At 60.6% G+C, this 456,992-nt stretch carries 434 protein-coding genes, 2 tRNA genes and 3 pseudogenes (2 of these 439 cut by a window edge); 200 read left to right on the top strand and 239 right to left on the bottom strand.

The window, feature by feature from the left end; genetic code table 11:
• The 15 genes from ACP7EW_RS13265 to mtnA all read right to left on the bottom strand — a co-directional run.
• Positions 1-327, bottom strand: partial view of a DegT/DnrJ/EryC1/StrS family aminotransferase gene (locus ACP7EW_RS13265; RefSeq protein WP_426217502.1) — the 5' end (the start) only. Its footprint begins 852 nt before the window's first position; only the first 327 of its 1,179 coding nucleotides appear in the window; it begins with the start codon at positions 325-327; the stop codon falls past the left edge of the window.
• 55 nt (positions 328-382) lie between these two features.
• Positions 383-1,000 (bottom strand): acetyltransferase, encoded by a 618-nt coding sequence (locus ACP7EW_RS13260; RefSeq protein WP_426217500.1) that lies wholly within the window; start codon positions 998-1,000, stop codon positions 383-385.
• 161 nt (positions 1,001-1,161) lie between these two features.
• Positions 1,162-3,045, bottom strand: a complete 1,884-nt coding sequence (locus ACP7EW_RS13255) for an acyltransferase family protein (protein ID WP_426217498.1) — start codon at positions 3,043-3,045, stop codon at positions 1,162-1,164.
• A gap of 67 nt (positions 3,046-3,112) precedes the next feature.
• Positions 3,113-4,063 carry a Gfo/Idh/MocA family protein gene (locus ACP7EW_RS13250; RefSeq protein ID WP_426217496.1) on the bottom strand — a complete coding sequence of 317 codons (951 nt, stop codon included), beginning with the start codon at positions 4,061-4,063 and terminating at the stop codon, positions 3,113-3,115.
• An 81-nt stretch (positions 4,064-4,144) separates the two neighbouring features.
• Positions 4,145-5,458 (bottom strand): UDP-N-acetyl-D-glucosamine 6-dehydrogenase, encoded by a 1,314-nt coding sequence (wbpA, locus tag ACP7EW_RS13245; protein ID WP_426217494.1) that lies wholly within the window; start codon positions 5,456-5,458, stop codon positions 4,145-4,147.
• Positions 5,459-6,727: 1,269 nt separating this feature from the next.
• Entirely contained in the window at positions 6,728-7,024 is a 297-nt protein-coding gene (ihfB, locus tag ACP7EW_RS13240; protein WP_003218804.1) for an integration host factor subunit beta, read from the bottom strand.
• Between the two features lie 132 nt (positions 7,025-7,156).
• The gene (locus ACP7EW_RS13235) at positions 7,157-7,441 is read right to left on the bottom strand and encodes a hypothetical protein (RefSeq protein WP_426217492.1); all 285 of its coding nucleotides are present in this window, start codon (positions 7,439-7,441) and stop codon (positions 7,157-7,159) included.
• 162 nt (positions 7,442-7,603) lie between these two features.
• Positions 7,604-9,295 carry a 30S ribosomal protein S1 gene (gene rpsA / locus ACP7EW_RS13230; RefSeq protein ID WP_012722933.1) on the bottom strand — a complete coding sequence of 564 codons (1,692 nt, stop codon included), beginning with the start codon at positions 9,293-9,295 and terminating at the stop codon, positions 7,604-7,606.
• 120 nt (positions 9,296-9,415) lie between these two features.
• Positions 9,416-10,105: a (d)CMP kinase gene (gene cmk, locus ACP7EW_RS13225; RefSeq protein WP_003172653.1), complete on the bottom strand. Its 690-nt coding sequence runs from the start codon at positions 10,103-10,105 to the stop codon at positions 9,416-9,418.
• Positions 10,102-12,312, bottom strand: a complete 2,211-nt coding sequence (locus ACP7EW_RS13220) for a bifunctional prephenate dehydrogenase/3-phosphoshikimate 1-carboxyvinyltransferase (protein WP_426218061.1) — start codon at positions 12,310-12,312, stop codon at positions 10,102-10,104. The genes cmk and ACP7EW_RS13220 overlap by 4 nt, the downstream gene beginning before the upstream one ends.
• A 28-nt stretch (positions 12,313-12,340) precedes the next feature.
• On the bottom strand, positions 12,341-13,453 hold the full coding sequence (gene hisC / locus ACP7EW_RS13215; protein ID WP_061435764.1) for a histidinol-phosphate transaminase: 1,113 nt from the start codon (positions 13,451-13,453) through the stop codon (positions 12,341-12,343).
• A 9-nt stretch (positions 13,454-13,462) separates the two neighbouring features.
• Positions 13,463-14,557 (bottom strand): prephenate dehydratase, encoded by a 1,095-nt coding sequence (gene pheA, locus ACP7EW_RS13210; RefSeq protein WP_003172650.1) that lies wholly within the window; start codon positions 14,555-14,557, stop codon positions 13,463-13,465.
• Positions 14,557-15,642 (bottom strand): 3-phosphoserine/phosphohydroxythreonine transaminase, encoded by a 1,086-nt coding sequence (gene serC, locus ACP7EW_RS13205; protein ID WP_028619470.1) that lies wholly within the window; start codon positions 15,640-15,642, stop codon positions 14,557-14,559. The genes pheA and serC overlap by 1 nt, the downstream gene beginning before the upstream one ends.
• A 111-nt stretch (positions 15,643-15,753) precedes the next feature.
• Positions 15,754-18,408 (bottom strand): DNA gyrase subunit A, encoded by a 2,655-nt coding sequence (gene gyrA / locus ACP7EW_RS13200; RefSeq protein ID WP_005786294.1) that lies wholly within the window; start codon positions 18,406-18,408, stop codon positions 15,754-15,756.
• Between the two features lie 303 nt (positions 18,409-18,711).
• The gene (gene mtnA, locus ACP7EW_RS13195; protein ID WP_426217490.1) at positions 18,712-19,788 is read right to left on the bottom strand and encodes an S-methyl-5-thioribose-1-phosphate isomerase; all 1,077 of its coding nucleotides are present in this window, start codon (positions 19,786-19,788) and stop codon (positions 18,712-18,714) included.
• A gap of 108 nt (positions 19,789-19,896) precedes the next feature.
• Between mtnA and ACP7EW_RS13190 the strand changes: the two genes are divergently transcribed.
• From ACP7EW_RS13190 to ACP7EW_RS13175, 4 genes are all read left to right on the top strand, one after another.
• On the top strand, positions 19,897-21,228 hold the full coding sequence (locus ACP7EW_RS13190) for a TRZ/ATZ family hydrolase (protein WP_426217488.1): 1,332 nt from the start codon (positions 19,897-19,899) through the stop codon (positions 21,226-21,228).
• 64 nt (positions 21,229-21,292) lie between these two features.
• Entirely contained in the window at positions 21,293-21,991 is a 699-nt protein-coding gene (ubiG, locus tag ACP7EW_RS13185) for a bifunctional 2-polyprenyl-6-hydroxyphenol methylase/3-demethylubiquinol 3-O-methyltransferase UbiG (protein ID WP_003189760.1), read from the top strand.
• A 4-nt stretch (positions 21,992-21,995) separates the two neighbouring features.
• Positions 21,996-22,667 carry an N-acetylmuramic acid 6-phosphate phosphatase MupP gene (gene mupP, locus ACP7EW_RS13180; RefSeq protein ID WP_033902529.1) on the top strand — a complete coding sequence of 224 codons (672 nt, stop codon included), beginning with the start codon at positions 21,996-21,998 and terminating at the stop codon, positions 22,665-22,667.
• A gap of 41 nt (positions 22,668-22,708) precedes the next feature.
• Complete coding sequence (locus ACP7EW_RS13175) at positions 22,709-23,449, top strand: YciK family oxidoreductase (protein WP_016975315.1); 741 nt, start codon at positions 22,709-22,711, stop codon at positions 23,447-23,449.
• Positions 23,450-23,582: 133 nt separating this feature from the next.
• Here the strand turns inward: ACP7EW_RS13175 and ACP7EW_RS13170 are convergent, their stop codons facing one another.
• Genes ACP7EW_RS13170 through ACP7EW_RS13145 form a run of 6 tightly spaced genes read right to left on the bottom strand, consistent with a single transcriptional unit; the run spans position 23,583 to position 29,743 of the window.
• A complete protein-coding gene (locus ACP7EW_RS13170) occupies positions 23,583-25,097 on the bottom strand; it encodes an ABC transporter substrate-binding protein (protein ID WP_426217486.1) in 1,515 nt (504 codons plus the stop codon).
• Positions 25,098-25,129: 32 nt separating this feature from the next.
• On the bottom strand, positions 25,130-26,101 hold the full coding sequence (locus tag ACP7EW_RS13165; RefSeq protein WP_426217484.1) for an ABC transporter ATP-binding protein: 972 nt from the start codon (positions 26,099-26,101) through the stop codon (positions 25,130-25,132).
• Entirely contained in the window at positions 26,098-27,054 is a 957-nt protein-coding gene (locus tag ACP7EW_RS13160; RefSeq protein ID WP_426217482.1) for an ABC transporter ATP-binding protein, read from the bottom strand. The genes ACP7EW_RS13165 and ACP7EW_RS13160 overlap by 4 nt, the downstream gene beginning before the upstream one ends.
• Positions 27,051-27,908, bottom strand: a complete 858-nt coding sequence (locus ACP7EW_RS13155; protein WP_426217480.1) for an ABC transporter permease — start codon at positions 27,906-27,908, stop codon at positions 27,051-27,053. The genes ACP7EW_RS13160 and ACP7EW_RS13155 overlap by 4 nt, the downstream gene beginning before the upstream one ends.
• Positions 27,905-28,852, bottom strand: a complete 948-nt coding sequence (locus ACP7EW_RS13150; protein WP_426217478.1) for an ABC transporter permease — start codon at positions 28,850-28,852, stop codon at positions 27,905-27,907. The genes ACP7EW_RS13155 and ACP7EW_RS13150 overlap by 4 nt, the downstream gene beginning before the upstream one ends.
• A gap of 3 nt (positions 28,853-28,855) precedes the next feature.
• A complete protein-coding gene (locus ACP7EW_RS13145) occupies positions 28,856-29,743 on the bottom strand; it encodes a proline iminopeptidase-family hydrolase (protein WP_426217476.1) in 888 nt (295 codons plus the stop codon).
• A gap of 183 nt (positions 29,744-29,926) precedes the next feature.
• Here ACP7EW_RS13145 and ACP7EW_RS13140 point away from each other — a divergent pair, with 183 nt between their 5' ends.
• Positions 29,927-30,691 (top strand): LuxR family transcriptional regulator, encoded by a 765-nt coding sequence (locus ACP7EW_RS13140; RefSeq protein ID WP_038850381.1) that lies wholly within the window; start codon positions 29,927-29,929, stop codon positions 30,689-30,691.
• A 92-nt stretch (positions 30,692-30,783) separates the two neighbouring features.
• Positions 30,784-31,716 carry a proline iminopeptidase-family hydrolase gene (locus ACP7EW_RS13135; protein WP_426217474.1) on the top strand — a complete coding sequence of 311 codons (933 nt, stop codon included), beginning with the start codon at positions 30,784-30,786 and terminating at the stop codon, positions 31,714-31,716.
• Between the two features lie 41 nt (positions 31,717-31,757).
• Here the strand turns inward: ACP7EW_RS13135 and ACP7EW_RS13130 are convergent, their stop codons facing one another.
• On the bottom strand, positions 31,758-33,260 hold the full coding sequence (locus ACP7EW_RS13130; RefSeq protein ID WP_426217472.1) for a nucleobase:cation symporter-2 family protein: 1,503 nt from the start codon (positions 33,258-33,260) through the stop codon (positions 31,758-31,760).
• Positions 33,261-33,418: 158 nt separating this feature from the next.
• On the opposite strand from ACP7EW_RS13130, the gene ACP7EW_RS13125 reads away from it, so the two are divergent.
• Positions 33,419-34,252 carry a nucleoside-binding protein gene (locus ACP7EW_RS13125; RefSeq protein WP_426217470.1) on the top strand — a complete coding sequence of 278 codons (834 nt, stop codon included), beginning with the start codon at positions 33,419-33,421 and terminating at the stop codon, positions 34,250-34,252.
• Here the strand turns inward: ACP7EW_RS13125 and punC are convergent.
• The gene (punC, locus tag ACP7EW_RS13120; protein ID WP_426217468.1) at positions 34,249-35,433 is read right to left on the bottom strand and encodes a purine nucleoside transporter PunC; all 1,185 of its coding nucleotides are present in this window, start codon (positions 35,431-35,433) and stop codon (positions 34,249-34,251) included. The two genes, ACP7EW_RS13125 and punC, sit on opposite strands and share 4 nt — an antisense overlap.
• A 122-nt stretch (positions 35,434-35,555) precedes the next feature.
• Here punC and punR point away from each other — a divergent pair, with 122 nt between their 5' ends.
• Positions 35,556-36,479, top strand: a complete 924-nt coding sequence (punR, locus tag ACP7EW_RS13115) for a DNA-binding transcriptional activator PunR (RefSeq protein ID WP_426217466.1) — start codon at positions 35,556-35,558, stop codon at positions 36,477-36,479.
• Here punR and ACP7EW_RS13110 read toward each other — a convergent pair.
• Positions 36,460-37,629, bottom strand: coding sequence for an aspartate aminotransferase family protein (locus ACP7EW_RS13110; protein WP_426217464.1), 1,170 nt, complete (start codon positions 37,627-37,629; stop codon positions 36,460-36,462). The genes punR and ACP7EW_RS13110 overlap by 20 nt on opposite strands.
• Before the next feature lie 102 nt (positions 37,630-37,731).
• Between ACP7EW_RS13110 and ACP7EW_RS13105 the strand changes: the two genes are divergently transcribed.
• The gene (locus tag ACP7EW_RS13105) at positions 37,732-38,637 is read left to right on the top strand and encodes a LysR family transcriptional regulator (RefSeq protein WP_038850375.1); all 906 of its coding nucleotides are present in this window, start codon (positions 37,732-37,734) and stop codon (positions 38,635-38,637) included.
• On the opposite strand, the gene ACP7EW_RS13100 is transcribed toward ACP7EW_RS13105, so the two are convergent.
• A complete protein-coding gene (locus ACP7EW_RS13100; protein ID WP_426217461.1) occupies positions 38,634-39,257 on the bottom strand; it encodes an HAD family hydrolase in 624 nt (207 codons plus the stop codon). The two genes, ACP7EW_RS13105 and ACP7EW_RS13100, sit on opposite strands and share 4 nt — an antisense overlap.
• 294 nt (positions 39,258-39,551) lie before the next feature.
• On the opposite strand from ACP7EW_RS13100, the gene ACP7EW_RS13095 reads away from it, so the two are divergent.
• Positions 39,552-40,775 carry an anthrax toxin-like adenylyl cyclase domain-containing protein gene (locus ACP7EW_RS13095; protein ID WP_426217459.1) on the top strand — a complete coding sequence of 408 codons (1,224 nt, stop codon included), beginning with the start codon at positions 39,552-39,554 and terminating at the stop codon, positions 40,773-40,775.
• Positions 40,776-40,837: 62 nt separating this feature from the next.
• On the opposite strand, the gene fabV is transcribed toward ACP7EW_RS13095, so the two are convergent.
• On the bottom strand, positions 40,838-42,031 hold the full coding sequence (gene fabV, locus ACP7EW_RS13090; RefSeq protein WP_033902545.1) for an enoyl-ACP reductase FabV: 1,194 nt from the start codon (positions 42,029-42,031) through the stop codon (positions 40,838-40,840).
• A gap of 310 nt (positions 42,032-42,341) precedes the next feature.
• Between fabV and ACP7EW_RS13085 the strand changes: the two genes are divergently transcribed.
• Both ACP7EW_RS13085 and ppnN read left to right on the top strand, forming a co-directional pair.
• Positions 42,342-43,166, top strand: a complete 825-nt coding sequence (locus tag ACP7EW_RS13085) for an aspartyl/asparaginyl beta-hydroxylase domain-containing protein (protein ID WP_426217456.1) — start codon at positions 42,342-42,344, stop codon at positions 43,164-43,166.
• Between the two features lie 150 nt (positions 43,167-43,316).
• The gene (ppnN, locus tag ACP7EW_RS13080) at positions 43,317-44,690 is read left to right on the top strand and encodes a nucleotide 5'-monophosphate nucleosidase PpnN (protein WP_025856956.1); all 1,374 of its coding nucleotides are present in this window, start codon (positions 43,317-43,319) and stop codon (positions 44,688-44,690) included.
• Between the two features lies 1 nt (position 44,691).
• On the opposite strand, the gene ACP7EW_RS13075 is transcribed toward ppnN, so the two are convergent.
• A complete protein-coding gene (locus tag ACP7EW_RS13075; RefSeq protein ID WP_038850371.1) occupies positions 44,692-45,084 on the bottom strand; it encodes a RidA family protein in 393 nt (130 codons plus the stop codon).
• Positions 45,085-45,239: 155 nt separating this feature from the next.
• Between ACP7EW_RS13075 and ACP7EW_RS13070 the strand changes: the two genes are divergently transcribed.
• From ACP7EW_RS13070 to ACP7EW_RS13060, 3 genes are all read left to right on the top strand, one after another.
• The gene (locus ACP7EW_RS13070) at positions 45,240-45,497 is read left to right on the top strand and encodes an AbrB/MazE/SpoVT family DNA-binding domain-containing protein (protein ID WP_426217454.1); all 258 of its coding nucleotides are present in this window, start codon (positions 45,240-45,242) and stop codon (positions 45,495-45,497) included.
• The gene (locus tag ACP7EW_RS13065; protein ID WP_426217452.1) at positions 45,494-45,889 is read left to right on the top strand and encodes a PIN domain-containing protein; all 396 of its coding nucleotides are present in this window, start codon (positions 45,494-45,496) and stop codon (positions 45,887-45,889) included. The genes ACP7EW_RS13070 and ACP7EW_RS13065 overlap by 4 nt, the downstream gene beginning before the upstream one ends.
• 102 nt (positions 45,890-45,991) lie before the next feature.
• Positions 45,992-46,336, top strand: a complete 345-nt coding sequence (locus ACP7EW_RS13060; protein WP_426218059.1) for a hypothetical protein — start codon at positions 45,992-45,994, stop codon at positions 46,334-46,336.
• A 7-nt stretch (positions 46,337-46,343) separates the two neighbouring features.
• Here ACP7EW_RS13060 and ACP7EW_RS13055 read toward each other — a convergent pair whose 3' ends face one another.
• A complete protein-coding gene (locus ACP7EW_RS13055; RefSeq protein WP_033902551.1) occupies positions 46,344-46,673 on the bottom strand; it encodes a YXWGXW repeat-containing protein in 330 nt (109 codons plus the stop codon).
• A gap of 129 nt (positions 46,674-46,802) precedes the next feature.
• Positions 46,803-47,702 carry a DMT family transporter gene (locus ACP7EW_RS13050; RefSeq protein WP_426217450.1) on the bottom strand — a complete coding sequence of 300 codons (900 nt, stop codon included), beginning with the start codon at positions 47,700-47,702 and terminating at the stop codon, positions 46,803-46,805.
• Positions 47,703-47,800: 98 nt separating this feature from the next.
• On the opposite strand from ACP7EW_RS13050, the gene ACP7EW_RS13045 reads away from it, so the two are divergent.
• Positions 47,801-48,637, top strand: a complete 837-nt coding sequence (locus ACP7EW_RS13045) for a LysR family transcriptional regulator (RefSeq protein ID WP_426217448.1) — start codon at positions 47,801-47,803, stop codon at positions 48,635-48,637.
• Positions 48,638-48,708: 71 nt separating this feature from the next.
• Here the strand turns inward: ACP7EW_RS13045 and mqo are convergent, their stop codons facing one another.
• Positions 48,709-50,355 carry a malate dehydrogenase (quinone) gene (mqo, locus tag ACP7EW_RS13040; protein ID WP_033902554.1) on the bottom strand — a complete coding sequence of 549 codons (1,647 nt, stop codon included), beginning with the start codon at positions 50,353-50,355 and terminating at the stop codon, positions 48,709-48,711.
• A 483-nt stretch (positions 50,356-50,838) separates the two neighbouring features.
• On the opposite strand from mqo, the gene ACP7EW_RS13035 reads away from it, so the two are divergent.
• From ACP7EW_RS13035 to ACP7EW_RS13020, 4 genes are all read left to right on the top strand, one after another.
• Positions 50,839-52,026, top strand: coding sequence for an MFS transporter (locus ACP7EW_RS13035; RefSeq protein ID WP_269133214.1), 1,188 nt, complete (start codon positions 50,839-50,841; stop codon positions 52,024-52,026).
• Positions 52,027-52,195: 169 nt separating this feature from the next.
• Positions 52,196-52,858, top strand: a complete 663-nt coding sequence (locus tag ACP7EW_RS13030; RefSeq protein ID WP_426217444.1) for a Wzz/FepE/Etk N-terminal domain-containing protein — start codon at positions 52,196-52,198, stop codon at positions 52,856-52,858.
• Between the two features lie 34 nt (positions 52,859-52,892).
• On the top strand, positions 52,893-53,162 hold the full coding sequence (locus ACP7EW_RS13025; protein WP_426217442.1) for a hypothetical protein: 270 nt from the start codon (positions 52,893-52,895) through the stop codon (positions 53,160-53,162).
• Positions 53,163-53,196: 34 nt separating this feature from the next.
• Positions 53,197-54,036: a lipopolysaccharide kinase InaA family protein gene (locus ACP7EW_RS13020; RefSeq protein WP_426217440.1), complete on the top strand. Its 840-nt coding sequence runs from the start codon at positions 53,197-53,199 to the stop codon at positions 54,034-54,036.
• A gap of 33 nt (positions 54,037-54,069) precedes the next feature.
• On the opposite strand, the gene ACP7EW_RS13015 is transcribed toward ACP7EW_RS13020, so the two are convergent.
• Positions 54,070-54,291 carry a hypothetical protein gene (locus tag ACP7EW_RS13015; RefSeq protein ID WP_426217438.1) on the bottom strand — a complete coding sequence of 74 codons (222 nt, stop codon included), beginning with the start codon at positions 54,289-54,291 and terminating at the stop codon, positions 54,070-54,072.
• 183 nt (positions 54,292-54,474) lie between these two features.
• On the opposite strand from ACP7EW_RS13015, the gene dusA reads away from it, so the two are divergent.
• Both dusA and tal read left to right on the top strand, forming a co-directional pair.
• Positions 54,475-55,470 (top strand): tRNA dihydrouridine(20/20a) synthase DusA, encoded by a 996-nt coding sequence (gene dusA / locus ACP7EW_RS13010; protein WP_426217436.1) that lies wholly within the window; start codon positions 54,475-54,477, stop codon positions 55,468-55,470.
• A 168-nt stretch (positions 55,471-55,638) separates the two neighbouring features.
• Positions 55,639-56,565: a transaldolase gene (tal, locus tag ACP7EW_RS13005; protein WP_426217434.1), complete on the top strand. Its 927-nt coding sequence runs from the start codon at positions 55,639-55,641 to the stop codon at positions 56,563-56,565.
• A gap of 71 nt (positions 56,566-56,636) precedes the next feature.
• Here the strand turns inward: tal and rssC are convergent, their stop codons facing one another.
• Together rssC and rssB are read right to left on the bottom strand one after the other, a co-directional pair.
• Positions 56,637-57,119, bottom strand: a complete 483-nt coding sequence (gene rssC / locus ACP7EW_RS13000) for an anti-sigma factor antagonist RssC (RefSeq protein ID WP_003172602.1) — start codon at positions 57,117-57,119, stop codon at positions 56,637-56,639.
• Positions 57,119-58,300, bottom strand: a complete 1,182-nt coding sequence (gene rssB, locus ACP7EW_RS12995) for a two-component system response regulator RssB (protein ID WP_016975286.1) — start codon at positions 58,298-58,300, stop codon at positions 57,119-57,121. Before rssB ends, rssC begins: the two co-directional genes overlap by 1 nt.
• Before the next feature lie 276 nt (positions 58,301-58,576).
• Between rssB and ACP7EW_RS12990 the strand changes: the two genes are divergently transcribed.
• Positions 58,577-58,873 carry a PilZ domain-containing protein gene (locus ACP7EW_RS12990; protein WP_314533047.1) on the top strand — a complete coding sequence of 99 codons (297 nt, stop codon included), beginning with the start codon at positions 58,577-58,579 and terminating at the stop codon, positions 58,871-58,873.
• Between the two features lie 60 nt (positions 58,874-58,933).
• On the opposite strand, the gene ACP7EW_RS12985 is transcribed toward ACP7EW_RS12990, so the two are convergent.
• Positions 58,934-59,623, bottom strand: a complete 690-nt coding sequence (locus tag ACP7EW_RS12985; RefSeq protein ID WP_010212030.1) for an MlaA family lipoprotein — start codon at positions 59,621-59,623, stop codon at positions 58,934-58,936.
• A gap of 195 nt (positions 59,624-59,818) precedes the next feature.
• Here ACP7EW_RS12985 and ACP7EW_RS12980 point away from each other — a divergent pair, with 195 nt between their 5' ends.
• Together ACP7EW_RS12980 and ACP7EW_RS12975 are read left to right on the top strand one after the other, a co-directional pair.
• The gene (locus ACP7EW_RS12980) at positions 59,819-60,427 is read left to right on the top strand and encodes a hypothetical protein (protein ID WP_061435738.1); all 609 of its coding nucleotides are present in this window, start codon (positions 59,819-59,821) and stop codon (positions 60,425-60,427) included.
• A 110-nt stretch (positions 60,428-60,537) separates the two neighbouring features.
• Entirely contained in the window at positions 60,538-60,804 is a 267-nt protein-coding gene (locus ACP7EW_RS12975) for a DUF4404 family protein (RefSeq protein ID WP_005786202.1), read from the top strand.
• 36 nt (positions 60,805-60,840) lie between these two features.
• Here the strand turns inward: ACP7EW_RS12975 and queF are convergent, their stop codons facing one another.
• Both queF and ACP7EW_RS12965 read right to left on the bottom strand, forming a co-directional pair.
• The gene (gene queF, locus ACP7EW_RS12970) at positions 60,841-61,671 is read right to left on the bottom strand and encodes an NADPH-dependent 7-cyano-7-deazaguanine reductase QueF (RefSeq protein ID WP_426217431.1); all 831 of its coding nucleotides are present in this window, start codon (positions 61,669-61,671) and stop codon (positions 60,841-60,843) included.
• Between the two features lie 69 nt (positions 61,672-61,740).
• Positions 61,741-62,253 (bottom strand): cupredoxin domain-containing protein, encoded by a 513-nt coding sequence (locus ACP7EW_RS12965; RefSeq protein WP_426217429.1) that lies wholly within the window; start codon positions 62,251-62,253, stop codon positions 61,741-61,743.
• Between the two features lie 155 nt (positions 62,254-62,408).
• Between ACP7EW_RS12965 and ACP7EW_RS12960 the strand changes: the two genes are divergently transcribed.
• Together ACP7EW_RS12960 and ACP7EW_RS12955 are read left to right on the top strand one after the other, a co-directional pair.
• Positions 62,409-63,089, top strand: coding sequence for a heavy metal response regulator transcription factor (locus ACP7EW_RS12960; RefSeq protein WP_038850357.1), 681 nt, complete (start codon positions 62,409-62,411; stop codon positions 63,087-63,089).
• Positions 63,086-64,432: a heavy metal sensor histidine kinase gene (locus ACP7EW_RS12955; protein ID WP_426217426.1), complete on the top strand. Its 1,347-nt coding sequence runs from the start codon at positions 63,086-63,088 to the stop codon at positions 64,430-64,432. The genes ACP7EW_RS12960 and ACP7EW_RS12955 overlap by 4 nt, the downstream gene beginning before the upstream one ends.
• A gap of 105 nt (positions 64,433-64,537) precedes the next feature.
• Here ACP7EW_RS12955 and ACP7EW_RS12950 read toward each other — a convergent pair whose 3' ends face one another.
• The 3 genes from ACP7EW_RS12950 to ACP7EW_RS12940 all read right to left on the bottom strand — a co-directional run bounded on the left by ACP7EW_RS12950 (position 64,538) and on the right by ACP7EW_RS12940 (position 67,786).
• Positions 64,538-65,782, bottom strand: coding sequence for a lipoprotein-releasing ABC transporter permease subunit (locus tag ACP7EW_RS12950; RefSeq protein ID WP_426217424.1), 1,245 nt, complete (start codon positions 65,780-65,782; stop codon positions 64,538-64,540).
• Positions 65,783-65,844: 62 nt separating this feature from the next.
• The gene (gene lolD, locus ACP7EW_RS12945) at positions 65,845-66,528 is read right to left on the bottom strand and encodes a lipoprotein-releasing ABC transporter ATP-binding protein LolD (protein WP_167351254.1); all 684 of its coding nucleotides are present in this window, start codon (positions 66,526-66,528) and stop codon (positions 65,845-65,847) included.
• Between the two features lie 7 nt (positions 66,529-66,535).
• Complete coding sequence (locus tag ACP7EW_RS12940) at positions 66,536-67,786, bottom strand: lipoprotein-releasing ABC transporter permease subunit (protein ID WP_038850355.1); 1,251 nt, start codon at positions 67,784-67,786, stop codon at positions 66,536-66,538.
• A gap of 94 nt (positions 67,787-67,880) precedes the next feature.
• Here ACP7EW_RS12940 and ACP7EW_RS12935 point away from each other — a divergent pair, with 94 nt between their 5' ends.
• Positions 67,881-68,465 (top strand): PilZ domain-containing protein, encoded by a 585-nt coding sequence (locus ACP7EW_RS12935; RefSeq protein ID WP_033902569.1) that lies wholly within the window; start codon positions 67,881-67,883, stop codon positions 68,463-68,465.
• A 46-nt stretch (positions 68,466-68,511) separates the two neighbouring features.
• A complete protein-coding gene (locus ACP7EW_RS12930) occupies positions 68,512-69,234 on the top strand; it encodes a glycerophosphodiester phosphodiesterase (RefSeq protein ID WP_016975274.1) in 723 nt (240 codons plus the stop codon).
• A gap of 42 nt (positions 69,235-69,276) precedes the next feature.
• Here the strand turns inward: ACP7EW_RS12930 and sthA are convergent, their stop codons facing one another.
• Positions 69,277-70,671, bottom strand: a complete 1,395-nt coding sequence (gene sthA / locus ACP7EW_RS12925; protein ID WP_016975273.1) for a Si-specific NAD(P)(+) transhydrogenase — start codon at positions 70,669-70,671, stop codon at positions 69,277-69,279.
• A gap of 234 nt (positions 70,672-70,905) precedes the next feature.
• On the opposite strand from sthA, the gene ACP7EW_RS12920 reads away from it, so the two are divergent.
• Positions 70,906-71,439 carry a chalcone isomerase family protein gene (locus tag ACP7EW_RS12920; protein WP_426217421.1) on the top strand — a complete coding sequence of 178 codons (534 nt, stop codon included), beginning with the start codon at positions 70,906-70,908 and terminating at the stop codon, positions 71,437-71,439.
• A gap of 73 nt (positions 71,440-71,512) precedes the next feature.
• On the opposite strand, the gene ACP7EW_RS12915 is transcribed toward ACP7EW_RS12920, so the two are convergent.
• Complete coding sequence (locus tag ACP7EW_RS12915) at positions 71,513-72,976, bottom strand: glyceraldehyde-3-phosphate dehydrogenase (RefSeq protein WP_033902571.1); 1,464 nt, start codon at positions 72,974-72,976, stop codon at positions 71,513-71,515.
• 340 nt (positions 72,977-73,316) lie between these two features.
• Here ACP7EW_RS12915 and mfd point away from each other — a divergent pair, with 340 nt between their 5' ends.
• From mfd to ACP7EW_RS12900, 3 genes are read left to right on the top strand one after another with little or no spacing between them, the layout of a single operon-like run.
• Positions 73,317-76,766, top strand: coding sequence for a transcription-repair coupling factor (gene mfd / locus ACP7EW_RS12910; protein WP_426217419.1), 3,450 nt, complete (start codon positions 73,317-73,319; stop codon positions 76,764-76,766).
• 11 nt (positions 76,767-76,777) lie between these two features.
• Entirely contained in the window at positions 76,778-77,344 is a 567-nt protein-coding gene (locus ACP7EW_RS12905) for a CsiV family protein (RefSeq protein WP_033902573.1), read from the top strand.
• 9 nt (positions 77,345-77,353) lie between these two features.
• Positions 77,354-80,044 carry an SNF2-related protein gene (locus ACP7EW_RS12900; protein ID WP_426217416.1) on the top strand — a complete coding sequence of 897 codons (2,691 nt, stop codon included), beginning with the start codon at positions 77,354-77,356 and terminating at the stop codon, positions 80,042-80,044.
• Here ACP7EW_RS12900 and nagZ read toward each other — a convergent pair.
• Together nagZ and ACP7EW_RS12890 are read right to left on the bottom strand one after the other, a co-directional pair.
• Positions 80,041-81,048, bottom strand: coding sequence for a beta-N-acetylhexosaminidase (gene nagZ / locus ACP7EW_RS12895; RefSeq protein WP_426217414.1), 1,008 nt, complete (start codon positions 81,046-81,048; stop codon positions 80,041-80,043). The two genes, ACP7EW_RS12900 and nagZ, sit on opposite strands and share 4 nt — an antisense overlap.
• A 136-nt stretch (positions 81,049-81,184) precedes the next feature.
• Positions 81,185-81,892 carry a TetR/AcrR family transcriptional regulator gene (locus ACP7EW_RS12890; RefSeq protein WP_033902576.1) on the bottom strand — a complete coding sequence of 236 codons (708 nt, stop codon included), beginning with the start codon at positions 81,890-81,892 and terminating at the stop codon, positions 81,185-81,187.
• Between the two features lie 263 nt (positions 81,893-82,155).
• Between ACP7EW_RS12890 and lexA the strand changes: the two genes are divergently transcribed.
• Both lexA and sulA read left to right on the top strand, forming a co-directional pair.
• Complete coding sequence (lexA, locus tag ACP7EW_RS12885; RefSeq protein ID WP_003172575.1) at positions 82,156-82,764, top strand: transcriptional repressor LexA; 609 nt, start codon at positions 82,156-82,158, stop codon at positions 82,762-82,764.
• Between the two features lie 10 nt (positions 82,765-82,774).
• Positions 82,775-83,248 (top strand): SOS-induced cell division inhibitor SulA, encoded by a 474-nt coding sequence (gene sulA, locus ACP7EW_RS12880; RefSeq protein WP_426217412.1) that lies wholly within the window; start codon positions 82,775-82,777, stop codon positions 83,246-83,248.
• A gap of 206 nt (positions 83,249-83,454) precedes the next feature.
• Here the strand turns inward: sulA and ACP7EW_RS12875 are convergent, their stop codons facing one another.
• The 7 genes from ACP7EW_RS12875 to ACP7EW_RS12845 all read right to left on the bottom strand — a co-directional run bounded on the left by ACP7EW_RS12875 (position 83,455) and on the right by ACP7EW_RS12845 (position 91,790).
• Positions 83,455-83,688, bottom strand: coding sequence for a hypothetical protein (locus ACP7EW_RS12875; RefSeq protein ID WP_016975264.1), 234 nt, complete (start codon positions 83,686-83,688; stop codon positions 83,455-83,457).
• Between the two features lie 110 nt (positions 83,689-83,798).
• Positions 83,799-84,320 carry a DUF6586 family protein gene (locus ACP7EW_RS12870; protein ID WP_033902578.1) on the bottom strand — a complete coding sequence of 174 codons (522 nt, stop codon included), beginning with the start codon at positions 84,318-84,320 and terminating at the stop codon, positions 83,799-83,801.
• A 126-nt stretch (positions 84,321-84,446) separates the two neighbouring features.
• Positions 84,447-87,068 (bottom strand): type I DNA topoisomerase, encoded by a 2,622-nt coding sequence (topA, locus tag ACP7EW_RS12865; RefSeq protein ID WP_269133196.1) that lies wholly within the window; start codon positions 87,066-87,068, stop codon positions 84,447-84,449.
• Positions 87,069-87,182: 114 nt separating this feature from the next.
• Entirely contained in the window at positions 87,183-87,419 is a 237-nt protein-coding gene (locus ACP7EW_RS12860; protein WP_426217409.1) for a DUF1653 domain-containing protein, read from the bottom strand.
• Between the two features lie 97 nt (positions 87,420-87,516).
• Positions 87,517-88,692, bottom strand: a complete 1,176-nt coding sequence (fadA, locus tag ACP7EW_RS12855; RefSeq protein WP_016975260.1) for an acetyl-CoA C-acyltransferase FadA — start codon at positions 88,690-88,692, stop codon at positions 87,517-87,519.
• A 29-nt stretch (positions 88,693-88,721) separates the two neighbouring features.
• The gene (gene fadB / locus ACP7EW_RS12850; protein ID WP_095015132.1) at positions 88,722-90,869 is read right to left on the bottom strand and encodes a fatty acid oxidation complex subunit alpha FadB; all 2,148 of its coding nucleotides are present in this window, start codon (positions 90,867-90,869) and stop codon (positions 88,722-88,724) included.
• A 483-nt stretch (positions 90,870-91,352) separates the two neighbouring features.
• A complete protein-coding gene (locus tag ACP7EW_RS12845; RefSeq protein WP_033902581.1) occupies positions 91,353-91,790 on the bottom strand; it encodes a hypothetical protein in 438 nt (145 codons plus the stop codon).
• A gap of 105 nt (positions 91,791-91,895) precedes the next feature.
• Between ACP7EW_RS12845 and ACP7EW_RS12840 the strand changes: the two genes are divergently transcribed.
• A complete protein-coding gene (locus tag ACP7EW_RS12840) occupies positions 91,896-92,339 on the top strand; it encodes a universal stress protein (RefSeq protein ID WP_033902582.1) in 444 nt (147 codons plus the stop codon).
• A 64-nt stretch (positions 92,340-92,403) separates the two neighbouring features.
• Here ACP7EW_RS12840 and ACP7EW_RS12835 read toward each other — a convergent pair whose 3' ends face one another.
• Positions 92,404-94,323, bottom strand: a complete 1,920-nt coding sequence (locus tag ACP7EW_RS12835; RefSeq protein ID WP_426217406.1) for an ATP-binding cassette domain-containing protein — start codon at positions 94,321-94,323, stop codon at positions 92,404-92,406.
• Between the two features lie 213 nt (positions 94,324-94,536).
• Here ACP7EW_RS12835 and ACP7EW_RS12830 point away from each other — a divergent pair, with 213 nt between their 5' ends.
• Positions 94,537-96,465 carry a transglycosylase SLT domain-containing protein gene (locus ACP7EW_RS12830; protein ID WP_426217404.1) on the top strand — a complete coding sequence of 643 codons (1,929 nt, stop codon included), beginning with the start codon at positions 94,537-94,539 and terminating at the stop codon, positions 96,463-96,465.
• 84 nt (positions 96,466-96,549) lie between these two features.
• Here the strand turns inward: ACP7EW_RS12830 and ACP7EW_RS12825 are convergent, their stop codons facing one another.
• A complete protein-coding gene (locus ACP7EW_RS12825; protein ID WP_426217402.1) occupies positions 96,550-98,334 on the bottom strand; it encodes an ABC transporter transmembrane domain-containing protein in 1,785 nt (594 codons plus the stop codon).
• Between the two features lie 247 nt (positions 98,335-98,581).
• Here ACP7EW_RS12825 and ACP7EW_RS12820 point away from each other — a divergent pair, with 247 nt between their 5' ends.
• On the top strand, positions 98,582-98,755 hold the full coding sequence (locus ACP7EW_RS12820) for a PA1571 family protein (RefSeq protein ID WP_033902586.1): 174 nt from the start codon (positions 98,582-98,584) through the stop codon (positions 98,753-98,755).
• 53 nt (positions 98,756-98,808) lie between these two features.
• Here ACP7EW_RS12820 and pdxB read toward each other — a convergent pair whose 3' ends face one another.
• On the bottom strand, positions 98,809-99,951 hold the full coding sequence (gene pdxB, locus ACP7EW_RS12815; protein ID WP_426217400.1) for a 4-phosphoerythronate dehydrogenase PdxB: 1,143 nt from the start codon (positions 99,949-99,951) through the stop codon (positions 98,809-98,811).
• Positions 99,952-100,091: 140 nt separating this feature from the next.
• On the opposite strand from pdxB, the gene ACP7EW_RS12810 reads away from it, so the two are divergent.
• Positions 100,092-101,486 carry an MATE family efflux transporter gene (locus ACP7EW_RS12810; RefSeq protein WP_426217398.1) on the top strand — a complete coding sequence of 465 codons (1,395 nt, stop codon included), beginning with the start codon at positions 100,092-100,094 and terminating at the stop codon, positions 101,484-101,486.
• On the opposite strand, the gene tusA is transcribed toward ACP7EW_RS12810, so the two are convergent.
• Both tusA and rlmM read right to left on the bottom strand, forming a co-directional pair.
• Positions 101,483-101,734, bottom strand: coding sequence for a sulfurtransferase TusA (tusA, locus tag ACP7EW_RS12805; RefSeq protein WP_033902589.1), 252 nt, complete (start codon positions 101,732-101,734; stop codon positions 101,483-101,485). The two genes, ACP7EW_RS12810 and tusA, sit on opposite strands and share 4 nt — an antisense overlap.
• Before the next feature lie 27 nt (positions 101,735-101,761).
• Positions 101,762-102,838 carry a 23S rRNA (cytidine(2498)-2'-O)-methyltransferase RlmM gene (gene rlmM, locus ACP7EW_RS12800; protein WP_426217396.1) on the bottom strand — a complete coding sequence of 359 codons (1,077 nt, stop codon included), beginning with the start codon at positions 102,836-102,838 and terminating at the stop codon, positions 101,762-101,764.
• Positions 102,839-103,034: 196 nt separating this feature from the next.
• Between rlmM and acnA the strand changes: the two genes are divergently transcribed.
• On the top strand, positions 103,035-105,776 hold the full coding sequence (gene acnA / locus ACP7EW_RS12795; protein WP_426217394.1) for an aconitate hydratase AcnA: 2,742 nt from the start codon (positions 103,035-103,037) through the stop codon (positions 105,774-105,776).
• A gap of 125 nt (positions 105,777-105,901) precedes the next feature.
• Here the strand turns inward: acnA and ACP7EW_RS12790 are convergent, their stop codons facing one another.
• The gene (locus ACP7EW_RS12790) at positions 105,902-106,837 is read right to left on the bottom strand and encodes an aspartyl/asparaginyl beta-hydroxylase domain-containing protein (RefSeq protein WP_426217391.1); all 936 of its coding nucleotides are present in this window, start codon (positions 106,835-106,837) and stop codon (positions 105,902-105,904) included.
• 85 nt (positions 106,838-106,922) lie between these two features.
• Positions 106,923-107,897, bottom strand: a complete 975-nt coding sequence (gene cysK, locus ACP7EW_RS12785) for a cysteine synthase A (protein ID WP_177076537.1) — start codon at positions 107,895-107,897, stop codon at positions 106,923-106,925.
• 126 nt (positions 107,898-108,023) lie between these two features.
• Here cysK and ACP7EW_RS12780 point away from each other — a divergent pair, with 126 nt between their 5' ends.
• The 3 genes from ACP7EW_RS12780 (at position 108,024) to ACP7EW_RS12770 (ending at position 111,223) form a co-directional block, all read left to right on the top strand.
• Positions 108,024-109,100 (top strand): DUF748 domain-containing protein, encoded by a 1,077-nt coding sequence (locus ACP7EW_RS12780; RefSeq protein WP_426217388.1) that lies wholly within the window; start codon positions 108,024-108,026, stop codon positions 109,098-109,100.
• 99 nt (positions 109,101-109,199) lie between these two features.
• Positions 109,200-110,045: an AAA family ATPase gene (locus ACP7EW_RS12775; protein ID WP_003210690.1), complete on the top strand. Its 846-nt coding sequence runs from the start codon at positions 109,200-109,202 to the stop codon at positions 110,043-110,045.
• Positions 110,045-111,223 (top strand): vWA domain-containing protein, encoded by a 1,179-nt coding sequence (locus ACP7EW_RS12770; RefSeq protein WP_038846526.1) that lies wholly within the window; start codon positions 110,045-110,047, stop codon positions 111,221-111,223. The genes ACP7EW_RS12775 and ACP7EW_RS12770 overlap by 1 nt, the downstream gene beginning before the upstream one ends.
• Before the next feature lie 118 nt (positions 111,224-111,341).
• Here ACP7EW_RS12770 and ACP7EW_RS12765 read toward each other — a convergent pair whose 3' ends face one another.
• From ACP7EW_RS12765 to ACP7EW_RS12755, 3 genes are read right to left on the bottom strand one after another with little or no spacing between them, the layout of a single operon-like run.
• The gene (locus ACP7EW_RS12765; RefSeq protein ID WP_426217385.1) at positions 111,342-112,247 is read right to left on the bottom strand and encodes a biotin-dependent carboxyltransferase family protein; all 906 of its coding nucleotides are present in this window, start codon (positions 112,245-112,247) and stop codon (positions 111,342-111,344) included.
• Positions 112,244-112,948 carry a 5-oxoprolinase subunit B family protein gene (locus ACP7EW_RS12760; RefSeq protein ID WP_426217383.1) on the bottom strand — a complete coding sequence of 235 codons (705 nt, stop codon included), beginning with the start codon at positions 112,946-112,948 and terminating at the stop codon, positions 112,244-112,246. Before ACP7EW_RS12760 ends, ACP7EW_RS12765 begins: the two co-directional genes overlap by 4 nt.
• Positions 112,945-113,685, bottom strand: a complete 741-nt coding sequence (locus tag ACP7EW_RS12755; RefSeq protein ID WP_033902596.1) for a 5-oxoprolinase subunit PxpA — start codon at positions 113,683-113,685, stop codon at positions 112,945-112,947. Before ACP7EW_RS12755 ends, ACP7EW_RS12760 begins: the two co-directional genes overlap by 4 nt.
• Before the next feature lie 175 nt (positions 113,686-113,860).
• On the opposite strand from ACP7EW_RS12755, the gene ACP7EW_RS12750 reads away from it, so the two are divergent.
• Complete coding sequence (locus ACP7EW_RS12750; protein ID WP_038846225.1) at positions 113,861-114,778, top strand: LysR family transcriptional regulator; 918 nt, start codon at positions 113,861-113,863, stop codon at positions 114,776-114,778.
• A 3-nt stretch (positions 114,779-114,781) separates the two neighbouring features.
• Here the strand turns inward: ACP7EW_RS12750 and ACP7EW_RS12745 are convergent, their stop codons facing one another.
• The 3 genes from ACP7EW_RS12745 to ACP7EW_RS12735 are packed head-to-tail and all read right to left on the bottom strand — an operon-like array spanning position 114,782 to position 116,679.
• Positions 114,782-115,324 (bottom strand): DUF2937 family protein, encoded by a 543-nt coding sequence (locus ACP7EW_RS12745; protein ID WP_426217381.1) that lies wholly within the window; start codon positions 115,322-115,324, stop codon positions 114,782-114,784.
• Between the two features lie 11 nt (positions 115,325-115,335).
• Positions 115,336-116,112: a class II glutamine amidotransferase gene (locus tag ACP7EW_RS12740; RefSeq protein WP_016975237.1), complete on the bottom strand. Its 777-nt coding sequence runs from the start codon at positions 116,110-116,112 to the stop codon at positions 115,336-115,338.
• Positions 116,113-116,142: 30 nt separating this feature from the next.
• On the bottom strand, positions 116,143-116,679 hold the full coding sequence (locus ACP7EW_RS12735; protein ID WP_033902598.1) for a hypothetical protein: 537 nt from the start codon (positions 116,677-116,679) through the stop codon (positions 116,143-116,145).
• A 25-nt stretch (positions 116,680-116,704) separates the two neighbouring features.
• Here ACP7EW_RS12735 and ACP7EW_RS12730 point away from each other — a divergent pair, with 25 nt between their 5' ends.
• On the top strand, positions 116,705-118,747 hold the full coding sequence (locus tag ACP7EW_RS12730; protein ID WP_426217379.1) for a S9 family peptidase: 2,043 nt from the start codon (positions 116,705-116,707) through the stop codon (positions 118,745-118,747).
• A gap of 68 nt (positions 118,748-118,815) precedes the next feature.
• Complete coding sequence (locus ACP7EW_RS12725) at positions 118,816-119,289, top strand: cyclic nucleotide-binding domain-containing protein (RefSeq protein ID WP_426217377.1); 474 nt, start codon at positions 118,816-118,818, stop codon at positions 119,287-119,289.
• Here the strand turns inward: ACP7EW_RS12725 and ACP7EW_RS12720 are convergent.
• Entirely contained in the window at positions 119,286-119,564 is a 279-nt protein-coding gene (locus ACP7EW_RS12720) for a hypothetical protein (RefSeq protein WP_025999649.1), read from the bottom strand. The two genes, ACP7EW_RS12725 and ACP7EW_RS12720, sit on opposite strands and share 4 nt — an antisense overlap.
• A 78-nt stretch (positions 119,565-119,642) precedes the next feature.
• Here ACP7EW_RS12720 and ACP7EW_RS12715 point away from each other — a divergent pair, with 78 nt between their 5' ends.
• Positions 119,643-120,323, top strand: a complete 681-nt coding sequence (locus tag ACP7EW_RS12715) for a spermidine synthase (RefSeq protein ID WP_038846233.1) — start codon at positions 119,643-119,645, stop codon at positions 120,321-120,323.
• A 4-nt stretch (positions 120,324-120,327) separates the two neighbouring features.
• On the opposite strand, the gene ACP7EW_RS12710 is transcribed toward ACP7EW_RS12715, so the two are convergent.
• Entirely contained in the window at positions 120,328-121,248 is a 921-nt protein-coding gene (locus ACP7EW_RS12710) for a ParB/Srx family N-terminal domain-containing protein (protein WP_426217374.1), read from the bottom strand.
• Positions 121,249-121,345: 97 nt separating this feature from the next.
• Here ACP7EW_RS12710 and ACP7EW_RS12705 point away from each other — a divergent pair, with 97 nt between their 5' ends.
• From ACP7EW_RS12705 to ACP7EW_RS12695, 3 genes are all read left to right on the top strand, one after another.
• The gene (locus tag ACP7EW_RS12705) at positions 121,346-121,720 is read left to right on the top strand and encodes a YajD family HNH nuclease (protein ID WP_003210675.1); all 375 of its coding nucleotides are present in this window, start codon (positions 121,346-121,348) and stop codon (positions 121,718-121,720) included.
• Positions 121,721-121,984: 264 nt separating this feature from the next.
• Positions 121,985-122,452 carry an RNA methyltransferase gene (locus tag ACP7EW_RS12700; RefSeq protein WP_003189607.1) on the top strand — a complete coding sequence of 156 codons (468 nt, stop codon included), beginning with the start codon at positions 121,985-121,987 and terminating at the stop codon, positions 122,450-122,452.
• Between the two features lie 68 nt (positions 122,453-122,520).
• Positions 122,521-122,871: a YgaP family membrane protein gene (locus ACP7EW_RS12695; RefSeq protein ID WP_033902602.1), complete on the top strand. Its 351-nt coding sequence runs from the start codon at positions 122,521-122,523 to the stop codon at positions 122,869-122,871.
• On the opposite strand, the gene ACP7EW_RS12690 is transcribed toward ACP7EW_RS12695, so the two are convergent.
• Together ACP7EW_RS12690 and ACP7EW_RS12685 are read right to left on the bottom strand one after the other, a co-directional pair.
• Positions 122,868-124,088, bottom strand: coding sequence for a hypothetical protein (locus tag ACP7EW_RS12690; protein ID WP_426217372.1), 1,221 nt, complete (start codon positions 124,086-124,088; stop codon positions 122,868-122,870). The genes ACP7EW_RS12695 and ACP7EW_RS12690 overlap by 4 nt on opposite strands.
• Before the next feature lie 12 nt (positions 124,089-124,100).
• Positions 124,101-124,550, bottom strand: coding sequence for a YcgN family cysteine cluster protein (locus ACP7EW_RS12685; protein ID WP_003172524.1), 450 nt, complete (start codon positions 124,548-124,550; stop codon positions 124,101-124,103).
• A 154-nt stretch (positions 124,551-124,704) separates the two neighbouring features.
• Between ACP7EW_RS12685 and ACP7EW_RS12680 the strand changes: the two genes are divergently transcribed.
• Positions 124,705-125,289, top strand: coding sequence for a nitroreductase family protein (locus ACP7EW_RS12680; RefSeq protein ID WP_426217370.1), 585 nt, complete (start codon positions 124,705-124,707; stop codon positions 125,287-125,289).
• A 48-nt stretch (positions 125,290-125,337) separates the two neighbouring features.
• Here ACP7EW_RS12680 and ACP7EW_RS12675 read toward each other — a convergent pair whose 3' ends face one another.
• The 7 genes from ACP7EW_RS12675 to ACP7EW_RS12645 all read right to left on the bottom strand — a co-directional run bounded on the left by ACP7EW_RS12675 (position 125,338) and on the right by ACP7EW_RS12645 (position 138,127).
• Positions 125,338-129,777, bottom strand: coding sequence for an SET domain-containing protein-lysine N-methyltransferase (locus ACP7EW_RS12675; protein WP_426217367.1), 4,440 nt, complete (start codon positions 129,775-129,777; stop codon positions 125,338-125,340).
• Between the two features lie 46 nt (positions 129,778-129,823).
• Complete coding sequence (locus ACP7EW_RS12670; RefSeq protein ID WP_426217365.1) at positions 129,824-133,333, bottom strand: hypothetical protein; 3,510 nt, start codon at positions 133,331-133,333, stop codon at positions 129,824-129,826.
• A gap of 138 nt (positions 133,334-133,471) precedes the next feature.
• Complete coding sequence (locus ACP7EW_RS12665) at positions 133,472-134,404, bottom strand: D-2-hydroxyacid dehydrogenase (RefSeq protein WP_426217363.1); 933 nt, start codon at positions 134,402-134,404, stop codon at positions 133,472-133,474.
• A gap of 106 nt (positions 134,405-134,510) precedes the next feature.
• Entirely contained in the window at positions 134,511-134,804 is a 294-nt protein-coding gene (locus ACP7EW_RS12660) for a YcgL domain-containing protein (RefSeq protein WP_033902606.1), read from the bottom strand.
• Entirely contained in the window at positions 134,801-135,934 is a 1,134-nt protein-coding gene (rnd, locus tag ACP7EW_RS12655; RefSeq protein WP_033902607.1) for a ribonuclease D, read from the bottom strand. Before rnd ends, ACP7EW_RS12660 begins: the two co-directional genes overlap by 4 nt.
• 122 nt (positions 135,935-136,056) lie before the next feature.
• On the bottom strand, positions 136,057-136,656 hold the full coding sequence (locus ACP7EW_RS12650) for a class I SAM-dependent methyltransferase (RefSeq protein WP_426217360.1): 600 nt from the start codon (positions 136,654-136,656) through the stop codon (positions 136,057-136,059).
• A 100-nt stretch (positions 136,657-136,756) separates the two neighbouring features.
• On the bottom strand, positions 136,757-138,127 hold the full coding sequence (locus ACP7EW_RS12645) for a glutamine synthetase family protein (RefSeq protein WP_033902609.1): 1,371 nt from the start codon (positions 138,125-138,127) through the stop codon (positions 136,757-136,759).
• A gap of 344 nt (positions 138,128-138,471) precedes the next feature.
• Between ACP7EW_RS12645 and ACP7EW_RS12640 the strand changes: the two genes are divergently transcribed.
• Positions 138,472-139,245 (top strand): transporter substrate-binding domain-containing protein, encoded by a 774-nt coding sequence (locus tag ACP7EW_RS12640; RefSeq protein WP_426217357.1) that lies wholly within the window; start codon positions 138,472-138,474, stop codon positions 139,243-139,245.
• Here ACP7EW_RS12640 and cynR read toward each other — a convergent pair.
• Entirely contained in the window at positions 139,220-140,086 is an 867-nt protein-coding gene (cynR, locus tag ACP7EW_RS12635; RefSeq protein ID WP_426217355.1) for a transcriptional regulator CynR, read from the bottom strand. The two genes, ACP7EW_RS12640 and cynR, sit on opposite strands and share 26 nt — an antisense overlap.
• A 111-nt stretch (positions 140,087-140,197) precedes the next feature.
• Between cynR and ACP7EW_RS12630 the strand changes: the two genes are divergently transcribed.
• From ACP7EW_RS12630 to ACP7EW_RS12620, 3 genes are read left to right on the top strand one after another with little or no spacing between them, the layout of a single operon-like run.
• Positions 140,198-140,827, top strand: coding sequence for a carbonic anhydrase (locus ACP7EW_RS12630; protein WP_426217353.1), 630 nt, complete (start codon positions 140,198-140,200; stop codon positions 140,825-140,827).
• 27 nt (positions 140,828-140,854) lie between these two features.
• A complete protein-coding gene (gene cynS, locus ACP7EW_RS12625) occupies positions 140,855-141,325 on the top strand; it encodes a cyanase (protein WP_178955162.1) in 471 nt (156 codons plus the stop codon).
• Between the two features lie 54 nt (positions 141,326-141,379).
• Positions 141,380-142,219 carry a cache domain-containing protein gene (locus tag ACP7EW_RS12620; protein ID WP_426217350.1) on the top strand — a complete coding sequence of 280 codons (840 nt, stop codon included), beginning with the start codon at positions 141,380-141,382 and terminating at the stop codon, positions 142,217-142,219.
• Positions 142,220-142,221: 2 nt separating this feature from the next.
• Here ACP7EW_RS12620 and ACP7EW_RS12615 read toward each other — a convergent pair whose 3' ends face one another.
• Together ACP7EW_RS12615 and pobA are read right to left on the bottom strand one after the other, a co-directional pair.
• The gene (locus tag ACP7EW_RS12615) at positions 142,222-143,739 is read right to left on the bottom strand and encodes an MDR family MFS transporter (protein WP_426218057.1); all 1,518 of its coding nucleotides are present in this window, start codon (positions 143,737-143,739) and stop codon (positions 142,222-142,224) included.
• Positions 143,740-143,805: 66 nt separating this feature from the next.
• On the bottom strand, positions 143,806-144,990 hold the full coding sequence (gene pobA, locus ACP7EW_RS12610) for a 4-hydroxybenzoate 3-monooxygenase (RefSeq protein ID WP_426218055.1): 1,185 nt from the start codon (positions 144,988-144,990) through the stop codon (positions 143,806-143,808).
• A gap of 189 nt (positions 144,991-145,179) precedes the next feature.
• Here pobA and ACP7EW_RS12605 point away from each other — a divergent pair, with 189 nt between their 5' ends.
• Positions 145,180-146,058: a helix-turn-helix domain-containing protein gene (locus ACP7EW_RS12605; RefSeq protein ID WP_177076577.1), complete on the top strand. Its 879-nt coding sequence runs from the start codon at positions 145,180-145,182 to the stop codon at positions 146,056-146,058.
• Here the strand turns inward: ACP7EW_RS12605 and ACP7EW_RS12600 are convergent.
• Together ACP7EW_RS12600 and ACP7EW_RS12595 are read right to left on the bottom strand one after the other, a co-directional pair.
• Positions 146,051-146,227, bottom strand: coding sequence for a hypothetical protein (locus ACP7EW_RS12600; protein ID WP_016975214.1), 177 nt, complete (start codon positions 146,225-146,227; stop codon positions 146,051-146,053). The two genes, ACP7EW_RS12605 and ACP7EW_RS12600, sit on opposite strands and share 8 nt — an antisense overlap.
• A gap of 98 nt (positions 146,228-146,325) precedes the next feature.
• Positions 146,326-147,231 carry a LysR family transcriptional regulator gene (locus tag ACP7EW_RS12595; RefSeq protein WP_426217348.1) on the bottom strand — a complete coding sequence of 302 codons (906 nt, stop codon included), beginning with the start codon at positions 147,229-147,231 and terminating at the stop codon, positions 146,326-146,328.
• Positions 147,232-147,335: 104 nt separating this feature from the next.
• Between ACP7EW_RS12595 and ACP7EW_RS12590 the strand changes: the two genes are divergently transcribed.
• A complete protein-coding gene (locus tag ACP7EW_RS12590) occupies positions 147,336-148,202 on the top strand; it encodes an MBL fold metallo-hydrolase (RefSeq protein WP_426217346.1) in 867 nt (288 codons plus the stop codon).
• A 33-nt stretch (positions 148,203-148,235) separates the two neighbouring features.
• Entirely contained in the window at positions 148,236-148,850 is a 615-nt protein-coding gene (locus ACP7EW_RS12585) for an NAD(P)-dependent oxidoreductase (RefSeq protein WP_426217344.1), read from the top strand.
• On the opposite strand, the gene ACP7EW_RS12580 is transcribed toward ACP7EW_RS12585, so the two are convergent.
• Positions 148,844-149,764 (bottom strand): LysR substrate-binding domain-containing protein, encoded by a 921-nt coding sequence (locus ACP7EW_RS12580; RefSeq protein ID WP_426217342.1) that lies wholly within the window; start codon positions 149,762-149,764, stop codon positions 148,844-148,846. The two genes, ACP7EW_RS12585 and ACP7EW_RS12580, sit on opposite strands and share 7 nt — an antisense overlap.
• A 111-nt stretch (positions 149,765-149,875) precedes the next feature.
• On the opposite strand from ACP7EW_RS12580, the gene ACP7EW_RS12575 reads away from it, so the two are divergent.
• The 4 genes from ACP7EW_RS12575 to ACP7EW_RS12560 all read left to right on the top strand — a co-directional run bounded on the left by ACP7EW_RS12575 (position 149,876) and on the right by ACP7EW_RS12560 (position 155,344).
• Positions 149,876-151,501 (top strand): 5-guanidino-2-oxopentanoate decarboxylase, encoded by a 1,626-nt coding sequence (locus ACP7EW_RS12575; protein ID WP_426217340.1) that lies wholly within the window; start codon positions 149,876-149,878, stop codon positions 151,499-151,501.
• Positions 151,498-152,940 (top strand): aldehyde dehydrogenase family protein, encoded by a 1,443-nt coding sequence (locus tag ACP7EW_RS12570; protein WP_426217338.1) that lies wholly within the window; start codon positions 151,498-151,500, stop codon positions 152,938-152,940. Before ACP7EW_RS12575 ends, ACP7EW_RS12570 begins: the two co-directional genes overlap by 4 nt.
• 143 nt (positions 152,941-153,083) lie before the next feature.
• Positions 153,084-154,271 (top strand): cyanate transporter, encoded by a 1,188-nt coding sequence (locus tag ACP7EW_RS12565; protein WP_426217336.1) that lies wholly within the window; start codon positions 153,084-153,086, stop codon positions 154,269-154,271.
• 137 nt (positions 154,272-154,408) lie between these two features.
• Positions 154,409-155,344: a LysR family transcriptional regulator gene (locus ACP7EW_RS12560; protein WP_426217333.1), complete on the top strand. Its 936-nt coding sequence runs from the start codon at positions 154,409-154,411 to the stop codon at positions 155,342-155,344.
• 3 nt (positions 155,345-155,347) lie between these two features.
• Here ACP7EW_RS12560 and ACP7EW_RS12555 read toward each other — a convergent pair whose 3' ends face one another.
• The 9 genes from ACP7EW_RS12555 to ACP7EW_RS12515 form a co-directional block, all read right to left on the bottom strand.
• Positions 155,348-155,710, bottom strand: coding sequence for a 5-carboxymethyl-2-hydroxymuconate Delta-isomerase (locus ACP7EW_RS12555; protein WP_426217331.1), 363 nt, complete (start codon positions 155,708-155,710; stop codon positions 155,348-155,350).
• Between the two features lie 48 nt (positions 155,711-155,758).
• Positions 155,759-156,682: a LysR substrate-binding domain-containing protein gene (locus ACP7EW_RS12550; RefSeq protein ID WP_426217329.1), complete on the bottom strand. Its 924-nt coding sequence runs from the start codon at positions 156,680-156,682 to the stop codon at positions 155,759-155,761.
• Positions 156,683-156,740: 58 nt separating this feature from the next.
• Complete coding sequence (locus ACP7EW_RS12545; protein WP_025999646.1) at positions 156,741-158,057, bottom strand: MFS transporter; 1,317 nt, start codon at positions 158,055-158,057, stop codon at positions 156,741-156,743.
• A 55-nt stretch (positions 158,058-158,112) separates the two neighbouring features.
• A complete protein-coding gene (locus tag ACP7EW_RS12540; RefSeq protein ID WP_426217327.1) occupies positions 158,113-159,435 on the bottom strand; it encodes an MFS transporter in 1,323 nt (440 codons plus the stop codon).
• A 73-nt stretch (positions 159,436-159,508) separates the two neighbouring features.
• On the bottom strand, positions 159,509-160,387 hold the full coding sequence (locus tag ACP7EW_RS12535) for an SMP-30/gluconolactonase/LRE family protein (RefSeq protein WP_426217325.1): 879 nt from the start codon (positions 160,385-160,387) through the stop codon (positions 159,509-159,511).
• Between the two features lie 63 nt (positions 160,388-160,450).
• Entirely contained in the window at positions 160,451-161,383 is a 933-nt protein-coding gene (locus ACP7EW_RS12530) for a 3-keto-5-aminohexanoate cleavage protein (protein WP_071488953.1), read from the bottom strand.
• Between the two features lie 67 nt (positions 161,384-161,450).
• On the bottom strand, positions 161,451-162,239 hold the full coding sequence (locus tag ACP7EW_RS12525) for an SDR family oxidoreductase (protein WP_177110860.1): 789 nt from the start codon (positions 162,237-162,239) through the stop codon (positions 161,451-161,453).
• Positions 162,236-162,958: a GntR family transcriptional regulator gene (locus tag ACP7EW_RS12520; protein WP_016975198.1), complete on the bottom strand. Its 723-nt coding sequence runs from the start codon at positions 162,956-162,958 to the stop codon at positions 162,236-162,238. Before ACP7EW_RS12520 ends, ACP7EW_RS12525 begins: the two co-directional genes overlap by 4 nt.
• A 208-nt stretch (positions 162,959-163,166) precedes the next feature.
• A complete protein-coding gene (locus ACP7EW_RS12515; protein WP_426218086.1) occupies positions 163,167-163,367 on the bottom strand; it encodes a hypothetical protein in 201 nt (66 codons plus the stop codon).
• A 140-nt stretch (positions 163,368-163,507) separates the two neighbouring features.
• On the opposite strand from ACP7EW_RS12515, the gene ACP7EW_RS12510 reads away from it, so the two are divergent.
• A complete protein-coding gene (locus tag ACP7EW_RS12510) occupies positions 163,508-164,812 on the top strand; it encodes an MFS transporter (protein ID WP_016975196.1) in 1,305 nt (434 codons plus the stop codon).
• Complete coding sequence (locus tag ACP7EW_RS12505) at positions 164,812-165,570, top strand: substrate-binding domain-containing protein (RefSeq protein WP_426217322.1); 759 nt, start codon at positions 164,812-164,814, stop codon at positions 165,568-165,570. The genes ACP7EW_RS12510 and ACP7EW_RS12505 overlap by 1 nt, the downstream gene beginning before the upstream one ends.
• Here ACP7EW_RS12505 and ACP7EW_RS12500 read toward each other — a convergent pair.
• A complete protein-coding gene (locus tag ACP7EW_RS12500; RefSeq protein WP_095017547.1) occupies positions 165,562-166,464 on the bottom strand; it encodes a LysR family transcriptional regulator in 903 nt (300 codons plus the stop codon). The two genes, ACP7EW_RS12505 and ACP7EW_RS12500, sit on opposite strands and share 9 nt — an antisense overlap.
• 207 nt (positions 166,465-166,671) lie before the next feature.
• Here ACP7EW_RS12500 and ACP7EW_RS12495 point away from each other — a divergent pair, with 207 nt between their 5' ends.
• From ACP7EW_RS12495 to ACP7EW_RS12455, 9 genes are all read left to right on the top strand, one after another.
• Positions 166,672-167,076, top strand: a complete 405-nt coding sequence (locus ACP7EW_RS12495) for a ribbon-helix-helix domain-containing protein (protein ID WP_426217320.1) — start codon at positions 166,672-166,674, stop codon at positions 167,074-167,076.
• Positions 167,073-167,390, top strand: a complete 318-nt coding sequence (locus tag ACP7EW_RS12490) for a type II toxin-antitoxin system RelE/ParE family toxin (RefSeq protein ID WP_426217318.1) — start codon at positions 167,073-167,075, stop codon at positions 167,388-167,390. Before ACP7EW_RS12495 ends, ACP7EW_RS12490 begins: the two co-directional genes overlap by 4 nt.
• Positions 167,391-167,525: 135 nt before the next feature.
• Positions 167,526-168,377: an STAS domain-containing protein gene (locus tag ACP7EW_RS12485; RefSeq protein ID WP_426217316.1), complete on the top strand. Its 852-nt coding sequence runs from the start codon at positions 167,526-167,528 to the stop codon at positions 168,375-168,377.
• Positions 168,378-168,379: 2 nt separating this feature from the next.
• On the top strand, positions 168,380-168,742 hold the full coding sequence (locus ACP7EW_RS12480; RefSeq protein ID WP_033902634.1) for an STAS domain-containing protein: 363 nt from the start codon (positions 168,380-168,382) through the stop codon (positions 168,740-168,742).
• Positions 168,739-169,143 (top strand): ATP-binding protein, encoded by a 405-nt coding sequence (locus ACP7EW_RS12475; RefSeq protein ID WP_033902635.1) that lies wholly within the window; start codon positions 168,739-168,741, stop codon positions 169,141-169,143. Before ACP7EW_RS12480 ends, ACP7EW_RS12475 begins: the two co-directional genes overlap by 4 nt.
• On the top strand, positions 169,134-170,141 hold the full coding sequence (locus ACP7EW_RS12470; RefSeq protein ID WP_426217313.1) for an ATP-binding protein: 1,008 nt from the start codon (positions 169,134-169,136) through the stop codon (positions 170,139-170,141). The genes ACP7EW_RS12475 and ACP7EW_RS12470 overlap by 10 nt, the downstream gene beginning before the upstream one ends.
• Entirely contained in the window at positions 170,134-170,997 is an 864-nt protein-coding gene (locus ACP7EW_RS12465; RefSeq protein ID WP_426217311.1) for a sensor histidine kinase, read from the top strand. Before ACP7EW_RS12470 ends, ACP7EW_RS12465 begins: the two co-directional genes overlap by 8 nt.
• A complete protein-coding gene (locus tag ACP7EW_RS12460) occupies positions 170,987-172,912 on the top strand; it encodes a response regulator (protein ID WP_426217309.1) in 1,926 nt (641 codons plus the stop codon). The genes ACP7EW_RS12465 and ACP7EW_RS12460 overlap by 11 nt, the downstream gene beginning before the upstream one ends.
• 105 nt (positions 172,913-173,017) lie before the next feature.
• Positions 173,018-173,905 carry a hypothetical protein gene (locus ACP7EW_RS12455; RefSeq protein WP_426217307.1) on the top strand — a complete coding sequence of 296 codons (888 nt, stop codon included), beginning with the start codon at positions 173,018-173,020 and terminating at the stop codon, positions 173,903-173,905.
• Here ACP7EW_RS12455 and ACP7EW_RS12450 read toward each other — a convergent pair.
• Genes ACP7EW_RS12450 through ACP7EW_RS12440 form a run of 3 tightly spaced genes read right to left on the bottom strand, consistent with a single transcriptional unit; the run spans position 173,880 to position 177,477 of the window.
• Entirely contained in the window at positions 173,880-174,902 is a 1,023-nt protein-coding gene (locus ACP7EW_RS12450) for a histone deacetylase family protein (protein ID WP_426217305.1), read from the bottom strand. The two genes, ACP7EW_RS12455 and ACP7EW_RS12450, sit on opposite strands and share 26 nt — an antisense overlap.
• Positions 174,903-174,914: 12 nt before the next feature.
• A complete protein-coding gene (locus ACP7EW_RS12445) occupies positions 174,915-176,144 on the bottom strand; it encodes a Zn-dependent hydrolase (protein ID WP_426217303.1) in 1,230 nt (409 codons plus the stop codon).
• Positions 176,145-176,157: 13 nt separating this feature from the next.
• The gene (locus ACP7EW_RS12440) at positions 176,158-177,477 is read right to left on the bottom strand and encodes an MFS transporter (RefSeq protein WP_426217302.1); all 1,320 of its coding nucleotides are present in this window, start codon (positions 177,475-177,477) and stop codon (positions 176,158-176,160) included.
• Between the two features lie 158 nt (positions 177,478-177,635).
• Between ACP7EW_RS12440 and ACP7EW_RS12435 the strand changes: the two genes are divergently transcribed.
• Positions 177,636-178,574 (top strand): LysR family transcriptional regulator, encoded by a 939-nt coding sequence (locus ACP7EW_RS12435; RefSeq protein WP_033902641.1) that lies wholly within the window; start codon positions 177,636-177,638, stop codon positions 178,572-178,574.
• Between the two features lie 67 nt (positions 178,575-178,641).
• On the opposite strand, the gene ACP7EW_RS12430 is transcribed toward ACP7EW_RS12435, so the two are convergent.
• On the bottom strand, positions 178,642-178,890 hold the full coding sequence (locus tag ACP7EW_RS12430; RefSeq protein WP_426217299.1) for a hypothetical protein: 249 nt from the start codon (positions 178,888-178,890) through the stop codon (positions 178,642-178,644).
• 282 nt (positions 178,891-179,172) lie between these two features.
• On the opposite strand from ACP7EW_RS12430, the gene ACP7EW_RS12425 reads away from it, so the two are divergent.
• Positions 179,173-180,399, top strand: a complete 1,227-nt coding sequence (locus tag ACP7EW_RS12425; protein ID WP_426217297.1) for an MFS transporter — start codon at positions 179,173-179,175, stop codon at positions 180,397-180,399.
• 57 nt (positions 180,400-180,456) lie between these two features.
• Here ACP7EW_RS12425 and hepT read toward each other — a convergent pair whose 3' ends face one another.
• The 7 genes from hepT to dapA form a co-directional block, all read right to left on the bottom strand.
• Positions 180,457-180,906: a type VII toxin-antitoxin system HepT family RNase toxin gene (hepT, locus tag ACP7EW_RS12420; protein ID WP_426217295.1), complete on the bottom strand. Its 450-nt coding sequence runs from the start codon at positions 180,904-180,906 to the stop codon at positions 180,457-180,459.
• Positions 180,896-181,291, bottom strand: a complete 396-nt coding sequence (gene mntA, locus ACP7EW_RS12415; RefSeq protein WP_426217293.1) for a type VII toxin-antitoxin system MntA family adenylyltransferase antitoxin — start codon at positions 181,289-181,291, stop codon at positions 180,896-180,898. The genes hepT and mntA overlap by 11 nt, the downstream gene beginning before the upstream one ends.
• A 120-nt stretch (positions 181,292-181,411) precedes the next feature.
• Positions 181,412-181,501: transfer RNA gene (locus ACP7EW_RS12410), tRNA-Ser, on the bottom strand.
• Positions 181,502-181,585: 84 nt separating this feature from the next.
• Entirely contained in the window at positions 181,586-182,299 is a 714-nt protein-coding gene (gene purC, locus ACP7EW_RS12405) for a phosphoribosylaminoimidazolesuccinocarboxamide synthase (protein ID WP_003172493.1), read from the bottom strand.
• 27 nt (positions 182,300-182,326) lie between these two features.
• Entirely contained in the window at positions 182,327-183,085 is a 759-nt protein-coding gene (locus ACP7EW_RS12400; protein ID WP_426217290.1) for an MBL fold metallo-hydrolase, read from the bottom strand.
• Positions 183,086-183,089: 4 nt separating this feature from the next.
• Positions 183,090-184,205: an outer membrane protein assembly factor BamC gene (bamC, locus tag ACP7EW_RS12395; RefSeq protein ID WP_028619346.1), complete on the bottom strand. Its 1,116-nt coding sequence runs from the start codon at positions 184,203-184,205 to the stop codon at positions 183,090-183,092.
• Between the two features lie 17 nt (positions 184,206-184,222).
• Positions 184,223-185,101, bottom strand: a complete 879-nt coding sequence (gene dapA / locus ACP7EW_RS12390) for a 4-hydroxy-tetrahydrodipicolinate synthase (protein WP_033902649.1) — start codon at positions 185,099-185,101, stop codon at positions 184,223-184,225.
• Positions 185,102-185,374: 273 nt separating this feature from the next.
• Here dapA and ACP7EW_RS12385 point away from each other — a divergent pair, with 273 nt between their 5' ends.
• Entirely contained in the window at positions 185,375-185,935 is a 561-nt protein-coding gene (locus tag ACP7EW_RS12385; RefSeq protein ID WP_003172487.1) for a glycine cleavage system protein R, read from the top strand.
• Positions 185,936-185,945: 10 nt separating this feature from the next.
• Positions 185,946-186,419 carry a peroxiredoxin gene (locus ACP7EW_RS12380; protein WP_016975173.1) on the top strand — a complete coding sequence of 158 codons (474 nt, stop codon included), beginning with the start codon at positions 185,946-185,948 and terminating at the stop codon, positions 186,417-186,419.
• Between the two features lie 52 nt (positions 186,420-186,471).
• Here the strand turns inward: ACP7EW_RS12380 and ACP7EW_RS12375 are convergent, their stop codons facing one another.
• A complete protein-coding gene (locus ACP7EW_RS12375; protein ID WP_033902651.1) occupies positions 186,472-187,542 on the bottom strand; it encodes an AI-2E family transporter in 1,071 nt (356 codons plus the stop codon).
• Positions 187,543-187,573: 31 nt separating this feature from the next.
• On the bottom strand, positions 187,574-187,813 hold the full coding sequence (locus ACP7EW_RS12370) for a sulfurtransferase TusA family protein (protein WP_010212198.1): 240 nt from the start codon (positions 187,811-187,813) through the stop codon (positions 187,574-187,576).
• Positions 187,814-187,907: 94 nt separating this feature from the next.
• On the opposite strand from ACP7EW_RS12370, the gene ACP7EW_RS12365 reads away from it, so the two are divergent.
• Entirely contained in the window at positions 187,908-189,341 is a 1,434-nt protein-coding gene (locus ACP7EW_RS12365; RefSeq protein ID WP_016975171.1) for a M48 family metalloprotease, read from the top strand.
• Positions 189,342-189,406: 65 nt separating this feature from the next.
• Here ACP7EW_RS12365 and ACP7EW_RS12360 read toward each other — a convergent pair whose 3' ends face one another.
• From ACP7EW_RS12360 to rpoE, 4 genes are all read right to left on the bottom strand, one after another.
• Positions 189,407-190,846, bottom strand: coding sequence for a DegQ family serine endoprotease (locus ACP7EW_RS12360; protein ID WP_016975170.1), 1,440 nt, complete (start codon positions 190,844-190,846; stop codon positions 189,407-189,409).
• Between the two features lie 234 nt (positions 190,847-191,080).
• On the bottom strand, positions 191,081-192,043 hold the full coding sequence (locus ACP7EW_RS12355) for a MucB/RseB C-terminal domain-containing protein (protein ID WP_426217286.1): 963 nt from the start codon (positions 192,041-192,043) through the stop codon (positions 191,081-191,083).
• Positions 192,044-192,058: 15 nt separating this feature from the next.
• Positions 192,059-192,646, bottom strand: coding sequence for a sigma-E factor negative regulatory protein (locus tag ACP7EW_RS12350; RefSeq protein ID WP_078741280.1), 588 nt, complete (start codon positions 192,644-192,646; stop codon positions 192,059-192,061).
• A 32-nt stretch (positions 192,647-192,678) separates the two neighbouring features.
• The gene (gene rpoE / locus ACP7EW_RS12345; protein WP_003172477.1) at positions 192,679-193,260 is read right to left on the bottom strand and encodes an RNA polymerase sigma factor RpoE; all 582 of its coding nucleotides are present in this window, start codon (positions 193,258-193,260) and stop codon (positions 192,679-192,681) included.
• A gap of 463 nt (positions 193,261-193,723) precedes the next feature.
• Between rpoE and nadB the strand changes: the two genes are divergently transcribed.
• Positions 193,724-195,340 carry an L-aspartate oxidase gene (gene nadB / locus ACP7EW_RS12340; protein ID WP_033902656.1) on the top strand — a complete coding sequence of 539 codons (1,617 nt, stop codon included), beginning with the start codon at positions 193,724-193,726 and terminating at the stop codon, positions 195,338-195,340.
• On the opposite strand, the gene ACP7EW_RS12335 is transcribed toward nadB, so the two are convergent.
• Positions 195,309-195,755 carry a protein YgfX gene (locus tag ACP7EW_RS12335; protein WP_061435671.1) on the bottom strand — a complete coding sequence of 149 codons (447 nt, stop codon included), beginning with the start codon at positions 195,753-195,755 and terminating at the stop codon, positions 195,309-195,311. The two genes, nadB and ACP7EW_RS12335, sit on opposite strands and share 32 nt — an antisense overlap.
• Positions 195,739-195,993: a succinate dehydrogenase assembly factor 2 gene (locus ACP7EW_RS12330; RefSeq protein ID WP_014717362.1), complete on the bottom strand. Its 255-nt coding sequence runs from the start codon at positions 195,991-195,993 to the stop codon at positions 195,739-195,741. The genes ACP7EW_RS12335 and ACP7EW_RS12330 overlap by 17 nt, the downstream gene beginning before the upstream one ends.
• A 140-nt stretch (positions 195,994-196,133) precedes the next feature.
• On the opposite strand from ACP7EW_RS12330, the gene ACP7EW_RS12325 reads away from it, so the two are divergent.
• Complete coding sequence (locus ACP7EW_RS12325) at positions 196,134-197,075, top strand: YgfZ/GcvT domain-containing protein (protein ID WP_426217283.1); 942 nt, start codon at positions 196,134-196,136, stop codon at positions 197,073-197,075.
• Positions 197,076-197,111: 36 nt separating this feature from the next.
• The gene (locus tag ACP7EW_RS12320) at positions 197,112-197,933 is read left to right on the top strand and encodes an HDOD domain-containing protein (RefSeq protein WP_426217281.1); all 822 of its coding nucleotides are present in this window, start codon (positions 197,112-197,114) and stop codon (positions 197,931-197,933) included.
• Here ACP7EW_RS12320 and ACP7EW_RS12315 read toward each other — a convergent pair whose 3' ends face one another.
• Positions 197,934-199,319: a sensor histidine kinase gene (locus tag ACP7EW_RS12315; RefSeq protein ID WP_177078156.1), complete on the bottom strand. Its 1,386-nt coding sequence runs from the start codon at positions 199,317-199,319 to the stop codon at positions 197,934-197,936.
• Positions 199,312-199,983: a response regulator gene (locus ACP7EW_RS12310; RefSeq protein ID WP_010212220.1), complete on the bottom strand. Its 672-nt coding sequence runs from the start codon at positions 199,981-199,983 to the stop codon at positions 199,312-199,314. The genes ACP7EW_RS12315 and ACP7EW_RS12310 overlap by 8 nt, the downstream gene beginning before the upstream one ends.
• Positions 199,984-200,217: 234 nt before the next feature.
• Between ACP7EW_RS12310 and ACP7EW_RS12305 the strand changes: the two genes are divergently transcribed.
• From ACP7EW_RS12305 to ACP7EW_RS12280, 6 genes are all read left to right on the top strand, one after another.
• Complete coding sequence (locus tag ACP7EW_RS12305) at positions 200,218-201,510, top strand: OprD family porin (protein WP_426217278.1); 1,293 nt, start codon at positions 200,218-200,220, stop codon at positions 201,508-201,510.
• Between the two features lie 33 nt (positions 201,511-201,543).
• Entirely contained in the window at positions 201,544-202,527 is a 984-nt protein-coding gene (locus tag ACP7EW_RS12300; protein WP_065899411.1) for a Bug family tripartite tricarboxylate transporter substrate binding protein, read from the top strand.
• Positions 202,528-202,588: 61 nt separating this feature from the next.
• Positions 202,589-203,047 carry a tripartite tricarboxylate transporter TctB family protein gene (locus tag ACP7EW_RS12295; protein WP_338571672.1) on the top strand — a complete coding sequence of 153 codons (459 nt, stop codon included), beginning with the start codon at positions 202,589-202,591 and terminating at the stop codon, positions 203,045-203,047.
• 1 nt (position 203,048) lies between these two features.
• Complete coding sequence (locus tag ACP7EW_RS12290) at positions 203,049-204,563, top strand: tripartite tricarboxylate transporter permease (RefSeq protein WP_012722750.1); 1,515 nt, start codon at positions 203,049-203,051, stop codon at positions 204,561-204,563.
• A complete protein-coding gene (locus ACP7EW_RS12285; RefSeq protein ID WP_033902664.1) occupies positions 204,556-205,584 on the top strand; it encodes an AbrB family transcriptional regulator in 1,029 nt (342 codons plus the stop codon). The genes ACP7EW_RS12290 and ACP7EW_RS12285 overlap by 8 nt, the downstream gene beginning before the upstream one ends.
• 157 nt (positions 205,585-205,741) lie before the next feature.
• On the top strand, positions 205,742-206,680 hold the full coding sequence (locus tag ACP7EW_RS12280; protein WP_426217275.1) for a YncE family protein: 939 nt from the start codon (positions 205,742-205,744) through the stop codon (positions 206,678-206,680).
• Positions 206,681-206,691: 11 nt separating this feature from the next.
• Here ACP7EW_RS12280 and ung read toward each other — a convergent pair whose 3' ends face one another.
• A complete protein-coding gene (gene ung / locus ACP7EW_RS12275) occupies positions 206,692-207,384 on the bottom strand; it encodes a uracil-DNA glycosylase (RefSeq protein WP_426217273.1) in 693 nt (230 codons plus the stop codon).
• 136 nt (positions 207,385-207,520) lie between these two features.
• On the opposite strand from ung, the gene ACP7EW_RS12270 reads away from it, so the two are divergent.
• Complete coding sequence (locus ACP7EW_RS12270; protein WP_269133148.1) at positions 207,521-208,633, top strand: enoyl-CoA hydratase/isomerase family protein; 1,113 nt, start codon at positions 207,521-207,523, stop codon at positions 208,631-208,633.
• A gap of 48 nt (positions 208,634-208,681) precedes the next feature.
• Here ACP7EW_RS12270 and ACP7EW_RS12265 read toward each other — a convergent pair whose 3' ends face one another.
• A complete protein-coding gene (locus tag ACP7EW_RS12265) occupies positions 208,682-209,044 on the bottom strand; it encodes a hypothetical protein (RefSeq protein ID WP_028619330.1) in 363 nt (120 codons plus the stop codon).
• A gap of 262 nt (positions 209,045-209,306) precedes the next feature.
• Between ACP7EW_RS12265 and ACP7EW_RS12260 the strand changes: the two genes are divergently transcribed.
• The 7 genes from ACP7EW_RS12260 (at position 209,307) to ACP7EW_RS12230 (ending at position 214,315) form a co-directional block, all read left to right on the top strand.
• On the top strand, positions 209,307-210,929 hold the full coding sequence (locus ACP7EW_RS12260; protein ID WP_426217271.1) for a methyl-accepting chemotaxis protein: 1,623 nt from the start codon (positions 209,307-209,309) through the stop codon (positions 210,927-210,929).
• A gap of 68 nt (positions 210,930-210,997) precedes the next feature.
• On the top strand, positions 210,998-211,210 hold the full coding sequence (locus ACP7EW_RS12255) for a cysteine-rich CWC family protein (RefSeq protein ID WP_426217269.1): 213 nt from the start codon (positions 210,998-211,000) through the stop codon (positions 211,208-211,210).
• On the top strand, positions 211,210-211,902 hold the full coding sequence (locus ACP7EW_RS12250) for a 16S rRNA pseudouridine(516) synthase (protein WP_426217267.1): 693 nt from the start codon (positions 211,210-211,212) through the stop codon (positions 211,900-211,902). The genes ACP7EW_RS12255 and ACP7EW_RS12250 overlap by 1 nt, the downstream gene beginning before the upstream one ends.
• A gap of 305 nt (positions 211,903-212,207) precedes the next feature.
• Positions 212,208-213,092, top strand: a complete 885-nt coding sequence (locus ACP7EW_RS12245) for an alpha/beta fold hydrolase (RefSeq protein WP_426129640.1) — start codon at positions 212,208-212,210, stop codon at positions 213,090-213,092.
• A gap of 110 nt (positions 213,093-213,202) precedes the next feature.
• Positions 213,203-213,276: transfer RNA gene (locus ACP7EW_RS12240), tRNA-Gly, on the top strand.
• A gap of 185 nt (positions 213,277-213,461) precedes the next feature.
• Complete coding sequence (locus ACP7EW_RS12235) at positions 213,462-213,986, top strand: DUF3833 domain-containing protein (RefSeq protein WP_426217265.1); 525 nt, start codon at positions 213,462-213,464, stop codon at positions 213,984-213,986.
• Between the two features lie 23 nt (positions 213,987-214,009).
• A complete protein-coding gene (locus tag ACP7EW_RS12230) occupies positions 214,010-214,315 on the top strand; it encodes a DUF6482 family protein (protein ID WP_426217263.1) in 306 nt (101 codons plus the stop codon).
• A 78-nt stretch (positions 214,316-214,393) separates the two neighbouring features.
• On the opposite strand, the gene ACP7EW_RS12225 is transcribed toward ACP7EW_RS12230, so the two are convergent.
• From ACP7EW_RS12225 to ACP7EW_RS12215, 3 genes are all read right to left on the bottom strand, one after another.
• A complete protein-coding gene (locus ACP7EW_RS12225; RefSeq protein ID WP_426129646.1) occupies positions 214,394-214,633 on the bottom strand; it encodes a DUF6124 family protein in 240 nt (79 codons plus the stop codon).
• A 325-nt stretch (positions 214,634-214,958) separates the two neighbouring features.
• Complete coding sequence (locus tag ACP7EW_RS12220) at positions 214,959-216,125, bottom strand: MFS transporter (RefSeq protein ID WP_426217261.1); 1,167 nt, start codon at positions 216,123-216,125, stop codon at positions 214,959-214,961.
• Positions 216,122-217,285, bottom strand: coding sequence for an MFS transporter (locus tag ACP7EW_RS12215; protein WP_426217259.1), 1,164 nt, complete (start codon positions 217,283-217,285; stop codon positions 216,122-216,124). The genes ACP7EW_RS12220 and ACP7EW_RS12215 overlap by 4 nt, the downstream gene beginning before the upstream one ends.
• Before the next feature lie 95 nt (positions 217,286-217,380).
• Here ACP7EW_RS12215 and ACP7EW_RS12210 point away from each other — a divergent pair, with 95 nt between their 5' ends.
• The 5 genes from ACP7EW_RS12210 to ACP7EW_RS12190 all read left to right on the top strand — a co-directional run bounded on the left by ACP7EW_RS12210 (position 217,381) and on the right by ACP7EW_RS12190 (position 220,222).
• Positions 217,381-218,265: a LysR family transcriptional regulator gene (locus ACP7EW_RS12210; RefSeq protein ID WP_426217257.1), complete on the top strand. Its 885-nt coding sequence runs from the start codon at positions 217,381-217,383 to the stop codon at positions 218,263-218,265.
• A 136-nt stretch (positions 218,266-218,401) separates the two neighbouring features.
• A complete protein-coding gene (locus ACP7EW_RS12205) occupies positions 218,402-218,812 on the top strand; it encodes a type II toxin-antitoxin system HicB family antitoxin (protein WP_426218053.1) in 411 nt (136 codons plus the stop codon).
• A 2-nt stretch (positions 218,813-218,814) separates the two neighbouring features.
• Complete coding sequence (locus ACP7EW_RS12200) at positions 218,815-219,135, top strand: hypothetical protein (RefSeq protein WP_426217255.1); 321 nt, start codon at positions 218,815-218,817, stop codon at positions 219,133-219,135.
• A 79-nt stretch (positions 219,136-219,214) separates the two neighbouring features.
• Positions 219,215-219,715, top strand: coding sequence for a methylated-DNA--[protein]-cysteine S-methyltransferase (locus ACP7EW_RS12195; RefSeq protein ID WP_426217254.1), 501 nt, complete (start codon positions 219,215-219,217; stop codon positions 219,713-219,715).
• A gap of 81 nt (positions 219,716-219,796) precedes the next feature.
• On the top strand, positions 219,797-220,222 hold the full coding sequence (locus ACP7EW_RS12190) for a low affinity iron permease family protein (protein WP_028619315.1): 426 nt from the start codon (positions 219,797-219,799) through the stop codon (positions 220,220-220,222).
• 54 nt (positions 220,223-220,276) lie between these two features.
• Here the strand turns inward: ACP7EW_RS12190 and ACP7EW_RS12185 are convergent, their stop codons facing one another.
• From ACP7EW_RS12185 to fos, 3 genes are all read right to left on the bottom strand, one after another.
• Complete coding sequence (locus ACP7EW_RS12185) at positions 220,277-220,804, bottom strand: DUF4142 domain-containing protein (RefSeq protein WP_016975135.1); 528 nt, start codon at positions 220,802-220,804, stop codon at positions 220,277-220,279.
• Positions 220,805-220,923: 119 nt separating this feature from the next.
• Entirely contained in the window at positions 220,924-221,565 is a 642-nt protein-coding gene (locus ACP7EW_RS12180; protein ID WP_033902680.1) for a LysE family translocator, read from the bottom strand.
• Between the two features lie 54 nt (positions 221,566-221,619).
• Positions 221,620-222,030 (bottom strand): fosfomycin resistance glutathione transferase, encoded by a 411-nt coding sequence (gene fos, locus ACP7EW_RS12175; RefSeq protein WP_426217251.1) that lies wholly within the window; start codon positions 222,028-222,030, stop codon positions 221,620-221,622.
• 104 nt (positions 222,031-222,134) lie between these two features.
• Between fos and ACP7EW_RS12170 the strand changes: the two genes are divergently transcribed.
• Complete coding sequence (locus tag ACP7EW_RS12170) at positions 222,135-222,374, top strand: CopG family ribbon-helix-helix protein (protein ID WP_177114963.1); 240 nt, start codon at positions 222,135-222,137, stop codon at positions 222,372-222,374.
• Entirely contained in the window at positions 222,364-222,648 is a 285-nt protein-coding gene (locus ACP7EW_RS12165; protein ID WP_033902682.1) for a type II toxin-antitoxin system RelE/ParE family toxin, read from the top strand. Before ACP7EW_RS12170 ends, ACP7EW_RS12165 begins: the two co-directional genes overlap by 11 nt.
• A 7-nt stretch (positions 222,649-222,655) precedes the next feature.
• Here the strand turns inward: ACP7EW_RS12165 and ACP7EW_RS12160 are convergent, their stop codons facing one another.
• On the bottom strand, positions 222,656-223,564 hold the full coding sequence (locus ACP7EW_RS12160; RefSeq protein WP_426217248.1) for a LysR family transcriptional regulator: 909 nt from the start codon (positions 223,562-223,564) through the stop codon (positions 222,656-222,658).
• 77 nt (positions 223,565-223,641) lie between these two features.
• Here ACP7EW_RS12160 and ACP7EW_RS12155 point away from each other — a divergent pair, with 77 nt between their 5' ends.
• On the top strand, positions 223,642-224,130 hold the full coding sequence (locus ACP7EW_RS12155) for a DMT family transporter (protein WP_426217246.1): 489 nt from the start codon (positions 223,642-223,644) through the stop codon (positions 224,128-224,130).
• Here the strand turns inward: ACP7EW_RS12155 and ACP7EW_RS12150 are convergent, their stop codons facing one another.
• From ACP7EW_RS12150 to ACP7EW_RS12130, 5 genes are all read right to left on the bottom strand, one after another.
• Positions 224,131-225,462 carry an MFS transporter gene (locus ACP7EW_RS12150; protein WP_016975128.1) on the bottom strand — a complete coding sequence of 444 codons (1,332 nt, stop codon included), beginning with the start codon at positions 225,460-225,462 and terminating at the stop codon, positions 224,131-224,133. It abuts the gene before it with no gap.
• Positions 225,463-225,521: 59 nt separating this feature from the next.
• The gene (locus tag ACP7EW_RS12145; protein ID WP_426217244.1) at positions 225,522-226,463 is read right to left on the bottom strand and encodes a hydroxymethylglutaryl-CoA lyase; all 942 of its coding nucleotides are present in this window, start codon (positions 226,461-226,463) and stop codon (positions 225,522-225,524) included.
• Positions 226,460-227,653: a CaiB/BaiF CoA transferase family protein gene (locus tag ACP7EW_RS12140; protein ID WP_426217241.1), complete on the bottom strand. Its 1,194-nt coding sequence runs from the start codon at positions 227,651-227,653 to the stop codon at positions 226,460-226,462. The genes ACP7EW_RS12145 and ACP7EW_RS12140 overlap by 4 nt, the downstream gene beginning before the upstream one ends.
• An 89-nt stretch (positions 227,654-227,742) precedes the next feature.
• Positions 227,743-228,651, bottom strand: a complete 909-nt coding sequence (locus tag ACP7EW_RS12135) for a LysR family transcriptional regulator (RefSeq protein WP_033902688.1) — start codon at positions 228,649-228,651, stop codon at positions 227,743-227,745.
• Positions 228,651-229,325 carry an NAD(P)H-binding protein gene (locus ACP7EW_RS12130; protein WP_426217239.1) on the bottom strand — a complete coding sequence of 225 codons (675 nt, stop codon included), beginning with the start codon at positions 229,323-229,325 and terminating at the stop codon, positions 228,651-228,653. The genes ACP7EW_RS12135 and ACP7EW_RS12130 overlap by 1 nt, the downstream gene beginning before the upstream one ends.
• Before the next feature lie 94 nt (positions 229,326-229,419).
• Here ACP7EW_RS12130 and ACP7EW_RS12125 point away from each other — a divergent pair, with 94 nt between their 5' ends.
• Complete coding sequence (locus ACP7EW_RS12125) at positions 229,420-230,607, top strand: MFS transporter (RefSeq protein ID WP_426217237.1); 1,188 nt, start codon at positions 229,420-229,422, stop codon at positions 230,605-230,607.
• Here ACP7EW_RS12125 and yiaY read toward each other — a convergent pair.
• The gene (gene yiaY, locus ACP7EW_RS12120) at positions 230,574-231,722 is read right to left on the bottom strand and encodes an L-threonine dehydrogenase (protein ID WP_314525745.1); all 1,149 of its coding nucleotides are present in this window, start codon (positions 231,720-231,722) and stop codon (positions 230,574-230,576) included. The genes ACP7EW_RS12125 and yiaY overlap by 34 nt on opposite strands.
• A gap of 123 nt (positions 231,723-231,845) precedes the next feature.
• On the opposite strand from yiaY, the gene ACP7EW_RS12115 reads away from it, so the two are divergent.
• Positions 231,846-232,862, top strand: a complete 1,017-nt coding sequence (locus ACP7EW_RS12115) for a DUF4917 family protein (protein WP_426217235.1) — start codon at positions 231,846-231,848, stop codon at positions 232,860-232,862.
• Here ACP7EW_RS12115 and ACP7EW_RS12110 read toward each other — a convergent pair whose 3' ends face one another.
• Positions 232,863-233,390 carry a helix-turn-helix domain-containing protein gene (locus ACP7EW_RS12110; RefSeq protein WP_426217233.1) on the bottom strand — a complete coding sequence of 176 codons (528 nt, stop codon included), beginning with the start codon at positions 233,388-233,390 and terminating at the stop codon, positions 232,863-232,865.
• Positions 233,391-233,495: 105 nt separating this feature from the next.
• Between ACP7EW_RS12110 and ACP7EW_RS12105 the strand changes: the two genes are divergently transcribed.
• The 6 genes from ACP7EW_RS12105 (at position 233,496) to ACP7EW_RS12080 (ending at position 240,510) form a co-directional block, all read left to right on the top strand.
• Positions 233,496-234,278, top strand: a complete 783-nt coding sequence (locus ACP7EW_RS12105) for an aldolase (RefSeq protein WP_033902694.1) — start codon at positions 233,496-233,498, stop codon at positions 234,276-234,278.
• Between the two features lie 28 nt (positions 234,279-234,306).
• Complete coding sequence (locus ACP7EW_RS12100; RefSeq protein ID WP_426217231.1) at positions 234,307-235,185, top strand: dihydrodipicolinate synthase family protein; 879 nt, start codon at positions 234,307-234,309, stop codon at positions 235,183-235,185.
• 115 nt (positions 235,186-235,300) lie between these two features.
• Entirely contained in the window at positions 235,301-235,840 is a 540-nt protein-coding gene (locus ACP7EW_RS12095) for an RNA polymerase sigma factor (protein WP_016975119.1), read from the top strand.
• Positions 235,837-236,805 (top strand): FecR family protein, encoded by a 969-nt coding sequence (locus ACP7EW_RS12090; RefSeq protein ID WP_426217229.1) that lies wholly within the window; start codon positions 235,837-235,839, stop codon positions 236,803-236,805. Before ACP7EW_RS12095 ends, ACP7EW_RS12090 begins: the two co-directional genes overlap by 4 nt.
• Positions 236,806-236,933: 128 nt before the next feature.
• Entirely contained in the window at positions 236,934-239,504 is a 2,571-nt protein-coding gene (locus ACP7EW_RS12085) for a TonB-dependent hemoglobin/transferrin/lactoferrin family receptor (protein ID WP_426217227.1), read from the top strand.
• A gap of 103 nt (positions 239,505-239,607) precedes the next feature.
• Entirely contained in the window at positions 239,608-240,510 is a 903-nt protein-coding gene (locus tag ACP7EW_RS12080; protein ID WP_033902699.1) for a DMT family transporter, read from the top strand.
• On the opposite strand, the gene ACP7EW_RS12075 is transcribed toward ACP7EW_RS12080, so the two are convergent.
• From ACP7EW_RS12075 to ACP7EW_RS12060, 4 genes are all read right to left on the bottom strand, one after another.
• Positions 240,498-241,715: a class I SAM-dependent methyltransferase gene (locus tag ACP7EW_RS12075; RefSeq protein ID WP_426217225.1), complete on the bottom strand. Its 1,218-nt coding sequence runs from the start codon at positions 241,713-241,715 to the stop codon at positions 240,498-240,500. The genes ACP7EW_RS12080 and ACP7EW_RS12075 overlap by 13 nt on opposite strands.
• Positions 241,716-241,802: 87 nt before the next feature.
• Positions 241,803-242,420 carry a TPM domain-containing protein gene (locus ACP7EW_RS12070; protein WP_033902701.1) on the bottom strand — a complete coding sequence of 206 codons (618 nt, stop codon included), beginning with the start codon at positions 242,418-242,420 and terminating at the stop codon, positions 241,803-241,805.
• A 28-nt stretch (positions 242,421-242,448) separates the two neighbouring features.
• Positions 242,449-243,174 carry a TPM domain-containing protein gene (locus ACP7EW_RS12065; RefSeq protein ID WP_426217223.1) on the bottom strand — a complete coding sequence of 242 codons (726 nt, stop codon included), beginning with the start codon at positions 243,172-243,174 and terminating at the stop codon, positions 242,449-242,451.
• A gap of 18 nt (positions 243,175-243,192) precedes the next feature.
• Entirely contained in the window at positions 243,193-243,804 is a 612-nt protein-coding gene (locus tag ACP7EW_RS12060) for a LemA family protein (RefSeq protein ID WP_028619295.1), read from the bottom strand.
• Positions 243,805-244,029: 225 nt separating this feature from the next.
• Between ACP7EW_RS12060 and bglX the strand changes: the two genes are divergently transcribed.
• Positions 244,030-246,321, top strand: coding sequence for a beta-glucosidase BglX (gene bglX, locus ACP7EW_RS12055; RefSeq protein WP_426217221.1), 2,292 nt, complete (start codon positions 244,030-244,032; stop codon positions 246,319-246,321).
• A gap of 31 nt (positions 246,322-246,352) precedes the next feature.
• Here bglX and ACP7EW_RS12050 read toward each other — a convergent pair whose 3' ends face one another.
• The 8 genes and pseudogenes from ACP7EW_RS12050 to ACP7EW_RS12015 all read right to left on the bottom strand — a co-directional run bounded on the left by ACP7EW_RS12050 (position 246,353) and on the right by ACP7EW_RS12015 (position 254,454).
• Positions 246,353-247,510 carry a phospholipase D-like domain-containing protein gene (locus ACP7EW_RS12050; RefSeq protein ID WP_426217219.1) on the bottom strand — a complete coding sequence of 386 codons (1,158 nt, stop codon included), beginning with the start codon at positions 247,508-247,510 and terminating at the stop codon, positions 246,353-246,355.
• 1 nt (position 247,511) lies between these two features.
• Entirely contained in the window at positions 247,512-248,102 is a 591-nt protein-coding gene (locus ACP7EW_RS12045; RefSeq protein ID WP_133074362.1) for a YceI family protein, read from the bottom strand.
• A gap of 52 nt (positions 248,103-248,154) precedes the next feature.
• Entirely contained in the window at positions 248,155-248,913 is a 759-nt protein-coding gene (locus ACP7EW_RS12040) for an IclR family transcriptional regulator (protein ID WP_071496842.1), read from the bottom strand.
• 64 nt (positions 248,914-248,977) lie between these two features.
• Entirely contained in the window at positions 248,978-250,420 is a 1,443-nt protein-coding gene (locus ACP7EW_RS12035) for an amidase (RefSeq protein WP_426217217.1), read from the bottom strand.
• Positions 250,417-251,726 (bottom strand): annotated as a pseudogene (locus ACP7EW_RS12030) (citrate-proton symporter). Before ACP7EW_RS12030 ends, ACP7EW_RS12035 begins: the two are co-directional and overlap by 4 nt.
• A 59-nt stretch (positions 251,727-251,785) precedes the next feature.
• Positions 251,786-252,961 carry a M20 aminoacylase family protein gene (locus tag ACP7EW_RS12025; protein WP_426217215.1) on the bottom strand — a complete coding sequence of 392 codons (1,176 nt, stop codon included), beginning with the start codon at positions 252,959-252,961 and terminating at the stop codon, positions 251,786-251,788.
• A 108-nt stretch (positions 252,962-253,069) separates the two neighbouring features.
• Entirely contained in the window at positions 253,070-253,384 is a 315-nt protein-coding gene (locus tag ACP7EW_RS12020; RefSeq protein ID WP_426217213.1) for an amidase, read from the bottom strand.
• Positions 253,381-254,454, bottom strand: a complete 1,074-nt coding sequence (locus ACP7EW_RS12015; RefSeq protein ID WP_426217211.1) for a serine hydrolase domain-containing protein — start codon at positions 254,452-254,454, stop codon at positions 253,381-253,383. Before ACP7EW_RS12015 ends, ACP7EW_RS12020 begins: the two co-directional genes overlap by 4 nt.
• Positions 254,455-254,640: 186 nt before the next feature.
• On the opposite strand from ACP7EW_RS12015, the gene olsB reads away from it, so the two are divergent.
• Positions 254,641-255,396: an L-ornithine N(alpha)-acyltransferase gene (gene olsB, locus ACP7EW_RS12010; protein ID WP_003172415.1), complete on the top strand. Its 756-nt coding sequence runs from the start codon at positions 254,641-254,643 to the stop codon at positions 255,394-255,396.
• Entirely contained in the window at positions 255,396-256,190 is a 795-nt protein-coding gene (locus tag ACP7EW_RS12005) for a lysophospholipid acyltransferase family protein (RefSeq protein WP_061435612.1), read from the top strand. Before olsB ends, ACP7EW_RS12005 begins: the two co-directional genes overlap by 1 nt.
• Here ACP7EW_RS12005 and ACP7EW_RS12000 read toward each other — a convergent pair.
• Positions 256,187-256,759, bottom strand: a complete 573-nt coding sequence (locus tag ACP7EW_RS12000; protein ID WP_133074372.1) for an ACP phosphodiesterase — start codon at positions 256,757-256,759, stop codon at positions 256,187-256,189. The genes ACP7EW_RS12005 and ACP7EW_RS12000 overlap by 4 nt on opposite strands.
• A gap of 154 nt (positions 256,760-256,913) precedes the next feature.
• Between ACP7EW_RS12000 and ACP7EW_RS11995 the strand changes: the two genes are divergently transcribed.
• From ACP7EW_RS11995 to ACP7EW_RS11985, 3 genes are read left to right on the top strand one after another with little or no spacing between them, the layout of a single operon-like run.
• Entirely contained in the window at positions 256,914-257,240 is a 327-nt protein-coding gene (locus tag ACP7EW_RS11995) for an ArsR/SmtB family transcription factor (protein WP_016975101.1), read from the top strand.
• A 13-nt stretch (positions 257,241-257,253) separates the two neighbouring features.
• Positions 257,254-258,420 carry an MFS transporter gene (locus tag ACP7EW_RS11990; protein WP_038849807.1) on the top strand — a complete coding sequence of 389 codons (1,167 nt, stop codon included), beginning with the start codon at positions 257,254-257,256 and terminating at the stop codon, positions 258,418-258,420.
• A gap of 29 nt (positions 258,421-258,449) precedes the next feature.
• Entirely contained in the window at positions 258,450-259,505 is a 1,056-nt protein-coding gene (locus tag ACP7EW_RS11985; protein WP_426217208.1) for an alkene reductase, read from the top strand.
• A 234-nt stretch (positions 259,506-259,739) separates the two neighbouring features.
• On the opposite strand, the gene ACP7EW_RS11980 is transcribed toward ACP7EW_RS11985, so the two are convergent.
• Complete coding sequence (locus ACP7EW_RS11980) at positions 259,740-260,372, bottom strand: TetR family transcriptional regulator (RefSeq protein WP_033902716.1); 633 nt, start codon at positions 260,370-260,372, stop codon at positions 259,740-259,742.
• Between the two features lie 286 nt (positions 260,373-260,658).
• On the opposite strand from ACP7EW_RS11980, the gene ACP7EW_RS11975 reads away from it, so the two are divergent.
• From ACP7EW_RS11975 to adeC, 3 genes are read left to right on the top strand one after another with little or no spacing between them, the layout of a single operon-like run.
• The gene (locus tag ACP7EW_RS11975) at positions 260,659-261,807 is read left to right on the top strand and encodes an efflux RND transporter periplasmic adaptor subunit (RefSeq protein ID WP_426217206.1); all 1,149 of its coding nucleotides are present in this window, start codon (positions 260,659-260,661) and stop codon (positions 261,805-261,807) included.
• Between the two features lie 3 nt (positions 261,808-261,810).
• Complete coding sequence (locus ACP7EW_RS11970) at positions 261,811-264,972, top strand: efflux RND transporter permease subunit (protein ID WP_177077172.1); 3,162 nt, start codon at positions 261,811-261,813, stop codon at positions 264,970-264,972.
• On the top strand, positions 264,969-266,426 hold the full coding sequence (gene adeC / locus ACP7EW_RS11965) for an AdeC/AdeK/OprM family multidrug efflux complex outer membrane factor (RefSeq protein ID WP_426217204.1): 1,458 nt from the start codon (positions 264,969-264,971) through the stop codon (positions 266,424-266,426). The genes ACP7EW_RS11970 and adeC overlap by 4 nt, the downstream gene beginning before the upstream one ends.
• Positions 266,427-266,473: 47 nt before the next feature.
• On the opposite strand, the gene ACP7EW_RS11960 is transcribed toward adeC, so the two are convergent.
• Positions 266,474-266,602: a hypothetical protein gene (locus ACP7EW_RS11960; RefSeq protein ID WP_016975094.1), complete on the bottom strand. Its 129-nt coding sequence runs from the start codon at positions 266,600-266,602 to the stop codon at positions 266,474-266,476.
• Between ACP7EW_RS11960 and ACP7EW_RS11955 the strand changes: the two are divergent.
• The 3 genes and pseudogenes from ACP7EW_RS11955 to ACP7EW_RS11945 all read left to right on the top strand — a co-directional run bounded on the left by ACP7EW_RS11955 (position 266,601) and on the right by ACP7EW_RS11945 (position 270,461).
• Positions 266,601-267,850 (top strand): annotated as a pseudogene (locus tag ACP7EW_RS11955) (OprD family porin). The gene ACP7EW_RS11960 and the pseudogene ACP7EW_RS11955 sit on opposite strands and share 2 nt — an antisense overlap.
• Positions 267,851-267,941: 91 nt before the next feature.
• Complete coding sequence (locus tag ACP7EW_RS11950) at positions 267,942-269,444, top strand: M91 family zinc metallopeptidase (RefSeq protein ID WP_426217201.1); 1,503 nt, start codon at positions 267,942-267,944, stop codon at positions 269,442-269,444.
• A 117-nt stretch (positions 269,445-269,561) separates the two neighbouring features.
• Positions 269,562-270,461, top strand: a complete 900-nt coding sequence (locus ACP7EW_RS11945; protein ID WP_269133115.1) for a polysaccharide deacetylase family protein — start codon at positions 269,562-269,564, stop codon at positions 270,459-270,461.
• A 3-nt stretch (positions 270,462-270,464) separates the two neighbouring features.
• Here the strand turns inward: ACP7EW_RS11945 and pcaC are convergent, their stop codons facing one another.
• The 11 genes from pcaC to pcaR all read right to left on the bottom strand — a co-directional run bounded on the left by pcaC (position 270,465) and on the right by pcaR (position 281,130).
• Complete coding sequence (gene pcaC / locus ACP7EW_RS11940; RefSeq protein ID WP_133074378.1) at positions 270,465-270,857, bottom strand: 4-carboxymuconolactone decarboxylase; 393 nt, start codon at positions 270,855-270,857, stop codon at positions 270,465-270,467.
• A 10-nt stretch (positions 270,858-270,867) separates the two neighbouring features.
• The gene (pcaD, locus tag ACP7EW_RS11935; protein ID WP_426217199.1) at positions 270,868-271,659 is read right to left on the bottom strand and encodes a 3-oxoadipate enol-lactonase; all 792 of its coding nucleotides are present in this window, start codon (positions 271,657-271,659) and stop codon (positions 270,868-270,870) included.
• Positions 271,660-271,669: 10 nt separating this feature from the next.
• On the bottom strand, positions 271,670-273,025 hold the full coding sequence (locus ACP7EW_RS11930) for a 3-carboxy-cis,cis-muconate cycloisomerase (protein WP_426217197.1): 1,356 nt from the start codon (positions 273,023-273,025) through the stop codon (positions 271,670-271,672).
• Positions 273,026-273,035: 10 nt separating this feature from the next.
• Positions 273,036-274,331, bottom strand: coding sequence for an MFS family transporter (locus ACP7EW_RS11925; RefSeq protein WP_016975088.1), 1,296 nt, complete (start codon positions 274,329-274,331; stop codon positions 273,036-273,038).
• A gap of 196 nt (positions 274,332-274,527) precedes the next feature.
• A complete protein-coding gene (gene pcaG, locus ACP7EW_RS11920; protein ID WP_426217195.1) occupies positions 274,528-275,094 on the bottom strand; it encodes a protocatechuate 3,4-dioxygenase subunit alpha in 567 nt (188 codons plus the stop codon).
• 1 nt (position 275,095) lies between these two features.
• A complete protein-coding gene (gene pcaH, locus ACP7EW_RS11915) occupies positions 275,096-275,800 on the bottom strand; it encodes a protocatechuate 3,4-dioxygenase subunit beta (RefSeq protein ID WP_019817832.1) in 705 nt (234 codons plus the stop codon).
• A 17-nt stretch (positions 275,801-275,817) separates the two neighbouring features.
• Complete coding sequence (gene pcaF, locus ACP7EW_RS11910) at positions 275,818-277,020, bottom strand: 3-oxoadipyl-CoA thiolase (RefSeq protein ID WP_426218051.1); 1,203 nt, start codon at positions 277,018-277,020, stop codon at positions 275,818-275,820.
• On the bottom strand, positions 277,017-277,796 hold the full coding sequence (locus tag ACP7EW_RS11905; protein ID WP_028619270.1) for a CoA-transferase subunit beta: 780 nt from the start codon (positions 277,794-277,796) through the stop codon (positions 277,017-277,019). Before ACP7EW_RS11905 ends, pcaF begins: the two co-directional genes overlap by 4 nt.
• Positions 277,796-278,653 (bottom strand): CoA transferase subunit A, encoded by an 858-nt coding sequence (locus ACP7EW_RS11900; protein WP_010212331.1) that lies wholly within the window; start codon positions 278,651-278,653, stop codon positions 277,796-277,798. The genes ACP7EW_RS11905 and ACP7EW_RS11900 overlap by 1 nt, the downstream gene beginning before the upstream one ends.
• Before the next feature lie 148 nt (positions 278,654-278,801).
• Positions 278,802-280,142 carry an MFS transporter gene (locus ACP7EW_RS11895; RefSeq protein ID WP_426217192.1) on the bottom strand — a complete coding sequence of 447 codons (1,341 nt, stop codon included), beginning with the start codon at positions 280,140-280,142 and terminating at the stop codon, positions 278,802-278,804.
• 145 nt (positions 280,143-280,287) lie between these two features.
• Complete coding sequence (gene pcaR / locus ACP7EW_RS11890; protein WP_025855315.1) at positions 280,288-281,130, bottom strand: pca regulon transcriptional regulator PcaR; 843 nt, start codon at positions 281,128-281,130, stop codon at positions 280,288-280,290.
• 556 nt (positions 281,131-281,686) lie between these two features.
• Here pcaR and ACP7EW_RS11885 point away from each other — a divergent pair.
• Both ACP7EW_RS11885 and ACP7EW_RS11880 read left to right on the top strand, forming a co-directional pair.
• Entirely contained in the window at positions 281,687-281,887 is a 201-nt protein-coding gene (locus ACP7EW_RS11885) for a hypothetical protein (protein WP_003189295.1), read from the top strand.
• A 314-nt stretch (positions 281,888-282,201) separates the two neighbouring features.
• Positions 282,202-283,677, top strand: coding sequence for an inorganic phosphate transporter (locus ACP7EW_RS11880; RefSeq protein WP_028619266.1), 1,476 nt, complete (start codon positions 282,202-282,204; stop codon positions 283,675-283,677).
• A gap of 151 nt (positions 283,678-283,828) precedes the next feature.
• Here ACP7EW_RS11880 and ccoM read toward each other — a convergent pair whose 3' ends face one another.
• Positions 283,829-283,945, bottom strand: a complete 117-nt coding sequence (gene ccoM, locus ACP7EW_RS11875; RefSeq protein ID WP_003172387.1) for a cytochrome c oxidase subunit CcoM — start codon at positions 283,943-283,945, stop codon at positions 283,829-283,831.
• A 143-nt stretch (positions 283,946-284,088) separates the two neighbouring features.
• The gene (locus ACP7EW_RS11870; RefSeq protein ID WP_017137225.1) at positions 284,089-284,250 is read right to left on the bottom strand and encodes a hypothetical protein; all 162 of its coding nucleotides are present in this window, start codon (positions 284,248-284,250) and stop codon (positions 284,089-284,091) included.
• Between the two features lie 131 nt (positions 284,251-284,381).
• On the opposite strand from ACP7EW_RS11870, the gene ACP7EW_RS11865 reads away from it, so the two are divergent.
• The 3 genes from ACP7EW_RS11865 (at position 284,382) to ACP7EW_RS11855 (ending at position 286,987) form a co-directional block, all read left to right on the top strand.
• Positions 284,382-285,248: a LysR substrate-binding domain-containing protein gene (locus tag ACP7EW_RS11865; protein WP_426217189.1), complete on the top strand. Its 867-nt coding sequence runs from the start codon at positions 284,382-284,384 to the stop codon at positions 285,246-285,248.
• Between the two features lie 90 nt (positions 285,249-285,338).
• Entirely contained in the window at positions 285,339-285,809 is a 471-nt protein-coding gene (locus ACP7EW_RS11860; RefSeq protein WP_426217187.1) for a RidA family protein, read from the top strand.
• A complete protein-coding gene (locus ACP7EW_RS11855; RefSeq protein WP_426217185.1) occupies positions 285,806-286,987 on the top strand; it encodes an aminotransferase class V-fold PLP-dependent enzyme in 1,182 nt (393 codons plus the stop codon). The genes ACP7EW_RS11860 and ACP7EW_RS11855 overlap by 4 nt, the downstream gene beginning before the upstream one ends.
• On the opposite strand, the gene ACP7EW_RS11850 is transcribed toward ACP7EW_RS11855, so the two are convergent.
• Complete coding sequence (locus ACP7EW_RS11850; RefSeq protein WP_033902733.1) at positions 286,984-287,325, bottom strand: hypothetical protein; 342 nt, start codon at positions 287,323-287,325, stop codon at positions 286,984-286,986. The genes ACP7EW_RS11855 and ACP7EW_RS11850 overlap by 4 nt on opposite strands.
• A gap of 219 nt (positions 287,326-287,544) precedes the next feature.
• Between ACP7EW_RS11850 and rapA the strand changes: the two genes are divergently transcribed.
• Complete coding sequence (gene rapA, locus ACP7EW_RS11845; RefSeq protein WP_426217183.1) at positions 287,545-290,391, top strand: RNA polymerase-associated protein RapA; 2,847 nt, start codon at positions 287,545-287,547, stop codon at positions 290,389-290,391.
• A gap of 171 nt (positions 290,392-290,562) precedes the next feature.
• Here rapA and ACP7EW_RS11840 read toward each other — a convergent pair whose 3' ends face one another.
• Positions 290,563-291,909, bottom strand: coding sequence for a spinster family MFS transporter (locus ACP7EW_RS11840; protein ID WP_426217181.1), 1,347 nt, complete (start codon positions 291,907-291,909; stop codon positions 290,563-290,565).
• A gap of 251 nt (positions 291,910-292,160) precedes the next feature.
• Here ACP7EW_RS11840 and ACP7EW_RS11835 point away from each other — a divergent pair, with 251 nt between their 5' ends.
• The 3 genes from ACP7EW_RS11835 to ACP7EW_RS11825 all read left to right on the top strand — a co-directional run bounded on the left by ACP7EW_RS11835 (position 292,161) and on the right by ACP7EW_RS11825 (position 297,310).
• The gene (locus tag ACP7EW_RS11835; RefSeq protein WP_061435592.1) at positions 292,161-292,526 is read left to right on the top strand and encodes a YkgJ family cysteine cluster protein; all 366 of its coding nucleotides are present in this window, start codon (positions 292,161-292,163) and stop codon (positions 292,524-292,526) included.
• Positions 292,527-292,665: 139 nt separating this feature from the next.
• Positions 292,666-294,930, top strand: a complete 2,265-nt coding sequence (locus ACP7EW_RS11830; protein WP_426217178.1) for a putative bifunctional diguanylate cyclase/phosphodiesterase — start codon at positions 292,666-292,668, stop codon at positions 294,928-294,930.
• Between the two features lie 202 nt (positions 294,931-295,132).
• Entirely contained in the window at positions 295,133-297,310 is a 2,178-nt protein-coding gene (locus tag ACP7EW_RS11825; RefSeq protein WP_426217176.1) for a hypothetical protein, read from the top strand.
• Between the two features lie 44 nt (positions 297,311-297,354).
• On the opposite strand, the gene ACP7EW_RS11820 is transcribed toward ACP7EW_RS11825, so the two are convergent.
• Together ACP7EW_RS11820 and ACP7EW_RS11815 are read right to left on the bottom strand one after the other, a co-directional pair.
• Positions 297,355-298,443 carry a hypothetical protein gene (locus tag ACP7EW_RS11820; protein WP_426217174.1) on the bottom strand — a complete coding sequence of 363 codons (1,089 nt, stop codon included), beginning with the start codon at positions 298,441-298,443 and terminating at the stop codon, positions 297,355-297,357.
• A 252-nt stretch (positions 298,444-298,695) separates the two neighbouring features.
• Positions 298,696-299,007, bottom strand: a complete 312-nt coding sequence (locus tag ACP7EW_RS11815) for a DUF2288 domain-containing protein (RefSeq protein WP_177050889.1) — start codon at positions 299,005-299,007, stop codon at positions 298,696-298,698.
• Between the two features lie 340 nt (positions 299,008-299,347).
• Between ACP7EW_RS11815 and ACP7EW_RS11810 the strand changes: the two genes are divergently transcribed.
• The 9 genes from ACP7EW_RS11810 (at position 299,348) to ACP7EW_RS11770 (ending at position 306,958) form a co-directional block, all read left to right on the top strand.
• Positions 299,348-300,475 (top strand): branched-chain amino acid ABC transporter substrate-binding protein, encoded by a 1,128-nt coding sequence (locus tag ACP7EW_RS11810; RefSeq protein ID WP_016975069.1) that lies wholly within the window; start codon positions 299,348-299,350, stop codon positions 300,473-300,475.
• Positions 300,476-300,701: 226 nt separating this feature from the next.
• Positions 300,702-301,625 carry a high-affinity branched-chain amino acid ABC transporter permease LivH gene (gene livH / locus ACP7EW_RS11805; RefSeq protein WP_028619257.1) on the top strand — a complete coding sequence of 308 codons (924 nt, stop codon included), beginning with the start codon at positions 300,702-300,704 and terminating at the stop codon, positions 301,623-301,625.
• Positions 301,622-302,875, top strand: coding sequence for a high-affinity branched-chain amino acid ABC transporter permease LivM (locus ACP7EW_RS11800; protein ID WP_016975068.1), 1,254 nt, complete (start codon positions 301,622-301,624; stop codon positions 302,873-302,875). Before livH ends, ACP7EW_RS11800 begins: the two co-directional genes overlap by 4 nt.
• A complete protein-coding gene (gene livG, locus ACP7EW_RS11795) occupies positions 302,872-303,639 on the top strand; it encodes a high-affinity branched-chain amino acid ABC transporter ATP-binding protein LivG (protein WP_010212365.1) in 768 nt (255 codons plus the stop codon). The genes ACP7EW_RS11800 and livG overlap by 4 nt, the downstream gene beginning before the upstream one ends.
• A gap of 1 nt (position 303,640) precedes the next feature.
• Entirely contained in the window at positions 303,641-304,342 is a 702-nt protein-coding gene (locus tag ACP7EW_RS11790) for an ABC transporter ATP-binding protein (protein WP_010212366.1), read from the top strand.
• A gap of 162 nt (positions 304,343-304,504) precedes the next feature.
• Positions 304,505-304,801, top strand: a complete 297-nt coding sequence (locus ACP7EW_RS11785) for a DUF2282 domain-containing protein (RefSeq protein WP_426217171.1) — start codon at positions 304,505-304,507, stop codon at positions 304,799-304,801.
• 23 nt (positions 304,802-304,824) lie between these two features.
• The gene (locus ACP7EW_RS11780; protein ID WP_426217169.1) at positions 304,825-305,703 is read left to right on the top strand and encodes a DUF692 domain-containing protein; all 879 of its coding nucleotides are present in this window, start codon (positions 304,825-304,827) and stop codon (positions 305,701-305,703) included.
• Complete coding sequence (locus ACP7EW_RS11775) at positions 305,700-306,476, top strand: putative DNA-binding domain-containing protein (protein ID WP_426217167.1); 777 nt, start codon at positions 305,700-305,702, stop codon at positions 306,474-306,476. The genes ACP7EW_RS11780 and ACP7EW_RS11775 overlap by 4 nt, the downstream gene beginning before the upstream one ends.
• Positions 306,473-306,958: a DoxX family protein gene (locus tag ACP7EW_RS11770; RefSeq protein ID WP_033902743.1), complete on the top strand. Its 486-nt coding sequence runs from the start codon at positions 306,473-306,475 to the stop codon at positions 306,956-306,958. Before ACP7EW_RS11775 ends, ACP7EW_RS11770 begins: the two co-directional genes overlap by 4 nt.
• Here ACP7EW_RS11770 and ACP7EW_RS11765 read toward each other — a convergent pair.
• Positions 306,955-307,862, bottom strand: a pseudogene (locus ACP7EW_RS11765) (LysR family transcriptional regulator). The gene ACP7EW_RS11770 and the pseudogene ACP7EW_RS11765 sit on opposite strands and share 4 nt — an antisense overlap.
• 104 nt (positions 307,863-307,966) lie before the next feature.
• On the opposite strand from ACP7EW_RS11765, the gene ACP7EW_RS11760 reads away from it, so the two are divergent.
• Positions 307,967-308,566 carry a short chain dehydrogenase gene (locus ACP7EW_RS11760; protein WP_038849739.1) on the top strand — a complete coding sequence of 200 codons (600 nt, stop codon included), beginning with the start codon at positions 307,967-307,969 and terminating at the stop codon, positions 308,564-308,566.
• Here ACP7EW_RS11760 and ACP7EW_RS11755 read toward each other — a convergent pair.
• A complete protein-coding gene (locus ACP7EW_RS11755) occupies positions 308,551-308,931 on the bottom strand; it encodes a hypothetical protein (protein ID WP_426217164.1) in 381 nt (126 codons plus the stop codon). The two genes, ACP7EW_RS11760 and ACP7EW_RS11755, sit on opposite strands and share 16 nt — an antisense overlap.
• Positions 308,932-309,113: 182 nt before the next feature.
• On the opposite strand from ACP7EW_RS11755, the gene ACP7EW_RS11750 reads away from it, so the two are divergent.
• Complete coding sequence (locus ACP7EW_RS11750; protein ID WP_033902841.1) at positions 309,114-309,785, top strand: COG3650 family protein; 672 nt, start codon at positions 309,114-309,116, stop codon at positions 309,783-309,785.
• A gap of 106 nt (positions 309,786-309,891) precedes the next feature.
• A complete protein-coding gene (locus tag ACP7EW_RS11745; RefSeq protein ID WP_133074398.1) occupies positions 309,892-311,505 on the top strand; it encodes an NAD(P)/FAD-dependent oxidoreductase in 1,614 nt (537 codons plus the stop codon).
• Between the two features lie 43 nt (positions 311,506-311,548).
• On the opposite strand, the gene ACP7EW_RS11740 is transcribed toward ACP7EW_RS11745, so the two are convergent.
• Entirely contained in the window at positions 311,549-312,643 is a 1,095-nt protein-coding gene (locus ACP7EW_RS11740; protein ID WP_426217162.1) for a PLP-dependent cysteine synthase family protein, read from the bottom strand.
• A gap of 216 nt (positions 312,644-312,859) precedes the next feature.
• Between ACP7EW_RS11740 and nhaA the strand changes: the two genes are divergently transcribed.
• Positions 312,860-314,047, top strand: coding sequence for a Na+/H+ antiporter NhaA (gene nhaA, locus ACP7EW_RS11735; RefSeq protein WP_038849732.1), 1,188 nt, complete (start codon positions 312,860-312,862; stop codon positions 314,045-314,047).
• 701 nt (positions 314,048-314,748) lie between these two features.
• Here nhaA and ACP7EW_RS11730 read toward each other — a convergent pair.
• The 6 genes from ACP7EW_RS11730 to dinG form a co-directional block, all read right to left on the bottom strand.
• Complete coding sequence (locus tag ACP7EW_RS11730; RefSeq protein ID WP_003189251.1) at positions 314,749-315,213, bottom strand: glycine zipper 2TM domain-containing protein; 465 nt, start codon at positions 315,211-315,213, stop codon at positions 314,749-314,751.
• A 269-nt stretch (positions 315,214-315,482) separates the two neighbouring features.
• Positions 315,483-316,130 carry a pyridoxamine 5'-phosphate oxidase gene (pdxH, locus tag ACP7EW_RS11725; RefSeq protein ID WP_061435584.1) on the bottom strand — a complete coding sequence of 216 codons (648 nt, stop codon included), beginning with the start codon at positions 316,128-316,130 and terminating at the stop codon, positions 315,483-315,485.
• A gap of 27 nt (positions 316,131-316,157) precedes the next feature.
• Positions 316,158-317,315: an OmpA family protein gene (locus ACP7EW_RS11720; protein WP_426217159.1), complete on the bottom strand. Its 1,158-nt coding sequence runs from the start codon at positions 317,313-317,315 to the stop codon at positions 316,158-316,160.
• A gap of 143 nt (positions 317,316-317,458) precedes the next feature.
• Positions 317,459-318,604, bottom strand: coding sequence for a serine hydrolase domain-containing protein (locus tag ACP7EW_RS11715; protein ID WP_426217157.1), 1,146 nt, complete (start codon positions 318,602-318,604; stop codon positions 317,459-317,461).
• An 82-nt stretch (positions 318,605-318,686) separates the two neighbouring features.
• Positions 318,687-320,984, bottom strand: a complete 2,298-nt coding sequence (locus ACP7EW_RS11710) for a beta-galactosidase (protein ID WP_426217155.1) — start codon at positions 320,982-320,984, stop codon at positions 318,687-318,689.
• Between the two features lie 89 nt (positions 320,985-321,073).
• A complete protein-coding gene (gene dinG / locus ACP7EW_RS11705) occupies positions 321,074-323,218 on the bottom strand; it encodes an ATP-dependent DNA helicase DinG (RefSeq protein ID WP_033902752.1) in 2,145 nt (714 codons plus the stop codon).
• Between the two features lie 99 nt (positions 323,219-323,317).
• Here dinG and ACP7EW_RS11700 point away from each other — a divergent pair, with 99 nt between their 5' ends.
• Complete coding sequence (locus tag ACP7EW_RS11700) at positions 323,318-323,782, top strand: CopD family protein (RefSeq protein ID WP_426217153.1); 465 nt, start codon at positions 323,318-323,320, stop codon at positions 323,780-323,782.
• A gap of 65 nt (positions 323,783-323,847) precedes the next feature.
• Here the strand turns inward: ACP7EW_RS11700 and ACP7EW_RS11695 are convergent, their stop codons facing one another.
• Positions 323,848-324,606: a collagen-like protein gene (locus tag ACP7EW_RS11695; RefSeq protein WP_426217151.1), complete on the bottom strand. Its 759-nt coding sequence runs from the start codon at positions 324,604-324,606 to the stop codon at positions 323,848-323,850.
• 160 nt (positions 324,607-324,766) lie between these two features.
• On the bottom strand, positions 324,767-325,462 hold the full coding sequence (locus ACP7EW_RS11690; protein ID WP_038849718.1) for an OmpA family protein: 696 nt from the start codon (positions 325,460-325,462) through the stop codon (positions 324,767-324,769).
• Positions 325,463-325,652: 190 nt separating this feature from the next.
• On the opposite strand from ACP7EW_RS11690, the gene ACP7EW_RS11685 reads away from it, so the two are divergent.
• The 4 genes from ACP7EW_RS11685 to ACP7EW_RS11670 are packed head-to-tail and all read left to right on the top strand — an operon-like array spanning position 325,653 to position 327,325.
• A complete protein-coding gene (locus tag ACP7EW_RS11685) occupies positions 325,653-326,150 on the top strand; it encodes a DUF6231 family protein (RefSeq protein ID WP_426217149.1) in 498 nt (165 codons plus the stop codon).
• Positions 326,151-326,154: 4 nt separating this feature from the next.
• On the top strand, positions 326,155-326,625 hold the full coding sequence (locus tag ACP7EW_RS11680) for a YchJ family protein (protein ID WP_033902756.1): 471 nt from the start codon (positions 326,155-326,157) through the stop codon (positions 326,623-326,625).
• A gap of 20 nt (positions 326,626-326,645) precedes the next feature.
• Positions 326,646-327,128, top strand: coding sequence for an LEA type 2 family protein (locus ACP7EW_RS11675; RefSeq protein ID WP_016975046.1), 483 nt, complete (start codon positions 326,646-326,648; stop codon positions 327,126-327,128).
• On the top strand, positions 327,125-327,325 hold the full coding sequence (locus tag ACP7EW_RS11670; protein ID WP_003189235.1) for an SEC-C metal-binding domain-containing protein: 201 nt from the start codon (positions 327,125-327,127) through the stop codon (positions 327,323-327,325). Before ACP7EW_RS11675 ends, ACP7EW_RS11670 begins: the two co-directional genes overlap by 4 nt.
• A gap of 24 nt (positions 327,326-327,349) precedes the next feature.
• Here ACP7EW_RS11670 and ACP7EW_RS11665 read toward each other — a convergent pair whose 3' ends face one another.
• Positions 327,350-328,744: an ATP-binding protein gene (locus tag ACP7EW_RS11665; RefSeq protein ID WP_426217146.1), complete on the bottom strand. Its 1,395-nt coding sequence runs from the start codon at positions 328,742-328,744 to the stop codon at positions 327,350-327,352.
• Positions 328,741-329,451 (bottom strand): response regulator, encoded by a 711-nt coding sequence (locus ACP7EW_RS11660; RefSeq protein WP_133074408.1) that lies wholly within the window; start codon positions 329,449-329,451, stop codon positions 328,741-328,743. The genes ACP7EW_RS11665 and ACP7EW_RS11660 overlap by 4 nt, the downstream gene beginning before the upstream one ends.
• A gap of 198 nt (positions 329,452-329,649) precedes the next feature.
• Here ACP7EW_RS11660 and ACP7EW_RS11655 point away from each other — a divergent pair, with 198 nt between their 5' ends.
• From ACP7EW_RS11655 to ACP7EW_RS11590, 14 genes are all read left to right on the top strand, one after another.
• Positions 329,650-332,031, top strand: a complete 2,382-nt coding sequence (locus ACP7EW_RS11655; protein WP_426217143.1) for a TonB-dependent receptor — start codon at positions 329,650-329,652, stop codon at positions 332,029-332,031.
• Positions 332,032-332,034: 3 nt separating this feature from the next.
• On the top strand, positions 332,035-332,715 hold the full coding sequence (locus ACP7EW_RS11650) for a Fe2+-dependent dioxygenase (RefSeq protein WP_426217141.1): 681 nt from the start codon (positions 332,035-332,037) through the stop codon (positions 332,713-332,715).
• Positions 332,716-332,743: 28 nt separating this feature from the next.
• Positions 332,744-333,856 carry an ABC transporter substrate-binding protein gene (locus ACP7EW_RS11645; protein ID WP_426217139.1) on the top strand — a complete coding sequence of 371 codons (1,113 nt, stop codon included), beginning with the start codon at positions 332,744-332,746 and terminating at the stop codon, positions 333,854-333,856.
• Positions 333,853-334,911, top strand: a complete 1,059-nt coding sequence (locus ACP7EW_RS11640) for an iron ABC transporter permease (protein WP_314525551.1) — start codon at positions 333,853-333,855, stop codon at positions 334,909-334,911. Before ACP7EW_RS11645 ends, ACP7EW_RS11640 begins: the two co-directional genes overlap by 4 nt.
• On the top strand, positions 334,908-335,693 hold the full coding sequence (locus tag ACP7EW_RS11635) for an ABC transporter ATP-binding protein (RefSeq protein ID WP_426217137.1): 786 nt from the start codon (positions 334,908-334,910) through the stop codon (positions 335,691-335,693). The genes ACP7EW_RS11640 and ACP7EW_RS11635 overlap by 4 nt, the downstream gene beginning before the upstream one ends.
• Before the next feature lie 105 nt (positions 335,694-335,798).
• Positions 335,799-336,443 (top strand): glutathione S-transferase N-terminal domain-containing protein, encoded by a 645-nt coding sequence (locus tag ACP7EW_RS11630; RefSeq protein ID WP_426217135.1) that lies wholly within the window; start codon positions 335,799-335,801, stop codon positions 336,441-336,443.
• A gap of 102 nt (positions 336,444-336,545) precedes the next feature.
• Positions 336,546-338,987 (top strand): penicillin acylase family protein, encoded by a 2,442-nt coding sequence (locus ACP7EW_RS11625; RefSeq protein ID WP_426217133.1) that lies wholly within the window; start codon positions 336,546-336,548, stop codon positions 338,985-338,987.
• 247 nt (positions 338,988-339,234) lie between these two features.
• A complete protein-coding gene (locus tag ACP7EW_RS11620; RefSeq protein WP_426217131.1) occupies positions 339,235-340,239 on the top strand; it encodes a ligase-associated DNA damage response exonuclease in 1,005 nt (334 codons plus the stop codon).
• Complete coding sequence (locus ACP7EW_RS11615) at positions 340,236-341,870, top strand: ATP-dependent DNA ligase (protein ID WP_426217129.1); 1,635 nt, start codon at positions 340,236-340,238, stop codon at positions 341,868-341,870. Before ACP7EW_RS11620 ends, ACP7EW_RS11615 begins: the two co-directional genes overlap by 4 nt.
• A 188-nt stretch (positions 341,871-342,058) precedes the next feature.
• Complete coding sequence (locus tag ACP7EW_RS11610; RefSeq protein WP_014717255.1) at positions 342,059-342,838, top strand: transporter substrate-binding domain-containing protein; 780 nt, start codon at positions 342,059-342,061, stop codon at positions 342,836-342,838.
• Between the two features lie 56 nt (positions 342,839-342,894).
• Positions 342,895-343,623: an ABC transporter permease gene (locus ACP7EW_RS11605; RefSeq protein ID WP_010212412.1), complete on the top strand. Its 729-nt coding sequence runs from the start codon at positions 342,895-342,897 to the stop codon at positions 343,621-343,623.
• Positions 343,620-344,330 carry an ABC transporter permease gene (locus ACP7EW_RS11600; protein ID WP_028619222.1) on the top strand — a complete coding sequence of 237 codons (711 nt, stop codon included), beginning with the start codon at positions 343,620-343,622 and terminating at the stop codon, positions 344,328-344,330. The genes ACP7EW_RS11605 and ACP7EW_RS11600 overlap by 4 nt, the downstream gene beginning before the upstream one ends.
• Before the next feature lie 9 nt (positions 344,331-344,339).
• On the top strand, positions 344,340-345,458 hold the full coding sequence (locus ACP7EW_RS11595; RefSeq protein WP_426217126.1) for a succinylglutamate desuccinylase/aspartoacylase family protein: 1,119 nt from the start codon (positions 344,340-344,342) through the stop codon (positions 345,456-345,458).
• Between the two features lie 13 nt (positions 345,459-345,471).
• Positions 345,472-346,236, top strand: coding sequence for an ABC transporter ATP-binding protein (locus tag ACP7EW_RS11590; RefSeq protein ID WP_061435558.1), 765 nt, complete (start codon positions 345,472-345,474; stop codon positions 346,234-346,236).
• Here ACP7EW_RS11590 and ACP7EW_RS11585 read toward each other — a convergent pair.
• Positions 346,229-347,431: a hypothetical protein gene (locus ACP7EW_RS11585; RefSeq protein ID WP_426217123.1), complete on the bottom strand. Its 1,203-nt coding sequence runs from the start codon at positions 347,429-347,431 to the stop codon at positions 346,229-346,231. The two genes, ACP7EW_RS11590 and ACP7EW_RS11585, sit on opposite strands and share 8 nt — an antisense overlap.
• Positions 347,415-348,092, bottom strand: a complete 678-nt coding sequence (locus ACP7EW_RS11580) for a response regulator transcription factor (RefSeq protein WP_426217121.1) — start codon at positions 348,090-348,092, stop codon at positions 347,415-347,417. Before ACP7EW_RS11580 ends, ACP7EW_RS11585 begins: the two co-directional genes overlap by 17 nt.
• A gap of 143 nt (positions 348,093-348,235) precedes the next feature.
• On the opposite strand from ACP7EW_RS11580, the gene ACP7EW_RS11575 reads away from it, so the two are divergent.
• The 5 genes from ACP7EW_RS11575 (at position 348,236) to pdeM (ending at position 354,125) form a co-directional block, all read left to right on the top strand.
• Entirely contained in the window at positions 348,236-348,604 is a 369-nt protein-coding gene (locus tag ACP7EW_RS11575; protein ID WP_426217119.1) for a GtrA family protein, read from the top strand.
• The gene (locus tag ACP7EW_RS11570) at positions 348,576-349,511 is read left to right on the top strand and encodes a glycosyltransferase family 2 protein (RefSeq protein ID WP_426217116.1); all 936 of its coding nucleotides are present in this window, start codon (positions 348,576-348,578) and stop codon (positions 349,509-349,511) included. The genes ACP7EW_RS11575 and ACP7EW_RS11570 overlap by 29 nt, the downstream gene beginning before the upstream one ends.
• 23 nt (positions 349,512-349,534) lie before the next feature.
• A complete protein-coding gene (locus ACP7EW_RS11565) occupies positions 349,535-350,929 on the top strand; it encodes an ArnT family glycosyltransferase (RefSeq protein WP_426217113.1) in 1,395 nt (464 codons plus the stop codon).
• 65 nt (positions 350,930-350,994) lie between these two features.
• The gene (locus tag ACP7EW_RS11560) at positions 350,995-353,475 is read left to right on the top strand and encodes a ligase-associated DNA damage response DEXH box helicase (protein ID WP_426217111.1); all 2,481 of its coding nucleotides are present in this window, start codon (positions 350,995-350,997) and stop codon (positions 353,473-353,475) included.
• Positions 353,475-354,125 carry a ligase-associated DNA damage response endonuclease PdeM gene (gene pdeM, locus ACP7EW_RS11555; RefSeq protein WP_426217109.1) on the top strand — a complete coding sequence of 217 codons (651 nt, stop codon included), beginning with the start codon at positions 353,475-353,477 and terminating at the stop codon, positions 354,123-354,125. The genes ACP7EW_RS11560 and pdeM overlap by 1 nt, the downstream gene beginning before the upstream one ends.
• A 3-nt stretch (positions 354,126-354,128) precedes the next feature.
• Here pdeM and ACP7EW_RS11550 read toward each other — a convergent pair whose 3' ends face one another.
• Both ACP7EW_RS11550 and dcd read right to left on the bottom strand, forming a co-directional pair.
• Positions 354,129-354,326 carry a hypothetical protein gene (locus tag ACP7EW_RS11550; protein ID WP_016976883.1) on the bottom strand — a complete coding sequence of 66 codons (198 nt, stop codon included), beginning with the start codon at positions 354,324-354,326 and terminating at the stop codon, positions 354,129-354,131.
• Positions 354,327-354,434: 108 nt separating this feature from the next.
• On the bottom strand, positions 354,435-355,001 hold the full coding sequence (gene dcd, locus ACP7EW_RS11545) for a dCTP deaminase (RefSeq protein ID WP_010212421.1): 567 nt from the start codon (positions 354,999-355,001) through the stop codon (positions 354,435-354,437).
• A 389-nt stretch (positions 355,002-355,390) separates the two neighbouring features.
• Between dcd and ACP7EW_RS11540 the strand changes: the two genes are divergently transcribed.
• The gene (locus ACP7EW_RS11540) at positions 355,391-355,600 is read left to right on the top strand and encodes a cold-shock protein (RefSeq protein WP_002554837.1); all 210 of its coding nucleotides are present in this window, start codon (positions 355,391-355,393) and stop codon (positions 355,598-355,600) included.
• Positions 355,601-355,804: 204 nt separating this feature from the next.
• Here ACP7EW_RS11540 and rpoS read toward each other — a convergent pair whose 3' ends face one another.
• The 8 genes from rpoS to ACP7EW_RS11500 all read right to left on the bottom strand — a co-directional run bounded on the left by rpoS (position 355,805) and on the right by ACP7EW_RS11500 (position 362,925).
• Positions 355,805-356,809, bottom strand: coding sequence for an RNA polymerase sigma factor RpoS (gene rpoS / locus ACP7EW_RS11535; protein ID WP_016976882.1), 1,005 nt, complete (start codon positions 356,807-356,809; stop codon positions 355,805-355,807).
• A 106-nt stretch (positions 356,810-356,915) separates the two neighbouring features.
• On the bottom strand, positions 356,916-357,752 hold the full coding sequence (locus ACP7EW_RS11530) for a peptidoglycan DD-metalloendopeptidase family protein (RefSeq protein ID WP_133074425.1): 837 nt from the start codon (positions 357,750-357,752) through the stop codon (positions 356,916-356,918).
• Between the two features lie 209 nt (positions 357,753-357,961).
• Complete coding sequence (locus tag ACP7EW_RS11525) at positions 357,962-358,597, bottom strand: protein-L-isoaspartate(D-aspartate) O-methyltransferase (protein ID WP_010212427.1); 636 nt, start codon at positions 358,595-358,597, stop codon at positions 357,962-357,964.
• Positions 358,598-358,638: 41 nt separating this feature from the next.
• Entirely contained in the window at positions 358,639-359,388 is a 750-nt protein-coding gene (gene surE, locus ACP7EW_RS11520) for a 5'/3'-nucleotidase SurE (RefSeq protein ID WP_061435552.1), read from the bottom strand.
• Complete coding sequence (truD, locus tag ACP7EW_RS11515) at positions 359,376-360,434, bottom strand: tRNA pseudouridine(13) synthase TruD (protein ID WP_426217106.1); 1,059 nt, start codon at positions 360,432-360,434, stop codon at positions 359,376-359,378. The genes surE and truD overlap by 13 nt, the downstream gene beginning before the upstream one ends.
• Positions 360,431-360,904, bottom strand: coding sequence for a 2-C-methyl-D-erythritol 2,4-cyclodiphosphate synthase (gene ispF, locus ACP7EW_RS11510; protein WP_025855145.1), 474 nt, complete (start codon positions 360,902-360,904; stop codon positions 360,431-360,433). The genes truD and ispF overlap by 4 nt, the downstream gene beginning before the upstream one ends.
• Before the next feature lie 54 nt (positions 360,905-360,958).
• Positions 360,959-361,804, bottom strand: a complete 846-nt coding sequence (fghA, locus tag ACP7EW_RS11505) for an S-formylglutathione hydrolase (protein WP_133074426.1) — start codon at positions 361,802-361,804, stop codon at positions 360,959-360,961.
• Between the two features lie 8 nt (positions 361,805-361,812).
• Positions 361,813-362,925, bottom strand: a complete 1,113-nt coding sequence (locus ACP7EW_RS11500) for an S-(hydroxymethyl)glutathione dehydrogenase/class III alcohol dehydrogenase (protein ID WP_010212435.1) — start codon at positions 362,923-362,925, stop codon at positions 361,813-361,815.
• A gap of 109 nt (positions 362,926-363,034) precedes the next feature.
• Between ACP7EW_RS11500 and ACP7EW_RS11495 the strand changes: the two genes are divergently transcribed.
• Positions 363,035-363,934, top strand: coding sequence for a LysR substrate-binding domain-containing protein (locus tag ACP7EW_RS11495; protein WP_133074427.1), 900 nt, complete (start codon positions 363,035-363,037; stop codon positions 363,932-363,934).
• Here the strand turns inward: ACP7EW_RS11495 and ispD are convergent.
• The 23 genes from ispD to rpsB all read right to left on the bottom strand — a co-directional run bounded on the left by ispD (position 363,931) and on the right by rpsB (position 390,087).
• Positions 363,931-364,638, bottom strand: coding sequence for a 2-C-methyl-D-erythritol 4-phosphate cytidylyltransferase (gene ispD / locus ACP7EW_RS11490; protein WP_426217103.1), 708 nt, complete (start codon positions 364,636-364,638; stop codon positions 363,931-363,933). The genes ACP7EW_RS11495 and ispD overlap by 4 nt on opposite strands.
• On the bottom strand, positions 364,635-364,913 hold the full coding sequence (ftsB, locus tag ACP7EW_RS11485; RefSeq protein WP_003231201.1) for a cell division protein FtsB: 279 nt from the start codon (positions 364,911-364,913) through the stop codon (positions 364,635-364,637). Before ftsB ends, ispD begins: the two co-directional genes overlap by 4 nt.
• Positions 364,914-365,084: 171 nt before the next feature.
• Positions 365,085-366,374: a phosphopyruvate hydratase gene (gene eno, locus ACP7EW_RS11480; RefSeq protein WP_016976873.1), complete on the bottom strand. Its 1,290-nt coding sequence runs from the start codon at positions 366,372-366,374 to the stop codon at positions 365,085-365,087.
• 157 nt (positions 366,375-366,531) lie between these two features.
• Positions 366,532-367,377, bottom strand: a complete 846-nt coding sequence (gene kdsA / locus ACP7EW_RS11475; protein ID WP_010212442.1) for a 3-deoxy-8-phosphooctulonate synthase — start codon at positions 367,375-367,377, stop codon at positions 366,532-366,534.
• 5 nt (positions 367,378-367,382) lie between these two features.
• Positions 367,383-369,014 (bottom strand): CTP synthase, encoded by a 1,632-nt coding sequence (locus tag ACP7EW_RS11470; protein ID WP_010212443.1) that lies wholly within the window; start codon positions 369,012-369,014, stop codon positions 367,383-367,385.
• A gap of 273 nt (positions 369,015-369,287) precedes the next feature.
• Positions 369,288-370,607, bottom strand: coding sequence for a tRNA lysidine(34) synthetase TilS (gene tilS / locus ACP7EW_RS11465; RefSeq protein ID WP_426217101.1), 1,320 nt, complete (start codon positions 370,605-370,607; stop codon positions 369,288-369,290).
• Between the two features lie 159 nt (positions 370,608-370,766).
• The gene (locus tag ACP7EW_RS11460) at positions 370,767-371,714 is read right to left on the bottom strand and encodes an acetyl-CoA carboxylase carboxyltransferase subunit alpha (RefSeq protein ID WP_016976871.1); all 948 of its coding nucleotides are present in this window, start codon (positions 371,712-371,714) and stop codon (positions 370,767-370,769) included.
• A gap of 138 nt (positions 371,715-371,852) precedes the next feature.
• Positions 371,853-375,374: a DNA polymerase III subunit alpha gene (gene dnaE, locus ACP7EW_RS11455; RefSeq protein WP_122724655.1), complete on the bottom strand. Its 3,522-nt coding sequence runs from the start codon at positions 375,372-375,374 to the stop codon at positions 371,853-371,855.
• A gap of 73 nt (positions 375,375-375,447) precedes the next feature.
• Positions 375,448-376,080, bottom strand: coding sequence for a ribonuclease HII (gene rnhB, locus ACP7EW_RS11450; protein WP_133074432.1), 633 nt, complete (start codon positions 376,078-376,080; stop codon positions 375,448-375,450).
• Positions 376,077-377,216, bottom strand: coding sequence for a lipid-A-disaccharide synthase (lpxB, locus tag ACP7EW_RS11445; protein WP_426217098.1), 1,140 nt, complete (start codon positions 377,214-377,216; stop codon positions 376,077-376,079). Before lpxB ends, rnhB begins: the two co-directional genes overlap by 4 nt.
• Before the next feature lie 2 nt (positions 377,217-377,218).
• Positions 377,219-377,995: an acyl-ACP--UDP-N-acetylglucosamine O-acyltransferase gene (gene lpxA / locus ACP7EW_RS11440; protein ID WP_033902786.1), complete on the bottom strand. Its 777-nt coding sequence runs from the start codon at positions 377,993-377,995 to the stop codon at positions 377,219-377,221.
• Entirely contained in the window at positions 377,992-378,432 is a 441-nt protein-coding gene (gene fabZ, locus ACP7EW_RS11435) for a 3-hydroxyacyl-ACP dehydratase FabZ (protein ID WP_016976866.1), read from the bottom strand. Before fabZ ends, lpxA begins: the two co-directional genes overlap by 4 nt.
• Positions 378,433-378,543: 111 nt before the next feature.
• The gene (gene lpxD, locus ACP7EW_RS11430) at positions 378,544-379,599 is read right to left on the bottom strand and encodes a UDP-3-O-(3-hydroxymyristoyl)glucosamine N-acyltransferase (RefSeq protein WP_426217096.1); all 1,056 of its coding nucleotides are present in this window, start codon (positions 379,597-379,599) and stop codon (positions 378,544-378,546) included.
• Between the two features lie 3 nt (positions 379,600-379,602).
• Positions 379,603-380,106 carry an OmpH family outer membrane protein gene (locus ACP7EW_RS11425; protein WP_033902788.1) on the bottom strand — a complete coding sequence of 168 codons (504 nt, stop codon included), beginning with the start codon at positions 380,104-380,106 and terminating at the stop codon, positions 379,603-379,605.
• Between the two features lie 45 nt (positions 380,107-380,151).
• Complete coding sequence (gene bamA, locus ACP7EW_RS11420) at positions 380,152-382,539, bottom strand: outer membrane protein assembly factor BamA (RefSeq protein ID WP_038849191.1); 2,388 nt, start codon at positions 382,537-382,539, stop codon at positions 380,152-380,154.
• A gap of 74 nt (positions 382,540-382,613) precedes the next feature.
• Complete coding sequence (rseP, locus tag ACP7EW_RS11415) at positions 382,614-383,966, bottom strand: sigma E protease regulator RseP (RefSeq protein WP_033902790.1); 1,353 nt, start codon at positions 383,964-383,966, stop codon at positions 382,614-382,616.
• A gap of 53 nt (positions 383,967-384,019) precedes the next feature.
• Positions 384,020-385,210: a 1-deoxy-D-xylulose-5-phosphate reductoisomerase gene (gene ispC / locus ACP7EW_RS11410; RefSeq protein ID WP_426217093.1), complete on the bottom strand. Its 1,191-nt coding sequence runs from the start codon at positions 385,208-385,210 to the stop codon at positions 384,020-384,022.
• Positions 385,207-386,013 (bottom strand): phosphatidate cytidylyltransferase, encoded by an 807-nt coding sequence (locus tag ACP7EW_RS11405; RefSeq protein ID WP_133074436.1) that lies wholly within the window; start codon positions 386,011-386,013, stop codon positions 385,207-385,209. Before ACP7EW_RS11405 ends, ispC begins: the two co-directional genes overlap by 4 nt.
• Positions 386,014-386,769, bottom strand: a complete 756-nt coding sequence (gene uppS / locus ACP7EW_RS11400) for a polyprenyl diphosphate synthase (RefSeq protein ID WP_016974405.1) — start codon at positions 386,767-386,769, stop codon at positions 386,014-386,016.
• A 17-nt stretch (positions 386,770-386,786) separates the two neighbouring features.
• Positions 386,787-387,344, bottom strand: coding sequence for a ribosome recycling factor (gene frr, locus ACP7EW_RS11395; protein WP_012722596.1), 558 nt, complete (start codon positions 387,342-387,344; stop codon positions 386,787-386,789).
• Positions 387,341-388,084: a UMP kinase gene (gene pyrH, locus ACP7EW_RS11390; RefSeq protein ID WP_003189161.1), complete on the bottom strand. Its 744-nt coding sequence runs from the start codon at positions 388,082-388,084 to the stop codon at positions 387,341-387,343. The genes frr and pyrH overlap by 4 nt, the downstream gene beginning before the upstream one ends.
• A 210-nt stretch (positions 388,085-388,294) precedes the next feature.
• On the bottom strand, positions 388,295-389,158 hold the full coding sequence (gene tsf / locus ACP7EW_RS11385; RefSeq protein ID WP_033902793.1) for a translation elongation factor Ts: 864 nt from the start codon (positions 389,156-389,158) through the stop codon (positions 388,295-388,297).
• Between the two features lie 191 nt (positions 389,159-389,349).
• Positions 389,350-390,087 carry a 30S ribosomal protein S2 gene (gene rpsB, locus ACP7EW_RS11380; protein ID WP_003189158.1) on the bottom strand — a complete coding sequence of 246 codons (738 nt, stop codon included), beginning with the start codon at positions 390,085-390,087 and terminating at the stop codon, positions 389,350-389,352.
• 387 nt (positions 390,088-390,474) lie between these two features.
• Between rpsB and map the strand changes: the two genes are divergently transcribed.
• The 4 genes from map to ACP7EW_RS11360 all read left to right on the top strand — a co-directional run bounded on the left by map (position 390,475) and on the right by ACP7EW_RS11360 (position 396,086).
• Entirely contained in the window at positions 390,475-391,257 is a 783-nt protein-coding gene (gene map, locus ACP7EW_RS11375) for a type I methionyl aminopeptidase (RefSeq protein ID WP_016975842.1), read from the top strand.
• A 62-nt stretch (positions 391,258-391,319) separates the two neighbouring features.
• On the top strand, positions 391,320-394,022 hold the full coding sequence (locus ACP7EW_RS11370; RefSeq protein ID WP_426217090.1) for a [protein-PII] uridylyltransferase: 2,703 nt from the start codon (positions 391,320-391,322) through the stop codon (positions 394,020-394,022).
• A 43-nt stretch (positions 394,023-394,065) separates the two neighbouring features.
• Positions 394,066-395,265, top strand: a complete 1,200-nt coding sequence (dapC, locus tag ACP7EW_RS11365; RefSeq protein WP_426217088.1) for a succinyldiaminopimelate transaminase — start codon at positions 394,066-394,068, stop codon at positions 395,263-395,265.
• An 86-nt stretch (positions 395,266-395,351) separates the two neighbouring features.
• The gene (locus ACP7EW_RS11360) at positions 395,352-396,086 is read left to right on the top strand and encodes a M12 family metallopeptidase (RefSeq protein ID WP_426217085.1); all 735 of its coding nucleotides are present in this window, start codon (positions 395,352-395,354) and stop codon (positions 396,084-396,086) included.
• Here the strand turns inward: ACP7EW_RS11360 and ACP7EW_RS11355 are convergent.
• Entirely contained in the window at positions 396,076-397,719 is a 1,644-nt protein-coding gene (locus ACP7EW_RS11355; RefSeq protein ID WP_426217083.1) for a Na+/H+ antiporter, read from the bottom strand. The genes ACP7EW_RS11360 and ACP7EW_RS11355 overlap by 11 nt on opposite strands.
• Positions 397,720-397,974: 255 nt before the next feature.
• On the opposite strand from ACP7EW_RS11355, the gene ACP7EW_RS11350 reads away from it, so the two are divergent.
• The 4 genes from ACP7EW_RS11350 to ACP7EW_RS11335 all read left to right on the top strand — a co-directional run bounded on the left by ACP7EW_RS11350 (position 397,975) and on the right by ACP7EW_RS11335 (position 401,034).
• A complete protein-coding gene (locus ACP7EW_RS11350; protein WP_236318523.1) occupies positions 397,975-398,283 on the top strand; it encodes an arsenate reductase in 309 nt (102 codons plus the stop codon).
• A 33-nt stretch (positions 398,284-398,316) separates the two neighbouring features.
• The gene (gene dapD / locus ACP7EW_RS11345) at positions 398,317-399,351 is read left to right on the top strand and encodes a 2,3,4,5-tetrahydropyridine-2,6-dicarboxylate N-succinyltransferase (protein ID WP_033902798.1); all 1,035 of its coding nucleotides are present in this window, start codon (positions 398,317-398,319) and stop codon (positions 399,349-399,351) included.
• Between the two features lie 64 nt (positions 399,352-399,415).
• Positions 399,416-400,621, top strand: a complete 1,206-nt coding sequence (locus ACP7EW_RS11340) for an aminotransferase class V-fold PLP-dependent enzyme (protein ID WP_426217081.1) — start codon at positions 399,416-399,418, stop codon at positions 400,619-400,621.
• Complete coding sequence (locus tag ACP7EW_RS11335) at positions 400,618-401,034, top strand: SufE family protein (RefSeq protein WP_426217079.1); 417 nt, start codon at positions 400,618-400,620, stop codon at positions 401,032-401,034. Before ACP7EW_RS11340 ends, ACP7EW_RS11335 begins: the two co-directional genes overlap by 4 nt.
• On the opposite strand, the gene tcdA is transcribed toward ACP7EW_RS11335, so the two are convergent.
• Positions 401,021-401,830, bottom strand: coding sequence for a tRNA cyclic N6-threonylcarbamoyladenosine(37) synthase TcdA (tcdA, locus tag ACP7EW_RS11330; protein WP_426217077.1), 810 nt, complete (start codon positions 401,828-401,830; stop codon positions 401,021-401,023). The genes ACP7EW_RS11335 and tcdA overlap by 14 nt on opposite strands.
• A 217-nt stretch (positions 401,831-402,047) precedes the next feature.
• On the opposite strand from tcdA, the gene ACP7EW_RS11325 reads away from it, so the two are divergent.
• The 4 genes from ACP7EW_RS11325 (at position 402,048) to ACP7EW_RS11310 (ending at position 407,142) form a co-directional block, all read left to right on the top strand.
• Complete coding sequence (locus ACP7EW_RS11325; RefSeq protein WP_426217075.1) at positions 402,048-404,639, top strand: glycosyltransferase; 2,592 nt, start codon at positions 402,048-402,050, stop codon at positions 404,637-404,639.
• Between the two features lie 110 nt (positions 404,640-404,749).
• Positions 404,750-405,901 carry a succinyl-diaminopimelate desuccinylase gene (gene dapE / locus ACP7EW_RS11320; protein ID WP_426217073.1) on the top strand — a complete coding sequence of 384 codons (1,152 nt, stop codon included), beginning with the start codon at positions 404,750-404,752 and terminating at the stop codon, positions 405,899-405,901.
• Entirely contained in the window at positions 405,901-406,710 is an 810-nt protein-coding gene (locus tag ACP7EW_RS11315; protein ID WP_038849228.1) for a putative RNA methyltransferase, read from the top strand. Before dapE ends, ACP7EW_RS11315 begins: the two co-directional genes overlap by 1 nt.
• A 54-nt stretch (positions 406,711-406,764) precedes the next feature.
• Positions 406,765-407,142 carry a hypothetical protein gene (locus ACP7EW_RS11310; RefSeq protein WP_038849230.1) on the top strand — a complete coding sequence of 126 codons (378 nt, stop codon included), beginning with the start codon at positions 406,765-406,767 and terminating at the stop codon, positions 407,140-407,142.
• 53 nt (positions 407,143-407,195) lie between these two features.
• Here the strand turns inward: ACP7EW_RS11310 and ACP7EW_RS11305 are convergent, their stop codons facing one another.
• Positions 407,196-407,405 carry a cold-shock protein gene (locus tag ACP7EW_RS11305; RefSeq protein ID WP_032891681.1) on the bottom strand — a complete coding sequence of 70 codons (210 nt, stop codon included), beginning with the start codon at positions 407,403-407,405 and terminating at the stop codon, positions 407,196-407,198.
• A 182-nt stretch (positions 407,406-407,587) separates the two neighbouring features.
• On the opposite strand from ACP7EW_RS11305, the gene plsB reads away from it, so the two are divergent.
• The 3 genes from plsB to ACP7EW_RS11290 are packed head-to-tail and all read left to right on the top strand — an operon-like array spanning position 407,588 to position 411,290.
• Positions 407,588-410,107: a glycerol-3-phosphate 1-O-acyltransferase PlsB gene (gene plsB / locus ACP7EW_RS11300; RefSeq protein WP_426217070.1), complete on the top strand. Its 2,520-nt coding sequence runs from the start codon at positions 407,588-407,590 to the stop codon at positions 410,105-410,107.
• A gap of 51 nt (positions 410,108-410,158) precedes the next feature.
• Positions 410,159-410,560: a YbaY family lipoprotein gene (locus tag ACP7EW_RS11295; protein ID WP_033902807.1), complete on the top strand. Its 402-nt coding sequence runs from the start codon at positions 410,159-410,161 to the stop codon at positions 410,558-410,560.
• A gap of 40 nt (positions 410,561-410,600) precedes the next feature.
• A complete protein-coding gene (locus ACP7EW_RS11290) occupies positions 410,601-411,290 on the top strand; it encodes a DUF4197 domain-containing protein (protein ID WP_426217068.1) in 690 nt (229 codons plus the stop codon).
• A gap of 65 nt (positions 411,291-411,355) precedes the next feature.
• Here ACP7EW_RS11290 and ACP7EW_RS11285 read toward each other — a convergent pair whose 3' ends face one another.
• The 3 genes from ACP7EW_RS11285 to ACP7EW_RS11275 form a co-directional block, all read right to left on the bottom strand.
• Positions 411,356-411,565, bottom strand: coding sequence for a hypothetical protein (locus ACP7EW_RS11285; RefSeq protein WP_133074444.1), 210 nt, complete (start codon positions 411,563-411,565; stop codon positions 411,356-411,358).
• Between the two features lie 155 nt (positions 411,566-411,720).
• Positions 411,721-414,786 carry an efflux RND transporter permease subunit gene (locus ACP7EW_RS11280; protein ID WP_426217065.1) on the bottom strand — a complete coding sequence of 1,022 codons (3,066 nt, stop codon included), beginning with the start codon at positions 414,784-414,786 and terminating at the stop codon, positions 411,721-411,723.
• A 6-nt stretch (positions 414,787-414,792) separates the two neighbouring features.
• Complete coding sequence (locus ACP7EW_RS11275) at positions 414,793-415,893, bottom strand: efflux RND transporter periplasmic adaptor subunit (RefSeq protein WP_426217063.1); 1,101 nt, start codon at positions 415,891-415,893, stop codon at positions 414,793-414,795.
• A gap of 93 nt (positions 415,894-415,986) precedes the next feature.
• Between ACP7EW_RS11275 and ACP7EW_RS11270 the strand changes: the two genes are divergently transcribed.
• Entirely contained in the window at positions 415,987-416,640 is a 654-nt protein-coding gene (locus tag ACP7EW_RS11270) for a TetR/AcrR family transcriptional regulator C-terminal domain-containing protein (protein WP_133074447.1), read from the top strand.
• A gap of 79 nt (positions 416,641-416,719) precedes the next feature.
• Here the strand turns inward: ACP7EW_RS11270 and ACP7EW_RS11265 are convergent, their stop codons facing one another.
• Complete coding sequence (locus tag ACP7EW_RS11265) at positions 416,720-417,502, bottom strand: class I SAM-dependent methyltransferase (protein WP_426217060.1); 783 nt, start codon at positions 417,500-417,502, stop codon at positions 416,720-416,722.
• A gap of 96 nt (positions 417,503-417,598) precedes the next feature.
• On the opposite strand from ACP7EW_RS11265, the gene ACP7EW_RS11260 reads away from it, so the two are divergent.
• A complete protein-coding gene (locus ACP7EW_RS11260) occupies positions 417,599-418,219 on the top strand; it encodes an energy transducer TonB (RefSeq protein WP_177111028.1) in 621 nt (206 codons plus the stop codon).
• 3 nt (positions 418,220-418,222) lie between these two features.
• Here ACP7EW_RS11260 and ACP7EW_RS11255 read toward each other — a convergent pair whose 3' ends face one another.
• The 7 genes from ACP7EW_RS11255 to ppc form a co-directional block, all read right to left on the bottom strand.
• Complete coding sequence (locus ACP7EW_RS11255) at positions 418,223-418,921, bottom strand: extensin family protein (RefSeq protein ID WP_426217058.1); 699 nt, start codon at positions 418,919-418,921, stop codon at positions 418,223-418,225.
• A 3-nt stretch (positions 418,922-418,924) separates the two neighbouring features.
• Positions 418,925-419,752 carry an isocitrate lyase/PEP mutase family protein gene (locus ACP7EW_RS11250; RefSeq protein WP_426217056.1) on the bottom strand — a complete coding sequence of 276 codons (828 nt, stop codon included), beginning with the start codon at positions 419,750-419,752 and terminating at the stop codon, positions 418,925-418,927.
• 27 nt (positions 419,753-419,779) lie between these two features.
• Entirely contained in the window at positions 419,780-420,640 is an 861-nt protein-coding gene (locus ACP7EW_RS11245) for a DUF72 domain-containing protein (protein WP_426217054.1), read from the bottom strand.
• Positions 420,640-420,930 carry a hypothetical protein gene (locus tag ACP7EW_RS11240; RefSeq protein ID WP_016979856.1) on the bottom strand — a complete coding sequence of 97 codons (291 nt, stop codon included), beginning with the start codon at positions 420,928-420,930 and terminating at the stop codon, positions 420,640-420,642. The genes ACP7EW_RS11245 and ACP7EW_RS11240 overlap by 1 nt, the downstream gene beginning before the upstream one ends.
• A gap of 160 nt (positions 420,931-421,090) precedes the next feature.
• The gene (gene tsaB / locus ACP7EW_RS11235) at positions 421,091-421,777 is read right to left on the bottom strand and encodes a tRNA (adenosine(37)-N6)-threonylcarbamoyltransferase complex dimerization subunit type 1 TsaB (RefSeq protein WP_426217052.1); all 687 of its coding nucleotides are present in this window, start codon (positions 421,775-421,777) and stop codon (positions 421,091-421,093) included.
• Positions 421,778-421,867: 90 nt separating this feature from the next.
• Positions 421,868-422,515: an adenylate kinase gene (adk, locus tag ACP7EW_RS11230; protein ID WP_010212617.1), complete on the bottom strand. Its 648-nt coding sequence runs from the start codon at positions 422,513-422,515 to the stop codon at positions 421,868-421,870.
• Positions 422,516-422,794: 279 nt separating this feature from the next.
• Entirely contained in the window at positions 422,795-425,422 is a 2,628-nt protein-coding gene (ppc, locus tag ACP7EW_RS11225) for a phosphoenolpyruvate carboxylase (RefSeq protein WP_016979853.1), read from the bottom strand.
• A 185-nt stretch (positions 425,423-425,607) separates the two neighbouring features.
• On the opposite strand from ppc, the gene ACP7EW_RS11220 reads away from it, so the two are divergent.
• From ACP7EW_RS11220 to ACP7EW_RS11210, 3 genes are all read left to right on the top strand, one after another.
• Entirely contained in the window at positions 425,608-425,952 is a 345-nt protein-coding gene (locus ACP7EW_RS11220; RefSeq protein ID WP_033902821.1) for a hypothetical protein, read from the top strand.
• Between the two features lie 272 nt (positions 425,953-426,224).
• Positions 426,225-426,650 (top strand): DUF4398 domain-containing protein, encoded by a 426-nt coding sequence (locus ACP7EW_RS11215; protein ID WP_033902822.1) that lies wholly within the window; start codon positions 426,225-426,227, stop codon positions 426,648-426,650.
• Between the two features lie 55 nt (positions 426,651-426,705).
• Positions 426,706-427,491: an OmpA family protein gene (locus ACP7EW_RS11210; RefSeq protein WP_033902823.1), complete on the top strand. Its 786-nt coding sequence runs from the start codon at positions 426,706-426,708 to the stop codon at positions 427,489-427,491.
• A 29-nt stretch (positions 427,492-427,520) separates the two neighbouring features.
• Here the strand turns inward: ACP7EW_RS11210 and ACP7EW_RS11205 are convergent, their stop codons facing one another.
• From ACP7EW_RS11205 to ACP7EW_RS11125, 17 genes are all read right to left on the bottom strand, one after another.
• Positions 427,521-427,715, bottom strand: a complete 195-nt coding sequence (locus tag ACP7EW_RS11205) for a hypothetical protein (RefSeq protein ID WP_033902824.1) — start codon at positions 427,713-427,715, stop codon at positions 427,521-427,523.
• Between the two features lie 186 nt (positions 427,716-427,901).
• Entirely contained in the window at positions 427,902-428,243 is a 342-nt protein-coding gene (locus ACP7EW_RS11200) for a hypothetical protein (protein WP_082461958.1), read from the bottom strand.
• 168 nt (positions 428,244-428,411) lie between these two features.
• Positions 428,412-428,738 (bottom strand): hypothetical protein, encoded by a 327-nt coding sequence (locus ACP7EW_RS11195; protein ID WP_017738324.1) that lies wholly within the window; start codon positions 428,736-428,738, stop codon positions 428,412-428,414.
• A complete protein-coding gene (locus ACP7EW_RS11190; protein WP_426217049.1) occupies positions 428,735-429,634 on the bottom strand; it encodes an alpha/beta hydrolase in 900 nt (299 codons plus the stop codon). Before ACP7EW_RS11190 ends, ACP7EW_RS11195 begins: the two co-directional genes overlap by 4 nt.
• Before the next feature lie 27 nt (positions 429,635-429,661).
• Positions 429,662-430,939: a flavohemoglobin expression-modulating QEGLA motif protein gene (locus tag ACP7EW_RS11185; RefSeq protein WP_426217047.1), complete on the bottom strand. Its 1,278-nt coding sequence runs from the start codon at positions 430,937-430,939 to the stop codon at positions 429,662-429,664.
• 21 nt (positions 430,940-430,960) lie between these two features.
• Positions 430,961-431,509: a hypothetical protein gene (locus tag ACP7EW_RS11180; RefSeq protein ID WP_426217044.1), complete on the bottom strand. Its 549-nt coding sequence runs from the start codon at positions 431,507-431,509 to the stop codon at positions 430,961-430,963.
• A 16-nt stretch (positions 431,510-431,525) separates the two neighbouring features.
• Complete coding sequence (locus tag ACP7EW_RS11175; RefSeq protein WP_016979842.1) at positions 431,526-432,242, bottom strand: TetR/AcrR family transcriptional regulator; 717 nt, start codon at positions 432,240-432,242, stop codon at positions 431,526-431,528.
• Positions 432,243-432,348: 106 nt separating this feature from the next.
• Positions 432,349-433,848 carry a lysine--tRNA ligase gene (lysS, locus tag ACP7EW_RS11170; protein ID WP_028619117.1) on the bottom strand — a complete coding sequence of 500 codons (1,500 nt, stop codon included), beginning with the start codon at positions 433,846-433,848 and terminating at the stop codon, positions 432,349-432,351.
• Positions 433,849-433,880: 32 nt separating this feature from the next.
• Positions 433,881-434,976, bottom strand: a protein-coding gene (gene prfB / locus ACP7EW_RS11165) for a peptide chain release factor 2 (protein ID WP_100215725.1) whose coding sequence is annotated in 2 segments (ribosomal slippage) — positions 433,881-434,903 and positions 434,905-434,976 — 1,095 coding nt in all. Because the reading frame shifts where the segments join, the coding sequence is not laid out codon by codon here.
• Between the two features lie 606 nt (positions 434,977-435,582).
• Positions 435,583-436,584, bottom strand: a complete 1,002-nt coding sequence (locus ACP7EW_RS11160) for a diguanylate cyclase domain-containing protein (RefSeq protein ID WP_033899969.1) — start codon at positions 436,582-436,584, stop codon at positions 435,583-435,585.
• 51 nt (positions 436,585-436,635) lie between these two features.
• Positions 436,636-437,646 carry a chemotaxis response regulator protein-glutamate methylesterase gene (locus ACP7EW_RS11155; RefSeq protein ID WP_033899968.1) on the bottom strand — a complete coding sequence of 337 codons (1,011 nt, stop codon included), beginning with the start codon at positions 437,644-437,646 and terminating at the stop codon, positions 436,636-436,638.
• Complete coding sequence (locus tag ACP7EW_RS11150) at positions 437,643-439,913, bottom strand: hybrid sensor histidine kinase/response regulator (protein ID WP_426217041.1); 2,271 nt, start codon at positions 439,911-439,913, stop codon at positions 437,643-437,645. Before ACP7EW_RS11150 ends, ACP7EW_RS11155 begins: the two co-directional genes overlap by 4 nt.
• Positions 439,910-440,611, bottom strand: a complete 702-nt coding sequence (locus tag ACP7EW_RS11145) for a chemotaxis protein CheW (protein ID WP_033899964.1) — start codon at positions 440,609-440,611, stop codon at positions 439,910-439,912. Before ACP7EW_RS11145 ends, ACP7EW_RS11150 begins: the two co-directional genes overlap by 4 nt.
• A complete protein-coding gene (locus tag ACP7EW_RS11140; RefSeq protein WP_426217039.1) occupies positions 440,608-441,867 on the bottom strand; it encodes a CheR family methyltransferase in 1,260 nt (419 codons plus the stop codon). Before ACP7EW_RS11140 ends, ACP7EW_RS11145 begins: the two co-directional genes overlap by 4 nt.
• Positions 441,864-442,376: a chemotaxis protein CheW gene (locus tag ACP7EW_RS11135; protein WP_426217037.1), complete on the bottom strand. Its 513-nt coding sequence runs from the start codon at positions 442,374-442,376 to the stop codon at positions 441,864-441,866. The genes ACP7EW_RS11140 and ACP7EW_RS11135 overlap by 4 nt, the downstream gene beginning before the upstream one ends.
• Positions 442,376-443,998 carry a methyl-accepting chemotaxis protein gene (locus ACP7EW_RS11130; RefSeq protein WP_426217035.1) on the bottom strand — a complete coding sequence of 541 codons (1,623 nt, stop codon included), beginning with the start codon at positions 443,996-443,998 and terminating at the stop codon, positions 442,376-442,378. Before ACP7EW_RS11130 ends, ACP7EW_RS11135 begins: the two co-directional genes overlap by 1 nt.
• A 149-nt stretch (positions 443,999-444,147) precedes the next feature.
• The gene (locus tag ACP7EW_RS11125) at positions 444,148-444,858 is read right to left on the bottom strand and encodes a tellurite resistance TerB family protein (protein WP_426217033.1); all 711 of its coding nucleotides are present in this window, start codon (positions 444,856-444,858) and stop codon (positions 444,148-444,150) included.
• A gap of 168 nt (positions 444,859-445,026) precedes the next feature.
• Between ACP7EW_RS11125 and ACP7EW_RS11120 the strand changes: the two genes are divergently transcribed.
• The 9 genes from ACP7EW_RS11120 to ACP7EW_RS11080 all read left to right on the top strand — a co-directional run bounded on the left by ACP7EW_RS11120 (position 445,027) and on the right by ACP7EW_RS11080 (position 456,913).
• Complete coding sequence (locus ACP7EW_RS11120) at positions 445,027-445,938, top strand: LysR family transcriptional regulator (protein WP_003209548.1); 912 nt, start codon at positions 445,027-445,029, stop codon at positions 445,936-445,938.
• Positions 445,939-446,071: 133 nt separating this feature from the next.
• On the top strand, positions 446,072-447,529 hold the full coding sequence (locus ACP7EW_RS11115; protein WP_426217031.1) for a gamma-aminobutyraldehyde dehydrogenase: 1,458 nt from the start codon (positions 446,072-446,074) through the stop codon (positions 447,527-447,529).
• Between the two features lie 72 nt (positions 447,530-447,601).
• On the top strand, positions 447,602-448,753 hold the full coding sequence (gene ydcS, locus ACP7EW_RS11110; protein ID WP_426217029.1) for a putative ABC transporter substrate-binding protein YdcS: 1,152 nt from the start codon (positions 447,602-447,604) through the stop codon (positions 448,751-448,753).
• Positions 448,754-448,928: 175 nt separating this feature from the next.
• On the top strand, positions 448,929-449,963 hold the full coding sequence (locus ACP7EW_RS11105) for an ABC transporter ATP-binding protein (RefSeq protein ID WP_426217027.1): 1,035 nt from the start codon (positions 448,929-448,931) through the stop codon (positions 449,961-449,963).
• Between the two features lies 1 nt (position 449,964).
• Positions 449,965-450,894 (top strand): ABC transporter permease, encoded by a 930-nt coding sequence (locus tag ACP7EW_RS11100; RefSeq protein ID WP_016977918.1) that lies wholly within the window; start codon positions 449,965-449,967, stop codon positions 450,892-450,894.
• Positions 450,884-451,693: an ABC transporter permease gene (locus tag ACP7EW_RS11095; RefSeq protein ID WP_012722540.1), complete on the top strand. Its 810-nt coding sequence runs from the start codon at positions 450,884-450,886 to the stop codon at positions 451,691-451,693. Before ACP7EW_RS11100 ends, ACP7EW_RS11095 begins: the two co-directional genes overlap by 11 nt.
• A 21-nt stretch (positions 451,694-451,714) precedes the next feature.
• The gene (locus ACP7EW_RS11090) at positions 451,715-453,139 is read left to right on the top strand and encodes a gamma-aminobutyraldehyde dehydrogenase (protein ID WP_038849307.1); all 1,425 of its coding nucleotides are present in this window, start codon (positions 451,715-451,717) and stop codon (positions 453,137-453,139) included.
• A gap of 63 nt (positions 453,140-453,202) precedes the next feature.
• Positions 453,203-455,065, top strand: coding sequence for an NAD(P)-binding protein (locus ACP7EW_RS11085; RefSeq protein ID WP_426217024.1), 1,863 nt, complete (start codon positions 453,203-453,205; stop codon positions 455,063-455,065).
• 222 nt (positions 455,066-455,287) lie between these two features.
• Entirely contained in the window at positions 455,288-456,913 is a 1,626-nt protein-coding gene (locus ACP7EW_RS11080) for a glucan biosynthesis protein D (protein ID WP_033899943.1), read from the top strand.
• A gap of 44 nt (positions 456,914-456,957) precedes the next feature.
• On the opposite strand, the gene ACP7EW_RS11075 is transcribed toward ACP7EW_RS11080, so the two are convergent.
• Positions 456,958-456,992, bottom strand: the 3' portion of a protein-coding gene (locus tag ACP7EW_RS11075) for a hypothetical protein (protein ID WP_133074470.1). The gene runs 151 nt beyond the window's last position; only the last 35 of its 186 coding nucleotides appear in the window; the start codon falls outside the window, past its right edge; it ends in the stop codon at positions 456,958-456,960.

Genomic DNA, 456,992 nt, shown 5'->3' with positions numbered 1-456,992 from the left:
CTGGGAGTCGGGGTCCACATCCGCGAACACGGGGATAGCACCGGCGTTTACGATGCTGGATACCGAAGCCAGGAACGTCCGCGACGTAACAATGACTTCATCCCCCGCAGTAATGCCTAGGGCATGCAGTGCCAAATCCAGCGCTACAGTACCGTTGGCCAGTGCGATTGCGTGCTTGGTGCCGACCCAGGCGGCAAACTCTTTCTCGAATTCCCGGCACTCGGTGCCTGTCCAATAATTGACTTTATTCGAGAGGATCACATTTCGTACGGCGTCAGCCTCCTCGACGGTAAAAGAAGGCCAAGGAGAGAAAGGAGTATTCAGCACAACGCAGTACCTATCGAGTTCCGAAAAAATTAAGACGCTGTACGTGCGCCCCCATCTACAACGCCTTTGCAGGCACCCCGACCACGGTGAGTGAATCGGCGATGTCGCTCACGACTACCGAGCCAGCGCCGACGACAACTTCTTGGCCAATCCGTATTGATTGTTTCACGCTGGCGCCAATACCAACCCAGCTTAGATCACCCACCTGGACGCCTCCGGCCAGTCTGGCGCCGGGACTTATATGAGTAAAGCTCCCTAAATGACAGTCATGATCAACACTGCATCCCGTATTAAGGATAGCCCCTCGGCCAATCCTCGCATCCACGCTTACCACGACCCCGGCGAAAACCACTGACCCTGTACCAATCACTGCGCGCGGACTGATAACTGCTGAAGGATGCACTAACGTAACCAACTGCGCACCCGCCGTCTCCAGTTCTTCGACTTTGCAACGGCGCACACTGTTACTGCCGATCGCAACTATGACCCCGTCAAATTCTCCAACCCGACTTAGCAGCGATGCCGTATTTCCTGAGATGGGCCAGTGACCATTCATCGTGCGTGCCGGCCACTCATCTCCAAAGAACTCTACGCACTGCCAACCACAAGACTCGGCAGTATCGGCCACTACCTTCCCGTGACCACCAGCGCCTAAAATGGCAAGCCGTTTCAAAGCGCTGCTCCTGGGCCATTTAAAGGCGTGACGTCGTCGTCCAATGAGGCACAACTGGCAACGACGGTACGGCTGCAAATAACACCCTTCGCCTTTCTCGGCGCGTATTCCATTAGTGGAAAATCACGATCAGAAAACATAAGCGATACCTGATAGTCCATTCAGAGCGGGGGGGCTAATAATGTCTTAAGAATTGGAGCCGCAAACATACCGTAAGCGCGGGCTCCTATTTCATTCAGATGACTATTATCCATGTAAATCAGTTGGCCTTGAAGAAAAGGAGCGTCTGAAAAAAATTCGCTGCCCGATAAATCTATGAACTCAGCGCCCTTATACTGGCTGACAACAGCTGCGACTTTGGCATTTGCCTGCCGCCAATCCTTGTCTTCACTGACGTTCGAGGGCAAGCCGAGCGTTTCAAAACGTCGTACTCGAAGTAGACTCACATCAAACATCGGCACTTGGGCCAGAACAATGACTCGCACATTGCGTTTGGTTGTCTGCTCTAGAAAATTCGAGAAAGCCGTCATGAATGCCGGGCTTGGGACCTGCCATTGCCACATCGCGGCCACTACGATAACGCGTGCTTGGTCCACATAAGGCGCTAGTGCGGAGATCTGGGATCGACATGCTGCCTCGGCAAACTCGGGCAAACGCTCTACATCAAAACCCGGAATCGGTACGCAACTGCTTCCCGTAATGACTCTCGCAGAAAACTTGTCTTTTTCGACCGCGACATCAAAGAACTCGTTTAATTGTGCCGCGTGACTGTCCCCAAGAACAAGCACGGTCGGCGGCTCGGCAAGATCACCCCGCACACAGGTGCCCACGATCTGCCCGTGACATATTTCGACGTCGGGTGCGTAACGGGTCATCTCTGCAGGCAAGGTTGCTTCCACGGAGGCATTAAGCCGCGGGCTCAAAATGTAAACGAGTGCGGCGACAGTAATGATACCTCCCCCTAAAGCCGGCCCCCACATCCCACGTCCACGCCGCGCAGGCTCCTCCACCCAGCGGTAGGACATCCATGAAAGCGCGTACGTGATCACCAAAAAACTGAGCAGCCAAGTACCCGACAATTCATCATGACCAAGGTAATAACGCATGAACGCCAAGACTGGCCAGTGCCACAGGTAAAGCGAGTAGGAGAGAGTCCCCAGCCACACAAAACCGCGCGAGGAGATAATCTGGCTGACGATGCTGCCTTTGGCCGCAATCAACATGCCCGTTGCCAAGCACGGCAAGAAAGCCGCCAACCCCGGGAAATGTTTTTCGTCCGTGTACATGAAACACAGACCGAGCAAGAACAAACCCGCAACCGAAACCAAAGAGGCCACTCGAGATGACCAACGGTTCCCTATGCCTGCGACCGCGATAAAAACGCCAACCAGGAATTCAGGCACCCTGGCAACGAGCGAGAAATAAACATGCTTTGAATTGTCAGGAAGACTCAGGCGCCACTCGGCGTACATAAAAAAAACAACGCACATCCCACCCACTAATAGACCCAACCACCTGCGTGGAGTCCACAAAATCAGCGCTGGCAAGAAAATATAGAACTGCATTTCAATGGCCAACAACCATGTATGCAGTAGAGGAAGCTCATGTGCACCTGGGGCAAAGTAGCTGCCAAAGTTAGAAAAATATTGATTGCTTACAAAGAAAAATGCCGAAAACAACGATTTTTTAAAGTAGGAAAAATCACTAAGCACAAAAAAAATCGAAGAAACGCAGCTCACAACCGCAAGCATGACAATATAGACTGGAACGATCCGCTTGATGCGATTCCAGTAGAAACCGCTCCAACTGAAATCTTTTTCACGCTCAATAATGATTGAAGAAATCAAAAACCCGGAAATTACAAAAAAAATATCCACGCCAATAAAGCCAGCAGGGAGCCAGCTGCTTTGTGCATGAAAGATCATTACCGCCAAGACTGCAATAGCTCGCAGCCCCTGCACATCACCGCGGAATTTCAGCTTCGCTTCAGAGCGACCCTCTTCAGCAACGAAACCAGCCGCATCTCTTGTTCCAATCAGGCTCACTAAGCTTGCTCAACTTCTCAACAGGAATAGAAGCGGATGACTGCAACAGTCATCCACCTGGTAGATATTATTTTAATAACTCAGACAGTACCGGATGGCCTTCGCCGTCTGCAGGAACTACCACTGTGGAAGCACGAATCGTCTCCACTGTCTGCACGCAATGGCGTGCGTCTTCGATGCCATAGCCACGACCGGCCAATATTTCCTGATAGCTGGTGGTATGAAGATCGGTGAAACCTTCCGAGAACTCCAGCTCTTCACCATCTACCGTGATGGAGCGGTAGGTCGACTTTTTGCCTTTAACGGCGGCCGGCAAATCATTCGCGTCAATCGTCAAGAACCAGCGTACTTTTGCCTTTTCGTATTCCAAGTAGCCCGCTGCTTTGTATTCACTAACAAAGTGCACGACATTTCGTTCAAGTTTTCCAAAAACAAAGTGCAACATGTCAAAAAAGTGAACACCGATGTTGGTCGCCACGCCAAATGACTTGCGCGGATCTCCCTTCCAGCTTTCCATGTACCACTTGCCACGAGACGTCATGTAGGTAAGCTCAACGTCGTACTTACCCGCTTTTTGCTCACGGGCAACTTTCGATTTTAAATCAAGGATCGCCTGATGGTGTCGAAGCTGCAGGATATTAAACACACGCTTACCGGTTTCCACCTCGACGCGTGCGAGTTCATCCAGTATTTCAGTAGTCGGTACAAGCGGCTTTTCGCAAATAACATCACAGCCAAGTCGTAAACCAGCAACAATATGGGCGTGATGTAAATAATTTGGCGAGCAAATAGCTACATAATCAAGCGCTGTACCCGGATCCCGCTTCAATCGAAATGCGTGCTCTTGAAAACGCTCAAACTCGGTAAAGAATTCACTGTTTGGGGACAGGCTGTCGATGATACCGACTGAGTCATTGATGTCATAAGCTGAAACCAGGACATTGCCAGTGTCTTTGATCGCGCGCATGTGGCGCGGCGCGATATACCCGGCAGCACCGATAAGAGCAAAATTTTTCATGGAGTCTTTCCTTAAACATTCGAAGACTCACAGCGCACCCTTGGCGGGGGGCTGGGAGGGCGTATCAATCAGGAGGGCCTATCAAGCCTTCACAATATGCGGCGCCGCTACACGGTACTTACCGCGGCTATCCACGATCAGTTGGGCGGACGCCTTGATGAGCTCGTAGTCGAACTTCTCGTGATCAGTTGCCAACACGACCGCATCGAATGCTGCCAGGCTCTCGGAATTCAGCTCCACGCTCTTGAGATCGAAATGGTGTTCGCGCATCTTGGGGAACACAGGAACATGTGGATCGCTGTAAGCAATTGTGCAGCCTTTAGCCTGGAGCATCTCCATGATTTCTACCGATGGCGACTCACGCATGTCATCGACATTTTTCTTGTAGGCGATACCGAGCACCAGCACTTTGCTGCCCTTGAGCGGCTTGCCACGTTCATTGAGGCCATCCGCAAGCTTACTGACCACGTACTCAGGCATTGCCTGGTTAACCTCACCAGAAAGCTCGATGAAGCGAGTGTGCAACCCATACTCACGGGCCTTCCAGGTCAGATAAAACGGATCGATCGGAATGCAGTGGCCGCCCAGGCCAGGGCCTGGATAATAAGCGGTAAAGCCAAACGGCTTGGTGGCTGCGGCATCCACAACTTCAAAAATGTCGATCCCCATGCGGTCGGCAACGACTTTCATCTCGTTGACCAGACCGATGTTGACGGCGCGATGGATGTTTTCCAGCAGCTTGGTCATTTCTGCTGCTTTGGTGGAGCTGACAGGAACGACCTGATCAATCGCCTGCTCGTAAAGGGCGGTCCCCACCTCCAGGCACGCAGCTGTGTCGCCCCCGATAATTTTCGGGATGGTACGGGTTTCGAAATCAGGATTCCCCGGGTCTTCACGCTCGGGCGAATAAACCAGAAAAATATCCTCGCCCACTACGAGGCCACCTTCCTGGACGCGCGGGAGCAGCTCTTCAACCGTCGTACCTGGATAGGTAGTACTTTCCAGAGATACGATTTGACCAGCACGCAGGTAAGGCTTGATCGCATCAGTGGTGTTGATGACGTAGCTCATGTCAGGTTCGCGATACTTGTTCAACGGCGTGGGTACGCACAAGATCAATGCGTCACACTCAGCAACGCGGGCGAAATCAACTGTTGCTTCAAACCCCGAATTACGGGCGGCAGCGATTTTGGAGGAAGCGATATGTTCGATATAACTCTTGCCGGCGTTAAGGTCGTCGACCTTCTCCACATCGATATCTATGCCGAGCACGCGAAAACCAATCGCATTGTAACGAAGCATTAAAGGCAGACCGACATACCCAAGACCAACAATCCCGATCAACGCTTCCTTATTTTTGAACTTGGTAACACTGGCCAGCTTCTGCAGGTGCATCAGTAACGCTCCAATTAAACTATATAAATTTGAAAGTCAGCTTGTGGCCCTTCAAATGACGACCTCCCTCACTCGGCTTACCGCCTGGCGGCGACCGGATACTCAGCTGTCCCAGTCGCGCATGGACAATCATCGGGCATGAGGCGCCAAGGGTAGCTTTCCGAAAGCAGTCGCTTCGTATCAGACATGGCACGAATTAAATCATAGCTTCGCCCCAAAATCCGCATAAAGATTCCGGCAATAGGGTCGACTACCATGATAGATACCTCGACGACACCACTCGCTGGCGCCCTCCCCCCTGCCATCATGGCAAAGCCTGCCCTAATTCGCTTCGGCGTCTGGCAATGATGTTATCTGGTGGAGAGGCGGATCTTGTATGCAGCATCATACGCGACGGCCCCTCACGCCTCCCTCTGGAAGGCATAGGCGTGAGCCAGCAGCCAGGCCTATCGCAATTTTCGATACTTTCAAAGATTGTCCCCCTCCCGACCAAACGTAAGAACCATACTCATTATGTGTATAGCCGAACACAACCTATAAACTTCGATACAGTTTTATATATGAAATAATTACTTACGACTAAGGAAGTGCGCCACTCTCTTAATGGTACAGAATCACCAAAGATGCATTAGTAACTGCTAAGAAGATCACCCCTCGAGCACATGATGCATATTTCTTTATGGATTTTTATATTTAAAAATAGCAGCTCTCGCTACGCCATGAACATAGCGCATACGAGATAGCCAACAGCGATAATAGGATTACAGCTGCCTTCACTCATCCACGCCGCAAAATTTGAATAGCTGGCGGGTAACGCTTATAGCGCCTACGTGCCTTGCAGAAAGCAAAGCGAAAGTAGGTTTACTTTTTAGATCGCTGGCCATGCTCGCAGAGGGCTTATTCGTCAGCAGCGATTACACCGACCATGCACCCGTTACCAGGCAACTGATTGTGACCGGCAAAGGACGCGACAGACAAGGACCACCTGGCCCCTATCCCAGGTCACTGACTCGTGGACGGGAATGACTTCTTATGCCCTTTTCGGCAAAACAACAGAACCAGTACGGGCCCCACGAGCATACCAACGATCAACGCCAACACTAAAAATACCGAAACCGGCACTTGTGATGTAGACCAACCCAACAATGAAAGCGTAGCCTTCTGCTGGTTTTCAAGTATGAATGCCAACACTATCAAGCCAGTGACCAGCACTGCCAATATCGCAAAAACACGCTTAATCCCGCGCATATCTCCCCCCCTATCAAATGCTCAGACGCCCTCTTCCTCATCCTCATTCACCCGATCCCGCAACTCCTTCCCCGGCTTGAAATGAGGCACAAACTTCCCATCCAGGCTCACCGACTGACCAGTCTTAGGATTCCGCCCTACCCGCGGCGCACGATAGTGCAGCGAAAAACTCCCAAACCCCCGGATCTCAATCCGGTCCCCAGTCGCTAAGCACTGGGACATTTGCTCAAGCATGGTCTTGATAGCCAGCTCGACATCTTTGGATGAGAGCAGCCCTTGATGGGTGACAATTCGTTCGATCAACTCCGACTTCGTCATATTTTTCCCTTCTTTTTCAAGCAGCTAGGAAAAGCGCTTCGAAGGTTTTAGCATGACTTGATGAATTTGAACAGCCCATGCATAAACTTATCTGCTGGTTGAATAAACGCCCGTATCGCACGCGCTATACGCTCAATTGCAGATCACCAGCATCGTCCGCGTTACTGCGCCGGCGGGGTTCCAGCCGAACAGGTAGTCACCCTCCTCATCCTTGGCGTCACTGGACTTGGTGATGACCTTATAGCCTTGCATCTTGCACTCTCGGGCAGCGCGCTTTTCGCACTTCTGCCAGTTGTTGCCCAGCCCTGAGCAATCGATCTCGATGCCGCTCACGCCGCGTTTGGCGTGGGTCTTGGCGCTGGTGGCGGAGCAGCCTGCAAGCACTACCACGGCGAGTATTACGATAAGCCTGTTCATTCAAATCCTTATTGAAGCTACAACACTAGAGCGCTTTTTTCTTAAGACTATAGTCACTTCTGACACTGAGCTGTACGCCTTGGTTCTCGGTTGTTGATTCAACGAATTTCAGGCACAAAAAAGGGCGACCGAAGTCGCCCTTTTTCTATGGTCTGACAGAACTTAGTTCTGTTTTTCCATTTGTGCACGCAACAGGTCACCCAGAGTGGTAGGACCAGCAGCGATGCTATCCGAAGGCTTGTCTTTCAAGCTTTGGATGGCTTCTTTCTCTTCAGCATCGTCTTTCGACTTGATGGAGAGCTGGATTACACGGCTCTTGCGGTCAACGCTGATGATCTTGGCTTCTACTTCCTGGCCTTCTTTCAGAACGTTGCGCGCGTCTTCAACGCGGTCACGGCTGATTTCGGAGGCTTTCAGAGTCGCTTCGATATCGTCGGCCAGAGTGATGATGGCGCCTTTAGCGTCAACTTCTTTCACGATGCCTTTAACGATTGCGCCTTTGTCGTTGTCCTGAACGTATTCAGAGAACGGGTCGCTTTCCAGTTGCTTGATACCCAGGGAGATGCGCTCGCGCTCTGGGTCAACCGACAGGATAACGGTGTCCAGCTCGTCGCCCTTCTTGAAACGACGAACAGCTTCTTCGCCCACTTCGTTCCAGGAGATGTCGGACAGGTGAACCAGGCCGTCGATGCCGCCATCCAGACCAATGAAGATACCGAAATCGGTGATCGACTTGATGGTGCCGGAGATTTTATCGCCCTTGTTGAACTGGCCAGAGAAATCTTCCCATGGGTTAGATTTGCACTGCTTGATGCCCAGGGAGATACGACGACGCTCTTCGTCGATGTCCAGAACCATAACTTCCACTTCGTCGCCGACTTGTACGACTTTCGAAGGGTGGATGTTTTTGTTGGTCCAGTCCATTTCGGAAACGTGTACCAGGCCTTCCACGCCTTCTTCCAGCTCAGCGAAGCAGCCGTAGTCGGTCAGGTTGGTAACACGCGCGGTAACGCGAGTGCTTTCTGGGTAACGGGCTTTGATAGCAACCCATGGATCTTCACCCAGTTGCTTCAGGCCCAGGGAAACACGGTTGCGCTCGCGATCGTATTTCAGAACCTTGACATCGATCTCGTCGCCAACATTGACGATTTCGGAAGGATGCTTGATACGCTTCCAAGCCATGTCGGTAATGTGCAGCAGGCCATCCACGCCACCCAGGTCGACGAATGCGCCGTAGTCGGTGAGGTTTTTGACGATACCTTTGACTTGTTGGCCTTCCTGCAGGGATTCCAGCAGAGCTTCACGCTCGGCGGAGTTCTCTGCTTCCAGGACGCTGCGACGGGAAACGACAACGTTGTTGCGCTTCTGGTCGAGTTTGATGACCTTGAATTCGAGTTCTTTGCCTTCCAGGTGCGTGGTGTCGCGCACAGGACGAACGTCGACCAAAGAACCTGGCAGGAACGCACGGATGCCGTTAACGTCGACAGTGAAGCCGCCTTTAACCTTACCGTTGATAACGCCCTTGACCACTTCTTCAGCTGCGAAGGCTGCTTCGAGAACAATCCAGCATTCAGCGCGCTTGGCTTTTTCACGGGACAGCTTGGTTTCACCGAAACCGTCTTCAACCGAGTCCAGAGCAACGTGAACTTCGTCACCGACATTGATTGTCAGATCACCAGCATCGTTGTAGAACTGTTCCAGCGGGATCAGAGCTTCAGACTTCAGACCAGCGTGAACGGTTACCCAGCGAGCTTGGTAATCGATATCAACGATAACACCGGTGATGATGGAGCCTGCCTGAAGGTTCAGGGTTTTTAGGCTTTCTTCAAAGAGTTCCGCAAAGCTTTCGCTCATTTTAATTCCTGTTGATAAGGGCGAAGAATACGCCCATCTCCACACCCCAGACGGTGTGGGTCAGTTTCAGTTAAAAGAAGCCACCGCAGGACTATGACTGGTCCCCTGCGGCCTTCTTGATCACCCGGCGATATCGCGAATGGCGATTTCACTCAAGATGCGTTCCAGCACCTGCTCGATGGACAACTCCGTGGAATCCAGCTGTATGGCATCAGCCGCCGGCTTGAGCGGGGCTACTGCGCGCTGGGTATCACGCTCATCGCGTGCACGGATCTCATCTAGCAGACTCGACAGACTAACACCATCGACTTTGCCCTTCAACTGCAAGTAGCGGCGACGAGCTCGCTCCTCGGCGCTGGCGGTCAGGAAAATCTTCAGAGGCGCCTCGGGAAACACCACGGTGCCCATATCACGACCATCGGCCACCAGACCCGGCGGCTCCTGAAAAGCCCGCTGGCGCTGCAGCAGCGCATCACGCACGGCCGGCAACGCGGCAACCTGGGAAGCCCAGGAGCCGACCTGTTCGTTGCGCAGGTCATCCGTCACATCGTCCCCTTCGAGGATGATGCGCTGGGGATGACCTTCCGTCGCGCCGACAAACTGCACATCAAGGTGTGCGGCCAGCAGCTTCAGGGATTCTTCGTTGGTCAGGTCGACGCCATGGTTGCGTGCGGCGAATGCCAGCAGACGGTATAGCGCGCCGGAATCCAGCAGGCACCAGCCCAGGCGCTTGGCCAGGATGCCGGCGATCGTGCCTTTGCCCGAGCCGCTTGGCCCGTCGATGGTAATCACCGGTGCTTTGATATTCACAATTGAGCCTCTTGGGCAACACGGATGCCGACGTGGGCACACAGTGTAAGAAAATTCGGAAAAGACGTAGCAACATTGGCGCAGTCACGGATACGAATCGGCGCCGCCGCCCGTAGGGAAGCCACGCTGAACGCCATGGCAATGCGGTGATCGCCATGGGCATGCACCTCACCACCGCCCATCGGGCCACCCTCAATGATAATCCCATCAGGGGTCGGTTCACACTTCACGCCCAACGCCAGCAGACCATCGGCCATGACCTGGATACGGTCGGACTCTTTCACGCGCAGCTCTGAAGCGCCACGCAACACCGTTCGCCCTTCAGCACAGGCCGCCGCGACGAACAACACCGGGAATTCATCGATCGCCAACGGCACCAGTGCTTCGGGAATCTCGATACCCTTCAGCGGTGCCGCGCGTACGCGCAGATCCGCGACAGGCTCACCACCTACCTCACGCTGGTTTTCCAGGGTGATATCCGCCCCCATCAGTCGCAGGATATCGATCACGCCGGTGCGCGTGGGATTAACGCCCACATGCTCAAGCAGCAGCTCAGAACCTTCAGCAATAGAAGCCGCTACCAGGAAAAACGCTGAAGAGGAAATATCCCCCGGCACTTCTATATGGGCAGCCGTCAGCGCATGACCGGACTCCACCGACGCCGTCGCGCCCTCCACCACCACCGGATAACCAAAGCCACGCAACATGCGCTCGGTGTGGTCACGGGTCGGCGCAGGCTCGGTCACCGCGGTTTTACCTTCAGCGTACAACCCAGCCAACAACAGGCAGGACTTGACCTGGGCACTGGCCATCGGCATTGCATAAGCCAGGCCTTTCAACGACTGGCCACCCCGAATGGTCAGCGGCGGACGCCCTTCCGGTCCCGTTTCGATCACCGCGCCCATTTCCCGCAGCGGCTTGGCTACACGACTCATCGGGCGCTTGGACAAGGACGCATCGCCGGTCAGCACACTGTCAAAGCTCTGCGCTGCCAGCAAACCGGACAGCAAACGCATGGAAGTACCGGAGTTACCCAGGTAAATCGGCCCCGGCGCCGGCTTCAGGCCATGCAGCCCCACGCCATGAATGGTCACGCGCCCATGGTGCGGGCCTTCAATCACCACGCCCATGTCGCGAAACGCCTGCAAGGTCGCCAGGGCATCTTCGCCTTCAAGGAAACCTTCGACCTCAGTCACACCCTCAGCCAACGAACCCAGCATGATCGAACGATGGGAGATCGACTTATCGCCCGGCACCCGAATGCTTCCGCTCAAGCGGCCACCCGGTTCGGCGAGGAAGGTCAACTCATCAGCGTTCACAGCGGTTTCCATGTAGGCCCGGCGCGCCAGGATCTTGCTGAAATGCTCACGCGCCACCCGCGCACGGGTGAACACGCCCAATAATTGATGGCCATCTCCAGCATCAACCGCGTCGCGCAAGGCGTCGAGGTCGCTGCGGAAGGTGTCCAGGGTGCGCAACACCGCTTCGCGATTGGCGAGGAAGATGTCGTGCCACATCACCGGGTCGCTGCCGGCAATCCGCGTGAAATCACGGAAGCCACCGGCGGCGTAGCGGAAAATCTCGAGGTTCTCGTTGCGCTTGGCCAGGGAGTCCACCAGGCCAAATGCGAGCAAGTGCGGCAGATGACTGGTCGCGGCCAGCACTTCGTCATGGCGCTCGACCTGCATATGTTCGACATCCGCGCCCAGTTCACGCCACAAACGATCCACCACCGCCAACGCAGCCGGATCGGTTTGCGCAAGCGGCGTCAGGATGACTTTATGGCGACGGAACAGCTGCGCATTGGACGCCTCTACCCCACTCTGCTCGGAGCCAGCAATCGGATGCCCCGGTACGAAGCGCGCCGGCATACCACCAAAGGCCAGTTGCGCCGCGCGCACCACATTGCCTTTGGCACTGCCGACGTCTGTCAGGATCGCCTGGCCCAGGTCCATGCCCGCCAACACGGCGAGCAATTTCTCCATGGCCAGGATCGGGACGGCCAGCTGGATCACGTCAGCGCCCTGGCACGCGAGCGCCAGGTCCGCCTCACAACGATCCACCACCCCCAACTCAACCGCCAGCTTGCGCGATTGCGGGTCCAGGTCCACACCGACCACTTCGCCACACAGCCCGCTTTCACGCAGGCCTTTGGCGAAGGAGCCGCCGATCAACCCCAGACCGACCACCACCAGGCGACCGATCATAGGCACAGCAGGTTGCAATGCAGTGACATCAACCACGGGCCAGAACCTTGGCCAGCGCCTCCAGGAAGCGGGCGTTTTCTGCCGGCAGGCCGATGGTGATGCGCAGGTGGTTCGGCATGCCGTAGTTGGCGGTCGGACGCACGATCACGCCTTCGCGCAACAGGCCCTGGAACACCGGCGCAGCCACCTGGCCGAGGTCGACACAAATGAAGTTGCCCTTGGACGGAATCCAGCCCAGGCCCAGCTCACGGAAGCCTTCCTGCAGTTGCAGCATGCCGCTTTCGTTGATACGACGACCTTCTTCCAGGTACTCGGCATCCTTCACCGCCGCGCAGGCCGCCGCCAGGGCGAGACTGTTGACGTTGAACGGCTGGCGCACACGGTTCAGCACATCGGCCACCACGGCAGTGGACAGGCCATAGCCGACCCGCAGCGACGCCAGGCCATAAGCCTTGGAGAACGTACGTGAAACCAGCAGGTTCGGGTACGCCGCCAGGAAATCCAGGCCGTTCGGCAAATCACTGCCTTCGGCGTATTCGATGTAGGCCTCGTCCAGCACGACCAGCACATGTTCCGGCACGTCTTGCAGGAAGTCGTTCAGCGCTTGCGCGTCGAACCAGGTGCCGGTCGGGTTGTTCGGGTTGGCAATAAACACTACGCGGGTCTGGGCATCGATGGCCGCCAGCATGGCCGGCAAGTCGTGACCCCAATCCTTCGCAGGAACAACGCGCGCATCAGCGCCGACCGCCTGGGTCACGATCGGATAGACCGCAAACGCGTGCTCGCTGAACACCGCATTCAAGCCCGGCGCCAGATACGCACGGCCAACCAGCTCAAGAATGTCGTTGGAACCGTTGCCCAGGGTGACCTGGTTCAGCTCGACCCGGCATTTTTCCGCCAGCAGTGACTTCAGGGCAAAGCCGTTGCCATCGGGGTAGCGGGTCAGCTCAGCCAGTTCTTCACGAATCGCCGCCAACACTTTTGGGCTCGGGCCCAGCGGGTTTTCGTTACTGGCCAGCTTGACGATGTTCGCCGGATCCAGGTTCAACTCACGCGCCAACTCGTCCACAGGTTTGCCCGGAACGTAAGGCGACAGTTGTTGCACGCCCGGCTGCGCCAGGGCGAGGAAGTTGCCACTCATGTTAAAGCCTCACAGAACCGCTTTCGGGTAAGAGCCCAGCACCTTGAGTGCCACGGCTTCCTGACTGATTTTCTCCAGCACACCTTTGACCAGTGGGTCGCGGTGGTGGCCGATGAAGTCGATAAAGAACACGTAAGTCCATTTACCGCTGCGCGAAGGACGAGTCTCGATGCGCGTCAGGTCAATCCCGTTATCGTGGAACGGCACCAGCAGCTCATGCAGCGCGCCGGGCTTGTTGCTCATGGAGACGATGATGGACGTCTTGTCGTCGCCCGTTGGCGGCACTTCCTGGCTGCCGATCATCAGGAAGCGCGTGGAGTTGTCCGGGCGGTCCTCGATTTTCTCGGCCAGACGCGTCAGGCCATACAGGCCCGCTGCCATATCACCGGCGATGGCCGCCGAGTTCCACTCACCCTTGACGCGCTTGGCCGCCTCGGCATTGCTGGAGACCGCCACGCGCTCGACGTTCGGGTAGTGCGCGTCCAGCCACTTGCGGCACTGGGCCAGGGACTGGGCGTGGGAGTAGATACGGCTGATGCTGTCGGTCTTGGTGTTCTCGCCCACCAACAGGTGGTGGTGGATGCGCAACTCGACTTCGCCGCAGATCACCATGTCGTGCTCAAGGAAGCTGTCCAGCGTGTGGTTGACCGCGCCTTCGGTGGAGTTTTCCACCGGCACCACGCCAAAATTCACCGCACCGGCCGCCACTTCGCGGAACACTTCGTCGATCGCCGCCATTGGCTTGCTGATCACCGCGTGGCCGAAGTGCTTCATGGCCGCCGCCTGGGTGAAAGTACCTTCCGGGCCGAGGTAAGCCACTTTCAGCGGCTGTTCCAGGGCCAGGCACGAAGACATGATTTCACGGAACAACCGCGCCATCTCTTCGTTGCCCAGTGGGCCTTTGTTGCGCTCCATCACGCGCTTGAGCACCTGGGCTTCACGCTCGGGCCGGTAGAACACCGGCACTTCGCCTTCGGCCAGGGACGCCATCTTCACCCGTGCCACTTCCTGGGCGCACCGCGCACGCTCACTGATCAGCTCCAGGACTTTCTCGTCCAGGCTGTCAATGCGTACGCGCAGCGCCTTGAGTTCTTGCTCAGACATTAGCCGTGTTCCTTTTCGAACTCTGCCATGTAGGCAACCAACGCGTTGATCGCGTGGATGTCGACGGCGTTGTAGATGGAGGCGCGCATGCCACCCACCGAGCGGTGACCCTTGAGGTTGAGAAGGCCGCGCTCGTCGGCACCGGCCAGGAATGGCTTGTCCAGACGATCGTCAGCCAGGCGGAACGGCACGTTCATCCACGAGCGGTCAGTCAGGTTGATCGGGTTGCTGTACAAGCCGCTGGCGTCGATGAAGTCGTACAGGGTGCGCTTCTTCTCTTCGTTGAGCTTGCCCATGGCGGCCACACCGCCCTGCTCTTTAAGCCATTCGAACACCAGGCCGGAGAGGTACCAGGCAAACGCCGGCGGCGTGTTGTACATCGAGCCGTTATCGGCCGCGACCTTGTAGTTGAGCATGGTCGGGCACAGCGAACGGGCGCGACCGAGCAAGTCTTCGCGGATGATGTTGACCAGAATGCCGCTCGGGCCGATGTTCTTCTGCGCACCGGCGTAGATCATGCCGTACTTGGACACATCGATAGGACGCGAAAGGATGTCCGAGGACATGTCGCACACCAGCGGCACGTCACCGACTTCCGGCACCCAGTCAAACTCCAGGCCGCCGATGGTTTCGTTCGCAACGTAGTGCACGTAGGCAGCGTCCTTCGACAGCTTCCACTCGTTCTGACCGGGAATGGCGAAGTAGTCGTACGGCTTGGCGGTACCCGCGACATTGACGTGACCGTAACGAGAGGCCTCTTCAATGGCCTTCTGGCCCCAGATGCCCGTGTCGATATAGTCAGCCGTGCCGTCTTCCGGCAACAGGTTCAGCGGGATCTGGGCGAACTGCTGGCTGGCGCCGCCCTGCAGGAACAGCACTTTGTAGTTGGATGGAATGTCCAGCAAGTCGCGCAGGTCCTGCTCGGCCTTGGTGGCGATGGACACGAACTCATCGCTGCGATGGCTCATTTCCATCACGGAGAGGCCTTTTCCATGCCAGTCGAGGAGTTCACCCTGCGCACGCTGCAGGACTGCTTCAGGAAGCGCCGCGGGACCGGCACAGAAGTTATAGGCTCTCTTGCTCACATCCAATCTCACTCTGATCTGGTGGGGTGGTGCAATAAACAGGTGTTTCAATACTTTCAGAAGGGACAAACAACAAGGGGGCGAATCTTCATCCGCCCCCTGTGTGTCCGCTTATTCCTGCGGTTCTTCTTCGTCTGCGGCAGCGTCGAGGGTCGGCTCGTCGACGTTGTCATCGCCAGCTGCGATCACCTCGCCGTCAAACTCTTCACCTTCCAGCTCTTCGCCTTCGACTTCCGAAGGCTCCTGGACACGTTCAAGGCCAACCAGTTTTTCGTCCTTGGCCAGCTTGATCAGGGTCACGCCCTGGGTGTTACGACCCAGGCTCGACACTTCAGCCACACGGGTACGTACCAGGGTGCCCTGGTCGGAAATCAGCATGATTTCCTCGCCGTCGAGCACCTGCACCGCGCCGACCAGACGGCCATTGCGGTCGTTGCTGACCATGGCGATCACGCCCTGGCCGCCACGCTTGTACTCCGGGAACTCGCTGATGGCCGTACGCTTGCCATAACCACGCTCGGAAGCGGTGAGGATCTGGCTGCCTTCTTCCGGGATCAGCATCGAAATCAGCTTCTGCCCTTCCGGCAGACGCATGCCACGTACACCTCGGGCGGTACGGCCCATGGCGCGAACGTCGGATTCCTTGAAGCGCGTGACCTTGCCGCCGTCGGAGAACAGCATGACTTCACGCTCGCCATCGGTGATGGCCGCGGAGATCAGTACGTCGCCTTCGTCCAGCTCCAGGGCGATCAGGCCCACGCTGCGCTGACGGCTGAAGGATTCCAGCGGGGTCTTCTTCACGGTGCCTTTGGCGGTGGCCATGAAGATAAAGTGACCTTCGGTGTACTCCTCGACTGGCAGCATGGTGGTGATGTATTCATCACTGTCCAGCGGCAGCAGGTTGACCAGCGGACGACCACGGGCAGCGCGGGAGGCTTCCGGGATTTCGTAGGTTTTCAGCCAGTACACCTTGCCCTTGCTGGAGAACAGCAGCAGCGTGGTGTGGCTGTTGGCGACCAGCAGGTGAGCGATGTAGTCCTCATCCTTCACGCCGGTAGCCGATTTACCTTTACCGCCACGACGCTGGGCCTGGTATGCCGCCAATGGCTGGGTCTTGGCATAGCCACCGTGGGAGATGGTCACCACGCGCTCTTCTTCCGGGATCATGTCACCCAGGGTCAGGTCGAGGCGGGCATCGAGGATCTCGGTACGGCGCACATCGCCGTATTCAGCGCGGATCACTTCCAGTTCTTCGCGGATCACTTCCATCAGGCGCACGGCGCTGCTGAGGATGCGGATCAACTCGCCGATCTGGTTGAGGATCTCCTGGTACTCGGCCAGCAGCTTTTCGTGCTCCAGGCCGGTCAGGCGGTGCAGGCGCAGTTCCAGGATGGCCTGGGCCTGTTCCGGGGACAGGAAGTACTTGCCTTCGCGCAGGCCGTATTGTGGGTCCAGGGTCTCTGGACGGCACGAATCAGCGCCGGCACGCTCAACCATGGCCACCACGGCGCTGGATTCCCAAGGGGTGCTGATCAGCGCTTCCTTGGCTTCCGACGGGGTTGGCGAAGCCTTGATCAGTGCGATCACCGGGTCGATATTCGACAGCGCAACCGCCTGGCCTTCCAGGATGTGGCCGCGTTCGCGGGCCTTGCGCAGTTCGAACACGGTACGGCGGGTCACCACTTCACGACGGTGACGCACGAAGGCTTCCAGCAGATCCTTGAGGTTCAGGATGCGCGGGCGGCCGTCGATCAGTGCAACCACGTTGATACCAAACACGCTTTGCAGCTGGGTCTGGGCGTAGAGGTTATTGAGGATCACCTCCGGCACTTCGCCACGACGCAGCTCGATCACCACGCGCATACCGTCCTTGTCGGACTCGTCGCGCAGCTCGGTAATGCCTTCGAGCTTCTTCTCTTTAACCAGCTCGGCGATCTTCTCGATCAGACGCGCTTTGTTCAGCTGGTACGGGAGTTCAGTGATGACGATTTGCTGGCGGCCACCGACCTTGTCGATGTCTTCGATCATCGAGCGGGCGCGCATGTAAATGCGGCCGCGACCGGTGCGGTAGGCTTCGATGATGCCGGCGCGACCGTTGATAATCGCGGCGGTCGGGAAGTCCGGGCCGGGGATGTATTGCATCAGCTCATCGACGGTCAGCTCAGGGTTGTCGATGAGGGCCAGGCAACCGTCGATGACTTCACCGAGGTTGTGCGGCGGGATGTTGGTTGCCATGCCCACGGCGATACCGCTGGAACCGTTGACCAGCAGGTTGGGGATCTTGGTCGGCATGACCGCCGGGATCATTTCGGTGCCGTCGTAGTTCGGCACCCAGTCCACGGTTTCTTTATGCAGGTCGGCCAGCAGCTCGTGCGCCAGCTTGGTCATGCGCACTTCGGTGTATCGCATGGCCGCAGCGTTGTCGCCGTCGACCGAACCGAAGTTGCCCTGGCCGTCTACCAGCAGGTAGCGCAGGGAAAACGGCTGGGCCATCCGAACGATGGTGTCGTACACCGCAGTGTCGCCGTGGGGGTGATACTTACCGATCACGTCACCGACAACACGGGCAGATTTCTTGTACGGCTTGTTCCAGTCGTTACCCAGCTCGCTCATCGCGAACAGCACACGCCGGTGCACGGGCTTCAAGCCATCGCGCGCATCAGGCAGTGCCCGACCGACAATTACGCTCATCGCGTAGTCGAGGTAGGACTGTTTCAGCTCGTCTTCGATATTGACCGGGAGGATTTCTTTGGCCAGTTCGCCCATGAGAAGCCTGATTCCTTTTTCGGGTGAAACCTCGTCACATCCATATGGGACGAACGAAGCTCGCCGCTGCCGGCAGAGTGCCTGACAACGACTTACGACAAATCAACGAGTTATGACACGGATCTGCACGTTATAGGCCACCCCTCGGGGCAACCCTGGAAACCGCCGGATGTTATCACAATCGCCGCCACGCACCTATCCCCCTGATGCGCATGGAGCATAGTAAGTTGACGGATGACAGGCTTGAGGGCGACGAGAGGGGCTCAGAGCTGGATCCAAGCCCAATTTTGAAGACGAATTGGCTTAATGCAGGCGCTTACGGCACATCAACTTGGCCAGCTTGGCGGTGTCCGGCCGTTCGACCACGCCTTTTTCAGTCACGATCACGTCGATCAGGTCGGCCGGGGTCACGTCGAACACCGGGTTGTAGGCGCTCACATCCGCAGCAAAACGCTGGCCGGCGACTTCCAGCAACTCGCCGGTATCGCGTTCTTCCAGGGCGACGTCATCACCCGTGGCCATCATCAGGTCCAGGGTCGAACTCGGCGCCACCACCATGAAACGCACACCGTGGTGCATCGCACACACCGCCAATTGGTAGGTGCCGATCTTGCTGATCACATCGCCATTGGCGGCAATGCAATCGGCGCCGACGATCACCCAGGTCACGCCTTTGGTCTTGAGGATGTGTGCGCCGGCCGAGTCGGCATTCACCGTCACCGGGATGCCCTCGCCCGCCAACTCCCAGGCGGTTAGCCGCGAACCTTGCAGCCAAGGCCGGGTTTCATTGGCGTAGACCTGCTCGACCATGCCCTCAAGATAGGCCGCTCGAATCACTCCGAGCGCCGTACCCACGCCGCCGGTCGCCAGGGCGCCTGCGTTACCGTGGGTAAGAATGGCCTGGGCATTGCCCTGGTGCTTGCGGATCAGCTCGACGCCCAGTTGGGCCATGGTGAGGTTGGCTTCGCGATCACTTTCATGGATGGCGATGGCTTCTGCCTCCAGCACCGCCAGCGGATCGGCGTGCTTTTTGACGCGGTCCAGGCGGTCGCGCATGCGTTTCAACGCCCAGAACAAATTCGACGCGGTGGGTCGGGTATCGGCCAGCAAAGCGTAGTCTTCTTCCCACGCAGCCTGCCAGTCACCCCCCTCGGCGATGCGCTCACGGGCGGCCAGCACCAGGCCATACGCCGCGCTGATGCCAATCGCTGGCGCACCGCGCACCACCATCGAACGAATGGCGGCCGCCACGTCATCGACCGTAGAGCAGGCCACCCAGCTTTCCCGGGATGGCAAGGCACGCTGATCGAGCAGGTACAGCGCGCCATCATGCCAATCGATGGCCTTCACTTTCTCCGCTGCCAACAGTCGATCGCGCATCCCTTACTCCGCACTCATAAACAAAGCCGCCGATTATAGCGATCCGCCAGCCAGGACGCTCGGGTATACTTCGTCCTTCTTTTATAGCTGCCTGGGAAGAAGCCTGCGATGACCGCCACTGCCGCCCCGCTCGACTTATTGTTGCTGCCAACCTGGCTGGTACCCGTCGAACCCGCTGGCGTGGTGCTCAAGGGACACGGGCTGGGCATCCGCGACGGGCGCATTGCGTTTATCGGCCCACGGGCCGCAGCGTTGAAGCTTTCGGCCAACGAAGTGCGCGAACTGCCCGGCATGCTGCTCAGCCCCGGCCTGATCAACGCCCACGGGCACGCGGCAATGAGCCTGTTTCGCGGCCTGGCCGACGACCTGCCGCTGATGACCTGGCTGGAAAAACATATCTGGCCCGCCGAGGCCAAGTGGGTCGATGAAGCCTTCGTGCGCGACGGCACCGACCTGGCCATCGCCGAACAGCTCAAGGGCGGCATCACCTGCTTCTCCGACATGTACTTCTACCCCAAGGTCGCCAGTGACTGCGTGCACAACAGTGGCATGCGCGCGCAGATTGCGATCCCGATCCTTGACTTCCCGATCCCTGGCGCAAGCACGCCAGATGAGGCGATTCGCCAGGGCGTCGAACTGTTCGGCGACCTCAAGCACCACCCACGCATCAAGATCACCTTCGGCCCGCACGCGCCCTACACCGTGTGCGACGACAACCTGGAGAAAATCCGCGTAATCGCCGAAGAGCTAGACGCCGCCATCCACATGCATGTTCACGAAACCGCCTTTGAAGTGCAGCAAGCCGTCGAGCAGACCGGCGAGCGGCCATTAGCGCGCCTGGGTCGCCTAGGGCTGTTGGGGCCGCGCTTCCAGGCCGTTCATATGACCCAAATCAGCGAGGATGACCTGGCTTTGCTGGTAGAAAGCAACACCAGCATCATTCACTGCCCGGAATCGAACCTGAAACTGGCCAGCGGCTTTTGCCCGGTGGAGCGCTTGTGGCAGGCTGGCGTGAACGTGGCCATCGGCACCGATGGCGCCGCCAGCAACAATGACCTCGACCTGCTGGGTGAAACCCGCACCGCAGCGATGCTCGCCAAGGCTGTCGCCGGTTCGGCCACCGCGCTGGATGCCCATCGCGCCCTACGCATGGCCACCCTCAACGGTGCACGGGCCATGGGCCTGGAAAGCGAGATCGGCTCGCTGGAGGTCGGCAAGGCGGCGGATATCGTCGCCTTCGATCTGTCGGGGCTGGCGCAACAACCGATCTACGATCCGGTCTCGCAGCTTATATATGCCACCGGACGCGATTGTGTGAAACACCTTTGGGTCGCCGGCAAGCAGTTGCTCGACGACCGGCAATTGACCCGCATGGATGAACAACAGTTGACCGCCACGGCCATCGCCTGGGGCCAACGTATCAGCGGGCACAACGAATAACGAAGGTTTTGAACCCCAGGGTTCAGAACTGACCAAACGATTTATCAGGTTTAGAGGATTCACCATGAGCAACGTCGACCACGCCGAAATCGCCAAGTTCGAAGCCCTGGCCCACCGCTGGTGGGATCGCGAAAGCGAGTTCAAGCCACTGCACGACATCAACCCGCTGCGGGTTAACTGGATTGACGAGCGCGTCAACCTGGCCGGCAAAAAGGTGCTGGATGTGGGCTGCGGCGGCGGCATCCTCAGCGAAGCCATGGCCCAGCGCGGCGCGACCGTCATGGGCATCGACATGGGCGAAGCGCCCTTGGCCGTGGCCCAACTGCACCAGCTGGAGTCCGGCGTGAGCGTGGAATACCGCCAGATCACCGCCGAAGCCCTGGCCGAAGAAATGCCCGAGCAGTTCGACGTGGTCACCTGCCTGGAGATGCTCGAACACGTACCGGACCCGTCCTCGGTGATCCGCGCGTGCTTCCGCATGGTCAAGCCCGGCGGCCAGGTGTTCTTCTCCACCATCAACCGCAACCCCAAGGCCTACCTGTTCGCGATCATCGGCGCCGAATACATCATGAAGCTGCTGCCGCGCGGCACCCATGACTTCAAGAAATTCATCCGCCCGTCCGAGCTGGGCGCCTGGAGCCGACAAGCCGGGCTGACCGTCAAGGACATTATCGGCCTGACCTACAACCCGCTGACCAAGCACTACAAGCTGGCCAACGACGTTGACGTCAACTACATGATCCAGACCCTGCGCGAGGAGTGAGCCTGTGAAGTTGCGAGCGGTTCTCTTCGACATGGACGGTACCCTGCTGGATACCGCGCCGGACTTTATCGCCATCTGCCAGGCCATGCGCGCCGACCGCGACCTGGCGCCGATCAACCCACAGCACATCCGCGATGAAATCTCCGGCGGTGCGAAGGCGATGGTGGCCGTGACCTTTTCCATGGACCCGGAATCCCCAGGCTTTGAGGAGCTGCGCCAGGAATTCCTCGAGCGCTACCTCAAAGGCTGCGCGGTCCACAGCAAACTGTTCGACGGCATGGCCGAGCTGCTGGAAGACATCGAGAAGTCCAAGCTGGTCTGGGGCGTGGTCACCAACAAGCCACTGCGCTTTGCCGAGCCGATCATGCAGCAGTTGGGCCTGGCCGAGCGCTCGGCGCTGCTGATTTGCCCGGATCACGTGAAGAACAGCAAGCCGGACCCGGAGCCGATGATCCTGGCGTGCAAGATGCTCGACCTGGACCCGGCCAGCGTACTGTTCGTGGGCGACGACCTGCGCGATATCGAGTCCGGCCGCGACGCCGGCACCCGCACCGCGGCGGTCACCTACGGCTATATCCACCCGGACGACAACCCGCGCCACTGGGGCGCCGATGTGGTGGTGGATCACCCGCTGGAACTGCGCAAGGTGCTGGATAACGCACTGTGCAGTTGCTGATGGTCGAAATGGATTTTCTGTGAATTCTGTCGAGGTTGTTTATGTTTGATTACTCTGCACGCCCAGAACTGCTCAAAGGCCGGGTGATCCTGGTCACCGGCGCCGGTCGCGGGATTGGCGCGGCGGCGGCAAAAACCTACGCCGCCCACGGCGCCACCGTGCTGTTGCTGGGCAAGACCGAAGCCAACCTGGCCCAGGTATATGACGAAATCGAAGCCGCAGGCCAGCCGCAACCGGTGGTGATCCCGTTCAACCTGGAGACCGCCCTGCCCCATCAATACGACGAGCTGGCCGCTATGATCGAAAAGGAATTCGGCCACCTTGACGGCCTGCTGCACAACGCCTCGATCATTGGCCCACGCACGCCGATCGAGCAGTTGTCCGGTGAGAATTTCATGCGGGTGATGCACGTGAACGTCAACGCGATGTTCATGTTGACCAGCACGCTGTTGCCGCTGCTCAAGCTGTCCCAGGATGCGTCGGTGGTGTTCACCTCCAGCAGCGTCGGGCGCAAGGGCCGGGCTTATTGGGGCGCTTATGGCGTGTCGAAGTTTGCAACCGAAGGCTTGATGCAGACCTTGGCCGATGAGCTTGAGGATGTGGCCGCGGTACGCTCCAACAGCATCAACCCAGGTGGCACGCGCACCAGCATGCGCGCCCAGGCGTATCCGGGGGAAAACCCGATGGAGCGGCCTGCTCCTGAAGAGATCATGCCGGTGTACCTGTACCTGATGGGGCCGGACAGTGCCGGCATCAACGGCCAGGCGTTCGACGCGCAATAACAGGTACGCAAGAGAAATAAATGTGGGAGCGGGCTTGCTCGCGAAAGCGGAGTGTCAGTCAAAAATTACTGACTGATGTACCGCTTTCGCGAGCAAGCCCGCTCTCACATTTGTATGCAGTGCTCTCTGGATCTTAGTTCTTCACGACTTCTTCTAGGGTGAAACGGCCCAGTGGGTTTTGCAGGAAGTTGCTCACGTTCTTGCGTGAGATGTTGATGTACGGGCTGTAGTACAAGTCGATCCAGTTCACGTCCTGTTTCGCCAGTTTCTGCAACTCGACATACATCTGCTCGCGCTTGGCCGGGTCCGCCTCGATGCGCGCCTGTGCCACCAGCGCCTTGACCTTGTCGTTCTTGTAGCGGGTCATGTAATTCTGGTTAGTGTCGTGGCCCAGCACGAAGGTGGTCTTCTGATCCGGATCAAGGATGTCGTTGGTCCAGTACATCACCGAAATGTCGTACTCACCGTCCACCAGCATCTGCCAGCTCTGGGTCGGGTCGACCTTTTGCAGGTTGGCCGTCACACCGACCTTGGCCAGTTGGTCCTTGATGATCACCGCAATCTGCTCGTCGGCTTCGTTGCCGGCGTTGACCACGTAGTTGAGCTTCAAGTCCTTGGCACCGGCCTGTTCCAGCAGCTTCTTCGCAGCGGTCGGGTCATACGGGCGTTGCAGGTTGTTGGCGTAGTGGTACAACGAACCCTTTGGAATGTAGGAATAAGCCACGGTGCCTTGACCGTAAGTGGCGGTCTTCACCAGCGATTGTTTGTCGATAGCCATGTCCAGCGCCTGACGCACTTCCGGCTTGGCCAGCAGGCCGTGCTCGTGGTTGATCAGCAGGTGATCTTCACGGGTGGACGGATCGGCGTGAATAACCACGTTCTTGTCTTTCTTCAGCTCTTCGACCCGCGAGAAGGGTACGAAGATCGCCGTGTCCAGCTCGTTGTTCTGCACCATGCGCATGCGCGTGTTGTCGTCGGTCACGGAGACCCACTCCACGCCATCCAGGCTGACGTTCTTGGCCTGCCAGAAGTTCGGGTTTTTCTTGAGTATCACCCGATCACCCTTGCGCCACTCGTCCACGGTAAACGCGCCGGAGGTCACCGGGTTTTCCGAGTAGGCGTCTTCGCCCATCTTGGTCATGGCTTTTTCCGACAGGATCGACACCGTTGGCGACGCCAATTGCGAGAGGAAGGCTACCGCCGGCGTCTTCAGGGTGACCACCAGGGTTTTCGGATCAGCCGCCTTGGCCGTGTTGATCAAGTTGAACGGATCGGCCCACAGCGAGGCCTTGTTGTCGCGGATGCGCAACAGGCTGAACGCGGCGTCCTCAGCGGTGATCGCCGAGCCGTCGGAGAACTTCGCATCACGCAGTTTGAAGGTGTAGGTCAGGCCATCCTTGGAAATGTCCCAGCTTTCGGCCAGGCCCGGTTCCATCTTGGTGCCCAGGTTGTCGACGCGTACCAGGGTGTCGTAAACGTTGGCGAATACCCAAGTGTCGCGGTTTTGCGCGCTTTTGATCGGGTCGAACGTGGTGCTGTCTTCACGGCAGCCGATGGTCAGCACGCCGGCGGCGTGGGCCAGCCCGGCAGTGAGGGACCATGCGGTCAATGTAGCGGCGGCGAGCAACTTCAAGTGGCGCGATTGCATATCACAACTCCTTGTTAATGAATGGCAGGGGGTCAAAGCAAAGGTTCTTCAAGCACGCAACTGTACCGATGCTCGTGCAGGAAATGCGTCGGCGGCAACACCACGGAACACACGGCTCGGGCATGCCGGCAACGCGGGTGGAAGGCGCAGCCTGTAGGCAAATTCAGCGGGCTCGGCGGTTCGCCCGGCAAGGGTTCGGCAGGCAATGGCCGATGGGGATCGATCTCGGGAATCGCCTGGATCAACGCCGCCGTGTACGGGTGACGTGGGGCGGTAAAGACCGCTTCCACTGGGCCCTCCTCGACGATCTTGCCCAGGTACATCACCGCCACGCGATCGCACAAACGGCGGACGATGGCCAGGTCATGGGCGATGAACAGGATCGCCAGGTTCATGCGCTGTTGCAGTTCCAGCAACAGGTTGATGATCTGGCCCTGGATCGACACATCCAGCGCCGCCACACACTCATCAGCGATGATCAGCCGTGGCTCCACCGCCAGTGCCCGGGCAATGCCGACGCGCTGGCATTGCCCGCCGCTGAGGGAGCCGGGTTTGCGGCTGGCCAGTTCGGGGCGCAGGCCGACCAGGTCGAGCAATTCATTCACACGCGCCGGAACCTGCTCCGGCGTGACCTTGCGCTGCACCCGCAACACTTCGGCAATCGTCTCGCCGATGGTGTGGCGCGGATTCAGCGCGGCATACGGGTCCTGGAAGATCATTGCGGTTTCATGGCGCAGACGAGTGATGTCGATGGCACTACCGTGAGCCATGTCGATGCCATCAAACAACACCTGCCCGGCGCTGATCGGATTGAGGTGCAGGATGGCGCGACCCAGGGTGCTTTTGCCGCTGCCGGACTCACCGACCAACCCCAGGGTTTCACCCGCCGCCAGGTTCAGCGATACGCCGTTCACCGCCCTCACCCACTGTTTGTTCAAGCCGAACAAACCGGTGCCGGATGCGGCAAACTTCACCTCAAGGTCCTTGATCTGCAGCAGGCTCATGGGCGCACTCCCAACGGGTAATGACAGGCGACTCGCGCGCCTTCCGGCAGCACCTCGGTGCACAAGGCGCCGACCTGTGGGCAACGCGGGTTGAAGCGGCAGCCGGCGGGCAATGCGTCCAGCAACGGCGGCTGTCCAGCAATTGTGCGCAGCAAGTCGTGGCCACTGCTGTGGGCGGGCTGGCAGTCAATCAAGCCTGCGGTGTAAGGATGCTGCGGATGCGCCAGCAAATCATATTTGCTGCCGTGCTCACACAGGCGCCCGGCGTACATCACGGCGATGGCGTCGCAGGTTTGCGCGACCACGCCCAGATCGTGGGTAATCATGATGATCGACAGACCGCGCTGATCACGCAGTTCCAGCAACAGCCGCAGGATCTGCGCCTGTACCGTCACATCCAGGGCGGTGGTGGGTTCGTCGGCGATCAACACTTTCGGGTTGCAGCCCAGGGCGACCGCGATCATCGCACGCTGGCGCATGCCGCCGGAAAACTCGTGGGGGTAGTTGTCGACCCGCGCCTGGGGATCAGGGATGCCCACTTGGCGCAGCACGTCGATGGCTTGCAGCCGCGCATCTTTTTTCGAGGTGCCTTGGTGCAAGCGAATACCCTCGGCAATCTGCTCACCGATGCGCATCAACGGGTCGAGGTGGCTGCTGGGGTTCTGGAAGATCATGCCCAACTGACCGCCGCGCACGGCACGCATGCCGGCGTCATCCAGTGACAATAGATCCTGGCCGGCCAGCCTTACGGCGCCGCCTTGCACCCGTAGATTGGGGGAAGGCAATAAACGCATCAGGCCGCGACAGGCCATGGTTTTGCCCGAGCCGCTTTCCCCGACCAGGCCGAGGATCTCACCCTCGGCCAGATCGAAGGACACGCGATCAACCAGGGTCACATCCCTCCCGGCGTTATTGGCGATCACACTGAGGTCGCGCACTTGCAACAGGCTCATGAGCGATCCCCCAGCACTTGCGCCACGCCATCAGCGAGCAGGCTGAAGCCCATGGCCAAGGTCACGATGGCCAGCCCCGGAAAGGTGCAGATCCACCAGGCGGTGGTGATGAAGGCCTGCCCTTCGGCCACCATCGTGCCCCATTCGGCGGTCGGCGGTTGCACGCCCAGGCCCAGGTAACTCACGGCGGCGCCATTGAGCAACACCAACACCGCGTCCGACATGGAAAACACGATGGAGCCGAACATCGCATTGGGCAGCAGGTGCCGGAACAGAATCCGCCCATGGCCAAAGCCCAGGCTCTTGGCGGCCAGGGCAAAGTCGCTTTCCTTGAGCACCAGGATCTGTGAGCGGATCAGCCGGGCGTAGGACACCCAGCCCACCAGCGCCATGGCGATATAGAAACTCTTCAAGCCCGGACCGAGGATAGCCATGATCGCCAGCATCAGCACCAGGAACGGGAATGCCAGGATCACATCGATCACACGCATGCAGACACTGTCAAAACGCCCGCCGATGTATCCGGAGACCGCGCCAACGAAGGTGCCGATCATGAACGGGAAAATCACCCCGACGATGGCCAGTTGCAGGTCAATGCGTGCGCCCCAGATCACCCTCGAAAGGATGTCCCGACCATAGTTATCCGTACCGAACGGATGAGCCAGGCTGGGTCCGAGCAAACTGAAATCCGCGTTCTGCGCAATCGGGTCGTAGGGCGCGATCCACGGTGCGAACAGCGCAAGCACCAGCCACACCAGCAGAATCAACAAGCCCCACGCCGCCGTCAGCCGGCCATTGCGAAAGCCAAAGCGCAGGCGCAAGCGCCAAGGAGCAATCAACGGGCGGCTGCTCATTGCATCTTCACCCGTGGGTCAAGGGCCACCGTCGCTACGTCAGCGATGAAGTTGACGATCACCGTCGCGCAGGCCAGCACCATGGCCACGCCCTGCACCACCATGTAATCGCGGGTGAAGATCCCGCGCACCAGCAATTGGCCGATGCCGGGGATGGCGAACAGGCTTTCGATCACCACCGTGCCGCTGATCAGCCAGCCGATGTTCACCGCCAGCAGGTTGACCGCCGGCACCAGGGAGTTGGGCAACACATGGCGACGAAACACTGCGGCTTCCGACAATCCACGTGCCCGGGCGGCGGTCACATGGTCGGCCTGCAATTCCATCAACATGCTCGCCCGCAGGTTGCGCACCAGCACCGCCGACAGCGCCAGGGCAATCGTCAGGCAGGGCAAAACCATGTGGTGCGCCTTGTCCAGCCAAGTACGGCCGTAGCCGGACACCGGGAACAAGCCCCATTGCACACTCAGCAGCAGGATCAGCATCAAGCCCAGCCAGAACGCCGGCATGCCCAAGCCGACGGTGGTAAACACTCGGATCAGATTATCTACCCAGCCGCCCTTGTTGCGCGCGGCCAAGGTCGCCAACGGCACCGCGATCAGCAGCGCCAGCAGCACACTGCCGAGCACCAGCACCAAAGTCGGTTCAATGCGCGTGACGATCAGCTTGAGCGCATCGACCTTGTACAGCAGCGATTGGCCGAGGTCGCCCTTGAGCAGGTTCTTCAGAAAGTAGAAATATTGCAGCCACAACGGCTGGTCGAGGCCGTACTGGGCACGGATTTTCAGCAAGGCATCCGGCGTGCTGCGCGACCCCAGCAGCGCACGCGCGGGGTCGCCGGGAATCGAGCGCACCAACACAAAGGTGATCAGGCTGATGCCAAACAGCACCGGCAGCAATTGCAGCGGCCGGGACAGCACAAAACGGTAGCGCGCCAGGTTCATCCGTCAGCCTCGGTGACGAGCGAGGAAGTCCAGCAGCACCGGGAAGTACGCCTGGGGTTCTTCATAAAACGGCATATGGCTGCTGTTGGGGAAAACGTGCAGTTCGGCGTGCCGGGCTGCCATTTTCATGCGCATGGCGCAGGCCGGGGTGAGTTCGTCATGCTGGCCGGTGGTGATCAGGATCGGCATCTTGAACTCGGCCATCTCGGGGATGCGGTTCCAGTCCTTGAGGTTGCCGATGTAGAGGAATTCGTTGGGACCTTGCATGGTTTCGTAAGGGCCCATGTTCCAGTCGTCGAGTGAGCGTTTGACTGGCGCGGGCCACTCGTCCAGGCGGCACACGTGGCGATAGTTGAGCAAGGTGATCGCCGCCTGGTACTGCGGGTGGTCCAGGGTGCCCATGGCTTCGTGGCGCTGCATCATCGCCACGGTTTCGCTGCCGAGGGCGCCGCGCAGGCGCTCCAGTTCCTGGGACAGGTGCGGAATGTCGCCCACGGTGTTTTCCAGGATCAGGCTTTTCAGCGCGTCGGGGTAGTGGATGGCGTATTCGATACCGAGCCAGCCGCCCCAAGAATGCCCGAGCAGGTGCACACGGCCCAAGCCCAGGGCCTGGCGCACGGTTTCGACTTCTTCGACATAACGGCGGATTTCCCACAGCGAAACGTCGGTGGGTCTGGCTGATGCGCCCGTGCCAAGCTGGTCGAATGCAACCACTCGCAGGTTATGCTCTTTGAGCCAGCCATGGGCGTCGCGCAAGTAGTCACACGGCAGGCCTGGCCCGCCGTTGAGGCACAACAGCACCTCATCGCCTTCGCCAAAGCTGTAGACCACGAGGTTATGGCCGTCGACTTGCACGTTGTACTGCTGGTCGGGGGCAATTTCACGCCACATGCATACATTCCTTGTGTTGTATCGGCCTGGCAGGTAGCGGCCGTTTATCAGGCCAACACTACCGAGGATGCCGTGCGTCCATAACCTAGTATTTCTTATAGGTTTGGCCTGGCAGTCCTTCGCCGGGGCGTGGCATTCTACTTGCCGCAAGTCGAGATTCAAATGAATTCGGGAGCCGAACGGATGCTGGCCAAGCTGACTGCGTTAAATCACCGTCTGATGCCGGGCAGGAGCCTGGACGAGCAGATGGACAATACCTTTATCCTCGCCCAACAACTGGGCTTCGATGCATTGGTGTATGACTACACCCCGGTGCCGATGGACCAGGACGGCGCATTGATCACGCCCTCGGTGCTCGCTCTGCGCAATACCCCGCCTGACTGGCATGCCCTGTGGTGCAGCGAAGGGTTCTACCAGATCGACCCGGTGCAACATCTGGCCCTGAGCACGGTGTCACCGTTCGTGTGGTCCTACGACGTCAAGGCCGATACCCCACTGCAAAAGATCATCGATCCCTGCCATGCGCCGGTTTCGTCCTACTTGCACGATCAGCAGTTGACCTGCGGCGTCAGCGTGCCGATCCACCTGCCCCGTGGCGGCTTCGCCTCGCTGACTGGCCTGCGCACCGGCAACGCCCGCACCGTGTTGAAGGATGCGCAGCAGACCTTGTCGGATTTCAGCCTGATTTCCCATGCCTTGCAGGAAGCGGCCTACCCGCTGTTCAGCAAGGAGCTGCGCACTTATCCGCACATTCACCTGACCAAACGCGAGCGCGAGTGCCTCAAATGGGCCGCCGACGGGCTGACCGCCGCCGAAATTGCCACGCAATTGAGCCGCTCCCTGGCCGTGGTCACCTTGCACCTGGCCTCGGCGATGCACAAGCTGGGGGCCAAGAACCGGGTGCAGGCGGTGGTGCGCGCCACTCATTACCGCCTGCTCGAAGACTGACCGCTCGGCAAAACCTAGCTGTTTTGCTAGTTACTTAAATTTCTGCCACGCATTATCGTGTCCCTGATCCTTTTTTCAGAGCAGGGTACGAAATGGAATTCATCGAAAAAATCCGCGAAGGGTATGCGGCGTTTGGCGCCTACCAAACCTGGTACCGCGTCACCGGTGACTTGTCGAGCGGCCGCACTCCCCTGGTGGTTATCCACGGCGGCCCCGGATGCACCCACGATTATGTCGACGCCTTCAAGGACGTCGCCGCCAGCGGCCATGCCGTGATCCACTACGATCAGCTGGGCAACGGCCGCTCCACTCATCTCCCCGAAAAAGCCCCGTCATTCTGGACCGTGGGCCTGTTCCTCGCAGAACTCGACAACCTGCTGGACCACCTGCAGATCAGCGATAACTACGCGATCCTCGGCCAATCCTGGGGCGGCATGCTCGGCAGTGAACACGCAATCCTGCAGCCCAAGGGCCTGCGCGCCTTTATCCCCGCCAACTCGCCGACGTGCATGCGCACCTGGGTCAGCGAAGCCAACCGACTGCGCAAATTGTTGCCGGAAGGTGTGCATGAAACCCTGCTCAAGCACGAAGCCGCCGGCACTTACCAGGACCCGGAATACCTCGCCGCCTCGCGGGTGTTTTATGACCAGCACGTGTGCCGAGTCATCCCGTGGCCGGAGGAAGTGGCACGCACATTTGCCGCAGTCGATGCAGACCCGACGGTGTACCACGCCATGAGCGGCCCGACCGAATTCCATGTGATCGGCAGCTTGAAAGACTGGAAGTCCACGGGCCGTCTGTCGGCGATCAATGTGCCGACGCTGGTGATCTCCGGCCGACACGACGAGGCCACGCCGCTGGTGGTCAAGCCGTTCCTGGATGAAATCGCCGATGTGCGATGGGCGCTGTTTGAAGACTCCAGCCACATGCCCCATGTGGAAGAACGCCAGGCGTGCATGGGGACTGTGGTGAAGTTTTTGGATGAGGTGTGTTCAGCGAAGTACAACGTACTCAAGGCTGGCTGAATCAGTATGGGGGCTGGCAGGTCAGCCCCCCCTTACTTACTTCAGACCTCGGTAGCCTCAGCTTTGGTTGACCTTTTCGGGGCATCCGGCACCAGCGGAATCTCCCGCCCCTCGGCATCAAACAACTTGCCGCCCTTGAAGTAATCCCCATCGCGCAGTTCCGACACATCACGGAAGCACAGGCTACGCTCGGTCCCCGCCACAAACACCGACTGCTGGTCTGAGTTACCGGCGGTGAAGTGGTTGAATGCCAGGTTCAGCAAAATCGCCATGATCGCCGACGAACTGATCCCTGAGTGGAAGATGGTCGCGAACCAGGTCGGGAAGTGATCATAGAAGCTCGGTGCCGCAATCGGGATCATGCCAAAACCGATGGAAGTGGCCACGATGATCAGGTTCATGTTGTTGCGGTAATCCACCTTCGACAGCGTGCGGATACCACTGGCCGCCACGGTACCGAACAGCACAATCCCGGCCCCGCCCAACACGGAAGTCGGCACCGCCGCGATCACCCTGCCCATAAAGGGCAACAAGCCGAGAATTACCAGGAACAGCCCGCCCGTGGCTACCACAAAGCGGCTCTTCACCCCGGTCACCGCCACCAGGCCGACGTTCTGGGCGAAGGCGCTTTGGGTGAATGAGCCGAAGATCGGCGCAAACATGCTCGACAGCATATCGGCGCGCAGGCCGTTGCCCAGGCGTTTCGAATCGACCTTGGTGTCGATGATCTCGCCTACGGCCAGGATGTCCGCCGAGGTTTCGACCAGGGTCACCATCACCGCGATGCACATGGAAATGATCGCGGCGACATGGAAGGTTGGCATGCCGAAATGGAATGGTGTGGGGAAACCGAACATCGGACCCTGGGTCACGCCGGAGAAGTCGGCCATGCCGAGGAATACCGCAATCACCGTGCCGATGACCATCGCCAGCAAAATCGACAGACGCGAAATAGTCGCGCTGCCGATCTTGCTCAGCAGCAACACCAGCACCAGGGTCAGCGCCGCCAGGCCGATGTTGGACATGCTGCCAAAATCCGCCGCGCGACTGTTGCCGCCCATGGCCCAGCGCGCCGCAACGGGCATCAGGGTCAGGCCGATGGTGGTGATCACGATGCCCGTGACCAACGGCGGGAAGAACTTGGTGATCCGTGAAAACACCGGGGTTATCAATAACCCGATCAACGACGCGGCCATGACGGCCCCGAGAATCGCCGGCACCCCGCCGGCGCCATCACTGCCGACAATCGCCACCATGGTTGCCACACCGGCAAACGACACGCCCTGCACCAGCGGCAACTGACAGCCAAAAAACGGTAGACCCAAGGTCTGCAACAGCGTGGCCAAGCCACCGGCAAACAGCGACGCGGCAATCAGCAGGCCGATATCCGCCGGGGACAACCCGGCCGCCTGGCCGACAATCAGGGGCACCGCAACAATGCCGCCATACATCGTGAGCACATGTTGCAGGCCGTAAGCCATGTTGGCGGCGACGCCGAGATTCTCATCTTCTGGCCGCTGCGGTGACGCCTTCGGGATAGTCATGGTGAGGGGTTCTCTGTTTTTGTTGTGCGGCCACTGTATGCAATGTTTGGACTGGATGTCCATAGAGTTGTATACAATCAATCGAACAAGTTACCCTCCATCGGCGTTACAAAAACAACCCGGCCGTGATGAGCCAGAACGCCAAAGGACCCAAAACAATGAAAAAGGCACTACAGGGCGCAACCGTCGCACTCACCCTGCTCGGCGGCGGGGAGGCCGTCGCAGTGGAATGGATGAACAACAGCGTAGGATTCCGCTACGGCCAGCAGTTCACCAATCCGAATAACCCTGACGAATTCAGCAAGCGCATCTACAGTTTCACCCACGCCAGCGGCTACCAGTACGGCAGCAATTTCCTCAACCTCGATGTGTTCCTGTCCGACAGCCGCGACCCGCGCAAGGGCACCGATCATGGCGGGAGTGAGGTGTACGCGGTGTATCGCCACCAACTGTATGCGTCGCGGGTGTTCGATGTGCCGTTGGGCACCGGCCTGGTCAAGGATTACGCGCTGACCCTGGGTTTTGACGCCAACCGTAACAACAACTTCGCCTCAGCCAAGAAACGCGCACTGGTGATCGGCCCAACGCTGAAGTTCAACACCGTCGGCGTCCTCGACCTGAGCCTGATGTACTACAAGGAAAGGAACCACACCGGCATCCCCGGCGCGAAAGAGTCGAACCACACGTTTGATGACACCTACATGCTCAACCTGACGTGGATGCGCCCCTTCGAAATCGCCAACCATGCGGCGAAATTCCAGGGTTTCATCAATTACGTCGGGGAAAAAGGCAAGGACTACCACGGCCGTGACACCGCGCCCGAGGCCCTGATGCGCACCGCGCTGATGGTGGCGGTGCGACCGGGCAAAAGCGTCAAGCCAAACCTCTACCTTGGGGTGGGTTACGAGTATTGGCATAACAAGTTCGGCGTGGATGGCGGCCGGGGTAGCCGCACATCGACGCCGACGGTGAACCTGGAAGTGACGTTCTAGGCGGTCGCCAGTTCCGAATCACCGGCTTTCGGCCGCGCCAGCCAGTAACCCAACACCGCCAGTGGCGCGGTCGCCAGCATCACGATCACGGTAATCAGCAGCGGTTGCTCGATCATCGACGACACCAGCAGGCTGCTGAGGAAACACAGGCCCAGTTGCAGGGTGTTTTGCAATGCCGCCGCCTTGCCGGAATTTTCCGCAAACGGCATCAGCGCATTCGCCACGACAATGGGGTAACTGGCACCGTTGACCAGCGCCATCAGGCAGAACGGAATCAGCAAGGTGGTGAGGGTCGGCACCGTCAGCGTGGCAACCAGGTACAACGCCAGCATGCTGATGCAATACGCCAGCAGCAACCAGGGCAACAGCGTCTTGCCCTGGAAGTGCTGCAAGGCGCTGCGGCAACTGTAGCCTCCGACCAGGAAGGCCAATGTCGGCAATACGTAGCTCAGGCCAATGTCATTGGGGCTGTAGCCCATGTCGCCCAGGATGAAGGGCGAAGCCGTCAGCCAGGCGAAGAAACTGGCCGAGCAGGCGGCGAAGATCATGACGTTGCCGGTAAACACGCGAGACGTCAGTAACTGCCCATAACCGAGGTGCGAACGCTCACCCGCCTCTGCCGGACGTTTCGCCGTGGTGCGCAGGAACAATGTCGGTAGCAGCAACAGCAATGAAACGCCCAGCAATACGCCGAAGATCGCCTGCCAACCCAAGTGATTCAGCACCATCGCGCCCAGCAACGGCGCCAACGCTGGCGACAACGACATCAGCGGCATGATGCTGGCGAACACACGATGAGCCTTGTCGGCCGGGTAGCGATCGATCACCAGTGCCTGCCAACTGACGGCAGCGGAACACACACCAATCGCCTGGACAAAACGCAGCGCCAGCAACTGCGGGGCGGTCTCGACCCAGAACATCCCCGCGCAGCCCAGTACAAACAGGCTCAAACCGGCGAGCAGGACGGGCTTGCGCCCCAGACGGTCGGACAATGGCCCCCACAACAACTGCCCCACGGCAAAGCCGGCGAGGAAAATACTCAAGCTGGCACCCACCGCGCCTGCGCCAATCTGCAGCTGTTCGCCCATGGCGCCGAATGCCGGCAAGTACATATCCATGGCGAGGTAACCGAGCATGCTCAGCCCCGCCAGATACCAAGTGAAACCAAAAGAATTTTTCATTGAAGCCTTGTTAATCCTGCCATCAAACTATTTGCTGACTGGCGCCCATTATGAAGCTGACAGTTTCTGTGTGAAGCGATAATAATTGGACACTTTTATCAATAAATTTGAAGGCAGCCACCATGTGGTCAGAATATTCCCTGGATGTGGTCGATGCCGTGGCGCGCCATGGCAGTTTCAGCGCCGCCGCTCAGGAACTGCATCGCGTGCCGTCAGCCGTCAGCTATACCGTGCGCCAGTTGGAAGAATGGTTGGCAGTGCCACTGTTTGTGCGGCGCCACCGGGATGTGGAACTGACGCCCGCTGGCCGCCTGTTTATCGACGAAGCCCGTGGCGTGATGAAAAAAATGCTCGGCACCCGACGCCTATGCCAGCAGGTCGCCAACGGCTGGAGCGGCCAGTTGAAGGTGGCCGTGGATTCCATCGTCAAACCTCAGCGCTGTCGGCAGTTGGTGCTGGACTTCTATCGACAATTTCCTGAGGTCGAGCTGTTGCTGGAGTACGAGGTGTACAACGGCGTATGGGATGCCCTGGCCGATGAACGCACCGACATCGTGATCGGCGCGACCAGCGCCGTGCCGGTGGCCAGTCACTTCACTTTCCGCGACATGGGCTTGTTGAACTGGCTGTGCGTGGTCAGCGCGCGACACCCGCTGGCCAGCGTCGAAGGGTTACTGAGTGACGATCAACTACGCCCTTTCGCCTCGCTGTGCATGACCGACACCTCGCGCAACCTGCCCAAGCGCGACACGTGGACATTGGATAACCAGCGACGCCTGGTGGTGCCCAATTGGGCGTCTGCCATCGATTGCCTGCGCGACGGCCTGTGCGTCGGCATGGCGCCAGCGCATCAGGTGTTGCCGTGGATCGAGCGCGATGAGTTGGTGGCACTGCAATTGAGCCGGCCGTTTCCGGCCAGCCCGTCGTGTGTGGCCTGGGCGCAGAACAAGCTGTCCCCGGCCATGGCCTGGCTGTTGGACTACCTGGGCGATACCGAAACCCTGAACCAGGAATGGCTCAACGGCCCTACGCCAGCAACCGAGTAATGGCCCGCACGATCATCTCGACCTCCTTGGTATCCAGGGTCAGCGGCGGCAGCAAGCGAATGATCTTGCCCCGCGTGACGTTGATCAGCAGCCCGTGTTCCTGAGCGGCGCGTTGAGCCAGGTCACGGTAGGGGCTGGCCAGCTCGATGCCGATCATCAGCCCCTGGCCACGAATCGCCAGGACCTGCGGATGTTCACTCAACTCCACGCGCAACCGCGCCAGTAGGCGCTCGCCCTGTTGCGCGGCGTTCTGTAGCAAACCTTGTTCTTCGATGATGTCCAGCACAGTGCACCCCACACGACACGCCAGCGGGTTGCCACCAAAGGTGCTGCCGTGACTGCCCGGCGTGAACAATTGGGCCACGGCGGACCGTGCCAGGCACGCGCCGATCGGCACACCATTGCCCAGGCCTTTGGCCAGGGTCATCACGTCCGGGACGATGCCTTCATGCTGGAAGGCGAACCAGGTGCCAGTGCGGCCGATGCCGGTCTGGATTTCGTCCAGCATCATCAGCCAGCCATGGCCTGTGCAGTGGTCGCGCAGGGCTCGCAGGTAACCCGGTGGTGCAGGCAGTACACCACTTTCCCCCTGGATCGGCTCCAGCAGCACCGCCGCGATACGCGGACCAAACTTCTGGGTGATCACCTCCAGCGCCTCCAGATCACCAAAGCCCACCTTGAGAAAATCCCCCGGCAAACGCTGGAAGCCCAGCCGCACCGAAGGGCCATCGCTCGCGGCCATGGTGCCGAGGGTACGGCCATGAAAGGCGTTCTCCATCACCACCACCAACGGCTCTTCGATGCCCTTTTTCCAGCCATGCAGGCGCGCCAGCTTGAGCGCTGTCTCATTGGCTTCAGCACCGGAATTGTTGAAGAAGGCGCGGTCCAGGCCTGACAACTGAGAGAGGCGCTGGGCCAGCCGTTGTTGCCAGTCGATGCTGTAGAGGTTGGAGGTGTGCAGCAAGAGCCCAGCCTGCTCGCTGATCGCCGTCACCAGCCGGGGGTGCGAATGGCCGACATTGGTCACTGCCACGCCGGCGACCGCGTCCAGGTATTCGCGGCCCTGCTGGTCCCAGAGTCGCGTGCCCAGGCCACGCGTGAAGCTCAGGGCCAAGGGTTGATAAGTGGTCATCAGGCAGGCGGCGGTCATGGTGCGGGCTCCAGTGCATCGTAGTGATGGCTGCAGTATCGTTAGCCACCTGAGCTGGATAAACTGCACATTCCTGCAATGACTTTAAATCAAGGCTTGATAATGGATCTGTTCCAGGCAATGTCGGTGTACGTGAAGGTGGTCGAGACCGGCAGCATGACGGCAGCAGCCCATGCCTGCGGGATGTCCACCACCATGGTCGGCAACCATCTGCGTGCCTTGGAGCAGCGCCTGGGCGTGAGCCTGCTCAAACGCACCACGCGCAAACAAAGCCTCACGGAATTCGGCGGGCAGTATTACCAGCGCTGCCTGGAAGTGCTGGGGTTGGTGGCCGACTCCGAACAACTTGCCGAGCAAGCCCACAGCGATATCCCCAAAGGCAATCTGCGCATCACTGCGCCCCCCGTGTTCGGCACCGAACGCCTGACACCGGCCTTGAGCGAATTTTCCCGGCGCTACCCACTGATCAACCTGTACGTGGTGCTGAGCAATGAGCGGATGGACTTGGTCGACAGCGGCTTCGACGTGGCGATCCGTCTTGGTGAACTGGAAACCTCCAGCCTGATCGCCCGGCCAATGCAGGACTACACCCTCACACTCTGCGCGTCACCTGAATACCTGGCACGACGGGGCACGCCGCAAACGCCCGATGAGCTGCAGCACCACGACTGCCTGGCGTTTGCCTACCCGGCAAGTGACAACTGGCGCGACGCCGACAAACTGTGGCGAATGACCGGCGAGGGCGGCGAGGTGGAGGTCCCGGTGTCCGGCTCATTGACCATCAACAGCTCGCAAGGCTTACGCCAGGCGGCCGTCAACGGCATGGGCATCATCATGCTGGCCGACGCCCTGGTACAACCGGACCTGGAAAGCGGCAAGCTGGTGGCCTTGCTCACTGCCTATCGACTCCCCAGCCGCCCCATGCACCTGCTCTACGGCCAGGACCGTTATCGCCTGCCCAAACTGCGCGCCTTCGTGGATTTCGCCATGGAAAAGTGGGCGCGCTAGAAGCTCACGCCCAACGCTCGCAATTGCGCGGCGGTACCTTCGGCCGACACGTGGTGGATCCCCTGCCAGCCGAGGGCGATGGCCGCCTCGATATTGCCGGCAACATCATCGATAAATACAACTTCAGAGGGCTGGATGTCCGGCAGGTGGCCGCGTACCTGACTGAGACTGGCGTCGTAGATTGCCGCGTCAGGCTTGATCAGTTTCAGCTCGCCAGACACCACGATATCGCGAAAGCACTGCAGGAACGGGTAGTTGGCCCGCGCATAAGGAAAGGTTTCAGCCGACCAGTTGGTGAGCCCGAACAACGGCATATCGGCCTGGTGCAGCGCCTTGAGGATCGCCACGCCTTCCGTCAATGGGCCACGCAGCATTTCGTGCCAACGGTCGTAATAGGCCTGGATCAGTCGTTCATGAGCTGGGTGCTGCTCGATCAGGCTGCGGGTACCTTCGGCCAAGGAGCGACCAGCGTCCTGCTCGGTGTTCCAGGCCTGGGTGCAGATATTCTCGAGAAACCATTGCCGCTCGTGATCATCGGCAATCAGCTTGCGGTACAGGTGCTGCGGGCTCCAGTCGAACAGGACACCGCCGAAGTCAAAAACCACTGCCCGAATTGTCATACGCTCCTCCCATTCAGTTGCACGACAGTTCCCCATGCTGATCGCACCCAGCCGCGAGTCAACACGCGTAGGATCGCTCTGATAATTTCACCGCTCAAACGCAACAAACACCTAGGCCGCATCACGTTTGCGCACCGGAACGACCCGCCTCCCATTACGCTTCATACAAGCCGTCATACTTTTTCCTCCCCGCCGAAGAATGGCTTCTTTAATGTCTCCCGTGCAATCGAAGGAATACTGGGGTCTGGAAGGGATCATCCAACATGCCAATAAAACATGATTTGGAGATGCACCATGATAGGCGTACTGAGTTCAGCCCAGATATCGCGTCAGCTTGGCTTGAATGCTTTGCAAGGCTCTCCACCGCGTCGTTCGACGGCCACTGCACCAGAGGCAAACGACTCGGTAAGGATCGCATTCGAGCGCACCAGGAAACAAACGGGAATAGTCCCAAGCCACCTTGTCCCCTTGCAGGAAATTGCGGCGCAGACCAACTCCATCATCGGCGTGCGTCCAGTCGAAACCGTCGCCACCGGGTTGATAGACGCCGGCCACCCCACCAAGAACTTTCATATCAAGGGAAAAAGTGCCAACTGGGGACCGCAGGCCGGCCTGATCTGCGCGGATCAAGCCTTCGGCAAGCTTGAGAAATTCAAGCACGAAGCCCCCGAGAAACTGAACCGCGCCAATGAGCAAGTCGCGGATTGCATCCGCAAGAACGATGCAGTCGCCATCCCTCTGGAGATCTCACAAAATCGCCTCGGTGAATTGATGAAACTCGGCCACATCGCTGAACTGGCACCCACAGAGAAGGACGGCATACTGCGCTTCAGCGCCCAGGGGCCTAGCCAGCAGGTGTATACATTCGAAGGCAAACGCACTTCACCCTCAGCAGATAACTATCTGATCAGCCATAAGGGCAAGCCTATTGAAGTGCTGGCGGAACGCGCGGGAGGCAAACCGTTGACGGCCGACTATGACCTGCACATGGTGGCGCCCCACCTCAGCAACTACGGCGTTGAGGACCGGCTACCGCTGCCCGATGTCGCGCACAGCGTTTTGACCAAAAGGGTTGATAGCTACAGACAGCATTATTCAGACCCCAAGGCTTTCCAGGTGCCGATGGAATTGTGTGAAGACTATGAAAACCCTCATCTCTTCTATAAGAAGGAAGACCAAGATCTCGGTAACATCTCACCGCGAGTAAAGCAAATGATTGAGCTGATCAATCACCGCCTGGTGGGCAACGAGGAGCCAGTGGTTCACCACAGTACGGACGCAGGGAACCCTATGACGGATGTCGCCGCCAACTACCCGGCAACGTTCTTCCTGCCGACCAAGCTGGGGCGGTTCGATGAAATCTGCATGATCCACGACAGCAAAGAAATGGCGGAATTGGTCAAGACAGCCAAAGACAGCGGCTATCACGTGCCCCTGAATCCGCTATGGGAGAAAGAGGTGGTGAGTATCAAGCGCACTGGTTTTAGCAAGGCCCTTCGACTGTTCAACCAAGGCTGAACGCGCGTTGGGGAAGCACAAAACAGCAGCCTCATAATCGAGACTGCTGTCTATTCCATCACTTAAGCCGAGATGAGACCGTTGATCTTCACGGTCGGATTCACGTCAGCCTCGTAGTCCACACCGTCGATTTCAAAGCCGAACAAACGCAGGAATTCAGCCTTGTAGCCGGCAAAATCGCTGATCTCGTTGACGTTGTCGTCGGTGACCTGATTCCACAGTGCCGCCACGGCGTCCTGGACCTTCGGCTCCAGCTCGGCCAGGTCGGCACGCAAGCGGCCATCGGCGTCGAGTTTTGGCTGGCTGCCGTACAGGCTGTCCTTGAACAGACCGTAGACCTGTTCGATGCAACCTTCGTGAGTGCCCTGCTCTTTCATCACTTTGAACAGCAGCGACAGGTACAGCGGCATGATTGGAATGGCCGAGCTGGCCTGGGTGACCACGGCCTTGAGCACCGACACACGGGCGTCGCCCTTGAGTGCCGCGAGGTTGTCGCGCAGGGTCAGGACTTTCTTGTCCAAGTCTTTCTTGGCTTCGCCGATGGAGCCGTTCCAGTAGATGTCCTGGGTCAGCTTCTCACCAAGGTAGGTGAACGCAGTGGTCTTGGCACCTTCGGCCAGCACGTCGGCGTCACGCAGGGCGTCGATCCACAGCTGCCAGTCTTCGCCGCCCATCACTTTGACGGTGCCGTCGATTTCTTCCTGGGTTGCAGGCTCAAGCGTGGTGTCGACCACAACGCCCTTGTCGGTATTGATACCGCGCAGGGTCACGGCCTTGCCGATCGGCTTGAGGGTGGAGTTGTGCACCACGCCTTGCGGGTCGGTACGGCGCGGCGCGGCCAGGCTGTAGACCACCAGATCGATCTTGCCCAGGTCTTTCTTGATGGTTTCGATGGTCAGGCGCTTGATCTCGTCGGAGAACGCGTCGCCGTTGATGCTCTTGGCGTACAGGCCTTTCTCGACGGCAAACTTCTCGAACGCGGCGCTGTTGTACCAGCCTGCGGAGCTCAGCTTGCCTTCTTCGCCTTCTTTCTCAAAAAACACGCCCAGGGTGTCGGCGCCGCAGCCAAAGGCAGCACTGATGCGCGCGGCCAGGCCGTAGCCGGTGGAAGCGCCGAGGACCAGCACCTTTTTCGGGCCGCCTTCGATGACGCCGTGTTGAGTCACGTAGTCGATCTGCTCTTTGACGTTCGCTTCACAGCCAACAGGGTGAGCGGTCACACAGATGAAGCCACGAACCCGCGGTTTGATGATCATAAAATTTCTGCCTCTTCCAAGGTGCCGAAGGCCAGTGGTGGCCATTCAACTTCAATCGTACCGGTCTATGACGTCCAAAAAACCGAAGCGTCACGATAGTCGCAAATCTTCTGTTTACAAAATCCAATCCACTTAGCGCTGAGACGGTTAAAAACTGTGTTGAGCCTTCACAATTTTGCAATATTTAAAACGCCTCTCCAGCGCCGAACGCCTTATCATGACGCAGTTGTTTCAACATGTTTCAAAACCCTTACCACTCGCAGCCAGGGATCCGGACCTGTCGAATGGCGTCCAGCTGGAGCTGAGTTTCATGAACAAGCCTGCCTTACGCAAAAAAGCCGTGTCGGTCGCCTGGGTACTCGGCGTCCTGTTGATCATTTGCCTGATCCCCCTGACGACTGCGGTGTTTCTCAGCCTGGTCGTGGTCTGCGGGATCTATGATTTCCTGCGCAACGGCCTGTATGACCGTGACACTTTCAAGAAATATTTTATCGGCAGTGGCCGCAACACTTGGCTGCTGGCGCCGTTCAACACCCTGTTCGACCTGTTCAGCTCGCCTAACCACCACGTCTACACGATGGCCGACCTGCCACCGGCCTGGCGTGAAGACCTGCAACAGGTCATCGACGATGCCATGGTGCACAAGGACCAAATCATTGGCTATCTGGACGAACGCATGGCCGAGAAGAAGCGCGGCATGTTGTTTTTCCAATGGTATGGCCAACCCATCGAGACCACCCTCGACATCCCGGAACTGCGCAAAAAACTACCATTCGTGAAGACCATCGGCGTGTCGGTATTCAATGAAAACCGCTCCACCTCCTTCCACTTCGGCCCCCTGCGTATGATGTTCCGCGTGCTCTACAACATGGCGCCGGCGCCCCATCACGTAGGCGTCTACATCCAGGTCGGCAAGCACAAGCATTACTGGCACGACGACCCGCTGTTTATCTTCGATGACACCCTGATGCACGCGTCTTTCAACAAAAATGATGCCAAGCGTTACTGCCTGTTTATCGACATCGTGCGGCCGACACCGGTGCCGATGGTTCTTAACGCTGTGATCGCTGGGTTTGCCGGGATGGCCTTTACCCTGCGTCGGGTTTTCTACAAAAACTGGAAGCTGATTCAGTGAGTTCTGCGGCATGATGGTGCTGGACGGTGTTTGCGCTCGGCCTTGCGCCTGAGGTAAATATCCGTCTCGTGCGACCGAATTCGGCGCCCATCATTCTCAAGCCATTGCGCCCCCTTGCAGGTGCGATGGCTGCGCTTTCAAGGAATCAGAATGCCCCAACGTCAAGTCATCAATGCCTCCGTCAGCCCCAAGGGCAGCCTCGAAACCCTGTCCCAACGTGAAGTCCAGCAACTGAGCGAAGCCGGCACCGGCAGCATCTACACCCTGTTCCGCCAGTGCGCCCTGGCGATCCTCAACACCGGCGCGCACATCGACAACGCCAAGACCATCCTTGACGCCTACAAAGACTTCGAAGTGCGCATCCACCAGCAAGACCGTGGCGTGCGCCTGGAACTGCTGAATGCCCCGGCCGATGCCTTCGTCGACGGTGAAATGATCGCCAGCACCCGTGAAATGCTGTTCAGCGCCCTGCGCGACATCGTCTACACCGAGAACGAGCTGGACAGCCAGCGCATCGACCTGAGCAATTCCCAGGGCATCACCGACTATGTGTTCCACCTGCTGCGCAACGCCCGTACGCTGCGCCCCGGTGTCGAGCCGAAGATCGTGGTGTGCTGGGGTGGGCACTCGATCAACACCGAAGAATACAAATACACTAAGAAAGTCGGCCATGAACTGGGCCTGCGCAGCCTCGACGTGTGCACGGGCTGCGGCCCCGGCGTGATGAAAGGTCCGATGAAAGGCGCGACCATTTCCCACGCCAAGCAACGCATTACCGGAGGCCGCTACCTGGGCCTGACCGAGCCCGGCATCATTGCCGCCGAAGCGCCGAACCCGATCGTCAATGAGCTGGTGATCCTGCCGGACATCGAAAAACGCCTGGAAGCCTTCGTGCGTGTGGGCCACGGCATCATCATCTTCCCAGGCGGCGCCGGCACGGCCGAGGAGTTCCTGTACCTGCTGGGTATCCTGATGCACCCGGACAACCGCGACCTGCCGTTCCCGGTCATCCTCACTGGGCCGAAGCATGCAGCGCCGTACCTGCAACAGTTGCACGCATTTGTCGGTGCCACTCTGGGCGAAGCGGCGCAGGCGCACTATCAGATCATCATCGACGACCCGGCCGAAGTGGCGCGCCAGATGACCGCCGGCCTAAAGGCCGTGAAACAGTTCCGTCGCGAGCGCAACGACGCGTTCCACTTCAACTGGCTGCTGAAGATCGACGAAGGCTTCCAGCGCCCGTTCGATCCGACCCACGAGAACATGGCCAGCCTGCAACTGAGCCACGCGCTGCCGCCCCACGAACTCGCCGCCAACCTGCGCCGTGCGTTCTCGGGGATCGTAGCGGGTAACGTGAAGGACAAGGGCATCCGCCTGATCGAGCAGAACGGCCCCTACGAGATCCACGGTGACCCGGCCATCATGAAACCGCTGGACGAGCTGCTACAGGCGTTTGTCGCCCAGCACCGCATGAAGCTGCCGGGCGGCGCGGCGTATGTGCCGTGCTATCGCGTGGTTCAGTAAGCTAGCGCTGCACTGCCACGCATTTGATTTCCACCAGCAGGCCGGGGTGTGCCAGTTCGGACACTCCGATGGTGGTCCAGGCGCAATGCCCGCGCGGGAACAGGCGGTTTTTCACGTCACGGAAAACCGCCATGTGCTCGCTCATGTTGACGTGGTAGGTGGTCATGTCCACCACGTCCTCGAACGTACAGCCACCCTCCTCCAGCACCTGCCTCAGGTTCTCCCAGGCGGCGATGAATTGCGCCTCTGGATCGTCAATCACCGCCAATGCCGCCGTGCGTCCGACCTGCCCCGCGCAGTACAACGTCTTGCCGATCTTGACGGCGGGCACGTAGCCGGCGCGTTCGACAATGGGCTGCATGGCAATAGGTATGATGAGCTGGCGATCGGTCATATGTTGTATCTCTTTGCGGGTGTTTTCGGACGTGCCCGAGGCATAACTCGGGCTATCTTTTTACCTGTTCCGATCAACTCACACCAGAAGAGCAACCTATGGACCAACGGATCTTGTCCTCCATAATTCCTTACCCTAAGGTAAGGAGCATCACGATGGAGATCTTCACTATGGCCACCGCCACGCTTACTTCAAAAGGGCAAATCACCATTCCCGTTCAGGTCAGAACTGCCCTGGGCCTGGAGACAGGCGATCGCGTTGAATTTGTCGAAATGGAAGACGGCAAATTTTCCATGATTGCCGCCAGCAAAACCGTACAGGACCTCAAAGGCCTGATCCAAAAGCCCGCCAAGGCCGTCTCGCTGGATGAAATGAACCGTGCCATCGCGGCACAAGGGGCGAAAGCGAGATGATCGGGCTGGATACCAATGTGTTGGTGCGCTATGTCACCCAGGACGATCCCGTCCAATCGGCCAAGGCATCTGAATTGATTGAGTCGCTCACCGCCTTTGCACCGGGCTTTGTCAGCCTGGTGTCCGTGGTGGAATTGGTATGGGTCCTGCAAAGTTGTTATCAGTCTGCCAAGGGTGATGTGGTGACCGTGCTCGAAACGCTGCTACGCACCCGAGAACTGACCATCGAACACGCCGAGATCATCTGGCAGGCACTGCGACGATTCACCGCCAGCAAAGCCGATTTCGCGGACTGCCTGATAGAACGCTGTGCTCATGCTGCAGGCTGCGAATATACCGCCACCTTTGATTTGAACGCTGCGAAGGCCGCGGGGATGAAACGACTGATCTGAGCCTTTGCCGTTGCGACGCCCACCAGGCTTTGGTAAAAATCGCGTTCAACCCCCATCGAGAGAAAGACCTACGTGCGCACGCTTCTTCTCGCTACCTTGGCGATGGCGTCCAGTACGGTGATCGCCGAATCGATCACCTGGCCCGACCTGCCAAAGACCTGCTTCGTCAGTGGTCGCTCCGCCACCAGCCTGGACGTCGACGCGGGCTGTGCAGCCTTCCTGATCAACGTGAAAGGCCAGGCCGCAGGCACGCCGATCAAGCTGGATATTCCGCAGTACGCCCTGCACGTCGACGAAGCCACCGGCAAGGAAACCCCGGTGATCCTCATCCAGGCAGAAGAGAACGGCGAAATCAAAGCCGTCGGCTACAAGGAACTGGGCACCGATCAACTCGGCGCCGCGCTATTGCGTGAAGTTCGGCTTCTGGGCACGACGAAGCCGATCTGACCAAGGCTCAACGAACCCAGCCACCGCCTTGCCAATGGTAGCCGTCGTTGCGCTGGACCCAATGTGGATGCACGTAGCGATAACCTTCGCGCACCGGCTCCCAGTGGCCGTGTACTGCGACATAGCGCCCGCCTTCCCAACGCCAATAGCCGCGTGACCAAATGTAGCCATAGCGCACCGGCGGCTCGACCTCGATCACCTGAACCGGAGGCGGTTGTGGCGCGATGACTTCTACATACTCGCGTTGTACCGGCCTGCGCTCATGCACCACGCGCTCTTGCACACATCCGGATGCTGCGACGACCATGGCCGTCAATGCCGCATAACGTAGCCACATACAAAACCCTCGGGCGCTGACGCCCACCACTTGCACCGCTAGAAATCCCCCGTTGTAACAACCGCGCTCCTGCTTGGCTGAAGGTATTTTTAACAGGTGCTGTCTGTCAGCTTGCTGAACCCACAGGCCTCAAGAGGCGCACGCGACAGTCGGTCGCTTTAGGCGCACCAACAACAGCCCGGCGATGACCACGACAATGCCAGCGTAGGTCGAAGCCTGGATTACGTCGCCAAACATCAGCGCCGCCCATACCAGAGTGACCGGTGGTTCCAGATAGACCAACGCCGCCACGCGGGTCGCGGTCATCACGCGCAGCAACATCCACAGGCTCAAATAGGCGACGAAGGTAGAGAACACGGTGAGCCAGACGATAGAAATCAACACGTCAGGGTCATGGGGGATACTGAGCGTGTCGGTGTAGAGCACGCCACCGGCAAAACCGATCAAGGTCAGCAGCGACTGGATGAACAGCGGTAGCACCAAGCCTGCGTCCTGGTTTTGCACAGTGCGGCGCTCATACAGGGTCGCCAGCGTCAGCCCCAGCGCCGCAGCCAAGGGCAGCAGGTAAATGACAAGACCAACGCCTTCCCCGCCACTGCCGTACTGCCCGGCAATCACGATGGAAACGCCGACGAAGCTGATCATCAGGCCAACCCACTGCCAGCCGCCACTGCGCTCGGTTGCGCTGCCGGTCGACAACGCCGCCGTCATCAACGGCTGCAGCGCTGCGATAATCGCAGCAATGCCGGGAGGCAAGCCGTTCTGGATCGCGACGTAAAGGCAACTCAGGTACAGGAACTGCGAGAGAAACCCAATGACGGCGTAATGGCGAACCTGCGCCCAGGAAACCTTCAACAACCTGACGTTCAGGAACAGCCCCAGGCACACCGAGACCAACAGAAATCGCCAGAACAACAGGTTGAACGCCCCGCCGCCCTGCGTGCCCAATTTGGCGCCGATATAGCCAGAGCTCCACGACAGCACAAATGCCGCCTGCAACAGCAGCCGCTTTAAGGTTGATCGCGTCATGAAGCCTCCGGTCAGTGCACGTTGACTGAAAGGCTAAGGGTCACGCATGATTCTGTATATTTGAATAACCTGCACCATCAATCCATAAAAGTGGAATCATGGCTAAACAACTGAATATTGACCTGCTGCGTACCTTTCACGCCGTGGCGCGCTTTGGACGTTTCAACGAAGCGGCCGAGCAGGTTCACCGCAGTGCGTCCACCGTGACCACACAGATACAAAAGCTCGAAGATCAGGTGGGCCAACGCTTGTTCAGCCGCAGCAACCAAGGCGTGGAGTTGACGCTCTACGGTAAGAAACTGCTGGGCGAAACCACCGAATTCCTCAAGAGCCATGATCGCCTGCTGATCTCGCTGATGCCCCAGCGCATGCAGGGCAAGATCCGCCTGGGTATACCGGACACCTATGCACCGGCCTTCATCCGCGAGTTTTTACCCCGGTTGATCGCTGCCAACCCGCTGCTGGAACTGGAAGTTGAAGCCCGCACCAGCGGCGAGTTGCTCAACCTGTTCACGGCCAATCACCTGGACCTGACCATCACCGTCAGCGCACACCCGCTGGCCCAGGGAGAACGCCTGGGCCCGGTACAGCCGCTGTGGGTCGCGGCCGAGCACTTTAGCTGTCCGCCGAATGCACCACTGCCCATCACCCTCCCCATCGCCGGCTGCCCCTATCGCGCCGCCGCCTTGCAGGTACTGAAGGATCATGGGATTTATCACCGGATGCTGCTGGAAAGCCCCAATTCATCCGCCGTCGAGGCCTGTGTGCGCAGTGGCGTGGCGGTAGGCCTGATGGAGGAAAGCCGCATGGGTGAAGGGCTCAGGCAGATGACAGACCTGCCTCCGTTGCCAGCGCAACATCTGTACTTGTTGTGCGATAGCAGCAATGCACTGGCGTTGCATCTGCATGAGCAGCTCAGGCACTTCCAGGTCTGAACGCCAGGGACAAAAAAGCCCGCTGACCGTTACCGGTTCAGCGGGCTTTTTACATCGGCTCGATACTTGGCTTACAGCGCCAGGTCAGAGGCCGGCTTGCTTGGCTCAGCTGCTGGCTTGGCAGCCTCGGTGGCCTTCGGAGCAGCGCCTTGAGGAATCGCAGGTGGCGTCGGCAGTTGCAGGATTTCGGCGGTGTACGCCCATTCCTTGGCAACGGCTTCAGGGCTGTCGTTCAGCTTGGTGCCGTAGCTCGGTACGATCTGGTGCAGCTTGGTCTGCCACTCAGGGGTCGCGACCTTGTCCTTGAAGACTTTCTGCAGCACGGTCAGCATGATCGGAGCCGCGGTGGACGCGCCTGGCGATGCACCCAGCAGGCCTGCGATGGTGTTGTCGGCGGAGCTGACCACTTCGGTACCGAGTTTCAGGACGCCGCCCTGCTCTTCGTCACGCTTGATGATCTGCACGCGCTGACCGGCTTGCCACAGGCGCCAGTCGGATTGCTTGGCGTTCGGGAAGTATTCCTGCAGCGCCTTGAAGCGGTCGTCATCCGACAGCATCAGTTGGCCAGCAAGGTACTCGACCAGTGGGTATTCACGAATACCGACTTTGGTCATTGGCCAGATGTTGTGAGTGGTGGTGCTGGTCAGCAGGTCCAGGTACGAGCCTTCTTTCAGGAACTTGGTCGAGAAGGTCGCGAATGGGCCAAACAGGATCACGCGCTTGCCATCCAGCACGCGGGTGTCCAAGTGCGGAACCGACATCGGCGGTGCGCCCACCGACGCTTTACCGTAGGCCTTGGCCAGGTGCTGCTCGGCCACGGTTGGGTTATCGGTTACCAGGAACGAGCCACCTACCGGGAAGCCTGCGTATTCCTTGGCTTCAGGAATACCGGACTTTTGCAGCAAGTGCAGTGCACCGCCGCCCGCGCCGATGAATACGAACTTGGCGTCGGTTTCGGTCTTGGTGCCGTCTTTCAGGTTTTTGTAGCTCACACGCCACGAACCGTCGGCGTTCTTGGTGATGTCCTGCACTTCGCTCGACAGCTTCAGGTCGAACTTAGGCGTGGTCTGCAAGTGAGCGACGAACTGGCGGGTGATCTCGCCGAAATTCATGTCGGTACCCAGCGGGCTCCAGGTAGCCGCGATTTTCTGGTTCGGGTCACGCCCTTCCATCATCAGCGGAACCCACTTGGCGATCTGCGCCGGGTCTTCGGAGTACTGCATGCCAGCGAACAGCGGGCTCGCTTTCAGGGCTTCGTAGCGTTTTTTCAGGAACTTGATGTTGTCATCGCCCCACACAAAGCTCATGTGCGGTGTGGTGTTGATGAACGAACGCGGGTTCTTCAGTACGCCCTGCTGGACCTGCCAGGCCCAGAACTGACGGGAGATCTGGAACGCTTCGTTGATCTCGACCGCTTTCGGGATCTCAACGTTGCCGTTCTTGTCTTCCGGGGTGTAGTTCAGCTCAGCCAGGGCCGAGTGACCGGTACCGGCGTTGTTCCAGCCGTTGGAGCTTTCTTCGGCCACGCCGTCGAGGCGCTCGACCATTTCCATCGACCAACCCGGCTCCAGCTCATTGAGCCATACGCCCAGGGTTGCACTCATGATGCCGCCGCCAATCAGCAGCACATCGACTTTCTTTGCCTCTTCCGCGTGAGCAGAGCTGATCCCCAGCGACAAAGCCAGCCCCAGCAGGGCAGTGTTTACTTTTTTAAACATCAGTAGCACCTATGATAAAACGCCATCCGCCCTACCGTCCCTGATCGTGGGCAACCCTCAATCACGTTGCGCCAGGCAACGCACCGCGGGGTTTGCACATTCACGAGAGAACCGCAGGGTGGGCACACAAGGCCGACGTATCGACCTCACTGTTTATGTCCCTTCTGCGCTGACTTCTTATCATTATTGGCTTCAGCTACCTGGGCGACAGCCAATCGCTGGGACGTATGCGGATGTACGCACCCAGGAAAGACTAGACCAAGACGGCGCGCAGAATATCACGGCAAACAGCGTTTATGCGCCGTTTGACCAATTGACAGCTCTAAATCGCGGCTTTCAATGCTCCGATGTCAAGCCTGGCAGGCGCGACCTGGGGTCACAGGCGCGGAACTCTGCCGAAAAAGGCTGTTCTAGACACCTTCGGCGCCGTTTGCGTAGCATCGACGGCTCCCCTTCGTGCAATCCATTCCAATAGAGTTACCCATGACTATCCAGCAAACACCCGGGCATGTGCTGCCCGCGCGCAGCGCCGCCAAAATGGAAGCTGCCATGGCCGTGGGCGCCTTCGCGATCGGCACTGGCGAGTTCGCCATCATGGGCCTGATGCCCGACATCGCCCACAACCTCAACTTGAGCGAACCCCAGGTCGGCCACGCGATCAGCGCCTACGCCTTGGGCGTAATGGTCGGCGCGCCGCTGCTGGCGATCCTCGGCGCCAAACTCCTGCGCAAACATATGCTGCTGTTGCTGATGGGGCTGTATGCCCTGGGTAACCTGGCCACGGCCTTCACCCCGACCTTCGGCTCACTGGTGGCGTTTCGATTTATCAGCGGCCTGCCCCACGGTGCCTATTTCGGTATTGCCGCAGTGGTGGCTTCGAGCATGGTGCCGAACGACAAACGCGCCGGCGCTGTAGCGCGGGTGATGATGGGACTCACCCTGGCGATGCTCCTGGGCAACCCGATTGCGACCTTCCTCGGTCAATATCTGGGCTGGCGCTCGGCGTTTGCGCTAGTGAGCGTCATCGCGCTGTGCACGATTGCACTGGTCTGGCAGTTCGTTCCCGACCGACGCGACGAACCCCGTAGCGACCCACGCAAGGAACTGCGCGCCTTCACCAAACCGCAGGTGTGGATGGCCCTGGCCATTGGCGCCATTGGTTTTGCGGGAATGTTCTGCGTGTTCAGTTACCTGGCGCCGACCATGCTCGAAGTCACCAAAGTCTCGCCGCAATGGATCCCCTTCGGCCTCGCGGCATTTGGCGTGGGTGGGATCATCGGCAATATTGCTGGCGGCAAACTGTTCGACCGCCTGCAGTTTCGCGCAGTGGGCTTGATCCTGGTGTGGTCGATGGCGGTGTTGGTGTTCTTCCCGTTTGCCGCAGGCTCGTTGTGGGGCGTGCTGCTGGGGATCGGACTGGTCGGCACCATGGTGTCATTGGCGGCGCCGCTGCAGATCCGCTTGATGGATATCGCCCACGAAGCGCCTAGCCTGGCGGCGGCGTCCAACCATGCCGCATTCAACTTGGCCAACGCGCTGGGGCCGTGGTTTGGCGGGATGGCGATCACAGCTGGACTGGGGTGGACGAGTACCGGGTATATCGGCGCGGTGACGGCGTTGGTAGGGCTGGGCGTTTATCTGGTAGCACGGCGGATGCAGGGCGGCCATTGAGTCCTACCTACCTGAACGAAAATACTAATTAAGTCGGCGCAGCTCTTTAAAGAGTCGCGCCGGACTTAACAAACACGAACTATTCGCATCTGCTGCACCATCACACTAATACGTGGGCGTTTTGTGTTTTTTTCTCTACAATTCCGGAACGCAAATAAAGGAATTTTTCGTGAGCAGTCCAACGAATCTTAAAGCCCAGCCTAACGATGATGAAATTGATTTGATCCCGCTTGTTCAAGCATTGTGGAAAAGCAAGATAACTATTATTGCAACCACCGTAGTGGGTAGCGTGGTGTCTTTGGCACTCGTAGCCACATCACCTGAACAATGGACTGCCAGCACTTACATCACCAAACCGTCACTGTACAGCTTGTATAAAGAGGTCAATGAAAAAGACGCTCCCGTCACTCCCAGCAAGCTGGGTGCGGAAACCAAGCTGTACAGCACCATCCAGAACGATGTGTTCTATTCCGCCATGGGCATCATGGCTGCCAAGTCCGTTAGCCTGAAAGACACTCCACCTAAATCAGGCGGAAGCGAGCCCGTGCTTTATATCGCCTCAACCACTGCCACCAGCGCAGAACTGGCCACTGCCCAGCTGAAATCTGCGATGGCGACCGCCAACACGGAAGCCATAACACTAAACTTACCGACATTGGCTACCCGCACTACATTAAAAGCATTTAACACCCTTGACGATGTAAAAACCTCCACCACTAATAACACTAAGAAATTTATTTTTCTGGGTGCCTTTTTAGGGCTGATTTTAGGAAGTGTCTTTGTAATGGGTCGTTTTCTGATTCGACAATACAAACAGTCGAATGGAGTCTGAGCTGAGCTATAGAAACTCTTCAATCAGGAAGAACGTGGCGCAGACCAGCAGGGAAGCAACAAAAACAATAAACAATTTCGCGGAAAAAGTTGTTTTCATCAAGAGTACTTTAAAAAGTAGAATAATGGCCCTAAGCCATTATTGCACCGTGACTGGTTTTTTTCACCGTAATTTTTGCTGGACGCAACGCGCCCCTGCTGCCGAACCTCTCCCCTTGCGTCAAGAAAAAACCTGCGCCCGTCAGCACGGGTTTAATTTTCGTTCAGCTTCGGTTCAGGTTGGATCCAAAATCGATAGCTTGTAACATATCTGTCATATTTAAATGACAAGGATGTGTTTTGAGCTTTCCAGACAGCAGTGTGCTCCAGAATTTCCCTTCGACACTCAACCACCGCAACGCCACGGTCTTCACCACGCAGAGCACTGATGACAGCGCCCTGCAGGCGATTCAAGACCTGATCGACACCCGCTACCAGTTAAAAGACCGCGTCAGCGCCCCGCTGAAAGGAATGGAAAGCGACCTGTTCGCCAAATCCCAACCGCTCGACAGCCTCAGGCCCAAATTGCGCGTCACATTCGGCCGCTCAAAGCGCGACGGCACATTCGACTGGCCAGTGGAAGAGGTCATCAACACCTTCAGCGCACAGAAACGCGGCGCCCCCGTCGCCGGCCTGTATGGCTTCGGCTACAGAAAATCAGCGCTAGGCCTGATCCAGGAGTTTTTCATCTTCACCGAGATGCTCGACGGCTACCTCAGTGGACTGGCTTGGCTTGAACAAGAGCGCGACATCCACAGCCTGATCACTGCATCGTTCAAATTGCTGCGTACCCTGCACAGCAAAAACGTGGTGCACATGGACTTCTGGGCCGAAAATGTGATGATCAATCTGGAGCATCCCACCCTCGCCAAGGCGATCGACCTGGAAAACTGTTTCCTCACCCCGACAGAACACCTCAGCGAGGTACTCGCATTCCAGTTCGGTTTCTATTATCGGCGGGAGATTTTCCGGTTCGTGATCGAGCAGGATTACGATCGTATGGTCATGGAGGAATTGGGTAAATATGAAGGGATTGATCGCAATCGCTTTGATGAAATGTACGCGTCAAGCAAGCACGAAAACATAAGCCGTCGGGCGCGGCGAGAGATTTTTCATAAAGGCACGCTCACCACCCGCTGACTCCGCTGGGCTGCACAACAGCCCACCACCCCATCAATCGTCGTGCAGCAACCCGGAGCCGTACTCACCATAACTGCTCCCAAGCCCACTGCCTCCAAAACTCATCTTGGCGGCTTTGTTGGGGCTATGGTCACCAAACGCCTGGCATCCCCCTGAAAAGCAAGGGTCGTGGCTCACGCTTGATAAATCGGACGAGCAAGCACCCAGCAGTAAAGTGCTGGTGATCAACACGATTTTGATCAGTTTCGAGGCCATAATCCCGCTCCCATTGGACTGGAGGCGTGGACGGCCTCTGTCAGGACTATCCTAGCCTTCAAAAACGCGGGAAATGATGAAACCTGCTTGTGCTACAGGTTTGGTTCAGAAAACCAGCGCGAATCCTGCACCTTTATTCCTGATAAACTCGCGTCCTTCGCCCTACCCACCTCAGATTGTCCAATGTCCCCGATCAGTGCCGCACCACACTCTTTTTCCCGCCGTTTCTCCGTCGCGCCGATGATGGATTGGACGGACCGCCACTGCCGGTTCTTCCTACGCCTGCTCTCCAAACACGCCCTGCTCTACACCGAGATGGTCACCACCGGCGCCGTCCTCCACGGCGACCACGAACGCTTCCTGCGCCACAACGAAGCTGAACACCCTCTCGCCCTGCAATTGGGCGGCAGCGTTCCCGCCGATCTGGCCGCCTGCGCGCGCATGGCGCAGGCGGCCGGCTACGACGAGGTGAACCTGAATGTTGGCTGCCCCAGCGACCGGGTGCAAAACAACATGATCGGCGCGATCCTGATGGCTCACCCGGCGCTGGTGGCCGATTGTGTGAAGGCAATGCGCGATGCGGTGTCGATCCCGGTGACGGTGAAGCATCGCATCGGGATCAACGGTCGGGACAGTTATGCCGAGTTGTGTGATTTCGTCGGGACGGTGAAGGACGCGGGCTGCACCAGTTTTACGGTGCATGCGCGGATTGCGATTCTGGAGGGGTTATCGCCCAAGGAGAATCGGGACATCCCGCCGCTGCGCTACGACGTTGCGGCCCAGCTGAAGCAGGATTTCCCTGAGCTGGAGATTATTCTCAACGGCGGAATCAAGACGCTGGAGCAGTGTCATGAGCATTTGCAAACGTTTGACGGGGTAATGCTGGGGCGCGAGGCTTATCACAATCCGTATTTGCTGGCGGAGGTGGATCAGCAATTGTTTGGCAGCACGCAGCCGGTGATCAGTCGAGCCGAGGCGTTGGCGCAGTTGCGGCCTTACATTGCCGAACATTTGGCCGGTGGCGGGACGATGCACCACATTACCCGGCATGTGCTGGGGTTGGGCACGGGTTTTCCGGGGGCGAGGAAGTTCAGGCAGTTGCTGTCGGTGGATATTCATAAGGCGAGCGATCCGTTGGCCTTGCTGGATCAGGCGGGCGCGTTATTGGAAGGGCGTTGATCAGGTTGAACCTGCTGGCCGTTTTGTCCTCCTATTTAACAGCCAGACCTGCCATTCAAACGGCTGTTTTCAGGTTGTTGCCCTCGCAAACGATCGAACGCATTTGCGCCCTTGAGCCCCTGCCGGCGCTCGGGTAATGTCATCAGACCCATAGGACAGAGCACGCCCATGACTTCCAAGCTGGAACAACTCAAGCAATTCACCACTGTCGTTGCCGATACTGGCGATTTTTCCACCCTCGCCAAGCTCAAGCCGCAAGACGCCACCACCAACCCGTCGTTGCTGCTCAAGGCTGCGTCGATTCAAGGGTATGCCAAGCTGCTGGACGAAGCAGTGCAAGATTGCAACGGTGATGTGGGTTTGGCCAGCGACCGTTTTGCGGTGGCCGTAGGTCAGGAAATCCTGAAAGTCGTACCGGGGCGTATTTCCACCGAAGTGGATGCCCGCCTGTCGTTTGACGAAGCCGCTATTCTCAAGCGTGCACACCGTCTGATCGACCTGTATGACAAAGCTGGCGTTGGCCGCGACCGCGTGCTGATCAAGATCGCTTCCACCTGGGAAGGCATCCGCGCCGCCGAGCAGCTGGAAAAAGAAGGCATCCAGACCAACCTGACCCTGCTGTTCTCCTTCGCCCAGGCCTTGGCCTGCGCAGAGGCCGGTGTGTTCTTGATCTCGCCGTTCGTGGGCCGCATCTACGACTGGTACAAGAAGGCCAACGGCAACGACTACACCGGTTCGGATGATCCGGGCGTGCAGTCGGTGACGCGCATCTACAACTACTACAAGGCCAATGGCTACAAGACCGTGGTGATGGGCGCGAGCTTCCGCAACCTCAGTCAGATCGAAGAGCTGGCCGGGTGCGATCGCCTGACCATCAGCCCGGACCTGCTGGAGAAGCTGGCGGCTGACGAAGGCACGCTGGAGCGCAAGCTGTCGCCAGGCCATGCCGGTGAAGCTCGTGTTCACCTGACTGAAGCGCAGTTCCGTTGGGAGTCCAACGAGGACGCGATGGCAACAGAGAAGCTGGCCGAGGGCATCCGTCAGTTTGCTCGGGACCAGGAAAAACTCGAAGCGCTGTTGTCCGCCAAGCTGTAAAACAGCCACGGCAAAAAGGGCGGTCACCCTCACGGGAACCGCCCTTTTTTCATGCTTCGAATTCGTCTAGATCAATGCCGCTCCAGCGCATTCACCAGGTCGTGGAACGCTTCGCGATTGGACTCGTTCAACCCCATCAGGATCTTGTGCGCTTCCAACACCTTGACCCGCACCACTTCCTCGGACTGGTCCTGGGACGGAAGGTCGGTCAAGCACTCCGGGCACGGAATCGGGCGATCAACGATGTTGAATACCTGGTCGAAGCCCATGGACTGCAACAGACGGGTGATGTCTTCGTGGGTGGTGACCACAGTCGGCAGCAGGCCGACCTTCTGCCGAGACAGAATGGACAACTTGGCCAACAACCCAAGAGTGGTGCTATCGATGCTGCGGGTTTCGGTCAGATCGATCACGATCGCCGAGAAATTCAACGCTGTGAAGATCCGCTCAATCGTCGCATCCAGCGCCGAACACAAGGTCAGGCGCACTTCACCGACAAACTTCAGGACGAAGGTCCCGTCTTGCTCGGCGAATTGGATTCTTCCGGTACTCATCAAAGATTCCTGCTCAACACCAATAGGGCGATATCATCCGGCATCTCCCCTAGCGTGGCCAATCCAAAAACCTGCCGCAGGCCATCCAGGCTGCCGCCCGCCGACTTGACCTTTTGGGGCAAGGCGGCTTCTTTCTCTTTGAGTGTAGGCTCTGGAAGAAGGTCCAGGATGCCGTCTGACATCAGCGTGAGGCTGAACGTCGGCGGCAGCTCCAGGATGTGGTCTTCGTAGGTGGCTTCATTGAACAAGCCAACCGGCAGACCACGCCCTTCCAGATAACGCACACTGTCTGGAGTGTATAAAACCGGCATCGGCAGGTGACCACCGATGCTGTAGGTCAAAAGACCGGTTTCTTCATCAATCACGCCGCCGACCATCGTCACGTGCTTGCCCAGCTTGCAGCTGATCAGGCCCCGATTGATGTGGCCCAGCACCTCGGAGGGGGTGAACTCCGGCAAAGTGCCATTGCGCTTGGATTCGAACAGCAACCGCGTGGTCATGAATTTCAACAACACGGTGACAAAAGCAGAGGAAGCACCGTGGCCGGAAACGTCGGCCAGGTAGAACGCCACACGTCGCTCATCCACACGGAAGTAATCGACAAAATCACCCGACAGGTACAAAGACGGGATGATCTGGTGGGCAAACTGGAAGTCGTCGATGGTCCAGGGGCTGACGGGCAGCATGTTCATCTGCACCTGGCGACCGGCATTCTGGTCTTCCTGGAGCAGGTTGAGGCTGGCTTCGAGTTCGCGGTTGGCGGTTTCGAGCTTTTCGCGGTAGCGCTGGTTCTCCACCAGCAGGCGTGCACGATCCAGGGCTCGGCGCACCGAGTGCTCCAGTACCGCCAGGTCTTCCAGGGGCTTGATCAGGTAGTCGGCGGCGCCCAGGCGCAAGGCTTCGACAGCATCGTTCATCACCCCGGCACCCGACACCACAATCACCGGCGTCTGCGGGGCGAGCTCAGTCACCTGGCGAATCAGCTCCAGGCCGCCCATCTGGGGCATGCGCAGGTCGCAGATCACAAGGTCGGGCTGGTCGCGCTCGAATACCTGGAGACCCTGTTGGCCATTGCTGGCCTGCAGGACGCTGAAGCCACTGTCTTCCAAATAGGCCGCGAGGCTCGCGCGCACTACTTCGTCGTCATCGATTATCAGCAGCGTGGCACTGGTTTTTTGCATGTGGGCAAACGGCGCCAGAATTAGGTTGGCGTAGGTGGCGCGACAATGGCCGGGCTCACGTACTGGATTCGCTTTCTAGCCTCTCTGTCCTACAAAGCATTGGGATTTTCCCCATGCACAACGGTAAAGCAGAGGTGCCCTTCTAAGGCGCAGACGGTACTCCCATCCGTCAGGGGTTTCAAGCTCATGCCGATGGTCGCCGGGCGTCTTTACACCGCAAATCACCGGGAGTTATAAGAACAGGCACGACCACAACACAAAGTAAGGATGAAGCCCATGAGCGAACACGAGCGCGACTACGCCGAAAAACGCGATTTCATCCGCATGCGTGTGGATGCAGACGTGTCCCTGATCCATGCAGGGCAAGAGATTGCCGGAGTTTGCGTGGACCTTTCCAGTTCCGGCATGCAGGTGCAGGCGCCTCGCCAGTTCAACGTAGGCGACCTGCTGACCGTGCGCATCGATTCAGAGCACGCCGCGCTAAAAGGCCTGGAGGCCGATACTGAGGTGGTATGGGCCAGGGCCACGGGCGAAGACCAGCACCTGGGCCTCAAGATCCTGAAAATGCGCTGAAAACCGCGCACAAAAAAGGCGACCGCTGAGGTCGCCTTTTTCATTTCAAAACGTCACGACTTAAAAGTCGTCGACGACCTTGCCGTCCTTGACCTTGAACTCACGGTTCTGCAGGTAGGCGTTACGGATGAAGGTGTACTTGTCACCGGTGATCAGCTTCTCACTGTCGAGCAGGCTGGCACGGGTGTCGACGATATTCAGGCCGAAAGTACTGTTGCGCCAGCCGATATCGTTCATGTAGCGGTACGGTTGGGTGTAGCTGTCCACGTACTTGGACGGCGCATCACGCAAGGTGCTTGGGCCGAGCAGAGGCAGCATTACGTAAGGACCGCTGCCGACGCCCCAGTAACCGAGGGTCTGGCCGAAATCTTCATCGCTGCGTTGCAGCCCCATTTTGGTGCCGACATCGATAAAGCCCAGTACACCGAAGGTGGTGTTGACCAGCAAACGCGCGGTGTCGACACCGGCATTATGCGGCTTGAGCTGCAGCACGTTGTTGGCCAGGTTGCCTACGTCGCCGATGTTGCGGAAGAAGTTGTGAATGCCATCCTGTACGAACTGCGGCGTCACGAACTGATAGCCCTGGGCCAATGGCTTGAGGGCATAGGTATCTACGGTGTCGTTAAAGGTGAAGATCGGGCGGTTGACGCTTTCCCATGGATCATCTTCCGACGCGGCCTGTGCGGCGAAAGGCGCCAACAAGACAGTGGCACACACCGACAGCTGAGCGAAGTAGTGGCTCCAGCGCATAGCTTTTGCTCCTTGAATGGTCTGTCATGGGCGCTATGCCCTGAATAAGGCCGTCAGTATATGACGGAAGTTGGCAATTAGGCAGTAACTAGGAAATGTCACAACAAAAATGGACAAATTTCCTACAATTCACAATCCTGTCATCGACTTGTCATCCTGGCTCGATAGCGTTGGTGCTATTTCAGGGATGTCGACATGCCTCACGCCGAGATAGCCATCGCCAGCGCACCCACCTTGACTGCCGTCCTGTTTGGTTTAAGTGGCTGCCTGGTGGACTTCGGTTCCCGTGCTCGCACCGACTCGCCCTCCCTTGAGTCCCAGGCTACGCCCGGCGCCCTGAACATCCTGCGCAGTCTCAAGGAACAGGGCATCCCTTGCGCCTGGCTGGATGAACTGCCTCCCGCCGTCACCACCCCGCTGGCCGCCACGCTGCCTGCGTGGGTCAAGGCGACACCACCCTCCTCCATTCGCTGGCCTGCGCCCCACGCCTGCTGGCAAGCCTTGATGCAGCTGAACATCGAACGCCTGGAAGGCTGCGTCTTGGTCAGCGGCGAACCGCGCTTGCTGCAATCCGGGCTCAACGCCGGGTTGTGGACCATCGGCCTGGCCTCCTGCGGCTCGCTGTGCGGCATGGCGCCGGAGCAATGGCAGGCGCTGAGCGAACAGGAACGCGAGCATAAGCGCGGCAAGGCCACCGTCGCCCTGTATGGGTTGGGTGTGCACTCGGTGATCGACCACCTGGGCGAACTCGGCACCTGCCTGGCCGACATCAGCCTGCGCCAGCTCAAAGGCGAGAAGCCCTGACACGGATCATGCACAGTCGACGCCAGTGGATTAATCTACAGGTCAGCCCGTAGACCTTTCTCGGCGTGCCGCGGTCTATGCCAGTGCCTATCGATAAAAGGAAACACGTCATGCCTGATCGCAAAAAACTGGAAGAACAGGTCGAAATCCTGCGCGGGCAGTTGGAACAGGAACCGCCGCTGTCGGAAGAAAAACGTGAAGCGCTGGAAGCCTTGATTGCCAAGTTCGAATTACAACTCGAACTGGAGCCGGCCACTCAAACACCGAGTATTTCCGACGATGTGAATCAAGCGGCCATCGAGTTCGATGCTGAGCACCCGGTTATTTCCGGGACATTGCGCAATATCATGATCACCTTGGGCAATATCGGGATCTGATAGCAAAAAGCCCCGCAATCGCGGGGCTTTTCAATGTTACTGACGAGCCAGGCGCACGTTCTCGAACGCCACGTCTTCCGTACTGCGATATGGGTTGATATCCAACCCACCCCGCCGCACATACCGCGCGTACACCGTCAGCTTTTCTGGCTTCAGCAAGCGCTGCAAATCCAGGAAGATGCGCTCTACGCACTGCTCATGGAAGTCCGAGTGCTGGCGAAAGCTCACGATGTACTCCAGCAGGCTGGCGTGATCCAACGCGTGACCACGGTATTGCACCACCACACTGCCCCAGTCCGGCTGGCTGGTGACCGGGCAATTGGATTTGAGCAGATGGCTGTGCACGCTCTCCTCGACAACACGCGAGTCATCACAACGCAACAATTCCGGGCGCGGATGCTCGTAGTTGCTGACGCTGATATCCAAATCATCGATGCACGCACCTGGCAACGCCATCACGCCTTCGGCCTCGATCTCGGCCAGGCTGCGGATACGCACATTCACAGGCGCACCGGCGGCAGCGCTGAGGTCGGTACGCAAGGTGGTTTCCAGGCTGGCCGTATCGGCAAAGGCAGTCTGGTTCAACGAGTTGAGGTACAGCTTGAACGACTTGGACTCGATGATGTTCGGCGAGTCGGCCGGGATGCTGAATTCGCCGATGGCCACTACAGGCTTGCCCGACGGCAGCAGCCACGACAGTTCGAAGCAGTTCCAGAAGTCCACGCCGTTATAAGGCAGGGTCTCGGCGCTCAGGCCCAACTCGGCCCACTTGGCGGCACGCGGGATCGGGAACAGCAACGAAGGTGTGTAGGTGGAGATGTATTCACTGGACTTGCCCAGCGGCGAATGTTCGGCTGCGGGATGCATGGCGGAAACCTGGCTAAATAAACCGAGCCAGTCTACCAGCCTTTGCCCCCGCGCCTAAGCGCCAGCGGATCAATCGACGTTGAGCTTGCCGACCATGCCCGCCTGGTAATGCCCCGGAAGGTTGCAGGCAAACTCCAGGCCCGTGGCCTTAGTGAACGTCCAGGTCAGCTCGGCGGTTTTGCCCGGCTCGACCAGTACGCTATTGGGATCATCGTGTTTCATCGCACCGTGGCCCATGGCTGCATGATCCATCTTGCCCATGCCCGTTGCCGTCAACATGCCACCGGCCTGCATCTGCAACATTTCCTTCTGGTGTTCGGCATGCATCGCCGCATCGCCCAGGTTGAATTCGTGGAGCAACTGGCCTTTGTTGACCAGTACAAAGCGCACGGTCTCACCGGCTTTCACGTCCAGGGACTTGGGCGAAAAGGAAATGTCCTGCAACGTTACTTCCACGGTACGCGTGGCTTTGCTCGCCGGCGCAGCTTCGCCGAAGGCATAGGTGTGGGCGGCATCAGCCATCGCATCAACACTCAATGCCAACAGGCAACCCGCCAACAACAGGGGTGTACGCAACGCCATCGGTCTTCTCCAAAAATAGATGAACAGCTTGGGCAGCACTCTAAGATTGCGCCGCTGCCAGCCAGCTGACTGCTAGATTACAACTTTGTCAGGTTGCTCCCCCGCCCTGGCACTCAAGGTATAAAGCCGTCGTCCACCGTTGCCAAGAGCTGCCCATGAAACTGCTGATCGTCGAAGACCAACCCAAAACCGGCCACTACCTGCGCCAGGGCCTGGCCGAGGCGGGTTTTACCACCGAACTGGTGGCCGATGGCACCAGCGGCCAGCACCTTGCGCTGACCGGGGACTACGACCTGTTGATCCTCGACGTGATGCTGCCGGGCCGTGATGGCTGGCAGATCCTCCAGGCTGTACGCAGTGCCGGCATGGACATTCCGGTGCTGTTCCTCACCGCCCGCGACGCCGTGGAAGACCGTGTGCATGGCCTGGAGCTGGGCGCCGACGACTACTTGGTCAAGCCTTTCGCTTTCTCCGAACTGCTCGCCCGCGTGCGCAGCCTGTTGCGCCGTGGCAGCAGCACACCGCAGGAAACCGCGCTGCAACTGGCCGACCTGCGCCTGGACCTGATCCGCCGTCGCGTCGAGCGGGACGGCCAGCGCATCGACCTGACCGCCAAGGAATTCTCCCTGCTGGAACTGCTGCTGCGCCGCCAGGGCGAAGTGCTGCCCAAATCGCTGATCGCTTCCCAGGTGTGGGACATGAACTTCGACAGCGACACCAACATCATCGAAGTGGCGATCCGCCGCCTGCGTCTGAAAGTCGACGACAACTTCCCCAATAAGCTGATCCACACAGTACGCGGCATGGGCTATGTGTTGGAGGAGCGGGTCAATTGATCAAGCGCCTGTCCCTGGCCAGCCGCCTGGCGCTCCTGTTTGCCGCCTGTACCGCCGTGGTGTCGCTGATCGCCGGGGTGCTGTTCAATCGCGCCAGCGAGGCGCACTTCATTGAGTTGGACCAGCAGCAACTCGACAGCAAACTGGTGGCGCTGCGCAGTACCTTGCAGGGTGTCGACTCGCCGGAGGCCTTTGCCCGGCGTGAAGCGCAATTGCGCACCGAACTCAGTCGCCAGCCCGACCTGACGCTACGCATCACCGCCGCCGGCCAACGCTGGCTGGACGATGCGCCAAGCGTGACCTTGCCCGAGGCACCCGGCCTGCACAGCCTGCAAAACGCCGACACCGACTACCGGGTCTACAACGCGCCGTTGAGAGCCGGCCAACCCGACTCGCCGCAACTGAGCCTGATGCTCGATATCACTCACCATCAGCACTTCTTGCAGCGCATGCAGCACCTGATCTGGCTCACCGTCGGCCTATCGGCCCTGGCGACCGCCCTGCTCGGCGCCTGGGCTGCGCGCAGCGGGTTGCGGCCACTGCGACGCATGGGCGAAGTGGCCGCCAGTGTGTCGGCCCACTCCTTGACCCAACGTTTGCCTCAACAGGAAATGCCCACGGAACTGGCTGACCTGGCCCAAGCCTTCAACGCCATGCTTGGCCGACTCGACGACGCGTTCCAGCGCCTTTCGGCGTTTTCCGCCGACATCGCCCACGAACTGCGCACGCCGCTGTCGAACCTGCTCACCCAGACCCAGGTCATCCTCACCCAGCCACGGCCGCTGGAGGACTACCGCGAGGCGCTGCACAGCAACCTGGAAGAACTGCAATGGATGGCGCAGTTGGTCAACGACATGCTGTACCTGGCCAAGGCGGATCACGGCTTGTTGATGCCCAAGCGTGAAACCTTGGTGCTGGCGGATGAAGTCGACGCGCTACTGGAGTTTTTTACATTGCTGGCAGAGGACGGGCAGATCAGCCTAATGCGCGAGGGCACGGCCCGTACGACGGGTGATCGTGGGATGTTGCGCCGGGCACTGTCGAATCTGCTGGATAACGCACTACGGTTTACTCCGCCGGGTGGCGAAGTACGTGTGCGAATCGAGGATGGGGTGAGGCTTTCAGTGGAGAACACCGGGGATGGCATTCAAGCGGAGTTGCTGCCGAGGTTGTTTGACCGCTTCTACCGGGCGGACCCGGCACGCCACGAAGGCAGCAGTGAGCATGCGGGGCTGGGGCTGGCGATTACCCAGTCGATTGTGCGGGCGCATGGCGGGAGGATTTATTGTGAATCTGGGGCGGGATGGACAAGGTTTGTGATTGAGTTGCCGACTGAAGTTTGATGCAAGATGGGCCGACCTCTTCGCGAGCAAGCCCGCTCCCACATTTGAATGTATTCACAAATCAAAATGTGGGAGCGGGCTTGCTCGCGAAAGCAGTCTTGAAGTTTACGAATATCTCAGGGCATGCGCCGGCTCAATCTTCGCCGCCCGATACGCCGGATACAGCGTGGCCAGAAAGCTCAACACAAACCCGGCCGTGCAGATCAGCAGCACATCCCCGCCTTGCAGCTCCGAAGGCAGGTTGCTGACAAAGTACACGTCCGAACTGAAGATATGCTGCCCGGTAACCCGCTCGACCCAGCCCACCAGCTCACTCACGTTCAGTGCGGCAATCACGCCCAATACGCCGCCGATCAAAGTACCGACGATACCGATCACCGTGCCCTGCACCATGAAGATCGCCATGATCTGCCGTGGCGTCGCGCCGATGGTGCGCAAAATCGCAATGTCCGCGCCCTTGTCGTTCACTACCATGATCAGCGTGGCGATGATGTTGAACGCGGCCACGGCGACAATCATCAGCAACAGAAGGCCGATCATGGTCTTTTCCATCTTCATCGCGCTGAACAGGCTGCCCTGGGTGTGGGTCCAGTCGTCAGGCTTGTAGGCGGCGCCCAGGCTGGCGGCGATGTCCGATGAGACCTTGGGGGCCGCGTACAGGTCTTTCACCGCCAGGCGCACGCTTTGTACCTGGTTTGGCTGCCAATGCTGGATCTCTGCGGCGTCGGCCATGTGGATCATGGCCATGGAGCCGTCCAGTTCAGCACCGACCTTGAAGATGCCCACCACGTTCAAACGCTGCATGCGCGGGGTGATGCCGCCCGGCGCGGTGCTGATTTCCGGCACGATCAGGGTCACTTTGTCGCCCACATTCAGACGAAAGCGCCGAGCCGTGATTTCGCCGACTACCACGCCAAACTCGCCGGGTTTCAAGTCTTCCAGACTGCCGCGCACGATATGCTGGGCCACGATCGACACCTTGCCTTCCTGCGTCGGGTCGATGCCGCTGATCTCAATCGGCTGCATCGCGCCTTTGTAGGAGAACATGCCGTCCATCTGCGTGAAAGGTACGGCGGCGGTCACCTCCGGATTCTTCATCGCGGCGGCGGCCACCGGCTGCCAATCGTCAATCGGGTTCACGCCGACGATGGTGGCATGGGGCACCATGCCGAGAATGCGCGAGCTCATTTCGCGCTGGAAGCCGTTCATCACCGACAACACCACGATCATCGCCAACACGCCCAGGGCGAGGCCGATCATCGAGGTCATCGAGATAAACGAGACAAAACGGTTGCGGCGCTTGGCGCGGGTATAGCGCGCGCCGATGAAAATCGATAACGGTCTGAACATTCGCTTGCACCGCCTGAAAAAATGAAAAAGCCCGGCGCTTGAAGCGCCGGGCTTGAAACGGGTCAGATGGCGACCAGATGACCTTCCTGCAGGTGCAACACACGGTCCATCTGGCGGGCCATGCTCATGTCATGGGTCACCACCAGGAACGCGGTGCGCATCTGGGTGCTCAGTTCCAGCATCAAGTCCTTGATGCCCTGAGCGGTGTGGGAGTCGAGGTTGCCGGTTGGCTCATCGAGCATCACCAGCCCTGGGTTGTTCACCAAGGCGCGGGCGATGGCCACACGCTGGCGCTCGCCGCCGGACAACTCGGCCGGTTTGTGCTCCAGGCGATGGCCGAGGCCAACGCGCTCCAGCAAGGCCTTGGCGCGCTGACGGGCTTGCGGGATCGCGGTCTTGCCGATCAGCAGCGGCATGCACACGTTTTCCAGGGCGGTGAACTCCGGCAACAGGTGGTGGAACTGATACACAAAGCCCAGCGAACGGTTGCGCAGCTGGCCGCGAGCCTTTTCACCGAGGGCCGACAGTTCTTCACCGGCCAGCCACACGCTGCCCTGGGACGGCGTATCAAGGCCGCCCAACAGGTTCAGCAAGGTACTTTTACCAGAACCGGAACTGCCGACGATCGCCACGCGCTCGCCTGGGTGCAGCTCAAGTTGCAGGTTGGACAGCACCACCACCGACTCCGGGCCTTCCTCGTAGGATTTGCCCAGGTCGCGGCAGCTCAGGATTGCTTTTTCACTCATGCCCGATTCACTCATAACGTAAGGCCTGTGCTGGCTGGGTACGTGCCGCGCGCCAGGCTGGATACAGGGTGGCAAGGAAACTCAGGACCAACGCAGCACCGCCCACCATCAACACGTCCTGGGCCTGAACCTGGGACGGCAAGTAGTCGATGAAGTAGACGTCGGCGTTGAGAAACTTGTGGCCGATCAGGGTTTCGAGGCCCGCGATGGCGGCGCTCACGTTCAGCGCGGCCAAAATGCCGACGGCCGTACCGATCAGGGTACCGACCACGCCGATCACGGTGCCCTGCACCATGAAGATCGCCATGATCTGCCCCGGCGTGGCGCCGAGAGTACGCAGGATGGCGATATCACCCTTCTTGTCGTTCACCACCATCACCAGCGTGGAGATGATGTTGAAGGCCGCCACGGCGACGATCAGCAGCAACAGCAGGCCGATCATGGCTTTTTCCATGCGGATGGCCTGGTACAGGTTGCCGTGGGTACGGGTCCAGTCGCGGGCGTAGTACTGGCTTTCACCCAGATGCTGGGCGATTTCCCAGGCGCCGCGCGGCGCATCGAACAAGTCAGCGAACTTGAGGCGCAAGCCCTGCACCTGGTCCGGCTGCCAGCGATGCAGGCGCGCCAGGTCGGTGAGGTTGGTCAGGCCTAGGTAGCCGTCGATCTCGCCAGCGCCCACGTGGAAAGTACCGACCACGGTAAAGCGCTTCATGCGTGGGAACATGCCCGCCGGGGTCACCGTGACTTCCGGCGCGACGAAGGTCAGCTTGTCGCCGAGGCCCACGCCGAGCTTGGCCGCCGCCTTGTCGCCGATGACAATGCCGAAGCTGCCGGGCGCCAGGTCGTCGAGTTTGCCCTGCAGCATGAACTTGTCGATGATCGAGACGTTGCGTTCCTGGACCGGGTCGATGGCATTGAGCAGGATCTTCTGCACCTTGCCGTCATGGGTCAGCAACCCCTGCATCTGGGTGAATGGCGCGACGGCCAGCACCTTGGGGTTCTGCTTGACCTTGTCGGCCAGGCTTTGCCAATCACTGATGGGCGCATCGCCCTCGATGGTCGCGTGGGGCACCATGCCCAGCACGCGGGTGCGCATCTCATGATCAAAGCCATTCATCACCGACAGCACCACGATCATCACGACAACGCCCAAGGCGAGCCCGATCATCGAGGTCAGGGAAATGAACGACACAAAATGATTGCGACGCTTTGCACGGGTATAACGCGTGCCGATAAATACGAAGAGAGGTCTGAACATGTCGGGGCTTGTTCGGAGGAAAAGAAGACGTCCCGGTGGCGGGGTCTGGTAAGCAGCTTTACACTCTGACCATTACCGCTAGCTGGGGTTCGCCATGTCGACATTAGATGAAGAAGAACGCCGCGAATACTACCGTATCGACGACATGATCGCACTTCAAATCAAAAGCCTGTCTGCCCCCGAGGCGGCGAGCAAGGAAGTGTTGCTGGATGATTCTCCGCTGTTCAATTTACTCAGTGAATTGCACCTGAGTGAATTCGAAGCGCAGCACCTGCTGCGCCAGCTCAGCGAGAAGGATCGCACCCTCGCCGCCTTCCTTCGTGTGCAGAACAAACGCCTGGACCTGCTCAGCCAGATCATGGCGCGCGGGCTGCTAGATGAGGTCGGCGCACCGCAGCCGGTGATCATTTCCGAAGGCGGCATCGACTTCCAACACCCCACGCCCCTGCCGGCCGGCGCGCACCTGGCGGTCAAGCTGGTGCTGATGCCCCAGGCGCTCGGCCTGCTGCTGCGTGCGCGGGTCACCCATTGCGACCCCAAAGGCGCAGGCTTTGATGTCGGCACGGAATTCGAAGCCATGACCGACGCCCAACGCCAACTGCTCGCGCGCTACATCCTGCAGAAACAGGCCCAGGAACGCCGCCTGGCGCGGGAACAGAGCGACGCCCAAGACACTTGAACTCTCGAATTCACCCCGCCAGACGACCTGGCGTAAAGGAGCAACTGTGACCCTGATCTACGGCCACCGCGGTGCCAAAGGCGAAGCACCGGAAAATACCCTGACCAGCTTCCAGGAGTGCCTCAAGCACGGTGTACGCCGTTGCGAACTGGATTTGCACCTGTCCATGGACGGCGAGCTGATGGTCATCCACGACCCAACCCTCAAGCGCACCGCCGACCGGCGCGGCAAAGTCGTCGAATACTCGGCAGCCGACCTGGTGAAGATGGATGCGCGCAAAGGCGGCCCAGGCTGGGTCAAGCCGTGCCCGATTCCGCGCTTGGAAGAACTGTTCGAAAAGTGTGACTTCGATCACTGGCAACTGGAAGTCAAAAGCGCCTCGCGCACCCGCGCCGCCACCACCGTGTTGGCGATCCGCGAGATGGCCGTGCGCTTTGGCCTGATGGACAAAGTCACCGTCACCTCAAGTTCGCGAGAAGTGTTGAAGGCGGCCGTTGAACTCACCCCCGACCTGTCACGCGGCCTGGTCGCCGAATACGCCTGGCTCGACCCGCTGAAGGTCGCGCAGAATTACGGCTGTGAGATCTTGGCGTTGAACTGGACGTTGTGCACCCCTGAGCGACTGGAAAAAGCCCAGCGCCAGGGTTTGCACGTGTCCGTGTGGACCGTCAACGAACCTGCGCTGATGCGCAGGCTCGCCGACTTCGGCGTAGATAGCCTGATTACAGACTTTCCCGGTTTGGCCACTGCCACTCTCGGGAATTACTGAAATCGGTCTCCCCGGCCGGCTCAGGCCACCGGCCGGAGCCGCTCAAAAAAGCCGGTTGAGGCCGTCGTAGGCCGCTACCCGATAAGCTTCCGCCATGGTCGGGTAGTTGAACGTGGTGTTGACGAAATACTTCAGGGTATTGAGTTCACCCGGCTGGTTCATGATCGCCTGGCCGATGTGCACGATCTCCGAAGCCTGGTAGCCGAAGCAATGCACGCCGAGGACTTCCAGGGTTTCACGGTGGAACAGGATCTTCAGCATGCCTTGCGGCTCACCGGCGATCTGCGCACGCGCCATGCTCTTGAAGAACGCCTTGCCGACTTCGTAAGGCACCTTGGCCTTGGTCAGTTCGTGTTCGTTCTTGCCGATCGAGCTGATCTCGGGAATCGTGTAGATCCCGGTCGGCACGTCGTTCACGTAGCGCCAGCTGCCATTGTCGACGATGCTGCCAGCGGCCGAGCGGCCCTGGTCATGCGCCGCACTGGCCAGGCTCGGCCAGCCGATCACATCACCGGCGCCGTAGATGTTCGCCACGCAGGTGCGATAGTTCTCGTCCACTTCGATCTGGCCACGGCTGTTGACCTTGACCCCGATGTTTTCCATACCCAGCTTGTCTGTGTTGCCGGTACGGCCGTTGCACCACAGCAAGGCGTCGGCCTTGATCTTCTTGCCGGACTTGAGGTGCAGGATCACACCGTTGTCCAGGCCTTCGACGCGCTCGTACTCTTCGTTATGACGCACGGTGATGTTGTTGTTGCTGAAGTGGTAGCTCAACGCCTGGGAAATTTCCGAGTCGAGGAAGCTCAGCAACTGGTCGCGGTTGTCCACCAGTTCCACCAGCACGCCCAGGCCGCTGAAGATCGAGGCGTATTCACAGCCGATCACACCGGCGCCGTAGATGATCAGTTTGCGCGGGGTGTGGCCCAGGCTCAGGATGGTGTCGCTATCGTAGATACGCGGGTGGTGGAAATCGATGTCCGCCGGGCGGTACGGGCGCGAACCGGTGGCGATGATGATGTGCTTGGCCACCAGCTTCTCGACCACGCCATTGGGGCAGACCACTTCGATGGTTTGCTCGTCGGCGAAGCTGCCGGTGCCGAAGAACAGGTCGACGCGGTTACGGGCGTAGTAGCCGGTACGCGAGGCGACTTGCTTGGAGATGACTTTCTCGGCGCTCTTGAGCACGTCCGGGAACGAGAACCAGCGCGGCTCACCAATGGCCCGGAACATCGGGTTGGTGTTGAACTGCATGATCTGGCGCACCGAGTGACGCAAGGCCTTGGACGGGATGGTGCCCAGGTGGGTGCAGTTACCGCCGACCTGACGACGGCTATCGACCATCGCCACCTTGCGCCCTGCTTTCGCGGCGTTCATCGCCGCACCTTCTCCAGCAGGGCCGGAACCCAGTACCACCACGTCGTAGTTGTAGACAGCCATGCGTACTCCTCAGAACAGGCCAGGCGTACGGTTGGACGCCGGGCTAAATCATGCCGCGGCCAGCGGTCATGAAGGACAATTCGGCTCAAGTGTGTGAACCGGGGCACAGTCTATATAAGGCTCAACGCCGCGAACATTAACCCTTGGTCGCGTCGTAGGCCAGTCTTGCCTTTACTACACCATCAGGAAATTGCAATTACACTGCCAGCAAGCCCCTTTGCAGGACTGGCCATTATGCGACATGTCGCTTTCTGTTTATTACTGATGCTGTCGATCACGGTGCAGGCCAATGAGGCGGATCGGCTAAAGCAAGCCGACTTTCCCGCACAGTCCCAGCAATTGACCTTGAAAAACCAGGCGGTGCTCACCTATCTCTGGGCGGATGTTTACGCGGCTGCGCTGTATACCCCGTCCGACGTGAGCGCCAAGCAGGCCTGGGCGCAACAAAAAGCGCTGCGCCTGACGCTTTATTACTTTCGCGACATCGACCGCAATGATGTGATCAAAGCCGCCACTGCCACGCTGGAGCGCCAGCAGACCAACGCCCGCCTCCAACCCGAAATAGACAAACTGCACGCCAGCTTTCGCGATATCCGCAGCGGTGATCGGTATGCCCTGGACTTTCGTCCGGGCCGTGGTTTGAACCTGGAGATCAATGGTCAGGTGGTGTTCAGCAGTGCCGATGAGGAGCTGGCGAAGACTTACTTGGGGGTCTGGCTGGCGCCCAAAGGGCTTTCCGACAGCCTGCGCAGCAAGCTATTGGAATGATGGAGACACCAAAGATCTCTCAGCCACAAAAAAGCCCCAAACCAGTCGGGGCTTTTTCATCTAAAGCTGATGCTTAGCGCGGAAACGCAGGCGGGTTGACCCCAGCCATGTCTTCCATCACGCGAACCACCTGGCAGCTGTAGCCGAACTCGTTGTCGTACCACACGTACAGGACAACGCGGTTGTCCTGGGTAATGGTCGCTTCCGCGTCCACCACACCGGCGTGGCGCGAGCCCACGAAGTCGGTGGAGACCACTTCCTGTGAGTTGACGAAGTCGATTTGCTTATGCAGATCGGAGTGCAGCGCCATGTAGCGCAGGTACTCGTTCATCTCTTCACGGGTGGCGGCTTTCTCAAGGTTCAGGTTGAGAATGGCCATCGACACGTTTGGCGTCGGCACGCGGATCGCGTTACCGGTCAGCTTGCCGGCCAGCTCAGGCAGGGCCTTGGCAGCAGCGGTGGCAGCACCGGTCTCGGTGATCACCATGTTCAACGCGGCGCTACGGCCACGGCGATCGCCCTTGTGGAAGTTGTCGATCAGGTTCTGGTCGTTGGTGTACGAGTGAACGGTCTCGACGTGGCCGTTGACGATGCCGAACTTGTCATTCACCGCCTTCAGCACCGGCACGATGGCGTTAGTGGTGCAGGAAGCGGCGGACACGATCTTGTCGTCAGCGGTGATTTCGCTGTGGTTGATGCCGTGAACGATGTTCTTCAGCTTGCCTTTGCCAGGCGCGGTCAGGACGACGCGATCCACACCCGGGCAGGCCAGGTGCTGGCCCAGGCCTTCGGCGTCACGCCATACGCCGGTGTTGTCCACCAGCAGAGCGTCCTTGATGCCGTACTGGGTGTAATCCACCTCGGACGGGTTCTTCGCGTAGATCACCTGGATCAGGTTACCGTTGGCGGTGATGGTGTTGTTTTCTTCGTCGATGACGATGGTGCCGTTGAACGGACCGTGTACCGAATCGCGGCGCAGCAGGCTGGCGCGTTTGGTCAGGTCGTTCTCGGCGCCTTTGCGCACGACGATGGCACGCAAGCGCAGGCCGTCGCCGCCACCGGTTTTTTCGATCAGGATGCGTGCCAGCAGGCGGCCGATACGACCGAAGCCGTACAGCACCACGTCGGTACCTTTGCGGGCAGCGGCATTTTGCTGGCCAACCACATCGGCCATTTCTTCACGCACGAACTGCTCGGCGCTGCGGCCGGCGCCTTCCTTGCGGAATTTGTAGGCCAGCTTGCCCAGGTCTACCGAAGCCGCGCCGAGCTTGAGCTCGCTCATGGCTTTAAGCAGTGGGAATGTTTCGTGGACGGAGAGTTCGCTGTCGTCGGCGGAACGGTGACGCGCAAAGCGGTGGGCTTTGAGAATCGCGATGACGGACTGGTTGATCAGGCTGCGGCCATAGATCGAGCTCACCACATTGTTATTGCGGTACAGCTGACCGATAAGCGGGATCATCGCTTCTGCGAGTGCTTCACGGTCGATCCATTCACCAAGACACTGGTCGGGCTTCTGAGTCACGGGAACCTTCCACATGTAGGGGCTGAAAAAAGGGGCTACATTATGCCGCCCGACCGCCCCCGGAGCAATGCGCGTCCGGCAACAAAAAGTCCTTGCGAAAAATTGACACCCCGCTACAGCCCAGTAAATACGCGGGTTCCAGAAGGCCACTAATGACAGGCGCGGAACAACTTGTCCGTAACCCTCCGAAAAACGCGTACATTTTGGCACTACATATTGAGTCAAAACCCGCCATTGTTTGTCTTAGCCACTACATTTCCTACAAACCGTAATAGGCTCAGTCAGCAACTGACAGACGGCGCCCCGCACCGTTACAATTACCGACTTTGTCGCAACGCTTGGAGCTCAACCTTCCGTGCCCGTCCTGCGTCTACCGCTACTCCCTGCTGCGGCAGGCAAACAGCACTGGGGCAACCTGCCCGGTGCCGCCCTGAGCCTGGCCATCGCCGAGGCTGCCAGCGCAGCCAAGCGCTTTACCCTGCTGCTCACCGCCGACAGCCAAAGCGCCGAACGGCTGGAGCAGGAGCTGAGCTTCTTCGCCCCCGATTTGCCGGTGCTGCATTTCCCCGACTGGGAAACCCTGCCCTACGACCTGTTCTCGCCGCACCAGGACATCATCTCCCAGCGCATCGCCAGCCTGTACCGCTTGCCGGAACTGGCCCACGGCGTGCTGGTAGTGCCGATCACCACGGCCTTGCATCGCCTGGCGCCGACCAAGTTCCTGCTGGGCAGCAGCCTGGTGCTGGATATCGGCCAGAAGCTGGACGTCGAACAAATGCGCACGCGCCTGGAAGCCAGTGGCTACCGCTGCGTCGACACGGTGTACGAGCACGGTGAGTTCGCGGTGCGTGGCGCGCTGATCGACCTGTTCCCGATGGGCAGCAAACTGCCCTATCGCATCGACCTGTTCGACGACGAAATCGAGACCCTGCGCACCTTCGATCCGGAAAACCAACGCTCCATCGACAAAGTCGACTCGGTCAAGCTGCTGCCTGCGCGGGAATTCCCGCTGCAGAAAGACGCGGTCACGCGCTTCAAGGCGCGCTTCCGTGAACGCTTCGACGTGGACTTCCGCCGCTGCCCGATCTTCCAGGACCTGAGCAGCGGGATTACCCCGGCCGGTATCGAGTACTACCTGCCGTTGTTTTTCGACGAGACCTCCACCCTCTTCGATTACCTGCCCCAGGACACCCAGGTGTTCTCGCTGCCAGGCATCGAACAGGCGGCGGAAAATTTCTGGAACGACGTGCGCAACCGCTATGAAGAGCGCCGCGTCGATCCGTCCCGTCCTTTATTGCCGCCCGCCGAACTGTTCCTGCCGGTGGAAGACTGCTTCGCGCGCCTGAAAAGCTGGCCGCGCGTGGTCGCCAGCCAGCAGGATGTGGAAACCGGCGTTGGCCGCGAACGCTTCCCGGCGGGCACACTGCCGGATCTGTCGATCCAGGCAAAAGCCACGCAACCGCTGGAAGCGCTGTCCAATTTCCTCGGCGACTTCCCCGGCCGCGTGCTGTTTACCGCTGAATCCGCTGGCCGTCGCGAAGTGCTGCTGGAACTGCTGGAACGCTTGAAGCTGCGACCAAAAACCGTCGACAGCTGGCCGGATTTTGTCAAAAGCAAAGAGCGCCTGGCGATCACCATCGCCCCGCTCGACGAAGGCCTGTTGCTGGACGACCCGGCCCTGGCGCTGATCGCCGAAAGCCCGCTGTTCGGTCAGCGCGTGATGCAGCGCCGCCGTCGTGAAAAACGCGCCGACGCCAACAACGACGCGGTGATCAAGAACCTCACCGAACTGCGCGAAGGCGCGCCAGTGGTGCACATCGATCACGGCGTCGGCCGCTACCTGGGGCTGCAGACCCTGGAGATCGACAACCAGGCCGCCGAATTCCTCACCATGGAATACGCCGAGGGCGCCAAGCTCTATGTGCCAGTGGCCAGCCTGCATTTGATCGCGCGCTACACCGGCAGCGATGACGCCCTGGCGCCGTTGCATCGTCTGGGCTCCGAGACCTGGCAGAAAGCCAAGCGCAAGGCCGCCGAGCAGGTGCGCGACGTCGCCGCCGAATTGCTCGACATCTATGCCCGCCGCGCCGCCCGCGAAGGTTACGCGTTTGCCGACCCGAAAGCCGACTACGCCACCTTCAGCGCCGGCTTCGCCTTCGAAGAAACCCCGGACCAGCAAACCACCATCGAAGCGGTACGCGCCGACATGCTCGCGCCCAAGCCCATGGATCGCCTGGTCTGCGGCGACGTGGGCTTCGGCAAGACCGAAGTGGCCATGCGCGCCGCCTTTATTGCCGTGCACGGCGGTCGCCAGGTGGCAATCCTGGTGCCCACCACTCTGCTCGCCCAGCAGCACTACAACAGCTTCCGCGACCGCTTTGCCGATTGGCCGGTGACCGTGGAAGTGATGAGCCGCTTCAAGTCGGCCAAGGAAGTGAATGCCGCCGTCGCCGACCTGGCTGAAGGCAAGATCGACATCGTGATCGGCACCCACAAGCTGCTGTCGGACGACGTGAAGATCAAGAACCTGGGCCTGGTGATCATCGACGAAGAACACCGCTTTGGTGTGCGTCAGAAAGAACAGCTCAAGGCCCTGCGCAGTGAAGTCGATATCCTCACCCTTACCGCCACGCCAATTCCGCGTACGCTGAACATGGCGGTGTCGGGCATGCGCGACCTGTCGATCATCGCCACGCCGCCGGCGCGCCGCTTGTCGGTGCGCACCTTCGTGATGGAGCAGAACAAAAGCACGGTCAAGGAAGCACTGCTGCGTGAACTGCTGCGCGGCGGGCAGGTGTATTACCTGCACAACGACGTGAAGACCATCGAGAAATGCGCCGCCGACCTCGCCGAGCTGGTGCCGGAGGCGCGTATTGCCATCGGCCACGGGCAGATGCGCGAGCGCGAACTCGAACAGGTGATGAGCGACTTCTACCACAAGCGCTTCAACGTGCTGATCGCCTCGACCATCATCGAGACCGGCATCGACGTGCCGAGCGCCAACACCATCATCATCGAGCGCGCCGACAAGTTCGGCCTGGCGCAATTGCACCAGCTGCGTGGCAGGGTCGGGCGTAGTCACCACCAGGCGTACGCCTATTTGCTCACGCCGCCGCGCCAACAGATCACTTCCGACGCAGAGAAGCGCCTGGAAGCCATCGCCAACACTCAGGACCTGGGCGCCGGTTTCGTGCTGGCCACCAACGACCTGGAAATCCGTGGCGCCGGCGAACTGCTGGGCGACGGCCAGAGCGGGCAGATCCAGGCAGTGGGCTTCACCCTCTATATGGAGATGCTCGAACGCGCCGTAAAAGCGATCCGCAAGGGCGAACAGCCGAACCTCGATCAACCGCTGGGCGGCGGGCCGGAAATCAATCTGCGCTTGCCCGCGTTGATTCCCGAGGATTACCTGCCGGACGTGCATGCGCGACTGATCCTGTACAAACGCATCGCCTCGGCCACCGATGAAGAAGGCCTTAAAGACCTGCAGGTGGAGATGATCGACCGCTTCGGCCTGTTGCCGGAACCGACCAAGAACCTGGTACGCCTGACCTTGCTCAAGTTGCAGGCCGAACAGTTGGGCATCAAGAAGGTCGACGCCGGGCCGCAGGGTGGACGCATCGAATTCGAAGCGCAGACGCCGGTAGACCCCCTGGTGCTGATCAAACTGATCCAGGGCCAGCCCAACCGCTACAAGTTCGAAGGGGCTACGCTGTTCAAGTTCATGGTGCCGATGGAACGTGCCGAAGAACGCTTTAATACCTTGGAGGCGTTGTTCGAGCGCCTCATCCCGAAATCTGCTTGAAGGACGCCCCAATGCGCCTGATCCGCATGTTGAGCCTGTTGTTGGTGGTCGTGGCCCCTGCGGCGTTCGCCGATAGCCCGTACCAGGTGGAAATGATCCTGGTGCGCCAGAACGCCGAGCCGGTGATCAACAGCCGCGCCGCCCCGGAAAACTGGGATGCCGGAGCGGCGCGCCTGGGCGATAGACTGAGCCCGCCGCGCCTGTCCAACATTGTCGACAAGCTGCGTGCCGACTCTACCTACACGGTGCTGCTGCATAAGGCGTGGGAACAGAACCTGGGCGAGCAGCCGGTCAAGGTCGCGATCACCGACGGTTCGGAGCAATTCGGCCAGTTTCCGATCGAGGGCGTGTTGAGCCTGCAACTGGGGCGTTTTACCGATATCGATGCGAACTTCTGGATCAACCAATTCGACGCCAACGGCAGCGTGATCGCCAGCGAGCACCTGAGCCAGACCGACGTGCGTACCAAGAACAACCAACTGAACTACCTGGACGGCGGCCACCTGGCGCTGCTGATCAAGATCACCTCGCTGACCGCCAAGCCCCCCAGCGCGCCACCGCCCGACATCCAGGACTGATCCAGCACCATGTCCCTCACGTCGTCGCTGACCAAACCCCTGGCCCCTTCGTGGGCCAATCGCTTTAAAGAGCAGAGCCTTGAGCGCGGGCGACGTTATGCCCTGGAAAACCGGGTGCGCATCGTCGAGTGCGGCGACAGCACCATCGTCGCCAGTTGCGAAGGCTCCGGCAGCAACGTGTATCGCCAGACCATCTCGCTGCGTGAATCGGCCAAGGGCACCTTGATCCTGGTGGACAGCCGCTGTACCTGCCCGGTGCACACCAACTGCAAACACATCGCCGCGGTATTGCTCAAGGTCCAGGAAACCCTGGCCTACCCCGCCGCCGCACAGGATGCAGAGCTGCTGGAAAAACTCCAGGCCGTGCTGGAAAACCGTGCAGTGCTGCCGCAAGTGGTGATGGAAGACGTGGTGCCGGTACCGCGCCTGTGGATGGCCAGTGTCGAATTCAGCGCCTTCGAACCGCGCAACGGCAAGATGCAGCGCTATATCCAGCACCGCGCGGCGCTGTCGTTCAACTACCTGGGTAACTACGTCAGCGGGCAAAAAAACGCTGACATCATCGTGCGCCAGGACACCCAGAGCCTGCGGATCAAGCGGCATCCGGAGCTTGAGCAACCGTATCGTGAACAACTGCGCCTGCTGGGCTTCAAGATCGCCACGCGCCAGAGCAAGGCCCTGCCGGAAAGCGCCGGCGAGCTGTTCGAGATGGTCAATGACAGTGCCTGGCTCACCTTCACCCTCAATGCCACGCCGACACTTCGCGCCGAGGGTTGGGAGCTGCTGATCGATGACGATTTCGGCTTCGACCTCAGCGCCGTCGATGACTGGTATGCCACCGTTGATGAAGGTCCGGAGCGTGATTGGTTCGATCTGGAGCTGGGGATCATCGTCAACGGCGAACGGCTGAGCCTGTTGCCGATCCTGCTGAACCTGATGCGCTCCCACACCGAGATTCTCAACCCGGAGAAGCTGGCGCGGCGCCGCGATGATGAGCTGATCCTGGTGAATATCCCAGGCCTGCCCAATGGCCATGGCCCGATACAAGTGGCGCTGCCCTACGGTCGACTGAAGCCCGTACTGGCGACCCTCGGTGAGTTTTACCTACAGGAAGCCGGCACCACCACGCTGCGCATGGCCAAGGCCGATGCGATCCGGCTTAACCCACTGGAAGACTTGCCGCTGCAATGGGAGGGTGGCGAGAAGATCCGCAACTTCGCCCAGCGCCTGCGGGATATCAAGGACTTTACCTGCGTAGCGCCTGAAGGGCTGAACGCGACCTTGCGCCCCTACCAACTGGAAGGCTTGAGCTGGATGCAGTCGCTGCGTCAGCTGGATGTTGGCGGCATACTTGCGGATGACATGGGCCTGGGCAAAACCCTACAGACCCTGGCGCATATTCTCAGCGAGAAGGCCGCGGGTCGCCTGGATCGGCCGTGCATGGTGGTGATGCCCACCAGCCTGATTCCCAACTGGCTGGACGAGGCGGCGCACTTCACACCGCAACTCAAGGTGTTGGCGCTGTATGGCGCGGGGCGTAAGAAACATTTCGCCAACCTGCAGGACTATGACCTGCTGCTGACCACCTATGCACTGCTGCCCAAGGACATCGAACAACTCGCCGCCCTGCCCTTGCATGTACTGATCCTCGATGAAGCCCAGTACATCAAGAACCCGTCCAGTAAGGCGGCCCAGGCGGCGCGCGAGCTGAACGCACGCCAGCGCCTGTGCCTGAGTGGTACGCCGCTGGAAAACCACTTGGGCGAGCTGTGGTCGTTGTTTCACTTCCTGCTGCCGGGCTGGCTCGGTGACGTGAAAAGCTTCAACCGCGATTACCGCGTGCCCATCGAAAAGCGCGCCAGCGATGTACGATTGCAGCACCTCAACGGTCGGATCAAACCTTTCCTGCTGCGCCGCACCAAGGAACAGGTGGCGACAGAATTGCCCCCCAAGACCGAGATCATCCACTGGGTCGACCTCAATGAAGCCCAGCGCGACGTGTACGAAACCATGCGCCTGGCGATGGATAAGAAAGTCCGCGACGAGATCACCCGCAAAGGCGTGGCGCGCAGCCAGATCATCATTCTTGAGGCGCTGCTGAAGTTGCGCCAAGTGTGTTGCGACTTGCGGCTGGTCAACGACGCGACCCTGCCCGCCCGTGGCGGCAGCTCCGGCAAGCTGGATAGCTTGATGGAGATGCTTGAGGAACTGTTTGAGGAAGGTCGGAGGATCCTGCTGTTTTCCCAGTTCACCTCAATGCTGAGCCTGATCGAAGTCGAGCTGAAAAAACGTGGCGTGGCCTACGCACTGCTCACCGGCCAGACCCGGGATCGGCGCACACCGGTGAAGGACTTCCAGAGCGGCAAGCTGCAGATTTTTCTGATCAGCTTGAAGGCCGGCGGTGTTGGCCTGAACCTGACCGAGGCCGATACGGTGATCCATTACGATCCTTGGTGGAACCCGGCCACGGAAAACCAGGCCACCGACCGTGCCTATCGCATCGGTCAGGAGAAGCCGGTGTTCGTCTACAAGATGATTGCCCGGGGCACGGTGGAGGAGAAAATCCAGCACCTGCAGAAGGAAAAATCCGATCTGGCAGCGGGCGTGCTGGATGGGCGTACTACTGGGGATTGGCAGTTGGGCAACGAGGATATCGAAGCGCTGTTTGCGCCGTTGCCCAACAAACAGGAAAAGCGCTAGATCAACTGCGCATCGCGCAAGGCAGTGAGGGCTTTCAGCCAACGCGGATCCTGCTTGTAGTCCGTCGACGCAATCGCCTGGCCGCGCATCCGTGCGATTCGGGCCGATGGCTTGACCTTCATGCGCTGGGCGGCGTTCAACGCCAGTTCTGCAGCCGCGCGATCGTTGCATACCAACCCCATGTCACAACCCGCCGTCAGCGCCGCTTCGATACGGCTGGCGGCGTCGCCCACCACATGGGCGCCAGCCATCGACAGGTCATCGCTGAAAATCACCCCATCGAACTGCAACTCACCACGCAGGATGTCCTGCAACCAGCGGCGCGAGAACCCGGCTGGCTGGGCGTCGACCTGCGGGTAGATCACGTGCGCGGGCATCACGGCCGCAAGTTGCTTGCTCAGGCGTGCGAAAGGCACCAGGTCATTGGCGCGAATCTGTTCCAGGCTGCGTTCATCATTGGGAATGGCGACGTGGGAATCGGCCTCAGCCCAACCGTGGCCGGGAAAATGCTTGCCGGTGGCGGCCATGCCGGCGCAGTTCATGCCGCGAATGAAGGCACCGGCCAGCACGGCGGCGCGCTCCGGGTCGCCTTCGAAGGAACGGGTGCCGACCACGGCGCTGCGCTGGTAGTCCAGGTCCAGCACCGGGGCGAAACTCAGGTCCAGGCCAACGGCCAGCACTTCAGTCGCCATGATCCAGCCACACTGCTCGGCCAGGTATTCGGCGTTGGGGTTGTCGGCCAACGCACGCATGGCCGGCAGGCGCACAAAGCCCTGGCGCAGGCGCTGTACGCGGCCGCCTTCCTGGTCGACAGCCAGCAACAGGTCCGGGCGCACGGCGCGAATCGCGGCGCTCAATTCCCGCACTTGGCGCGGATGCTCGATATTGCGCGCGAAAATGATCAGGCCGCCCACTTCAGGCTGGCGCAGCAGGTGGCGGTCCTCGGCCGTCAGCCAGGTGCCGGCCACGTCGACCATCAAAGAACCTTGCAGGGCAGCAGTCATAAACCTTCCTTAAATAACGCACACAACCCGTTGCCCTCACCAGGCACAGTGAGCACAACGAGTTATGAGTAAATAGCTGAATTCGGCATGGGCCGCTACTTTAGCGGATGCAAGCGGCCGCGCCCACCCGGCGCGGTCAAACCTTGGCGGGGGCTGGCGCGGACTTGCTGCGTGGGCGCAATTGGGCAGCGGCCATGGCCGCGTCGGTCACACCGGTCTCGGCGCGCATGCCGGCGGCCAGGAACGGCACCATCAGGCGCATGACCTGCTCAATGGAGGTGTTGACGCCGAAATCAGTCTCGGCAATGGCCCGCAACGCTTTGATCCCAGACATGCTAAACGCAGCGGCACCGAGCATGAAGTGCACACGCCAGAACAGCTCGATCGGCGGAATACGCGGAGCGGCCTCGTTAACCAGCAACATATAGCGACGAAATACCTTGCCGTACATGTCTTCGAGGTAACGGCGCAGGTGACCCTGGCTCTGGCTGAACGCCAAGCCCAACAAGCGCATGAAAATCGACAAATCGTTGCCGCTGCGAGGCTGAACCACCAGAGCTTGCTCAACGAGGATTTCCAGCAGCTCTTCCAGGGTCGGCTTATGGTCAGCCTTGGCCTGGCGACGTTCCAGCTCACGGTCGAGGCTCGCGCAGAACGGCCCCAGGAAGCGCGAGAACACCGCCTGGATCAGGGCCTTTTTCGAGCCGAAATGGTAGTTCACTGCAGCGAGGTTGACGCCAGCCTTGCTGGTGATCAGCCGCAATGAAGTTTCAGCAAATCCTTTTTCCGCGAACAATTGCTCGGCAGCATCGAGAATGCGTTCAACGGTTTCCGACTGGGCCATGGCTACTCCGCCTGACAAACACTTGTTTGAAACATACGTTTCAGGGTGTGTCTTGTCAAGCCTGAGGGTTCGCTTTCCGGCCGAGCAGTCATACATTTCATCGCTATTTAATCACATCCATACCGGTCTGTAGGCAGCGCTATCCCTGGCTTGTGGGAAGCATGCCCGATGACCGTCCAGCGGAGTGGCGCAAAAGGATGATTGCCAAGCGCAGTTCACTGTATATAATCCCAGTCACTGTATAAAAAGACAGAGCGATCAACATGCTAAAACTGACGCCACGCCAAGCTGAGATTCTGGCTTTTATCAAGCGCTGCCTCGATGACAACGGCTACCCGCCGACACGAGCGGAAATTGCGCTGGAACTGGGGTTCAAGTCCCCCAACGCCGCGGAAGAACACCTCAAGGCCCTCGCTCGCAAAGGCGCGATCGAGATGACCCCCGGTGCCTCGCGCGGTATTCGAATCCCTGGCTTCGAAGCCAAGGCCGACGAATCGACCCTGCCGATCATCGGCCGTGTCGCCGCCGGTGCGCCGATCCTGGCGCAGCAGCACGTCGAGGAATCCTGCAACATCAACCCGACCTTCTTCCATCCTCGCGCCGACTACCTGTTGCGGGTCCACGGCATGAGCATGAAGGACGTGGGCATCTTCGATGGCGACCTGCTGGCCGTCCACACCACCCGCGAAGCCCGTAATGGCCAGATCGTCGTCGCCCGCATCGGCGATGAAGTCACCGTCAAACGCTTCAAGCGCGAAGGCAGCAAGGTCTGGCTCCTGGCCGAGAACCCTGAGTTCGCCCCGATTGAAGTGAACCTGAAAGACCAGGACCTGGTGATCGAAGGCTTGAGCGTCGGCGTCATTCGCCGCTAGAGGAGGCATCATGCAACTCGTCCACACCCCACAACACACACAACTGTCGCTGTTCGAGGCCTTCATGGCCCAACCCCTTGCGCCTATCCTCAAGGAAACGGTCGAAGCGCCCTGGGGCGCCGAACCTGAGGCGTTCAGTGAATTGTCGTTGCGCGGTGCAGCGGGGAGTTGCCTGAGCCTGCTGGCGCCGATCCTGCGTGAACTGAGCGAAGAGCAGGACGCCCGCTGGCTGACGCTGATCGCCCCGCCCGCCAGCCTGACCCAGGCCTGGCTGCGGGATGCCGGTCTCAACCGCGAGCGCATCCTGTTGCTGCAACCGCGTGGCGCACAAAGTGCCCAGCAGTTGACCTGTGAAGCATTGCGTCTGGGCCGCAGCCATACGGTGGTGAGCTGGTTGAATCCACTGAGTGTCAGCGCCAAGCAACAGTTGATCAGTGCCGCACGCACGGGGGATGCGCAGAGCTTGAACATTCGATTGGGATAAAACCAGAAGCAGGCTTGTTGTGGAGAGCGGGCTCATTGTGGCGAGCGGGCTTGCCCCGCGTTGGGCTGCGAAGCAGCCCCAAAACCAAGCACTGTGGAATAGCTGATACACCGCATTGGATCTATTTAGGTCTGCTTCGCAGCCCAACGCGGGGCAAGCCCGCTCGCCACAGAAGTCGCTTTAACCACATCGGCCCTCTTCAGAACTCAGTGAAGAACCCGCGGCCCTTCGTCTTTCTCTGGCTCGCCTTCTGCCAGGCGACCGGCCATCTGCACACCCACGCTCAACATGGCTTTAGCCACTTCCACGTGCTGGCCTTGCAGGAACTGTTTGGCATCCTCGGAAAAATCCAAGATAACCAGAGAACCCTCGTCCTCAGCCCGGCGCAGCTCGATTCGGCCGTCAGGCAACTCAACAATTTCCAGAAAGGACGTTGGCATAAAAGTCTGTTCTCCACGAAAGGCCGGGATTATATCAGTCATCCACCCAGCCCCGCAGAGGGGCTGAACAGGTTTCTTGACAGCTTGATGAATGGTCGCCTACAGGATGTTCAACACTCGTTGAGACCTTCACGAAAACGCAGCGCCATCTTTTTCAGCTCCTGGCGCCAGCCTTCCAGCTCTTCCCGGCTTAACGGCTTGGGTTCTTCCTCTTCCAGCGCGACCGCCACGATCAGCGGCTGGGTCACATCCCCCTTGGGGACATGCGGAATACGCGGTGGCTGGAACATATCCGCATGCGCCTTGAGCAAACGCGCCACCCAACTGTCCGGGCTTTGAGCCATTTCCACCAGTTCGGCCAGCTCAGGAATGGCCATCGAGTCCAGCACTTCGCGATTCATGATCATTTCTGCACGGGGCGAGCCGGCCTGAGGCAGGCGGTAAAACCCGGCGATTTCATGGCACAGGCCCAGCAAGGCGCCATACAGGTGAAACAACGCCGCTTCACGCCCCGCCTGGACCAGCGCGATGGCATTCATCTCTTTCCCTTCCTCGGCGCGGCCAAGGGCTTCCAGGGATAAACCCGCGAAGTAAATTTTCTGATTGGTACGGGTATAGAGTTCGTTGGCCATGACGGCAATCTCCACAACGAATAAGCGTGATGCTGGCTGAACAGTGTCACGGATCTGCCGAGCGCACTGCAAGGGCAAAAAAAGGCCGCCTGTGCAGGCGGCCTTTGTCATTGGCAGATTAGCCGATCAAGCGCCCTGGCGCTTATCCTCGACCTTCCACTTGCCGCCGTCGTAGAACGCTTTCCAGCCGGTAGGCTTACCGTCCACTTCGGTCTGCACGTACTGCTCCTTGGTCTTGCGGCTGTAGCGGATCACGGCTGGACGACCATCCGGGTCCTTCTTCGGCGCTTCACACAGGAAGTGGTACTTCGGATCAATCTCATCCTTGTGCGGCACGATCTCCAGCACCAGCGGCGCGCGGGTCTCGCGATTTTTCGGGAACTGGCTGGCCGCCAGGAACAACCCCGAAGCGCCGTCACGCAGGATGTAGGTGTCGTTGACCTTCTCGCACTTGAGTTCCGGCATCTTCACCGGGTCCATCTTCGGCGGCGCCGCGTCACCACTTTTCAGCAGTTTGCGGGTGTTCTTGCAGGTCGGGTTGGTGCAACCGAAGAACTTGCCGAAACGGCCGGTCTTGAGCTGCATCTCGCTGCCGCACTTGTCGCATTCCAGGCTCGGACCTTCGTAGCCCTTGATGCGATAGGTGCCCTCTTCAATCTCGTAGCCGTTGCAATCCGGGTTGTTACCGCAGATGTGCAGCTTGTGCTTCTCGTCCAGCAAGTAGGCGTCCATCGCCGTGCTGCAGATCGGGCAACGGTGCTTGCCACGCAGGACCAGCGACTCGGATTCACCCTCGTCATCGGCGGCGATTTCATCACCCGGCACCAGGTTGACGGTGGCCTTGCAGCGCTCTTTCGGCGGCAGGCTGTAACCCGAGCAACCGAGGAACACGCCAGTGGACGCCGTACGAATCTGCATCGGCCGACCGCAGGTCTGGCACGGGATGTCGGTCATCACCGGCTGGTTGGCGCGCATGCCGTTTTCAGGGCTTTCGGCTACTTCGAGTTTCTTCTTGAAGTCGCCGTAGAACTCGTCCAGCACGTTTTTCCAGTCGCGTTCGCCCTGGGCCACGTCATCGAGGTTCTCTTCCATACCGGCGGTAAAGCCGTAGTCCATCAGGTTGGAGAAGCTCTCGGACAGGCGCTCGGTCACGATGTCGCCCATCTTTTCCGAGTAGAAACGACGGTTGTGCAGCGCAACGTAGCCACGGTCCTGAATGGTCGAGATGATCGCCGCGTAGGTCGAAGGACGACCGATGCCGCGTTTTTCCATCTCTTTTACCAGGCTGGCTTCCGAATAACGCGCCGGCGGCTTGGTGAAGTGCTGCGACGGGTCGAGCTTGATCAGCTTCAACGTGTCGCCCTGGGCCATGTCCGGCAGCACGTCGTCATCGCCAGGCTTGGCGATTTGCGGCATCACACGGGTATAGCCGTCGAACTTGAGGATACGGCCCTTGGCACGCAGCTCGAAGTCGGAAGCCGCCACCGTCACGGTGGTGGACAGGTATTGCGCCGGCAGCATCTGGCAGGCCAGGAACTGGCGCCAGATCAGCTCGTAGAGGCGCTCAGCGTCGCGCTCCATGCCGCTCAGCTTGGCAGGCGTGGTGTTGGCGTCGGAAGGACGGATCGCTTCGTGAGCCTCTTGTGCGCCTTCCTTGCTGCTGTAGACGTTCGGCTTCTCCGGCAGGTACTTCTTGCCGAACTCTTCTTCAATGTAAGTACGCGCCATCGCCACCGCATCTTGCGACAGGTTGGTGGAGTCGGTACGCATATACGTGATGTAGCCGGCTTCGTACAAGCGCTGGGCCATCATCATGGTTTTCTTCACACCAAAGCCCAGGCGGTTACTCGCGGCCTGTTGCAGGGTGGACGTGATGAACGGTGCCGACGGCTTGCTGCTGGTCGGTTTGTCTTCACGCTTGACGATGCTGTAGCTGGAAGACTTGAGCTTCTCCAGCGCGGCCATCGCCTGGGCTTCGTTCAGCGGCTTGAACGCCTCGCCTTTCTCGCGGGCCACTTCAAAACGTACGTTGGCACCCTTGGCGGTGCCCAAGTCGGCGTGGACTTCCCAGTATTCTTCGGGGATGAACGCACGGATCTCGCGCTCACGCTCCACCACCAGCTTTACCGCAACCGATTGCACACGGCCGGCCGACAGGCCACGGGCGATCTTGGCCCACAGCAGTGGCGAGACCATGTAGCCCACGACGCGGTCGAGGAAACGACGGGCCTGCTGGGCGTTGACACGATCGATATCCAGTTCGCCCGGCTTGGAGAAGGCTTCCTGGATGGCTTTCTTGGTGATTTCGTTGAACACCACGCGCTTGTAGCGGCTGTCATCACCGCCGATGGCTTCCCGCAGGTGCCAGGCAATGGCTTCCCCTTCGCGGTCCAAGTCCGTCGCGAGATAGATGGTGTCAGCATCCTTGGCGAGCCGGCGCAGCTCTTCGATGACCTTTTCCTTGCCTGGAAGGATTTCGTACTTGGCCTTCCAGCCATGATCCGGGTCCACACCCATGCGTGAGACCAGCTGCTTGCGCGCTTTCTCTTTAGGGGTGAGCACCGGACCTTCGCCCGCAGCCGCCTTGCCGCGCTTGGCGGCTGGCTCCTTGCTGGCGCTAGCCGAACCGCTGGTGGGCAGGTCTCGGATATGGCCGATACTCGACTTCACCACGTACTCGTTGCCCAAGTACTTGTTGATGGTCTTGGCCTTAGCCGGGGATTCCACAATGACCAGCGATTTGCCCATGGATCGGAAAATTCCTGAATTCGAGAAGTGAAAGGCAGTTGGCGCCTGTCGCGGCAACGCTATATATAGTGGCAACAAGGTGAGGTCAAGCGCAGCATTCTGCGCGACCTGCCGTTATTGCCCTGAAAAAAGACTGGGTTCGGCCTGGACCAAAGCAAAGCGCGGGACCTGCTCGCCGTCAACTTCGACGGTCTCCACAAACATGCTCAACGGGCGCACCCAAAAGCCGTAATCGCCATACAGTGCTTGGTAGAACACCACTTCTTCTCCGGTCTCGGAGTGGCGCGCCACACTGAAAACACGGTACTGCGGACCTTTATAATGCTGGTAGAGCCCTGGTTCGACTTTCATGCTCTGGCCCTCTTACAAAATTTGTTAAAAAAAAAATACAAAACCACCCAAAAACAAAAACCGGGGCACTGGGCCCCGGCTTCCGTCAACCCAACGCTTAGACGCGTTCGAAGACGGTGGAAATGCCTTGGCCGAGACCAATGCACATGGTTGCAACCCCAAGGTTGCCGCCATTTTGCTTCATCACGTTAAGCAAAGTGCCGGAGATACGCGCACCGGAGCAACCGAATGGGTGGCCCAGGGCAATCGCGCCGCCGTGCAGGTTAACCTTCTCATTCATCTTGTCGAGTACTTTCAAATCTTTCAGCACGGGCAGGGCCTGTGCGGCGAAAGCTTCGTTGAGCTCGAAGAAGTCGATGTCGTTGATGGTCAGGCCCGCGCGCTTCAAGGCTTTTTGTGTGGCCGGTACTGGACCATAGCCCATGATTGCCGGGTCCACACCCGCCACGGCCATCGAACGGATCACAGCCAGCGGTTGGATGCCCAGGTCCTGGGCACGTTGCGCCGACATCACGATCATGCACGAAGCACCGTCGGTGATTTGCGACGAAGTACCGGCAGTCACGGTGCCGCCCTTTGGATTGAACGCCGGCTTGAGCGCCGCCAGGCTTTCCAGGGTGGTGTCCGGACGAATGGTTTCGTCGTAGTCGAACAGTTTCAGGAAACCGTTCTCGTCATAACCGTTCATCGGGATGATTTCATCCTTGAACTTGCCTTCCACAGTCGCTTTGTGGGCGAGTTGGTGGGAACGCAGGCCGAACGCGTCCTGGGCTTCGCGGGTAATGCCGTGCATTTTGCCAAGCATTTCCGCGGTCAGGCCCATCATGCCTGAGGCTTTTGCCGCGTACAGCGACATGTGCGGGTTAGGGTCAACGCCATGCATCATGCTGACGTGGCCCATATGCTCCACGCCACCGACCACGAACACATCACCGTTGCCGGTCATGATCGCCTGGGCGGCAGTGTGCAGCGCGCTCATCGACGAACCGCACAGGCGGCTCACAGTCTGGCCGGCGGCGGTGTGCGGGATCTGGGTCATCAGCGACGCCATGCGTGCGATATTCCAGCCCTGCTCCAGGGTCTGGTTGACGCAGCCCCAGATCACGTCTTCGACTTCGTTCGGGTCGACCTTGACGTTGCGTTCCAGCAGTTTGCTGATCAGGTGTGCCGACATATCTTCGGCACGGGTGTTGCGGTGCATGCCGCCCTTGGAGCGGCCCATCGGCGTACGACCGAAGTCGACGATCACGACGTCTCTTGGATTCAAGCTCATAAATATTCTCGCTCTAGTCGTCTGGGCACTTAACCGAAGAAGCGCTGGCCGTTCTTGGCCATTTCACGCAGCTTCGCGGTCGGGTGGTACAGCGGGCCCAAATCAGCGTATTGATCAGCCAGGGCAACGAACTCGGCCACACCGATCGAGTCGATGTAACGCAGCGCACCACCACGGAATGGAGGGAAACCAATACCGTACACCAGGCCCATATCGGCTTCGGCGGCGGTCTCGACGATGCCGTCTTCCAGGCAACGCACGGTTTCCAGGCACAGGGCGATCATCATCCAGTTGATGATGTCTTCGTCCGACACCTCACGCTGTTCGTAGATGACCGGAGCCAGCACTTCATGCACCGACGGGTCGGCCACTTTCTTCTGCTTGCCCTTCTTGTCGGCCTCGTAGGCATAGAAACCCTTGCCGTTCTTCTGGCCCAGGCGCTTGGCCTCGTACAGCGCGTCGATCGCCGAACGGCGGTCGTCTTTCATGCGGTCCGGGAAGCCTTCAGCCATGACGTCGCGACCGTGGTGGCCGGTGTCGATGCCGACCACGTCCATCAGGTACGCCGGGCCCATTGGCCAGCCGAATTTTTCCATGACTTTGTCGATGCGCACAAAGTCCACACCGGCGCTGACCAACTTGGCGAAACCACCGAAGTACGGGAACAGCACGCGGTTGACCAGGAAGCCCGGGCAGTCGTTGACCACGATCGGGTTCTTGCCCATTTTCTTGGCGTAGGCAACGGTGGTGGCAACCGCCAGCTCGCTGGACTTCTCGCCACGGATCACTTCCACCAGCGGCATCATGTGCACCGGGTTGAAGAAGTGCATGCCGACGAAGTTTTCCGGACGCTTGAGGGCCTTGGCCAGCAGCGAGATGGAAATGGTCGAGGTGTTGGACGCCAGGATGGTGTCGTCTTTAACCTGGGCTTCCACTTCAGCCAGTACGGCTTGCTTGACCTTCGGGTTCTCGACAACCGCTTCGACCACCAGGTCGACGTGGCCGAAATCGCCGTAGGACAGCGTAGGACGAATGCCGTTAAGCACTTCAGCCATTTTCGCGGCGGTCATGCGACCTTTATCCACGCGGCCGACCAGCAGCTTGGCGGCTTCTGCCAGGCCTTGCTCGATGCCGTGCTCGTTGATGTCTTTCATCAGGATCGGCGTGCCTTTGGACGCCGACTGATAGGCGATACCGCCGCCCATGATACCGGCGCCGAGTACGGCTGCCTGTTTCACGTCCTTGGCGATTTCGTCGTAGGCCTTGGCCTTTTTCTTCAGTTCCTGATCGTTCAGGAACAGGCCGATCAGGCTCTGGGCTGCGGAGGTTTTCGCCAGTTTGACGAAGCCAGCTGCTTCCACTTCCAGGGCTTTGTCGCGACCGAAGTTCGCGGCTTTCTGGATGGTCTTGATCGCTTCAACCGGCGCCGGGTAGTTCGGGCCGGCCTGGCCAGCCACGAAACCTTTGGCGGTTTCGAACGACATCATTTGTTCGATGGCGTTGAGCTTGAGTTTTTCCAGCTTCGGCTGACGCTTGGCCTTGTAGTCAAACTCGCCGCTGATGGCGCCCTTGATCAGGTTCAGTGCGGCTTCGGCCAGTTTTTCCGGGGCAACCACAGCGTCGACGGCACCGACTTTCAGCGCGTCTTCAGCACGGTTTTCCTTGCCAGCGGCAATCCACTCGATGGCGTTGTCGGCACCGATCAGGCGCGGCAGGCGTACGGTGCCGCCGAAACCTGGGTAGATGCCCAGCTTGACTTCAGGCAGGCCGATCTTGGCCGTGGCCGACATGACGCGAAAGTCAGCCGCCAGGCACATTTCCAGGCCGCCGCCCAACGCGATGCCGTTGATCGCGGCGACGGTCGGTACGTTGAGGTCTTCAAAATCGCTGAAAATCTTGTTGGCTTCGAGGTTGCCAGCCACCAGCTCGGCATCGGGCAGCTTGAAGTTGTCGACGAATTCGGTGATGTCAGCGCCGACGATAAACACGTCCTTGCCGCTGGAAACGATCACGCCCTTGACCGAAGCATCTGCTTTGATGGTGTCTACGGCCTGACGCAATTCATTCAGGGTTAGACGGTTGAACTTGTTGACGGACTCACCCTTGAGGTCGAACTTCAGTTCGACGATGCCACTTTCAAGAGCCTTAACCGTGATGGCTTTACCTTCGTAAATCATCAACTGATCTCCACGATATGGAAGCTGAACAGTACACACTGGACGCTGGCCTCTGGTTGGACACTGACCAGTTGCGTCAATGCTCATGCCAATCCGCCAGGCACACCCGCCAATGCGATAGTCGGGATTCTGTATGAGTCGTCTGACAGACAAACGCTCAATTCATACGCCCGTTTGATTTGGGTACGTCACCTTCATCCAATTCCGGGCAATTGTCAATCGCTCGAAAGCCTAGGAAAAACGCGACTTTCCAGTCATTTCAGAACCCCAACCCTAAGCCCGCGACTCGTCAATATTCAACTATTCACGAAATCAATAATGCAAAAGATATGGAAAAAGAATGTACAGAACGGGATATGCGGCTAGGCTAGCCGCAACCGTAAAGCGTCTGGATGAACATCCGACGCGCGAAACACCAGAATTACCGGCCTGCCTGGCCAACTCCAGCCCGATGATGATGTCGGGCTTTTTATTGCCTGCGATTCAGGCCAGGGCCTTGAGCAGCGCATCAATAGCCTTCAACACGCTCGCCTCGCCCTTCTCGCCCCAATACAAGGCGATCATCTGCTTGTCGGCTTCGACCTTGTAGACGTTGTCCGGCAGCGTCGCAAAATGCGGCAACAACTTTTCATCGACACACACTTCGCGCCACTGATTGACCCAGACCCCAGGCTCCAGCTGCCAGTAACTCCAGATCGCCGGCGTGCTGCCGCGCCGTGGCCGGCAATACTGCGCGCACGGGCTCGGCGGCTCTTGCTTGAGCCAATGCGGCCACTCCTGGGGCGACAACTGCATGGCCAGGCCGATGCGGCGTGCCTCCATGCGCAGGGCCATGCGCCCGCTCTGATGGCGCGACGGGCGCAGCCATGCCAGAGGGCTCAGAACCACCACAAGGATTGACACCACTATCCAGACCGTCATATGTGTACTCCCGAATTTCTAGATGAGCGGATTTGACCTGACGCAACCCCATCCGCTTGAAAGCAGCCATACTGAACTTATTGCAGTCCCTTGGAGGAACGCCTCATGCCCTACCAACATATTCTGGTCGCTGTTGATCTGACCGAAGAGTGCGATCCAGTGATCAAGCGCGCGCAGGAGTCTGCATTGGCCAATGGCGCCATACTGTCGCTGGTGCATATCGTCGAGCCCATGGCCATGGCCTTTGGCGGTGACGTGCCGATGGACCTTTCCCAGTTGCAGCAACAGCAGTTTGACCAGGCCAAAGAGCGCCTTGACCGCTTGATTCTCAAATACCCGCACTTGAAAAAGGAAGACTGCCACCTCACCTACGGTCAACCGCGCCAGGAAATCCACCATCTGGCCAAGGAAAAGGGTTGCGACCTGATCGTGGTCGGCAGCCATGGCCGTCACGGGCTGGCGTTGCTGCTCGGTTCCACTGCCAATGATGTGCTACACGGTGCGCCGTGCGATGTGCTGGCGGTGAAGCTGGTCAAAGACGCCAAGTAAACCGATACGAAAAGCCCGGCACTCACATCAGTGAGGCCGGGCTTTTTTATGGCTGGCGGGTCAATCAGGCATCCAACTCGGCCCAACGCTCAACCAGCACTTCCAACTCCTGGTTCAGTTTCTCCAGGGAAGCGATGACCTTGGCGGTTTCTGCCGCCGGACGCAGGTAGAAACCCGCGTCAGCCATGTCCGCTTCTACAGCGGCAATCTGCTGTTCCTTGGCGTCGATATCACCTGGCAAGGCTTCCAGCTCGCGCTGCAGCTTGTAGCTGAGCTTCTTTTTGGCCGAAGGCGCAGCTTCTTGGACAGGCGCAGCAGCGGCCACCGGGGTCACCACCGCCGAGTTCAAGTCGGCCTTGCCGGACTTGCTCTCGGTCACGCCCAGCAGGCGCGGCGAGCCGCCCTGGCGCAGCCAGTCCTGGTAACCACCGACGTATTCACGCACCTTGCCTTCGCCTTCGAAGACCAGGGTGCTGGTGACCACGTTGTCGAGGAATGCCCGGTCGTGGCTGACCATCAGCACAGTGCCATTGAAGGTCAACAGCACTTCTTCCAACAGCTCGAGGGTTTCCACGTCGAGGTCGTTGGTCGGTTCGTCGAGCACCAGCAGGTTGGCCGGCTTGCTGAACAGCTTGGCCAGCAGTAGGCGCGCACGCTCACCACCGGACAAGGCTTTCACCGGCGTACGTGCACGCTGCGGGCTGAACAGGAAGTCGCCCAGGTAGCTGAGGACGTGGCGGCTCTGGCCGTCGATATCGATAAAGTCGCGGCCTTCGGCAACGTTGTCGATCACGGTTTTTTCCAGGTCCAGCTGGTGGCGCAACTGGTCGAAGTAGGCCACGTCAATGCGCGTGCCTTCTTCCACGGTGCCGCTGGTCGGCTGCAGTCCGCTGAGCATCAGCTTGAGCAAGGTCGTCTTGCCGGTGCCGTTGGCGCCGAGCAGGCCGATACGGTCGCCGCGCTGCAGGACCATGGAGAGGTCCTTGATCAGGAACGGGCCGTCCGGGTGATGGAAGCTGACGTTCTCCAGCACCATCACTTGCTTGCCCGACTTGTCGGCGGTGTCCAGCTGGATATTCGCCTTGCCGGTGCGCTCGCGGCGTTCGCTGCGCTCGACACGCAGGGCTTTCAGGGCGCGTACGCGGCCTTCGTTACGGGTGCGGCGGGCCTTGATGCCCTGGCGGATCCAGACTTCTTCCTGGGCCAGCTTTTTGTCGAACAGCGCGTTGGCGGTTTCTTCGGCAGCCAGCGCGGCTTCCTTGTGTACCAGGAAGCTGGCGTAGTCGCCGTTCCAGTCGATCAGGCCGCCACGGTCCAGTTCAAGAATGCGGGTGGCCAGGTTCTGCAGGAAGGAACGGTCGTGCGTGATGAACAGCACGGCGCCCTGGAATTCCTTGAGGGCTTCTTCCAGCCAGGCAATCGCGCCAATGTCCAAGTGGTTGGTCGGTTCGTCGAGCAGCAGCAGATCCGGCTCGGACACCAGGGCCTGGGCCAGCAGCACACGACGACGCCAGCCGCCGGACAACTCGGCGAGGGTCTTGTCGGCCGGCAGTTGCAGGCGGCTCAAGGTGCTGTCGACCAGTTGCTGCAAGCGCCAGCCATCACGGGCTTCGAGGTCTTGCTGAACGTGCATCAGCTTGTTCAGGTCATCTTCGGTGACGCAGTTCTGCGCCAGGTGATGGTATTCGGCGAGCAGTGCGCCGACGCCATCGAGGCCTTCGGCAACCACGTCGAACACTGTCCGTCCGTCGGCCACCGGCAATTCTTGCGGCAATTCGCCGATCTTGAGGCCCGGCGCGCGCCATACGGAGCCGTCATCGGGCTTCTGGTCGCCTTTGACCAGCTTCATCATGCTGGATTTGCCGGTGCCGTTGCGGCCGATGATGCACACCCGCTCACCACGGGCGATCTGCCAGGACACCTTGTCCAACAACGGCATAGCGCCGAAAGCAAGGGACACATCGCTGAATTTGAGCAGGGTCATACGCTTCTCCAAAAACTGGGCGCGCATTCTACCTGAGTTAGGGGTGGGATGCGGCTGGCATTTTCGCTGCCGACACGTTCTGTAGGACATTTCCAACGAACTTGAACGAACCGCCCAGCAAAGCTTTCGTCTGCGTCGGGCAAAAGGCTAAGCTAGGGGCAATCAGTGTCGGCGATGCCGATGCTAGTCGTGATTTCTCTGCACGGACGTCTCATGCGCAGTCGCCTTTTCAACTTTTTATCTTGTCTGCTTCTTTCCGCCACCGCCGTTCAATCCGCCCAGGCCGTGGACCTCACCACCCAACGTCAATATTACGATGAAGCCAAACGCGCCTTGGCCAAGGGCGATACCGGCCCGTACATGCAATACAGCCAGGCCTTGGCCGACTACCCGCTGACGCCGTACCTGGCCTACGACGAACTGACGGCGCGCCTGAAAACCGCGAGCAATCAGGAGATCGAACAGTTCCTGGCCAAAAACGGTGACCTGCCCCAGGCCAACTGGATGAAACTGCGCTGGTTGCGCTGGTTGGCCGACCGCGGCGATTGGCAGACCTTTGAAAAGTACTACGACGCCAAGCTCAATTTCGTCGAGCTGGACTGCCTGCATGGCCAGTACCAGCTCACCCACAACCTGAAAGCCGAAGGCTACAAGACCACCGAAAAGCTCTGGATGACCGGCAAGTCTCAACCGGCTGCCTGCGATGCCACCTTCGGCCAATGGGCGGCTGACGGCCAGCTCACCGAACAGAAGATCTGGGACCGCACCAAGCTCGCCGCCGAAGCGCGCAACTACGCACTCGCCAACAGCCTGGTGAAAACCTTGCCCACCCTCGGCGCTCAAGGCCGCCTGATGGTGGACGTGGCGCAAAAGCCCGACATGCTCAGTGACCCGTCACGTTTCCTGCCAGCCACCGAGGCCATGTCTGACGCCGTGGGCCTGGGCCTGCGTCGCCTGGCCCGCCAGGATCCAGACAAAGCCATGGCCCTGCTCGACGGCTACGCCAGCAGCATGCACTTCTCCCGTGACGAAAAAGTGTCGATCGCCCGTGAAATCGGCCTGACGTTGGCCAAGCGCTACGACCCGCGCGCCCTTGAGGTGATGACCAAATACGACCCAGAACTGCGCGACAACACCGTCTCCGAATGGCGCCTGCGTCTGCTGTTGCGCCTGGCGCGCTGGGAAGACGCCTACCAGTTGACCCGCAAACTCCCACAAGACCTGGCGACCACCAACCGCTGGCGTTACTGGCAGGCCCGCAGCCTGGAACTGGCCGAGCCGAAAAACCCACAAGCGCTGGTGTTGTACAAGAACCTGGCGCAAGAGCGTGACTTCTACGGCTTCCTTGCGGCGGATCGTTCCAAAGCCCCGTATCAGTTGAAGAACAAACCGCTGCTGATGAGCCAGGCGCTGGTCAACAAGGTGCGCAACACGCCGGGCGTGCGCCGTGCGCTGGAATTCTACGCCCGTGGCCAAGTGGTGGATGGTCGTCGTGAGTGGTATCACGTGAGCCGTCACTTCAACCGTGACGAGATGGTCGCCCAGGCCAAGTTGGCGTATGACATGAAATGGTATTTCCCGGCGATCCGCACCATCAGCCAGGCGCAGTACTGGGATGACCTGGACATCCGTTTCCCGATGGCTCACCGCGACACCCTGGTGCGTGAAGCCAAGGTGCGCGGCCTGCATTCGAGCTGGGTATTCGCGATCACCCGCCAGGAAAGCGCCTTTATGGACGACGCCCGCTCCGGCGTTGGTGCCAGTGGCCTGATGCAACTGATGCCTGGCACTGCCAAGGAAACCGCGCGCAAGTTCAGCATCCCCCTGGCCTCCCCGGCCCAGGTACTGGACCCGGACAAGAACATCCAGCTCGGCGCCGCCTACCTGAGCCAGGTGCACAGCCAGTTCAACGGCAACCGCGTGCTCGCCTCCGCGGCCTACAACGCCGGACCCGGCCGCGTGCGCCAGTGGCTGCGTGGCGCGGACCACCTGAGTTTCGATGTGTGGGTGGAAAGCATTCCGTTCGACGAAACCCGCCAGTATGTGCAGAACGTGCTGTCTTATTCGGTGATCTACGGGCAAAAGCTCAACTCGCCACAGCCGTTGGTGGATTGGCATGAGCGGTATTTTGATGATCAGTAACAAGAGCAGCTTCAAGCGTTAAGTTTGAAGCTTCAAGAGAAATGCCCGCATTGAGAAATGCGGGCATTTTTTATGGACTGTACGTTAGTGTGATGCGTGTTCTTCAAGTCCATCACTGAACTGCAACGCCGCCAGTCTTGCATACAACGCATTGCTCGCAATCAACTGCTGATGCGTACCCACAGCCACTAACTTGCCCTGATCCATCACTGCGATGCGATCGGCGTTTTTCACCGTGGCCAGCCGATGGGCGATCACCAGCGTGGTGCGCCCTTGCATCAATTGCGGCAGCGCTTGCTGGATCAGGTGTTCACTCTGGGCATCGAGGGCGCTGGTGGCTTCGTCGAGCAGCAGGATCGGCGCGTCCACCAGCAGCGCGCGGGCGATGGCCAGGCGTTGGCGTTGGCCGCCGGAGAGGCCCATGCCGCCGTCGCCTAGATGAGTCTGGTAGCCGTCGGGCATTTGCAGGATGAAGTCGTGGGCATGGGCAATGCGAGCGGCGGCTTCAACCTGTTCCTGGGTGGCGGTCGGGTTGCCGTAACGGATGTTGTCTTCGACGCTGCCGAAGAACAGCGCCGGGCTCTGGGACACCAGGGCGAAGTGACGGCGCAAGTCCATGGGGTCGAGCTCGGTGAGCGGATGGCCTTCGAGCAGGATGCGGCCTTGCTGGGGGTCGTAGAAGCGCAACAACAGGTCGAAAATCGTCGATTTACCCGCGCCGGAAGGGCCCACCAGCGCGAGGGTTTCGCCGGGATTGATGGTCAGATTAAGGCCGTCGATGGCGTAGCTGTCCGGCCGTGAGGGATAGGAAAAACGCAGGTCTTGCACCTCCATGCGACCGCTGACGCGGGCCGGCAGCTGGACAGTGCCTGCTGTCGGCGCCTGGATCTCGTTGCTCGACTGCAACAACTCACCAATGCGCTCGGCAGCCCCGGCGGCGCGCTGCAACTCACCGAGTACTTCGCTCAGGGTGCCGACCGCGCTGCCGACGATCAAGCTGTAGAACACAAAGGCCGCCAGCTCACCGCCGGAAATACGTCCGCTGATCACGTCCATGCCGCCGACCCACAGCATTACGCCCACGGCACCGAGCACCAGCATGATCACCAGCGTAATCAGCCAGGCGCGTTGGGTGATGCGCTTGCGCGCGGTGGTAAAGGCGTCCTCCACGGTCACGGCGAAACGCTGTTCGTCCTGCACTTGGTGGTTGTAGGCCTGCACGGTCTTGATTTGGCCAAGCGTCTCAGACACATAGCTGCCCACATCGGCGATGCGGTCCTGGCTTTGCCGTGACAGGGTGCGCACCCGGCGGCCGAAGATGAGTATCGGCGCCAGCACCAGCGGCAACGCCACCACCACGATGCTGGTGAGCTTGGGGTTGGTGACAAACAGCAGCACGATGCCACCGATGACCATCAAGGCATTACGCAGGAACAGCGACAGCGATGAGCCGATTACCGACTGCAGCAAGGTGGTGTCGGTGGTCAGTCGCGACTGGATCTCCGAACTGCGGTTGTTCTCGTAAAAGCCCGGATGCAGGTAGATCAAATGGTTGAACACTTGCCGACGGATATCCGCCACTACGCGCTCGCCGATCCAAGACACCAGGTAGAACCGCGCAAACGTGCCCACCGCCAGGCCCAATACCAGGACCATGAACAGACCGATGGACTGGTTGAGCAAGTGCGGAGACTGGGTCATAAAGCCCTGATCCACCAGCAGGCGGATGCCCTGCCCCATGGACAAAGTGATGCCGGCCGTGACGATCAGCGCCAACAGGGCGCCGAGCGCCTGCCAGCGGTAGGGTGCGATGAAGCGGCTGGCCAGACGGATCGCGCGGCGTTGACGGACTGAGAACATGGAGGGCATCACCAATGAGGAACCTGTCTTCAACATTGGGGGAACTTGGGTAAATAACAATGAGTCAGGTTAATTATGCCCGCCGATACCTAACCCTAGAGGCTATCGGTCTAATCCCTGGCTGGAAATTTGTAGCGGTTTCTGGTCGACTGGGTATTCGAACCGGTGACTTTGAAAGGAGTTGTAACAGCCTGGTCACGCGGGCGGCTTAGAGTGATAAGCAGAATGGGTACACAACCTGATGAGGAGACAGGCCATGACCTTGCAGAACAGCAGCGATGCCAACGTTAACGTGATCCGTCAGCCACAGCAGTTGCCTTGCTCGTATATCAACGCCAAGGGCGAGGAAGTGACGATCACCGAGGAAATGATCCAGCAAGCCTGCCGCGAACTGGACGAAAAACTGGTCAAGCCTGCCCAGCAAGGCTGAAGCGCCGACGCTCTTTCAAACCCGGCCCAGGTGGCCGGGTTTTTTATGGGGGTCTAAACGCTCACCGCGCCCAATGCGCTGATGATGTTCGACAGCGCCGCCGATTCACCGTTGATACGCACCTTCAAGCCATCAATCTCGCGGCGCTCCGGGTAGTTCTTGCGCAGCAGGTCAAACGCCTTACGCTGTTCTTCCACTGTTCCCACCAGACTACGCCGGAAATCCGCATCATCACGGCGTGGGTCGTACACGCTGCGGCACAGGGTCGCCAGCGCCCAGGCCGGGTCGGTGGACGCGTTCAAGTGCACCTCGGCCAACCACGGCGGCGGCAGCAAATCACTCAATTGAATACTCGGTTCCTGCCCCAGGTACGCGCAGAACGCCTGATAGATCTGCGCCGTGCCGCGTTGCTTCCCATCCAGGCTGTAGCCGGCGATATGCGGCGTGGCCAGCACGCACAAATCTGCCAGGTCCACGTCCACTTCAGGCTCGCCCTCCCACACGTCCAGCACCGCTTGCAGGTCTTCGCGCGCCAGCAGCACCTCGCGCAGGGCGGCATTGTCTACCACCGGGCCACGGCTGGCGTTGATCAGCCAGGTGCCTGGCTTGAGCTGTTTGAGCCGCTGGCGATCAAACAGGTGCCAAGTGGAACCGTTGCCGGACTTGGTCAGCGGTGTGTGCAGGCTGATCACATCGCATTGCTCGATGACCTGCTCCAGGCTGACGTAATCGCCGTCTTCGGCAATCTGCCGTGGCGGATCGCACACCAGCACGTTCCAGCCCAGGCCCTTGAGAACCTTGACCAGCCGCCCGCCGACTTCACCAGCCCCGACCACGCCATAGGTGCGCTGGTTGAGGTCTGCGCCTTCGATTTCGGCCAGGGTCATCAGGCTGCCCAGCACATAGTCCACCACGCCCCGCGCATTGCAGCCGGGAGCGCTGGACCATTGGATCCCGGCCTGCTTGAAGTAGTCGAGGTCCAGGTGATCGGTACCGATGGTGCAGGTGCCGACGAAGCGCACCTTCGTGCCCTCCAGCAGGGCGCGGTTGACGTTGGTCACCGAGCGCACCAGCAACACGTCGGCCTGCTCGACCGTGGCGCGGTCGATGGAACGGCCAGGCACTCGGCGAATCTCGCCAAACCCCTGGAAGAATGCATCGAGCAGCGGAATATTTTCGTCGGCAACAATCAGCATGGCAGGCTCCTTTCGCGGACCCGCAGTGTACAGGGATCACGGCCCGCGCTTACAAATCCCTAACACAGGTTTTTTCCTGACCAATGTGTCAAGGCGTAGAATCCGCCGTCCTTGCGCTTCCCTTTATTGGACACCTGTACGTGAACACTGCCTCTGCCACCCTCAGCCGCCCCGCCCGTATCAGCCGGGAAGTCGGCGGCCTGCTGACGCTTGCACTGCCGATCATGGTCGGCCAACTGGCCACCACCGCGATGAGCTTTGTCGATGCCGTGATGGCCGGCCGCGTCAGCCCCCAGGACCTGGCAGCAGTGGGCCTGGGCAACTCGATCTGGATTCCGGTCTACCTGCTGATGAGCGGTACGCTGCTGGCCACCACGCCTAAAGTCGCCCAACGCTACGGCGCGGGCCAGTACCGCGAGATCGGGCCGTTGGTGCGTCAATCACTGTGGCTGGCCTTGATGGTCGGCATCATCGGCTCACTGCTGCTGCTCTGCGCCGAACCGATCCTGCATGCAATGAAGGTGGAGCCGGACCTGATCGCGCCCACCATGGGTTACTTGCATGGCATCGCCGCCGGTATGCCGGCCATTGCGTTCTATTACGTGCTGCGCTGCTTCAGTGACGGCCTGGGCCGCACGCTGCCGAGCATGGTCATGGGCCTCTTCGGCCTCGCGCTGAACATTCCGCTGAACTACATCTTCATCTATGGTCACCTCGGCCTGCCGGCCATGGGCGGCGTAGGTTGCGGCTGGGCCACGGCCATTTCGATGTGGGCGATGATGCTCGGCCTGGCCGTCTGGACCCGCTGGGGGCCGGTCTACCAGAGCAGCGAGTTGTTCAAGCGCTTCGACTGGCCGCAATGGGCAGTGATCAAACGCATATTGAGCATTGGCCTGCCGATTGGCGTGGCGATCTTTGCCGAGTCGAGCATTTTTGCGGTGATTGCCCTATTGCTGGGCAGCCTGGGCGCCACAGTGGTGTCCGGTCATCAGATCGCACTGAACGTCAGCTCCCTGGTGTTCATGATCCCCTACTCCTTGAGCATGGCGGTCACCGTGCGGGTCGGCCAGGCCTTGGGGCGCGGCGAACCGCGTGAAGCGCGCTTCGCCGCCGGTGTCGGCATGGGCACGGCGCTGGCCTACGCTTGTCTGTCCTGCAGCCTGATGCTGCTGTTTCGCGAGCAGATAGCGGCGATCTACACCCCGGACCCGGTGGTCATTCACCTGGCTTCGATGCTGATCGTGTTCTCGGCACTGTTTCAGTTCTCCGACTCGATCCAGGTCACGGCAGCCGGCGCACTGCGTGGCTACCAGGACACCCGGGTGACCATGGTACTGACCTTGTTCGCGTACTGGGGCGTTGGCCTGCCGGTGGGTTACGCCCTGGGGCTGACGAATTGGCTGGGCGAGCCGAGCGGCCCAAGCGGCTTGTGGCAAGGGCTGATCGTGGGCCTGAGCTGTGCGGCGGGGATGTTGCTAGTGCGCTTGGCGCGCAGTGCACGCCGACGTATCCGCGCCGACAAGGCACGGGTTTAAGCGGACTTCTTGCGGATCCAGTACAGGTACGTACCGGCCTGCTCCTGCTGACCCACCAATTCGTGGTCAAGGAACACACAGAACTTGGGGATATCGCGGCGCGTGGACGGGTCGGTCGCGATCACCTTGAGCAAGCCGCCGGGAGGCAGGTCGCGGATGTGCTGGTGCAACATCATCACGGGCTCCGGGCAATTCAAGCCTGTTGCATCTAAGGTGCCGTCGACGGCGCTGTCGAAAATGTCGCTCATGATCTACTCCTGAAACTGGCCGCCAGTCTACCGGGCCTTGGTTTTCTTCACATCCACCAACCGACGCAAATGGCAGGTCACTTCCTCACGGTCGTGATACAGCTGCTTGCAGCCGATCTCCACGCGGATGCCGCGCGCCTTGAAACCGTCTTCGATGCGTTCCAGCAGGCGCTTCACTTCGGCGTAGCGCTGCTTCATCGGCAGCTTCAGGTTCACCACCGCCTCGCGGCAATGCCCTTCGCCGATCCAGGTTTCCAGCAGCGCGGCGTTACGCGCCGGCTTTTCGACGATGTCGCAGACCATCCAGTCCACCGGCTGCTTGGGCACGAAGGTGAAACCGTCGGCCATCAAGTGCTGCACCAGGCCAGTGTCCATCAGGCTTTCGGCCATCGGGCCGTTGTCGATGGCAGTCACCAGCATGCCGCGGTTGACCAGTTGCCAGGTCCAGCCGCCGGGCGCTGCACCGAGGTCCACGCCGGTCATGTCGCCGTGCAGACGCTCGTCCCACTGGTCGCGGGGGATGAAGTGGTGCCAGGCTTCTTCCAGCTTCAAGGTCGAACGGCTGGGTGCTTCGCGGGGGAACTTGAGACGTGGGATACCCATCGGCCACATTGCCGAGTTGTTCGACTCGGCCAGGCCCATGAACACTTCGCGGCCACTCTTGAAGGTCAGCAGCAGGCGCGGCTTGCTCGGGTCGTCCACCAGCTTGCCGGCGTTCAGCAGGGCTTTGCGCAGGTGCACTTCGAATTTCTTGCAGAAATTGGACAGTTCCTTGCCGTCGTTGGTGTCGACCATCTCCAGCCACAGGCTGCCGCACACCGGGAACTCGCGCAGGTGAGCGAGGATCACGCTGATGCGGTCGGTTTCCGGCAGGTCGATGAACACCCCGCGCGCCCACTGCCGTGGAAAGATCAGCTCGGCAAAGCGCTGGCCGTGCATCAGGTGCTGGGCGCCGTCCTCGATGGTGCAGACAAATTCGGCGCAGGCGCTGCCGGTCTTGGCCTTGGCGTAGCCGGAAACGTTCAGGCGCGCGGCGAGGTCCGCGATCTCGGAACAGACTTCGCCTTCAAAACCCGGGCGGCAGTGCATAAAAAGGGTGTTCATCAACTCTCCAAGTGAATCAACTGACGTTGCGCTGTCGCAATGCCTGTCATGAAAACCCGCGCATGATAACGGAGTTCGGAACCTTGGACTTAACGATAGAGTCCAGTTATTAGCCTGCTAATGAAAACAGGGCTAAGTTGATAGCTCTGTTCGTCCCGTCAGGTCCGTAGCCGTGCGGACCATAAGGAGTCGTGTCATGTCATCGCTTGATAGCCTGAGAACCCTTAAGACCCTGGAAATAGACAGTAAAACCTACCACTACTTCAGCCTGCCCGAAGCCGCCAAGAGCCTGGGTGACCTGGACAAGCTGCCGATGTCGCTCAAGGTGCTGCTGGAAAACCTGCTGCGCTGGGAAGACAACAAGACCGTCACCGGCGCCGACCTCAAGGCGATTGCCGCCTGGCTCAAGGAACGCCAGTCCGACCGTGAGATCCAGTACCGCCCCGCCCGAGTGTTGATGCAAGACTTTACCGGCGTCCCCGCCGTGGTCGACCTGGCCGCCATGCGCGCCGCCGTGGCCAAGGCCGGGGGCGATCCGCAGCGCATCAACCCGCTATCGCCCGTGGACCTGGTGATCGACCACTCGGTGATGGTCGACAAGTTCGGCAACGCCGACGCCTTCGAGCAAAACGTCGACATCGAAATGCAGCGCAACGGCGAACGCTACGCCTTCCTGCGCTGGGGCCAGAGCGCCTTTGACAACTTCAGCGTAGTGCCACCCGGCACCGGCATCTGCCACCAGGTCAACCTCGAATACCTCGGCCGCACCGTGTGGACCAAGGACGAAGACGGCCGCACCTACGCCTTCCCGGACACCTTGGTCGGCACCGATTCCCACACCACCATGATCAACGGCCTCGGCGTACTCGGCTGGGGCGTGGGCGGGATCGAAGCAGAAGCGGCGATGCTCGGCCAGCCGGTGTCGATGCTGATCCCGGAAGTGATCGGCTTCAAGCTCACCGGCAAATTGAAAGAAGGCATCACCGCCACTGACTTGGTGCTGACCGTGACCCAGATGCTGCGCAAAAAAGGCGTGGTGGGGAAATTCGTCGAATTTTACGGCGACGGCCTGGCTGATCTACCGTTGGCCGACCGTGCCACCATCGCCAACATGGCCCCGGAATACGGCGCCACCTGCGGCTTTTTCCCGGTGGATGAGGTGACGCTGGATTACCTGCGACTCTCCGGCCGTCCTACCGAAACCGTGAAACTGGTCGAGGCCTACACCAAGGCACAAGGCCTGTGGCGCAACGCGGGCCAGGAGCCGGTGTTCACCGACAGCCTGGCCCTGGACATGGGCAGTGTGGAAGCCAGCCTGGCCGGGCCGAAACGCCCGCAGGACCGTGTGGCGCTGCCCAATGTCGGCCAGGCCTTCAGTGACTTTCTCGACCTGCAATTCAAACCCACCAACAAAGAAGAGGGCCGCCTGGAAAGCGAAGGCGGTGGCGGGGTTGCCGTGGGCAATGCCGACCTGGTGGGCGAAACCGATTACGAATACGACGGCCACACCTATCGCCTGAAAAACGGCGCGGTGGTGATCGCCGCGATCACCTCCTGCACCAACACCTCAAACCCCAGCGTGATGATGGCGGCCGGGCTGGTGGCGAAAAAGGCCGTGGAAAAGGGCCTGACGCGCAAGCCTTGGGTTAAAACCTCATTGGCGCCAGGCTCCAAGGTGGTCACCGACTACTACAAGGCGGCGGGCCTCACCCAGTACTTGGACAAGCTGGGCTTCGACCTGGTGGGTTACGGCTGCACCACCTGCATCGGCAACTCCGGCCCGCTACCCGAGCCGATCGAAAAAGCCATCCAGAAGGCCGACCTTGCGGTGGCTTCAGTGCTGTCGGGTAACCGCAACTTCGAAGGCCGCGTGCACCCACTGGTGAAAACCAACTGGCTGGCTTCGCCGCCGCTGGTGGTGGCCTACGCCTTGGCGGGCACCGTGCGCATCGATATCAGCAGCGAACCGCTGGGTAACGATCAGGACGGCAACCCGGTGTACCTCAAGGACATCTGGCCAAGCAGCACGGAAATCGCCGACGCCGTCGCCCAAGTCAGCACCGGCATGTTCCACAAGGAATACGCCGAGGTGTTCGCCGGTGATGAGCAGTGGCAAGCCATTGAAGTGCCACAAGCCGCCACCTACGTCTGGCAAGAGGATTCGACCTATATCCAGCATCCGCCGTTCTTCGACGACATTGCCGGGCCGCTGCCGGTGATCAAAGACGTCAAAGGCGCCAACGTGCTGGCGTTGCTCGGTGATTCGGTGACCACCGACCACATCTCCCCGGCCGGCAATATCAAGACCGACAGCCCCGCCGGTCGCTACCTGCGCGAACAAGGCGTGGAACCGCGCGACTTCAACTCCTACGGCTCGCGCCGGGGCAACCATGAAGTGATGATGCGCGGCACCTTTGCCAATATCCGTATCCGCAATGAAATGCTCGGTGGCGAGGAAGGCGGCAATACGCTGTACATCCCCACTGGCGAGAAGATGGCGATCTATGACGCGTCGATGAAGTACCAGGCCTCGGGCACGCCCTTGGTGGTGGTCGCCGGCCAGGAATACGGCACCGGTTCCAGCCGTGACTGGGCAGCCAAGGGCACCAACCTGCTGGGCGTCAAGGCGGTGATCGCCGAGAGTTTCGAGCGGATCCACCGCTCCAACCTGGTGGGCATGGGCGTGCTGCCGTTGCAGTTCAAGCTGGATCAGAACCGCAAGACGCTCAAGCTGACCGGGAAGGAGAAGATCGACATTCTCGGGCTGACCGACGTGGAGATCGTGCCACGGATGAACCTGACGCTGGTGATTACGCGGGAGGATGGGAGTACGGAGAAGGTGGAAGTGTTGTGCCGGATCGATACGCTTAATGAGGTGGAATACTTCAAGGCCGGGGGCATCTTGCACTATGTGCTTCGCCAGCTGATCGCCTCTTAAGTAACACTGCAAAACAAATGTGGGAGCGGGCTTGCTCGCGAATGCGGTGGATCAGTCAAAACATCTATGACTGACAGACTGCATTCGCGAGCAAGCCCGCTCCCACATTTTTTACCGTGTTCTGATTAGAACAACCACTTCCACAACAGCACCAGCACCACCACCGCCAGCACCGGCCGCGCAATGCGGTAAGCCTTCGGATGCTTGCGCTTCCACTGCTTGACCACACCGCTGAACTTGTCACTGAAAGTCTTGCTCCAGGCGTACGCCTGGTTGATCCCGCCCACGCGCTCGTCATCCAGGTTCTGCGGTGCAGTGGCGCGGCCCAATTGCTTGCTGACCCAACGGTTGACGCGGGTCATCACGCGGTTGCTCAGGGGGCGCTCGATGTCGCAGAACAGGATTACACGGGTCTGCTCGGTTTCATTCTTGACCCAGTGCACGTAGGTTTCGTCGAACATCACGTCTTCACCGTCACGCCAGGCGTACACCTGGCCGTCGACAAAGATGCGGCAATCGTCGGAGTTCGGCGTGGACAAACCCAGGTGGTAACGCAGGGAACCGGCAAACGGGTCACGGTGTGGGTTGAGGTGGCTGCCGCCCGGCAACAGCGCGAACATCGCGCCTTTGACGTTGGGAATGCTGCTGACCAGCGCCACGGTTTTCGGGCACAGCGCCTCGGCCGATGGCAGGGGTTTGTCGTACCACTTGAGGTAGAAACGCTTCCAGCCCTTCTTGAAGAACGAACCGAAGCCGGCGTCGTTGTTCTTTTCGGCGGCGCGGATATAACCCTCGTCGAACAGGTGCATGGCCTCTTCGCGGATCACTTCCCAGTTGTCCTTGAGCACGTCCAGTTCGGGGAACTTGCTGCGGTCCAGGTAGGGCTTGGACGGCACGGCCGAGAACAGGTACATCAAGGCGTTATACGGGGCGAACAGCGCCGAATGGTTGACGAACTGGCGCAATACCGGCAAACGCGCCTTGCCGCGCAGGTGCACGTACAGTGTGCTGCCGATAAACACCAACAACACCGACAGCTTGGCCGCTAAAGAAAAGGTCATGCAGCAACTCCTGAAAAAATGCGCCGGGCATCATAAACACTTGGGCCAGTATGCAGAAGGCCCAAGGTGTCAGTGCTGACACATATCAAGCCTGGTTTTCCTGATCGGTGAACAAATCGCTGAACAGCATGCTCGACAGGTAGCGCTCACCGGAGTCCGGCAGGATCACCACGATGGTCTTGCCCTGCATCTCCGGTTTCTCGGCCAGGCGCACCGCCACAGCCATCGCAGCGCCGCAGGAGATGCCACACAGAATCCCTTCTTCCTGCATCAGCCGCAGGGCCATGGCCTTGGATTCGTCGTCGGTCACCAGTTCCACGCGGTCAACCATCGACAGGTCGAGGTTCTTCGGCACAAAACCGGCGCCGATGCCCTGGATCTTGTGCGGGCTGGGCTTGATCTCTTCACCGGCCAGCGCCTGGGTGATCACCGGCGACACGATCGGCTCGACAGCCACCGACAGGATCGGCTTGCCCGCAATGTTCTTGATATAGCGCGAAACACCGGTGATGGTGCCGCCGGTGCCCACGCCCGCCACCAGCACGTCCACGGCGCCATCGGTGTCGTTCCAGATTTCCGGACCGGTGGTTTTTTCATGAATCGCCGGGTTGGCCGGGTTTTCGAACTGGGCTGGCATAAAGTAGGTGGCCGGGTCGCTGGCAACAATTTCGCCGGCTTTTTCGATCGCGCCCTTCATGCCCTTGGCCGGCTCGGTCAGTACCAGTTCAGCGCCGAGGGCCTTGAGCACCTTGCGGCGCTCGATGCTCATGGACGCTGGCATGGTCAGCAGCAACTTATAGCCACGGGCGGCGGCGACGAATGCCAGGCCGATGCCGGTGTTGCCGGAGGTGGGTTCGACAATGGTCATGCCCGGCTTGAGTTTGCCGGTGCTTTCAGCGTCCCAGATCATGTTTGCGCCAATGCGGCATTTCACCGAGTAGCCTGGGTTACGCCCTTCGATCTTGGCCAGGATGGTCACGCCACGCGGTGCGATGCGGTTGATCTGAACCAGGGGCGTGTTACCGATGGAGTGCGCGTTGTCTGCAAAGATGCGGCTCATGACGGGTCCTATGGGTCGATTCAAGGAAGGCCACAAGGGTATGCCTCGTGCCGCAAAGCGTCCAGTCGGAGGAACGTTGCGCCCTTCGCAACAGTCCATCCCCTATACGGACAGAGGACCCTCCCCATGAAACGTCGCTACAGCTGGCCACTATGGACCGTCGCCGGATTGCTGGTGGTATTGATTGCCTTGAACATCGCGCTGCCCTATGTAGTGCGCAACTATTTGAATGAAAAGCTCGCCGACATGGGTGACTACCGCGGCGAAGTCACTGATGTTGACCTGGCCTTGTGGCGTGGTGCCTATCGCATCAATGGCCTCAAAATCGTCAAGGTCGACGGCAAAGTGCCCGTCCCGTTCGTCAACGCACCCTTGATCGAATTTGCGGTGAGCTGGCACTCGCTGTGGTACGACCATGCGGTGGTCGCCGAGGGGCATTTCGTGAAACCGGAGGTCAACTTCGTCGACGGCGGCGCCAACAAGCAGGCGTCACAGACGGGTAAAGGTACTGACTGGCAGGAACAGTTGCGGAAACTGCTGCCGATTACCCTGAATGAAATGCGTATTGAAGACGGCAAGATCTCGTTCCGCAACTTCAACTCCAAGCCTCAGGTGAACATCAACGCCACCTCGGTCAATGCCAGTTTCTACAACCTGACCAACGTGGTCGATGTGAAAGGCAAGCGTGACGCGCGCTTTGAAGGCAAAGCGTTGCTGCAGGGCCAGGCGCCGCTGGAAGCCACCGCCACCTTTGACCCGTTGAGCAACTTCGAAGAGTTCGAATTCCGTTTCCGCGCCAAAGACCTGCAGCTAAAACGCATGAATGACTTCGCCTCGGCCTACGGCAAATTCGATTTCAAGGCCGGCACGGGTGACGTGGTCATTGAAGCGCAGGCCGAAAAAGGCCAGCTGACCGGCTACATCAAGCCGTTACTGCGGGATGTGGAAGTATTCGACTGGAAACAAGACGTAGAAAACAAAGACAAGAACATCTTCCGCTCGATCTGGGAGGCCGTGGTCGGCGCCAGTGAAACCGTGCTGAAAAACCAGAGCAAAAACCAGTTCGCCACCCGTGTTGAACTCAGTGGCAGCGTGCACCAGCAAAATGTCAGCGCGTTCTCCGCGGTTTTAGCGATTTTGCGTAACGGCTTCATCCAGGCGTTCAATGCGCGGTATGAACAACCCAAGCCCTCGACGGATTGAACGTGACTGGCCATTCAGAGACTGAATAAGCCGCCTGCGTTCACAGTCGCCGGGGCTGCGCGGTATAGTCCAGGCATTGATGAATGCGAGGAAACACCGATGAAGTTCGAAGGCACCCAGGCCTATGTGGCTACCGATGACCTGAAACTGGCCGTCAACGCCGCCATTACCCTGGAGCGGCCGTTGCTGGTCAAGGGCGAGCCCGGCACCGGCAAGACCATGCTCGCCGAGCAATTGGCCGAGTCCTTCGGTGCCAAGCTGATCACCTGGCACATCAAGTCCACCACCAAGGCCCATCAGGGCCTGTACGAGTACGACGCGGTGAGCCGCCTGCGCGACTCGCAACTGGGCGTGGACAAGGTGCACGACGTGCGCAACTACCTGAAAAAGGGCAAGCTCTGGGAAGCCTTCGAATCCGAAGAGCGGGTGATCCTGCTGATCGATGAAATCGACAAGGCCGACATCGAGTTCCCCAACGACCTGCTGCAAGAACTCGACAAGATGGAGTTCTACGTCTACGAAATCGACGAGACCATCAAGGCCAAGAAACGCCCGATCATCATCATTACCTCCAACAACGAAAAGGAGCTGCCGGACGCCTTTCTGCGCCGCTGCTTCTTCCACTACATCGCCTTCCCCGACCGCACCACCCTGCAGAAAATCGTCGATGTGCACTACCCCGACATCAAGAAGGACCTGGTCAGCGAAGCGCTGGACGTGTTCTTCGACGTGCGCAAAGTACCGGGCCTGAAGAAAAAACCCTCCACCTCCGAACTGGTGGACTGGCTCAAGCTGCTGATGGCCGACAACATCGGCGAAGCCGTGCTGCGCGAACGTGACCCGACCAAGGCCATCCCGCCGCTGGCCGGTGCGTTGGTGAAGAACGAGCAGGACGTGCAGTTGCTGGAGCGTCTGGCGTTCATGAGCCGTCGCGGTAACCGCTGATGCTGCTCAACCTGTTCAATGAAATGCGCGCCGCCAAGGTGCCGGTGTCGGTGCGCGAGCTGCTCGACCTGATCAACGCGCTGAAAATGCGCGTGACCTTCGCCGACATGGACGAGTTCTACTACTTGGCCCGGGCGATCCTGGTGAAGGACGAGCGGCATTTCGACAAGTTTGACCGGGCCTTTGGCGCCTATTTCAACGGCCTGGAGAAACTCGACGATCACCTGCAAGCCCTGATTCCCGAAGAGTGGCTGCGCAAGGAGTTCGAGCGTTCGCTGACTGATGAGGAACGCGCGCAGATCCAGTCCCTTGGCGGCCTGGACAAGCTGATCGAAGCATTCAAGAAACGCCTGGAAGAGCAAAAGGAACGTCACGCCGGTGGCAACAAGTGGATCGGCACCGGCGGCACCAGCCCGTTCGGCTCCGGCGGCTACAACCCGGAAGGCATCCGCGTCGGTGACGCCGGCAAGCGCCAGGGCAAGGCCGTTAAGGTGTGGGACCAGCGCGAGTACAAGAACCTCGACGACCAGGTTGAACTGGGCACGCGTAATATCAAGATCGCCCTGCGCCGCCTGCGCAAATTTGCGCGCCAGGGTGCAGCCGAAGAGCTGGATATCGACGGCACCATCGACCACACCGCCCGCGATGCCGGCTTGCTGAATATTCAGATGCGCCCGGAGCGGCGCAACACCATCAAGCTGCTATTGCTGTTCGATATCGGCGGCTCGATGGATGCCCACGTGAAGATCTGCGAAGAGCTGTTCTCCGCGTGCAAGACCGAGTTCAAGCATTTGGAGTACTTCTACTTCCATAACTTTGTGTACGAGTCGGTGTGGAAGAACAACCAGCGCCGCACCTCCGAGCGCACCTCGACCCAGGACCTGCTGCACAAGTACGGCGCGGATTACAAAGTGATTTTTATCGGCGATGCGTCGATGGCGCCGTATGAAATCACCCAGGCCGGCGGTAGCGTCGAGCATTGGAATGAAGAACCGGGGTATGTGTGGATGCAGCGCTTCATGGCCAAGTATAAGAAGCTGATCTGGATTAACCCGTATCCGAAGGACACTTGGGGGTATACGGCGTCGACGGGGATTGTGCGGGAGTTGGTGGAGGATCAGATGTATCCGCTGACGTTGCGGGGGTTGGAAGAAGGGATGCGCTTTCTTTCCAAATAGGCGGTGATCTAAATGTGGTAGCGGGCTTGCTCGCGAAGGCGGTAGATCAGTCAAAATCTCTGTTAACTGATACTCCGTCTTCGCGAGCAAGCCCGCTCCCACATTTTGGAAAGCGGCGTTAGTTAAATCGGCGCAAATACTCGATGTGCTGCTGATGCGCAGTCTCCTGCACCACCGGCGCCAGCCGCACCTTCTCCCCCGGCAAACACTGCGCCAGCCGCGCCAGCGACAACGGCGTCAACGCCCCCAGACGCGGATAACCGCCAATGGTCTGCCGGTCATTAAGCAACACAATCGGCTGCCCATCCGGCGGCACCTGGATCGCTCCCAGAGGAATCCCTTCGGAAATCAACGACGGCCCCTGATATTGCAACGGCGTGCCCAGCAGGCGCATGCCCATGCGGTCGGCTCGGCTGTCCAGGGACCACTCGGTGTTGAATGCGTCAAACAGGCTTTGCCCGCTGAACTGGCCGATCTGGGCGCCGACGATCACGTCCAACGTGGCCTTGGCCAGGCCTGGATCGCTCAGCACTTTCATTGCGCCGCCGACGCCGGAATAAGCCAAGCGCCCGCCTTCGGCCAACGCCTTGCCGAAACCGTCCACGCCGCCCAGTTCTTCACGCACAACGGTGGCGCAACTGCCCAACACGTCCGGCGCATCGAACCCGCCCGGCGCCGCCAGATAGGCCCGCGCGCCATTGAATGGCTGGGTAAAGCGCAAACGCTGGCCCTTTTGCAGGATAAAACTGCGGCCGGGGCTGATGGCACGTTCGTCGATGTAAGCACCCAAGTCCGCACCGGCCAGGGCCAGCAGGCAATAATCCTCGGCCTGCACGGTAAAGCCGCCCAGGGTGATTTCCACCACCGGCGCGTCCAGCGCATTGCCCAACAGCCAGTTGGCCCAGGACATCGACACCCAGTCCAGCGCTCCGCCCTGGGTTACGCCCAGGTGACGCACGCCAAAGCGGCCGGCGTCCTGCAACAGGCACAGCGGTGTGCTGGCCTCGATGATCAAGCGGCTCATGCCTGCGCCTCCAACGGCGTGTCATCGCCACCCAGTTTGATGAATTGCGCGTGATCGACGGATTCGAAGCGTACCTTGTCGCCGGGCTGCATCAGGCTATAACCGTCGCGCTCACGGTCGAACAACTTGGCCGGGGTGCGGCCGATCAGGTTCCAGCCGCCCGGCGAGACCACCGGGTAGGCCGCGGTTTGCCGTTCGGCAATGCCGACGCTGCCCGCCGCCACGCGTTTGCGCGGGGTGTTGAGGCGTGGCGCAGCGAGGACTTCATCCACCAGGCCCATAAAGGCAAAACCGGGGGCGAAGCCGAGGGCGAACACTTGGTATTCGTGGGCGCTGTGGCGGCGGATCACGTCATCGACGCTGAGCCCGCTGCGCTGGCTGAGCAGGCTCAGTTCGGGGCCGACGCTCAGGTCGTACCACACCGGCAGCACGTGGCACTGGCCGCTGCCCTGGGTGTGCGGCTGCAGGTCGGTCAGGGCCTGGTCGATCAATTCCCGTGCTTGGGCCGGGTTCAATGCGCTGAGGTCGTAATGCACCATCAAGGTGGTGTAGGACGGCACCAGGTCGACCAACGCCGCGCCGAAACCGCTGCGCAGGCGCTGGGTGGCGGCGAGCATCCAGGGCATGTTGGCTTCGGCGATTGCATCAAACAGACGCACCATCAGGCAGTCGATGGCCACCACTTCAATCCGTGGCTTCATGCTGGCTTCAATGCCTCGCGGATTCGCTGTACGGCGGCGATTGAGCTGGCATTGTCGCCATGCACGCACAGCGTGTTGGCTTGCAGGACCAACGAGCTGCCGTCGCTGGCGGTCAGCGCTTCCCCCCTGGAAATGGTCAAGGCTTGCTGCAGGATGGTGTCGGCATCGTGGTGCACGGCGCCGGGCAACTGCCGCGAGACCAGGTGGCCCTTATTGTCGTAGGCGCGGTCGGCAAAGGCTTCGAACCACAGGGTGACGCCATATTCATCGCCCAAGGCCTGCGCTGCGCTGTTGTCGCGGGTTGCCAGCAACATCAGCGGCAGGTCGCCGTAAGCTGCCACAGCCTGGATCACCGCGCGCAATTGCGCGGGCTTGGCCATCATGTCGTTGTACATCGCGCCGTGGGGCTTCACATAGCTGACCCGCCCACCTTGCGCCCGGCAGATGCCGTCGAGGGCGCCGATCTGATAGTGCAGCAGGTCCTGGATTTCCTGGGGGGTGTAGGCCATGGAGCGACGGCCGAAACCTTGCAGATCCTGGTACGCCGGGTGCGCACCGACTTGCACGCCATGCTTGAGCGCCAGGCTGACGGTCTTGCGCATGATGCTCGGGTCGCCGGCATGGAAGCCGCACGCCACGTTGGCGCAATCAATGAACGGCATGACCTCGGCGTCCAGACCCATAGTCCAGTTGCCGAAGCTTTCGCCGATGTCGCAATTCAGTAGAAGGCGGCTCACGTTGGTCGCTCCTGTAGGCATTGTTATTTTGTAGTGTGGGATTTTTTACGCAGAACTCGCAACTTGTCCTGACACCCCAACGGCGCTTATCGTGGAATAGCTCGATTTTTGGCGCTGGCCCGGTGCGGCGTCCAACTAATAAAAACCGATCCATGCATAAGAAAAAGTTGATCCCATGAATTTGAAGTTCCTCGAAACCTTCGTCTGGGTGGCCAAGCTCAAGAGCTTCCGCCTGACCGCCGAGAAGTTGTTCACCACCCAGGCGTCGATCTCCAGCCGCATTGCCGTGCTGGAAAGCGAGTTGGGGGTGAAGCTTTTTCTGCGCGACTCACGCGGCGTGAGCCTGACCCCGGAAGGCTTGAAGGTGCTCGACTATGCCGAGCAGATGATGGTGACGATGCAGGGCCTGAAGCAGTCCCTGGAGACCACCAGCAGCAAGGTCGGGCGCATCCGCATCGGCGCGATGGACACGGTGATACACACCTGGCTCAGCCCGTTGGTGGCGGAACTGATGGACCACTTCCCGCTGGTAGAGATCGAATTGGTCGCCGATACCGCGCTGAACCTCAGCGATCAGCTGCAAAAAGGCTTCCTCGACCTGATCCTGCAAACCGACCTGCTGCGCCTCGAAACCGTGCGCAGCCTGGAGCTGTGCAGCCACCCCATGGCCTGGATCGTCGCCAGCCAGTCGATCTACAACCGTGACTACGCCTCCCTGGCCGAACTGGCGCAGGAACGCATCATCACCTACTCGAAAAACTCCCATCCACACCAGGACGTGATCAGCCTGATGCAGGCCAACGGCGTGGCCGCGCCACGCATGAACTGCGTGAATTCGGTGTCGGCCATCACCCGTTTACTGCGCGATGGTTTTGGCATTGGCGCACTGCCGCCAGTGCTGGTCAGCGAAGAACTGGCGCGCGGCGAATTGGTGATGTTGCCAATGGCGCAGAAACTGCCGAACTTGCAGGTAGTGGTGTCGTGGCGCGTGGGGGTGGAGTTGGTGGAGGAGATTGTCGGGTTGTGCCAGAAGGTGGTAGCACGGTATGCCGAGGAAGTGGGTGAGGAGCGGATGGTGCTCGCTCACCCGTGAGGCTCAGAGCCCTTTGAGGTCCCGCTCTTCGATCGGCCGGCTCTGGCGCAGACGCTTGCCGCCCAACACCACCCAGTCGATCAAACGGAACAGGCACTCCAGGCCAAACGACAACAGCATCGCCCCGCCCAACCCCCAGCCCATGGCCTCGGGCGTCAGCAGGATCTGGTAGCTGTAGCCGTTCCATGTTTCCTGGCGGATATCCGAATCCGCCGCCACGGCCACTTGCAGGGCGCGGATGTACCACGGGCCTTGCATGGCCTGGAATTGCTTGTCCAACGCCACCTGGCGGTCAAGCATGGCGCCCAGGCTGTTGGCGTCGCTCTGGAACACCGGGTCATCACTGGCGCGGTAGTGCGCGACCAACGCCTTCAAGTCACCGTTGAAGAATTGCCGTGCCGTGTTTTCAAACCCGCTGAGGCCGGTCTGGGCCTCGATCAGATGAGCTTCGACGCGCTTGGCGTAGTCGTTGATGAAGCCCGGCACTTGCACGCCGACCAACAGGCCAATGGCAAACAGCACCAACCGCAGATAACTGAGCAACATGGTCGATATCCTTACTCGGTGATGCCTTGGCTGACGCATTCACCGCGTCGCCACAGGCTCCATTGGCCCGGTTCGTAGCGGGTCCAGTTTTCGTTGTCGGTCAAAGGCTCGGTGGCGATCACGGTCACCACGTCATTGGGCGTGGTTTCGGCCTGAAAATCGACGATTACGTCGACATCTTTCAAGCGTGCCGGGCCAAACGGGGCGCGACGGGTAATCTGCGCCAGCTTGGTCGAGCAATAGCAAAACAGCCAGTCGCCGTCGCTGAGCAGGCAGTTGAACACGCCTTTGCTACGGTATTCGGAGCAGGCGGCGATCAGGTCCGGCAGGACTTTTTCAATGTCCACCGGCTCCGGGAAGGCTTCGCGCACGCGGTTAAGCAGATCGCAAAAGGCCGCTTCGCTGTCGGTATCGCCCACGGGACGATAGAAAGTGGCGCGGGGGTTAAAGTCCGCCAACTGGCCGTTATGCGCAAAGCACCAGTTGCGGCCCCACAGTTCGCGCACGAACGGGTGAGTATTGGCCAGGCTGACCTTGCCGACGTTGGCCTGGCGGATATGGCCGATCACCACTTCGCTTTTGATCGGGTAACGCTGCACCAGCAGCGCGACTTCCGATTCGCTGCTCGCGGCCGGGTCCTGGAACAGGCGCAGGCCACGGCCTTCATAGAACGCGATGCCCCAACCGTCACGGTGGGGACCGGTGCGCCCACCGCGCTGCATCAGCCCGGTGAAGCTGAACACGATATCGGTGGGGACGTTGGCACTCATGCCCAATAATTCACACATGCCAGGGCTCTCGCAGCAGGGCGGACAACGTTAAAGGCGCGGTTCGACGCGCAGACCGCTCACGGGTGCCGGACGGCGAAAAGGCACGTCATCGTCATCTTGATCCGGTTCGGCGGCCAGGGCGGCATCGGCAGCAGCCTTGCGCTCACGGCGGGCGTTGGCAGCGCGCTCGATGGGCCAGCGGATCAGCACGAACACCAGGTACACGCCAAAGGCGATCATGCTGTACATGAACAGATCGGAAATGGCCCGCCAGGCGTTATTGCCGACCTTGAGCACCAGGTCCAGGGCGGTGATGGCCACGGCCGGCGCGAACTGGGTCTTGACCGGGTCGACGATGGTCGGGCTGAACAGCAACACCGCCATCAGCAACAGCAGCGGCTCGCGCAGCCAGCGCCAGATCCAGCGGGTCATGCGCCACCACACCAACAGGCAGCCCAAAGCGGCGAAGGCGTAAAGGCCCCAAGCGGTCAGATAGTCGTTCTCGGTCATGGTGTCCATGGCAAGGTTGGCAAACAGGCGGCTATGATAACGGCTTTTGCGTGTCGCGGCTGCAATGCCTGCCACCGTCCGCCCGATAGAGATTAATCCCATGCCTACATCGACCGCTCCGATTGCCCGCAAGGCCCAAGGCTCAGATCCGTACGCCTGGCTGCAAGAGCGCGACAGCGCTGAGGTGCTCGATTACCTCAAGGCCGAAAACGCCTGGCAGGAAGCGCAACTCGCCGATCAGGCAGCGCTGCGTGAAACCCTGTTCGAGGAGATCAAGGGCCGCATTCTCGAAACCGATCTGTCGCTGCCTTCGCCATGGGGCCCGTATCTGTATTACACCCGCACCACCGCCGGTGACGAATACGCCCGCCACTACCGCTGCCGTCGCCCGGCCGACGACAGCAACCAGGTGGATGACAGCAGCGAAGAGTTGTTGCTGGACCCGAACGTGCTGGCCAATGGCGGTTTCTTCTCCCTCGGCGCGTTCAGCATCAGCCCCGACCACCAACGCCTGGCCTACAGCCTCGATACCAGCGGTGAAGAGATCTACACCCTGTACGTGAAGGAATTGGCCACCGGCAAAGTCAGCGAACTGGCGTTTGAAGACTGCGACGGCAGCATGACTTGGGCGAATGACAGCCTGACCCTGTTCTTCGGCGAACTGGACGACACCCACCGCCCGCACAAACTGTATCGCTATCGCCTGGACGGCACGGCGGCGCAGGAAGTGTTCCATGAGCCCGACGGCCGTTTCTTCCTGCATTGCTACCGTTCCAGCTCCGAGCGCCAGCTGCTGCTGTCACTGGGCAGCAAGACCACCAGCGAAGTCTGGGCGCTGGACGCCGATCAGCCACACCTGGACTTCACCTGCCTGGCGCCCCGGGTCGAAGACCATGAATACGATGTCGACCACGGCCAGTTGAATGGGGCGTGGACCTGGTTCATCCGCAGCAACCGCGATGGCATCAACTACGCGCTGTTCGTGGCAACCGACATTGGCGACGTGCCGACCGAAGCTGAATGGCAGAACCTGATCCCCCACAGCGATGAGGTGATGCTCGACGGCGTGAGCCTGAACACCCACGCCATGACCCTGAGCCTGCGCATCGGTGGGCTGCCGGTGATCGAAGTGCACCCGCAGGGCTTGCCGGCCTATCGCGTGGAATTGCCTGACGCCGCCTACAGCCTCTACGTACAGAACAGCCTGGAGTTTGTCAGCGACAAGATCCGCCTGCGCTACGAAGCCCTGAACCGTCCGGCCCAGGTGCGCCAGCTGGAACTGGCCAGCGGCGCGCAACAGGTGCTCAAGGAAACCCCGGTACTCGGCGTGTTCAACGCCGATGATTACGTGAGCCAGCGCCTCTGGGCCACCTCGGCAGATGGCACCCAGGTGCCGATCAGCCTGGTGGTCAAGCGCGACCAGTTGGGTAAACCAACGCCTCTGTATCTGTACGGCTACGGCGCCTACGGTTCGAGCCTGGACCCGTGGTTCTCCCACGCACGCCTGAGCCTGCTGGACCGAGGCGTGGCGTTTGCCATCGCCCATGTGCGCGGCGGCGGTGAGCTGGGCGAGGCCTGGTATCGCAACGGCAAGCAGGAACACAAGCAGAATACCTTCAGCGACTTTATCGCCTGCGCCGAACACCTGATCGCCCAGGGCCTGACCACGTCCAAACAACTGGCCATCAGCGGCGGCAGTGCCGGCGGCTTGTTAATCGGCGCGGTGCTCAACCAGCGCCCGGCGCTGTTCCAGGCGGCGATTGCCGAAGTGCCGTTCGTCGATGTGCTCAACACCATGCTCGACCCGGAATTGCCGCTCACCATCACCGAGTACGACGAGTGGGGCAACCCGCAAGAACCGGACGTCTACGAACGCATCAAGGCCTACGCGCCCTACGAAAACGTTCGCGCCAAGGCCTACCCGCACCTGCTGGTGATCGCCGGCTACAACGACAGCCGCGTGCAATATTGGGAAGCCGCCAAGTGGGTGGCCAAGCTGCGCGACACCAAGACCGACGACAACCTGCTGCTGCTCAAGACCGAACTGGGCGCCGGCCACGGTGGCATGAGCGGTCGTTACCAGGGATTACGTGACGTAGCACTCGAATATGGCTTTGTGTTCAAGGCGCTGGGGCTGGTTTAAGGAACTTCGTAGGGCGGTCCTGTCTGAACACAGGACCGCCTACTGATTGATGGACCAAGATTGCAGCCATGGCACTACCGACGCTAATGAATACCGAAATCCGCGACATGCTCATGGATTGCGGCCTGTTCGACCCGCTGTTGCCGGAAGACTTTCACGTCGCCGCCGGCTATTTCAATATCAGCAGCATTGCCCGCGATGAGGTGATTTTCCTTGAGGGCGATGCTGGCACCTTCATGTGCATCCTCCACAGCGGCCAGGTGGCGGTGCAGAAAACCAACCACGACGGCCAGCGCCTGACCATCACCACCTTGCGCAGTGGCCGGGCCTTTGGCGAAATGGCGGTACTCGACGGCGAGCGCCGCTCGGCCAGTTGCATGGCGGCCAGTGACTGCGTGCTGTTGAACCTGGGCAAGGATTCCCTGGAAAAGATGCTCAACGAAGCACCCAGGGTTGCCGCCAAGATCATCCGCGCGATTGCCATCGCCCTGTCCAAGCGCCTGCGCATGGCCGACGGGCAATTACTTTCGCAACAGTTTTAGCCGCCCGGCGTCTTCGGCTTGCTGTCATTCTGCAGCAGGCCCGGCACCGTCTGATCCTTGGGTGGCGTGGGCAGCACGATGGGCACCAAGGGCGGCGAGCCGTTGGTCTTGGGCACGGCCGGTGGGGTGACTTGCGGGTACAACGTCGGCGTCGGGGTGCCCGGCGCGCCTGGCGTGGGGGCGGGCGCGACCGGTACGGTTTGCAACTCCTGAGCCTGCGCCGCACCAGAGGCGAGCGCGCTCAACACAATGACCGTTAGAATGCTGCACTTCATCGATGGCTCCATGGCCTGACCGGAATGTCGTAAGGCTACTCCCAACCGCGCAAGAATGCCCTTCCCAATGAGATTTCCATGAAACGTTTCGTTCTGCTGGACACCACCCCGATCCCCGACAACGGCGGTGCCTTGTGCCTGTTCGAATACGGTGAAGATTTCGTCATCAAGATTCAGGGCGGTGACGGCGGCCAGCTGATGAACACGCGTATGCACGGTTCCGAAGATGCGCTGGCAGAAATTCCCTGCCGCAAAGTCGCCGGGCGTGCGGACTCACGGGTGTTGATCGGTGGCTTGGGCATGGGATTTACCCTGGCGTCTGCCCTCAAGCACCTGGGCAAGACTGCCGAAGTGGTCGTGGCAGAACTGGTACCAGGCGTCGTGGAATGGAACCGTGGACCACTGGGCGAAAAATCCGGCCGCCCGCTGCTGGACCCGCGCACGGTGATCCGCCTGGAAGACGTGGCCAAGGTGCTGCAAGCCGAGCCCCAGGGCTTTGACGCGATCATGCTGGATGTGGACAACGGCCCCGAAGGTCTCACGCAAAAGGCCAACAGTTGGCTCTACTCCGCCGGAGGCCTGGCGGCCTGCGCCAAGGCCCTGCGCCCCAAAGGTGTGCTGGCCGTGTGGTCGGCCAGCGCGGACAAGCTGTTCAGCGACAAACTGCGCAAGGCCGGTTTCAAGGCCGAGGAAGTGCAGGTATTCGCCCATGGCAACAAGGGCACCCGGCACACCATCTGGATTGCGCAGAAGCTGTGATCGGCTAACGCAGGGAATTGCGGTAATCGATCACATACGGGACTTTTTTGTCGAAGGTCTTTTCCAGCTCGTTACGGTCGAGTTGGGTCATGCCGCCCAGTTGATGGGCGGTGAAACCGCTGTCGCCGACCTGTGAGCCCGGCGCCAGGCTGACCATGCGCTTGGCCACGGCCTCAATGGCGTCCTTGTAGCCCCCCTTCTTGTTCAGGTTGTACTTGCCCAGGTCAATTTGAGTGCGCAGCCAATTGCCCCAGTAGAACTCCAGGAACTCCGGCGCGATCTCGCCAACCTCGGGCTTGCCATACGCGGCATTGCGGGTGAAATACACCAGGCTGCGGAAGGTATCGTCCTGCAGGTTCTTGAAGCCCAGGTGCGCCGGCAGTTGCTCGGGCGGCAGGGTCTGGCCTTGATTGTCCTTGAGCCACACCTTGCGCGCGGCCTGCATGCGCTGCCAGAAGTTGGCCAGGGTCGGGCTGTTGCTGAAGTCGTCGGTGACCTTGACCCACATGTTCAGGCGAGGCCCGCCGCCGGGCACTTCCCACAAGGTGGTGAAGCTGTGGTGACCGTCGGTCAGGTACAACTGGCCGCCGGGGCCGACTACCACGGTCTTCATGTCGTCGGGATGGGTGCCCACCGGGTCCTTGCAGGTGAAGCTCGCCGGTTTGTGCAGGTCCGCGCCCTTGGGCACGTTGTCGGCTTCGCCCTGGCCGTTGGTTTCGCAGTATTCATCGAAGACCTTGGCGGGTTTGTCGGCGAACAGGCCGAGGCTGTAGTAGATCTGGTCGAACCCCACCACGGCCTGGGTCGGGTGCAATTGATCGAGGGCAACCTCGATCACCTGGCCGGGTTGGGGTGTAGAAAACGCTTGGGCTTGGGCCGTGAGCCCACACAACAACAGTGCAACAGTCCATGAATGCAGACGCATGAGTTTCAGTCCTTATGAGTAAAGTGAAGCGGTTATTTGCGACGCGAGCGGCTAGAATCAACCCTATCCGTGAACCCCAAAATAGCCAGGAGCCATGATGAGCTCGACCAACCCGCCCTCCCACACCGCCAAGCTGGACCGCATCCTTGCCGATGCCCAGCGCGACCGGGAAATGGGCTACCGCGATAAAGCCTTGAAAATGTACCCCCACGTGTGCGGCCGCTGCGCCCGTGAGTTCGCCGGCAAACGCCTGAGCGAGCTGACCGTACACCATCGAAACCACAATCATGATGACAATCCCCAGGACGGTTCCAACTGGGAGCTGCTGTGCCTGTATTGCCACGACAACGAACACTCGCGCTACACCGACCAGCAGTACTTCGGCGAAGGCTCCACCAGCAGCCCGACGATTGCCAAGGCCACGCATAACCCGTTTGCGGCGTTGGCTGGCCTTATGAAGAAAGACGACTGACCCTGCTTGTGAGGGGCTTGTTATGAATCGCGGACTTTCTGTGGCGAGCGGGCTTGCCCCGCGTTGGGCTGCGCAGCAGCCCCAGTAAAGACGAATGTGTGGCGTCAGACACTCCTCGGTGTCTGGTTTTGGGGCTGCTGCGCAGCCCAACGCGGGGCAAGCCCGCTCGCCACAACAAGCCCGCTCACTACATAAAAGCTGCTCAGCCCAAAGTCGCAGCTAATCCCCGTATAATCGCCGCTTTTCTCCAAGGCACCCTTCCCCGTGGGCAATAAACGCTACAGCTGCATCGGTTTGTATAACCCCAAATCCCCCGAAAACGTCGGTTCGGTCATGCGTGCCGCCGGCTGCTACGGCGTGGCCTCGGTGTTCTACACCGGCGTGCGTTACGAGCGCGCGCGGGACTTCATCACCGACACCAAGAAAGTCCACCACGACATTCCGCTGATCGGCATCGATGACCTGAAAAAAATCCTGCCCCTGGGCTGCATCCCCGTCGCCGTGGAACTGGTAGAAGGCGCTCGCCCCCTGCCCGAGTACACCCACCCGGACCGCGCGCTGTACATCTTTGGTCCGGAAGACGGTTCCCTCGACAAAGAGATCCGCGACTGGTGCGAGGACGTGGTCTACATCCCGACCACCGGCTGCATGAACCTCGCCGCCACCGTCAACGTGGTGCTCTACGACCGCCTGGCCAAAGGCAACAACACCCGCTCGGGCCCCAAGTACTGATTTTTCGGGAACATCCGGCGCCTGTGGGCAGTCAGCTACTTATCAATAGCCCTCGTTGGAGACAGATCATGAGCGACAGCAAAACCTTGCGACCTATCATCGAACACACGCCTTTCGAGACCCAGCCCACGCAGAACGTGCACGGCTGGGAGCGCATCGGCTCGGTGGCCGGTGGCGTGATGATGGTGGGCAAAGGCCTGCGCCGTGGCGGGATTTTCGGTTTGATCCAGGTAGCAATCGGCGGCGTGGCGCTGGCCCGTGGTTTTACCGGGCACAGCTCGCTCAAGGACAAACTAGAACAGGGCCGCCAGGAAATGAATACCGTGCGCACGAAGATCGAACGCGCCGGGGCCGAGCTGAAGAACCTGAAAACCAAGGCTGAAGTGGCGGCCGAGAAGGCCACCAAAACCACCGGCTAACGCAGCAGCTTGTTGTCCAGCACCACCGACGACTCGCCGATGATACTTTCAGCCAGTTGCACGAACTCCGCGGTGGTGATGCTGTTGGCCCGCATCACCGCCTGCGCGAGGTCATCCAGCGAGCGCTTGTTATGCGTCTTTACGCGGATCTCGCGGTCCAGCTCCTGCAACACCACCACCGCCCGTGACACCGTCGCACCGCTGACGTGTTCGCCGCGCAGGCTGGTCACGTCCTTGCCTTCCTTGTCCAATCGCGCCTGTATCGCCTGATACCGTTCGTCGGTGATGCCACCGGCCCGACGCACCAGTTCGATGGCGTAGTACTCGGCCAGGCCCTCGCTGATCCAGTCACTGGTGTCGTGGTCATTGAAACGCCCGATCGCCTGCACCACCTCGCGGATCAACGGGCTGCTGCCGTTTTCGCTGACCAGCGGCGTACGGCTGTTGAGGTAGATCGAGTCCCGCGCCCCGAAAGCGCCACGGCGCATCGGGTCACTGGCGCCCACCACCAGCAGCTTGGCCGGATGGCGCGGGAACGCCGCTTCCACTTGCGGCCAGACGAAGGTCAGCAACGTCAACACATCCATGCGGCGCATGGCCTGGCCTTTGGGCGAACTCACGGTGACTTCCGTCTCGCCCAGGCGCACGCGGCGGCTGCCGAGGTTGCCGGCGAGCATCCAGCCGGTGGGCCGGTCGAACAGGCGGGAGATGTTGTCGATGCGGAATTTGTGCTTGCCGATGCGCGGCCAGGCGGTTTCGACGCTTTTCCAGCCGGCCGGCAGTTCGAACACCAGGCGCGAGACCAACTCGACGCCGTCCTGCTGGTCGAGCCGCGCGGTCGGCACCAAGTCTTCGCCGCGAAACAACGCCCAGCTCGGCGTCATCCGCGCTTCATAGAGACCGGCCTTGCGTGCATGGGTGAGGCGTACGCGGTAAGTCAGGCTGGCCTTGTTGGCGCTGGGTTGCCACAGGCCACGATGCTCGGTGATGCGCCACTGGCCGTCGGCCTTGAAGTCGCTGTAGTCACCGTCGGGGCCGAGATCGAAGTTCAGGCTGCGCACCGCCGAGCCTTGGGACAGGCTCACCCGCACTTCGGCCTGATCCGTCTGGGGCAACAGTTTGACGTGATAATCCAGGTCGACTTTCTTCGCGCACCACGCGGATGTACTCAGCGCCAGCAACACCACAGATGCGGCCAGCTTGATTGCCCCCCTCATACCCACTCCTTGTCAGCCCGCGCGGAAAATCAGGTAATCCTCCCAGTCATCCTCAGGCACGCTGCCTTCGCTGAGCATGCGCCCGGACTGGGAAATGCGTTCGTGGTGCACGGCATCGCGGTCGCCGCAGACCAGGTGGTGCCAGAGTGGCAGGTCCTTACGTTCGCTGACCAGCCGATAGCCGCAGGTGGGCGGCAACCATTTGAACTGGTCGGCCTGGCCCGGCGTGAGCTGGATGCAGTCCGGCACCGACGCGCGACGGTTGGGGTAGTCGGTGCACTGGCAGGTTTTCAGGTCGAGCAGTTTGCAGGCGATCCGCGTGTAATAGACGCTGTTATCGTCTTCATCCTCAAGCTTTTGCAGGCAGCACAGGCCACAGCCGTCGCACAACGACTCCCACTCCTCCTGGTCGAGGTGTTCAAGGGTTTTGCGTATCCAGAAAGGTTCGACTTTGGCGGCCATGGCTCTACATCAGTATCGGTAGGTGAAAAGGCCGCCAGTCTAGTGCCCAAGGCCCCTGGGGCCAAGCGCTTACGACTGGCGGTGTAACAACACTTGTCAGTCTAGTGGCCGCGCAGTAGTTTTGAGCGCCGAATTGACGATCAGGAACTGCTCAATGACACGTGTTGCCGATTACCCGATCCACACCCAGTTCACCGACCGTTGGTCGCCTCGCGCCTTCACCGGCGAGAGCATTGACCAGGAAACCCTGATGAGCTTCTTCGAAGCCGCGCGCTGGGCGCCGTCCGCCTACAACTCGCAGCCATGGCGCTTTCTCTACGCGCGCCGCGACACGCCGGACTGGGAGCGTTTCCTGGGCTTGCTGAATGAATTCAACCGCAACTGGGCGCAGCATGCGTCGGCCCTGGTGATCATCGCCTCGAAAACCGACTTCACCGCCCCCGGCGCCAGCGAAGAAACCCCGGCGCTGTGGCACACCTTCGATACCGGCTCAGCCTGGGGCCACCTGGCGCTGCAAGCCAGCCTCAGCGGCTGGCACACCCACGGCATGGCCGGTTTCGATCAGGAGCTGACCCGCAAAGAGTTGAAGATTCCCGAAGGCTACGCGCTGCACGCCGCCGTGGCCGTGGGCAAGCTGGGTGACAAGTCAACCTTGCCGGAGTACCTGCAAGGCCGTGAAACACCGAGCCCACGTCGGCCCTTGAGCGAGTTGGTGTCCGAAGGTGATTTCAGCCTTTGATGCCGAATGAAGCTGCATCGCCAAGGATGCAGCTTTATCGCTGATCGGTCAGGCGTCGGGATCGGGTTTGATCGCGATGTCGGGCACCGGGTTGTAATAAGGCCCATAGTCCAGCAGTAACTCATCACCGGCCTTGATGTCCTTGAGCGACACATAGAAAGTCAGGTTTTTTCCCACCGAGATGGACGCGACATTATTCGCCTGCCACGCCGGCCCGTTCCTCAACTGCGCCGTATTGACCAGGCTCAGGGTGTTTCCGGTGTGCAGTGCACTCACCGAACGTGTACCCGAGCGGGTGCCGAACAGATAGGTCAACACCGCTCGCGAGCCTTGTTTGCGCTGCTCCTCAAATAATGAGGCCTCTGACGCATGATATTTGCCTGAATAAGGACCCAGCACCTCGAACTGGGGAATGTCGCGTCGTGCCCACACCGAAGCCCCTCGCGCAGGCCCGCCATCGTCCAGTGGCGTGACGACCTCCAATGTTTCATCAAACTTCCTGCCATGCTGCCCTTCGCTGCGCAGCCAGTCTTTTATGGACGCCTTGATGCGATCGGAGACCGCTTTTTTTTCTGCCGAACCCAGGCCGTCCAACAGACCATTCCAATGGGAGATCCGAATGTCATCGATAGGCCCCTCCAGCGCGAGGGTCAAGCTGATCTTGGGGTCTCGCGGGTCTTGCAGAATCGGTAGCGAATTGTCGACCTGATGGGACGACAGGGTACGAGGTGTCGTGACGCCGGGCTCGATCTTGACGACGGTCGGGACAGTCCTGGACGGCCCGGGAACCGGCACGCTCGGCGCCGGTGGTGGAGGAGAAGGTCTGGGCATCGACAAGTCCAGCGGTTCCTGTTGCGGCGGGTCGATGGGGTCCGAGGCTGGCCGTTTACGCGATGGCCCAGGGGGCGGCTGCACGGTCGGTGGCAGAACGGAGACACCCGCTGGCGCACGCGCGCTGCGCTTCAAGCCCGCCGGGCTCAAGGAGCCATCGACATAGACAAAGGTGACCCACGTGACAGGGTTGAGGTTGTGTTGACGTCTGAACGCCTCAGGGGTGACGCGATTACCGGGCTGTTGGAAAAGCTGGCTCCACTGCTGCAAATGCGTGTCTGTGAGGGTGTCGTACGTACCGCCGGCAGCCCTGAACAACAACGCCTCGCCACGGCCCATAAGACCACCGGATTGCCTCACGTGCCCCTTGAAATCAGCGATCCCCAGGTTGTGGCCACTGGCGAAGCCCTCCATGGTCATTGCATCACGTGCTTGCTGCGTCATGCCCTGCCAGTCACGAATGTGCCTGGGTGTAATCGCATTCAACGGTACACCCGCGACGCGGTCGCGCAGGATGACGCCCGCGGCGCTCAAACGGCCGTCAGCCTGAACGTAATGTGCCCAGGTGGCCGGGTTGAGCCGATGCCGCCTGGCAAACCCCTGAATCGTGACCTTTTGCTGCTCCGGTACGGACAAGGCCTCCCACGCCCGCAGATGATCGCCGTTTACATGCACACCGCCCTTCGCCCCCAGGCGTTGCCACTGATCCCCCTCGATATGCTGGACTAATACCTCCGTTTGCCGGTTGTTATGATAGATCCGCGCCTGGACAGCCCCCTCTTCGGTGCGAGTCACTTGTCGAACTTCATACACGGCCGTTTGCCCAGCATTGTCGGTGTGGCGAATGTGGGAGGCATGACCGTTGGCAGCCACATAAACCCCCTGGCTGTTGCGTGACAGGCCGCTGATGCTCGCCTCGGAAACTTTGAAGTGGCGGAACAAGGTGTTACTCAACTCGCTGCCGGGCTCCACATGAGCCGCGCCAATCACACCATCCACGGCATGGGTATGCACGGTGAAGTCTTCAAGCGGGCATCCGTAAGCACGCATCAATGCGGTATCAAAGGCATACCACTTGCCGTTGTGTAACACGGCACCGACTTCAACAGACTCGCCCGCCACCTTCAACGTGCCCGTCGCCGCCCCGTCATGGTGCTTGCTCACAGCCTTCAACAGGTCATAACTGCCGCTGGCGCCCCTCAGCGCATTGACCGTTTCCAGCCCCTTGGAAAGCACCCGTTGCGCACCCGCACCGATAAGCCTGGCTGCGCCCACCGTCAAATCGCCCACGCCACTCAAGGGATTGAAGGCTTCAATGGCCGTCGCGCCGATGAATCGCGCCACCCTGGCCACACCACGCAGACTTGAAACCCCCATTGATAACGCCTTGCTCGCTTGCGCCGCCTTGCCGGCGCCCAATGTGACCAATCCGATGAAATCCAGGCTCAAATCGAACAGGCCATCAGCCACATTGCCGTTGCTGAAATTGACGATGGCCGATCTCAGGGGAATAAGGTTCAGGAAGAACTCGCCGATGGCCTTGTTTGTCGCCGCGGTTTCATCAAAGGAGGTCACGCCCCTGGCCTGCTGCAGCAAGTCCTGGTTGCGCAGGTCAAGGGACTTGGCAAACACCCTGGCAATGTAATCGCTGCGCGTCGAGCCGACCGGGGGGAGCCGTTCGTCCTTGAAGGGATCAAATACCATCGTTTTGCTCACTACGTTGGCGTTACGGTGATGCAGGTTCTCGTCCGTATAGGGCGGTGTATAGCGTCTCCTTAGATAATTCTGTTTCTTGATCGTGGCATTTCGCGTGTCGATCTCATAAATATTGACCTCCCCGCCACGCGTGGTTTTCACCTGCAAGGTGTGGCCCCGATTACTGAGGGTGGGTTTGGTCGTCATGTCCACGGCCAACGTATAGTCGTTGGTATGAAAGAACTCCAATTGCCCGTGTTCCAGGTTCTCACGATCCTGGGGCGGCAACGTGGAGATCAAGTAGTTGGCCAGGCCTTGTTGGCCGGCTTCGATCGACGTGATCGCCTGGTCGTATGCGGTCTTGAAGGCTGTCGCGACGTCCAACTTGCCAGCGGCATACTGAGTGCAGAAGGAGGTGATGGGGATGCGCGTGTCCCGGGACACCCAGTGCTCATTGGCACCTAACGGGCCACCGTGCATGACGATGTCCAGCATGGACTGCATCCCGGGAAATCGACCGGTACGGCCTGGGATCAGGAACGCCTTGTGCAGGGTTGGCGCTTCGAACACCTTGGGCTCCACGTCGGGAAACGCCTGTTTCAGCGCATCCAGCGCCATTTCCCGACGGCTGGGGATGGGCGTCTGAGCCAGGGCATTAGCACGCCTCAAGGCCGCCAGTCGGCTGTTGTAGGCCACTCTTACCCGCTCACGCTCGGCACTTGTCGACGCGGTGGTTTTCAGCAAGCCGTTTGCCACCCCCCAGTCGGTCAGTGCGTGTTGCTGAGCCTGCTGAAGAACAGGCTCGGGCGTGTTGAGCTGCTCGGCCAGGGCCAGCACTTGGGCGTAATTGAGGTTGAGCGCACGCCCTGGAGAATCCGCTTCAATGCGCGCCGTCGCAATCGCCAACTGCACCCAGGTGACGCTGCCGTAAGTCACGCTTGAGGGAATGCCCTTGACCAGGAACTGCGGCGCCGACTTCGCCAATAGCAGCCGAGCGCCCAGGTTGGCGGTTTGCGCTGTCACCCGTCCTTTTTCCAACAGATGACGGCTGAGGCCATCGATCACTGTCGAAGGTGGCTGGCCCCAATGCCCCTTGTGTGCTAGGTCAAAACCGGCGACTGTCGTGTGCGGCGGTGCGGCCAACGCCTCAGGGTCCAGCCCCAACTGGATCGCAGCCAACAGGTACTCGTTAAGGCTGCTGTCGCTGGCAACGCCATCCAGTTTTGCCTGGATCGCCCGTCCCAGTGCCTGGGCCTTGGGTGAGCCAAGTAACGTCTCAATCGCAGCGCTTGGCGCGCGCAAGTCCTTCTCGGTGATCGAGCTGCCACTGAGCAGATACCCCAGGACGCCTTTGTGCGTATCCACCAATGGCAGGCCAGGCAGCCCGGTGGTTGGGCTTTGCAGCACGTCGATGATTGACCGCTGTGCTTGCACGCTGAGTGGTATCGGCCAAGCCAGCGCACCGCTGAAATTCCCCAGAGGGTGGACCTGCGCGCGCCGGGTCACGATGTGATTCAACTCGATCAACGCGTCCCAGGTTTTCGCAAGGGTCAAGCCACTGCCTTTCAGAAAAGCCTCAAGGCTGACAACGGCAGGCCCCGTCAGCGCCTGTTGACGATAAAACGTGGAGTCTTCGCACACCATCATTGAGGCACTTTTCAGGCCTGCCATTACCTCGGCTTCAAATTGGGCAGCGTTTTGGCCTTGAACGAGGGGGATGTCTGAGGGGAACTGTTTATTCAGCGCTTCAATCAGCGTTTGTAATTTTCTAGCCAGAGTTTGCCAGTTGCAGCTGTCACCAAATGCGGTTTTCAACGCGGTCGGATTATCCAGCGTCGGCGCTGCACCTTGCGAGCTTGGCGTCTGGGGCTGTCGTACCACCACTGTCGATAGAGGGTTGGCGACTGGCGCAGCCGGCTGGGTGTCACGGGAATAGGGGTTGGCGGGATTAATGACCGTCATGAGAGGCTACCTGTCCATAGTCAAGGGAGTGTCCGGCGTAACGCTGTCAAGCCGCCTGAGTGAGAAGCTCGCTAAACTTGCGGCGTGCCTCTTCCTTACTCCGGTAGTACACATCACTGACGCCCGGCACCATAAATTCGCCAGGCAGGCCATCCATGTCCACGGGATACACCTTGTTGTCTCTTGCGGAGTACATGAAGTTTTTCAACTGAGGATCGTTATGGAAAATGTCCTTCGCTTCCATTTCTGCGAATGCATCGTCGAGTAACGAGCGCGCGGATGCCGGCAAACTGCCCTTTTCAATCTGGCTGAGGTCGATGCCGTCGATCCTGCCCATCTTTATGTATTTACGCCCCTCATCAATCATCACCACGGCAAAGCCTTCGCCGTAGTATTTATTCAGGTTGACCACCTCCATATCGGTGTGGCCCTCGGCAGTGGTCAGTCGCGTCGGTCCCAGGTCTTTGTAAACACTCTTGCCATCCAGGCTCGCGTAGATAATGCCCTCTCCACCCCGCCCGATCTCCGGCCCAAGGTCCGACTTGACCGACGGCAGGCCACCGCCCTGAGCGCCGAGACGTTGCCATTGGTCACCCTGGACATGCTCGACCAGCAGAGGGGTTTGCCGGTTGTTGTGATAGATCCGCGCTTGCACGGCCCCGTCTGCCGTACGGGTCACCTGGCGTACTTCGTACACGGCGCTCAGGCCGGTGCTGTCGGTATGACGGATATGCGACAGGTGCCCATCAGCAGCGACGTACACGCCCCGGCTGTCAGGTGTAAGCCCTTTAATGCTCGATGCCGGTACCTTGTAGTTGCCAGATTGAGTATTGCTCAATGCTCTGGAGGGCTCGATATTCGCGGGGCTGATCGCACCGTCCACAGCCCGGGTTCTTGGCGTGAACCCGTCAAGGGGCGGGCCGTAGGGCCGCATCTTGTCAGGGTCGAAACCGTACCATTTGCCCTTAAGGAGCACTGCACCGTTTTCAGTGCTTTGGCCCGCTATGTTGAGGCTGCCGGTCGCTGCTTCACCGTAGTGTTTGCTGGCGGCCTTGAGCAGGTCATAACTGCCACTGACCCCCCTGAGCTTATTGACAGTTTCCACGCCTTTCTGCGCACCTTTGGCAAGCAAACGGGCGCCTCCCTTGGCCAAATCCCCCAAACCACTGAAGGGGTTGAACGCCTCGACGGCGGTAGCCCCCAGCAAGCGCACGGCTTTGGTCGCCGCACCTAGACTGGAAATACCTTTGGACAGCAATCTGCTCGCCTGTGCAGCCTTCCCGGCCCCCAGCGTCACGAGGCCTATGACATCCAGCCCGAGGTCAAACAGGCCTGCCCCGTAGTTGCCGTTACTGAAATTGACGATGGCCGATCGCAAGGGAATGAGGTTGAGAAAGAACTCACCTATCGCATCATTCCGGGCACGCCCCTGGTCGTAGGACGTGAAGCCCCTGGCGTGGTTGAGCAGGTCTTCATTGTGCAAGTCGAGAGACTTGGCGAAAACCTTCGCAATGTATTTACTGCGTTCGGACCCCAAGCTGTCAGGCAAGGCTGCTGCCGCTTTTTTTTCGTGGGCCTGGGCCGCCTCGTCCTTGAAGGGATCGAACAGCACCGTCTTGCTAACGGTACTTGCGTTGCGATCTTCCAGCTTCTTGGTTGTATAGGGCGGTGTGTAGCGTGATCTTAAGTAGTCGCGGTTTTTTATGCTGAACGTGCGGGTGTCGATCTCATAAATATGCATCTCGCCGCCACGGGTTACCTTGACATCGAGGGTATGCCCCCGGGTTTTCAAAGCCAGGGGGGTGGTGAGGTCCATGGCCATGGTGTAGTCATTCGTGTGAAAAAACTCCAGCCGGCCATATTCGAAGTTCATTCTATCTTCAGGCGCCAGCGTGGAAATCAGGTAGCGAACCAAACCCTCATGCCCGTTTTCAAGGGCTTTGAGGCTTTGCTCATAGGCGCTGGCGAATGCACCCGACACATCCAGCTTGCCGCTTTCGGACAATGCACAGAAGCGCTGGATGGGAATGCGTTTATCCCCGGAAATCCAATGCTCCTTATCACCCAGCGTGTCCCCCTCCATGACGATATCAATCATCGAACGCATGCCAGGAAACACCCCGGGCCGACCTGGATTGAGCCAGGCTTTCTGCAAGGTCTTTGCTTCAAAGACGTGGGCTTCCACATCAGGAAAGGCCGCTTTGAGCTGGGCAAGCGCCAACGCCTTGCGGTCGGGTATTTCAGTCTGCAGCAAGGTCGCTGCAGACGTCAGGACACTTAACTGGTTGTTGTAGGCGAGCCGGATGCGTTCCATTTCACCTGCGGCAGGCGAAGTGTCGCGCCCATTAACACCACCGTTGGCCGCTGCCCATAGAGTCAGGGCGTTGCGCTGGGCCGCTTGAACGCCCGGTAGGCCGGGGCCGATCTCTTCGGCTGCGACCAGGACTTCGCTATAGGTCATGTTCAGGACTCGGCCGGGGGAGTCCGCCTCAAGCTTGGCCGTGGCTATCGCAAATTGGGTCCAGAGCAGGCTGCCATATGTCACGCTGGAAGGAACGCCCTTGACCAGCAACTCAGGGGCCTGGCGAGCCAGCAGTAGACGTGCGGCCAAATCTGCCGTCTGCCGGGTGGCTCTGCCCTTTACCCTCAAGTGCTCGGCCAACCCCTGGATCACTACCGACGCGGGTTTACCCCAGTGTGAACGCTGGGCCAGGTCAAACCCGGCGACACTGTTGGGGGCAGGACGCCCGAATGATTCTGGATCAAGCCCGACATGAATAGCTGCCAAAAGGTAGTCATTGATGCTGGTGTCCGTGGCAATACCACCCAATTTGTCCTGCAGGGCTTTCCCTAGCGCCTGGGCCTTGGGTGAGCCGAGCAGTTTCTCAATCGCCAGGCTCGGCCTCTTCAAGTCAGACTCGGACACAGCACTGCCACTGAGCAAATGCCCCAACACCCCTTTGGCACCCTCGGCCAATGGCAACCCCGGCAGGCCGGACGAATCACTTTGCAGCCAGGCGGCCAACGAATCCTGGCTCTGTTTCGACAACGGTACCGGCCAGGCGAGTGCGCCACTGAAATTGCCCAGGGGATGTACCTGAGCGTTTCTGGCGACCACGTTATTGAGTTCGATCAGCGCGCCGATGGATTTGGGTACGCTCAAGCCACTGGCCGCCAGAAACGCTTCCAGGTTGGAAGACGTCAGCGGATGCTGCTGAAAATAGGTGGAGTCTTCACACACGTAGATCGTGGTGTTTTTCAAGCGTGCTGCCAAGTCTGCCTGAAAACCGCTGCCTTGCTGATGCGGCGCTGCCAGCGCTTGATCAGGATAAGCCTCGCTCAAGGCTTGTGTGACACCCTTGAGTTTTTTTGCCAGGGCTAGCCAGTTGCAACTGTCGCCGAAAGCCCTTTTCAACGCCGCCGGGTTGTCGAGCGTCGGGGTCTGCACCTGACGGTTTGGCGACTGTAGCGGGAGGTTCGTCGAGGGTGGCGGTGTTTGATCACCTGCGCTTGTTACGGAATATGATGGAGTACGTAGGGCATTGATGGTGTGCATAGTAGTGACCTGTCCATAGCGGGAATACGTCCTGCCACCCTCGCCTTTCGGCCTGGTTGGCGTTCACTGGGTGTTAATACCCAGGGAAGCAGTTCCCGCTTGACTGTCAGCGCAGATGTCAATGCCACTGTATTCGGATCAGTAACCTCGTTCGAAATCCACGGTCCCACGCAGTGCTTTTTTGGCTTGATACGCCCGCAGGTTTTGCACAAACAACTCCACCATCAGCTCCGGCGACGTTGGCGCCGAGCTGTGCCCCGTCAGCAACAGCCCCCAGGCGGTCCAGAACGGATGCCGTTGCGGCAGCGGTTCCTGGCGGCACACATCGATCACCGCGCCGGCCAGGTGCCCTTCCTTCAGCGCCTCGACCAGGTCCGCGTCCACGACGGACACGCCACGCCCGACATTGATAAACAACCCGGTCGGCTTGAATTGCTTGAACAGCGCCGCGTCGTACAGGTCATGGGTGTTGGGTGTGTTGGGCAGCAGGTTGATCACGTAATCCACCTCGCCCACCAGGCGGCCCAACTGGTCCATCCCGGCCACTTCGATAAACGGCGCCTGCTCGCGGGCGGCGCTGGCAATGCCGTACAGCTTCACGCCGAACGGCACCAGGAACTCGGCAACACCCTGGCCGATATCGCCGGTGCCCACGATCAACGCCTTGCGCCCCGCCAGGCTCTGGCCCATGCGGTTGTCCCATTTGCGCTCGACCTGGCTGACCAGCCGCGCCAGCACTTCACGCTCGTGGCCGAGCATATAGGTGAGCACGAATTCAGCCATGACCTGGCCGTAGATACCGACCGCACGGGTCAGGCGATAGTCGCGGGGCAAGCCATCGGCCAGCAGCGGCGTGATACCGGCCCAGGTCGATTGCAGCCATTGCGGGTGATGACCTTGGCGCAACAACGTCGCCAGCAGGTCTGGCTGGCCCAGCCAAACCGGGCAATCGGCGGCCAGGCGCGACAGCTCGGCCGAGTCGCCGCTGGTGAGCACCTCAAGGTCCGGTGCCGCTTCGCCGAGCAATTGGGCGTAGAGCGGGTGATCCTGTTCAGCAATCAGAACACGCATGCATAAAACCTTTCAAAACAGTACGGACGGCTGCCCGCATCCTTACGGCCACCGCCCACTTATACGATTCCATTGAAGCACGTGCCCCGGACGGAGCACGGGTCGATCACATCGGGTCGTTGCGACGCAGCAGCTCTTCGGGCAAGTGTTCGATGTACTCGTCCTCGGGTGGCGGCATTTGCAGGTGGTAACCCTGTTTGTCGAGGTTTTCCAGCACCTGCACGATGTCTTCCTGTTGCAGCTTGCGCTCAGGCGTCAGCACCAGGTTGAACGCGTGTACCGGCTTGCCGAATACGGTGAGCAGGCCTTCAGGCACGCGCTCGAGGGCATCGCTTTTCAGGACGTAAAGGTACATGCCGGCGCGTTTAGGGCTGCGGTAGATGGAGCAGATACGTTTCAAGGCTGTTCTCCGGCGGTGGCCAGGCTGTCGAGCAGCGCCTGGCCCATCAACTCGCGGCGCCAGCCACGCAGCGAGTCTGGCAGTTTATAAGGCCCATCGGGGTAGCCACTTTTGACCAGGGCTTCGAGGGTTTTCTTGCGCAGCATCAGTTCCGGCGCCATCTCCAGGCGTTCGGCTTCAGCTTGGCCAAGGGCACGCAATTGCTTGATCAGTGCGGCGGCATCCACCGGCAACGGTTCGGCAACGGCGGGCGGCCACTGGTCCATCGGCACGCTGCCGGCTCGCTTGATCAGGTCCAGCAGGAACTGGCCGTCCTGACGCACGGTGCGCGGGTGCATGTCTTCGATCTTGCCCAGGGCGGCGAGGTTATCCGGCTGGGATTTGGCCAGGGGCCACAATGAGTGTTCGCGAATGATGCGGTTGCGCGGCAGGTCACGGGCGCGCGCCTGCTGCTCGCGCCAGGCGCACAGCTCACGCAGTACAGCCAGTTGGGCGCGGGACAGCTTCCAGGCCAGCTTGGCGTCGCGGTACACCTCGTACGGGTCGACTTCGCGGCGCAGGTTGGCGACCAACTCCGCGCCGTCTTCCAGCACCCAGGCGTACTTGTCGTCCGACAGTTGCGGACGCAGGCGGGTGTAAACCTCGGCCAAGTGCACCGCGTCTTCGGCGGCGTAGCTGACCTGCGTCTCGGACAAGGGCCGCTGCAGCCAGTCGGAACGGGTCTCGCCCTTGGGCAACTCGATATCCAGCACGGCTTGCACCAGGCGCGAGTAGCCCATGGAGAAACCGAGGTTCAGGTAAGCCGCCGCCAGTTGGGTGTCGAACAATGGCACCGGCAGGCTGCCGGTCAAGCGCAGCAACACTTCGAGGTCTTCGCTGCAGGCATGCACCACCTTGATCACCGCCGGGTTCTCCAGCAAGGCGGCCAAGGGTTGCCAGTTGTCGATGGTCAGGGGATCGATCAGGTAAGCGCGTACGCCATCACCAATCTGGATCAGCCCGGCAATGGGATAAAAGGTGTCGACCCGCATGAATTCGGTGTCGAGGGCGACGAATGGCAACTGCTGCCATTCGGCGCAATGCTGGCCGAGGCTATCGTTGTCGCAGATCCAGTGAATATCGATGGCCACACGGCTCTCCCTTGAAGAATGGCGCGCAGTATATATCGCGAAAGGGGCTAGCGAGCATCCGTAGTGCACAGGCAACCATGAAAACTCAGACAGGAGTTGAAGAATAGTCCGACAGGCGGGACTTATCCTCTCTTACGCAGCACGTAGACCCGCCACAGGCTTGAGCCCGGCATGAATTCCTGATGATGCAGGACCTTGAAGCCCGCCTGGCGGAACTCATCTTCGACGGCAGTGCGGGAATGGACCGAGACAATCACCGTGTCGCGGCTGACCCGGTGGAACTCGCGTAGCAGGGCCGAGCGCCCTTCACTGCTGGGCACATGACGAAACAATTCCAGGCAGAAAATGCAGTCCACCGCATTCGCCGACAACCCGATGGAAAACGCTGAGCCCTGGAACGTCTTGACGCGCTTGAGCAACGACGCCGGGTGATGGGTGCGGGCATGGTCGAGCATGTCCTGGGAGTTGTCCGACGCCAGGATCACCCGGTTGACGTGTTCGGCCAGCACGGGCCAAAAGCGCCCCGAGCCACAGGCCAGGTCCAACACCAACCCAGGCTCGCCCGCGACTTTCAGCGCCTGGCGCACCAGCCACTCGTCGCGCCACGACGCCAGGCGCTGCCGCAGCCCTGGCGGGCGTGTATCGCCGCAGACCCTGGCGTGTTCGCGGTCACAGCGCTCGGCGTATTCGATCTCGATGGATGAGGGTGGTTGTGGCAACATCGCGGGCTCATGTGGGTGGAACGGCAGTGAACGACCTTGATTTGCAGCTTAACCAGTGCAATGTCAAAAAAAGGTCGAAACGTTCACCACCGAAGCCGGTTCACGCCTGATGCAGATACCAGCGCCAATCCTGCTCGCCCACCTCGCCCATGAACTGGCGGTATTCGGCGCGCTTGACCGCTAGGTACACGCCGAGGAATTCACTGCCAAACGCGTCCCGCGCCCAGCTCGACCCTTCCAGGGCGCGCAAGGTGGTCAGCCAGTCGGTGGGCAGCAACTCCTTGGCCTGGGCGTAGCCATTGCCTTCAACCGGGGCGCCAGGGTCGCGCTGTTCGCGGATACCGCGATGGATGCCGGCCAGGATCGCGGCAGCGGCCAGGTAGGGGTTGGCGTCGGCGCCGCAGATGCGGTGCTCGATATGCCGGGAATTCGCCGGACCGCCAGGCACGCGCAGGCTGACGGTGCGGTTGTCCACGCCCCAGGTGGCGGCCAGCGGGGCGTAGCTGTTGGTCTGGAAGCGGCGGTAGGAGTTGGCATTCGGGCAGAACATCAGCAAGGAATCGAGCAGGGTGCTGAGCATGCCGCCCACGGCGTGGCGCAGCAGCGGCGTACCGTCGGTGGCTTCGCTGGCGAACAGGTTGTTGCCCTCGGCGTCTGCCAGGCTGACGTGCATGTGCATGCCGGTGCCAGCCAGGTCGTCGAACGGCTTGGCCATGAAGCAGGCGGTCATCCCGTGTTTGTGCGCCACACCCTTGACCAGGCGTTTGTAGCGCACCGCTTCGTCCATGGCTTGCAGGGCGTCGGCGCGGTGTTCCAGGGTGATTTCCACCTGGCCAGGGGCGTATTCGGAGATGGCCGTTCGCGCCGGGATGCCTTGCAGTTTGCAGGCGCTATAGAGATCAGCGAGGAAAGGCTCGATCTGCTCCAGCTCGCGCAGGCCGTAGACCTGAGTCGAACGCGGGCGACCGCCGTCCACATCCCGCGCCGGCTGCGGACGGCCGTGGCTGTCGGGTTTCTGGTCGAGCAGGTAGAACTCCAGTTCCGCCGCCATCACCGGGTAATAGCCGTCGGCCTTGAGTCCATCGATCACCTTGGCCAGCAAGTGCCGGGGGTCGGCGACGGTGGCGGGCAGGCCTTCGGTGGGGTGCATGCTGACTTGCACGGCCGCTGTCGGAATCAGGCGCCACGGCATGCGCTGCAAACTGCCGCTGATCGGGTAGGCGCGGCAATCGATATCACCCACTTCCCACACCAGCCCGGAGTTTTCCACGTCGTCGCCATTGATGGTCAGGCCAAGAATGGTACTGGGCAAAGGCCGGCCACTTTCATACACCGCCAGCAACTCATCGCGGTGCAGCAACTTGCCGCGTGGCACGCCATTGTTATCGAGGATAAACAGCTCGAACATCTCGATGTCCGGGTTCTGTTCAAGGAAGGACTGGGCCTCGTGCAGGCAGGCAAAGACACTCATGGGCATTCTCATACGTGTGGGTCAGGCAGGCGCGCAGGTGCGCGCCATCCAGGGGATGGATCAACGTAGGAATGCAGTATCTGGTGGGCGTGCGTGTCGGCAGTGGAACAGGGCCCAGAACGCGAGATCGGACGGCAGTGTCGCGGGGTGGATGTCGGAAGAGCCGTCCATGCGAGGATCACAGTGCTAGAGATAACCGCCAGCGTCACACGCCAGCACAGGTGATTAAATTCAGGGTTGGCGGAGTTTGGTTGCGACTTGGCTAAACATTCGCCACACCTTGCTACCGTGCCCGGTGCTGGAAATAATGAGCGCCCACGCCCATGCCCCAAGGACTCGACCGCATGAAAGCTCCCTTCGCCCTCTGTGTACTGGCAAGTCTGGCCACCAGCGCCCTGGCCGACACCGCGCCGTCGCGCCTTGACCAGGTGTTGCAACGCGGCACGCTGACGGTCTGCACCACCGGCGACTACAAGCCCTACACCTCGCTGCGCGCCGATGGCCGCTACGAAGGCATCGACATCGCCATGGCCGAGTCCCTGGCCAAGAGCCTCAACGCAAAAATCCAATGGGTGCCGACCACCTGGAAAACCCTGATGCCGGACTTCCTGGCCCAGCGCTGTGACATCGCCGTAGGCGGCATTTCGGTGTCGCTGGAGCGCCAGAAAAAAGCCTTCTTCAGCCAATCCCTGGGCGTCGACGGCAAGATCCCGTTGGTGCGCTGTGCCGATGTGCAGCGCTACCAGAGCGTCGAACAGATCAACCAGCCCCAAGTCCGCGTGATCGAACCCGCCGGCGGCACCAACGAAGTATTCGCCCGCGCCCACTTGGGCCAGGCGAAGATCCGCCTGCACGACAACGTGACCATTTTCGACGAACTGCTGGCGGGCAAGGCCGATGTGATGATCACCGACGCCAGCGAAGCGCGTTACCAGCAGAAGCTCAAGCCGGGGCTGTGTGCGGTGAACCCCGAGCGGCAGATGCAGTACAGCGAAAAAGCCTTCCTGTTGCCCCGTGATGATGTGGCCTGGAAAAGCTACGTCGATCAATGGCTGCACCTGAGCCAGGCCACGGGGGCCTATGACGCTGTCGTCAGCCAGTGGCTGGCCGCGCCTTGATCAACGCCACGAAGGCGCGACACGCGGCACTGCGATAGGCGCCCTTGCGGCTCAGCAGTGCCACGGTGCGTTGGGGTAATGCCGGGCTGATCGCCACCGCGTTCAACCCTGGCTGGGCCTCGGCGATCGCGCTGGGCAGGATGGTTGCCAGCGCCGTGCTGCGCACGATTTCGATGATTGCGCTGATGGAGTTGGCCTCCATCGCAATCAACGGCCTTATCCCCTGGGCACGGCAGTAATCATCGATGTAGCGGCGGGTCGCAAAGCCGGTGTTCAACAACACCAGGGGTTGCGCCAGCCACTGCCAACTGTGCAACCCCGGATGGTTGGCGCCGACCACCCCACTCAGCGTTTCAACAAACAGCCCTTCGCACTCGATGTCCGGCAGATGCTCGCCGGTAAAACCAATGCCGATATCCAGCGCGTCTTCCGCCAAGGCGGTTTCCATGCGGTCCTGGGTCAGTTCCTCGATGCTCACGGTAATGCCCGGATAGCGCTGATTGAACTGCGCCAGCAACGGCCCGATCAGGTAGGCGGTAAAGGTCGGCGTCATGGCCAGGCGCAGGTTGCCTCGGCTCAAGTCCTGCACGTCATGCATGGCGCGGGTGCCGGCCTGCAGGTCCTGCAAGGCCAGCCGCGCAAAGCGCACATAGGCTTCACCGGCATCGGTCAGGCTCACGCTGCGCCCGGAGCGGTCCAGCAGCGGCGCACCCAAGGTGTCTTCCAACTGCTTGATCTGCTGCGACAAGGTCGGCTGCGACACATGCAGCGCCTCGGCGGCGCGGGTGAAATTGCGGTGTTCAGCCACCGCCAGCAGGTAACGGATATGGCGCAACAGCATCGAAGCCCCCAACTATAGGCATGACCAATAGAAACCATAATAAGCCGGTCTTGGACGCTATAGCTGAAAACTTCCATCCTTGCCCCATCAGCGACGCAAGGAGAACTTCCCATGCAACATCTCATCGACGGCTTCCGCAAATTCCAGGCCGAAGCCTTTGCCCAACGCAGCGACCTGTTCAAACACCTGGCGACCACGCAAACCCCGCGCACGCTATTTGTGTCCTGTTCCGACAGCCGTGTGGTTCCCGAGCTGCTGACCCAGCAGGAACCGGGCGATCTGTTCGTGATCCGCAACGCCGGCAACATCGTGCCGTCCTACGGCCCGGAGCCGGGTGGTGTGTCGGCCACCGTCGAATACGCGGTGGCGGTGCTGGGGGTCAGTGACATTGTGATCTGCGGCCATTCCGACTGCGGCGCGATGACCGCCATCTCCACCTGCAAATGCCTGGATCACCTGCCGGCCGTGGCCAACTGGTTGCGCCATGCCGAGTCAGCCAAGGTGATCAACGCCGCACGCCAGCACACATCCGATGCCGCCCGCTTGAGCGACTTGGTGCGCGAAAACGTGATCGCCCAGTTGGCCAATCTCAAGACCCACCCCTCCGTCGCCCTGGCCCTGGAACAAGGCCGACTGACGTTGCACGGCTGGGTGTACGACATCGAAACCGGCGCCATCGACGCCCTGGACAGCCGCAGCGGGCGCTTCGTGTCGCTGCTCAATCAGATCCACGCGGCCTGACCCCATTTCAACCCAGAGGACATCACCATGTTGCAATCCAACTTCTCCCAAACCCCACGCCTGGCCCTGGCCGACACCGTTATCGATCTCAAGGCCCGCAAGAACCTGTCCTGGCAGGACCTCACCGACGGCACCGGGCTCAGCCTGGCGTTCGTCACCGCCGCCCTGCTCGGCCAGCACCCGCTGCCCAAGGACGCCGCGGATGCGGTGTGCGACAAGCTCGGCCTGGACCAGGACGCCAGCCGCCTGTTGCAAAGCGTGCCCCTGCGCGGCAGCTTCCCCGGCGGCGTGCCGACCGACCCGACGATGTACCGTTTCTACGAAATGCTCCAGGTCTACGGCACCACCCTCAAGGCGCTGGTCCATGAGCAGTTTGGCGACGGCATCATCAGTGCGATCAACTTCAAGCTGGACATCAAGAAGGTCGAGGACCCGGACGGCGGCTCTCGCGCGGTAATCACCCTGGATGGCAAGTACCTGCCGACCAAACCCTTCTGAGTTGCCCGCGACCGTCTACGCTCTTGTCACACCAACAAGAACGAGGGACGGATAATGAAGGCAGTGTTCCGACTCACCTGGCTGCTGCTGTTGTGTTTCAGCCAGGTGCACGCCGCAACGACTCAGGATGAAGACGCCCAGGCGGCCAAGGCGCTGCTGGAAAAAGCCTTGGCCTACTACCAGAGCAACGGCGACAAGGCGTTTGCCGCCTTCAGCCGACAGGGCGAATTCGTCGACCACGACCGCTATGTGTTCGTGGTCGACACCCAAGGCGTCCTACTGGCCAGCGGTGGCCCCTCCTCCGCCTTGATCGGCCGCGATGTATCCGAAGTGCTCGGGCCGGATTTGCGCCAGTCCTTCAAGGATGCGCTCAGAGTGCCGGAAGGCCAGGGCATCCAGCAGGCCGACTATCGCTGGCAGAACTGGAACGATGGCAAGGTCGAACACAAGCATGTGTTTTATCAGCGCGTGGGCGAACGCATTCTCGCGGTGGGTTATTACCTGCCACGGGCCACGCCGGAACAGGCCCGGGCCCTGCGCAACAAAGCGGCAACCGCCTTGCTCAAGGATGAAACCGGGACACTCAAGGCCATCAACTCATTGCAGGGCGGTTTCCTGCAGGATGACCTTTATGTGTTCGTGGTGGACCTCGATACCCAGCGCTATGTAGCCCACGGCACCAACCTGCGACTGGTCAACACCGACTTCAGCAAGATCAAGGACCCGGACGGCAAGCCGGTGGGCGAGCCGATCCTCAAGTTGATGGCCGAGCAGGATCAGGGCGAATACAAATACCGCTGGAAAAACCCGGTGACCGACAAGGTCGAGAACAAGCATGCGTATGTGCGCAAGGCCGGGCATTTCATGGTGGCGGTGGGTTATTACAGCCCCTGAGACTACTTGGCCTTGTCTTCACGGCCACGCAGCACCCGATTAGGCATCGCGATTGCCGCCGCCAGCCCCAGCAGTGACACCGCCGCACTGACCATCAACAAATGCCGGAACGTCACAGCCAACTCCCCGCGCAGGGCATCTTGCGCCGGGCCGGGGGCGGCGTTGAGGCCGTCGAGCAGCACGTTGCCGGAACTGCCTTCGGCCACCAACGCGCCGCTGGCCAGGTGGGCGAAGCTGGAATCCTGCAACAGCGCCAGCAACAGCGCCGACATGCACGCCACCCCCACCGCCCCGCCCAGGGAACGGAACAGGTTGGTGGTGCTGGTGGCGACGCCGATATCGCGCTGTTCCACCGAGTTTTGCGTGCCCACCAGGGACGTCGGGAATTGCATGCCGGCGGCGATCCCGCACAGCAGCATGAACAGGGCCGTCAGCCCCACCGCTTGGGGCGCGCTCAAGGCCATGCCGAGAATCGCGAAGGGGCTCAGCAACGCACCGCTGAGGATCATTGGCTTATAGCGCCCGGTCACCGAGGTCATGCGCCCGGCAAAATAAGCCCCCATCGGCAAGCCCATGGCCAACGGCAACAGGTGCAGGGCCGCGCTGTCAGCACCGGAACCGGTCACCGTCTGATACCGCAGCGGCATCAGCACCGTCAGGGAAATCGCCTGGAAGCTGGTGAAAAAGATCGTGCACCAGCACAGCACCGCGCTGCGGTTGGCAAACAAATGCATCGGCAACAACGGCTCTCGCGCCCGGCGCTCATGCCAGACAAACACCGTCAATGCCACCAGCGCACAGGCCAACAGGCCCAGCACCTGATCGTCACGCCAGTGATGGCCCTGGCCGACTTCAGTGATGCCCAGCAGCAAGGCGGTCAAGCCGATGATCATCAGCACAGTGCCGAGGTAATCGATGATCGGCTTGCGCTGCGGCACCGGCAGGCCCACCAGCGTGCGATGGGCCACGTACCAGGCGCCGGCGCCCAAGGGCAAGTTGATCAGAAACACCCAGCGCCACGACAGGTATTCGGTCATGTAGCCGCCCAGCACCGGCCCGGCCACGCTGGCCACCGCGTACATGCTGCTGAAATAGCCCTGGTAGCGACCGCGTTCGCGGGGCGGGATGATATCGCCGATGATCGCCTGGCTCACCGAGATCATGCCGCCGGCGCCGATGCCCTGGAGGATCCGCGCCAGCACCAGTTGCTCCATGCTTTGCGCCATGCCGCAGAACAGCGAGGCCAGGGTGAACAGACCCATGCCGATCAGCATCATTGGCCGCCGCCCGTACAGGTCGCCGAGCTTGCCATAGATCGGCACCGCCACGGTCATCGCCACCATGTAGCCGGAGATGACCCAGGCCAGCAGGTTGACGTCGTGGAACTGGGCGGAAATAGCGGGCATGGACACGGCGACAATGGTCTGGTCCAGCGCCCCCAGGAAGATCGCCATCATCAGTGAGGCGAGAATACTGCGCACAGCGGGCAGTGGCGGAGCAGGCTGATTGAGGTGCGTCACGGCAAGACCTTCGAGCAAGGCCCGTGGGAAAAGGCGGCCCACGGGAATGCTCGATACGATAGCAGGCTATTCGATAGCTTCGTAAGGAAGTCCGACGTAATTTTCTGCGATGGTCTTGCGCCCCGCCTCGGAGTGGATGAAGTAGTCAAGCTCACTCTCGGCGATGCGCTGACTGAAACCGTCGGCCTCGGGAAACTGGTGCAACATTGAGGTCATCCACCAGGAAAACCGCTCGGCCTTCCACACCCGCCGCAGACAGATGGCGGAGTAACGCTCCAGCAGATCCACGCGCCCTTCGCCGTAGACCTTGAGCAGAATCCGGTACAGCGTACTCACATCACTAGCCGCCAGGTTCAAGCCCTTGGCTCCGGTCGGCGGCACGATATGCGCCGCGTCGCCGAGCAGGAACAGGCGCCCGTACTGCATCGGTTCCACTACAAAACTGCGCAGCGGTGCGATGCTTTTTTCGATCGATGGACCGGTGACCAGGTGTTCTGCAAGGTGGCTGGGCAGGCGGGTTTTCAGTTCATCCCAGAAGCGGGCGTCGGACCATTCGTCAATCGGTTCCTCCACAGGCACCTGCAGGTAATACCGGCTGCGCGTCGGCGAACGCATGCTGCACAGGGCGAACCCGCGCGGGTGTTTGGCGTAGACCAACTCAGGGTGAACGGGCGGTGTGTCGGCGAGGATGCCCAGCCAGCCGAACGGGTAGACCCTTTCAAAGACCTTGAGCGATTCAGCCGGGATCGATTGGCGCGCAATGCCGTGATAACCGTCGCAACCGGCGATGTAATCGCACTCCAGGCGAAAGGATTCGCCCTGATGTTCAAAGGTCAGCCAGGGTCGATCACTTTTGACAGCGTGGGGCTGCACATTGCGCGCTTCATACAGGGTAGTGGCGCCTGCGGCGGCACGGGCGGTCATCAGGTCGCGGGTGACTTCGGTCTGGCCGTAGATCATCACCGAATGACCGCCGGTCAGGCCCTTGAGATCGATATGGGTCAACCGGCCGTTCAGCGCCAACTCGAAACCGTCATGCACCAGGCCTTCGTTGTCCATGCGCTGGCTGACGCCGGCCTGTCTCAGCAGGTCGACCATGCCTTGTTCCAGCACGCCGGCACGGATGCGGCTTTGCACGTAGTCGGCGCTCTGACGCTCTAGGATAAGGGTCTCGATCCCTGCCTGATGCAGCAGTTGGCCAAGCAGCAGTCCGGAAGGACCGGCGCCGATAATGGCGACTTGGGTTTTCAGCGTTTTCATTATTTTTATAGCCCGCAAGTTCCACTCGAACGGATCGGGTGAAAGAGTTGTCATTGGTCTTGTTGCTGACATTTTTCACTTGAGTGAGCGGCATAAGAAGGTGAAAACTGCGCCAAAGCCTGCGCTTTTTGCCAATCGGGGCGATTACCGCACCACTCTTCCGAGTATCGGGTTGAAACCATGACCAAAACCGCAATTCCGGTCTTCAAGCTTTACGGGGAACACCAGCAATGGCCCACCCCCGATTTGTTGCACTGCGAAACCATTTCCCGGCGCAGTCGGGAATACCAGTGGGAAATCCAACCCCACCGGCACGCGGATCTGTGCCAGTTGCTCTACGTGCACAAAGGCCAGGCACAGTTGGAAATCGAAGGCCAGCGCACCACCCTGAACGAAGCAACCCTGCAAGTCCTGCCGCCCTTGTGCGTGCACGGGTTCCGTTTTCCTGAGGACGTCGAAGGCTACGTAGTGACGCTTTCGGCGCCGTTGGTCAGCCACCTGCAAACACAATTGGGCGCCACCGTGGACGGTTTACAAACGCTCGGCAGTTACCCGGCGGGCAAAGACAGTGATTACCTGAACAGCCAGTTCGCCCGCTTGCAGGATGAATACGCCGACGAACAACCGGCACGGGACATGATGATGCACGCGTTGGTCAGCGTGTTGCTGGTATGGATCAGCCGCCAGGCCATCCAGCGCCGTCACCCAAGGGCGCCACGGGGGCGTGAATACTTCCGGCGCTTTACCCAGTTGGTCGAGCAGCATTACCGCGAACACCCCAAGATCGAGGATCTTGCCCACAAGCTGGGCATCTCGGTCTCACACCTGAACGGGACGTGTCGGGAATTGGGTGGGCAACCTGCGTTGCAGATCATGCATGACCGCCAATTGCTGGAAGCCAAGCGTTTGCTGACGTACACCAGCATGACCATCAATGAGATGTCGGAAGTGCTGGGATTTTCCGACCCAACCAACTTCTCTCGGCTGTTCCGCCGACGGGTCGGGTTCTCACCCAAGGCGTTTCGCGAGCAGTTGAAAGCCGAACCATCGGCTACCTGAGCGCGCTGAAACTGCCGGTGCGGGGCACGCATTGATCCTGATGGCAGCTGATCGCAAAGGTCGGCTGCATACGGGTCTGCTCCACGCGGTAGGCGGCGGTCCCGTAAAGTGCGCTGGCAATGGCGCACAGGCTGAAAATCATCAGGTACTTTCTGGTTTTAATGCTCATGGCACAGACCTCTGCGGATCTACAGGGTGCTGTCTAAAGCATAGGTCAACCCGGCCAAGTTGCCATTATCGGACGACATTCAACCGGTTGATTCCAGCCTAGAGCCCGACATCCCACGCCGGCTCTTCCGGAAACCTCAGCACCAGGAAATCCAGCAAGCTGCGCAACGCCGACGGCATGTGCTTGCGCGAGGCGTACACCGCATAGATGTTCATCTGCCGTGGCTCGGCGTCGGGCAGCAGGCGCACCAGTTCGCCGCGCCGGATGTAATCGCCGGCCTGGTAAGTAGGCAACATCGACACTCCGGCACCGGCCAACGTCACGCGTAACAACGTACTGGCCTCGTTGGAGGTGATGTTGCCGATGATCTGCACCGAGACCGGCTCACCCCGCTCCTCGAAATGCCACAGGCTTTTGCCGAAATAGGAATGGGTGAGGCAATTATGTCCGGCGAGGTCTTCGACCTTCTGCGGCGCTGGGTGCTCCAGCAGGTAAGCCGGCGAGGCACACACCACCGAGCGGCACACCGTGAGGCGCCGGGCAATGAGATTGGGGTCCAGGTCGCTGCTGGTGCGGATAGCCAGGTCGATGCGCTCATCCACCAGGTTCACCGTGCGATCGAGCATCTGCAGGTCGACCGTCACCAGCGGGTAGCGCTTGACGTATTCGGCAATGGCCTGGGCCAATTGCGCCTGGCCGAACGACGTGCTGACGCTCAAGCGCAGCAAACCACGGGGCGCTTCATCGGGCTCGCTGACGGCGGCTTGCATGTCGCAACACAACTCCAGCAATTGCCGACAGCGTGGCAGGGTTTCACTGCCCGCTGCCGTCAAGCTGAGCTTGCGCGTGGTGCGGTGCAGCAAACGGGCGCCGACCCAGTCTTCCAGCTCTGCCAGGTAGCGCGACACCACCGGCCGCGACAGGTCCAGATGATCGGCGGCGGCGGACTGGCTGCCCAGGTCCACCACCGTGACAAACACGCGCATTGCTTGAAGACGATCCATGATCTGCCCGATTTCAGAAACAAACTATGTCCCAGCATCGCATTTTTAGTCTGGTTTTGTGCAACTAAGCTCTGTGCATCCTTTACCGATGCTGGAGCTGCCCGATGTTCTCAACCTTCAAGCGCCTGACCCTGGCCACCGCCGCCCTGGCGTTCGCCGCCCATGCGGCTGCGGCCGAGCTGAAGCTGGACGTATACAACCCAGGCGAAGCCGCGATCTTCCCGGTCAGCTCGGTATTGGTCAGCGGCGCCAAGGACGCGATCCTGGTGGACGCCCAATTCGGCAAAGGCCAGGCCGAGCAATTGGTGCAGAAGATCCGCGCCAGCGGCAAGCACCTCACCACCATCTACATCAGCCATGGCGACCCGGACTACTACTTCGGCCTCGACACCCTCACCGCCGCCTTCCCCGAGGCCAAGGTGCTGGCGCCGCAACCGGTGGTCGACCACATCAATGCCACCGTGGCCGGCAAGCTTGAGTTCTGGGGCCCGAAAATGGGCGCCGACAAGCCGGCCCAAACTATCGTGCCGCAGGTCCTCGAAGGCCACAGCCTGAGCCTGGAAGGCCAGCCACTGGAGGTCATCGGCCTGGACGGCCCACAGCCGGATCGCAGCTTTGTGTGGATCCCGTCGATCAAGGCCGTGGTCGGTGGCGTGGTCGTCTCCGAAAACATCCACCTGTGGATGGCCGATACCCAGAGCGCGCAGTCCCATAAAGACTGGCTGGCGACACTGCAACGCATCCAACAGCTGAAACCAAAGACCGTGATCCCGGGCCACTACCTCGGCACACCGACGTTGCAATCGGTGGCCTTTACCGCCGACTATATCAAGGCCTTCGACGCCGAGACCGCCAAGGCCAAGGATTCCGTCGCCCTGATCGCGGCCATGAAAAAGCGTTACCCCACCCTCGCCGACGAAAGCTCGCTGGAACTGAGCGCCAAAGTCGCCAAGGGCGAAATGAAGTGGTGAACCGTTTCAAACCCTAACGTATTGGAGAACGTCATGAGCAAGATTGCAATCATTGGGGCCACTGGCCGTGCCGGTAGCCAATTGCTGGAAGAAGCGCTGCGTCGCGGGCACACCGTCATCGCCATCGCACGCAATACCGACACGCTGGCCGTGCGCCCTGGCGTCACCGTCAAACAAGTCGACGCCCTGGATGCCAACGCCCTGCAACAGGCGGTGAGTGGCAGCGACGTGGTAATCAGTGCGGCGCACTTCGCCACCCTGCCCGCCAGCGCCGTGATCGAGCCGGTGAAAAAGGCCGGGGTAAAACGCCTGCTGGTGGTGGGCGGCGCCGGCTCGCTGTTGCTGCCGGACGGTAGCCGAGTGATCGACAGCCCTGGCTTCCCTGCCGAATACAAAGCCGAAGCCAGTGCCGGCGCTGAGTTTCTTGATGTACTGCGTCAGGAAAAGGAACTGGACTGGACCTTCCTGTCGCCGTCGGCGGAGTTCGTCGAGACGGACCGCACCGGTCAATTCCGCGTGGGCCAGGATGATCTGTTGGTGAGCAGTGAAGGCCGCAGTTGGATCAGTTTTGCGGATTATGCGATTGCGTTGATCAACGAAGTCGAAGCACCAAAGCACTCCCGCCAGCGTTTCACCGTGGGTTACTGATACGCCCCATCCCTGTAGGAGCCCGGCTTGCCGGCTCCTACAGGGGGGGAATTGGCGTTCATGACCAACCAATCCATCAGAGCTTTAAGACCCGCCGAAGGCTCGGTGCCCGGCGGATATACCAAGTAATACCCCATCCCCGTCGGCACCCGCAGCTCAAACGGCATCACCAACCGCCCCGCCTTCAAATCCTCGCCAATCAACGCACTGTCGCCAATCGCCACGCCGGAACCTTGCGACGCCACCGTCATCGCCAAATCCAGCGTTTCAAAATGATGGCCTTGGCTCAAATTGCCCAGTCGCGTCTGCGCCGCCTTGAGCCACAATGCCCAATCCCGTTCATCCCGCGTGGGGTGCAGCAAGACCTGTTGCTGCAAATCTTGCGGTGTGTGCAAGCCCGCGAGCAGTGCCGGCGCGCAGACCGGCGTGAGCTGTTCATCGAACAGATGCCGCGCCTCGGCCGATTGCTCGGCGATGGGCGCATAGATCACCGCCGCGTCGAATTGCTCGCGGCGAAAGTCCACGGTGTAGGCCACGGTGGTGGTGAGTTCCACCGGCACGTCCGGGCGTTCCTTCTGCCATTGCATCAGGCGCGGCAGCAGCCAGCGCATCACACAGGTGGACGCCTTGAGTTGCAGGACCTGGCGGCGACTGCCGATCTGCTCCACCGCCTCGCCGAGCAGGCCAAACACCTGCTGTGCGCGCAGTGACCATTCGCGGCCCTCTTCGGTCAGGCTCAAGCCACGCGCCTGGCGTTGGAACAGCGCATAACCCAAATGACTTTCCAGCCCGGCAATCTGCCGGCTCACCGCGCCCTGGGTGATGTGCAGTTGCTCGGCGGCGCGGGTGAAGTTGCAGCACTGGGCCGTGACCCAGAAGGTGTGCAGCGCGGGCAGTGGCGGGAGGCGTTTCATCGGGGCGCAGCCATGACGTGAGGACATGGCTAGTATGACTTTTTATCGATTGTTGCCGCTACAGGCCAGCCGGTCCAATAACGCCTTACCTCAACAATAAGAGCGACCTATATGGCGACCTGCGGCGAAGTATTGGTCAACCTCCTGGAAGGCTACGGCGTGGACCAGGTGTTTGGCATCCCCGGCGTGCACACCGTGGAGTTGTATCGCGGCCTGGCCCGTTCCAGCATCCGCCACGTCACCCCGCGCCACGAACAGGGCGCCGGCTTCATGGCCGACGGTTACGCGCGCACCAGCGGCAAACCCGGCGTGTGCTTCATCATCACCGGCCCCGGCATGACCAATATCACCACCGCCATGGGCCAGGCTTATGCCGACTCGATCCCGATGCTGGTGATTTCCAGCGTGCAGTCGCGCAGCCAATTGGGCGGCGGGCGCGGCAAGCTGCATGAGCTGCCCAACCAGGGCGCGATGATGGCCGGCGTGGCGGCGTTCTCCCATACCCTGATGTCGGCGGCGGAGCTGCCCGGCGTGTTGGCGCGGGCGTTTGCGTTGTTCCAGGCCGGGCGGCCGCGTCCGGTGCACATCGAAATCCCGCTGGATGTGCTGGTGGAAAATGCCGATGCACTGCTGGGCAGTGAACCGGTCAGCGTGGCCCGTGCCGGCGCGGCGCCGTCGGCGGTCAAGCAAATGAGCCAGCTGCTCGCAGCGGCCAAGAAACCCTTGATCCTGGCCGGTGGCGGCGCCATCGACGCAGCGCCGGAACTGACCCGACTGGCCGAAGCCCTCGGCGCGCCGGTGGCCCTGACCATCAACGCCAAAGGCATGCTGCCTGCCCGCCACCCACTGCTGATCGGCTCGACCCAGACCTTGGTCGCCACCCGCGCACTGGTGGCCGAAGCGGACGTGGTGCTGGCCATCGGCACCGAGCTGGCGGAAACCGACTACGACGTGACCTTCGCCGGCGGTTTCGAGATTCCCGGCGCGCTGCTGCGCATCGATATCGACCCCGACCAGACCGTGCGCAACTACCCGCCGCAAGTGGCCTTGGTGGCTGATGCACAAATTGCCGCAGAGGCCTTGCTGACCGAACTGAGCAGCAAACCCTTGCCACCGCGTAACAGCGCGTGGGGCGCTGAACGCGTAGCGCGCCTGTGGGCGGAACTGACCCCCAGCTGGGACGCCGCCACCCGCGCGCAAACCCTGTTCCTCAATACCGTCCTCGAAGAATTGCCCAACGCCGTACTGGTGGGCGACTCCACCCAACCGGTGTACAGCGGCAACCTGACCCTGAACCTCGACCACCCGCGCCGCTGGTTCAACTCGTCCACCGGCTACGGCACCTTGGGCTACGCCCTGCCCGCCGCCATCGGCGCCTGGCTGGGGCGTGGCGATGGGCAGCCGGTGGTGTGCCTGATCGGCGACGGCGGCCTGCAATTCTCCCTGCCGGAACTGGCCAGCGCCGTGGAAGCGCGCACGCCGGTGATCGTGCTGCTGTGGAATAACCACGGCTATGAAGAGATCAAGAAATACATGGTCAACCGCGCCATCGAGCCGGTCGGCGTAGACATCTACACGCCGGACTTTATCGGGGTGGCCAAGGCACTCGGTTGCGCCGCCGACAGCATTCAAGGGATTGAGTCGTTACGTGCGGCACTACGCGCTGCGGCTGATCGCCAAGGGCCGACACTGATTGAAATCGAACAGGGGCTGTGGATGAAGGCGGTGGCGGAATGAGTGCGGTATTGAACGGTGTGTATATCAATGGGGCATGGCGTGCCGGACTGGTCTCGCTTGAGGTGATCAACCCCGCGACTGAAGCCGTCCTGGCCCACGTCAGCGTCGGCGATGCGAGCACGGTCACCCAGGCGGTCGACGCCGCCAGCGCCGCGTTCATCGACTGGTCAAAAAGCACCGGTCGCGACCGCGCCGCGCTGTTGCGCAAGATCGCCCAAGGCGTCAGCGAGCAGCGCGAACAGTTGATGCACCTGCAGTCGAGCAACAACGGCAAACCGCTGTTTGAAGCCGCGATTGATGTGGACGATGTGATCGCCACCTTCGACTATTACGCCAGCGTGGCCGAAGCGATGGATGCCAGCCAGGATAGCCCGGTGGCATTGCCCAACGCGGATTTCAGTGCACGTCTGCGTCGTGAGCCGTGCGGTGTGGTCGGGCTGATCGTGCCGTGGAATTTCCCGATGGTCACCACCGCCTGGAAACTCGCTCCCGCCCTGGCGGCCGGTTGCTGCGTGGTGCTCAAGCCATCGGAAGTCACGCCGTTGGCGGAACTGCAACTGGCGCGGATTATCGCCGAGGCGGGCTTGCCGGCCGGGGTGTTCAACCTGGTGTGCGGCACGGGCCTGGAAGTGGGCGCGCCACTGGCGACGGATCGCCGCGTGGCGAAGATTTCCTTCACCGGCAGCAACGCCGTCGGCGTGCAAGTGATGCAGCGCGCAGCCGAAACCATCAAGGGTGTGAGCCTGGAACTGGGCGGCAAATCCTCCTTGCTGGTGTTGGCGGATGCCGACCTGGACCTGGCGGTGGAACTGGCCTGTGGCGGTGGGTTTTTCAACGCCGGGCAGATGTGTTCGGCCACCAGTCGCGTGCTGGTAGCCGACAGCCTGGCGGATGAATTCCTGGAACGTATACGGGCACGGGCTGAAGGCATTCGCGTGGCTGACCCGTTTGCCGATGACGTGGAAATGGGCGCGTTGATCAACCGCGTGCAATATCAACGCGTGTTAGGGCACATCCAGCGCGGCGTTGCGGATGGCGCACGTTTGCTGTGTGGCGGTGAACGCCCGGCGGACCTGCCGAAGGGCTTTTTCATCCGCCCGACCGTGTTCACCGACGTGCCGCTGAACAGCGCATTGTGGAACGAAGAGATCTTCGGCCCGGTACTCTGTGTACGACGTTTCACCTCGCGAGCCGAGGCCATTGCTCTGGCCAACGACAGCGATTTCGGTTTGGTGGCGAGTGTGGTCAGCGCCAGCCCCGAAACTGCCGAGCGTGTAGCGAATGCCTTGCAGGCCGGGCTGGTGTGGATCAACGCACCGCAGGTGATCTTCCCGCAGGCCGCGTGGGGCGGTTACAAGCAGAGCAGCCTTGGCCGCGAGTTGGGGCCGTGGGGGTTAGCGGCGTTTCAGGAGATCAAGCATGTGATCCGGTCCCTTTAGCCGATAACGATCTTTTGTAGCGAGGGAGCTTGCTCCCTCGCTACAAAGTCATCCGCATTTTTTAGATAGCCCCTGCGACTTTCTCATTTGCCCCCTCCTCCCGCCCATGGCCTGATTCGCCCTTGTTCACTCAAGGCCGTCCCATGGAAACCGTCCAAACAAAACCCACCACCGCCGTCTGGCTGATGATCAGTGTCGTGCTGGTCGCCCTCAACCTGCGCCCCTCAATGGCCGCTGTCGGCCCCCTGTTGTCCTCGATTCGTGGCGACGTGCCGTTGAGTTTCAGCAGCGCGGCCCTGCTGACCATGTTGCCGGTGATGGCCATGGGCTTGGCGATGTTCTTTGGAATGGGCGTGGCCAAACGTTTTGGCGAGCACCGCAGCATCGTGGTGTCACTGGTGGTGATTGGCGTGGCGACGCTGTCGCGGTTGTTCCTCGATTCGGCGCTGGAGTTGATTGTCAGCGCCATCGCCGCCGGCGTGGGGATTGCGATGATCCAGGCGCTGATGCCGGCGCTGATCAAATCGCGGTTCAGTGACAATGTCTCGCTGTTCATGGGCCTGTACGTCACCGCGATCATGGGCGGCGCGGCGCTGGCGGCGTCGTTTGCACCGTTCGTGCAGGTGCAGACCGGCAGTTGGCGCATCGGCCTGGCGATCTGGTCGGTGCTGGCGTTGCTGGCCTTGATGTTTTGGTACGCGCAACGCTCGGTGTTGCCGCCACTGCCCCAAGCCGCTGCGGGCCCTCAAGAATCATTTTTCGGCAACGGTCGCGCCTGGTTGCTCGCGGTATTTTTCGGGCTCGGTACCGCGTCCTACACCTGCGTACTCGCCTGGCTGGCGCCGTACTACGTGGAGCAAGGTTGGAGTGAACAGAACGCCGGCTTGCTGCTGGGTTTCCTGACGGCCATGGAAGTCGTCTCCGGCCTGATCACCCCCGCCATCGCCAACCGTCGCCAGGATAAACGCGGCGTGGTAGCGGTGTTGCTGGTGCTGATCATCCTGGGTTTCTGCGGCCTGATCCTCAGTCCGCAACACCTGAGCCTGCTGTGGCCTTGCCTGCTCGGCCTGGGCATCGGCGGCCTGTTCCCGATGAGCCTGATCCTGTCCCTCGACCACCTGGACAACCCGCGCCGCGCCGGTGGCCTCACCGCATTTGTGCAAGGCATCGGCTACCTGATTGCCGGGTTGTCGCCGCTGATCGCCGGGATGATCCGCGATCAACTGGGCAGCTTCGAATGGGCCTGGTGGTCGCTCACGGCGGTGATCGTGGTGATGCTGTTGATCGTGACGCGCTTCAACCCAAAGCATTACGCACGACATATCCGCTGAGGTCGTGTTGCAAACAGTATTTGTCTCACGCCAAACATAGAAACGCCCTACAGAGCATTCTATTGGCACGCTCGTTCCGTTAAGCTTTTGTGCTGTCTTGTACTGAGTTCGGTACAAAGGGTTTACGGACGAAACCGATGCTAAACAGTAACTTGCTCAGAAAGCTCGATATGCAGGACTTGATGGTGTTTATCGCCGTCTATGACCAGAGCAGCGTTACCGAGGTGTCTGAAACGCTGTTTGTCAGCCAGTCCACCGTGAGCTACAGCCTGAAGAAGCTGCGCACCAGTTTTGAAGACGAGCTGTTTATCAACACGCGCGCCGGCATGCGCCCGACGTACAAGGCCACCACCATGTACGGCCATATGCAGAAGATCCTCGAAAGCATCAACCTGTGCCACGCCGGCAGCCAAGCCTTCGATCCGACGCAGAAGGCCGTGACCTTCAACGTGTGTGCGCCGGAATATTTCGAACAGTTGATCCTGCCGCGCCTGTTGAAAAACTTCGACCGCGCCGACCTGCCGGTGATCGTCAATGTGCAGAAGCTGGAAACCGACATCCCCGCCGACGACCTGCGCGAAGGTCGCCTCGACCTGGTGATCTGCTTCGGCCCCAACTTCCACCGCGCCCACAAAGATTTCCGCACCCAAATGCTGCTGGAGGACGACTTGGTGTGCGTATTCGACAAACGCTCGGCGCCACGGGAGCCGGCCTTCAGCCTGCAGTCCTTCGTCGAGCGCCGCCACGTGTTCCCCACGCCGTGGACCTCCGACACCAACATGATCGACGGCTGGCTCGCACGCCAGGCCCACAAGCGCCAGGTCATCGCCCGTGCCAACAGCTACAGCGCAGCCTTGAAGATGATCACCGGCACGGACTTCATCGTCACCCTGCCGCGCCGCGTGCAAAAATTGCTGGCGCCGTCCACGGTGTTCGGCCATTGCGAAGCGCCGAACGGTTTGCCGGGGTTCACCCTGGAGATGCAGTGGAACGAAACCAGTGAGCAGGACAGCGCCAATACCTGGTTTCGCGAGCAAGTAGTGAAAGTGTGTGCGGATCAGGGGTTGTTGTAGGGCTTAACCGATTGCGACCTTGCTGTAGGAATCGCGATCCATATCCACCAACAGAACACACAGCTGAACTTGTACGCCCGCCGGCCAGTCGCCCAGGTCCTGCAAGGCAGCCAACAGGCTTTCCGACAACTGCTTCTTGACCTGAGGCGACCGCCCGCTGAGCAGCGACAGCTTCACCGCGATAAAACCGCGAGGGTCGAGGGAGGTGCCCACCTGGAACGTCTCGACCTTGACGGCACGGCTTTTGATATCGAATTCGGAACCGAACTGGCCAGACACCATCAACACGTTGTTGAGCCGTAGCAGGGTTTTCTCAACGGCCAGGTTCGTCAGGTTGGCGGTGTATTCCAGATGCAGGTGTGGCATGTAGGGCTCCGAGTCTTTGGTAGGAAGAATCCTAGATATACCACGGAGTCAGGCCTTGGTCGCCAACCCACGATCACTCATGAACGCCTCCAGTCGTGAGCGTACCCAGCGCTCGGCCGGGTCAGTGTCCACGTGGCTGAGCCAGACCATGGACAAATCCAGGGTCGGCGTCTCGAACGGGAACGGCTCGCAGAACAGGTGGCCCGACACGGCCATGGCCTCGGCGGTGTAGTCCGGCAAGCTGGCGATCAGGTCGGTGCCGGCGAGCAACGCCGGCAGTGCGCTGTATTGCGGCACCGACAACACCACGTGGCGCTTGCGGCCGATTTCCGCCAGCCATTCATCGGCGAACCCCGCCACGTTGGCGGTGTGGGACACCAGCACGTGGGGCCGTGAGCAGTATTCGTCGAGGGTCAGCGGTGCGTCCGAGGCATCGGCACGCAGGATGCGCGGGCGGATATGGCGCAACAGCTTGCGCTTGGCATTCGCTGGCAGGCCACGGGTCTGGGTGATGCCGACGGTGATATCGCCAGAGGCCAGCAGGTCCGGGATGCGCCAGTAGTCCACATGTTGCACCACGAACACCACTTGCGGCGCTTCCTGGCGCAGGGCGCGCAGCAACGGCGGCAACAGGCCGAACTCGACATCATCGGACAGGCCGATGCGAAAGGTCATGGTGCTGATCGACGGGTCGAAGTCATGGGTCAGACTCAAGGCCGAGGACAACGAGTCCAGCGCTGGCGACAAATGCTGGATGATTTCCTCGGCCCGCGCCGTGGGCTCCATGCGGTGGCCGACGCGAATGAACAGCGGGTCATTGAATAAGGTACGCAAGCGGTTGAGGGCAGAGCTGATGGTCGGTTGGCCGAGAAACAGCTTCTCTGCCACACGCGTGACGTTGCGTTCCAGCATCAGTGCTTCGAACACCACCATCAGGTTGATGTCGGCCTTGCGTAATTCATTGCGATTCATCGGCGCCTGCCCCTTTCCCCAAGACAAGCCGCAGTGTAGAAAGCCGCGTTGCCGGCGTCTACGTGTAGGACGCTTCGCTGGCCTGTGCGCCACGCTCAGGCTCGTGCCCCATGCGCAACCGCAGCGCCGCAATAGCCGCCACCACCAATACCAGCGCAATTACCTTCAGGCCGTTCATCGCATTGCCGGTGCTTTGCTCGATCACGCCCATTACCGAGGGGCCGACAAACCCGCCGAGCAGCCCGCAGGCGTTGACGAAACCCAGCCCGCCCGCCAGCGCAACGCCCTTGAGACGCGAAGCCGGGTACAGAAAAATGATCGACTGCACCACAAAAAACATCACCGCCGACAGGCAAAAACCGAGCAGGCTGAACACCGGCCCCGATATCGACGCGATGCCCAGGCCCAGCGCCATGGTCAGCAGCCCTGTGACCAGCAACCGCCGGCAGCGTCCGGGCGTCGTGGCGAAACGCGGAATCAACAAGGCCCCGAGTGCCGCCGCGATCCATGGCAACGAGGTCAGCAGGCCGACGCTCATGGTGCTCAGTTCGCCATATTTGCTGATGATGCTCGGCAGGAAAAAGATCACCGTGTAAATGGTGATCTGGTGACAGAAGTACACAAAAATCGCCAGCAGGATTTGCGGGGTCAGCCAGTTCTTCAACGAGTGGCCGCCCTCGCCCGCGCCCTCCTCGGTTTCTTGGGCGATGCGCTGTTCGATGCCGCGCGCTTCCTCGGCCGACAGCCATGGCGCCTTGCTCGGACGGTCCGGCAGTTTGCGCCAGACCACCCAGGCAAACGCCACCGCCGGCAGGCCTTCGAGCATGAACATCCACTGCCAGCCGTGCCAGCCGAGCATGCCGTCCATGCGCATCAAGGCCGCGCCCACCGGGCCGCCGATGATGTTGGCGAAGCACACGCCGAGCAGGAAATAACCGGTGGCGCGTGCCCGCTGTTCGCGGTTGAACCAGTAGGTGAGGTAGAGCATGACGCCGGGGAAGAGTCCGGCTTCGGCAATGCCCAGCAACAGGCGCAGCACATAGAACGAGGTCTCGCCCTGCACAAAGGCCATGGCCGCCGAAATCAGGCCCCAGGTCACCATGATCCGCGCGATCCAGAACCGCGCGCCGACCTTGTGCATGATCAGGTTGCTGGGGATTTCCGACAGTGCATAGGTCAGGAAAAACAGCCCCGCGCCCAACCCGTACGCCGCGGCGGAAATGCCCAGGTCGACGTCCAGGTGATGCTTGGCCAGGGCGATGTTGGTGCGGTCCAGGAAGCTCAGGATGTAGGCAATGATCAGCAAGGGCATCAGCTTGACGAACATCAGTTTATTCAACGCCTGCGGGGTGCGGGCGGAAGTCGCGGTAGTCATCGGCAATTCCTCTTGGCGCCCCGCCAGCCGGGCTGGGGGGCGCATCGGTGTTGTTCTAGGAGTCGAGTTGCATAGCCAACGCCTGGGAGCGATGGGAAAACAGTTGCAGCAGCGCGCCGCCCAGGGCGCAGCCGGCCATCACGAAGAAACACACGGTGTAGCCGTGCAGCGTGGTCCAGCCGCCGCCCATGGCGATCAGGCTGCCCATCAGCACCGGCGCCAGGCCGCCACCGATGAACATCGCGGTGGTGATGATGCCGTTGGCGGTGGACGTCGCTGACGGTTCGGCCGAGTCGCAGGCCACGGCGTAGTAGATCGGCCACACCGCATTGGCCACCAGGCCGAACAGCAGTTGCACGACGACGATCAGCGTCAGGGTGTTGGCGAAGTAGAACGCGCCGACACTCGCCGCCATCCACACACCGCAGATGATCAGGGTGGTGCGCCGGCCGATGATGTCCGACAGCGACGGCCACACCAATTGCCCGAGGATGCCGGTGAGGGTGAACACCACGCTCATCCCCGCCGACTCGGCCAGGGACAATCCGGCGATGTTGTAGAGGTAGGCCGGCAGCACGATGTTGACGCCCATGTACACCACTTGGGTGAGCATCGTATTGCCCGCTGTGAGAGCGATGTTGCGGTTGCGCAAGGTGGCGACAAAGGTGCGCCAGGCTTCGCCTTTTACCGAGCTGGCCGGGGCATTGTCGGGCGGGGTCATGCCTTTGGCGGCGATGTCGACGTACAACGCCGTGATGCGCTCGGCCGTGGAATAACGCGCCCAGAAGATCATCAGCGGCAGCGCCACCACGAAAGCGAAAAAGAACACATAACGCCAGTTGTCCTCACCAAACACGGTGATGACAAAACTCGCGACGATACCGCTGAGCATCGCGCCAATCGGGTAACCCGTATGGTGCGCGCCCAGGGCAAAACCACGACGCTCAACCGGCCACCATTCGGCAGTGTTGCTCACCCCCACCGGCTCGCCCCAGCCGGCGCCGAGGTTGACGCCGACGCGCAGGGCAATGAAGGTGGCGAGGTTGCCGCTCAACGCCTTGAAGCCGGACAGAAACGAGATCGCGGTGTAGCCCAGCACCAGCGGCACCTGGAAGCGCGCACGTTTCCAGCCGCCGCCGTAACGGTCGCTCCACATCGAACCGGGGATATCCAGCAGCGCCAGGGCCAGCATCACCACCGTGGCCACGGTGCCCCATTGGTCGGCGGACAAATCGAAATGCTTGGAAATGGTTGGCCCCAAGCGCAGCACGATCTCACGGTCGTAGGCGTTGAGGATCCAGATCATCCAGCAGACCAGCAGCGACACCCAGGAATGCCGGTGAATGCTGCGCAGCGACGCTTTTTTAATAGTTGCCATGGGCCTCTCCAGGCGCGCGAGGGCGCGCACTGACACAAGGTTGCGAAGGAATATGCCTTGTCACACACACGCGCTAGCTGGCGAACCGTCGCTCGGCTATTCCTTGCACGCCCAACCCGGTAATGGCGAACAGCGCTCCGCGCTGTTGGCCGTCCGCCGGAAAACGCGGTAGCGGCGGCTTGGCCATGGAGGTCACAAACAGGGTGTCCAGGTTCGGCCCGCCAAAGGTCAGGCTGGTGACCTTTTTCACCGGCATCTGAATGATGCGATCGACGTGGCCGTCGGGGGTGTAGCGCACCAGTTTCCCGGCGTAGACCAGCGCCTGCCACAGGCAGCCTTCGGCATCCACGGTGCAACCGTCGGCGGCGCCACCGCCGGAGGTATCGACCTTGGCGAAGGTGCGACGGTGGCTGACGTTGCCGGTGGCCAGGTCATAGTCGTAGGCCCAGATCTCGCCGGACCAGGTGTCGCAAAAGTAGAAGGTGTCACCCGACGGGCTCCAGCACGGGCCGTTGGACACGATGATGCCTTCGTCCAGGGTGTGCAGGCTCAGGTCGGCATCAAGCCGGTAGAGTTTGGCGCTGGCGCTGTCTTCCAACGTGTCCATGGAGCCGAAGATAAAACGGCCTTGGCGGTCGATCTTGCCGTCATTGAGGCGGTTGTTGGGCAGGTGCGGTTCCGGATCAGCGACCAGGTCGAGTTCGCCGCTGTTGAGGTCGAGCGTGTGCACGCCGTTTTGCAGGGCGACGATGGCCGACTCGCCGTCACGGCGCAGGGCCATGGAGCCGATTTTCTGGCCCACGTCCCAGGCCCGCAGCTCGCGACCATCGTCGGTGCAACGCAGGATGCGGCCGTCGGCGCTGTCGATCCAGTACAGACGTTGTTGCTCGACGTCCCACACCGGGCCTTCGCCCAGGGTGGTCTTGACGTCGACAAGCACTTCGATACGCATGATGATCCCCTTATTGTTGTTGTGCGGGATGCACGCCGCGCCTTGACGCGGCGGTTTGTTGGGTTAGAAGTTGACCTGATCGCGCCCCTTGAGCCCGAGGATTTCCCGCGCTTCATCCGGCGTGGCGACGCGGTGGCCGAGGGCTTCGATCACGGTACGAATACGCCGGACCTGATCGGCATTCGACGCCGCCAGTTTGCCCGGCCCGTCCCACAGCGAATCCTCAAGCCCCACCCGCGCGTTGCTGCCCATGGACAGGCCCATGGTCGCCAGCGGAATCTGCCCACGCCCAGCGCCGAGGATCGACCACACGTAGTCGTCGCCAAACAGACGGTCGGCGGTACGGCGCATGTGTGCCAGGTCTTCCGGGTGCCCGCCGATACCGCCACGCAAACCGAATACCGACTGGATAAACAACGGTGGCTTGAGCAGGCCGCGTTCCAGGAAGTGCGCAGCGGTGTAGAGGTGGCCGATGTCGTAGCACTCGATCTCAAAACGCGTACGGTTTTCGGCACAGGAGTTGAGGATGTGGGTGATATCACGGAAGGTGTTGCGGAAGATCCGGTCGTCACTTTCTTCGAGGTACGGCCGCTCCCAGTCGTGCTTGAAATCGGTGAAGCGGTTGAGCATTTCGTACAGGCCGAAGTTCATCGAGCCCATGTTCAGCGAGGCCAGTTCCGGCTTGAACTGCATCACCGGTTGCAGGCGTTCTTCCACGCCCATGGTCGGCGCGCCGCCGGTGGTGATGTTGATCACCACGTCGCTGGCGGCCTTGATCTGCGGCAGGAATTCGGCGAACAGCGCCGGGTCCTGGCTGGGGCGGCCGTCGTTGGGGTCACGGGCATGCAGGTGCACAATCGCGGCGCCGGCTTCGGCCGCACCGATGGCGGCGTCGGCAATTTCCTGGGCGGTGATCGGCAAATGCGGTGACATCGACGGCGTATGAATCGCACCGGTAACGGCGCACGTGATGATGACAGGACGATTTTTGGGCATGACGAATCTCCGACTTTTATTCTTATGAAAAAAATCCTGGGTGCAGCACGATGTGTTCTTCCGTGGCTTACAGGTACTCGACGTTACCGTCGACGCTGATCGCCTGGCCGGTCACGTTGCGTGCGGCGGGCGAGCAGAGGAACAACGCCATGGCGGCCACGTCTTCGGCGGTGACCATGCGCTTGAGGGAAATCTTGTTGAGGTATTCCTGGCGCATCTCGGCTTCGGGCACGCCGACCTGTTCGGCACGGGCGCGAATCACGCCGTCCATGCGCGGGCCTTCGACGATGCCGGGCAGCAAAGCGTTGACGCGGATATCACTCTCGCCCAGCTCCGAGGCCAGGGACTTCATCAAACCGACAATGGCCCATTTGGTCGCCGCATACGGCGTGCGCCATGCGTAGCCCAAGCGCCCCGCCACCGAGGCGATATGCAGCAAATGGCCGTGGGACGACTCCTTGAGCATCGGCACGGCGTGGTGGGCAAACCGGTATTGCGCGGTGAGATTGATATTGATGGTGGCTTGCCACTCGGCGTCGCTGATCGCATCGATCCCACCGGTAGGCCCGGCGATCCCGGCATTGTTGACCAGCACATCGAGACCGCCGAACTGCTCGCGCTGCACCTGGAACACCGCCTCGATCTGCGCGGCATCGCTGACATCCGCGCGGGTGGCGACGCTGCCTGGATATTTGTCGCGAAACGCAGCCAGGGCCGGCTCACTCACATCACACACATGCACCTGCGCACCGGCCTCCAGATACGCCGCTGCCAGCACTTCACCAATGCCGGCAGCCCCGCCGGAAATCAACACACGTAACCCAGGATAAGGCTGCAGCCGTTGTAGGACACTCATGCACGTTTACCTCCTGAAGCAGACGACCGCGAACGGTCGTTCTTGACGAGCAGGCGCGCCAGGGAATCGGCGGCCTGCATGATGTCATCGGTCACCGCCGCGCGGGCGCCGGCGCCATCGCGGGCGGCCAGGGCTTCGACGATGCGCGTGTGCGCCTCCATCGAGCGTTGCAGGTGAGCTTTATCCGGGGCGACCAGCGCAAAACACGGGCCCATGTGCAGCCAGAAGTTTTCCACGGCAGCCATGGTCAACTCGGCCTGGGCCACGGCGTAGATGCGCCGGTGAAACGCGAAGTTGGTCCACAGGTAACGCGACACGTCGACTTCGTCGGCGGCGTGTTGCATCTGCTGGCAGAGGTCAGTGATTTCGTCGAGGTCGGCTTTTTGCAGGAGCAGCACCGCCTTTTCGGCGAGCAAGCCTTCGAGGGCGACCCGCGCATCACGGATTTCGCGCAAGCGTTCGACCGTCATCAGGCGCACACGCAGACGGGAGGTTTCGGTGACTTCAAAGGCATTTTCGGCGCTGAGGCGTTGCAGCGCTTCGCGCACTGGCATCGGGCTGGAACCCAGGGCTTCGGCGAGACCGCGGATGGTGAGCTTCTGGCCAGGCTGGAAACGGCCACTCATCAAGGCTTCGCGGATCTGGCGGTACACCTGGTCTTGCAAGGTATCGCGGGACACCTGGCGCAGGGTGGGCAGGAGGAGCGGACCATCTGTCATGAGGCAAAACCTGTGTTGTCGTTCTTATGGCCTCAATATGTGATCACAAATCAAATATGTCAAATAGTTTCCCATTTATGAGAGTGCACAGATAAATGTGGGAGCGGGCTTGCTCGCGAAAGCGGTTGATCAGTCACAGCATTGTTGACTGACACTCCGTCTTCGCGAGCAAGCCCGCTCCCACATTTTGACCGCGTTTAGCCTGATATTACGGTTTTAGCGGGCGCTCCTGATCCCGCTCGGAAAGCTCCGTTCCATCATCCGGATGCTTCCAGGTCTGCGGTTTTTCTTCCTCCCGCTGTCGGGGTTGTTCGCGCTCCGGCTCGTCCCGCCGTTTCTGTTGGTCAGTCATCGCCACCTCCCATCCGTAAGAATTGGTCACACCTTCAGCATAGAACAGCGAACGCATTTATGACCGCACCACTGATTGATAGCCAATGCGCATCAATCTATCCAAATTTGTCACTTATCATTTCTAAATGTGTCAGCCACTATTCTCGGTCTTAGGCGAAACAAGCACTTTAAAAAGAACGCTGGAGACACAAAACCATGACTAGCCCTACCCGACCCGACTCTGCCCGCTCGAAAGTGGGCGCGGTTTTCCGCGTGACTTCGGGCAACTTCCTCGAACAGTTCGACTTCTTCCTGTTCGGTTTTTACGCCACCTACATCGCTGCCGCGTTCTTCCCTGCCGCTAATGAGTTTGCGTCATTAATGATGACCTTCGCCGTGTTCGGCGCGGGCTTCCTGATGCGTCCATTGGGCGCGATCATCCTGGGTGCCTACATTGATGACGTCGGTCGCCGCAAAGGACTGATCGTGACCCTGTCGATCATGGCCAGCGGCACGCTGCTGATCGTGCTGGTGCCGGGTTATCACACCATCGGCCTGTGGGCACCGCTGCTGGTGCTGCTTGGCCGCCTGCTGCAAGGCTTTTCGGCCGGCGCGGAACTGGGCGGTGTGTCGGTGTACCTGTCTGAAATGGCCACGCCCGGCCGCAAAGGCTTCTACACCAGCTGGCAATCGGGTAGCCAACAGATCTCCATCGTGGTCGCCGCCGCACTGGGTTATGGCCTGAACGTGTGGATGGAACCTGCCGTGGTGGCCGATTGGGGCTGGCGCATTCCGTTCGCCATCGGCTGTGTGATCATTCCGTTCATCTTTATCCTGCGTCGCAACCTGCAGGAAACCGAAGAGTTCGCCAACCGCAAGCATCGCCCGACCATGCGTGAAGTGCTGGCGACCCTGGTGAAGAACTGGACCGTAGTCATCGGCGGCATGCTGATGGTGGCCATGACCACCACCGCGTTCTACCTGATCACCGTGTATGCACCGACCTTCGGCAAGACCGTGCTGCAATTGAGCACCTCCGACGCGCTGTTGGTGACCCTGCTGGTGGCGGTGTCGAACTTTGTCTGGCTGCCGATCGGCGGCACCCTGAGCGACCGTTTCGGCCGCAAGCCGGTGCTGATCGCCATGACCGTGCTGACGGTTCTCACGGCTTATCCAGCACTGTCCTACGTGGTAAATGCCCCAAGCTTCGCCCACATGCTGGAAACCCTGCTATGGTTCTCCTTCCTCTACGGCATGTATAACGGCGCCATGATCCCGGCCCTGACCGAAATCATGCCGGTGGAAGTGCGTGTGGCAGGTTTCTCCCTGGCCTACAGCCTGGCGACTGCGATTTTCGGCGGCTTTACCCCGGCGATCTCCACCTGGTTCATCCACATCACCGAAGACAAGGCCTCGCCGGCCTACTGGATGATGTTCGCCGCAGCCTGCGCACTGTGCTCGACCCTGGCGTTGTATCGTCGCGCCAACACCCGTGGGCAGGTGATGCAGGAGGCGGCGTGATGAAGCGTTTTCTCAAGACCCTGACGGCCCTGGCCCTCGGCGCCCTGGCGCTGTCGGCCCAGGCCGAACAGCTCAAGGTGATGACGTCGGGTGGCTTCACCGCCGCGTATAAGTTGCTTGGCCCGCAGTACGCCAAGCAAAGCGGTGACAGCCTCGACACCATTCTGGGTCCGTCCATGGGCAAAGCGCCGGAAGCGATTCCCAACCGTCTCGCCCGTGGCGAACATGCCGACGTGGTGATCATGGTCGGCTACGCCCTGGATGACCTGATCAAACAAGGCAAGGTCGACCCAGCTTCCCGTGTAGAACTGGCGGACTCGCGCATCGGGATGGTGGTGAAGGCCGGCGCGGTCAAACCTGCAATCGGTACGGATGCCGAATTGAAAGCCGCGCTGAGCAAGGCCAAATCCGTGGCTTACTCGGACAGCGCCAGCGGTGTGTATGTCGAGAAGGAGTTGTTCAAGAAGCTCGGCATGCAGGCCAAAGGCACTATGATCGAACGCCTGCCGGTGGCCGAACAGGTCGCCAAGGGTGACTACGAAGTGGGCTTGCAACAGGTCGCGGAATTGCTGCCGGTGGCGGGTGTGACCTACGTCGGCAAGATCCCGGAGGATGTGCAATCGGTGACCCGTTTTGCCGCCGGCATTCCGGTGAATGCCGAACACCCTGAGCAGGCCAAGGCCTTGTTGCAGTACCTGGCGTCGCCCCAAGCGCAACCGGTGGTACAAACCACCGGCCTGGATTCGGTGTCACGCTGACCGAAACGGCATCTCCCGCACCAACCGTTCCAACTCCAGCGCCGCTGGCGGCAAGGTCCGCCCGCGGCGTTTTATCAAGCCCACATTGCGCATCACCTGCGGCTCCACCAGCGGCACACTCACCAGGATCGGATGCTCGCCGGCCGGCATGGCAATCGAGGGCACCATCGCTACCCCCAACCCCGCCTCCACCAGCCCGATCATCGTCGTGACGTGGTGCGTCTCGCAGATACTCGGCTTTTTCACCCGCACGCCGCGCAACGCCTGATCGAGCAGGAAGCGGTTGCCGGAGGTCTTGTCTACGGTGATGTAGTCGTGTTCGTAGGCCTCGGACCAGGTCACGCTGTCACGCTGGGCCAGGGGATGATCGCGGCGACAGGCCAGCACATAACGCTCCTGCAGCAGCAGTTCGAACTCCACTTCATCGGCCAGGCTGCCGCTGAAACTCACGCCGAAATCCGCCTCGCCACTTTCTACGGCATTGCACACTTCACCGGCGCTGGCATCCAGCACCCGCAGGCGAATTTTCGGATACAACTTGTGGAATTCAGAGATCACGTGGGGCATGAAGTAGTACGCAGTGGACGGCACGCAGGCGATGGTGACATTGCCCATGCGTGTGGACGCGACATTGCTGATGCCCATGAGCGCGACATCGAGATCGTCGAGCATGCGCTCGACCTGCGGCAGGAATGCGCGGCCGACCATGGTCAGGCTGACGCGCCGCGTGGTGCGTTCGAACAGCTTCACATCCAGGGCGGTCTCGAGCTTTTCGATACGCCGGCTGAGGGCCGGCTGCGAGATCCGGATAGCTTCGGCGGCACCGCGAAAACTGCCCTTGTCTACCACGGCGCGAAAGGCTTGGAGGTCGTTGAGGTCGAAGTTGATGATCACGGGAGAGCCAATGTGGTCGAGGTGGCGGGCATTATCGTACGGGAGCCGATGGGGCGCCATGCATGTCGGGACCGGCTTGTCGTAATAACCCTGCTACAAATATGAAGTCATACATATCAGTGGGTTATTGGGTTTTTTGCGGCCACGCAATCGTCGAAATGGGTCAATACTTGCGGCCTGACCTTCACAACGGGAGATATAACACACATGGAAGCCCCTTACTTCTGGACAGACGACGAGATGCTGGATATCGGCATCGATCAGTTGCTTCTTGCATCACGTCAGTGGTCAAGTAGGATTGAATCCTACTCTCCCTCGGCGGACTTCCACATGCGCTCTACCCAGCAAATGAGCATTACCTTGCCCATCGAAATGGCAGCCCAGGTCAAAGCCAAGGTCGCGGCCGGTGAGTATGCATCCGAAAGTGAAGTGATCCGCGACGGCCTGAGGGTCTTGCTGGCACGTGATCGCGCCATGGAAGACTGGCTGCGGGACGAGGTGATCCCCGCTGCGGCAGCCCTCAAGGCCGAGCCCGAGCGCGCGCTGTCCGTCGAACAGGTTCGAGAACACATGGCAGCCAAGCGTCAGCGAAAAGGCACCGGGAAAGCGTGAGTTACGCGGTAGCCTTTTCGCCTGAAGCCTTGGCGCAACTCGACGCCCTTGAAGACTACATCAGCGATACCAGTTCCCCAGTTATAGCTGCACGCTTTATCGACAGCCTCATCCGCTACTGCGAAGGCCTTTGCCTGTTTCCCTTGCGCGGCACCCGCCGTGATGACCTGCTCAAAGACTTGCGCATCACTCACTATCGGCGCACCACGGTCATCGCGTTCGTGGTGAACGCTGCCAGCGAAACGCTGTCGATCCTGGGCCTGTATTACGGCGGCCAGGATTATCTGGCGTCGCTGGAGTGCAGCGAAAGCTGATCGAAATCAAATGCTGTATTCACCATGGGTGTGACCTGTCCGTTTATGTTCGGAAAATTCGGCGAAATACTTCAAAACGGTTCTATTTAGTATAAATTGCGTGCAGTTCATCTAAGGCATTCAAGGAGGTTACCCGTGGCAACTTTGCAAACGAACACAATTCAGGCTCTGCTGGATAATCGAAGCGCCCTCCTTGACGAATGGAATGCCAGCCTCGAGGCCTCGGGCGCTACGCGCAACATCAAAGGCGACGATATCAAACAGCAGACCCATGAGTTCCTGAATCTGCTGACTGAGGCCCTGCAACTGGGCGGCTCCCAGAATACCGACCACGAAAATTGGGCGCAAACCCGTGTATTCCTGGAAAAACTTTCTCACAGTCGCGCCCTCGCCGGTCAGGACTCGCAACAAACCGCCAGTTTTATCTTCGCCCTTAAAGGCCCCCTGTTCGTCCTGCTCCAACAGGTATATGCCGATCAACCTGTGCCGTTGGCCGAACAGCTGTTGAAGATATCGGAGCTGCTCGACGCACTGGGCATGCACACCATCCGCACGTTTCAGAAGTCCCGCGAATCGGTGATCAAACGCCAACAGGAAGAATTGCTGGAACTCTCCACCCCAGTCGTCAAGCTGTGGGACGGCGTGCTGGCCCTGCCGATGATCGGCACCCTGGACTCGCAGCGCACACAGGTGGTGATGGAGTCGCTGCTACAACGTATCGTCGACACCGGCGCGGAAATCGCGATTATCGACATTACCGGTGTGCCGACTGTCGACACCCTGGTCGCCCAGCACCTGCTCAAGACCGTGACCGCGATCCGCCTGATGGGTGCCGATTGCATCATCAGCGGCGTGCGCCCGCAAATCGCCCAGACCATCGTGCACCTGGGCCTCGACCTGCAAGGCGTGGTCACCAAGGCCAACCTGGCCGACGCTCTGGCCCTCTCGCTCAAACGCCTCGGCGTCACCGTCACCAAGGCTGTCTGAGCATGGAACGCATCCCTATTTTGCAGATGGGCGAGTTTTTGCTCGTGACCATCCAGGTGGACATGCACGACCAGCTTGCACTGACCTTGCAGGACGACTTGTCCGAGCGCATCAGCCGCACCTCGGCCAAAGGCGTGTTGATCGATATTTCGGCGCTGGACATGGTCGACTCGTTCATCGGGCGCATGATCGGCACCATTTCCGGCCTGTCCAGCATCATGGATGCCCAGACCGTGCTGGTGGGCATGCAACCGGCCGTGGCTATCACCCTGGTAGAACTGGGTATGACCCTGCCCGGCGTGGCCACTGCATTGAATGTCGAACGCGGCATGAAACTGCTGCGCGACCGGGTAGAACGCTCATGACCCAAGCCAGCAATGGCACCCACCCGGTGCTGATCGAACAGGATGTCGTGCTGGCTCGACAACTGGTGCGCAAGTTGGCCCAGGACTGCGGCATGCGCCTGATCGACCTGACCAAGCTGGTCACGGCGGTCAGTGAACTGGCCCGTAACACGGTGGTGTATGGCAAGGGCGGCCACATGGACTGGGCGGTGATCGAAAAAGACCACCGCTTCGGCGTGCGCCTGACCTTTCGCGATGAAGGCCCGGGCATTCCCGATCTGAAGCTGGCGATGACCGACGGCTGGACCTCCGGCAGCGGCTTGGGACTGGGACTGACCGGCGCCAAGCGCCTGGTGGATGAATTTGAACTGGACACCGCACCCGGCAAAGGCACCCGCGTGACGATCACCCGATGGGCCTGAACATCCCCAGCGTCCTGACGCATGTGTTGTTGATTGAAGACACCAGCCAGATCGGCCATGCCCGGCGCACCGCGCAGCAACTCGCCGAAGGCCTGGGCTTCGACGATACCGACGCCGGACGCGTGGCCCTGGTGGCCACGGAACTGGCCAGCAATGTCCTGAAGCACGCCGACCATGGTCAATTGCATCTGCGCGCCACCGGTAACGGCGGTGTCGAGTTGGTGGCCATCGACCGTGGCCAAGGCTTCGACCTGAACAGTTGCCTGGTGGACGGCTACTCCACCGGCGGCACCCAGGGCATTGGCCTGGGGGCGATTTCACGCCTGGCCCAGGTGTTCGATGTGTACGCCGACCCTCGTGGCACGGCGATCCTGGCCAGGTTGTACCCCCGCGGCTCACTTGCCAAGGACATTCGCTACGGGGTCAGCCAGCATTCACTGCACGAGGATCCGCATTGCGGCGACGCCTGGCACCTGGCAATCGAACCTGGCCGCTTCAGTGTGATGGTGGCCGACGGACTCGGTCATGGCGAATTTGCCGAGCGTGCCGCCCGAGCAGGAGAGACGGTATTTGCCCAGAACGCGTTTCTGGACTCGACGGTGCTGATGAACGATATACACATCGGCATGAATGGCACCCGTGGCGGCGCCCTGGCCGTGGCCCAGTACGATGCCGAAGCCGATAACCTGAGGTTCACTGGCGTGGGCAATATCGGCGCCAGCCTGGTCGCGCCGGACAAGTCCCGTGGCTTGGCCTCACACCCCGGCATCGTGGGCGTGCAGTTTCGCAAGGCCCATGCCTTCGACTACGCTCAGGTGGGCGGCCAATTGCTGATTCTGTACAGCGACGGCCTGCAATCACGTTGGAATCTCTCGGACTACCCTGGACTTGTCCACCGCCACCCTGCCCTGATCGCCGCTATCCTGCACCGTGATTTCTGTCGCGGCCGGGATGATGTCACGGTCTTCGTGATTGCCCTGGAGGCCATTGATGGCTGACACCCCTGCCTCGCTCGCCGCAGAAGTGCAACGCCTTCGCCTGGAGACAGATGCCCTGCGCACTGAACTGGACGAAACCAACCAGGGCGTTCTAGCACTGTATGCCGAACTGGACACCCAAGCCGACCAACTGCGCCAGGCATCGGACCTCAAAAGCCGCTTTCTGTCCTACATGAGCCATGAGTTCCGCACACCGCTGGGCTCGATCCTGAGTATTACCAGTCTGTTGGCCGATGAACTGGACGGCCCGTTGAGCCCTGAACAGCACACTCAGGTCAGCTTCATCCGCAGTTCTGCGCGCGAACTGCGCGAGATGGTCGACGACCTGCTGGACTTGGCCAAGATTGAGGCCGGGCGCATCAGTATTTCCCCGGCCTGGTTCCATATGTTCGACCTGTTCTCGGCGTTGCGCGGCATGTTCCGGCCGATTGCCGATGCAAGCTCGGTGGACCTGGTCTTCGAAGAGCCATCCGGCCTGCCCAAGCTCTACACCGATGACAAAAAGCTGGCGCAGATTCTGCGTAACTTCATCTCCAATGCACTGAAGTTCACGGCGCAAGGCGAAGTGCGGGTCTCGGCGCGCATGGAGAATGCACACGAAATCCGTTTTGCCGTGCAGGACACTGGCCTGGGTATTCCCACCGAATTGCACAGTAATCTGTTCGAAGACTTTTCCCAGATTGACTCGCCGCTGCAGAAACGCCTACGCGGCACCGGCCTGGGCCTGTCGCTGTGCAAGCGTTTCGCCGAATTGCTGGGTGGCCGGGTGGGCGTGGAAAGCACACCTGGGGTGGGCTCGCTGTTCTTTGTGATCATTCCCTTTTCCCTCGCCAGCGAGACCGTCGATGAAACGTGACATTCAGCTACTGATCGTTGACGACAACGCCGCCACGCGCTACGCCCTGCGCCGGCGCCTTGAGCGTCATCATTACCGGGTGCTGGAAGCGGGCACCGGCCAGGAGGGGTTGGACCTCATCGCCAGCGGGAAAATCGATGCCCTGGTCCTGGACGTCAACCTGCCCGACATGAGCGGCTTCGACATCGTCCGCCGTTTGCGCGCCGACCCGGCCACGGCCTTGCTGCCGGTGGTACACGTCTCTGCAGCGTCCATCGAAACCGGCGACATCATTACTGGGCTGGACGCCGGCGCTGATGCCTACTTGATCCACCCGATAGACCCGGACGTGTTGCTGGCGACCCTGCGTACCTTGTTGCGCGTGCGTGATACCGAATATGCCCTACGCGAAAGCGAGGCGCGCTTCAGAGAGATCTTCTTCAACATCAGCGCACCGATTGCGGTGATGGACGCACAGCTGAAAGTGCACGAATGCAACCACGCGTTCGCCCAACTGATCCACGACAACCTCAACCCGGACGCCCTGCTCGAATGCTTTGCCGCCGATCAACTCGCGGTGATCCAAGAGCTGTGCCTGCGCCTGGGGGCCGGTGAGCGCTGGAAGGGAACGCTGCAGATGAAGGTCGACGGGCAACTGCGCGAAACCGAGTGGCAGATCTCGCCCTATGACCGTGCCGAATTGAGCCTGGTGTTTGTCGAAGATGTCACCGAACATCGCCATCGCGAACGCCACCAGCTGGCCGAGCTGGCCAACGCCGCCACCCAGTTGGCGCGAACCGAAGCGCAGTTGCTCCAAGCGCAGAAAATGGATGCCCTGGGCAAGCTCACCGGGGGCATTGCCCATGACTTCAATAACTTGCTGACCGGCATCATCACCAGCCTGGAGTTGATCAAAAAACGTATCGAAAGCCAACGCACCGACAAGGTGCTGGGCTATGCCGACGCCGCGCTCAGTTCAGCCCTGAGCGCCGCTGGCCTGACGAACCGACTGCTTGCCTTTGCCCGCCAGCAGCCACTGGACACCCGGCCGATTGATATCAATGCGCATATCCGTTCCCTGGAAGAATTGCTAGTGCGCACCATCGGTGAACACATCGCCTTGAAACTGGAGCTGACCACCAACCCCGCCGTGGCGATGGTGGACCCGATCCAGCTGGAAAGCGCAGTGCTGAACCTGGTGATCAATGCCCGCGATGCGTTGCCCCAGGGCGGGATTATCTGGGTCACGACGTATCCGGCTTACTCCAACGGCAACCTCAAGCTGGAAAACGGTCCCTACGTCGCCCTGTCGGTGCGGGATAACGGTGTCGGTATCGAGAACAGCCTGATCGACAAGGTGTTCGACCCCTTCTTCACCACCAAGCCCGTGGGCCAAGGCACCGGATTGGGTCTGTCGACCATCTACGGTTTTGCCCGCCAGTCAGGCGGCGATGCGCAGATCCGTAGCGTGACCCGTCAGGGCACCGAAGTGACCATCATGCTGCCCGCCGCCGAGGGGCCCGCCACCCCAGCCACCAAGGCGCTGCCGAGGCCGGGCAACAGCAAGGGTGAACACATATTGATCGTCGAAGACATGCCCTCAGTTCGTAGTTTTGTCGCCGAGGTACTGACGGATGCCGGCTACCACTGCAGCCTGGCAGCGGACGGCGACGAAGCCCTCGCCATTCTGAAGGCCGCCCCTTCCATCGACCTGCTGCTCACCGATGTCGGCCTGCCCTACATTACCGGTCGTGAGCTGGCCGACCATGCGCGGGTCCTGCGTTCCGACCTGCCCATCCTGTTCATGACCGGCTACGCCGAGAATGCGGCCAACCGACAGAACTTCCTGGGTGAACGCATGGACCTGATTACCAAGCCCTTTCATATCGATGAATTGCTGGAAAAGCTCCGGCAGGGCTTGGAGGCAGAGCGTTAAGCACCGTTAAAAGGGGACACCGGGTTCAACGTGGGTGAAGTTCATCGTTAAGCTTGGTAGGGTGATCGGCTCTAAATTCCCCCGACTGACTGCTGGCAATCATCAATGACTCACTCCGCAAAAAAATACTTTGCACTCCGGATTGGCGTGCGTGCAGCGGGCCTGCTATGCGTCGCCACCCTCGGCTTTTTTGCCTGGCAAAGTTACTACCCCGTCAGTGCTGCCAAGGGTTGGAACGTGCGAGTCATACACCGTGACGTGCCCAAGGCCGCCTCGCTGATGCCCATGGCGGATGGCTCGTTGATGGTCAGCCAGGAACTCGACAAGGGCAAAGGCAGCATCGTGCGTATTCACCCCGACGGCACCCGTGAAGGGGTGGTGACCAACCTGTCCAAACCGGATGGTATCGTCCGGACCCGTGGCGGTTGGGTGTTCAGCCAGGAGTCTGCCGATTTGCCCGTCAGCTTCTTCAAGGACGGCGTCGTCACCGAACTGTTCACAGGCGAAAGCGTACAAGGCTTGTGGGATGACGGCGACGATCTCTACGCCATCGAAGACCGCAAACCCACCGGGCGCCTGCTGCGTTATCGCTGGAGCGACGGCGCCCTGACCGTGTTGCGCGACCAAGTGCAGGAAGGCGAATCCATCGTGCGCTGCACAGATGGGCGCCTGCTCTACAACGAGAAGCAAAAAGGTGTGGTACGTGAGCTGACCGATGATGGCAGCGACCCGGTGGTGCTGGCCAACCTGAACCAACCCACGTTCCTGATGTGCGATGAGCGCGGGTTATGGGTCAACGAAGACGCCACCCATCGGGCACGCCTGCTGTTGATTGATAAACAGGGGCGCCAGCAAACCATTCTCTCGTTCTTGAAAGCACCACAGTCGATTGTCCCGACAGGACGAGGGACTTATCTGCTGGCGGAAGGCGGCAGAGACCGGGTATTGGAGCTGGTGCCCGATACACTCACACCCAAACCTGCGGACCATTAAAAAACGCCCGCGCATTGCTATCCAACGTCTCCAGGTGATAGCCGCCCTCCTGCACGATCACGCACGGCAATCCCAACCCGCGAATGCACTCACCCAACCGCGCGAAACCCTCCCGTGTAACGGCGACTTTGCTCTGCGGGTCCAGCTCGTAGATATCGAAACCCAGTGACAGCACCAGCACATCTGCCGAGAAGTTTTTCACCGCCGCCAAGGCCTGTTCCAGTTTTTCGAAGAACACCGCCTCGCTGGCACCGTGGGGCATTGGCAGGTTGAGATTAAAGCCCTCACCTGCTGCGCTACCGCGCTCTTCGGCGAAGCCGGCAACGCCAGGGTAGAAGTTGGTGGGGTCACCGTGAATCGAGACGTAAAGCACGTCGTCACGCTCGTAGAAAATCTCCTGGATACCTTGGCCGTGGTGCATGTCGGTATCGAGTACGGCGACGCGCTGGAAACCTTCCCGCAATGCCTGGGCAGCTACCGCAGCGTTGTTGATGTAACAGAATCCTCCTGCCGCATCGTAACGCGCATGGTGGCCCGGTGGACGACAGAGGGCGTAGGCGGCCGGTGCGCCATCAAGAATGTCCTGGGCGGCAGCCACGGCGCTCTGGGCCGACCAATAGGCCGAGCGCCAGGTCAGTTCGCCGATCGGGCAACTGCCATCTGCGAGGTAACGCGCAGCTTGGGCAAGGATGCCGCGAAGGGCGTTGGGTTCGCGCACGAAGATATTGGACATGACTTCGTCGCCCCAATCTTCGGGGATTTCCTTCCAACGTTGATGGGCTTCCTGCAGGAAAGCCAAGTAGGGCGCACCGTGTACGGCCAGCAATGGATCGAGGCCGTAGTCCTGCGGCTGCAGGATGTCGAACCCCAAGGTTTGCGCGGCCAACAACAGGTTACGGGCGCGCTCGGGAACCTCTTGCGGCGTACGCATCTGACCACGGGAGTAGTAGCTGCGCGGATGATGCAAGAGTTGTTCGGGATGAAAAAACGTACGCATGAAGAAATCTCCTTACTGAACCTGGCCGGCGCGTTTCAACACGGCATTGAGCAATACGTCGGTGCCCTGGCGCACGTCCTCAAGCAACACGTCTTCGGCTTCGTTGTGACTGAGGCCGCCGACGCAAGGGATGAAGATCATCGCTGTCGGGCAATAGCGCGCCAGGTGGATGGCGTCGTGGCCGGCGCCGCTGACGATGCGTTGTTGGCTATAACCCAGGGCATCCACGGCGGTTTGCACGCAGGCGACGCAATCGGCGTCGAAAGGTGTAGCCGGGCTGATCCAGTGTGGGCTGACGGTCACGGACAATCCGCGTTGCTCGGCGATGGCCTGCAATTGCTGGCGCACCTGCTGTTCCATGGCATCGATATCGCCGTCGCGGTGATGACGCAAGTCGACGGTGAAATTCAGCAGGCCTGGGATGGTGTTGCGCGACGATTTGGCGATGCTCAATTCACCCACGGTGGTCAGGCCTTCCGGGGCAAAATCCGCCGCCAGGTTCTCCAACGCTTGGATCATCTGTGCGGCGCCATACAAGGCGTCTCTACGCAGCGGCATCGGCGTAGTGCCAGCGTGGGCAGCCATGCCTCCGACGCGCACATCCAGCCAACGAATGGCCTGACCGCCGGTGACCACGCCGATGCTCTTGGCGTTGTCCTCAAGAATCGGGCCCTGCTCGATATGCGCTTCGAAATACGCATCCACCGCGCCGCCCAAGGGGCGTGAGCCGTTGTAGCCGGTAGCACGCAAAGCCTCGGCCACACTGATGCCATCGACATCGGCTGTGGCCAGGGCCTTGTCCAGTGCCAAGGTGTCGGTGAATACCGCCGAACCGAGCATGGCTGGCGTAAAACGAGCGCCCTCCTCGTTGGTCCATACCGCGATTTCCAGTGGCTTGCGTGTCTGGATCCCATGATCGTCAAGGCTACGGATCACCTCCAGACCCGCCAATACACCGTAGACACCGTCGAAACGCCCACCTTCGGGTTGGGTGTCGAGGTGGCTGCCCATCATCACAGGCGCCGCATCCTTGTCCGTTCCGGCACGACGGGCGAACAGGTTGCCGATGGCATCCACGCTCAGGGTCAGCCCGGCGGCCGTGCACCAGTGGCTGAACAGTTCGCGACCGGCTTTGTCTTCGGCGCTCAAAGCCAGGCGGCAACTGCCGCCGCGTGCCGTGGCGCCAATCTCGGCCATGGCCATCAGGCTGGCCCATAGGCGCTCGCCATTGATCTTCAACATTACAGACACTCCATCAAACGCTATGGGCCATTTCATGACGGTGGGCGGTGGCATGCCGGCGCGACAATGCCAGCACACACACCAGCGAGACCGCCGCGATCAAGCTGTAAAACACTGCCATCGGCCACCATTGGCCTTGGTATTCGTGGGCCAGCCAGGTGCCGATCAACGGCGTAAGACCTCCCGCCAGCGCGCCGCACACCTGGTAGGCCAGGGAGATCGCGGTGTAGCGCAAACGGGTTTCAAACAGGCCGCTGACGAAGCCGGCGATCACGGCATAAAACGAGGCCATGCACACCACCGCCAAGGCGATGCCGAGGATGATCAAGGGTGCCTGGCCGCTGCTGACCAGCACAAACATGGGATAAGGCGAAGCCATGGCCAGCACCGTCATTGCGCACAGGAAACGCGTGGCACCGACCTTCTCCGCCACCCAGGCGGCCAGTGGCTGGACGCAGAACTGGATGATGGCGACGAAGAACAGGCACTCCAGAATCAACGAACGCGGTAGGCCCAATTGCTGAGTGCTGTAGGCAATCATGAAGGTGTTGGTGAAATACACACCGGCAATGCCCAACGTGTTGGCACCGATACACAGCAGCAGCGGACGCCAGGCGGTTCGCAGCACTTCAATGACTGGGGCCTGGTCTTTCTTGATCGCCCGCGCTTTTTCCGCCAAGGCTTTGTCTTCAAGAAATTCCGGCGACTCATTCACGCCCAGACGAATCGCCAGGCCAACCACCAACAGCAACGCGCTGGCCAGGAACGGCAAGCGCCAGCCCCAACTCATTAACGCGTCTTCCGGCAGACGGGTGACCGCACTGAACGCGAGCAGCGACAGGATCAGCCCAGCCGGGCTGCCCAATTGCGCGAAGGAAGCAAAGAAGTTGCGGCGGCCTTTGGGCGCATGCTCGCCCGCCATCAACACCGCCCCGCCCCACTCGCCGCCAACGGCAATACCCTGCACCACACGCAGCAGGATCAGCAGCACCGGCGCAGCCGCACCGATCTGCGCGTAGGTCGGCAGCAGGCCGATGCACACGGTGACCACACCCATCATCACCAGGGTAATTACCAAGGATTTCTTGCGGCCGATCCGGTCACCGATGTGCCCGAACACAATGCCGCCCAACGGCCGCGCGAAGAAACCCACGGCAAAGGTACCGAACGCCGCCATGGTGCTGAAGAGTTTGTCTTCGGAGGGGAAAAACAGTTGGCCAAACACCAGCGCCGCGGCGGTGGCATAGATGTAAAAGTCGTACCACTCGATCATGGTGCCGATAAAAGCGGCGGCCGCAGCACGGCGAGGCTGGGTCGAAGCGGAAGGCTTCATGGGGCTGGCTCCTTTGGTTATTTTTTTGGCAGGAGAAAGGTCGAACGCATGCGCTCTGATGGCGCTTGTTAGGGGTGATTTATCGTCTTGGGGCTATGATTAGTCAATTTTCTATTTATTATTCCAATTATAAATCTTGCTTATTATCGAGCTGCGCCATGCCCGAAGCCCGCCGCGACATTCACCCCTTGCTCAACGACCGCCTGGACTGGAACCTGCTGCGCACCTTCCGTGTGATTGGCCAGGAGCTGAGCATCAGCCGAGCCGCCGCCCGCCTGCACCTGACCCAGCCGGCGATCAGTCAGGCGCTCAAGCGCCTGGAAGAACAGCTCGATTGCCAACTCATCGTCCGCCGTGGTCCGCGCTTTGTGTTGACGGAGGCCGGCGAGCAGATCTTCGCCATCGCCGGCGAGATGTACGGGCAGGTGTCGCAGATGAGCAATGCCCTGCAAAAACCGGGCGATGAAGTGATTGGCAAAGTGCGTTTGCTGATGATCAGCCGGATCAACTCGGACACCTTCGATGAATTCCTGGCGGATTTTCATCGCGAACATCCTCGGGTCGACCTGGAAGTCGAGGTGATGCGCAGCTCGGACATCGTCGCCGCGCTCTTGGAAAAAACCGCGACCCTGGGGCTGAGTCTTAACCGCCGACCGCAGCCACGCTTGGAACAGCACCTGTTCCTGCGCCAGCGCTATGCGTTTTTTTGCGGGCGCCATCACCCGCTGTTCGGGCGCATTGGTTTGGCGGAGGGCGATCTGCAGTCGGAGAACTTCGTGAGCTTCACCAGTGACCAGATCGGCGGGATGCTCTCGCCGTTGACGATTTTCCGCGACCAGCAGGGGTTCAGCGGGCGGATTGTGGCGTCGTCTTCAAGCCTGGAAGAAGTGCGGCGTTTGGTGATCGCCGGCTTTGGTCTTGGCTGCCTGCCGATCCATGTTGTGGCAGACGATGTGAAGAATGGACTGCTGTGGCGGCTACCGCCGGACGAGGGCATTACGGACGTGGACATCCATCTGCTGTGGAACCGGGAACAGAAGATGAGCCGGGCGGAAACGGTATTTATCGACAGTCTTTCTGAAAAACTCGCGCGATGAGCGAACCTGGCCCCCGTGGTCGATGAGACCACGGGGACTTTCCCGACCTAATCGAAGTGACTCAGCGTCAACGCGCTTTATTGGCCTGAGAAAGCACCGACGCCGCAAGCGCCTTCGTGTCTTCGTTGTATTTATTGCTGCCCAGCACCTTGCCAGCCGTCTCCTCCATCTCTGCGCTGGTCTGCTTGTCGGTGCCTTTCTGGGCTAGCGCTGAAGCGGCAAGACTTCTGGCAATGACTGATGAGGTTGGGCTGTTGAGCGTATCCGCTGCCAATGTCGCGATCTTGCCCGAGGTTTTCTTGGTGTTTTTGCTCATGCTGCAACTCCTTTGCAGTGGGAAGCGCCTGATCGTGTGCGCAACCACACACTAATCAGTCGCCGGTGGCATCGCAATGCACTGCCTGTAGGCAATGTTTGAGAAGTCCGCATGAAAGGTGCATGGGTCACGTAGTGCGTGCTAGAGCGGCGCATCGATAGCACTGATGATTACTATCGAAACGAGCGCCTGCCCGATTTCCAGCACTGATTCCTATAATCGCCTCCACTTTCCTTCCCCCTCGCCTCACTTCGGGCGACGTTCACCCTGGAACCCAACACTATGCCAAGTGCCAGCCAGGCCCCTCGCGGCCTCCCCGAACATAATCAACAAAGCGTCAAACAGCAGTGGCTGGCGATTCTCTCGGTCGCCGTGGGCGCTTTTGCCCTTGTGACCAGCGAATTCCTACCCGTGGGCGTTCTCAACGACGTTGCCGCAGACCTGGGTATCAGTGCCGGCCACGCCGGCCTGATGGTCACCCTGCCCGGCATCATGGCTGCGCTGGCGGCACCTTTGCTGTCAGTGATCATTGGCGCCATGGACCGCCGTTACCTGCTGATCGGCCTGACGCTGATCATGATCATCGCCAACATGGTCGTGGCCTTCGCCAGCGACTTCAGCTTGCTGTTGTTCGGGCGCGTATTGCTGGGCATCAGCATCGGCGGATTCTGGGCCACGGCCATCGCCCTCAGCGGCCGCCTGGCGCCCAAAGGCGTGGACGTCGCGAAGGCCACTTCGATCATCATGATGGGTGTGACCCTTGCCACCGTGTTGGGCGTACCGGTCGGCACCTGGCTCAGCGGCCTGATGGGCTGGCGCATGACCTTCCTGGTCACCGCGCTGGTGGGCCTTCCGGTGCTGTTGGCGCAGGTCCTTCTGCTGCCATTGCTCAAGCCGGAAAAAGCCATTCTTGTCAGCGACCTGCCAGCGTTGTTCATCAACCCACGGGCTCGGGTCGGCTTGATCGCGGTACTGCTGATCGGCCTGGCACACTTTGCCGCGTACACCTACGTCGCGCCCTTCTTCAAGAACAGCTCCGGCTTCGATGGCCCGACCATCGGCTCACTGCTGCTGATGTTTGGCGTAGCCGGTGTGGCGGGTAACATTTTTGCCGGTTTCGCCGCCAACCGCAGCGTGCGCTACACCCTGCTGCTGGTCGCGCTGATGATCGGCACCAGCACCGCCCTGTTCCCCTACTTCGCCACCGGCCTGACCGGCGCCGCCATGCTGATCGCGCTCTGGGGCTTCGCCTTCGGCGCCTTCCCGGCCTGCGCCAGTATCTGGATGTTTGTGGTAGCGCCCAAGGATGTGGAGCGTGGTATGCCGCTATTTGTCGCGCTGTTCCAGGTGATCATTGCGCTGGGGTCGTTCTTTGGCGGGCGGATCGTTGATCAGATGGGCACTTCGGTGCTGTTGAGCCTGGCGACGGCGTTGGTGGGCGTGGGTTTTGTGACGGTGCTGGTGCTGGGGCGCAATGTCAGCAATAGCTTGGCGGCGCAACCTGCCTGACCAGACAAGTACTGGCTGAAAAGCCTGCTGAGTGTTGAGCTCAGCAGGCTTTTTCGTTTAATCGGGATGAGTGTCTGGGGTGGCGCCTGGCTGACTTGCATCCTTAGTCAGAATAAATGAGCTAAACGCCAGAAAATCCCCTAGATGCTGAGTGATGATCGCAACGGTGATCGGCAATTGAAGGGTTTGATACTCATGAACGGCGATATTACGAAAACCGACCATATTCTTCAGGTTGGTCAACAAGGAAGGGCTCACCCACCCACCTTGGGATAGCAATTGGAACACGTCACGTGCGCCCTGAGGGACGCCCAGCCGCTCACGACGGATCAAATGCTGCCCCATATCCAGTGCAGCTTCGCAGGCACGCTGAATGTTGAGAATCGCCGCATCCTGTCGGGTGAAGTCAGTCGCGAAACTGTCAGGGTCCTTGTCGTACTCCTCGCGAGCGCGAGCCACAAAGCGCTCAATGCTCGAAGCCTTGTTGATGAGCACATCATCGACCATGCACTTTTCCTTCCTTCTGAATATCGGCCAACAGCGCTGCCCTTGCAGTGTCCAGCGCGGTTTTTTCACTGAGAATATAGCTCTCGAAAATACCTACCTGACTGTCCTTGTTCCAGAGCCGACGCCCGGTTGTTATTACCTGATATTGCATGACCGTGGAGGCCGCACGCAGGTCCAGCAGATCGACGGGCACCGCCACGATGTCAGCAAGCTCCCCCGCTGTCTGCCACAGCAGTAGCGGGTCCACTGTGCCGGCAGCAAGCACTGCCAGGTCGATATCGCTGTCGGCATTCGCCTCACCCGTCGCTTGACTGCCAAACACATAGACAGCCATCAGATCAGGGACACTCGCCAATAACTGCGCCAACACTGCTTCAACGTTCATGTTGCGACTCATGGTGCCATCCGATGAGTGACCGTAGCAGAATTCATCTTCAAATTTCTGCCCCAAACAAAAAACCCCCGACAACCTTTAGGTTATCGGGGGTTTTTCGTTATTCAATAATGGCGGAGAGATAGGGATTCGAACCCTAGGTACCGGTGAAGGTACAACGGATTTCGAATCCGTCCCATTCGGCCACTCTGGCATCTCTCCAACGGCGCGCATCATAACAGCGTGACTCAGGAAAGCAAAGTTCGAAGCGAGATTTTTTTCCGTGCTATCAGATGCTTGCGTCGATTAAAGCGGTACGCCCAGACGGTTGGCGACTTCTTCGTAGGCTTCGATGACGTCACCGAGGCCCTGGCGGAAGCGGTCCTTGTCCATCTTCTTCTTGGTGTCTTTGTCCCACAGACGGCAGCCGTCCGGGCTGAATTCGTCGCCCAGGACGATGGAGCCGTCGTGGAACACGCCGAATTCCAGCTTGAAGTCCACCAGCAGCAGGCCGGCGTCGTCGAACAGCTTGCTCAGCACATCGTTGACCTTGAGGGACAGCTCCTTCATGCGTGCCAGTTGCTCAGCGGTGCCCCAGCCGAATGCCACGACGTGGGATTCGTTGATGAACGGGTCGCCCTTGGCGTCGTCCTTGAGGAACAGCTCGAAGGTGTAAGGGTTGAGCTTAAGGCCCTCTTCCACGCCCAAACGCTTGACCAGGCTGCCGGCGGCGTAGTTACGCACGACACATTCAACCGGGATCATGTCGAGCTTCTTGACCAGGCACTCGTTGTCGCCCAGCAGTTTATCGAATTGGGTCGGAATGCCGGCCTCTTCGAGTTTCTGCATGATGAAGGCGTTGAACTTGTTGTTCACCATGCCTTTGCGATCAAGTTGTTCGATGCGCTTGCCGTCGAACGCCGAGGTGTCGTTGCGAAACAGCAGGATCAGGCGGTTGGCGTCGTCGGTCTTGTACACCGACTTGGCTTTGCCGCGGTAGAGTTCTTCACGTTTTTCCATGATGGGCTCCGCTTGCTAAATGGTGGGCTAGGCGATGTGTCGCCAGTCGAGCCCTGAATCTTGATCGGCCAGTTGCAGCCAGTCCGGGTCGCACCCAAGGGTGTCGACAAAACATTGCCGGGCCAGCTGCGGCAGGTTGTTCTTGCTGCTCAGGTGGGCCAGGACCAGGTGTTGCAAGTCTTGCCAGCCCAACTCATACACCAGGTACGCCGCCTGGTGATTGTTCAAATGTCCCAGTTCGCCGCCCACCCGCTGCTTGAGAAAGCGGGGGTAGTGGCCGCGAGCCAACAGGTCCCGGCAGTGGTTGGACTCGATCATCAAAGCATCGAGGTCGCGATAACCGTCCAGCACCTTCGTACAGTAGGAACCCAGGTCGGTGAGTACGCCGAAACGCCGCTCACCATCGCTGAAGACATATTGCGTCGGCTCCTGGGCGTCGTGCGCCACGGCAATCACATCGATGCTCAGGGCACCGATTTGCAGCTGCTCGCCACCGGCCAGGAAACCTGCGGGTTCAATGGGTTTGCGCATCCCGCGCAAGGTACCGCGACTGAGGTACACCGGGAGATTGTAGCGCCGAGACAGCAAGCCCACGCCATGCACGTGGTCGGCATGTTCGTGGGTCACCAGAATCGCGCTCAGCTGCGCAGGGTCAACCCCCAGGCGCAGCAGGCGCCGCTCGGTTTCCCGTAACGAGAAACCACAATCCACCAGCACGTACGTGTCGTCGTGGGCGACCAGCGTACCGTTCCCTTGGCTACCGCTGCCGAGAACGGCAAAACGCACCGGATCAGCCCAGGTTGTCTTGAATCACGCCCAACACTTTGCGCGCTGTTTCAGCGGGTGCAACGGTGTTGATGTTCTTCTCGACGGTGACCTGCACGCTTTCGCCAACCTTGCTCAAACGAACCTGGTAACGCTCGGCACGGGTCTCGATTTCTTCCTTGGTCGGCTGGCTGCCGAACAGCTTGCTGAAGAAACCTGGCTCTTCATCTTTACGCTCGGCTTTTTCAGCCACGTTGATGTAGTACAGGCCCAGGCTGCGGTTGATGTCTTCTACACGCCAAGGGCCCTGTTCCAATGCACGGCCAACACTGGCCCAGGCACGGTCAAGGTCTTCACCCAGGTTCAGCACCACGTTGCCGCTGCCGTCTTCGGTGAGGCTGACGCGGCTCGGGGTGTCGTAATCACGTGCGGCGAGCAAGGAAACCGAACCGCCTTTCTCGGAAATACGGCTCATGCTGGCCAGCATCTCGTCGACCAGGGCCGAGTCGACACCGGTGTTCACCGAACGGTTGGTGAAATCAACATTAGCGGTGCTGCCGGCCGGACGCTCGGCGCTGACCACGTAGACTTCACTGGTATTACGCTGCACGCCTGGCTCGATGCGCACACGCACACGGGCTTCGCTATCGGCGGCTACACCACCGGCCTGCAAGCGCTTGGCCATGGTGGCGGACAGCTCGCTGCCCTGCTGCCATGCGGTAGTGAACTCACCGGTCTGCGGACGCTGTTCGTCGATGCGGAAACCGTTGTCCTGGAAGAACTGCACGGCCACTGGCCAGACTTCAGCAGGCGGGCGCTGGGCCACGATCCAGCGGGAATCACCGCTCTTCTGCAGGCTGTAGTCGCTGGCATCCGCCACGGCCGAGATCGGCTGTGGACGTGGCACCACGTACTCACCCTTGGTGGTGTCGTCGGCGACGTTACGCGGAATCGGCAGCAACGGGTCAAGGCGCTTGGCGACGTTGACGCCCGGCGGCAATTCCATCGGTTTGGTAGGTTGGGCTTCCAGGTAATCGCTACCGCGGTCACGGAAGTAGCCTTCCGGGCCCCAGATCCAACCGCAGCCACTGGTGCTGGAGATAATCAAGGCAAGTGCGGAAAGTCCGGCCAATCGCTTCATGCGTAGTGCTTCCTCAATTAAACCAGGACGCCGGACTGGCGCAGGGCCTGTCGCAGCGGTTCGTGACAGGCTTCGCTGAGACGGGTGAGCGGCAGACGGATACCGTCCGGCATCATGCCCATTTCAGTCAGTGCCCACTTCACGGGAATAGGGTTGGATTCGATAAACAGTGTCTTGTTGAGCGGCATCAGCTTCTCGTGGATCGCCCGGGCGGTCACGGCGTCACCGGCAATGGCGGCGGCGCACATTTCGCTCATGGCACGCGGAGCCACGTTGGCGGTCACGGAGATGTTGCCCTTGCCGCCCAGCAGGATCAGCTCTACGGCGGTGGCGTCGTCACCGGAATACAGCAGGAAATCACTGCTCACGCCGGCCAGGATGTCCTTGGCGCGCTGCAGGTCGCCGGTGGCTTCCTTGATACCGATGATGTTCGGCACGGTGGACAAGCGGATCACGGTCGCGGCCTGCATGTCGCAAGCGGTGCGGCCTGGCACGTTGTAGAGGATCTGCGGGATGTCGACGGCTTCGGCGATGGCTCGGAAGTGCTGGTACAGGCCTTCCTGGGTCGGCTTGTTGTAGTACGGGGTGACCAGCAGGCAGGCATCGGCGCCGGCCTTCTTGGCGTTCTTGGTCAACTCGATCGCTTCACGCGTCGAGTTGGCGCCCGTACCGGCGATCACGGCAATACGGCCCGCAACGCGCTTGACCACGAATTCGATGACCTGGATGTGTTCTTCCACGTCGAGGGTGGCCGATTCACCGGTGGTGCCGACCGCCACGATGGCGTTGGTGCCTTCTTGCAGGTGGAAGTCCACCAGTTTGCCCAGGCTGTCCCAGTCGAGATGACCTTGTGCATCCATGGGTGTGACCAGTGCCACCATACTGCCCGCAATCATGCAACCGCTCCTGCCGGAAAAAGAGAGCCGTAATGGTACTGGCGCCAAGATGCTTGCACAAGCGAAGTACCGCCTGAGGATGCGTTATGGCGCAACTAAACGCCGGGCAATGCCATCATTGGGCCAAAGCCCGCCTTGGAGCAGGATGAAATCGAGCCGATCACGCAATGAAAACGCCACCTCCTATCCCTTGGCGACGGTTTTCGCTACCCTTCATCCTTTGATCGATACAGCCCGCACAGTATCGACCGCTCATCGTTTTAGGAAGGCTGCATGTCCACCCCCACAGTTCGCGAACAATTCCTTGTTATCAGTGCCCTCGGCGCCAACCCCATGGAGCTGACCAACGTCCTGTGCCGCGCCAGCCATGAAAACCGCTGCGCCGTCGTGACCTCCCGCCTGACCCGTCACGGCGAGTGCAGCGCACTGGTCCTGCAGATCTCCGGCACCTGGGACGCCCTGGCGCGCCTGGAAACCGGTCTGCCGGGCCTGGCCAAGAAGCATGACTTCACGGTCAATGTGGTGCGCAGTGCTGCACTGGAGAATCGTCCCCAGGCCCTGCCTTATGTGGCGTACGTCAGCTCGGCCTATCGTTCGGACATCGTCAACGAGCTGTGCCAGTTCTTCATCGACCACAACGTCGAGCTGGAGAACCTGACCTGCGACACCTACCAGGCCCCGCAAACCGGCGGCACCATGCTGAACGCCACGTTTACCGTGACCTTGCCGGCCGGCGTGCAGATCAGCTGGCTGCGCGACCAGTTCCTGGATTTCGCCGATGCCCTGAACCTCGACGCACTGATCGAGCCATGGCGCCCACAGAACCCAATGTAAGGAAGTTTTCATGGCGGTAGTCATCGACAAACCGGTAGCCGATTTCGAAGCCCAGGCCACCAGCGGCCAGACCTTCAGCCTTGCAGCCCTCAAGGGCAAGCAAGTGGTGATATATTTCTACCCGAAGGACAGCACGCCAGGCTGCACCACCGAAGGCCAGGGCTTTCGCGACCAGTACGCAGCATTCAAAGCGGCCAACACCGAAGTGTTTGGCGTGTCGCGCGACAGTGTGAAGTCTCACGAGAACTTCAAGGGCAAGCAGGCATTTCCCTTCGAGCTGATCAGCGACAAGGATGAAGCGGTCTGCCAGCTGTTTGATGTGATCAAGTTGAAGAAACTGTACGGCAAGGAATACCTGGGCGTGGATCGCAGCACGTTCCTCATCGACAAGGACGGCGTGCTGCGTCAGGAATGGCGCGGCGTGAAAGTGCCGGGCCATGTGGATGCGGTTCTGGCGGCGGCGCAGGCTTTGAACAAAGCCTGAAACGCAGTGGGCTGTTGTGGTGAGCGGGCGCTCACCACAGAAGGCTAAACCGCTACAACAGCGGCGCGACGACAGGCTCCTGCCGCGGCCACGCATCCAGCACCGCCTTGAACAGCGTCGCCAGCGGGATTGCAAAGAACACGCCCCAGAACCCCCACAGCCCACCAAACAACAGCACCGCGCAGATGATCGCGACCGGGTGCAGGTTGACAGCCTCCGAGAACAGCAGCGGCACCAGCACGTTGCCATCCAACGTCTGGATGATTCCGTACACCGCCATCAGGTAAATGAACTGGTCGCTCCAGCCCCACTGGAACAGCGCGATCAGCGCCACCGGAACGGTCACCACCACGGCGCCGACGTACGGCACTACCACTGAAATACCCACCAACAACGCCAGCAACGCCGCGTAGTTCAGGTCCAGGGCGATAAAGGCGATATAGGTCACGCCGCCGCAGATAATGATCTCGATGACCTTGCCGCGAATATAGTTGGCAATCTGCCGGTTCATTTCCTCGGCCACCCGGGTAATCAGCGCACGTTCGCGCGGCAGATAGCCACGTACCCAACGGCCGATCATGGCGCGGTCCTTGAGGAAGAAGAACACCAGGATCGGCACCAGTACCAGGTAGATCATGATGTTGACCAGCAACGGCAGGCTGGACAGGGAAAAGGTCAGCGCCCATTGCCCGAATTTTCCGATCTCGCCGCGCGCCGCTTCGATGGCCTGCAATACCTGTTCGTCCGACACCAGGTGCGGGTAGCGCTCCGGCAACAGCAGCAACAGTGACTGCCATTTGGCGAGCATGCCCGGCAGCTCGTTGAACAACGTGATCAACTGATGCCACAGCAGCGGCAGTACTACCACGATAAACAGCACCAGCAGCCCCATGAACAAGGCGAACACCAGGCCCACGGCGGCTCCGCCTGGCAAGCGCAAGCGCTCCAGAGTGGTGACCAAGCCTTGCATCAGATACGCCAACACCATCCCCGCCAATACCGGCGCCAGCATGCCGCCCAAGGTGAGCACGGCCGTAAAGGCCAGAAACAGCAGGACCGCCAGCACCACGGCCTCCTCATCGGAGAAGTAGCGCTGGATCCAGTCTCGTAACACTTTGAACATCAATCAACCTCGGGTGGTGGGGGCAAACGGATCAGGCCTTGCGCAACCAGTAACGGTACACACCGGCGGCGTCCTCTTCATGGAGCAGGGTGTGGCCGGCGAGCTTGGCAAAGGTGCGGAAATCACGCTGGGAGCCCGCGTCTGTGGCGATCACCTTGAGCACCGCACCACTGGCCAGACGATTGAGCTCCAACTTGGCCTTGAGCAAGGGTAACGGGCAATTGAGGCCGCTGGCATCGAGTTCGGCATCAAAGGCTACAGCGTCGGTCATGGTTTACTCCAGGCAAGCGTCGGGGATGCTTAGAATATCTGGTCCGAAGCTCAGTGTCCGGCTACAGTAAGCTCTTTGTCGAAAGGCTTTGTGCATGACTTTTTTGCGCCCTACCCTGCTGACGCTGGCTTGCCTGCTGGCCTCCCCAGGCTTCGCTGACGACCTGCCGTCACTCGGCGACGCCAGCTCTGCCATTGTCTCGCCACAACAGGAATACCAGTTGGGCCGCGCCTGGCTGGCCTACCTTCGGGGCCAGGTCTCGCAACTCAACGATCCGCAGCTCAAGGATTACGTCGAAACCAGCGTCTACAAGCTGGTGGAGACCAGTCAGGTCAACGACCGACGCCTGGAGTTCATCCTGATCAACAGCCCGCAATTGAACGCCTTTGCCGCGCCTGGCGGAATTGTTGGGGTCAACGGCGGCCTGTTCCTCAACGCCCAGACCGAAGGGGAATATGCCTCGGTACTGGCCCACGAACTGGCGCACTTGTCCCAGCGTCACTTCGCCCGTGGCGTGGAAGCGCAACAGCGTATGCAAATCCCAATGATGGCGGCCCTGCTGGGTGGCATCATTGCCGCAGCAGCCGGCGCGGGCGACGCGGGTATTGCCGCGATTGCCGGCACCCAGGCGGCGGCGATCCAGGAACAGCGCCGGTTCTCCCGTCAGAACGAACAAGAGGCTGACCGTATCGGCATACTCAACCTGGAAAAAGCCGGCTACGACCCGCGCTCCATGCCGACCATGTTCGAACGCCTGATGCGCCAATACCGCTTCGATGCCAAGCCGCCAGAATTCCTGCTGACTCACCCAGTCACCGAATCGCGGATCGCCGACACCCGCAACCGCGCCGAGCAAGCCAAAGCCGGTGGCAAGGAAGACAGCCTGCGTTATCAACTGATTCGCGCACGGGTGCAGCTGCAATACGAAGACACGTCAGGCCTCGCCGCCAAGCGCTTCCAGGCTCAGTTGGACGAGAACCCGAAGAACGATGTGGCGCGCTACGGCCTGGCTATCGCCCAGATCAAGGGTTCTCAGTTCAAGCAAGCACGGGAAAACCTGACAGCGTTACTCGCCAAAGCGCCGAACGACATCACCTACAACCTGGCGCTGATCCAGCTTGAGATAGACAACAACCATCTGCCCGATGCCCAGCAACGTACTGATCGAATGCTGACTCAATATCCGGGCAACTACCCATTGAATCAGCTACGCGTGGATCTTCTGCTCAAGCAGAACCGCACCGCCGATGCGGAAAAAGCATTGGATAGCTTGCTCAAGTCTCGTCCGGATGATCCAGACGTGTGGTACCAGGTCGCAGAGACACGCGGCTTGTCCGGCAACATCATCGGCCTGCACCAAGCCCGTGCCGAGTACTTTGCGCTGGTCGGTGATTTCCAGCAGGCCATCCAGCAGTTGGATTTTGCCAAGCGTCGCGCCGGCAACAACTTCCCACTGTCTTCACGTATCGACGCCCGTCAGCGCGAGCTGATCGAGCAGGAACGGCTGGTCAAAGGGATGATGAGCTAAACCTATCGCCCATAAAAAAGCCCCGCCTTCATCCAACGAAGGCGGGGCTTTTTATTTTTATCGACTTACTCGGCGAGCTTGAACGTGATGAAGCTTGCACGCCCCTGACGCAGCACGCGCATCGACACCGAACGATTCTTCGGCAACGCCTTGGCGATGTCGGTGAATTGCTTGGTGCTGTCGATGGCCTGGTTGTTCAGGTGGGTGATGACATCACCCGGCTGCAAACCGATCAGGGAGGCAGGACCGTCCTGTACTTCCTTGATCACCACGCCACTCTTGAGGTCGAAGGTTTTCTTCTGCTCATCGGTCAGCTCGGCCACGGCAATACCCAGGCGGTTGCTGCTGCGCTCGGCGCCTGGCTTGGCATTACCCAACGCATCCAGGGTTGCGCCTTCTTCAGGGATGGCACCCACTGTCAGCTCAACGGTCTGGCGCTTGCCTTCGCGGATCACTTCCAACTTGGCCTTGCTGCCCGCCTTGAGTGCACCCACCAGGTGCGGCAGGTCGGCCGACATGACGATCGGCTGGCCATTCATGCTCAGGATCACGTCGCCGACTTGCAGGCCCCCTTTGGCAGCCGGGCCGTCGTCCTGGATCTGCGCGACCAGCGCACCGGCCGGCTTGTCGAGGCCGAAGGACTCAGCCAGGTCTTTGTTCACTTCCTGGATCACTACGCCCAACCAGCCACGGCTGACTTTGCCGCCGCTTTTCAGCTGGTTGGAAACGTCCATGGCTACATCGATCGGGATAGCGAACGACACGCCCATGAAACCACCGGAGCGGGTGTAGATTTGCGAGTTGATCCCCACCACTTCACCGGCCAGGTTGAACAGCGGACCACCCGAGTTACCCGGGTTGATCGGCACGTCGGTCTGGATGAACGGCACGTAGTTTTCGTTCGGCAAGCTGCGGCCGATGGCGCTGACGATACCTTGGGTCACGGTGTGGTCAAAACCAAACGGCGAACCGATGGCGACGACCCACTGCCCGGCCTTCAGGTCCTGGGATTTGCCCAATTTCAGCACGGGCAGGTCTTTGCCTTCGATCTTCAGCAGCGCCACATCGGAACGTGGGTCGGTGCCCACCAGCTTGGCTTTCAGTTCACTGCGGTCAGCCAGGCGCACGAGAATCTCGTCGGCATCGGCAATCACGTGGTTGTTGGTGAGGATGTAGCCATCCGGCGAAATGATAAAGCCCGAGCCCAGGGACTGAGCCTCACGCTGGCCACCCCCGCCACCACGGGGGGCACGCGGTTGCGGCATGCCGCGCTCAAAGAACTCGCGCAGCATCGGCGGCAGGCCTTCCAGGTCCGGCATCTGCTGGTTGGAGACTTTGCGATCCGGCAGTTTTTGCGTGGTACTGATGTTCACCACGGCCGGCGAGGCTTGCTCAACCAACTGGGTAAAGTCAGGTAGCTCGGCCGCTTGCGCGGGCAAGGCCTGACCCAGCACCAACACCGTGGCGACTATGGATAGGTAAGACTTCAAACGTGGTATCGACATACAGCTCCCGTTACGACGAGCAGGGTTGAGCGACAGGGTTCAAGAAACGCCGAAAACTGCGACCGACATCTTTGTTCCGCGAACAAAACAAGGCCAGAGCCGACAAGCCCTGACCTATAAAAAACATAAGAGATTTTTGCAAGTGAAAATGCTGATCCAGACATTTCATGCTCTCGGCAGCCAACCTGGCATGCAAATACAGTGAAACGTCAGGATGAACATAGGATTAACGGCTCACGGCTGGGCGGCTGGTTTTTTTTCACCGCGCACCGACAACGCGATACGTTCTGCGGTGCCGATCGGGATTTCGCCCACCACCGTTACCATCATTTCACCGTCCACCGTATTGAGGCGACGAGATACAGCCACCGTAGGGCCGAGTTGGGTGCGGGTTTCCGTGACACTCGCATCACTGATCGGCTCCAGGAACACCGAGAAACGCGCCAGCCCGTCCTCATACATGAGACTGTCGACTGTTGCCTTGGTCTGGGCGTCTTTGCGGGCGCTGGTATTGGTCAGTTGAAAGCCGGGCGGCAACCACTCCAAATGCCATGCCTCAGTAGATTGCACTTCTGGAGCCTTCTCATTGGCAACCGATATAGGTGTGCATTCGGTGCTGGGTTGCAGATCGCGATCATCCGGTGCGACTGATGTGTTCAACCGCGTGAACTGGAAGCGCTCAAGCAGCTGCCCTTGATCATTCAGCAAAAGCGACTTGAGAGGCAGCGCGGTTTCGCGATCCAGGTGCAGCTCGAAACCATAGCGATACTGGTCACGCGGCATGATCGACACGATCACCGCGTTACGCCCGGCCACACGGGATTTGCCAATGACGGCCAGTTCGTAGAATTGATTGAGTTTTTGCGGATCCAACGCACGGGATGGCGCATCACGCGAGTTGCCAAGGCCTGCGACAAGGGTGCCGCTGACACATTGGGTCCGGCCATCCAGCCGCACGACTTCCTGGGCAGAACCATCGAGCTGCAAAAGCCGCTCACGGACCTGACCCTCCTGGACACGATGCCAGATGTCATGGGTAGAAAAACTGCCGTTACGTTCGTAGACGAACGTGCCTTGAAAGCTTTGCTGCTGCTCTGCACGCCCAAGTCGAGTCAGCCAGTCTTGGGCTTCATCGCCATGGGCGGGGAGTGCAAACCAACCACCGAGCAAAAGCGTAAGGAGCGGTATGGCTCGCATAGAGCTCCTTACGGATTAGCGGTTTTCCAGGCTTGCTGCGCGAGCGTATGGCAAAGCGCTTTCAGTGCCCTTCAGAGCCGATTCCTGTGCGTGCTGGCGCAGGTAGCCTGGAAGACGCTGGTCCTGCCAGCCGGATTGCCCTTGCAGTACACCGCTGGCCATCGGGCCGGTGGTGTCAGAGCTTTCCTTGTAGCCGGCCAGTACCGCTGGGCCTTTGACTTGCGGACCGGCCATGACCGGTTGCTGAGTCTGCTGGGCCAGTTCGGCACCGGCGATTTCGTCCTGGTTGTACAGGCGAACACCGGCCAACACGGCAACAGTCACCGAAGCAGCCACTGCCAGGCGACCCAGGCTACGCCATGGACCACGAGCAGCTTTTGCCGGAACGGCTTCATCAGCCAGCGCGGCAGAAACGGCCGCAGCAATATCCAGACGAGGGATTAGAAGATCCTTGTGCATCACCGCCCGAGCGACTTGGTAACGAGACCAGGTATCACGGGTTTCGGCATCATCAAATGCGTTGAGCACTCGACGAAGTTCCAGTTCATCCGCTTCGTTATCCATCACTGCGGACAGCGATTCCTGCAGGGCATCACGACTCATGGCGGTTCCTCTCTTGGCTGTCGCCGCTGTCTTTAGTTTTCCTGCAACAACGGTTGCAAGGCTTTATCGATGGCTTCCCGGGCCCGGAAAATCCGTGACCTTACAGTCCCCACCGGACACTGCATGACGCTCGCAATGTCTTCGTAACTCAGACCATCGAATTCACGTAAAGTTAACGCCGTACGTAAATCTTCTGGCAGTTGCTGAATTGTGCGATGAACGGTGCCTTCGATCTCGTCGCGCAGCAATGCACGCTCCGGCGATTCGAGATCCTTGAGGCCGTGATCACCATCGTAAAATTCCGCATCTTCTGAACTTACATCACTATCCGGTGGGCGGCGTCCGCGAGACACCAGATAGTTCTTCGCCGTGTTGATGGCGATTCGGTATAGCCACGTGTAAAACGCACTATCACCGCGAAAGTTACCAAGTGCACGGTAAGCCTTGATAAAGGCTTCCTGTGCAACGTCCTGCGCTTCATGGGTGTCGTGCACAAACCGCACGATCAACCCGAGAATTTTGTGCTGGTATTTCAGCACTAGCAGATCAAAAGCTCGCTTGTCGCCGCGTTGAACGCGCTCGACCAGCTGCTGATCCTCTTCCTGGGTTAGCATGAACACTCCTCGTTGTACTTGAAGGAGGCTTGCATAACTAAACGATCAGGCTTGCAAACATAGACTCGGTCTTTTCGCAAAAGTTCTCCCCCTTCAAGCAAGTTTCCGGCACGCACTGATTTGGCACACACGAAAAACGCAGTACGGGCATGGCCGACTGCGCGAATAATCTTGTCGCCGGTTTTCTGACGCGTCCAATGCTCCCGACGGGCCAATAAACTCAACGTTTTCCCAGCTTTCGGGCAACCTGCTATTGAGTCGGGGCTTATGCAAAAAGTTCCCACCTCAATAACCTGGCGATTTTACCCTAGCCGTGCACCGTAATCTCACATTGCCACGAATGCCCGGCTATTGTGCCGCTCCACCCCTCTATATACTAGTAGCCCGTGTGACCCTTTGATTCGCCGATCCAGGCGTCCTGTTTGCGCCACCTCTTCGGATCGCTTTTTGCGGAATCCCTCAAATGAGCCAACAGTTTCAACACGATGTCCTGGTGATCGGCAGCGGCGCGGCCGGTTTGAGCCTTGCGCTGACCCTCCCCAGCCACCTGCGCATTGCGGTACTGAGCAAGGGCGACCTGGCCAACGGCTCGACATTCTGGGCCCAGGGCGGTGTCGCCGCCGTGCTGGACGACACCGATACAGTGCAATCCCACGTCGAGGATACTCTCAATGCCGGCGGGGGCCTGTGCAATGAAGACGCGGTGCGCTTCACCGTCGAGCACAGCCGTGAAGCCATCCAATGGCTGATCGATCAAGGCGTCCCTTTTACCCGCGACGAACACGCAGGCAGCGACGACGGCGGTTTTGAGTTCCACCTGACCCGCGAAGGCGGTCACAGCCACCGCCGCATCATCCATGCGGCAGACGCCACTGGCGCCGCCATTTTCAAGACACTGCTCGAACAAGCTCGCCAGCGCCCCAATATCGAATTACTGGAACAACGCGTCGCCGTCGACCTGATCACCGAAAAACGGCTGGGCCTGGACGGCGAGCGCTGCCTCGGCGCCTACGTGCTCAACCGCGCCAGCGGCGAAGTCGATACCTACGGCGCGCGCTTCACCATCCTTGCCTCCGGCGGCGCGGCCAAGGTCTACCTCTATACCAGCAACCCCGATGGCGCCTGTGGTGATGGCATCGCCATGGCCTGGCGCTCGGGCTGCCGGGTGGCCAACCTGGAATTCAACCAGTTCCACCCCACTTGCCTGTATCACCCGCAAGCCAAGAGTTTCCTGATTACCGAAGCCCTGCGCGGCGAAGGCGCCCACCTGAAACTGCCCAACGGCGAGCGCTTCATGCAGCGCTTCGACCCGCGCGCCGAACTGGCCCCGCGCGATATCGTCGCCCGCGCCATCGACCATGAAATGAAGCGCCTGGGCATCGACTGCGTCTACCTGGACATCAGCCACAAGCCCGAAGCCTTCATCAAGACTCACTTCCCTACGGTCTACGAGCGTTGCCTGGCCTTCAACATCGACATCACCCAAGGCCCGATCCCCGTGGTGCCGGCTGCGCACTACACCTGCGGTGGCGTAATGGTCGACCAGCACGGTCGCACCGATGTCCCGGGCCTGTATGCGATTGGCGAAACCAGCTTTACCGGCCTGCACGGCGCCAACCGCATGGCCAGCAACTCGCTGCTGGAATGTTTCGTCTATGCGCGCTCGGCGGCCGCAGACATTCTTGAACAGCTGCCGCGCATTCCGGTGCCGGCCGCCCTGCCCCGCTGGGACGCCAGCCAGGTGACCGATTCGGACGAAGACGTGATCATCGCCCATAACTGGGACGAACTGCGCCGCTTCATGTGGGACTACGTGGGGATCGTGCGCACCAACAAACGCCTGCAACGCGCGCAGCATCGAGTGCGGTTGCTGCTGGATGAAATCGACGAGTTCTACAGTAACTACAAGGTCAGCCGCGACTTGATCGAGTTGCGCAACCTGGCCCAGGTGGCGGAACTGATGATCCGCTCGGCCATGGAACGCAAGGAAAGCCGGGGCCTGCATTACACCCTCGATTACCCGCAGATGCTGCCCGAGGCCCGCGACACTATCCTGGTGCCAACCACCTACGGCGGCTGAACTTCAGACGAACCCGCAGGCGTCGATGCACATCGGCGACCTGCGAATCCCTGGGCACACACACCGAACGTATCCGCCATTCGCCCGGCACCCGGTAGCGCAGCACGACGATCAACGGCAATGCGAGGCTGTCCGGTCGCAACTGCACGCTGTGCCAGCCCCGCTGCGCACTGAGCAACTGCCAGCCATCGGCGTCGCGACGCAGGCCATGAATCGACGAACGGTGAGTCAACAGGACAGAGCGCGGCAAAACCCAGGCCGCGTGCGCCAGACACACCAGCAGGCCAAGACTTGAATAGGACAGATCAAGAAACCAAAGCGCACCCAGCGCGAACAGCTGGGCAAGGAAATACGCCGCCAGCAACAGCCGTGAGGCCTGCCAGCGGCATTCGAATGTATTACTTGGGCTGGACACGGTCCAGGATCATCCGAACCATGCGCTGCAGCTCTGGGTCTTCGGATTCGGCGCGTTCCATGAACCAGCCGAACATGTCCTGGTCTTCACAAGTCAGCAGCCTGACGTAGAGGTCGCGATCCACCTGATTGAGCGTTGCATAGACCTCTTTGGTGAAAGGCACCAGCAACACATCCAACTCCAGCATGCCACGACGGCTGTGCCAGTAGAGACGATTGATTTCTACATCTTCGACCATGGAGCGCTCCTCAAATAGGCGGCAAGTATACAGGCCCGACGGCACCGGAACAGTCGGCTTTGGTCGCCCCATACGGAAACTATCCATTTGCCGGGCGCCCCTCTATGATGCACCCATGACTTTTTGACCTGCGATGACCCATGGCTGACTCTGCTTTCTTCTGCCCCCTGTCCCACGAAGGCGTTCTCGCCGTCCGCGGCGCCGATGCTGCCAAATTCCTTCAGGGCCAACTGACCTGCAACCTCAATTACCTGAGCGATACCCAGGCCAGCCTCGGCGCGCGCTGCACGCAAAAAGGGCGCATGCAGTCGAGCTTCCGCATCCTGCTGCAAGGTGACGGCGTGTTGCTGGCCATGACCACCGAGCTGCTGGAACCGCAGCTGGCCGACCTGAAGAAGTACGCCGTATTCTCCAAGTCCAAGCTCACCGACGAAAGCGCCGCCTGGGTGCGCTTCGGCCTGGTGAATGCGGACACGGCCCTGGCCAGCCTCGGCCTTGAGCTGTCGACCGAGACCGACAGTGTCGTGCGCAACGATGCGTTGATCGCCATCCGCGTCTCCCCAGGTCGCGCTGAACTCTGGGTGCCTGCCGAGCAAGGCGACGTCGTACGCAATCAATTGGCTGCAACCCTCGACCAAACCGATCTGAATGAGTGGCTGCTGGGGCAAATCCGTGCAGGCATCGGCCAAGTCATGCCGCAAACCCGCGAGCTGTTCATCCCGCAGATGCTCAACCTGCAGGCCGTGGGTGGCGTGAGCTTCAAGAAAGGCTGCTACACCGGCCAGGAAATTGTCGCGCGCATGCAGTACCTGGGCAAACTCAAACGTCGCCTGTACCGCTTGAGCCTCGATGCGTCTGAACTGCCCGAGCCAGGCACTCCGCTGTTTTCCCCCAGCCACAATAGCGCAATCGGCGAAGTGGTCATTGCGGCAAAAGCCGGCGAGAGCATTGAACTTCTGGCCGTGTTGCAAGCCGAAGCTGCCGATAGTGGAGATGTGCACGTCGGCACCCTGGAAGGCCCCGGTTTGCAACTGCTTGACCTGCCTTACACGCTCGACCGGGATCGAGAGATCCAGCGCTGATCGCCGTACCTTTTTGCAACACCCTAGAGAGCATGAATGAACAAGCTGGCGGAAAAAGTCCAACAGGCTTTAGTGACGGCCATCGACAACGATGACCTGGTTCTGCCGACATTGCCGGAAGTGGCCCTGAATATTCGTCAGGCCGCTGAAGACCCGGAAATCAGCATCAGCCACTTGAGCAAAGTGATCGGTCGCGATACCGCGCTTTCGGCGCGCCTGATCAAAGTGGTCAACAGCCCATTGTTGCGCGCCACCCAGGAAGTCACCGACCTGCACACCGCCATCACCCGACTGGGCACCAACTACAGCAGCAACCTGGCGATTGGCCTGGTGATGGAGCAGATATTCCACGCCCGCTCCGACGTGGTCGAACAAAAGATGCGCGATGTGTGGCGCCGCAGCCTGGAAGTGGCGGGCGTCAGTTACGCCCTGTGCCGCAGCCACAGCCAGCTCAAGCCAGACCAGGCGGCCCTTGGCGGCCTGGTGCACCAGATCGGCGTGCTGCCGATCCTGACGTACGCCGAAGACCATTACGAGTTGCTCGCGGACCCGGTCAGCCTCAATCACGTGATCGAGAGCATCCACCCGTTGCTCGGTGACAAGCTATTGAGTGGCTGGGACTTCCCGGAAATGCTTGCCAAACTGCCCGGCCAATACCTGGACCTGGAGCGCGATTCGGCCAGCCTCGACTACGTCGACCTGGTGCAGGTGGCTGTGTTGTATTGCCATCGCGGCACTGATCACCCCTTGGCCAGCGTCCCGGTCTCCACACTTCCGGCGATCAAGAAGCTACGCGTCGACCCCTATAGCGATGCGTTGCGCGCCGAGCTGGATGAAGCCCGCTCGATGTTCTACTGATCAACCCGCGATAAAACTTACCCGCACTTTCAACCCGGCCAGTTCGCCATCATGCAGGCTGATCTGTGCCAGGTGCGCCCGGCAAATCTCACCGACAATCGCCAGCCCCAGGCCTGACCCCATGCCCTGCTGGCTGCGACGGTAGAAACGTTCGAAAACGCGGTCCCGCTCATCCAGCGGGATGCCTGGGCCATCATCTTCCACTTCCAGTACCGCCGGTGCCGTCACCCGCAGAATCACATTGCCGCCCGGCGGCGTGTGAGCCAGGGCATTGTCCACCAGATTGCTCAACAGCTCATTCAACAAGGTCGGCTCACCGCGCAGCCACACCGGCTCGTCGGCCTCCAACGCCAGCGCCACGCCGCGTGCGTGGGCCAACGGCGCCATGGCCATGCCCAGCTCTCGGGCCAACTGGCTGAGGTCGAGCAACTGCGCGCCACCTTCGGCAATCGCGCGGGCGCCATTTTCAATGCGTGCCAGGGACAACAATTGATTAGCCAGATGTGTCAGACGGTCAGTGCCTTGAGCTGCGGTTTCCAGGGTATTGCGCCAGGTGACGGGGTCCTCGGCACGCAAGCCCAGTTCCAGCCGGGCCTTGAGCGCAGCCAGCGGTGTGCGCAGCTCATGGGCCGCATCAGCGATAAATTGCGCCTGGCGCTCAAACTGGCCGCGCAGGCGTTCGGTGAAGTGGTTGAGGGAGCGCACCAGTGGCCCAAACTCATGCTGCACTTCCACCAAGGGCAACGGGCGCAAGTCGTCAGGCTGACGCTCCTCTACCGCCGTGCGCAGGCGCTCCAGCGGGCGCAACGCCGCACTGACGGCAAACCACACCAGCAGCAATGCGCCGACAGCGAGCATCCCCAGGCGCAGCAAAGTGTCTGCCATTAGGCTGCGGGCCATGCTGACGCGTGCTTCATCAGTTTCAGCGACACGGATTTCCGCCATACCGTTCATGTTCGGCTCGGAGACTGCCTTGAGCAGGCTGACCACCCGCACCTGCTGCCCCTGATACATGGCGTCATAGAAACGTGCCAGCGCCGGATAATCGTCGGTGCGTGGTGTACCCGGCGGTGGGCCGGGCAGGTTTTCGTAGCCGGAGATCAGCTTCTGGTCGATGTCGTTGACCTGGTAATAAATGCGCCCGGCGCTGTCGTAGGCAAAAGTGTCCAACGCGACATAGGGCACATTGGCGCTAAGGGTGCCATCTACTTGGGTCAAGCCAGCGGCGATGGTGCGCGCCGAGGCCAGCAGCGTGCGGTCGTAGGCGGTGTCAGCAGCTTCGCGACCATTCCAATAAGCGCTCATGCCACTGGCGAGCATCAACAGCACCAACAACAGCGCCAAGTTCCACAGCAGGCGCCAGCGCAGGCTGCTGGGCTTATGCATCGCGGGCTTCCAGCAGGTACCCGAGGCCGCGGAAGGTCACGATGGCAATGGGCTGGCCGTCGAGTTTCTTGCGCAGGCGATGCACGTAGATTTCGATGGCATCGGGGCTGGCTTCTTCGTCCAGGCCGAACACTTGGGAAGCCAACTGCTCCTTGCTCATCACCCGGCCCGGCCGGGCGATCAGCGCCTCAAGCACCGCTTGCTCGCGGGAGGTAAGCGTCATCAACTCGCCGCCCACGGTAAAGCGCCGCGTGTCGAGGTCATAGACCAACACGCCGCAGGCCTGTTGGCGCTCGCCGCCCAATACACTGCGCCGCAACAATGCCTTGACCCGCGCTTCCAACTCGGTGAGTTCGAAAGGTTTGGCAAGGTAGTCGTCGGCCCCCAGGTTCAAACCGTGCACACGGTCTTTCACATCACTGCGCGCCGTCAGCATCAGCACGGGCAGATTCTTCCCACGGGCGCGCAGACGTGCAAGCACCTCGAAACCGTCCATGCGCGGCAGCCCCACATCGAGGATCGCCGCCGCGTATTCCTCGCTGCTCAGGGCCAGGTCCGCCGCTACGCCATCGTGCAGCACATCGACGGTCAGACCCGTGCTCTTGAGCGCTTGCGCGACACTTTCGGCGAGTTGCAGATGGTCTTCAACCAGCAGGACACGCATGGATTTCTACCTCGTTCAGGGGTGGTCGGCGCCACGCTTTGGCGGGCAGTTTACAGGCGCCGCCTGCCCTGTGAAGCCCGAAAACATTGAAAGGCCACTGAAAGGTTAGTGAAAGCTTCGCCCTTTAGCATCCAGCCACGGTGGTCTATGCCCGCCGAGCTGCCTTCGCGCCGCGCCCGAAAAACGCCTCGAAGCGTTTTCGCCAAAATAAGAACAATAACGGAGTACACAACGATGCTGTCGATACAGCCCCAGGCCCCCTCGCCTGTTCGTTTTTCTCGCCTGACCCAGACCGCCCTCGCCAGTGCTGCTACCCTTGCCGGCTTTTCGCCGCTTAGCCAGGCTGCCTTCTTCGAAGACAGTAGCGCGACCCTGGAAACCCGCAACATGTACTTCAACCGCGACTTCCGCGACGGCACCAGCGCCCAGCAATCCAAACGCGACGAATGGGCCCAGGGCTTCATGCTCAACCTGCAATCGGGCTACACCGACGGCACCGTCGGCTTTGGCGTGGATGCGCTGGGCATGCTCGGGGTCAAGCTCGACTCCAGCCCCGACCGTACCGGCACCGGCCTGTTGCCCACCCACGACGATGGCCGCGCCGCCGACGAGTACTCCAAGCTGGGCCTGACCGGCAAAGTGAAGATCTCGGCCACCGAGCTGAAAATCGGCTCGCTGATCCCCGAACTGCCGATCCTCAAGCCCAACGACGGCCGTATCCTGCCGCAGACTTTCAACGGCGGCCTGATCACCTCCAAGGAATTCAAGAACCTGGTGTTCACCGGGGGCCGCCTGGACAAAGCCAAGGACCGCGACGACAGCAATTACGAAGACATCGCGCTCAACAACAAGAACAGCCGCTTTGTCAGCGGCGCCACCGGCAAGCACTTCAATTTTGGCGGCGCCGACTACAAGTTTGCCGACAAGATCACCGGCAGCTACCACTTCGCCCAACTCGACGACGTGTACCGCCAGCACTTCCTCGGCCTGGTCGCCGCACGCCCAATGGGCCCCGGCACCTTCGCCACCGACCTGCGCCTGGCCATCAGTGATGACACCGGAAGCGCCCGCGGCGGCAAGATAGACAATAAATCCCTCAACGGCCTGTTCAGCTACGCCCTCAATGGCCACAAACTCAGCGCCGGCTACCAGCACATGTCCGGCGACAGCGCCTTCCCGTATGTGGATGGCAGCGACCCGTACCTGGTCAACTTCGTGCAGATCAACGACTTTGCCGGCGCCGAAGAGCGTTCCTGGCAGGCACGCTACGACTTCGACTTCGCCAAGCTGGGCATCCCCGGCCTGAGCTTCATGAGCCGTTACCTCTCGGGTGACAACATCAAGCTCAAGAACGGCGAGACCGGCAAGGAATGGGAGCGCAACAGCGAGATCAAGTACGTGGTGCAAAGCGGCACGTTCAAGGACGTTGCCGTGCGCCTGCGCAACGCCACTTACCGTTCCAACTACTCAGCCCGTGATGCGGATGAAATGCGCTTGCTGGTCAGCTATAGCGTCGCCCTTTGGTAGTACCCCCTCATAACAACAAAGATGGAGATAACCATGACCCCTTCACTGCGTAAATTGGCCCTCGCCGCCGGCTGCATGCTATTTGCCGGCCAACTGCTGGCCGCCGACGAACCCAAGCGCCCGGAATGCATCGCCCCGGCCTCGCCTGGCGGCGGTTTTGACCTGACCTGCAAACTGGCGCAAAGCGCGCTGGTCAACGAGAAGCTGCTGAGCAAGCCAATGCGCGTGACCTACATGCCTGGCGGCGTCGGTGCGGTGGCCTACAACGCCGTGGTCGCCCAGCGCCCGGCGGATGCTGGCACCCTGGTGGCCTGGTCCAGCGGTTCTCTGTTGAACCTGGCCCAGGGCAAGTTCGGCCGTTTCGATGAAAGCGCCGTGCGTTGGTTGGCAGCAGTCGGCACCAGCTACGGGGCCATCGCAGTGAAAGCCGATTCGCCCTACAAGACCCTCGACGATCTGGTCAAAGCCCTGAAGAAAGATCCGGGCAGCGTAGTGATCGGCTCCGGCGGCACCGTCGGCAGCCAGGACTGGATGCAAACCGCGCTGATCGCCAAGGCCGCCGGGATCAACCCGCGCGAGCTGCGTTACGTGGCCCTCGAAGGCGGCGGTGAAATCGCCACCGCCCTACTCGGTGGGCATATCCAGGTGGGCAGTACCGACATCTCCGACTCCATGCCGCACATCCTGAGCGGTGACATGCGCCTGCTGGCCGTGTTCTCCGAACAGCGCCTGGACGAGCCGGAAATGAAGAACATTCCGACCGCCAAAGAGCAAGGCTATGACATCGTCTGGCCGGTGGTGCGTGGTTTCTACCTCGGGCCAAAAGTCAGCGATGCCGACTACGCCTGGTGGAAAGACGCGTTTGACAAACTGCTGGCTTCCGACGAGTTCGCCAAGCTGCGTGACCAGCGCGAGCTGTTCCCGTTCGCCATGACCGGCCCGGAGCTGGACACCTACGTGAAGAAACAGGTGGCTGACTACAAAGTGCTGGCCAAAGAGTTTGGCCTGATCCAGTAATCGCCCCTTCCTGTCGCACGGCCACGCCCCTTTCAACCGGGGCGCGGCCCAGGAGTTTCACATGCTCTTACAACGCATTTTCGCCTCAGTGCTGTTACTGGCCTGTGCCGGCTTGGCCCTGATGGCCTGGCCGTATCAGGCGTCGTTTTCCTACGAGCCAGTAGGACCTCGCGCCTACCCGCTGCTGATGCTCGGGCTGATGAGCCTGGCACTTATCTACATGCTGTTCCGCCCACAGCCGACCAAACACACCGAAGAAGAACCCGCGCTGGACCGCGAAACCCTGATCAAGATCGGCATCTGTGTCGGCTTGTTGATCGTGTTCGCCGGCACCTTCGAACCCCTGGGTTTTATCCTCAGCAGCATGCTGATCGGCATTCCGATGGCGCGCCTGTATGGCGGCCGCTGGCTACCGAGCGTGGTGATCGTCAGCCTGATGGCGATTGGTCTTTACCTGCTGTTCGATAAAGCTATGGATGTGCCGCTGCCCCTCGGCCTGCTCGACGTTCTGGAGAACTGATATGGATACTTTCGGCTATTTGGGCCAGGGCTTCGGCGTTGCACTGTCCCCTTACAACCTGGTGACCGCACTGTGCGGCACCCTGATCGGCACCGTGGTCGGCCTGTTGCCGGGCCTGGGCCCGATCAACGGCGTGGCGTTGTTGATCCCCATCGCGTTCGCCCTGGGCCTGCCGCCGGAATCGGCGCTGATCCTGCTGGCGGCCGTGTACCTGGGCTGCGAATATGGCGGGCGTATCAGCTCGATCCTGCTGAATATCCCAGGCGAAGCCTCTACCGTGATGACCACCCTCGACGGCTACCCGATGGCCCGCAAAGGCCTGGCCGGCGTGGCGCTGTCGTTGTCGGCGTGGAGTTCGTTCATCGGCGCGTTTATCGCCACCTGCGGCATGGTGTTGTTTGCCCCGTTGCTGGCCAAATGGGCGATTGCCTTCGGGCCGGCGGAATATTTCGTACTGATGGTGTTCGCGATCGTCTGTCTCGGCGGCATGGCCGGTGACAAGCCGTTGAAGACCTTTGTCGCAGCGCTGATCGGCCTGTTCCTTTCGGCGGTGGGCATCGACGCCAACAGCGGCGTGTACCGGTTTACCGGCGACAACATCCACCTCACCGACGGCATCCAGTTTGTGGTGTTGGTGCTGGGCCTGTTCTCCATCAGTGAGATCCTGTTGCTGCTGGAAAAAACCCACCGTGGCCAGGAAGCCGTGAAAGCCACGGGCCGCATGATGTTCAACCTCAAGGAAGCGGGCGCGGTCTTTGTCGTTAACATCCGCTGCGGTTTGCTGGGTTTCATCATGGGCGTCTTGCCAGGTGCCGGTGCGACCTTGGCCTCAGCCGTTGCCTACATGACCGAAAAACGCCTGGCCGGTGCCAGTGGCAAGTTCGGCCAGGGCGACATGCGCGGCCTCGCCGCCCCGGAAACCGCCATCGGCGCGTCCGCCTGCGGCGCCCTGGTGCCGATGCTGACTCTCGGTGTACCCGGTTCGGGCACCACGGCCGTGATGATCGGCGCCCTGTCGCTGTACAACATTACCCCTGGCCCGCTGCTGTTCCAACAGCAACCGGACATCGTCTGGGGCCTGATCGCGTCGTTGTTCATCGCCAACATCATGCTGGTGATCCTCAACATCCCGATGATCCGCATCTTCACGCGCATCCTGGCCGTGCCGAACTGGGCGCTGGTGCCGGTGATCGCCATCATCACGGCAATTGGTGTGTACGCGGTTCACGCCACCACCTTCGACCTGTTCCTGATGGTCGGTATCGGCATCTTCGGCTACATCCTGCGCAAGCTCGATTTCCCGCTGTCGCCGGTGCTGCTGGGCTTTATCCTCGGCGGCTTGATGGAGCAGAACCTGCGCCGTGCGCTGTCGATCTCCAACGGTGACCTGCAGATTCTCTGGTCGAGCCCGATCACCTTTGGTGTGTGGGTACTGACGGCGCTGATGCTGGCCTTCCCGTTGATCCGCATCTACCGCAAACGTGCCCTGCAGCGTCGTGCCGTGGCCGATGTCTGAGGTCACCTTTAAACATTGGTGGGGAACACCGCTGGTCGGCCTGGCCGGCGGTTACCTGGCCAGCCTCGTCGGCTGGCCTTTGCCGTACATGGTCGGCTCATTGCTGGCGATCATCCTGGTGCGTTGCCTCACGCCGTGGCAATTGGCGGAGATTCCCGGCGGGCGCAAATGCGGCCAATGGGTCGTCGGGATTGGGATCGGCCTGCACTTCACCCCGGTGGTGATCGAACAGGTGATGAGCCACTTCGGGCTGATCTTCTTCGGTGCGCTGGTCACTAGCCTGTCCAGCGTGGTCGGTGTGTGGCTGATGCGCCGCAGCGGTGAAGACCGCGCCACCGCGTTTTTCTCGAGCATGCCGGGCGGTTCCGGTGAGATGGTCAACCTCGGCGCACGCAATGGCGCGGTGCTCAGCCGTGTCGCAGCGGGGCAGAGTCTGCGGGTGCTGGTGGTGGTGCTGTGCGTACCGGCAATCTTCAAGTATTTGCTGGAAGGCGGCGCGCCGCAGTTTCATCCGGCGCCGGTGAGTTGGCCTTGGCTGTTGGTGCTGTTTCCGATAGGCGCGCTGGTGGCCTGGGGTTGGCAGCGTTTGCGTCAACCGAACCCTTGGTTGTTCGGACCGCTGCTGGTAAGTGCGACGGCCAGCGTCGTGTGGGACTTGCATATCGGTCTGCCAGACGGCGGCAGCCAGATTGGCCAATGGTTGATCGGCAGCGGTTTGGGCTGCCATTTCAACCGGCAGTTCTTTCGCCGGGCGCCCTCGTTCATGGGCCGAACCTTGATTGGCACGGCCTTGACCATGGCGCTGGCAACCTTGGCGGCGGTTGGGTTGAGCGCGTTGACCCATCTGGACCTGCGCTCGCTGACCCTGGGCATGATGCCCGGCGGGATTGCCGAGATGAGTCTGACGGCGGAGACCCTGCAACTGTCGGTGCCGTTGGTGACGGCGATGCAGGTCATGCGACTGTTGTTTGTGCTGTTTCTGGCGGAGCCGTTGTTCAGGCATTGGAACCGCCAGCCCTGAGCCGTGCTTTGGTCGTGGTTCCACCGGGAACCATTACCGCTCATCTGAACTGTCATTTACCACAGTAGGCACCCCGCCCCCTGAGCGCTTAACTCAGCGCACGTAATGCGATAACACTCGCAATACCGACATCATCTCGGTCTGCAGGAATGCCCAAATGACGGAAGTTAATGACCCACACGCCGCCCCTGATGACATCGTTGCACCCGCAGCGATCGTGGAAACCCTCGCACTACCGGGCGCCCCCAACAACCTGGTAATGAACCGCGCGGGAACACGCCTGTATGTGACGAGTGCCACGACACCAGGCTCCGTCACCGTCCTGAGCACCCAGCCCCTGAGTATCATTCAGACCAGAACAGGACTGGGTTCTCCCATATGGATAGCTATCAAAGCAGATGGCTCATCTATTTATGTGAGTGACAACAGCGTCGCGACTGGAACGTCCATTAACGTTATCGAAACCTTGAACAACACCGTCGTCGAGACCATCACAGGATTCATCACCGTTAACGGCATAGCGCTGAATTCGACGGGTACAAGACTGTACGTAGCCGACCACGGCGCCTCGAAACTGGTTGCCCTTGATACCAGCAATCATCAACGCGTGGGGGAGACCTCGGTGCGTAACCCTAAGGAAATTCTAGTGGCGCCCGATGACGCTCGCGCTCACATTGCCACGGATCTGGATGGCTGGGTCATCGTCGATCTCGCGAACAACAACGTCCTCGCAACGATCACAACCGCCGTGGGCATCCCCACGGCTATCGGTTACAGCCCGCGCTATCCACGTGTCTACATCTCCCACCGCGACAGTGGAAGGATGACCATTGGCGATGCACTGATTCCTGATGTCAGCGGGGAGATCAACGGCCTTATGGGACCTTGGCGCATTGCCTTCAATCGACTCAGCGAAATGGCGTATATCACTGAAACAGACGGCGGTCAGATCAGCATCATTGACACCCGTCTGAACCGCATCACTGGCACTATTAAAGGGTTCGACAAACCGCGAGGTATAGTTGTCGCTCCGGATGGCCGCAATGCTTATGTCGCTGATATCGGAAAACGCTCGGTGTCCATGGTTAGGCTTTAGCACCACACCCGTCAGGCAGGCGGCAACCGCCACTCGATCGGCGTCTCGCCATTCTGCTCAAGAAACTTGTTGGTCCGGCTGAAATGCCCGCACCCCAGGAACCCGCGATACGCCGACAATGGCGACGGGTGCACTGACGTCAGCACCAGGTGCTTGGTCGCGTCGATCAGTTTCTGTTTACCCTGGGCATGTGCCCCCCACAACAGGAACACCAGATGCGGCTGACGCTCGCTGACCACTTCGATAATCCGATCGGTAAAGAACTGCCAGCCCTTGCCCGCATGGGCGTTGGCGTTGGCGCGCTCGACGGTCATGGTGGTGTTGAGCATCAGCACGCCCTGGTCGGCCCAGCTTTGCAGGTAACCGTGATTGGGGATGTCGATGTTCAGATCACGCTTGAGCTCTTTGTAGATATTGACCAGCGACGGTGGCGCCGGCACGCCCGGTTGCACCGAGAAGCACAAACCGTGGGCCTGGCCGGGGCCGTGGTACGGGTCCTGGCCGAGGATCACGACTTTGACCTTATCCAACGGTGTGGAATTAAGCGCGTTGAAAATCAGTGGGCCGGGCGGGTAGATCTCTTTTCCGGCGGCATGTTCCTGGCGCAGAAACTCGCGCAACTGGGCCATGTACGGCTGCTCGAACTGATCCCGCAAGGCGTGTTTCCAGCTGGGTTCGAGTTTGATACGGTCGTCTTCGGTCATGGTTGAATGGTCTTGTAAAAAAGAATGAGGCGAACCCTAGGAAAGCCGACCCCGCTTGTCAATTGATCTGACACACCAACGGCGCTTTCCTACGAAGCGATCATACTCATCCTTCACCTTATCGATTGAGGTCACGATGAACCTGCACTTCGAAGAGCTGACCGGCAGCGACGGTGCCCGCATTGGCATCGCCAGCCTCGACGCTGAAAAATCCCTCAATGCGCTCTCCTTGCCGATGATCCTGGCGCTGAGCGAACGCCTGGATGCTTGGGCCAAAGACCCGAACATCGTCTGTGTGCTGCTGCGCGGTAACGGCCCCAAGGCATTTTGCGCCGGCGGAGAAGTGCGCAGCCTGGCGTTGGCCTGCCTTGAACAGCCGGGTGTGGTGCCTGACCTGGCCGCACAGTTTTTTGCGGCGGAGTATCGTCTCGACTATCGCCTGCACACCTACCCAAAACCGGTGATTTGCTGGGGCCATGGCTACGTGCTGGGTGGCGGCATGGGCCTGTTGCAAAGTGCCACGGTGCGCATCGTGACACCGAGCAGCCGGTTGGCCATGCCGGAGATCAGCATCGGCCTGTACCCGGACGTCGGCGCCAGTTGGTTCCTGTCGCGCCTGCCGGGCAAGCTGGGGTTGTTCCTGGGTCTTACCGGCGCGCATATCAATGGCCGCGACGCTCTGGACCTGGGCCTGGCCGACCGCTTCCTGCGCGATGATCAACAAGACGAACTGCTTGATGGTCTGCTGCAATTGAACTGGCAGGAACAGACCGCGATGCAACTCAACAGCCTGCTCAAGGCGCTGGCCCAGGAAGCTGTCGACCAGCAACCCGAAGCGCAGTGGCTGCCGCGCCGGGCCCAGATCGACGAATGGCTGGACGTGGGCGATGTGCGGTGTGCCTGGCGCAACTTGAGCCCACTGCGTGAGCATGCCGACCCCCTGTTCAGCCGCGCCGGTAAGACGCTGAGCGAAGGCTGCCCGTTGACCGCTCATCTGGTGTGGGAGCAGATCCAGCGTGCCCGGCACCTGTCCCTGGCGCAGGTGTTCCAGATGGAATACACGATGAGCCTCAATTGCTGCCGTCACCCGGAATTCAGCGAAGGGGTGCGCGCGCGGCTGATCGACAAGGACCAGACGCCGCATTGGCATTGGCCGGATATCAATACGATTCCGGAGGCGGTGGTGCAGGCGCATTTCAACAAAGCGTGGGAAGGCCGCCATCCGCTGGCGGACTTGTCGGATTACTGACGCCCATAAAAAAGCGGCGCTTCATGCGCCGCTTGCAATACAGGCCTGTCAACGGTGACCGCCACGGCCCCCTCCATGGTCAGAACCGCGTCCGTGCCCGCCATTCCCCCACCGATCGCCGCCCCAGCCCTGGTTCGGATAAGGCCGGTAACCGGCACGCGGCCCGTAGTAACGCGGGGCGGGCTGGTAATAGCGCGGGGCCGAGTAGTAGCGCGGTTGTGGCGCGTAGTAGCGCGGCGCGGGGTAGTAATCACGGCGGTATTGATACGCCGTACCGCCGCCGTAGTAATACACCGGCGCTGGTGAGGTGTAGACCTCTGAACGGTAATAGCTCTGGCCGCCATCGTAATAGGGCACGCAAGCGGAAAGGGTCAGACCGAGTAAAGCGCTGAGCAGCAATCGTCGATACATGGCGGCCTCCTGGACCGCGGAAGAGCACCTCCAGCGACGCTGGAGGGCGGCATTCAGCTTTCACTAAATGACGAAATATCTGACATCGAAAACTGAATCTGGTGCGTTTTCGTAACGACTTGATACATCTGCGCAAGCTTTATCGATTCAGTAAATTTACCTGGCTCGCAACTTTCGCAATTGCGATGATGTCACTATGACATCGCACCGTGCCATGGAGGCTCTAGCGTGCGCCCTTCGCTACTATCGCCGGATTCGAGCCATGAAAATTTCAACCAAGCTGCTGCTTTCATTTTTACTGTGTGCGTTGGTCACCCTCGGGGTCGGCCTGTTGGGAATCAAAGGGGTGGTTCGCCTCTCTACGGCCCTGGAGCTGACGTTCTCCAATAATCTTGTCTCCGTGAGCAATACGGCCGCCACTCTCAATGGTCTGGTCGCCCATAACCGAGGTCTGTACCGGTTGATGGATGCAAGCAACGGCAATGTGGCCCAACAAGACCGCGATCGCGTTCGCCAGGACATCGCCCAGGAACTCAAGCGTAGTCAGGGCGCCTACGCGACCTATCGCGCGACGCCGTTGGAAGATGACGAACGGTCAGCCGGAGACAAACTCGATCAGATCTGGCCGAACTACGTCAGCAGCTCCGAACACATCATGGCGCTGCTTGACGGCGGCCAGGTCGATCAAGCCCGCACTCAGTTGAACACCACCAACAATGAACTGTTCCGCCAGGCGCGCGAGTTGATCCGCGTGATGATCGAGTCCAATAACCGCCAGATCAAGGAAGGTGCCATCGCCGCCGATGAGCTGCGTGCCAGCGCGTTGACCTGGATGATCAGCGGCATTGTCCTGGCGTTCATCATTGCTATCACGGTGGGTATATTGATCACCCGCCTGATCACCCGCCCCATCGCCCAGGCCGTGGACAGCGCACAACGCATTGCCAAGGGCGACCTGACCCAAGCCATCGTTACCGAACGCACCGACGAAGCCGGGCAATTGCTGATGGCGCTGTCGGACATGCAGGGCGGCTTGAAAAGCACCCTGGTGGAAATCGCCAACGCTTCCGACCAGCTCGCCTCGGCCGCCGAAGAGCTGAGCGCGGTCACCGATGAAAGCAGCCGTGGCCTGACCCGTCAGAATGATGAAATTCAACAAGCCGCCACCGCCGTCAACCAGATGACCGCCGCCGTGGACGAGGTGGCGAGCAATGCCGTCTCCACCTCGGAAGCCTCGCGCCAAGCCACCACCGAGGCCGAAGACGGGCGCCAGCAAGTTGAGCAAGCCGTATCTGGTATGCGTTCGATGGTGGGTGAAATCAACGATTCCACGCAGTCGGTGGCAGATCTTGCCGGCCAGGTAAGGGAAATCGGCAAGGTGATCGATGTGATCCGTGGGATCGCCGACCAGACCAACCTGCTGGCCCTGAATGCGGCCATCGAGGCGGCGCGCGCCGGTGAGCAAGGTCGTGGCTTCGCCGTGGTCGCCGATGAAGTGCGGGCGCTGGCCCACCGTACTCAAACCTCGACCGTCGATATTGAAAAGATGATTGGCGACGTCCAGACCGGCGCCGATGATGCGGTCGCGGCGATGAACAAGAGCCTGACCTGGGCCAACAACACCCAGACCCTGGCGCAGAACGCTGGCGAAGCCCTGCAACGGATCACCGCCAGCGTGGCGAAGATCAATGAACGCAACCTGGTGATCGCCTCTGCCTCGGAAGAGCAGGCCCAGGTGGCCCGCGAAGTGGACCGCAACCTGCTGAACATCCAGGATCTGTCCACCCAAACGGCCGCCGGTGCTCACCAGACCAATGCGTCCAGCCAGGACCTGTCGCGTCTGGCCACTTCGTTCAACGTACTGGTCAGCAAGTTCCAGCTCTAAGTAGCTTGGGCCGGGTCGGACCTGTATCGTGCACCGCATACCTTGCCCGATCCAGCCCGAACCCGCCCATGACCACGCCAACACTCTGCCCCGCCTGTGGCGCGCGCAACGACTGCACGCTGGCCGACCCGCGCACAGCCGACCAAGCCTGCTGGTGCTTCAGCGTCACCATCGATCCAGCGGTGCTTGAGGCCCTGCCCAGGGAGCTGCGTAACAAAGCCTGCCTGTGCCCGCGCTGTGCCCAGGTGGATGAGCAGTTGCGCGCAACTGAGCCGAAGTAATGCGGGTTGATCGCTTCCTCAGTAACTTGCCACGCTTCAATCGCAAGCAAGTTCGCTTGTTGCTGATTGAGCGCCGCGTGTCGGTGGATGGCGTTGCCGTCAGCGATCCTCACCATGAGGTCCGGGAATTCAGCCGTGTGTGCGTTGACGCTGAAGTGCTGCAAGCCGGCAAACCGGCGCGCTACTTCATGCTGCACAAACCCCAGGGGTGCGTAAGCGCCACAGCGGACCCACAGCACCCAACCGTGCTGGATTTACTTGATGAGCCGGACAAAGGTGAGCTGCACATTGCCGGTCGTCTGGATTTCAATACCACCGGCCTGATGCTGATCACCAACGACGGCCAATGGTCGCGGCGACTGACGCAGCCACAGACCAAACTGCCCAAGGTCTATCTTGTGGAGACCGAGCAGGCTATCGGCCCTGAGTATGCGAGTACCTTTGCCGAGGGTCTGTACTTCGCATTCGAAGACCTCACCACCCAACCCGCCGAGTTGGAATTGCTGGGGCCGACCACCGCACGGCTGAGCATCGTTGAAGGCCGCTACCACCAGGTGAAGCGCATGTTCGGACACTTTGATAACAAGGTGATCGGCCTGCACCGCGAGCGAATGGGCCCTTTGGTGCTGGATGTGGCCCTCGCGCCGGGCCAGTATCGGGCGCTGACTGACGACGAAATCCGACAGGTCTGACGACCGTTCAGCCGGTGATGGCAAAAAACCGCCCTGTCGCCTTGCGGGGTCGCACCTCTGCTGCTTGAATCAGGATCACCAGTTTAAATATGACTGGCGAGTCGCCTATAACCTCCAAGAAACACCTTGCCCCGCCCGCGCTTGATCTACGGGCCTCTCAGGCAAACAGCCCGCCATAACAACAGCCGTCGGCCAGCCGTCATCGGACCGACATGGGCCCTCCTTTTCCAGGCGTATGCCTACCTGTCACAAAGCTCGTGCAGAGTGATCTGCGCGCTCTACCCGCTTGCCAGGAGTCTTACGACATGAGGCCAGAAATCGCTGTGCTGGATATACAGGGTCAGTATCGGGTTTACACGGAGTTCTATCGCGCGGACGCTGCTGCAAAGACCATCATCCTGGTCAACGGCTCTATGGCCACCACGGCATCCTTCGCCCAAACCGTGAAAAGCCTGTACCCGCAATTCAATGTAGTTTTGTACGACCAGCCCTACGCTGGCCGCTCCAAAATCCATAACCGTCATGAGCAAATGCTGACGAAAGAAGTCGAAGGCCAGCTCCTGCTGGAACTTATCGACCACTTCGCCGCCGAGCACGTACTGTCATTTTCCTGGGGCGGCGCCGCCACTCTGGTCGCCCTCGCCCATCGCCCACGCCGCGTGGAGAAGGCCGTGATCAGCTCGTTCTCCCCGGTGATCAACGCCCCAATGCGCGACTACCTCGAGCGCGGCGTCGACTACCTCGGCAACCTCGACCGCGACCGCGTCGGCCACCTCGTCAACAGCACCATCGGCAAACACCTGCCGTCACTGTTCAAGCGCTTCAACTACAAGCACGTGAGCAGCCTGGCCGAGCATGAGTATGGGCAGATGCACTTTCACATCAGCCATGTGCTGAACAGTGATCGCCTGTGCTACCTCAAGGCGGCCAAGCAGATCGACATTCCGGTGTTGTTCCTCAACGGTGAATGGGACGAATACACCAGCGCCCAGGACGCCAAGCTGTTCGGCCAGCATGTGGCCAACAGCAGCTTCAGTACGATTCAAGCGACGGGGCATTTCCTGGACATGGAGCACAAGGCGGCGTGCCGGGACAGCCGGGAGGCGGTGGTAGGCTTCTTGAAACCGCAGCGGCAGGTCAGCCGGTTGCGCTATCACCAGGGTCAGGCGCAGCATGCCTTTGCCATTTGAACGCTTGTGGGGGAGCTGGCTTGCCTGCTCCCACAAGCACGTAACCCACACATTTTTGAAGAAAAACTTCAAATCCCTGCGAACTTCTGGTACAAAGTCAGCCGCTCTGAGCGGGTATAGTTTAATGGTAGAACAGTAGCTTCCCAAGCTTCCGACGAGGGTTCGATTCCCTCTACCCGCTCCACTCAAATTCTCGTTTCGCGTCAAGTTGTGTTTGACGGGAGATGCATAAAAAACCGGTCCTGGGTGACCGGTTTTTTTATGGCCGCGATTTGACGCATCATTCATCGGTCGGGAATACCTGTACAAATCTATATTCTTGTACAAGCATCCTTCGAACGCGCTGATGCACAATCACGGAGGCGAGCCATGACACGTCTACTGGTTTCATGGGTATTGATGTTGAGTTTGAGCAGTTGCGCCAACGTAGGCGTCGAGCGCTACGTTGATCAGCAGCCGCAGCTGGACTTGGACCGTTTCTTCAGCAAGCCCGTCAAGGCCTGGGGCATTTTCCAGAAGCGTTCCGGTGAGGTCACCAAGCGCTTTGAAGTAGCTATCGCCAGCCGGCGCGAGGGCAACGCCTTGATTCTCGACGAGCGTTTTCTGTACAGCGACGGCACGCGCCAACAACGTGTGTGGACGCTGACACCCGATGACCCAGGCCGCTGGAAGGGCCGAGCGGGGGATGTGGTCGGCGAGGCAATCGGCGAAGTGGCGGGTAACGCGCTGCGTTGGCGCTACAGGCTCAACCTGCCGGTGGACGGTTCAGTCTACGAGGTCAGCTTTGATGACTGGATGTACCTGATGGACGAGGACACCCTGATCAACCGCTCCAGCATGACCAAATTCGGCGTCGAATGGGGCCAGGTCACGCTGTTCTTTCGTCGCCAATGAATGACCCGCAGAGAGGGTGAAACATGAAGCTGCAAATGCTGACTGAGTTGGCCCTGAACGGTGAAGTTCGCGAGCTGGAGTTACTGTCACTGGAAGGTGGCTTCTACATCGCGCGTGTCAGGCTGGATAACGCTGAAATGACATTGCTGGACGATGACGCAAAGCCCCTGCGCATCGGCTCAACCACGCACTTGCGCAGCCTGTTGCAACGGGTTCCGCCCTTTCCCTGCGTGCTGGTGCAGCACTGCGTGCACGATGAAATGTGCGGTGTGCGGGAAGGTCCGATCGGCGCATTGCGCATTCCGTTTACGCTGGCCTCGTCCCTGTAGCATCTGGAATTTTTTGGCTCCCCTCCCCCGTGGTATGGGCGGCCTGGGAAGGCAAGCCTATTCAGTACGCCAAACGACCTAGGCGACTTGATCCACGCGGTCCTGCGCCGCCTCCACCAGCATCAGCCCCAACTCAATCATTTGCTGAATCGCAAGGGCCAGGTAGCGCTGTTGGGAAGGCAGGGTTTCGGCGAACTCACTGGTCATGGCTCCCGCGCCGGCGATGGTTTCGTAGGCGTTGGCGAGCAGTGCTTCGGTGTTGGCTTCGGGACGGACGCTGAACAGTTTTACGGATGGATTACATGAGTCATTACACATCTGTTGATCCTCGGTAAGGACCACCACCCAATGGGTTAGGGTGGCAGCTGTACGCAGGTTAGTAGACCGGGAAAATTCATCCGAAAAAACCGGCGCGCCCGAAGACGCCCTACGTACAGCTACCAATAAGCACAGGCATGAAAGTGCCTGACGGTAAGGACAGCCGTACGCCGGATAAATTTTCAACGGGCTACTAAACCCGACCGCTGATGGGCAGCGGCAGACGAACCTTAAAGAGGTCGCCCAAGACGCACAACTCGGACGATTCTGATGGTTGTGTAGGCAATGCCGCAAGGTTCAGGAGCACACCCCCATACTGCATTTATCACTCATCGATCATCCCCCGCCGCACCACCCACGCCAACGGCAACGTCACCAACAACACCCCCGCCAATACCATCACCGCCACCGACACGCCCAACGCATCCCCCACTCCGCCGAACACCACCGGCGCCAGCGCACCACCACCGATGGTGCCGGTGTAGAACACCGCAAACGCCTGCTCCCGCTTCCCCGCGCCCGCCAGATTCGGCACGGCGCCGTACAGCACCGAAGACGTACCGTTGAGCACCAGGCCCAATAACGGCAGCATCGCCATCAACCCGGCCAGCGGCACATACACGGCGGCAACGATCAGCAACGCGGTGCTGGTTTCCGTTAGCCACACGGTTTTCATCATGCCGATGCGCGCCCCCAGGTAACCGCAGAGCAATTTGCCGAATGCGCCACCGATAAACAGCAGCGTCAGGGCCAAGCCGATACCGGCAGTGCCCGCGCCTTTCGCTTGCAGCAGAAAGGGCAGGAAGGTGAGAAAGCCCATGCGTACGGCGCTGTCGAGGGTGCCTGTGAGAATCAAGGCGCGCAGGCCGGTGACGGAGCCACTTCCGCTGAAGGATTTGGTGTGTTTTGTTGAGATGGATTCGGATGCTTTTGCAGGAACCAGCCACCACAGCAGCCCCGCCGCTGCCAAGCCGAGCAACCCCAGCAACGTGGCGCTGGCACGCCAGCTGATGACGGTGAGCAGCAACCCGACCAAGCCCGGAATCAGCGTTTTGCCAATATCGCCGGAAAAGTTGTACTGGGACAGTGCCTGCTTGATTCCGCCACCGTCCTCGTAGGCGTCGCTGATCATCGAAGAGGCCAGCGGGTGTTGGGTGCTGGCGCCCAAGCCACCTAACAGAAGTGCCAGCAGCAACATCACCCATCCAGTGGCTTGGCCCACCATTAGATAAGCCGCACCGGCAAGTGCTGTGCCGCCCACCAGCATCAATACCCGGCCCCAGCGTTTCGCGGCGCGGCTGGCCATGAGTTGGAACACTGCCATCATCCCGGAATAAGCACCGCGTAACAGTCCGATCTGGGCGTAGGACAGCGCAAACTGCGCCTGCCAGATCGGCAATAGCACGTAGATGACATCGGTAAGGCCATCATGCACGGCATGGGCGCTGCAGCCGGCGATCAAGGTACGGCGGCGGTTTGAGGTGGCGTTCATGACGTCGCGATCAGTTGAGGTTTAACGGGCTTCCAGCCAGTGAGCGCGATCAACAAGGTCAACACCTGGAAGGCGATAATCAGCACCACACACCCGGCCCAGCCCCAACGCTCCCAGATCAAAGCAGGGACAATCGCACCGCAACTGCCGCCCAGGTAGTAACAGGTGAGATACACGCCCACGGCGCCTGCTTTGTCGTCACCTGCGGTCGCGGTGGTGAATGCGTTGGCCGCCGCCTGGGCCAGGAACACGCCAGTCGAGCTGAGGGCCAGGCCTGCAACGATGCACCACAAAGAGGGCAACAGCGTCAGCGCGGAACCGGCAATACCCAGCACCGCAGCTACGCTCAGCAGTTCAGCATGTGGCCGGGCCTTGCTGAGGCGGCCAGCGATAGGGATCACGATCAGCGCCAGCAGGAACACCATGTACAGCGTGCCCAGCGCCGCAGGCCCCAGGCTGAACGGCGGTAATCCGAGATACAAACCTGCGTAGGTAAACGCCGCCACCTGGGAAAACAGCACACAAAAACCTACCGCGTAGGCGGCCAATAAAGGCTTGCGAAAAACCGCCGAAAACGCAGTTTCACCCCTCACGGATCGCGCACGGCTGACCGGCAAAAGGAACTGGATAAACCCACCCACCATCAGGCTTAGCACCGCCATCAATTCAAAGGCTTCGCGCCACCCCACGTACTCCGTCATCACACCCGTGACGAAGCGCCCGGCAAACCCACCCAACACCGTCCCGGCCACGTAAAGACTGGTGACCTCCGTGACCGTGCCGCCACGCCAGCGGTCGCCGATGTACGCCACGCTGGTAGCGAACACCACCGGAATCAGCATGCCCTCCACAAACCGCCACACCAGCACCTCGGCAAAGCTGTCGGCATAGGCTGTCATCAACGCAGGCACCGCCAGCAACAACGCCGCAGCGCTGATCACCGTGCGTTGCTCAAAGCGCCCGGTCAGCCGGCTGACGAAAGGCGCAGTGATCGCCACCGCCAGGGTCGTCACGGTGATACTCCACCCCGCCACCTTGGCGCTGATGTGAAACTGCGCGGCGAACGTCTGGAGAATGCTCTGCGTGGCATACAGGTTGAGAAACGCCGCGCAGCCACACAGGAACAGGGCAAGACGGGCACAATGCAGGCGCGGTTTCATGAAACCTCTCGTTTTATTTTGTGAGGTCTTTATAGAATGGCCGGCAGGTCTAAAACCAATACCGATTTCGGACCGATCGATACCCAAGGACCAGGATGCTCGACCTACGCAAACTGCGTTACTTTCTGACGGTCGCCGAAGAATTGCACTTCGGCCGCGCGGCCATTCGCCTGCACCTGGCGCAGCCGCCGCTGACACGCCAGATCTCGGCGCTGGAGACCGAGTTGGGCTTCAAGTTGTTTGATCGCACCAGCCGCACGGTCAGCCTCACCGCGCAAGGCCGCTCGTTCCTGCCCTACGCCCGTGGTGTGCTGGAGCAGGTTGAGTTGGCGCAAGTGATCGCCGGCAAACTGGCGGCGGGCACTGCGGGGCAACTGACGCTGGGGTACGTGAGTTCGATCGCGCTGTCGGACCGGTTCAGCCAGGCGATCCAGGCGTTTGCCCTGCGTTTTCCCGATGTGCAATTGACCCTGGTGGAATGTGCCTCCGGCAGCCTGGGCGCGCAGGTGGCGGATGGGCGGCTGGATATCGGTTTGAGTCGCCTGTTGCCGCAAGATGAAGCGGTGCAAGCGCTGTCCCTGGGCGAAGAAAGGTTGGTGGCCGCTGTGTCCAGTGAGAGCCCGTTGGCCCGTCAGCCGAGCGTCAACCTGGCGCAGCTCAGTGCCTACCCGTTGATCCTGTTTCCGGCGGATTATGGATCGGGGCTCAACCAGTCCATCGAGCAGCTGTATCGACATCACGGCCAGCCTTTGCGCCCGGGCCCGACCGGCCGGCAGATCACGTCGATCATTGCGCTGGTGGCCGCCGGACAAGGTGTGGCGTTGGTGCCGGCATGTACGCAGAGTTTGATGAATAAAGGCGTGACGTACCGGCCTCTGGTGGAAGTGGATGCGTGTGCGCAACTGTTAGTTCTTACCCGAAAACAAGAACACAACTTATTGATCCAAGCCTTTATGAACGTAATAAATAGAGTGATATAGCCTAGATAGCGTATCAAGGGTTTTGAAAGAGCCCTCGTACGTTCCTTTCGGAAAATTCGTTCAATATGAATGGATGCGGTCGCGTTGATTACAAAGCTTTGGTGGTTATAGTAAGTACCCTTTTGAGGGTTCAATGATGCTTTACCCGATTGCAATTTCAAGCGGCGACGAGGATCACGCCTGGGGTGTGGAGGTGCCGGATATTCCCGGTTGCTACTCCGCCGGTGACGACCTGGACGACGCCATGGCCAGGGCTCGCGAAGCCATCGAAGGGCACTTCGAGATCTTGGCGGAAGACGGTGCACCGATTCCCAGTGCGCAGAAGGTCACCCTGCATGCAGCCAATCCTCAGTACGCAGGCTGCACCTGGGCCGTGGTGGACATTGATGTCACCAAGTATCTGGGCAAGGCGCAGAAGCTCAACATCACGCTGCCGGGCTACCTGCTGAACCGCATCGATGAATATGTACTGCATCATCCTGAAGAAAAAAGCCGCTCGGGGTTTCTGGCGTCGGCGGCGCTTAAAGTGTTGCAACAGGACGGGTAACGATGCTCCTACTCAAGCCCAGCTACTCCAGACACCCCACCTACAAGGTGATCGGCCTGGTACTGATCCTGCCGCTGATGATCTCGTTGATGAGGCTGGGTGGAATGGGTGTGCTATTAGCCCTTGCGACTTCAGCCTATGGCGTCTGGTTCGCGGTTCGGTACGCCAGTACGGGGTTAAAGGTGACGGCTGTGCTGGTCACGTTGCTCAATATCCTCTCAACGGTGTTGCTATCGACTCCCTCGGTGTTGATGGCCCTCGGTTACATCGCGTGGTTGTTCGCTTATCCGGCGTTCTCGGAGTGGCTCTACTGGCGGCGCTGAATTTGATCGCAAGAAACGTAGTTTGTCGATCAACGCTCCATTCTAGACTCCCACTACACCCACCTTCAGGAGCCCGCTCATGCCCTACGAATACAAACTCATGCCCTCCCCCGTAGGCCAACTCACCCTGGTGGCGCGCAACGGCAAACTCAGCGCGATCCTGTGGGAAACCGAGCGCGCCAACCGTGTACGCCTGGGTGAATTGTACGAAGCGCCTGAAAGCCCGGTGCTGGTGGAAACCCAACGCCAGTTGCAGGAATATTTCGCCGGCACCCGCAACCATTTCGAGCTGGAACTGGATTTCGCCGGCACTGACTTCCAGAAACAAGTCTGGCAGGCGCTGCTAACGATTCCCTTCGGCGAAACCCGCAGCTACAGCCAGATCGCCCGGCAGATCGGCAACCCGAAAGCGGTACGCGCAGTGGGTGCCGCCAATGGTCGTAACCCCATCTCGATCATTGCGCCGTGCCATCGGGTGATTGGTGCGTCGGGTGGGCTGACCGGCTTTGCAGGCGGGTTGGAGGCCAAACAGTATTTGCTGGCGCTGGAAGGTACAGGCCAGCCTGAATTGGCGTTCTGAAGGCCTCAGCAAATGTAAAAAGAAATTTCAAAGAATCCCTGCGGTCCATTATTTCATCACCCCCTTCCAAGGAAAACGGTCATGAAATTCTCCGCAGTCTCCCAATCCCTGTCCCGTTGGGCCGGCAGCCCGCGTACGTTCTACGCGGCGGTGGCGTTGATCCTGGCGTGGAGCCTGAGCGGGCCGTATTTCCACTACAACGACACGTGGCAACTGATCATCAACACCTCGACCACCATCATTACCTTCCTGATGGTGTTCCTGATCCAGAACACGCAGAACCGCGACAACGACATTCTGCATATCAAGATCGACGAACTGCTGCGTGTGTCCAAGGATGCACAAAATGCCGTGCTCAGCCTGGACGGCCTGGACCGCAAAGAGCTGGAGAAACTGCGCCAGGAATACCGCAGCATCGGCAACGCGGGTACGGTGAGCCTGAATAGCAGTTGCGGTCATGCTGCCGACGATGCGGCACCGACCAAGACCGATTTGAACCAGGCATAAAAAACGGCGGTTGGATTTGATCCAACCGCCGTTGTTTTATTTCAAGTGACGCACTCAACCGTCGCCTTGATGACCTTTACCGTAGGTCGACGCCAAGGCGCGAGCCTTCTGCAAACGCTCTTCCAATTTGGGCAGCGTCTCATCGACCAGCGCTTTTATTTCCGGCACATCCGACGCCGCGCCTTCCTGTTTGAACAGCGCGATGGCGTCTTCGTTTTCCTTCACCTGCTGCGCGGTGTAGGCCGCATCAAACGAGTCGCCGTCCTTGAGTTCGGGCATCAGGGTTTCGGCTTTGTCGACGATCTTCTCGCGCGGCGCCACCGGCAGGTCGAGCTTCTTGGCAATGGCCGCCAGGTGCTGGTTGGCCAGAGTGCGCTCGTTGATCACCTCGATGGTGTAGTCCTTGATTTCCTGGGACGAGGTCTTGGCGTGGGCCATGCGACTGGTTTCGATATCGGCCATACCCTTGGCCGAAGCCTGCTCGATGAATTCAGCAGGCGACTGGGCGAAAGCATTGCTGGCGCCGAGGCCCAGCAGCATCGCGAAACTGGCGGTGCGTAACCGGATAGCCATGCGGCTCATGATGGGTTCCTCCAGGCTGAAAATAAGGGCGGGGGAACACCCCCCGCCCTCAATTCGAATTTTCAGGGCGGCAAAGGTTTAGAAAAAACTCGCCAGTGCGACGAACGGTCATCGTCAAATCAAGCGGGTTTGCTGCCAAACAGGCCCGGCAACGCGTGCGCCAGGGCGTTGATGGCGAAGCCGATAAACATCACACCACAGAGCTTGGTGATCAGGATTTCATGGCGTTGATACACCGTACGCACCCTCTGCGCGCCGACCACGCCAATCAGGATCGCGTAGGCCAGCAGGCCGCCGACGAAGCTGAGGAAGATCAACGACGGCAGCATCGACCAGGTCAGCAACTCGGCACGGCTCGACAACAACGCCGTAAACGTCGCCACCGCCACCGGGTACGCCTTGGGGTTGGTCAGGCCGAACAGAATGCCATGCCAGAACGGATGCCGTGCCGCGCCCTGGGGCGCATCACTGCTGCGACGCTGAGTGCGAATCGCGCGCCAGCCGAGCCAGAACAGGTACAGGCCGCTGAGTACGCCGAGCACATCAAACGCACTGCTGCCCACTTCCCGCGCGCCGACGATAGCGATCAGCGCCGTGGAGCACCACACCACATCCCCCAGCAGATGCCCGCACAAGAAACCCGCCCCGGCCCGACGACCACGGGCGGCGCCGATACCAAACACGGCCAACACCCCCGGCCCCGGGGTAATACCGTAGATGAAACCTGAAGCGAGGACGGCGAGCAGCAAGGATGGGGTCATGGGCGCGACTCAAACGGAGGGTTAAGAGGTGGATGGATTCTGCACGTTCCCGCGCTACGGGTAAAACGTCATTCCGGCATAAGGCTTGGCGCGACAGGCTTGCAGCCTTGAGGCCAGGTCGCCGACGTGGGCTTCGAGCTTGTGGCCATCGGGGTCGAGAAAATAGAACGAGGCACCTTCACTGCGGTTGTCGCGCCATTCTTCTACCTGCGCCGCTCGCAGGCGCTCTACGCACCTGGTGAAATCAGCCGCCGCCACGGTAAACGCGTAATGGGTGTAATCGGCGGCCGGCTTCGAATCGCGCAGTGGATCGAGCGATAAACATAACCAGAGCCCCGGCAGTGAGAGATAGGCGCCGGAGTCCCAAGTGGCATCGAGGTGAAGTTGCAGCAGCTCATGGTAGAAGTGGATGCTGCGCGGCAAGTCGGTGACGGCCAGGGTCAGGTGGTTGAAGCCAGAGAGCATGGATACTCCTTTCACAATCGGAGCGCCCCCTGACGAACGGGGGAAACCAGGGACGCGGTGACAATGTAGTATGTTGCACTACATGTCACTACAACGAGGTCGTCATGTCTGTCATGTCCCTACGTATACCGGAAGATATCGCCGATACGCTTGCCAGTCTCGCCAAGGCCACCGGGCGCAGCAAATCCTTTCTGGCGGTTGACGCATTACGCGAATACCTCACGCGCGAAGCCTGGCAAATTGAGGAAATTCAAAAAGCATTGAAAGAAGCGGATGCGGGTGATTTCGCTACCGCTGCCGAGGTAAAAGCTGTCGCTGATAAATGGCGCGCCAATGCAGGTTGAGTGGCTGAGGGCAGCCCTCAGGAACCTTGACGATGAAGCGGCTTACATTGCCGAAGAAAATCCAAAAGCTGCCCATGAATTTGTCCAGGCGATCTTGACTGGGCTCCAACAGATTGCTGAGTTTCCAGCGATGGGAAAAGAGGGACGCGTGCCAGGGACTCGCGAATGGGTCGTGCCTAGATGGCCCTACATTGTCCCGTATCGCATCCGAGGGGGCCGATTGCAAGTCATGCGGATCTTCCATACCCGGCGCCAGCCACCCGCATCCTGGTGATGAAGGCTCAGATTTGTAACACCCCCTGCACCCGCCCAATCAACCACTGCAACCCCGAATCCCCACCCCGCCGTGCATGCCACGCCAGTTCGAACGCAAACGACGGAATATGAAAGGGCGGCGAGACCGCCAGCAGATCCTCTTGATCAACAGCTAGCAAGCCTCGGGAAGACACGGTCAGGATCAAGTCCGTGCCGCGGATCAACTGCGGCGCCACGCCCCAGTGCGGCAGGCTGATCGCCACATGCCGACGCTCGCGAATCGCTGTCAGCGCCCGCTCGATTTCCGGCGTGCCGCTGCCGCGCATTTCCAGCAATACATGGGGACGTGACAGGTAGGTGGGCAGATCCAGTGTGCCGCTTGCTGGAAGGCTGTCGCGGTCGACCAGGCAGGTGTAGTGCTCTTCGAACAATGGCGTAGTCCGCAGTTCGGCGGGCATGTCGGGGAATACGCCAGCCGCCAGGTCGAGATCGCCATTGAGCACCCCGTCCACCATGCCCTCCCGGCTGGCCTGGATGATTTGCAGGTCGATACCCGGTGCTTCGCGGCGCAGCACTCGCACCAGGTCGGGTAGGAAAATCGCCGCGCTGTAGTCAGACATCGCCACGCGAAACCTGCGCTTGGCCGACGCCGGGTCAAAGCGATTCGGCGCCAGCAACGCCTGCACCTGAGCCAGGGCTTCGGCCAGTGGCGCGGCCAACTCCAGCGCGCGGGCAGTCGGCACCAGGCTGCCACCTTGGCGCACCAGCAGCGCATCACCGAGCAGGTCACGCAAACGCGCCAGCGCATGGCTGACTGCCGGCTGGCTCAGGTGCAAACGCTCAGCCGCACGGGTGACGTGTTGCTCGCTGAGCAAGGCGTCGAGGATCACCAGCAGGTTGAGGTCGATGCGGCGCAGATCATTCATCAGCTGCATGCTCGGCATAAGAACTTGGAATTTAAATTTGCTCGACGAATAGCCTAGAGTCCAGAAAAACCTCTGGGAGATTCGACATGACAACGCTGCATTGGGTGGGCTTATTGGCGCTGGCGGTCATCGCCGGCGCGGTGGTGCCGTTTCAAAGTGCGATCAACACCAACCTCGGACGCGGCCTCGGCCATCCGCTGTGGGCCACGTTGGCGTCGTTGCTGGTGAGTATCATCGTGTTACTGCCGGTGATTCTGGCGCTGCGCCTGCCGCTGCCGAGCCTGGCGTTTATCAGCAAGGCGCCGTTGTGGATGTGGGCCGGTGGCGCGTTTGGCGTGTGTTTTATTTCCCTGGCGTTGATGCTGTTGCCCAAGCTCGGCGCCTCGGGATTTATCGCGCTGGCCATGGCCGGGCAGATTCTGGCGTCGCTGGTGCTGGATCACTTCGGCCTGTTCGGCCTGGTGGAGCGCCAACTGACAACGCCCCGCGTGCTGGGGGCGTTGTTGTTGATCGGCGGCGTGGTGTTGATTCAGTTCAGCGCCACACCGGCCCGTGCGTTGGCAACCGCGGGATGATCAGCCCTTATCGAGGGTGCGCAGTTTTTGCGGCAGGCCCCACAGCAGCAACGCCGCCGCCAACAGTGCACACACGCCAATCACATACAGCGCCGGCGTGGTGCTGCCGGTGAGGTCCTTGATCCGCCCCACCATCACCGGGCTGACAATGCCACCGAACTGACCAAGGGTATTGATCACCGCAATACCACCCGCCGCGCCGGCGCCAGCACCTGCCAGCAACTTGGGTGGCAGGGTCCAGAAGGTCGGGATCGAAGCGATGATGCCCGCGCCCAACATCCCCAGGGCAATGATCAGGAAGGTGGTGTGATCGGCAAAAATACCGGCACTGAAGAAGCCCACCGCCCCGAGCACCACCAGCCCACAGACGAACTTGCGCCGCTCGCCCGTGGCATCCGACAGCCGCCCGATCACCACCATGCTGATGGCACCACACACATAGGGAATCGCCGTGAGCAGGCCGATCATGACCGGGCTCTGGGTGCCGGCGCTGCGGATCAACTGCGGCGCCCAGAAGTTGAGGCCGTAGGACGCCACCTGGATCAGGAAGTAGATGAAACCGAGCATCAGGAAACCAGGAATACGGATCGCCGACAACAGCGAGCCACCGTGCTGGTTCGGCTCATGCTTGGCGATGCGGCTCGACAACAACGCTTTCTCCGCCGCCGTCAGCCAGTGGGCGTCTTCGATGCGATCCTTGAGCAAGGTCAGCACCAGGAAACCCAGGCCGATACACGGCAAGCCGCCGAGCAGGAACAACCAGTGCCAGCCGCGCATCTGGAAGACACCGTCGAGGTGTTCCAGCACCAGGCCGGAGAACGGTGCGCCCACCAGACCCGCAAAGGCCGAGGCCAGGAACAGCATCGAGGTGATGCGCCCACGGAAATGCTGCGGGAACCATAAGGTCAGGTAATACAGCACGCCTGGCGCAAAACCCGCCTCCATCGCGCCGATGATGAAGCGCAGGCCGTAGAACTGCCACTCGGCCGTGACAAACACCATGGCCGCCGTCGCCAGCCCCCACGACATCATGATCCGCGCAATCCAGCGTCGGGCGCCGACCTTGTACAGCATCATGTTGCTCGGCACTTCGAAGATCACATACCCCACCACAAACAGCCCGGCCCCCAGGCCGTAGGCGGTGTCGCTCAGGCTCAGGTCAGCCTGCAACTGGAACTTGGCAAAGCTGATGTTGATCCGGTCAAAAAACGCGAACAGGTAGCACACCATGATCAGCGGCATCAGGCGCCAGGCGACCTTGCTGACCAGGGCTTTTTCGGCATCGATTTCAGCGGCCGGGCGCGCGCCGGCCTCCAACGTATTAGTGCTCATGGTTTCTCTCCAGCGGGCTGCTCACAGGCGCCCGATTGTTTTTGTTGTCTGGTGCGGTGTTACAGCGTGGCGATGTAGGCAGGCGGTGGATGCAGATCGCAGTTGCGTCCGGCCTTGGCCACCTGGCCAGGCAGTTCGTGTCCCAACAAGCCCGGCAAGCGGCGAGACATGTGCAGTAAGTGCGGCAGGTCGATACCCGTATGAATCCCGACTTCATCACACAGGTTAACCAAGTCTTCGGTGCAGATATTGCCCGACGCCCCCGGCGCAAACGGGCAACCGCCCAAGCCCCCCAGCGCTGCGTCAAAACGCCGGGCGCCGGCTTCATAGGCGGCCAGCACATTGCACAAGCCCAGGCCCCGCGTGTTGTGGAAATGCAAGGTCAAATCGCTGGCGGACACACGCTCCAGCACGCGTTTGACCAGGCGTGCCACCTGACGCGGATTGGCCATGCCAGTGGTGTCCGCCAGGCTGATGCCCTGGATGCCTAGCTCTTGATACGCCTCGACAATCTGCAACACGCGGCCTTCATCAATCTTGCCTTCGAACGGACAACCGAAGGTGGTGGCGATGCTGCCGTTGAGCCTTACCGGGTAATCGCGGGCAAAACTAACGATGTCATCAAACGCCGCCAATGACGCTTCGCAACGCATGCGCATATTGGCCAGGTTGTGGGTCTGGCTGGCAGACATCACCAGGTTCAGTTCATCGGCGCGGGACGCGATGGCACGCTGTGCGCCCTTGAGGTTGGGGATCAACGCTACGTAGATCACACCCGGCTTGCGCTCGATGCCCTGGAACACTTGCTCGCCATCACGCAACGCCGGAATGGCCTTGGGCGAGACGAACGAACCGGCTTCGATCCGCGAAAAACCGGCGAGGGACAGCTGGTCGACCAGGGCGATCTTGTCGGCCGTCTCGACCCAGGTCGGCTCGATCTGCAGGCCGTCGCGCGGCGACACTTCTTGCACGATCAGCGCGTCGGAATAATCAGCAATCATTGCACCACTCCCGAGGTTTTCAGGCGTTGGATATCGGCAACCGTCATACCCAGATCGCCGAGGATAGCGTCGGTGTGCTGGCCCAACGTCGGGCCCTGCCAATTCACGCCGCCGGGGGTTTCCGAGAGCTTGGGCACGATGCCCGGCATCTTCACCGACACACCGCCGGGCAGTTGCGCAGTGAGCAACATGTCACGCGCCTGGTAGTGTGGGTCACTGACGATATCGGCCACGGAGTAGATACGTCCGGCCGGCACTTCGGCAGCTTCCAACGCGCTGAGCACTTGGTCGATGGGCAGGCTGCTGGTCCAGTGGGTGATCGCGGCGTCGAGCAATCCACTCTTGGCGGCGCGACCATCGTTGTGGGCGAATTCAGGTGCTTCGGCCAGGTCGGCACGGCCGATGGTAAGCATCAGGCGTTTGTAGATCGGGTCGCTGTTGCCGGCGATCACCACATAGGCACCGTCGGCCGTCAGGTAGGTGTTGGACGGCGCAATGCCCGGCAAGGCGCCGCCGCTGCGTTCGCGCACATGGCCGAGCATGTCGTATTCCGGCACCAGGCTTTCCATCAGGTTGAACACACTTTCGGCCAGCGACACATCGACAATCTGCCCATCGCCCTGCCCCGTCTTGACCCACAGCAGCGACATCAGCGCGCCGATCACACCGTGCAACGACGCCAGGGAATCGCCCAGGCTCACGCCCACTCGCGCTGGCGGTGAATCCGGGTTACCCGTGGTGTAGCGAATGCCGCCCATGGCCTCGCCGATCGCACCAAAGCCCGGACGATCGCGGTAAGGGCCGGTCTGGCCATAACCAGAGATACGCACCAGCGTCAGCTTGGGGTTGAGGGCATGCAGCACGTCCCAACCGAGGCCGAGTTTCTCCAGGCCACCGGGCCGCAGGTTTTCGATGAGCACGTCGGCGTCGCCGAGCAGTTGCTTGATCAGATCCAGGCCTTCCGGCGACTTGAGGTCCAGCGCCAGCGACTTCTTGTTGCGCGATTGCAGGTACCACCACAGCGACGTGCCTTCGTGCAGCTTTCGCCATTTGCGAAGCGGGTCGCCCTGGCCCATGGCTTCGATCTTGATCACCTCGGCGCCAAACTCGGCCATCAGCCGGGCGGCGAACGGCGCGGCAATCAGGGTGCCGATCTCGATCACCTTGATACCGCTCAGGGGAGCCGTCATGGGGTGTACCTCTTATTCTTGGAATGTGATGCCAAGACTAGAGGCCAGGTGCAGGAGAAATCCAACCGTCAGTTGGCAAGGAGCGTTCGCTAAACGCGAACACTCAGATAATCGAACAGCAACCGACTGACCGGCGACAACTGCGCCTCATCACGCACCACCAAAATCAAGCTGCGATCCGACCAGTCATCCGTCAGCGGCACGGCATGCAAACCCAGTGCACGACCAAACAGCTCATAGGCTTTCTGCGGCAGGATACCGATGCCCATGTTCGCCTGGACCATCCGGCACATCGCATCGAACCCCGGCACATGGATGCGCAGGCGCAGCATCCTGCCCGCCTCGCGCGCGGCGGCGTGGGTGCGCATGTTGATGGAGCTGGCGGCGTGCAGGCCGACGTAATCACTGTCCAGGGTATCGACAAACGCCAGGGTTTTGCGCGCTGCCAGCGGGTGGTCCGCCGGCATCAGCACCACTAGCTTGTCGTGGCGATAGGTCACGCTGGGCAGGCCTTTGGTGTCGGTGTCACTGGAGCAGATGCCCAGGTCCGCCACGCCGTCCAGCACGCCTTGCACCACGCCATTGCTGGGACGTTCTTCCAGGTCGGTTTTTACTTCGGGATGCCGCTCGGAAAAATCCCGCAGGTCTTCCGGAAGGAACTGAATGATTGCCGACAGATTAGCCAGCATCCGCACGTAGCCCCGTACGCCGTGGCTGTGTTCGCCCAGTTCCAGGCCCATCTTCTCGACGTTGAACAGCATCTGCCGCGCATGGTGCAACAGCGTTTCACCAGCGGCCGTCAGGTCCATGCCCTTGGCCCGCCGCACGAACAGGCTGACGCCCAGCACCTGCTCCAACTCCATCAAGCGCTTGCTGGCGGCCGACACGGCAATGGCTTCGCGGTTGGCGGCGCGGGTCAGCGTGCCTTCCTCAAACACCGCGACGAACAGCTGCAGCGTGATCAGGTCCAGCCGCCGTACCAGGCTCTTGTGCAGCATCAGCGACGCTCGCTGGCCAGCCGATTGATCTCGGCCTGCTCCACCACCGGCTGCGGCGCGCCTTGGCTCGCGGCCTGCAACATCGCCCGGCCCACTGTCTCGGTGCTCACCACCCAACCCGGTTTCAGCCGCCGCACAAACGACAACAGGGGGCCAAGCACCGAGTAGAAGGATTGGTAAAGCGGAGTCTTCGAACGCACGCCATGCAAGGGTTGGATGACGCCCGGACGGAACAGGTACACCGCCTTGAACGGCAGGCGCAGCAACGCGTTCTCGGTCTTGCCCTTGACCCGCGCCCACATCGACTTGCCCGCCTCGGAGCTGTCGGTACCGGCGCCGGACACATAGATAAACGTCATCTGCGGATTGAGCCGCGCCAGGGTGCTGGCGGCGACCAGGGTGAGGTCGTAGGTGAGGTGGGTGTACTTGACTTCATTCATCCCCGCCGACGAAACGCCGAGGCAGAAGAAACACGCATCAAAGCCTTGCAACAGGTTTTCCAGCGGCTGGAAATCCAGCATGTCGCTGTGCAACACCTGATGCAGCTTGCCGTGTTCCTGGCTCAGGGCTGTGCGGCCGACAGCAACGACTTCCTGCACGTCGGCGGCCAACAGGCACTCACGCAGCACGCCCTGGCCGACCATGCCGGTGGCGCCGAATAACAGAACTCTCATGGGTTGGTTCCTTGGTTACAAACGATTAGCCGCACGTTAGAGACAAACACACTATCAGCTTGTAGCTTACCGCTGAAAAAGGAAAAGTCGGCCCTTGAACAATACCACCACCCTTGCCCTGGCCTGCAGCGCCGCCTTCCTCGCCCAGGTCGGCATCAGCAGTTACCTGCCCGCCGTCCCGGCCATTGCCCACGCCCTCCCCGCCGCCGAAGACCATGTTGCCCTGGCCCTGGCGATTTACTTGGTCGGCATGGCTTTGCCGATGTTGCTATGGGGCAGCCTAGGTGAGCGTTTTGGGCGCAAGCCCGTGCTGCTGGCTGCACTCACCGTGTATGCGCTGGCCAGTGCAGCAATCCCCTTGGCGTTCAACGTTGAAACCTTCCTGTCATTGCGGCTGATTCAAGGCTTGGGCGCTGGCGGTGTTTCGGTGATGGCGCGGGTGTTGGTGCGCGACAGTTTCAGGGGTGCGCTGTTGGCCAAGGGTTTGTCGTGGCTGGGCATGACCTTCGTGGTGGCCTTGGGTATCGGGCAGTTCGCCGGTTCATTGTTGCAGGTGGCGTTCGGCTGGGAGGCGATCTTCTATGGGTTGGCGATTGGCGCGGTTGGGTTGATGCTGGTGTTGCACCGCGTAACGTTCCCGACGCTGGTGAAAGTCGACTTACGGGTCCGCGCCCGGCGCGTCTACGCCACGATCGTTCGGCATCCGCCGTTTCTGCACGCCGCCTTGGCCGGTGGTTTGGGCTACGGGGTGATCATCGCGTTCAACACCTGCGCGCCGCTGATCCTGCAGGGCCGTTTCGAGTGGAGCGCGGCGCAATATGGTTGGCTGGGCTGGCCGATCAGCGCGGCGTATCTCGCGGGGGCGTTGATGGTTAATCGCTTCGTTGCTCGTACGGGTCGGCTGAGGATGATGGGCTGGGGCGTCACCCTGGTATTGCTGGGAACGGCGGTGATGCTGCTCGGCAGTCTGTTCGCCAGCGGGCTCGCCATGTTGCTGTGGCTGCCATATTGCCTGGCGGTGTTCGGGCAATCGATGAGTTATCCGATCAGCCTGTCCGTGGCCAATGATGAAGCGCCGGTGAGCGGGTCCTACGCCATGGCCTTGAGCGGCTTCATGCATCAGCTGATGGCCGCGTTGATCGGCGGTGTGGCGAGCCTGCTGGTGAGTCAGCAGGCGTGGCCGTTGGCGGTTTTATGCCTGGTGTTGGCGGGCGCTGCATGCGTGTGCGTCGCCCGCTGCCACGCGGATCAGAATGCGCTGCGAAAGATCTCCTCAATCTGACGCTGATCCGCCCGCCGTGGGTTGGTCAGCCCACAGGCATCCTTCAGCGCGTTGGTCGCGAGCAAGGGAATGTCCTGCAACTTGGCGCCCAGCTCGCGCAGTCCGGCCGGGATCTCGACATCATGGGCCAGGCTGCGAATCGCGGCGATGGCGGCCTGGGCGCCTTCTTCATCGGTGACGCCCTTGACGTCGGCACCCAACGCACGGCCTACGTCGCTCAGGCGTTTGGCGCTGACGCTGGCGTTGAAGCTTTGCACATGGGGCAGCAACACCGCGTTGCAGACGCCGTGGGGCAGATCGTAGAGACCTCCCAATTGGTGCGCCATGGCGTGTACAAAACCCAGGGATGCGTTGTTGAAGGCCATGCCGGCGAGGAATTGTGCATAGGCCATGTTCTCCCGCGCGGCCATGTCGCTGCCATCGCGCACCGCCAAGCGCAGGTTGGCGCTGATCAGTTCGATGGCCTTGATGGCACAGGCGTCGGTGATCGGGTTGGCGGCGGTGGACACGTAGGCTTCGATGGCGTGGGTGAGCGCGTCCATGCCGGTGGCGGCAGTGAGGCCCTTGGGCATGCCAACCATCAGCGCCGGGTCATTGACCGACAGCAGCGGCGTGACGTTGCGGTCGACGATGGCCATTTTCACGTGGCGGGTTTCGTCGGTGATGATGCAGAAACGGGTCATCTCGCTGGCGGTGCCGGCGGTGGTGTTGATAGCCACCAGCGGCAGTTGCGGTTTGGCGGACTGGTCGACGCCTTCGTAGTCACCGATATGCCCGCCGTTGGTGGCGCACAGCGCTATACCCTTGGCGCAGTCATGGGGTGAACCGCCGCCCAGGGACACGACGAAATCGCAGGCGCTTTCCTGCAACAGCGCCAGGCCTTTCTCGACGTTTTCCACATTCGGGTTAGGCTTGGCGCCGTCGTAGATCACCGAGTCGATGTCCTGCATCGCAAGTTTCTCGGCAATCATGCTCGCCACGCCTGCCTTGGCCAGGCCGGCGTCGGTGACGATCAGCGCCTTGCGAAAGCCGTAGTTGCGAATGGCGGTCATGGCTTCGTCGAGGCAGTCGATGCCCATGATGTTCACGGCGGGGATGAAGAAGGTGCTGCTCATGGTCAATCCTCAGAGGCTTTATGCCTACAGCATCAACCTGCTCCAGCCTCCGTATCTTGATCAGGATCAACGCCGAGCCGTGATAAAGTCTCCGTCCAGCCGATTTCGAGTAGACCCGCCGCAATGAAGGATTTCCAGGATATTGACGCCCACCTTGAAGACTGGAGCGCAGTGCGCAGCAGCACGGACTTCAGCGGGATTCTGATCGGCAATGGCGCGAGCCGTGCCATTTGGGAAGACTTCGCCTACGACTCGCTGTTCGAAAACGCCCGCACCGTTGAGGAAAAGCCCCTCAGCCAATCCGAACTCAGCGTGTTCGACGCCCTGCAAACCCGCAGTTTCGAGCAAGCCCTGGGCGCGTTGAAGACCACCAGCCGGGTCAACAAGGCCCTGGCGGTCAGTTCGGCGGCGCCGCGCAATCGTTATTACGCGATCAAGGAAGCCTTGATCAATACCATCCACGCCGTGCATATCCCGTGGCGCCTGGTACAGCCTTCGACGCTGGCGACGATCAACGCAGAGCTGAAAAATTACTCGACGGTATTCACCAGCAACTACGACCTGCTCAATTATTGGGCGATTTTGCACGCGCCGGGCATCGACGACCTGTTCCGCAGCGCCGACGCCAGCTTCGACCTGCGTGACACCCGTACCGATGCCACACGCATCCTCTACCTGCACGGCGGCCTGCACCTGGTGCGCAACCTGGATGGTACCGCGCGCAAATTGCCGACCACCGACAGCACCTTGCTCAGCAGCTTTGCGATCAACAACACGATCAAGACTCTCGATGACGTGCCGCTGTTTGTCAGCGAGGGCAAGGTTGAGGAGAAGCTCAAGACCCTCCGCAGTTCGGATTACCTGTCGTTCTGCTATGAGCAGTTGCTCAGCCACGAAGGTGCACTGTGCATCTTTGGTCATGACCTGGGAGCGCAGGATAAACACTTGGTGGATGCGATTCGCCAGGCCAAGCTGACCACGCTGGCGATCTCGGTGTCGGGGCGCAGTGAGGGGTTTATCCGTCAGCAGAAGCGGCGGTATTCGGAGTTGTTCGATGGGACGGGTGTAGAACTGAAGTTCTTTGCGGCGCGCACGCATCCATTGGGTCATCCTGCCCTGTCCGTCCCTGTCGAACGCTGATCACGCTTCGCTGCTGTGCACCACCACCAATAGCTGTGCCTGCACCGGCCCCACCGAGCGCAATCGATGGGGCTTCTGCGCATTGAAGTGCAGTGCATCGCCACGCTCCAGGATCACCCGCTCATTCATGAAATCCACCTCCACCTGGCCTTCATGCACAAACAGAAACTCCTCCCCCACATGCTCCTTGAAGGTCTTGTCGGTGAACTCCGCCGGCGGGTAGATGATGAACGGCAGCAGGCTGCGTTCACTGACCTGATGGGCCAGCACCGCATAACACGGTGACGTGTCCGGCCGCTCATGGCTGCGCACCAGGCTATAGCTGTCGAGGCTGACGCTGTCTTCGCTGAACAGTTCTTCGACCTTCACGTTCAGCGCCTTGGCCAGTTTCAGCGCGGCGGCAATCGACGGCGTGTTGAGCCCGCGCTCGACCTTGGACAGATAACTCTTGGTCATCCCGGACTTTTCGGCCAGGACATCCAACGTCACACCAAGTTTTTTTCTCAATAATTTCAAACGGATAGACATGCGCTGCGATTAATCCATACAGGAAGCGATGAGCTGTGCTTGCCAATGACACAAAGTGTCATATAGCATCATTAGTGTCATTTGCAGCCACCGAGGGCACCCGATATGGCCAAGACATTAGCACTCCCAAAAGACCAACTGGTCAAGCAAGCACTGGTCCAGATGCAAAACACCCTGGCGGATAATACGTGGACCGTTCGGCAAAAGCTGGCGCTCACGTGTCGCATCCTGTTCGAAAATGGCCACGACTCCGGCCTGGCCGGGCAGATCACTGCGCGCGGGCCGGAGCAAGGCACCTATTACACTCAGCAATTGGGCCTGGGTTTTGATGAGATCACGGCCAGCAACCTGTTGCTGGTAAACGAGGATCTTGAAGTATTGGAAGGCCACGGCATTCCCAACCCGGCCAACCGTTTTCACAGTTGGGTATACCGTGGGCGGCCGGATGTGAACTGCATCATCCACACTCACCCGACCCACATCGCCGCGCTGTCGATGCTGGAAGTGCCGCTGCAGGTGTCGCATATGGACCTCTGTCCGCTGTACGAAGACTGCGCCTTCCTGGAGGCCTGGCCAGGTGTGCCGGTGGGCAATGAGGAAGGGGAAATCATCACCACGGCACTGGGTGACAAACGCGCGATCCTGCTCTCACACCATGGCCAGTTGTCCACCGGGGCGAGCGTCGAGGAAGCCTGCGTGATCGCGCAGTTGATCGAGCGCGCGGCCAAATTGCAGTTGCTGGCGATGGCGGCTGGCACCATCAAGCCGATCCTGCCGGAACTGGGGCGCGAGGCCCATGACTGGATCTCCCGGCCCAAGCGCCACGGCGCCGCGTTCAACTACTACGCCCGGCAGAACCTGCGTCAACACGCCGATTGCCTGAACTGACTTGCCCTTTTTCGACCGGAGACTTCCCATGTCCAGCCCTAACATTCACGGCATCATCGGCTACACCATCACCCCGTTCAGCGCCGACGGCCAACGCATTGACCTCGACGCCCTGGGCCGCTCCATCGACCGCCTGATCGACGGCGGCGTACACGCCATCGCGCCACTGGGCAGCACCGGTGAAGGTGCCTATTTGAGCGACGCCGAGTGGGACGAAGTCAGCGCCTACAGCCTGGCAAAAATCGCGCGGCGCGTGCCGACCATCGTCAGCGTGTCCGACCTCACCACCGCCAAAGCCGTACGCCGCGCCCGCTACGCCGAGGCCAATGGCGCCGATGTGGTGATGGTGCTGCCGACTTCATACTGGAAACTCAGCGAAGCAGAAATCATCGCCCACTACGCGGCGATCGGCGACAGCATCGGCGTGCCGATCATGCTCTACAACAACCCGGCCACCAGCGGCACGGACATGTCGGTGGACCTGATCCTGCGCCTCATCAAGCAGGTGGCCAACGTGACCATGGTCAAGGAAAGCACCGGGGACATCCAGCGCATGCATCAGCTACATCGCCACAGCGACGTGCCGTTCTACAACGGTTGCAACCCGCTGGCGCTGGAAGCCTTCGCGGCGGGCGCCAAGGGTTGGTGCACGGCGGCGCCGAACCTGATCCCACAACTCAACCTGGCGTTGTATGAGGCGGTGTTGGCCAATGACCTGACCCAGGCGCGGGAGCTGTTTTACCGCCAGTTGCCGTTGCTGGACTTCATCCTCAAGGGTGGGTTGCCGGCGACGATCAAGGCCGGGTTGCGGTTGACCGGCTTGGAAGCGGGTGACCCGCGTCTGCCGATGTTCCCACTGGGCGAAGCCGGGATTGAACACTTGAGAAACCTGCTGACAACCGTCTGAAAAAGACGGCAGGAGCCGGATATCCGGCTCCGACAAAATAAACGAGACAAATGACAATGGTTCTCGATACCATTCACGACTTTCTCCACGTCGTGCTTCGTCAAGAAGGATATCCATGTCTCGTCCCAAGCCCGACCCGTTGTCGGCCGATGCCTTTCGCGGGTTCTATACAGACATCCTGTATTTCCTGCGCAAGCGCACCGACAACGCCAGCGACGCGGCGGACATGACCCAGGATGTCTTCACTCAGTGGCTGGACTACCGCGACCGGGCCAAGGTCGAGCAGCCACGGGCATTTCTGTTCCAGATGGCGCGCAACCTGCTGCGTGATCACTGGCGCAAACAGAAGGTACGGCACACCGTCCACTCCGATCAGGCCGAAATGGACGCCGAGCCGGTCACCGACGAGCAAAACGATCCCATGGCCGCCGTGCAGCGCTTGCAACGCCTGGAACAGTTGAAAGAAGTCCTCGCCGAACTCTCGCCCCGCAGGCGAGAAGCCCTTATGCTGCACCGCTTCGAAGGCTTGAGCCAGGCGCAGATCGCCGAGCGCATGGGCATTTCGACCAGCATGGTGGAAAAGCACATCGCTTTTGCCCTGTTGCATTGCAAGCGACGCCTTCAACACGAACCCGGCACGGAGCAGCCAGAATGAACCGCCTGAGCGACACCGACGTGCTCGACATCGAAGACAGCGACGCCATCGATGCCCAAGCCGCCAGCTGGTTTGCCCGCAACCGCAATAATGACGCGGGGCGTGCCGACCGCAAGGCCTTTGCCACCTGGCAAGCCGAGCCCGCCCACGCCCGCGCCTATGCCGAATTCGAGCAACTGTGGGCAGACCTGGCCCAGTTGCAGCAACTGAACAAACCCGTGGCGCTGCCCAAGCGCAAACCGTCGGCGTGGCGCCCTGCCCTGGCCGTGGCCGCCGCCCTGTTATGCGCGGTCATGACCACACCTATCGGCGCGCCCCGCGAGCTGTATCACACCCAGGTCGCAGCCCACGCCAAAGGCATGCGCACCCTCAACCTGCCCGACGGCAGCACCTTGTATGTGAATGCCAACACCCGCGTGCGCGTAGATTTCACCGCGCACCAACGCATCGTGCACCTGGACAAGGGCCAGCTGTACCTCGAAGTGGCCGCCGACAAGGAACGACCGCTGTTCGTGCAAGCCGGCGAGGCCAATGTACGCGTGGTCGGCACCGGCTTCGATGTGCGCCGCAGCCAGCAGCAACTGGTGGTCAGCGTCGCCCATGGGCAGGTCGCATTCGAGCCGGACGCCAAAAGCCCGGTCACCCTGCTGGGCGCCCAGCAACGTGCGATCTTCAGCTACGCCAAAGGCACGTTGCAGCAGCAAACCCTCACCGCCGAGGAGGTCGCCGACTGGCGCAGCGGCCACCTGTCGTTTCGCAACCGCGAGTTGGCCAGCCTGATCGATGAGCTGAGCCTGTATCGCCCACAGGCGCCGTTGCAGGTCAGCAACGCCGTGGCGCACTTGAAGGTCTCGGGCAATCTGGATGTGAATGATCCCGACGCGCTGCTCAACGCCCTGCCTGCCCTGCTGCCGGTGAAAACCGTGGCGTCGGCCGATGGCATCGTAAGGATCGAACCGAAATAACCCTGCAACATTCTTATTTGAGAATATTTTGCATTCACAGGTGTGGTTTTTTCGACCAGCCCCGTCTTCCCCCGGTCTGCGTTTGATACGCACACCTTTTCGGCCATTTGGCCACACCGGGGGATTTCATGTTTCGCGCGCCTTGCCACGCTTCGCACCTGTTTCTTCGACCGACGCTCATCGCTAGCTGCCTGGTATTGAGCCTCAGTGCCCAGGCCGACTCGCTCACGCTGCAACTGCCTGCGCAGTCGCTGGCCACGTCCCTGAGCCAGGTGGCGCAGCAGGCGAAAATCCAGCTGCTGTTCGATGAAGAACTGCTCAAGAACGTGCAGGCGCCGGCACTCAACGGCGACTTCACGCCGGAAGTGGCGATTCGCACCCTGCTGAAAAATGGCGAGTTCACCCTGATCAAGGTCGGGAGCACCTATGTCGTGCGCCCCGATGAGGGCAAGACCACCAACAGCGGCGTTGTTCAACTGGATGCACTGAGCGTGATCGGTACCGGTAGCCAGGTCGACTCCAGCACCGTGGGCCGCTCCACGCTGAGCCAGGCGGATATCGACCGCTACCAGCCCGATAACATTCCTTCGCTGTTGCAGACCCTGCCCGGGGTATCCATGGGCGGCTCACCCAAGCCTGGCGGCCAGACCATGAACATCCGCGGCATGGGCGATGCCGAGGACGTGCCAATGACCGTGGATGGCGCGGCCAAAAGCGGTTTCGAGCGTTATCAACAAGGCACTATCTTCATTGAACCCGAGCTGATCAAAAGTATTGAGGTGGAGAAAGGCCCTTACTCGCCATTTACCGGCAACGGCGGTTTTGGCGGCACGGTCAACATGATCACCAAGGACGCACCGGACCTGCTCAAGAACGGGCAAAATGCCGGGGCGATGGTCAAATACGGCTACGCCAGCAACACCCACGAGCAGGTCTACACCGGCGCCGTGTATGGCCGCACCGACGACGGCCGCATGGACGGCCTGGCCTACCTGACCAAGCGCGACGGCGACGACCTCAAGCTTGCTGGCACACCGCCCGACCCGCGCAATCAATACCCGATCAACCCCAAACGCTTGCCCAACAGCGCACAGGATGTCGAAGGCCAGCTGTTCAAGTTCAACGCGTACTTCACCGACGAACACAGCATGGGCCTGTCTTACTCACGCGCTCAGAGCCAGCGTATGACACCGTTCTCGGCAAAGTCCTACCCCTCACCACCGACACAATCGGCCATCGACCGCTACGGGTACGCCACGGCGGTGTCTCGCTTCCTCGCCGACCGCGACACAGTGGACACCACTTGGTCGAGCAAGTACGAATACCATCCACTGAACAACCCGCTGATCGACCTGAAACTAAGCTACTCAGAATCCAATACCGACCAGACCGATAAACGCGCCGAGAATGCCGTCATTGGCCTGGCCACCGGTGGACGCAAGATGGACACGTCCTACACCGACCGCATCCTTGAATTGCGCAATACCAGCCTGCTGACCACCGGCCCGTTGGAGCACGCGGTGACCACTGGCGTGCAGATCCGCAAGCACAAGCGCGAAACCGAGAGCTGGATGCCAGGCGCGACCTACAACACCGCCAGATACAACTATGGGCATTTCCAGCCGTATTTCATGCCCCACGGCAAGGTCGATAGCAACGCGTTCTACATCCAGGACGCGATTACCCTGGGCGACGTGACCATTACGCCGTCCCTGCGTTACGACCACGTGCGCAACCGCGGCGAAGCCAACGATGCGCCGTACTACAGCAGCCCTGACCCGAAAGTGGGCCACGACTACAGCGACCGCACTTACACCGGTTGGTCGCCGCGCCTGGCGGCGTTCTGGAACGTGACCCCGGATGTGGCGTTCTTCGCCAGTTGGAACCGCACGTGGCGTGCGCCGGTGATCGATGAACAGTACGAAGTCCAGGGCGCTATCAGCACCCGTAGCGCCACCAGCCTGAACCTCGACCCGGAGCGCATTACCGCGATTACCGCGGGCAACGTCACCAATTTCTCAGGCCTCTTCACCCGTGAAGACAACTTGCAGTTACGCACCACTTTGTTTCACAACCGCATCGAAGACGAAATCATGAAGGCCACCGGCATTGGCTGCGAACGGCAGTTGACCGTGCCAGGCAGTATCGATTCGGTATGCAGTGACGCGGCATCCAGGACCAACTATCGCAATGTGGGTGGCATGACCATCAAGGGCTTCGAGCTGGAAAGCTACTACGACTCGACCTACCTGTTCGGTTCCCTGACTTACTCCTGGGCCACAGGCAAACGCGACAACCCCTACACCAATCCCTGGGCGACCAACCTGCACGTATGGGCGCGGGATATCCCACCGGCAAAATGGGTGGTGGTGCTGGGTACCAAGATCCCGAGCTGGGACGCGCAGGTGGGCTGGCAGGGCCAGTTCGTACGCAAGACCGATCGCGTGCCCACCGATGTTTACGCGGGCGGTTTGAACTCCACCATCGGCGACTTTATCTACGACCAGACGGAGAACGCCAGCTACGACACGCAAGGCCTGTTCGCCAATTGGAAACCGCAGCAGGCCGGTCTCAAGGGCACCGAGATCAACTTCACCGTCGATAACCTCTTCAACCGCTTCTACCAACCTGCACTCAGCGGCGAAGGTGTCTACAGCCAAGGCCGCAACGCCAAGATCAGCATCACCCGCTTCTTCTGAAAAACTGTACGGATAAATCCGCACCCAGCTGTAGGCCCGCAATCAGCGGGGGATGTGGCTAGATGGGCTTCCCTTGAAGCCCTCTAGATTTCGGTTCTACCTCATGAGTTCGCGCGAAAACACCGGCATGGCCCTCGGCCTGCTGGGCGTCATCATCTTCAGCCTGACCCTGCCCTTCACCCGCATCGTGGTGCAGGAAATCCACCCGTTGCTCAACGGCCTGGGCCGCGCGTTGTTCGCGGCGATCCCGGCGGCGGCGCTGTTGTTGTGGCGTCGCGAACGCTGGCCAACCTGGCGCCAGGTGCGCGGGCTGTGCCTGGTGATCGCGGGCGTGATCCTGGGTTTCCCGGTGCTGTCGGCCTGGGCCATGCAGACCTTGCCGGCGTCCCATGGCGCGCTGGTCAACGGCCTGCAACCGCTGTGCGTAGCGCTGTACGCGGCGTGGCTGTCCCATGAGCGGCCGTCGAAAGCCTTCTGGGCCTGTGCGGCGCTGGGCAGTGGCTTGGTGTTGAGCTACGCGTTGATCACCGGGGCCGGCAGTATCCAGGCCGGTGATTTGCTGATGCTCGGTGCAATCGCGGTGGGCGGCCTGGGTTATGCCGAAGGCGGCCGATTGGCCAAGGAGATGGGCGGCTGGCAGGTGATCTGCTGGGCGCTGGTGCTGTCGACGCCCGTGCTGATCGGGCCGGTGTGGTACCTGGCGGCGCAGCATCAAGGGGCGATTTCCATGCGCGCCTGGTGGGCGTTTGGCTACGTGTCGCTGTTCTCGCAATTCCTCGGGTTCTTCGCCTGGTACGCCGGGTTGGCCATGGGCGGGATTGCGCGGGTCAGCCAGATCCAGCTGTTGCAGATCTTCTTCACCATCGCGTTTTCGGCGCTGTTCTTTGGCGAACACATCGAGCCAATCACCTGGCTGTTTGCCTGTGGCGTGATCGTGACGGTGATGCTGGGGCGCAAGACGGCGGTGCAGCCTGCGCCCGTGGCTGTGGCCGATCAGGCCAGGTAGCCATCCGCGCGCAGCAGGGTTTCCAGGCAGTGTTCGGTGATGTGGTAATACGCCTTGAGCGCCTGGATTTTCTCCAGCAACTGCGCGCTGTCCAACGACTCGGCGCGCTTGACCGCCAGAATCATCTTGTTCTTGTTGGTGTGTTCCAACGAGATGAACTCGAACACCTTGGTCTCATACCCACAGGCTTCGAGGAACAACGCACGCAAGCTGTCGGTGACCATTTCGGCCTGTTGGCCCAGGTGCAGGCCGTATTGCAGCATCGGCTTGAGCAGCAGTGGGCTCTGGATCTGCAGGCGAATCTGCTTGTGGCAGCACGGCGAGCACATGATGATCGACGCGCCGGAACGGATGCCGGTGTGGATCGCGTAGTCCGTGGCAATGTCGCAGGCATGCAGGGCGATCATCACGTCCAGTTCGCTGGGCGCCACACTGCGGACGTCGCCGCACTTGAACACCAGCCCCGGATGCTCCAGGCGGGCGGCCGCTGAGTTGCACAGGGTCACCATGTCTTCGCGCAGCTCGACGCCGGTCACTTCGCCCTCGGCCTTGAGGGTGTTGCGCAGGTAGTCGTGAATCGCGAACGTCAGGTAGCCCTTGCCCGAGCCGAAGTCAGCGACACGCACCGGCTGGTCCAGCTTCAAAGGCGACGAGGTGAGCGCATGGCTGAACACTTCGATGAACTTGTTGATCTGCTTCCACTTGCGCGACATCGACGGGATCAGCGCCTGCTTGGCGTCGGTCACACCGAGGTCGGCGAGGAATGGCCGGCTCAGGTCGAGGAAGCGATTCTTCTCGCGGTTATGCTCAGCCGACGGCGCTTCACGCAGTTGCTGCGGCTTGCTTTTGAACAGCGAGCTTTTGTTCTTCTTGCTGTATTCCAGCTGGGCTTCGTCAGTCAGCGACAGCAGGTGCGCGTTCTTGAACTGCGCCGGCAGCAACGCGGCAATCGCTGCAACACCTTCGGCCTGCGGGAAGTTCTTGGTGATGTCGCGGGTCTTGTAGCGGTAGACGAAGGACAGGCACGCCTGCTCCTTGACAGTGACCGGCTTGATGATCAGCCGCTGCAACTCGGCTTCCTCACCGACGTACTTGGCCAGCACCAGCTTGATAAAGGCGTTTTGCGCGAGGCTTGCGCTGAGCAGTTCAATGAACTGGGCGTGATGATCCGGCGCAGGGCGGGCAGGTTGAGCGGTGACAGACATGAACAAAAACGCCTCGGGCAGGGAATGCCGGGCATTTTAGGGGGGATAGCCCGCCAGGGCACGGAGTTATTTGACCGGCGGTACGCCTTACTCCAGCACCACCAGTCGATTGGGCAGTTCATTGCGGGTTTGCGTCACCGGCACATGCACCTTCAACAACTCGCCGCAGGCTTCGATGCAGTCGATAAACCCCGCCAACGTCTGCCCCTGTTTCACCTGCTGGGTAAACGCCTTGACGATCACATCCCAACTGCCGTCATCCAGGCGCTTGGAAATGCCGTCATCCACCAGAATCTCCACGTACCGCTCCGCCTCGCTGACAAAAATCAGCACACCAGTGCTGCCCAGCGTGTGGTGCAGGTTCTGCTCCAGGAACTGCCGCCGCGCCAGATTGGACGCGCGCCAGTGGCGCACCGAACGGGGGATCAACCGCGTGGTCACCTTGGGCAAACGGAACACCAGGCACAACACGATGAATGTCGCCCATTGCGCCAACAGCAAGGTGTACATGGTCAGGTAGCCCGACAGGTAATGCACCACGCCGGGCACCACCAGCGCGATCAGGCTGGCCCATAACAGCGGGATATAGGCGTAGTCGTCGGCGCGGGCGGCCAGCACGGTCACCAACTCCGCGTCGGTGGTTTTTTCCACGCGGGCGATCGCTTCCGCGACTTGGCGCTGCTCGTGTTCAGTCAGTAATGCCATGGTTGTGCTTGCTCTCTCATTATTATCATCACCAGCCGCCTGAAGCCCCGCCGCCGCCGAAGCCGCCACCGCCGCCCCGGAAACCACCGCCTCCGCCACCGCCGCCGCCACGGCCGCTGCTGCTGAGAATCGCCAGCAAAATAGCGCCCACCGGCAGCCCCATGCGATTGCACAGCCACAACACGCCGATCAGCAGGATAAACAAGCCGATGGAAAACCCGGGATTATCCTTGGCAAAGTTGGCATCCGCCACATGCGCCGGCACGGCCAGTGGCTCGCCGCCCACCACCTGCACCATCGCGGCCACGCCGTCGCTGATGCCTTTGCTGAAGTTGCCGGCCTTGAACGCCGGCGCAATCACCTGGTTGATGATCACCCACGACTGCGCATCGGTGAGCACACCTTCCAGGCCATAGCCGACTTCGATGCGCAATTTGCGCTCATCGCGGGCGACGATCAACAGCGCACCGTTGTCCTTGCCCTTCTGGCCGATACCCCACTCGCGGCCCAATTGATAACCGAAGTCCTCAATGGGCACGCCCTGCAGGTCAGGCACGGTGACCACCACGATCTGGTCGCCGGAGGTCTGCTCCAGCGCCTGCAACTGCTGCGTCAGTTGCTGGCGCGTGGCCGGGTCGATCATCTGGGCGTTGTCCACCACCCGCCCGGTCAGCGCCGGGAAGGTCAGCGCTGCCTGGGCCGCACCGACGCAGGCCAACAGCCACAACGCCAGGCCTATCCGTAATAAACGCATCGACACCTCAGTGCAGCCTTATTTGAACTTCACTTGCGGCGCTTTATCGGCATCGGCACTGGTGGCTTCAAACGTGGCGCGGATCGGCAAGTCGCTGTACATCACGCTGTGCCACAGACGGCCAGGGAACGTGCGGATCTCAGTGTTGTAGGCCTGCACCGCCTGGATAAAGTCGCGGCGAGCCACGGCGATACGGTTCTCAGTGCCTTCAAGCTGGGATTGCAGGGCCAGGAAGTTCTGGTTGGCCTTCAGGTCCGGGTAGCGCTCGGACACCACCATCAAGCGGCTGAGTGCGCCGCTCAAGCCATCTTGGGCCTGCTGGAACTGCTTGAGTTTTTCCGGGTTGTCGAGGGTGCTCGCATCCACTTGGATCGAGGTGGCCTTGGCCCGCGCTTCAATCACGGCGGTGAGGGTGTCTTGCTCATGGGCGGCGTAGCCCTTGACCACTTCCACCAGGTTGGGGATCAGGTCGGCGCGGCGTTGGTACTGGTTCTGCACCTGGCCCCAGGCCGCCTTGGCCTGTTCATCCAGTGTGGGAATGTTGTTGATGCCGCAACCACTCAATACGGTACTAATTAGTAACAAAACTGCGGCTTTCACGCCCCAGCGGTAGCCTTGTGCTGCTTGCATGGTGTTTCTCCTGGCGAACCTTGGTGGAATGTGGCAACGGTAAGGCATAATCCGCTGCCGCGACTGGAATGCATCAGTTCAATCAGCTAAAAAGATGCCCAGCACAAATAAGAGTTCAGAAGTGTGGTGCATTTTCTGCAATAACACTCGAACAACAACATATGTTCCCCACATTTTGGCAGATCAGCGCATTTTCGCTGTGCAGTGAGCCGAAAAAGGATATTCATGAAGAAGCTGTGTTTGCTCGGCCTTGTTGCCACTCTGGCCAGTCACCCCGTATGGGCAGAAACAAAGCCTGCTGCGCTTAAAGACAAGGACGCCTTCGTCAGCGACCTGCTCAAGCAGATGACCCTGGATGAAAAGATCGGCCAATTGCGCCTGATCAGCATCGGCCCCGAAATGCCCCGCGAGCTGATCCGTAAGGAAATCGCCGCCGGCCGCATCGGTGGCACCTTCAACTCCATCACCCGCCCGGAAAACCGTCCGATGCAGGACGCGGCTATGCGCAGCCGCCTGAAGATCCCGATGTTCTTCGCCTACGACGTGATCCACGGCCACCGCACGATTTTCCCGATCAGCCTGGCCCTGGCCTCCAGCTGGGACATGGACGCCATCGGCCGCTCCGGGCGCATCGCCGCCCAGGAAGCCGCCGCCGACAGCCTCGACATCACCTTTGCGCCGATGGTCGACATCTCTCGCGACCCACGCTGGGGCCGCACCTCCGAAGGCTTCGGTGAAGACACCTACCTGGTCTCACGCATCGCCGAAGTGATGGTCAAGGCGTTCCAGGGTGTGAGCCCGGCGAATGCAGACAGCATCATGGCCAGCGTCAAGCACTTCGCCCTGTATGGCGCGGTGGAAGGCGGCCGCGACTACAACGTGGTCGACATGAGCCCGGTCAAGATGTACCAGGACTACCTGCCGCCCTACCACGCGGCGATCAAGGCCGGTTCCGGCGGCGTGATGGTGGCGCTGAACTCGATCAACGGCGTGCCCGCCACCGCCAACACCTGGCTGATGAACGACCTGCTGCGCAAGGACTGGGGCTTCAAGGGCCTGGCCGTGAGCGACCACGGCGCGATCTTCGAGCTGATCAAGCACGGCGTGGCCAAGGACGGGCGTGAAGCCGCCAAGCTGGCGATCAAGGCCGGCATCGACATGAGCATGAACGACTCACTGTACGGCAAGGAATTGCCCGGCCTGCTCAAGTCCGGCGAGATCGAGCAGAGCGACATCGACAACGCCGTGCGCGAAGTGCTCGGCGCCAAGTACGACATGGGCCTGTTCAAGGACCCGTACCTGCGCATCGGCAAGGCCGAGGATGACCCGGCCGACACCTACGCCGAAAGCCGCCTGCACCGCGCCGAAGCCCGCGACATCGCCCGCCGCAGCCTGGTGCTGCTGAAAAACCAGAACAACACGCTGCCGCTGAAGAAATCCGCGACCATCGCCCTGGTCGGCCCGCTGGCCAAGGCGCCGATCGACATGATGGGCAGTTGGGCTGCCGCCGGTAAGCCGGAACAATCGGTCACCCTGCTCGACGGCTTGAACGCGGTGATCGGCGAGAAAGGCAAGATCATCTACGCCCGTGGCGCCAACATCACCAACGACAAGCCCGTGGTCGACTACCTGAACTTCCTCAACTTCGATGCGCCGGAAGTGGTGGATGACACCCGCCCGGCCCAGGTGATGATCGACGAGGCCGTCAAGGCCGCCAAGGAGGCCGATGTGGTGGTGGCTGCCGTGGGCGAGTCCCGTGGCATGTCCCATGAATCCTCAAGCCGCACCGACCTGAACATCCCGCAAAGCCAGCGCGACCTGATCAAGGCCCTGAAGGCCACCGGCAAGCCGCTGGTGCTGGTGCTGATGAACGGCCGTCCCCTGTCGATTCTCGAAGAGAACCAACAGGCCGACGCGATCCTGGAAACCTGGTTCGCCGGCACCGAAGGCGGCAACGCGATTGCCGACGTACTGTTTGGTGACTACAACCCGTCGGGCAAACTGCCGATCACCTTCCCACGTTCGGTGGGGCAGATTCCGACCTACTACAACCACCTGACCATCGGCCGGCCGTTCACCCCAGGCAAGCCGGGCAACTACACCTCGCAGTACTTCGATGACACCACCGGTCCCCTGTTCCCGTTCGGCTACGGCTTGAGCTACACCACGTTCAGCCTGTCGGACATGGCGTTGTCGTCCACCACCCTGAACAAGACCGGCAAGCTCGACGCCAGTGTGACAGTGGCCAACACCGGCAAGGTCGACGGCGAAACGGTTGTGCAGTTGTATATCCAGGACGTGGCCGGCTCGATGATCCGCCCGATCAAGGAGTTGAAGAACTTCCAGAAAGTCATGCTCAAGGCGGGCGAAGAGCGCACGTTGCACTTCACCATCACCGAGGAAGACTTGAAGTTCTACAACACCCAGCTGAAGTTCGCGGCAGAGCCGGGCGAGTTCAATGTGCAGATCGGGTTGGATTCCCAGGATGTGCAGCAGCAGACGTTCGAATTGCTCTGATCTAAAGCTGTAGACGCGGTCAGTGTTTAAGCTAGCCGCGTCTATCCAACAAATTCACCACCAACCGATCAATCCACCCCCACACCCGCTGCTTCACCCGCCGCCACAGCGGCCGCGACTTCCACGCCTCCAGGCTCACTGCCAGGCTCTGCGCGAAATCCCGCTCGAAACTGGCCGCCACCGCCCGCGTCAATTCAGGGTCCAACGCCTCCAGGTTGGCGTCCAGGTTGAAGCGCAGGTTCCAGTGGTCGAAATTGCACGAGCCCACGCTGACCCAGTCATCCACCAGCACCATTTTCAGGTGCAGGAAACACGGTTGGTATTCAAAGATCTGCACACCCGAACGCAGCAAGCGCGGGTAATAACGGTGGCCGGCATAACGCACGGACGGGTGATCGGTGCGCGGGCCGGTGAGCAGCAAACGCACATCAACGCCGCGCCCCGCCGCCCGACGTAACGCACGGCGTACGCCCCAGGTGGGCAGAAAATACGGGGTCGCCAACCAGATCCGCTGTTTGCCGCTGTTCAACGCACGGATCAGCGATTGCAGAATATCCCGGTGTTGTCGGGCGTCGGCGTAGGCGACGCGGCCTAGCCCCGGCCCGGTGGCCGGCATCCTGGGCAAGCGTGGCAAGCCAAAATGGGTGGCGGGTTTCCAGGCGCGGCGCGCGTTGTTGGCGTGCCATTGACGGTCGAACAATGCTTGCCAGTCCTGCACCAACGGGCCGCTGATCTGCACCATCACTTCATGCCAGTCGGCGCTGTCATTGCCCGGCGTCCAGAACTCGTCGGTCACGCCGGTGCCGCCGACAAAGGCGATGCTCTGGTCGATCAATAACAGTTTGCGATGATCGCGGTACAGATTGCGCATCCAACGGCGCCAGCTCAGGCGATTGTAAAAACGCAGTTCTACACCCGCGTCGGTCAAGCGTTTACGCAGCCCGAGGGTAAACGCCAGGCTGCCGTAATCATCGAACAGGCAGCGCACCTGCACGCCGCGTTCGGCGGCGAGCACCAACGCTTGCACCATGGCTTCGGCACAGCTCCCGGCTTCCACCAGGTACAACTCCAGCTCGACTTGCTGCTCGGCGCGGGCAATGTCCACCAGCATCTGCGGGAAGAAATTCGGCCCGTCGATCAGCAACTCGAAACGGTTGGCGCTGCGCCAGGGGAACACCGCGCCGCTCATGTCAGCGCGCCGTGAAGATCAGCACCGCACCCACCGGCACCGACAGACTGATCGACTTGAGCCCCGCCGCCTTGCGCAACGCCGCCACACCCGGCGCCAGGTCAAAGTCCTCGGCATGCATCACCAGCGGTTCCAGAGTCACCACCTGGAAGCGTCGGTCGTCCAAGCGCGTGGCCAACAGCTCGGCGTTGTAGGTTTGAGTCTTGCCGTGCAGGGTCACGGACAACGGCAGGCGCAATTCCAATTGCGCGCCAGGGGCCAAATCGTTGATCGGTTGCAGGTTGATTTGCGCGTTGATCAACGCATCGGGAAAAGTCTTGATCTCGAACAACTGGTTGCGCATGCGCTCGTCGCGCAGCGGGATGCCACTGTTGACCGACTCCAGCTCCACCTCCAGCTGCGCCGCGCCCTTGCTGTCGACCTTGCCGTGCAACACCAGGAAGCGCTGCACTTCAGCGATTTCGGTGTTCTTGGTGGTGACGAAGGACAGACGCGAGGACTCGTTATCCAGGTACCAGTCGGCATGGGCAGGCACAGCAGCGGCGGCCAACAGGGCGAAAGCCAGGGGTTTGATGACAGAAGCGTTGAACATTGAAGACTCATGGGGCGAAAAACCTGAACGAACCTTAACCGGATCGCGAGGGTTACGCCAATGCGCGCTGCACTTCGCGCACCGTCTCTTCCAGGCTGGCCATGTGCAGGTTCAGCACCCGCTCCACCGGCGCCTGATGCATCGGCCAATGCAACGCCATGCTCCCTACCAGGCGACCATTGGCGCGCACTGGCAAGGCCACGGCACGAATCAGAAACGGCAGGCGCACCGGATACTCCCAATATCCCTCGGTGCGCTGGCCGAAGCCCTGGTGCTGGGTTTGCTCGCAGGCCTGGTATTGCTCGTCTGCCGCAACTTGGTCGCGACCGGCCAAACGTTGCACCTCTTCGGCCGGCAATTGGGTCAGGCAGGCCTTGCCCATTGCCGAATGAAACAGGCTTGCGTGCTGGCCGACGATCTGGCAATTGTTGGGGTACAGCTTGCGCAACACGCTGGGGATCGCGCTTTCCATGACTTCCAGGCGCTCGCCATCAAAACAGGATAAATCCACCACCAGCCCGGTGCGCTCGCTGAGTTCCAGCAGCCACGGCGCCGCGCTTTCCACCACCTGGCGTTTGAAGCGTTGCTGGGTGTCACCAAACAGGCGTTGGGCGCGCAGGCGGTAACGGCGATCACTCAGGCCACGATAGACCCAGCCCTGCTCCTGCAACGTCAGCAACATGCGCGACACCGTGGCCTTGGGCAGACGTGTGAGGTAGTGCAACTCCTCCAGCCCCAGGGCCTGGTGCTCGCCCAGCAACTCGACGATTGCCAGTGCGCGCTCGACCGAGCGTACGGTGCCTGTCTCCATGTTCGATCTCCCTGTTGCCGATGGATGATCATTGTTCACAGCAAGATACAGGCCCGGTCGCGGATCAATCCGTCGACGCCAGGCACGTCGGCGGCCGACGCTGCACCCATTGCGTCAGTTGCTCATGAGCATAGGCCAATTGCAGTACCGCGCGATCCGCCTGGGCCGGGCCGATGATTTGCACGCCCATGGGCAGGCCCTGGGGGTTGAACCCCACCGGCACGCTCATGCTCGGCAGCCCGGCCAGGGTCGGGCCGATCACCCCTTCCATCCAGCGGTGATAGGTGTCCATTTCACGCCCGCCAACAAGCCGCGGCCAGGGCTGTTGTGCATCGAAAGGGAACACTTGGGCAGTCGGCAACAGCAGGAAATCGTAACGTTCGAACAGCTTGGCGAGCGCGCGATACCACTCGCTGCGATCCACCGACGCCTGGTACACCTGCTGGGCTGTCAAACCCAGACCGCCCTCCACTTCCCATTGCGCTTCGGGCTTGAGCAGTGCGCGTTTCTGCGGGTTGGCGTAGGCCGCGCCGAGGTTGCCGTGCACCAGCCAGTGGCGATGCACCAACCAGCTGCGCCACAGCCGCGCCATGGAAAAGTCCGGCTGGCAGCTTTCCACCGTGCAGCCCAACGCAGTGAAATCGCCGAGGGCCGATTCGCACAGGCTCAGCACGCCGTCGTCCATCGGCAGATAGCCGTTGTAATCCCCCAGCCAGCCCAAGCGTGCGCCCTTGAAATCGCGCTGCAAGGGCTGGCCGAACACCGCCGGATCCTCCTTGGACGACAACGGCACCCGTGGGTCGTAACCCGCCTGGATACTCAACAACTGCGCCACATCCGTGACGCTGCGGCCCATCGGGCCTTCGGTGCCCAATTGCTGCACGAACAGTTCCGGCGTCGGCCCATAAGGCACACGGCCTTGGGACGGACGCAAACCAAACACGTTGTTGAACGCCGCCGGGTTGCGCAGCGAGCCCATCATGTCGCTGCCGTCAGCCACCGGCAGCATGCGCAGCGCCAGGGCCACCGCCGCCCCGCCGCTGCTGCCGCCCGCGACAAGACTGGGGTCGTAGGCATTGCCGGTGGTGCCGAACAGCGTGTTGTAGGTCTGCGAACCCAGGCCGAACTCCGGCACGTTGGTCTTGCCGATGATGATCGCGCCACTGGCCCGCACGCGCGCCACGCTGATGGCGTCTTCGCTGGGTACGTGCTCGGCGAACAGCGGTGAACCCAAGGTGGTGCGCAAGCCTTGGGTCGCCGCGAGATCCTTGATCGCCTGGGGCATGCCGTGCATCCAGCCGCGTGACTGGCCTTGGTCCAGCTCGCGATCACGTTCCCGCGCCTCGGCCAACACGTCATCGGCATCGCGCAGCGACACCAGCGCATTCACCGTTGGATTGAAGCGCTGGATCTGCGCCAGGTAGGCCTGCATCACCTCTTCGCACGACACCTGCCGCGCATGGATCGCCCGCGACAGTTCAGTGGCATCCCAATCAACAATACTCAAGGCTTCACCTCTTTGGAAAACGGCTGCGGTTGCTTGGCCCGCGGCGCCTCATGCATGCAGTAAGTGCCCAGCAGCGTCAGCACGCAAGCGAACAATACATAGAAGGAGGGCGCGACGGGCGTGCCCAGCACTTGGGTCAGCCAAGTGACGATCAACGGCGCGAAACCGCCGAACACCATGACCGCCACGTTATAGGCGACCGATACACCGGTCGAGCGCACTTCGATGGGAAACTGCTCAGCCAATGCCGTCGGTGCCGGCCCGAAAAAGCCACCGATGGCGGTGCACAGCATCACCTGCATCACCAGTAATCGCTCGATGGAAGGAGCGGCGGCGACCCACACATACAACGGATAAACCATGATGAAGAACGCGAGGGTGAACGCCATCAACACCGGCCGCCGCCCCAGGCGATCCGAGAGCAGCCCTGACAGTGGGATCACTACAGTCATCAGTGCCACCGCAAACATCTGCACCATCAGCACTTGATCCAGCGGCAGACCGAGGCTTTTGTGGGCAAAGGTCGGCATGTTCACCAGCACCACATAGAACGACACCGTCGCGCCACAGGCCAGGCCCATGGAGACGAGAATGCTGCGCCGATGCTCGCGCACCACCTGCATCAGGCTCGGCGCCGGGCCGGTCGCCTGCTTGCGTGCCTCGATGAATTCTTCCGGGTCTTCCATGTGCCGGCGAATCCACAGGCCCACCGGACCAATCAGCAAACCGAACACAAACGGTAGACGCCAGCCCCACAGGTCGAGGGTTTGCGGCGAAAAGAAGTGCGTGACCGCCGCCACCATCGCCGCGCCGCCGAACACGGCCAGGCATTGCCCCACCAATTGCCAGGAGCCATATAAGCCCTTGCGATGGGCGGCGCGCTTTCCACCAGGAACGCCGTGGCGCTCGCGTATTCACCGCCGGTGGCAAACCCCTGAAGCATGCGCGCTACCACGATCAACAACGGCGCGCCCATGCCGATGGCGGCGTAGTTGGGCGCGAAGGCGATCAGCGCGATGGACACGGTCATCAGCCGGATAATCAACTGCATCGCAGCCTTGCGGCCTTTGCGGTCGGAATAGATCCCCAGCAGAATGCCCCCCACCGGGCGCATGAAAAAGCCCACGCCGAAAGTGGCCAAGGCCATCAACAGCGAGGCGTACTCGTCATCTGAAGGAAAAAACTGCCGGGCGATAATGCTCGCCAGAAAGCCGTAAACAATGAAGTCATACCATTCCAGCGCATTGCCTATCACGGCCGCCACCACTTGGCGGGTGCGGGACACACCTGGTTTTGCAGTCTGCATGAGGAACACTCCATTCAACCGATCGAGGGAAAGGGTCCAGCGGCAGAAAAAGAAGGTCGTCAGGCAGGCTTGAGCCAGCTCTCGGCCAGCGCGCCCCAATAGGCGGCGCCAGTCAGCAGGATGTCGTCGTTGAAGTCATAGGCGGGGTTATGCACCATCGGCCGCGACACGCCGTTGCCGATGAACAGGTAGCTGCCGGGGCAGCGTTGCAGCATCCAGGCGAAGTCTTCGCTGCCCATCAGCGTGCGGGTGTTGCCGTCCACCGCATCGGCGCCGAGCAAGGCGACGCCGACCTGGCGGGCGAATTCGGTTTCTTCGGCGTGATTGACCAACACCGGATAGGCCGGGCGGTGTTCGATCTGCACCGTGCAGCCAAAGCTGGCGGCCTGGGTCTGGATGATGGCGAACACGCGCTCCAGCATCTGCTCACGCACCTTGGGATTGAGCGCGCGCAGGCTCAGACGCAACAACGCCTCTTGGGGAATCACATTGGCTGCCTGGCCCGCTTGCAGCGCGCCGACCGTGACCACGGCGGCTTCCTGGGTGTCGATATTGCGCGCCACCACCGTCTGCAACGCCATGACCATGCTCGCCGCCGCGACCAACGGGTCCACCGTCAGATGTGGCATGGAACCATGGCCGCCAACGCCTTCGAGGGTCACGGTGAGCAAGTCCTGCGAGGCCATCATCGGCCCGACACGCAAGCCCAGATGCCCCGCCGGCAGCCCCGGCATGTTGTGCATGCCAAACAAGCCATCGCAGGGAAAGCGCTCCAGCAAACCGTCGGCCAGCATGGCTTCGGCGCCGCCCTGGCCTTCTTCTGCGGGCTGGAAAATCACGTTCAGGGTGCCGTCGAACTGCCGAGTCGCCGCCAGGTAGCGCGCGGCGCCGAGCAGCATGGTGGTGTGGCCGTCATGCCCGCAGGCGTGCATGCAACCGGCGTGTTGGCTGGTGTAGGACGCGCCGGTGTTTTCGATGATGGGTAACGCATCCATGTCGGCACGAATGCCCAGGGTGCGGGGGCTGCTGCCATTGCGCAGCACACCCACCACGCCGGTCTTGCCGATGCCGGTGTGCACCTCATAGCCCCAGCCTTTCAAGGATTTGGCGACGAGGGCACTGGTGCGGTTTTCTTCAAAGCCGAGTTCAGGATGGGCGTGGATGTCTTGGCGCACGGCGTGCAAATCGCCGGCAACGTCGCTGAGCCAATCCAGGATGTGCTGGTGTGGGCGCATGGTGATTCTCCTCACAGGCGGGTGTTCCCGTTCTTGTTTGCTGCACATCGCCAGCTAACCGCGATGTGGGCAAGAGGACAATCAAAGGTGGTTCCACCCTGTGGAACCTCAGGGTAATAGGCGACACCCCTGTCGGTCGCCCAACCACCTCGCCGTGTGCGTACGCCCCAACCCACTCGCCGTCACCTCACTGCGCTCCGGGTTATCCCTGAACGCACTCGTTGGCACGTACTGCTTCACGTACCCCCGGCAATACTCCGCCGGGTTGTTGGCCACATAGCGGCACGAGCAGTACTCCTTGGCGGTGTAGGCCGCGATGATGTCGGGGAAGGCTTGCAGGTTGACGCGTTCGTGCCAGAGCCAGCCCAATAAGGCGAACAACAGCAGCAGAAACACACTGGTAAACGGCCGACGGCGGATCATGGTTGCACCGCCGCGAGCACGCGTTTGAGCAATTCGTTATGGCGGTAGCTGCCGTCGCGGTCGTCGCCGTAGCGCACGATGACCAAGTGTTCGTCAGGCATCACGTACAGCGCCTGCCCCCAGTGACCGAGGGCGGCGAAGGTGTCGGCGGGGGCGTCGGGCCAGGGCCTTGGAGCACCTTTATTGAGCCACCAATGACCACCGGGGACGGCTTCGTCCTGACCGGCTTTGTACTTGTCGAAGGGCTGGCGGTTAAAGGCGACCCAGTCTTTCGGCAGGAGTTGTTGATCGCCCCAGCGACCCTCCCGCGCCATCAGCAGGCCAACACGCGCCAGGTCGCGGGCGGTGAGGTAGACGTAAGAGGACGCGACGAAGGTTTCATCGGCGTCGGTTTCCCAGCTTGCATTACGAATGCCCAAGGGCTTGAACAGCGCATCCCACGGGTAACTCATATAAGCCTTGTGCCCAAGCATGCCTTTAAGGGTGGCGGAAAGGATATTGGTGTCGCCGCTGGAATAACGGAACACCTGGCCCGGTGCAGTGGCGGCCTCGGTGTCGGCAGCAAAGTCGGCCATGTCGCTGCGGCCACGGGTGTAGAGCATCGCCACCACGGAGGATTTCAGCGGCGCGTATTCGTAGTCTTCCTGCCAGTCGAGGCCCGAGGCCCAGTGCAGCAGGTCGGCCATGGTCACGGTTGGGTGCTGTTTCATCGGCGGGTAGAAACGCGCGGCGGGGTCGGTCAGTTTGAAGCGGTTTTCGCCGTAGGCCACGCCCAACACGGTTGCCATCAGGCTTTTGCTGACGGACCAGGTGAGATGTGGGGTGCTGGCGGTGGTCGGCGCGGCGTAGCGTTCGTAGATCACTTCACCGTCACGAATCACCAGCAGGGCATCGGTGCGGATGCCTTGCCGGTTGGTGTCGTCCCGCGCCGGGAAAGCGTAGGCCTCCAGGGCATCAACAGCGGGACCAGAAAGCGGTGTGCCCTTGGCCCAGTCTTTATCTGGCCAGGTTTCAGCGTGAGCGGCAACGGTGACGAACAGCAGGGCAACACACAACAGGCCTCTGACCATGGACGCAAACTCAAGGGGGCATTCAAGCCCGCGAGCCTAGCCGAGGCTGATGACAGATTTGCGACACAGAGGGCTGTCATCCAAGCGTCACCATAACTTCATGGAGATGACACCGGGCCTCCATAGCCTGAGTTTGGACAACAAAGTCGACCGGCCGAAACCGTGGCCGGCACTCGGAGACTCGCCATGACTCAGATCGCCCGCATCAGCGACACCGGCAATGAACGCCGTCTGCAAGCCGAACGCCTGGTTGGCGCGCAGGCGTTGCAGGAAGCCCAAGCCCTGCGGTTCAACGTGTTCAGCGGCGAGTTCAACGCCAAGCTGAAAGGCGCGGAACTGGGCCTGGACATGGATGACTATGATGTTCACTGCAGCCACATCGGCGTGCGCGACTTGAACAGCGGTCGACTGGTGGCCACCACCCGTTTGCTGGACCACCAGGCTGCCAGCACCCTGGGCCGGTTCTACAGCGAAGAAGAATTCAGCCTGCATGGCTTGCTCCACCTGCAAGGCCCGATCCTGGAGATCGGCCGCACCTGCGTCGACCCGGCCTATCGCAACGGCGGCACCATCGCCGTGTTGTGGGGCGAGTTGGCCGAGGTGCTCAACCAGGGCGGCTACAGCTACCTGATGGGGTGCGCGAGCATCCCGATGCACGATGGCGGCATCCAAGCCCACGCAATCATGCAGCGCCTGCGCGAACGCTATCTGTGCAACGAACACCTGCGCGCCGAACCGAAAAAACCACTGCCGGCGTTGGACCTGCCGTCCAACGTGATCGCCGAGATGCCGCCATTGCTCAAGGCGTACATGCGCCTGGGTGCGAAGATCTGCGGCGAGCCGTGCTGGGATGAAGATTTCCAGGTGGCCGACGTGTTCATCCTGCTCAAGCGCGATGAGCTGTGCCCGCGTTACGCGCGCCACTTCAAGGCGGCCATGTGATGAGCCGCCTGCGGGTTTACGGGCGCATTGCCCGCGTGCTGGTGGTGGTGGCGTTGGGCTTGAGCATGGCGAGCGTGTTTGGGCTGTTCGAGCGTTTGGGCATAGCAAACTCGATGGTGCGGCGCCAGCGTTGGTCGCGGTTTTTCATGGCGCGGCTGACAAACGCCCTGCCCTTTCGCGTGACGGTGCACGGCGAATTGCCGACGCAGCCGATGCTGTGGGTGAGCAATCATGTGTCCTGGACCGATATTCCGCTGCTGGGTGCCGTGGCGCCGATGTCATTCCTGTCCAAGGCCGAAGTGCGCACCTGGCCGGTAGCAGGTTGGTTGGCGGCCAAGGCTGGCAGCTTGTTTATCCGCCGGGGTTCGGGCGACAGCCAATTGATCCGCAAGCAGATGACGCGCCACTTGGAGCAAGAGCATCCGTTGCTGATGTTCCCGGAAGGCACCACCACCGACGGGCGCAGCCTGCGCACCTTTCACGGGCGCTTGCTGGCCAGTGCGATTGATGCGGATGTGTCGCTGCAACCGGTGGCGATCCGTTATCTGCGTGACGGCCAAGTCGACCCGCTGGCGCCTTTTATTGGCGACGATGATTTGCTGTCGCACCTGATGCGCTTGTTTGCCAACGACCAGGGCGATGTGGAAATCCACGTGCTCAAGCCGATTGCCTGCGCCGGGCAGGAACGCGCGGCGCTGGCGTATCAGGCGCAGCAGGCGGTGCAGAAGGCGTTGTTTGGTGAAGTGGTGCAGCCGGCCGAACCGCGTCGCGCTGGAGAGTTGGTCGCCGCTTAGCGATGTTCGGCGGCGAATGCCTGCAATTGGGGGTAAAACCGCCGGAAATCTTCACTCAAAGGCTCGTACAACATCCGCAACTCCTGCATGGCATGGCCCAGTTCCTCGGGCTGTGTCAGGCGCCGGGAGATCCCGCGCAACACCTGCTCCATCACCGCAAACTCGCGGTACGAGCCCAACCAATCATCCGCCGCCATGTACGGCGCAATCTGCGCCAGCCGCCCCGGCAATTGCGGCTCGGCCGCCAGCACGCGGTACACCTGCGACGTGAAACGCTCTAGGGGCTGGTCGGCATACAAGGTCCAGTCCCGCGCCAGGCAGTGGTCGAAAAATACATCGAGGACGATCCCCGCATAGCGCCTGCGGGTCAGGCTGAAGCGTGACAACGCCTCCCCCACCAGCGGGTGGCTGTCGGTAAAGCGGTCGATGGAACGATGCAGCTGGATCGCCGATTCGATTTGCGGGCTGAACTGGCCCTGCAGGCGGCCTTTCACGAAGTCGCCATAGAGGCTGCCCAGCAGTTGCGCAGGAAGTTGGCCGCCCAGGTGCAGATGTGCGAGATAATTCATGGCGTGCAGTCTACCACTGCGCTCAACGTATCGTTATAACCCGATATACCGAATAAGCCTAGGCTCAGACCAAAATCATATTGGTCTATCGGGATAGACCGATATAAAGTTCGCCTCATCGCGATATAACGCTGTACGACACCGAGCACCTGCCATGTCCATCGACCTCGACGAAATAATAAAAGCCCTGGCGCACCCAGTACGACGAGACATCCTCACCTGGCTGAAAGACCCGAAAGTGCAATTTCCCGAACAACTGCACAACCACGAATACGGCATCTGCGCCGGGCAGATCGACCAACGCTGCGGCTTGTCCCAGTCGACCGTGTCGGCCCACCTGGCCACCCTGCAACGCGCCGGGTTGATCAGCAGCCAGAAAGCCGGCCAGTGGCACTTTTTCAAACGCAACGAGGACACCATCCAGGCCTTCCTCGCCGCGCTCACCACCGAACTCAGCGCGCACGACAGCGCCGCGTTGTAACAAGGAAACGCTAATGCCCCTCTCGCTACTCATACTGGCCCTCAGCGCCTTCGCCATCGGCACCACCGAGTTCGTCATCATGGGCTTGCTGCCCGATGTGGCGGCGGACCTGGGTGTGTCGATTCCTGGCGCCGGCTGGCTGGTGACCGGCTACGCCCTGGGCGTGGCCATCGGCGCACCGTTCATGGCACTGGCCACCGCCAAGCTGCCACGCAAGGCCGCGCTAGTAGCGTTGATGGGCATCTTCATTATCGGCAACCTGCTCTGCGCCCTGGCCAGTGACTACAACGTGCTGATGTTTGCCCGTGTCGTCACCGCGCTGTGCCACGGTGCGTTCTTTGGGATTGGTTCAGTCGTAGCCGCCAACCTGGTGCCGGCCAACAAGCGGGCTTCGGCCGTGGCCTTGATGTTCACCGGCCTGACTCTGGCCAACGTGTTGGGCGTGCCGTTGGGCACGGCTCTCGGCCAGGAAGCCGGCTGGCGTTCGACCTTCTGGGCGGTGACGGTGATTGGGGTGGTGGCGTTGATCGGCCTGATCCGCTTCCTGCCGGCCAAGCGCGATGAAGAGAAACTCGACATGCGCGCCGAACTGGCCGCCCTCAAGGGTGCTGGCATCTGGCTGTCGCTGAGCATGACCGCGCTGTTTGCCGCGTCCATGTTCACCCTCTTCACTTACGTCGCACCGTTGCTGGGCGATGTCACCGGCGTGTCGCCCAAAGGCGTGACCTGGACCCTATTGTTGATCGGCCTGGGCCTCACCGTGGGCAACATCATTGGCGGCAAGCTGGCCGACAAGCGCCTGGCGGCCACCCTGATCGGCGTGTTCATCAGCATGGCGGTGGTCTCCACCGCACTGACCTGGACCAGCGTCGCCGTGATCCCGACCGAAATCACCCTGTTCCTGTGGGCCACCGCATCGTTCGCCGCCGTGCCTGCGTTGCAGATCAACGTGGTGACCTTCGGCAAGGCCGCGCCGAACCTGGTGTCCACCCTGAACATCGGTGCTTTCAACATCGGCAACGCCCTCGGCGCCTGGGTCGGCGGCAGTGTGATTGCCCACGGTTTCGGCCTGACCAGCGTGCCCTTGGCCGCAGCGGCCCTGGCGATCCTCGCGCTGTTGGTGACCCTGATTACTTTCCGTCAGAGCGGCGATGCCGACCTGGCCCCTGCGACTAACTGATCCACTTCAAAGACAAAGGTGTTTTCCCCATGACGACTATTTTCGATCCGATCAAACTGGGCGACCTGGAACTGTCGAACCGCATCATCATGGCGCCGCTGACCCGCTGCCGTGCCGACGCCGGTCGCGTGCCCAACGCGCTGATGGCCGAGTACTACGTGCAACGCGCCTCCGCCGGGCTGATCCTCAGCGAAGCCACGTCCGTGACGCCGCTGGGCGTGGGCTACCCGGACACGCCGGGTATCTGGTCCAACGACCAGGTGCGCGGCTGGGCCAATGTCACCAAGGCCATCCATGGCGCAGGCGGCAAGATCTTCCTGCAACTGTGGCACGTGGGGCGTATTTCCCATGAGTCGTACCTGAACGGCGAAAGCCCGGTGGCCCCGAGCGCCATCCAGCCTAAAGGCCACGTGAGCCTGGTGCGCCCACTGGCCGACTACCCGACGCCACGCGCACTGGAAACCGCTGAAATAGCTGACATCGTCGACGCCTACCGCACCGGTGCCGAGAACGCCAAGGCCGCTGGTTTCGACGGCGTGGAAATCCACGGCGCCAACGGTTACCTGCTTGACCAGTTCCTGCAGAGCAGCACCAATAAACGCACTGACCAGTACGGCGGCTCCCTGGAAAACCGTGCACGCCTGCTGCTGGAAGTGACTGACGCAGCCATCGAAGTCTGGGGCGCTGGCCGTGTGGGTGTGCACCTGGCACCACGCGCCGACTCTCACGACATGGGCGACGACAACCTGGCGGAAACCTTCACCTACGTCGCCAGCGAACTGGGCAAGCGTGGCATTGCCTTCATCTGCTCCCGTGAGAAAGAAGCCGGCGACAGCCTCGGCCCACAGCTCAAGAAAGCCTTCGGCGGCGTGTACATCGCCAACGAACGCTTTACCAAGGACAGCGCCAACGCCTGGCTGGCCTCGGGCAAAGCGGATGCAGTGGCCTTCGGTGTGCCGTTCATTGCCAACCCTGACCTGCCAGCGCGTCTGAAGGCTGATGCGCCACTGAACGAAGCGCATCCGGAAACCTTCTATGGCAAAGGCCCAGTCGGCTACATCGACTACCCTACGCTGGCGATCTGACGTAACAAGCTGAAACGAAAAAGCCCCGGTTCGCAGGAACCGGGGCTTTTTCATGGAGGCCAGGAAACATTCCTTCACAGCCCTGCAACAAAATCGCTACAAAATACTTAGGCGGCTACCTATCAACTGCCCGCCAGCCCGTATATAAAGTCACCCCACCGATCAGGCGGAAGGACGATTGACTGTCCTTGGGCTTTACTGTTGACACAACCTGATGCAATTACGCATTTTGTCTTAATTGCGCAGGCTGGGGCTCCAGCGCAGCATGTCCAACCCGGCATCCACCCAGCGCTCGGCGTCCTGATGCAGTTGGAAGCTGTCGGGAACCAGCAGCCACTGGCCGATCAGCCCGTTGATGTAGGCGTGGATGCACACCGCGCCACGGGTGGTATCGAGGTTTTCCGGCAGTTGCCCGCGATGGACCGCGTTACGCAAGGTCAGGCCGATGCGCAGGTTGCATTCCAGGCTGTGGGTCTGACGCTGGCGACGCATGTCGCACATTTCATCGGTGAATTCGCACTTATGGAACAAGATCTCGTTGATGCGCCGGGTTTTCGGGTCCAGGGCCACTTGATGAAACAAATGAATCAACAGCTTGCGCATACAGCCCAGCGGGTCGAGTTCATCCTCGCTTTCACTCGCCCTGGCCAACTCGTCCAGCGGCTCATGCAGCGTGTCGAGCAGCGCCTGCAGCAAATCGGATTTGTTACTGAAATGCCAATAGATGGCACCCCGCGTCACACCGGCCAGCGCGGCGATGTCCGCCAGCGTGGTCCGCGCGACGCCGCGCTCATAGAAGGCTTGCTCGGCGGCTTGAAGAATCTGGCTGCGCGTTTCCTGAGCTTCCTCTTTGGTGCGACGAACCATGGCAGTACAACCTCAATCAGGGCACTTGAGACTATCGTTAACGCAGAATTAACCGTCGGTAACGATCATCCGAATATTTGTGGGACGACACCGTCATGGGTGGCGAACGTAATGAAATCGAGGCTTTGGGCGTTGCTTTGTCAACATTCCGCGCAGCCTGTCAAGAGTTTACAAACAACCATGAACGTAAGTATATTGCGTAGCAAGCTACTTATCCAGTCAGCGCTTGTTTTTTACCCTTCCACACTTCTTGTGCGCACCCTGCGCGCCTGACCCGAGGATCTTCATGCAACTTAAGCCAGCTGTTACCGCTCTGGTCACTGCCGTCGCCCTGGCATCGCTGCTCAGCGGATGTAAAAAGGAAGAAGCGGCTCCGCCCGCTCAAACCCCTCAGGTCGGCGTGGTCACCATTCAACCGCAAGCCTATACCCTGACGTCCGAGCTGCCAGGCCGCACCACCGCCTACCGCATCGCGGAAGTTCGCCCACAGGTCAACGGCATCATTCTTAAGCGATTGTTCAAGGAAGGCGCGGACGTAAAGGAAGGGCAGCAGCTCTACCAGATCGACCCGTCGGTGTATGACGCCACCCTGAAAAGCGCACAAGCCAGCCTGACCCAGACCAAGTCCATCTCCGACCGCTACAAGCAGTTGGTCGATGAACAAGCCGTCAGCCGCCAGGAATACGACACCGCCGTCGCCAACCGCATGACCGCGGAAGCAAACGTTCAAACGGCCCAGATCAACGTGCGTTACACCAAAGTGTTCGCGCCGATCTCCGGGCGTATCGGCCGTTCTTCGGTGACCGAAGGCGCGCTGGTCAGCAACGGCCAAGCCGACTCCATGGCCGTGATCCAGCAACTGGACCCGATCTACGTCGACGTCACGCAGTCTTCGGCTGAAATGCTGAAATTGCGCCGCGACCTGGAAAGCGGCCAGCTGGAAAAAGCCGGCGCCAATGCCGCCAAGGTCAAGCTGACCCTGGAAGACGGTAGCGCCTACGGCCAGGACGGCAAACTGGAATTCTCCGAAGTGTCGGTTGACCAGACCACCGGTTCCGTGACCCTGCGCGCCGTGTTCCCCAACCCTGACCACACCCTGCTGCCGGGCATGTTCGTACACGCCCAGTTACAAGCTGGCGTGAACAGCAAAGCCATCCTGGCACCACAACAAGGCGTGACCCGCGATATCAAAGGTATCCCGACTGCCATGGTGGTGAACAAGGACAACAAGGTAGAACAGCGTCAACTGGTGGCCAACCGCACTGCCGGCGCCTACTGGCTGGTGGAAAAAGGCCTGAACGCCGGTGACCGTGTGATCACCGAAGGCCTGCAATTCATCAAGCCGGGCATCGAAGTCAAGGTCAAGGACGCCGACAACGCCAAGCCTGCCGGTTCTGCTCCAGCTCCTGCTGCCGCTGCTGGCCAGGGGGAGTAACCCATGTCGAAATTTTTTATCGACCGTCCCATTTTCGCCTGGGTAATTGCCCTGGTGATCATGCTGGTCGGGGCACTGTCGATCCTGAAGTTGCCCATCAACCAATACCCGGCCATTGCGCCCACCGCCATCGACATCCAGGTGACCTACCCAGGCGCGTCCGCACAAACCGTGCAGGACACCGTGGTGCAGGTCATCGAGCAACAGCTCAACGGTATCGACAACCTGCGTTATGTCGCCTCGGACAGTAACTCCGACGGCAGCATGACCATCACCGCGACGTTCAACCAGGGTACCAACCCGGACATCGCCCAGGTCCAGGTGCAGAACAAGCTGAACCTGGCGACCCCATTGCTGCCGCAAGAAGTGCAGCAACAGGGTATCCGCGTGACCAAGTCGGTGAAGAACTTCCTGATGGTGATCGGTCTGGTGTCGGAAGACGGCAGCATGACCAAGGACGACCTGTCCAACTACATCGTGTCCAACATCCAGGACCCGATCTCGCGTACCGCGGGTGTGGGTGACTTCCAGGTGTTCGGTTCGCAGTACGCCATGCGGATCTGGCTCGACCCGGCCAAGCTGAACAACTACCAGTTGACCCCGGTCGACGTCAGCACCGCCATCGCGGCCCAGAACGTCCAGGTGGCCACCGGCCAATTGGGCGGCCTGCCTGCCCTGCCCGGCACCCAGCTGAACGCGACCATCATCGGCAAGACCCGTCTGCAGACTGCCGAGCAGTTCGGCAAGATCCTGATGAAGGTGAACGCCGACGGCTCGCAGGTTCGCCTGCGTGACATCGCACGTATCGAACTGGGCGGCCAGAACTACAGCATCAGTGCGCAGTTCAACGGCAAGCCAGCCTCCGGTATGGCGATCAAGCTCGCATCGGGCGCCAACGCCCTGGACACCGCCAAGGCCATCCGCGCCACCGTGGCGTCGCTGGAACCGTTTTTCCCGCCTGGCATGAAGGCAGTGGTGCCGTATGACACCACGCCGGTGGTGACCGAATCGATCTCCGGTGTGGTGCACACCCTGGTCGAAGCGATCGTGCTGGTGTTCCTGGTGATGTTCCTGTTCCTGCAGAACTTCCGCGCCACCATCATCACCACCATGACGGTGCCAGTGGTATTGCTGGGTACCTTCGGGATCCTGGCCGCGTTCGGCTTCACCATCAACACCCTGACCATGTTCGGCATGATCTTGGCCATCGGCTTGCTGGTGGACGATGCCATCGTGGTGGTAGAAAACGTCGAGCGGGTGATGGCGGAGGAACACCTGTCGCCTAAAGAAGCGACGGTGAAATCCATGGGCCAGATCCAGGGCGCCCTGGTCGGTATTGCCCTGGTACTGTCGGCGGTACTGTTGCCGATGGCGTTCTTCGGTGGCTCCACCGGTGTGATCTACAAACAGTTCTCTATCACCATCGTTTCGGCCATGGCGTTGTCGGTACTGGTTGCCCTGATCTTCACCCCGGCCTTGTGCGCCACCATGCTCAAGCCGATCGACCCGGAAAAACACGGCCAACCCAAGCGTGGTTTCTTCGGCTGGTTCAACCGCACCTTCGACCGTGGCGTACTGAGCTACGAGCGCGGCGTGGGCAACATGATCAAGCACAAGTTTCCAGCATTCTTCGTGTACCTGATCATCTTCGTCGGCATGATCTGGCTGTTCACCCGCATCCCGAGCGCGTTCCTGCCGGAAGAAGACCAGGGCGTGATCTTTGCCCAGGTGCAGACCCCGGTCGGTTCTTCGGCTGAGCGTACGCAAAAAGTCATCGACGACATGCGTGCCTTCCTGCTCAACGACAAGGAAGGCGAGCCGGGCGAAGGCAAGGCCGTGAAATCGGTGTTTACCGTCAACGGCTTCAACTTCGCCGGCCGTGGCCAGAGTTCGGGCCTGGCGTTCGTGATGCTCAAGCCGTGGGATGAGCGCGATTCGTCCATGTCGGTGTTCGAAGTGGCCAAGCGGGCCCAGGGTTACTTCTTCGGGGCTTTCAAGGACGCCATGGTATTTGCCATCGTGCCGCCTTCGGTTCTGGAATTAGGTAACGCCACCGGTTTCGACGTGTTCCTGCAAGACCAGGGCGGCGTCGGTCACGAAAAACTGATGGAAGCGCGTAACCAGTTCCTGGGAATGGCAGCACAAAGCAAGATCCTGGCGGGTGTGCGCCCTAACGGCGTGAACGATGAGCCGCAGTACGAACTCACCGTCGACGACGAGAAGGCCAGCGCCCAGGGCATCACTTTGTCGAGCATCAACCAGACCCTGGCGATTGCCCTGGGTGGCAGCTACGTCAACGACTTCATCGACCGTGGTCGGGTGAAGAAGGTGTACGTGCAAGGCGAAGCCGCTGGCCGGATGTCCCCGGAAGACCTGGACAAGTGGTACGTGCGCAGTGACTCCGGGAAAATGGTGCCGATGTCGGCCATTTCCTCGGGCAAGTGGATCTACGGTTCGCCGAAGCTCTCGCGGTACAACGGTGTAGCGGCGATGGAAATCCTCGGTACCCCGGCACCGGGCTACAGTACCGGTGATGCGATGGCCGAAGTCGAGCGTATCGCCAAGCAATTGCCGGCCGGCGTGGGCTATGCCTGGACGGGCCTGTCGTACGAAGAACGTCTGTCCGGCTCCCAGGCGCCTGCGCTGTACGCCCTGTCGCTGCTGGTGGTGTTCCTGTGCCTCGCGGCCCTGTACGAAAGCTGGTCGATCCCGATTGCGGTAGTACTCGTGGTGCCGCTGGGCGTGGTGGGTGCGTTGATCGCCACCAGCATGCGCGGACTGTCCAACGACGTGTTCTTCCAGGTGGGCTTGTTGGTGACGGTGGGTCTGGCGGCGAAGAACGCCATCCTGATCGTGGAGTTCGCCAAAGAGCTTCACGAACAGGGCAAAGGCATCGTCGAGGCGGCCATCGAGGCATCTCGTATGCGTCTGCGCCCGATCATCATGACCTCCATGGCGTTCATCCTCGGCGTACTGCCGCTGGCGATCTCCTCGGGCGCAGGCTCAGGTAGCCAGCACGCCATCGGTACCGGTGTAATTGGCGGTATGATCACGGCCACTGTGCTGGCGATCTTCTGGGTGCCTTTGTTCTTCGCAACCGTATCCGCCGCTGGCGAACGTAAAAAGACTGACACAACTGAAACCCCTAAAGAGGCTGGCCAATGAGCAAGTCGCTACTTTCCCTAGCGGTCACGGCATTCGTGCTCAGTGGCTGCTCGCTGATACCTGACTATCAGCGCCCCGAAGCGCCGGTGGCCGCACAGTTCCCGCAGGGGCCGGCGTATTCGTCGGCCCAGGCGCCGAGCCAGGCCGCTGCCGAGCAGGGCTGGAAGCAGTTTTTCCATGACCCTGCCCTGCAACAGCTGATCCAGACCGCGCTGGTGAACAACCGTGACCTGCGTGTCGCGGCCCTGAACATCGACGCCTACGCCGCGCAGTACCAGATCCAGCGCGCCGACCTGTTCCCGGCCGTGTCGGCCACGGGCAGCGGCAGCCGTTCGCGTACCCCGGCCCGCCTGTCGCAGACCGGCGAATCGACCATCAGCAGCCAATACTCGGCCGGTCTCGGGATCAGCTCCTATGAGCTGGACCTGTTCGGTCGCGTACGCAGCCTGAGTGAAGAAGCCCTGCAAAAGTACTTCGCCACTGAAGAAGCACGGCGCAGTACCCAGATCAGCCTGGTGGCCAGTGTGGCCAATGCGTACCTGACCTGGCAGGCCGACAAGGAACTGCTCAAGCTGACCCAGGACACCCTGGGCGCGTTCGAACAGAGCTTCAAGCTCACCTCGCGCAGCAACGAAGTCGGTGTGGCCTCGGCTCTCGACCTGAGCCAGGCGCGCACCTCGGTGGAAAACGCCCGCGTGCAGCTTGCCCGGTATACGCGCCAAGTGGCCCAGGACGAAAACAGCCTGACCCTGCTGCTGGGTACCGGCCTGCCGGCGAATATCGCCAGCAAGCCGCTGTCGGATGACCTGCTCAGCGAAGTGCCGGCTGGCTTGCCGTCCGACCTGCTGCAACGTCGTCCCGATATCGTCCAGGCCGAGTACAATCTCAAGGCCGCCAACGCCAACATCGGCGCAGCCCGTGCAGCGTTCTTCCCGAGCATCACCCTGACCGCCAGCGCCGGCACCGCGAGCCCGAACCTGGGCGGCTTGTTCAAGGGTGGTTCGGGCACCTGGTCGTTCGCCCCGCAGATCAACATCCCGATCTTCAACGCCGGCAGCCTGCGCGCCAGCCTGGACTACTCGAAGATCCAGAAAGAGATCAACGTGGCGAACTACGAGAAGGCCATTCAGACCGGCTTCCAGGAAGTCTCCGACGGCCTCGCCGCACGTGAGACCTACAAGCAGCAACTGGATGCCCAGCGTGGCTTCGTCGCGGCCAACCAGGATTACTACCGCCTGGCCGAGCGTCGCTACCGCATTGGTGTCGACAGCAACCTGACGTTCCTCGATGCCCAGCGCCAACTGTTCAGTGCCCAGCAATCGCTGATCACTGATCGCCTGGCGCAGCTGACCAGCGAGGTCAACCTGTACAAGGCCCTCGGCGGCGGTTGGAACGAGCAGACCGCGAAGAACGAGCCGTTGAAAGAAGAAGCACCGGCGCTTAAGTTGTTCTGATAGCACCTGCATCAACAAAGCCCACCTCTTGGTGGGCTTTGTTGTTTTCAGGGGCTGACCAACTTGCGTTCGATCATCGCCCACAACCCGCTCTCCCCCACTTTCATCGCCCCCGCACCGCCCCGCACCATGGCCGCCACCTGCATAAACCCAATAACAACAGGTCCTTTCGCCATGAGCACTTTCCACCCGCGCCGGCTCTTGCTGGCAACCGCTGTCGCCAGTCTTGCCTTGCCCGTCTTCGCTGAAGAACACGGTTTTCTCGAAGACGCCAGCGCCAACCTGAACCTGCGCAACTTCTTCTTCAACCGCAACTACACCAACCCCACCAAGGCCCAGGGCGGCGCGCAGGAGTGGACGCAGAGCTTCATCCTCGACGCCAAGTCCGGCTTTACCCAGGGCTCCGTGGGTTTCGGCGTCGATGTGTTGGGGCTGTATTCGTTGAAGCTGGATGGCGGTCGCGGCACCGGGGGCACCAACTGTTGCCGTTGGATCACGATGGCCGCCCGGCGGATGAATTCGGGCGTCTCGGGGTGGCGTTCAAGGCGCGCATTTCCAAGACCGAAGTGAAGGTCGGCGAGTGGATGCCGGTGCTGCCGATCCTGCGCTCGGACGACGGCCGCTCCCTGCCGCAAACCCTGCGCGGCGGGCAGATCACCTCGAAAGAAATCGACGGCCTGACCCTCTACGGCGGCCAGTTCCGCGCCAACAGCCCACGTGACGACAGCAGCATGACGGACATGTCGATGTTCGGAAAAACCGCCTTCACCTCGGACCGCTTCAACTTCCAGGGCGCCGAGTACGCGTTCAACGACAAGCGCACCCAGATTGGCCTATGGAATGCGCAACTCAAGGACATCTATAGCCAGCAGTTCGTCAACCTGATCCACAGCCAGCCCATCGGCGACTGGACCCTGGGCGCCAACCTCGGCTTTTTCTACGGCAAGGACGATGGCAGCGCCCGCGCCGGCGACCTGGACAACAAGACCTGGTCCGGCCTGTTCTCCGCCAAGTACGGCGGCAACACCTTCTACGTCGGCCTGCAGAAACTCACCGGCAACAGCGCCTGGATGCGCGTCAACGGCACCAGCGGCGGCACTTTGGCTAACGATAGTTACAACTCAAGCTACGACAACGCCCAGGAAAAATCCTGGCAGGTACGCCACGACTACAACTTCGCCGCCCTCGGCGTGCCCGGCCTGACCCTGATGAACCGCTACATCAGCGGCAGCAACGTGCACACCGGTACGATTACCGACGGCAAGGAATGGGGTCGCGAAAGCGAACTGGGCTACACCGTGCAAAGCGGCAGCCTGAAAAACCTCACGGTGCGCCTGCGCAACTCCAGCATGCGCCGCGACTACAGCAATAATGAGTTCGATGAGAACCGGTTGATCGTCAGCTACCCGATCAGTTTGCTGTAAGACCTTATTACAACCTCGCAGGAACGTTTTGCCGCAGAGGGACACTTCCAAAAGGCAGGCATACCGCCTGACTCGTCGAAAGGGATCTCAAATGGAAGTGTCCAAAAGCCTTGAAAACGCGCACCGCCCTCCTCTGAACGGCGAGCACCACTCGCCGCAAGCCCCGGTAGTCTCGGTTGAGAACAGTCGCTACGTACCCATCGTCGCCCCTCAACTGCCGTTCACACCGGAGAATCAGATCCAGGTCTACGTACAACCGGTCCTGGATGACGGCACCTTGAAAGCCAGCTGCCAATCGGTCTGGGAAGAAGATGTGACTTACAGTCTGAAGAACACCCTGATCCTCGAAACCGGTGACAAAGCCGACCAGATCCATGTCAGCCAGACACGCGCAGGACAGTTGGATGTTCGGGTCAAAGGTCGGTTGTATCGTTTCGACAGTGAGGATAAAGACGGCAAGCCCCTGACCTTTCACTTCAAAACCCATGGCGGCGACGACAACATCCGCATCGACGCCAATGTGACTCAGCCTGTCATCGTGGACGCCGGCGACGGCAATGACCGCGTACAGGCCGGCGGCGGTTACACCCGTGTGTTCGGCGGCAAAGGCGATGATGTGCTGCGTCTCGGCAGTGGCCTGGGTTATGCCGAGGGCGGCGACGGTAACGACACACTCATGGGCGGTACTGGCGACAACATCCTGTATGGCAACAATGGCGATGACCGTCTCTACGCGGGCGCGGGCCCCAAGCACAAAACCAGCTACCTGGATGGTGGCAACGGCAATGATCGACTCTACGCAGGAAACGGGCATACGGTCCTGCACGGCGGTGCCGGGGACGATCGCCTGATAGGCCACGACCGCACCACCTTCTACACCGGCGACGGCCGCGACACGGTGATCGCCAACCGCCCAGGCGACCTGATCTACGGTAAACCCGACGATACGATCAACCACCTCAACGGTTCGCGGTTTACCGCGGTGTCGGCCGCCCAGGAACCTCAAACAGGGTTTGTGATCAAGGGTTCGGCCGAGTTTATCCAACGGGTCGAGGACGACCTGGCCCTGATGCGCCGGTCTCCCATCGGGCAACAGATGCTGGCCGCGATGAGCGCCATCGCCCAGCGCAACGGCGCACCGGTGACCGTCGTCGAAGACTTGGTCGACCTTGGCAGCGGCTATGTGTATGGCAGCCAGGAGCTCAAGGCCTTGTTTGGCTTTGAACGCGCACCTATTGTCGGCGACGATCCCAAATGGGGCTTCATGGTCGACGGTGTGCCGGGGTCGCAGGCTGACCGGGCTGAAATCAGCTATAACCGCTCCTCAGTGGACACCGTCGCTGGCGTGACCTACGCCTCCATCACGACGCTTTACCACGAAATGGTGCATGCCTATAACGCAGGTAATGGCACCGCTTTGACCGGCTCGACCACTGAAACATTTGAGGGCGAGCAACACGATGTCCCCAACAGCGAACGTCAGGCCGTAGGGCTGCCCACTACGCCCGCGACCCCACCCAACCCCAAACCCCTGACTGAAAACGCCTTGAATGAAGAAATGGGCAAGCCGCTGCGCCCTCAATACGTCGGCTGACCCTTGGCGACGCTCGTTTGTCAGCCGGTAACCTCACACAGCCGATCTTGCTGTATGGTGCGCGCCTGCCGCTGCTGATCCACTCAGCAGCGGCCTTTATTCGAGCCTGCGCCCACCATGAAATCCTTCGCCATCGTATCCGCCGTATTTGCCCTGGCCCTGAGCCTCAGCGGCTGCATTGGCTCGCCCATCGCTCTCACGCCAGAGACCGAGCAGCGCCTGCAAACCCAGGCGCCGATCCGTTTCCTGCTGACCTTCGATGACGGCCCGAGTGCATCGGGCTACAACAACCCGAGCCGTTCGGTGGTGGCCGACCTGGCGCAGAACCCGGTGCTGCCGGGGATCAAAGCGGTGTTTTTTCTGCAGACCGAAGCCGCTCGATCGGGCGGCAGCTCACGGGGTCGCAAGACCATGGAACGCGAATACGCGGCCGGTCACGTCCTGGCCTTCCACACAGCTACGGGGTTTCACACCAACCACCGCTGGCTGAACGATACCGAACTGGAAAGCACCCTCACCCAAGGCGCCGCCGACATCGCCGCGATCACAGGTGCGCCACCGGTGCTGGTGCGCCCGCCGTTCTGGAATTACGACCGACGCACCTTCGCCGCCTACCAGCGCCACGGCATGCACGTGTTGCTGACGGACCTGAGTGCCAATGACGGCAAGATCTGGGGCTTCAACGGCAGCCCGCGCCGCCGAGCCAACCTGTACCGGCAACTGTCGGTGGTGCGCGAACGCATTGCCTTGGGTGAATTGCCGACGGTGGACGGCGTGATACCGGTGGTGGTGACCTTCCACGACATCAATCGCTACACCGCGCGGCATCTGCAGGAGTACCTGCAGATCCTGCTGGACAGCGCCCGGATCAACGGCGTGAAGACCGCCGCCGAACCTTTCTACACCGACACGGCCCAGCTAAACCGCGCAGCGCTGGCGCGTACGGTCAGGGATGTGAATGAAGCCGTGCATTTGCCGGGCGTATGGAATTGGGTGTGGGACGCCGACTCCCACTAACCCCTATTCCCGTGACTCAACCCCCAGCTCGTCCCACACCGACTCCGCCAGGTGAAACGTGGCATTCGCCGCCGGGATCCCGCAGTAGATCGCGCTCTGCATCAGCACTTCCTTGATCTCGGCCCGGGTCACGCCATTGCTCGCCGCGGCGCGCAGGTGCAGCTTGAGTTCTTCACTGCGGTTCATGCCGATCAGCATGGCAATGGTGATCAGGCTGCGGGTGTGCCGGGGCAGACCGGGACGCGTCCAGATGTCACCCCAGGCGTGGCGGGTGATCATTTCCTGGAACTCGCTGTTGAATTCGGTCAGGGCATTGAGGCTGCGGTCGACATGGGCATCGCCCAGCACTTCGCGGCGCACGTGCAGGCCTTCGGCATAACGTTGTTTCTCGTCCACAAAAAGCTCCTCAGCGGGTCAACAAAAAATCAATGACGCAGTCGCTGAACGCAGCGCCGGCCTGCACATTGGACAGGTGCGCCGCATAGAACTCGGCGTACTCGGCGCCCTGCACATGGTTCTGGATAAAGTGGCCACCCGACGGCGGTGTGACGGCGTCTTCGGTGCCGGCAATGACCAGGGTTGGCACTTTTATTGAAGCCAGTTGCTCACGGAAATCCGCATCACGCACCGCCGCACAGTTGGCGGCATAACCTTCGGGCGATGTGGCCGCCAGCATGTCGGTAATCTGCTTGGCCTGGTGTGGGTTGGCCGCCGCAAAGTCTGCGGTGAACCAGCGTGCAATCGACGCATCGCGCAACGCCACCATCGCCGCCGCCCCGTCACGTAGCACCATTTCAATGCGCGGGTTCCACACCTCGGGTGTGCCGATCTTGGCGGCGGTGTTGCACACCACCAGGCGCTGCAGACGTTGGCCTGCATGGATGCCCAGCCATTGGCCGATCAAGCCGCCCATGGACAGCCCGCAGAAATGCGCGCGTTGGATATCCAGTGCATCCAGCAATGCGATCACATCCTGACCGAGTTGCCCGATGCTGTAGGGGCCCGGAGTCACCAGGGACTTGCCATGGCCACGGGTATCGAAACGCAGCACGCGAAAATGTTGGGTGAAGGCCGAGATCTGGATGTCCCACATGTGCAGGTCGGTGCCCAGCGAGTTGGAGAGCACCAGCACCGGTGCATCCTCAGGCCCATCCAATTGGTAATGCAGTTCGCCCTCGGCGAGTTGTACAAAGGCCACGGTGGTCTCCTCAAGCAAAGTGTTCGGCTACGGCGCGGGTGACCCAGGTGTGGGCCTGGCCCAGGTAGTGGGCGGGATCGAGCAAACGGTCCAGTTCAGTTGCGGACAGTTCGGCGGTGACCTGGGGTTCGTCCGCCAATACCGCACGCAGGTGACGACCCTCTGCGACGGCACGCTTGCAGCATTGTTCCAGCAGATGGTGCGCGGTTTCACGCCCGAGACGCTGGGCAAGCACGATGCTGACGGCTTCGGCCAACACCAGGCCCTGGGTCAGGTCGAGGTTGTGCGCCATGCGCTGCGGGTCGACTTCCAAGCCTTCGCTCACCAACAACGCCTGTTGCAACGCACCGGAGACCAAACGGCAGATCTCCGGCAGGGTTTCCCATTCGGCGTGCCACAGGCCCAGGCTGCGTTCATGCTCCTGGGGCATGGCGCTGAACATCGTCGAGACCAGGCCCGGCACACGGGTGGCGGCACTGATCAGCACCGCAGCGCCCACCGGGTTGCGTTTATGCGGCATGGTGGAGGAACCGCCCTTGCCCGGTGCGGATGGCTCAAACACCTCGGCGGCTTCAGTCTGCATCAACAAGCTGATATCACGGCCCAGCTTCCCCAGGCTGCCGGCGATCAAACCGAGGGCGCTGGCGAACTCCACCAAACGATCCCGCTGGGTGTGCCAGGGTTGTTCGGGCAAGGTCAATTGCAACTCAGCCGCCAGCGCTTCGGCCACCGGCATGGCCTGTTCGCCCAGCGCTGCGAGGGTTCCCGAGGCGCCACCGAATTGCAGCACCAGCAAACGCGGTTTCAGTTCAGCTAGACGCTGCCGATTGCGCGTCACCGCGCCCAGCCAACCGGCGATTTTCATCCCCAGGGTGACCGGTGTTGCATGCTGCAACCAGGTACGCCCGGCCAATGGCACGCCGGCGTAGCGCTGGGCCTGGGCGGCAAGTATGTCGCCCAGACGCATCAGGTCTGACTCGATCAATTCCACCGCTCGCCGCACTTGCAGCACCAGGCCGGTGTCCATCACGTCCTGGCTGGTCGCGCCCAAATGCACGTAGCGCTCGGCCCCGGCATCTTCACTGGCAATCAACTTGCCCAGCGCCTTCACCAGCGGAATCGCCGAATTCCCCGCCGTGGCAATTGCCACGCCGAGGGCATCCACGTCGTACAACGACGCCAAGCAGGCCTGGGCAATCGGTGCAACGGCGGCCTGGGGAATCAAGCCGACCTGGGCCTGGGCCCGGGCCAAGCCCGCTTCAAAATCCAGCATGCCCTGCAAGCGTCCCCTGTCGCAAAACACCTCGGCCATGCTGCCCGCCGTGAAGTAAGCGTCGAACAATTGATTGCTCGTGCGCAGTGTCATAACGCGTCCCTTATAGGTCGTGGTGCAAGTACTCCGCCTGTTTCGGCAGGCGCAGGCTGAACAGGAAGGCCACCGCCATCATGCCGGTGACGTACCAGTAGAAGGTGTTTTCCATGCCCATGGATTTGAGGCCCAGGGCCACGTATTCCGCCGAACCACCGAAGATCGCGTTGGCCACCGCATAGGCCAGGCCCACGCCCAGGGCACGCACGTGCGGCGGGAACATTTCCGCTTTCACCAGGCCGCTGATCGAGGTGTAGAAGCTGACAATGGCAAGGGCCAGGGAGATCAGCACAAAGGCCAGGAACGGGTTGGTCACGGTTTTCAGGGTCAGCAGGATCGGCACGGTGCACAGGGTGCCAAGGGCGCCGAACCAGAGCATCGAATTACGACGGCCGATCTTGTCCGAGAGCATGCCGAACAGCGGCTGCATGCACATGTAGACGAACAGCGCGCCGGTCATGATGTAGCTGGCGGTCTTGGCGTGCATCCCGGCGGTGTTCACCAGGTATTTCTGCATGTAGGTGGTAAAGGTGTAGAAGATCAGCGAGCCGCCGGCGGTGTAGCCGAGCACGGTGATGAAGGCCGCCTTGTGGTTGCGGAACAACGCGGCCACGCTGCCGGCGTCCTTGTCCTGGCGCATTTCCTTGCTGGTGGTTTCCTTGAGGGTGCGACGCAGCAGCAGGGAGATCACCGCCGCAATGGCGCCGATCACGAACGGAATCCGCCAGCCCCAGGCGCGCAATTCTTCTTCGGTGAGGATCTGTTGCAGGATCACCACCACCAGCACCGCCAGCAGTTGCCCGCCGATCAGGGTCACGTACTGGAACGAGGCGAAGAAACCGCGCTGGCCCTTGAGCGCGACTTCACTCATGTAGGTCGCGGTGGTGCCGTATTCGCCACCCACCGACAAGCCCTGGAACAGCCGCGCCACCAACAGCAACGCCGGAGCCCAGGCGCCGATGTCTTTGTAGGTAGGCAAGAAAGCGATGACCAGGGAACCGGCGCACATCATCAGCACCGAGATCATCATCGAGTTCTTGCGCCCGTGCTTATCGGCCACCCGGCCAAACAGCCAGCCACCGATAGGTCGCATCAGGAAGCCGGCAGCGAACACACCGGCAGTGTTGAGCAGTTGGACCGTGGGGTCGTCCGACGGGAAAAACGCCGGTGCAAAGTAAATGGCGCAGAAGGCGTAGACGTAGAAGTCGAACCATTCGACGAGGTTGCCGGAGGATGCCCCGACGATCGCAAAAATCCGTTTGCTGCGTTCTTCTCCGGTGTAGTGACTGGTTGTTGTTGTCATGTTTTTTCACTCAGTGGGAACGGTTATAGCCTAGACATACTTTGCAACAAGCTCGTTCCGCAACAAGACTTTTAGGCATGTCGTGCCTGCGAGGGCCTCTTCGCGGGCAAGCCCGCTCCCACAGTTGACTGCATTCCAGAGTTGGAACTCGATCGAATGTGGGAGCGGGCTTGCTCGCGAATGATCTCAAGCCAACTCAATAATCAAAGAACACTGTTTCCCGGTCTGTGCCCTGCAACACCACATTCCACTGATGCACACCCTCTGCATCCTGCTTGGCAATCAAGGTTTCGCGCCGCTCTGCCGGCACACACGCCAGCAACGGGTCATCCCCATTCAGCGCCTCGCCCTCGAAATAGATCCGCGTCAGCAAGTGCTTCACCAAGCCACGGGCAAACACCAGCACCACCAGGTGCGGTGCCTGGGTCGTGCCTTTCAGGCCCGGCACCGCACCCGGCTTGATGGTGGTAAAGCGAAACCGCCCTTCAGCATCCACCGGCACCCGGCCGAAGCCTTCGAAGTTCGAGTCGACGGCTTTGTCTTGATCGTCTTCCGGGTGGTCATATTTACCGGCGGCATTGGCTTGCCAGACTTCAAGCATGGCGTCGTTGACGACATCGCCATTGCCATCCACCACTTGCCCGCTGATCGCCACACGTTCGCCGAGGGTGGCGCTCACAGTCAGGTCTTCGCGGTTCAGCCAGGTCAGGCCGATGTGGTAATACGGCCCGACGGTGTGGGACGTGGTCGCGTTGAGTGTCATCTCATTTCTCCATCGGCGTGGCGTCGCGGCCGCGCAGGACGATGTCCCAGCGGTAGCCGAGGGCATAGGAAGGAATGGTTTTTTCCAGGTCGAAGCTGGCGATCAAGCGTTGCTTGGCCGAGGTGTCCGGCACGCAGTTGTAGATCGGGTCGTATTCCAGCAGCGGGTCGCCGGGGAAGTACATCTGCGTGACCAAGCGCGTCAGCACGCTCGGGCCGAACAGTGAAAAGTGGATATGCGCCGGGCGCCACGCGTTGTGGTGGTTGCCCCACGGGTAGGCGCCGGGCTTGATGGTCTGGAATTGGTACCAGCCATCGGCGTCGGTGACGGTGCGGCCGGTGCCGGTGAAATTCGGGTCCAGCGGTGCGTCGTGCAGGTCGCGCTTGTGGTTGTAGCGACCGGCGGCGTTGGCCTGCCAGATCTCCACCAGAATGCCCGGCACAGGCAAACCGTTTTCGTCGAGTACACGGCCATGAATGATGATGCGTTCGCCTTGGGGCTCGCCTTCATGCTGGGCCGTGAGGTCGTTGTCCTTCTCATTGATGCGTTCAGCGCCGATGGTCGGGCCGGTGATTTCCGACAAGGAATGGGGCAGGAACACCAACGGCTGGGACGGCGAACGCAGGTTCGTCGACTGGTAGGCCGGGTGCAGGTAATCAGGTTGAGTGCCCGCTTGCGGGCGCCGGTATCCAGGCTTGTCACTCATGGTGCAGTCCTCTCTTATTAGATGCGTTCAATCGCCAGGGCCAAGCCTTGGCCGACGCCCACGCACATGGTCGCCAGGCCTTTGCTGCCGCCGGTCTTTTCGAGTTGGTGCAGGGCCGTCAGCACCAGCCGCGCGCCGCTCATGCCCAGCGGGTGGCCGAGGGCGATGGCGCCGCCGTTGGGGTTGACCTGCGGCGCGTCGTCGGCGATGCCCAGTTCACGCAGCACGGCAAGGCCTTGGCTGGCGAAGGCTTCGTTGAGTTCGATCACATCAAAGTCAGTGACCGCCAAGCCAAGACGCTCGACCAGTTTGCGCACGGCTGGAACCGGGCCGATGCCCATCACGCGCGGTGCGACACCGGCGCTGGCCATGCCCAAGACTCGGGCGCGGGCGGTCAGGCCATGTTTCTTGACCGCTTCGGCGGAGGCCAGGATCAGCGCCGCCGCACCGTCGTTCACGCCCGAGGCGTTGCCAGCGGTGACGGTTTTGTCCGGGCCGTTCACGGGCTTGAGCTTGGCCAGGGCTTCCAGCGTGGTATCCCGTGGATGCTCATCGTGCTCCACCAGGGTTTCGCCTTTTTTATGGGCGACGCGCACCGGTACGATTTCTTCAGCAAAATACCCAGCGGCCTGGGCAGCAGCGGTACGTTGCTGGCTGCGCAAGGCAAAAGCATCCTGGTCGGCGCGAGAGACCTGGTAATCGTCGGCCACATTGTCGGCCGTCTGCGGCATCGCATCCACGCCGTACTGGGCCTTCATCAGCGGGTTGATAAAGCGCCAGCCGATAGTGGTGTCCTCCAGCTTCATGTTGCGCGAGAACGCCGCGTCGGCCTTGCCCATCACGAACGGCGCGCGGGACATCGACTCGACGCCACCGGCAATCGCCAGCTCCATTTCACCGCTGGCAATCGCGCGGAAGGCGGTGCCGATGGCGTCCATGCCCGAGGCGCACAAGCGGTTAAGGGTCACGCCCGGAATGCTGTCCGGCAGGCCCGCCAGCAGCAACGCCATGCGCGCCACGTTGCGGTTGTCTTCACCGGCCTGGTTGGCGCAGCCGAGGAACACTTCATCGACGGCCGTCCAATCCACCGAAGGGTTGCGCTCGATCAACGCCTTGATCGGCAGCGCGGCCAGGTCATCGGCACGCACGGTGGACAAGCCACCGCCGAAACGGCCAATGGGGGTACGGATGGCATCACAGATAAATACATCGCGCATCAGGCTTCTCCAGGCGCTTGGCCATGGGCGGCCGCAGTGCGTGCTTCAAGGTCACGCAGGGCGGTCAGCTCTACGTCAGTCGGTTCGGCAGTGGTGTCGACCTGGTCGGCAAAACGAATCGCCCAACCGGTCGCGGCCACCACCTGTTCACGGGTCACCCCAGGGTGCAGCGCGGTGACCACGAATTCATGGGTGCCCTCCTCCGGCTCCATGATGCACAGGTCGGTAATGATCCCTACAGGACCGGCGCCCGGCAGGCCCAGGCGTTTACGCGAGTCGCCGCCTTCGCCATGGCCGACTGAGGTGATGAAGTCGAGTTTGTCGACAAAAGAACGTGCCGATTGCTTGAGGATGATCAACACGCTCTTGGCCGAACCGGCGATCTCGGGCGCGCCACCGGCACCTGGCAGGCGCACTTTGGGCTGGTGGTAGTCACCGACCACCGTGGTGTTGATGTTGCCGAAACGGTCGACCTGAGCCGCGCCGAGAAAGCCCACGTCGATGCGCCCGCCCTGCAGCCAGTAGCGAAAAATCTCACCGGTCGGCACGACGGTGTCGGCAGTCTCCGCCAGCTCGCCATCACCGATGGACAGCGGCAGTACCGACGGTTTGGCGCCAATCGGACCGGACTCGTAGATCAGCACCACATCTGGCGACGAGGTCAGGCGCGCCAGGTTGGCCGCCTTGGACGGCAGGCCGATACCGACGAAGCACACGGAGCCGTTCTTGAGGCGGCGCGCAGCGGCGACGGTCATCATTTCATTGGTCGAGTAAGCCATTACTTGGCCTCCTGCGCGGTGGCCAGTTTGGCCTGGAATTCGGTGAAGTCGGCGGTGCCGTGGATGTATTCATTGATCCAGGCGGTGAAGGTCCCACGGTCGCGGGCGATCGGGTCCCACGCCTGGTAGAAGCGGTTATCACGCTCGTTGTAGCCATGTGCGTAGGACGGATGCGCGCCACCCGGCACATGACAGACCGCCGTCAGCGCCCACGTCGGCAGTACGCAGCTGTTCATCGGCGCATTCAGGTCATCGACAATTTCTTCGACGGTGACGATGCAACGCTTGGCCGCCAGGGCCGCCTCTTTCTGCACACCGAGGATGCCCCACAACAGCACGTTGCCCTTGCGGTCAGCCTTTTGCGCATGAATCACGGTGACGTCCGGACGCACCGACGGCACCGCTGCCAGCACTTCGCCAGTGAAGGGGCAGGTCACGGTCTTGATCAGCGGGTTGACCTTGGGCAGGTCAGAACCGGCGTAGGCACGCAGCACCGCGAAGGGCAGGCCGGAGGCGCCGGCGACGTAGGCATTGGCCAGGTCGGCGTGGCTGTGTTCTTCGATTTCCAGCGGTTGCGGCCATTGCTTCTCGACCGCGTCACGCAAGCGATGCAGGGAGCCCACGCCAGGGTTGCCGCCCCAGGAGAAAATCAGCTTGCGGGCGCAGCCAGCACCGATCAACTGGTCGTAGATCAGGTCAGGCGTCATACGCACCAACGTCAGGTCTTTCTTGCCCTGACGAATGATTTCATGACCCGCAGCCGTTGGGATCAGGTGGGTGAAGCCTTCCAGCGCGACGGTGTCGCCGTCGTTCACAAATTGCTTCACCGCGTCACGCAGCGCGAGGATTTCAGCCATGGGGTTTGGGCTCCCGGTATGGATCGAAAAAGGCGCTGAGGTGGCGCCGAAGTGCTTGAAGATTAAGCCGGGGAAATGGGCCAAACAATCCGATAATCGACTCAGTGTTCGATTATCGAACGGATTGTTGGCAAGCTATCGATCAGCCTCAGGTCGCATCCGCATGGCTGACCATGCCCTTGATCAACACCGCAGCGGTGGCCAATGCAGCCGGGATCACCAGGGCGGTGAGCACTTGTTCGAAGTTCCAGCCCAGGCCCAGCAAGGTTGCGCCCATCCAGGCGCCGAGGATCGCGCCGAAACGACCGATGCCGAGCATCCACGACACGCCGGTCGCGCGGCCTTGGGTCGGGTAGAAACGCGCGGCCAGAGACGGCATTGCCGATTGCGCACCGTTGACGCACATCCCGGCAACCAGCACCAGGGTTGCAAGCAGGGTGATATTGCCCAGGCTCTGCCCTACCGCGTAGGCAAACACCCCGGCCAGCAGGTAGAAGATGCCGATAACCTTGTGCGGATTGAACCGATCCATCGCCCAGCCCACGCCCACCGCGCTCAACACGCCACCGAATTGGAACAACGCACCGATGAACGCGGCCTGTTCCAGGCTGGCGCCACTGTCACGCATCAGGGTCGGCAACCAACTGGTGAGCAGGTAGACAATCACCAGGCCCATGAAGTAGGTGAGCCAGAGTAGCAACGTGCCGGCGCTGTAGGTGCCGGAGAAGATCACCGCAAACACGTTGCGCGCCTTGACGGTTTTTTGCTCGGGCACGCTGAAGCTGCTGGCTTGGGCGACGATGCTGGGTCCGATGGGCGAGAGGGTTTTGCGCACCTTGTCGGTGCCCCGGTTGCGCACCACCAGGTAGCGCGCCGACTCCGGCAGCCACAGCATCAGCACCACCACCAGAATCAATGGCAGGATGCCGCCGATCAGCAGCAAGGCATGCCAGCCGAACGCCGGGATCAGCTTGGCCGAGATAAACCCGCCACCGGCCATGCCCAGGTTGAAGCCGCAGAACATGCTGGTCACCAGCAATGATTTGTGGCGTTCCGGGGTGTATTCGGACAGCAGCGTCGTGGCATTCGGCATGCCGGCGCCCAGGCCCAGCCCGGTGAGAAAACGCAGCACCAGCAACTGATCGACGTTGCTGCTGTAAGCGGAGGCCAAGCTGAACGCGCCAAACACCAGCACCGCGCCCACCAGCACCACTTTACGGCCAAAGCGGTCGGCCAACGGGCCGGAACCGAGGGCACCAAACACCATGCCGATCAACGCAGCGCTCATCACCGGGCCGAGGCTGGCGCGATCAATGCCCCAGTCCTGGGACAGTGCCGGTGCGATAAAGCCCATGGCAGCGGTGTCGAGGCCGTCGAGGAAAACGATCAGGAAACACAGGATCACCACGCGCCACTGATAACGTGACAGGGGCTGGGCGTTGATGAAGGACTGGACGTCCAACGTGGAACCGACAGAAGGCTGATTCATTGTTTTTATTTCCACACCGATGGCGGGCTGACGACCTGGGGTCGTCGTTATTATTGGGGCGCTTCAACAGCGCTGCCGCACAGTAATAAGTCGGGGGAAACACCGTCAATTGAGCAAACCGGGATCTGTGCGGTGACCGAACAGCTTAAGCGAACAGTTGCGCGCTCAACTCACGGCTGGCGCTGAGCATGCTCGGCAGGAAGCGCTGCTCCAGCTCACTGCGGCTGACGCGCCCGGCGTGGGTACTGACGTTCAGCGCGGCCAGCACCTGGCCCGAGGCGTCATACACCGGCACCGCGATGGAACGCAGGCCCTGCTCCAGCTCCTGGTCGACGATGCACCAGCCCTGCTGACGCACTTGTTGCAGGCATTCGAACAGCGCTTCGGGGGTGGTCAGGGTGCGGCTGGTCTTGGTTTGCAGGTCGGCGTGGTCGAGGTAATCCTGCAGCGAGGCGTCGTCCAGCGCAGCAAGCAGGATGCGCCCCATGGAGGTGCAATAGGCCGGCAAGCGCCCACCCACCGACAGGTCCACGGAAATCAGGCGCTGGGTGGTGGCCGAACGGGCGATGTAGAGAATGTCGTCGCCTTCGAGGGTCGCCATGTTGCAGGCTTCGTGGAGCTGCTCGCTCATGCGGTCCAGGTAAGGCTGGGCCGACACGGCCAGCGGTGTGGACGACAAATAGGCATGGCCCAGGGTCAGCACTTTGGGCAACAGCGAATAAGTGCGCCCGTCGGTGGTGGCGTAGCCGAGCTTGATCAAGGTGTGCAGGCAACGGCGCACGGCGGCGCGGGGGATTTCCGTGCGGTGGCTGATCTGGGCGATGGTGAGGTGGCGCTTGCGTTCCTGGAACGCCTGCACCACGGCCAGGCCGCGAGCCAGGGACGTCATGAAGTCGGGATCACCGGTAAACGCCTGGATACGCTTGGCTGGGGAGGCAACGATCGGCGGCGCCACTGACGCGAAAGAGTTGCGCAATTGATCGTTCATGTCGGGATCCTTTCTCTTATTGTCGAACACAGAGGGGTTCGGCTGCTATTACAAGCCGTGTCAGCCGGGATGCACAAGGCAGCGCCGACAACATTGTGCGATTATCGGACGATCATTCGATTATCGCAATTTGCGAGCGACCTGGGCCGAGTCGACCCGAAGCGCTGAGTAAAATTAAGTCACGCTTAATTATGTCTGAAGTTGGGTTGAGTTTATGGCGCCAGAATTTGTGCAATTACCGACACGTCTGTGTAACAAAACGCTCACGCAAAGTTGACGGTTTTTAACTTTATGCTGATAGTGTTATTCAAATGCACGGCTATAATGCACTCTATGCGCAGGTCCGCCCGGCTCGATCAGCGGGACTGGAACTCGCCAGATGATGCACCTACCGTGCATTGTCGATCGCAACTATCCGCCTCGAATGCACCACTAACAAGTGGTCGCCCGTGCCTATTCCAACTTGAACGTTCTGCGCTTCAACTTGGAACACGTCGAGGGCGCATTCCGGCATAACGCTGCAACGTATTTACACTCAACTCAATTAGGTAACGATGTGACGAAAGATGAACTGCGCGCGGAACTTGAGCGCCAGGAGCAACGTTACAAGGACGTTTACGGCGGAGAAGTCACCACTTACGCCGCCCAGCCTGAACCTGAACGCAAACCATGGCGCAAGCGAGCCAGCCTGCTCGACCAGGCATTTGCCCAGGAAATCCAAAAGATTGAACAAGAGCTGAAAACCGAAGAGCCATAAGCGATCCGGTCTGAGCCCCAAGGTTTTTGCCTCGGCTGCTGGCACATAGCTAGCAGCCGGCAACCTTGAATCCCACCACCCCCGGTAAAATTTCATACAAATGTTTCAGGCGTGACGTTTTTGTGACAAAACCCCGCCAAGGCGGCCCTCTGCTTTATAAATCAAAGACTTGCCAAAGCCCCGAAAACCCTGGGATGCGTGCCTTTCCGGGTGTTTTTTTCGGTGAAGATTGTTACCGATGAGCAGCTAGTGCATCGATTACTGAGGTTTTCTGGCATAATCGCGCCCCCTTACGACCGGGTCAGAAAACCTTCATGATCGATTTATTCAGCGGACTGGATGCTTGGGTTCTCGTGAGCCTGTTGCTCGCCCTGGCCTTTGTCCTCGCCTTCGAGTTCATCAATGGCTTTCATGACACCGCTAACGCGGTGGCCACAGTCATCTATACCAAAGCCATGCCGCCGCACCTGGCCGTGTTCTTCTCCGGGGTGTTCAACTTCCTCGGCGTGTTGCTCGGTGGTGTCGGTGTCGCCTACGCCATCGTGCACTTGCTGCCGGTGGAGTTGCTGATCAATGTGAACACCGGCCATGGCTTGGCAATGGTCTTCTCTTTATTGGCAGCGGCGATCACCTGGAACCTGGGCACCTGGTACTTCGGTATCCCGGCTTCCAGTTCCCACACCTTGATCGGCTCGATCCTCGGTGTCGGCCTGGCCAATGCCCTGATCAACGACATTCCCCTGGCTGACGGTGTGAACTGGCAGAAGGCGATCGATATCGGCGCCTCCCTGGTGTTCTCGCCCATGGCCGGCTTCCTGGTCGCAGCCCTGGTGCTGATTGGCCTGAAGTGGTGGCGTCCACTGTCGAAGATGCACAAGACCCCGGACCAGCGCCGCAAGCTCGACGACAAGAAACACCCGCCGTTCTGGAACCGCCTGGTGCTGGTGATTTCCGCCATGGCCGTGAGTTTCGTGCACGGTTCCAACGACGGCCAGAAAGGCATCGGCCTGATCATGCTGGTGCTGATCGGTATCGTGCCCGCGCAGTTCGTGCTCGACCTGGGCAGCACCACTTACCAGATCGAACGTACCCGCGATGCGACCGTGCATTTGAGCCAGTTCTACCAGCGTAACAACGCTACGCTCGGTGAGTTCCTGGCCCTGGGCAAAAGCGTGAAGAACGATCTGCCGGGCAAGTTCCAGTGCAACCCGCAACAGACCGAGCCGACCATCAACGCGCTGGTCGACACCTTGAAAGGCGTGTCCGACTATCACTCGCTGACATCTGACCAGCGTATTGAAGTGCGTCGCTATTTGCTCTGCCTGGATGACACCGCAAAGAAAGTCGGCAAGCTGCCGGGCCTGGATGCGCGTGAGAAGTCCGACCTCGACAAGCTGCGCAAAGACCTGACCGCCACCACCGAGTACGCCCCGTTCTGGGTGATCCTCGCCGTTGCACTGGCCTTGGGCCTGGGCACCATGGTGGGCTGGAAGCGTGTGGTACTGACCATCGGCGAAAAGATCGGCAAGCAAGGCATGACCTATGCCCAGGGCATGTCGGCGCAGATCACCACCGCGACCATGATTGGCTTTGCCAACATCTTCGCGCTGCCGGTGTCCACCACCCACGTGCTGTCTTCCGGCGTGGCCGGCACCATGGTCGCGAACAAAAGCGGCCTGCAAGGCGGTACCGTGAAGACCATCCTGATGGCCTGGGTGCTGACCTTGCCGGCGACGGTAGGTTTATCGGCCGGGTTGTTCTGGTTGGCGTCGAAGGCGCTGGGTAGTTGATAACCCCGCCGCAATAAAAAAGGTGCGATCCGCGAGGGTCGCACCTTTTTTTATGTTCGTTTTTCTGTAGAAGCCGACTCAAATAACAGGCAAAAAAAAGGGCGACCGAAGTCGCCCAAAATGCCTTGCGTGCTCATGTAACCTGGAAAAACTAAGGTTTTTTACGCTTGTTCGCGTCTTTCCAGATAAAAATTCCAAACCCTACAAAAAACAGCACCATGAGGCTTACAGTCAGCACTCCGGCAAACACCACATTATCGATAAACATGACCGGCCTCCTGTGCTTGCCCTGTTGCGATAGGGCTAAGTTAATGGAGAAGGCGAATTGGAAAATTGACGAGGATCAATGTCGCCCGCTACGGGGCGTAAAGAAGGGCAATAACTGACCTGCATCAAGGGATGCAGGCTGTTTCAACGCTTTTTCGGTTTATTCTTCGGCTTTTTCTTCACTTTGCCGAGCGGCATCGCTTGTTCAAATGCCTGGCGCACTTCATTCAGGCGCTTGTCATTAAGGTCATGCACGCGCTTGGCACGTTCGGCATTCAGGTCGATCAGCTTGTCATCTTCACTCATGGCTTGGCTTACGTCGTGGAGAGAATGGCCCAATAATGCGGGCTCAAGCGGCCAACGGCAAATCAGCGGGCGACAAAAGGCAAGGCTTCGCACAAAATCGAGGCCTTTCCCGAACCCGGAGACGCCCTCAGGTGGCACTGCACAAGGATCTTCCGCCGTTGCTGGCCTTGCGCGCTTTCGAAGCCGTGGCGCGGCATTTGAGTTTCATCAAAGCCGCCAGCGAGTTATCGGTGACCCAGAGCGCCCTCAGTCATCAGGTGCAGAAACTTGAGCAACACTTGGGCAAACCACTGTTCATCCGACGCACCCGCGCGATCGATCTGACCGCCGACGGCCAACAGTACTACGACGAAATCCGCCCTGCCCTCGATGCGATCGCCGCCGCCACGCATGCCCAGCGGGTTGCCCCGAGCGCCACCGTGTTGCGCATCGGTTTACTGGCATCGTTCGCCACGTTGTGGCTGGCGCCGCGTTTGGCGGGCTTTCTCAACCGCTACCCGCATATCCAGGTGGAGTTGCTGCCGGCGATTCAGTTAGCCAACGTCGCTGCCGCCGAGGTAGACCTGGCCATCCGTTACGGCAAGGGTGACTGGCCCGATGTCCAGGCCACGCGGCTCATGCCCGAGATCATCTCCCCGGTGTGCAGCCCGTCGTTCAAGGCACGCCAGGACAGCCCACTGCTGATGGCCACTTCGCACCGCCCCTTTGAATGGACCGACTGGTCCGCGCACTACCAGGTCGACCTCACCCACCATCCCCGCGTAATGCTGCACGACTACAACATCGTGGTCGAAGCCGCCGTGGCCGGCCAAGGTATCGCCATGGGCCGCCATCGCCTGATAGAACGTCGACTACAGGACGGCAGCCTGGTGGAAGCGTTCGACTGGCCGCCCTATCACAGCGACATCGGCTACTGGCTCATCGCGCCCGAAGGCCCCGCCACTGAAGCCGCCGCCTGTTTCAGCCAATGGCTGAAGGAAGCCTGCGCCGACGCGTGAGTTATTTCGATACGTCGCGTGAGATCTATCCGTTTGTCGCCCCTCGATGCAGCCAACATGCTGAAACCTCCAAAACCCAGAGGATTCATCATGAGCGACTCCATCCGCCAACGCGTGCAAGCCCTTGGCCTCACGCTGCCCACCCCAAGCCAGCCAAATGCCAACTACATCAACCATGTCATCAGCCAAAACCAGTTATTCGTTTCCGGACAAATTCCCCTGGTAGACGGCAAGCCCGCCTACATCGGTCGCTTGGGCGAATCCCTCAGTGATGAAGAAGGTGCACAGGCGGCCGAATTGGCGGCTTTGGGCCTGCTGGGGCAACTGAGTAACGCCCTTGGCGACGACTTGTCGCGACTGGTGCGCACCGTGCGCCTGGGTGTATTCATCGTCAGCAGCGGTGATTTCAAACAGCAAAGCGTGGTCGCCAATGGTGCGTCCAACCTGCTGGTGAACGCCCTTGGTGAAAAAGGCCGGCACGTGCGCACCGCCGTAGGTGTGTCCAGCCTGCCGGCCGGTGTGACCGTGGAGGTTGATGCCATTTTCGAGCTACGCCCGTGAGCCCGCTTGAAGTCCAGCGCCTGCGGGACGCCACGCCGGGCTGTCAGTCCGGCATCGTGCACTTCAACCCCGCCGGTGCGTCCCTGCCCAGCCAGGCGACCCTTGATGCGATCATCGAACAACTGCAACGCGAGGCCCGCGACGGCCCGATGGAAGCCGGCGAACAGGGCGCGGTGCTGGTGGAAAAAGCCCGCCGCGCCGCCGCGCTACTGCTCAATGCCCCCGTCGCTTCGATTGCCTTTGCCAGCAGCGGTTCGACCGCCTGGAGCCTGGCGTTCCAAGCCTTGGGGCCCTGGCAACCAGGCGACCGTATTCTGGTAGGCCGTCACGAATGGGGCGGCAACCTGGCCAGCATGGACCTGGCAGTGCAGGCCAGCGCCCGAGTGGAAGTCATCCCTTGCGATGAAACCGGCGCGGTCTGCCCGCTGGCGTTGGAATCGATGGTCGATGCACACGTCAAGCTGATCGACCTCACCTGGCTCCCAGCCAATGGCGGCCTGATCAACCCCGCCCAGGCCATCGGTGAAGTAGCACGGCGGCATGCAATCCCCTACTTCATCGACGCCGGCCAAGCCGTCGGCCAGGTGCCGGTGGATGTACAGGCGTTGCAGTGCGACGTGCTCAAGTCGGCCGGCCGCAAACACCTGCGCGGCCCACGGGGCACCGCGCTGCTGTATGTGCGACCGGACTTTCTTGAACGGTTGAACCCGGCCCAGCGCGACGTGTTTTCAGCACCATGGACCGCCCAGGGTTTTGACCTGCGCAACGACGCACGGCGCTTCGAAACCAGCGAAACTTCTTTCGCCTTGCTGGCAGGCCTGGGCAATGCGTTGCAAGAGATGAATCGCCTGGGCATCGATCGCGTCTGGGAAAGGGTGTCGCAAACCGCCGGGCGAATCCGCGAGGCGTTGCGTGGGATATCAGGCATTACCCTGCATGACCTGGGCACGCAGCAGTCAGGCTTGATCGCCTTCAACCTTGCGGGCTGGGATGCATTCGAACTGAAGCGGCGGCTGGGCCTGAAGCGCATCAATATCGGCGCCAATGGCGTAGCCTACACACCGCTGGATATGCAGGCGCGGGGCCTGGAGAGCGTGGCGCGGATCTCGGTCAGCCCGCTGAATACCGAGCAGGATATCGAGGTGTTGTTAGCCGCCCTGCGCGAATTGCGCGACTAAACCTCGACGTCCACCCACAAGCCCTGGCGCGGGGCATCTTCGATCAGTGGCACCACCGGCACGGTGTTATCGGCGTTGAGTATGTCGCCCGGAATGGCCAGGTGCTGCTCCGGGTCTTCATCGGCTTCACGCCGACGTTTCTGTTGTTCCTGCTGACGGCGTTGTTCTTCGCGCAGCAAAAAAGCCGACGTCTCGGCGTCGCCCTTTTTCAGGTCGATGGTGCTCTCGTTGGAGCCCGGTTGAACTGGCACCACGGGCGGGATATCCGGCTTCTGGCGCACCGGATCGAGTTGTGACGTCACCGGCACAACGCTGACGGGCAGCATGGGTGGCAGCATAGTGATTATTCTCCTGATCAACAGGCTGTCGGCGGGTGGCAGGGCGACTTGAGCGCAGGCTCGCCAAGCTGTGACCCAGTCGACACTCCCAAGTGCCCGCCACCCGTCGATTCGGCTTCCGGCCCCCCACGCAAACGGAGTAGTTTTTGTCAGAGTCCTTGGGCGTGGGGGCTTGTTCCGTTAAGATAGTCGGCTTTTTCACGGCGGGAGTCAGGCAGCATGGCGCAGCAGTATCAACCGGGGCAACGCTGGATTAGTGACAGCGAAGCAGAGCTGGGGTTAGGCACCGTTCTGGCACAGGACGGCCGCTTGTTGACCGTGCTCTATCCGGCCACTGGCGACACTCGCCAGTATGCGCTACGGAATGCGCCCCTCACGCGTGTGAGGTTTTCGCCGGGTGACAGCATCACCCACTTCGAAGGCTGGAAAATGACCGTACAGGAAGTCGACGACGTCGACGGCCTGCTGGTGTACCACGGCCTCAATGGGCAGAACGAGCAGGTCACCCTGCCGGAAACCCAACTGTCCAACTTCATCCAGTTCCGCCTGGCCAGCGACCGCCTGTTCGCCGGGCAGATCGACCCGCTGGCCTGGTTCTCGCTGCGCTACCACACCCTGGAACACACCAGCCGCCAATTGCAGTCCTCGCTGTGGGGCCTGGGTGGCGTGCGTGCACAACCTATTGCTCACCAGTTGCACATCGCCCGTGAAGTCGCTGACCGTATCGCGCCGAGGGTATTGCTGGCCGACGAAGTGGGCCTGGGCAAGACCATCGAAGCCGGCCTGGTGATCCATCGCCAGCTGCTGTCGGGCCGCGCCAACCGTGTGCTGATCCTGGTCCCGGAAAACCTGCAGCACCAATGGCTGGTGGAAATGCGCCGCCGCTTCAACCTGCAGGTTGCGCTGTTCGACGAAGAACGCTTTATCGAAAGCGATGCCACCAACCCGTTCGAAGACACCCAACTCGCCCTGGTCGCGCTGGAATGGCTGGTGGACGACGAGAAGGCCCAGGACGCACTGTTCGCCGCCGGCTGGGACCTGCTGGTCGTCGACGAAGCCCACCACTTGGTGTGGCACGAAGAAAAGGCCAGCCCGGAATACGCACTGGTCGAGCAACTGGCCGAAGTGATTCCAGGCGTGCTGCTGCTGACCGCCACCCCGGAGCAACTGGGCCAGGACAGCCACTTCGCACGCCTGCGCCTGCTCGACCCGAACCGTTTCCACGACCTCGCGGCTTTCCGCGCCGAAAGCGAGAACTATCGCCCGGTCGCCGAAGCCGTGCAGGAGCTGCTGGACAAGGGGCGCCTCTCCCCTGCCGCGCACAAGACCATCCAGGGTTTCCTCGGCAACGAAGGCGAAGCCCTGCTAACCGCCGTCAATGATGGCGACACCGAAGCCAGCGCACGCCTGGTGCGCGAGCTGCTCGACCGTCACGGCACCGGCCGCGTGCTGTTTCGCAACACCCGCGCCGCGGTGCAAGGTTTCCCGGAGCGCAAGCTGCACGCCTACCCGCTGCCAAACCCGGACGAATACCTGGAGTTGCCGCTGGGCGAACACGCCGAGCTGTACCCGGAGGTCAGCTTCCAGTCGCAACCGGACATCGAAGAAGAAAACCGCTGGTGGCGCTTCGACCCACGGGTCGAGTGGCTGATCGACCAGCTGAAAATGCTCAAGCGCACCAAGGTCCTGGTGATCTGCGCCCACGCCGAAACCGCCATGGACCTGGAAGACGCGCTGCGCGTGCGCTCCGGTATTCCGGCCACGGTGTTCCACGAAGGCATGAACATCCTCGAACGTGACCGCGCCGCCGCCTACTTCGCTGATGAGGAGTTTGGCGCCCAGGTGCTGATCTGCTCGGAAATCGGCAGTGAAGGCCGCAACTTCCAGTTCTCCCATCACTTGGTGCTGTTCGACCTGCCGTCCCACCCCGATTTGCTGGAACAGCGCATCGGCCGTCTGGACCGGATCGGCCAGAAACACGTGATCGAACTGCACGTGCCGTACCTGGAAACCAGCCCGCAAGAGCGCTTGTTCCAGTGGTACCACGAAGCGCTCAACGCCTTCCTCAACACCTGCCCGACCGGCAACGCCTTGCAGCATCAGTTCGGCCCACGCCTGCTGCCGCTGCTGGAAAACGCCGACGACGGCGAGTGGCAAGCCCTGATCGACGAGGCCCGTGCCGAGCGCGAGCGTCTTGAAGAAGAGCTGCACACTGGTCGCGACCGCCTGCTGGAACTCAACTCCGGCGGCGCGGGTGAAGGTGATGCGCTGGTCGAGGACATTCTGGAGCAAGACGACCAGTTCGCCCTGCCGATCTACATGGAAACCCTGTTCGACGCGTTCGGCATCGACAGCGAAGACCATTCGGAAAACGCGCTGATCCTCAAACCGAGCGAAAAGATGCTCGACGCCAGCTTCCCTCTGGGCGACGACGAAGGCGTGACCATCACCTACGACCGCAACCAGGCGCTGTCCCGCGAAGACATGCAGTTCATCACCTGGGAACACCCGATGGTGCAAGGCGGCATGGACCTGGTGCTGTCCGGCTCCATGGGCAACACCGCCGTGGCGCTGATCAAGAACAAGGCGCTGAAGCCGGGCACCGTGTTGCTGGAACTGCTCTATGTCAGCGAAGTGGTTGCCCCACGCTCGCTGCAACTGGGCCGCTACCTGCCGCCGGCCGCCCTGCGCTGCTTGCTGGATGCCAATGGCAACGACCTGTCGAGCCGTGTGTCATTCGTGACCCTCAACGACCAGTTGGAAAGCGTGCCACGGGCCAGCGCCAACAAGTTCATCCAGGCCCAGCGCGACCAACTGACGCCACGGATCAACGCGGGTGAAGAGAAGATCACCCCGCAACATGCCGAGCGCGTGGCCGAGGCCAAGCGTCGCCTGGCGGCGGACACCGACGAAGAACTGGCGCGCTTGACCGCGTTGCAAGCGGTCAACCCGACCGTGCGTGACAGTGAGCTGGTGGCCTTGCGTGCCCAACGTGAGCAAGGTTTGGCGATGCTGGATAAGGCTGCGTTGCGACTGGAAGCGATTCGGGTGTTGGTGGCGGGCTGATCACCGCCCTGCCCTGCTGGAAAGAAGAACTGTGGCGAGCGGGCTTGCCCCGCGTTGGGCTGCGAAGCAGCCCCAATAGGATCACCGCGTTTTATTCAGACAAAACGTGGTGCCGGATTTAGGGCCGCTTCGCAGCCCAACGCGGGGCAAGCCCGCTCGCCACGGGTAATCTCAAGCTGTCGCCGCCGTAGCCGGCACCTCCACCCCGCTCAACCCCTCCTTCATCTTCTTGGCATCGCGCACAAAACTGCGCGACGCCTGGAACAAAAACAGCATGGTCAAGAACAGCGCCACCGGGATCAGGTACATGGCGTCATGCAACCCCACCGCTTTATACGCTTCAGTCATCTGCTCCGCCCCGGCCGCATACATCGCCGAATGGGCGAAATGATCGGAGAGCCCACCCACCACGATCGGCCCCATCCCACCGCCCAGTAAGTAAAGCCCGGCAAAAAACAGCGCCATGGCCGTGGCGCGCAGGCGCGGTTCGACCACATCCTGGATCGCCGTGTACACGCAGGTGTAGAAGTTATAGGCGAACAACCAACCCACGCTGAACAGCGCCACAAACACACCAATCTCGATACGCCCGGCGTGCAACGCCCAGGCGGTGGTCACGGTGGAGATGATCAGGCTGAACGCGGCGAACAACAGGCGACCATTGGCAACACGCTGGTGGATCTTGTCAGCGACCCAGCCGCCTAAAGTCAGGCCTACCAGGCCGGTCAACCCGACGATGACGCCCGTGGCGACGGCCGCTTCCTGCAACGGCATCAGGAAATAACGCTGCAGCATCGGCACCAGGAACGAGTTGCAGGCGTAGGTCGCAAAGTTGAAGCACAGCCCAGCCAGCACCAGCCACAGGAAAGTCGGCACCGCCAGTACGCGGCGGATCGGGCGGTCGACGCGCTCCTGGGAAACCTGCACGGTTTCGGCGGCGCCGCGCTTGGGCTCCTTGATATAGAACATGAACACCGCCAGGATCATCCCCGGTACCGCCGCGATAAAGAACGGTGCGCGCCAGCTGTCGAACGCCTTGACCATCCAGCCGATGGTGAAGAACGCCAGCAACAGCCCCAACGGCAGGCCCAGCATGAAAATGCCCATGGCCCGCGCGCGACGGTGCGCCGGGAACAGGTCGCCAATCAGCGAGTTGGCCGCCGGCGCATAACTGGCTTCGCCAATGCCAATGCCCATGCGCACCAGCAGAAACGTCCAGAAACTGCCGACCATGCCGTTGACTGCCGTGAGCCCGCTCCAGGCGAACAGGCCCCAGCCCATCAATTTGCTGCGCGAGCCGGTGTCGGCCAGGCGCCCGAGGGGTAGGCCGGCAATGGCGTAGACGATGGTGAAGGCGGTGCCGATGATGCCGAGCTGGAAGTCGCTCAAGTGCCATTCCATGCGGATTGGCTCGATGATGATCGCCGGAATCGTGCGATCAAAAAAATTGAACAGATTAGCGAGGAACAGCAGGAACAGAATGCGCCAGGCATTCGCCGCTTGGGTCGAGTTCTGCATGGGTCCGTCTCTTTTATTGTTATGAGAGCTGCGATGCCCGATGCATCCTGCCCGGTACCTGCAACATAGTCAGACGGCACCCGGTTGTCTGTAATGATTCGTAAAGCTGATAGGGCATGATTTCGCCCGGCAGCACGGGACTTTACCTACAAAAATATAAGTTCTTGCCCCCCTTCCCAACGGCCATGGCCCGGATAGAATGGCGAGCCTTCCGTAACACCCCACTCCTGTTTTTCTTATCGATGACGCCCATGTCCGAAGCCAGTCCGTGTCTGAATTGCGGTGCCTGCTGTTCACACTTTCGCGTGTCTTTCTTCTGGGGCGAGTGCGCCTCATCGGGGGGCACGGTGCCCGATGATCTGGTGGTGCAGATCAATCACACCCGCGTGGCGATGATCGGCACCGACCAGAAACCGGCACGCTGCTGCAGCCTTGAAGGGGAAGTGGGCCAAGGCACCCGCTGCACGATCTATGATCAGCGCTCCAGTGTGTGCCGCGAATTCGAGTCCTCCTGGTATGAGGGCGTGCACAACGCCGATTGCGATGCAGCCCGCGCCGCGTTTGGCCTGGCGCCGCTGGAAGCGCCCTTCGAACTGGAGCTGCCCATCAGCGCTTAGCATCAAACGCTATGGGTGGCATGCCAAAATCATAGAGAAGCAAAGTGCCATTACAACTTGCGAATTTTCCTACGCGTCTACACTGGTCCTCATAGGTCATCGCCGTAGGCAGTGACGTGACGCTATGACGGGACATGCTATGGAATGGCTGGGTCTGCATTTTTTTACCGAGCTTCCAGAGAGCGGGCACTTATTACTCAATTGCAGTCATAACCCCTTTTTGGTGCTTCTGGCCTATCTGGTCGCCTGTGCGGCGGGTTTCGGCACGCTGGACATGGCCGAACGCGTCGGCCATGTCGAAGACCCCACCGCGCGCCGCCACTGGCGCTGGCTCGGTGCCGGGTGCCTGGCGGGCGGGATCTGGTCGACCCATTTCATCAGCATGCTGGCCTTCCAGGCCCCGATTGCCATCCATTACGAACTGCTTATGACGTTCGCGTCCTTGCTGATCGCGTTGATCGCGTCGCTGATCGCCATGCAAACCCTGAGTCACTCCCACCTGCGCTTCCACCAGTATTTGCTGGCGTCGGTGTGGATGGGCATCGGCATCGCCTTGATGCATTACGTCGGCATGTCGGCCATGCGTTCCCAGGCACAGGTGTATTTCGAAACAAAACTGTTCATGGCCTCGATCGGCATTGCCATCGGCGCCAGCCTGGCTGCCTTGCTGCTGTCGAGTTACCTGCGCAACGGTGCCGGAGTGTTCCACCAGTTGCTTAAATATGCCGCCAGCCTGGTACTCGGCGCGGGCATCCTGAGCATGCATTTCACCGGCATGGCCGCTATGCGCCTGATGGTGCCGACGGGGGCGGACTTGTCGCTGCCGCTGGACAACAATCCGATTCAACTGGGCTTGTCGGTCGCCGTCATCACCCTGCTGGTGATCGGCAGCAGCATCAGCGCGGCCCTGGCCGACAAGAAACTGCAACATAAGGAACGCGATCTGCGTCGGGTCAATGCCCTGCTCAGCGAACTGGACCAGGCCCGCGCCTCGCTGCAACAGGTGGCCCACTACGACGCCTTGACCAGCCTGCTCAACCGAAGAGGCTTCAACCAGATTTTCGCGGAAAAGCTCGCCGAAAAAACCGCCTCCCACGGCATGATGGCGGTGATCTTTCTTGATATCGATCACTTCAAACGCATCAACGACAGCCTCGGGCATGACGCCGGCGACCAGTTGCTCACCGTGCTGGCCGGGCACATCAAGGGCTCGGTACGCAGCCACGCCGATGTGGTTGCGCGGTTTGGCGGCGATGAGTTCTGCATCCTGATCAGCATCCACCACCGCGACGAAGCCCGGCACCTGGCCCAGCGCATCATGCAACAGATGAAAGAACCCATCGAACTGGCCGGCCGGCGCATGGTGATGACCACCAGCATCGGTATCAGCCTGTTTCCCGATGACGGCCTGACCTGCGAAGAACTGCTGAAAACCGCCGACCTGGCGCTGTATCAATCCAAGGATGCCGGGCGCAACAGCCTGAACTTCTTCAGCTCCAACCTGAAAACCCGCGCGTTCCTTGAACTGCAACTGGAAGAGGAACTGCGCGGCGCCCTGCGCGCCCGTAACCAGCTGGTGCTGTTCTATCAACCGATCTTCGACATGAAACTGGGCAAGGTCACCCGGCTGGAAGCGCTGGTGCGCTGGCAACATCCACAGCACGGTTTACTCGCCCCAGACCGCTTTATCGGCATCGCCGAAAGCAACGGCCTGATTGCCGAACTGGACCACTGGGTACTGCGCCAAGCCTGTCATGACCTGAGCCTGCTGTCTGACAGGGGTTATACCGACCTGACCATGGCGGTGAACTGCTCGGCCCTGAACCTGGCCCGCGATGAGCTGGCGGATGAAATCGAAGACGCGTTGCGCTTCAGCGGGATCGGCGCCAACCGCCTGGAACTGGAAGTCACCGAAAACGCCCTGATGGGTAACATCAGCAGTACTTTGGCGTTGCTGCGGCAAATCCGCGCGCTGGGTGTGTCACTGGCCATCGATGACTTTGGCACCGGCTACTCATCCCTCGCTTACCTCAAGCGCTTGCCCCTCAACACCCTGAAGATCGACCGCTCGTTTATCCAGGATATTCCCAAATCCACCGCCGATATCGAGATCGTCCAGGCGGTGATCGGCATGGCCCACACCCTGCACTTGCAAGTGGTAACGGAAGGCGTGGAAACCCAGGCCCAGTTCGAGCTGCTGCACCAGCATGGCTGTGATTTCGTCCAGGGTTACCTGCTGAGTCCGGCGGTGCCAGCCAGTGACATCATCGGCGTGATGCAAGGCATCAACATGCGCAATCCGCTTCACTCCCAGAGCGGGGTGAGCACCAAGGACAGCAGTTCGCCAAAAGAGCCCTCCCCAAGCCGTGGCGGCTCCACGTCCATCGTCAGGCCAATTCGCTGACGCCGATTCTTTGGCATTTCGCCATCATTTGCCTAAAGAACGCCGACGAACGGCCGATTCATCAGAGTCCGGCCAGGTTTTCCCGAAAATACTAGGGTTTAGCCCACTCGCCCAGGACAAGGACGCACTGTAAAGTCGCGAACTCCCATTCCGTGATGGCCCTTTGATAGTTTCAGCCATCCGCCCAGGCACATGGCGCACAATGACTTCTAAAAATAACTCTGCCACCGTGGTATCCGACGTGTTGCTCCCAGCTCCTGCGGACACACCCTCAGGTTCACAGTCATTGAGCACCGCCCGCCCGCTGGCCACCCAGCAATACCTGTACTTCACCGAAACCAATACCGACCGCATCCTCGACAACCTCGACGGCCTGCGCGACATGGTGTTCCCGCGCCCACTCCATCTGGAAGGCGACAACGATCCGCGCAACGAGCAGGAATTCCCCTCGGTGTGCCTGATCGGCCTCGGCCGTTGCGGTTCGAACATCGCGCTCGATGTGGCGGAACTGGTGTACAACGCGCGCAAGTTCTACCTCAACGAATTCAGCAACGAAGACAAGTCGCAGGACAAGGGCTACAGCCCCGCCCAGTGGATCCGCAACAACCTGCGCCTGGGCAGCGGCAAGGCCAGCAAACCGGTGTTCCTGGTGGAGCCGCTGGTAATGCTTGGCGACCTGGACAAGGACATCGCCGGGCGTATCCGTTTCTCGCGCAAGGGCGAAAAAAGCGGCTTTTTGCGCGACTACAGCAAGATGAAAATCATGGACCTGTCTGAAGTCCATGCCGGTGGTGCCGGTAACGCGCCGATCCTCGGCCAGTACCTGGCCAAGATCATCCTCAATAAAGACACCCAGCGTTTTTCCAGCCCTGACTGGAAGATGATCCACTCGTACCTGATCGACTCGTGCGGCATCAAGGCCAACCAGTCGCGCCTGTACTTCTCGATCTTCAGCGCCGGCGGCGGCACCGGCTCGGGCATGGCCTCGGAATTCGGCCTGGCCCAGCAACACTCGTACATGAACAAGACGTTCGACACCAAGCCCGCCGACGAGCACGACAGCAAAAGCGGCCATGCCTTTGTGTTCGAGCCGATCTTCACCAGCGGCATTTGCGTGCTGCCGAACATTTCCGACCACCGTAGCGAAATGTCCGAGGCGCTGCACATCAACGCCGGGCGTTTGCTCTGCAAGTATCTGTCGGAAGAATGGGATTTCTCGTACAACTTCGCCAACGAAGACAGCAGCGAAGCCAGCGTGAAGGGGCGCATCCGGCCGTGGAACGCGATGATGCTGATCTCCAACGACATCATGCGTTATGCCGAAGAAAGCGATGACGGCAACATCCAGAACATTGACGTCAATGCCATGGAAAAACACGCCAACCAGTACATTTCCCAGCAGATTTTCAACATCCTCACGGCCCAGGCGGTGACCACCGACTACGACCAGAACTACTTCCGGCGTGCCGGGATCGACATCGGCGAAACCATCCGCCTGGATGCCAACGACCTGTTCATGAGCCTGGCCGGCCCGGTGGCGATTGCCTACGCCGAATCCGTCGTGCCGGAAACCCCGGCGCCGTCGAGCGACAAGTTCAAGGTGTTCGAGAAAGAGCCGCAACGTCTGAACATCGATGACCTGTTCTTCCGCTCCATCGACCTGCCGCACTTCAACAAAGTCACCCAGGCCATCGAAGGCATCAGCCTGCTGCCGATCGAATCCAAGCGCTACAAGGCGTCGCTGGAGCAGTACAAGAATTCGGGCTACGACGCGGCCGCGTTGCATGACCTGCACTTCTTCAAGAACTGCTCGTCGGTGGTGTCGATTGTTTCGTTACCCAAGGACTACAAACTGTCCTACATGGACCTGAACCGGCTCAAGACCCACCTCAACAGCCTGTTCCCCAACACCACCCTCAAGCGCTATGCCCTGGTGATCGGTGCTTCGGCCAACTTGTCGCTGACCACCTTGATCGCGAAAAGCCCGTGCCTGTCGGATGATTTCCTCACGCTGATCGTAGCCTTCATCAAGCGCTGCTTTGCGCGCAACCCGTACCGGTTCGATGACACGCTGGACAACTCGATCCTGGATTTCATCATCCACGAGGACTTCGACGAAGCCCGTATCGACGAGCTGCTCAACGAGTTCGAAAACCCGGCGAAGATCCTCGATACCAACTGGTACGCGATCAAGCCGATGTATGAGAAGAAGTACCGCGAGCTGATCAACGACAAAGAGAAATTCGTGTCGATCAATGACATTCGCCTGTCGCGGGATTGCGTGAAGAAGGCGATCAAGTACCTGCGCGAGATCTACCGCCACCGCATCGGTAAGACCAAGGTTATTTCGTTGAATAACCACACCGGCAAGACCGCCTGACGCCTGGCGCCTGGCGACGGCGCTGATTGGCGCCGTCGCTGTCTTCAGGCTCTTCGTTGATGCAGGTAGTCGACGATGGCTTGTTCGTCTGCGGACTTCACCGGCCGGGGCAGTTGTTGGGGCCAGCCGGCTTGGTTCGGGCCGAAGAACTTGTTCTGCTCTGCCTCATCCCAACCGCGGATTTCACGCGAAGCCGACTCCCACCAGCCCTGGCGGCACACGGCGTAATAGGGATTCTCAGGCGCCGCGCTGCCGTAGAGCAGGTCGCGCCCGACCCTTTTCAGGTGTTTGCGCTGATTGCGCAGCTTCCATTTGATGAGCAACCGTTGCCAGGCCGTTGGCACGGGCTTGACCTGCGGCACCTCCAGGCAACGCGTCACCAACTCAGGACTGAAGGTTTCGCCATGCAGGCTGAAGAAATGCGCCTGCATGGCGTGGAAGAAGCGCTTCTCGGCGTAATAGTGATGAACGAACTTCCTGGCCTCGCGCACCTTCTTGCCACGCATCGCGAAGGAAATCGCGACTTGCTCGATGGTGTGGATGTCGAATGAACCCTGGGTCCACTCGTCGATCAGGCCAATCGCGGTTTTGAGCAGCGCTGAATCGCTGGCGCGCACGCCGCACAGGCCGCTGTTGTAGAGCTTGAAACTGTTGCTGGCAGAAATGCCGTGGGCGTGCAGGTGCTGGCCCAGCTTGAGGTAGTCCGGGCGTTTGCAGACATAGCTCCAGTCGTACTCGAATTCGTCCATCACATACTGGCCGGGCTCGATCAGTTCGAACACGCGATGAGGGGACTTGAGGAACAGCGTGTCGGTATCGACGAACAGCGTGGTGTCCGCCAGCGTCAAGCCTCGAGCGATCGCACAGGCCTTGCGCCGGTGCAGGTAACCGTTGTCGCCCTGCCATTGGGTCAGAGTCTGCTCGTCCAGCTCGATGGTTTCCACCGGCCAGCCGATAAAATCCTGCGGACGATCGGTCATGACCCGGATACACAGCGACTCACCCGGCTTGAGCCGTGCCAAGGCAGTGAGCATGCTGAATTTGGCTTCACGCCGGTAAACGTCCTGTTTACCGTAGATAAGGTAGAGCAGCTGGTGCGAGGGTTTCGCTGAAGGGGGCAGCGTAGACGGCATGATGGGCTCCGGGTGACAGGCTGCGCACTTTACCGGAATTCCATGTCTTCCTACTGCCAAGATCCGACAATCGCCAGGCTTTTTAAACACCGAGAAACAATTCTTCCCCGCTGTCAGCCGTGGAAAAACTGTTCCCATGACGTGCGCGTCACCTTGGGCTGTGACCTTTCTCCACGGCAAGATGCCATCACGGCGTCAGCGGTTACCCCGCTACACACTTTCAAACCTGAAATTCACGCACCGTTTCAGTGCCTACTTGGAAGACGCTGCCCTTTCCTGGATCAGGATCCACGGCGAAACCACCACTGCCCACAGGCTCGGATCGCGCTCCACCAGGTCCAGCGCCCGCGTCGCAGACACCTCGCCCAGGCTGCCAGAGGCCAGCCAGGCAGCGACTTTGTCGCGGTTGTCCTCGGCCATTCCCTCCGCGGCTTCGATCAAATCCAGGCCTGCGTCGACCCACAATAGGGCACCCTTTGCGAAGAATGGCTCAAGCTCCTTCCAGGATATTTCGGCGGTTTCACCAAGCAGCTTGGCATAGAGGGTGCTAGGTTCTTGCGTCATGGGAATTCACCTGAGTAAAAAACGGCGCAATCATAACGTCGTGGCCCTGGTAGAAAAACCCAGTTGCAAATGAGTCACCGAGAGAAAGTGTCAGGAAAGCCAAGGATTGCCCGAAACTCTGGCATCACACCGCCGCAATTCTGTCTTTTTCTTTCATTTAAGCGACATACCCGGGTTTTGCCCCCAGCAGCCAGCTTTTCAAGCGATCAACCGGCGCTCTACACTGTACCGGTACAGTTGCCAGGGCACTGCCGGGGGGATATCCGAGATATCTGATCCGGTTCTGCAGCTCACAAGGCCGCTAGAACTATAAAAAATACAACAGTAAGAGTGGAGCACTATGAATAAGGCTACTAAGCAGATTTCCAAACTGTTTGCCGCTATGGTCCTGGCTGGGGTTGCCGGCCATTCGTTCGCAGCCGACACCATCAAGATCGGTATCGCAGGGCCTAAGACCGGTCCAGTGACGCAATACGGCGACATGCAATTCATGGGTGCCAAACAAGCCATCGCCGATATCAACGCCAAGGGCGGCGTCGACGGCAAAATGCTTGAGGCCAAGGAATACGACGACGCTTGCGATCCTAAACAAGCCGTTGCCGTCGCCAACAAAGTGGTCAACGACGGCGTCAAGTTCGTGGTCGGTCACCTCTGCTCCAGCTCCACTCAACCCGCTTCCGACATCTATGAAGACGAAGGCGTGATCATGATTACCCCGGCTGCCACCAGCCCGGAAATCACCGCCCGTGGCTACAAGCTGATCTTCCGCACCATCGGCCTGGACAGCGCCCAAGGCCCGGCCGCCGGCAACTACATTGCCGACCACGTGAAGCCGAAGATCGTTGCCGTCCTGCACGACAAGCAGCAATACGGTGAAGGCATCGCCACCGCCGTTAAACAGACCCTCGAGAAAAAAGGCACCAAGGTTGCTGTCTTCGAAGGCCTGAACGCCGGCGACAAAGACTTCTCCTCGATCATCCAGAAACTCAAGCAAGCCAACGTCGACTTCGTCTACTACGGCGGCTACCACCCTGAGTTGGGCCTGATCCTGCGTCAAGCCAAGGAAAAAGGCCTGAACGCCAAGTTCATGGGCCCGGAAGGCGTCGGCAACGACTCCATCTCGCAAATCGCCCAGGGCGCTTCCGAAGGCCTGCTGGTGACCCTGCCTAAATCCTTCGACACCGACCCGGCCAACAAAGCCATCGTTGAAGAGTTCGCCAAGAACAAGCAGGACCCAACAGGTCCGTTCGTGTTCCCAGCCTACTCGGCCATCGAAGTGATCGCCGGCGGTATTGCCGCTGCGAAGAGCGAAGACACCGCCAAAGTGGCAGCCGCCATCCACGCGGGCACCTTCAAGACCCCTACCGGCGACCTGAGCTTCGACGCCAAGGGCGACCTGAAGGACTTCAAATTCGTGGTCTACGAATGGCACTTCGGTAAACCAAAAACCGAAGTTTCCCCTCAGTAAGCCAGGCGTTACTGGTCCAACAAGCCCACTGTGAGAGCAGTGGGCTTTGTTTTACGAGGTTTATGGGCCTGTCACCCGCGATCCGGGCGCTGGCTCACCTGAAAATCTTAAAACCGTCACCAGCGGTTCGCTGGCAAACGCTTTGTGCAACCTGGTCACAGAACAGGGCACAGGCCGGAAATGACTCCACCAGTGAAATGCGTATCGGGTTTTTAGGAGCGCTGTAATGCCTGAGATCTATCATTTTTTCCAACAGCTGGTTAATGGCCTGACCATTGGCAGCACCTATGCCTTGATAGCCATTGGCTACACAATGGTTTACGGCATCATTGGAATGATCAACTTCGCCCATGGCGAGGTGTACATGATTGGTTCCTACGTGGCCTTTATCGCCCTTGCCGGGTTGGCCATGATGGGTATCCACTCCCTGCCGCTGTTGATGACCGCCGCGTTCCTGGCGTCGATCGTCGTGACCAGTGCCTATGGCTACAGTATCGAGCGCGTTGCCTATCGTCCCTTGCGTGGCAGCAACCGTCTGATCCCGCTGATTTCCGCCATCGGCATGTCGATTTTCCTACAGAACACCGTATTGCTGTCCCAGGACTCCAAGGACAAGTCCATTCCCAACCTGATCCCGGGGAGCATCTCCTTCGGCCCAGGTGGCGCACAAGAAGTGCTGATTTCGTACATGCAGATCCTGGTCTTTGTCGTCACCCTGGTGGCGATGCTGGGCCTGACCCTGTTCATCTCTCGCTCCCGTCTGGGGCGCGCCTGCCGGGCTTGCGCCGAAGACATCAAGATGGCCAACCTGCTGGGCATCAACACCAACAACATCATCGCCCTGACCTTCGTGATCGGTGCCGCACTGGCTGCCGTTGCGGCGGTGCTGCTAAGCATGCAGTACGGCGTGATCAACCCCAACGCCGGTTTCCTGGTAGGCCTCAAGGCCTTTACTGCGGCGGTATTGGGCGGCATCGGCAGTATCCCGGGCGCGATGCTCGGTGGCCTGGTGCTGGGTGTGGCCGAAGCCTTTGGCGCCGATATCTTCGGTGACCAGTACAAGGACGTCGTGGCGTTCGGCCTGTTGGTTCTGGTGCTGTTGTTCCGTCCGACCGGCATCCTGGGCCGTCCGGAGGTTGAGAAAGTATGAGCAGATATCTTAAATCGGCGTTTTTCAGCGCCTTGCTGGTATGGGCCGTGGCCTTTCCGGTACTCGGCCTCAAGCTGAGCATTGTCGGCATCAACCTGGAAGTGCATGGCACCGGTCCCGTGACCCTGACCATCATCGCCCTGTGTTCGGTGCTGATGTTCCTGCGCGTGCTGTTCACCCAGCAGGTCGGCGCCCTGTTCAAGGGCAACCGTGGCCCGTTGGTATCACCCAAGGTCAGCCAGTTCCTGACCCTGCCGCGTACCCAGCGCTACATCATCATCGGCCTGATCGTGGCCGCGTTGATCTGGCCGTTCTTCGGCTCGCGCGGCGCGGTCGACATCGCCACCCTGATCCTGATCTACGTGTTGCTGGGCCTTGGCCTGAACATCGTGGTGGGCCTGGCCGGCTTGCTCGACCTGGGTTACGTGGGCTTCTACGCCGTGGGTGCCTACACCTACGCGCTGCTCTCGCACTACCTGGGCTGGGGCTTCTGGATCTGTCTGCCCTTGGCGGGCATGGCGGCGGCTACATTCGGCTTCCTGCTGGGCTTCCCGGTGTTGCGCCTGCGCGGTGACTACCTGGCGATCGTGACCCTGGGCTTCGGTGAAATCATCCGGCTGTTCCTGCGTAACCTCACCGACATCACCGGCGGCCCCAACGGCATCAGCAGCATCCCCAAGCCTACCTTCTTCGGGCTGACGTTTGACCGTAGCGCTGCAGAAGGCATGCAGACCTTCCACGAGTACTTCGGGATCGACTACAACCCGGTGAGCAAAGTGGTGTTCCTGTACCTGGTGGCGCTGCTGCTGGCACTGGCTGCATTGTTCGTGATCAACCGCCTGCTGCGCATGCCGATCGGCCGTGCGTGGGAAGCGCTGCGCGAAGATGAAATCGCCTGCCGTGCACTGGGCATGAACCCGACAGTCATCAAGCTTTCGGCCTTCACCCTCGGGGCAACGTTTGCCGGTTTCGCCGGCAGCTTCTTCGCCGCTCGCCAAGGCCTGGTGACGCCGGAGTCGTTCACCTTCATCGAGTCGGCGATCATCCTCGCCATCGTGGTACTGGGTGGCATGGGCTCGCAACTGGGCGTGATCCTGGCGGCGATCGTGATGATCCTGCTGCCGGAAATGATGCGTGAGTTCAGCGAATACCGCATGTTGATGTTCGGCGCCATGATGGTGCTGATGATGATCTGGCGTCCTCAAGGCCTGCTGCCCATGCAACGTCCACACATGGAGCTGCGCAAATGAGCCGCGAGATCCTGAAAGTCGAAAATCTGAGCATGCGCTTCGGCGGCTTGCTGGCGGTCAACGGCGTGGCCCTGACCGTGAAAGAGAAACAAGTGGTAGCGTTGATCGGCCCCAACGGCGCCGGCAAGACCACGGTGTTCAACTGCCTCACCGGTTTCTACAAGCCAAGCGGTGGCAGCATCCTGCTGGACGGCCAGCCGATCCAGGGCCTGGCCGGTCACGAAATCGCCCGCAAGGGCGTGGTGCGGACCTTCCAGAACGTGCGGTTGTTCAAGGACATGACGGCGGTCGAGAACCTGTTGATTGCCCAGCACCGTCACTTGAACACCAACTTCTTCGCGGGCCTGTTCAAAACTCCGGCGTTCCGCAAGAGCGAGCGCGAGGCCATGGAGTACGCCGAGTACTGGCTGGACAAGGTCAACCTGACCGAGTTTGCCAACCGCCCGGCCGGCACCCTGGCCTACGGTCAGCAACGTCGCCTGGAAATCGCCCGCTGCATGATGACCCGCCCGCGGATCCTCATGCTCGACGAACCCGCGGCTGGCCTGAACCCCAAGGAAACCGAAGACCTCAAGGCGCTGATCAGTGTGTTGCGTGAAGAAAACAACGCCACGGTGTTGTTGATCGAACACGACATGAAACTGGTCATGAGCATTTCCGACCACATCGTGGTGATCAACCAGGGCACGCCTTTGGCCAACGGGACGCCGGAGCAGATCCGCGACAATCCTGAAGTGATCAAAGCCTATTTGGGGGAAGCGTAAAATGCTGCAATTCGAAAACGTTTCCACTTTCTACGGCAAGATCCAGGCCCTGCACAGCGTCAACGTGGAAGTGCGCCAGGGTGAGATCGTCACGCTGATCGGTGCCAACGGTGCCGGCAAATCGACCCTGTTGATGACCCTGTGCGGTTCGCCCCAGGCCCACAGCGGCAGCATCCGCTACATGGGTGAAGAACTGGTGGGTCAGCAGTCGTCGCAGATCATGCGCAAGAGCATTGCGGTGGTGCCGGAAGGGCGTCGCGTGTTCTCGCGCCTGACCGTGGAAGAGAACCTGGCCATGGGCGGGTTCTTCACCGACAAGGGCGACTACCAGGAGCAGATGGACAAGGTGCTGCACCTGTTCCCTCGGCTCAAGGAGCGCTTCAGCCAGCGTGGCGGCACCATGTCCGGCGGCGAGCAGCAAATGCTCGCCATCGGCCGGGCGCTGATGAGCAAACCCAAGCTGTTGCTGTTGGACGAACCTTCACTGGGCCTGGCACCGATCATCATCCAGCAGATCTTCGACATCATCGAACAGCTGCGCAAGGACGGTGTGACGGTGTTCCTGGTGGAGCAGAATGCCAACCAGGCGCTGAAAATCGCTGACCGTGCCTATGTGCTGGAAAACGGTCGGGTGGTGATGCAGGGCACTGGCGAGCAGTTGCTGACGGATCCGAAGGTGCGCGAGGCCTACCTGGGCGGCTGAGAAAGCCCATGGATACTGGACACAAGGGGAGCCGGGAAACCGGCTCCCCTTTTTTTATTTAAATGTTTTTCAGATGACCTGTAACGAAATCCCACTCACCCGCTCTAGAGCTACAAGCAAGCATTCAAGCCTGCCACCTCAACCCACTGCTGGAGATACACCATGACGACCAAACTGTCCGCCGCTACCCTCGTTCTGGCCCTCGGTTCCGCCCTGAGCCTGTCCGCCCTGACCAACACCGCCCACGCCGCCGACGACATGCAGAAATGCTTCGGCGTCGCCGAAGCCGGCAAGAACGATTGCGCCGCAGGTGCTGGCACTTCCTGCGCCGGCACTTCGAAAACCAAGGATCAAGCCAACGCCTGGAAACTGGTCCCGGCCGGCACCTGCCTCAAAACCCCAAGCTCCACCTCGCCGACCGGTTTCGGTCAGGAAGCAGCCTTCACCGCCAAGTCCTGAAACCTCGTAAAACCTGAGTACTGATGATGACCCTTTCATCCCTGCAAGCCGTCTCCCAGGCTCAGGCGCCCGGCCTTCCCCGCCGGGCCGGGCTGGGGCTCAAGCATGAGCATTTCATGGAAGTGCTGGAGACCTCGCCCGACATCGGTTTTTTTGAAGTGCACGCCGAAAACTACATGGTGGCCGGCGGCCCGTTTCATCATTACCTGGGGTTGATTCGCGAGCAGTACCCGCTGTCCTTGCACGGCGTGGGCCTGTCCATCGGCGGCGAAGGTCCGCTGGACCGTGCGCACCTGGCAAGGTTGGCCACACTGATTGAACGCTATCAACCCCACTCTTTTTCCGAACACCTGGCCTGGTCAAGTCACGGCACGGTGTTCCTCAATGACCTGCTGCCCCTGGCCTACGACAGCGCGACCCTGCAACGGGTGTGCGAACACGTTGATCAGGTGCAGAGCACCCTCAAGCGCGCGATGCTGCTGGAAAATCCGTCGACTTATCTGCAATTCCAACGCTCAACCCTGGACGAGACCGACTTCATCAGCGAAGTCATCCGCCGCACCGGCTGTGGTTTGCTGCTGGATGTAAACAACGTCTATGTGTCGTGCATCAACCATCGGCGCGATCCACTTGCCTACCTCGACGCGTTGCCATTGCACGCGGTGGGCGAGATTCATCTGGCCGGTTTTGCCGAAGACACTGACAGCCTCGGTGATCGCTTGCTGATCGATGATCACGGCGCGCCTATCGACAACGCCGTGTGGCAGCTGTACGAAAAGGTACTGACACACGTCGGCTCAGTGGCGACTTTGATCGAGCGGGATAATCGGGTGCCAGCATTCAGCGTACTGCTGGCCGAGGCTCAACAAGCCGAATGGCATCTGTCGAAGGTGAAAGCATGAGCCTGCACGACAATTTCGCCGAGGCATTATTGGCGCCGGACCTGGCCTGCCCCGCGGGCCTGTTCAGCACCAATGGCGCCGATCCCGCCAGCCGCTTCGTGGTGTATCGCAACAATGTGCACAGCTCATTGATCAACGCACTGGCGACGGCATATCCCGTGACATTGCAACTGGTGGGCAATGAGTTCTTCCGAGCGATGGCCGGCCTGTTTGTACAGGCTTGCCCACCCACCAGCCCGTTGATCAGCGAGTACGGCAGTGCGTTCGCGGCGTTTATCCAGGATTTCGAGCCTGCCGCCAGCGTGCCCTACCTGGCGGATGTCGCGCGCCTTGAACGCTTGCGTGTGCGTGCCTATCACGCCGCGGATACCCAGCCGCTGGACCAGAAGACGGTTCTCCTGGCACTGCAAGGCCAGGCAGACCTGGGGAAATTTCGCCTGCAACTGCATCCCTCCCTGGCCACCTTGAATTCAGCCTATGCGGTGGTGGCCGTGTGGGCCGCGCACCAGACCGAAGGTGGCTTGGCCACTTTGAATCCCTGGCACGCCCAGGGTGCGCTGGTCATGCGTCAGGGCCTGGAGGTCGAGGTCTTTGCTATCGACCACGGCTCAGTCGCGTTTATCGACAGCCTGGCCCACGGCACGCCCTTGGAAAAAGCCGTGGAGCAGGCGCTTGAAACATCCACCGAGTTCGATTTGCACCAATGCCTGACGTTGCTGATCAGCTACAACGCCATCACCCATTTGCAACCAGAACAAAAGGTATCGCCATGAATACTCGTCCATCGTGCCTGATCAATCGGGTTATCGCGCTTTTCGAACAGATTCCCTACAGCCTGATCGCCTTTCTCGCACGCTTCTCCATTGCAGCCGTGTTCTGGAAATCCGGGCAAACCAAAGTCGAAGGCTTCGCAATTGATTTGATCAGCGGCACCTTCCAACTAGGTGCACCGAAACTGGCGGCTTCGACATTGCCGCTGTTTCGCAGCGAATACCACGTGCCGCTGTTATCGCCGGAAATCGCAGCGCCTATGGCTGCATTTGCCGAGCATTTTTTCCCGGTGTTGATCCTGATGGGCTTCGCCACGCGCTTCTCGGCCTTGGCCCTGATCGGTATGACTCTGGTGATTCAGCTGTTCGTCTACCCGGACGCCTACCCAACCCATGGCACCTGGATCGCGCTGCTGTTGCTGCTCGTGGCCAAAGGGCCGGGGCGTCTGTCCATCGATCACCTGATCGCTCGTCGCTACGCTTAAAGCCGATCCAGCGCCTCGCCGCTGCGCTTGAACCAATCCACCAGGTAATCGGCCAACACCTGGGTGCGACGCGGCAAGCCGCCTTGATAAGGATGCACCAGGTACATCGGCATGCTCCGCGTCTGATAATCACGCAGGAGCCAGCGCAAACGGCCGTCAGCCAATTCTGCAGGCAGCACATAGGACGGCAGCCGCGCGATACCGGCGCCCACCAGCGCGGCCTTTTTCAACAGGTTGTAGTGGTTGGAGGCAAAGGTGCCGCTGACCCGCACCCGCAGCAATTCGTGCTGCTGGTGGTAAAGCCACTCTTCCCGCCCGCTGTAATGGCTGTTGAGCAGGCAGGTGTGGGTTGCCAGGTCAGCCGGGGTCTGTGGCTCGCCATGCTGCTCAAGGTAGGCCGGGCTGGCGCAGGTCATTTCATGCCAGGCCAGCAGCGGTTTGGCCACCAGGCGCTCGTTCTCGATGGCACCTGAACGCACGCCGAGGTCAAAGCCGTCCCGCGCCAGGTCACGGTAACTATTGTTGAGCTCCAGTTCGATCTGCACTTGCGGGTACTGCTTAGAAACTCCAGCAACAACCCGTCGAAGAATGTTTCCCCCAACGACACCGGCACTGTCATGCGCACCGGTCCGGCCAGGTCGTCCTTAAGCCGCGCCAATGCCTGCCGGGCCCGATCCACCTGCACCACCAAAGCCTGGGCCTGGGGCAGCAACGCTGCGCCGGCGGCCGTCAGGCTGAGCTTGCGCGTGGTGCGGTGCAGCAGCACCACGCAAAACCGCGCTTCCAACTGGCTGATCCGCTTGGACAACTGCCCTTTACTGCAGCCCAGTTGCTCGGCGGCCACGGTAAAACTGCCGGCTTCGATCAGCACCGCAAACGCGGCCAGGTCATCCATCTCGCTCATGGATTGTTTCCATTTGAAAACCAAAGGTTGCCTATTAGCGCGTTTATCCACCCAAAAAGCCACACTAGACTGAACCCTCACTTACCCCCTGGAGGAACAGCACGATGAAAATCCTATTGATTGGCGCCAGCGGCACTGTCGGCTCGGCAGTCAAGGCGGAACTGGCTCAGCGTCACGACGTGATCAGCATCGGCCGCAACAGCGGTGACTTCCAAGTGGATATCAGCGACAGCGCCTCGATCCGCAAGCTGTTCGAACAGACCGGCAAGTTCGATGCCCTGGTCTGTGCGGCAGGCAGCGTGAACTTTGTGGCGCTGGGTGAGATGAGCGAAAGCGATTTCGAACTGGGCCTGCGCGACAAGCTGATGGGCCAAGTCAACCTGCTGTTGATCGGCCGCGAGTACGCCAATGATGGCGCCTCATTCACCTTCACCAGTGGCATTCTGAACCGCGATCCGATCCGCACCGGCGCCTCGGCGGCACTGGTCAACGGCGCACTCGATGCCTTCGTCAAAGCCGCGGCGATCGAGTTGCCGCGCGGGCTGCGCGTCAACTCGGTGAGTCCGACTGTCCTGCTGGAGGCGATGGGCAGCTACGCCCCGTACTTCCGCGGGTTCAAACCGGCGACAGGTGCCGACGTGGCACTGGCCTACGCAAAAAGCGTCGAGGGCTTGCAGACCGGTCAGACCTACATCGTGGGTTGAGCGGCCACCGCCTCACGGGAGAACCGAGACATCCATTCAACCACCAGCGCACGCGGGGCGGAAAACCTGAACGCCCCGCCCAACTGGCTTTGAACCTTGGACGTGGTTAACGGGTAACCGTCTACGTAGAGTGTTACGTATTTTTGATAGGCCAGCAGCGTAATGGATTGTGTCCTTGCCTTCGCCTCTGGGCTCAGCGAGACCTCCACGTCGACATAAGCCGAATCAGACTTTCCAGCACGCTTGAGCGTCATCGAAATATCCGTGAAGTCAGTGGCTGACGCGTAAGAAAGCCGGGCGGGCTCGTCTGAAAAGCCAGTATTTGCCCACAGCAGCAGCATGCAGATGCTCCATTTGATATTCATGGCGACCTCCGGTCAAAAGAGGTCGACACTCTCACGACTCTCCAAACCTGAGTGTAGGAAAAGTTTCAAACAGCAACGCGCCGTTTCCCATCATTGTGAGGCAGGCGGCTCAAACCATGTCCCGGACTTGTGATGCAGCGCAGGCCTGCGTAACGTGGCGGCACTTGCCTGGAGACCCGATCATGCGTGCCGCCCATACCCTTGCTCTACTTGCCTTGTTTCCCCTGTTTGGCGCCTGCCAGATGTTCGATAACGATCCGGCCAAGCCCTCTATCGCCGGGCTGACCCGCATGCAGGGCGAACTCACGGCGGTCGGCGGCAAACTGCTGTTCCAGCCGTGTGGCGACAAACGCAACTATGTGGTCAACGACACCGGCGGCACCAGCATCCTGCAGGAAGCGGCTTCGCTGGCCGGCGAGCAAGGTGCGTTGTTTGCCGACCTGCGCGGTAAATTCTCCGGGGTTGCCAGTGGCACCCAGGGCAGCGTCGACCTGCAACAACTCTACCGCGTCGAGCGCTCGACCTCGGCCTGCAACGACCCCGACTTCAAACGCATGATCCTGCGCGCCAACGGCCACAAACCGACCTGGGTGATGAACGTCACCGCCAAGGGCCTGGTGCTGGAACGCGAAGGCCAGCCGCCACTGGCGGTGCCTTATGTGGAAGAACAAATCGGTGACGGCCGATTCAACCTGATGACCGAGGCCAATAATCAACACGTGGAATTGTGGGTGGCCCCGCAGCGTTGCGTCGACCCGGTCAGCGGCAGCCTGCAACACATGAGCGCCGAACTGCGCGTCAACGGCCAGGTGCAGCGCGGTTGTGCGTCGTTCGGCGGTTCGCGCGACGACTGACGCCACGCCGTGCTGTTTTAACATGACGGGAAACCGCCATTGGGGCTTATAATCGCCGGTTTGCAAAACAGCCGGCCTCCGAGCCCGCCGCCTACCGGATCCTGTCATGTTACGAATCACCGAACTCAAGCTGCCCATCGACCATCCCGAAGAAGACCTGCGGCCCGCCATCGTGCAGCGCCTGGGCATCGCCAGTGATGACTTGCTCGATTTCACCCTGTTCAAGCGTAGCTACGACGCCCGCAAGAAATCCTCGGAGCTGTGCTTCATCTACACCATCGACTTGAACGTGAAGGGTGAAGCCGCCCTGCTGCTCAAGTTCGCCGATGACCGCAACGTCAACCCGGCGCCGGATGTCAGCTACAACGTCGTGGGCCAGGCGCCGGAAGGCCTCACGGAGCGTCCAATCGTGGTCGGTTTCGGCCCGTGCGGTATCTTCGCCGGCTTGTTATTGGCGCAGATGGGCTTCAAGCCGATCATCCTTGAGCGCGGCAAGGAAGTGCGTCAGCGCACCAAGGACACCTGGGGCCTGTGGCGCAAAAGCGTGCTGAACCCAGAGTCCAACGTGCAGTTCGGTGAAGGGGGCGCCGGGACCTTTTCCGACGGCAAGCTGTACAGCCAGATCAAGGACCCGAAGTTCCACGGCCGCAAAGTCCTGCACGAGTTCGTCAAGGCCGGTGCGCCGGAAGAGATCCTCTACGTCAGCAAGCCGCACATCGGTACGTTTCGCCTGACCGGCGTGGTAGAGAACATGCGCGAGCAGATCATCGCCCTCGGCGGTGAAGTGCGCTTCGAACAGCGCGTGACCGACGTGCTGATCGAAGACGGCCAGTTGAACGGCGTCGTCGTCGATGGCGGCGAACAGATCCTGTCCAAGCACGTGATCCTGGCGCTGGGCCACAGCGCCCGCGACACCTTCCGCATGCTTCATGGCCGTGGTGTGTACATGGAAGCCAAGCCGTTCTCGGTGGGCTTCCGTATCGAACACCCGCAATCCTTGATCGACGCCGCGCGACTGGGCAAATACGCTGGCCACCCGAAACTCGGCGCGGCCGACTACAAGCTGGTGCACCACGCCAAGAACGGCCGTTCGGTCTACAGCTTCTGCATGTGCCCAGGCGGCACCGTGGTCGCAGCGACTTCCGAGCCGGGCCGTGTGGTCACCAACGGCATGAGCCAATACTCGCGTAATGAGCGCAATGCCAACTCCGGCATCGTGGTCGGCATCACGCCTGAGGTGGATTATCCGGGTGGCCCGTTGGCGGGTATCGAGTTGCAGGAACGCCTGGAATCCCACGCCTACGTCCTCGGCGGCAGCAACTACGAGGCGCCAGCACAACTGGTAGGTGACTTCATCGCCGGCAAGCCGTCGACTGCGATTGGCAGTGTGGAACCGTCCTACAAACCGGGCGTATCCCTGGGCGATTTGGCGCTGGCCTTGCCGGACTTCGCCATCGAAGCGATCCGTGAAGCCTTGCCGGCGTTCGAAAAGCAGATCAAGGGTTACTCGCTGCACGACGCGGTGTTGACGGGTATTGAGACTCGCACTTCGTCGCCGCTGCGGATCACCCGTAACGAATCGATGCAGAGTCTGAACGTGAAAGGCCTGTTCCCGGCCGGTGAAGGCGCCGGTTATGCCGGTGGGATTTTGTCGGCAGGCGTGGATGGGATTCGGATTGCCGAGGCGTTGGCGCGGGACATGCTGGGTATCGAAGCCTGACACATGCCCTGGTAGGAGCCCGGTTCGCCGGGCTCCTACACGATTAAATGTTGGCGCGCAGGATGCTGTCCGGCAACGGCTCGCCGCGCTCGACACTGGCTGCAACAGCCGCAATCAACCCGGCCAATTCATAGCCCTGGGCGTTGAGCCAGGCCTGATCGTAGTAAGTCGTGGCATACCGCTCCCCGCCATCACACAAGATCGCCACGATCGAACCCGACTCCCCCGCCGCTTTCATTTGCTGCGCCGCCACCAGAGCGCCGACCAGGTTAGTCCCGCTGGAACCACCGACCCGCCGCCCCAACCGCTCAGCCAGGTAATGCATGGCCGCCAGCGACAGCGCATCCGGCACCTTGACCATCGCATCAATCACCTTGGGCAGAAACGACGCCTCGACCCGTGGCCGGCCAATGCCTTCGATGCGTGAACCACAGTCCAGGCGCAAGCTGGCGTCGCCACTCTGATAGAAATCAAAGAACACTGAACGCTCGGCATCGGCGCACAACACGCGTGTGCAGTGCTGGCGATAACGCACATAACGACCAAGGGTCGCGGTGGTGCCGCCAGTGCCGGGGCTGGAGATCAACCAGCTCGGTTCCGGATGCTGCTCGAAGCGCATCTGCTGGAAGATCGACTCGGCGATATTGTTGTTCGCCCGCCAGTCGGTGGCGCGTTCGGCGTAGGTGAATTGGTCCATGAAGTGACCGCCACTTTCCCGCGCCAGACGTTCGGATTCGGCGTAGATCTGCGTGGGATCCTGTACCAGGTGGCTCTTGCCGCCATAGAAGGCAATCTGCGCGATTTTTTCCTGGGAAGTGGTGGCCGGCATCACCGCAATAAACGGCAAACCGAGCAGGCGCGCAAAGTAGGCTTCGGAAATCGCCGTCGACCCACTGGACGCTTCGATCACCGGCGCGCCCGGCTTGAGCCAGCCATTGCACAGCGCGTACAGGAACAGCGAACGGGCAAGTCGGAGTTTGAGACTGCCGGTGGGGTGGCTGGACTCGTCCTTGAAGTACAACTCGATACCCGGCAACCCCGGCAGCGGCAACGGGATCAGGTGCGTGTCGGCACTGCGCTGGAAGTCGGCTTCAATAATGCGAATGGCTTCGCGGGCCCAGGGACGGTGGTCGCTCATGGAGGGTTTCTCTGAAGGTGTAAGCCCTGATTTTAGGGGGTTTCCTACATGTCACACAGATACAGTACCGACTCAATCGGACACACAATTGCTAGGCTTAGAAGCAACGTCATGCCAAGCAGCTGCTTATAACAAATAAGAATATAAATTTTGTTTTAACAACTAACGGTACGGGTTAGGGTACCCACCTATTGAATCTGGATTGGAGAGCATCCCTTGCCTCTGCGTAGCACTTTTACCCGTTTCTTCCAGCTGGAAGCCGCCAGCGGTCTGTTGTTGATCGCGGCTGCCGCCTTGGCGTTGATCATCAACAATTCACCTCTGTCGCACCTGTACGAGGCGTTTCTCGACGTACCGGTGGTGGCACAGGTCGGCGCGTTGAAAATCGCCAAGCCGGCCTTGCTGTGGATCAACGACGGCCTGATGGCCCTGTTCTTCCTGCTGATCGGCCTGGAGGTCAAGCGTGAACTGCTCGACGGCCACCTGTCCAAGCCCTCGCAAGTGGTGCTGCCCGGCGCGGCGGCTATCGGCGGCATGGTCGTGCCGGCGCTGATCTACTGGGCGATCAACAAGGATTACCCCGCCGCACTCTCCGGCTGGGCGATCCCCATGGCCACTGACATCGCCTTCGCCCTCGGCGTGCTGGCCTTGCTCGGCAAGCGCGTGCCGGTGTCGCTGAAGCTGTTCCTGATGACCCTGGCGATCATTGACGACCTGGGCGCGATCATTGTGATTGCGGTGTTCTACTCCGCCGACCTGTCCGGCGCTGCCCTTGCAGGCGCGGGTGCGTGCTTGGTTGCCTTGATTGCGATGAACAGGCTGGGCGTCATCAAGCTTGGGCCGTACCTGATCATTGGGCTGATCCTGTGGGTGTGCGTACTCAAGAGCGGCGTGCATGCAACGCTGGCCGGCGTGACATTGGCCTTCTGCATCCCCATGCGTACCAAGAACGCCGAGCCCTCGCCGCTGCTCACGCTGGAACACGCCCTGCACCCGTGGGTGGCCTACGGCATCTTGCCGCTGTTTGCCTTCGCCAACGCCGGCGTATCCCTGACCGGCGTCAGCCTGGAAAGCTTCACCCACCACGTGCCCATGGGCATCGCCGCTGGCCTGCTGATCGGCAAGACCGTCGGAGTGTTTGGCCTTACTTGGCTGGCCATCAAGACCGGCCTCGCCGCCCTGCCCAGCGGCGCGAACTGGGGGCAGGTGTTTGGTGTGGCGATCCTCTGTGGGATCGGCTTTACCATGAGTCTGTTTGTCGGTTCGCTCGCGTTTGTGCCGGGTGCCAGTGAGTTTGCAGGTGAGGACCGGATGGGGATTTTGACCGGATCGATTCTGGCGGCGTGTATTGGTTATGCGGTGACGGCGATGGCGAGTCGTAAGAAGGCCACGCTTCAGGGTTGAACTGACAGACCGAAAACCAAAAAGCCGCCTCGGATTGACCGAGGCGGCTCCACTTCTCAGACCTTACAGGTCATCGAAGCTGTCTCGCAGGAACTTCCATACGTGATAAGCACGCAGACAGTTCACTACGAGGTTCCACATACGTCGTGCAAACTTCGACATACTCGGCCCCCTTACGTTGGCCTACCTCCAGCACACTTACCGGAACACGTGGCCTTTGGATGCAGGTCAATGCATCTTTGAGGCGGCCGGGTTGATGGGCCTTCCGCGTGAATCCGGCACGGATTACTAGCCCGTGGCGGTCAGTCCAAGAATTCGCGCGCGTGCCCGGCTCACCTAAAAGCAACAAACGTAGAACAGGGAAGAGCCTAACGGATATCCCAAATGAAGGTGTGACGAACAGTGATCAAATATCCGGTACTCTTGTGAGATCTATTGCAAATTTTTGCTGCCCTCGTGGTCTATCTCCCAACCTTGCATGACAGTATGACCAGGGGTAATATCGGACTGCAGGTCAATGCATCTTTGAGTCGCATCCCCAGCCATAGTTGGGTATGCAATAAAAAACCGCCCTACTAAGGCGGTTTTTTATTGCCTGCGTTTTTGCACTTAACCTGGCCGCCACCTAAAAATGCCCGCCCAGAAAACCAAAAACCCCAACCAGTCACCCGGTTGGGGTTTTGTGTTCCTACAACCCGCGCTTAGCGAGTAACGCGGCTGGTGCCATCAACGGTCATGATGCGCACGCGGTCACCAATGCGGAAGATTTCATTCTCCTGCACAGCCTGCACGTAGGCGCGCATGCTGCCGTCGTCTTCGCGAACGGTGATTTCCACGCCTTGAGTGCGGGTCAGGCCTTCTTCGGTGGCCGAACCCAACAGACCGCCAGCAACAGCGCCGATCACGGCAGTCACGATGCTGCCACGGCCACCGCCGATGGCGCTGCCGCCAACACCGCCGATGACTGCGCCGGCAGCACCGCCGATTGGGGTCTTGGTGCCTTCGATCTTCACAGGACGCAGGGATTCGATGGTGCCCATGCGCACGGTCTGTACACGACGCGCTTCGTCACGGGAGTACGAGTCGCCGGTCAGACTCGAGGCGCAGCCACCCAGCAGCAACGACAGGGTGGTAAAGCAGGCAACCAGTAAAACGGACTTACGCATAGCATCAACTCCAAAGGACAGGTGGTCATTAAACGCTGCAGCTTGCCGCCTGTCACGGCAAGCACCACAGAAAATTGCTTTCATTCAGCCTGAGTACAGACTGACCGCACCAGAAAAATCGACGAACGGTAGCGTACCCTTCAAGGATTACTTTGATTGTAGTCGCGACAGTCGCCAGGAACACCACACAGCACTACACGCCCGAAGCCTCTGGTATAGAGACTTCAGCGTGATAGGCAACATTCAGATGAAGTGACGAAAGGTGTAGCTCAGGGCGCCAAGCGCTCGCGGGTCCAATCGGCCCCTTGCAGGCGATAGTTCAGACGGTCGTGCAAGCGGCTGGCACGACCTTGCCAGAACTCGATGCGTTCCGGCAGCAAGCGATAGCCACCCCAGTGCTCGGGGCAGTCGGGCTGGGTGTCGCTGAAACGCTGCTCGGTGGCCTTGAGCAGGTCGTGCAGTTCCTCGCGGTCACGAATGACCTGGCTCTGCGGAGACGCCCAGGCGCCCAGGCGGCTGCCCAACGGGCGGACCTGATAATAAGCGTCCGACTCTTGAGCCGTGACCTTGACCACCCGCCCCTCGATGCGCACTTGGCGCTCCAGGGTCGGCCAGAAGAAGGTCATGGCCGCGAACGGCCGCGCCGCGAGCTGTTGGCCCTTGGCACTCTGATAGTTGGTGAAGAAGGTAAAGCCCTGCGCGTCCAGGCCCTTGAGCAACAGGATGCGGCAGTGCGGTCGACCGTCCTGGTCGACCGTGGCCAAGGTCATGGCATTAGCTTCCACCGGTGGCTGCTCGGTTTTCACCGCGTCGGCAAACCACTGGTGGAACAAGGCAAACGGCTCGCTCGGGGCCTGGGCCTCGCTCAAACCATCCCGTGTGTAGTCACGGCGCATATCGGCCAGTGCCTGGGTCATGCGGCTTTATCCTTCTGGTTCAGCGGATCAGTTTTTCGCCTGGTCGTTGGCCGGTGCAGCGGCCTTGGCTTTGGCCGGCGCTGGCTTTTTGGCAGCTGGCTTGGCCGGAGCTTTTTTGGCGGCTGGCTTGGCGGCGGCTTTCTTGGCGGCTGGCGCCTTTTTAGCTGCAGCCTTGGCCGCTGGGGCAGGTGCTGGAACGTCCTGCACTGCAACCATCTCGGCGACAGGCGGGGTTTTGCCCGACTGGTATTTGCTCAACAGCGCCAGCATGGTGGTGCGCTGAGTGAACATGATTTCCATACGACGGTTCAGGGCACGGCCCTGGTTGCTGTCGTTGGCGGCACGTGGCATCAGGTCGCCCATGCCACGCAGCATCAGACGATCCTGCTTCAGGCCGCTGAGGCTGAAGATCGACGCGATGGATTGTGCACGTTCCTTGGTCAGCGCCTGGCTGGCTGGGGCAGTGCCCGTTGCGTCGACGTGGCCCAGTACCAGCACGGCGGTCTTGGGATCGGCTTCTACAGCCTTGGCAACACGGGTGAACGGACCGAGAGTGACCGGCAGAAGCATGGCCGGGCGTTTCGGGTTGTAGGAGCCGTCTACCGGGGCAATCACGACGAGTACGTTGTCGCGACGCTCCAGTTGCAGGTTGCTGTCCTTGATGGCGGCGCGCAGGCGCGGCTCATAGTCGTCCAACCAGGCCTGGGTGATTTTTGGATCCGGCATCGGCACGTTGGTCACGTCGACCTTGGCCAGTGGCTTGGGCTTGCTTTCGAACGGCCACCACCATTTGGTTTCGGTGTCGTTCTTGGCGACAGCTGGGGCGACGGCAGGTGCCGGCTCGGCGGCCTTGAGGTCGGCTTTCAGGTCGGCCTTGGCATCGGCGGCCTTTTCGTCGGCGCTCTTGGACGAGAACGGCCACCAGCTGGAACCGGTGTCAGCCTTGGCAGCTGGAGCGGGAGCGGCAGCAGCGGCTACCGGGGCGGCAGGCTTGGCGCCGGCAGCGGGCTTGGCGTCCGGTTTAGCGTCCGGCTTGGCATCGGTTTGGGTCACTGCATCCTTGGTGGCGGCCTTATCAGATCCAAATGACCACCAATGCCCGCCCTCGGCATCATTTTGTGGAGTTTGTGCGCAGCCGGTAATAGTGAGGCATAGCGCCAGTGCCAAGGACTTGTTCGATAACATGAGATATCCACAAAATGAGAAAAGAAACGGGGGTCTGGATGACCCGTTAAACAGACGCTTACAGAACATTAAAGTTACATCGTTTCGTTCAGCGCCTTCTTATAGTTGCCTTTGTAACAAAAAAACGTGAAACAGCAAGGGGTTTACAGACAACCGGCCAATATTCCGACCAACTTCTGTGCCCGTGGGTCCATAAGTACATAAGGCCCCAATGTATTAGTCACAAAACCAAACGCTACATCATGCTCTGGGTCGGCAAACCCGACCGAGCCGCCCGCCCCAGGATGCCCGAATGCACGCGGGCCAAGGCCGAAGGTGGCATTGGGCAGTTGCGGCTGGTCCAACATGCAGCCCAGGCCAAAACGGGTTTGTGTCAATAATGTTTTATCCGGCCCGATACTGTGTTCGCGGGTCAATTGTTCGAGCATGTCGGCTTCGAGCAAACTACCGTCCAATAAGCCGCTATAAAAGCCCGCCAGGCTGCGTGCATTACCGTGACCATTTGCCGCCGGCTGCTGCATACGGCGCCATTCAGGTTTGTTAGTGCTGGTCAGAATAGACGGTGGATTAGCAAATGCACGGGTCGTCATGGCCGTGGGTTCACGCATCATTACTTGCAGTAAACGTTGTGCGGCTTCATCGCCCATATTGCCTTTGCTACGCGCTATATGTGCCACGCGATAAAACTCTTCATCCGCCAGGCCCACATGGAAGTCCAGCCCCAGTGGCCGCGCAACCCGCGCCACGATGGATTCTCCCGGCCCACGCCCATCGGCACGACGCAGCAACTCACCCACCAACCAACCGTAGGTGATCGCCTCGTAGCCGTGGCCTTGGCCAGGTGTCCACCACGGGGCTTCGGCCGCCAGGGTATCGACCATCAGTTGCCAGTCGTACAAAGCCTCGGTCGGCAGCATTTCGCGGATTGCCGGCAACCCGGCCTGGTGGCAGAGCAACTGGCGCAGGGTGATGGATTCTTTGCCCGCTGCCGCAAATTCAGGCCAATAGTTGGCGACCGGTGCGTCCAGTTGCAACTTGCCTTCGGCCACCAATTGCAGGGCCGTCACGGCGGTGAAGGTCTTGGTGCAGGAGAACAGGTTGACGATGGTATCACTGTGCCAGGCCTCGGCACCGTCCTTGTCGGAGGTGCCGGCCCACAGGTCGACGACGGTTTCGCCGCCTATCTGGATACACAGCCCGGCACCACGCTCCTGCGGGTCATCGAACAACGCGGCAAAGGCTTCCCGTACCGCTTCGAACTGGAGTTCGTAATGACCCTGGATCTGCACCTGAACACCCTCGGACAACACAGCAAAAAGTGGCCGACATTGTTCCAGTACTGGTGGGTTTTGTGAACCCGTCAGCCCTCAATCAATGACCATTCCCTGAGTGCCCGCCCGCATGCCCAGCGCCCTGCCCCGGGCCTTTGCCTTCGTGCCCGGCCCTGCCGCCTTCGCTTTCACGCACGGCGCCCGCCGCCTTGGCCTTTTCCGCTTCCTTGCCCAGTTGATCGACCGCCGCCAGATTGCTTTTGCGCACGCTGTCGACAAAACCCTGGAACGGCACATCGGTGATGCCCACCAGGCCAAAGTGGCCATTTTCGCCGTCCAGCAGACGCCCGGTTGCCGGCTGATCCAGGTATTGGAACCAATGCACGCCGACAATCGACGGTTCAGCCATGGCCTGCTTGAGGAAGTTGCCGTACGCCACACCGCGATCCTCTTCCCTGGCCAACTGTGTCACGCCCCCCCAGAACGGCCCACGGTCAGCCGAGCCGAAGTTGAATTCGGTGATCAGCACTGGCTTGTCCAGCGCACGCAGGGTAGCGAAGTCATAACCGTCCTGCGGCTTGAGGGTGTACATGTTGAAGCTCAGCACATCGCAATACTGGGCGCAGGACGCCACGGCTTCCGGCGTACTCACCGCGAAACGACCACCCAGCAGCAGTTGGTTGGGCGCATGCCATTTCAGCGAGTCGGAAATGGTCTTGAAGTAAGCATCGGCGAAGGTCTTCTGGAAGTATTTGAAGTCCGCTTCGATTTCCGGGTGCTCAGGGTTGGGCATCGGCGGTTCGAAGCCTGGGTCTTCCATCAGCTCCCAGCCTTTCAATTCGATGCCCCAGGCTTTCGACAGGCCTTCTTCGTTGCGGTACTTGTCGCGCAGTTGCTTGAGGAACGCGCGCTTGGCCGGAACGTCAGTGGTCATGCGCAACGTGCCGTAGGCCAAGGCATAGCGGGATTTCGGATCATCACCAGGGCCGGCCCAGGCCAACTCGTTGTCGGCAAAGAAACCGATCAACCATGGGTCATCACGGTGATCGCGAGCGGCGATAGCGACGGCGCGCTCGGTGGCCATGGCGAAACGCGGGTCGAACGGGTCGGGCATGCCGCCCCACCAGTCGGTGCCGGTGCTGATGCTGGTGTAGTCGCCGACGATCGACAGCGGCAAGGTGTAGGGTACGCGATCGGCACGGGCGAGATCGTCGTCGCTCCAGTTGCCCACGGTGTTGAAACCCCAGGCTTGCAGGCGGTCGAGGGTGTGAGTGGTCCAGCGCTTCTGGTCAAACCCGTCACCGCCGTAGGTGCGTTGCAGGTTGGCGCCGTAGAAATCGTACCAGCGCCCGGCACCAAAGCTGCGGCCTTCACCCGCACCGTTGCCGGTGCGGTTGTCGCCGCTGCCGTAATACTTGTCGAACGGTTCGCCAGCCTTGGGCAGTGCTGCGAACATCCATTCACGGCCGGACACGTAGGTCTGGTTGTTGTCCGGGGCCACGGTATTAACGCCCAGCGAATAGAACGGATGCCCCTCCGGCGTCACCAGGTACCAACGCCCATCGCGCTTCTCGGTGCGGAAAAAGCCGCTGGCGTCGAAGGCCGGGCCTTTGTTCCAACCGCCGAACTTATCCAGTGACGATTTCTCTCGCGTGGCCAGCCAGCCCTGGAGCTGCTGTTGCTCCTTGGCGGCGGCAGCCTTGAGCTGTTCGTCGCTGCTGACCTTTTCCGGCCAGCGGGCACGGGTGGATTGACCATAGGCATCCACCAATTCGCTGTAGGCGGCCTTCAACACCGGCTCGCTGTCCTGCACGCCAAAGCGCTCCAGCAGGATGCTTTGGGCGGCGTTGGGCTTGATCATCGACAGCGTCACCGAAACCACCTGGCTGCGGTCGATTTCACCCGCGCTGCTGGCCAGCAACACACGCTGGCCGTCTACGGTGATCGGCATCGGCGGGCCGGCCTTCATGCCCTGGCTCAGTGGCGAGTTGGCCTGCAACGGGACCAGCAGGGTCTGGGCCGGGCCCGCCGGCAGGTCGATGCGACTGACCAGAGTGCGGCCATCACTGCTCTGCACTTTCACGTAGAGCGTCAGCGCCCAATCCATCGCACTCTGGATGCGCAGGCTCATGGCCCCCGACTGAGACCAGTCCCAGGCGCCCGACTGCGGGCTGAGCACCAGGCTGGGTTCGGCAGCCGGGTTGAAGGTGATGCGGCGTAGCACTTCGCCTTCGGGTGTCTGTTCAGCGTTGTACTGCGGCAGGCTGGCGTCCTGGGTCGCCACCTTGACCACATCGGCAGGCCGGACGAAATTGAACAGGGTCTGTTGCCCGGCGGGCGCGGCCAGCAAGGGCGCGGCGAACAGCAGGGCAAAAAGAGCGGGCAGCGTGCGAATCATACGAGCAAGGTTCTCCCAGACGGCCGATGGATGGCCTGATGAAATACAGTGAGATAGACCACGAAGTGGGCGAATTCGCCCACGGTGGCTTAAGAAATTTCGCGCCTGAACGGCGGCAACGCATTAAGGATAGCCTTGCCATAGCGCTGGGTGACCAAACGGCGGTCGAGCAAGGTGATGGTGCCCCGGTCTTCTTCGGTACGCAGCAAGCGACCGCAGGCCTGGACCAGCTTCAAGGAAGCATCCGGCACCGAGATTTCCATGAACGGGTTACCACCCCGTGCCTCGATCCATTCGGCCAAGGCCGCCTCGACCGGATCATCCGGCACCGAGAACGGGATCTTGGCGATCACCACATGCTCACAGTAGGCACCGGGCAAATCCACCCCTTCGGCGAAACTCGCCAGGCCGAACAGCACGCTGGAATCCCCGCCATCCACCCGCGCCTTGTGTTTGTTCAGGGTTTCCTGCTTGGACAGGTTGCCCTGGATAAACACCTGCTTGCGCCAGTCACGGTCGAGGCCGTCGAACACGTCCTGCATCTGTTTGCGCGACGAAAACAGCACCAGCGTACCGCGTGAACCTTCTACCAGCTCCGGCAGGTCACGGATGATCGCAGCGGTGTGCGCTGGCGCGTCGCGCGGGTCTGCCTTGAGGTCCGGCACTCGCAACACACCGGCGTCGGCGTGATGGAACGGACTCGGCACCACCGCAGTGACAGCCTTTTTCGGCAAGCCAGCACGCATGCGGAAGCGGTCGAAGGTGCCCAGGGCGGTCAGTGTGGCGGAGGTGACCAGGCAGCCATAGGCCACGTTCCACAGGTTACGGCGCAGCATTTCGGCGGCAAGGATGGGGCTTGCGTTGACCTCGATATCAAACAACGCACCGCTTTCCGACAGGGTCAGCCAGCGCGCCATGGGCGGGTTGTCTTCCGGGTCTTCAACGGTGAAGGCCGTCCACAATTCCCAGTTGCCCTGGGAACGCGACAACAGGCTGCCGAACAGCGGGTACCACTCCTCGGCCTGGTTGCTGGCGATGCCGATGTTGACCTCGCCGTCCATGCCCTCTTTAAGCAGGTCGGTGAGGCGGGTGAACAGATCGGTCAGGCGTGAGAAACCCTTCTTCAGCTCAATGCCCATTTCGCGCATGTGTTCGGGAATCAAACCGCCAACGAACCGATGGCGCGGCCGCTCACGGCCCTCGACGTCTTCGCCGGGTTTGAAATCCGCCACCTGCTCGCAGGCGCTGAACATGAATTGCTGCTGGGTCTTGATCTCCCGCGCCAGCTCCGGCACCTGTTCGATCAGCTTGCCCAGGTCGCCGGGCAGCGGGTGCTGGGCGAGCAACTTGGTGAGGTTCTTCGCGGTGGTTTCCAGCCAGTCGGCAGTGGAACGCAGGCGCGTGTAGTGGGCGAAATGGCCGATGGCCTTGTCGGGAAGGTGATGGCCTTCGTCGAAAACGTAGAGGGTGTCACGCGGGTCGGGCAGCACGGCGCCGCCGCCCAGGGCCAGGTCGGCCAGGACCATGTCGTGGTTGGTGACGATCACGTCAACCTTGCCCATGCCTTCGCGGGCCTTGTAGAAGGCGCACTGGCCGAAGTTGGGGCAATGACGGTTGGTGCACTGGCTGTGGTCGGTGGTCAAGCGCGCCCAGTCGGCATCCTCCAGGGCGGTGGGCCAGCTGTCGCGGTCACCGTCCCATTTATTACCGGCGAGTTTCTCGATCATGCTGGTGAACAGCTTCTGGCTGACTTCATCCACCTCGATCTTGAAGCCTTCTTCTTCAAACAGCGACGCCGTAGCGGTTTGCGCGTGGCCTTCCTGCAATAGCACGTCAAGCTTGGACAGGCACATGTAGCGCCCACGGCCCTTGGCCAGGGCGAAGGTAAAATTCAGGCCGCTGTTGCGCATCAGGTCAGGCAGGTCTTTGTAGACGATCTGCTCTTGCAGGGCGACGGTGGCGGTGGCGATCACCAGGCGCTTGCCGGCGGCCTTGGCGGTGGGGATCGCGGCCAGGCTGTAGGCCACGGTCTTGCCTGTGCCGGTGCCGGCTTCGACGGCCACGACCGCGGGCTCACCCTCGCGGCGGCCTTCGTCGTCGGTGTCGATATCCCCGAGGACCTTGGCCACTTCGGCGATCATCAGGCGTTGGCCGTAGCGCGGTTTCAAGCTCTTGGCTTCGAGAAAACGCGAATAGGCGCCCTGGATCGTGGTTTTGAGTTCAGTACTGATCATGGATAGTCGGGCGCAAAAAACGCTGGATAAATTTTCAGTGGTTCGGATCGGCGGCTATCATACCCCGCTAATGAATCCCGCGCAGAACGGAGTACCACAATGACCGCGTTTAGCCTCGCTTACACCCTGCATGTATTGGCCGCCCTGGTATGGGTCGGCGGTATGTTTTTCGCCTGGATGATCCTGCGCCCCGCCGCTATGGCGGCACTTGAGGGCCCTGCCCGGCTCAAGTTGTGGGCGAATGTATTTCAACGTTTTTTCGTGTGGGTGTGGGTCGCGGTGGCGATTTTGCCGATCAGCGGCATAGGCCTGCTGCAGTTGCGCTTCAACGGGTTTGAGACCGCGCCGCGTTATGTGCAGGTGATGATGGGGTTGTATCTGGTGATGACGGCGCTGTTTATCCGTATCCAGGCGTTGAAATTCCCGGAATTGCGCACGGCGGTGGCGGCGGAGGATTGGCCGAGTGGGGCTGCGGTGCTGGGGCAGATCCGCCGGTTGGTGGGGATCAATTTGATCGTGGGGTTGGTGGTAGTGGCGATTGCTTCGGCTCGACCCATGTTTTGAATGCAGCAGCAAGCTGCAAGCCTTTATCTTGTGGCTTGTAGCTTGTGCCTCACAACTGCGGCTCTTTAGAGCCGCTGAATAGTCACAGTACCCGCAGGCCCAGCCGGCCCCGGCTGCCCTTCCAACCCTGGGCGGCCCTTTTCGCCGCCATCAGCGCGATACACCAGGCAGCCTTTGGACTGGCCACCCTTGCCCGGCTTACCCGCCGTGCCGGCCAAACCGCCGGGACCACCGTCCACCCAGACCTTGATCTGCTGCGCCGGGAAGTCCTGCGGCAACTCGACCCGCACCTGCGCGCCGGACGCGCCAGGCAAGCCATCACCGCCGTTGTCACCATTGGCACCGCGACCGGCCGAACCCCAGGTGCAGCCTGGGTCCACGCCATTGGCACCGTCCAGCCCGGCATAGCCTTGGGCACCGGCGCCGCCACGGGCGTCGACTGAAAGTTCTTCTGCTGCCAGGGAGTTGATGCGCAAGGTCAGGTCACGCCCGGCCTTGGCCGGCTTTTCGTGGGTGCCGGGCGCGCCGCGCGAGGTGATCTGGCTGCCGTGGTCCAACTGCGCATGGCGCACCTGCAATTGCAGCGCGGTGTTGCCGGGCACGATGGCGATGCGCGCATCGCGGCCCAGGTGCAGTTCATCCACCGAAACCTGGCTGATAGTGGCAGGGATCAGCAAGGTGCCGTAATCCGCCACATCCAAGCGCTCCAGTTGCAACACGCTGGTGCTGCTGGGCAGGCGCATCAACGAGTTGGTTTCCACACTGACGCTTTGAGCCAGGGCAACAGGGCTGACCAACAGGGCCAGCAGTAAAACCTTACGCATCGTGGAGCTCCCCAGAATTCTTTTAAAAATTATTTCTAGTTTTTCTTTGGACGCACAGTAACGACTTCCACAGGCGCTTTGCCAGTGAAGGATCAAAAAAGTTAATAAAGGGGGAGGATTGGCAGCAATGCCCCTGTGGATCCCACAGGGGCAAGGGCCGTCAGCGGTTGATCTGGATTTCCGTGCGGCGGTTCAAGGCGCGGCCTTCAGCGGTTTTGTTGTCGGCTACCGGATGGCTTTCGCCTGCACCGGTTACCGAGACAAAGTTGCTGCGCGGTACGCCTGCACCGATCAGGTAGTCCGTAACCGAGTGGGCGCGTTTTTCCGAAAGTTTCTGGTTGTAGGCGTCTTTACCGACGCTGTCGGTGTGGCCACTGACCCGCAGCTGGGCGCTCGGGGCTTCCTGTTTCAAGCGCGTGGCGACGGTATCGAGCTTGGTTTTGTCCGCCGCCGTCAGCTTGGCCGAGTCGAACTGGAAGTGCACATCGCGGATCACGATGGTTTCTTCCTTGACCACGACCACCTCCTCAACCACGGCCGCTGGCGGTGCCGGTGGGCAACCATTGGCATCCACCTGCACGCCTTTTGGCGTGCCTGGGCACTTGTCGCGGCTGTCCGGCACACCATCGCCGTCTTCGTCGCCATCGCCGTGCACCCAGCAATAGGCGCCCGCCATGCCGCCGATCAGCAGCGCACCAGCGCCCGCGTAGGCCGAGCTTTCAGTGGCACCGATCGCCGCACCAGTTACACCGCCAAGGGCGGCGCAGGTGGGCCAATCGGTTTTTTGCAAACCTGCGCAACCTGTCAATACTCCGGTTAGCAGAACCAAGGGTAGAGCTGTCCGCATGATGCTCATCTGATTTCTCCTGAGGGGATCGGCGGGGGCCGATGGGTGGAGTAGAGACCGCTCTTTTCATCTGCGCCACTACGCCGCGCCCCTGTATTCATTGAGGATCGCCGCATTTGTAGGACTTTTCTCGGCCGCCCGCTCTAGGCCCGCACGCTCAGCCGCGCTAGTCTCTAGGGTCCTGATGTGAGGATCTCTGATGACCGCCGGTATTTCTGCCCGTACGCCCCAGCAAGCCTTGGCTGCCTTGCTCGACCTGCACCAGCCCAAACGCCTGTTGCTGTTGGGCGCCAGCCAGTTCCCGGCGCTGGAGGCTTTTCAACAAGCCCACCCGGATACCCAAGTGTCCGTCGCGCAGCCCGGCGCGTTGCCCACGGAGCTTGCCGCACAGCGGTTTGACCTGGCACTGGTGGTGGACTGCCTGGAGCACCTGTCAAAACCGCAAGGCCTGACCCTGCTCGGCGGCATCCGCAACCTGAATGCCAGCCGCATTGCGGTGCTGGTGGACCTGGCCGCCTGCGACTGGAAGGACACCGACTTCTTCTCCCTGGCCCTGCAGGCTGGCGAGCGCTTCCAGCGCGACGAGCAGGTTCTGACGCTGTTTACCTATGATCTGCTTGACTATAAACAGGTGCCGGACTGGCTCAACGCCCGCTTCTGGGCCAACCCGGAAAACTTCGGAAAGTATTGGTGGTAACCCGATGAGTACATCCATTTGCCCCTGCGGCAGTGGCAACCTGCTGGATGCCTGCTGCGGCCATTATCACGCCGGGCACCCGGCGCCCTGCGCCACCGCGTTGATGCGCTCGCGCTACAGCGCCTATGTGCTAGGCCTGGTGGACTACCTGGTCGCCACCACCCTGCCCGCGCAACAGGCCGGTCTGGACCGAAATGCCATCGCCGCCTGGAGTGCCCAAAGCACCTGGCTTGGCCTTGAGGTGGAAAGCTCCGAGGTGTTCGGCGGCCAGCCGGAACACGCTTTCGTGACCTTCACCGCGCGCTGGCATGACAGCACTGGCGAACATAGCCACCGCGAGCAGTCTTCTTTCGTACAGAATGACGGGCGTTGGTACTTCATCGACCCGACGGTGGAAGTGAAGGCCGGACGCAACGATGCCTGCCTGTGCGGCAGCGGGCAGAAATTCAAGAAGTGCTGCTCCAGCTACCTCTAAACCCTCAAAGGATTAACGCCATGCTCCGGATGTACAGCTTGCTGCTGGCGTTGACCCTTGGCCTGACCGGCTGCGCATCATGGTTCGAAGATGATTCCCCGCCGCCCCACGTGTCCCTGGTGAAAGTCGAAGTGGTGCGCGCCAAGTTGCTGGAGCAGAAATTCAAGCTGTACTTTCGCGTGGACAACCGCGACGACGCCGACCTGACCGTACGCGGCCTGATCTACAAGGTGACCCTGGATGATTTTGTGCTGACCGAAGGCGAGTCCAATGAATGGCTCACCGTACCGCCGCGCAGTCATAAGTTTTTCCGGGTGTCGGTGCGCACCAACCTCTGGCCGCAGATCCGCGACGTGGTGCAGATGCTGAAAAATCCCGACCGGCCAGTGCCATATCGCCTGGAGGGTGAGCTGAAAACCGGATTATTCATCGGTTATGACGTGCAGGTGAACCACAATGGCGAGATAATCCCCGGCGATTTTATTCCGGAGCGACATCGATGACTCAGCAACCCCATGTCCATGGTCCTGACTGCAACCACGATCACGATCACCATGATCACGACCACGGCCATGTCCACGGCCCGAACTGCGGCCACGCTCACCAGGAGCCAGTGCGCAACGCCTTGAAGGACGTGGGTCGCAATGATCCTTGCCCGTGCGGCAGCGAAAAGAAATTCAAGAAGTGCCACGGGGCGTAAGGCCCTGACCCCGGAGGAGCCCACTTACTGTGGTGAGCGGGCTCTCCACAAAAGCAACGCCACCTCAAGCCCCCCACCTTCGCGATTACGCAAACTCAACCGCCCGTCATGCGCCTTGGCGATGGTGTGAGCGATGCTCAACCCCAAGCCATACCCGCCGGTCTCGGCATTGCGTGAACCTTCCACCCGATAAAACGGCTCCATCACTTGCTCCAGCTGTTCTTGGGGAATCCCCGGCCCCCGGTCGCTGATGACGATCTTCAAGCTCTCCACCTGGTCCTCGACCCGCACCACCACCTCACTGCCATAACGCACCGCGTTTTCCAGCAGGTTCTGCACACAACGCTTGAGGCTGCGGGCGTAACCCGGCAGGGGCTGTTTGGCCCGGCCTTCGATCACCACGTTTTCGCCCACATCTTGCAGATCGGCCTGCAAGCTTTGCAGCAAGGCGTTGATATCGATGCTCTGCCGTGCCTCGTTGATTTCGCCACTGCTGACAAAATCCAGGGTGCTGGAGACCATGTGCTCCATTTCTTCCAAGTCACTGCGAAAACGCTCCTTTGTGCGGTTGTCTTCCAGCATCTCGGTGCGCAGGCGCAGGCGTGTGATCGGTGAACGCAGGTCGTGGGAAATAGCCGCAAGAAAGCGCGTGCGCTCGGCAATGTTGGCGATCAGCCGCTGTTGCATGGCATTGAACGCCTGGGCAGCACGGCGTACTTCGGTGGGGCCGTCCACCGATAACGGCGGACGCTGGATATCCCGCCCCAGGGCTTCGGCCGCCTTGGCCAACGCGTTGAGCGGGCGGATCGCCAGGCGCACCGCCACCAACGCGATCAACACCAGCACCAGCACCCGCAGCAAATAAATGCGCATGACGTAATCGAACAGCAGGTCCAGCGGTGACGTGCTGGTCCAGCCCTGTTCTTCGCTGGCATCCACCTGCAACCAGCGGCCGTCGGGCAAGCGCAGGTCGATCAGAAACTGCCCCACCACCGGTTTGGAACCGAGCAGCGTGGACAGCCCGGCGGTTTGCCCTTCGCCATCCACCAGCGACAGGCGCAACAGGATCAGGGTCTGGGCGTAGCCGGTTTTTTCCGACAACACCTTCTTGATCAACCGCTCGGTGGGCCGGTCGCTGTCGTGAAGCGTGCTGGGCGTATTACTGGCCTGGTCGCTGAGGGTCAGGCGGAAGGTCGGCGTGTCGAGCATCTTGATCAGCAGGTCCGCCTGTTGCGGGTCGCTGTGCACCAGGCGCACCACGTCCGCCAGGCGCGTGGCGATCAAGCGCGCAGGGATTTCCAGTACCTGCCCATGACGTCGGTCGTACCAGATGCTGCTGGTCAGCGCCTGCGCCGCGAGCATGCCGCTGACCAAAATCAGCACCAGCCGCCCGAACAACGAGCGCGGCAGCAGTCTCACGACTCCAGCACCACGTCGTCGGCGGTGAGCATGTAGCCTTCGTTGCGCACGGTTTTGATCAGGTTGGCTGGCAGTTGCGAGCGCAGACGGCTGACGCACACGTCGATGGAACGGTCGAACGGCGTGCTGTCCTTGTCGAACACGTGGTTGAGCAAAAAGTCGCGGCTCAACGGGCGATTGGGATGCTGCAATAAAAGGCGCAACACACGGTAATCCGAGTTGCCCAGGCTGACCACCACGCCCTCCGGCGAGAGCAACTGTCGCGCCCGCGTGTCGAGCTGCCAGCCGGCAAAACGGATGCTCGGCGCTTCATCCAGGCGCGCGCGGTCGGGAAAGCTCTGCACCCGGCGCAGCACCACCTTGATCCGCACCAGCAGTTCGCGTGGGTCGAACGGTTTGGGCAGGTAATCATCGGCGCCGATTTCCAGGCCGACGATGCGGTCGATCAACGAGCCTTTGGCCGTGAGCATCACCACCGGGATGTTGGAGTTCACCCGCAGTTCGCGGCACAGGCTCAGGCCGTCTTCGCCGGGCAGCATCAGGTCGAGGACGATCAGGTCGATAACATTCAGCGCCAGGCGGCGGCGCATTTCCTTGCCGTCGGCGGCGGTGGACACCTGGAAGCCAGCGTCGCTCAAGTAGTCGCAGAGCAACTGGCGGATTTGCGGGTCGTCATCAACGATCAGCAGGTGGTCTTGCTTGGCCATGGGCAGTCAATCCGAAAAACAATGAAACGCAGCAAATAGCCGAAAGTTCAGCCAGCCGTGCAGGCAAATGTAATGGAATGTTGTAGGAAACCATAATCAAGCATCCGCGATACAAACCCGAGGGATGACAGCCGGAATCGCTCTTTAGACTACCGAACCTAAATGAGAGTAATTGTAATTTAGACTCGGAAGCCACTCATGTCATTGCCCACACCTCGCAGCCACACGCTGCACACTACTCTGGCGCCGATGTTCGGCCTGCTGGCTGCCGGCAGCGTCGTACCGGTTGCCTTGGCTGACGCGCCAACGGCCACGTCCAATAACTCGGTGCTGAGCCTGCCGGAAATCAAGGTCGATGGCGAAGCCACCTCCACCTTCAAGGTGGACCGGGTGACCTCGGCAAAAATCAGCCAACCGCTGCTGGACGCCCCGCAAAGCGTGACCATCGTGCCACAGCAGGTGCTCAAGGAGCAGAACGCGCAGACCCTGCAGGAAGTGTTGCGCAACGTGCCGGGCATTACCTTCATGTCCGGCGAGGGCAACCTGGGCTGGGGCGACCTGTTTTCGATTCGCGGGTTTTCTTCCGAGCAGAGCCTGACCGTCGACGGCGTGCGCGATGCGGGCATGTCCACCCGTACCGACACCTTCAACCTGCAACAGGCGGAAGTGTTCAAGGGCACCGGCTCCATCGAATCCGGCGTGTCCGCCGTGGGTGGCAGCGTCAACCTGGTGAGTAAAGAAGCGCACTTGGGCGACGCCAACCGCGTCTCCGCCGGTATCGGCACCGATGCCTACCGCCGTCTCACCGCCGACCTGAATAAACAGATTAACGACACCACCGCCGTACGTATCAACCTGATGAAGCACTACAACCAGGTGGCCGAACGTGACGACGTGGACTACGACCGCTGGGGCATTGCCACCTCGTTCGGCTTCGGCCTGGGTACTGACACGCGCTTCTTCATCGACACTTTCTATCAGAAAGACACCAACACCCCGGACGGCGGCGTGCCGATCCAGCGTGGGACGAATGGCGATCGCATGCCCGGCGTGAAGCGCTCCAACTGGTACGGCGACTCCAGCCTCTACACCCAAGAGAACAAAACCACCTCGCTCACCGCGCGCTTCGAGCATGACTTCGACTGGAATGACGCCAACCTGCGCAACCAGACCCGTTGGGAACGCAGCGACAATTTTGCCGTGCTCTCCCCGGCACGCTTCTTCGCCGCCAATGCTAACGGCCAGAAGACCTGCACCGGCACCCGCTGTGCGACCTTGGGCTACACCGGTGTAGGACCGATCAGCCAAGTGCCGGGCAGCACGGTGAATGCCTACACCGATTATGTAAATAACAGTAATACCGCCTACGGCATCCTGCGCGGCAGTGACTTCGGGTTGTCCAAGCGCTACACCATCCTCGACAACCAGACCGACTTCAATTTCAACCTCACCACCGGCAGCCTGCAACACGCCGTGGTCAGCGGCCTGGAGTTCTATCACGAGACCTACGGCGGCCTGAAACGCAACGCCAAGGTGCCGGCCGGCGACCTGCTGTTCGACATGAACGACCCCAGCCACAGCTTCGCCAGCACTTACGTGACCAAAGGCGAAGGCGACCCGCGTTCGGCGATCGACAACGCCGGGATCTATCTGGGCGACACCATCACCCTCAACGATCAGTGGCAAGTGCTGGGCTCGTTGCGCTATGACAACTGGCGCGCACAAACCAGCCAGCGTGGCCAGGCCAGCATCAGCAGCACTGACGGTGCCGTCAGCGGTCGGGTTGGCGCGGTGTTCAAACCGCTGCCCAACGGCAGTATCTATGTGTCCTACAGCGAAGCGGCGCAGCCGTCGGCACTGGGCGCATCGACCAACAACCAGATCTACGGCGCAGCCAGCACCAGCAACTACAGCCCGGCCAAGTCCAAGACCTATGAACTGGGCACCAAGTGGGACATTGCCCACGACAGGCTCAACGTCACGGCGGCGATCTTCCGTACCGAACTGGACAATGCCTGGGAATACCAGGACGGCGAATCCGCCCCGGTACGTGCCTTGCCCGCCAAGCGTGTAGACGGGATCGAGCTGGGCCTGCAAGGCAATATCACCCCGCGCTGGACCGCCTACAGCGGGTTCTCGGCACTCAAGAGCACCCAGACCAAAGGCATCAACAAAGGCGCCGAAGCCAAGAACGTCCCCGACCTGACCGCCAACCTGTGGACCACCTACGCCGTCACCGACGCCCTGAGCCTCAGCTACGGCGAGCAATACGTGGGGCGACGCCGCTACACCGACAACAAATACGTCGGTGGCTTGAACAACAACAGCAGCTACGCCAATGGCCCGTCCGGTGTGTACGCGATCTACACCCGCGACCACGAAAAAGCCCCCGGCTACTGGCTGAGCAACCTGGCCGCGCAATACAAGGTGAACAAGGACACCACGGTCAACCTCAACCTCAACAACGTGTTCAACAAGTTTTATTACAGCCAGGTCGGCGCGTCCCTCGACGGCTTCCAGCTCTACGGCATCCCAGGTGCCGGGCGCACCCTCACCGCCAGCGTCGACTATGAGTTCTGAACCGTGTTGATCGAAATCCCGGCGCTGCTCAGCGCCAGCGAAGTCGAAACCACCGTGGCCACCTTGCTCGATCAGCCCTGGGTTGACGGCAAGGTGACCGCCGGACAGCGCTCGGCCATGGCGAAAAACAACCGACAGTTATCGGAAGATTCGCCAGTGGCCCTGCGCATCGGCGAGCAGATTCTGGCGCGGCTGTCGGATAACGCGCTGTTCATGTCGGCCGCCCTGCCCAAGCGCATCTACCCGCCGCTGTTCAACCGCTACAGCGGCGGTGAAGCGTTCGACTGGCATATCGACAACGCCATTCGCGGCATCAAGGGCGTGCGCGAGCGGGTGCGCACCGACATCTCCGCCACGCTGTTCCTGGCCGAACCGGCCCATTACGACGGCGGTGAGCTGGTGATCCGCGACACCTTCGGCGAGCACGCGGTGAAGCTGCCCGCCGGCCACCTGCTGATCTACCCCGGCAGCAGCTTGCACAAGATCAACCCGGTGACCCGCGGTGAACGTATCGCGAGTTTCTTCTGGATCGAAAGCCTGGTGCGCGAAGACAGCCAGCGCCAGTTGCTCTTGGACATGGATGTGGCCATCCAGACCCTCACCGCCCAAGACGCCGACCACCACGCGCTGCTGCAACTGAGCGGCGCCTATCACAACCTGTTGCGGCGCTGGAGCGATGTCTGATGCGCCGCCTTCACCTGGAGTCCCTGCCATGTTGAAACCCCGTCACCTGCTCAAGTTGGGCGTGCTGTTCGGCGCCCTGGTCCTCGGCTATGCCGAAACCGCTGCCGCCCATGAAGTCACCGACGTGCTGGGCCGCAAGGTCGAAGTGGCTGACAACGTAAAACGCGTGGTCCTCGGTGAAGGCCGGTTGATTTCGGCGTTTGCCCTGCTGGACCGCGACGCGCCGTTCCAACGCATCGTCGGCTGGCAGAACGATTTGAAGCTGCTGGACCAGCACACCTATAACGCCTACGTGGCGAAATTTCCCACGGTGAAAGACATCCCATTGATCGGCCAAGCGTCGGAGCAAAGCGTCAGCGCCGAGGAAATCCTCTCGCTGAAACCTGACCTGGCGGTGTTCAGCATTTCCGGCCACGGCCCGACCGAACACAGTACGGTCGCCGATGTGCTGGCCAAAGCGGGCATTCCGGTGCTGTTCGTCGACTTCCGTATCAATCCGGTGCAGGGCACTCACACCAGCATGACCGCGCTGGGCCAGGCGTTGGGGCGTGAAGCCCAGGCCAAGGGGTTCCTGGATTTCTATGACCAGCACATCAAGGTGATCACCGATGCGGTCGCCACTTTGCCGGCGGGGCCGCGCCCGAGTGTGTTCCTCGAACTGCTGGCCGGGGCCTGGCAAGCGCCGGGGCACACCACCGGCAAAAGCGGCATGGGTGAAGTGATCAAGCTGGTGGGCGGGCGCAACATCGCCGCCGACGTGGTGTCGGGCGCGCTGGGGGATATCAGTGTGGAGTACGCGCTGAAAGCGGATCCGGATATTTATGTCGCCACCGGCAACCACAAGCCTGGGCTGATCCTGGGGGCTGGCGTCAGCAACGACGAGGCGCGTGAAGCCTTCGACCGAGTGCTGGCACGCCCGGAATTCGCCAACCTTCGCGCCATCCGCGAAGGCAATGCCCACGGCCTGTGGCATGACTTCTACAACTCGCCGTACAACCTGCTCGCGATTGAGTCGTTGGCCAAATGGGTGCACCCAGAACTGTTCGCCAAGCTGGATCCGCAGGCGACCATGGCGCAGATCAACGCGCAGTTCCTGGGGATGCCGTTGCAGGGTGCCTATTGGATCGACACCCCTAAATGACCACCCAGACCCTCGACCTCGCCAGCGCCACCCACGGCTACCGCCGCCTGCTGGCGCGGCGTACCTGGCTGCTGGGCCTACTCGGCACCGCACTGGTCTGCGCCATCTTGGTAGACCTGTCCAGCGGCCCGTCGGGCATGGGCCTGCTGGCGCTGCTTGACGGGATTGTGCACCCGTCGCATCTGAGCGCCACTGACCAGGTGATCATCTGGAACGTGCGCCTGCCCTACGCACTGATGGCGGTGCTGGTGGGCTGCGCGTTGTCGCTGGCCGGGGCCGAGATGCAGGCGATCCTGAACAACCCGCTGGCCAGCCCGTTCACCCTGGGCGTGTCGTCGGCGGCAGCGTTGGGCGCGTCGCTGGTGATTGTGTTTCCGGTGACAACGCTGTGGGTGTCAGCCAACACGGCGATTTCCATCTCGGCCTTCATCTTCGCCGCTGCCTCGGTGTTTTTGCTGCAAGCCATGTCGCGCCTGCGCGGCGCCGGGGTGGAAAGCCTGGTGCTGTTCGGCATCGCCCTGGTGTTCAGTTGCAACGCGGTGGTGGCCTTGCTGCAACTGGTTGCCACCGAAGATGTGCTGCAACAACTGGTGTTCTGGACACTGGGCAGCGTGACCCGGGCCAACTGGGACAAGCTCGGCATCCTGGCCCTGGTGGTTGCGGTCGTCATGCCGTTTTCCTTTGCCGCCGCACCGCGCCTGACCCTGTTGCGCATGGGTGAGGACCGCGCGCAAAGCTTTGGCGTGGATGTAAAGCGGTTGCGGTTTTTCTCACTGCTGCGCATCAGCCTGCTGTCGGCCACCGCCGTGGCCTTTGTAGGCACCATCGGATTTATCGGCCTGGTCGGTCCGCATATCGCGCGGATCCTGGTGGGCGAAGATCAACGTTTCCTGTTGCCGGCCAGCGCCTTGACCGGCGCGTTGCTGCTGGCGCTGTCGTCGATTGCCAGCAAGTTGATCATGCCCGGTGTGATCGTGCCGGTGGGCATCGTCACCGCGTTGGTGGGCGTGCCGATTTTTGTGGTGCTGGTGTTCAAGCGCGGGAGGCAGTTATGAGTGAAGGGTTGAACGTACACAACGCCCAGGTGAGTTACGGGCGCCGGCAGATCGTGCACGACCTGAGCCTACCCACCCTGCCCCACGGCAGTCTGACCGCCCTGATCGGCCCAAATGGCGCCGGCAAGTCCACCCTGTTGCGTGCCGTGGCCGGGCTGGAAAAGATGCAAGGCGTTGTACGATTGGGTGACCTCGACCTGTCGGCCATGTCCGTCGCCGAGCGTGCACGACGCGTGACCTACATGCCGCAGAACCTGCCGCCAAGCTTGAGCCTCAGCGTGATGGAAAGTGTGATAGCCGCCCTGCGCGTGGCGCATGTCGAGGGCATTCCCCTGTCCAGCGACGCCTGCCTGCGTGAAGCCTTCGACGCCTTGCAGCGCATTGGCATCGCGCATCTGGCCGATCAACTGTTAAGCACACTCTCCGGAGGCCAACGCCAACTGGTCAGCCTCGCGCAGCTCATCGCCCGTCGCCCCCAGGTGATGCTGCTGGACGAACCCACCAGCGCCCTCGACCTCAATTACCAGCTGAAGGTGATGGACTGCGTGCGCGGGCTGGTGCGCGAACACAACCTGATCGCCGTGGTGGTGCTGCACGACATCAACCTGGCTGCGCGCTTCGCCGACCATATCGCCGTGCTGCGCCAGGGCCGCTTGTACGCCAGCGGCGCGGCGGACGAAGTGCTCAATCCACTGCTGTTTGCCGAGGTGTATCGCGTGCGGGCGCGCATCGAGCGCTGTTCGCAGCAATCGTTGCAGGTGCTGGTGGATGGCGCTTTTTGATTTGCTTCTAAGGGTATGCGCAAATGTTTCATTGAATTTTCGCACACCCAACATTACCTATACCTACAGGCATCCGCTCAAGCATCACCACTTTTGGAGAGCTTCATGATCGACCTGTATTACTGGACTACCCCTAACGGTCACAAAGTATCGCTGTTCCTGGAAGAAGCCGGCCTGCCCTACAAGGTGCATCCGATCAACATCGGCCAGGGCGACCAGTTCAAGCCTGACTTCCTGAAGATCGCTCCCAACAACCGCATTCCGGCCATCGTCGATCAAAACCCGACCGACGGCGGCGCACCGATTTCGCTGTTTGAATCCGGCGCGATCCTGCTGTACCTCGCGGAAAAAACCGGCGAGTTCCTTCCAACAGACTTGCGCGGTCGTCAGGAAGCGCTGCAATGGCTGTTCTGGCAAATGGGCGGCCTGGGGCCGATGGCGGGTCAGAATCACCACTTCAGCCAGTTCGCACCGGAAAAAATCCCTTACGCGATCAAACGTTATGTGGACGAAACCGCCCGCCTGTACGGCGTGCTGGACCGACGTTTGGCGGACCGTGCATTCGTGGCGGGTGAGGCCTACAGCATTGCCGACATGGCGATCTACCCATGGATTGTTTCCCACAAGTGGCAGAGCCAACGGCTGGAAGATTTCCCACATCTGCATCGCTGGTTCAACAGCATCAAGGAACGGCCGGCAACAGTGCGTGCCTATGAGCTGGTGCAGAAAGTGAACCCGCCCAAGTCTTGATACGCAATTCCTGAAAATAAGGCATAGCTCCTGCTTGCGTCGTTTCGCCGCGCTCACTAACGTAGCGCCTTTACTGACGCTACCCCCCGCAGGAGCTTTGCCATGGCCTCGCCAGCCCTCTCACATTTTCTTCCCCGGTTCGGCGTTGCCGCGGCAGTGGCCAGTGCGTTAAGCCTGGCCGGTTGCCAGCTCCAGAGCACCCAGGACACCCTGCCACCGGTCGCCGGCGTGCAGCCGATCAAAGGCCTCGCACAGAATGTTTCCGTGCGCCGCAATGCCCAAGGCATGCCGCTGATCGAAAGCAACACCTTCCATGACGCGCTGTTCAGCCTCGGTTATGTGCACGCCAGTGACCGCATCACGCAGATGGTCACCCTGCGCCTGCTGGCCCAGGGCCGCCTGGCAGAAATGTCCGGGCCCGAGGTGCTGGATGTCGACCGGTTCATGCGCGCGGTCAACCTGAAAAAAAGCGCCGGCGAGCTGTATAACGCGTCAAGCCCGCGCCTCAAGCGCTTCTTCGAAGTGTATGCGCGTGGCGTCAACGCCTACCTGTTCCGCTACCGCGACAAGCTGCCGCCAGACCTGGCCCAGACTGGCTACAAGCCCGAGTACTGGAAGCCGGAGGATTCGGCCCTGTTGTTCTGCCTGCTGAATTTCAGCGAGTCGGCCAACCTGCAGGAAGAAATTGCCTCGCTGGTGCTGGCGCAGAAAGTCGGCGTCGACAAACTCGCGTGGCTCACGCCTAGTGCGCCGGACGAAGCGATCCCGTTGGTCGAGGCCGAGAAGCTCAAGGGCGTGAACCTGGGCCAGATCACCGGTCTGGCCGGGCTGGACGCGGTCAGCCAACAACTGAGCAGCCTCAATTCGCTGGCAGTGACCACTTCAAGCAACTGGGCCATCGGCCCGCAACGCAGCCGCAGCGGTAAAAGCCTGCTGGCCGGCGACCTTGCCGCCCAGCCGCAAGCGCCGTCGCCGTGGAGCTACGTGCAGATCCGCGCACCGAAATACCAGGCCGTGGGCGCCTCGATTGCCGGCCTGCCGACGCTGCTGTCCGGCTTCAACGGTAACGTCGCGTGGAGCATGAGCACGGTCAAGGGCGACACGCAGGACCTGTTCCTGGAAAAGGTCAAACGCCAGGGCAGCGCGTTGTACTACGAGAACAACGGCAAATGGCTACCCGCCGGGGTGCGTAACGAAACCTTCTTCGTCAAAGGCCAACGCTCGATTCGCGAAGTGGTGTACGAAACCCGCCACGGCGCCCTGCTCAACAGCAGCCAGGCGCTGACCACAGGCCTGGGCCTGGCGCTGCAAACCGCCGACTTCAAGGACGACAAGAGCCTGGATGCGTTCTTCGACCTGTCCCGTGCGAAAAACGCCGGCAAGGCCTCGGATGCCACCCGCGAAATTCGCGCCATTGCGCTGAACATGGTCTTCGCCGACGCCAGCAACATTGGCTGGCAAGTCACCGGACGCTTCCCCAACCGTCGCGAAGGCGAAGGCCTGCTGCCGTCGCCGGGCTGGGACACGCGGTTTGACTGGGACGGCTACGCCGACGCAATGCTGCACCCGTATGACCAGGACCCGGCCCAAGGCTGGATCGGCACCGCCAACCAACGCACCGCGCCCCGCGGTTATGGCATGCAGCTGTCCAACTCCTGGGATGCGCCGGAACGTAGCGAGCGTCTGGCGCAACTGGCCAATGCCGGCAAGCATGACAGCCGCAGCATGACCGCCATGCAGTACGACCAGACCACCACCTTCGCCGCCAAGCTCAAGACCCTGTTCCAGGCGCCAGGCATGGCCCAGCCGCTGAAACAGGCGATTGACGCGCTGCCAGCCGCTGAGCAGGCCAAGGCACGTGAAGCACTGGGCCGCCTGATGGCTTTTGACGGCCGCTTGGTAACCACCTCCGCCGACGCGGCGATCTATGAACTGTTCCTGCAGGAAAGCACCAAACAGATCTTCCTCGACGAACTCGGCCCGGAAAACAGTGCCAGCTGGAAGGCGTTTGTCAGCAATGCCAACCTGTCCTACGCCGCCCAGGCCGACCACTTGCTGGGTCGCGAAGACAGCCCGTTCTGGGACGACGTGCGCACCCCGCAGAAAGAAGACAAACCGGCAATCCTCGCCCGCAGCCTGGCCGCCGCGATCACTGCCGGTGACAGCCAGCTGGGCGCCGATCACAAGGCCTGGCAGTGGGGCAAGTTGCACACCACCACCTGGAAAAACACCAACGGCCAGGTAATCCGTGGCCCGCTGGCCTCCGGTGGTGACCACAACACCTTGAATCCGGCGCCGTACAGCTGGGGCCAGGACTTCCGCACCACCCAGGTGCCGGCGCTGCGCATGATCGTCGACTTCGGCCAGGTGGAACCGATGATGGGCCAGGGTGGCATCGGCCAGTCAGGCAACCCCGCCAGCCCGAACTATGCCAATGGCATCGACCCGTCGCTCAAGGCGCAATACCTGAGCTTCCCGATGCAGCCGCAGAACTTCGAGAAGGTGTATGGGAAAACCCGGTTGACCCTGACGCCGGGCAAATAACCGGAAAAGCGTGGGCTGGCTTTTACTGTGGTGAGCGGGCTTTTTGTGGTGAGCGGGCTTGCCCCGCGCTGGGTGGCGAAGCCGCCCTAAAACCAGGCGACCTGTTTCTGACTGGAAGCATGCGTTGACTGGATTGGGGCCGCTTCGCGCCCCAGCGCGGGGCAAGCCCGCTCACTACAATAGTTAATCGAACTTCTGCTCGCCCGCCCGCCTCCTACCTGATAAGCCCATCGCCCCCGGCACGTCCATGGACCTTGTCATCGCTCGCCCCGAAGGCCTCTACTGCCCCGCCGGAGATTTCTACATCGACCCCTGGCGCCCGGTGGAACGCTCGGTCATCACCCATGCCCATGGCGACCACGCCCGCACCGGCAACCAGCACTATTTGGCCGCCGCCCCTGGCGAAGGCATTCTGCGTTCACGCCTGGGCCAGGACATCAACCTGCAAACCCTGGCTTACGGCGAGCAACTGGTGCACCACGGCGTCGCCCTGAGTTTTCACCCGGCCGGGCATGTCTTGGGGTCGGCCCAGGTGCGCCTGGAATACAAGGGCGAAGTCTGGGTCGCATCCGGAGACTATAAAGTCGAACCCGACGGCACCTGCGCGCCCTTCGAGCCGGTGCGCTGCCACACCTTTATCACCGAATCCACCTTCGGCCTGCCGATCTACCGCTGGCAGCCCCAGGCGCAGATCTTCGCCGGGATCAACGATTGGTGGCAGACGAATATCGCCGCTGGCAAAGCCAGCGTGTTGTTCTGTTATTCCTTCGGCAAGGCCCAGCGCATCCTGCATGGCATCGACGCCAGCATCGGCCCGATCCTCAGCCATGGCGCGGTCGAACCGTTGAACCGGGTGTACCGCGAGGCCGGCATCTACATCCCCGAAACCCTTTACGCCGGTGACTTCAAGAAAACCGACCCGCTGCTGCGCCAGGCCTTGATCATCGCCCCACCTTCGGCCGGCGGCAGCAGTTGGATCAAGCGCTTCGGCGACTACAGCGACGCCTTCGCCAGCGGCTGGATGCGCCTGCGCGGCACCCGACGCAGGCGCGGCGTGGACCGGGGTTTTGTACTCTCGGATCACGCCGATTGGCCCGGCCTGTTGTGGGCCATCGAGCAAACCGGCGCCGAGCGGGTGATGGTCACCCATGGGTCTGTCGGCGTATTGGTGCGCCATCTGCGGGAAAAAGGCCTGGATGCCCAGGGCTTCACCACTGAATACGGTGATGACGAAGAAGAGGCCAGAGCATGAAGGCCTTTGCCGAGTTGTACGCCAACCTCGACGCCACCACCTCCAGCAACGCCAAACTGGCGGCGTTGCAAGCCTACTTTCGCGATGCTGCGCCGGAAGATGCGGCCTGGGCCGTGTATTTCCTGTCCGGCGGACGCCCTCGGCAACTGGTGCCGACGCGCCTGTTGCGCGACATGGCCACCGAAGCATCCGGCATCGAGCCGTGGTTGTTTGAAGAAAGCTATCAATCGGTGGGCGACTTGGCGGAAACCATTTCCCTGCTGCTGCCGGAATCCACCTACACCTCGCAGGACGGCCTGGCGGTGTGGCTGGAGGAAAAACTCCTGCCCCTGCGTGGCTTGCCGCCATTGGAATTGGCCGAGCGTCTGCCGGCGTTATGGGCACAACTGGATCAACCCAGCCTGATGGTGTGCATCAAGTTGATCACCGGCAGCTTCCGTGTGGGCGTGTCCAAGCTATTGGTCACCCGCGCCCTCGCCGCAATGGCCGATCTTGACAGCAAGCGCGTGGCGCAAAGGCTGGTGGGCTACACCGATCTGTCTAACCGTCCTACACCGGAGGGTTATCTCAAGCTCATCGCCGCCGAATCACCCGACGAACATGCGCAACGTGGCGGGCAGCCTTATCCGTTTTTCCTGGCCCATGGCTTGGCGCAACCGGTGGAACAATTCAACGATTTGCTGGGCTCCCCCGCCGACTGGCAAGTGGAATGGAAGTGGGATGGCATCCGCGCCCAGCTGGTAAAACGCGACGGCCGCCTGTGGATCTGGTCCCGTGGCGAAGAACTGGTGACCGAGCGTTTCCCCGAACTGTACAGCCTGGTAAGCGGATTGCCCGATGGCACGGTGATCGACGGCGAAATCGTGGTGTGGAAAGACGCGGTGCAACCCTTCGCCCTGCTGCAACAGCGGATTGGGCGCAAGACCCTGAGCAAAAAAGTGCTGGAGGACGCCCCGGTTGCGGTGCTGGCCTACGACCTGCTGGAACATCAGGGCGACGATTGGCGCAACCACACCCAGGCTGAGCGTCGCACGCAACTTGAGCAGGTGATTGCCCAGTGCAACCAGCCGCTATTACGGGCGTCGCCGCTGTTGACCGGGGCGACCTGGGAAGACCTGGCCGAACAACGCGACGCCTCTCGCAGCCTCGGCGTGGAAGGCATGATGCTCAAGGCACGCGATGGCCTGTACGGCGTCGGTCGCACCAAGGACATGGGCGTGTGGTGGAAGTGGAAGGTCGACCCGTTCAGCGTCGATGCTGTGTTGATCTACGCCCAGCGCGGCCATGGCCGACGCGCCAGCCTGTATAGCGACTACACCTTCGCCGTGTGGGACGGCCCGACTGGCAGCGAACGCACGCTGGTGCCGTTTGCCAAGGCCTACTCCGGCCTGACCGACGAAGAAATGCGCAAGGTCGACGCGATTGTGCGCAAGACCACCGTGGAAAAGTTCGGCCCGGTCAGCAGTGTGACGCCAAGCATGGTGTTTGAACTGGGGTTCGAGGGCATTGCCCTGTCCAAGCGGCACAAGAGTGGGATTGCGGTGCGGTTTCCACGGATGTTGCGCTGGCGGCAGGACAAAAAAGTCGAGGACGCCGACAACCTCGCCACCCTGCAAGACCTTCTGACCTGAAACAGTGCGCTCATTTTTCGATGCCCATTTTCGGGCATCTCCTACACTCAGATCGCCCTTCCCGCACCTTTTAAAACGCTCATTCGGAACTATGGTGCAGAAATTGCTACTTGTGATCCGTCTGACACCGTTCAGTAACAGTCCTAAACGCGCCACAAGCGCTTATCTTGGTTTCCAGGGATTACATAATGAAAAAAGCATTGCTGACCCTTTCTGCACTGGCCCTGTGCATGGCCGCAGGTGTAGCCACGGCCAAGGAATACAAGGAATTGCGTTTTGGTGTCGATCCGTCCTACGCGCCGTTCGAATCCAAGGCCGCCGACGGCAGCCTGGTGGGCTTCGATATCGACCTGGGCAATGCGATCTGCGCCGAGCTGAAAGTGAAGTGCAAGTGGGTTGAAAGTGACTTCGACGGCATGATTCCAGGCCTCAAAGCCAACAAGTTCGACGGCGTGATTTCATCCATGACCGTGACCCCGGTGCGCGAAAAGGCCATCGACTTCTCCAGCGAACTGTTCTCCGGCCCGACTTCGCTGGTGTTCAAAAAAGGCGCGGGCTACTCGACGCCAGAGTCCCTCAAGGGCAAGTCCGTGGGCTACGAGCAAGGCACCATCCAGGAAGCCTACGCCAAGGCCGTACTGGATAAAGCCGGTGTGACCACCAAGGCCTACGCCAACCAGGACCAGGTGTACGCCGACCTGACATCCGGCCGTCTCGACGCTTCCGTGCAGGACATGCTGCAAGCCGAACTGGGCTTCCTGAAGTCGCCGGCCGGCGCCGGTTATGAAGTCAGCGCAGCCATCGACGACCCACTGTTGCCGTCGAAAACCGCCATCGGTATCAAAAAAGGTAACACTGAACTGAAGGCGCTTTTGGATAAAGGTATCAAAGCGTTACACGATGATGGCACCTACGCCACCATCCAGAAGAAACACTTTGGCGATCTGAACCTGTACAGCGGCAAATAATGCCTGGAGCGCCCTTCCCTGGAGGGGCGCTTTTTTATCGCCATAGGTCCTGATTTATGTTCGAAGAACTGTTGCAAACCCTCGGGTTGAGCGCGCTCAGCCTGAAGGGTTTCGGCCCGCTGTTGCTGCAAGGCACCTGGATGACCATCAAGTTGTCCGTGCTGTCCCTGGCCGTCAGCGTGTTGCTGGGCCTGCTCGGCGCCAGCGCCAAACTCTCCAGCCTGCCCTTCCTGCGCATTCCCGCCCAGCTCTACACCACCTTGATTCGCGGCGTGCCCGACCTGGTGCTGATGTTGCTGATTTTCTACAGCCTGCAAACCTGGCTGACCGGTTTGACCGATTTCATGGAATGGGAATACATCGAGATCGACCCCTTCAGCGCCGGGGTGATCACCCTCGGTTTTATCTACGGTGCGTACTTCACCGAGACGTTTCGCGGCGCGATCCTCGCGGTGCCCCGTGGCCAACTGGAAGCCGCCACGGCCTACGGCCTCAAGCGTGGCCAGCGGTTTCGCTACGTGACCTTCCCGCAGATGATGCGCTTTGCCCTGCCGGGGATCGGCAATAACTGGATGGTGATGCTCAAGGCCACGGCCCTGGTGTCGATCATCGGCCTGGCCGACCTGGTCAAGGCCGCCCAGGATGCCGGCAAGAGCACCTACCAGTTGTTTTACTTTTTGGTACTCGCGGCGTTGATCTACCTGTTGATCACCAGCGCGTCCAACTTCGTCCTGCGCCGCCTTGAACGTCGCTACTCCGCTGGCGCCCGGGAGGCCGTGCGATGATCGAACTCTTGCAGGAATACTGGCGCCCCTTCCTTTATAGCGACGGCCAGCACATCACCGGCCTGGCGATGACGATGTGGTTGCTCACGGCCGCGCTGGTCATCGGCTTTCTGGTGTCGATCCCGTTGTCCATCGCCCGTGTGTCGCGCAAGCGCCTGGTGCGTTGGCCGGTGCAGTTCTACACCTACCTGTTCCGGGGCACGCCGCTCTATATCCAGTTGCTGATCTGCTACACCGGCATCTACAGCCTCGCCGCCGTGCGCGAACAACCGTTGCTGGATGCGTTCTTTCGCGATGCGATGAACTGCACCATCCTGGCCTTCGCCCTCAACACCTGCGCCTACACCACGGAGATTTTCGCCGGGGCGATCCGCAGCATGGCCCACGGCGAAGTCGAAGCAGCCAAGGCCTACGGCTTGAGTGGCTGGAAGCTGTACGCCTACGTGATCATGCCGTCGGCATTGCGCCGCTCGTTGCCGTACTACAGCAATGAAGTGATCCTGATGTTGCATTCGACCACGGTGGCCTTCACCGCGACGATCCCCGACATCCTCAAAGTGGCGCGGGATGCCAACTCGGCGACCTTCATGACTTTTCAATCATTCGGAATCGCTGCGCTGATCTACCTGACCGTGACCTTCGCCCTGGTCGGTCTGTTCCGGTTGGCGGAGCGTCGTTGGCTGGCCTTCCTCGGGCCGAGCCATTAAGGAGCTTTCATGCGTCATCAGGTCCATGAACTGATCGCGCCGGTGCCAGGCACGGCCCGGCAGATTCACAGTTTTCACTTCGGCCCGGAGCAGGCTGAAGGCAAGATCTACATCCAGTCGTCGCTGCATGCCGATGAGCTGCCGGGCATGCTGGTGGCTTGGCACCTGAAGGTGCGGCTGGCTGAACTGGCGGCGGCCGGCCGCCTGCGCAGTGAAATTGTGCTGGTGCCCATCGCCAACCCGGTGGGCCTGGAACAGGTGCTGATGGATATCCCGCTGGGCCGCTATGAGCTGGAAAGCGGGCAGAATTTCAATCGCCTGTTTGTCGACCTCAGTGAAACCGTGGGCAATCAAGTCGAGGAGCTGCTTGGGGTCGATCCCCAGCACAACGTCGAGTTGATCCGCGCCGCGCTGTCCACCGCCCTCGCTGCGCAAAGCGCTGAGACCCAACTGCAATCCCAGCGCTTGGTGCTGCAACGCCTGGCATGTGACGCCGACATGGTGCTGGACCTGCATTGCGACTTCGAAGCCGTGGCGCACCTGTACACCACGCCCGAGGCCTGGCCGCAGGTTGAGCCGTTGGCGCGTTATATCGGCTCGGAGGCGAACCTGCTGGCGACCGACTCCGGCGGGCAATCCTTCGACGAGTGTTTCACCCTGGTGTGGTGGCAGTTGCAGCAACGCTTCGGCGAGCGTTTCCCGATCCCCATGGGCAGCTTTTCGGTGACCGTCGAACTGCGTGGCCAGGGCGACGTCAACCACGGTCTGGCCGCCCTCGACTGCCAGGCGATCATCGATTATTTGATTCACTTCGGCGCCATCGCCGGTGACGTCGCACCGCTGCCCGAGCTGCCCTATGCGGCCACGCCACTGGCGGGCGTTGAACCGGTGGCTACCCCCATGGGCGGCCTGTTGGTGTTCAGCGCCCTTCCCGGTGAGTACCTGGAAGCCGGACAACTGATCGCTGAAATCATCGACCCCATTTCCGACCGCGTAACGCCCGTGCATTGCCGCAATGCCGGCCTGCTTTACGCCCGTTCGCTGCGCCGCATGGCCACTGCCGGGATGGTCATCGCCCATGTCGCAGGCCTTGATGCCTACCGCAGCGGCTATCTACTTTCGCCTTGAGGATGCACGCCCCATGTACAAATTGACCGTTGAAGGCCTGCATAAAAGCTATGGCGACAATGAGGTGCTCAAAGGTGTTTCGCTCAAGGCCAAGACTGGTGACGTGATCAGCCTGATCGGCGCCAGCGGCTCGGGCAAGAGCACCTTTTTGCGCTGCATCAACTTCCTGGAAACGCCCAACGACGGCGCCATGACCCTCGACGGCCAGCCGATCCGCATGGTCAGCGACCGCCACGGCATGCGCGTGGCCGATGATGCCGAACTGCAGCGCCTGCGCACGCGCCTGGCCATGGTGTTCCAGCACTTCAACCTGTGGAGCCACATGAGCGTGCTGGAGAACATCACCATGGCCCCGCGCCGGGTGCTGGGCTGCAGCAAGAAGGACGCCGAGGACCGTGCCCGTCGTTACTTGGACAAGGTGGGCTTACCGGCACGCGTGGCCGATCAATACCCGGCGTTCCTCTCCGGCGGCCAGCAGCAACGCGTCGCCATCGCGCGCGCCTTGGCCATGGAGCCGGAGGTGATGCTGTTCGACGAACCCACCTCGGCCCTCGACCCGGAGCTGGTGGGCGAAGTGTTGAAGGTGATCCAGGGGTTGGCCGAGGAAGGCCGCACCATGATCATGGTGACGCACGAAATGAGCTTTGCACGCAAGGTGTCGAGCCAGGTGTTGTTCCTGCACCAGGGCCTGGTGGAGGAACAAGGCGTGCCGGAAGAGGTGCTGGGCAATCCGAAGAGCGAACGTTTGCAGCAGTTTCTCAGCGGCAATCTCAAGTAAACCTGACGTGAGCTCGGAAGGTATGCAGCGTGCGCCGGGTTTCAAGGCGCCAGCCGGCATGGGTGCAGGCGCGCGAGACGATTTCCAGGCCAAAGCCGAAGCCCGGTGACGCGAGCTGGTCCATCCGGTTATTCAGGATGACTAGATGCTGCTCCGTGAGGACCACGCGGATTTTCCCGGCACCGTGCTGAACAGCGTTACCCAGCAGGTTCTGCACCACGCTGCGGGCGATCGCCTCGTTGGCCTGGGTGATCGTCGGCGCACCGGCAAACACCCGCGCACCCGCGGCATGGGGGTAAAGCAGCTGATATTTCTCGATCTGCTCGGCAACGACGGCGGCCAGGTCAATCGCCTCATGGGGCAATTGCCGCGGTTCACGGGCCAGGGACAAAAACAGCTCGATCGTCATTTTCATCCCGGCCAGGGCAGCTTCCATGCGCAACAGGCTACGCGCTGATTTTTCCGCGTTGCAGCCTGGCAGGCGCAGGATCGCCAGGCAGTTGTTCAAGATACTCAGGGGCGTGCGCAACTCATGGCTGACGTGCCGGGTGAATGCCTTTTCCCGCTGCAACGTGCTGTGTTGCTGGGTTACAAGTGAAGACAGCGTGCGGCTCAAGGTGCCGATCTCATCCTGGCGATCAAAGCCGCTGAACCGGACCGGCCCAGGCACGGCATCCGCGACTTCCGCCGCCAACTGGCTCACTGGCTGGGCAATGGCCCGGGCAATGGCGATGGCCAGGATGGCGCCAAGGATCAGGATCAAGCCTGCGACTGCACACAACAGTCCGAAAATCTGCGTGCGGTAGCCTTCAGTCTGGCTGAGCTTGGATTCATCCAGTAACAAGACCAGCAACGCAGACTCGCCGCCAACGGCACTCACCAATACGTGCACATCCCCTTTCGCAAGTTCGTGGTGCCCCGGCGGCAGGTTCAGGGCAACCAAAGGCAATGTGGGGTCCGTCGACCAATAGCCTTTCAGGTAGATCGCGTTGGGCATTGGCGCGGTACGTCCCACTTGGGCGTGTTTACCCTGAAACGCCTCGGCCTCCAGCTTCAAATAGCTCTCGACGATGTAATCCTCGGTGACGGCGACTGCGAGCCAGATCAGCAGGCTATAGAACCCGGTGATCAATGCCATGAACGGCAGCAGGGTGTAGAGGATTCGCGTGAAGAATGAGTCAGTGGGGAATAGCAAGGCGGTACCCTTTCCCGTGGACAGTCCGGATCAGATCATTGCCGTAGGGTTTGCCCAGGGTTTGCCTCAGCCGGTAAATGTAGGTGCGTAGCGCATCACTGTCCGGCGGATCGCCGTCGGGCCACAGTGCGGCTTCAAGCTTGTGTCGGCTGACCGGCTCCGGCGCCACATCAGCCAACAGGTTCAACAGGCTGAACTGAAGGGCAGGCAACACCTTGACGACACCGTTGTGGCGCAACGATTGAGAGGCCGGGTCAATGATCAGGTCGCCCAATTGCCGAGGACTTCGCGGTTTGCGCGGCGCCCCACGGCGCATCAGCGCACGGATGCGCCAGATCAACTCCTGGGGCTCGAACGGCTTGATCAAGTAATCGTCACCGCCGGCTTCATAACCCTCCTCCTTATCAGGGAGCGCATCGCGGGCGGTCAGGAACAGGACCGGCGTTTCATTCTGCTCCCGGCGCAATTGGCGACAGGTGTCAAAACCGCTCATACGGGGCATGGCGACGTCCATCACAATCAGGTCGTATTCATGCTGGCGGACCCGTTCCAGGCAACTTCGCCCATCACGCGCGAAGTCCACTTCGTAACCAAACTCGCCGAGATAATCTCCCAACGAACCTGCCAATGCGTGATCATCTTCCACCAGTAATATTTCCATAAAGACAAACTCCAAATTCGCACAAACAGTTAAGACATTTCCTTCAGCAAACAATTAAAAACCCACAACAAATACCATTTCACAACGTGACATTTGATTCACGTTTCATCTTATACATTCTGGCAATGCAAAGAATACTGAGTTTGTTCATCCGCTACTTGAGCGCAGGCGCCATCGCGACGTTGGTTCATTACGGGGTATTTGTTTGTTTATTAAGGTGGTTCGCCCCCACGCCATCGACGTTTCTTGCTGCGTCTACAGGGGCTTTGATCGCCTATTGCCTGTCCAGGCATTGGGTATTTGCACAACGATCCTGTAACAGATTGCGTTTTTTTATTACGGCCACCAGCCAGGTTTTAACCAACACCTTAATGGTCAACTTACTGACCTTCTGGGGGGCTCCTCCACTGCTTGCACAAGTACTGGCAACCGCCGCCGTTACCTTTCAGGGCTTTACGATCAACCACTTCTGGGTATTCAAACATGACCTCAATCGCAAGCCTTTCCAGTGACCCCATACCGGATGAAAAACTTACAATACTGGTCCCTTGCTTTAACGAACAATGCGTAATAGCCGAACTTCACTCACGACTGATGACAATCGTCGACGGATTGAGAGTCCCCACTGAAGTGCTTTACATCAATGACGGCAGCCAAGACCGGACAGCGGCGATCATCGATCAGTTTTCCCAGGACCCACGGGTCAAGAGCCTGCACTTGAGTCGTAACTTCGGCAAGGAAGCCGCCATGCGCGCGGGCATCAATGCCGTGGAAAGCGGCGCGGTGATCATCATGGACAGCGACCTGCAGGACCCGCCCGAGTTGATCCCGCTAATGGTGCAGGAATGGCTCAAAGGCTACGAGATCGTGAACATGCAACGCCGTTCGCGGCGGTGTGACTCCTGGGCGAAACGCACCGCTGCGCGACTTTACTACGCGACCATGGATCAACTGATCGACGACTTCGAGATACCCCAGCAAGTCAGCGACTTCAGGTTGATCGGGCCCCATGCACGGGCAGCCATACGCGCCATGGACGACAACGCCGGCGTGTTGAAACTGCTGGTCAGTTGGCTCGGCTATCCGAGTACCGAAGTGAACTACGACCGCACCGCGCGCCAGGCCGGCAGGACCAAATGGAACACGCTGTCATTGCTGGACCTGTGTGCCGACTCGATTCTGGCCTTCTCCACACGTCCACTGCGGATGTACAGCTACTTGAGTGTCACCAGCTTTCTGATCGGCTCGCTGTGGGTCGTTGCGGCGGCGACCTTCGGTGAACTCACCCACGAACATCTGCTGGTGCAATCGATCCTGTTGCTGTGCCTGGGCACCGCCGTGATCGGCGAGTACGTCGGCCGGGTGCTGAAGGTGGTGAGCCCCAGGCCCAACGCTCTGCATAAACGCAAGCACCCTTGAATCCCTTCGAAAAGGTTGTCGTCATGAACCGTTCCGCCTCCATCCGTCTGCTCTGGGGCATCCTGATGACCGTGCTGCTGGTGCGCCTGGTCACACTGGGGCTGTATCCGCTCATGGACACGTCGGAAGCCCGCTATGCGGAAATTGCCCGCAAGATGCTGGTCTCCAATGACTGGATCACTCCGATGTTCGATCACGGCGTGCCATTCTGGGGCAAACCACCGCTGTCATTCTGGCTACAGGCGTTGAGCATGCAGGTGTTCGGCATCAACGAGTTCGCCAGCCGTTTCTCCAGCTGGTTGATGCATGTCGCCAGTTGCCTGCTCATCGTGCATTTCGCCAGCCGGGAACGCAGCCTTCAGGTCGGGTTGACCGCGGCGATTATCTATTCGACATGCGCCCTCGGGTTCTTTGCCAGCGGCGCGGTCTTGACTGACAGCGCACTGGCATTCGCCCTTCTGCTCGCCCATCTGGGGTTGTGGCGCGGGCTGGTACACGCGGACCGAGGCTGGGCGCTGGTCGGTTTTTTTGGGTTGGGCCTCGGCCTGCTCGCGAAGGGCCCATTGGCGCTGGTCCTGATTACGCTGCCAGCAGCCCTGTGGCTGGCCCTCACTGGCCACTGGCGCCGGCTGCTCAGCCTGCCGTGGTTGCCAGGCATCGCGTTGATGCTTGCCGTGGCGCTGCCTTGGTATTGGCTGGCGGAACAAAAGACACCGGGGTTCCTGAAATACTTCATCGTCGGCGAACACTTCAGTCGCTACGTCATCAGTAACTGGCAGGGCGACCTCTACGGCAGCGCACATGCCCAACCCTTGGCGATGATCTGGCTGCATCTGCTGGGCGGGCTTTTACCCTGGGCATTGTTCCTGCCGTTGCTGGTGAAGGAGCGTTCCACCCTGCAAGGGCAGCGCGAATACTTCATCTTCATACTGGCGTGGGCGCTTTCAACACCGCTGTTCTTCACCCTGTCCACCAACATTCTCTGGACCTACGTACTGCCTGCACTGCCGGCCTGGGCGCTACTGCTGGCCGATGTCATCTGCCAGAAAATACGCGCAATCGTCATCGCCGCCGTAGCACTGGCACTGCCGATCACCGGTTGCCTCATCATCATCAGCGGCCAGCTGTCCGATCGCCCACAAAACCAGAAAGACATGGTTGCCTTGTGGAAGGTGCAACAACCCGCCGCCCCCGGCGACCTGATCTATCTGGGGACGCGCTCCTATTCGGCGGAGTTCTACAGTGCTGGCTGGGCCCGCCACACCCAACAGCCGCAAAAGCTGCCACTGTCCCAGGGCTTTTATCTGGTTCGACGCCAGGCCAGCATACCGCTGGACATGCCGGCGTCCGTCACTTGCGCAAGGGTGGGCCAGGCCAACGCTTCCGGGTTGCATTATTGCGCCGTCAAGTCGCAATAACCGGTTAAACCTTTGCCATGCCGCGAGGGTCTGTGAAATAGGCCCTCCAGAGCATCAGCCGTTGTATGGCAACTTCCCGCAACTTCGCCAAGACATGGTTTGCCACCAAGGGCTGGAAGCCGTTCACCTTTCAAAAAGACGTATGGGCGGCGGTTAAAGCAGGCCACTCGGGATTGCTGCATGCCAGCACCGGTGCCGGGAAAACCTACGCGCTATGGTTTGCTGCTCTCAATCGTTTCGCCATCGCCCGTGCCCCCACTACCAGCAAACGCAAACCGCCCGCCGAACCATTGACGGTGCTGTGGATCACCCCCATGCGCGCCCTCGCCGCCGACACCGCGCGCGCCCTCGAAGCGCCACTTGAAGCGCTACAGATTCCGTGGAGCGTCGGCCTGCGCACGGGCGACACCAGCAACAGCGAACGCGCGCGGCAGACCCGTCGCCAGCCCACCGCGCTGGTCACCACACCGGAAAGTCTGACGCTGATGCTCGCCCGTGCCGACAGCGAGGCTAGCCTGGGGCACCTGCGCATGGTAGTGGTGGATGAGTGGCACGAACTGATCGGCAATAAACGCGGCGTGCAACTGCAACTGGCGCTGGCACGGTTGCGACGCTGGCACCCAGATTTGATGGTGTGGGGTATTTCGGCGACCTTGGGTAATCAGGCTCACGCGCTGGAAGTCTTGGTCCCACAGGGCGACGGGATCAATGTGCAGGGGCAAACGGCTAAACAGTTGGTGATCGACACCTTATTGCCCCCCGTGACCGAGCGCTTTCCGTGGGCCGGTCATATCGGTTTGAAAATGTTGCCCCAGGTGGTGGCCGAGGTAGACGCCAGTAATAGTTGCCTGGTGTTTACCAACACGCGGGCGCAATCGGAGATCTGGTTCCAGGCATTGCTGGACGCCCGCCCCGATTGGGCCGGGGTGATTGCGCTGCACCATGGCTCTTTATCCAGAGAAACCCGTGACTGGGTGGAACGGGCCTTGAAAGACGGCCAGCTCAAGGCGGTGGTGTGTACCTCAAGCCTGGACCTGGGAGTGGATTTCCTGCCAGTGGAGCGTGTGTTGCAGATCGGCTCGGCCAAAGGTGTGGCGCGGCTGATGCAACGCGCCGGGCGCTCGGGGCATGCGCCGGGGCGGCCGTCGCGGGTGACGTTGGTGCCGACCCACAGCCTGGAGTTGGTGGAAGCCGCCGCGGCCCAGGATGCGATTGCGCAACGGCGCATCGAAGCGCGGGAATCGCCGTACAAACCATTGGATGTACTCGTACAACACTTGGTGAGCATGGCACTGGGCGGCGGCTTTACGCCGGATGCGTTGCTGGCGGAAGTGCGCAGTGCCTGGGCCTACCATGACCTGACGGCTGAAGACTGGGCCTGGGCCCTGGGTTTTGTGCGGCACGGTGGGCTGTCGCTGACGGCCTACCCGGATTACCGCCGCGTGGAGCCCGACGAGCACGGCATCTGGCGCGTCCCGGATGCACGACTGGCGCGGCGCCATCGGATGAGCGTGGGCACTATCGTCAGTGACGCCAGCATCCATCTGAAATTCTGGAGCAAGGGCGGTGGCGGCAAGAACCTGGGCAGTGTCGAGGAAGGGTTTATTGCACGGCTCAAACCGGGAGATGGGTTCCTGTTTGCCGGGCGCCTGCTGGAATTGGTCCGTGTGGAAAACATGACCGCTTATGTACGTCGCAGCAGCGCCAAGAAAGCCGCTGTGCCGCGCTGGAATGGCGGGCGCATGCCGCTTTCCAATGAACTGGCGCAAGCGGTGGTGGAGCGCTTTGATGCTGCGGCCCATGGGCACTTTGAAGGGCCGGAGATGCAAGCGGTGCAACCCTTGTTGCAGACACAGTTGCGCTGGTCGGGCTTGCCGACGCGCAAGCATTTGTTGGCTGAGGCGCTTAAGTCACGGGAAGGCTGGCACCTGTTTCTCTATCCCTTTGCCGGGCGCCAGGTGCACCTGGGGCTGGCGAGTCTGTTTGCATGGCGCGTGAGCCAAGGGCAGGCCGTTACCTTCTCGATCGCGGTCAACGATTATGGGCTGGAACTGCTGAGTGCCACCGAAGTGGATTGGCCGACGGTATTGAACGGAGCGCTGCTGAGTCCGCAGAACCTCCTGGAAGATGTAGCGGCCAGCCTGAATGCCGGGGAACTGGCCCTGCGCCGTTTTCGTGAAATCGCGCGCATTGCCGGGTTGGTATTTGCCGGCTACCCCGGCGCGCCGAAAAGTACCCGGCAGGTGCAGGCTTCCAGCGGGTTGTTCTTTGAGGTGTTCAAGCAATACGACCCACAGAACCTGTTGCTGACCCAGGCAGGCGAAGAAGTCCTACGCGATGAGCTGGACATTCGTCGCCTCGAAGAGACATTACGTCATCTTTGCGCGCTGAAACTGGACTTGCATCGGATCGAACGCCCTACGCCCCTGGCATTCCCGCTGCTGGTTGAACGGATGCGCGAAAGCATGAGTTCGGAAAAACTCTCAGAGCGCATCGCACGGATGGTCAAGGACCTGGAAAAAGTCGCGGATAACGGGAAACGCTGATGGTGTGCACGGTGATGCTGGAGGGTGAGGAATTGTGGTTGCTGGCAGACAAGGCGGTCTACTGGCCTGCGCGCCAATGCCTGATGATCGCCGACGCACATTTCGGCAAGGCCTCGGCGTATCGCAGCCTCGGGCAGCCGGTGCCACAAGGCACCACCACCGAGAACCTGCAGCGCCTGGACCGGTTGCTCTCTGCGCTAGCCTGCACTCAGGTGATCTTTCTCGGCGACTTCCTGCACGGTCCGGGATCACACGCCAGTGGCACGCTGGGCGCATTGAGACGCTGGCGGGCCCTTAATCCTGACCTGCCCCTGACCTTGATTCGGGGCAATCACGATAAACGCGCGGGGGACCCGCCCGAGGACTTGAGGATAGACGTGGTAACGGAGCCGCTGCTGGTGGGCCCTTTTGCCTTGCAGCACGAACCTGACGCCCATCCCAGCCACCACGTGCTGGCGGGGCATGTACATCCGGTGTATCGGTTGCGCGGCAAGGGTCGGCAGAGTTTGCGGCTGCCGTGCTTTGTGATCGGCGCCCGAGTCAGCCTGCTGCCGGCGTTCGGTGCATTTACCGGCGGGCATGGGGTGGAGCAGGACAATGACCACCGAATCTATGTGATTGGCGGTCATGAAGTCTGGCCGGTGGGCTAGTAATCAGGCGACAGGCGCGGGCGGTGGCTCGTCCGGCAAGGTCGGCTCGCCTGGTTCGGTGGGCTGTGGATAGTCCGGCTCAGGCTGGCCGGGGATGCCGCCGGCATAAGCAGGATCGGCCATCAGGGACCAGGCCAGAACGCCAATCTGATTGGGTTCAAGCCGGGCAAGTTCTGCGCTTATTCGCGGGTCGAGCTTCATAAGGTACTCCTCAAGCGTGGCCCGGCGCGTTTTACACACGCCGGGGCAGTACACCTAGATAGAGTCACTTTCTGCAGACTAATTCCCTTTACGCGTAGGAGCTTTCGATCAAGCGCGTGGGAGGGTGACGCCTCGCTGACCTTGGTACTTGCCTGCGCGGTCTTTGTAGGACACTTCACAGGCCTCGTCGGACTGCAGGAACAGCATCTGTGCCACGCCTTCGTTGGCGTAGATTTTCGCGGGCAGCGTGGTGGTGTTGGAGAACTCAAGGGTCACGTGGCCTTCCCACTCAGGCTCAAGCGGTGTCACGTTGACGATGATGCCGCAACGCGCGTAGGTGCTTTTACCCAGGCAGATGGTCAGCACGTCACGGGGAATACGGAAGAATTCCACGGTGCGCGCCAGGGCGAAGGAGTTCGGCGGAATGATGCACACGTCGCTCTTGACGTCGACGAAGCTCTTTTCGTCGAAGTTCTTTGGGTCGACGATCGCCGAATTGATGTTGGTGAACACCTTGAATTCATCGGCGCAGCGCACATCGTAGCCGTAGCTGGAAACGCCGTAGGAAATCACCGGCGCATCGCCTTGGCCACGGATCTGGCGCTCCACGAACGGTTCGATCATGCCGTGTTCCTGCGCCATGCGGCGAATCCACTTGTCCGATTTGATGCTCATGGCGGGTGTCCTGAATAGCGAGGTGGAAAAATTCTGTGGGGCATCTTACCGGGGCCGGCGTTGGGGTTCAAAGGTCACAAGGCTTTTCTTGACGAATGCGCCTGCTGCTATAAGCCGTAGCCAGCGGGGCCGGGACCTGTATTGGCGTGCCCGGTGAGCGGAAACATCACCGCCAGTCACGAAAATGGAGAAACCTTCGGAAATATCATTGGCACGTCCCGGAAAAAGGGTTAAGGTGGCGCCACTGTGCTGCTTGTGTCACTGAGAATCTCTACACGATATGTTGAATTTCGATCCAACCATCTCCAAGAATTTTTCCTGCTCTTTGCACTCAGTCTCGGCCAGGGCTTTTCCTGAGTCGCAGTTAACTTTGTCCAAGGAGATACACCATGTCTAATCGCCAAACTGGTACCGTTAAGTGGTTCAACGATGAAAAAGGCTTCGGCTTCATCACTCCACAATCCGGTGACGACCTGTTCGTTCACTTCAAAGCTATCCAATCCGACGGCTTCAAAAGCCTGAAAGAAGGCCAACAGGTTTCTTTCATCGCTACCCGCGGTCAGAAAGGCATGCAAGCTGAAGAAGTTCAAGTTATCTAACTTGTACTGACTTAGTCGAAAAGACCCCGCCCTTAAAAGCGGGGTTTTTTTATGCCTGGGATTTGGCTCTAGCACCCATGTAATACCGAGCACAAAAAATGTGGGAGCGGGCTTGCTCGCGAAAGCGGTGAATCAGTCGGTACTTTCGTTGACTGACACTCCGCTTTCGCGAGCAAGCCCGCTCCCACATTTCGTCCTGCGTAGCTACTGAAACAACGACTCACTCGACAAGCCATTCTTCTCCAGGATCTCACGCAAGCGCTTGAGCCCTTCGACCTGGATCTGCCGCACCCGCTCACGGGTCAGGCCGATCTCCAGGCCTACGTCCTCCAGGGTGCTGCTCTCATGGCCACGCAGGCCGAAGCGGCGAATCACCACCTCACGCTGCTTGTCCGTGAGCTCCGACAGCCACTGGTCAATGCTTTGGGAAAGATCATCGTCCTGCAACAGCTCGCAAGGATCGGTAGGACGATCATCCGTCAGGGTGTCCAGCAGGGTTTTATCCGAATCCGGACCCAGCGAGACATCGACCGAAGACACGCGCTCATTGAGACCCAGCATGCGCTTGACCTCTCCCACCGGTTTTTCCAGCAGGTTGGCGATTTCTTCAGGCGAAGGTTCATGATCGAGTTTTTGGGTAAGCTCACGCGCTGCCCGCAGGTAGACATTGAGCTCCTTGACCACATGGATCGGCAACCGGATCGTGCGGGTCTGATTCATGATCGCCCGTTCGATGGTCTGACGAATCCACCAGGTGGCGTAGGTCGAAAAGCGGAATCCCCGCTCAGGGTCGAACTTCTCCACAGCCCGGATCAAGCCCAGGTTGCCCTCCTCGATCAGGTCCAACAGGGACAGCCCACGATTGACATAGCGTCGGGCGATTTTCACCACCAGACGCAGGTTGCTTTCAATCATGCGCTTGCGCCCAGCCGGATCGCCCTTTTGCGACAAGCGCGCAAAATGGACTTCTTCTTCGGGGGTCAGCAGAGGGGAAAAGCCGATTTCATTGAGGTACAGCTGGGTCGCATCGAGCGCCCGCGTGTAGTCAATGTATTTGTGTTGCTTTAACGCGGTGGAGTTCTTGGACTTGGTGCGAACTGAAGGTACAGCAGGTCCCTCATTCGACATCGATTCCGTATCGATACCGGTCTCCATAAGGAGAACCTCATCGTCGATGTCAAACTCCGGCGCTTCTTTACTGAGAGCCATTGTTATAGTCCTTTGGTGAGTTCGACCTCAAGCTCAAGCGGCGCCTTTATCCTTGGCAACGCTGGAGCCTGTTCCTTCTACGTGAGGGAACAGGCTGTGCAACACATCAACGACGGGGTAGGAATTGCAGCGGATCTACAGGTTTCCCTTGGCGGCGAATCTCAAAGTGCAGTTTCACCCGGTCTGTACCAGTTGACCCCATTTCGGCAATTGTCTGTCCGACTTTGACCTGCTGCCCCTCCCGAACCAACAGCCTACGGTTGTGACCGTAAGCACTGACGTAGGTATCGCTGTGTTTGATGATGACCAGCTCGCCGTAGCCCCGTAAACCACTCCCGGCGTACACCACTGTCCCATCAGACGCAGCTAAAACAGGCTGTCCCAAATCTCCGGCGATATCAATGCCTTTATTCAAACTACCGTTTGAAGAGAATTTTCCAATCAGCACTCCGTTTGAGGGCCATCCCCAACCGGTCGGCGCAGGCCCGGCAGGTGGCAACGGCGCGGGTGCCGGCTTGGTCGCAGGGGCCGGTGTGGCGGTGCCTGCAGGCCGGGTGATGATGGTGGTTTTGCTCGAAGACGACGGCGAAGATCCGGTGTTTGTCACAACTGCCGTAGGCGTTGAACCGGTGCGCCCGTCGAAGCGAATCGTCTGACCCGGATGTATCGTGTATGGCACAGGAATATTGTTACGTGCTGCAAGTGCCTTGTAATCCCAGCCATAACGGAAGGCGATCGAGAACATCGTATCGCCCTTGCGCACCACATATTGTCCGGTGGTCACCGTCGGTTTCTGCGGGACGGCATTATTACGGTCAACCACCCGTGCGCCACTGCTTGGCGAGCTGGAACACCCGACCAACACGGAACTGAAGACGAGGCCAAGCACCAGTCGATGAAAGCTTGTTTTACTCATACGCTGCGCAAGACCTGTGAGACTCACCCGCCGCTCCCTTTGTGGTGGCTGAACATGAATGCCTGTATCAGGCTTGAAATATGACGCAAGTATAACTGGGCATTGGCTTTTTACCGGCACACGACTGAAACGAAAAATTCATCGTGTTTAATGCCGACGCCCGATCATGTTGACTCGATAGACCCCGCCGTAAGACACATCCCCACCAACAGAATTCACTGCCGGCGAACAAATGATCAGGCCAGCGGGCCATTGAGCAATGGCACGAAGCGCACGGCGCCGAGTACATGCCGGGAAAAGCCCTCTTCCTCACGGATAATGAGCATCAATTGTTGCACTTCGCCGGAGCCAACCGGGATGACCAGACGTCCGCCTGGAGCGAGTTGATCAAGCAACGCCTGGGGCACGTCGGTGGCTACGGCAGTGACGATGATGCCGTTGTACGGCGCCAGCGCCGGCCAGCCTTCCCAGCCATCGCCCCAGCGAAACACCACGTTGCGCAGGTTCAACTCCACCAGGCGCTCCTTGGCACGGTCTTGCAGCACCTTGATGCGCTCGACCGAAAACACCCGCTCCACCAGTTGCGCCAGTACGGCGGTCTGGTAGCCGGAGCCGGTGCCGATTTCCAGCACCTTGTCCAAAGGCCCCGCCGCCAACAGCAGCTCGCTCATGCGCGCCACCATGTATGGCTGGGAGATGGTCTGGTTGTGGCCGATGGGCAGCGCCGTGTCTTCATAGGCACGGTGGGCCAGGGCTTCATCGACAAACAGATGCCGAGGCGTACGCCGGATCACTTCCAGCACCTGAGCGTTGGACAACCCCTCTTCGTACAAGCGCTGGATCAAGCGTTCGCGGGTACGCTGGGACGTCATGCCGATGCCCCGGCGCAGCAAGTCGTCTTGTTCACGGCCCATTAGCGCAGCCCCTCCAGCCAGCCATCGAGACCACTGAAGGCATCACTGAAGGTGCGATCGAATTGCAACGGGGTAATCGATACGTAACCTTGCATCACGGCATGGAAGTCGGTGCCCTCACCGCCATCTTCCGCATCACCCGCCGCGGCAATCCAATAGCCTTCCTTGCCACGCGGGTCAACCACCTTCAACGGCGCCGCCGCGCGGGCGCGATGGCCCAGGCGCGTCAGCTGGATGCCGCGAATATGGTCGAGGGGCAAGTTGGGAATATTGACGTTGAGCACCGTGCGCGGTGGCAGGTTCAGGGAGCCATGAGCCTCCACCAGCTTTCGCGCAAAATACGCAGCGGTCGGCAGGTTATCCAATTGGCGCGAAGCAAACGAAAAAGCGAACGCCGTACGCCCCAGGAAGCGACCTTCGAGTGCCGCCGCCACCGTGCCGGAATACAGCACGTCATCGCCCAGGTTGGCGCCGAGGTTGATACCCGATACCACCAGGTCCGGCTCCTGATCCAGCAGGCTGTTGATCGCCAAATGGACGCAGTCGGTAGGGGTGCCGTTTACACTGATAAAGCCATTGGCCAGGACGTGCGGGTGCAGCGGACGGTCGAGCGTCAGCGAACTGCTGGCGCCGCTCTTGTCCTGGTCGGGGGCGACCACCACGCACTCGGCGTAATCTTCCAGCGCAGCATAGAGCGCGGCAAGACCGGGTGCGGTGGCACCGTCATCGTTTGATATCAGAATACGCATGGGTTGTCCGTCTGCCCCACCGGCACCAGATCAACTAGCTCGCGCACCAAGACAGTGGCGAAGCATCCGGCCGGCAGGACGAATTCCAATTGCAGAATGTCCAGCGAGGGATAATGCCACGTCAAACCGCCAATGGGCAGTCGCAGAATGCGACGTTCCTGGCTCATGCCGGCATTCACCAGCCAATCACGCAGGTCGGCTTCATCGGCAGCAACAGCCTGTTCGAGTTCAAAGGTTGCACCCGTGGCAGGCGAATCGCCTTCGCCCCACTGCGGGCCAGTCGGGTGCAGGTCCAGGATCGCCAGGCGTGGGTCGCTGCATTCAGCCTCCCCTGCCGGGAAAAAACTGCGGCTGTCGGTAAACGCCAGCAAGTCGCCGACCTGGGCGCGCTGCCACGAACCATCGGCCACACGCGCCGCCAACACTTTGTTGAACAAGAAGCTGCGCGCCGTGGACAGCAACCGCGATCGCACGTTGCGCTGTTCCGGTAAGGCCTTGCGCGCGGCCCACTCACGGGCGTCGACCACGTTGCCGCCGTTGTGGCCAAAACGCTGGGCGCCGAAATAGTTGGGAACGCCGTGTTGTGCAATCAGTTGCAACCGCGCATCGATAGCGGCGGTATCACCGGCCAACTGGGTCAGGCGCAAGGTGAAACCATTGGCCGAGTGCGCACCGCGTTGCAGCTTGCGCTTGTGGCGGGCGGTCTTGAGGATCTTGAGCGTGTCGTTTTCCGCCGCGCTCATGTCCGGGTCGGCCTTGCCGGGCAGCTGCACGCTGAACCACTGGCGAGTCAACGCCTGGCGATCCTTGAGCCCGGCATAGCTGACCGTGCGCAACGGCACGCCCGCTGCCTTGGCGATCCGCCGCGCGGCTTCCTCGGTATTGAGCCCGCGTTTTTCCACCCACAACCACAGGTGCTCACCTTCTCCGGTTAGCGGGATATCCAGCACTTCGTCGACCTGGAAGTCTTCGGCCGTCGCCTTCAGTACCGCGCTGCCCAAGGCCTCGCCATAGGCCCGTGGACCCAACAGTTGCAGGTCATTCATGCGCGCAGCAACAAGGCAACAGAGTGCACCGCAATGCCCTCTTCCCGACCGGTGAAGCCGAGCTTTTCGGTGGTGGTGGCTTTCACGTTCACTTGATCCAGTTCAATGTGCAGATCCGCGGCAATCAGCGCACGCATCGACTCGATATGGGGGGCCATCTTCGGCGCCTGGGCCACGATGGTGTTGTCGACGTTGCCGACCTTCCAGCCTTTGGCATGGATCAAGCCGACCACATGACGCAGCAGTACACGGCTGTCCGCGCCCTTGAAGGTCGGGTCGGTGTCCGGAAAGTGCTTGCCGATATCGCCCAACGCCGCTGCGCCGAGCAAGGCATCGCTCAAGGCATGCAACACAACGTCGCCGTCGGAATGAGCCAGCAACCCATGGTGGTGCGCAATGCGCACGCCGCCCAGGGTGATGAAATCGCCTTCAGCGAAACGGTGCACATCGTAGCCGTGGCCAATACGCATAAAAAAACGCCCCGATTTAATTCAGGGCGTGATTCTACCTACTTTTGCCTCACATTAACCGAGCAAAGCACGGCCATGGTGTCGCAAATGGTCTTCGATGAAGCTGGCGATAAAGAAGTAGCTGTGGTCGTAGCCAGGTTGCAGGCGCAGTTCCAGCGGATGGTTGGCCGCCTTGGCCGCTTGCTGCAGGGCTTCAGGCTTGAGTTGCACGGCGAGGAAATCGTCGCGGTCGCCCTGGTCCACCAGCAGCGGCAGCTTTTCCGAGGCTTCGCTGATCAGCACGCAGGCATCCCACTCGCGCCATTTAGAGCGCTCTTCGCCCAAATAACGCGAGAAGGCTTTCTGGCCCCACGGGCAATCCATCGGGTTGTTGATCGGCGAAAACGCCGACACCGACAGGTAACGCCCAGGGTTGCGCAACGCACACACCAGCGCCCCATGGCCTCCCATGGAGTGGCCACTGATGCCGCGCTTGCCCGAGGCCGGGAAATGCGCTTCAACCAAGGCCGGCAATTCCTGCACCACGTAGTCATGCATCCGATAGTGCTTGGCCCAAGGTTCCTGGGTGGCATTCAGGTAGAAGCCGGCACCGAGGCCGAAATCCCAGGCGTTATCCGGATCACCCGGAACACCCGGCCCACGTGGGCTGGTGTCCGGCGCAACGATGATCAACCCCAACTCGGCAGCCATGCGCTGGGCGCCGGCCTTCTGCATGAAGTTCTCGTCGGTGCACGTGAGACCGGAGAGCCAGTACAGCACCGGCAACTTGCCGCCCTCCTCCGCTTGCGGCGGCAGGTAGACGGCGAAAGTCATGTCGCAACCGAGCACATCGGAATGATGCTTGTAGCGTTTATGCCAGCCGCCGAAGCTTTTCTGGCACGACAGGTTTTCCAGACTCATGGCCGACCTCAGAAGTGGATGACTGTACGAATGCTCTTACCTTCATGCATCAGGTCAAACGCTTTGTTGATGTCTTCCAGGCCCATGGTGTGGGTGATGAAGGTGTCCAGCGGGATCTCGCCGGTCTGGGCCATTTCCACGTAGCTTGGCAATTCGCTGCGGCCGCGCACGCCGCCGAAGGCCGAACCGCGCCAGACGCGACCGGTCACCAGTTGGAACGGACGGGTGGCGATTTCCTGGCCGGCACCGGCCACACCGATGATCACCGACTCCCCCCAACCTTTGTGGCAGCACTCAAGCGCGGCGCGCATCAGTTGTACGTTGCCGATGCATTCGAAGGAGAAGTCCACGCCGCCGTCGGTGAGGTCGACGATCACGTCCTGGATCGGGCGATCGTAGTCTTTCGGGTTGATGCAGTCGGTGGCGCCCAATTGCTTGGCGATCTCGAACTTGGCCGGGTTGATATCGATGGCGATGATGCGGCCGGCCTTGGCCTTGACCGCACCGATCACCGCTGACAGGCCGATACCGCCGAGGCCGAAGATGGCCACGGTGTCGCCCGGCTTGACCTTGGCCGTGTTGATCACTGCACCGATACCGGTGGTGACGCCACAGCCCAGCAGGCAGACTTTTTCCAACGGGGCTTCTTTAGGAATCTTAGCCACGGAAATTTCCGGCAGCACGGTGTACTCGGAGAAAGTCGAGGTGCCCATGTAGTGGAAAATCGGCTGGCCTTTGTAGGAGAAACGTGTGGTGCCGTCCGGCATCAGGCCTTTGCCCTGGGTGGAGCGAATGGCCTGGCACAGGTTGGTCTTACCCGACAGGCAGAATTTGCACTTGCCGCACTCCGGGGTGTACAGCGGGATCACGTGATCACCCACTGCAACGGACGTCACGCCCTCGCCGATCGCTTCGACCACCGCACCGCCCTCGTGACCGAGAATCGACGGGAAGATGCCTTCCGGATCAGCACCCGACAGCGTGTAGGCGTCGGTATGGCACACGCCCGAAGCGACTACGCGCAGCAACACTTCGCCAGCTTTGGGCATGGCGACATCTACTTCAACGATCTCAAGGGGCTTCTTGGCTTCGAAGGCTACGGCAGCACGGGACTTGATCATCCGGGTTTCTCCAGGCGGTTGAAAATTGAGACGGTGAGTGTAAAACATGGCTGACTGATGAATAATCCGGACAAAAGCAAAACTTTATTGCTGTACAGGGATAATCGTGATGTTGGAAAACCGCTGGGAAGGCATCGATGAGTTCGTTGCGGTCGCCGAATGCAGCCAGTTCACCGCGGCGGCGGAACGCCTGGGCGTGTCGTCGTCCCACATCAGCCGCCAAGTGGCGCGCCTGGAAGAACGCCTGCAAACGCGGCTGCTGTATCGCAGCACGCGCAAGGTGACCCTGACCGAAGCCGGCCAGACCTTTCTGCAACATTGTCAGCGCCTGCAGGACGGTCGCGAAGAAGCCTTGCGCGCGGTGGGCGACCTCACCAGCGAACCCAAGGGCATGTTGCGCATGACCTGCGCGGTGGCGTACGGCGAGCGTTTTATCGTGCCGCTGGTCACACGGTTCATGGCGCTCTATCCGCAGTTGCGTGTGGATATCGAGCTGAGCAACCGCCAGCTGGACCTGGTGCACGAAGGCCTCGACCTGGCGATCCGCCTGGGGCGTTTGCAGGATTCGCGCATGGTCGCCAGCCGACTGGCACCGAGGCGTATGTACTTGTGCGCGTCGCCGTCCTACCTGGCGCGGTATGGTCGGCCACATAGTTTGTCGGAATTGAGTCGGCATAACTGCTTGATCGGCAGCTCGGATATCTGGCAACTGGCCCAAGACGGGCGGGAGTTTTCCCAGCGGGTGCAGGGAAACTGGCGCTGCAACAGTGGGCAAGCGGTGCTGGACGCGGCGCTGCAGGGCGTGGGGTTATGCCAGTTGCCGGACTATTACGTGCTGGAGCACCTAAACAGTGGCGCGCTGGTGTCGTTGCTGGAAGCGCATCAGCCACCGAATACGGCGGTGTGGGCGTTGTATCCGCAGCAGCGGCATTTGTCGCCGAAGGTCAGGAAGTTGGTGGATTTCTTGAAAGCCGGGCTGGCTGAAAGGCCCGAGTATGGCGTGGCTTAACGTCGGTTCGCCCACCGCAACCGCAACCACTCCAGGTCTTCCGGCCGGGTCACCTTGATATTGTCCGAGCGCCCTTCGATCAGGCGCGGCGCCTGGCCGGACCACTCCATCGCCGACGCTTCGTCAGTGATGACGGCATCCGCCACCAGGCTGTCGGCCAATGCGCGGTGCAAGGCACCGAGGCGGAACATCTGCGGCGTGTAGGCTTGCCAGATCAGGCTGCGGTCGACGGTCTCAACCACACGTCCGTGCTTGTCGACGCGCTTGAGCGTATCGCGGGCCGGCACGGCCAGCAGGCCGCCGACCGGGTCGTGCGCCAGCTCAGCCAGCAGTTTGTCGAGGTCATCGCGACTCAGGTTCGGTCGTGCCGCATCATGCACCAGCACCCAATCGTCATCACTGGCACCCAGGGCATTCAGGTGCAACAGCGCATTGAGTACCGAGCCCGAACGCTCCGAGCCACCGTCCGCACGCTGGATACGCGGGTCAGCCGCACACGCCAGCGTCGGCCAATAAGGATCTTCAGGAGCAAGGCTGACCACCAGGCCTTTGAGCGATGGATGGTCGAGAAAACAGCCAAGGCTGTGTTCGAGAATAGTGCGCCCGCCCAACTGCAAGTATTGCTTGGGACGGTCCGCAGCCATACGGGCACCGACGCCCGCGGCAGGAATCACGGCCCAGAAGGCCGGCAAAACAGGGTTCATTGGGCCAACTGGTAGAGGGTTTCACCCTCCTTGACCATGCCCAATTCATGACGAGCCCGCTCTTCAACGGTCTCCGTGCCTTTTTTCAGCTCAAGCACTTCAGCATCGAGGACGCGGTTACGCTCCAGCAAGATCTCGTTTTCGGCGTGCTGTGCAGCAATTTGCTCAGTCAGGTCTTTTACCTGCGCAAAGCTGCCATTACCCACCCATAGGCGGTACTGCAGGCCAGCCAGCAACAAGAGCAAGACGAGGAACAACCAATTGGGACTGCGCATCGAATATCGGGTATCCAGTGAAAAAAGACAGCCATGCAAAACTTTTGAAGCAACTGATAGCACGAAGCCTGGAAGAACCAGGCTTGTGCTTGATAGCCATCAGATTAGCGTCGAAATACACACTGTCGTGAGTTTTCCGACGCAATCCGCTGACTTTTTACCACTTACTGATCAGCCGCGAAACTCGCCGCGACCGTTGTACTTGGCCTTGCCTGCCAGTTGCTCTTCGATACGCAGCAATTGGTTGTACTTGGAAACGCGGTCGGAACGGCACAGGGAACCGGTCTTGATCTGGCCCGCCGAGGTGCCCACAGCCAGGTCGGCAATGGTCGAATCTTCGGTTTCGCCGGAGCGGTGGGAAATCACGGCGGTGTAGCCCGCAGCCTTGGCCATCTGGATGGCTTCCAGGGTTTCGGTCAGGGTGCCGATCTGGTTGAACTTGATCAGGATCGAGTTGGCGATCTTTTTATCGATGCCTTCTTTCAGGATCTTGGTGTTGGTCACGAACAGGTCGTCGCCCACCAGTTGGATTTTCTCGCCGATCTTGTCGGTGAGGATTTTCCAGCCGTCCCAGTCGGACTCGTCCAGGCCATCTTCGATCGAGATGATCGGGTAGCGCTCGGTCAGGCCTTTCAGGTAGTCAGCGAAACCTTCGGAGTTGAACACCTGGCCTTCGCCGGAGAGGTTGTACTTGCCATCCTCAAAGAACTCGCTGGCCGCGCAGTCCAGGGCCAGGGTCACGTCGGTGCCGAGCTTGTAGCCAGCGTTGGCCACGGCTTCGGAGATCACTTTCAGTGCATCTTCGTTGGACGCCAGGTTCGGTGCGAACCCCCCTTCGTCACCTACCGCAGTGCTCAGGCCACGGGCCTTCAGCACAGCTTTGAGGTGATGAAAAATCTCGGTGCCCATGCGCAGGCCTTCGGAGAAGGACTTGGCGCCCACCGGCTGCACCATGAATTCCTGGATGTCGACGTTGTTATCAGCATGCTCGCCACCGTTGATGATGTTCATCATCGGCACCGGCATGGAGTAAACACCCGGCGTGCCGTTCAGGTTGGCGATGTGTGCGTACAGCGGCAGGTCCTGATCCTGGGCAGCGGCCTTGGCGGCGGCCAGGGACACGGCGAGGATGGCGTTGGCGCCCAGGCTGCCTTTGTTTTCGGTGCCGTCGAGCTTGATCATCGCGTGGTCCAGGGCTTTCTGGTCCAGCGGGTCCTTGCCCAGCAACAGGTCACGGATCGGGCCGTTGATGTTGGCTACAGCCTTGAGTACACCCTTGCCCAGGTAACGGCTCTTGTCGCCATCACGCAGTTCCAGCGCTTCGCGCGAACCGGTAGAAGCACCGGACGGCGCGCAGGCGCTGCCGATGATGCCGTTATCGAGAAGCACGTCGGCTTCGACGGTGGGGTTGCCACGGGAGTCGAGAACTTCACGACCTTTGATGTCGACGATTTTTGCCATTGTTGTAAACACTCCAAAGTTGACGAAAACGACGCAGCTGAAGGAAATCTTTTGACCGACCGCAAGGGTGGAACAACGAGGCAGGCTTGCAGACGACAAGGCTCAGGCCCGCAGACCTGAGCGTAAAGCGTGGGAAATTCTACCGGAGAAACGCGGCTTACGCGGTCTCTACCGTCGGAAAACTCTTGACCAGTTCGTCCAACTGCTTGAGCTGGGCCAGGAATGGCTCCAGCTTGTCCAGGCGCAGGGCGCATGGGCCGTCGCACTTGGCGTTATCCGGGTCCGGGTGGGCTTCAAGGAACAGGCCCGCCAGGGACTGGCTGATGCCAGCCTTGGCCAGGTCCAGCACCTGGGCACGGCGCCCACCCGCGGAATCGGCGCGACCACCGGGCATTTGCAGCGCGTGGGTCACGTCGAAGAACACCGGGTATTCGAACTGTTTCATGATGCCGAAACCGAGCATGTCCACCACGAGGTTGTTGTAGCCGAAGCTCGAACCGCGCTCGCAGAGGATCAACTGGTCGTTACCCGCTTCCACGCACTTGTTCAGGATGTGTTTCATCTCCTGGGGTGCGAGGAACTGGGCTTTCTTGATATTGATCACAGCGCCGGTCTTGGCCATCGCCACGACCAGGTCGGTCTGGCGCGACAGGAAGGCCGGCAACTGGATGATGTCGCACACCTCGGCGACCACGGCAGCCTGTTCAGGCTCGTGGACGTCGGTGATGATCGGCACGCCGAAGGCTTGCTTGATGTCCTGGAAGATCCGCATGCCTTCTTCAAGGCCTGGGCCGCGATAGGAGGTCACGGACGAACGGTTGGCCTTGTCGAAGCTGGCCTTGAACACGTAAGGGATACCGAGTTTCTCGGTAACCTTCACGTACTCTTCACAGACCTGCATCGCCATGTCGCGGCTTTCCAGCACGTTCATGCCGCCGAACAGCACCATGGGCTTGTCGTTGGCAATCTCGATGTCGCCGACGCGAATGATCTTCTGGGCCATCAGGGTTACGCCTTCTTCTGGTGTTGCGTCAGTGCGGCCTTGACGAAACCGCTGAACAACGGGTGACCGTCGCGCGGCGTCGAGGTGAACTCAGGGTGGAACTGGCACGCGACGAACCATGGATGATCCGGTGCTTCGACCACTTCAACCAGCGCGCCATCACCGGAGCGACCGGAGATTTTCAGGCCGGCTTCTTTGATTTGCGGCAGCAGGTTGTTGTTCACTTCGTAGCGGTGACGGTGACGCTCGACGATCACGTCCTTACCGTAGCAATCGTGAACCAGCGAGCCCGGCTCCAGCAAGCAGTCCTGCGCGCCGAGGCGCATGGTGCCGCCCAAGTCGGACGCTTCGGTACGGGTCTCGACCGCGCCGGTGGCATCTTCCCACTCGGTGATCAGGCCCACGACCGGGTGACCGCTCTTGCTGTCGAACTCGGTGGAGTTGGCGTCTTTCCAGCCCAGCACGTTACGGGCGAACTCGATGACGGCCACTTGCATGCCCAGGCAGATACCCAGGTACGGCACCTTGTTCTCGCGAGCATATTGAACAGCGGTGATCTTGCCTTCCACGCCACGCAGGCCGAAACCGCCGGGAACGAGGATCGCGTCCACACCTTCGAGCAAGGCAGTGCCTTGGTTCTCGATGTCTTCAGAGTCGATGTAGCGCAGGTTGACCTTGGTACGGTTGCTGATACCGGCGTGGCTCATCGCTTCGATCAGCGACTTGTACGCGTCCAGCAGTTCCATGTACTTGCCGACCATCGCGATGGTGACTTCGTGCTCAGGGTTGAGCTTGGCGTCGACCACGGCTTCCCACTCGGACAGGTCCGCACCGTTGCATTGCAGGCCGAAACGCTCGACCACAAAATCGTCCAGGCCTTGCGAATGCAGGATGCCCGGGATCTTGTAGATGGTGTCGGCGTCTTCCAGCGCGATCACCGCACGCTCTTCAACGTTGGTGAATTGCGCGATCTTGCGACGCGAGGAAATGTCGATCGGGTGATCGGAGCGGCACACCAGCACGTCCGGCTGCAGGCCGATGGAACGCAGTTCCTTGACCGAATGCTGGGTAGGCTTGGTTTTGGTTTCGCCGGCGGTGGCGATATACGGCACCAACGTCAGGTGCATCAGCATCGCGCGCTTGGCGCCGACTTCGAAACGCAGCTGGCGGATGGCTTCGAGGAATGGTTGCGACTCGATGTCACCGACGGTGCCACCGATCTCGACCATGGCCACGTCGGCATCGCCTGCACCCTTGATGATGCGGCGCTTGATTTCGTCGGTGATGTGCGGGATCACCTGGATGGTTGCACCCAGGTAGTCACCACGGCGCTCCTTGCGCAGCACGTGCTCGTAGACACGGCCGGTGGTGAAGTTGTTGTTCTGGGTCATGGTCGTGCGGATGAACCGCTCGTAGTGGCCCAAGTCCAGGTCGGTCTCGGCGCCGTCGTGGGTGACGAACACTTCACCGTGCTGGAACGGGCTCATGGTGCCCGGGTCAACGTTGATGTACGGGTCCAGCTTGAGCATGGTGACCTTAAGTCCCCGCGCCTCCAGGATGGCCGCCAATGAAGCCGATGCGATGCCTTTCCCCAATGAAGAAACAACACCGCCCGTGACGAATATGTAGCGCGTCATGAAAAACCCTAGAAGTCTGCGTTAAAGCGGTCCGAGCCGCCGGGGAAAGCGAAGGAAGGCCGAAGCCCCCGATCACCTGCATTAATCACAGTGCACCTTTCAAAAAAACCGCCGCGTGGTGACAGACCAGCAATGAAACACCGGTACGTTGATCGCTACACATTTTTTGGAATCGCCCAGCAAAGACTGCTTGGTAATCGGCAACTCCTGCGATTCAAACGAATCCACAGAAGTTGTATCAAGAAGGGAGCGTAGTCTACCGGAAAGGCTCTATCAGCTCAAACCTTGATCGCAGGTCTGTGGCATCCAATGTAATTGCCACTCATCGCTCGGTGCCGACCAGAGTCCCGCAAGGCTGGGCGCACCCAGCAATTGCTCGCCTTGGTACAGCAGCGGCAATCTGCCACGGACGCAGCCCGGCAGGCCACTTTCGTTAAGCAGGCGCTTCAAGTCGCGCCGACCTCGGCCGGGCACAGCAAAGATTTCGCCGCCCTGGCGGTAGCGGATCGTCAATAGGCCTCCGGGCACCCTGCCCGTCAGTTTCACCTGACCATTGCCGGGTAACTCTAGTGGGTTTTGCGGATCGGGCCAGCTCACCGTTGCGTCGGAAAATTCCGACCAAGTGGAGGGCAGCCACCAGATACGTTCACCGCTGCGCTGCATATCACCGTCCGCCAGCCGCCACAGGGGCTGTGCGTCGCCCTTGGCATCACGCAAGGAATGCCAACTGGCCCAGTGGTCGCTGTCGGGTAGACGGGTCAGAGGAGTTAGCCAGTGACGTAGGGCGTTGCGTTGGCGGGCATTGGAAAGCTCGCGCAACGGCGTAAGCGACAGGGACGGCAAGTGCAACCAGGGAAACGGCGAAGGCTGATTGGCCGCTTGCAGGTCCATCTGTGCCAACTCATCCAACAGGGCCTGGGCCTCATTGAGGTGCTCGGCAGTCCGCGCCAGGTTTGAGTTAGCCTGCGGCCAGCGCTCCACCAGTACTGGAAGCACGCGGTGGCGCAGGTAATTACGGGAGAACCGCGAGTCCGCGTTCGAAGGATCTTCAATCCATGTGAGCTGGTGCGCCTCGGCATAGGCTTCCAGCTCTGCACGCGGGACATCCAACAAGGGCCGTACAAGGTAGCCTGCCGCCAGCGGGCGCTGTACCGGCATTGCCGCCAGCCCGCGCACACCTGCCCCACGCAGCAGACGGAACAACAAGGTTTCTGCCTGATCGTCGCGATGCTGGCCCGTCAGTAGCACCTCCCCTGCTCCGGTCACCTCGGTAAACACCTGGTAACGCGCGTCACGGGCAGCACGCTCAAGACTGGCGCCGGGTTGCACCTGCACACGCATCACGCGCAACGGCACGCCCAGGCTGTCGCATGTCGACTGACAGTGAGCGGGCCATGCATCAGCTGCAGCTTGTAGACCATGATGAACATGCACCGCACTGAGGGGCGGGAGCGATTCGGTGTTGGCCAAATTGGCGAGGAGGTGCAGCAGGACGGTGGAATCAAGGCCACCCGAGAATGCGATGTGCCAGGCCGGGGCATTGCGCCAGGGTGACAGAACTTGCAAGAGTTTGGCGGCTAAGGAAGGCTTCATGAAAAATACCGCCATCTATCTGGAATGCAATGACTCAGCATACACAAAGCAAATGTGGGAGCGGGCTTGCTCGCGAATGCAGAGTGTCAGTCACTGAAAGGTCGACTGATCCACCGCATTCGCGAGCAAGCCCGCTCCCACACTGGGTCCTGCGTAGTCTTACAGACCGTAGCTCATCAAACGCTCATAACGACGGGCCAGCAGCGCTTCGTTATCCAGCTTCTTGAGCATCGCCAGCTGCGAACCCAGTTCAGCACGGATCGTCGCGGCGGCAGCAGCCGGGTCGCGGTGGGCGCCGCCCAAAGGCTCGGCGATGACTTTATCCACGATACCCAAACCTTTGAGGCGATCAGCGGTGATACCCATGGCTTCGGCAGCGTCCGGCGCTTTTTCGGCGGTTTTCCACAGGATCGAGGCGCAACCTTCCGGCGAAATCACCGCGTAGGTCGAATACTGCAGCATGTTCAACTGGTCGCAGACACCAATAGCCAGTGCGCCGCCGGAACCACCTTCACCAATCACGGTGGCGATGATCGGGGTTTTCAGGCGGGCCATGACGCGCAGGTTCCAGGCGATCGCTTCGCTCTGGTTGCGCTCTTCAGCGTCGATACCTGGGTAGGCACCCGGGGTGTCGATGAAGGTCAGGATCGGCATCTTGAAGCGTTCGGCCATTTCCATCAGGCGGCACGCCTTGCGGTAGCCTTCAGGACGCGGCATGCCGAAGTTGCGGCGAACCTTCTCACGCACTTCACGGCCTTTCTGGTGACCGATCACCATCACCGGCTGGTCGTCCAGGCGAGCGATACCGCCTACGATGGCCGCGTCGTCGGAGAAGTGGCGGTCGCCGTGCAATTCGTCGAACTCGGTGAAAATGTGCTGAATGTAGTCCAGGGTGTACGGACGGCGCGGGTGGCGAGCCAGGCGCGCGATCTGCCAGCTGGTCAGCTTGCCGAAGATGTCTTCGGTGAGCGTGCTGCTCTTGTCTTGCAGGCGAGCGATTTCATCGCCGATATTCAGCGAATTGTCATTGCCGACCAGGCGCAGCTCTTCGATCTTGGCTTGCAGGTCAGCGATCGGCTGTTCGAAATCAAGAAAATTCGGGTTCATAAGCGTCCGTCTTGGGTCGACGGCCAGGGCGTGCCTGGCCAGCCGGTTGTCTATTCGCGCCCTACCTTAAGGGAGAGGCGCGTTTAGGTCGAGATTAAATGTTCAGTCGAGATCAGGCTATGCAGGACTGCCTGACCGTCAACGGTATTGGAGGAAGACGTTGTCACGGCCGAACTGGTCACGCAATGCTTGAATCAAGCCATCAGCCGGATCAATTCGCCAGGTCTCGCCAAACTGCAGCATGGCCTTGGCGTCACTGCCGGTGTACTCCATGGTCACCGGGCACGCGCCACGGTGGCGCTTGAGCAAATCACCCAACCAGCGTAGCTGATCGCCCTTGAGCGCTTCGGTTTTCACCTTCAAGCGCAGGCTTTCGGCCAAGTTGGTGCGCGCATCTTCCATGCTCATCACCCGCTTGATCCGCAGGCGCAGGCCACCGGAGAAGTCATCGTTGCTGACCTCCCCCTCCACCACCACCATGGCATCGGTCTGCAACAGCGACTGTGCGGAGTGGAAGGCATCGGCAAACAGCGAGGCTTCGATGCGCCCCGAACGGTCATCGAGGGTGATGAAGCCCATCTTGTCGCCCTTTTTATTCTTCATCACCCGCAAGGCGATGATCATGCCTGCGACGGTCTGGGTATCCCGCGCAGGTTTCAGGTCGATGATGCGCTGACGGGCGAAACGGCGGATCTCACCCTCGTATTCATCAATCGGGTGACCGGTAAGGTACAGGCCCAAGGTGTCTTTCTCACCCTTGAGGCGCTCCTTGAGAGTCAGCTCCTTGGCCTTGCGGTGGTTAGCGTACACATCCGCGTCTTCTTCGACGAACAACCCGCCAAACAGGTCGGCATGGCCGCTGTCATGGGTGCGGGCGGTCTGTTCGGCAGCCTTGATCGCTTCTTCCATGGCGGTGAGCAGCACCGCACGGTTGCGGTCGATATTCGCCTGGTAAGCCTTGGGCTCATCATGGAAATACGGGCCGAGACGGTCGAGTGCGCCGCTGCGGATCAGGCCATCGAGAGTACGCTTGTTAATGCGCTTGAGGTCAACCCGCGCGCAGAAGTCGAACAGGTCGGCGAACGGCCCACTCTGACGCGCTTCAACGATAGCTTCCACCGGGCTTTCGCCCACGCCTTTGATCGCGCCCAGGCCATAAATGATGCGGCCTTCGTCGTTCACCGTGAACTTGAACTCCGAGGCGTTCACGTCCGGCGCATCGAGGCGCAGCTTCATGGTGCGCACTTCTTCGATCAAGGTCACGACCTTGTCGGTGTTGTGCATATCCGCCGAGAGTACCGCGGCCATGAACGGCGCCGGGTAGTGGGCCTTCAGCCAGGCAGTCTGGTACGACACCAGGCCGTAGGCGGCGGAGTGGGATTTGTTGAAGCCATAACCGGCGAATTTTTCCACCAGGTCGAAAATGTTACCCGCGAGGTCCGCGTCGATATTGTTGGTTGCACAACCCTCAATGAAACCGCCACGCTGCTTGGCCATTTCCTCGGGTTTTTTCTTACCCATGGCGCGACGCAGCATGTCCGCGCCGCCGAGGGTGTAACCGGCCATGACCTGGGCGATCTGCATCACCTGTTCCTGATACAGGATGATGCCGTAGGTCGGCGCCAATACCGGCTTGAGGCCTTCGTACTGGTAGTCAGAGTGCGGATACGCCAGCTCGGCGCGGCCGTGCTTACGGTTGATGAAGTCGTCCACCATGCCCGATTGCAGCGGGCCCGGACGGAACAGGGCCACCAGTGCGATCAAGTCTTCCAGGCAGTCGGGCTTGAGCTTTTTGATCAGCTCTTTCATGCCCCGCGACTCAAGCTGGAACACCGCCGTGGTCTCGGCTTTTTGCAGCAAGGTGTAGGTCGGTTTGTCGTCCAGCGGGATAAACGCGATATCCAGCGGCGCTTCGTTGACCTTGGCGCGGTCACGGTTGATGGTCTTGAGCGCCCAGTCGATGATCGTCAGGGTTCGCAGGCCAAGGAAGTCGAACTTCACCAGGCCGGCCGCCTCCACATCGTCCTTGTCGAACTGGGTTACCAGGCCGTCGCCTTCTTCGTCGCAATAGATCGGCGAAAAGTCGGTGAGTTTTGTAGGCGCAATCACTACACCGCCGGCGTGTTTACCGACGTTACGTACCACGCCTTCGAGCTTGCGCGCCATGTCCCAGATTTCGGCGGCTTCTTCGTCGACCTTGATGAAGTCGCGCAGGATTTCTTCCTGCTCGTAGGCTTTTTCCAGGGTCATGCCGACTTCGAACGGGATCATCTTCGACAGACGGTCCGCCAAGCCGTAAGACTTGCCCTGCACCCGCGCCACGTCACGGATTACAGCCTTCGCCGCCATGGAACCGAAGGTGATGATCTGGCTCACCGCATTGCGACCGTATTTCTCGGCCACGTATTCGATCACGCGGTCACGGCCGTCCATGCAGAAGTCGACGTCGAAGTCGGGCATGGAAACCCGTTCCGGGTTCAGGAAGCGTTCGAACAGCAGGTCATATTCCAGCGGGTCGAGGTCGGTAATCTTCTGTACGTAAGCCACCAGCGAACCGGCACCCGACCCCCGGCCCGGACCTACCGGCACGCCGTTGCTTTTGGCCCACTGGATAAAGTCCATTACGATCAGGAAGTAACCGGGGAACCCCATCTGGATGATGATATCCAGCTCGAAATTCAGCCGGTCGACGTAGACCTGGCGCTTGGCGTCGTAATCTTCGGTAGTGTCCTTGGGCAGCAGGACGCTGAGCCGCTCCTCGAGGCCGTCGAACGAGACTTTGCGGAAGTACTCGTCGATGGTCATGCCATCCGGAATCGGGAAGTTGGGCAGGAAGTGCTTGCCCAGCTTGACTTCGATGTTGCAACGCTTGGCAATTTCGACGGAGTTTTCCAGGGCCTCGGGCAGGTCGCTGAACAACTCGGCCATCTCGTCGGCGCTTTTGAGGTACTGCTCTTCGCTGTAGTTCTTCGAGCGACGCGGGTCGTCCAAAGCCCGACCTTCACCGATGCACACGCGGGTTTCGTGGGCCTCGAAATCTTCCTTCTTGATGAAGCGCACATCGTTGGTGGCAACCAGCGGCGCGCCCAGCTTGTCAGCCAGGGCCACGGCGGCGTGCAGGTGCTCTTCGTCGTTGGGGCGATTGGTGCGCTGGACTTCCAGGTAGAAACGGTCAGGAAAGACCTGCATCCACTCCTTGGCCAAGACTTCGGCTTCCTGCGGATTGCCGCCCAACAGCGCGATACCGATCTCGCCCTCTTTGGCGGCCGACAGCATGATCAAGCCTTCGCTGGCCTCGGCGACCCATTCGCGCTCGATGATGATCGAGCCATTGCGCTGGCCGTCGATAAAACCACGGGAAATCAGTTCGGTGAGGTTGCGGTAACCCACGCCGTTCATCGCCAACAGGCTGATGCGGCTCAGCGGGTTATCCGGATCTTTGTTGGACAGCCATAGATCGGCGCCGCAGATCGGCTTGATGCCGGCGCCCATGGCGTTCTTGTAGAACTTGACCAGGGAACACATGTTGTTCTGATCGGTCACCGCGACCGCAGGCATGTTCATGCCCACCAGGGTTTTGACCAGCGGTTTGATCCGTACCAGGCCGTCGACCAGGGAGTATTCAGTGTGCAGGCGTAGGTGAACGAATGAAGCCGGCATAGTGATCTCTTATACGTGGAAAACAACAAGGCCCGGATTGTACCGGGCCTTGAGCAAAACATCAGCCTTGCGACTAGACCTCGTTGAGGCTCTCGCGCAGCTCGTAGGCCTGGCGAACCGGGGCGAACGAGCGGCGATGGATCGGCGTCGGACCCAGGCGAGCCAGGGCTTCCAGATGAACGGGCGTCGGATAGCCTTTATGCCCGCCAATGCCGTAGCCGGGGTAGATCAATTCGAACGCGGCCATTTCACGATCACGGCTGACTTTGGCCAGGATCGAAGCGGCTGCGATGGCAGGCACCTTGCTGTCGCCCTTCACCACCGCCTCAGAAGGCATGGCCAGCTTGGGGCAACGGTTACCGTCGATCATCGCCATTTTTGGCGTGATGTGCAGGCCTTCAACCGCACGCTGCATCGCGAGCATGGTGGCGTGGAGAATGTTCAGCTCGTCGATTTCTTCGACTTCGGCCCGGGCGATGTGCCAGCTCAAGGCTTTTTCGATGATCTCATCGTAGAGCTTTTCACGGCGTGCCTCGGTGAGTTTCTTCGAGTCGTTGAGGCCGAGGATCGGGCGGTTCGGATCGAGGATTACCGCCGCCGTGACCACGGCACCGCACAAAGGCCCACGCCCGACTTCGTCGACACCGGCGACCAGCTCGTGGGCTTCGGCAACCAGGCTGAAATCCAGGCCTATTTGCGTGTTCATACGCTTTCCTTTTTCTGGCCGATCAAGGTCAGCACGGCGTCGGCTGCCTGGTTCGAGGCATCGCGGCGCAATATGCGATGGATGTCGTCAAAACCACGGGTCTGTTCTTCGCCGCCGTCGATCAACGGTAGCAGCGTTTGCGCAAGGGCCTCAGGCGTCGCATCGTCCTGCAACAACTCCGGTACCAACAGGCGCTGCGCCAGCAGATTGGGCAGGGAGATATAAGGGCTTTTGACCATGCGCTTGAGAATCCAGAAGGTCAGCGGCGCCAAGCGGTAGGCCACCACCATCGGACGCTTGTAGAGCAAGGCCTCCAGAGTGGCAGTGCCGGAGGCAATCAGCACCGCATCACAGGCTGCCAGGGCCAGGTGCGACTGGCCGTCGAGCAGGGTCAACGACAGGTTGCGGCCTTCCAGCAGCGTCTCGATCTGCGCGCGACGTTGCGGGCTCGCGCAGGGCAGTACGAAACGCACGCCTGGCTTCAAGGCTTGCAGACGCTCGGCAGCATCAAAAAAAACCGAGGCCAGGCGGCCAACTTCGCCACCACGACTGCCAGGCATCAGCGCGACCAACGGGCCGTCGGGCAAGCCCAGTTCGGCACGCGCGGCGGCGCGGTCAGCCTGCAACGGAATCGTGTCGGCCAGGGTATGTCCGACAAACCTTACCGGTACGCCCTTCTCTTCGTAGAACCGCGCCTCGAACGGCAGCAACGTCAGCATCAGGTCACAGCCTTCACGGATCTTGAGCACGCGCTTCTGCCGCCACGCCCACACGGACGGGCTGACGTAGTGCACGGTCTTGATGCCGGCCTGACGTAATTTGAGTTCGATATTGAGCGTGAAATCCGGCGCATCGATGCCGATGAACACGTCGGGCTTTTCTTCGATCAGGGTCTGGATCAGCAGCTTGCGACGGGCCAACAGCTCACGCAGGCGACCCAGCACTTCGACCAGCCCCATGACCGACAAACGCTCCATAGGGAAGTAGGACGTGAGCCCTTCAGCCTGCATCAGTGGACCGCCGACGCCAATGAATTCAACCGCCGGATGCTGGGCCTTGAGGGCCCGCATAAGACCTGCGCCCAAAATGTCGCCGGAAGCTTCCCCGGCCACCAGCGCGATACGCAGATTGGCCATGATCAGCGGGTGATGCCGCGGGTCGACGCCTGGATCGAGTCACGGAACACCGCGACTTCCGGGAACAACGCTGCCGGCTCGACCAGTTGGGTCAACGCCTGGTCAACCGTGAGCCCCTGGCGGTAAACCACCTTGTAGGCTCGGCGCAGGGCGTGGATGGCGTCTTCGCTGAAACCACGACGGCGCATGCCTTCGAAGTTCATGCTGCGCGCTTCGGCCGGGTTGCCGAATACCGTGACAAATGCCGGAACGTCCTTGCCAATGGCGGTGCCCATGCCGGAAAAGCTGTGGGCGCCAATATGGCAGTACTGATGGACCAGGGTGAACCCGGACAGGATCGCCCAATCGTCAACGTGCACATGCCCGGCCAACGCGGTGTTGTTGACCAGGATGCAGTGGTTGCCGATGACGCTGTCGTGACCGATGTGCGCGTAGGCCATCACCAGGTTGTGATCACCCAGGGTGGTCTCGGCCCGATCCTGAACGGTACCACGGTGAATGGTCACGCCTTCACGGATGATGTTGTGGTCACCGATTACCAGGCGTGTTTCTTCCCCCTTGTACTTCATGTCCGGGGTGTCCTCGCCTATCGACGAGAACTGGTAGATGCGATTGTGTTTGCCAATGCGGGTCGGACCTTTGAGGATCACGTGCGGCCCGATGACAGTCCCCTCGCCGATTTCCACACCTGCGCCGATGATCGACCAGGGGCCGACCTCAACGTCGGCGGCCAGAACGGCCGACGGATCGATGATTGCGCGAGGGTCAATCAAACTCATAGTTTGCGTTCCGCACAGATGATCTCGGCGGAGCACACCGGCTTGCCGTCCACCGAGGCCTGGCATTCGAACTTCCAGATCTGGCGCTTGCAGCTGATGAACTTGGCTTCCAGGATCAACTGGTCACCCGGGGTCACCGGGTTGCGGAAACGCAACTTGTCGGAGCCCACGAAATAGTAAAGCGTGCCGTCGGCAGGCTTGAGGTCGAGCATTTTGAAACCAAGGATACCGGCAGCCTGGGCCATCGCTTCGATGATCAACACGCCCGGCATGATGGGATGCGCAGGAAAGTGACCGTTGAAGAACGGTTCGTTGATGCTGACATTCTTGTAGGCACGAATGCGCTTTTCCTCGATGTTGAGGTCCACTACGCGATCCACCAGCAGGAACGGGTAACGGTGAGGCAGGTATTCGCGAATCTCGTTGATGTCCATCATTTCGGGGGGAAGCCTGTAATAAAGATTGGGGGCGGGCGAACTAAACGCACGCCCCGCTAGCAAATCAAGGAGGCAGTCTAGCGGCTGTGCACACTTGATATGGAAATGGTATCAGCCTTCTGATGAAGCATTACCGCCAGGGGTCACGTCCCCAACACGCTTTTCCAGCTGTTTGAGACGTCGAGCCATGTCGTCGAGCTGCCTCAACCGCGCTGCACTCTTGCGCCATTCAGCCGCAGGCTGCATGGCGGTACCGGAAGAATAGGCCCCTGGCTCGGTGATCGAGTGGGTGACCATGGTCATGCCGGTGATGAAGACGTTGTCGCAAATATCGATATGCCCTACCAGCCCGACGCCACCGGCGAGCATGCAATGCTTGCCGATCTTGGTGCTGCCGGAGATACCCACGCAGGCCGCCATGGCGGTGTGATCGCCAATCTGCACGTTATGGGCGATCTGGATCTGGTTGTCGAGCTTCACGCCGTTGCCAATCACGGTATCGGCCAGGGCCCCGCGATCGACAGCCGTGTTCACGCCGATTTCCACGTCGTCGCCGATCAATACACCGCCGACCTGGGCGATCTTGTTCCAAATGCCCTTGGCGTTGGCAAAGCCGAAGCCTTCACCGCCAATCACGGCACCCGACTGGATGACTACACGCTCACCGATACGCACGTCGTGGTACAGGGTCACGCGCGGCGCCAGCCAACCGCCAGCGCCGATTTCGCAGCGCGCGCCGATAAAGCAGTGGGCACCGACTGTGACATCGGATGCGATGCGTGCCCCACTCTCGATCACCGCAAAGGCACCGATGCTGGCCGCAGGATCAACCTGGGCATCCTCGGCAATGACTGCAGACGGATGAATACCGGCGGCAGCCTTGGGCTTCGGATCGAACAGATGCGACACCCGCGCATAAGCCAGGTACGGGTCAGGCACCACCAGCGCATCCCCGGTAAACCCTTCGGCGTCAGCGGCTTTCAGCAACACGGCTGCAGCTTGGCTGTCGACCAGGTATTTACGGTATTGGGGGTTTGCGAGGAAGCTCAACTGAGCTGGGCCAGCCTCCTGCAAGGTGGCTAGCCCAGTGATTTCTTTCTCCGGGGAACCACGCAAGGTGGCCCCCAGGAACTCGGCCAACTCGCCGAGCTTGATAGTCGCGGTCATGGCTTACTTCAGCTGGTTCATGCGCTCGATCACCTGACGGGTGATGTCGTATTGAGGCTTGACGTCGATCACAGCGCCACGCTCGAACACTAGGTCAAAGGCACCTTTCTTGATGACTTCTTCCACAGCGCTGTCGAGTTTCGGCTTCAGTTGTTTCAGCATTTCACGGTCAGCAACGGCCTTGGCTTCGTTCAGTTCTTTTGACTGGAACTGATAGTCACGGGCCTTTTGCTTGAATTCAAGCTCCAGACGCTCGCGCTCGCCTTGCTGCATCTTGTCGCCACCGGCAACCAGACGATCCTGGATACCTTTGGCGCTGCTTTCAAGGGTCTTGAGCTTGGTCAGTTGTGGGCCGAATTTTTTCTCGGCATCCACGGCATAACGCTTGGCCGCATCGGATTCCAGCAGGGCCATCTGATAGTTCAGGACGGCGATTTTCATTTCGGCGAAGGCCGGGGTCGCTACCAGCACGGTTGCCAGCAGAACCAATTGAGTCAACTTACGCACGATGCACTCCTACAGAATCCGTTGTCGTTATCTTGGGTCAGACGCTTAGAACGTCTGGCCGAGGGAGAATTGGAAAATCTGGGTCTCAGCGTTATCCGGCTTCTTGATCGGCATGGCCAGAGCAAAGCTCAATGGGCCCAGCGCGGTCACCCAGGTCACACCTACACCCACGGAGCTTGCCAGGTTGCTCAGGCTCACATCGTTGCACTGGGTGTTGGACTTCACGCCGCTCGGGTTACGGATCTGCTCGCACTTGGAGTCGAACACGTTACCCACGTCCCAGAAGACCGAAGTCCGCAGGGAACGCTGATCTTTGACGAACGGCAGCGGGAACAGGATCTCTGCACCACCCTGGATCAACACGTTACCACCGAACGGCAGCGGATCGTCGTCGGAGTCCACTACAGTGCCCTGGTTACCGGTTACGCCAACACCACGGCTTGGCGTACCACGTGGGCCCAAGGTGCTGTCTTTGAAACCACGTACGGAGTTGAAGCCACCCGCGTAGTAGTTCTCGTAGAACGGTAGACCATTGGTGGAGCCATAACCATCGCCGTAGCCCAGCTCAGTGTGCAGGCGCATGGTGTAGTTGTCGCTCAACGGCGTGAACAATTGACCACGGTAGTCGAGTTTGAAGAACGACAGGTCGCTGCCCGGCGTGGTGGTTTCCAGGGTCAGGCTCTGGGAGTGACCACGGGTTGCCAGTACACCTTTGTTCAGCGTCGACTCGGACCAGCCGGCAGACGCCTTGAAGTTCAGGAACTTGTCGCCTTCACGACGGGTAAAGTCGAAAATCTCGTCCACGGTGTACACACCGGTCTTGATCTCATCCTGTTGCGCGGTCAAACCGAACGTCAGACGCGAAGTCTCGCTGATCGGGTAACCGATGTTCACACCGGCGCCGAGGCTGTCGATCGCATAGCTTGCAACGTCAACGTCGAGGTCTTTGTAGTCGGTGGTGCGGTAGAAGGCGTTGTAGCCCAGGCTCACACCGTCAGCAGTCCAGTAGGGGTCGGTATAACCGAAGTTGTATCGGCTCTGGTATTCGCTTCGGGTCAGGCCGATGGACACACGGTTACCGGTACCCAGGAAGTTGTTCTGGGTGATCGAACCACCGAGGATCAGGCCGGCACTCTGTGCGAAGCCGACGCTGGCGGTGATGGAACCCGATGCTTGCTCTTCCACGGCGTAGTTCACGTCAACCTGGTCATCTACACCCGGAACGGCCGGGGTTTCGACGTTGACTTCCTTGAAGAAGCCCAGGCGCTCAAGACGGGTCTTGGACTGGTCGATCAGGTAAGTCGACGCCCAGCCACCTTCCATCTGACGCATTTCACGACGCAGCACTTCGTCCGCAGACTTGGTGTTGCCACGGAAGTTGATACGGTTCACGTAGGCACGCTTGCCTGGATCGACCACAAAGGTGATGTCCACGGTGTGGTCATCATCATGGGGCGTCGGCACGCCGTTGACGTTGGCGAAGGTATAGCCTTCGTTACCCAGGCGACGGGTGATCAGCTCGGAAGTGGTGGTCATCAGCTTGCGCGAGAACACTTGGTCCTTCTGCACCAGCAACAGCGCCTTGACCTGGTCTTCAGGCACTTTCAGGTCGCCGCTCAGCTTCACGTCACGAACCTTGTACTTCTCGCCTTCGTTGACGTTGACGGTGATGTAGACGTGCTTCTTGTCCGGGGTGATGGACACCTGGGTCGAAGCGATATCCATGTTGATATAGCCACGGTCCAGGTAGTAGGAACGCAGGCGCTCCAGGTCACCGGACAGCTTTTCGCGGGCGTACTTGTCATCGTTCTTGAAGAACGACAACCAGTTGGTGGTCTTGAGTTCGAACAGGTCGATCAGGTCATCATCAGCGAACTTGGTGTTACCCACCACGTTGATGTGCTGGATCGCCGCCACGGTGCCTTCGTTGATATTGACCTTGAGGCCAACACGGTTACGAGGCTGTGGCACCACTTCCGTTTCCACGGTTGCGGAGTAGCGACCCTGGGCAACGTACTGACGTTGCAGCTCGTTACGCACACCTTCGAGGGTGGCGCGCTGGAAGATCTCGCCTTCGGCCAGGCCGGATTGCTTGAGACCTTTCATCAGGTCTTCAGTAGAGATCGCCTTGTTGCCTTCGATCTCGATACTGGCGACGGAAGGTCGCTCGACCACGGTGATGACCAGGACGTTGCCTTCGCGACCCAGTTGGATGTCTTGAAAGAAACCGGTTTTGAACAGCGCACGAGTGGATTCCACCAGGCGACGGTCATCAGCCTGTTCACCGACGTTCAACGGTAATGCACCAAAGACGCTACCCGCGGAAACCCGCTGGAGGCCGTTGACGCGAATATCGGAGATGGTGAAGGACTCGGCGTGAACTTCGGCGATCATCAATACGGTGAGAACCGCAGTTAGCAGCAGACGTTTCATGAAGTCCTTTCTTATTCCAACTGGCAATAAACAAACTGCCGCAAAATGCGGCAGATTCGCAATTCAGCGAAGCGTTACAGTCGACCCAGATCGTTGACCAAGGCTAATAACATCACCCCGACCACCAAACTGATACCGATCTGTATCCCCCAACCCTGCACCCGATCCGACAAGGGGCGACCACGCACCCACTCGACCAGATAAAACAACAGATGCCCCCCATCCAGTACAGGAATGGGCAACAAATTCAGAACACCCAGGCTAATACTCAGATAAGCCAGGAAATTCAGGAAATCCGCGACACCCGACTGGGCAGAAGCGCCCGCCACTTTAGCAATGGTTATCGGTCCACTCAAGTTTTTTACCGAGAGCTCGCCGAACAACATTTTCTTGAGGGATTCCAGGGTCAGCACACTCATGGTCCAAGTGCGTTTTGCACCTTCACCAATCGCTGCCAACGGCCCGTAGCTCACCTCGCGCACCATCGATGGCGGCCAGTCGACAGCCTTGACCCCGGCACCCAGGTAACCCCCGGCAGCCTTGGCTTCCCCACGGACCGACAAGGTCACCGGGACGTCGATTTGAGCACCGTCGCGCTCAACTTTCAGCACAATTTTAGTATCAGGACGTACACGAACCAGATCGACCACCTGCTGCCAGTCACCCAGCACCTGCCCGTCAAGGGCCAACAGGCGATCACCGGTTTTCAGGCCGGCAGCCTGGGCCGGACCTTTCGGGTCCAGCTCAGCGAGGACCGGCGGCAAGGCCGGACGCCATGGGCGTATGCCCAGAGACTTGATCGGATCAGGCTCATCGGCGCCCTTGAGCCAATGATCGAGGGCCAGCTCACGCGGGGTTTCGCTGGTGGAATCCTGCTCGCGCACCACCACATTGACGATGCCGCTTTCACCGAGGCGACGCACCAACTGCAAATTGACCGCGCCCCAGCCCGTGGTGGGTTCGCCATCAATGGAAACAATTTCCTGCCCGGCAACCAATCCAGCCTTGGCGGCAATACTGTCCGACTCGACCGCGCCAATGACCGGACGCACCTGCTGGCTGCCCAGCATGGCCAACACCCAGAAGAACACCATCGCCAACAGGAAGTTGGCGATCGGGCCGGCGGCGACAATGGCGATACGCTGACGAACGGTCTTGCGATTGAAAGACTGATCCAACTGATCTGCCGGCACTTCGCCTTCGCGCTCATCGAGCATCTTGACGTAGCCACCCAGCGGGATGGCCGCAATCACAAACTCGGTGCCACGACGGTCGTGCCAACGCACCAGCGGCATACCGAAACCGACGGAAAAGCGCAGTACCTTGACGCCGCAACGACGCGCCACCCAGAAGTGGCCGAATTCGTGGAAGGTAACCAGCACACCCAGAGCAACCAGGGTGCCGACAATCATGTAAAGCGCACTCATCTAATTTCTCCGCATTCCAATCCAGTGCCTGAAGACTCAAACCTGCCTGCAGACTAACGCGCGTTGCGGCTCAACCATTGTTCTGCCAGGGTCCGAGCCTTGGTATCGGCCTCGAAGACAGCCCCAAGCTCATTCACCGCGACGACAGGCTCAAGCGCCAGGACGTCCTCGATGATACTCGCGATCTGCGGAAAGCGGATGCGCCGTTCGAGAAACGCTGCCACAGCCACTTCGTTGGCCGCGTTCAGCATCGCCGGTGCGCTGTTACCCGCTTCAGCCGCCTGCTGCGCCAGGCGTAGGCAAGGGAAGCGCTGCTCGTCCGGCGCCTCGAAGTCCAGACGGGCCACGGCAAACAGATCCAAAGGCGCTACGCCCGAGTCGATCCGCTCCGGCCAGGCCAGGGCGTTGGCAATCGGCGTGCGCATATCAGGGTTGCCCAACTGCGCCAGGACCGAACCGTCCACATAGTCGACCAGGGAATGAATCACACTTTGTGGGTGGATCACCACCTCAACCTGATCCGGACGCGCATCGAACAACCAGCACGCCTCGATCAGCTCCAGTCCTTTGTTCATCATGCTCGCCGAATCCACGGAGATCTTGCGCCCCATGGACCAGTTCGGATGAGCGCATGCTTGGTCGGGCGATACGTGCTCCAGTTCAGCCAGCGGGGTTTGTCGGAACGGACCACCGGAAGCCGTCAGCAGGATCCGACGCACACCCACCTGGCTCAGGCCACGGGCATAATCGCCGGGCATGCACTGGAAGATTGCATTGTGTTCGCTGTCCAGCGGCAACAACACGGCACCGCTCTTGCGCACCGCCTGCATAAAGAGCGCACCGGACATAACCAGCGCTTCTTTATTGGCCAGCAGGATCTTCTTGCCAGCATCCACTGCAGCCAAGGTCGGACGCAGGCCCGCAGCACCCACAATGGCGGCGACGACAGTATCGACTTCAGCATCGGCCGAGACCTGGCACAGCCCCTCCTCGCCCACCAACACTTGAGTGGACAACCCGGCAGCCCGAAGATCGTCCTGCAGCCCACGAGCCGCCGCCGCCTCAGGCACCACGGCGAAACGCGGCGCATGACGCACGCACAAGGCCAGCAATTCGCTCAAACGGGTAAAACCGGTCAGGGCAAAGACCTGGTAGCGATCAGGATGACGAGCAATAACATCGAGGGTGCTCAGCCCCACCGAACCGGTTGCACCCAGCACGGTGACTTGCTGCAGGCGGCTCACGAAGCGGTCATCCACAAGAGTACGGCGAAGATCGGGATGGCAGCGGTCAGGCTGTCGATGCGGTCCAACACGCCGCCGTGACCCGGCAACAGGTTGCTGCTGTCCTTGATCCCGGCCTGACGCTTGAACATGCTTTCGGTGAGATCACCTACGACCGAGATGAACACGACAATGGCGGTGGCCAGCAGCGCCAAAAAGATTTCCTTCACCGACCAGCCGCGCACAACACCGACAACGAGTGCGATCACCAGGGTCAGCGCCAGGCCGCCATACACGCCCTCCCAGCTCTTGCCTGGACTGACCGCTGGCGCCAGCTTGCGCTTGCCGAAGGCCCGGCCGGAGAAGTAGGCGCCGATATCAGCGCCCCAGACCAGCACCATGACCGCCAGGATCAACCAGTTACCCATTGGGTAACGCTTGATCTCCACCAACCCTTGCCAGGCCGGCAACAAAATCAACAAGCCAATCACCAACTTGCAGGCCACACTTGACCACTTGCCGCTGGTGCGCGGAAAGGTCAGCACCAGGAATGTCGCCAGCGCCCACCACAACACGGCCGCCCCCAATACCCAAGGCGCTAGGTCCGGCAGGATGTACAAGAGGAACGCCAAGGCAGCTACGACAGCGGCATACACGACACGCGGCAATTGCGCGCTGAAACCCGCCAGACGCGCCCATTCCCAGGCACCCAGGGTAACGACCAGGCCGATAAACAGCGCAAAGGCGGAACCGTCGAGCAGGAAAAACCCACACAAGGCGATCGGCAACAGGATCAGTGCTGTGATGATTCGTTGTTTAAGCATTTAAACCCGGGCTCCAGCTTCGATCTGCTCGCTCGTTTTACCGAAGCGACGCTGACGGGAAGCGAAATCGGCCAGCGCATTGCGCATGGCATCGTGTTTGAAGTCCGGCCAGAACAGGTCGGAGAAGTACAGCTCGGTGTAGGCCAGCTGCCACAGCAGGAAATTGCTGATGCGGTGCTCGCCACCGGTACGAATGCACAAGTCAGGCAACGGCAGATCGCCAGTCACCAGACAGGTTTGCAAGAGTTCGGGGGTGATGTCGTCCGGCCGTAGATGACCGGCCTGCACTTCACGCGCCAGACGCTGTGCAGCCTGGGCGATATCCCACTGGCCACCGTAGTTGGCTGCGATCTGCAGCACAAATCGATTGGCCCCGGCCGTAATGGCCTCGGCTTCGCGCATGGCGGCTTGCAGTTCGGGATGAAAGCGCGAGCGATCGCCGATGATGCGCAGGCTGATGTTGTTGTCGTTGAGCCGTTTGGCTTCACGACGCAAGGCCTTGAAGAACAAGTCCATCAAGGCGCTGACTTCTTCGGCGGGCCGTTGCCAGTTCTCACTGGAGAAGGCGAACAAGGTCAGCACCTCAACCTTGGCTTCGGCGCATACCTCAATCACAGCCCTTACCGCATCGACACCCGCTTTATGCCCGGCAACACCCGGCATAAAGCGTTTCTTCGCCCAGCGATTATTCCCATCCATGATGATCGCGACATGGCGCGGCACCACAGAGGGTACAGTCTGCTTGGTCTTTTCCATGAAGGCGTCCTGACCCCTTATACGGCCATCAGGTCCTTTTCTTTCTCTTCCGTGGCCTTGGTGATCTGGGCCTCGGCATCTTTGGTCAGCTTGTCGATATCAGCGGTGGCACGACGCTCTTCGTCTTCGCTGATTTCCTTGTCCTTGACCAGTTTCTTCAGGTCACCCAGGGCATCGCGACGAATGTTGCGCACGGCAACACGGGCGTCTTCGGCTGCGCTGCGTGCCTGCTTGGTGAAGCCCTTGCGGGTTTCTTCAGTCAGGGCCGGCATGGAGATCAGCAGCAACTCACCCAGGTTGGTCGGGTTGAGGTTCAAACCGGCGCTCTGGATGGCCTTGTCGACAGCACCCAGCATGTTGCGCTCGAACGCGACAACTTGAAGGGTGCGCGAGTCTTTAACGGTAATGTTGGCGACGCTGCTGATCGGGGTATCGGAACCGTAGTAAGGCACCATCACGCTGCCCAGGATGCTTGGGTGCGCCTTGCCGGTACGGATCTGGCCGAATGCATGGCTCAGGGATTCCAGGGATTTCTGCATACGCGCCTGGGCGTCTTTCTTGATTTCGTTGATCATTGTTGGCCTTCCTCGATCAGAGTCCCTTCTGCGCCGCCGTGTACGATATTCAGCAGGGCGCCGGGCTTGTTCATGTTAAATACGCGCAGCGGCATCTTGTGGTCGCGGCACAGGCAAATAGCCGTCAGGTCCATCACGCCCAGCTTGCGATCCAGCACTTCATCGTAGGTCAGATGATCGAACTTCTCGGCATGCGGGTCTTTGAATGGATCGGCAGTGTACACGCCATCCACCTTGGTCGCCTTCAGCACCACGTCAGCGTCGATTTCGATAGCGCGCAGGCAGGCTGCGGAGTCGGTGGTGAAGAACGGGTTGCCCGTACCAGCAGCGAAGATCACCACTTCCTTGGAATTCAGGTGGCGCATGGCTTTGCGACGGTCATAGTGATCGGTCACGCCGACCATGGAAATAGCCGACATCACGATAGCCGAGATGTTGGCACGCTCCAGGGCGTCACGCATGGCCAGGGCGTTCATCACAGTGGCCAGCATGCCCATGTGGTCGCCAGTGACCCGATCCATGCCGGCGGCGCTCAGTGCCGCACCGCGGAACAGGTTGCCACCGCCAATCACCAGGCCGACTTGTACGCCGATACCGACCAGTTGGCCGACTTCCAACGCCATGCGGTCGAGCACCTTGGGATCGATCCCGAACTCTTCCGAGCCCATCAGGGCCTCGCCGCTAAGCTTGAGTAGAATGCGTTTATAGCGAGCCTGATAACCACTGCCCTGCTGAGCCATTGCGAATCTCTCCTGCGGCGTATTTTTAAAAATTCTTGGCGAGCCGTTTACGGCTTGCGTTCACTCTAGCTGGACGCTGCTACAGCGCCATCGGAACACGGCTTTGTAAGCCAGTTCCGAAGGGAAGCCAATTAAAATCGGCCTTCCCATTTGAAAAGAGGCTGCGCGCGTGAGCGGGCAGCCTCTTTCGGGCGACAGTTGAAAACTGTCTTATTGCTTGGCGGCAGCCAGCTGGGCAGCAACTTCTTCAGCGAAGTTGTCGACCGGCTTCTCGATGCCTTCGCCTACTTTGTAGTAAGTGAAGGAAACGATTTCAGCACCGGCTTTCTTGGCCAGTTCGCCAACCTTGATTTCAGGGTTCTTGACGAACGCCTGCTCAACCAGGCTCGCTTCAGCCAGGAACTTGCTGATACGGCCTTTGATCATGTTTTCAACGATGTTTTCTGGCTTGCCGGCGATCTTGTCGGCGTTCAGGCTCAGGAACACAGCTTTTTCACGCTCGATCGCGTCGTCAGAAACTTCCGAAGGCAGCAGGAATTCCGGGTTGCTTGCAGCAACGTGCATAGCGATGTCTTTGGCCAGCTCAACGTCGCCGCCTTTCAGAACAACGGCTACACCGATCTTGTTGCCGTGCAGGTAACCGCCAACCACATCACCTTCAACGCGAGTCAGGCGACGGATGTTGACGTTTTCGCCAACCTTGCCGACCAGTACCAGGCGATCAGCTTCTTGTGCTTCGATCAGCGGCTCAACGGTAGTCAGCTTGTCGTCGAATGCTTTCTTGACGCTGGCAGCAACGAATGCCTTGAAGTCATCTTGCAGGGCCAGGAAGTCGGTCTGCGAGTTCACTTCCAGCAGAACGGCAGCTTTACCGTCTTCAACCAGAGCGATAGCGCCTTCAGCAGCGACGTTGCCGGCTTTCTTGGCAGCCTTGATGGCGCCCGAGGCACGCATGTCGTCGATGGCTTTTTCGATGTCGCCGCCGGCCTTGGTCAAGGCCTTTTTGCAATCCATCATGCCTTCGCCGGTACGCTCACGCAGTTCTTTAACCAACGCTGCAGTAATCTCTGCCATTTCAAAATCCTCTTGGATAGGTTTTCAACCATTCCACCCGATCAAACGGGCGATCAATTCTTCCCGAATCTCCGTTGTAGGCCACTGCACGTTACAAATGATGTAGCTGCGTTACCGACAAACGGTTTTCGAGGTGGCAAAAAGGGGGCCAAGCCCCCTTTTTGCTTACTGAGTCAACGCCAGGGCGCTAATTACTCAGCGGCAGCTACCGGAGCTTCTTCAACGAACTGCTCGGTACCACCAGCAACGTGGTTGCGACCACGGATTACAGCGTCAGCCATCGAACCCATGTACAGCTGGATAGCGCGGATTGCGTCATCGTTGCCTGGGATGATGTAGTCAACGCCTTCCGGGCTGCTGTTGGTATCGACTACGCCGATAACAGGGATGCCCAGCTTGTTGGCTTCAGTGATCGCGATGCGCTCGTGATCAACGTCGATAACGAACAGTGCGTCAGGCAGACCGCCCATGTCCTTGATACCACCCAGGGAACGATCGAGCTTTTCCAGGTCACGGGAGCGCATCAGCGCTTCTTTCTTGGTCAGCTTGGCGAAAGTACCGTCTTCAGCTTGCACTTCAAGGTCACGCAGACGCTTGATGGAAGCACGGATGGTTTTGAAGTTGGTCAGCATGCCGCCCAACCAGCGGTGATCGACGTACGGCGAACCGCAACGTGCTGCTTCTTCAGCAACGATCTTGCCAGCGGAACGCTTGGTGCCGACGAACAGAATCTTGTTTTTGCCCTGGGCCAGGCGCTCTACGAAAGTCAGAGCTTCGTTGAACATTGGCAGGGTTTTTTCAAGGTTGATGATGTGGATCTTGTTACGCGCGCCGAAAATGTATTTACCCATTTTCGGGTTCCAGTAACGGGTCTGGTGACCGAAGTGCACACCGGCCTTCAGCATATCGCGCATGTTGACTTGGGACATGATAGTTCCTTAATAAGTCGGGTTTGGCCTCCACGTATCCCAATGACCAACCAGCGGCATCAAGGCCTCCGGCACCCAGGTCATCGTGTCGACACGTGTGTGGATTTAAGCTTTACGAGGTATCCCCGGAAAGCGGCGCATTTTATACCACAGCATCGGCAAAAACGGAATACGCAATCACATTTGCCGCTGCGCGCTTTCGTGTAACCCCTTGAATAGAGCCGACATAGCCCTACCTTATAGAGAGAAGCGATCATCAGAGGCTCATGATTTGAGGCCATCGTCTGTTAGAATCGCGTTTTCTGTGGCTTGTGCGAACTCTGCAACCTTTTGTCGCACGCCCGTAAACCGTATTGATTTCAGCGCGTCGCGCTAGAGAGAGCCTGTATGACCGTTAGCTTGAAAACCGCCGAAGACATCGCTGGCATGCGCATCGCCGGCAAACTGGCTGCCGACGTGCTGGAAATGATCGCCGAACACGTCAAGCCCGGCGTCACCACCGAAACCCTGAACCAGATCTGCCACGACTATATAGTCAACGTGCAGGGCGCCATCCCTGCGCCGCTGAACTACAAAGGCTTCCCCAAGTCGATCTGCACCTCGGTCAACCACGTGGTCTGCCACGGGATTCCAGGCGACAAGCCATTGAAGGACGGCGACACCCTGAACATTGACGTCACCGTGATCAAGGACCGCTACTTCGGCGACACCAGCCGCATGTTCCACGTCGGCAATGTGCCGGTCTGGGCCGAGCGCCTGTCCCAGGTCACCCAGGAATGCATGTACAAGGCCATCGAAATCGTCAAGCCTGGCTGCCGCCTGGGCGACATCGGTGAAGTGATCCAGAAGCACGCGGAAAAGAACGGCTTCTCGGTGGTGCGCGAATTCTGCGGCCACGGTATCGGCACCGTGTTCCACGAAGAGCCGCAGATCCTGCACTACGGCCGCGCTGGCACCGGCATGGAGCTCAAGGCGGGGATGACCTTCACCATCGAGCCGATGATCAACCAGGGCAAGGCCGACACCAAGGTGCTGGGCGACGGCTGGACCGCCATCACCAAGGACCGCAAGCTCTCGGCCCAGTGGGAACACACCCTGCTGGTCACCGAGACCGGCTACGAGATCTTCACCCTGCGCGCTGACGACACCATTCCACGCGTTTCGGCGTGATGATTGCTTCGGTTTTCCCGCAACCCTGTAACTGACTTATAGATAGAAAGGAAAGCCGATCGATGCCCCAGGTGGACCCCGAACTCTTCGACCGTGGCCAGTTCCAGGCCGAACTGGCCCTGAAGGCGAGCCCAATCGCCGCATTCAAGAAGGCTATCCGCCAGGCCCGCGAGGTGCTCGACGAGCGCTTTCGCAGCGGCCGGGACATCCGCCGACTGATCGAGGACCGCGCCTGGTTCGTCGATAACATCCTGCAAAAGGCCTGGGAACAGTTCAGTTGGAGCGAAGACGCCGATATCGCCCTGGTGGCGGTCGGCGGCTACGGGCGCGGCGAGCTGCATCCCTACTCGGACATCGACCTGCTGATCCTGCTGGACAGCGCTGATCATGAGATCTTTCGCGATTCCATCGAGCGTTTTCTGACGCTGTTGTGGGACATCGGCCTGGAAGTCGGCCAAAGCGTGCGCTCGGTCGACGAATGCGCCGAAGAGGCCCGCGCCGACCTCACCGTCATCACCAACCTCATGGAAAGCCGCACCATCGCCGGCCCCGAGCGCCTGCGCCAGCGCATGCTCGAAGTCACCAGCACCGCACACATGTGGCCGAGCAAGGACTTCTTCCTGGCCAAGCGTGCCGAGCAGAAGGCCCGGCACCACAAGTACAACGACACCGAATACAACCTGGAACCCAACGTCAAAGGCTCGCCCGGCGGCCTGCGGGATATCCAGACGATTTTGTGGGTTGCCCGTCGCCAGTACGGCACCCTGAACCTGCGCGCCCTGGCTGGCGAGGGCTTCCTGGTAGAGAGCGAAAACGCCCTGCTGGCCTCGTCCCAGGAGTTCCTGTGGAAAGTGCGCTACGCCCTGCACATGCTCGCCGGCCGCTCCGAGGACCGCCTGCTGTTCGACCACCAGCGCTCCATCGCCACCCTGCTGGGCTTTGAAGGCGAGGACGCGAAGACCAGCATCGAAAGCTTCATGCAGCAGTATTACCGGGTGGTCATGAGCATTGCCCAGCTCAGCGACCTGATCATCCAGCACTTCGAAGAGGTGATCCTGGCCCCCGAAGACGAAGCGCCGCCGCAGCCGATCAACGCGCGCTTCCAACTGCACGACGGCTATATCGAGGCACGCAACGACAACGTGTTCCGCCGTACGCCGTTCGCCATGCTGGAAATCTTCGTGCTGATGGCCCAGCAGCCGGAAATCAAAGGCGTGCGCGCCGACACCATCCGCCTGCTGCGGGAGAACCGTCACCTGATCGACGACGATTTCCGCAACGACATCCGCAACACCAGCCTGTTCATCGAGCTGTTCAAGTGCAAGATCGGTATCCACCGCAACCTGCGACGCATGAACCGTTACGGCATCCTCGGGCGCTACCTGCCGGAGTTCGGTTTTATCGTCGGGCAGATGCAGCACGACCTGTTCCACATCTATACCGTGGACGCCCACACCCTGAACCTGATCAAGCACCTGCGTAAGCTTCAGTACACGCAAGTGTCAGAGAAATTCCCGCTGGCCAGCAAACTCATGGCCAAGCTGCCCAAGCCCGAGCTGATCTACCTGGCCGGCCTGTACCACGACATCGGCAAGGGTCGGCATGGCGACCACTCTGAGGTGGGCGCGGTTGACGCCGAGGCGTTCTGCCAACGCCACCAACTGCCCGTGTGGGACAGCCGCCTGATCGTCTGGCTGGTGCAGAACCATCTGGTGATGTCGACCACCGCCCAGCGCAAGGACCTGTCCGACCCGCAGGTGATCCACGACTTTGCGCAGATCGTCGGCGATGAAACCCGCCTCGACTATCTGTACGTGCTGACTGTCTCCGACATCAACGCCACCAACCCGACGCTGTGGAACTCCTGGCGTGCCAGCCTGTTGCGCCAGCTGTACACCGAGACCAAGCGCGCCCTGCGCCGTGGCCTGGAGAACCCGGTGGACCGCGAAGAGCAGATCCGCCGCACCCAAAGCGCGGCCTTGGACATTCTGGTGCGCGGCGGTAACGACCCGGACGACGTGGAACAGTTGTGGTCGCAGTTGGGTGACGATTACTTCCTGCGCCACACCGCCGGCGATGTCGCCTGGCACACCGATGCGATCCTGCAACAGCCCGCCGATGGCGGCCCGCTGGTGCTGATCAAGGAAACCACCCAGCGCGAATTCGAAGGCGGCACGCAGATCTTCATCTACGCGCCGGACCAGCACGACTTCTTCGCCGTGACCGTGGCGGCCATGGACCAGCTCAACCTGAACATCCATGACGCCCGCGTCATCACCTCCAGCAGCCAATTCACCCTCGACACCTATATCGTGCTCGACACCGATGGCGACTCGATTGGCGACAACCCGGCACGCGTGAAAAAGATCCGCGAAGGCCTGACCGAGGCCCTGCGCAACCCTGACGACTACCCGACCATCATCCAGCGTCGGGTACCGCGCCAACTCAAGCACTTTGCGTTTGCGCCACAGGTGACCATTTCCAATGACGCCCAGCGTCCGGTGACGGTACTGGAACTCAGCGCCCCGGATCGTCCGGGCCTGCTGGCCCGCATCGGCGGGATTTTCCTGGAGTTCGACCTGTCGCTGCAAAACGCCAAAATCGCGACCCTCGGCGAGCGCGTGGAAGACGTGTTCTTCATCACCGATGCCGACAACCAGCCGCTGTCCGATCCGGAACTGTGCCTGCGCCTGCAGGACGCCATCGTCCAGCAGTTGAGTGTCACCCAGGAACCCGGCGTCGAGCTGACACGCCTGACTATTTGAAAAGCGCCGCCCCAGTTTTTAACGCCTTGCACGAGATCCACCGATGAACAACGCTCTGAACCAGCTCCAGCCCTACCCGTTCGAGAAACTGCGCGCCCTGCTGGGCAGCGTCACGCCGAACCCGGACAAGCGCCCGATCGCGCTCTCCATCGGCGAACCGAAACATAAATCGCCCACTTTCGTGGCCGAAGCATTGAGCAACAACCTCGACCAGATGGCCGTGTACCCGACCACGCTGGGCATCCCGGCCCTGCGCGAAGCCATCGGTGCCTGGTGCGAACGCCGCTTCAACGTGCCCAAGGGCTGGCTCGACCCGGCGCGCAACATCCTGCCGGTCAACGGCACCCGTGAAGCGCTGTTCGCCTTCACCCAAACCGTGGTCAACCGTGGCGACGACGCGCTGGTAGTCAGCCCGAACCCGTTCTATCAGATCTATGAAGGCGCCGCGTTCCTCGCCGGGGCCAAGCCGCACTACCTGCCGTGCCTGGACGCCAATGGCTTCAACCCGGACTTCGACGCCGTGACGCCGGACATCTGGAAACGCTGCCAGATCCTGTTCCTGTGCTCGCCCGGCAACCCGACCGGCGCGCTGATCCCGGTCGACACCCTGAAAAAACTCATCGCCCTGGCCGACGAATACGACTTCGTCATCGCCGCCGACGAGTGCTACAGCGAGTTGTACTTCGACGAACAAACCCCGCCACCCGGCCTGTTGAGCGCCTGCGTCGAACTGGGCCGTGAGGACTTCAAGCGCTGCGTGGTGTTCCACAGCCTGTCCAAGCGCTCCAACCTGCCAGGCCTGCGCTCCGGTTTTGTGGCCGGCGACGCCGACATCCTCAAGGCGTTCCTGCTGTACCGCACCTATCACGGCTGCGCGATGCCGGTGCAAACCCAACTGGCCAGCATTGCGGCCTGGCGGGACGAAGACCACGTATTGGCCAACCGTGACCTGTACCGCGAGAAGTTCGACGCAGTACTGGCGATTCTCAAGCCGGTGCTGGATGTGCAGAGCCCGGATGGCGGCTTCTATTTGTGGCCGAATGTGAAGGGCGACGACGCCGCGTTCTGTCGCGACCTGTTCGTGGAAGAGCACGTGACCGTGGTACCGGGCTCGTACCTGTCTCGCGAGGTGGACGGCTTTAACCCAGGCGCCGGTCGTGTACGCCTGGCACTGGTCGCGCCGTTGGCGGAGTGCGTGGAAGCGGCGGAGCGGATTCGCGACTTTATCCAACGTCGCCGCTAAACACTCAGGCACTTCGACCGGAACTTTCCTGCGACTTGGACGAATAAATCCATACATTCGTCCTCATACGTCGCAGGAAAGAACCCATGATAACCACCACATCACCCACTATTGTCCACTACCCATCCGCCGCCTCCTCCACCGAAATGGCTGCCGACTCGGCACCACCCCTTTCCAGAAGCCGACGCAATATTGGCGAACCCGCCAGATACTGGCCCCAAAACAGCACGATAAAAATCGCCATGTATGACTACGACATGGACGACGAATACGTATTGGCCGTTAAAAAAGCCGCCAGCGAATGGTTGCCACACATCAATCTCAAGTTCGAGTTCGTCTCTGGGGAGGAAGGTGACGTTCGCATTACTCAGAACATGAACAACGCGGGAGGGGGGAGTTCAGCCATAGGAACAGAGGCACTCGACAAGTCCCCCGCAAGCCCGACCATGTCACTGCCAAGGGACCATAAACACCCACGATTCGAGTATGTGGTGATGCATGAGTTCGGTCATATGCTCGGCGCTCATCATGCCCATCAACACCCCGATGCCAACATCCCGTGGAACATGGGCAAGGTGTATGAGGGCTACAATCGTATCGCCGGGATGGACCGGCAGGCGGTGCAAAACAACGTGCTACCGCTGGCACGCTCCGACCAGTACGACTTCACGCCCTACGATGGCGACTCAGTCATGCACTATGAAATCAGCCCCAAGCTGACGCACGGAGACTGGGGCCAATCTGAAACCTGGTCACTGAGCGATGGCGACATCGCCTGGGCAAAGAAGGCTTACCCAAAAGCCGTACCCGCTACTTCTTGAGCCCCAGATTCGCCTCACTCATATCCAACTCCGCCAGCACCTCCCTCAAAACGTCATCACCAATCTGGTGATGACGACTCAAACTGTACAACTCCAACCGCTGCGCCCGCAGGGCCTTGAGCCGCAGTTTGCGCTCCAGCAGGTCCATCTGCTGTGCCAAGGCCTGGGCTTCGGCGGAGTCGTTGAACACGTCCAGTTGGTGGCGATATTCCGACATCAGCCGCGCCTTGAGCTCAGTGGCAAGCGCGGCTTGAGCGGCGTCCTGGGTTTCGGCGTCTGCCGGTTCTTGCGCTTCAAGCGCGTGAATGGCCGCGACGGCAGTCCTCTTCCAGGCTTCGCGCACTTCCTTGTGGCGTTTTTCGTCCGGGCTTTTTTCGATGCCACGCAACAGTAGCGGCAAGGCGATACAGGCGGCGATCAGCGACAACAGAATCACGCCTGCCGCGATGAAAATCAGCAGGTCACGCTCGGGAAAATCCTGTCCAGGCGCCAGCAGCAACGGCACCGACATCACACCCGCCAACGTCACCGCACCGCGCACGCCGCCGACCGTCAACAGCCAGCAGGAACGCGCGGTCGGCACCAGCGTCAGTTCGCTTTTGCCACGCAACCTGCGCAGCAAGCCCGACAGCCGCCAGATGCTCTGCACCCAGATAAAGCGCAGCACCACCAGCACCAGGAAGATCGCGATCACATCCAGGCAGCGATAAAACAGGGTTGGCCACAACGTCGTCTCGTGACTGACGACTGCCTTGATGATGTCTGGCAGTTGCAGGCCCAGCAGCAGGAAGATCAAGCCGTTGAAGGCGAACTCCAGCAACGACCACACGCTGCGATTGAGCAGGCGCGTGCTGGTCTGGCGCGGCAACAGGTCGAGCCAGCTTTGCATCATGCCCGCCGCCACCGCCGACAAAATGCCCGATGCACCCAAGCGTTCGGCCAGCACGTAGGCCGCGAACGGCAGCAGCAACATGAACACCACGTGGGTCGCCGGGTCGTCCCAGCCACGGGCGATCATCCACGCGCGCAAACGGCCGACCAGCCAACTCAGGGCCACGCCGACCGCCAGGCCACCGACTGCCACCAGCACGAATGTGAGGCTGGCATCCGCCAGGGAAAACACCCCGGTCAACGCCGCCGCCAGGGCGAACTTGAAGGTCACCAGGCCCGAAGCATCATTCATCAAGGCCTCGCCCTGGAGCATGTGCATCAGCGGCGTGGGCAAGCGATTCTGGGAAATGGCCGACACCGCCACGGCATCCGTCGGCGACAACACGGCCGCCAGGGCGAAGGCCACCGGCAACGGGATAGTCGGCAAGATCCAATGGATGAAGTAACCGGCGCCGACCACGGTAAACAGCACCAGGCCCACCGCCAACGTCAGGATCGGCCCGCGCAGCCGCCACAACTCGCGTTTGGGCATACGCCAGCCATCGGAGAACAGCAACGGCGGCAAGAACAGAAACAGGAACAACTCCGGGTCCAGCGCCACATGCAGCCCCAGCGTCGGCCAGGCCAGCAAGGCACCGGCGGCAATCTGTACCAAGGGCAACGGCAGAGGAATGACACGCCCGACCAGACGCGAAACGCTGACCAGCATCAGCAGGATAAGAACGGTGTAGGCGGTTTGCATAACGCGGTTTTCCCGGACAATCGACTTGCAACGACACACATCAGGCAACAACTGGCCGTTGAAGTGCCATATTACCCGGCTATGTTACTCGCTGGCTTTTGCACAAAAGTCGCACAGCGCTGACGAGCGGCACCCAAACGCGCTGGTCGTGGCATAATCCGTGACCTTTCGTTTCTACTTGGTCCAAAGGGGGGCAATTCCTTGACCGCTTCAAGCAAAACGTTGCACCTTTTCGGCATCAAAGCCTGCGACACCATGAAAAAGGCGCGCACCTGGCTCGATGAGCACGGCGTCAACTATGAGTTCCACGACTACAAAACGGCCGGTATCGACCGCGAACACTTGACCCAGTGGTGCGACGAGCACGGTTGGCAGGTGGTTTTGAACCGTGCGGGCACCACCTTTCGCAAACTCGAAGACGAACGCAAAGCCGATCTCGATCAGTCGAAAGCCATTGAATTGATGCTCGCACAACCCTCGATGATCAAGCGCCCGGTGCTTGATCTCGGTGACAGAACCCTGATTGGCTTCAAGCCAGATAGTTATTCGGCGGCCCTCAAGTAGGCCAGCCCTTTCCATTTTTGTAGAGGTAACAGCATGTCCAATTCCCTGTTCAGCCTGGGCTTCGGCGTCGGCACTCAGAACCGCCAAGGTGCTTGGCTGGAAGTGTTTTACGCACAACCGCTGCTCAATCCGTCGGCAGAAATCGTCGCAGCCATCGCGCCGATCCTCGGCTACACCGAAGGCAACCAGGCGATCACCTTCACCATCAGCCAAGCGCTGCAACTGGCTGATGCGCTCAAGAATGTCGACGCTACCCAAGCCGCGCTGCTCAACCGCCTGGCCGAAAGCCACACGCCGCTGGTCGCCACTCTGCTGGCCGAAGACGCCGCACTGACCTCCACGCCTGAGGCCTACCTCAAGCTGCACCTGCTGTCCCACCGCCTGGTCAAGCCCCACGGCCTGAGCCTGGCCGGTGTGTTCCCGCAGCTGCCGAACGTGGCCTGGACCAGCCAGGGCGCGATCGACATCAACGAACTGGCCGAACGCCAGCTGGAAGCCCGCCTGCGTGGCGAACTGCTGGAAGTGTTCTCGGTGGACAAGTTCCCGAAAATGACCGACTACGTGGTGCCGAGCGGCGTGCGTATCGCTGACGCAGCACGCATCCGCCTGGGTGCCTATGTGGGCGAAGGCACCACCGTGATGCACGAAGGTTTCGTCAACTTCAACGCTGGCACCGAAGGCCCAGGCATGATCGAAGGCCGTGTATCGGCAGGCGTATTCGTCGGCAAGGGTTCGGACCTGGGCGGCGGTTGCTCCACCATGGGCACCCTGTCGGGCGGCGGCAACATCGTGATCAAGGTTGGCGAAGGCTGCCTGATCGGCGCCAACGCCGGTATCGGTATCCCGTTGGGCGACCGTAACACTGTGGAATCGGGCCTGTACGTCACCGCCGGCACCAAGGTTGCGCTACTGGACGAGCAGAACCAACTGGTCAAAGTGGTCAAGGCGCGTGAGCTGGCCGGCCAACCGGACCTGCTGTTCCGCCGCAACTCCGAGACCGGTGCCGTGGAGTGCAAAACCCACAAATCGGCCATCGAACTGAACGAAGCGCTGCACGCTCACAACTAAGCAGCCACTCGATGCCCCTAGCGGGCCCCGACCCTGGGGCTCGCTTATACGAGTCTTGAACACCATGCTAGTGCCCTCCCCCTGGCGCGCCGACTTTCCGGCCATCGCCACCCTGCAACGGCAAGACCAGACCTACCTGGACAACGCCGCCACCACGCAAAAACCCCAGGCTTTGTTGGATGCCATCAGCCATTACTACGCCAACGGCGCAGCCAATGTGCACCGCGCCCAGCATTTGCCAGGCGCCCATGCGACCCAGGCGTTCGAAGACAGCCGCAGCAAGGTCGCACAGTGGTTGAACGCAGGCGACAGCGGGCAGATCGTGTTCACGCACGGCGCAACTTCAGCGCTGAACCTCTTGGCCTATGGCCTTGAGCACTTATTCAATGCGGGCGATGAGATTGTCATCAGCGCCCTGGAACACCACGCCAACCTGCTGCCCTGGCAGCAACTGGCCAAGCGTCGCGCACTGAACCTGGTGGTATTGCCACTGGGTGATGACGGCGTGATCGACCTGGCTGCCGCTGCCGAGCTGATCGGCCCGCGCACGCGATTACTGGCAGTGAGCCAGCTGTCCAACGTGCTCGGCGCCTGGCAGCCACTGGAAGCCCTGCTGGCACTCGCCCAGCCCCACGGCGCCCTGACCGTGATCGACGGCGCCCAAGGCATCGTCCATGGTCGTCACGACGTGCAGGCGCTGGGTTGCGACTTCTATGTGTTTTCCAGCCACAAACTGTATGGCCCGGACGGCGTCGGTGTGCTGTTTGGTCGCAATGAAGCGCTGCACCACGTACGCCACTGGCAGTTCGGCGGCGAGATGGTGCAACAGGCCGATTACCACAGCGCCAGCTTCCGCCCGGCGCCTCTTGGCTTTGAGGCCGGCACCCCGCCGATTGCCAGCGTGATCGGCCTGGGCGCCAGCCTGGATTACCTGAGTTCGCTGGATCAGCCGGCAGTGATCGCCCATGAAGCGGCGTTGCATGACTACCTGTTGCGCGGGCTCAAGGCGCGCAATGGCGTGCACGTGCTGGGTTCGCCCCAGGTGGCGTTGGTCAGCTTTGTGGTCGATGGCGTGCATAACGCCGACCTCGCGCACCTGCTGACCGAGCAAGGCATTGCCGTACGCGCCGGGCATCACTGCGCCATGCCGTTGCTCAAGGCGATGCATCTGTCGGGGGCGATTCGCGTGTCCCTGGCGCTGTATAACGATTCCGATGACCTGGAACGCTTCTTTGAAGCGCTGGATCAAGCGTTGGATATGCTGCGATGAGCTTACCAGTGGATGCCGCAGCCGCACTTGAGGCTTTTCAGGCCGTCGGCAGTTGGGAGCAGCGCGCGCGGATGCTGATGCAATGGGGCGAGCGTCTGCCTGCCCTGGCCGATGAGGATAAAGTCGACGCCAATCTCGTACAGGGCTGCGAAAGCCTGGTGTGGCTGGTCGCAGATTTGCGCGATGGTCACTGGCAGTTCGCCGCCAGCAGCGATGCGCGGATGATTCGTGGGTTGGTGGCGTTGCTGCTGGCGCGGGTCAATGGGTTGTCCGCCGCAGAATTGCAGGCGGTGGATCTGCCTGACTGGTTTGCACAGTTGGGGCTGTCCCGCCAACTGTCACCATCGCGCAGCAATGGCCTGAACGCTGTGCTGCAGCGTATGCGGCAACTGAGCACCGTTACGACGCCTTGACCCGCTCCGATGGCCGGCGCACCCCGGCCACAATCTTGTCCACCGCCTTGGTGGCCGCCACCATGCCGAACGTGGCCGTCACCATCATCACCGCACCAAAGCCACCCGCGCAGTCCAGCTTCACGCCATCCCCGACAAAACTCTTCTGCAAACAGATGCTGCCGTCCGGCTTGGGATAACGCAGCTGTTCGGTGGAAAACACACACGGCACGCTGTAATGGCGGGTCACGGTGCGGGAGAAGTTGTAGTCGCGGCGCAGGGTCGAGCGCACTTTCGAGGCCAACGGGTCATTGAAGGTGCGGTTCAGGTCGCAGACCTGGATCAGCGTCGGGTCGATCTGCCCGCCGGCGCCGCCGGTGGTGATGATCTGGATCTTGCGACGCTTGCACCAGGCGATGAGCGCGGCCTTGGCGTTGACCGCGTCGATGCAGTCGATCACGCAATCGATGTCCGGCGTGATGTATTCGGCCATGGTGTCGCGGGTCACGAAATCCGCCACCGCATGCACGGTGCAATCCGGGTTGATGCCGCGCAGGCGCTCAGCCATCACCTCGACCTTGGGCTTGCCCACGGTGCTGTCCAGCGCGTGCAACTGCCGATTGCTGTTGCTGACGCAGACGTCATCCAGGTCAAACAGCGAAATCTCGCCCACCCCGCAACGCGCGATGGCTTCCGCCGCCCAGGAGCCCACGCCGCCAACGCCGACGATCGCCACATGGGCTGCTTTCAAGCGTTCCAGGCCTTCAATGCCATACAAGCGGGCGACGCCTGCAAACCGCGGATCTTCTGTGCTCATGACCATTACCCCAAAAACCGGCGCGCATTATGGACTACAGAGCGACAAGTTCGAAGCGACAAGCTACAAGTAAAGAACTTAGATGGTCTTTCGCTGACTAACGTCCGGTTTTTCTCTGCTTGCTGTACGGTCAGGGAAGGGCCGGTGTAGGATGCGCGCCGTTCGGCGCAGGCCGACACCTCTTTTCGTTCCACACCCTTTGGAACCCGAAATAGCCATGGCATCGCGTAAATTTGGACTCAACCTGGTGATCGTGCTGGCAATCGCCGCGCTGTTCACCGGTTTCTGGGCGCTGATCAACCGCCCGGTCACCACTCCCAACTGGCCTGAACAAATCTCCGGTTTTTCCTACTCGCCGTTCCAGCAAGGCCAGTACCCGCAGAAGAACCAGTTCCCGACCGACGACCAGATGCGTCGCGACCTCGAGATCATGAGCAAGCTGACGGACAACATCCGTACCTACTCGGTCGACGGCACTCTGGGGGATATCCCCAAGCTGGCGGAAGAATTCGGCCTGCGTGTGACCCTGGGGATCTGGATCAGCCCGGACCTTGAGCGCAACGAGCGGGAAATCCAGCGCGCCATCGAAATCGCCAACAGCTCGCGCAGTGTGGTGCGAGTGGTGGTCGGCAACGAAGCGCTGTTCCGTGAAGAAATCACCCCAGAAGCGCTGATCGTGCTGCTGGACCGGGTGCGCGCCGCCGTGAAAGTGCCGGTGACCACGTCCGAGCAATGGCACATCTGGGAGAAAAACCCGCAACTGGCCAAGCACGTCGACCTGATCGCCGCGCACATCCTGCCGTTCTGGGAATACATCCCGATGGACAAGGCCGGCCAATACGTACTCGACCGTGCCCGCGACCTGAAGAAACTCTTCCCGAAAAAACCGCTGCTGCTTTCGGAAGTCGGCTGGCCGAGCAACGGCCGCATGCGCGGGGGTAATGAAACCTCCCCCGCCGACCAGGCGATCTACCTGCGCACGCTGGTGAACAAACTGAACCGCCAAGGCTTCAACTACTTCGTGATCGAGGCCTTCGATCAGCCGTGGAAAGTCAGCGACGAAGGCTCGGCGGGCGCTTACTGGGGCGTGTACAACGCCGCACGCCAGCAGAAATTCAACTTTGAAGGGCCCGTGGTCGCAATCCCGCAATGGCGCGTGCTGGCCATTGGTTCGGTGGTGCTGGCCCTGCTGTCCCTGACACTGCTGATGATCGACGGCTCGGCCTTGCGCCAGCGCGGCCGCACCTTCCTGACCTTTATCGCGTTCCTCTGCGGTTCGGTGCTGGTGTGGATCGGCTACGACTACAGCCAGCAATACAGCACCTGGTTCAGCGTCACCGTGGGCATCCTGCTCGCCCTCGGCGCCCTGGGCGTGTTTATCGTGTTGCTGACCGAGGCCCACGAACTGGCGGAAGCGGTGTGGACCCACAAGCGTCGGCGTGAATTCCTGCCGGTCGAGGGGGATTCGGACTACCGCCCGAAAGTGTCGATCCATGTGCCGTGCTACAACGAGCCGCCGGAGATGGTCAAACAGACCCTCGACGCCCTGGCCGCCCTGGATTACCCGGACTACGAAGTCCTGATCATCGACAACAACACCAAGGACCCGGCGGTATGGGAACCGGTGCGCGACTACTGCGAAACCCTGGGCCCGCGCTTCAAGTTCTTCCACGTCGCGCCCCTGGCCGGTTTCAAGGGTGGCGCGCTGAACTATCTGATTCCGCACACCGCCAAGGACGCCGAAGTGATCGCGGTGATCGACTCGGACTACTGCGTGTCGCCGAACTGGCTCAAGCACATGGTGCCGCACTTCGCCGACCCGAAAATCGCCGTGGTGCAGTCGCCGCAGGATTATCGCGACCAGAACGAAAGCACCTTCAAGAAGCTCTGCTACGCGGAATACAAGGGCTTCTTCCATATCGGCATGGTCACTCGCAACGACCGTGACGCGATCATCCAGCACGGCACCATGACCATGACCCGTCGCTCGGTGCTTGAAGAACTGGGCTGGGCCGACTGGTGTATCTGCGAAGATGCCGAACTGGGCCTACGTGTATTCGAGAAAGGCCTGTCGGCGGCGTATTACCACGACAGCTACGGCAAGGGCTTGATGCCGGATACCTTTATCGACTTCAAGAAACAGCGTTTCCGCTGGGCCTACGGCGCGATCCAGATCATCAAGCGTCACACCGCAAGCCTCTTGCGCGGCAAGGACACCGAGCTGACCCGTGGCCAGCGCTACCACTTCCTAGCGGGCTGGTTGCCGTGGGTGGCGGATGGCATGAACATCTTCTTCACCGTCGGCGCGTTGTTGTGGTCGGCGGCGATGATCATCGTGCCGACGCGGGTTGACCCGCCGCTGCTGATTTTCGCGATCCCGCCGTTGGCGTTGTTTGTGTTCAAGGTCGGCAAGATCATCTTCCTCTACCGTCGTGCGGTAGGCGTGAACTTGAAGGATGCATTCTGTGCGGCCCTGGCCGGGCTGGCGTTGTCGCACACCATCGCCAAGGCGGTGCTGTATGGCTTCTTCACCACCAGCATTCCGTTCTTCCGTACCCCGAAAAACGCGGATAACCATGGTTTCTGGGTAGCGATTTCCGAAGCGCGCGAAGAAATGTTCATCATGCTGTTGTTGTGGGGCGCGGCGCTGGGGATTTACCTGGTGCAGGGCCTGCCAAGCAATGACATCCGCTTCTGGGTGGTGATGTTGCTGGTGCAGTCGCTGCCGTATGTGGCGGCACTGATCATGGCGTTCCTGTCTTCGCTGCCCAAACCTGCGGCGGCGCCGGAACCCGCGCCAGCGGCGTAAAAACTTGCGCAATGCACTAAACGGCGGCCTCTGGCCGCCGTTTTGCTATAAGATAACGGCCGTTTTGTGTGCCTTGCCTGCTCATCTATAAAAGCTCCGGAGTTCCCCCCATGACGGCCCATGCCGACCTTTCGCCGACCCTTCAACTTGCCATCGACCTGATCCGTCGTCCGTCGGTCACGCCGATCGACGCCGATTGCCAGAAGCTGATGATGCAGCGCCTGGGCGACGCTGGTTTTGCGCTTGAGCCAATGCGCAGCGAAGACGTGGACAACTTCTGGGCCACCCACGGCAAGCACGAAGGCCCGGTGCTGTGCTTTGCCGGTCACACCGACGTGGTGCCGACCGGCCCGGTGCAGGCCTGGCAGAACGACCCGTTCGACGCGTTGATCGATGAAAACGGCATGCTCTGCGGGCGTGGCGCGGCGGACATGAAAGGCAGCCTGGCGGCGATGCTGGTGGCGTCGGAGCGTTTTGTCGCCGACTACCCGGACCACAAGGGCTCGGTAGCCTTCCTGATCACCAGCGATGAAGAGGGCCCGGCGCACCATGGCACCAAAGCCGTGATCGAACGCCTGGCCGCGCGCAAGGAGCGCCTGGACTGGTGCATCGTCGGCGAACCGTCGAGCACCACCCTGGTGGGCGATGTGGTCAAGAACGGCCGTCGCGGTTCCCTTGGCGCGACCCTGACCGTGCGCGGCGTGCAAGGCCACGTGGCCTACCCGCACCTGGCGAAGAACCCGATCCACCTGGCTGCGCCAGCCTTGGCCGAATTGGCCGCCGAGCACTGGGATGACGGCAACACCTTCTTCCCGCCGACCAGCTTCCAGATCTCCAACCTGAACTCCGGCACCGGCGCCACCAATGTGATTCCCGGTGACCTGACGGCGGTGTTCAACTTCCGTTTCTCCACTGAATCCACCGTTGAAGGCCTGCAGCAGCGCGTTGCGGCGATCCTCGACAAGCACGGCCTGGACTGGCACGTGGAGTGGGCGTTGTCGGGCCTGCCGTTCCTCACCGAGCCGGGCGCGTTGCTGGATGCGGTCTCGGCCAGCATCAAGGCGATCACCGGGCGTGAGACCCAGGCGTCCACCAGTGGCGGTACCTCGGACGGACGTTTCATCGCCACCCTCGGCACCCAGGTGGTTGAGCTGGGCCCGGTCAACGCGACGATCCACCAGGTCAACGAACGCATTCTGGCCAGCGACCTCGATGTGCTGACCGAGATCTACTACCAGACCCTGATCAAGTTGCTCGCCTGATGCTCGCGTGCCCCCTTTGCAGCGCCCCGCTGAACGCGGTGGACAATGGCGTGGCGTGCCCGGCCGGACACCGTTTCGACCGCGCACGCCAGGGTTACCTGAACCTGTTGCCAGTGCAGCACAAGAACAGCCGCGACCCCGGCGATAACCTGGCGATGGTAGAAGCCCGTCGCGACTTCCTCAACGCCGGGCACTACGCCCCGGTGGCCAGGCGCCTGGCCGAACTGGCCGCCGAGCGTGCCCCGGCGCGCTGGGTCGACATCGGTTGCGGCGAGGGTTACTACACCGCGCAGATCGCCGACGCCCTGCCCCGCGCCGATGGCTACGCGCTGGATATCTCCAAGGAAGCGGTCAAGCGGGCGTGCAAGCGCACCCCGTCGCTGACCTGGTTGATCGCCAGCATGGCCCGTGTGCCGCTGGCGTCAGGCAGCTGCCAGTTTCTCGCCAGCGTGTTCAGCCCATTGGATTGGGAAGAGGCCAAGCGCCTGCTCAGCCCCGGCGGCGGCTTGATGAAAGTCGGCCCGACCAGCGGCCACCTGATGGAGCTGCGCGAACGCCTGTACGACGAAGTGCGCGAGTACACCGACGACAAGCACCTGGCCCTGGTGCCGGACGGCATGAGCCTGGCGCACAGCGAGACGCTGGAATTCACCCTGAGCCTGGCCGAGCCCCAGGACCGCGCCAACCTGCTGGCCATGACACCCCACGGCTGGCGCGCCAGCGCCGAGCGTCGCGCACAGGTGATCGAGGCGGCCGAGCCGCTGGTGGTCACTGTGTCGATGCGCTACGACTATTTCGTGCTTCAATAACTGACTTTCCAGCATCCGCGAATGGATTTTCGAATCCCGCAACGAGGAACATCCATGCGCCAACCCGATATCGAGATTTACCTGAAGGACGCCGACGTCGACCACAAGGCCATCGCCGCCTGGCTGGGCGCCGCCCTGGGCCCGTGCTCCGACTGGGTCCAGAGAGGCCAGACCTACAAATGCAAGGCCGGCAATGTGCCGGTTACCTGGCTGCCCAAAGCCGTCGGTAAATGGAACAGCCTGTACCTGGAAAGCGACCAGACGCCATGGGATGACGACATCGCCTGCGCCCGCGCTGCATTTGCTGCGCTGAACGTGGAAGTGCGTTGTGCACCGGGGACTTGGGTTGAGGAAGAAGGTGAAGAAAGCGCTGATCGCTGGATGCGCATCAGCGCGGATGGCGAAGAAGAAATCACCTGGAAAACCGCATAAGACCTGAGTTGTGAACCCAATCAAATGTGGGAGCGGCGTTGCATGACTCTAGCTCAAAGCCCCACCACATCCTCCGCCTGCAACCCCTTCTCGCCAGTCACCACGGCGTACTCCACCTGCTGGCCCTCGGCCAGAGAGCGGTGGCCGTCACCGCGAATGGCGCGGTAGTGCACAAACACATCCTTGCCATCTTCACGCTGGATAAACCCGTAACCTTTTGCATCGTTGAACCACTTCACATTGCCGGTTTCACGCGTTGCCATCTGTCTTACTCCCACATGCATTTTTATTGTTGAGTCGCTCGCATTGAACTGCCGAGTATAAGACAGGCTCAAAAACGATCAACTCAAGTTTACATCGCTGCTTTTTTGCCGATTTTCGGCGAATACGGCACACTACCCGCCCGAGCGCCTGCTCGGTTTTTTCCACTTGAAGCAGCACGCCTATGACCCGTTCCCCGTTCCGCCGTCTAGTGTTCGGCACCTTGCGCCGACTGTTGTACCTCTGGGTTCGCTCGGAGACGATCAACCAGTCGTCCCTGACCCTTAACCTGGACCGCAGCCGGCCGGTGTTCTACGTCCTGCAATCGCCCTCTCTCACCGAATTGGCCGTGGTCGACGCCGAGTGCACCAAGGCCGGTCTGCCACGCCCGGTGCTGCCGGTATCGGTCGGCCCGTTGATGGAACCGGCGGCGTTCTTCTACCTCACACCGGAACCGGACTGGCTCGGTCGCCAGGACAAGCGCGGGGCGCCACCCACTCTGACCCGCTTGGTCAACACCCTCACCGAACACGCGGAAGAGAATGCACAAATCATTCCCGTGAGCGTGTTCTGGGGCCAATCCCCCGAGAGCGAGTCCAGCCCGTGGAAGCTGTTGTTTGCCGACAGCTGGGCCGTCACCGGGCGTCTACGCCGCCTGTTGAGCATCTTGATCCTCGGTCGCAAGACCCGGGTGCAATTCTCTGCGCCTATCAACCTGCGTGAATTGATCGAGCACAATAAAGGCCACGAACGCACCGTGCGCATGGCCCAACGCATCCTGCGCGTGCACTTTCGTAACCTGAAGACGGCGGTCATCGGTCCGGATTTGTCACACCGGCGCAACCTGGTGAAGGGCCTGGTCAACATGCCGCTGGTGCGCCAGGCTATTGCCGATGAGGCCGAGCGGGAGAAGATCAGCCCGGAAAAAGCCAAGGCCCAGGCCCTGCGCTACGGCAACGAGATAGCCTCGGACTACACCTACACAGCGATCCGCTTCCTCGAAGTGGTGTTGAGCTGGTTCTGGAACAAGATCTACGACGGCATCAAGGTCAATAACATCGAAGGTGTGCAAAAGGTTGCCCAGGGTTACGAGGTGATCTACGTGCCTTGCCACCGCAGCCACATCGACTACCTGTTGCTGTCCTACCTGCTGTTCAAGAACGGCCTGACCCCGCCGCACATCGCCGCCGGGATCAACCTGAACATGCCGGTGATCGGCAGCCTGCTGCGCCGTGGCGGTGCGTTTTTCATGCGCCGCACCTTCAAGGGCAACCCGCTGTACACCTCAGTGTTCAACGAATACCTGCACACCCTGTTTACCAAGGGTTTCCCGGTGGAGTACTTCGTCGAGGGCGGTCGCTCACGCACCGGGCGCATGTTGCAGCCGAAGACCGGGATGTTGGCGATCACCCTGCGCAGCTTCTTGCGCTCCTCGCGCATGCCGATCGTGTTTGTGCCGGTGTACATCGGTTATGAACGCGTACTCGAAGGCCGCACCTACCTGGGCGAGCTGCGCGGCGCGAGCAAGAAGAAAGAGTCGATTTTCGATATTTTCAAAGTGGTCGGCGCACTCAAGCAGCGCTTTGGCCAGGTCGCGGTCAACTTCGGCGAGCCGATCAAGCTGGCCGAATTCCTCGACCACGAACAACCGGACTGGCGTTCCCAGGAACTGGGCCCGAACTATAAACCCGCCTGGCTCAACGAAACCACCAACCGCCTTGGCGAACAGGTGGCGCGCCACTTAAATGAAGCAGCGGCAGTGAACCCGGTGAACCTGGTGGCTCTGGCGCTGCTGTCCACCACCCGCCTGGCCTTGGATGAACAGGCCATGGCGCGCCAGCTGGACCTGTACCTGGCGCTGCTGCGCCGCGTACCCTACTCGCCCCATACCACTCTGCCGGAAGGCGATGGCCTGGCGCTGATCAAGCACGTCAAGGACATGGACCTGCTGTCGGAACAGAGCGACGCACTGGGTAAGATCCTGTACCTGGACGAGCAGAATGCCGTCTTGATGACTTATTACCGCAACAACGTGCTGCACATCTTTGCCCTGCCGGCGCTGCTGGCGAGCTTCTTCCAGAGCAGCTCACGGATGAGCCGCGACCAGATCCTGCGCTACACCCACGCGCTGTACCCGTACCTGCAATCGGAGCTGTTCATTCGTTGGTCGCTGGAAGAACTGGACACGGTGATCGACCAATGGCTGGAGGCCTTCGTCGAACAAGGCCTGCTGCGTTTCGAAAACAATGTGTACCAGCGCCCGGCGCCAAGCTCGCGGCACTTTGTGCTGTTGACCTTGCTGTCCAAGAGCATTGCCCAGACCCTGCAACGTTTCTACATGGCGATTTCGCTGCTGCTCAACAGTGGCCAGAACAGCATCAGCGCCGAAGAGCTGGAAGACCTGTGCACGATCATGGCCCAGCGCCTGTCGATCCTGCACGGCCTCAACGCCCCGGAATTCTTCGACAAGAGCCTTTTCCGACATTTCATCCAGACCTTGCTGGAGCAAGATGTGTTGCGCCGCGACGAGGCCGGCAAGCTGAGTTATCACGACCTGCTCGGCGAACTGGCCGAAGGCGCGGCCAAGCGCGTGTTGCCGGCGGAGATTCGCCTGTCGATCCGCCAGGTGGCGTTGCATCGCGTGGATGGCGCCGCTGAAGCATCCGTCGAACCCGACGCCACTGCACCTGAAGAAACCCGCTAGATTTAAAGAGGCGCCGGAGGGATTCCGGCGCCGTTGAAAAGGAGCAACACCATGAAAAAAATCATCCTCCTGGGCCTGACTGCCCTGCTCGGAGCCTGCCAATCCATGAGCCCTGCCCCTAAAGCCAGCCTTGATGGCGAAGTGTTCTACCTGCAACGCATCGCCCTGCCACCGACCGCGACCTTGAGCGTCAGCCTGCAAGACGTGTCGCTGATGGACGCCCCGGCCGTGACCCTGGCCGAGCAGAAAGGCCCGGTCAAAGGCCAGGTGCCGCTGCCGTTTCACCTGAGCTACGACCCGGCGCAAGTCAAACCCGGCCACACTTATTCGGTCAGTGCTCGCATCGAAGTGGAGGGCAAGCTACTGTTTATCACCACCGAACGGCACGCTGTGCAGCTCAACGGCCAGGACGTGCAACCGCTGCGCCTGCGGGTTGATGCTGTCGCCCACTGACAGTCTCTAGAACTTAAGCCAGATCAAAAAGGAAGCGCCCATGCTCCGTAACTCCCTTCGTCTTACCGCCCTGTGTGCCAGCCTGCTGTTCGGCGCCAACGCCATGGCCCTGGACTTGAGCAGCCTGTCCCAGGGCGACGCCAGCGGCGGCCTCAAGGACGCCCTGACCCAAGGCGCGCAGATCGCAGTGAAGCAACTGGGCGTACCCGGTGGTTTCAGCAACAACCCGGAAGTGAAGATAGGCCTGCCTGGCAAGCTGGGCAAAGTTGCTGACAAACTGAAAATGTTCGGCATGGGCGACCAGGTGACCCAGCTGGAAACCAGCATGAACAAGGCCGCCGAAACCGCCGTGACCCAGGCCCAGCCGATCCTGGTCAACGCCGTGAAAAACATGAGCGTGACGGACGCCAAGGGCATTCTCAGTGGCGGTCAGGACTCAGCTACCCAGTACCTCAACAAAAGCAGCCGCGAACAGATCCGCGCCAAGTTCCTGCCGATCGTCAAGGCCGCAACCGACAAGGTCGGCGTCGCCCAGCAATACAACGCCCTGGCCGGCAAAGCCGCGGCCTTTGGTGCAGTGGATGCCAAGAGCGCCAACGTCGAAAACTACGTGACCGAACAGGCGCTGGACGGGTTGTTCAAGATGATTGCCAAGCAGGAAGAAACCATTCGCGAGAACCCTGCGGCCGCCGCGACCAGCCTGGCGAAGAAAGTCTTCGGCGCGCTGTAAACCGAAAATAAACCCAGGCAGGTGTGGGGGGCTCACCTGCCTGGCTTCAAGCGGATCTTCTACGATCAGAAGAACTTTCCTAGGCCAAAACCACCAAACGCGATCATGCCCAGAGGCATGACACCGAAGCCGATGGCCAGGCTCTTGCCAGGCTTGCAAGAGTCCTTGCAAGGATCCCTGCAAGGGTCAGGCTTGGCCGGTTCAGGCTTGCTGGGTCCGCAGGGGTTGCTGTTGCACGCGGACCGGGAAGAGCTGACATTGATATCAATTTTCATGAGCACTCCTTGAATCATCAGATTTAAGCTCCCACCGGCAGGGGTGAAGCCCTACCGGCGAAAGACCTGGCAATCAGGTAATCAATGAGTGGCCCCTCGTCTTGGAAGCGTTCCCGCCTCCGTAGCTTCTTTGTGAAATCCCCTACGACAACTCTTTACACGGCCGGTGGCTTGACCCGGAACCAGGCTGCGTACAAGGCCGGTAAAAACAATAACGTCAGCGCCGTCGCCACAATCAATCCGCCCATGATCGCCACGGCCATGGGCCCAAAGAACACGCTGCGTGACAGCGGAATCATGGCCAGCACCGCCGCCAGGGCTGTCAGCACAATCGGGCGGAAACGTCGGACGGTCGCCTCGATGATTGCCTGCCAGGGCGCCAGGCCCGCCTTGATGTCCTGTTCGATCTGATCCACCAGGATCACCGAGTTACGCATGATCATCCCGGACAGCGCGATAGTCCCCAGCATGGCCACAAAGCCGAACGGCTGGCGGAATACCAGCAGGAACAGCGTCACACCGATCAGCCCCAGCGGCGCTGTCAGGAACACCATGGCGGTGCGTGAGAAACTGCGCAGTTGCAGCATCAACAAGGTCAGCACCACCACGATAAACAGCGGCACGCCGGCCTTGACCGAGTTCTGGCCACGGGCCGAGTCCTCGACTGTGCCGCCAACGTCCAGCAGGTAGCCATCCGGCAGTTCGGCACGTACGCCTTCAAGGGTCGGCAGAATCTGCTGGACCAGCGTCGCCGGCTGTTCCTTGCCATAGATGTCAGCGCGCACGGTCACCGTGGGTAGGCGGTTGCGGTGCCAGATGATGCCTTCCTCGAAACCGTATTCGAGGGTGGCAATCTGCGACAGCGCGACGCTTTTGCCATTGTCGGTCGGCACCGCCAGGCTGGGCAGCAACGACAGCTCGGTGCGTTCATGCACGGTGCCGCGCAGGAGGATCTCGATCAATTCGTTGTCCTCGCGGTATTGGCTGACGCTGGAGCCGGTCAACGAACTCTGCAGGAATTTCGACAGGTTGGCCGTGCTCACACCAAGGGCGCGCGCGCGATCCTGATCGATATTGAGGTAGACGATCTTGCTCGGTTCTTCCCAGTCCAGGTGCACGTTGACCACGTGGGAATTTTCGCGAACCTTCGCCGCAACTTTCCGAGCCAGGGCGCGGACTTCTTCAATATGTTCGCCGGTCACACGGAACTGCACTGGGTAGCCCACGGGCGGGCCGTTCTCCAGGCGCGTGACCCGTGAGCGCAGGTCGGGGAATTGTTCGTTGAGGGTTTCGATCAGCCAGGTGCGCAGGCTTTCACGCTCCTCGATGGTTTTGGCCAGCACAACAAACTGGGCAAAGCTGGCGGCTGGCAGTTGTTGATCCAGCGGCAAGTAGAAACGCGGCGAACCGGTGCCGACGTAAGCCACGTAATTGTCGATGCCCGCGTGTTCCTTGAGCAAGGCTTCCAGGCGCTTGACCTGGTCGGCGGTGTTGCTCAGGGAAGCCCCTTCGGCCAGCTTCAGATCGACCATCAGCTCCAGACGGCCAGAAGCCGGGAAGAACTGCTGCGGCACAAAACGGAACAGCGCCACCGAGCCGATAAACAGCAACAGGGTCAGGACAATCACGGTTTTACGCCGACGCACGCACCACTCCACCAAGCGTCTTACGCGCTGATAGAAAGGTGTGCCGTAGGGATCCGGACCATCGGTGCCGTGCTTGGCGGCATGAATTTTCGCCAGGTCCGGCAGGAGTTTTTCCCCCAGACACGGCACAAACACCACCGCAGCCACCCAGGAGGCGAGCAACGCAATGGTCACCACCTGAAAGATCGAACGGGTGTATTCGCCGGTACTCGATTGCGCGGTGGCAATCGGCAGGAAGCCCGCTGCGGTGATCAGCGTACCGGTGAGCATCGGGAACGCGGTGCTGGTCCAGGCAAAGCTGGCGGCCTTGAGCCGGTCGTAGCCCTGTTCCATCTTGATCGCCATCATTTCCACGGCAATGATCGCGTCGTCCACCAGCAAACCCAACGCCAGCACTAACGCGCCGAGGGAAATCTTGTGCAGGCCGATACCGAGGTAATACATGGTGGCAAACGTCATCGCCAACACCAGCGGAATCGCCAGGGCCACCACCATGCCGGTACGCACGCCGAGGGAGAAAAAACTCACCAGCAACACGATGGCCAGCGCTTCGGCCAATACCTGCACGAATTCGCCGACGCTGGTTTTCACCGCCGCCGGTTGGTCCGACACCTTGCGCAGCTCCATGCCGGCCGGAAGGTTCTTCTGCAGGCGTGCGAATTCGCCTTCCAAGGCTTTGCCCAATACCAGGATATCGCCGCCGTCGCGCATGGCCACGGCCAGGCCGATCGCGTCTTCGCCCATGTAGCGCATGCGCGGTGCCGGTGGGTCATTGAAGCCACGGTGGATGTCGGCCACGTCGCCGATGCGGAAGGTTCGATCGCCTACGCGAATCGGGAAGTTGCGGATCTCTTCCACGGTCTTGAAGTTGCCCGAAACCCGCAGTTGCACACGCTCGCTCGGGGTTTCGAAGAACCCGGCGGTGGAGACGGCGTTCTGTTCCTGCAACGCCTGCTGTACCGCCGCCAACGGCAAACCCAGGGTGGCCAGCTTGAGGTTGGACAGCTCGATCCAGATCTTCTCGTCTTGCAGGCCCAGCAGCTCGACCTTGCCCACATCCGCCACGCGCTGCAGCTGAATCTGGATACGGTCGGCGTAGTCCTTGAGCACGGCGTAATCAAAGCCGTCGCCGGTCAGGGCGTAGATATTGCCAAAGGTGGTGCCGAATTCATCGTTGAAGAACGGCCCCTGGATATCCGGCGGCAAGGTCTGGCGGATATCGCTGATCTTCTTGCGCACCTGGTACCACAGCTCGGGAATCTGCGCCGAATGCATGGAGTCACGGGCTATGAAGGTGACCTGGGATTCGCCGGGGCGCGAGAACGAGACGATGCGCTCGTACTCACCGGTCTCCATGAGTTTTTTTTCGATGCGCTCGGTGACTTGCCGCGAGACTTCCTGGGCCGTGGCGCCGGGCCAGTTGGTCTTGATCACCATGGCCTTGAAGGTGAACGGCGGGTCTTCGCTTTGTCCCAGCTTGGAGTAGGACAAGGTGCCGACCACTGCCAGCAGGATCATCAGGAACAGTACGATCTGGCGATTACGCAACGCCCATTCGGAAAGATTGAAACCCATCGGGGACTACTCCTTGGCCGCCAGATTCACCACACGGTTGGAGCGATCCACCGGGCGCACTTGCTGGCCCTCATGGAGCACATGTACACCCGCAGCAATGACCCAATCCGTGGCGCTCAAACCCTCCAGTACCGGCACGGTTTTTTCTCCGAAGGCACCGATGCGGACCGGTGTGCGCTTGAGGGTGTTGTCTGGCTGTACACGCCACACGTAGGACGCACCGTTCTCCGCGCTGAGGGCCGACAGTGGGACCGATAGTGGAATATCGCCGTCGACCTGTATGAACACCCGGGCGCTCTGGCCCAGTTCGGCCGGGACCTTGCCGCCGGTGAACGCCACACGGGCAGCGAACGTACGCGACCTTGGATCGGCAGCCGGCGACAGCTCACGAATGCGGCCGCTGAAGCGCTGGTCGGGCTGGCTCCACAGCTCGACCGATACCGGCTGGCCGATCTTGAAACGACCAAAACCCTGCTCCGGCAGGCTGATCAATACTTCGCGCTCGCCATCGGTAGCCAGGGTGAACACGGTCTGGCCGGCGGACACCACCTGGCCGACTTCCACCGCACGCTTGGCCACCACCCCGTCCTGCGGCGCACGCAGCACCGCATAGCCGGCCTGGTTGCTGGCCACGTCGAACTCGGCTTTGATCTGCTTGAGACGGGCCTCACCGGATCGATAGAGATTTTCGGAATTGTCGTACTGGGAGCGGCTGACCATCTGACGGTCCATCAGGGTCTTGTAGCGGTCACGCTCGGCGCGCACCAGGCTAAGGTTGGCCTCGGCGGCGGCGACTTGGGCACGGGTCGCTTCCAGTTGCAGGCGCACGTCCTGAGGGTCGAGTTCGGCCAGCGGCTGATTGGCCTTGACCCGCTCGCCCTCTTCCACCAAGCGCTTGCTGACTTTGCCACCGATGCGAAAGGCCAGGTCTGGCTCATAACGGGCGCGCACTTCACCGGGGTAGCTGTCCATCGACTGTGCAGAAGGCTGTGGCTGCACCACCATGGCCGGACGGAGGGTGGTCTGGGCCGCTTCTTCATGGCCGCATCCGGCCAACAGGAAGACCAGACTGACAGGCAACGCAAAGGGCAGGAAAGTACTGCGCATGCTGTAGGACCTTTCGCAAATGAAGCTAAGAATAATTATACTGGCGGGTATGTTATTAATACCAAACTCACCAGTCCAGTATTAAAGGTGAAAATGTCCGACAATCCCGTAAACACCAATAGCCCCGGGCGCCCCAAGGACATGGCAAAACGCCAGGCAATCCTCGAAGCAGCGAAAACCCTGTTTTTGAGCAATGGCTACGCCAGTACCAGCATGGATGCCGTGGCCCTTGAGGCCGGCGTGTCGAAACTGACCGTGTACAGCCACTTCAACGACAAAGAGACCTTGTTCACCGCCGCAGTGGTGGCCAAGTGCGAAGAGCAACTGCCGGTGATGTACTTCGAGTTGCCTGCGGGCATGCCCGTGGAGACTGTGTTGCTGAATATCGCGCGGGGGTTCCATCGCCTGATCAACAGCGAGGAATCGGTCAACCTGCATCGCCTGATGATGACCACCGGCAATCAGGACGTGAAACTCTCGCAGATTTTCTTCGAGGCCGGTCCCATGCGCATGTTGCAAGGCATGGAACGCCTGCTCGGCAAGATCGACCAGAGCGGCGCACTGAGCATCGACAAGCCCTTTACAGCCGCCGAACATTTCTTTTGCCTGCTCAAGGGCACGGCGAATTTCTGCTTGCTGTATGGCTGCGGCGGGCAACTGAGTGAAGAAGCCGCCGAAGCCCACGTGCAGGAGGTGGTGGGGTTGTTTATGCGGGCGTATAGGAGGGAGGCAGCGGCAAGCGGTTAGTTGCAAGTTGCAAGTTGCAAGTTGCAAGTTGCAAGCTGCAAGTTGAAAGCGCTTTTGCTTGCCGCTTGCCGCTTGCCGCTTAAACCTTGAGCGCTTTTTTCGGATAGATGTCATACCGGCTGGACTTGCCGTCCAACGCATGGCTCGGCTTGGGCCCTTCGATGCACGGCGCCTTGCGCGGACGCTTGACCACCACGCGATGGCTGGCCAGGGCCAGGGCGGCCGCCAACAGCGCCGGCGCGTCCGGATCATCCCCCACCAGTGGCCGGAACAGGCGCATTTCCTTCTTCACCAAGGCGGTTTTCTCACGGTGTGGAAACATCGGGTCGAGGTAGATCACCTGGGGCGGCTCGCCTTCCCATTCGCGCATCACGTCGATGGAGTTGCCCTTGAGCAATTTCATGCGCGCCACGATCGGCGCTACCTCAAAATCATCCGCGCCTCGCGCCAGACCATCCTCGAGCAAGGCGCCGATCAACGGCTGGCGCTCGATCAGGCTCATCTCGCAGCCCAGGCTGGCCAGCACGAAGGCGTCCTTGCCCAGGCCAGCCGTGGCGTCCAACACCCGTGGACGCACGCCTTGGGCGATGCCCACGGCCTTGGCGATCATCTGCCCGCTGCCACCACCGTACAGGCGCCGATGCGCCGCGCCGCCTTCGACAAAGTCCACCCGCACCGGCCCCGGCGCGTCAGGCCCGAGCTGTTGCAGCTGTAGGCCGTGCTCGCCCACTTGCAGGGAAAAGTCCGCATCCGCCAGGCGCATCGGCAACCCGAGCAGTGTTGCCCACTGCTCGGCACGGCCCTGGAACGCTTCGCCCAAGGCCTCGACCTGGATGCGGCTGGCCGCTGGTTGTTCGCTCATCAATCGCTACGCTCAAAAATATTAAGGATCGGCAAACAGCGGCCGATAAAAACAACAGTCAGGTATTTTGCCAGAGCTGAGCGTCGATCGAGAAAAATGTCAGACATTCTTCCCCTAACCATCGGTGTACTGCCGACCCACAACCACTACGGCCTGCGCAATACCCAAGCGCTGGCCGGGGTGAGTCATGTGTGGCAGGACTTCTTCGCCCGCGCGTTGGCCGAGCAGCTCGGCGATACGCCGGACGCGCTGGCTGTGCAGGCGCAGGCACCGGCGGACCCAGCGGTAGAACCCAGCGCCGGCGCCGACCTGTTGTCGCAGATCCTCACCCAGCGTGAGTGCGACGTGAAAGACACCGAAATCGCCCCGCCGGAACCGCTGTTCCTGCCAATCGCCGAGTTCGAAACCGAGCTGCTGCCACCGGCTGCCACGCCGTTCCCGGAAGAGGAAATTGTCGCCCAGCAGCGCCAGCAGAACTTCGAAAGCGGTTGGGTGCGCCCGATTGTGCTCACCGCTGGCGAGCCGCTGCCGGAGCCAGGCCCGGCACCGGAGCCACGCCCACTGCACCTGCCCATCGCCGAATTCGAACTGGACCTGCTGCCGCCGGCCGCCACGCCGTACCCGACTGAAGAGCTGGTCGCTCAGCAAAAAGCGCTCGACTTCGACTACTACTGGGCGCGCCCACTGGTCACCCAGAACCTGCGACTGGCCGCCTGATACTCAGCGACACACCCACCAACGCCCCATGTCCAGATGGAAATGGTTGCGGTGCGCGGCGTTGTAGTCCGGGCTCAACACCACGTTGAAATCATCGCAGGCACTGTCGCGGACCTGACGCAGGAACCGCGCCTTGTCGCCCTCCCCCGGCCAATCCTTGAGCACGCTGATACTGCGCCCGTCCGCCAGGCGAAAACCGGCGATGTCCAGGGCATTGGCCGACGCATGCTGGCTGAGTCGCCCTTCGGCGCGGTTATACATATTGCGGCAGGCAAAGCTGCCCAGATGATCGACCCGCGTCACCGCCTGGCCAAACACCGCCTGGGCCGCCGGCTGCAGGCTATGGCGCTCGAACAGGGCGAACGCTACCGCCAGCGGGCAACTGGCGAGAAAACTGCTGCTCAGCCCAACCGCGGCTCCCTGAACGCGCAAGGTATTGCGCAGCGGACACGCGGCATCGGCGGGTGTATCGGCTTGATGACTGACGCGCAGGCCCGAGGTTGCCAGCACTTGGTCGCACAACGCAGGGTCATCCTGCAGGCGCCCCAGCTTGTAGCGGGTCAACAGGTTCGGGCTGGCGCGCACATCCAGCGGCGCCCACGGGTTCCAATCGGCCGGCAGCGGCACCCAGCCACGCCAGACGCCAACGGCAAAGCCGCCCGCCAGGATCAGCAGCACGCCCATCACTTTGAAAAAGCGCATCCCTTAGCCCTTGAAGAACTCGTTGGCCTGGCTGAAGGGCATCTTGCGCTCGGTAAAGGTGAACGTGCCCAGTTCGTACACTTCCTGGGCGGCACGATAGAACTCGCCATAGGCCGCCAACGCCAGGGCCGAGCCGACGCTGATCCGCCGCACGCCCATCGCGCTGAGCTGCGCAACACTGAGGTTCAAGCCGCCGGACATCAACACATTCACCGGCTTGGGCGCCACCGCCTTGACCACCGCCAGCACTTCTTCGGCACTGCGCAGGGCCGGCGCGTACAGCACGTCGGCACCGGCTTCGGCGTAGGCTTGCAGGCGGCGGATGGTGTCAGGCAAATCCAGGCGACCCTGCAGGAGGTTTTCCGCACGGGCCGTCAAGGTGAACGGGAATGGCAGGCTGCGCGCGGCGGCCACCGCCGCTTCGACGCGCTCGACGGACAGGTCGAAAGGATAGATCGGGTCGGCGGCAATGCCCGTGGCGTCTTCGATGGAGCCGCCGACAATGCCGGTGGCGGCGGCACGCAGGATGGTCTGGGCGCAGCCTTCGGGGGTGTCGCTGAAGCCGTTCTCCAGGTCAGCCGCTACCGGCAACGCCGTGGCCTGGGCAATCATGCGGGCGTTGATCAAGGTGTCGTCCAGGGACAGCGCACCTTCCGCATCCGGGCGCGCCAGGCTGAACGCGTAGCCCGCACTGGTGGTGGCGAGGGCTTCAAACCCCAGGCTGGCCAGCATTACGGCGGAGCCTGCATCCCACGGGTTGGGCATCACGAACGCGCGGTCACGCTCGTGCAAGGCCTTGAAGGTTTCGGCGCGAAGGGTTTGGGCATCCATGTCTGGCTCCTGGGGGAAAAAGGAGCCCTAGAGTAACCCCAGTTGCTCCACGGCGGGGGTACGATCCAATACAGGCAGCGCTGGCAAGCCGGGCAGCCGCCCCATCAATTGATCATGGAAACGCAGGGCCAACTGGGCGGCCAGGCGATTATCCGAGGTGTGCAGGAACACGTAGGGGGTGCGGCCTTCTTCGATCCACCCAGCGACTTTTTCCACCCACGGCACCAGGAATGGGTCGTTGGCTTCCAGTTCTGGATGACCGATAAAACGCACTTGGGGAAACCGCGTCAGTGCCGCCGGCCGGGTTGGCACCTTGGGCTTTTTCGATTGGGCGTGCAGCACGGCGGCCGATGTAGACGTGCAACTGAACAACGCACGCGGGTCCAGGCAGATGCGCTCAACGCCCCGGTCCCGTAACAAGCGGTTAAGCATGCGCTCGGCGTCGCCTTTGGCGAAGAATTCCGAATGACGCACTTCCACCGCCACGGGCCGCTCAAGGCCATCAATGAAGCCTGCCAACTCCCCCAGACGCTGCGGTGTGAACGTCGCGGGCAACTGCAACCACAGCGGCGAGACCCGTTCACCCAGAGGGCTCATCAAACCCACAAAGCTTTCGGCAGCCGGTAGCTGCTCAATCAGGTTGCCGCTGTGGCTGATATCACCGGGAAACTTGGCCGTGAAACGGAAATCGTCGGGCATGATTTCAGCCCAGCGTTGCACCGTGGCGGCCGAGGGTCGTGCATAGAACGTGGTGTTGCCTTCAACGGCGTTGAAGACCTGGGAGTAGAGCGCGAGGTAGTCGCTGGAACGGGCATCGGCGGGGTACAGGTACTCGCGCCAGGCGTTTTCACTCCAGGACGGGCAACCGAGGTAGTAAGGCAGGCGCATCAGATGTGGATGTCGAGGCCCAGCACTTCCATATCCCATTCGACAAAACCGGCGGTGGTCAGGTAGCTGGCCAGGGCGGTGGCGACGCTTTTGCTCATGGAGCGCGGGAAGACCATGTCTTGCTGACGGGCGGGAAGACCGCTGATACGGGCTTGAGCGTTGGCTTGGGCGTCGGACTGGACCTCGATGAAGTCCGGCGAATCCTCGACAGACTCGTCTACCGTGACGTTTGCCTTACGCGGCTTGCGCTTGATTGGGTAGGACTGTGAGGAAAAGCCATCAATACGCATGGGCGCGAACTCGCTATCAGTAATGGCATTTTGGCAGCATCATCCGTGGTGCGCAAATGCTCTGGTGATAACTAGAACACATAATTTGAAAAAGGTTTAAAACGGGGGGCAAATTCTGACGATTGGTGAATTTAGCCCCAAATTGCCATCATTTTTGACGTCAAATAATTCCGCGTTCGGCCTTCGTCTGAGCGACCTTATCGCGCAGGTAAACAGGGGCCGCCTCGTCTGCAGGAATCGCCTCTCCCCGATCAAATGCAAAACGCGCAAGTGCCAGCAAATCTTCAGCATGCGGCAACATCGCAGCGTCCTGGCCAATCAACGGCACCGCGATGCGCTCGCCGTAACCCCAACCGGTGCCAGCACCGAACCAGTCACCACTGGCATCACCCGGCAATACGGACGACTCAGGCGGCTGCACGGCTTCTACACCCACCAGGCGCATCTCGCCTGCCGTTTCGCGGTAGCAACCCCAATACACCTCATCCATGCGTGCATCGATAGCCGCCGCAACCTGATGAACGCCATGTTCACGCAAGGCACGCTGGGCCAGTACGGCCAGGTTGGACACCGGCAATACCGGGCGTTCCAGCGCAAACGCCAGACCCTGCACCACACCGATGGCAATACGCACACCGGTAAACGCACCCGGACCACGGCCGAAGGCGATGGCATCCACCGCGGCCAGCGTAGTGCCGGCGTCTTCCAACAGTTGCTTGATCATTGGCAACAGCTTCTGCGCGTGCAGACGCGGGATCACCTCGTAGTGGCTCGTGACCTTGCCATCGTGCAGCAGGGCAACGGAGCAAGCTTCAGTCGCGGTGTCCAGGGCCAGCAGGGTGCTCATCGGTGTGGGTGTCCAAGTCGAAAAAAAGTGCGCCAGTATAAACAACAACGGCCCGCAAGCGGGCCGTTATCCGTGAAGCCGGTGGAGCGATCAGCTCAGTGCTTGCAGCACTTTGGCCGTGATCGCTTCAACCGAGCCGACGCCAGGAATGTGGCTGTACTTCGGCTTGCCCTGGGCAGCGGACAGCTTCTGGTAGAAGTCCACCAGCGGTTTGGTCTGCGAATGATAGACCGACAGGCGATGACGCACGGTTTCTTCGGTATCGTCTTTACGCTGTACCAGGTCTTCGCCGGTCACATCGTCCTTGCCTTCCACTTTTGGTGGGTTGTAGACGGTGTGGTACACGCGGCCCGAGGCTTCGTGAACGCGACGACCGGCAATGCGCTGGACGATCTCTTCATCTTCCACCGCGATTTCAACCACGGCATCCAGCTCAACGCCGGCCTTTACCAGGGCTTCAGCCTGGGGAATGGTGCGAGGGAAGCCGTCGAACAGGAAACCGTTCTTGCAGTCTTCCTGGCTGATGCGTTCCTTGACCAGGTTGATGATCAAGTCATCGGACACCAGGCCACCGCTGTCCATCACGCTCTTGGCGATCAGGCCCAGCTCGGTGCCGGCCTTGACCGCCGCACGCAGCATGTCGCCAGTGGAGATTTGTGGAATGCCGAATTTTTCAGTGATGAACTTTGCCTGAGTACCTTTACCGGCCCCGGGAGCTCCCAGCAGAATGACGCGCATTGATGTGCTCCTCAATTTTTTATAGAGATGATGCTCGGATTCGCCGCGTGGGGCCAATCGCCTAAAAATAGAATTCGGGCCGCCCAAACGGCCAAAGGCTGATCAAGATACACAGCAGGCCTTAACCACACAAGCCGCCAAAAGTCGCAGGAACCCGCGCAGGGCATGCGTCATAGGTAGGGTGTGCCTGAGTGCAACCCGGCCCCATAAATGCCGACTGCCCTTTTCAGGGCAGCCGCTGCGGTTTATCTGCAAGCCATTGAGAACACGCAAAAAACCTTAACCGGTGTTACGCAAACCCGCAGCAATACCCGCCACGGAGACCAGCAGCGCCTGTTCCAGAGGGCTGTCCTGCGCCGCTTCCTGCTGGCGTGAACGCGCCAGCAACTCGGCCTGCAGCAAGTGCAGGGGGTCGAGGTAGGTGTTGCGCAGGCGGATGAACTCCAGGGTGTCCGGGCTATGGGCCAGTAGTTGCGACTGGCCGGTCAGGCCAAGCACCACGCTGCACGCCTGCGACAATAGGTCGCGCAGATGCGCACCCAATGGCAGCAGGTCCGGCTGCACCAGCCGCTCGTCATACAGGCGGGCGATATCGGCATCCGCCTTGGCCAACACCATTTCCAGCATGTCGATGCGGGTACGGAAGAATGGCCACTGTTCACGCATCTGCCCCAGCAACTCGCCTTCGCCGCGCTCCAGGGCCTTGCTCAGCGCTGCCTCCCAGCCAAGCCAGGCGGGCAGCATCAGGCGGGTCTGTGTCCAGCCGAAGATCCACGGGATCGCGCGCAGGCTTTCAATCCCGCCCGCACGACGCTTGGCCGGGCGACTGCCCAAGGGCAAGCGACCCAGCTCCTGTTCCGGCGTGGATTGGCGGAAATACTCGACGAACTGCGGATTTTCCCTCACCACGGCGCGGTAAGCGCTGACACCGTCTGCCGCCAATTCATCCATCAAATGGCGCCAGGCCGGCTCCGGCGGCGGCGGTGGCAGCAGCGTCGCCTCCAACACAGCAGCCAGATAAAGGTTGAGGTTCTGCTCAGCGATATCCGGCAGGCCGAACTTGAAGCGGATCATCTCGCCTTGTTCGGTGGTGCGAAACCGCCCCGCCACCGAACCCGGTGGCTGCGACAGGATTGCCGCGTGAGCCGGGCCGCCGCCACGGCCGACGGTGCCGCCGCGACCATGGAACAACAGCAACTCCACCTGTTGCTCGCGGCAGATATCCACCAGACGCTCCTGCGCCCGGTACTGCGCCCACGCGGCGGCGGTGGTGCCGGCGTCCTTGGCCGAGTCCGAGTAGCCGATCATCACTTCCTGCGGGCCCTGCAAACGCGCACGATAGCCGGGCAACAGCAACAGTTGCTCGATCACCGGGCCGGCGTTATCCAGGTCGGCGAGGGTTTCGAACAGCGGCACTACGCGCATCGGCCGCTGCACGCCCGACTCTTTAAGCAGCAGTTGCACCGCCAAAACGTCCGACGCAGCACCGGCCATGGAAATGACATACGAACCCAAGGATGCAGCCGGTGCGGCGGCGACTTCCTTACAGGTGTTGAGCACCTCGGCAGTGTCCGCTGACGGTTTGAAATAGCCCGGCAGCAGCGGTCGACGGTTGGCCAGCTCCTTCATCAGGAAGCTGATGCGCATCTCTTCGTTCCAGTCCTCGTAACGACCCAGGCCAAGGTAGTCGGTGATTTCGGTCATGGCGGCCGAATGACGGCTGGAATCCTGACGCACATCCAAGCGCACCAGGAACAGACCGAACGTCACCGCACGGCGCAGGCAGTCGAGCAACGGGCCATCGGCGATCACGCCCATGCCGCATTCGTGCAGCGACTGGTAGCACAGCTCCAGCGGCTCCAGCAGGTCGCGGTTGTTCTGCAATACCTCGGCCGGCGCCGGGGTGCTACTGCTCAACGCGGTATGTGCCCACTGCCGTGTAGCGCGCAGGCGTTCGCGCAGTTGCTTGAGCAAGGCGCGATAAGGCTCGACGCTATCACCGACCTTGGCCTGCAACGCCGGACTGGCTTGCTGCATCGACAGCTCGGAGGCCAAATGATCGATATCGCGCAAGTACAGATCGGCGGCCATCCAGCGCGCCAGCAGCAGCACTTCGCGGGTGACCGGCGCCGTGACATTCGGGTTGCCGTCACGGTCGCCGCCCATCCACGACGCAAAGCGGATCGGCGCCGCTTCCAGGGGCAAACGCAAGCCGGTGGCGGCGTGCAGCGCTTGGTCAGCCTTGCGCAGATAGTTGGGGATCGCGTGCCACAGCGAGTGCTCGATCACTGCAAAGCCCCACTTGGCTTCGTCCACGGGCGTGGGTCGGGTGCGGCGGATTTCTTCGGTGTGCCAGGCTTCGGCGATCAAACGTTGCAGGCGCTGGCGGATCTGCTCGCGCTCAGCCGTGGTGAGGTCGCGGTGATCCTGGGCCGCCAGTTGCGCGGCGATGGCATCGTATTTCTGGATCAGGGTGCGGCGCGCCACTTCGGTGGGGTGGGCGGTGAGGACCAGTTCGATCTCCAGGCGCCCCAACTGACGGGCCAGGGATTCGTTGCTATGGCCTTCGCTTTGCAGGCGCGCCAGCAATTCGGGTAAGACGCGGGACTCGAACGGTGCCGGCTGCGACTCATCACGCCGGTGGATCAATTGGTACTGCTCGGCAATGTTGGCCAGGTTGAGGAACTGGTTGAAGGCACGGGCCACCGGCAACAGTTCGTTTTCCTGCAACTGGTTGAGGCTGGTGCTCAGTTCATCGCCGGCACCGCGCCGGTCAGCCTTGGCGCCTTTGCGGATCTGCTCGATCTTGTCGAGGAAATCATCGCCATACTGCTCTCGAATGGTGTTGCCCAACAGTTCACCCAGCAGGTGAACATCCTCACGCAAGCGTGCATCGATATCACTCATCAGCCAATCTCCAGCCAGAAATCCGGGACGCGCAGGTTTGCCAGAGTGCCGCCAGCCTCGATTTATGACAAGACTTTAAACCTTGTGAGTTGCAGCTAGTCTCAAGGATAAGTCGTCGCGTTTATCCGCGCAGGCGACTGGACACTCATCACCGCCTGCTAAAAGCGGGCTTCATTGAGGTTGCCATGAAAATTCGAGAACTGGCCCAGCATTGGGAAGAGAACGCCAAGGGTCGCTTGACCAAGACCGAGTACGCCATCCACCTGGATATGGAGTCCGCCGCGCGGCTGGCGGCCATTACCGAGATGTACCCCAAGCGCCACCCCGAAGAATTGCTCGGTGAGTTGATCGGCGCAGCGCTTGAAGAGCTGGAAGCCAGCTTCCCCTACATCAAGGGCCAGCACGTCATTGCCACCGATGAAGAAGGCGACCCCCTTTACGAGGACGTCGGCCCTACCCCACGCTTTCTGACGCTGTCGCGCCGTTATCTGCATGATCTGTCAGCGAGCAGCGACGAACAGAAACACTGACTCAACCCCACCAACCCCCTGTATTCCGGGCTCCTAAAGGGCCCGGCGTACCCCTGCGCAACGCAGAAGTTCCAACTTTTTACGCTGACCAACCAGTCAGATATTTTTTTAGGCAAATCGCCATCTTCTCTGAACTTTTGAAAAAAGCCTCCGGTCACAGCCAGTAAGCCATCACTTGGAACGGTCGTTTTAAAGGGCAATTTGCGCATCAGTGCCAAGCCCGCCGCCGCAGACCAGTGACATGGATTTTGATGTTTTTCAGGAGTTATCCAATGGAGTTGAAGACGATGAAGACCAGCACTGCCAAATCCTCGTTTAACCACCTGCGCGGGCTCAAATTGGCCGCGCTGGCAATCGGCACCAGCTTCGTTCTTGCGGGCTGCGCCGGCAATCCTCCGACCGAGCAGTACGCCGTCACCCAGTCCGCGGTAAACAGCGCTGTCAGCGCTGGAGGTACTGAGTACGCGGCTGTGGAAATGAAGTCGGCCCAGGACAAGCTCAAGCAAGCCGAGATTGCCATGCACGACAAGAACTACGACGAAGCCCGCCGCCTGGCTGAACAAGCCGAGTGGGACGCCCGCGTCGCAGAGCGCAAGGCCCAGGCCGCCAAGGCTGAACAGGCTGTGAAGGATTCCCAAAAGGCTGTTGATGAGTTGCGTAAGGAAGGCATGCGTCCAGCTGCTATCCAGCAGAAGTAAGACGCTTCCTGTGACCCAATCGCACCCGATAAAGAATTGAAAGGACGACACGACTATGCGTAAACAATTGATGATCCCTGCCCTGCTGGCGATGAGCGTTGCACTGGCGGCCTGCTCCACCCCGCCAAACGCGAACCTGGAAAACGCGCGGACCAACTTCTCCTCCCTGCAGACCAACCCGCAAGCCACCAAGCTCGCGGCCCTGGAAACCAAGGACGCCAGCGAATGGCTGGACAAGGCTGACAAGGCCTACCGCGACAAGGAAGACCAGAAGAAAGTCGACCAACTGGCCTACCTGACCAACCAGCGCGTTGAAGTGGCCAAAGACACCATCGTGCTGCGTGAATCCGAAGCCAAGCTGAAAAACGCCGGCGACGAACGTGCCCGTGCGTTGCTGGATGCCCGCGATGCGCAGATCAAGCAACTTCAGGACAGCCTGAACGCCAAGCAGACCGATCGCGGCACGCTGGTAACCTTCGGTGACGTGCTGTTCGCCACCAACAAATCTGACCTGAAATCCAGCGGCCTGGTGAACATCACCAAGCTGGCTCAGTTCCTGCGCGATAACCCGGACCGTAAAGTGATCGTCGAAGGCTACACCGACAGCACCGGTTCCGATTCGTACAACCAAAGCCTGTCCGAGCGTCGTGCCGCTTCGGTACAACGTGCACTGGCTCAACAAGGCGTGGATATCTCGCGCATCGTGACCCAGGGTTACGGCAAGGAATACCCGGTTGCCGACAACGGCAGCGTCTCGGGCCGTGCCATGAACCGCCGCGTTGAAGTGACCATCTCCAACGACAACCAGCCCGTCAAGCCACGGTCTTCCGTTGCCAACTGATTGATTGGCGTTGGATAAGAAAACCCACCTCACGGTGGGTTTTTTTTCGGCTCGTCAAACTGGATAGTGCGATTCGTGTCCTCGGCTGGCATTTCAATCTTCGCGCTCGCTTGCTCGTCCCTGCCTTGATCGCGCTTGTACCTGCGAGCGGCTTCCTGTTCCAGCGCCACATGCTGCCTTGCCATGGCCAACATGTTTTCCAATACAGGAATATGTATTTTCATCCTCGACCCAATCTATGTAGGTAGCCACTTTTTATGTGGCATTTAAGTCGAACCGGTTCCAGACATTTCCATTTCATCTGCATGACGTGCGACACCCTGTAGTACGCCACTCACGTCGTTACAGGCTGAATAGCGGATTGCGCACGCAAAAACCGCCCCGAAAGGGCGGTTTTCGAGAGGTGGCGTTTAACCGCCGACCTTGCCTGTGCCCTGGGTCTCCGGCATTTGGATCTGGCCCTGACCCTGGCCGCCACCTTGGCCATCCTGCGCGCCTTGATCGCCTTGCGCACCCTGCCCACCTTGAGCTTTTTGGGCGAGCAGTTTCTCCAACAGTTTCATCAGTTCGTCGAGGCCTCCTCCGCCCTCGCTGCCCTGGCCGCCTTTAGCACCTTGTGATTGCATCTCTTTGATTTTGCTTTGAACGTCCTTGATCTGCTGATCCAGCCCCTGGTTCTGTTGAGGGCCACCGGCGACCTGCCCACCACCGCCCATGCTGCCTACACCCGGCATTGCGTTTATACCCGCCATATTTGCTCACTCCAGCGTCATGAAAAAATGGACCGATTGGTAAATCCAATCAGTCCATGATCTGTGGTGAGCACGGCAGGCGGGTTCCGGCGTGCCGAGCGGCTTATCAGTGTTAAATCATTAGTCGGCACGCAAAACGGAGCTTTCCCACACCGGCAAAAACCGCATTCACTGCTGCAATTGCGGGGTTTCCTGCCCCATGCATCGCACAGCCTGCTTCTTGTTGTTCACCAACACGCCGCTGAGGCCTTTCTGCTCGGTGTCGAACATCACCAACACACCATCCACGCACTGCGCCACTTGCGCGGCCGGGGTCAGGGAGATCTTGTAGTCCTCGCCCGGCACCGTCTTGAGCATGGTGAAATCGCTGAGCAGCAGGGCATCTTCCGGCTTGGCAAAGTGCAGGTAACCGTAGAACCACAGGCAACCGACGGTGCCGATGATGGTGCCGATGCCGGTAAGGATCAGCGGGATCATGTTGCGTTCTTCGCTCATTGCGGGCTCTCTGATGAATCAACTTTAGGAAAGTTCGGAATCTCGCCCAGGCGGCGCAAGCCGTTGAAGTGCTGCGGGTCGTCCAGGTAGCGCAGCATCACCGTTTGCCAGGTCTTGTCGGCAAAGGTCTGCACATGTCCGCCCCGGGTCAACTGCAGCACCCGGGGTGGTGGCGCGGCCTGGTAGAGGCGGATGCCATTGGCCACGGGCACGATCGGGTCGTCCAGGCTGTGGAACAACAGCTTCGGCACGCCCGTCAGTTGGGGCATGGCATATATTGCGCTGTCTGCGTCCGGCACCAGCCAGGACAGGGGCACCTGGAACGGCCATGTTAACCAGGAGGTGCTCAGGGCGAATTGTCCTACGTCACGATAACTGGCGGGGACGCCGTCCAACACCAGGGCCTTGAGCTGGGATTGGCGCTCCGGATGAGCAGCCAGGTAACGCACCGCCAATGCCCCGCCCAGGCTTTGGCCTAGAACGATCAGCGGCTGGCCCTGGGTTTCCGGCGCCTGGTCTATCCAACTGAACGCCGCGTCCACATCCTGATAGATCGCCGGCAGCGAGGGTTTGCCTTCCGACAAGCCATAGCCGCGATAGTCCAGCAACAGCACTTGGTAGCCTTGCTCGGGCAGCCACCAACTGCCGCCCAGGTGCCAGGCCAGGTTGCCGCCGTTGCCATGCAAATGCAGCACCGTGCCCTTGAGCGGCACACCGGGCTTGGCCGGCAACCACCAGGCATGGAGTTTCACGCCGTCGGCGGTGGTCAAGCTAACGTCGCGGTAGTGCAGGTGGGCTTTTTCCGGCGTGAACGGCAGGCCGGGCTCGGGGTAGAACAGCAGCGAGCTGCAGCCGTTCAATGTGAGTAGCAGGCACAGAATGCCGAGGATTCTCATCCGTTGAAGCCTCGCGAATACCACGGTTTAAAGGATATTGGAGTAATCCGCCTCGATCCGATCCAGGCTCAAATGGTTGAGGAAGTTGGAGAAGCACATCCAAGCCGCCAGTGCGTTCATATCGCGGAACTGCTCCGGCAGGTACTTGGGCGGCACGACCAGGCCTTCATCCACCAGTTGGCGCAGGGTGCGCATGTCTTCCAGGGTGGTCTTGCCGCAGAACAGAAGCGGCACTTGTTCCAGCTTGCCTTTGCGTACGGCGAGCTGGATGTAGTTGTAGACCATGATGAAGCCCTTGAGGTAGGACAGGTCCTTGGTAAACGGCAGACCGTTTGGCACCGAGCCCCGGAATACGCGACTGGCGTTGCCGTAGCTTTCGGCCATCTCAAAGCCTTGTTCGCGGAAGAACTCGAACACCTGCAGGAAGTCGGCGCCCTCCTCCACCATATGGATGGCGCGGGTGCGGTTGGTCAGCTTGCGCAGTCGACTTGGGTAGGAAGCGAAGGTGATGATTTCCATCAGGATCGCCAGGCCTTCCTGGGTCACGGTGGATGACGGCGGGCCTTTGGACAGGAAGGTGCAGATCGGCTGGTTCTGGCCGTTGAGGGTGGTGCCGACATGCACCAGGCCTTCGTGCACTTCCAGGGCGCGCACGTCGCGGTCGTTGAACATCGCGTCGGCGCGGATCTTGATATAGTCGGCTCCCGCCGCCGCGTCAGCGACGATACCGTCGGACTCGAATACGCGGATGGTCTCTTCGGCCTCGCCAAACACTTTGTTCAAGCGAGTTTGCAGCAGGGCGACGGCGTCCTTGGCAGTGAGGGTCTTGGCCTCGTCCTTCAAGTCGCCACGACCGTCGATGTTGTTCAGGTAGTCCGAAAGCATCAAGCCCAGGTCAGCCAGGGTCGGGTCGCCGGCGTGGAACGCATCGGAAGCCGCGCCGTAAAGCTCTTGGGAAATCAGGCCGAAATCCTCGGTACCGCGTGCTTCAAGCATGCGCACCACCATGCGGTATTCCTTGCACATGCGGCGCATGATCTGCCCGACCGGGCTGAACTGCCCGAGGCGACGGGTGATATCGCGCTCGATGTTCTGGAACTCCAGCTTCACCGCGCTGGAGTCGAACGACAGCGGCCGGTTGAGGTAGTAGTCGCGGCTCACCGCCGGCATTTCCTTGCCCTTGGCTTTGAGGAACCCCTGGCGAATGGTGTCGTCCCACTTCACGGCATCGAGGACGCGAATCGGTGTTTGCGCCAGCACAATGCGATCAGACAAGGTGCGTATCGTCTGCTGGTAATCGTCCACCCGGAGCTTCCTCTTTAAACGTTATTTGCCCGCGCGCTGGTAGCGCACGGCTTCCACGAATACATCGGCGTTAGCCGGATCATCCAGGTAGGCAAACACCTGGTCCAAGGGGCTGTCCACCAATACGCCAGCCCCTTCGACGGTCTCCACGGTACTGCCGTGCAACGCCTTTTGGCCGATGGCTTGATGGATCTGCTCCAGATCGAGGTTGTAGACCACCAATTCATGCTTTTCGTTGATTTCGAAGCCCGCCAGGATGAAGTTCCCGCCGAGCTTGGCCGGCAGCGGCGCCGACAAATACCAGCGGCTGCCATGGCGCGAAACGCTGAACAGGTACTCATCACGCTGGCCCGGCTTGGCTGTAGGGTAGCTCACGGCTTTGTAACGGTGTTTACCCACGGCTGTGATGTGCAAGTTGAGCGGCTCGCCCCAGGCATTTTTGCTCGACCACTGACCTAGCAGGGCCTGCGGCGCGGCGTCATGGGCCGGTAGCGGGTCCTTGAAGGTCACCAGGCAACCGCTCAGCAGCAGGAACGACAAGGCGATTACCACCACACGCCAGGTTTTCATTGGACATCCCCCGGTGTCAGACCGAGGCCAACACCAAATGCATGTAACGCTTGAGGATCTCAAGCATCTCTTCACCGGTCAGAGGCTCTGCGCCGCCCAGCAGGCCCTGATATTCCATCCGACTGATTATCGCCGTCAACACTTTGGCATCCTGTTGTGGCTCGCGGGAGCCCAGCACCTGGAAAAACTGCCCGGTGCCCTGCAACAGAATCTGCTGGTGTGAGCGTACCAACTCGGCCAGACGCGGGTTGAGCAAGGCTTCCTGGCGGAACGCCTGCTCGGCCATCAGGTGCTCACGACGGTTGGTCAGTTGGCGCAAGACGTAGTCGGCGGTCAGGCGCGCAATGTCATCAGCCAGTTGCGAGCGTGATTGTGGACTGCCATCGCCATAGGCGACCATCTCGCGCAGCAGGCCCTCGTTGCGCACCCACAACTTGCCCATGAACGCGGCGCTGCGTTCGACGTATTGGGCGAAGGTATCGGTGAGCAGGTCATCGATATCCTTGAAATAGTAGGTAGTGGCCGACAACGGCACCCCCGCCTCCGCCGCCACTGCTCGATGACGAACGGCCCGTACACCATCGCGCACTACAATGCGCATGGCTGCATCGAGGATGTCTTGCCTGCGCTGCTCGCTACCCCGACGGCTGGCCTTGCGGCCCTGGTACTGGACGCTTTCAGCCACGGCAGCGGCAATGCCGGCGGCGCCTTCTTGAGCGGTTACGCGGTTCACGACTCACATCCTTGAATAGATCAAAACCTGGCGCTGTTTGCTTGACGCTTATTGACGCCACATAAAAAAGCCGCCTTATAAAAGGCGGCTTCGGATTTCGCTTCGGTTACGCTTGCGGCCGCATGTGCGGGAACAAGATCACGTCGCGGATCGACGGCGAGTTGGTCAACAGCATCACCAGACGGTCGATGCCGATACCTTCACCGGCCGTTGGCGGCATGCCGTATTCCAGGGCGCGGACGAAGTCGGCATCGTAGTGCATGGCTTCGTCGTCACCGGCGTCCTTGTCGGCCACCTGGGCCATGAAGCGCTCGGCCTGGTCTTCCGCGTCGTTCAACTCGGAGTAGGCGTTGGCGATTTCGCGGCCGCCGATGAACAGCTCGAAACGGTCGGTGACGTTCGGGTTGTCATCGTTGCGACGGGCCAGCGGCGACACTTCGAACGGGTACTGGGTAATGAAGTGCGGCTGCTCCAGCTTATGCTCGACCAGCTCTTCGAAAATCATTACCTGCAGTTTGCCCAGGCCTTCGAAGCCCAGCACCTTGGCACCGGCTTTCTTGGCGATGGCACGGGCCTTGTCGATATCGTTCAGGTCGTCAGCAGTCAACTCAGGGTTGTACTTGAGGATCGAATCGAACACCGACAGACGCACGAACGGCTCGCCGAAGTGGAACACCTTGTCGCCGTACGGCACGTCGGTGCTGCCCAGGACCAGCTGCGCCAGTTCGCGGAACAGTTCTTCGGTCAGGTCCATGTTGTCTTCGTAATCGGCGTAGGCCTGGTAGAACTCCAACATGGTGAATTCTGGGTTGTGACGAGTAGAAACGCCTTCGTTACGGAAGTTGCGGTTGATCTCGAACACTTTTTCGAAGCCGCCCACAACAAGACGCTTGAGGTACAGCTCCGGCGCGATACGCAGGAACATTTCCATGTCCAGCGCGTTGTGGTGGGTTTCGAACGGCTTGGCTGCGGCACCACCCGGGATGGTTTGCAGCATCGGGGTTTCCACTTCCAGGAAGTCGCGCTGCATCAGGAAGGTACGGATGTGCGCGATCACTTGCGAGCGCACACGGAAGGTGTGGCGCACGTCTTCGTTGACGATCAGGTCAACGTAGCGCTGGCGGTAGCGCTGTTCGGTGTCGGTCAGGCCGTGGTGCTTGTCCGGCAGCGGGCGCAGCGACTTGGTCAGCAGGCGCACGTTGGTCATTTCCACATACAGGTCGCCCTTGCCGGAACGGGCCAGGGTGCCTTCGGCGGCGATGATGTCGCCCATGTCCCAGGTTTTCACCGAGGCCAGGGTTTCTTCCGGCAAGGTCTTGCGGTTGACGTAGACCTGGATGCGACCGGTCATGTCCTGGATCACCATGAACGAGCCACGGTTGAGCATGATGCGACCTGCCACCTTGACCGGGATCGCAGCCTCTGCCAGCTCTTCCTTGGTCTTGTCCGCGTACTGCTTCTGCAAGGCATCGCAGTAGTTTTCGCGGCGGAAGTCGTTGGGGAAGGCATTGCCCTTGGCGCGCTCGGCAGCAAGCTTTTCCTTGCGCAGGGCGATCAGGGAGTTTTCTTCCTGTTGCAGGGCCTGGTCGAGTTGTTGGTCGCTCATGTCTTTAAATTTTCCATCACAGAATTGGGGTGTTACAGGCCTGATTTCAGGCTGGCTTCCAGATACTCGTCGATGTCGCCATCGAGCACCTTGTCACAGTCACTGCGTTCGATGTTAGTGCGCAGATCCTTGATCCGCGACGCATCGAGCACATAAGAGCGGATCTGGTGACCCCAGCCGATATCCGACTTGGTGTCTTCCAGCGCTTGTGACGCGGCGTTGCGTTTCTGCATTTCCTGCTCGTACAACTTGGCCCGCAGCATTTTCATGGCGGTGTCTTTGTTGGCGTGCTGGGAACGTTCGTTCTGGCAGCTGACCACGGTGTTGGTCGGTACGTGGGTGATACGGACGGCCGAGTCGGTGGTGTTTACGTGCTGACCACCGGCACCGGAGGAGCGGTAGGTGTCGATGCGCAGGTCGGCCGGGTTGATCTCGATCTCGACTTTGTCGTCGATCTCTGGCGAGACGAACACCGCAGAGAACGAAGTGTGGCGACGGTTGCCGGAGTCGAACGGGCTCTTGCGTACCAGGCGGTGTACGCCGATCTCGGTGCGCAACCAGCCAAAGGCGTATTCGCCCTTGATGTGCACGGTCGCGCCCTTGATACCGGCAACTTCACCGGCGGACAGTTCCATGATGGTCGCTTCGAAACCGCGTTTGTCTGCCCAGCGCAGGTACATGCGCAGCAGGATGTTGGCCCAGTCCTGGGCCTCGGTGCCACCGGAACCGGCCTGGATGTCCAGGTAAGCGTTGTTCGGGTCCATCTCGTGGCTGAACATGCGGCGGAATTCGAGTTTGGCGAGGTTTTCCTCTAGACGGGCCAGTTCGGCGACAACATCGCCCACTGCGCCTTCGTCGTTTTCTTCGACGGCCATGTCCAGCAGGTCACGGCAATCGGCCAGACCGGTGTTCAGTTCGTCGAGGGTATCGACGATCTGCGCCAGCGCAGCGCGCTCGCGGCCCAGTTCCTGGGCGTATTCAGGTTTGTTCCAGACAGCAGGATCTTCAAGCTCGCGATTGACTTCGGTCAGACGCTCATGCTTTTGATCGTAGTCAAAGATACCCCCGAATAGTTTCGGAGCGCTCGGACAGGTCCTTGATGGTGTTAAGGATCGGGTTGATTTCCATGGCGGGCAGCACTCGTTGGCGAACTTTTGAAAGCCGGCGAGTATAACGGGAAATGGGGGGGAGCGGCAGTCCGCTGGGCGAAAAGGCGTGGGGTTGGGGTGGGTTGGGTTATACGGGGGACATATCCATTGCTGCGGTAACGGCCGCTATTGGTTCCGCTCTTACAGCGGCTCACTTTTGAAAAGAGCCCAAAAGTAAGCAAAAGGCTCTTGCCCCAACACTCGGCACCTCGCCTAAGCTCGGTGTGCCCGTAATCCGACAGTGATTTGGGGGGCCGCCGCCACGCGCCATCCATGGCGCGGGGCGGCTAAACCGGCATCCCTGCCGGTTTACCCCCCAAATCCCTGCCGAATTCCGGCCAGCGTGTTTGACGGGGCGCCTAAGATCAAAATCAAGATCTAAAGCAAAGCCAGAGCCAGAGCTGAATTGGATCTGCCAGTTAAAAACTGTTACCTATGTGCGTGAACTGATTTGTAACCCATGTGGGTGAGTCATACCGGCGAAGCGTTTTTGGTTACTTTTTGCGCTTTTCAAAAAGTGACCCGCTGTAAGAGCGGAACCAATAGCAGCCGTTACCGAAGCAACGGATATGTACTCAAAAACGCGCTACTCAATCCCCACCTGATTCCGCCCATTATGCTTAGCCGTATACAACCCCTTATCCGCCGCCAAGATCACCTGCCGGCAATCCGTCCCCTGCTGCGGCGTCATGGTCGACAACCCAATGCTAATCGTCAGGCTCGACCCCTCAGTCGGCGCGTTATGCGGAATCTTCAACGCAGCCACCGCCATGCGCAGCTTCTCAGCCACCAACCGCGCACCGCCCGGCGAGGTATTAGGCAGCACCAGGGCAAACTCCTCCCCTCCATAGCGCGCCGGCAAATCCGAAGGCCGACTGCTCGCCTCACGAATGGTCGCCGCCACCTTGCGCAAGGCTTCGTCACCCTCAACGTGCCCAAAACTGTCGTTATAGGTCTTGAAGAAATCCACATCAATCATCAACAACGACAACTGAGTCTGATCACGCATGGCCCGACGCCACTCCAGCTCCAGGTATTCATCAAAGTGACGACGGTTGGACAACCCGGTCAGGCCATCGGAGTTCATCAGCCGTTGCAGTACCAGATTGGTGTCCAGCAACTGTTGCTGGCTGACCCGCAGCGCACGATAAGCCGCATCCCGCTGCAACAGGGTCATGTAGGACCGCGAGTGGTAGCGAATGCGCGCCACCAATTCGATGTTGTCCGGCAGCTTGACCAGGTAATCATTGGCCCCGGCAGAAAAAGCCGCGCTCTTGATCAGCGGATCTTCTTTGGTGGACAACACGATAATCGGGATATTCGCGGTGGCCGGGTGATTGCGGTATTCGCGCACCAAGGTCAGGCCGTCGAGGCCGGGCATCACCAGATCCTGCAGGATCACGGTCGGCTTGATGCGGATCGCCTGGGCAATCGCCTGGTGTGGGTCGGCGCAGAAGTGGAAGTCGATATTTTCTTCATGGGCCAGGCCGCGTCGCACGGCTTCGCCGATCATGGCCTGGTCGTCGACCAGCAAAACCATGGCGGCATTTTCGTCGGTCTTGATGTCGTCGATCTGTAAATCATTCATGTGCAGTCACCTGAATTACTACCTGCCAGCCAGCACCGCGGGAGGTCATGTTCATTTTGCAAAGACCTCCAGCAATCGGGGCGCAATTCTATCCAGTGGGCGAATTTCAACAGCAGCATCAATTGCCGCCGCCGCTTTGGGCATGCCATACACCGCCGAGCTTTGCTGATCCTGGGCGATGGTCAAATAACCTTGTTCACGCAGCAACTTGAGGCCCTGGGCCCCGTCACGCCCCATGCCGGTCAGCAGCACGCCGACGGCATCGCCATTCCAATGGCTGGCCACGCTTTCGAAAAACACGTCGATCGAAGGCCGGTAAATCTCGTTCACCGGCTCTGCGGTATAGGCCAGCGTGCCATTTTTCAGCAAACGAATGTGGTGGTTGGTGCCGGCCAGCAGCACCACGCCACTTTGCGGGGGTTCGCCTTCACGGGCCAGGCGCACCGGCAGGCCGGAGGCGCTGCCCAGCCACTCGGCCATGCCGGCGGCAAACACTTGGTCCACATGCTGCACCAGCACAATGGCGGCGGGAAAGTCCCGGGGCAAGCCCTTGAGCAGGATTTCCAGGGCAGCCGGACCTCCGGCCGATGAACCGATGGCCACCAGGCTCTGGCGTTTACCGGTCATTCGCGGCGCAACGGTTTCGGCACGTACGCGGCTGCCGCGCTGGCCGATCAGCCAGCCGATATTGAGGATCTTGCGCAGCAGCGGCGCCGCTGCATCCTTGGGGTTACCCACGCCGAGGGGCGGTGTGTCCACCACGTCCAACGCGCCGTGGCCCATGGCTTCAAATACCCGGCTGACGTTGGCCTGGCGGTCGACGGTCACAATCACAATGGCGCATGGGGTCTCGGCCATGATTTGGCGGGTGGCTTCCACGCCGTCCATCACCGGCATGATCAGGTCCATCAGGATCAGGTCCGGCGTCAGCTCGGCACAGCGCTGCACCGCTTCGAGGCCATTGGCGGCCACCCAGACCACTTGATGCGCGGGCTCGAAGCTCAAGGCGCGGCGCAAGGCCTCCACTGCCAGGGGCATGTCATTGACGATCGCAATCCTCATGCCCGCGCGCCTCCGATCAGTTCCACCACGGCATCCAGCAGGGCATCATCATGGAAACTGGCTTTGGCTAAATAATAGTCGGCGCCGGCGTCCAGTCCACGACGTCGGTCTTCTTCGCGATCCTTGTAGGACACCACCATCACCGGCAGCGATTGCAGGCGACTGTCTCGGCGCAAGAGTGTGACCAATTCAATACCGTCCATACGAGGCATATCAATATCAGTGATCAACAGGTCAAAGTCTTCGGAGCGCAAGGCGTTCCAGCCGTCCATGCCATCGACCGCCACGGCCACTTCATAACCACGATTAAGTAACAATTTACGTTGCAGTTCACGCACGGTCAGCGAGTCGTCCACCACCAACACGCGTTTACGCGGTGCCTCAGTGGCTTGTTGGCTACGCCGCGCGATACGTTCCAGGCGGCCGGTGTTGAGCAGTTTGTCCACCGAACGCAGCATATCTTCGACATCGACGATCAGCACCACCGAGCCGTCATCCAGCAACGCGCCAGCGGAAATATCCTGGACCTTGCCCAGGCGATCATCCAGCGGCAGCACCACCAGGGTACGCTCGCCGATAAAACGCTCCACGGCAATCCCATACACCGCATCACGCTCGCGGATCACCACGACCTTCAAGGTGTCCGACTGACTCTGCCCCGTCGGGCGCTGCAACAACTGGCTGGCGGCGACCAGGCCAACATGCCGGCCCTCATGCCAGAAATGCTGGCGACCTTCCAGTTGCACGATATCGTCCGGCGCCAGGTCGCACATGCGCTCAATGTGGGCCAGCGGAAAGGCGTAGGCTTCTTCGCCGACTTCCACCACCAGGCTGCGCACCACCGACAGGGTCAATGGCACCTCCAGGTGGAAGCGGCTGCCCTGCCCCGCCTTCTGCTCCAGCACCACCGCGCCGCGCAGCTGGCGGACCATATGCTGCACCGCGTCCAGGCCGACGCCGCGCCCGGAGACTTCGGTGACCTTGTCACGCAGGCTGAACCCCGGCAGGAACAGGAACGCCAGCAACTCTTCTTCGCTCAGGCGCAGGGCGGTTTCCAGCGGCGACAGATGCCGGTCGACGATGGTGCCGCGCAGGCGTTCCAGGTCGACGCCATTACCGTCATCGCTCAATTCCAGCACCAGCAAGCCGGCCTGGTGGGACGCGCGCAGGCGGATCAGGCCTTCAGCCGGCTTGCCTGCGAGCAGGCGTTGCTCAGGCATTTCGATGCCGTGGTCGACCGCATTGCGCAACAAATGGGTGAGCGGCGCTTCGAGTTTTTCCAGCACGTCACGGTCGACCTGGGTCTTTTCGCCCTCGATCTCCAGGCGTACCTGTTTGCCGAGGCTGCGGCCAAGGTCGCGCACCATGCGCACTTGCCCGGCCAGCACATCGGCAAACGGGCGCATGCGGCAGGCCAGCGCGGTGTCGTAGAGCACCTGGGCGCGCTGCCCGGCCTGCCAGCCAAACTCGTCCAGCTCGGCGGTTTTTTCCGTCAGCAGGGCCTGGGCTTCGCTGAGCAGGCGGCGGGTGTCGGCCAGCGCCTCTTGAGCTTCCAGGTTCAGATTTTGGGTCTTGAGTTGCCCGTCCAGCGCATCCAGGGCCCGCACGCTCTGGCTTTGAATGCGCTTGAGGCGCTGCAGGCTGGCCAGATACGGCTTGAGCCGCTGGGTTTCCACCAAGGATTTGCTCGACAGGTCCAAGAGGCTGTTCAAGCGCTCGGCGGTTACCCGCAGCACGCGCTCGCCGCCTTCGGTCATGCGTTTGTTCTGGCGCGGCGGCTCGGCAACCACCGGCGGCGCAGGCTCGGGTTCCGGCGGCAGTTCTTCAACGACAGGTACAGGATCTGGCGGCGGCGCCACAGGCTTGACCGGCGCCTGGGACGGGCCCAACAGGCGCTCCATCAACGCCACATAGGCTTCGATATCCGTTGGCCCCACGTTATTGCCGGGCGTGGCGATGCGCATCAGCAGGTCGGTGCCTTGCAGCAACGCATCAATATGTTCGGGTTGCAGGTACAGGCGGCTTTCCTGGGCGCTGACCAGGCAATCTTCCATCACATGGGACACGCTGACCCCGGCGTCGACCCCGACGATACGCGCCGCCCCCTTGAGCGAGTGAGCGGCGCGCATGCAGGCTTCAAGCTGATCGGCCTGGGTGGGGTTGCGTTCCAGGGCCAGCAGGCCCGCGCTCAGCACCTGGGTCTGCGCGTCGGCTTCCAGGCTGAACAGCTCCAGCAGCGAGGCATCGCGCATCTGGTCGGGGGTCATGTGAGGCTCCGGGTCACGGCAGACAACAATTGCACCTCGTCCAGCCAACGCAGGCTGCGACCTTTCCACTGCAACACGCCTTGGGTGTAGCGCGCGCTGGCCTGGGTGCCGGAGGCCGAAGCCGCCTTCAAGGTGCGCTCATCGATGGCGTGGATCCCGTCGACTTCATCCACCGGCACCACCACCGGGCCATCCTGTGCGGCAATGATCAGCATGCGCGGCATGATGCGGCCGCCGCTGGCGCCGTTGCTGGTGACATCCAGGCCCAGCAGCTCCACCAGCGACAGGCACGCCACCAGCGCACCCCGCACATTGGCCACGCCGAGCAAGGCGCGCGAGCGTTGGTGCGGCAGGGAATGTATCGGTTGCAACGGCGCGACTTCCACCAGGCAACGGGTGGCAATGCCCAGCCATTCTTCGCCGAGGCGGAACATCAGCAACGAACGGGTGACCACATCTTCGCCCAGCTCGACAGCGGCATGCGGGCGATGCGCGTCCTGCTGCAAGGCGTAGCGGTCCAGCAAGCGCGTGGCTGCCGCCGAGTACACCGAGCAGTTGCGGCAATGGATATGGTCTGCCAACAGCGGGCAGGATTTGTCGCCATGGATGCCGATGCGGTTCCAGCAGTCGTCGATGGCTTGGGTGTCGGCCAGGGTCAGGTCCAGGCCTGCGGTGTCGAGCGCCTCGGTGTTACTCATCGTTTGGACTCACTGTCAGCTCGCTCGCTACGGGCAGCCCGCGCCTGCAAGCGGCGCGCTCCCGCACTGTCGCCCTGGGATTCGAGCAACGCGGCCAGGTGCATCAAGGCCTGCGGGTGCTGGGGTTCCAGGTACAAGGCTTTTCGATAATAACCCTGGGCCTCCAGGGCACTGCCGGCCACATCACTCAACAACCCGAGCCAGTAGAACACCTGGGCAGCCGGCGGGTGGTTGCTCAGATACTGTTCGCACGCGGCGCGGGCTTCGGCACTCTTGCCTTCATTGGCCAGGGTGGCGATGCGGCTGAGCAGGTCGCCCGCATCGCTGTGCGGCGCCTTGATCGGCACCACTTGAGCGCTGGCCGTGCTGAACGGCCGTGGCTTGCTCGGAATCGGCGCCGCACTGCGTTGCGGGATAGGCGCGGCAATCGGCACAAACACGGGCGCAGGTATTACCGGCTCGGCATGCCGACTGAATGCAAACGACTGCGGCACCCCAATTGAGCGCATGCCATGGCGCCCCAGCAAGCTGCCCTCGGCCGGGCCGATAAACAGCACGCCGTCCAAATGGGTCAGGCCCTTGAGCACATCGAAAACCTGCTTCTGCGTCGGCTGGTCGAAATAGATCAGCAGGTTGCGGCAGAACACGAAGTCGTAGCTCGCCTCATTCGCCAGCAAGCCCGGATCAAGCAAGTTGCCCACTTGCAGGCGCACCTGTTCGCGCACACGGTCGGCAATGTGGTAACCGTCGCCATACTCGGTGAAATGGCGGTCGCGAAAGGCAATATCGCCACCGCGAAACGAGTTCTTGCCATACACCCCGCGCCGCGCACGCTCCACCGACAGCGGGCTGACATCCAGGCCCAGCACCTTGAACTGGTGTGGCGCGAGGCCAGCGTCCAGTAATGCCATGGCAATCGAATAAGGCTCTTCACCGGTGGAGCACGGCAGGCTGAGGATACGCAGTGCGCGCATCTGCTTGATTTCGATCAGCCGCGCCTTGGCCAAGCGGGCCAGGGTCGCAAATGATTCGGGGTACCGGAAAAACCAGGTTTCCGGGACGATTACCGCTTCGATCAGCGCCTGCTGCTCATCCTCGGAACTTTGCAGGTGCTGCCAGTACTCGCCGGCCGTCTGCGCATTGACGGCCTGGCTACGCTGGCGCAACGCGCGCTCGATGATAGCTTCGCCCACCGACGCGACATCCAGGCCGATGCGCTCTTTAAGGAAGGCAAAGAAACGCGGATCGCTGCTCATAGGTTCAGCTCGGCAGAAAACAGCACGGCACGCACCTCATCGGTGAGCAGGTCATTCACGCCGATCCATTGCATCAAGCCCAACGCGTCTTCACGCACCGGCCCCAAGTACGGCGCCTGGCGGTTGTCGAGGCCATAGGGCTGAAACTCCGCCGGGTCGCAACGCAACGTGTCGGTGGCCTGCTCCAGGATCAGTCCCAGCCAGCGCGCTTCAATCCACGGCTCAGGCTGGTAATTGACCAGCACCAGCCGTGTGCTGGTGCGCGCCTGGGCGGCAGTGCCAAAGGTCAAGGCACTGAGGTCGATCACAGGCACCAGCGCGCCACGGTGGGCAAAAATGCCCGCCACCCACAGCGGCGCATGGGCGATGGGTTTCAAAGGCAGGCGCGGCAGCACCTCGGCCACTTCGGTGGCCTTGAGGGCGTAACGTTCGTTGCCGATGTGGAACACCAGGAACAACGCCTTTTTCGCTGCCGAGACGGCGCCGCGTTTAGCCGCGAGGTCGCTCATCAGACTTTGAAACGCGACACGCCGCTGCGCAGACCGACCGCCACCTGGCTCAGCTCGTCAATGGCAAAGCTGGCCTGGCGCAGGGACTCGACAGTCTGGCTGCTGGCATCGCCCAGTTGCACAAGGGCGTGGTTGATCTGCTCGGCGCCGGTGGCCTGGGCCTGCATGCCTTCGTTGACCATCAACACGCGCGGCGCCAGGGCCTGTACCTGATGAATGATCTGCGACAACTGCTCGCCCACTTGCTGCACTTCAAACATGCCGCGACGCACTTCTTCGGAGAACTTGTCCATGCCCATCACGCCAGCGGACACCGCCGACTGGATCTCGCGCACCATCTGCTCAATGTCGTAGGTGGCCACGGCCGTCTGGTCGGCCAAGCGACGCACTTCGGTGGCCACCACGGCAAAACCGCGTCCATATTCACCGGCCTTCTCGGCCTCGATCGCGGCGTTGAGCGACAGCAGGTTGGTCTGGTCAGCAACCTTGACGATGGTCACCACCACTTGGTTGATGTTGCCGGCCTTCTCATTGAGGATCGCCAGCTTGGCGTTGACCAGGTCGGCGGCGCCCATCACCGAGTGCATGGTTTCTTCCATGCGCGCCAGGCCTTGCTGGCCGGAACCGGCGGCCACCGAAGCCTGGTCGGCGGCGGTGGACACTTCGGTCATGGTGCGCACCAGGTCCTTGGACGTGGCCGCGATTTCGCGGGAGGTGGCGCCGATTTCGGTGGTAGTCGCAGCGGTTTCAGTGGCGGTGGCCTGTTGCTGCTTGGAGGTGGCAGCAATCTCGGTCACCGAGGTGGTGACCTGCACCGATGAACGCTGGGCCTGGGACACCAGGGCCGTCAGCTCGGTCATCATGTCGTTGAAGCCGGTTTCGACGGCGCCGAACTCATCCTTGCGCTCCAGGTTCAAGCGTTTGCTCAAATCGCCGTCGCGCATGGTTTCGAGGATGTCGACGATACGCTGCATCGGCGCCATGATCGCGCGCATCAGCAACAGACCGCACAGGCCGGCGGCGAGGATGGCGACGGCGAGCGACACGGCCATACTGATCTTGGCCGACAACACCGATTCGTCGATCGCCGCGGTGGCGCGGTCGGAGACGTTCTTGTTTTCGGTAATGATGTCGTTGAGCTTCATGCGCCCTTCGGTCCAGATCGGCGTCAATTGCTCTTCCAACAACGTACGTGCACCTGGCAGGTCATCGGCCTCGACGCGCTCCAGCAGTTGCGCCAGCACCTTGTTGTAGGTGATATGCGCGGCCTTGAAGTTGTCGAACTCCATACGGTCGGCCTGACCATGAATGGTTTTTTCGTAGTTGGCCATCTGCTGCGCAATACGCGCCTCGAAGGACTTGTAGTCGGACTTGTCCGAATTGGTAAGGCTTTTTTCGTCGCGCAGACCAATGATATCGATGGTCTCCAAATAGCTGTCGACCCATGCACTACGGATCATCGAACTGAGATAGACCCCCGGCACCGCGTCGTCCCGGACGGCTTCCTGGCTGGCTTCGATCTTCAGCAACCGTGAATAGGAGACCACAACCATTAACAGCATGATGGCGATAATGACCGCAAAGCTTGCCAAGATCCGTTGGCGCAAGGTCCAGTTCTTCACAGTAATTCCTCGAAGGGCCGATCAAATGTCGGGGAGTATAGCTGAGCAGAAGCCCTCATTTATCAACGGGTTTTGATGTAGCACTCACAGAATGCAAAAACACCCCGGGCCTTTATGGCATCCGGGGTGTTTTCGATAAAGCGATGGGGTCAGAGCGTCGCTTGGCGCACCTGTTTTTCCAGTTCCAGCTTCAAACCCGGCTCCAGTTTCAGCTGGCGCGCCAGTTCGTCGAGGTAGGCCTTCTCCATGAAGTTTTCCTCGTCTACCAGCATCACGCTGGCGATGTACATCTCGGCGGCCATTTCCGGCGTGCCGGCAGCCCGTGCTACGTCGGCCGGGTCGAGGGGTTTGTTGAGTTCGGCGTGCAGCCAGTTTTGCAGTTCGCGGTCGTTGTCCAGCTTGGTGAATTCGCCTTCGATCAATTCGCGCTCGCGTTCGTCCACATGGCCGTCGGCCTTGGCGGCCGCGACCAACGCCTTGAGGATGCCTTGGCTGTGTTGCTCGACCTGGGCCGGCGGCAGGCGATCAATGGTCTGCGGCTCGCCCTGAGGGGCATTGGCCTGGTTGGCTTGCCAGTTGCCGTAGGCTTTGTAGGCAATCACGCCCAGTGCCGCCAAACCGCCGTAGGTCAGGGCCTTGCCGCCGAATTTGCGTGCCTTCTTGTTGCCGAGCAGCATGCCCATGGCGCCGGCAGCCAAAGCACCGCCGCCCGCGCCGCCGAGCAGGCTGCCCAGGCCGCCACCGCCGAGCAAACCGCCCAGCGCACCTTTATCGTCCTGCTTACGCTGGCCGCCCGCTTTGTTTTGCAGCATGTCCTGGCCAGACTTGAGCAACTGATCGAGCAATCCACGGGTATTCATTCGTAGCCTCCAGACACTAGGGTTCATAGGACCAATAGGCCCCCAGCGTAAAACTAAGTGCCAAAAAACCACGATCTAGAGTGCTTCCAGATGTAACGCGGTCGCCCTTCGCTTAAATCGATATACACTCGAACAAATCTATAAAAACACCCCACTGGTAATTCCAGCATGATGACCTTGCGTCAAATCCGGCATTTTATCGCCGTGGCGGAGACCGGCTCGATCTCCGCCGCCGCGCAGACCGCGTTCATTTCCCAGTCCACGTTGACCCTGGCGATCCAGCAATTGGAGCAGGAAATCGGCGTCAACCTGTTTAACCGCCATGCAAAGGGCATGACCCTGACCCACCAGGGCCATCAATTCCTGCGCCAGGCGCACCTGATCCTTGCCACCGTCGACAACGCCAAACGCAGCCTGCAACAGAGCACTGATCAAGTAGCCGGGCAGCTGATCATCGGTGTGACCAGCCTGGTGGCCGGTTATTACCTCGCTGATCTGCTGACGCGATTCCAGCGCGCCTACCCCAATGTGGAAATCCGCGTGATGGAGGATGAGCGTCCGTACATCGAGCATTTGCTGGTCAGTGGCGAAATCGATGTGGGCGTGCTGATCCTCTCCAACCTCGAAGACCGACACGCCCTGCAGACCGAAGTCCTCACCCACTCCCCGCACCGCTTGTGGCTACCGGCACAGCATCCACTGCTGGAACACGACAGCATCAACCTGGCCGATGTGGCGCGTGAACCGCTGATCCAGCTGAATGTGGATGAAATGGGCCACAACGCCCAGCGCATGTGGACCGGCGCAGGCCTGCAACCGCGCGTGACGTTGCGCACCGCCTCCACCGAAGCCGTGCGCAGCCTGGTGGCCGCGGGCCTCGGCGTGTCGATCCAGCCGGACATGACCTACCGGCCTTGGTCGCTTGAAGGCGACATCATTGAAGCCCGGCCGATTGCCGACCTCAGCCAGACCCTCGACGTCGGCCTGGCCTGGCGCCGTGGCACCGCACGTCCGGCGCTGGTGGACCCGTTCCTGACGGTGGCCCGCGAACAGCCGCACCCACGCAAGCCATCTATTTAATCGAATGCTGCATTCAGTATTTAGTATTTGTTGACCTCGCGCCTGACCTCTAGTCTCTGTTCATCCCATAAGAGAAGGTCAGGCGCCTTGTAAGAGAACGCCCATGGCCACACAAGAAAAGAGATCGCGAAAAATGTCCGGCGCGTCCACCCCGCTGCTCACTGCGTTGCTGATCGACGGCGAACTGGTCCAGGGCCAGGGGTTTGCCGAGCCGATCCTCAACCCGGCCACCGGTGAAGTGCTCACCCAGATCGCCGAAGCCAGCACCGAGCAGGTCGAAACCGCGATCCTCGCCGCCCACCGCGCCTTTGCCGGCTGGTCGCGCACCACGCCGCAGCAGCGTTCGAACATCCTGCTCGGCATCGCCGACGCCATCGAAAAACAAGCTGACTACCTGGCCCGCCTCGAATCCCTGAACTGCGGCAAGCCGTTGCACTTGGCCCGCCAGGATGACTTGAGTGCCACCATCGATGTATTCCGCTTCTTTGCCGGGGCCGTGCGTTGCCAGACCGGGCAGTTGAGCGGTGAATACCTGCCCGGTTACACCAGCATGGTGCGTCGCGATCCGATTGGCGTAGTGGCCTCGATTGCCCCGTGGAACTACCCGTTGATGATGGCCGCGTGGAAGATCGCCCCGGCCCTGGCTGCCGGTAATACTTTGGTGTTCAAACCGTCGGAACACACGCCGCTGTCGATCCTGGCCCTGGCGCCCGTGCTTAAAGAGCTGCTGCCACGTGGCGTGATCAACATTCTGTGTGGCGGCGGCGAAGGCGTCGGCAGTCACTTGGTCAGTCACCCCAAGGTGCGCATGGTCTCGCTGACCGGCGATATCGTCACCGGGCAGAAAATCCTGCAAGCCGCCTCCAAAACCCTCAAACGCACACACCTGGAATTGGGCGGCAAGGCGCCGGTGATCGTGTGCAACGACGCCGACTTGCAAGCTGTGGTCGAGGGCGTGCGCGCCTACGGCTATTACAACGCCGGCCAGGACTGCACCGCCGCGTGCCGCATCTACGCCCAGGCCGGGATCCACGACAAACTGGTGGCTGAGCTGGGCGCGGCGGTCAGCAGCCTGCGTTTTGCCGGCAAGCGCGATGCCGACAATGAGCTCGGCCCGCTGATCAGCACGCGTCAGCGCGACCGCGTCGCCAGTTTTGTCGAACGCGCCCTCGGCCAGCCGCATATCGAACGCATCACCGGCGCCGCTGTGCATTCCGGCGCGGGCTTCTATTACCAGCCGACCTTGCTCGCCGGCTGTAAACAGAACGATGAAATCGTGCAGCGCGAGGTGTTCGGCCCGGTGGTCACCGTGACGCGCTTCGACGAGCTGGAACAGGCGGTGGACTGGGCCAACGACTCCGAATACGGCCTGGCCTCCTCGGTGTGGACCCAGAACCTGGACAAGGCCATGCAGGTGGCGGCGCGCCTGCAATACGGCTGCACCTGGATCAACAGCCATTTCATGCTGGTCAGCGAAATGCCCCACGGCGGCTTGAAGCGCTCGGGTTATGGGAAGGATCTGTCCAGCGATTCGCTGCAGGACTACAGCGTGGTGCGCCACATCATGGCTCGCCACGGCCAGCATCTTTAAAACAACAACTAAGCTGTTGCGTTACCGGCTTCAAACACTGCCCCGACCATAATTAAAGAAGAGGGAACCCCCATGTCTGCGCACAAGACCGCACTGCTCAGTGCCCTGACCACTGCACTGCTGGCCAGCGCCAGCCTCCAGGCCGCCGAACCGCTCAAAGCCGTAGGCGCCGGTGAAGGCCAGTTGGATATCGTCGCCTGGCCCGGTTACATCGAACGTGGCGAAAGCGACAAGGCCTACGACTGGGTCAGCGGTTTCGAGAAGGAAACCGGCTGCAAGGTCAACGTGAAAACCGCCGCCACCTCTGACGAAATGGTCAGCCTGATGGCCAAGGGCGGGTATGACCTGGTCACCGCGTCGGGCGATGCGTCGCTGCGGCTGATCGTCGGCAAACGTGTGCAGCCGATCAACACCTCGCTGATCCCCAACTGGAAGAACATTGACCCGCGCCTGAAAGATGCGCCGTGGTACGTAGTCGGCCAGCAAACCTATGGCACCCCGTACCAGTGGGGCCCGAACGTGTTGATGTACAACACCAACGTGTTCAAGACCGCGCCCACCAGCTGGAATGTGCTGTTCGAGGCGCAAAACCTGCCGGACGGCAAGCCGAACAAAGGTCGCGTGCAGGCGTATGACGGCCCGATCTACATCGCCGACGCGGCGCTGTACCTCAAGTCGACCCAGCCGGAACTGGGCATCCAGAACCCCTATGAACTGACTGAAACCCAGTACAAGGCCGTGCTCGAATTGCTGCGCGCGCAACAGCCGCTGATCCACCGCTACTGGCACGACACCACCGTGCAAATGAGTGACTTCAAGAATGAAGGCGTAGTGGCCTCCAGCGCCTGGCCGTATCAGGTCAACGGTCTGCAGAACGAGAAACAGCCGATTGCCTCGACCATTCCAAAGGAAGGCGCCACCGGCTGGGCCGACACCACCATGTTGCACGCCGAGGCCAAGCACCCGAACTGCGCCTACAAGTGGATGGATTGGTCGCTGCAGCCGAAGGTCCAGGGCGACGTTGCCGCCTGGTTCGGTTCGCTGCCGGCGGTGCCTGCGGCGTGCAAGGAAAGCGAATTGCTCGGCGCCGAAGGCTGCAAGACCAACGGTTTCGACCAGTTCGACAAGATCGCCTTCTGGAAAACCCCGCAGGCTGAAGGCGGCAAGTTCGTGCCGTACAGCCGCTGGACCCAGGATTACATCGCGATCATGGGCGGCCGCTAAGGGTCCCTGCAGAGACTGCTTCTTGTGGTGAGCAGGCTTGCCCTGCGCGGGGCAAGCCCGCTCACCACAAAGGCCCGATTTTCACCGTTTCAGCGCAGCACCCATGCATCCTCGTTTTTTCAGAAGTCCAGGCCGGGCCGCTGCGACGACCCGCGCCTTTTTGGAGCACCGCACCATGACGCTTGCAGTCCAATTCACCCACGTTTCCCGTCAGTTCGGCGAAGTGAAAGCCGTTGACCGGGTTTCCATCGACATCCAGGACGGCGAGTTCTTTTCCATGCTCGGCCCTTCCGGCTCGGGCAAGACCACCTGCCTGCGCTTGATCGCCGGGTTTGAGCAGCCGAGCGCAGGCTCGATCCGTATCCATGGCGAGGAAGCCGCCGGCTTGCCGCCCTATCAGCGCGATGTGAACACCGTGTTCCAGGATTACGCGCTGTTCCCCCATATGAATGTGCGCGACAACGTGGCCTACGGCCTCAAGGTCAAGGGCGTGGGCAAGGCGGAACGCCTGAACCGTGCCGAAGAGGCGCTGGCCATGGTCGCCCTCGGCGGCTACGGCGACCGCAAGCCGGTGCAACTCTCCGGCGGCCAGCGCCAGCGTGTGGCCCTGGCCCGCGCCCTGGTCAATCGTCCACGGGTGCTGCTGCTGGACGAACCCCTGGGCGCCCTCGACCTCAAGCTGCGCGAACAGATGCAAAGCGAGCTGAAAAAGCTGCAACGCCAGTTGGGCATCACCTTTATCTTCGTGACCCACGACCAGACCGAAGCGCTGTCGATGTCCGATCGCGTCGCCGTGTTCAATAAAGGCCGCATCGAGCAGGTCGACACCCCGCGCAACCTCTATATGAAACCGGCCACGTCGTTTGTCGCTGAGTTTGTCGGCACCTCCAACGTGATTCGTGGCGAGCTGGCCCAGCGCCTCAGCGGCACTGCACAACCCTTCTCGATCCGCCCGGAACATGTGCGCTTTGCCGAAGGCCCGTTGGGCGCTGGCGAAGTGGAAATCAGCGGTCTGCTCCACGATATCCAATACCAGGGCAGCGCCACTCGCTATGAACTGAAACTGGAAAACGGCCAGGCGCTGAACATCAGCCAGGCCAACAACCAATGGCTGGACATCAGCAGCGGCCATCAGGTCGGCCAGTCCATCACCGCTCGCTGGGCCCGTGAAGCCATGGTGCCGCTGACCGACATCGCAGGCGAGGTGTGACATGAGCCTGGCCCTTTCCCAACCGCCGATGCGCAGGTTTTCCAACCTGCTGTACCGCAAGCCCAACCTCTACCTGGCGATGCTGCTGGTGCCGCCGCTGATCTGGTTCGGCGCGATCTACCTTGGTTCGCTGCTGACCCTGCTCTGGCAAGGTTTCTATACGTTTGATGACTTCACCATGGCGGTCACCCCGGACCTGACCCTGGCCAACTTCGCCGCGCTGTTCCAGCCGTCGAACTTCGACATCATCGTGCGCACCCTGAGCATGGCGATTGTGGTGTCGATCGCAAGTGCCGTCGTCGCCTTCCCGATCGCCTACTACATGGCGCGCTACACCACGGGCAAGACCAAGGCGTTCTTCTACATTGCGGTGATGATGCCGATGTGGGCCAGCTACATCGTCAAGGCGTATGCCTGGACCTTGCTGCTGGCCAAGGGCGGCGTGGCGCAATGGTTCGTGCAGCACTTGGGTTTGGAGCCGGTGTTGCAGTTCGTGCTGGGCATTCCCGGCGTGGGCGGCAGCACCTTGAGCACCTCGCACCTGGGGCGCTTCATGGTGTTTGTCTACATCTGGCTGCCGTTCATGATTCTGCCGATCCAGGCGTCCCTGGAACGTTTGCCGCCCTCATTGCTGCAAGCGTCGGCGGATTTGGGCGCCAAGCCGCGCCAGACGTTCATGCAGGTGATCCTGCCGCTGTCGATTCCGGGGATTGCCGCCGGTTCCATCTTCACCTTCTCGCTGACCCTGGGCGACTTCATCGTGCCGCAGCTGGTAGGCCCGCCGGGTTACTTCGTCGGCGGCATGGTCTACGCCCAGCAAGGCGCCATCGGCAACATGCCCATGGCGGCGGCGTTCACTCTGGTGCCGATCGTGCTGATCGCGGTTTACCTGTCCATCGTCAAACGCCTGGGGGCCTTCGATGCACTCTGAAAAATCTTCCATGGGTCTGAAGATCGCAGCTTGGGGTGGACTGGTTTTTCTCCATTTCCCGATCCTGATCATCTTCCTCTACGCCTTCAACACAGAAGAAGCGGCGTTCAGCTTCCCGCCACAGGGCTTCACGTTGAAGTGGTTCAGCGTGGCCTTCGCCCGGCCGGACGTGCTGGAAGCGATCAAGCTGTCGTTGCAGATTGCGGCCATCGCTACCCTGATCGCCATGGTGCTCGGCACCCTGGCCTCGGCGGCGCTGTATCGCCGTGAGTTCTTTGGCAAGCAAGGCGTGTCGTTGATGCTGATCCTGCCGATTGCGCTGCCGGGGATCATCACCGGTATCGCGTTGCTGGCGACGTTCAAGACGCTGGGCATCGAGCCGGGGATGTTCACCATCATTGTCGGCCACGCGACCTTCTGCGTGGTGATCGTCTACAACAATGTCATCGCCCGCTTGCGCCGCACCTCCCACAGCCTGATCGAAGCCTCGATGGACCTGGGCGCGGACGGCTGGCAGACCTTCCGCTACATCATCATGCCCAACCTGGGCTCGGCGCTGCTGGCCGGCGGCATGCTCGCCTTTGCGCTGTCGTTCGACGAAATCATCGTCACCACCTTCACCGCCGGCCACGAACGCACCTTGCCGTTGTGGCTGCTCAACCAACTGAGCCGCCCACGGGATGTGCCGGTGACCAACGTGGTCGCGATGTTGGTGATGCTGGTAACGATGTTCCCGATTCTCGGTGCCTACTACCTGACGCGCGGCGGTGAAAGCGTGGCCGGTAGTGGCGGTAAATAATTGTTTGAAGAGGACATGGCGATGCAAACCAAACTGCTGATCAATGGCCAACTGGTCGAGGGCGAAGGCCCGGCCCAGGCGGTATTCAACCCGGCGCTCGGCCGCGTGCTGGTGGAAATCAACGAAGCCAGCGAAGCCCAGGTCGACGCCGCCGTGCGCGCAGCCGATGCGGCTTTCGAAAGCTGGTCGCAAACCGCGCCCAAGGACCGTTCGCTGCTGCTGCTGAAACTGGCGGACGTCATCGAAGCCCATGGCGAAGAGCTGGCCAAGCTGGAGTCAGACAACTGCGGCAAGCCCTACAGCGCCGCCCTGAACGATGAAATTCCAGCGATTGCCGACGTATTCCGCTTCTTTGCCGGCGCCAGCCGTTGCATGAGCGGCTCGGCCGGCGGCGAATACCTGCCTGGCCATACCTCGATGATCCGCCGCGACCCGGTGGGGGTGATTGCGTCCATCGCGCCGTGGAACTACCCACTGATGATGGTCGCCTGGAAAATCGCCCCGGCCCTCGCCGCCGGTAATACCGTGGTGCTCAAGCCGTCGGAGCAAACCCCGTTGACCGCCCTGCGCATGGTCGAACTGGCCGCTGAAATCTTCCCGGCCGGTGTGCTCAACCTGGTGTTCGGCCGTGGGCCAACCGTCGGTAGCCCGCTGGTGAACCACCCGAAAGTGCGCATGGTGTCGTTGACCGGTTCCATCGCCACCGGCGCAAACATCATCTCCAGCACCGCCGACAGCGTGAAGCGCATGCACATGGAGTTGGGTGGCAAGGCGCCCGTGATCATCTTCAACGACGCGGACATCGACGCCGCCGTGGAAGGTATTCGTACTTTTGGCTTCTACAACGCCGGCCAGGATTGCACGGCGGCCTGCCGGATTTATGCGCAGGCGGATATCTACGATGCGTTTGTCGAGAAGCTCGGTGCGGCGGTCGCCAGTATCCAGTACGGCTTGCAGGATGACCCGGCCACCGAGCTGGGCCCATTGATTACCGCGCAGCATCGCGACCGTGTCGCCGGGTTTGTCGAACGCGCCGTGGCGCAGTCGCACATTCGCCTGGTCACCGGCGGCAAGGCCGTGGAAGGCAATGGTTTCTTCTTTGAACCGACGGTATTGGCCGACGCACAGCAGGACGACGAAATCGTGCGCCGAGAGGTGTTCGGGCCGGTGGTCTCGGTAACCAAGTTCACCGATGAAGCACAGGTACTGGGCTGGGCCAATGATTCGGACTACGGCCTGGCGTCATCCGTGTGGACCGCCGATGTAGGACGCGCCCACCGCTTGGCCGCACGCCTGCAGTACGGCTGCACCTGGGTGAACACCCACTTCATGCTCGTCAGCGAAATGCCCCACGGCGGCCAGAAACTGTCCGGGTATGGCAAGGACATGTCCATGTACGGGCTGGAGGACTACACCACCGTGCGCCATGTGATGTTCAAGCACTGACGATTTAACCCGGCATCCTCCCTGGATGCCGGGAACCTATAACAATAATTTTCAGGATCCCCCATGGATATCACCCGCCGCGACTTCCTCAACGGCGTCGCTGTCACCATTGCCGCCGGCATGACCCCGCTGCAAATCCTGCAAGCCGCTCCCGACGGTCGCTATTACCCACCTGCCCTTACCGGCCTGCGCGGCAGCCATGCCGGCTCGTTCGAAGTGGCGCACCAGATGGGCTGGGAAAAGAAGGTGTTCGACACCGACGCACTGCCGATCACCGAGGACTATGACCTGGTGGTCGTGGGCGGCGGCTTGAGTGGTTTGTCGGCGGCGTGGTTTTACCGCGAGAAGCACCCCAAGGCGAAGATCCTGATCCTGGAAAACCACGACGACTTCGGTGGCCACGCCAAGCGCAATGAATTCCAGGCCGGTGGCCGCATGATCATCGGCTACGGCGGCAGCGAGGCGTTCCAGTCGCCCAACCACCTGTACAGCAAGGAAGTGAACGGGTTGTTGAAAAAGCTCGGGGTGAATATCAAGCGCTTCGAAACCGCCTTCGACCGCCAGTTCTACCCAGGCCTTGGGCTTTCGCGCGGGGTGTTCTTCGACAAGGAAAACTTCGGCGAAGACAAACTGGTGACCGGCGACCCGACGCCGATGGTGGCCGACGATATTGCACCGGACCAGTTGAATGCCCGCGCCATCCGCGACTTCATCAATGACTTCCCCTTGCCAGCGGCCGACCGCCAGGCCTTGATCGAACTGCACACCGCGCCCAAGGATTACCTGCCGGGCAAGACGGCCGAAGAAAAGGCCGACACCCTGGCCACCACCAGCTACCGCGATTTCCTGCTCAAGAACGTAGGATTGTCGGAAGGCGCAGTGAAGTACTTCCAGAGTCGCACCAATGATTTCATGGCGTTGAGCATCGATGCCGTCGCTGCTGCTGACGCTTATAGCGTGGGTTTCCCAGGCTTTGCCGGGATGAACCTGGCGCCGATCAGCGAAGAAGCGGCAGCGGAAATGGAAGAGCCCTACATCTACCACTTCCCAGATGGCAATGCCTCGGTCGCGCGGTTGCTGGTGCGCAGCCTGATTCCGGGCGTGGCGCCAGGGCACACCATGGACGATATCGTGCTGGCGGCGTTTGACTACGCTAAGCTCGACCAGCCCAAGGCGGCCGTGCGCTTGCGCTTGAACAGTACGGCGGTCAGCGTGCGTAACGTCGGCAACAGCGTGCATATCGGCTACAGCCGTGGCGGACAACTTGCACAGGTGCGCGGCAAACGCTGCATCCTGGCCTGCTACAACATGATGATTCCGTATCTGCTGAAAGACCTGCCCGCAACCCAAGCCCAAGCCCTGAGCCAGAACGTGAAGTACCCGCTGGTGTACACCAAGGTGGTGATCCGCAATTGGCAGTCGTTCGAGAAGTTGGGCGTGCATGAAATCTACGCGGCGACCCAGCCCTACAGCCGCATCAAGCTGGATTACCCGGTGAGCACGGGCGGCTACGACCACCCGCGCGACCCGACGCAGCCGATCGGCTTGCACATGGTCTACGTCCCCACCAGCCCCAACAGCGGTATGAACGCCCGCGACCAGGCCCGCGCCGGACGGGGCAAGCTCTATGGACAGACGTTCGAGCAGCTGGAAGCGCAGTTGCGTGACCAGTTGCAACGCATGCTCGGGCCGGGTGGGTTCAACCATGAGACCGACATTCTGGCGATCACTGTCAACCGCTGGTCACACGGTTATGCGAGTTTCTCCAACAGCTTGTTCGACGATGCGGACCAGAGCGAAGCATGGATGAACCTGGCGAAAAAGCCGGTGGGGCATGTGAGCATCGCCAACTCGGACGCGGCGTGGAGTGCGTATGCCCATGCGGCGATTGATGAGGCTTACCGGGCAGTCGGCGAAGTGAGCTGAGGACTTGTAGTGAGCGGGCTGCCTGACAATTGGAAATGTCTTGTCGCACTTGCAACGCCATCACCCCGCCATCAATCAATTTTCCTACGTCATCGAACCGCTTAAGCTATCCGGCGTCTGTTTAATGTCCGTTGCGTTTGGTCGAAGGCATGTCCGAACCGTAATTTCTGATCCGCTACGTGCCAGGAACGGCGCGGGATTTGCTCACGACAGGTTGTCTCTATGCACCGCAGGAATTTGCTCAAAGCGTCCATGGCCATTGCGGCTTACACCGGTTTGTCGGCCAGCGGCCTGCTCGCCGCCCAGGCCTGGGCCGGGAACCGTGCCGCCGATGGCAAGGCCGTGGCGTTCGATTTCGACTCGCTCAAGGCCCAGGCCAAACAACTGGCCGGGACCGCTTACAAGGACACCAAACAGGTGCTGCCGCCGACGCTGGCGACCATGACCCCGCAGAATTTCAACGCCATCGGCTACGACGGCAACCATTCACTGTGGAAGGAGTTGAACGGCCAATTGGACGTGCAGTTCTTCCACGTCGGCATGGGCTTCAAGACGCCAGTGCGCATGCACAGTGTCGACCCCAAGACCCGCGAAGCGCGCGAAGTGCATTTCCGCCCGTCGCTGTTCAACTATGAAAAGACCACGGTCGACACCAAGCAACTGACCGGCGACCTGGGTTTCTCGGGTTTCAAGCTGTTCAAGGCGCCGGAACTGGACCGCCATGATGTGCTGTCGTTTCTCGGCGCCAGCTACTTCCGCGCGGTGGACAACACCGGGCAGTACGGTCTTTCGGCCCGTGGCCTGGCCATCGACACCTACGCGAAAAAGCGCGAGGAATTCCCCGACTTCACGCAGTTCTGGTTTGAAACCCCGGACAAAAACGCCACCCGCTTTGTGGTCTACGCCCTGCTCGACTCCCCGAGCGCCACGGGTGCCTACCGTTTCGATATCGACTGCCAGGCCAACCAGGTGGTGATGGCAATCGACGCACACATCAATGCACGTACCACCATCGAACAACTGGGCATCGCACCGATGACCAGCATGTTCAGCTGCGGCACCCACGAACGGCGCATGTGCGACACCATCCACCCGCAGATCCACGATTCGGATCGCCTGGCCATGTGGCGTGGCAACGGCGAGTGGATCTGCCGCCCGCTGAACAACCCGGCCAAGCTGCAATTCAACGCCTTTGCCGACAAAGACCCGAAAGGCTTCGGCCTGGTGCAGACCGACCATGAGTTCGCCAGCTATCAGGACACCGTGGACTGGTACAGCAAGCGCCCAAGCCTGTGGGTCGAACCGACCACTGCGTGGGGCGAAGGCTCCATCGACCTGCTGGAAATTCCTACCACCGGCGAGACCCTGGATAACATCGTGGCCTTCTGGACCCCGAAAAAACCCGTGGCAGCCGGCGACTCGCTCAACTATGGCTACAAGCTGTATTGGAGCGCCCTGCCACCGGTGAGCACGCCGCTGGCGCAAGTCGACGCGACCCGTTCAGGCATGGGTGGCTTTACCGAGGGTTGGGCACCGGGCGAGCACTACCCACCCGTGTGGGCGCGCCGTTTTGCCGTGGACTTCAAGGGCGGCGGCCTGGATCGCCTGCCACCAGGCACCGGAATCGAGCCGGTGGTGACCTGCTCCCATGGCGAAGTGAAAGATTTCAGCGTACTCGTGCTGGATAACATCAAGGGCTACCGCATCCTGTTTGACTGGTACCCGACCAGCGACAGCGTGGAGCCGGTGGAACTGCGCCTGTTCATTCGCACCCAGGACCGCACCTTGAGTGAAACCTGGTTGTACCAGTACTTCCCGCCGGCTCCGGACCAGCGTAAGTACACCTGATTGACCGCGTTCCCACGCGTGCGTGGGAACGTTCCCCCTGCGGATCAGAACCGCGACACACTCTTCATCGCCCCAATCA

Source organism: Pseudomonas sp. DWRC2-2 (genome assembly GCF_049897885.1).
In the GTDB taxonomy this organism is placed as follows: domain Bacteria; phylum Pseudomonadota; class Gammaproteobacteria; order Pseudomonadales; family Pseudomonadaceae; genus Aquipseudomonas; species Aquipseudomonas azotoformans_A.
This window is presented reverse-complemented; position numbering and strand designations above follow the sequence as displayed.

Coding starts and splice junctions, on each gene's coding strand:
- ACP7EW_RS13250 (WP_426217496.1), bottom strand. CDS start 4,063: ATGAAAAATTTTGCTCTTATCGGTGCTGCCGGGTATATCGCGCCGCGC.
- wbpA (WP_426217494.1), bottom strand. CDS start 5,458: ATGCACCTGCAGAAGCTGGCCAGTGTTACCAAGTTCAAAAATAAGGAA.
- ihfB (WP_003218804.1), bottom strand. CDS start 7,024: ATGACGAAGTCGGAGTTGATCGAACGAATTGTCACCCATCAAGGGCTG.
- ACP7EW_RS13235 (WP_426217492.1), bottom strand. CDS start 7,441: ATGAACAGGCTTATCGTAATACTCGCCGTGGTAGTGCTTGCAGGCTGC.
- rpsA (WP_012722933.1), bottom strand. CDS start 9,295: ATGAGCGAAAGCTTTGCGGAACTCTTTGAAGAAAGCCTAAAAACCCTG.
- ACP7EW_RS13220 (WP_426218061.1), bottom strand. CDS start 12,312: ATGATCGGTCGCCTGGTGGTGGTCGGTCTGGGGTTGATCGGCGGCTCC.
- hisC (WP_061435764.1), bottom strand. CDS start 13,453: ATGAGTGGCAACTTCCTCGCCCTGGCGCAGCCGGGCGTGCAACAACTG.
- pheA (WP_003172650.1), bottom strand. CDS start 14,557: ATGTCTGAGCAAGAACTCAAGGCGCTGCGCGTACGCATTGACAGCCTG.
- gyrA (WP_005786294.1), bottom strand. CDS start 18,408: ATGGGCGAACTGGCCAAAGAAATCCTCCCGGTCAATATCGAAGACGAG.
- mtnA (WP_426217490.1), bottom strand. CDS start 19,788: ATGCGCGATCGACTGTTGGCAGCGGAGAAAGTGAAGGCCATCGATTGG.
- ACP7EW_RS13190 (WP_426217488.1), top strand. CDS start 19,897: ATGACCGCCACTGCCGCCCCGCTCGACTTATTGTTGCTGCCAACCTGG.
- ubiG (WP_003189760.1), top strand. CDS start 21,293: ATGAGCAACGTCGACCACGCCGAAATCGCCAAGTTCGAAGCCCTGGCC.
- ACP7EW_RS13175 (WP_016975315.1), top strand. CDS start 22,709: ATGTTTGATTACTCTGCACGCCCAGAACTGCTCAAAGGCCGGGTGATC.
- ACP7EW_RS13170 (WP_426217486.1), bottom strand. CDS start 25,097: ATGCAATCGCGCCACTTGAAGTTGCTCGCCGCCGCTACATTGACCGCA.
- ACP7EW_RS13165 (WP_426217484.1), bottom strand. CDS start 26,101: ATGAGCCTGCTGCAGATCAAGGACCTTGAGGTGAAGTTTGCCGCATCC.
- ACP7EW_RS13160 (WP_426217482.1), bottom strand. CDS start 27,054: ATGAGCCTGTTGCAAGTGCGCGACCTCAGTGTGATCGCCAATAACGCC.
- ACP7EW_RS13155 (WP_426217480.1), bottom strand. CDS start 27,908: ATGAGCAGCCGCCCGTTGATTGCTCCTTGGCGCTTGCGCCTGCGCTTT.
- ACP7EW_RS13150 (WP_426217478.1), bottom strand. CDS start 28,852: ATGAACCTGGCGCGCTACCGTTTTGTGCTGTCCCGGCCGCTGCAATTG.
- ACP7EW_RS13145 (WP_426217476.1), bottom strand. CDS start 29,743: ATGTGGCGTGAAATTGCCCCCGACCAGCAGTACAACGTGCAAGTCGAC.
- ACP7EW_RS13140 (WP_038850381.1), top strand. CDS start 29,927: ATGCTGGCCAAGCTGACTGCGTTAAATCACCGTCTGATGCCGGGCAGG.
- ACP7EW_RS13135 (WP_426217474.1), top strand. CDS start 30,784: ATGGAATTCATCGAAAAAATCCGCGAAGGGTATGCGGCGTTTGGCGCC.
- ACP7EW_RS13130 (WP_426217472.1), bottom strand. CDS start 33,260: ATGACTATCCCGAAGGCGTCACCGCAGCGGCCAGAAGATGAGAATCTC.
- ACP7EW_RS13125 (WP_426217470.1), top strand. CDS start 33,419: ATGAAAAAGGCACTACAGGGCGCAACCGTCGCACTCACCCTGCTCGGC.
- punC (WP_426217468.1), bottom strand. CDS start 35,433: ATGAAAAATTCTTTTGGTTTCACTTGGTATCTGGCGGGGCTGAGCATG.
- punR (WP_426217466.1), top strand. CDS start 35,556: ATGTGGTCAGAATATTCCCTGGATGTGGTCGATGCCGTGGCGCGCCAT.
- ACP7EW_RS13110 (WP_426217464.1), bottom strand. CDS start 37,629: ATGACCGCCGCCTGCCTGATGACCACTTATCAACCCTTGGCCCTGAGC.
- ACP7EW_RS13105 (WP_038850375.1), top strand. CDS start 37,732: ATGGATCTGTTCCAGGCAATGTCGGTGTACGTGAAGGTGGTCGAGACC.
- ACP7EW_RS13100 (WP_426217461.1), bottom strand. CDS start 39,257: ATGACAATTCGGGCAGTGGTTTTTGACTTCGGCGGTGTCCTGTTCGAC.
- ACP7EW_RS13095 (WP_426217459.1), top strand. CDS start 39,552: ATGATAGGCGTACTGAGTTCAGCCCAGATATCGCGTCAGCTTGGCTTG.
- fabV (WP_033902545.1), bottom strand. CDS start 42,031: ATGATCATCAAACCGCGGGTTCGTGGCTTCATCTGTGTGACCGCTCAC.
- ACP7EW_RS13085 (WP_426217456.1), top strand. CDS start 42,342: ATGAACAAGCCTGCCTTACGCAAAAAAGCCGTGTCGGTCGCCTGGGTA.
- ppnN (WP_025856956.1), top strand. CDS start 43,317: ATGCCCCAACGTCAAGTCATCAATGCCTCCGTCAGCCCCAAGGGCAGC.
- ACP7EW_RS13075 (WP_038850371.1), bottom strand. CDS start 45,084: ATGACCGATCGCCAGCTCATCATACCTATTGCCATGCAGCCCATTGTC.
- ACP7EW_RS13070 (WP_426217454.1), top strand. CDS start 45,240: ATGGAGATCTTCACTATGGCCACCGCCACGCTTACTTCAAAAGGGCAA.
- ACP7EW_RS13065 (WP_426217452.1), top strand. CDS start 45,494: ATGATCGGGCTGGATACCAATGTGTTGGTGCGCTATGTCACCCAGGAC.
- ACP7EW_RS13060 (WP_426218059.1), top strand. CDS start 45,992: ATGGCGTCCAGTACGGTGATCGCCGAATCGATCACCTGGCCCGACCTG.
- ACP7EW_RS13055 (WP_033902551.1), bottom strand. CDS start 46,673: ATGTGGCTACGTTATGCGGCATTGACGGCCATGGTCGTCGCAGCATCC.
- ACP7EW_RS13050 (WP_426217450.1), bottom strand. CDS start 47,702: ATGACGCGATCAACCTTAAAGCGGCTGCTGTTGCAGGCGGCATTTGTG.
- ACP7EW_RS13045 (WP_426217448.1), top strand. CDS start 47,801: ATGGCTAAACAACTGAATATTGACCTGCTGCGTACCTTTCACGCCGTG.
- mqo (WP_033902554.1), bottom strand. CDS start 50,355: ATGTTTAAAAAAGTAAACACTGCCCTGCTGGGGCTGGCTTTGTCGCTG.
- ACP7EW_RS13035 (WP_269133214.1), top strand. CDS start 50,839: ATGACTATCCAGCAAACACCCGGGCATGTGCTGCCCGCGCGCAGCGCC.
- ACP7EW_RS13015 (WP_426217438.1), bottom strand. CDS start 54,291: ATGGCCTCGAAACTGATCAAAATCGTGTTGATCACCAGCACTTTACTG.
- dusA (WP_426217436.1), top strand. CDS start 54,475: ATGTCCCCGATCAGTGCCGCACCACACTCTTTTTCCCGCCGTTTCTCC.
- tal (WP_426217434.1), top strand. CDS start 55,639: ATGACTTCCAAGCTGGAACAACTCAAGCAATTCACCACTGTCGTTGCC.
- rssC (WP_003172602.1), bottom strand. CDS start 57,119: ATGAGTACCGGAAGAATCCAATTCGCCGAGCAAGACGGGACCTTCGTC.
- rssB (WP_016975286.1), bottom strand. CDS start 58,300: ATGCAAAAAACCAGTGCCACGCTGCTGATAATCGATGACGACGAAGTA.
- ACP7EW_RS12990 (WP_314533047.1), top strand. CDS start 58,577: ATGAGCGAACACGAGCGCGACTACGCCGAAAAACGCGATTTCATCCGC.
- ACP7EW_RS12985 (WP_010212030.1), bottom strand. CDS start 59,623: ATGCGCTGGAGCCACTACTTCGCTCAGCTGTCGGTGTGTGCCACTGTC.
- ACP7EW_RS12980 (WP_061435738.1), top strand. CDS start 59,819: ATGCCTCACGCCGAGATAGCCATCGCCAGCGCACCCACCTTGACTGCC.
- ACP7EW_RS12975 (WP_005786202.1), top strand. CDS start 60,538: ATGCCTGATCGCAAAAAACTGGAAGAACAGGTCGAAATCCTGCGCGGG.
- queF (WP_426217431.1), bottom strand. CDS start 61,671: ATGCATCCCGCAGCCGAACATTCGCCGCTGGGCAAGTCCAGTGAATAC.
- ACP7EW_RS12965 (WP_426217429.1), bottom strand. CDS start 62,253: ATGGCGTTGCGTACACCCCTGTTGTTGGCGGGTTGCCTGTTGGCATTG.
- ACP7EW_RS12960 (WP_038850357.1), top strand. CDS start 62,409: ATGAAACTGCTGATCGTCGAAGACCAACCCAAAACCGGCCACTACCTG.
- ACP7EW_RS12950 (WP_426217424.1), bottom strand. CDS start 65,782: ATGTTCAGACCGTTATCGATTTTCATCGGCGCGCGCTATACCCGCGCC.
- lolD (WP_167351254.1), bottom strand. CDS start 66,528: ATGAGTGAAAAAGCAATCCTGAGCTGCCGCGACCTGGGCAAATCCTAC.
- ACP7EW_RS12940 (WP_038850355.1), bottom strand. CDS start 67,786: ATGTTCAGACCTCTCTTCGTATTTATCGGCACGCGTTATACCCGTGCA.
- ACP7EW_RS12935 (WP_033902569.1), top strand. CDS start 67,881: ATGTCGACATTAGATGAAGAAGAACGCCGCGAATACTACCGTATCGAC.
- sthA (WP_016975273.1), bottom strand. CDS start 70,671: ATGGCTGTCTACAACTACGACGTGGTGGTACTGGGTTCCGGCCCTGCT.
- ACP7EW_RS12920 (WP_426217421.1), top strand. CDS start 70,906: ATGCGACATGTCGCTTTCTGTTTATTACTGATGCTGTCGATCACGGTG.
- ACP7EW_RS12915 (WP_033902571.1), bottom strand. CDS start 72,976: ATGTGGAAGGTTCCCGTGACTCAGAAGCCCGACCAGTGTCTTGGTGAA.
- ACP7EW_RS12905 (WP_033902573.1), top strand. CDS start 76,778: ATGCGCCTGATCCGCATGTTGAGCCTGTTGTTGGTGGTCGTGGCCCCT.
- ACP7EW_RS12900 (WP_426217416.1), top strand. CDS start 77,354: ATGTCCCTCACGTCGTCGCTGACCAAACCCCTGGCCCCTTCGTGGGCC.
- nagZ (WP_426217414.1), bottom strand. CDS start 81,048: ATGACTGCTGCCCTGCAAGGTTCTTTGATGGTCGACGTGGCCGGCACC.
- ACP7EW_RS12890 (WP_033902576.1), bottom strand. CDS start 81,892: ATGGCCCAGTCGGAAACCGTTGAACGCATTCTCGATGCTGCCGAGCAA.
- lexA (WP_003172575.1), top strand. CDS start 82,156: ATGCTAAAACTGACGCCACGCCAAGCTGAGATTCTGGCTTTTATCAAG.
- sulA (WP_426217412.1), top strand. CDS start 82,775: ATGCAACTCGTCCACACCCCACAACACACACAACTGTCGCTGTTCGAG.
- ACP7EW_RS12875 (WP_016975264.1), bottom strand. CDS start 83,688: ATGCCAACGTCCTTTCTGGAAATTGTTGAGTTGCCTGACGGCCGAATC.
- ACP7EW_RS12870 (WP_033902578.1), bottom strand. CDS start 84,320: ATGGCCAACGAACTCTATACCCGTACCAATCAGAAAATTTACTTCGCG.
- topA (WP_269133196.1), bottom strand. CDS start 87,068: ATGGGCAAATCGCTGGTCATTGTGGAATCCCCGGCTAAGGCCAAGACC.
- ACP7EW_RS12860 (WP_426217409.1), bottom strand. CDS start 87,419: ATGAAAGTCGAACCAGGGCTCTACCAGCATTATAAAGGTCCGCAGTAC.
- fadA (WP_016975260.1), bottom strand. CDS start 88,692: ATGAGCTTGAATCCAAGAGACGTCGTGATCGTCGACTTCGGTCGTACG.
- fadB (WP_095015132.1), bottom strand. CDS start 90,869: ATGATTTACGAAGGTAAAGCCATCACGGTTAAGGCTCTTGAAAGTGGC.
- ACP7EW_RS12845 (WP_033902581.1), bottom strand. CDS start 91,790: ATGACGGTCTGGATAGTGGTGTCAATCCTTGTGGTGGTTCTGAGCCCT.
- ACP7EW_RS12840 (WP_033902582.1), top strand. CDS start 91,896: ATGCCCTACCAACATATTCTGGTCGCTGTTGATCTGACCGAAGAGTGC.
- ACP7EW_RS12835 (WP_426217406.1), bottom strand. CDS start 94,323: ATGACCCTGCTCAAATTCAGCGATGTGTCCCTTGCTTTCGGCGCTATG.
- ACP7EW_RS12830 (WP_426217404.1), top strand. CDS start 94,537: ATGCGCAGTCGCCTTTTCAACTTTTTATCTTGTCTGCTTCTTTCCGCC.
- ACP7EW_RS12825 (WP_426217402.1), bottom strand. CDS start 98,334: ATGCCCTCCATGTTCTCAGTCCGTCAACGCCGCGCGATCCGTCTGGCC.
- ACP7EW_RS12820 (WP_033902586.1), top strand. CDS start 98,582: ATGACCTTGCAGAACAGCAGCGATGCCAACGTTAACGTGATCCGTCAG.
- pdxB (WP_426217400.1), bottom strand. CDS start 99,951: ATGCTGATTGTTGCCGACGAAAATATTCCGCTGCTCGATGCATTCTTC.
- tusA (WP_033902589.1), bottom strand. CDS start 101,734: ATGAGCGACATTTTCGACAGCGCCGTCGACGGCACCTTAGATGCAACA.
- rlmM (WP_426217396.1), bottom strand. CDS start 102,838: ATGAACACCCTTTTTATGCACTGCCGCCCGGGTTTTGAAGGCGAAGTC.
- acnA (WP_426217394.1), top strand. CDS start 103,035: ATGTCATCGCTTGATAGCCTGAGAACCCTTAAGACCCTGGAAATAGAC.
- ACP7EW_RS12790 (WP_426217391.1), bottom strand. CDS start 106,837: ATGACCTTTTCTTTAGCGGCCAAGCTGTCGGTGTTGTTGGTGTTTATC.
- cysK (WP_177076537.1), bottom strand. CDS start 107,897: ATGAGCCGCATCTTTGCAGACAACGCGCACTCCATCGGTAACACGCCC.
- ACP7EW_RS12780 (WP_426217388.1), top strand. CDS start 108,024: ATGAAACGTCGCTACAGCTGGCCACTATGGACCGTCGCCGGATTGCTG.
- ACP7EW_RS12775 (WP_003210690.1), top strand. CDS start 109,200: ATGAAGTTCGAAGGCACCCAGGCCTATGTGGCTACCGATGACCTGAAA.
- ACP7EW_RS12770 (WP_038846526.1), top strand. CDS start 110,045: ATGCTGCTCAACCTGTTCAATGAAATGCGCGCCGCCAAGGTGCCGGTG.
- ACP7EW_RS12765 (WP_426217385.1), bottom strand. CDS start 112,247: ATGAGCCGCTTGATCATCGAGGCCAGCACACCGCTGTGCCTGTTGCAG.
- ACP7EW_RS12760 (WP_426217383.1), bottom strand. CDS start 112,948: ATGAAGCCACGGATTGAAGTGGTGGCCATCGACTGCCTGATGGTGCGT.
- ACP7EW_RS12750 (WP_038846225.1), top strand. CDS start 113,861: ATGAATTTGAAGTTCCTCGAAACCTTCGTCTGGGTGGCCAAGCTCAAG.
- ACP7EW_RS12745 (WP_426217381.1), bottom strand. CDS start 115,324: ATGTTGCTCAGTTATCTGCGGTTGGTGCTGTTTGCCATTGGCCTGTTG.
- ACP7EW_RS12740 (WP_016975237.1), bottom strand. CDS start 116,112: ATGTGTGAATTATTGGGCATGAGTGCCAACGTCCCCACCGATATCGTG.
- ACP7EW_RS12730 (WP_426217379.1), top strand. CDS start 116,705: ATGCCTACATCGACCGCTCCGATTGCCCGCAAGGCCCAAGGCTCAGAT.
- ACP7EW_RS12725 (WP_426217377.1), top strand. CDS start 118,816: ATGGCACTACCGACGCTAATGAATACCGAAATCCGCGACATGCTCATG.
- ACP7EW_RS12720 (WP_025999649.1), bottom strand. CDS start 119,564: ATGAAGTGCAGCATTCTAACGGTCATTGTGTTGAGCGCGCTCGCCTCT.
- ACP7EW_RS12715 (WP_038846233.1), top strand. CDS start 119,643: ATGAAACGTTTCGTTCTGCTGGACACCACCCCGATCCCCGACAACGGC.
- ACP7EW_RS12710 (WP_426217374.1), bottom strand. CDS start 121,248: ATGCGTCTGCATTCATGGACTGTTGCACTGTTGTTGTGTGGGCTCACG.
- ACP7EW_RS12705 (WP_003210675.1), top strand. CDS start 121,346: ATGAGCTCGACCAACCCGCCCTCCCACACCGCCAAGCTGGACCGCATC.
- ACP7EW_RS12695 (WP_033902602.1), top strand. CDS start 122,521: ATGAGCGACAGCAAAACCTTGCGACCTATCATCGAACACACGCCTTTC.
- ACP7EW_RS12690 (WP_426217372.1), bottom strand. CDS start 124,088: ATGAGGGGGGCAATCAAGCTGGCCGCATCTGTGGTGTTGCTGGCGCTG.
- ACP7EW_RS12685 (WP_003172524.1), bottom strand. CDS start 124,550: ATGGCCGCCAAAGTCGAACCTTTCTGGATACGCAAAACCCTTGAACAC.
- ACP7EW_RS12680 (WP_426217370.1), top strand. CDS start 124,705: ATGACACGTGTTGCCGATTACCCGATCCACACCCAGTTCACCGACCGT.
- ACP7EW_RS12675 (WP_426217367.1), bottom strand. CDS start 129,777: ATGACGGTCATTAATCCCGCCAACCCCTATTCCCGTGACACCCAGCCG.
- ACP7EW_RS12670 (WP_426217365.1), bottom strand. CDS start 133,333: ATGCACACCATCAATGCCCTACGTACTCCATCATATTCCGTAACAAGC.
- ACP7EW_RS12665 (WP_426217363.1), bottom strand. CDS start 134,404: ATGCGTGTTCTGATTGCTGAACAGGATCACCCGCTCTACGCCCAATTG.
- ACP7EW_RS12650 (WP_426217360.1), bottom strand. CDS start 136,656: ATGTTGCCACAACCACCCTCATCCATCGAGATCGAATACGCCGAGCGC.
- ACP7EW_RS12645 (WP_033902609.1), bottom strand. CDS start 138,127: ATGAGTGTCTTTGCCTGCCTGCACGAGGCCCAGTCCTTCCTTGAACAG.
- ACP7EW_RS12640 (WP_426217357.1), top strand. CDS start 138,472: ATGAAAGCTCCCTTCGCCCTCTGTGTACTGGCAAGTCTGGCCACCAGC.
- cynR (WP_426217355.1), bottom strand. CDS start 140,086: ATGCTGTTGCGCCATATCCGTTACCTGCTGGCGGTGGCTGAACACCGC.
- ACP7EW_RS12630 (WP_426217353.1), top strand. CDS start 140,198: ATGCAACATCTCATCGACGGCTTCCGCAAATTCCAGGCCGAAGCCTTT.
- cynS (WP_178955162.1), top strand. CDS start 140,855: ATGTTGCAATCCAACTTCTCCCAAACCCCACGCCTGGCCCTGGCCGAC.
- ACP7EW_RS12620 (WP_426217350.1), top strand. CDS start 141,380: ATGAAGGCAGTGTTCCGACTCACCTGGCTGCTGCTGTTGTGTTTCAGC.
- ACP7EW_RS12605 (WP_177076577.1), top strand. CDS start 145,180: ATGACCAAAACCGCAATTCCGGTCTTCAAGCTTTACGGGGAACACCAG.
- ACP7EW_RS12600 (WP_016975214.1), bottom strand. CDS start 146,227: ATGAGCATTAAAACCAGAAAGTACCTGATGATTTTCAGCCTGTGCGCC.
- ACP7EW_RS12595 (WP_426217348.1), bottom strand. CDS start 147,231: ATGGATCGTCTTCAAGCAATGCGCGTGTTTGTCACGGTGGTGGACCTG.
- ACP7EW_RS12590 (WP_426217346.1), top strand. CDS start 147,336: ATGTTCTCAACCTTCAAGCGCCTGACCCTGGCCACCGCCGCCCTGGCG.
- ACP7EW_RS12585 (WP_426217344.1), top strand. CDS start 148,236: ATGAGCAAGATTGCAATCATTGGGGCCACTGGCCGTGCCGGTAGCCAA.
- ACP7EW_RS12580 (WP_426217342.1), bottom strand. CDS start 149,764: ATGAAACGCCTCCCGCCACTGCCCGCGCTGCACACCTTCTGGGTCACG.
- ACP7EW_RS12575 (WP_426217340.1), top strand. CDS start 149,876: ATGGCGACCTGCGGCGAAGTATTGGTCAACCTCCTGGAAGGCTACGGC.
- ACP7EW_RS12570 (WP_426217338.1), top strand. CDS start 151,498: ATGAGTGCGGTATTGAACGGTGTGTATATCAATGGGGCATGGCGTGCC.
- ACP7EW_RS12565 (WP_426217336.1), top strand. CDS start 153,084: ATGGAAACCGTCCAAACAAAACCCACCACCGCCGTCTGGCTGATGATC.
- ACP7EW_RS12560 (WP_426217333.1), top strand. CDS start 154,409: ATGCTAAACAGTAACTTGCTCAGAAAGCTCGATATGCAGGACTTGATG.
- ACP7EW_RS12555 (WP_426217331.1), bottom strand. CDS start 155,710: ATGCCACACCTGCATCTGGAATACACCGCCAACCTGACGAACCTGGCC.
- ACP7EW_RS12550 (WP_426217329.1), bottom strand. CDS start 156,682: ATGAATCGCAATGAATTACGCAAGGCCGACATCAACCTGATGGTGGTG.
- ACP7EW_RS12545 (WP_025999646.1), bottom strand. CDS start 158,057: ATGACTACCGCGACTTCCGCCCGCACCCCGCAGGCGTTGAATAAACTG.
- ACP7EW_RS12540 (WP_426217327.1), bottom strand. CDS start 159,435: ATGGCAACTATTAAAAAAGCGTCGCTGCGCAGCATTCACCGGCATTCC.
- ACP7EW_RS12535 (WP_426217325.1), bottom strand. CDS start 160,387: ATGCGTATCGAAGTGCTTGTCGACGTCAAGACCACCCTGGGCGAAGGC.
- ACP7EW_RS12530 (WP_071488953.1), bottom strand. CDS start 161,383: ATGCCCAAAAATCGTCCTGTCATCATCACGTGCGCCGTTACCGGTGCG.
- ACP7EW_RS12525 (WP_177110860.1), bottom strand. CDS start 162,239: ATGAGTGTCCTACAACGGCTGCAGCCTTATCCTGGGTTACGTGTGTTG.
- ACP7EW_RS12520 (WP_016975198.1), bottom strand. CDS start 162,958: ATGACAGATGGTCCGCTCCTCCTGCCCACCCTGCGCCAGGTGTCCCGC.
- ACP7EW_RS12515 (WP_426218086.1), bottom strand. CDS start 163,367: ATGCGTTCGCTGTTCTATGCTGAAGGTGTGACCAATTCTTACGGATGG.
- ACP7EW_RS12510 (WP_016975196.1), top strand. CDS start 163,508: ATGACTAGCCCTACCCGACCCGACTCTGCCCGCTCGAAAGTGGGCGCG.
- ACP7EW_RS12505 (WP_426217322.1), top strand. CDS start 164,812: ATGAAGCGTTTTCTCAAGACCCTGACGGCCCTGGCCCTCGGCGCCCTG.
- ACP7EW_RS12495 (WP_426217320.1), top strand. CDS start 166,672: ATGGAAGCCCCTTACTTCTGGACAGACGACGAGATGCTGGATATCGGC.
- ACP7EW_RS12480 (WP_033902634.1), top strand. CDS start 168,380: ATGGAACGCATCCCTATTTTGCAGATGGGCGAGTTTTTGCTCGTGACC.
- ACP7EW_RS12475 (WP_033902635.1), top strand. CDS start 168,739: ATGACCCAAGCCAGCAATGGCACCCACCCGGTGCTGATCGAACAGGAT.
- ACP7EW_RS12470 (WP_426217313.1), top strand. CDS start 169,134: ATGGGCCTGAACATCCCCAGCGTCCTGACGCATGTGTTGTTGATTGAA.
- ACP7EW_RS12465 (WP_426217311.1), top strand. CDS start 170,134: ATGGCTGACACCCCTGCCTCGCTCGCCGCAGAAGTGCAACGCCTTCGC.
- ACP7EW_RS12460 (WP_426217309.1), top strand. CDS start 170,987: ATGAAACGTGACATTCAGCTACTGATCGTTGACGACAACGCCGCCACG.
- ACP7EW_RS12455 (WP_426217307.1), top strand. CDS start 173,018: ATGACTCACTCCGCAAAAAAATACTTTGCACTCCGGATTGGCGTGCGT.
- ACP7EW_RS12450 (WP_426217305.1), bottom strand. CDS start 174,902: ATGCGTACGTTTTTTCATCCCGAACAACTCTTGCATCATCCGCGCAGC.
- ACP7EW_RS12445 (WP_426217303.1), bottom strand. CDS start 176,144: ATGTTGAAGATCAATGGCGAGCGCCTATGGGCCAGCCTGATGGCCATG.
- ACP7EW_RS12440 (WP_426217302.1), bottom strand. CDS start 177,477: ATGAAGCCTTCCGCTTCGACCCAGCCTCGCCGTGCTGCGGCCGCCGCT.
- ACP7EW_RS12435 (WP_033902641.1), top strand. CDS start 177,636: ATGCCCGAAGCCCGCCGCGACATTCACCCCTTGCTCAACGACCGCCTG.
- ACP7EW_RS12430 (WP_426217299.1), bottom strand. CDS start 178,890: ATGAGCAAAAACACCAAGAAAACCTCGGGCAAGATCGCGACATTGGCA.
- ACP7EW_RS12425 (WP_426217297.1), top strand. CDS start 179,173: ATGCCAAGTGCCAGCCAGGCCCCTCGCGGCCTCCCCGAACATAATCAA.
- hepT (WP_426217295.1), bottom strand. CDS start 180,906: ATGGTCGATGATGTGCTCATCAACAAGGCTTCGAGCATTGAGCGCTTT.
- mntA (WP_426217293.1), bottom strand. CDS start 181,291: ATGAACGTTGAAGCAGTGTTGGCGCAGTTATTGGCGAGTGTCCCTGAT.
- purC (WP_003172493.1), bottom strand. CDS start 182,299: ATGGAAAAACGTGAAGAACTCTACCGCGGCAAAGCCAAGTCGGTGTAC.
- bamC (WP_028619346.1), bottom strand. CDS start 184,205: ATGAAGCGATTGGCCGGACTTTCCGCACTTGCCTTGATTATCTCCAGC.
- dapA (WP_033902649.1), bottom strand. CDS start 185,101: ATGATTGCGGGCAGTATGGTGGCACTGGTCACACCCATGGATGCACAA.
- ACP7EW_RS12385 (WP_003172487.1), top strand. CDS start 185,375: ATGTCCACCCCCACAGTTCGCGAACAATTCCTTGTTATCAGTGCCCTC.
- ACP7EW_RS12380 (WP_016975173.1), top strand. CDS start 185,946: ATGGCGGTAGTCATCGACAAACCGGTAGCCGATTTCGAAGCCCAGGCC.
- ACP7EW_RS12375 (WP_033902651.1), bottom strand. CDS start 187,542: ATGTTCAAAGTGTTACGAGACTGGATCCAGCGCTACTTCTCCGATGAG.
- ACP7EW_RS12370 (WP_010212198.1), bottom strand. CDS start 187,813: ATGACCGACGCTGTAGCCTTTGATGCCGAACTCGATGCCAGCGGCCTC.
- ACP7EW_RS12365 (WP_016975171.1), top strand. CDS start 187,908: ATGACTTTTTTGCGCCCTACCCTGCTGACGCTGGCTTGCCTGCTGGCC.
- ACP7EW_RS12360 (WP_016975170.1), bottom strand. CDS start 190,846: ATGTCGATACCACGTTTGAAGTCTTACCTATCCATAGTCGCCACGGTG.
- ACP7EW_RS12355 (WP_426217286.1), bottom strand. CDS start 192,043: ATGCGAGCCATACCGCTCCTTACGCTTTTGCTCGGTGGTTGGTTTGCA.
- ACP7EW_RS12350 (WP_078741280.1), bottom strand. CDS start 192,646: ATGAGTCGTGATGCCCTGCAGGAATCGCTGTCCGCAGTGATGGATAAC.
- rpoE (WP_003172477.1), bottom strand. CDS start 193,260: ATGCTAACCCAGGAAGAGGATCAGCAGCTGGTCGAGCGCGTTCAACGC.
- nadB (WP_033902656.1), top strand. CDS start 193,724: ATGAGCCAACAGTTTCAACACGATGTCCTGGTGATCGGCAGCGGCGCG.
- ACP7EW_RS12330 (WP_014717362.1), bottom strand. CDS start 195,993: ATGGTCGAAGATGTAGAAATCAATCGTCTCTACTGGCACAGCCGTCGT.
- ACP7EW_RS12325 (WP_426217283.1), top strand. CDS start 196,134: ATGGCTGACTCTGCTTTCTTCTGCCCCCTGTCCCACGAAGGCGTTCTC.
- ACP7EW_RS12320 (WP_426217281.1), top strand. CDS start 197,112: ATGAACAAGCTGGCGGAAAAAGTCCAACAGGCTTTAGTGACGGCCATC.
- ACP7EW_RS12315 (WP_177078156.1), bottom strand. CDS start 199,319: ATGCATAAGCCCAGCAGCCTGCGCTGGCGCCTGCTGTGGAACTTGGCG.
- ACP7EW_RS12310 (WP_010212220.1), bottom strand. CDS start 199,983: ATGCGTGTCCTGCTGGTTGAAGACCATCTGCAACTCGCCGAAAGTGTC.
- ACP7EW_RS12305 (WP_426217278.1), top strand. CDS start 200,218: ATGCTGTCGATACAGCCCCAGGCCCCCTCGCCTGTTCGTTTTTCTCGC.
- ACP7EW_RS12300 (WP_065899411.1), top strand. CDS start 201,544: ATGACCCCTTCACTGCGTAAATTGGCCCTCGCCGCCGGCTGCATGCTA.
- ACP7EW_RS12295 (WP_338571672.1), top strand. CDS start 202,589: ATGCTCTTACAACGCATTTTCGCCTCAGTGCTGTTACTGGCCTGTGCC.
- ACP7EW_RS12290 (WP_012722750.1), top strand. CDS start 203,049: ATGGATACTTTCGGCTATTTGGGCCAGGGCTTCGGCGTTGCACTGTCC.
- ACP7EW_RS12285 (WP_033902664.1), top strand. CDS start 204,556: ATGTCTGAGGTCACCTTTAAACATTGGTGGGGAACACCGCTGGTCGGC.
- ACP7EW_RS12280 (WP_426217275.1), top strand. CDS start 205,742: ATGACGGAAGTTAATGACCCACACGCCGCCCCTGATGACATCGTTGCA.
- ung (WP_426217273.1), bottom strand. CDS start 207,384: ATGACCGAAGACGACCGTATCAAACTCGAACCCAGCTGGAAACACGCC.
- ACP7EW_RS12270 (WP_269133148.1), top strand. CDS start 207,521: ATGAACCTGCACTTCGAAGAGCTGACCGGCAGCGACGGTGCCCGCATT.
- ACP7EW_RS12265 (WP_028619330.1), bottom strand. CDS start 209,044: ATGTATCGACGATTGCTGCTCAGCGCTTTACTCGGTCTGACCCTTTCC.
- ACP7EW_RS12260 (WP_426217271.1), top strand. CDS start 209,307: ATGAAAATTTCAACCAAGCTGCTGCTTTCATTTTTACTGTGTGCGTTG.
- ACP7EW_RS12255 (WP_426217269.1), top strand. CDS start 210,998: ATGACCACGCCAACACTCTGCCCCGCCTGTGGCGCGCGCAACGACTGC.
- ACP7EW_RS12250 (WP_426217267.1), top strand. CDS start 211,210: ATGCGGGTTGATCGCTTCCTCAGTAACTTGCCACGCTTCAATCGCAAG.
- ACP7EW_RS12245 (WP_426129640.1), top strand. CDS start 212,208: ATGAGGCCAGAAATCGCTGTGCTGGATATACAGGGTCAGTATCGGGTT.
- ACP7EW_RS12235 (WP_426217265.1), top strand. CDS start 213,462: ATGACACGTCTACTGGTTTCATGGGTATTGATGTTGAGTTTGAGCAGT.
- ACP7EW_RS12230 (WP_426217263.1), top strand. CDS start 214,010: ATGAAGCTGCAAATGCTGACTGAGTTGGCCCTGAACGGTGAAGTTCGC.
- ACP7EW_RS12225 (WP_426129646.1), bottom strand. CDS start 214,633: ATGTGTAATGACTCATGTAATCCATCCGTAAAACTGTTCAGCGTCCGT.
- ACP7EW_RS12220 (WP_426217261.1), bottom strand. CDS start 216,125: ATGAACGCCACCTCAAACCGCCGCCGTACCTTGATCGCCGGCTGCAGC.
- ACP7EW_RS12215 (WP_426217259.1), bottom strand. CDS start 217,285: ATGAAACCGCGCCTGCATTGTGCCCGTCTTGCCCTGTTCCTGTGTGGC.
- ACP7EW_RS12210 (WP_426217257.1), top strand. CDS start 217,381: ATGCTCGACCTACGCAAACTGCGTTACTTTCTGACGGTCGCCGAAGAA.
- ACP7EW_RS12205 (WP_426218053.1), top strand. CDS start 218,402: ATGCTTTACCCGATTGCAATTTCAAGCGGCGACGAGGATCACGCCTGG.
- ACP7EW_RS12200 (WP_426217255.1), top strand. CDS start 218,815: ATGCTCCTACTCAAGCCCAGCTACTCCAGACACCCCACCTACAAGGTG.
- ACP7EW_RS12195 (WP_426217254.1), top strand. CDS start 219,215: ATGCCCTACGAATACAAACTCATGCCCTCCCCCGTAGGCCAACTCACC.
- ACP7EW_RS12190 (WP_028619315.1), top strand. CDS start 219,797: ATGAAATTCTCCGCAGTCTCCCAATCCCTGTCCCGTTGGGCCGGCAGC.
- ACP7EW_RS12185 (WP_016975135.1), bottom strand. CDS start 220,804: ATGAGCCGCATGGCTATCCGGTTACGCACCGCCAGTTTCGCGATGCTG.
- ACP7EW_RS12180 (WP_033902680.1), bottom strand. CDS start 221,565: ATGACCCCATCCTTGCTGCTCGCCGTCCTCGCTTCAGGTTTCATCTAC.
- fos (WP_426217251.1), bottom strand. CDS start 222,030: ATGCTCTCTGGCTTCAACCACCTGACCCTGGCCGTCACCGACTTGCCG.
- ACP7EW_RS12170 (WP_177114963.1), top strand. CDS start 222,135: ATGTCTGTCATGTCCCTACGTATACCGGAAGATATCGCCGATACGCTT.
- ACP7EW_RS12165 (WP_033902682.1), top strand. CDS start 222,364: ATGCAGGTTGAGTGGCTGAGGGCAGCCCTCAGGAACCTTGACGATGAA.
- ACP7EW_RS12160 (WP_426217248.1), bottom strand. CDS start 223,564: ATGCAGCTGATGAATGATCTGCGCCGCATCGACCTCAACCTGCTGGTG.
- ACP7EW_RS12155 (WP_426217246.1), top strand. CDS start 223,642: ATGACAACGCTGCATTGGGTGGGCTTATTGGCGCTGGCGGTCATCGCC.
- ACP7EW_RS12150 (WP_016975128.1), bottom strand. CDS start 225,462: ATGAGCACTAATACGTTGGAGGCCGGCGCGCGCCCGGCCGCTGAAATC.
- ACP7EW_RS12145 (WP_426217244.1), bottom strand. CDS start 226,463: ATGATTGCTGATTATTCCGACGCGCTGATCGTGCAAGAAGTGTCGCCG.
- ACP7EW_RS12140 (WP_426217241.1), bottom strand. CDS start 227,653: ATGACGGCTCCCCTGAGCGGTATCAAGGTGATCGAGATCGGCACCCTG.
- ACP7EW_RS12135 (WP_033902688.1), bottom strand. CDS start 228,651: ATGCTGCACAAGAGCCTGGTACGGCGGCTGGACCTGATCACGCTGCAG.
- ACP7EW_RS12130 (WP_426217239.1), bottom strand. CDS start 229,325: ATGAGAGTTCTGTTATTCGGCGCCACCGGCATGGTCGGCCAGGGCGTG.
- yiaY (WP_314525745.1), bottom strand. CDS start 231,722: ATGAGCAGCACCTTCTTCATCCCCGCCGTGAACATCATGGGCATCGAC.
- ACP7EW_RS12115 (WP_426217235.1), top strand. CDS start 231,846: ATGAAGGATTTCCAGGATATTGACGCCCACCTTGAAGACTGGAGCGCA.
- ACP7EW_RS12110 (WP_426217233.1), bottom strand. CDS start 233,390: ATGTCTATCCGTTTGAAATTATTGAGAAAAAAACTTGGTGTGACGTTG.
- ACP7EW_RS12105 (WP_033902694.1), top strand. CDS start 233,496: ATGGCCAAGACATTAGCACTCCCAAAAGACCAACTGGTCAAGCAAGCA.
- ACP7EW_RS12100 (WP_426217231.1), top strand. CDS start 234,307: ATGTCCAGCCCTAACATTCACGGCATCATCGGCTACACCATCACCCCG.
- ACP7EW_RS12095 (WP_016975119.1), top strand. CDS start 235,301: ATGTCTCGTCCCAAGCCCGACCCGTTGTCGGCCGATGCCTTTCGCGGG.
- ACP7EW_RS12090 (WP_426217229.1), top strand. CDS start 235,837: ATGAACCGCCTGAGCGACACCGACGTGCTCGACATCGAAGACAGCGAC.
- ACP7EW_RS12085 (WP_426217227.1), top strand. CDS start 236,934: ATGTTTCGCGCGCCTTGCCACGCTTCGCACCTGTTTCTTCGACCGACG.
- ACP7EW_RS12080 (WP_033902699.1), top strand. CDS start 239,608: ATGAGTTCGCGCGAAAACACCGGCATGGCCCTCGGCCTGCTGGGCGTC.
- ACP7EW_RS12075 (WP_426217225.1), bottom strand. CDS start 241,715: ATGTCTGTCACCGCTCAACCTGCCCGCCCTGCGCCGGATCATCACGCC.
- ACP7EW_RS12070 (WP_033902701.1), bottom strand. CDS start 242,420: ATGGCATTACTGACTGAACACGAGCAGCGCCAAGTCGCGGAAGCGATC.
- ACP7EW_RS12065 (WP_426217223.1), bottom strand. CDS start 243,174: ATGCGTTTATTACGGATAGGCCTGGCGTTGTGGCTGTTGGCCTGCGTC.
- ACP7EW_RS12060 (WP_028619295.1), bottom strand. CDS start 243,804: ATGCAAGCAGCACAAGGCTACCGCTGGGGCGTGAAAGCCGCAGTTTTG.
- bglX (WP_426217221.1), top strand. CDS start 244,030: ATGAAGAAGCTGTGTTTGCTCGGCCTTGTTGCCACTCTGGCCAGTCAC.
- ACP7EW_RS12050 (WP_426217219.1), bottom strand. CDS start 247,510: ATGAGCGGCGCGGTGTTCCCCTGGCGCAGCGCCAACCGTTTCGAGTTG.
- ACP7EW_RS12045 (WP_133074362.1), bottom strand. CDS start 248,102: ATGTTCAACGCTTCTGTCATCAAACCCCTGGCTTTCGCCCTGTTGGCC.
- ACP7EW_RS12040 (WP_071496842.1), bottom strand. CDS start 248,913: ATGGAGACAGGCACCGTACGCTCGGTCGAGCGCGCACTGGCAATCGTC.
- ACP7EW_RS12025 (WP_426217215.1), bottom strand. CDS start 252,961: ATGCGCCCACACCAGCACATCCTGGATTGGCTCAGCGACGTTGCCGGC.
- ACP7EW_RS12020 (WP_426217213.1), bottom strand. CDS start 253,384: ATGATCCGCCGTCGGCCGTTTACCAGTGTGTTTCTGCTGCTGTTGTTC.
- ACP7EW_RS12015 (WP_426217211.1), bottom strand. CDS start 254,454: ATGGTCAGAGGCCTGTTGTGTGTTGCCCTGCTGTTCGTCACCGTTGCC.
- olsB (WP_003172415.1), top strand. CDS start 254,641: ATGACTCAGATCGCCCGCATCAGCGACACCGGCAATGAACGCCGTCTG.
- ACP7EW_RS12005 (WP_061435612.1), top strand. CDS start 255,396: ATGAGCCGCCTGCGGGTTTACGGGCGCATTGCCCGCGTGCTGGTGGTG.
- ACP7EW_RS12000 (WP_133074372.1), bottom strand. CDS start 256,759: ATGAATTATCTCGCACATCTGCACCTGGGCGGCCAACTTCCTGCGCAA.
- ACP7EW_RS11995 (WP_016975101.1), top strand. CDS start 256,914: ATGTCCATCGACCTCGACGAAATAATAAAAGCCCTGGCGCACCCAGTA.
- ACP7EW_RS11990 (WP_038849807.1), top strand. CDS start 257,254: ATGCCCCTCTCGCTACTCATACTGGCCCTCAGCGCCTTCGCCATCGGC.
- ACP7EW_RS11985 (WP_426217208.1), top strand. CDS start 258,450: ATGACGACTATTTTCGATCCGATCAAACTGGGCGACCTGGAACTGTCG.
- ACP7EW_RS11980 (WP_033902716.1), bottom strand. CDS start 260,372: ATGGTTCGTCGCACCAAAGAGGAAGCTCAGGAAACGCGCAGCCAGATT.
- ACP7EW_RS11975 (WP_426217206.1), top strand. CDS start 260,659: ATGCAACTTAAGCCAGCTGTTACCGCTCTGGTCACTGCCGTCGCCCTG.
- ACP7EW_RS11970 (WP_177077172.1), top strand. CDS start 261,811: ATGTCGAAATTTTTTATCGACCGTCCCATTTTCGCCTGGGTAATTGCC.
- adeC (WP_426217204.1), top strand. CDS start 264,969: ATGAGCAAGTCGCTACTTTCCCTAGCGGTCACGGCATTCGTGCTCAGT.
- ACP7EW_RS11960 (WP_016975094.1), bottom strand. CDS start 266,602: ATGGCGAAAGGACCTGTTGTTATTGGGTTTATGCAGGTGGCGGCCATG.
- ACP7EW_RS11950 (WP_426217201.1), top strand. CDS start 267,942: ATGGAAGTGTCCAAAAGCCTTGAAAACGCGCACCGCCCTCCTCTGAAC.
- ACP7EW_RS11945 (WP_269133115.1), top strand. CDS start 269,562: ATGAAATCCTTCGCCATCGTATCCGCCGTATTTGCCCTGGCCCTGAGC.
- ACP7EW_RS11930 (WP_426217197.1), bottom strand. CDS start 273,025: ATGACACTGCGCACGAGCAATCAATTGTTCGACGCTTACTTCACGGCG.
- ACP7EW_RS11925 (WP_016975088.1), bottom strand. CDS start 274,331: ATGACAACAACAACCAGTCACTACACCGGAGAAGAACGCAGCAAACGG.
- pcaG (WP_426217195.1), bottom strand. CDS start 275,094: ATGACACTCAACGCGACCACGTCCCACACCGTCGGGCCGTATTACCAC.
- pcaH (WP_019817832.1), bottom strand. CDS start 275,800: ATGAGTGACAAGCCTGGATACCGGCGCCCGCAAGCGGGCACTCAACCT.
- ACP7EW_RS11905 (WP_028619270.1), bottom strand. CDS start 277,796: ATGGCTTACTCGACCAATGAAATGATGACCGTCGCCGCTGCGCGCCGC.
- ACP7EW_RS11900 (WP_010212331.1), bottom strand. CDS start 278,653: ATGGCTGAAATCCTCGCGCTGCGTGACGCGGTGAAGCAATTTGTGAAC.
- ACP7EW_RS11895 (WP_426217192.1), bottom strand. CDS start 280,142: ATGAATCAGCCTTCTGTCGGTTCCACGTTGGACGTCCAGTCCTTCATC.
- pcaR (WP_025855315.1), bottom strand. CDS start 281,130: ATGAACGATCAATTGCGCAACTCTTTCGCGTCAGTGGCGCCGCCGATC.
- ACP7EW_RS11880 (WP_028619266.1), top strand. CDS start 282,202: ATGATCGATTTATTCAGCGGACTGGATGCTTGGGTTCTCGTGAGCCTG.
- ccoM (WP_003172387.1), bottom strand. CDS start 283,945: ATGTTTATCGATAATGTGGTGTTTGCCGGAGTGCTGACTGTAAGCCTC.
- ACP7EW_RS11870 (WP_017137225.1), bottom strand. CDS start 284,250: ATGAGTGAAGATGACAAGCTGATCGACCTGAATGCCGAACGTGCCAAG.
- ACP7EW_RS11860 (WP_426217187.1), top strand. CDS start 285,339: ATGAGCGACTCCATCCGCCAACGCGTGCAAGCCCTTGGCCTCACGCTG.
- ACP7EW_RS11850 (WP_033902733.1), bottom strand. CDS start 287,325: ATGCTGCCACCCATGCTGCCCGTCAGCGTTGTGCCGGTGACGTCACAA.
- rapA (WP_426217183.1), top strand. CDS start 287,545: ATGGCGCAGCAGTATCAACCGGGGCAACGCTGGATTAGTGACAGCGAA.
- ACP7EW_RS11840 (WP_426217181.1), bottom strand. CDS start 291,909: ATGCAGAACTCGACCCAAGCGGCGAATGCCTGGCGCATTCTGTTCCTG.
- ACP7EW_RS11835 (WP_061435592.1), top strand. CDS start 292,161: ATGTCCGAAGCCAGTCCGTGTCTGAATTGCGGTGCCTGCTGTTCACAC.
- ACP7EW_RS11830 (WP_426217178.1), top strand. CDS start 292,666: ATGGAATGGCTGGGTCTGCATTTTTTTACCGAGCTTCCAGAGAGCGGG.
- ACP7EW_RS11825 (WP_426217176.1), top strand. CDS start 295,133: ATGACTTCTAAAAATAACTCTGCCACCGTGGTATCCGACGTGTTGCTC.
- ACP7EW_RS11820 (WP_426217174.1), bottom strand. CDS start 298,443: ATGCCGTCTACGCTGCCCCCTTCAGCGAAACCCTCGCACCAGCTGCTC.
- ACP7EW_RS11815 (WP_177050889.1), bottom strand. CDS start 299,007: ATGACGCAAGAACCTAGCACCCTCTATGCCAAGCTGCTTGGTGAAACC.
- ACP7EW_RS11810 (WP_016975069.1), top strand. CDS start 299,348: ATGAATAAGGCTACTAAGCAGATTTCCAAACTGTTTGCCGCTATGGTC.
- livH (WP_028619257.1), top strand. CDS start 300,702: ATGCCTGAGATCTATCATTTTTTCCAACAGCTGGTTAATGGCCTGACC.
- ACP7EW_RS11800 (WP_016975068.1), top strand. CDS start 301,622: ATGAGCAGATATCTTAAATCGGCGTTTTTCAGCGCCTTGCTGGTATGG.
- livG (WP_010212365.1), top strand. CDS start 302,872: ATGAGCCGCGAGATCCTGAAAGTCGAAAATCTGAGCATGCGCTTCGGC.
- ACP7EW_RS11790 (WP_010212366.1), top strand. CDS start 303,641: ATGCTGCAATTCGAAAACGTTTCCACTTTCTACGGCAAGATCCAGGCC.
- ACP7EW_RS11785 (WP_426217171.1), top strand. CDS start 304,505: ATGACGACCAAACTGTCCGCCGCTACCCTCGTTCTGGCCCTCGGTTCC.
- ACP7EW_RS11780 (WP_426217169.1), top strand. CDS start 304,825: ATGATGACCCTTTCATCCCTGCAAGCCGTCTCCCAGGCTCAGGCGCCC.
- ACP7EW_RS11775 (WP_426217167.1), top strand. CDS start 305,700: ATGAGCCTGCACGACAATTTCGCCGAGGCATTATTGGCGCCGGACCTG.
- ACP7EW_RS11770 (WP_033902743.1), top strand. CDS start 306,473: ATGAATACTCGTCCATCGTGCCTGATCAATCGGGTTATCGCGCTTTTC.
- ACP7EW_RS11760 (WP_038849739.1), top strand. CDS start 307,967: ATGAAAATCCTATTGATTGGCGCCAGCGGCACTGTCGGCTCGGCAGTC.
- ACP7EW_RS11755 (WP_426217164.1), bottom strand. CDS start 308,931: ATGAATATCAAATGGAGCATCTGCATGCTGCTGCTGTGGGCAAATACT.
- ACP7EW_RS11750 (WP_033902841.1), top strand. CDS start 309,114: ATGCGTGCCGCCCATACCCTTGCTCTACTTGCCTTGTTTCCCCTGTTT.
- ACP7EW_RS11745 (WP_133074398.1), top strand. CDS start 309,892: ATGTTACGAATCACCGAACTCAAGCTGCCCATCGACCATCCCGAAGAA.
- ACP7EW_RS11740 (WP_426217162.1), bottom strand. CDS start 312,643: ATGAGCGACCACCGTCCCTGGGCCCGCGAAGCCATTCGCATTATTGAA.
- ACP7EW_RS11730 (WP_003189251.1), bottom strand. CDS start 315,213: ATGCGTAAGTCCGTTTTACTGGTTGCCTGCTTTACCACCCTGTCGTTG.
- pdxH (WP_061435584.1), bottom strand. CDS start 316,130: ATGACCCAGGCACTGGCCGATATGCGCCGTGACTACACACGGGATGGT.
- ACP7EW_RS11720 (WP_426217159.1), bottom strand. CDS start 317,315: ATGTTATCGAACAAGTCCTTGGCACTGGCGCTATGCCTCACTATTACC.
- ACP7EW_RS11710 (WP_426217155.1), bottom strand. CDS start 320,984: ATGATTCGCACGCTGCCCGCTCTTTTTGCCCTGCTGTTCGCCGCGCCC.
- dinG (WP_033902752.1), bottom strand. CDS start 323,218: ATGATCAGTACTGAACTCAAAACCACGATCCAGGGCGCCTATTCGCGT.
- ACP7EW_RS11700 (WP_426217153.1), top strand. CDS start 323,318: ATGACCGCGTTTAGCCTCGCTTACACCCTGCATGTATTGGCCGCCCTG.
- ACP7EW_RS11695 (WP_426217151.1), bottom strand. CDS start 324,606: ATGCGTAAGGTTTTACTGCTGGCCCTGTTGGTCAGCCCTGTTGCCCTG.
- ACP7EW_RS11690 (WP_038849718.1), bottom strand. CDS start 325,462: ATGAGCATCATGCGGACAGCTCTACCCTTGGTTCTGCTAACCGGAGTA.
- ACP7EW_RS11685 (WP_426217149.1), top strand. CDS start 325,653: ATGACCGCCGGTATTTCTGCCCGTACGCCCCAGCAAGCCTTGGCTGCC.
- ACP7EW_RS11680 (WP_033902756.1), top strand. CDS start 326,155: ATGAGTACATCCATTTGCCCCTGCGGCAGTGGCAACCTGCTGGATGCC.
- ACP7EW_RS11675 (WP_016975046.1), top strand. CDS start 326,646: ATGCTCCGGATGTACAGCTTGCTGCTGGCGTTGACCCTTGGCCTGACC.
- ACP7EW_RS11670 (WP_003189235.1), top strand. CDS start 327,125: ATGACTCAGCAACCCCATGTCCATGGTCCTGACTGCAACCACGATCAC.
- ACP7EW_RS11660 (WP_133074408.1), bottom strand. CDS start 329,451: ATGGCCAAGCAAGACCACCTGCTGATCGTTGATGACGACCCGCAAATC.
- ACP7EW_RS11655 (WP_426217143.1), top strand. CDS start 329,650: ATGTCATTGCCCACACCTCGCAGCCACACGCTGCACACTACTCTGGCG.
- ACP7EW_RS11645 (WP_426217139.1), top strand. CDS start 332,744: ATGTTGAAACCCCGTCACCTGCTCAAGTTGGGCGTGCTGTTCGGCGCC.
- ACP7EW_RS11640 (WP_314525551.1), top strand. CDS start 333,853: ATGACCACCCAGACCCTCGACCTCGCCAGCGCCACCCACGGCTACCGC.
- ACP7EW_RS11635 (WP_426217137.1), top strand. CDS start 334,908: ATGAGTGAAGGGTTGAACGTACACAACGCCCAGGTGAGTTACGGGCGC.
- ACP7EW_RS11630 (WP_426217135.1), top strand. CDS start 335,799: ATGATCGACCTGTATTACTGGACTACCCCTAACGGTCACAAAGTATCG.
- ACP7EW_RS11625 (WP_426217133.1), top strand. CDS start 336,546: ATGGCCTCGCCAGCCCTCTCACATTTTCTTCCCCGGTTCGGCGTTGCC.
- ACP7EW_RS11620 (WP_426217131.1), top strand. CDS start 339,235: ATGGACCTTGTCATCGCTCGCCCCGAAGGCCTCTACTGCCCCGCCGGA.
- ACP7EW_RS11615 (WP_426217129.1), top strand. CDS start 340,236: ATGAAGGCCTTTGCCGAGTTGTACGCCAACCTCGACGCCACCACCTCC.
- ACP7EW_RS11610 (WP_014717255.1), top strand. CDS start 342,059: ATGAAAAAAGCATTGCTGACCCTTTCTGCACTGGCCCTGTGCATGGCC.
- ACP7EW_RS11605 (WP_010212412.1), top strand. CDS start 342,895: ATGTTCGAAGAACTGTTGCAAACCCTCGGGTTGAGCGCGCTCAGCCTG.
- ACP7EW_RS11600 (WP_028619222.1), top strand. CDS start 343,620: ATGATCGAACTCTTGCAGGAATACTGGCGCCCCTTCCTTTATAGCGAC.
- ACP7EW_RS11595 (WP_426217126.1), top strand. CDS start 344,340: ATGCGTCATCAGGTCCATGAACTGATCGCGCCGGTGCCAGGCACGGCC.
- ACP7EW_RS11590 (WP_061435558.1), top strand. CDS start 345,472: ATGTACAAATTGACCGTTGAAGGCCTGCATAAAAGCTATGGCGACAAT.
- ACP7EW_RS11580 (WP_426217121.1), bottom strand. CDS start 348,092: ATGGAAATATTACTGGTGGAAGATGATCACGCATTGGCAGGTTCGTTG.
- ACP7EW_RS11570 (WP_426217116.1), top strand. CDS start 348,576: ATGACCTCAATCGCAAGCCTTTCCAGTGACCCCATACCGGATGAAAAA.
- ACP7EW_RS11565 (WP_426217113.1), top strand. CDS start 349,535: ATGAACCGTTCCGCCTCCATCCGTCTGCTCTGGGGCATCCTGATGACC.
- ACP7EW_RS11560 (WP_426217111.1), top strand. CDS start 350,995: ATGGCAACTTCCCGCAACTTCGCCAAGACATGGTTTGCCACCAAGGGC.
- pdeM (WP_426217109.1), top strand. CDS start 353,475: ATGGTGTGCACGGTGATGCTGGAGGGTGAGGAATTGTGGTTGCTGGCA.
- ACP7EW_RS11550 (WP_016976883.1), bottom strand. CDS start 354,326: ATGAAGCTCGACCCGCGAATAAGCGCAGAACTTGCCCGGCTTGAACCC.
- dcd (WP_010212421.1), bottom strand. CDS start 355,001: ATGAGCATCAAATCGGACAAGTGGATTCGCCGCATGGCGCAGGAACAC.
- ACP7EW_RS11540 (WP_002554837.1), top strand. CDS start 355,391: ATGTCTAATCGCCAAACTGGTACCGTTAAGTGGTTCAACGATGAAAAA.
- rpoS (WP_016976882.1), bottom strand. CDS start 356,809: ATGGCTCTCAGTAAAGAAGCGCCGGAGTTTGACATCGACGATGAGGTT.
- ACP7EW_RS11525 (WP_010212427.1), bottom strand. CDS start 358,597: ATGACGTCCCAGCGTACCCGCGAACGCTTGATCCAGCGCTTGTACGAA.
- surE (WP_061435552.1), bottom strand. CDS start 359,388: ATGCGTATTCTGATATCAAACGATGACGGTGCCACCGCACCCGGTCTT.
- truD (WP_426217106.1), bottom strand. CDS start 360,434: ATGAATGACCTGCAACTGTTGGGTCCACGGGCCTATGGCGAGGCCTTG.
- ispF (WP_025855145.1), bottom strand. CDS start 360,904: ATGCGTATTGGCCACGGCTACGATGTGCACCGTTTCGCTGAAGGCGAT.
- fghA (WP_133074426.1), bottom strand. CDS start 361,804: ATGAGTCTGGAAAACCTGTCGTGCCAGAAAAGCTTCGGCGGCTGGCAT.
- ACP7EW_RS11500 (WP_010212435.1), bottom strand. CDS start 362,925: ATGATCAAGTCCCGTGCTGCCGTAGCCTTCGAAGCCAAGAAGCCCCTT.
- ACP7EW_RS11495 (WP_133074427.1), top strand. CDS start 363,035: ATGTTGGAAAACCGCTGGGAAGGCATCGATGAGTTCGTTGCGGTCGCC.
- ispD (WP_426217103.1), bottom strand. CDS start 364,638: ATGAACCCTGTTTTGCCGGCCTTCTGGGCCGTGATTCCTGCCGCGGGC.
- ftsB (WP_003231201.1), bottom strand. CDS start 364,913: ATGCGCAGTCCCAATTGGTTGTTCCTCGTCTTGCTCTTGTTGCTGGCT.
- eno (WP_016976873.1), bottom strand. CDS start 366,374: ATGGCAAAAATCGTCGACATCAAAGGTCGTGAAGTTCTCGACTCCCGT.
- kdsA (WP_010212442.1), bottom strand. CDS start 367,377: ATGGCCCAGAAGATCATTCGCGTCGGCGACATCGAGATTGCCAACGAC.
- ACP7EW_RS11470 (WP_010212443.1), bottom strand. CDS start 369,014: ATGACGCGCTACATATTCGTCACGGGCGGTGTTGTTTCTTCATTGGGG.
- tilS (WP_426217101.1), bottom strand. CDS start 370,607: ATGAAGCCTTCCTTAGCCGCCAAACTCTTGCAAGTTCTGTCACCCTGG.
- ACP7EW_RS11460 (WP_016976871.1), bottom strand. CDS start 371,714: ATGAACCCGAATTTTCTTGATTTCGAACAGCCGATCGCTGACCTGCAA.
- dnaE (WP_122724655.1), bottom strand. CDS start 375,374: ATGCCGGCTTCATTCGTTCACCTACGCCTGCACACTGAATACTCCCTG.
- rnhB (WP_133074432.1), bottom strand. CDS start 376,080: ATGAACACGCAAATAGGCCTGGATTTCAGCCTGGTTGCCGAAGCCCAC.
- lpxB (WP_426217098.1), bottom strand. CDS start 377,216: ATGGCCAATCTGCGTATCGCGCTGGTGGCCGGGGAAGCTTCCGGCGAC.
- lpxA (WP_033902786.1), bottom strand. CDS start 377,995: ATGAGTTTGATTGACCCTCGCGCAATCATCGATCCGTCGGCCGTTCTG.
- fabZ (WP_016976866.1), bottom strand. CDS start 378,432: ATGATGGACATCAACGAGATTCGCGAATACCTGCCTCACCGTTACCCG.
- lpxD (WP_426217096.1), bottom strand. CDS start 379,599: ATGACCGCGACTATCAAGCTCGGCGAGTTGGCCGAGTTCCTGGGGGCC.
- bamA (WP_038849191.1), bottom strand. CDS start 382,539: ATGAAACGTCTGCTGCTAACTGCGGTTCTCACCGTATTGATGATCGCC.
- rseP (WP_033902790.1), bottom strand. CDS start 383,966: ATGAGTGCGCTTTACATGATTGTCGGCACCCTGGTTGCTCTGGGTGTG.
- ACP7EW_RS11405 (WP_133074436.1), bottom strand. CDS start 386,013: ATGCTTAAACAACGAATCATCACAGCACTGATCCTGTTGCCGATCGCC.
- uppS (WP_016974405.1), bottom strand. CDS start 386,769: ATGGAAAAGACCAAGCAGACTGTACCCTCTGTGGTGCCGCGCCATGTC.
- frr (WP_012722596.1), bottom strand. CDS start 387,344: ATGATCAACGAAATCAAGAAAGACGCCCAGGCGCGTATGCAGAAATCC.
- pyrH (WP_003189161.1), bottom strand. CDS start 388,084: ATGGCTCAGCAGGGCAGTGGTTATCAGGCTCGCTATAAACGCATTCTA.
- tsf (WP_033902793.1), bottom strand. CDS start 389,158: ATGGCAGAGATTACTGCAGCGTTGGTTAAAGAACTGCGTGAGCGTACC.
- rpsB (WP_003189158.1), bottom strand. CDS start 390,087: ATGTCCCAAGTCAACATGCGCGATATGCTGAAGGCCGGTGTGCACTTC.
- map (WP_016975842.1), top strand. CDS start 390,475: ATGACCGTTAGCTTGAAAACCGCCGAAGACATCGCTGGCATGCGCATC.
- ACP7EW_RS11370 (WP_426217090.1), top strand. CDS start 391,320: ATGCCCCAGGTGGACCCCGAACTCTTCGACCGTGGCCAGTTCCAGGCC.
- dapC (WP_426217088.1), top strand. CDS start 394,066: ATGAACAACGCTCTGAACCAGCTCCAGCCCTACCCGTTCGAGAAACTG.
- ACP7EW_RS11360 (WP_426217085.1), top strand. CDS start 395,352: ATGATAACCACCACATCACCCACTATTGTCCACTACCCATCCGCCGCC.
- ACP7EW_RS11355 (WP_426217083.1), bottom strand. CDS start 397,719: ATGCAAACCGCCTACACCGTTCTTATCCTGCTGATGCTGGTCAGCGTT.
- ACP7EW_RS11350 (WP_236318523.1), top strand. CDS start 397,975: ATGAAAAAGGCGCGCACCTGGCTCGATGAGCACGGCGTCAACTATGAG.
- dapD (WP_033902798.1), top strand. CDS start 398,317: ATGTCCAATTCCCTGTTCAGCCTGGGCTTCGGCGTCGGCACTCAGAAC.
- ACP7EW_RS11340 (WP_426217081.1), top strand. CDS start 399,416: ATGCTAGTGCCCTCCCCCTGGCGCGCCGACTTTCCGGCCATCGCCACC.
- ACP7EW_RS11335 (WP_426217079.1), top strand. CDS start 400,618: ATGAGCTTACCAGTGGATGCCGCAGCCGCACTTGAGGCTTTTCAGGCC.
- tcdA (WP_426217077.1), bottom strand. CDS start 401,830: ATGAGCACAGAAGATCCGCGGTTTGCAGGCGTCGCCCGCTTGTATGGC.
- ACP7EW_RS11325 (WP_426217075.1), top strand. CDS start 402,048: ATGGCATCGCGTAAATTTGGACTCAACCTGGTGATCGTGCTGGCAATC.
- dapE (WP_426217073.1), top strand. CDS start 404,750: ATGACGGCCCATGCCGACCTTTCGCCGACCCTTCAACTTGCCATCGAC.
- ACP7EW_RS11315 (WP_038849228.1), top strand. CDS start 405,901: ATGCTCGCGTGCCCCCTTTGCAGCGCCCCGCTGAACGCGGTGGACAAT.
- ACP7EW_RS11310 (WP_038849230.1), top strand. CDS start 406,765: ATGCGCCAACCCGATATCGAGATTTACCTGAAGGACGCCGACGTCGAC.
- ACP7EW_RS11305 (WP_032891681.1), bottom strand. CDS start 407,405: ATGGCAACGCGTGAAACCGGCAATGTGAAGTGGTTCAACGATGCAAAA.
- plsB (WP_426217070.1), top strand. CDS start 407,588: ATGACCCGTTCCCCGTTCCGCCGTCTAGTGTTCGGCACCTTGCGCCGA.
- ACP7EW_RS11295 (WP_033902807.1), top strand. CDS start 410,159: ATGAAAAAAATCATCCTCCTGGGCCTGACTGCCCTGCTCGGAGCCTGC.
- ACP7EW_RS11290 (WP_426217068.1), top strand. CDS start 410,601: ATGCTCCGTAACTCCCTTCGTCTTACCGCCCTGTGTGCCAGCCTGCTG.
- ACP7EW_RS11285 (WP_133074444.1), bottom strand. CDS start 411,565: ATGAAAATTGATATCAATGTCAGCTCTTCCCGGTCCGCGTGCAACAGC.
- ACP7EW_RS11280 (WP_426217065.1), bottom strand. CDS start 414,786: ATGGGTTTCAATCTTTCCGAATGGGCGTTGCGTAATCGCCAGATCGTA.
- ACP7EW_RS11275 (WP_426217063.1), bottom strand. CDS start 415,893: ATGCGCAGTACTTTCCTGCCCTTTGCGTTGCCTGTCAGTCTGGTCTTC.
- ACP7EW_RS11270 (WP_133074447.1), top strand. CDS start 415,987: ATGTCCGACAATCCCGTAAACACCAATAGCCCCGGGCGCCCCAAGGAC.
- ACP7EW_RS11265 (WP_426217060.1), bottom strand. CDS start 417,502: ATGAGCGAACAACCAGCGGCCAGCCGCATCCAGGTCGAGGCCTTGGGC.
- ACP7EW_RS11260 (WP_177111028.1), top strand. CDS start 417,599: ATGTCAGACATTCTTCCCCTAACCATCGGTGTACTGCCGACCCACAAC.
- ACP7EW_RS11255 (WP_426217058.1), bottom strand. CDS start 418,921: ATGCGCTTTTTCAAAGTGATGGGCGTGCTGCTGATCCTGGCGGGCGGC.
- ACP7EW_RS11250 (WP_426217056.1), bottom strand. CDS start 419,752: ATGGATGCCCAAACCCTTCGCGCCGAAACCTTCAAGGCCTTGCACGAG.
- ACP7EW_RS11245 (WP_426217054.1), bottom strand. CDS start 420,640: ATGCGCCTGCCTTACTACCTCGGTTGCCCGTCCTGGAGTGAAAACGCC.
- ACP7EW_RS11240 (WP_016979856.1), bottom strand. CDS start 420,930: ATGCGTATTGATGGCTTTTCCTCACAGTCCTACCCAATCAAGCGCAAG.
- tsaB (WP_426217052.1), bottom strand. CDS start 421,777: ATGAGCACCCTGCTGGCCCTGGACACCGCGACTGAAGCTTGCTCCGTT.
- adk (WP_010212617.1), bottom strand. CDS start 422,515: ATGCGCGTCATTCTGCTGGGAGCTCCCGGGGCCGGTAAAGGTACTCAG.
- ppc (WP_016979853.1), bottom strand. CDS start 425,422: ATGAGTGATATCGATGCACGCTTGCGTGAGGATGTTCACCTGCTGGGT.
- ACP7EW_RS11220 (WP_033902821.1), top strand. CDS start 425,608: ATGAAAATTCGAGAACTGGCCCAGCATTGGGAAGAGAACGCCAAGGGT.
- ACP7EW_RS11215 (WP_033902822.1), top strand. CDS start 426,225: ATGGAGTTGAAGACGATGAAGACCAGCACTGCCAAATCCTCGTTTAAC.
- ACP7EW_RS11210 (WP_033902823.1), top strand. CDS start 426,706: ATGCGTAAACAATTGATGATCCCTGCCCTGCTGGCGATGAGCGTTGCA.
- ACP7EW_RS11205 (WP_033902824.1), bottom strand. CDS start 427,715: ATGAAAATACATATTCCTGTATTGGAAAACATGTTGGCCATGGCAAGG.
- ACP7EW_RS11200 (WP_082461958.1), bottom strand. CDS start 428,243: ATGGCGGGTATAAACGCAATGCCGGGTGTAGGCAGCATGGGCGGTGGT.
- ACP7EW_RS11195 (WP_017738324.1), bottom strand. CDS start 428,738: ATGAGCGAAGAACGCAACATGATCCCGCTGATCCTTACCGGCATCGGC.
- ACP7EW_RS11190 (WP_426217049.1), bottom strand. CDS start 429,634: ATGAGAATCCTCGGCATTCTGTGCCTGCTACTCACATTGAACGGCTGC.
- ACP7EW_RS11180 (WP_426217044.1), bottom strand. CDS start 431,509: ATGAAAACCTGGCGTGTGGTGGTAATCGCCTTGTCGTTCCTGCTGCTG.
- lysS (WP_028619117.1), bottom strand. CDS start 433,848: ATGAGCGACCAACAACTCGACCAGGCCCTGCAACAGGAAGAAAACTCC.
- ACP7EW_RS11160 (WP_033899969.1), bottom strand. CDS start 436,584: ATGAATGATTTACAGATCGACGACATCAAGACCGACGAAAATGCCGCC.
- ACP7EW_RS11155 (WP_033899968.1), bottom strand. CDS start 437,646: ATGAGGATTGCGATCGTCAATGACATGCCCCTGGCAGTGGAGGCCTTG.
- ACP7EW_RS11150 (WP_426217041.1), bottom strand. CDS start 439,913: ATGACCCCCGACCAGATGCGCGATGCCTCGCTGCTGGAGCTGTTCAGC.
- ACP7EW_RS11145 (WP_033899964.1), bottom strand. CDS start 440,611: ATGAGTAACACCGAGGCGCTCGACACCGCAGGCCTGGACCTGACCCTG.
- ACP7EW_RS11140 (WP_426217039.1), bottom strand. CDS start 441,867: ATGAGCAGCGATCCGCGTTTCTTTGCCTTCCTTAAAGAGCGCATCGGC.
- ACP7EW_RS11135 (WP_426217037.1), bottom strand. CDS start 442,376: ATGAGCGACCTCGCGGCTAAACGCGGCGCCGTCTCGGCAGCGAAAAAG.
- ACP7EW_RS11125 (WP_426217033.1), bottom strand. CDS start 444,858: ATGAATACCCGTGGATTGCTCGATCAGTTGCTCAAGTCTGGCCAGGAC.
- ACP7EW_RS11120 (WP_003209548.1), top strand. CDS start 445,027: ATGATGACCTTGCGTCAAATCCGGCATTTTATCGCCGTGGCGGAGACC.
- ACP7EW_RS11115 (WP_426217031.1), top strand. CDS start 446,072: ATGTCCGGCGCGTCCACCCCGCTGCTCACTGCGTTGCTGATCGACGGC.
- ydcS (WP_426217029.1), top strand. CDS start 447,602: ATGTCTGCGCACAAGACCGCACTGCTCAGTGCCCTGACCACTGCACTG.
- ACP7EW_RS11105 (WP_426217027.1), top strand. CDS start 448,929: ATGACGCTTGCAGTCCAATTCACCCACGTTTCCCGTCAGTTCGGCGAA.
- ACP7EW_RS11100 (WP_016977918.1), top strand. CDS start 449,965: ATGAGCCTGGCCCTTTCCCAACCGCCGATGCGCAGGTTTTCCAACCTG.
- ACP7EW_RS11095 (WP_012722540.1), top strand. CDS start 450,884: ATGCACTCTGAAAAATCTTCCATGGGTCTGAAGATCGCAGCTTGGGGT.
- ACP7EW_RS11090 (WP_038849307.1), top strand. CDS start 451,715: ATGCAAACCAAACTGCTGATCAATGGCCAACTGGTCGAGGGCGAAGGC.
- ACP7EW_RS11085 (WP_426217024.1), top strand. CDS start 453,203: ATGGATATCACCCGCCGCGACTTCCTCAACGGCGTCGCTGTCACCATT.
- ACP7EW_RS11080 (WP_033899943.1), top strand. CDS start 455,288: ATGCACCGCAGGAATTTGCTCAAAGCGTCCATGGCCATTGCGGCTTAC.